This is a genomic window from Streptococcus sp. WB01_FAA12 (assembly GCF_012843315.1).
In the GTDB taxonomy this organism is placed as follows: domain Bacteria; phylum Bacillota; class Bacilli; order Lactobacillales; family Streptococcaceae; genus Streptococcus.
Window position 1 is genome coordinate 1 of record NZ_JABAEX010000001.1, and the last position, 461,373, is coordinate 461,373.

442 protein-coding genes, 4 tRNA genes, 10 pseudogenes, 1 CRISPR repeat array, 1 riboswitch and 3 other annotated features (1 of these 461 only partly in view) are annotated in these 461,373 nt (G+C 40.1%); of the genes and pseudogenes, 218 read left to right on the top strand and 238 right to left on the bottom strand.

All coding sequences use genetic code 11. The features are described 5' to 3' along the window. From HF881_RS00005 to HF881_RS00040, 8 genes are all read left to right on the top strand, one after another. Window positions 1-870 (top strand): LPXTG cell wall anchor domain-containing protein (locus tag HF881_RS00005; protein ID WP_240956770.1); only part of this gene is annotated, 870 nt, incomplete at its 5' end. Between the two features lie 252 nt (window positions 871-1,122). Next, a complete protein-coding gene (gene trmFO, locus HF881_RS00010) occupies window positions 1,123-2,457 on the top strand; it encodes a methylenetetrahydrofolate--tRNA-(uracil(54)-C(5))-methyltransferase (FADH(2)-oxidizing) TrmFO (RefSeq protein ID WP_169445945.1) in 1,335 nt (444 codons plus the stop codon). Between the two features lie 82 nt (window positions 2,458-2,539). Next, window positions 2,540-3,277: a UMP kinase gene (pyrH, locus tag HF881_RS00015; protein WP_000002991.1), complete on the top strand. Its 738-nt coding sequence runs from the start codon at window positions 2,540-2,542 to the stop codon at window positions 3,275-3,277. Between the two features lie 7 nt (window positions 3,278-3,284). Continuing rightward, complete coding sequence (gene frr, locus HF881_RS00020) at window positions 3,285-3,842, top strand: ribosome recycling factor (RefSeq protein ID WP_001262234.1); 558 nt, start codon at window positions 3,285-3,287, stop codon at window positions 3,840-3,842. Between the two features lie 59 nt (window positions 3,843-3,901). After that, window positions 3,902-4,756, top strand: coding sequence for an RNA-binding virulence regulatory protein CvfB (gene cvfB / locus HF881_RS00025; RefSeq protein WP_049488665.1), 855 nt, complete (start codon window positions 3,902-3,904; stop codon window positions 4,754-4,756). An 11-nt stretch (window positions 4,757-4,767) separates the two neighbouring features. After that, the gene (locus HF881_RS00030) at window positions 4,768-5,373 is read left to right on the top strand and encodes a GrpB family protein (RefSeq protein ID WP_169445946.1); all 606 of its coding nucleotides are present in this window, start codon (window positions 4,768-4,770) and stop codon (window positions 5,371-5,373) included. Then, window positions 5,370-5,585 carry a YozE family protein gene (locus tag HF881_RS00035; RefSeq protein ID WP_001232088.1) on the top strand — a complete coding sequence of 72 codons (216 nt, stop codon included), beginning with the start codon at window positions 5,370-5,372 and terminating at the stop codon, window positions 5,583-5,585. Before HF881_RS00030 ends, HF881_RS00035 begins: the two co-directional genes overlap by 4 nt. An 80-nt stretch (window positions 5,586-5,665) precedes the next feature. Then, a complete protein-coding gene (locus tag HF881_RS00040) occupies window positions 5,666-6,652 on the top strand; it encodes a PhoH family protein (protein ID WP_169445947.1) in 987 nt (328 codons plus the stop codon). Window positions 6,653-6,709: 57 nt separating this feature from the next. Here HF881_RS00040 and ald read toward each other — a convergent pair whose 3' ends face one another. Next, window positions 6,710-7,822: an alanine dehydrogenase gene (ald, locus tag HF881_RS00045; protein ID WP_125399160.1), complete on the bottom strand. Its 1,113-nt coding sequence runs from the start codon at window positions 7,820-7,822 to the stop codon at window positions 6,710-6,712. Window positions 7,823-8,004: 182 nt separating this feature from the next. Between ald and HF881_RS00050 the strand changes: the two genes are divergently transcribed. From HF881_RS00050 to HF881_RS00155, 22 genes are all read left to right on the top strand, one after another. Then, window positions 8,005-8,625: a hypothetical protein gene (locus HF881_RS00050; RefSeq protein ID WP_169445948.1), complete on the top strand. Its 621-nt coding sequence runs from the start codon at window positions 8,005-8,007 to the stop codon at window positions 8,623-8,625. A 106-nt stretch (window positions 8,626-8,731) separates the two neighbouring features. Further along, on the top strand, window positions 8,732-9,301 hold the full coding sequence (locus HF881_RS00055; RefSeq protein ID WP_169445949.1) for a GNAT family N-acetyltransferase: 570 nt from the start codon (window positions 8,732-8,734) through the stop codon (window positions 9,299-9,301). Window positions 9,302-9,369: 68 nt separating this feature from the next. Further along, window positions 9,370-10,020, top strand: a complete 651-nt coding sequence (locus HF881_RS00060; protein WP_169445950.1) for a helix-hairpin-helix domain-containing protein — start codon at window positions 9,370-9,372, stop codon at window positions 10,018-10,020. Continuing rightward, complete coding sequence (locus tag HF881_RS00065; protein WP_169445951.1) at window positions 10,004-12,244, top strand: DNA internalization-related competence protein ComEC/Rec2; 2,241 nt, start codon at window positions 10,004-10,006, stop codon at window positions 12,242-12,244. Before HF881_RS00060 ends, HF881_RS00065 begins: the two co-directional genes overlap by 17 nt. Window positions 12,245-12,649: 405 nt before the next feature. Then, complete coding sequence (locus tag HF881_RS00070) at window positions 12,650-13,243, top strand: ABC transporter ATP-binding protein (protein ID WP_169445952.1); 594 nt, start codon at window positions 12,650-12,652, stop codon at window positions 13,241-13,243. Beyond that, window positions 13,240-14,424, top strand: coding sequence for a hypothetical protein (locus HF881_RS00075; RefSeq protein ID WP_169445953.1), 1,185 nt, complete (start codon window positions 13,240-13,242; stop codon window positions 14,422-14,424). Before HF881_RS00070 ends, HF881_RS00075 begins: the two co-directional genes overlap by 4 nt. A 157-nt stretch (window positions 14,425-14,581) precedes the next feature. Further along, window positions 14,582-14,713: a sequence feature (ribosomal protein L20 leader region), on the top strand. Between the two features lie 15 nt (window positions 14,714-14,728). Further along, a complete protein-coding gene (infC, locus tag HF881_RS00080; RefSeq protein ID WP_007521573.1) occupies window positions 14,729-15,259 on the top strand; it encodes a translation initiation factor IF-3 in 531 nt (176 codons plus the stop codon). Between the two features lie 32 nt (window positions 15,260-15,291). Continuing rightward, window positions 15,292-15,492: a 50S ribosomal protein L35 gene (rpmI, locus tag HF881_RS00085; RefSeq protein WP_001125942.1), complete on the top strand. Its 201-nt coding sequence runs from the start codon at window positions 15,292-15,294 to the stop codon at window positions 15,490-15,492. A 51-nt stretch (window positions 15,493-15,543) separates the two neighbouring features. Continuing rightward, window positions 15,544-15,903, top strand: coding sequence for a 50S ribosomal protein L20 (gene rplT, locus HF881_RS00090; RefSeq protein ID WP_169445954.1), 360 nt, complete (start codon window positions 15,544-15,546; stop codon window positions 15,901-15,903). 58 nt (window positions 15,904-15,961) lie between these two features. Beyond that, window positions 15,962-16,342 carry a VOC family protein gene (locus tag HF881_RS00095; protein WP_169445955.1) on the top strand — a complete coding sequence of 127 codons (381 nt, stop codon included), beginning with the start codon at window positions 15,962-15,964 and terminating at the stop codon, window positions 16,340-16,342. Between the two features lie 246 nt (window positions 16,343-16,588). Continuing rightward, window positions 16,589-17,389 (top strand): dihydroorotate dehydrogenase electron transfer subunit, encoded by an 801-nt coding sequence (locus HF881_RS00100; RefSeq protein WP_169445956.1) that lies wholly within the window; start codon window positions 16,589-16,591, stop codon window positions 17,387-17,389. 10 nt (window positions 17,390-17,399) lie between these two features. Next, a complete protein-coding gene (locus tag HF881_RS00105) occupies window positions 17,400-18,338 on the top strand; it encodes a dihydroorotate dehydrogenase (protein ID WP_206283148.1) in 939 nt (312 codons plus the stop codon). 131 nt (window positions 18,339-18,469) lie between these two features. Further along, complete coding sequence (locus HF881_RS00110) at window positions 18,470-20,479, top strand: glucosaminidase domain-containing protein (RefSeq protein ID WP_169445958.1); 2,010 nt, start codon at window positions 18,470-18,472, stop codon at window positions 20,477-20,479. A gap of 84 nt (window positions 20,480-20,563) precedes the next feature. Further along, window positions 20,564-20,800 (top strand): DUF2829 domain-containing protein, encoded by a 237-nt coding sequence (locus HF881_RS00115; protein ID WP_049530836.1) that lies wholly within the window; start codon window positions 20,564-20,566, stop codon window positions 20,798-20,800. Beyond that, window positions 20,793-21,491 (top strand): 3-oxoacyl-ACP reductase, encoded by a 699-nt coding sequence (locus HF881_RS00120; protein ID WP_169445959.1) that lies wholly within the window; start codon window positions 20,793-20,795, stop codon window positions 21,489-21,491. Before HF881_RS00115 ends, HF881_RS00120 begins: the two co-directional genes overlap by 8 nt. A gap of 10 nt (window positions 21,492-21,501) precedes the next feature. Beyond that, window positions 21,502-22,002, top strand: a complete 501-nt coding sequence (locus HF881_RS00125; protein WP_169445960.1) for an NUDIX hydrolase — start codon at window positions 21,502-21,504, stop codon at window positions 22,000-22,002. Continuing rightward, window positions 21,989-22,717 carry a GNAT family N-acetyltransferase gene (locus HF881_RS00130; RefSeq protein ID WP_169445961.1) on the top strand — a complete coding sequence of 243 codons (729 nt, stop codon included), beginning with the start codon at window positions 21,989-21,991 and terminating at the stop codon, window positions 22,715-22,717. Before HF881_RS00125 ends, HF881_RS00130 begins: the two co-directional genes overlap by 14 nt. A 41-nt stretch (window positions 22,718-22,758) precedes the next feature. Next, entirely contained in the window at window positions 22,759-23,607 is an 849-nt protein-coding gene (locus tag HF881_RS00135) for a putative PEP-binding protein (RefSeq protein ID WP_169445962.1), read from the top strand. Next, on the top strand, window positions 23,604-24,044 hold the full coding sequence (locus HF881_RS00140) for an ASCH domain-containing protein (RefSeq protein ID WP_169445963.1): 441 nt from the start codon (window positions 23,604-23,606) through the stop codon (window positions 24,042-24,044). The genes HF881_RS00135 and HF881_RS00140 overlap by 4 nt, the downstream gene beginning before the upstream one ends. A 122-nt stretch (window positions 24,045-24,166) precedes the next feature. Further along, window positions 24,167-26,713 (top strand): M1 family metallopeptidase, encoded by a 2,547-nt coding sequence (locus HF881_RS00145; RefSeq protein ID WP_169445964.1) that lies wholly within the window; start codon window positions 24,167-24,169, stop codon window positions 26,711-26,713. Window positions 26,714-26,822: 109 nt separating this feature from the next. Then, window positions 26,823-27,497, top strand: a complete 675-nt coding sequence (ciaR, locus tag HF881_RS00150; RefSeq protein WP_000590630.1) for a two-component system response regulator CiaR — start codon at window positions 26,823-26,825, stop codon at window positions 27,495-27,497. Continuing rightward, entirely contained in the window at window positions 27,487-28,824 is a 1,338-nt protein-coding gene (locus tag HF881_RS00155; protein WP_169445965.1) for a HAMP domain-containing sensor histidine kinase, read from the top strand. Before ciaR ends, HF881_RS00155 begins: the two co-directional genes overlap by 11 nt. A gap of 64 nt (window positions 28,825-28,888) precedes the next feature. Here the strand turns inward: HF881_RS00155 and HF881_RS00160 are convergent, their stop codons facing one another. Continuing rightward, window positions 28,889-29,173 carry a DUF3270 domain-containing protein gene (locus HF881_RS00160; protein ID WP_169445966.1) on the bottom strand — a complete coding sequence of 95 codons (285 nt, stop codon included), beginning with the start codon at window positions 29,171-29,173 and terminating at the stop codon, window positions 28,889-28,891. Window positions 29,174-29,557: 384 nt separating this feature from the next. On the opposite strand from HF881_RS00160, the gene HF881_RS00165 reads away from it, so the two are divergent. From HF881_RS00165 to deoD, 9 genes are all read left to right on the top strand, one after another. Beyond that, the gene (locus tag HF881_RS00165) at window positions 29,558-30,613 is read left to right on the top strand and encodes an ABC transporter permease (RefSeq protein ID WP_169445967.1); all 1,056 of its coding nucleotides are present in this window, start codon (window positions 29,558-29,560) and stop codon (window positions 30,611-30,613) included. A 13-nt stretch (window positions 30,614-30,626) separates the two neighbouring features. Further along, window positions 30,627-31,307 (top strand): ABC transporter ATP-binding protein, encoded by a 681-nt coding sequence (locus tag HF881_RS00170; protein ID WP_169445968.1) that lies wholly within the window; start codon window positions 30,627-30,629, stop codon window positions 31,305-31,307. A gap of 125 nt (window positions 31,308-31,432) precedes the next feature. Continuing rightward, window positions 31,433-32,362, top strand: coding sequence for a peptidase U32 family protein (locus HF881_RS00175; RefSeq protein ID WP_169445969.1), 930 nt, complete (start codon window positions 31,433-31,435; stop codon window positions 32,360-32,362). A gap of 105 nt (window positions 32,363-32,467) precedes the next feature. Further along, on the top strand, window positions 32,468-33,151 hold the full coding sequence (rpiA, locus tag HF881_RS00180) for a ribose-5-phosphate isomerase RpiA (RefSeq protein ID WP_169445970.1): 684 nt from the start codon (window positions 32,468-32,470) through the stop codon (window positions 33,149-33,151). 23 nt (window positions 33,152-33,174) lie between these two features. Next, complete coding sequence (locus HF881_RS00185; protein ID WP_169445971.1) at window positions 33,175-34,386, top strand: phosphopentomutase; 1,212 nt, start codon at window positions 33,175-33,177, stop codon at window positions 34,384-34,386. Between the two features lies 1 nt (window position 34,387). Further along, a complete protein-coding gene (locus HF881_RS00190; RefSeq protein WP_169445972.1) occupies window positions 34,388-34,948 on the top strand; it encodes a DUF1697 domain-containing protein in 561 nt (186 codons plus the stop codon). Beyond that, window positions 34,945-35,754 carry a purine-nucleoside phosphorylase gene (locus HF881_RS00195; RefSeq protein ID WP_169445973.1) on the top strand — a complete coding sequence of 270 codons (810 nt, stop codon included), beginning with the start codon at window positions 34,945-34,947 and terminating at the stop codon, window positions 35,752-35,754. Before HF881_RS00190 ends, HF881_RS00195 begins: the two co-directional genes overlap by 4 nt. 2 nt (window positions 35,755-35,756) lie before the next feature. Continuing rightward, a complete protein-coding gene (locus tag HF881_RS00200) occupies window positions 35,757-37,040 on the top strand; it encodes a chloride channel protein (protein ID WP_169445974.1) in 1,284 nt (427 codons plus the stop codon). Window positions 37,041-37,389: 349 nt separating this feature from the next. Next, window positions 37,390-38,100, top strand: a complete 711-nt coding sequence (gene deoD, locus HF881_RS00205; protein WP_000022091.1) for a purine-nucleoside phosphorylase — start codon at window positions 37,390-37,392, stop codon at window positions 38,098-38,100. Between the two features lie 32 nt (window positions 38,101-38,132). Here the strand turns inward: deoD and pavA are convergent, their stop codons facing one another. Then, window positions 38,133-39,788 carry an Rqc2 family fibronectin-binding protein PavA gene (gene pavA, locus HF881_RS00210; protein WP_169445975.1) on the bottom strand — a complete coding sequence of 552 codons (1,656 nt, stop codon included), beginning with the start codon at window positions 39,786-39,788 and terminating at the stop codon, window positions 38,133-38,135. A 104-nt stretch (window positions 39,789-39,892) separates the two neighbouring features. Between pavA and ybeY the strand changes: the two genes are divergently transcribed. From ybeY to HF881_RS00365, 31 genes are all read left to right on the top strand, one after another. After that, window positions 39,893-40,390, top strand: coding sequence for an rRNA maturation RNase YbeY (ybeY, locus tag HF881_RS00215; RefSeq protein WP_000275171.1), 498 nt, complete (start codon window positions 39,893-39,895; stop codon window positions 40,388-40,390). Further along, window positions 40,371-40,766: a diacylglycerol kinase gene (locus HF881_RS00220; protein WP_169445976.1), complete on the top strand. Its 396-nt coding sequence runs from the start codon at window positions 40,371-40,373 to the stop codon at window positions 40,764-40,766. Before ybeY ends, HF881_RS00220 begins: the two co-directional genes overlap by 20 nt. A 16-nt stretch (window positions 40,767-40,782) precedes the next feature. Then, a complete protein-coding gene (gene era, locus HF881_RS00225; protein WP_169445977.1) occupies window positions 40,783-41,682 on the top strand; it encodes a GTPase Era in 900 nt (299 codons plus the stop codon). Window positions 41,683-41,730: 48 nt separating this feature from the next. After that, complete coding sequence (gene mutM / locus HF881_RS00230; RefSeq protein ID WP_169445978.1) at window positions 41,731-42,555, top strand: DNA-formamidopyrimidine glycosylase; 825 nt, start codon at window positions 41,731-41,733, stop codon at window positions 42,553-42,555. Beyond that, window positions 42,555-43,160, top strand: coding sequence for a dephospho-CoA kinase (gene coaE, locus HF881_RS00235; RefSeq protein ID WP_169445979.1), 606 nt, complete (start codon window positions 42,555-42,557; stop codon window positions 43,158-43,160). The genes mutM and coaE overlap by 1 nt, the downstream gene beginning before the upstream one ends. Further along, entirely contained in the window at window positions 43,147-44,346 is a 1,200-nt protein-coding gene (locus HF881_RS00240) for a multidrug efflux MFS transporter (protein WP_169445980.1), read from the top strand. Before coaE ends, HF881_RS00240 begins: the two co-directional genes overlap by 14 nt. Further along, window positions 44,346-44,495, top strand: coding sequence for a 50S ribosomal protein L33 (rpmG, locus tag HF881_RS00245; protein WP_001809104.1), 150 nt, complete (start codon window positions 44,346-44,348; stop codon window positions 44,493-44,495). Before HF881_RS00240 ends, rpmG begins: the two co-directional genes overlap by 1 nt. 39 nt (window positions 44,496-44,534) lie before the next feature. After that, on the top strand, window positions 44,535-44,768 hold the full coding sequence (gene secG, locus HF881_RS00250; protein WP_007519515.1) for a preprotein translocase subunit SecG: 234 nt from the start codon (window positions 44,535-44,537) through the stop codon (window positions 44,766-44,768). Between the two features lie 95 nt (window positions 44,769-44,863). After that, the gene (gene rnr, locus HF881_RS00255) at window positions 44,864-47,218 is read left to right on the top strand and encodes a ribonuclease R (protein ID WP_169445981.1); all 2,355 of its coding nucleotides are present in this window, start codon (window positions 44,864-44,866) and stop codon (window positions 47,216-47,218) included. Next, window positions 47,181-47,648 (top strand): SsrA-binding protein SmpB, encoded by a 468-nt coding sequence (gene smpB, locus HF881_RS00260; protein WP_169445982.1) that lies wholly within the window; start codon window positions 47,181-47,183, stop codon window positions 47,646-47,648. Before rnr ends, smpB begins: the two co-directional genes overlap by 38 nt. A gap of 14 nt (window positions 47,649-47,662) precedes the next feature. Continuing rightward, the gene (gene tehB / locus HF881_RS00265) at window positions 47,663-48,523 is read left to right on the top strand and encodes an SAM-dependent methyltransferase TehB (RefSeq protein ID WP_169445983.1); all 861 of its coding nucleotides are present in this window, start codon (window positions 47,663-47,665) and stop codon (window positions 48,521-48,523) included. Between the two features lie 179 nt (window positions 48,524-48,702). Next, complete coding sequence (locus HF881_RS00270; RefSeq protein WP_169446598.1) at window positions 48,703-49,851, top strand: DUF1887 family protein; 1,149 nt, start codon at window positions 48,703-48,705, stop codon at window positions 49,849-49,851. Between the two features lie 76 nt (window positions 49,852-49,927). Beyond that, entirely contained in the window at window positions 49,928-50,884 is a 957-nt protein-coding gene (locus tag HF881_RS00275; RefSeq protein WP_169445984.1) for a competence protein CoiA family protein, read from the top strand. Window positions 50,885-50,902: 18 nt separating this feature from the next. After that, window positions 50,903-52,705: an oligoendopeptidase F gene (gene pepF / locus HF881_RS00280; RefSeq protein WP_169445985.1), complete on the top strand. Its 1,803-nt coding sequence runs from the start codon at window positions 50,903-50,905 to the stop codon at window positions 52,703-52,705. Window position 52,706: 1 nt separating this feature from the next. Then, on the top strand, window positions 52,707-53,420 hold the full coding sequence (locus HF881_RS00285; RefSeq protein ID WP_169445986.1) for an O-methyltransferase: 714 nt from the start codon (window positions 52,707-52,709) through the stop codon (window positions 53,418-53,420). Between the two features lie 65 nt (window positions 53,421-53,485). Next, window positions 53,486-54,427: a peptidylprolyl isomerase PrsA gene (gene prsA / locus HF881_RS00290; protein ID WP_169445987.1), complete on the top strand. Its 942-nt coding sequence runs from the start codon at window positions 53,486-53,488 to the stop codon at window positions 54,425-54,427. Window positions 54,428-54,615: 188 nt separating this feature from the next. Further along, complete coding sequence (locus tag HF881_RS00295; RefSeq protein WP_169445988.1) at window positions 54,616-55,839, top strand: FtsW/RodA/SpoVE family cell cycle protein; 1,224 nt, start codon at window positions 54,616-54,618, stop codon at window positions 55,837-55,839. A 23-nt stretch (window positions 55,840-55,862) separates the two neighbouring features. Beyond that, window positions 55,863-58,559, top strand: coding sequence for a phosphoenolpyruvate carboxylase (ppc, locus tag HF881_RS00300; RefSeq protein ID WP_169445989.1), 2,697 nt, complete (start codon window positions 55,863-55,865; stop codon window positions 58,557-58,559). Window positions 58,560-58,654: 95 nt separating this feature from the next. Next, window positions 58,655-58,871: a binding site (T-box leader), on the top strand. A gap of 115 nt (window positions 58,872-58,986) precedes the next feature. Further along, window positions 58,987-59,982: a tryptophan ABC transporter substrate-binding protein gene (gene trpX / locus HF881_RS00305; protein WP_169445990.1), complete on the top strand. Its 996-nt coding sequence runs from the start codon at window positions 58,987-58,989 to the stop codon at window positions 59,980-59,982. A 65-nt stretch (window positions 59,983-60,047) separates the two neighbouring features. Then, complete coding sequence (locus HF881_RS00310; RefSeq protein ID WP_169445991.1) at window positions 60,048-60,914, top strand: ABC transporter permease; 867 nt, start codon at window positions 60,048-60,050, stop codon at window positions 60,912-60,914. Next, window positions 60,911-61,669, top strand: a complete 759-nt coding sequence (locus HF881_RS00315) for an ABC transporter ATP-binding protein (protein ID WP_169445992.1) — start codon at window positions 60,911-60,913, stop codon at window positions 61,667-61,669. The genes HF881_RS00310 and HF881_RS00315 overlap by 4 nt, the downstream gene beginning before the upstream one ends. Window positions 61,670-61,835: 166 nt before the next feature. Beyond that, window positions 61,836-62,267, top strand: a complete 432-nt coding sequence (locus HF881_RS00320) for a hypothetical protein (RefSeq protein ID WP_169445993.1) — start codon at window positions 61,836-61,838, stop codon at window positions 62,265-62,267. Window positions 62,268-62,447: 180 nt separating this feature from the next. Beyond that, entirely contained in the window at window positions 62,448-64,208 is a 1,761-nt protein-coding gene (gene dnaG / locus HF881_RS00325; RefSeq protein ID WP_240956771.1) for a DNA primase, read from the top strand. A 2-nt stretch (window positions 64,209-64,210) separates the two neighbouring features. Next, the gene (gene rpoD / locus HF881_RS00330; RefSeq protein ID WP_000201893.1) at window positions 64,211-65,320 is read left to right on the top strand and encodes an RNA polymerase sigma factor RpoD; all 1,110 of its coding nucleotides are present in this window, start codon (window positions 64,211-64,213) and stop codon (window positions 65,318-65,320) included. Between the two features lie 13 nt (window positions 65,321-65,333). Beyond that, window positions 65,334-65,663, top strand: a complete 330-nt coding sequence (locus HF881_RS00335) for a metal-sulfur cluster assembly factor (protein WP_000331930.1) — start codon at window positions 65,334-65,336, stop codon at window positions 65,661-65,663. A gap of 111 nt (window positions 65,664-65,774) precedes the next feature. Next, a complete protein-coding gene (locus HF881_RS00340) occupies window positions 65,775-66,818 on the top strand; it encodes a glycosyltransferase family 4 protein (protein WP_206283150.1) in 1,044 nt (347 codons plus the stop codon). An 8-nt stretch (window positions 66,819-66,826) separates the two neighbouring features. Continuing rightward, window positions 66,827-68,143 carry a glycosyltransferase family 4 protein gene (locus HF881_RS00345; RefSeq protein WP_169445996.1) on the top strand — a complete coding sequence of 439 codons (1,317 nt, stop codon included), beginning with the start codon at window positions 66,827-66,829 and terminating at the stop codon, window positions 68,141-68,143. A gap of 22 nt (window positions 68,144-68,165) precedes the next feature. Continuing rightward, entirely contained in the window at window positions 68,166-68,357 is a 192-nt protein-coding gene (locus tag HF881_RS00350) for a PspC domain-containing protein (protein ID WP_001074503.1), read from the top strand. 43 nt (window positions 68,358-68,400) lie between these two features. Then, window positions 68,401-68,535, top strand: coding sequence for a DUF4044 domain-containing protein (locus HF881_RS00355; RefSeq protein ID WP_000863854.1), 135 nt, complete (start codon window positions 68,401-68,403; stop codon window positions 68,533-68,535). Between the two features lie 70 nt (window positions 68,536-68,605). Continuing rightward, a complete protein-coding gene (gene obgE, locus HF881_RS00360) occupies window positions 68,606-69,916 on the top strand; it encodes a GTPase ObgE (protein WP_000061652.1) in 1,311 nt (436 codons plus the stop codon). 9 nt (window positions 69,917-69,925) lie between these two features. Next, window positions 69,926-70,099, top strand: a complete 174-nt coding sequence (locus tag HF881_RS00365) for a hypothetical protein (RefSeq protein ID WP_000502573.1) — start codon at window positions 69,926-69,928, stop codon at window positions 70,097-70,099. Between the two features lie 55 nt (window positions 70,100-70,154). On the opposite strand, the gene HF881_RS00370 is transcribed toward HF881_RS00365, so the two are convergent. Both HF881_RS00370 and HF881_RS00375 read right to left on the bottom strand, forming a co-directional pair. After that, window positions 70,155-70,625 (bottom strand): arginine repressor, encoded by a 471-nt coding sequence (locus HF881_RS00370; RefSeq protein ID WP_001043006.1) that lies wholly within the window; start codon window positions 70,623-70,625, stop codon window positions 70,155-70,157. A gap of 16 nt (window positions 70,626-70,641) precedes the next feature. Then, entirely contained in the window at window positions 70,642-72,915 is a 2,274-nt protein-coding gene (locus HF881_RS00375; protein WP_169445997.1) for a Xaa-Pro dipeptidyl-peptidase, read from the bottom strand. Window positions 72,916-73,080: 165 nt separating this feature from the next. Between HF881_RS00375 and HF881_RS00380 the strand changes: the two genes are divergently transcribed. The 9 genes from HF881_RS00380 (at window position 73,081) to sdbB (ending at window position 84,382) form a co-directional block, all read left to right on the top strand. Then, window positions 73,081-76,182, top strand: a complete 3,102-nt coding sequence (locus tag HF881_RS00380; protein ID WP_169445998.1) for a DNA polymerase III subunit alpha — start codon at window positions 73,081-73,083, stop codon at window positions 76,180-76,182. An 80-nt stretch (window positions 76,183-76,262) separates the two neighbouring features. Further along, the gene (gene pfkA / locus HF881_RS00385; RefSeq protein ID WP_169445999.1) at window positions 76,263-77,270 is read left to right on the top strand and encodes a 6-phosphofructokinase; all 1,008 of its coding nucleotides are present in this window, start codon (window positions 76,263-76,265) and stop codon (window positions 77,268-77,270) included. Between the two features lie 64 nt (window positions 77,271-77,334). Next, window positions 77,335-78,840: a pyruvate kinase gene (gene pyk / locus HF881_RS00390; protein WP_169446000.1), complete on the top strand. Its 1,506-nt coding sequence runs from the start codon at window positions 77,335-77,337 to the stop codon at window positions 78,838-78,840. 176 nt (window positions 78,841-79,016) lie between these two features. After that, window positions 79,017-80,276 (top strand): UDP-N-acetylglucosamine 1-carboxyvinyltransferase, encoded by a 1,260-nt coding sequence (locus HF881_RS00395; protein ID WP_093585086.1) that lies wholly within the window; start codon window positions 79,017-79,019, stop codon window positions 80,274-80,276. 15 nt (window positions 80,277-80,291) lie between these two features. After that, a complete protein-coding gene (locus HF881_RS00400) occupies window positions 80,292-80,843 on the top strand; it encodes a GNAT family protein (RefSeq protein ID WP_169446001.1) in 552 nt (183 codons plus the stop codon). Continuing rightward, on the top strand, window positions 80,836-82,113 hold the full coding sequence (spxR, locus tag HF881_RS00405; RefSeq protein WP_169446002.1) for a CBS-HotDog domain-containing transcription factor SpxR: 1,278 nt from the start codon (window positions 80,836-80,838) through the stop codon (window positions 82,111-82,113). Before HF881_RS00400 ends, spxR begins: the two co-directional genes overlap by 8 nt. Before the next feature lie 15 nt (window positions 82,114-82,128). Beyond that, entirely contained in the window at window positions 82,129-82,989 is an 861-nt protein-coding gene (locus HF881_RS00410) for a methionyl aminopeptidase (protein ID WP_000631557.1), read from the top strand. Between the two features lie 127 nt (window positions 82,990-83,116). After that, the gene (gene ccdA2 / locus HF881_RS00415; RefSeq protein ID WP_169446003.1) at window positions 83,117-83,824 is read left to right on the top strand and encodes a thiol-disulfide oxidoreductase-associated membrane protein CcdA2; all 708 of its coding nucleotides are present in this window, start codon (window positions 83,117-83,119) and stop codon (window positions 83,822-83,824) included. A gap of 12 nt (window positions 83,825-83,836) precedes the next feature. Then, entirely contained in the window at window positions 83,837-84,382 is a 546-nt protein-coding gene (gene sdbB, locus HF881_RS00420) for a thiol-disulfide oxidoreductase-associated lipoprotein SdbB (RefSeq protein ID WP_169446004.1), read from the top strand. Between the two features lie 26 nt (window positions 84,383-84,408). On the opposite strand, the gene pbp3 is transcribed toward sdbB, so the two are convergent. After that, the gene (gene pbp3, locus HF881_RS00425) at window positions 84,409-85,653 is read right to left on the bottom strand and encodes a D-alanyl-D-alanine carboxypeptidase PBP3 (RefSeq protein ID WP_169446005.1); all 1,245 of its coding nucleotides are present in this window, start codon (window positions 85,651-85,653) and stop codon (window positions 84,409-84,411) included. 104 nt (window positions 85,654-85,757) lie between these two features. On the opposite strand from pbp3, the gene HF881_RS00430 reads away from it, so the two are divergent. The 5 genes from HF881_RS00430 to ffh all read left to right on the top strand — a co-directional run bounded on the left by HF881_RS00430 (window position 85,758) and on the right by ffh (window position 90,585). Then, the gene (locus HF881_RS00430) at window positions 85,758-86,873 is read left to right on the top strand and encodes an AI-2E family transporter (RefSeq protein WP_038806157.1); all 1,116 of its coding nucleotides are present in this window, start codon (window positions 85,758-85,760) and stop codon (window positions 86,871-86,873) included. A 234-nt stretch (window positions 86,874-87,107) separates the two neighbouring features. Then, window positions 87,108-88,304 carry an elongation factor Tu gene (tuf, locus tag HF881_RS00435; RefSeq protein WP_001040719.1) on the top strand — a complete coding sequence of 399 codons (1,197 nt, stop codon included), beginning with the start codon at window positions 87,108-87,110 and terminating at the stop codon, window positions 88,302-88,304. A gap of 141 nt (window positions 88,305-88,445) precedes the next feature. Further along, window positions 88,446-88,778 (top strand): putative DNA-binding protein, encoded by a 333-nt coding sequence (locus HF881_RS00440; protein ID WP_000402061.1) that lies wholly within the window; start codon window positions 88,446-88,448, stop codon window positions 88,776-88,778. A 2-nt stretch (window positions 88,779-88,780) separates the two neighbouring features. Continuing rightward, window positions 88,781-88,996, top strand: a complete 216-nt coding sequence (locus tag HF881_RS10440; protein ID WP_000535217.1) for a hypothetical protein — start codon at window positions 88,781-88,783, stop codon at window positions 88,994-88,996. A 17-nt stretch (window positions 88,997-89,013) separates the two neighbouring features. After that, window positions 89,014-90,585, top strand: coding sequence for a signal recognition particle protein (gene ffh / locus HF881_RS00450; protein WP_169446006.1), 1,572 nt, complete (start codon window positions 89,014-89,016; stop codon window positions 90,583-90,585). Between the two features lie 83 nt (window positions 90,586-90,668). Here the strand turns inward: ffh and HF881_RS00455 are convergent, their stop codons facing one another. From HF881_RS00455 to guaA, 6 genes are all read right to left on the bottom strand, one after another. Next, window positions 90,669-91,667, bottom strand: coding sequence for a sensor histidine kinase (locus HF881_RS00455; protein ID WP_169446007.1), 999 nt, complete (start codon window positions 91,665-91,667; stop codon window positions 90,669-90,671). Further along, on the bottom strand, window positions 91,657-92,340 hold the full coding sequence (locus HF881_RS00460) for a response regulator transcription factor (RefSeq protein ID WP_061452492.1): 684 nt from the start codon (window positions 92,338-92,340) through the stop codon (window positions 91,657-91,659). Before HF881_RS00460 ends, HF881_RS00455 begins: the two co-directional genes overlap by 11 nt. A 32-nt stretch (window positions 92,341-92,372) precedes the next feature. Beyond that, window positions 92,373-94,427 (bottom strand): FtsX-like permease family protein, encoded by a 2,055-nt coding sequence (locus HF881_RS00465; protein ID WP_169446008.1) that lies wholly within the window; start codon window positions 94,425-94,427, stop codon window positions 92,373-92,375. Beyond that, a complete protein-coding gene (locus tag HF881_RS00470; RefSeq protein WP_169446009.1) occupies window positions 94,417-95,190 on the bottom strand; it encodes an ABC transporter ATP-binding protein in 774 nt (257 codons plus the stop codon). Before HF881_RS00470 ends, HF881_RS00465 begins: the two co-directional genes overlap by 11 nt. Window positions 95,191-95,624: 434 nt before the next feature. Beyond that, the gene (locus tag HF881_RS00475; RefSeq protein WP_169446010.1) at window positions 95,625-97,451 is read right to left on the bottom strand and encodes a DUF262 domain-containing protein; all 1,827 of its coding nucleotides are present in this window, start codon (window positions 97,449-97,451) and stop codon (window positions 95,625-95,627) included. Window positions 97,452-97,739: 288 nt separating this feature from the next. Continuing rightward, window positions 97,740-99,302 carry a glutamine-hydrolyzing GMP synthase gene (gene guaA, locus HF881_RS00480; protein WP_169446011.1) on the bottom strand — a complete coding sequence of 521 codons (1,563 nt, stop codon included), beginning with the start codon at window positions 99,300-99,302 and terminating at the stop codon, window positions 97,740-97,742. Between the two features lie 140 nt (window positions 99,303-99,442). Between guaA and HF881_RS00485 the strand changes: the two genes are divergently transcribed. The 11 genes from HF881_RS00485 to HF881_RS00535 all read left to right on the top strand — a co-directional run bounded on the left by HF881_RS00485 (window position 99,443) and on the right by HF881_RS00535 (window position 108,453). Next, on the top strand, window positions 99,443-100,141 hold the full coding sequence (locus HF881_RS00485; RefSeq protein WP_084972290.1) for a GntR family transcriptional regulator: 699 nt from the start codon (window positions 99,443-99,445) through the stop codon (window positions 100,139-100,141). Between the two features lie 136 nt (window positions 100,142-100,277). Further along, a complete protein-coding gene (locus HF881_RS00490; protein ID WP_000169099.1) occupies window positions 100,278-101,564 on the top strand; it encodes a U32 family peptidase in 1,287 nt (428 codons plus the stop codon). Window positions 101,565-101,578: 14 nt separating this feature from the next. Then, window positions 101,579-101,890: a CHY zinc finger protein gene (locus tag HF881_RS00495; RefSeq protein WP_125399419.1), complete on the top strand. Its 312-nt coding sequence runs from the start codon at window positions 101,579-101,581 to the stop codon at window positions 101,888-101,890. 234 nt (window positions 101,891-102,124) lie between these two features. Then, a complete protein-coding gene (locus HF881_RS00500) occupies window positions 102,125-102,325 on the top strand; it encodes a F0F1 ATP synthase subunit C (RefSeq protein ID WP_001054552.1) in 201 nt (66 codons plus the stop codon). 34 nt (window positions 102,326-102,359) lie between these two features. Beyond that, complete coding sequence (gene atpB, locus HF881_RS00505) at window positions 102,360-103,073, top strand: F0F1 ATP synthase subunit A (RefSeq protein ID WP_169446012.1); 714 nt, start codon at window positions 102,360-102,362, stop codon at window positions 103,071-103,073. Window positions 103,074-103,086: 13 nt separating this feature from the next. Further along, complete coding sequence (gene atpF, locus HF881_RS00510) at window positions 103,087-103,581, top strand: F0F1 ATP synthase subunit B (RefSeq protein WP_125389374.1); 495 nt, start codon at window positions 103,087-103,089, stop codon at window positions 103,579-103,581. Then, window positions 103,581-104,117 (top strand): F0F1 ATP synthase subunit delta, encoded by a 537-nt coding sequence (locus HF881_RS00515; protein WP_169446013.1) that lies wholly within the window; start codon window positions 103,581-103,583, stop codon window positions 104,115-104,117. The genes atpF and HF881_RS00515 overlap by 1 nt, the downstream gene beginning before the upstream one ends. 14 nt (window positions 104,118-104,131) lie before the next feature. Further along, complete coding sequence (gene atpA / locus HF881_RS00520; protein ID WP_169446014.1) at window positions 104,132-105,637, top strand: F0F1 ATP synthase subunit alpha; 1,506 nt, start codon at window positions 104,132-104,134, stop codon at window positions 105,635-105,637. Between the two features lie 15 nt (window positions 105,638-105,652). Next, complete coding sequence (locus HF881_RS00525; RefSeq protein ID WP_169446015.1) at window positions 105,653-106,531, top strand: F0F1 ATP synthase subunit gamma; 879 nt, start codon at window positions 105,653-105,655, stop codon at window positions 106,529-106,531. Window positions 106,532-106,616: 85 nt separating this feature from the next. Continuing rightward, the gene (gene atpD, locus HF881_RS00530; protein ID WP_169446016.1) at window positions 106,617-108,023 is read left to right on the top strand and encodes a F0F1 ATP synthase subunit beta; all 1,407 of its coding nucleotides are present in this window, start codon (window positions 106,617-106,619) and stop codon (window positions 108,021-108,023) included. Between the two features lie 10 nt (window positions 108,024-108,033). Beyond that, complete coding sequence (locus HF881_RS00535; protein ID WP_000068036.1) at window positions 108,034-108,453, top strand: F0F1 ATP synthase subunit epsilon; 420 nt, start codon at window positions 108,034-108,036, stop codon at window positions 108,451-108,453. Window positions 108,454-108,495: 42 nt separating this feature from the next. On the opposite strand, the gene HF881_RS00540 is transcribed toward HF881_RS00535, so the two are convergent. Then, window positions 108,496-109,509 carry a lactonase family protein gene (locus tag HF881_RS00540; RefSeq protein WP_169446017.1) on the bottom strand — a complete coding sequence of 338 codons (1,014 nt, stop codon included), beginning with the start codon at window positions 109,507-109,509 and terminating at the stop codon, window positions 108,496-108,498. Between the two features lie 143 nt (window positions 109,510-109,652). Between HF881_RS00540 and HF881_RS00545 the strand changes: the two genes are divergently transcribed. The 5 genes from HF881_RS00545 (at window position 109,653) to HF881_RS00565 (ending at window position 114,324) form a co-directional block, all read left to right on the top strand. Then, complete coding sequence (locus HF881_RS00545; protein ID WP_169446018.1) at window positions 109,653-110,819, top strand: AI-2E family transporter; 1,167 nt, start codon at window positions 109,653-109,655, stop codon at window positions 110,817-110,819. Beyond that, the gene (locus HF881_RS00550; RefSeq protein ID WP_169446019.1) at window positions 110,809-112,038 is read left to right on the top strand and encodes a tetratricopeptide repeat protein; all 1,230 of its coding nucleotides are present in this window, start codon (window positions 110,809-110,811) and stop codon (window positions 112,036-112,038) included. Before HF881_RS00545 ends, HF881_RS00550 begins: the two co-directional genes overlap by 11 nt. Window positions 112,039-112,185: 147 nt before the next feature. Next, complete coding sequence (locus HF881_RS00555; RefSeq protein WP_169446020.1) at window positions 112,186-112,827, top strand: amino acid ABC transporter permease; 642 nt, start codon at window positions 112,186-112,188, stop codon at window positions 112,825-112,827. A gap of 10 nt (window positions 112,828-112,837) precedes the next feature. After that, window positions 112,838-113,467, top strand: coding sequence for an amino acid ABC transporter ATP-binding protein (locus HF881_RS00560; RefSeq protein ID WP_000891749.1), 630 nt, complete (start codon window positions 112,838-112,840; stop codon window positions 113,465-113,467). 11 nt (window positions 113,468-113,478) lie between these two features. Further along, a complete protein-coding gene (locus HF881_RS00565) occupies window positions 113,479-114,324 on the top strand; it encodes an amino acid ABC transporter substrate-binding protein (protein WP_169446599.1) in 846 nt (281 codons plus the stop codon). Between the two features lie 73 nt (window positions 114,325-114,397). On the opposite strand, the gene lysS is transcribed toward HF881_RS00565, so the two are convergent. From lysS to HF881_RS00590, 5 genes are all read right to left on the bottom strand, one after another. Continuing rightward, window positions 114,398-115,888 (bottom strand): lysine--tRNA ligase, encoded by a 1,491-nt coding sequence (gene lysS / locus HF881_RS00570; protein WP_138100388.1) that lies wholly within the window; start codon window positions 115,886-115,888, stop codon window positions 114,398-114,400. A 138-nt stretch (window positions 115,889-116,026) separates the two neighbouring features. Further along, window positions 116,027-116,650 (bottom strand): histidine phosphatase family protein, encoded by a 624-nt coding sequence (locus HF881_RS00575; protein WP_169446021.1) that lies wholly within the window; start codon window positions 116,648-116,650, stop codon window positions 116,027-116,029. After that, window positions 116,650-117,132, bottom strand: a complete 483-nt coding sequence (locus HF881_RS00580) for an aminoacyl-tRNA deacylase (protein ID WP_169446022.1) — start codon at window positions 117,130-117,132, stop codon at window positions 116,650-116,652. The genes HF881_RS00575 and HF881_RS00580 overlap by 1 nt, the downstream gene beginning before the upstream one ends. Continuing rightward, window positions 117,132-117,974, bottom strand: coding sequence for a DUF368 domain-containing protein (locus HF881_RS00585; protein ID WP_169446023.1), 843 nt, complete (start codon window positions 117,972-117,974; stop codon window positions 117,132-117,134). Before HF881_RS00585 ends, HF881_RS00580 begins: the two co-directional genes overlap by 1 nt. A 106-nt stretch (window positions 117,975-118,080) precedes the next feature. Next, complete coding sequence (locus HF881_RS00590; protein ID WP_001227568.1) at window positions 118,081-118,881, bottom strand: glycoside hydrolase family 25 protein; 801 nt, start codon at window positions 118,879-118,881, stop codon at window positions 118,081-118,083. 158 nt (window positions 118,882-119,039) lie between these two features. Between HF881_RS00590 and glmU the strand changes: the two genes are divergently transcribed. The 7 genes from glmU (at window position 119,040) to HF881_RS00625 (ending at window position 125,020) form a co-directional block, all read left to right on the top strand. After that, the gene (glmU, locus tag HF881_RS00595) at window positions 119,040-120,419 is read left to right on the top strand and encodes a bifunctional UDP-N-acetylglucosamine diphosphorylase/glucosamine-1-phosphate N-acetyltransferase GlmU (protein ID WP_169446024.1); all 1,380 of its coding nucleotides are present in this window, start codon (window positions 119,040-119,042) and stop codon (window positions 120,417-120,419) included. A 9-nt stretch (window positions 120,420-120,428) separates the two neighbouring features. Continuing rightward, a complete protein-coding gene (locus HF881_RS00600; protein WP_169446025.1) occupies window positions 120,429-120,974 on the top strand; it encodes an NUDIX hydrolase in 546 nt (181 codons plus the stop codon). Window positions 120,975-120,985: 11 nt separating this feature from the next. Next, entirely contained in the window at window positions 120,986-121,297 is a 312-nt protein-coding gene (macP, locus tag HF881_RS00605) for a cell wall synthase accessory phosphoprotein MacP (RefSeq protein WP_169446026.1), read from the top strand. 15 nt (window positions 121,298-121,312) lie between these two features. Next, on the top strand, window positions 121,313-122,005 hold the full coding sequence (locus tag HF881_RS00610) for a 5'-methylthioadenosine/adenosylhomocysteine nucleosidase (protein WP_169446027.1): 693 nt from the start codon (window positions 121,313-121,315) through the stop codon (window positions 122,003-122,005). A 76-nt stretch (window positions 122,006-122,081) separates the two neighbouring features. Further along, window positions 122,082-122,576: a chromosome segregation protein RocS gene (gene rocS / locus HF881_RS00615; RefSeq protein ID WP_000021247.1), complete on the top strand. Its 495-nt coding sequence runs from the start codon at window positions 122,082-122,084 to the stop codon at window positions 122,574-122,576. Between the two features lie 81 nt (window positions 122,577-122,657). Then, entirely contained in the window at window positions 122,658-123,248 is a 591-nt protein-coding gene (locus tag HF881_RS00620) for a 3'-5' exonuclease (protein ID WP_169446028.1), read from the top strand. Between the two features lie 8 nt (window positions 123,249-123,256). After that, the gene (locus tag HF881_RS00625; RefSeq protein WP_125847372.1) at window positions 123,257-125,020 is read left to right on the top strand and encodes a glycerophosphodiester phosphodiesterase; all 1,764 of its coding nucleotides are present in this window, start codon (window positions 123,257-123,259) and stop codon (window positions 125,018-125,020) included. A gap of 46 nt (window positions 125,021-125,066) precedes the next feature. On the opposite strand, the gene HF881_RS00630 is transcribed toward HF881_RS00625, so the two are convergent. Together HF881_RS00630 and HF881_RS00635 are read right to left on the bottom strand one after the other, a co-directional pair. Beyond that, the gene (locus HF881_RS00630; protein WP_000981527.1) at window positions 125,067-125,366 is read right to left on the bottom strand and encodes a YbaB/EbfC family nucleoid-associated protein; all 300 of its coding nucleotides are present in this window, start codon (window positions 125,364-125,366) and stop codon (window positions 125,067-125,069) included. A 71-nt stretch (window positions 125,367-125,437) separates the two neighbouring features. Continuing rightward, a pseudogene (locus HF881_RS00635) lies at window positions 125,438-125,914 on the bottom strand (site-specific integrase); the annotation flags it as partial. Window positions 125,915-126,808: 894 nt separating this feature from the next. On the opposite strand from HF881_RS00635, the gene cas6 reads away from it, so the two are divergent. The 12 genes from cas6 (at window position 126,809) to ftsY (ending at window position 140,311) form a co-directional block, all read left to right on the top strand. Beyond that, window positions 126,809-127,537, top strand: a complete 729-nt coding sequence (gene cas6, locus HF881_RS00640) for a CRISPR-associated endoribonuclease Cas6 (protein ID WP_125415191.1) — start codon at window positions 126,809-126,811, stop codon at window positions 127,535-127,537. A gap of 9 nt (window positions 127,538-127,546) precedes the next feature. After that, on the top strand, window positions 127,547-128,818 hold the full coding sequence (locus HF881_RS00645; protein ID WP_169446029.1) for a hypothetical protein: 1,272 nt from the start codon (window positions 127,547-127,549) through the stop codon (window positions 128,816-128,818). A gap of 16 nt (window positions 128,819-128,834) precedes the next feature. Next, on the top strand, window positions 128,835-130,472 hold the full coding sequence (gene cas10 / locus HF881_RS00650) for a type III-B CRISPR-associated protein Cas10/Cmr2 (protein WP_169446030.1): 1,638 nt from the start codon (window positions 128,835-128,837) through the stop codon (window positions 130,470-130,472). Continuing rightward, complete coding sequence (locus tag HF881_RS00655) at window positions 130,472-131,746, top strand: hypothetical protein (protein WP_169446031.1); 1,275 nt, start codon at window positions 130,472-130,474, stop codon at window positions 131,744-131,746. The genes cas10 and HF881_RS00655 overlap by 1 nt, the downstream gene beginning before the upstream one ends. Window positions 131,747-131,749: 3 nt before the next feature. Then, window positions 131,750-132,451: an RAMP superfamily CRISPR-associated protein gene (locus tag HF881_RS00660; RefSeq protein ID WP_169446032.1), complete on the top strand. Its 702-nt coding sequence runs from the start codon at window positions 131,750-131,752 to the stop codon at window positions 132,449-132,451. Then, window positions 132,444-132,857 (top strand): hypothetical protein, encoded by a 414-nt coding sequence (locus tag HF881_RS00665; RefSeq protein WP_240956772.1) that lies wholly within the window; start codon window positions 132,444-132,446, stop codon window positions 132,855-132,857. Before HF881_RS00660 ends, HF881_RS00665 begins: the two co-directional genes overlap by 8 nt. A 2-nt stretch (window positions 132,858-132,859) precedes the next feature. After that, window positions 132,860-133,666 (top strand): type III-B CRISPR module RAMP protein Cmr6, encoded by an 807-nt coding sequence (gene cmr6 / locus HF881_RS00670; protein WP_169446034.1) that lies wholly within the window; start codon window positions 132,860-132,862, stop codon window positions 133,664-133,666. A gap of 283 nt (window positions 133,667-133,949) precedes the next feature. Next, a CRISPR array of direct repeats spans window positions 133,950-134,704; the repeat unit is 29 nt; unit sequence GTAATACCTTACCTATAAGGAATTGAGAC. An 86-nt stretch (window positions 134,705-134,790) separates the two neighbouring features. Continuing rightward, complete coding sequence (locus HF881_RS00675) at window positions 134,791-136,266, top strand: hypothetical protein (protein WP_169446035.1); 1,476 nt, start codon at window positions 134,791-134,793, stop codon at window positions 136,264-136,266. Further along, window positions 136,267-136,527, top strand: coding sequence for a CRISPR-associated endonuclease Cas2 (gene cas2, locus HF881_RS00680; protein WP_169446036.1), 261 nt, complete (start codon window positions 136,267-136,269; stop codon window positions 136,525-136,527). It abuts the gene before it with no gap. Between the two features lie 863 nt (window positions 136,528-137,390). Further along, window positions 137,391-138,182, top strand: a complete 792-nt coding sequence (locus HF881_RS00685) for an HAD family hydrolase (RefSeq protein WP_169446037.1) — start codon at window positions 137,391-137,393, stop codon at window positions 138,180-138,182. Then, window positions 138,182-139,000: a Cof-type HAD-IIB family hydrolase gene (locus HF881_RS00690; protein WP_169446038.1), complete on the top strand. Its 819-nt coding sequence runs from the start codon at window positions 138,182-138,184 to the stop codon at window positions 138,998-139,000. The genes HF881_RS00685 and HF881_RS00690 overlap by 1 nt, the downstream gene beginning before the upstream one ends. Window positions 139,001-139,003: 3 nt before the next feature. Further along, window positions 139,004-140,311 carry a signal recognition particle-docking protein FtsY gene (gene ftsY, locus HF881_RS00695; protein WP_125847398.1) on the top strand — a complete coding sequence of 436 codons (1,308 nt, stop codon included), beginning with the start codon at window positions 139,004-139,006 and terminating at the stop codon, window positions 140,309-140,311. A 44-nt stretch (window positions 140,312-140,355) separates the two neighbouring features. Here the strand turns inward: ftsY and zwf are convergent, their stop codons facing one another. The 3 genes from zwf to HF881_RS00710 form a co-directional block, all read right to left on the bottom strand. Next, window positions 140,356-141,843: a glucose-6-phosphate dehydrogenase gene (zwf, locus tag HF881_RS00700; protein WP_125847400.1), complete on the bottom strand. Its 1,488-nt coding sequence runs from the start codon at window positions 141,841-141,843 to the stop codon at window positions 140,356-140,358. A 149-nt stretch (window positions 141,844-141,992) separates the two neighbouring features. Next, window positions 141,993-142,733, bottom strand: a complete 741-nt coding sequence (locus HF881_RS00705) for an amino acid ABC transporter ATP-binding protein (RefSeq protein WP_001096337.1) — start codon at window positions 142,731-142,733, stop codon at window positions 141,993-141,995. Then, window positions 142,733-144,181 carry an amino acid ABC transporter substrate-binding protein/permease gene (locus HF881_RS00710; RefSeq protein ID WP_169446039.1) on the bottom strand — a complete coding sequence of 483 codons (1,449 nt, stop codon included), beginning with the start codon at window positions 144,179-144,181 and terminating at the stop codon, window positions 142,733-142,735. Before HF881_RS00710 ends, HF881_RS00705 begins: the two co-directional genes overlap by 1 nt. 173 nt (window positions 144,182-144,354) lie before the next feature. Here HF881_RS00710 and HF881_RS00715 point away from each other — a divergent pair, with 173 nt between their 5' ends. The 8 genes and pseudogenes from HF881_RS00715 (at window position 144,355) to HF881_RS00750 (ending at window position 152,691) form a co-directional block, all read left to right on the top strand. Continuing rightward, window positions 144,355-145,308, top strand: coding sequence for a CPBP family intramembrane glutamic endopeptidase (locus HF881_RS00715; protein WP_125847404.1), 954 nt, complete (start codon window positions 144,355-144,357; stop codon window positions 145,306-145,308). Window positions 145,309-145,384: 76 nt separating this feature from the next. Then, the gene (gene uvrB, locus HF881_RS00720) at window positions 145,385-147,373 is read left to right on the top strand and encodes an excinuclease ABC subunit UvrB (RefSeq protein WP_169446040.1); all 1,989 of its coding nucleotides are present in this window, start codon (window positions 145,385-145,387) and stop codon (window positions 147,371-147,373) included. A 41-nt stretch (window positions 147,374-147,414) separates the two neighbouring features. Further along, window positions 147,415-148,452: an acyltransferase gene (locus tag HF881_RS00725; RefSeq protein ID WP_169446041.1), complete on the top strand. Its 1,038-nt coding sequence runs from the start codon at window positions 147,415-147,417 to the stop codon at window positions 148,450-148,452. An 87-nt stretch (window positions 148,453-148,539) separates the two neighbouring features. Beyond that, window positions 148,540-148,722, top strand: a pseudogene (locus HF881_RS00730) (UvrB/UvrC motif-containing protein); the annotation flags it as partial. Window positions 148,723-148,741: 19 nt separating this feature from the next. Continuing rightward, window positions 148,742-150,625: a DUF2971 domain-containing protein gene (locus HF881_RS00735; RefSeq protein WP_169446042.1), complete on the top strand. Its 1,884-nt coding sequence runs from the start codon at window positions 148,742-148,744 to the stop codon at window positions 150,623-150,625. A gap of 63 nt (window positions 150,626-150,688) precedes the next feature. Then, the gene (locus HF881_RS00740) at window positions 150,689-151,552 is read left to right on the top strand and encodes a hypothetical protein (protein ID WP_125847412.1); all 864 of its coding nucleotides are present in this window, start codon (window positions 150,689-150,691) and stop codon (window positions 151,550-151,552) included. 105 nt (window positions 151,553-151,657) lie between these two features. Then, window positions 151,658-152,200 (top strand): hypothetical protein, encoded by a 543-nt coding sequence (locus HF881_RS00745; RefSeq protein WP_125847414.1) that lies wholly within the window; start codon window positions 151,658-151,660, stop codon window positions 152,198-152,200. A 23-nt stretch (window positions 152,201-152,223) separates the two neighbouring features. Beyond that, window positions 152,224-152,691 (top strand): 8-oxo-dGTP diphosphatase, encoded by a 468-nt coding sequence (locus HF881_RS00750; protein WP_169446043.1) that lies wholly within the window; start codon window positions 152,224-152,226, stop codon window positions 152,689-152,691. Here HF881_RS00750 and HF881_RS00755 read toward each other — a convergent pair. From HF881_RS00755 to coaB, 5 genes are all read right to left on the bottom strand, one after another. Beyond that, the gene (locus tag HF881_RS00755) at window positions 152,688-153,203 is read right to left on the bottom strand and encodes a transcription repressor NadR (RefSeq protein WP_125399343.1); all 516 of its coding nucleotides are present in this window, start codon (window positions 153,201-153,203) and stop codon (window positions 152,688-152,690) included. The two genes, HF881_RS00750 and HF881_RS00755, sit on opposite strands and share 4 nt — an antisense overlap. An 11-nt stretch (window positions 153,204-153,214) precedes the next feature. After that, a complete protein-coding gene (locus HF881_RS00760) occupies window positions 153,215-153,742 on the bottom strand; it encodes an ECF transporter S component (RefSeq protein WP_125847418.1) in 528 nt (175 codons plus the stop codon). A gap of 241 nt (window positions 153,743-153,983) precedes the next feature. Beyond that, window positions 153,984-154,547, bottom strand: coding sequence for an ECF transporter S component (locus HF881_RS00765; RefSeq protein ID WP_125847420.1), 564 nt, complete (start codon window positions 154,545-154,547; stop codon window positions 153,984-153,986). Beyond that, on the bottom strand, window positions 154,531-155,082 hold the full coding sequence (coaC, locus tag HF881_RS00770) for a phosphopantothenoylcysteine decarboxylase (protein ID WP_001274053.1): 552 nt from the start codon (window positions 155,080-155,082) through the stop codon (window positions 154,531-154,533). Before coaC ends, HF881_RS00765 begins: the two co-directional genes overlap by 17 nt. An 11-nt stretch (window positions 155,083-155,093) precedes the next feature. Further along, window positions 155,094-155,783, bottom strand: a complete 690-nt coding sequence (coaB, locus tag HF881_RS00775) for a phosphopantothenate--cysteine ligase (RefSeq protein WP_125847422.1) — start codon at window positions 155,781-155,783, stop codon at window positions 155,094-155,096. A 228-nt stretch (window positions 155,784-156,011) separates the two neighbouring features. On the opposite strand from coaB, the gene HF881_RS00780 reads away from it, so the two are divergent. From HF881_RS00780 to radC, 3 genes are all read left to right on the top strand, one after another. Next, window positions 156,012-157,682, top strand: coding sequence for a formate--tetrahydrofolate ligase (locus tag HF881_RS00780; protein ID WP_169446044.1), 1,671 nt, complete (start codon window positions 156,012-156,014; stop codon window positions 157,680-157,682). Between the two features lie 182 nt (window positions 157,683-157,864). After that, window positions 157,865-160,156 carry a DNA helicase PcrA gene (pcrA, locus tag HF881_RS00785; protein ID WP_169446045.1) on the top strand — a complete coding sequence of 764 codons (2,292 nt, stop codon included), beginning with the start codon at window positions 157,865-157,867 and terminating at the stop codon, window positions 160,154-160,156. 42 nt (window positions 160,157-160,198) lie between these two features. Next, the gene (gene radC, locus HF881_RS00790) at window positions 160,199-160,879 is read left to right on the top strand and encodes a DNA repair protein RadC (protein ID WP_132973319.1); all 681 of its coding nucleotides are present in this window, start codon (window positions 160,199-160,201) and stop codon (window positions 160,877-160,879) included. Here radC and HF881_RS00795 read toward each other — a convergent pair. From HF881_RS00795 to HF881_RS00825, 7 genes are all read right to left on the bottom strand, one after another. Continuing rightward, window positions 160,876-161,565 carry a gamma-glutamyl-gamma-aminobutyrate hydrolase family protein gene (locus HF881_RS00795; protein ID WP_169446046.1) on the bottom strand — a complete coding sequence of 230 codons (690 nt, stop codon included), beginning with the start codon at window positions 161,563-161,565 and terminating at the stop codon, window positions 160,876-160,878. The genes radC and HF881_RS00795 overlap by 4 nt on opposite strands. Window positions 161,566-161,580: 15 nt before the next feature. Next, window positions 161,581-162,222 (bottom strand): redox-sensing transcriptional repressor Rex, encoded by a 642-nt coding sequence (locus tag HF881_RS00800; protein WP_169446047.1) that lies wholly within the window; start codon window positions 162,220-162,222, stop codon window positions 161,581-161,583. 88 nt (window positions 162,223-162,310) lie between these two features. Continuing rightward, window positions 162,311-162,520 (bottom strand): DUF4649 family protein, encoded by a 210-nt coding sequence (locus HF881_RS00805; protein WP_169446048.1) that lies wholly within the window; start codon window positions 162,518-162,520, stop codon window positions 162,311-162,313. A gap of 6 nt (window positions 162,521-162,526) precedes the next feature. Further along, the gene (locus HF881_RS00810; protein ID WP_169446049.1) at window positions 162,527-162,874 is read right to left on the bottom strand and encodes a DUF1831 domain-containing protein; all 348 of its coding nucleotides are present in this window, start codon (window positions 162,872-162,874) and stop codon (window positions 162,527-162,529) included. Window positions 162,875-162,878: 4 nt separating this feature from the next. Then, on the bottom strand, window positions 162,879-163,994 hold the full coding sequence (locus HF881_RS00815; protein WP_169446050.1) for a cysteine desulfurase family protein: 1,116 nt from the start codon (window positions 163,992-163,994) through the stop codon (window positions 162,879-162,881). A 9-nt stretch (window positions 163,995-164,003) separates the two neighbouring features. Further along, the gene (locus HF881_RS00820) at window positions 164,004-164,963 is read right to left on the bottom strand and encodes a ribose-phosphate diphosphokinase (protein WP_001283842.1); all 960 of its coding nucleotides are present in this window, start codon (window positions 164,961-164,963) and stop codon (window positions 164,004-164,006) included. Between the two features lie 67 nt (window positions 164,964-165,030). Further along, window positions 165,031-165,600: a CYTH domain-containing protein gene (locus HF881_RS00825; RefSeq protein WP_125425438.1), complete on the bottom strand. Its 570-nt coding sequence runs from the start codon at window positions 165,598-165,600 to the stop codon at window positions 165,031-165,033. Between the two features lie 128 nt (window positions 165,601-165,728). Here HF881_RS00825 and HF881_RS00830 point away from each other — a divergent pair, with 128 nt between their 5' ends. The 11 genes from HF881_RS00830 (at window position 165,729) to HF881_RS00880 (ending at window position 179,640) form a co-directional block, all read left to right on the top strand. Continuing rightward, window positions 165,729-166,400 (top strand): GTP pyrophosphokinase family protein, encoded by a 672-nt coding sequence (locus HF881_RS00830; RefSeq protein WP_000151563.1) that lies wholly within the window; start codon window positions 165,729-165,731, stop codon window positions 166,398-166,400. Continuing rightward, window positions 166,384-167,202 (top strand): NAD kinase, encoded by an 819-nt coding sequence (locus HF881_RS00835; RefSeq protein ID WP_084976276.1) that lies wholly within the window; start codon window positions 166,384-166,386, stop codon window positions 167,200-167,202. Before HF881_RS00830 ends, HF881_RS00835 begins: the two co-directional genes overlap by 17 nt. Next, a complete protein-coding gene (locus HF881_RS00840; protein WP_169446051.1) occupies window positions 167,199-168,095 on the top strand; it encodes an RluA family pseudouridine synthase in 897 nt (298 codons plus the stop codon). Before HF881_RS00835 ends, HF881_RS00840 begins: the two co-directional genes overlap by 4 nt. Before the next feature lie 42 nt (window positions 168,096-168,137). Next, complete coding sequence (gene pta / locus HF881_RS00845) at window positions 168,138-169,112, top strand: phosphate acetyltransferase (RefSeq protein WP_169446052.1); 975 nt, start codon at window positions 168,138-168,140, stop codon at window positions 169,110-169,112. An 86-nt stretch (window positions 169,113-169,198) separates the two neighbouring features. Next, a complete protein-coding gene (gene mutY / locus HF881_RS00850) occupies window positions 169,199-170,377 on the top strand; it encodes an A/G-specific adenine glycosylase (RefSeq protein ID WP_169446053.1) in 1,179 nt (392 codons plus the stop codon). Between the two features lie 56 nt (window positions 170,378-170,433). Continuing rightward, a complete protein-coding gene (yycF, locus tag HF881_RS00855) occupies window positions 170,434-171,141 on the top strand; it encodes a response regulator YycF (RefSeq protein WP_000723164.1) in 708 nt (235 codons plus the stop codon). After that, entirely contained in the window at window positions 171,134-172,483 is a 1,350-nt protein-coding gene (gene vicK / locus HF881_RS00860) for a cell wall metabolism sensor histidine kinase VicK (protein WP_169446054.1), read from the top strand. The genes yycF and vicK overlap by 8 nt, the downstream gene beginning before the upstream one ends. A 1-nt stretch (window position 172,484) precedes the next feature. Continuing rightward, entirely contained in the window at window positions 172,485-173,294 is an 810-nt protein-coding gene (locus HF881_RS00865; RefSeq protein ID WP_169446055.1) for an MBL fold metallo-hydrolase, read from the top strand. Window positions 173,295-173,401: 107 nt separating this feature from the next. Continuing rightward, complete coding sequence (locus HF881_RS00870) at window positions 173,402-175,303, top strand: Eco57I restriction-modification methylase domain-containing protein (RefSeq protein WP_169446056.1); 1,902 nt, start codon at window positions 173,402-173,404, stop codon at window positions 175,301-175,303. A gap of 110 nt (window positions 175,304-175,413) precedes the next feature. Then, window positions 175,414-176,364 (top strand): Abi family protein, encoded by a 951-nt coding sequence (locus HF881_RS00875; RefSeq protein WP_169446057.1) that lies wholly within the window; start codon window positions 175,414-175,416, stop codon window positions 176,362-176,364. Window positions 176,365-176,385: 21 nt separating this feature from the next. Then, on the top strand, window positions 176,386-179,640 hold the full coding sequence (locus HF881_RS00880) for a DEAD/DEAH box helicase family protein (protein WP_169446058.1): 3,255 nt from the start codon (window positions 176,386-176,388) through the stop codon (window positions 179,638-179,640). Window positions 179,641-179,672: 32 nt separating this feature from the next. Here HF881_RS00880 and HF881_RS00885 read toward each other — a convergent pair whose 3' ends face one another. Next, window positions 179,673-180,020: a PedC/BrcD family bacteriocin maturation disulfide isomerase gene (locus HF881_RS00885; RefSeq protein ID WP_169446059.1), complete on the bottom strand. Its 348-nt coding sequence runs from the start codon at window positions 180,018-180,020 to the stop codon at window positions 179,673-179,675. 110 nt (window positions 180,021-180,130) lie between these two features. Beyond that, a complete protein-coding gene (locus tag HF881_RS00890) occupies window positions 180,131-181,849 on the bottom strand; it encodes a phospho-sugar mutase (protein ID WP_169446060.1) in 1,719 nt (572 codons plus the stop codon). Window positions 181,850-182,003: 154 nt separating this feature from the next. Between HF881_RS00890 and HF881_RS00895 the strand changes: the two genes are divergently transcribed. The 12 genes from HF881_RS00895 to HF881_RS00950 all read left to right on the top strand — a co-directional run bounded on the left by HF881_RS00895 (window position 182,004) and on the right by HF881_RS00950 (window position 199,861). Further along, window positions 182,004-183,905, top strand: coding sequence for an ABC-F family ATP-binding cassette domain-containing protein (locus HF881_RS00895; RefSeq protein ID WP_169446061.1), 1,902 nt, complete (start codon window positions 182,004-182,006; stop codon window positions 183,903-183,905). 3 nt (window positions 183,906-183,908) lie between these two features. Then, complete coding sequence (locus HF881_RS00900; protein ID WP_169446062.1) at window positions 183,909-184,772, top strand: MutR family transcriptional regulator; 864 nt, start codon at window positions 183,909-183,911, stop codon at window positions 184,770-184,772. An 80-nt stretch (window positions 184,773-184,852) separates the two neighbouring features. Then, window positions 184,853-186,031: an MFS transporter gene (locus HF881_RS00905; RefSeq protein WP_169446063.1), complete on the top strand. Its 1,179-nt coding sequence runs from the start codon at window positions 184,853-184,855 to the stop codon at window positions 186,029-186,031. Window positions 186,032-186,121: 90 nt separating this feature from the next. Beyond that, window positions 186,122-188,080 (top strand): NAD-dependent DNA ligase LigA, encoded by a 1,959-nt coding sequence (gene ligA, locus HF881_RS00910; RefSeq protein ID WP_169446064.1) that lies wholly within the window; start codon window positions 186,122-186,124, stop codon window positions 188,078-188,080. Between the two features lie 154 nt (window positions 188,081-188,234). Continuing rightward, on the top strand, window positions 188,235-190,520 hold the full coding sequence (pulA, locus tag HF881_RS00915; RefSeq protein ID WP_169446065.1) for a type I pullulanase: 2,286 nt from the start codon (window positions 188,235-188,237) through the stop codon (window positions 190,518-190,520). Window positions 190,521-190,716: 196 nt separating this feature from the next. Further along, entirely contained in the window at window positions 190,717-192,141 is a 1,425-nt protein-coding gene (locus HF881_RS00920) for an NADP-dependent glyceraldehyde-3-phosphate dehydrogenase (RefSeq protein WP_169446066.1), read from the top strand. 269 nt (window positions 192,142-192,410) lie between these two features. Next, complete coding sequence (gene glgB, locus HF881_RS00925; protein WP_169446067.1) at window positions 192,411-194,339, top strand: 1,4-alpha-glucan branching protein GlgB; 1,929 nt, start codon at window positions 192,411-192,413, stop codon at window positions 194,337-194,339. Next, the gene (locus tag HF881_RS00930; protein WP_169446068.1) at window positions 194,329-195,471 is read left to right on the top strand and encodes a glucose-1-phosphate adenylyltransferase; all 1,143 of its coding nucleotides are present in this window, start codon (window positions 194,329-194,331) and stop codon (window positions 195,469-195,471) included. The genes glgB and HF881_RS00930 overlap by 11 nt, the downstream gene beginning before the upstream one ends. After that, window positions 195,461-196,600 (top strand): glucose-1-phosphate adenylyltransferase subunit GlgD, encoded by a 1,140-nt coding sequence (gene glgD, locus HF881_RS00935; RefSeq protein ID WP_169446069.1) that lies wholly within the window; start codon window positions 195,461-195,463, stop codon window positions 196,598-196,600. Before HF881_RS00930 ends, glgD begins: the two co-directional genes overlap by 11 nt. Next, the gene (gene glgA / locus HF881_RS00940; RefSeq protein ID WP_169446070.1) at window positions 196,597-198,030 is read left to right on the top strand and encodes a glycogen synthase GlgA; all 1,434 of its coding nucleotides are present in this window, start codon (window positions 196,597-196,599) and stop codon (window positions 198,028-198,030) included. The genes glgD and glgA overlap by 4 nt, the downstream gene beginning before the upstream one ends. A gap of 61 nt (window positions 198,031-198,091) precedes the next feature. Then, window positions 198,092-198,736, top strand: a complete 645-nt coding sequence (gene serB, locus HF881_RS00945) for a phosphoserine phosphatase SerB (RefSeq protein WP_169446071.1) — start codon at window positions 198,092-198,094, stop codon at window positions 198,734-198,736. A 9-nt stretch (window positions 198,737-198,745) separates the two neighbouring features. After that, the gene (locus HF881_RS00950; RefSeq protein WP_169446072.1) at window positions 198,746-199,861 is read left to right on the top strand and encodes a glycerate kinase; all 1,116 of its coding nucleotides are present in this window, start codon (window positions 198,746-198,748) and stop codon (window positions 199,859-199,861) included. Here the strand turns inward: HF881_RS00950 and HF881_RS00955 are convergent. Continuing rightward, window positions 199,858-200,304, bottom strand: coding sequence for a DUF1694 domain-containing protein (locus HF881_RS00955; RefSeq protein ID WP_169446073.1), 447 nt, complete (start codon window positions 200,302-200,304; stop codon window positions 199,858-199,860). The genes HF881_RS00950 and HF881_RS00955 overlap by 4 nt on opposite strands. Window positions 200,305-200,465: 161 nt before the next feature. Between HF881_RS00955 and eno the strand changes: the two genes are divergently transcribed. The 23 genes and pseudogenes from eno (at window position 200,466) to HF881_RS01065 (ending at window position 224,612) form a co-directional block, all read left to right on the top strand. Continuing rightward, complete coding sequence (gene eno, locus HF881_RS00960; RefSeq protein WP_000022821.1) at window positions 200,466-201,770, top strand: surface-displayed alpha-enolase; 1,305 nt, start codon at window positions 200,466-200,468, stop codon at window positions 201,768-201,770. A 176-nt stretch (window positions 201,771-201,946) separates the two neighbouring features. Next, the gene (locus HF881_RS00965; protein ID WP_169446074.1) at window positions 201,947-202,441 is read left to right on the top strand and encodes a YkgJ family cysteine cluster protein; all 495 of its coding nucleotides are present in this window, start codon (window positions 201,947-201,949) and stop codon (window positions 202,439-202,441) included. Between the two features lie 201 nt (window positions 202,442-202,642). After that, on the top strand, window positions 202,643-203,479 hold the full coding sequence (locus HF881_RS00970; protein WP_169446075.1) for an AraC family transcriptional regulator: 837 nt from the start codon (window positions 202,643-202,645) through the stop codon (window positions 203,477-203,479). 185 nt (window positions 203,480-203,664) lie between these two features. Further along, window positions 203,665-204,579 carry a peptidase gene (locus HF881_RS00975; RefSeq protein WP_169446076.1) on the top strand — a complete coding sequence of 305 codons (915 nt, stop codon included), beginning with the start codon at window positions 203,665-203,667 and terminating at the stop codon, window positions 204,577-204,579. Window positions 204,580-204,704: 125 nt separating this feature from the next. Further along, on the top strand, window positions 204,705-205,247 hold the full coding sequence (locus HF881_RS00980; RefSeq protein WP_169446077.1) for a ClbS/DfsB family four-helix bundle protein: 543 nt from the start codon (window positions 204,705-204,707) through the stop codon (window positions 205,245-205,247). 284 nt (window positions 205,248-205,531) lie between these two features. Beyond that, window positions 205,532-206,035 (top strand): hypothetical protein, encoded by a 504-nt coding sequence (locus HF881_RS00985; protein ID WP_169446078.1) that lies wholly within the window; start codon window positions 205,532-205,534, stop codon window positions 206,033-206,035. 217 nt (window positions 206,036-206,252) lie between these two features. After that, window positions 206,253-206,444 (top strand): hypothetical protein, encoded by a 192-nt coding sequence (locus HF881_RS00990; protein ID WP_169446079.1) that lies wholly within the window; start codon window positions 206,253-206,255, stop codon window positions 206,442-206,444. Beyond that, on the top strand, window positions 206,445-207,335 hold the full coding sequence (locus HF881_RS00995) for a hypothetical protein (protein ID WP_169446080.1): 891 nt from the start codon (window positions 206,445-206,447) through the stop codon (window positions 207,333-207,335). A gap of 1 nt (window position 207,336) precedes the next feature. Next, entirely contained in the window at window positions 207,337-209,472 is a 2,136-nt protein-coding gene (locus HF881_RS01000) for an AAA family ATPase (protein WP_169446081.1), read from the top strand. A 23-nt stretch (window positions 209,473-209,495) separates the two neighbouring features. Further along, a complete protein-coding gene (locus HF881_RS01005) occupies window positions 209,496-210,188 on the top strand; it encodes a YjjG family noncanonical pyrimidine nucleotidase (protein ID WP_169446082.1) in 693 nt (230 codons plus the stop codon). 36 nt (window positions 210,189-210,224) lie between these two features. Beyond that, on the top strand, window positions 210,225-211,136 hold the full coding sequence (locus HF881_RS01010) for a hypothetical protein (RefSeq protein WP_169446083.1): 912 nt from the start codon (window positions 210,225-210,227) through the stop codon (window positions 211,134-211,136). 119 nt (window positions 211,137-211,255) lie between these two features. Next, window positions 211,256-211,909, top strand: coding sequence for a uracil-DNA glycosylase (locus HF881_RS01015; RefSeq protein ID WP_169446084.1), 654 nt, complete (start codon window positions 211,256-211,258; stop codon window positions 211,907-211,909). A gap of 9 nt (window positions 211,910-211,918) precedes the next feature. Continuing rightward, window positions 211,919-212,383, top strand: coding sequence for an 8-oxo-dGTP diphosphatase (locus tag HF881_RS01020; RefSeq protein WP_001135768.1), 465 nt, complete (start codon window positions 211,919-211,921; stop codon window positions 212,381-212,383). Between the two features lie 12 nt (window positions 212,384-212,395). Next, on the top strand, window positions 212,396-213,664 hold the full coding sequence (locus tag HF881_RS01025; protein ID WP_169446085.1) for a dihydroorotase: 1,269 nt from the start codon (window positions 212,396-212,398) through the stop codon (window positions 213,662-213,664). A 41-nt stretch (window positions 213,665-213,705) separates the two neighbouring features. Continuing rightward, window positions 213,706-215,061 (top strand): MATE family efflux transporter, encoded by a 1,356-nt coding sequence (locus HF881_RS01030; protein WP_169446086.1) that lies wholly within the window; start codon window positions 213,706-213,708, stop codon window positions 215,059-215,061. A gap of 154 nt (window positions 215,062-215,215) precedes the next feature. Then, window positions 215,216-216,184 carry a thiamine pyrophosphate-dependent dehydrogenase E1 component subunit alpha gene (locus HF881_RS01035; RefSeq protein ID WP_169446087.1) on the top strand — a complete coding sequence of 323 codons (969 nt, stop codon included), beginning with the start codon at window positions 215,216-215,218 and terminating at the stop codon, window positions 216,182-216,184. A 15-nt stretch (window positions 216,185-216,199) separates the two neighbouring features. Next, window positions 216,200-217,192, top strand: coding sequence for an alpha-ketoacid dehydrogenase subunit beta (locus tag HF881_RS01040; protein ID WP_033686949.1), 993 nt, complete (start codon window positions 216,200-216,202; stop codon window positions 217,190-217,192). A 450-nt stretch (window positions 217,193-217,642) separates the two neighbouring features. Continuing rightward, window positions 217,643-218,686, top strand: a complete 1,044-nt coding sequence (locus HF881_RS01045; protein ID WP_125387845.1) for a dihydrolipoamide acetyltransferase — start codon at window positions 217,643-217,645, stop codon at window positions 218,684-218,686. Window positions 218,687-218,732: 46 nt separating this feature from the next. Next, window positions 218,733-220,436 (top strand): dihydrolipoyl dehydrogenase, encoded by a 1,704-nt coding sequence (gene lpdA / locus HF881_RS01050; RefSeq protein WP_169446088.1) that lies wholly within the window; start codon window positions 218,733-218,735, stop codon window positions 220,434-220,436. 58 nt (window positions 220,437-220,494) lie between these two features. Continuing rightward, window positions 220,495-221,484, top strand: coding sequence for a lipoate--protein ligase (locus HF881_RS01055; protein ID WP_169446089.1), 990 nt, complete (start codon window positions 220,495-220,497; stop codon window positions 221,482-221,484). Window positions 221,485-221,675: 191 nt separating this feature from the next. Beyond that, window positions 221,676-221,918 (top strand): lactococcin 972 family bacteriocin, encoded by a 243-nt coding sequence (locus HF881_RS10380; RefSeq protein WP_125847493.1) that lies wholly within the window; start codon window positions 221,676-221,678, stop codon window positions 221,916-221,918. Between the two features lie 61 nt (window positions 221,919-221,979). After that, window positions 221,980-223,978, top strand: a pseudogene (locus HF881_RS10630) (DUF1430 domain-containing protein). A 1-nt stretch (window position 223,979) separates the two neighbouring features. Further along, window positions 223,980-224,612, top strand: coding sequence for an ABC transporter ATP-binding protein (locus HF881_RS01065; RefSeq protein WP_125847497.1), 633 nt, complete (start codon window positions 223,980-223,982; stop codon window positions 224,610-224,612). A gap of 80 nt (window positions 224,613-224,692) precedes the next feature. Here the strand turns inward: HF881_RS01065 and xerS are convergent, their stop codons facing one another. The 6 genes from xerS to ylqF all read right to left on the bottom strand — a co-directional run bounded on the left by xerS (window position 224,693) and on the right by ylqF (window position 230,416). After that, window positions 224,693-225,763, bottom strand: a complete 1,071-nt coding sequence (gene xerS, locus HF881_RS01070; RefSeq protein WP_125847499.1) for a tyrosine recombinase XerS — start codon at window positions 225,761-225,763, stop codon at window positions 224,693-224,695. Between the two features lie 179 nt (window positions 225,764-225,942). Then, window positions 225,943-226,380 (bottom strand): MepB family protein, encoded by a 438-nt coding sequence (locus tag HF881_RS01075; protein WP_000697143.1) that lies wholly within the window; start codon window positions 226,378-226,380, stop codon window positions 225,943-225,945. Window positions 226,381-226,397: 17 nt separating this feature from the next. Further along, complete coding sequence (locus tag HF881_RS01080) at window positions 226,398-227,186, bottom strand: CPBP family intramembrane glutamic endopeptidase (protein ID WP_169446090.1); 789 nt, start codon at window positions 227,184-227,186, stop codon at window positions 226,398-226,400. Between the two features lie 49 nt (window positions 227,187-227,235). After that, window positions 227,236-228,786, bottom strand: a complete 1,551-nt coding sequence (locus HF881_RS01085; protein WP_169446091.1) for a ClC family H(+)/Cl(-) exchange transporter — start codon at window positions 228,784-228,786, stop codon at window positions 227,236-227,238. Between the two features lie 12 nt (window positions 228,787-228,798). Next, entirely contained in the window at window positions 228,799-229,578 is a 780-nt protein-coding gene (locus tag HF881_RS01090) for a ribonuclease HII (RefSeq protein ID WP_169446092.1), read from the bottom strand. Beyond that, window positions 229,565-230,416 (bottom strand): ribosome biogenesis GTPase YlqF, encoded by an 852-nt coding sequence (gene ylqF / locus HF881_RS01095; protein ID WP_169446093.1) that lies wholly within the window; start codon window positions 230,414-230,416, stop codon window positions 229,565-229,567. Before ylqF ends, HF881_RS01090 begins: the two co-directional genes overlap by 14 nt. Window positions 230,417-230,625: 209 nt before the next feature. Between ylqF and HF881_RS01100 the strand changes: the two genes are divergently transcribed. Next, a complete protein-coding gene (locus HF881_RS01100) occupies window positions 230,626-230,841 on the top strand; it encodes an AbrB family transcriptional regulator (protein WP_001098939.1) in 216 nt (71 codons plus the stop codon). Beyond that, on the top strand, window positions 230,825-231,181 hold the full coding sequence (locus HF881_RS01105; RefSeq protein WP_169446094.1) for a type II toxin-antitoxin system PemK/MazF family toxin: 357 nt from the start codon (window positions 230,825-230,827) through the stop codon (window positions 231,179-231,181). The genes HF881_RS01100 and HF881_RS01105 overlap by 17 nt, the downstream gene beginning before the upstream one ends. A gap of 33 nt (window positions 231,182-231,214) precedes the next feature. Here the strand turns inward: HF881_RS01105 and HF881_RS01110 are convergent, their stop codons facing one another. From HF881_RS01110 to HF881_RS01130, 5 genes are all read right to left on the bottom strand, one after another. Beyond that, window positions 231,215-232,393, bottom strand: coding sequence for a hypothetical protein (locus HF881_RS01110; RefSeq protein ID WP_169446095.1), 1,179 nt, complete (start codon window positions 232,391-232,393; stop codon window positions 231,215-231,217). Between the two features lie 17 nt (window positions 232,394-232,410). Continuing rightward, the gene (gene addA / locus HF881_RS01115; protein ID WP_169446096.1) at window positions 232,411-236,064 is read right to left on the bottom strand and encodes a helicase-exonuclease AddAB subunit AddA; all 3,654 of its coding nucleotides are present in this window, start codon (window positions 236,062-236,064) and stop codon (window positions 232,411-232,413) included. Then, complete coding sequence (gene rexB, locus HF881_RS01120; RefSeq protein WP_169446097.1) at window positions 236,061-239,336, bottom strand: ATP-dependent nuclease subunit B; 3,276 nt, start codon at window positions 239,334-239,336, stop codon at window positions 236,061-236,063. The genes addA and rexB overlap by 4 nt, the downstream gene beginning before the upstream one ends. Window positions 239,337-239,442: 106 nt before the next feature. After that, window positions 239,443-239,862: an EVE domain-containing protein gene (locus HF881_RS01125; protein ID WP_169446098.1), complete on the bottom strand. Its 420-nt coding sequence runs from the start codon at window positions 239,860-239,862 to the stop codon at window positions 239,443-239,445. Next, window positions 239,855-240,316: a MarR family transcriptional regulator gene (locus HF881_RS01130; protein ID WP_169446099.1), complete on the bottom strand. Its 462-nt coding sequence runs from the start codon at window positions 240,314-240,316 to the stop codon at window positions 239,855-239,857. The genes HF881_RS01125 and HF881_RS01130 overlap by 8 nt, the downstream gene beginning before the upstream one ends. Before the next feature lie 146 nt (window positions 240,317-240,462). Between HF881_RS01130 and HF881_RS01135 the strand changes: the two genes are divergently transcribed. The 3 genes from HF881_RS01135 (at window position 240,463) to HF881_RS01145 (ending at window position 243,088) form a co-directional block, all read left to right on the top strand. After that, window positions 240,463-241,272 carry a Cof-type HAD-IIB family hydrolase gene (locus tag HF881_RS01135; protein ID WP_169446100.1) on the top strand — a complete coding sequence of 270 codons (810 nt, stop codon included), beginning with the start codon at window positions 240,463-240,465 and terminating at the stop codon, window positions 241,270-241,272. A 144-nt stretch (window positions 241,273-241,416) separates the two neighbouring features. Next, on the top strand, window positions 241,417-242,325 hold the full coding sequence (locus HF881_RS01140) for an ATP-binding cassette domain-containing protein (protein WP_169446101.1): 909 nt from the start codon (window positions 241,417-241,419) through the stop codon (window positions 242,323-242,325). A 10-nt stretch (window positions 242,326-242,335) separates the two neighbouring features. Further along, window positions 242,336-243,088, top strand: coding sequence for an ABC transporter permease (locus tag HF881_RS01145; protein ID WP_169446102.1), 753 nt, complete (start codon window positions 242,336-242,338; stop codon window positions 243,086-243,088). A gap of 38 nt (window positions 243,089-243,126) precedes the next feature. On the opposite strand, the gene HF881_RS01150 is transcribed toward HF881_RS01145, so the two are convergent. The 11 genes from HF881_RS01150 to HF881_RS01200 all read right to left on the bottom strand — a co-directional run bounded on the left by HF881_RS01150 (window position 243,127) and on the right by HF881_RS01200 (window position 254,346). Further along, window positions 243,127-244,005 carry a HAMP domain-containing sensor histidine kinase gene (locus tag HF881_RS01150; RefSeq protein WP_169446103.1) on the bottom strand — a complete coding sequence of 293 codons (879 nt, stop codon included), beginning with the start codon at window positions 244,003-244,005 and terminating at the stop codon, window positions 243,127-243,129. Continuing rightward, on the bottom strand, window positions 244,005-244,703 hold the full coding sequence (locus HF881_RS01155; RefSeq protein WP_169446104.1) for a response regulator transcription factor: 699 nt from the start codon (window positions 244,701-244,703) through the stop codon (window positions 244,005-244,007). Before HF881_RS01155 ends, HF881_RS01150 begins: the two co-directional genes overlap by 1 nt. A 104-nt stretch (window positions 244,704-244,807) precedes the next feature. Further along, window positions 244,808-245,545: a TraX family protein gene (locus HF881_RS01160; protein ID WP_169446105.1), complete on the bottom strand. Its 738-nt coding sequence runs from the start codon at window positions 245,543-245,545 to the stop codon at window positions 244,808-244,810. A 144-nt stretch (window positions 245,546-245,689) separates the two neighbouring features. Next, on the bottom strand, window positions 245,690-246,565 hold the full coding sequence (gene aguB, locus HF881_RS01165) for an N-carbamoylputrescine amidase (RefSeq protein WP_169446106.1): 876 nt from the start codon (window positions 246,563-246,565) through the stop codon (window positions 245,690-245,692). 9 nt (window positions 246,566-246,574) lie between these two features. Continuing rightward, window positions 246,575-247,660 (bottom strand): agmatine deiminase, encoded by a 1,086-nt coding sequence (aguA, locus tag HF881_RS01170; RefSeq protein ID WP_169446107.1) that lies wholly within the window; start codon window positions 247,658-247,660, stop codon window positions 246,575-246,577. Next, entirely contained in the window at window positions 247,657-248,784 is a 1,128-nt protein-coding gene (gene nspC / locus HF881_RS01175) for a carboxynorspermidine decarboxylase (RefSeq protein ID WP_169446108.1), read from the bottom strand. Before nspC ends, aguA begins: the two co-directional genes overlap by 4 nt. Beyond that, entirely contained in the window at window positions 248,784-250,043 is a 1,260-nt protein-coding gene (locus HF881_RS01180; RefSeq protein WP_169446109.1) for a saccharopine dehydrogenase family protein, read from the bottom strand. The genes nspC and HF881_RS01180 overlap by 1 nt, the downstream gene beginning before the upstream one ends. Further along, entirely contained in the window at window positions 250,040-250,900 is an 861-nt protein-coding gene (gene speE / locus HF881_RS01185) for a polyamine aminopropyltransferase (RefSeq protein WP_169446110.1), read from the bottom strand. The genes HF881_RS01180 and speE overlap by 4 nt, the downstream gene beginning before the upstream one ends. Next, window positions 250,901-252,361 carry an aminotransferase class I/II-fold pyridoxal phosphate-dependent enzyme gene (locus HF881_RS01190; protein WP_169446111.1) on the bottom strand — a complete coding sequence of 487 codons (1,461 nt, stop codon included), beginning with the start codon at window positions 252,359-252,361 and terminating at the stop codon, window positions 250,901-250,903. A gap of 548 nt (window positions 252,362-252,909) precedes the next feature. Continuing rightward, entirely contained in the window at window positions 252,910-253,221 is a 312-nt protein-coding gene (locus HF881_RS01195) for a hypothetical protein (protein ID WP_169446112.1), read from the bottom strand. Window positions 253,222-253,326: 105 nt separating this feature from the next. Then, window positions 253,327-254,346, bottom strand: a complete 1,020-nt coding sequence (locus HF881_RS01200) for a hypothetical protein (RefSeq protein WP_169446113.1) — start codon at window positions 254,344-254,346, stop codon at window positions 253,327-253,329. Between the two features lie 328 nt (window positions 254,347-254,674). Here HF881_RS01200 and HF881_RS01205 point away from each other — a divergent pair, with 328 nt between their 5' ends. Both HF881_RS01205 and HF881_RS01210 read left to right on the top strand, forming a co-directional pair. Further along, window positions 254,675-256,069, top strand: coding sequence for a hypothetical protein (locus HF881_RS01205; protein WP_169446114.1), 1,395 nt, complete (start codon window positions 254,675-254,677; stop codon window positions 256,067-256,069). Next, entirely contained in the window at window positions 256,062-257,624 is a 1,563-nt protein-coding gene (locus HF881_RS01210) for a hypothetical protein (protein ID WP_169446115.1), read from the top strand. The genes HF881_RS01205 and HF881_RS01210 overlap by 8 nt, the downstream gene beginning before the upstream one ends. A gap of 106 nt (window positions 257,625-257,730) precedes the next feature. Here HF881_RS01210 and HF881_RS01215 read toward each other — a convergent pair whose 3' ends face one another. The 16 genes from HF881_RS01215 to HF881_RS01285 all read right to left on the bottom strand — a co-directional run bounded on the left by HF881_RS01215 (window position 257,731) and on the right by HF881_RS01285 (window position 272,034). Next, window positions 257,731-259,488, bottom strand: coding sequence for a glycoside hydrolase family 13 protein (locus HF881_RS01215; RefSeq protein WP_169446116.1), 1,758 nt, complete (start codon window positions 259,486-259,488; stop codon window positions 257,731-257,733). Between the two features lie 175 nt (window positions 259,489-259,663). Next, a complete protein-coding gene (locus HF881_RS01220; RefSeq protein WP_169446117.1) occupies window positions 259,664-260,155 on the bottom strand; it encodes a phosphoribosylanthranilate isomerase in 492 nt (163 codons plus the stop codon). A gap of 63 nt (window positions 260,156-260,218) precedes the next feature. Continuing rightward, window positions 260,219-261,100 (bottom strand): diacylglycerol kinase family protein, encoded by an 882-nt coding sequence (locus HF881_RS01225; RefSeq protein ID WP_169446118.1) that lies wholly within the window; start codon window positions 261,098-261,100, stop codon window positions 260,219-260,221. A 163-nt stretch (window positions 261,101-261,263) separates the two neighbouring features. Continuing rightward, a complete protein-coding gene (locus HF881_RS01230; protein ID WP_169446119.1) occupies window positions 261,264-261,890 on the bottom strand; it encodes an SAP domain-containing protein in 627 nt (208 codons plus the stop codon). 108 nt (window positions 261,891-261,998) lie between these two features. Further along, window positions 261,999-262,127, bottom strand: a complete 129-nt coding sequence (locus HF881_RS10455; RefSeq protein WP_093585426.1) for an ADP-ribosylglycohydrolase — start codon at window positions 262,125-262,127, stop codon at window positions 261,999-262,001. A gap of 11 nt (window positions 262,128-262,138) precedes the next feature. Beyond that, window positions 262,139-262,945 carry an alpha/beta hydrolase gene (locus HF881_RS01235; RefSeq protein ID WP_169446120.1) on the bottom strand — a complete coding sequence of 269 codons (807 nt, stop codon included), beginning with the start codon at window positions 262,943-262,945 and terminating at the stop codon, window positions 262,139-262,141. A 172-nt stretch (window positions 262,946-263,117) separates the two neighbouring features. Then, window positions 263,118-264,476 carry a 23S rRNA (uracil(1939)-C(5))-methyltransferase RlmD gene (gene rlmD / locus HF881_RS01240; RefSeq protein ID WP_169446121.1) on the bottom strand — a complete coding sequence of 453 codons (1,359 nt, stop codon included), beginning with the start codon at window positions 264,474-264,476 and terminating at the stop codon, window positions 263,118-263,120. 74 nt (window positions 264,477-264,550) lie between these two features. Beyond that, entirely contained in the window at window positions 264,551-265,525 is a 975-nt protein-coding gene (locus HF881_RS01245; RefSeq protein WP_169446122.1) for a DUF1002 domain-containing protein, read from the bottom strand. Between the two features lie 86 nt (window positions 265,526-265,611). Continuing rightward, a complete protein-coding gene (locus tag HF881_RS01250) occupies window positions 265,612-266,214 on the bottom strand; it encodes a lysozyme family protein (protein WP_169446123.1) in 603 nt (200 codons plus the stop codon). Then, entirely contained in the window at window positions 266,214-267,188 is a 975-nt protein-coding gene (locus HF881_RS01255; RefSeq protein ID WP_169446124.1) for a nucleoid-associated protein, read from the bottom strand. The genes HF881_RS01250 and HF881_RS01255 overlap by 1 nt, the downstream gene beginning before the upstream one ends. A gap of 7 nt (window positions 267,189-267,195) precedes the next feature. Next, on the bottom strand, window positions 267,196-268,452 hold the full coding sequence (gene glyA / locus HF881_RS01260; protein WP_169446125.1) for a serine hydroxymethyltransferase: 1,257 nt from the start codon (window positions 268,450-268,452) through the stop codon (window positions 267,196-267,198). 60 nt (window positions 268,453-268,512) lie between these two features. Beyond that, the gene (locus HF881_RS01265) at window positions 268,513-268,944 is read right to left on the bottom strand and encodes a GNAT family N-acetyltransferase (RefSeq protein WP_169446126.1); all 432 of its coding nucleotides are present in this window, start codon (window positions 268,942-268,944) and stop codon (window positions 268,513-268,515) included. A gap of 1 nt (window position 268,945) precedes the next feature. Beyond that, entirely contained in the window at window positions 268,946-269,548 is a 603-nt protein-coding gene (locus HF881_RS01270; protein WP_169446127.1) for an L-threonylcarbamoyladenylate synthase, read from the bottom strand. Next, a complete protein-coding gene (gene prmC / locus HF881_RS01275) occupies window positions 269,532-270,368 on the bottom strand; it encodes a peptide chain release factor N(5)-glutamine methyltransferase (protein WP_169446128.1) in 837 nt (278 codons plus the stop codon). Before prmC ends, HF881_RS01270 begins: the two co-directional genes overlap by 17 nt. Continuing rightward, window positions 270,368-271,447, bottom strand: coding sequence for a peptide chain release factor 1 (prfA, locus tag HF881_RS01280; protein ID WP_169446129.1), 1,080 nt, complete (start codon window positions 271,445-271,447; stop codon window positions 270,368-270,370). The genes prmC and prfA overlap by 1 nt, the downstream gene beginning before the upstream one ends. Next, window positions 271,444-272,034 carry a thymidine kinase gene (locus tag HF881_RS01285; RefSeq protein WP_169446130.1) on the bottom strand — a complete coding sequence of 197 codons (591 nt, stop codon included), beginning with the start codon at window positions 272,032-272,034 and terminating at the stop codon, window positions 271,444-271,446. The genes prfA and HF881_RS01285 overlap by 4 nt, the downstream gene beginning before the upstream one ends. A 122-nt stretch (window positions 272,035-272,156) precedes the next feature. Between HF881_RS01285 and HF881_RS01290 the strand changes: the two genes are divergently transcribed. Then, window positions 272,157-272,339 carry a 4-oxalocrotonate tautomerase gene (locus tag HF881_RS01290; RefSeq protein ID WP_045611721.1) on the top strand — a complete coding sequence of 61 codons (183 nt, stop codon included), beginning with the start codon at window positions 272,157-272,159 and terminating at the stop codon, window positions 272,337-272,339. Between the two features lie 136 nt (window positions 272,340-272,475). Then, window positions 272,476-273,849: a tRNA uridine-5-carboxymethylaminomethyl(34) synthesis GTPase MnmE gene (gene mnmE, locus HF881_RS01295; RefSeq protein ID WP_169446131.1), complete on the top strand. Its 1,374-nt coding sequence runs from the start codon at window positions 272,476-272,478 to the stop codon at window positions 273,847-273,849. 44 nt (window positions 273,850-273,893) lie between these two features. Here the strand turns inward: mnmE and dapA are convergent, their stop codons facing one another. From dapA to HF881_RS01315, 4 genes are all read right to left on the bottom strand, one after another. Further along, the gene (gene dapA, locus HF881_RS01300; RefSeq protein WP_169446132.1) at window positions 273,894-274,829 is read right to left on the bottom strand and encodes a 4-hydroxy-tetrahydrodipicolinate synthase; all 936 of its coding nucleotides are present in this window, start codon (window positions 274,827-274,829) and stop codon (window positions 273,894-273,896) included. Between the two features lie 51 nt (window positions 274,830-274,880). After that, the gene (locus HF881_RS01305) at window positions 274,881-275,957 is read right to left on the bottom strand and encodes an aspartate-semialdehyde dehydrogenase (protein ID WP_096753583.1); all 1,077 of its coding nucleotides are present in this window, start codon (window positions 275,955-275,957) and stop codon (window positions 274,881-274,883) included. A gap of 357 nt (window positions 275,958-276,314) precedes the next feature. Beyond that, window positions 276,315-276,387, bottom strand: a tRNA-Thr gene (locus HF881_RS01310). A gap of 105 nt (window positions 276,388-276,492) precedes the next feature. Then, the gene (locus HF881_RS01315) at window positions 276,493-277,002 is read right to left on the bottom strand and encodes a QueT transporter family protein (RefSeq protein ID WP_169446133.1); all 510 of its coding nucleotides are present in this window, start codon (window positions 277,000-277,002) and stop codon (window positions 276,493-276,495) included. After that, window positions 277,000-277,096: riboswitch (PreQ1 riboswitch) on the bottom strand. (Overlaps the previous gene by 3 nt.) Before the next feature lie 28 nt (window positions 277,097-277,124). Between HF881_RS01315 and HF881_RS01320 the strand changes: the two genes are divergently transcribed. Beyond that, window positions 277,125-277,556, top strand: a complete 432-nt coding sequence (locus HF881_RS01320; RefSeq protein ID WP_169446134.1) for a GtrA family protein — start codon at window positions 277,125-277,127, stop codon at window positions 277,554-277,556. An 84-nt stretch (window positions 277,557-277,640) separates the two neighbouring features. Next, window positions 277,641-278,021: a large conductance mechanosensitive channel protein MscL gene (mscL, locus tag HF881_RS01325; RefSeq protein ID WP_009013975.1), complete on the top strand. Its 381-nt coding sequence runs from the start codon at window positions 277,641-277,643 to the stop codon at window positions 278,019-278,021. A gap of 43 nt (window positions 278,022-278,064) precedes the next feature. On the opposite strand, the gene hemH is transcribed toward mscL, so the two are convergent. Further along, window positions 278,065-279,159, bottom strand: a complete 1,095-nt coding sequence (hemH, locus tag HF881_RS01330) for a ferrochelatase (RefSeq protein ID WP_169446135.1) — start codon at window positions 279,157-279,159, stop codon at window positions 278,065-278,067. A 154-nt stretch (window positions 279,160-279,313) separates the two neighbouring features. Between hemH and pepT the strand changes: the two genes are divergently transcribed. Next, a complete protein-coding gene (gene pepT / locus HF881_RS01335; RefSeq protein WP_169446136.1) occupies window positions 279,314-280,537 on the top strand; it encodes a peptidase T in 1,224 nt (407 codons plus the stop codon). Between the two features lie 36 nt (window positions 280,538-280,573). Here pepT and HF881_RS01340 read toward each other — a convergent pair whose 3' ends face one another. The 6 genes and pseudogenes from HF881_RS01340 to HF881_RS01365 form a co-directional block, all read right to left on the bottom strand. After that, window positions 280,574-283,618 (bottom strand): pneumococcal-type histidine triad protein, encoded by a 3,045-nt coding sequence (locus HF881_RS01340; protein WP_206283153.1) that lies wholly within the window; start codon window positions 283,616-283,618, stop codon window positions 280,574-280,576. A gap of 13 nt (window positions 283,619-283,631) precedes the next feature. Next, the gene (locus HF881_RS01345; RefSeq protein WP_169446137.1) at window positions 283,632-284,549 is read right to left on the bottom strand and encodes a zinc ABC transporter substrate-binding protein; all 918 of its coding nucleotides are present in this window, start codon (window positions 284,547-284,549) and stop codon (window positions 283,632-283,634) included. 195 nt (window positions 284,550-284,744) lie between these two features. Then, window positions 284,745-287,267, bottom strand: a pseudogene (locus tag HF881_RS01350) (pneumococcal-type histidine triad protein). Between the two features lie 258 nt (window positions 287,268-287,525). After that, a complete protein-coding gene (ptsP, locus tag HF881_RS01355; protein ID WP_169446138.1) occupies window positions 287,526-289,259 on the bottom strand; it encodes a phosphoenolpyruvate--protein phosphotransferase in 1,734 nt (577 codons plus the stop codon). Window positions 289,260-289,264: 5 nt separating this feature from the next. After that, window positions 289,265-289,528 (bottom strand): phosphocarrier protein HPr, encoded by a 264-nt coding sequence (locus HF881_RS01360; RefSeq protein ID WP_000146948.1) that lies wholly within the window; start codon window positions 289,526-289,528, stop codon window positions 289,265-289,267. Window positions 289,529-289,795: 267 nt separating this feature from the next. Further along, window positions 289,796-291,016: an alpha/beta hydrolase gene (locus tag HF881_RS01365; protein WP_169446139.1), complete on the bottom strand. Its 1,221-nt coding sequence runs from the start codon at window positions 291,014-291,016 to the stop codon at window positions 289,796-289,798. A gap of 650 nt (window positions 291,017-291,666) precedes the next feature. On the opposite strand from HF881_RS01365, the gene nrdH reads away from it, so the two are divergent. The 4 genes from nrdH to HF881_RS01385 all read left to right on the top strand — a co-directional run bounded on the left by nrdH (window position 291,667) and on the right by HF881_RS01385 (window position 296,192). Beyond that, window positions 291,667-291,885, top strand: a complete 219-nt coding sequence (gene nrdH, locus HF881_RS01370; protein WP_000259240.1) for a glutaredoxin-like protein NrdH — start codon at window positions 291,667-291,669, stop codon at window positions 291,883-291,885. Between the two features lie 81 nt (window positions 291,886-291,966). Next, window positions 291,967-294,126 carry a class 1b ribonucleoside-diphosphate reductase subunit alpha gene (nrdE, locus tag HF881_RS01375; protein ID WP_169446140.1) on the top strand — a complete coding sequence of 720 codons (2,160 nt, stop codon included), beginning with the start codon at window positions 291,967-291,969 and terminating at the stop codon, window positions 294,124-294,126. 196 nt (window positions 294,127-294,322) lie between these two features. Further along, window positions 294,323-295,285: a class 1b ribonucleoside-diphosphate reductase subunit beta gene (nrdF, locus tag HF881_RS01380; RefSeq protein ID WP_061453577.1), complete on the top strand. Its 963-nt coding sequence runs from the start codon at window positions 294,323-294,325 to the stop codon at window positions 295,283-295,285. A gap of 139 nt (window positions 295,286-295,424) precedes the next feature. Next, window positions 295,425-296,192 (top strand): DeoR/GlpR family DNA-binding transcription regulator, encoded by a 768-nt coding sequence (locus tag HF881_RS01385; protein ID WP_169446141.1) that lies wholly within the window; start codon window positions 295,425-295,427, stop codon window positions 296,190-296,192. 42 nt (window positions 296,193-296,234) lie between these two features. Here HF881_RS01385 and lacG read toward each other — a convergent pair whose 3' ends face one another. The 22 genes and pseudogenes from lacG to efeO all read right to left on the bottom strand — a co-directional run bounded on the left by lacG (window position 296,235) and on the right by efeO (window position 316,727). After that, window positions 296,235-297,641: a 6-phospho-beta-galactosidase gene (gene lacG / locus HF881_RS01390; protein ID WP_169446142.1), complete on the bottom strand. Its 1,407-nt coding sequence runs from the start codon at window positions 297,639-297,641 to the stop codon at window positions 296,235-296,237. 84 nt (window positions 297,642-297,725) lie between these two features. Then, entirely contained in the window at window positions 297,726-299,420 is a 1,695-nt protein-coding gene (locus tag HF881_RS01395; RefSeq protein ID WP_169446143.1) for a lactose-specific PTS transporter subunit EIIC, read from the bottom strand. Beyond that, window positions 299,420-299,737 (bottom strand): PTS lactose/cellobiose transporter subunit IIA, encoded by a 318-nt coding sequence (locus tag HF881_RS01400; protein ID WP_001078319.1) that lies wholly within the window; start codon window positions 299,735-299,737, stop codon window positions 299,420-299,422. Before HF881_RS01400 ends, HF881_RS01395 begins: the two co-directional genes overlap by 1 nt. A 35-nt stretch (window positions 299,738-299,772) precedes the next feature. Beyond that, the gene (locus HF881_RS01405) at window positions 299,773-300,609 is read right to left on the bottom strand and encodes a transcription antiterminator (RefSeq protein WP_000285740.1); all 837 of its coding nucleotides are present in this window, start codon (window positions 300,607-300,609) and stop codon (window positions 299,773-299,775) included. A gap of 236 nt (window positions 300,610-300,845) precedes the next feature. Further along, complete coding sequence (gene lacD / locus HF881_RS01410) at window positions 300,846-301,826, bottom strand: tagatose-bisphosphate aldolase (RefSeq protein ID WP_169446144.1); 981 nt, start codon at window positions 301,824-301,826, stop codon at window positions 300,846-300,848. Window position 301,827: 1 nt separating this feature from the next. After that, window positions 301,828-302,757: a tagatose-6-phosphate kinase gene (locus HF881_RS01415; protein WP_169446145.1), complete on the bottom strand. Its 930-nt coding sequence runs from the start codon at window positions 302,755-302,757 to the stop codon at window positions 301,828-301,830. A 10-nt stretch (window positions 302,758-302,767) separates the two neighbouring features. Then, complete coding sequence (gene lacB, locus HF881_RS01420) at window positions 302,768-303,283, bottom strand: galactose-6-phosphate isomerase subunit LacB (protein ID WP_138100200.1); 516 nt, start codon at window positions 303,281-303,283, stop codon at window positions 302,768-302,770. Between the two features lie 30 nt (window positions 303,284-303,313). After that, the gene (gene lacA / locus HF881_RS01425; protein WP_000029277.1) at window positions 303,314-303,739 is read right to left on the bottom strand and encodes a galactose-6-phosphate isomerase subunit LacA; all 426 of its coding nucleotides are present in this window, start codon (window positions 303,737-303,739) and stop codon (window positions 303,314-303,316) included. A 291-nt stretch (window positions 303,740-304,030) separates the two neighbouring features. Beyond that, on the bottom strand, window positions 304,031-304,927 hold the full coding sequence (locus tag HF881_RS01430) for an aldose 1-epimerase family protein (protein WP_169446146.1): 897 nt from the start codon (window positions 304,925-304,927) through the stop codon (window positions 304,031-304,033). A 107-nt stretch (window positions 304,928-305,034) separates the two neighbouring features. Then, window positions 305,035-306,510, bottom strand: coding sequence for a PTS galactitol transporter subunit IIC (locus tag HF881_RS01435; RefSeq protein WP_000382509.1), 1,476 nt, complete (start codon window positions 306,508-306,510; stop codon window positions 305,035-305,037). Between the two features lie 44 nt (window positions 306,511-306,554). Next, complete coding sequence (locus HF881_RS01440; RefSeq protein ID WP_038805326.1) at window positions 306,555-306,860, bottom strand: PTS sugar transporter subunit IIB; 306 nt, start codon at window positions 306,858-306,860, stop codon at window positions 306,555-306,557. Window positions 306,861-306,898: 38 nt separating this feature from the next. Continuing rightward, window positions 306,899-307,375 carry a PTS sugar transporter subunit IIA gene (locus HF881_RS01445; RefSeq protein ID WP_164978976.1) on the bottom strand — a complete coding sequence of 159 codons (477 nt, stop codon included), beginning with the start codon at window positions 307,373-307,375 and terminating at the stop codon, window positions 306,899-306,901. Between the two features lie 219 nt (window positions 307,376-307,594). Then, window positions 307,595-308,284: a sugar phosphate nucleotidyltransferase gene (locus tag HF881_RS01450; protein ID WP_129325615.1), complete on the bottom strand. Its 690-nt coding sequence runs from the start codon at window positions 308,282-308,284 to the stop codon at window positions 307,595-307,597. Window positions 308,285-308,295: 11 nt separating this feature from the next. Then, window positions 308,296-309,174, bottom strand: coding sequence for a DMT family transporter (locus HF881_RS01455; protein WP_129325616.1), 879 nt, complete (start codon window positions 309,172-309,174; stop codon window positions 308,296-308,298). 1 nt (window position 309,175) lies between these two features. Next, on the bottom strand, window positions 309,176-310,033 hold the full coding sequence (locus tag HF881_RS01460; RefSeq protein ID WP_169446147.1) for a phosphotransferase family protein: 858 nt from the start codon (window positions 310,031-310,033) through the stop codon (window positions 309,176-309,178). A 16-nt stretch (window positions 310,034-310,049) separates the two neighbouring features. After that, the gene (locus HF881_RS01465) at window positions 310,050-311,072 is read right to left on the bottom strand and encodes a ribitol-5-phosphate dehydrogenase (protein ID WP_169446148.1); all 1,023 of its coding nucleotides are present in this window, start codon (window positions 311,070-311,072) and stop codon (window positions 310,050-310,052) included. A gap of 4 nt (window positions 311,073-311,076) precedes the next feature. Next, window positions 311,077-311,784, bottom strand: a complete 708-nt coding sequence (locus HF881_RS01470) for a 2-C-methyl-D-erythritol 4-phosphate cytidylyltransferase (RefSeq protein WP_169446149.1) — start codon at window positions 311,782-311,784, stop codon at window positions 311,077-311,079. A gap of 301 nt (window positions 311,785-312,085) precedes the next feature. Beyond that, window positions 312,086-312,256: a twin-arginine translocase TatA/TatE family subunit gene (locus HF881_RS01475; RefSeq protein WP_000512108.1), complete on the bottom strand. Its 171-nt coding sequence runs from the start codon at window positions 312,254-312,256 to the stop codon at window positions 312,086-312,088. After that, window positions 312,240-312,971 carry a twin-arginine translocase subunit TatC gene (tatC, locus tag HF881_RS01480; protein WP_169446150.1) on the bottom strand — a complete coding sequence of 244 codons (732 nt, stop codon included), beginning with the start codon at window positions 312,969-312,971 and terminating at the stop codon, window positions 312,240-312,242. The genes HF881_RS01475 and tatC overlap by 17 nt, the downstream gene beginning before the upstream one ends. Continuing rightward, a pseudogene (locus tag HF881_RS01485) lies at window positions 312,972-314,660 on the bottom strand (FTR1 family protein). Further along, window positions 314,635-315,849 (bottom strand): iron uptake transporter deferrochelatase/peroxidase subunit, encoded by a 1,215-nt coding sequence (gene efeB, locus HF881_RS01490; protein WP_169446151.1) that lies wholly within the window; start codon window positions 315,847-315,849, stop codon window positions 314,635-314,637. Before efeB ends, HF881_RS01485 begins: the two are co-directional and overlap by 26 nt. Before the next feature lie 5 nt (window positions 315,850-315,854). Beyond that, on the bottom strand, window positions 315,855-316,727 hold the full coding sequence (gene efeO, locus HF881_RS01495) for an iron uptake system protein EfeO (RefSeq protein ID WP_169446152.1): 873 nt from the start codon (window positions 316,725-316,727) through the stop codon (window positions 315,855-315,857). Window positions 316,728-316,961: 234 nt separating this feature from the next. Here efeO and HF881_RS01500 point away from each other — a divergent pair, with 234 nt between their 5' ends. After that, window positions 316,962-317,657, top strand: a complete 696-nt coding sequence (locus HF881_RS01500; protein WP_169446153.1) for a VIT family protein — start codon at window positions 316,962-316,964, stop codon at window positions 317,655-317,657. 286 nt (window positions 317,658-317,943) lie between these two features. On the opposite strand, the gene HF881_RS01505 is transcribed toward HF881_RS01500, so the two are convergent. The 8 genes from HF881_RS01505 to HF881_RS01540 form a co-directional block, all read right to left on the bottom strand. Further along, the gene (locus HF881_RS01505; protein ID WP_169446154.1) at window positions 317,944-318,234 is read right to left on the bottom strand and encodes a DUF4176 domain-containing protein; all 291 of its coding nucleotides are present in this window, start codon (window positions 318,232-318,234) and stop codon (window positions 317,944-317,946) included. Window positions 318,235-318,351: 117 nt separating this feature from the next. Further along, complete coding sequence (locus HF881_RS01510) at window positions 318,352-319,020, bottom strand: DUF443 family protein (RefSeq protein ID WP_169446155.1); 669 nt, start codon at window positions 319,018-319,020, stop codon at window positions 318,352-318,354. 72 nt (window positions 319,021-319,092) lie between these two features. Further along, complete coding sequence (locus tag HF881_RS01515; protein WP_169446156.1) at window positions 319,093-319,755, bottom strand: DUF443 family protein; 663 nt, start codon at window positions 319,753-319,755, stop codon at window positions 319,093-319,095. Window positions 319,756-319,764: 9 nt separating this feature from the next. Next, the gene (locus tag HF881_RS01520; protein ID WP_169446157.1) at window positions 319,765-321,222 is read right to left on the bottom strand and encodes a hypothetical protein; all 1,458 of its coding nucleotides are present in this window, start codon (window positions 321,220-321,222) and stop codon (window positions 319,765-319,767) included. Beyond that, on the bottom strand, window positions 321,212-321,553 hold the full coding sequence (locus tag HF881_RS01525) for a hypothetical protein (protein WP_169446158.1): 342 nt from the start codon (window positions 321,551-321,553) through the stop codon (window positions 321,212-321,214). Before HF881_RS01525 ends, HF881_RS01520 begins: the two co-directional genes overlap by 11 nt. Further along, window positions 321,546-321,854: a TIGR04197 family type VII secretion effector gene (locus tag HF881_RS01530; protein ID WP_169446159.1), complete on the bottom strand. Its 309-nt coding sequence runs from the start codon at window positions 321,852-321,854 to the stop codon at window positions 321,546-321,548. The genes HF881_RS01525 and HF881_RS01530 overlap by 8 nt, the downstream gene beginning before the upstream one ends. Before the next feature lie 307 nt (window positions 321,855-322,161). Further along, window positions 322,162-324,150: an ABC transporter permease gene (locus HF881_RS01535; protein WP_169446160.1), complete on the bottom strand. Its 1,989-nt coding sequence runs from the start codon at window positions 324,148-324,150 to the stop codon at window positions 322,162-322,164. Window position 324,151: 1 nt separating this feature from the next. Beyond that, entirely contained in the window at window positions 324,152-324,910 is a 759-nt protein-coding gene (locus HF881_RS01540; RefSeq protein ID WP_000173369.1) for an ABC transporter ATP-binding protein, read from the bottom strand. Window positions 324,911-325,355: 445 nt separating this feature from the next. On the opposite strand from HF881_RS01540, the gene HF881_RS01545 reads away from it, so the two are divergent. Both HF881_RS01545 and HF881_RS01550 read left to right on the top strand, forming a co-directional pair. Next, window positions 325,356-327,350, top strand: a complete 1,995-nt coding sequence (locus HF881_RS01545) for a DUF1430 domain-containing protein (protein WP_169446161.1) — start codon at window positions 325,356-325,358, stop codon at window positions 327,348-327,350. Window position 327,351: 1 nt separating this feature from the next. Continuing rightward, window positions 327,352-328,002 carry an ABC transporter ATP-binding protein gene (locus HF881_RS01550; protein ID WP_000571616.1) on the top strand — a complete coding sequence of 217 codons (651 nt, stop codon included), beginning with the start codon at window positions 327,352-327,354 and terminating at the stop codon, window positions 328,000-328,002. A 104-nt stretch (window positions 328,003-328,106) separates the two neighbouring features. On the opposite strand, the gene HF881_RS01555 is transcribed toward HF881_RS01550, so the two are convergent. From HF881_RS01555 to HF881_RS01565, 3 genes are read right to left on the bottom strand one after another with little or no spacing between them, the layout of a single operon-like run. Further along, window positions 328,107-328,379 (bottom strand): PspC domain-containing protein, encoded by a 273-nt coding sequence (locus tag HF881_RS01555; RefSeq protein WP_001092789.1) that lies wholly within the window; start codon window positions 328,377-328,379, stop codon window positions 328,107-328,109. A 59-nt stretch (window positions 328,380-328,438) separates the two neighbouring features. Beyond that, complete coding sequence (locus tag HF881_RS01560; RefSeq protein WP_169446162.1) at window positions 328,439-328,882, bottom strand: SprT family protein; 444 nt, start codon at window positions 328,880-328,882, stop codon at window positions 328,439-328,441. Further along, complete coding sequence (locus tag HF881_RS01565; RefSeq protein ID WP_169446163.1) at window positions 328,869-330,998, bottom strand: Tex family protein; 2,130 nt, start codon at window positions 330,996-330,998, stop codon at window positions 328,869-328,871. Before HF881_RS01565 ends, HF881_RS01560 begins: the two co-directional genes overlap by 14 nt. A gap of 130 nt (window positions 330,999-331,128) precedes the next feature. On the opposite strand from HF881_RS01565, the gene HF881_RS10590 reads away from it, so the two are divergent. From HF881_RS10590 to HF881_RS01575, 3 genes are read left to right on the top strand one after another with little or no spacing between them, the layout of a single operon-like run. Continuing rightward, window positions 331,129-331,260, top strand: a complete 132-nt coding sequence (locus HF881_RS10590) for an SPJ_0845 family protein (RefSeq protein WP_000268696.1) — start codon at window positions 331,129-331,131, stop codon at window positions 331,258-331,260. Further along, window positions 331,261-332,166 (top strand): permease, encoded by a 906-nt coding sequence (locus HF881_RS01570; RefSeq protein WP_169446164.1) that lies wholly within the window; start codon window positions 331,261-331,263, stop codon window positions 332,164-332,166. Next, window positions 332,163-332,981 (top strand): TIGR03943 family protein, encoded by an 819-nt coding sequence (locus HF881_RS01575; protein ID WP_169446165.1) that lies wholly within the window; start codon window positions 332,163-332,165, stop codon window positions 332,979-332,981. The genes HF881_RS01570 and HF881_RS01575 overlap by 4 nt, the downstream gene beginning before the upstream one ends. A 682-nt stretch (window positions 332,982-333,663) precedes the next feature. On the opposite strand, the gene HF881_RS01580 is transcribed toward HF881_RS01575, so the two are convergent. The 45 genes and pseudogenes from HF881_RS01580 to gyrA form a co-directional block, all read right to left on the bottom strand. Continuing rightward, a complete protein-coding gene (locus HF881_RS01580; RefSeq protein ID WP_169446166.1) occupies window positions 333,664-334,275 on the bottom strand; it encodes a tetratricopeptide repeat protein in 612 nt (203 codons plus the stop codon). 17 nt (window positions 334,276-334,292) lie between these two features. Further along, window positions 334,293-335,345, bottom strand: coding sequence for a hypothetical protein (locus HF881_RS01585; protein WP_169446167.1), 1,053 nt, complete (start codon window positions 335,343-335,345; stop codon window positions 334,293-334,295). 8 nt (window positions 335,346-335,353) lie between these two features. Beyond that, window positions 335,354-336,127, bottom strand: a complete 774-nt coding sequence (locus tag HF881_RS01590) for a nucleotidyltransferase domain-containing protein (RefSeq protein ID WP_169446168.1) — start codon at window positions 336,125-336,127, stop codon at window positions 335,354-335,356. A 136-nt stretch (window positions 336,128-336,263) separates the two neighbouring features. Beyond that, the gene (locus HF881_RS01595) at window positions 336,264-337,214 is read right to left on the bottom strand and encodes a bifunctional riboflavin kinase/FAD synthetase (RefSeq protein WP_169446169.1); all 951 of its coding nucleotides are present in this window, start codon (window positions 337,212-337,214) and stop codon (window positions 336,264-336,266) included. Between the two features lie 143 nt (window positions 337,215-337,357). Further along, entirely contained in the window at window positions 337,358-340,897 is a 3,540-nt protein-coding gene (smc, locus tag HF881_RS01600) for a chromosome segregation protein SMC (protein ID WP_169446170.1), read from the bottom strand. Further along, a complete protein-coding gene (rnc, locus tag HF881_RS01605; protein ID WP_169446171.1) occupies window positions 340,888-341,586 on the bottom strand; it encodes a ribonuclease III in 699 nt (232 codons plus the stop codon). The genes smc and rnc overlap by 10 nt, the downstream gene beginning before the upstream one ends. Before the next feature lie 184 nt (window positions 341,587-341,770). After that, window positions 341,771-341,842 (bottom strand) — tRNA-Arg (locus tag HF881_RS01610). A 67-nt stretch (window positions 341,843-341,909) separates the two neighbouring features. Continuing rightward, window positions 341,910-342,896, bottom strand: a complete 987-nt coding sequence (locus HF881_RS01615) for a GMP reductase (protein ID WP_084972379.1) — start codon at window positions 342,894-342,896, stop codon at window positions 341,910-341,912. A gap of 169 nt (window positions 342,897-343,065) precedes the next feature. Next, on the bottom strand, window positions 343,066-344,370 hold the full coding sequence (locus tag HF881_RS01620; RefSeq protein ID WP_169446601.1) for a 3-isopropylmalate dehydrogenase: 1,305 nt from the start codon (window positions 344,368-344,370) through the stop codon (window positions 343,066-343,068). Further along, window positions 344,357-346,090 (bottom strand): AAA family ATPase, encoded by a 1,734-nt coding sequence (locus HF881_RS01625; protein ID WP_169446172.1) that lies wholly within the window; start codon window positions 346,088-346,090, stop codon window positions 344,357-344,359. The genes HF881_RS01620 and HF881_RS01625 overlap by 14 nt, the downstream gene beginning before the upstream one ends. A 136-nt stretch (window positions 346,091-346,226) precedes the next feature. Beyond that, window positions 346,227-347,006, bottom strand: a complete 780-nt coding sequence (locus tag HF881_RS01630) for a Sua5/YciO/YrdC/YwlC family protein (protein ID WP_169446173.1) — start codon at window positions 347,004-347,006, stop codon at window positions 346,227-346,229. A 16-nt stretch (window positions 347,007-347,022) separates the two neighbouring features. Continuing rightward, complete coding sequence (leuD, locus tag HF881_RS01635) at window positions 347,023-347,616, bottom strand: 3-isopropylmalate dehydratase small subunit (protein ID WP_169446174.1); 594 nt, start codon at window positions 347,614-347,616, stop codon at window positions 347,023-347,025. Window positions 347,617-347,625: 9 nt separating this feature from the next. Further along, window positions 347,626-349,008 carry a 3-isopropylmalate dehydratase large subunit gene (gene leuC, locus HF881_RS01640; protein ID WP_169446175.1) on the bottom strand — a complete coding sequence of 461 codons (1,383 nt, stop codon included), beginning with the start codon at window positions 349,006-349,008 and terminating at the stop codon, window positions 347,626-347,628. A 3-nt stretch (window positions 349,009-349,011) separates the two neighbouring features. After that, the gene (locus HF881_RS01645) at window positions 349,012-349,281 is read right to left on the bottom strand and encodes a DUF1294 domain-containing protein (protein WP_169446176.1); all 270 of its coding nucleotides are present in this window, start codon (window positions 349,279-349,281) and stop codon (window positions 349,012-349,014) included. Then, complete coding sequence (gene leuB / locus HF881_RS01650) at window positions 349,278-350,315, bottom strand: 3-isopropylmalate dehydrogenase (RefSeq protein ID WP_169446177.1); 1,038 nt, start codon at window positions 350,313-350,315, stop codon at window positions 349,278-349,280. Before leuB ends, HF881_RS01645 begins: the two co-directional genes overlap by 4 nt. A gap of 11 nt (window positions 350,316-350,326) precedes the next feature. Continuing rightward, the gene (locus HF881_RS01655; protein ID WP_169446178.1) at window positions 350,327-351,889 is read right to left on the bottom strand and encodes a 2-isopropylmalate synthase; all 1,563 of its coding nucleotides are present in this window, start codon (window positions 351,887-351,889) and stop codon (window positions 350,327-350,329) included. 314 nt (window positions 351,890-352,203) lie between these two features. Continuing rightward, a complete protein-coding gene (locus HF881_RS01660; RefSeq protein ID WP_169446179.1) occupies window positions 352,204-352,860 on the bottom strand; it encodes an MmcQ/YjbR family DNA-binding protein in 657 nt (218 codons plus the stop codon). 43 nt (window positions 352,861-352,903) lie between these two features. After that, window positions 352,904-353,536, bottom strand: a complete 633-nt coding sequence (locus tag HF881_RS01665; protein ID WP_169446180.1) for a copper homeostasis protein CutC — start codon at window positions 353,534-353,536, stop codon at window positions 352,904-352,906. Between the two features lie 92 nt (window positions 353,537-353,628). Beyond that, on the bottom strand, window positions 353,629-353,988 hold the full coding sequence (locus HF881_RS01670; RefSeq protein WP_131200204.1) for a YbaN family protein: 360 nt from the start codon (window positions 353,986-353,988) through the stop codon (window positions 353,629-353,631). Between the two features lie 105 nt (window positions 353,989-354,093). Beyond that, on the bottom strand, window positions 354,094-356,181 hold the full coding sequence (gene topA, locus HF881_RS01675; protein ID WP_000179624.1) for a type I DNA topoisomerase: 2,088 nt from the start codon (window positions 356,179-356,181) through the stop codon (window positions 354,094-354,096). A gap of 117 nt (window positions 356,182-356,298) precedes the next feature. Then, window positions 356,299-357,147, bottom strand: a complete 849-nt coding sequence (dprA, locus tag HF881_RS01680) for a DNA-processing protein DprA (protein ID WP_169446181.1) — start codon at window positions 357,145-357,147, stop codon at window positions 356,299-356,301. 81 nt (window positions 357,148-357,228) lie between these two features. Continuing rightward, a complete protein-coding gene (locus HF881_RS01685; protein WP_169446182.1) occupies window positions 357,229-357,852 on the bottom strand; it encodes a hypothetical protein in 624 nt (207 codons plus the stop codon). Window positions 357,853-357,996: 144 nt separating this feature from the next. Next, the gene (gene lepA, locus HF881_RS01690; protein ID WP_169446183.1) at window positions 357,997-359,820 is read right to left on the bottom strand and encodes a translation elongation factor 4; all 1,824 of its coding nucleotides are present in this window, start codon (window positions 359,818-359,820) and stop codon (window positions 357,997-357,999) included. A 78-nt stretch (window positions 359,821-359,898) separates the two neighbouring features. Then, complete coding sequence (locus HF881_RS01695; protein WP_169446184.1) at window positions 359,899-360,627, bottom strand: metallophosphoesterase family protein; 729 nt, start codon at window positions 360,625-360,627, stop codon at window positions 359,899-359,901. Beyond that, window positions 360,628-362,295: a DNA repair protein RecN gene (recN, locus tag HF881_RS01700; protein ID WP_169446185.1), complete on the bottom strand. Its 1,668-nt coding sequence runs from the start codon at window positions 362,293-362,295 to the stop codon at window positions 360,628-360,630. It lies immediately after the preceding gene. A gap of 6 nt (window positions 362,296-362,301) precedes the next feature. Beyond that, entirely contained in the window at window positions 362,302-362,733 is a 432-nt protein-coding gene (locus tag HF881_RS01705) for an arginine repressor (RefSeq protein WP_001034389.1), read from the bottom strand. Next, a complete protein-coding gene (locus HF881_RS01710) occupies window positions 362,726-363,541 on the bottom strand; it encodes a TlyA family RNA methyltransferase (protein WP_169446186.1) in 816 nt (271 codons plus the stop codon). Before HF881_RS01710 ends, HF881_RS01705 begins: the two co-directional genes overlap by 8 nt. Beyond that, window positions 363,534-364,409 carry a polyprenyl synthetase family protein gene (locus HF881_RS01715; RefSeq protein ID WP_169446187.1) on the bottom strand — a complete coding sequence of 292 codons (876 nt, stop codon included), beginning with the start codon at window positions 364,407-364,409 and terminating at the stop codon, window positions 363,534-363,536. The genes HF881_RS01710 and HF881_RS01715 overlap by 8 nt, the downstream gene beginning before the upstream one ends. Beyond that, window positions 364,406-364,618: an exodeoxyribonuclease VII small subunit gene (locus tag HF881_RS01720; RefSeq protein ID WP_000043224.1), complete on the bottom strand. Its 213-nt coding sequence runs from the start codon at window positions 364,616-364,618 to the stop codon at window positions 364,406-364,408. The genes HF881_RS01715 and HF881_RS01720 overlap by 4 nt, the downstream gene beginning before the upstream one ends. Further along, a complete protein-coding gene (gene xseA, locus HF881_RS01725; RefSeq protein ID WP_169446188.1) occupies window positions 364,596-365,936 on the bottom strand; it encodes an exodeoxyribonuclease VII large subunit in 1,341 nt (446 codons plus the stop codon). The genes HF881_RS01720 and xseA overlap by 23 nt, the downstream gene beginning before the upstream one ends. A gap of 128 nt (window positions 365,937-366,064) precedes the next feature. Continuing rightward, window positions 366,065-366,703, bottom strand: a complete 639-nt coding sequence (gene udk / locus HF881_RS01730; protein ID WP_001181376.1) for a uridine kinase — start codon at window positions 366,701-366,703, stop codon at window positions 366,065-366,067. Window positions 366,704-366,815: 112 nt separating this feature from the next. Next, the gene (truB, locus tag HF881_RS01735; protein WP_169446189.1) at window positions 366,816-367,694 is read right to left on the bottom strand and encodes a tRNA pseudouridine(55) synthase TruB; all 879 of its coding nucleotides are present in this window, start codon (window positions 367,692-367,694) and stop codon (window positions 366,816-366,818) included. Between the two features lie 162 nt (window positions 367,695-367,856). After that, a complete protein-coding gene (locus HF881_RS01740) occupies window positions 367,857-368,618 on the bottom strand; it encodes a hypothetical protein (RefSeq protein ID WP_169446190.1) in 762 nt (253 codons plus the stop codon). Between the two features lie 44 nt (window positions 368,619-368,662). Beyond that, window positions 368,663-368,776 (bottom strand): DUF4176 domain-containing protein, encoded by a 114-nt coding sequence (locus HF881_RS01745; RefSeq protein WP_240956776.1) that lies wholly within the window; start codon window positions 368,774-368,776, stop codon window positions 368,663-368,665. Further along, window positions 368,776-369,579, bottom strand: a complete 804-nt coding sequence (locus HF881_RS01750; RefSeq protein ID WP_169446191.1) for a hypothetical protein — start codon at window positions 369,577-369,579, stop codon at window positions 368,776-368,778. The genes HF881_RS01745 and HF881_RS01750 overlap by 1 nt, the downstream gene beginning before the upstream one ends. After that, the gene (locus HF881_RS01755; RefSeq protein WP_169446192.1) at window positions 369,563-369,832 is read right to left on the bottom strand and encodes a hypothetical protein; all 270 of its coding nucleotides are present in this window, start codon (window positions 369,830-369,832) and stop codon (window positions 369,563-369,565) included. The genes HF881_RS01750 and HF881_RS01755 overlap by 17 nt, the downstream gene beginning before the upstream one ends. 127 nt (window positions 369,833-369,959) lie before the next feature. Next, window positions 369,960-371,234 (bottom strand): DUF2130 domain-containing protein, encoded by a 1,275-nt coding sequence (locus HF881_RS01760; protein ID WP_169446193.1) that lies wholly within the window; start codon window positions 371,232-371,234, stop codon window positions 369,960-369,962. Between the two features lie 92 nt (window positions 371,235-371,326). Then, the gene (locus tag HF881_RS01765; RefSeq protein WP_169446602.1) at window positions 371,327-372,607 is read right to left on the bottom strand and encodes an O-acetylhomoserine aminocarboxypropyltransferase/cysteine synthase family protein; all 1,281 of its coding nucleotides are present in this window, start codon (window positions 372,605-372,607) and stop codon (window positions 371,327-371,329) included. A 150-nt stretch (window positions 372,608-372,757) separates the two neighbouring features. After that, window positions 372,758-373,555 (bottom strand): formate/nitrite transporter family protein, encoded by a 798-nt coding sequence (locus tag HF881_RS01770; RefSeq protein ID WP_169446194.1) that lies wholly within the window; start codon window positions 373,553-373,555, stop codon window positions 372,758-372,760. Between the two features lie 124 nt (window positions 373,556-373,679). Next, window positions 373,680-374,027 carry a hypothetical protein gene (locus HF881_RS01775; protein WP_169446195.1) on the bottom strand — a complete coding sequence of 116 codons (348 nt, stop codon included), beginning with the start codon at window positions 374,025-374,027 and terminating at the stop codon, window positions 373,680-373,682. A 122-nt stretch (window positions 374,028-374,149) separates the two neighbouring features. After that, window positions 374,150-374,491 (bottom strand): annotated as a pseudogene (locus HF881_RS01780) (hypothetical protein). Window positions 374,492-374,610: 119 nt separating this feature from the next. After that, on the bottom strand, window positions 374,611-374,733 hold the full coding sequence (locus HF881_RS10595; protein ID WP_002876329.1) for a hypothetical protein: 123 nt from the start codon (window positions 374,731-374,733) through the stop codon (window positions 374,611-374,613). A 56-nt stretch (window positions 374,734-374,789) separates the two neighbouring features. Next, on the bottom strand, window positions 374,790-375,206 hold the full coding sequence (locus HF881_RS01785; RefSeq protein ID WP_169446196.1) for a hypothetical protein: 417 nt from the start codon (window positions 375,204-375,206) through the stop codon (window positions 374,790-374,792). 73 nt (window positions 375,207-375,279) lie between these two features. Beyond that, window positions 375,280-376,026, bottom strand: a complete 747-nt coding sequence (locus HF881_RS01790) for a class A sortase (RefSeq protein ID WP_169446197.1) — start codon at window positions 376,024-376,026, stop codon at window positions 375,280-375,282. Continuing rightward, window positions 376,026-378,494: a DNA gyrase subunit A gene (gene gyrA, locus HF881_RS01795; RefSeq protein ID WP_169446198.1), complete on the bottom strand. Its 2,469-nt coding sequence runs from the start codon at window positions 378,492-378,494 to the stop codon at window positions 376,026-376,028. Before gyrA ends, HF881_RS01790 begins: the two co-directional genes overlap by 1 nt. A 193-nt stretch (window positions 378,495-378,687) precedes the next feature. On the opposite strand from gyrA, the gene HF881_RS01800 reads away from it, so the two are divergent. Then, window positions 378,688-379,674, top strand: coding sequence for an L-lactate dehydrogenase (locus HF881_RS01800; RefSeq protein ID WP_038806036.1), 987 nt, complete (start codon window positions 378,688-378,690; stop codon window positions 379,672-379,674). Between the two features lie 130 nt (window positions 379,675-379,804). Here HF881_RS01800 and HF881_RS01805 read toward each other — a convergent pair whose 3' ends face one another. Then, entirely contained in the window at window positions 379,805-380,080 is a 276-nt protein-coding gene (locus HF881_RS01805; protein ID WP_001284636.1) for an HU family DNA-binding protein, read from the bottom strand. Window positions 380,081-380,187: 107 nt separating this feature from the next. Beyond that, window positions 380,188-381,024 (bottom strand): DegV family protein, encoded by an 837-nt coding sequence (locus tag HF881_RS01810; RefSeq protein ID WP_169446199.1) that lies wholly within the window; start codon window positions 381,022-381,024, stop codon window positions 380,188-380,190. A gap of 143 nt (window positions 381,025-381,167) precedes the next feature. On the opposite strand from HF881_RS01810, the gene HF881_RS01815 reads away from it, so the two are divergent. After that, window positions 381,168-382,016 carry a YitT family protein gene (locus HF881_RS01815; RefSeq protein WP_169446200.1) on the top strand — a complete coding sequence of 283 codons (849 nt, stop codon included), beginning with the start codon at window positions 381,168-381,170 and terminating at the stop codon, window positions 382,014-382,016. A 22-nt stretch (window positions 382,017-382,038) separates the two neighbouring features. Here the strand turns inward: HF881_RS01815 and HF881_RS01820 are convergent, their stop codons facing one another. The 20 genes from HF881_RS01820 to parE all read right to left on the bottom strand — a co-directional run bounded on the left by HF881_RS01820 (window position 382,039) and on the right by parE (window position 402,545). After that, window positions 382,039-383,436, bottom strand: coding sequence for an amino acid permease (locus HF881_RS01820; RefSeq protein ID WP_169446201.1), 1,398 nt, complete (start codon window positions 383,434-383,436; stop codon window positions 382,039-382,041). Window positions 383,437-383,561: 125 nt separating this feature from the next. Continuing rightward, on the bottom strand, window positions 383,562-384,974 hold the full coding sequence (gene sufB / locus HF881_RS01825) for a Fe-S cluster assembly protein SufB (RefSeq protein WP_000797062.1): 1,413 nt from the start codon (window positions 384,972-384,974) through the stop codon (window positions 383,562-383,564). A gap of 57 nt (window positions 384,975-385,031) precedes the next feature. Continuing rightward, window positions 385,032-385,472, bottom strand: coding sequence for a Fe-S cluster assembly sulfur transfer protein SufU (gene sufU / locus HF881_RS01830; protein ID WP_169446202.1), 441 nt, complete (start codon window positions 385,470-385,472; stop codon window positions 385,032-385,034). Next, the gene (locus tag HF881_RS01835; RefSeq protein ID WP_169446203.1) at window positions 385,459-386,685 is read right to left on the bottom strand and encodes a cysteine desulfurase; all 1,227 of its coding nucleotides are present in this window, start codon (window positions 386,683-386,685) and stop codon (window positions 385,459-385,461) included. The genes sufU and HF881_RS01835 overlap by 14 nt, the downstream gene beginning before the upstream one ends. Window positions 386,686-386,695: 10 nt before the next feature. Further along, window positions 386,696-387,958 carry a Fe-S cluster assembly protein SufD gene (gene sufD, locus HF881_RS01840; protein WP_169446204.1) on the bottom strand — a complete coding sequence of 421 codons (1,263 nt, stop codon included), beginning with the start codon at window positions 387,956-387,958 and terminating at the stop codon, window positions 386,696-386,698. A 27-nt stretch (window positions 387,959-387,985) separates the two neighbouring features. Beyond that, the gene (sufC, locus tag HF881_RS01845) at window positions 387,986-388,756 is read right to left on the bottom strand and encodes a Fe-S cluster assembly ATPase SufC (RefSeq protein WP_000114489.1); all 771 of its coding nucleotides are present in this window, start codon (window positions 388,754-388,756) and stop codon (window positions 387,986-387,988) included. A 150-nt stretch (window positions 388,757-388,906) separates the two neighbouring features. Continuing rightward, entirely contained in the window at window positions 388,907-389,101 is a 195-nt protein-coding gene (locus HF881_RS01850; protein ID WP_169446205.1) for a DUF3272 domain-containing protein, read from the bottom strand. A 27-nt stretch (window positions 389,102-389,128) separates the two neighbouring features. After that, a complete protein-coding gene (gene dnaX, locus HF881_RS01855; protein ID WP_169446206.1) occupies window positions 389,129-390,787 on the bottom strand; it encodes a DNA polymerase III subunit gamma/tau in 1,659 nt (552 codons plus the stop codon). Then, a complete protein-coding gene (locus HF881_RS01860) occupies window positions 390,787-391,284 on the bottom strand; it encodes a GAF domain-containing protein (RefSeq protein WP_169446207.1) in 498 nt (165 codons plus the stop codon). Before HF881_RS01860 ends, dnaX begins: the two co-directional genes overlap by 1 nt. Before the next feature lie 82 nt (window positions 391,285-391,366). Beyond that, the gene (rpsA, locus tag HF881_RS01865; protein WP_169446208.1) at window positions 391,367-392,569 is read right to left on the bottom strand and encodes a 30S ribosomal protein S1; all 1,203 of its coding nucleotides are present in this window, start codon (window positions 392,567-392,569) and stop codon (window positions 391,367-391,369) included. Between the two features lie 161 nt (window positions 392,570-392,730). Beyond that, window positions 392,731-392,802, bottom strand: a tRNA-Gln gene (locus HF881_RS01870). 9 nt (window positions 392,803-392,811) lie between these two features. Continuing rightward, window positions 392,812-392,892 (bottom strand) — tRNA-Tyr (locus HF881_RS01875). Window positions 392,893-392,941: 49 nt separating this feature from the next. Next, entirely contained in the window at window positions 392,942-393,172 is a 231-nt protein-coding gene (locus HF881_RS01880) for a DUF2969 domain-containing protein (RefSeq protein WP_169446209.1), read from the bottom strand. Window positions 393,173-393,284: 112 nt separating this feature from the next. Beyond that, a complete protein-coding gene (locus HF881_RS01885; RefSeq protein ID WP_345890217.1) occupies window positions 393,285-394,322 on the bottom strand; it encodes a branched-chain amino acid aminotransferase in 1,038 nt (345 codons plus the stop codon). A 115-nt stretch (window positions 394,323-394,437) separates the two neighbouring features. Continuing rightward, complete coding sequence (gene parC / locus HF881_RS01890) at window positions 394,438-396,918, bottom strand: DNA topoisomerase IV subunit A (protein ID WP_169446211.1); 2,481 nt, start codon at window positions 396,916-396,918, stop codon at window positions 394,438-394,440. Window positions 396,919-396,971: 53 nt separating this feature from the next. Then, the gene (locus tag HF881_RS01895; protein ID WP_169446212.1) at window positions 396,972-397,706 is read right to left on the bottom strand and encodes a type II CAAX endopeptidase family protein; all 735 of its coding nucleotides are present in this window, start codon (window positions 397,704-397,706) and stop codon (window positions 396,972-396,974) included. Next, on the bottom strand, window positions 397,687-398,556 hold the full coding sequence (locus HF881_RS01900) for an aminoglycoside 6-adenylyltransferase (protein ID WP_169446213.1): 870 nt from the start codon (window positions 398,554-398,556) through the stop codon (window positions 397,687-397,689). Before HF881_RS01900 ends, HF881_RS01895 begins: the two co-directional genes overlap by 20 nt. Then, window positions 398,546-399,058: a hypothetical protein gene (locus HF881_RS01905; RefSeq protein WP_169446603.1), complete on the bottom strand. Its 513-nt coding sequence runs from the start codon at window positions 399,056-399,058 to the stop codon at window positions 398,546-398,548. Before HF881_RS01905 ends, HF881_RS01900 begins: the two co-directional genes overlap by 11 nt. Before the next feature lie 237 nt (window positions 399,059-399,295). Continuing rightward, window positions 399,296-400,543: an SEC-C domain-containing protein gene (locus tag HF881_RS01910; protein WP_169446214.1), complete on the bottom strand. Its 1,248-nt coding sequence runs from the start codon at window positions 400,541-400,543 to the stop codon at window positions 399,296-399,298. A gap of 52 nt (window positions 400,544-400,595) precedes the next feature. After that, window positions 400,596-402,545, bottom strand: a complete 1,950-nt coding sequence (gene parE / locus HF881_RS01915) for a DNA topoisomerase IV subunit B (protein ID WP_169446215.1) — start codon at window positions 402,543-402,545, stop codon at window positions 400,596-400,598. A 135-nt stretch (window positions 402,546-402,680) separates the two neighbouring features. Between parE and plsY the strand changes: the two genes are divergently transcribed. Then, window positions 402,681-403,322: a glycerol-3-phosphate 1-O-acyltransferase PlsY gene (plsY, locus tag HF881_RS01920; protein ID WP_169446216.1), complete on the top strand. Its 642-nt coding sequence runs from the start codon at window positions 402,681-402,683 to the stop codon at window positions 403,320-403,322. A gap of 46 nt (window positions 403,323-403,368) precedes the next feature. On the opposite strand, the gene HF881_RS01925 is transcribed toward plsY, so the two are convergent. The 9 genes from HF881_RS01925 to HF881_RS01965 form a co-directional block, all read right to left on the bottom strand. Continuing rightward, on the bottom strand, window positions 403,369-404,325 hold the full coding sequence (locus tag HF881_RS01925; RefSeq protein WP_093585609.1) for an ABC transporter permease: 957 nt from the start codon (window positions 404,323-404,325) through the stop codon (window positions 403,369-403,371). A 2-nt stretch (window positions 404,326-404,327) separates the two neighbouring features. Then, window positions 404,328-405,386 (bottom strand): ABC transporter permease, encoded by a 1,059-nt coding sequence (locus HF881_RS01930; RefSeq protein WP_169446217.1) that lies wholly within the window; start codon window positions 405,384-405,386, stop codon window positions 404,328-404,330. Continuing rightward, window positions 405,379-406,914 (bottom strand): ABC transporter ATP-binding protein, encoded by a 1,536-nt coding sequence (locus tag HF881_RS01935; RefSeq protein ID WP_169446218.1) that lies wholly within the window; start codon window positions 406,912-406,914, stop codon window positions 405,379-405,381. Before HF881_RS01935 ends, HF881_RS01930 begins: the two co-directional genes overlap by 8 nt. A 136-nt stretch (window positions 406,915-407,050) precedes the next feature. Further along, window positions 407,051-408,106 (bottom strand): BMP family protein, encoded by a 1,056-nt coding sequence (locus tag HF881_RS01940; RefSeq protein ID WP_169446219.1) that lies wholly within the window; start codon window positions 408,104-408,106, stop codon window positions 407,051-407,053. A gap of 90 nt (window positions 408,107-408,196) precedes the next feature. Continuing rightward, on the bottom strand, window positions 408,197-408,586 hold the full coding sequence (locus HF881_RS01945; RefSeq protein WP_000246096.1) for a cytidine deaminase: 390 nt from the start codon (window positions 408,584-408,586) through the stop codon (window positions 408,197-408,199). Further along, window positions 408,573-409,235 (bottom strand): deoxyribose-phosphate aldolase, encoded by a 663-nt coding sequence (deoC, locus tag HF881_RS01950; protein ID WP_169446220.1) that lies wholly within the window; start codon window positions 409,233-409,235, stop codon window positions 408,573-408,575. The genes HF881_RS01945 and deoC overlap by 14 nt, the downstream gene beginning before the upstream one ends. Window positions 409,236-409,254: 19 nt before the next feature. Then, a complete protein-coding gene (locus HF881_RS01955; protein WP_169446221.1) occupies window positions 409,255-410,532 on the bottom strand; it encodes a pyrimidine-nucleoside phosphorylase in 1,278 nt (425 codons plus the stop codon). Next, entirely contained in the window at window positions 410,529-411,119 is a 591-nt protein-coding gene (locus HF881_RS01960) for a class I SAM-dependent methyltransferase (RefSeq protein WP_346775279.1), read from the bottom strand. Before HF881_RS01960 ends, HF881_RS01955 begins: the two co-directional genes overlap by 4 nt. Window positions 411,120-411,321: 202 nt before the next feature. After that, window positions 411,322-411,726, bottom strand: coding sequence for a hypothetical protein (locus tag HF881_RS01965; RefSeq protein ID WP_169446222.1), 405 nt, complete (start codon window positions 411,724-411,726; stop codon window positions 411,322-411,324). Window positions 411,727-411,927: 201 nt separating this feature from the next. Between HF881_RS01965 and coaA the strand changes: the two genes are divergently transcribed. The 3 genes from coaA to HF881_RS01980 all read left to right on the top strand — a co-directional run bounded on the left by coaA (window position 411,928) and on the right by HF881_RS01980 (window position 413,738). Further along, window positions 411,928-412,848: a type I pantothenate kinase gene (gene coaA, locus HF881_RS01970; RefSeq protein ID WP_125394323.1), complete on the top strand. Its 921-nt coding sequence runs from the start codon at window positions 411,928-411,930 to the stop codon at window positions 412,846-412,848. A gap of 67 nt (window positions 412,849-412,915) precedes the next feature. Continuing rightward, on the top strand, window positions 412,916-413,152 hold the full coding sequence (gene rpsT / locus HF881_RS01975) for a 30S ribosomal protein S20 (protein WP_001274000.1): 237 nt from the start codon (window positions 412,916-412,918) through the stop codon (window positions 413,150-413,152). A gap of 52 nt (window positions 413,153-413,204) precedes the next feature. Next, complete coding sequence (locus HF881_RS01980; protein WP_169446223.1) at window positions 413,205-413,738, top strand: DNA topology modulation protein; 534 nt, start codon at window positions 413,205-413,207, stop codon at window positions 413,736-413,738. Between the two features lie 16 nt (window positions 413,739-413,754). Here the strand turns inward: HF881_RS01980 and metG are convergent, their stop codons facing one another. The 4 genes from metG to HF881_RS02000 all read right to left on the bottom strand — a co-directional run bounded on the left by metG (window position 413,755) and on the right by HF881_RS02000 (window position 418,976). Further along, window positions 413,755-415,752, bottom strand: coding sequence for a methionine--tRNA ligase (gene metG, locus HF881_RS01985; RefSeq protein ID WP_169446224.1), 1,998 nt, complete (start codon window positions 415,750-415,752; stop codon window positions 413,755-413,757). Window positions 415,753-415,875: 123 nt separating this feature from the next. Then, window positions 415,876-417,135 carry an ABC transporter permease gene (locus HF881_RS01990; protein WP_169446225.1) on the bottom strand — a complete coding sequence of 420 codons (1,260 nt, stop codon included), beginning with the start codon at window positions 417,133-417,135 and terminating at the stop codon, window positions 415,876-415,878. A 1-nt stretch (window position 417,136) separates the two neighbouring features. Next, the gene (locus HF881_RS01995; protein ID WP_093585634.1) at window positions 417,137-417,838 is read right to left on the bottom strand and encodes an ABC transporter ATP-binding protein; all 702 of its coding nucleotides are present in this window, start codon (window positions 417,836-417,838) and stop codon (window positions 417,137-417,139) included. Then, window positions 417,822-418,976 (bottom strand): efflux RND transporter periplasmic adaptor subunit, encoded by a 1,155-nt coding sequence (locus HF881_RS02000; RefSeq protein WP_169446226.1) that lies wholly within the window; start codon window positions 418,974-418,976, stop codon window positions 417,822-417,824. Before HF881_RS02000 ends, HF881_RS01995 begins: the two co-directional genes overlap by 17 nt. Before the next feature lie 267 nt (window positions 418,977-419,243). Here HF881_RS02000 and gor point away from each other — a divergent pair, with 267 nt between their 5' ends. Then, window positions 419,244-420,590 carry a glutathione-disulfide reductase gene (gene gor, locus HF881_RS02005; protein WP_169446227.1) on the top strand — a complete coding sequence of 449 codons (1,347 nt, stop codon included), beginning with the start codon at window positions 419,244-419,246 and terminating at the stop codon, window positions 420,588-420,590. 143 nt (window positions 420,591-420,733) lie between these two features. Continuing rightward, window positions 420,734-421,270 carry a biotin transporter BioY gene (locus HF881_RS02010; RefSeq protein ID WP_000709014.1) on the top strand — a complete coding sequence of 179 codons (537 nt, stop codon included), beginning with the start codon at window positions 420,734-420,736 and terminating at the stop codon, window positions 421,268-421,270. A 37-nt stretch (window positions 421,271-421,307) separates the two neighbouring features. On the opposite strand, the gene HF881_RS02015 is transcribed toward HF881_RS02010, so the two are convergent. Continuing rightward, on the bottom strand, window positions 421,308-421,526 hold the full coding sequence (locus HF881_RS02015) for a YdbC family protein (RefSeq protein ID WP_169446228.1): 219 nt from the start codon (window positions 421,524-421,526) through the stop codon (window positions 421,308-421,310). A 104-nt stretch (window positions 421,527-421,630) separates the two neighbouring features. On the opposite strand from HF881_RS02015, the gene HF881_RS02020 reads away from it, so the two are divergent. Beyond that, window positions 421,631-421,951 carry a hypothetical protein gene (locus HF881_RS02020; RefSeq protein ID WP_169446229.1) on the top strand — a complete coding sequence of 107 codons (321 nt, stop codon included), beginning with the start codon at window positions 421,631-421,633 and terminating at the stop codon, window positions 421,949-421,951. A 25-nt stretch (window positions 421,952-421,976) separates the two neighbouring features. Here the strand turns inward: HF881_RS02020 and HF881_RS02025 are convergent, their stop codons facing one another. The 10 genes from HF881_RS02025 to rpsP form a co-directional block, all read right to left on the bottom strand. Next, entirely contained in the window at window positions 421,977-422,315 is a 339-nt protein-coding gene (locus tag HF881_RS02025) for an ATP cone domain-containing protein (RefSeq protein WP_001196053.1), read from the bottom strand. Window positions 422,316-422,326: 11 nt separating this feature from the next. Further along, window positions 422,327-423,046, bottom strand: coding sequence for a tRNA (guanosine(37)-N1)-methyltransferase TrmD (gene trmD / locus HF881_RS02030; protein WP_000686930.1), 720 nt, complete (start codon window positions 423,044-423,046; stop codon window positions 422,327-422,329). After that, window positions 423,036-423,554, bottom strand: a complete 519-nt coding sequence (gene rimM, locus HF881_RS02035; RefSeq protein WP_169446230.1) for a ribosome maturation factor RimM — start codon at window positions 423,552-423,554, stop codon at window positions 423,036-423,038. The genes trmD and rimM overlap by 11 nt, the downstream gene beginning before the upstream one ends. Before the next feature lie 30 nt (window positions 423,555-423,584). After that, window positions 423,585-424,373, bottom strand: coding sequence for an alpha/beta hydrolase (locus HF881_RS02040; protein ID WP_169446231.1), 789 nt, complete (start codon window positions 424,371-424,373; stop codon window positions 423,585-423,587). Between the two features lie 98 nt (window positions 424,374-424,471). Beyond that, a complete protein-coding gene (locus HF881_RS02045; protein WP_169446232.1) occupies window positions 424,472-425,329 on the bottom strand; it encodes an alpha/beta hydrolase in 858 nt (285 codons plus the stop codon). Between the two features lie 149 nt (window positions 425,330-425,478). After that, a complete protein-coding gene (locus tag HF881_RS02050) occupies window positions 425,479-426,381 on the bottom strand; it encodes a DMT family transporter (RefSeq protein ID WP_169446233.1) in 903 nt (300 codons plus the stop codon). Between the two features lie 90 nt (window positions 426,382-426,471). After that, complete coding sequence (locus tag HF881_RS02055) at window positions 426,472-427,062, bottom strand: putative immunity protein (protein WP_169446234.1); 591 nt, start codon at window positions 427,060-427,062, stop codon at window positions 426,472-426,474. A gap of 73 nt (window positions 427,063-427,135) precedes the next feature. After that, window positions 427,136-427,471, bottom strand: a complete 336-nt coding sequence (locus HF881_RS02060; RefSeq protein WP_169446235.1) for a MazG nucleotide pyrophosphohydrolase domain-containing protein — start codon at window positions 427,469-427,471, stop codon at window positions 427,136-427,138. A 43-nt stretch (window positions 427,472-427,514) separates the two neighbouring features. Beyond that, on the bottom strand, window positions 427,515-427,754 hold the full coding sequence (kphA, locus tag HF881_RS02065; protein WP_000379617.1) for an RNA-binding protein KphA: 240 nt from the start codon (window positions 427,752-427,754) through the stop codon (window positions 427,515-427,517). 19 nt (window positions 427,755-427,773) lie between these two features. After that, a complete protein-coding gene (rpsP, locus tag HF881_RS02070; RefSeq protein ID WP_000268760.1) occupies window positions 427,774-428,046 on the bottom strand; it encodes a 30S ribosomal protein S16 in 273 nt (90 codons plus the stop codon). Window positions 428,047-428,223: 177 nt separating this feature from the next. On the opposite strand from rpsP, the pseudogene HF881_RS02075 reads away from it, so the two are divergent. Next, window positions 428,224-428,412, top strand: a pseudogene (locus tag HF881_RS02075) (hypothetical protein). Window positions 428,413-428,819: 407 nt separating this feature from the next. Here HF881_RS02075 and HF881_RS02085 read toward each other — a convergent pair. From HF881_RS02085 to HF881_RS02095, 4 genes and pseudogenes are all read right to left on the bottom strand, one after another. Further along, a complete protein-coding gene (locus HF881_RS02085) occupies window positions 428,820-429,401 on the bottom strand; it encodes a TMEM175 family protein (RefSeq protein ID WP_000711074.1) in 582 nt (193 codons plus the stop codon). Between the two features lie 228 nt (window positions 429,402-429,629). Continuing rightward, window positions 429,630-429,755: pseudogene (locus tag HF881_RS10460) on the bottom strand (XRE family transcriptional regulator); the annotation flags it as partial. A 50-nt stretch (window positions 429,756-429,805) separates the two neighbouring features. Then, a complete protein-coding gene (gene cadX, locus HF881_RS02090; RefSeq protein ID WP_000711078.1) occupies window positions 429,806-430,144 on the bottom strand; it encodes a Cd(II)/Zn(II)-sensing metalloregulatory transcriptional regulator CadX in 339 nt (112 codons plus the stop codon). A 17-nt stretch (window positions 430,145-430,161) separates the two neighbouring features. After that, window positions 430,162-430,770 carry a CadD family cadmium resistance transporter gene (locus HF881_RS02095; RefSeq protein WP_169446236.1) on the bottom strand — a complete coding sequence of 203 codons (609 nt, stop codon included), beginning with the start codon at window positions 430,768-430,770 and terminating at the stop codon, window positions 430,162-430,164. 498 nt (window positions 430,771-431,268) lie between these two features. Between HF881_RS02095 and HF881_RS02100 the strand changes: the two genes are divergently transcribed. The 5 genes from HF881_RS02100 to HF881_RS02120 all read left to right on the top strand — a co-directional run bounded on the left by HF881_RS02100 (window position 431,269) and on the right by HF881_RS02120 (window position 433,622). Next, window positions 431,269-431,865 (top strand): DUF3796 domain-containing protein, encoded by a 597-nt coding sequence (locus HF881_RS02100; protein WP_169446237.1) that lies wholly within the window; start codon window positions 431,269-431,271, stop codon window positions 431,863-431,865. A gap of 2 nt (window positions 431,866-431,867) precedes the next feature. Next, the gene (locus HF881_RS02105; protein WP_169446238.1) at window positions 431,868-432,092 is read left to right on the top strand and encodes a helix-turn-helix transcriptional regulator; all 225 of its coding nucleotides are present in this window, start codon (window positions 431,868-431,870) and stop codon (window positions 432,090-432,092) included. A 76-nt stretch (window positions 432,093-432,168) separates the two neighbouring features. Next, window positions 432,169-432,441, top strand: a complete 273-nt coding sequence (locus HF881_RS02110; protein WP_009013947.1) for a hypothetical protein — start codon at window positions 432,169-432,171, stop codon at window positions 432,439-432,441. Window positions 432,442-432,548: 107 nt separating this feature from the next. Beyond that, on the top strand, window positions 432,549-433,355 hold the full coding sequence (locus HF881_RS02115; protein ID WP_169446239.1) for a peptidylprolyl isomerase: 807 nt from the start codon (window positions 432,549-432,551) through the stop codon (window positions 433,353-433,355). Window positions 433,356-433,382: 27 nt separating this feature from the next. Next, window positions 433,383-433,622, top strand: coding sequence for a zinc-ribbon domain-containing protein (locus HF881_RS02120; RefSeq protein WP_000600214.1), 240 nt, complete (start codon window positions 433,383-433,385; stop codon window positions 433,620-433,622). A gap of 43 nt (window positions 433,623-433,665) precedes the next feature. On the opposite strand, the gene HF881_RS02125 is transcribed toward HF881_RS02120, so the two are convergent. From HF881_RS02125 to HF881_RS02155, 7 genes are all read right to left on the bottom strand, one after another. Then, on the bottom strand, window positions 433,666-435,207 hold the full coding sequence (locus HF881_RS02125; RefSeq protein WP_169446240.1) for an ABC-F family ATP-binding cassette domain-containing protein: 1,542 nt from the start codon (window positions 435,205-435,207) through the stop codon (window positions 433,666-433,668). 1 nt (window position 435,208) lies between these two features. Continuing rightward, window positions 435,209-435,688: a VanZ family protein gene (locus HF881_RS02130; protein WP_169446241.1), complete on the bottom strand. Its 480-nt coding sequence runs from the start codon at window positions 435,686-435,688 to the stop codon at window positions 435,209-435,211. Between the two features lies 1 nt (window position 435,689). Then, on the bottom strand, window positions 435,690-436,775 hold the full coding sequence (rlmN, locus tag HF881_RS02135) for a 23S rRNA (adenine(2503)-C(2))-methyltransferase RlmN (protein ID WP_169446242.1): 1,086 nt from the start codon (window positions 436,773-436,775) through the stop codon (window positions 435,690-435,692). Between the two features lie 20 nt (window positions 436,776-436,795). Then, a complete protein-coding gene (locus tag HF881_RS02140) occupies window positions 436,796-437,326 on the bottom strand; it encodes a YutD family protein (protein WP_001224366.1) in 531 nt (176 codons plus the stop codon). A gap of 154 nt (window positions 437,327-437,480) precedes the next feature. Beyond that, window positions 437,481-438,086: a superoxide dismutase SodA gene (sodA, locus tag HF881_RS02145; RefSeq protein ID WP_169446243.1), complete on the bottom strand. Its 606-nt coding sequence runs from the start codon at window positions 438,084-438,086 to the stop codon at window positions 437,481-437,483. Between the two features lie 69 nt (window positions 438,087-438,155). Further along, window positions 438,156-439,193 (bottom strand): DNA polymerase III subunit delta, encoded by a 1,038-nt coding sequence (holA, locus tag HF881_RS02150; RefSeq protein ID WP_169446244.1) that lies wholly within the window; start codon window positions 439,191-439,193, stop codon window positions 438,156-438,158. Window positions 439,194-439,225: 32 nt separating this feature from the next. Next, on the bottom strand, window positions 439,226-440,161 hold the full coding sequence (locus tag HF881_RS02155) for a dihydroorotate oxidase (RefSeq protein ID WP_000255166.1): 936 nt from the start codon (window positions 440,159-440,161) through the stop codon (window positions 439,226-439,228). Window positions 440,162-440,366: 205 nt separating this feature from the next. On the opposite strand from HF881_RS02155, the gene gdhA reads away from it, so the two are divergent. The 3 genes from gdhA to HF881_RS10385 are packed head-to-tail and all read left to right on the top strand — an operon-like array spanning window position 440,367 to window position 442,413. Next, window positions 440,367-441,713, top strand: coding sequence for an NADP-specific glutamate dehydrogenase (gdhA, locus tag HF881_RS02160; protein ID WP_125441106.1), 1,347 nt, complete (start codon window positions 440,367-440,369; stop codon window positions 441,711-441,713). Between the two features lie 31 nt (window positions 441,714-441,744). Further along, window positions 441,745-442,230, top strand: coding sequence for a GNAT family N-acetyltransferase (locus HF881_RS02165; RefSeq protein WP_169446605.1), 486 nt, complete (start codon window positions 441,745-441,747; stop codon window positions 442,228-442,230). After that, the gene (locus HF881_RS10385) at window positions 442,231-442,413 is read left to right on the top strand and encodes a hypothetical protein (protein ID WP_206283157.1); all 183 of its coding nucleotides are present in this window, start codon (window positions 442,231-442,233) and stop codon (window positions 442,411-442,413) included. It begins immediately after the preceding gene. Window positions 442,414-442,435: 22 nt separating this feature from the next. On the opposite strand, the gene HF881_RS02175 is transcribed toward HF881_RS10385, so the two are convergent. The 4 genes and pseudogenes from HF881_RS02175 to HF881_RS02190 all read right to left on the bottom strand — a co-directional run. After that, complete coding sequence (locus HF881_RS02175; RefSeq protein ID WP_169446245.1) at window positions 442,436-443,080, bottom strand: TetR/AcrR family transcriptional regulator; 645 nt, start codon at window positions 443,078-443,080, stop codon at window positions 442,436-442,438. A 16-nt stretch (window positions 443,081-443,096) separates the two neighbouring features. Then, window positions 443,097-444,101, bottom strand: coding sequence for an NADP-dependent oxidoreductase (locus tag HF881_RS02180; RefSeq protein ID WP_169446246.1), 1,005 nt, complete (start codon window positions 444,099-444,101; stop codon window positions 443,097-443,099). 213 nt (window positions 444,102-444,314) lie between these two features. Then, complete coding sequence (locus HF881_RS02185) at window positions 444,315-444,665, bottom strand: EXLDI protein (RefSeq protein WP_169446247.1); 351 nt, start codon at window positions 444,663-444,665, stop codon at window positions 444,315-444,317. Between the two features lie 62 nt (window positions 444,666-444,727). Beyond that, window positions 444,728-445,531: pseudogene (locus HF881_RS02190) on the bottom strand (DUF2268 domain-containing protein); the annotation flags it as partial. Here HF881_RS02190 and HF881_RS02195 point away from each other — a divergent pair. After that, window positions 445,512-445,832 (top strand): annotated as a pseudogene (locus HF881_RS02195) (NADP-specific glutamate dehydrogenase); the annotation flags it as partial. The pseudogenes HF881_RS02190 and HF881_RS02195 overlap by 20 nt on opposite strands. Before the next feature lie 21 nt (window positions 445,833-445,853). Here HF881_RS02195 and HF881_RS02200 read toward each other — a convergent pair. The 10 genes from HF881_RS02200 to mecA form a co-directional block, all read right to left on the bottom strand. Beyond that, window positions 445,854-446,420 carry a hypothetical protein gene (locus HF881_RS02200; RefSeq protein WP_169446249.1) on the bottom strand — a complete coding sequence of 189 codons (567 nt, stop codon included), beginning with the start codon at window positions 446,418-446,420 and terminating at the stop codon, window positions 445,854-445,856. A gap of 371 nt (window positions 446,421-446,791) precedes the next feature. Next, window positions 446,792-447,157 carry a 50S ribosomal protein L7/L12 gene (rplL, locus tag HF881_RS02205; protein ID WP_001196969.1) on the bottom strand — a complete coding sequence of 122 codons (366 nt, stop codon included), beginning with the start codon at window positions 447,155-447,157 and terminating at the stop codon, window positions 446,792-446,794. Between the two features lie 73 nt (window positions 447,158-447,230). Beyond that, window positions 447,231-447,731, bottom strand: coding sequence for a 50S ribosomal protein L10 (gene rplJ / locus HF881_RS02210; RefSeq protein WP_001287274.1), 501 nt, complete (start codon window positions 447,729-447,731; stop codon window positions 447,231-447,233). 38 nt (window positions 447,732-447,769) lie between these two features. Next, window positions 447,770-447,905 (bottom strand) — a sequence feature (ribosomal protein L10 leader region). A gap of 62 nt (window positions 447,906-447,967) precedes the next feature. Beyond that, window positions 447,968-449,083 (bottom strand): amidohydrolase family protein, encoded by a 1,116-nt coding sequence (locus tag HF881_RS02215; protein WP_169446250.1) that lies wholly within the window; start codon window positions 449,081-449,083, stop codon window positions 447,968-447,970. A 114-nt stretch (window positions 449,084-449,197) separates the two neighbouring features. Further along, window positions 449,198-450,946, bottom strand: coding sequence for an ABC transporter ATP-binding protein (locus HF881_RS02220; protein WP_169446251.1), 1,749 nt, complete (start codon window positions 450,944-450,946; stop codon window positions 449,198-449,200). Further along, window positions 450,903-452,672 (bottom strand): ABC transporter ATP-binding protein, encoded by a 1,770-nt coding sequence (locus HF881_RS02225; RefSeq protein WP_169446252.1) that lies wholly within the window; start codon window positions 452,670-452,672, stop codon window positions 450,903-450,905. Before HF881_RS02225 ends, HF881_RS02220 begins: the two co-directional genes overlap by 44 nt. A 60-nt stretch (window positions 452,673-452,732) precedes the next feature. Next, entirely contained in the window at window positions 452,733-453,671 is a 939-nt protein-coding gene (gene msrB, locus HF881_RS02230) for a peptide-methionine (R)-S-oxide reductase MsrB (RefSeq protein WP_169446253.1), read from the bottom strand. A 101-nt stretch (window positions 453,672-453,772) separates the two neighbouring features. Next, window positions 453,773-454,642 carry a homoserine kinase gene (gene thrB / locus HF881_RS02235; RefSeq protein ID WP_169446254.1) on the bottom strand — a complete coding sequence of 290 codons (870 nt, stop codon included), beginning with the start codon at window positions 454,640-454,642 and terminating at the stop codon, window positions 453,773-453,775. 1 nt (window position 454,643) lies between these two features. Continuing rightward, window positions 454,644-455,930, bottom strand: a complete 1,287-nt coding sequence (locus HF881_RS02240) for a homoserine dehydrogenase (RefSeq protein ID WP_169446255.1) — start codon at window positions 455,928-455,930, stop codon at window positions 454,644-454,646. Window positions 455,931-456,078: 148 nt separating this feature from the next. Next, complete coding sequence (gene mecA, locus HF881_RS02245) at window positions 456,079-456,819, bottom strand: adaptor protein MecA (protein ID WP_169446606.1); 741 nt, start codon at window positions 456,817-456,819, stop codon at window positions 456,079-456,081. Between the two features lie 122 nt (window positions 456,820-456,941). Here mecA and HF881_RS02250 point away from each other — a divergent pair, with 122 nt between their 5' ends. Then, complete coding sequence (locus HF881_RS02250) at window positions 456,942-458,420, top strand: oligosaccharide flippase family protein (RefSeq protein WP_169446256.1); 1,479 nt, start codon at window positions 456,942-456,944, stop codon at window positions 458,418-458,420. A gap of 49 nt (window positions 458,421-458,469) precedes the next feature. On the opposite strand, the gene HF881_RS02255 is transcribed toward HF881_RS02250, so the two are convergent. Both HF881_RS02255 and HF881_RS02260 read right to left on the bottom strand, forming a co-directional pair. Next, the gene (locus HF881_RS02255) at window positions 458,470-460,995 is read right to left on the bottom strand and encodes an MBL fold metallo-hydrolase (RefSeq protein WP_169446257.1); all 2,526 of its coding nucleotides are present in this window, start codon (window positions 460,993-460,995) and stop codon (window positions 458,470-458,472) included. Window positions 460,996-461,031: 36 nt separating this feature from the next. Further along, window positions 461,032-461,373, bottom strand: the 3' portion of a protein-coding gene (locus HF881_RS02260) for a LicD family protein (protein WP_169446258.1). The gene runs 471 nt beyond the window's last position; only the last 342 of its 813 coding nucleotides appear in the window; the start codon falls outside the window, past its right edge — the gene reads right to left on this strand; the stop codon is at window positions 461,032-461,034.

Here is a 461,373-nt window from a genome sequence, read left to right on the forward strand (position 1 = left end):
AACAGCGTATCTGCATCAATCAGTGCATCTGAATCAGCAAGCAACAACTCAAGTAGTACTTCAGTTTCAACAAGTACTTCAGTAAGCTTGAGTAACAGCGTAAGTACATCTACATCACTTAGCAATAGCGTTTCAAGCAGTTTGAGTACAAGTGCGTCACAACAATCTAACTCATTCAGCTATAGTAAGGGTGAGCCAACAAGCGAATCTAAGCCAGAGTTTAACCTTCCTAGCTACCTTGAATCTGTAAGTGCAAGTGAATCAGTTTCACTCAGCAAATCAGTAAGTGTGTCATTGAGCGATAGTACTTCAGCATCAATCAGCGCAAGTGAGTCAGTCTCAACAAGCACAAGCTTGAGTGACTGCGTTTCTGCCTCAATCAGTGCAAGCAACAACTCAGGTAGCGGTTCAGGTTCAACAAGCACAAGCAATGGCTCAGCTAGTCAATCAGCTAGCGCATCAGTATCTGTAAGTCAAAGCACTTCAGCATCTGTATCAGCAAGCCAATCAGCTTCAGCTTCAATCAGTGCAAGCAACAACTCAGGTAGTGGTTCAGGTTCAACAAGTACAAGCAATGGTTCAGGCGATGCCTCAACTTCAGCAAGTACTTCAGCAAGCATGAGCAACAGCGCAAGTACCTCAGCTAGCTTGTCTGACAGTGCTTCAATCTCAAGTGCATTGAACCACTCACAAGCTCCTGCACAACAACCTGCTGGACCAGGACGTTCAAACGGTAGAAAACTTCCAAATACAGGAACTGCAAGTAACCAATTTGCTGGTCTTGGATTAGGAGTAGCTGCCTTGGCAACTGCCTCTCTTCTTGCCAAGAAGAAGAAATCAGCAGCTTCTGAAATGGACCTAGAGGATTAAGTTTCAGGAACTGTCTAAAATGGAATGCTTGTTCCCATTCTAGCGATTGAAACAAGAACCCCAGATAGCCTTAGGCTATCTGGGGTTTATTTGTGGACTTATTTTTAATCTATAGGCCTTTTTAGTTCTTTCTGTCTACCTTTTTTGTTATACTAGTAGGAGTGATTATTTATAGAAAGTTTATGGGAGGCTGTTACTAAAAGCCTGAAAAAGGAAGAACGGATTTTTCTCCCATAATGGTAAAAAAGTCTTATGTCTCAATCTTATATCAATGTTATCGGAGCGGGATTGGCTGGTTCTGAAGCAGCCTACCAAATCGCAGAGCATGGTATTCCAGTTAAACTCTATGAAATGCGAGGCATCAAGTTAACGCCCCAGCACAAAACAGACAATTTTGCTGAGTTGGTTTGTTCCAATTCCTTGCGTGGAGATGCTCTGACAAATGCTGTTGGGCTTCTCAAGGAAGAAATGCGTCGTTTGGGTTCTGTTATCTTGGAATCTGCTGAGGCAACACGAGTTCCTGCTGGTGGAGCCCTTGCAGTGGACCGTGACGGTTTCTCCCAAATGGTGACCGAAAAAGTAGCCAACCATCCCTTGATTGAAGTGGTTCGTGATGAAATTACAGAATTGCCGTCAGATGTTATTACGGTTGTCGCTACTGGTCCTTTGACTAGTGACTCTCTAGCTGAGAAGATTCATGCTCTTAATGGCGGAGACGGTTTTTATTTCTATGATGCTGCAGCGCCTATCATCGATGTCAACACCATTGATATGAGCAAGGTCTATCTCAAGTCTCGATACGATAAGGGAGAAGCAGCCTATCTCAACGCTCCCATGACCAAGCAAGAATTTATGGATTTCCATGAAGCCTTGGTCAATGCGGAAGAAGCACCGCTCAATTCTTTTGAAAAAGAAAAGTACTTTGAAGGTTGTATGCCAATCGAAGTCATGGCTAAGCGTGGCATTAAAACCATGCTTTATGGTCCTATGAAGCCAGTCGGTCTTGAGTATCCAGACGACTATACAGGACCTCGTGATGGAGAATTCAAAACACCTTATGCAGTTGTCCAGCTCCGTCAGGACAATGCGGCTGGTAGTCTCTACAATATCGTTGGATTCCAGACCCATCTTAAATGGGGAGAACAAAAGCGTGTCTTCCAAATGATCCCAGGTCTTGAAAATGCGGAGTTCGTCCGTTATGGTGTCATGCACAGAAATTCTTACATGGATTCCCCAAATCTTCTTGAGCAGACCTATCGTTCTAAGAAACAGCCAAATCTCTTCTTTGCTGGTCAGATGACGGGTGTGGAAGGCTATGTCGAATCAGCAGCTTCAGGCTTGGTTGCGGGTATTAACGCGGCTCGACTCTTCAAGGGAGAAAGTGAGGCTATTTTCCCAGAGACTACAGCGATTGGAAGTCTGGCTCATTACATCACTCATGCTGACAGCAAACACTTTCAACCCATGAATGTCAATTTCGGGATTATCAAGGAATTGGAAGGCGAGCGTATCCGTGATAAAAAAGCTCGTTATGAAAAAATTGCAGAGCGTGCCCTTACCGACTTAGAGGAATTTTTAACGGTCTAATTTTTTGAAAGAATTGCTCACGATACTATAAAAATCTTAGAAATTGTGATAAAATAGGTAGGATAAAAAAAGGAGAGTAAAAATGGCTAACCCCAAGTATAAACGTATTTTAATCAAGTTATCAGGTGAGGCTCTTGCAGGTGAACGTGGCGTAGGGATTGATATCCAAACAGTTCAGAAAATCGCAAGAGAGATTCAAGAAGTTCATAGCTTAGGTATCGAAATTGCCCTTGTTATTGGTGGAGGAAATCTCTGGCGTGGAGAACCTGCTGCAGAAGCAGGAATGGACCGCGTTCAGGCAGATTACACAGGAATGCTTGGGACTGTTATGAATGCTCTTGTAATGGCAGATTCATTGCAACAAGTTGGTGTCGATACGCGTGTTCAAACAGCTATTTCTATGCAACAAGTGGCAGAGCCTTACGTACGTGGACGTGCCCTTCGTCATCTTGAAAAAGGCCGTATCGTTATCTTTGGTGCCGGAATTGGTTCACCTTACTTCTCAACAGATACAACAGCGGCCCTTCGTGCAGCTGAAATTGAAGCGGATGCCATCCTTATGGCTAAAAATGGCGTAGATGGTGTTTACAATGCCGATCCTAAGAAAGACAAGACAGCCGTTAAGTTTGAAGAATTGACTCACCGTGATGTTATCAACAAAGGTCTTCGTATCATGGACTCAACAGCTTCAACCCTCTCTATGGACAACGACATTGACTTGGTCGTCTTCAACATGAACCAACCAGGCAACATCAAACGTGTCGTATTTGGTGAAAATATCGGAACAACAGTTTCAAACAATATCGAAGAAAAGGAATAAGAAAATTATGGCTAACGCAATTGTAGAAAAAGCTAAAGAGAGAATGACCCAGTCTCACCAATCACTTGCTCGTGAATTTGGTGGTATCCGTGCAGGTCGTGCCAACGCAAGCTTGCTAGACCGTATCCACGTAGAATACTATGGAGTCGAAACTCCTCTTAACCAAATCGCTTCAATTACCATCCCAGAAGCACGTGTCTTGTTGGTAACACCATTTGACAAGTCTTCATTGAAAGACATCGAACGTGCCTTGAACGCTTCTGACCTTGGTATCACACCAGCTAATGACGGTTCTGTGATCCGCTTGGTTATCCCTGCTCTTACTGAAGAGACTCGTCGTGACCTTGCTAAAGAAGTGAAGAAGGTCGGTGAAAATGCTAAAGTAGCTATTCGTAACATCCGTCGTGATGCTATGGACGAAGCTAAGAAACAAGAAAAAGCAAAAGAAATCACTGAAGACGAATTGAAGACTCTTGAAAAAGATATTCAAAAAGTAACAGACGATGCTGTCAAACACATTGACGATATGACTGCCAATAAAGAAAAAGAACTTTTGGAAGTCTAAAAATAAACAGAAAAACTCAGTTGGCATTGCTGGCTGAGTTTTATTCGAAAGAAGGAAATATGAATACAAATCTTGCAAGTTTTATCGTTGGACTCATCATCGATGAAAATGACCGTTTTTACTTTGTGCAAAAGGATGGTCAAACCTATGCACTTGCCAAGGAAGAAGGGCAACATACAGTAGGGGATACGGTCAAAGGTTTTGCCTACACGGATATGAAGCAAAAACTCCGTCTGACAACCTTAGAAGTGACTGCAACTCAGGACCAATTTGGTTGGGGAACTGTAACAGAAGTTCGTAAGGACTTGGGTGTCTTTGTGGATACAGGCTTGCCTGACAAGGAAATCGTCGTGTCACTCGATATCCTTCCTGAGCTCAAAGAACTCTGGCCTAAGAAGGGGGATCAACTCTACATCCGTCTTGAAGTGGACAAGAAAGACCGTATCTGGGGACTCTTGGCCTATCAAGAAGATTTCCAACGTCTGGCTCGTCCTGCCTATAACAACATGCAGAACCAAAACTGGCCAGCTATTGTTTATCGTCTCAAACTGTCAGGGACCTTTGTCTATCTGCCAGAGAATAACATGCTTGGTTTTATTCACCCAAGTGAGCGCTACGCAGAGCCACGTTTGGGACAAGTTCTAGATGCGCGTGTCATTGGTTTCCGTGAAGTAGACCGTACGTTGAATCTTTCCCTCAAACCGCGTTCTTTTGAGATGTTGGAAAATGATGCCCAGATGATTTTGACCTACTTGGAAAGCAATGGCGGTTTTATGACCTTGAATGATAAGTCATCCCCTGAGGACATCAAGGCAACCTTTGGCATTTCTAAAGGTCAGTTCAAGAAAGCACTCGGAGGCTTGATGAAAGCTGGCAAAATCAAGCAAGACCAGTTTGGTACAGAGTTGATTTAGGCTTTCTAAGTATGATAAAGAAACTTGAAGAAATGAGTTTAGAGGAACTCTGGCAACTTTTTCCTATTTTTCTGGTAGAGCATAAATCAGAGTGGAAAGACTGGTATGAATCGGAAAAAGCAAATCTGAAAAAAATACTGGGTGAAAATGTCATTAAAAGAATAGAACATATCGGTAGCACTGCTATCCCTAATATTTGGGCCAAGAACATCGTTGATATTCTATTAGAAGTAGGCAAAATAGAGGATTTAGCAAAGGTCAGGGATCTATTGGTGAAGGATGATTGGCTAGTGATGTCGGAGAGTCCTAGCAGGATTTCGCTAAATAAAGGCTACACAGAGCAGGGCTTTGCCGAAAAAGTTTTTCATCTACATTTGCGACTGATGGGAGATCATGACGAGATTTTTTTTAGAGATTATCTCTGCCAGCATCCAGATATCGCCCAAGCGTATCAGGAATTAAAACTGGATTTGTGGAAAAAATTTGAACACAATCGAGATGCCTATACAGATGCGAAAACAGATTTTATAAAACACTACGTATCAGAGGCTAAGTCCAAGAATTTTCAAGAATCAGAAAAGTGTCATCAAAAAACTCTTGATAGGAGAAAGAATTGAGAAAATCATTTTACACTTGGCTCATGACTGAGCGCAATCCTAAAAGTAATAGCCCTAAAGCCATCCTAGCAGACCTCGCTTTTGAAGAGTCGGCTTTTCCAAAACACACAGATAATTTTGATGAGGTGAGTCGCTTCTTGGAGGAGCATGCCAGTTTCTCTTTCAACCTAGGAGACTTTGACGCCATCTGGCAAGAATACTTAGAACACTAGAGACAATGAGATGAGGCTAGTATTTTATTGTTCTCTTTGCTATAATAAAAAGAAATAAACGGATTAGAGAGGTTCTTTATTTGAAGGAACATTCAATAGACATTCAACTGAGTCATCCGGATGACTTGTTTCATCTTTTTGGATCCAATGAGCGCCATCTTCGTTTGATGGAAGAAGAGCTCGATGTGGTGATTCATGCCCGTACGGAGATTGTCCAGGTTTTGGGAGAAGAGACTGCCTGTGAGGAAGCCCGTCAGGTTATCCAGGCTTTGATGGTCTTGGTGAATCGGGGGATGACCGTTGGCACGCCAGATGTGGTGACTGCGATTAGCATGGTCAAAAACGATGAAATCGACAAGTTTGTCGCCCTTTACGAAGAAGAAATCATCAAGGATAATACTGGGAAACCTATCCGTGTCAAAACCTTGGGTCAAAAGCTTTATGTGGACAGTGTTAAACAGCATGATGTGACCTTTGGAATTGGGCCTGCAGGGACAGGGAAGACCTTTCTTGCAGTGACTTTGGCAGTGACTGCCCTTAAACGTGGACAAGTCAAGCGGATTATCCTGACTCGTCCAGCAGTGGAAGCGGGTGAGAGTCTAGGATTTCTTCCAGGTGATCTCAAAGAGAAGGTCGATCCTTACCTTCGACCGGTTTATGATGCCTTGTATCAGATTTTGGGGAAAGACCAGACGACTCGTCTCATGGAGCGTGAAATTATCGAAATAGCTCCCCTTGCCTACATGCGTGGTCGGACCTTGGATGATGCCTTTGTCATTCTCGATGAGGCGCAAAATACGACCATCATGCAGATGAAGATGTTTCTGACGCGTTTAGGCTTTAATTCTAAAATGATTGTCAATGGAGATATTAGTCAGATTGACCTACCACGTAACGTCAAGTCAGGTTTGATTGATGCTCAGGAAAAGCTCAAGAACATTCATCAAATTGACTTTGTTCATTTTTCAGCTAAGGATGTGGTTCGCCATCCAGTTGTCGCTCAAATTATCCGAGCCTATGAACCAGCTCCAGTTAAAAATGAAGAGAAGAACCAAGAAACAGAATAGCAAAAAAAGCAGTTCAGATGTGAACTACTCTTTTTGCTTTTTTATGAGTGTCTAGCTTTAAACAAGTTCGTCGATAGATGTGTGATCTTTATCGAGGCCTTGGGCAACTGGGAGGCTAGTCAAGTAACCTTGATAAGTTGTAACTCCTTCACGTAAGCCTTGATCTTCAGTGATTGCCTTCTTAAAACCTTTTCCTGCTAAGGCTTCGATGTAAGGAAGGGTGACATTGGTCAGGGCGATGGTAGAAGTACGAGCTACGGCACCAGGGATGTTGGCGACAGCATAGTGGAGCACCCCATGTTTTTCATAGACGGGTTCATCATGCGTTGTCACACGATCTGCTGTTGCGATAACACCACCTTGGTCAACGGCAACGTCAACGATGACAGATCCTGGACGCATTTGTTTGACCATCTCATCTGTCACCAGTTTTGGTGCCTTGGCACCAGGGATGAGAACTGCACCAATCACCACATCAGCATCTTTCACACTTGCTTCGATATTGAATGAATTGGACATAAGAGTTTGGATTTGGTTTCCGAAGACTTCCTCTAAGACTGAGAGTCGTTTAGCACTGATATCTAAAATAGTTACTTGAGCACCAAGTCCAAGGGCGATGCGGGCAGCATGTGTCCCGACGACACCGCCACCGATGATGGTTACTTTTCCTTTTGGAACACCCGGTACACCACCAAGTAGAACACCAGAACCGCCAGCTTGTTTGGTAAGGAAGTGAGCTCCGATTTGAACTGCCATACGACCAGCAACCTCACTCATAGGAACGAGGAGTGGCAGATGTCCTTGGCTGTCACGGACAGTTTCATAGGCAATTCCTGTTGTTTTTGCTGCTAACATAGCATCTGCTAATTCTGGAGCAGCGGCCATGTGCAAGTAGGTGAAGAGGAGAAGGTCGTCGCGCAAGTACCCATATTCAGAAGCTAGTGGTTCTTTTACTTTCACGACCAACTCAGCTGCCCAGGCTTCGTCAGCAGTAGCGACAATCTCAGCACCTTGCTTTTGATAATCGGCATCAGTAAATCCTGAACCGAGTCCAGCGTTTGTCTCGATGAGGACGCGATGACCACGGGTGATCAAACTATGGACACCAGCAGGTGTGAGGGCGACACGGTTTTCATTATTCTTAATTTCTTTTGGAATTCCGATTAACATATAGGTTTACTCCATTTTCTAAATTCGGGCCTTTAAAATCAAACATCACAGAGAAACCCGATTATCGTGATGTTTTTATTTTATATAAAACTGTTTCGAAAATCAAGAAAAACTTTTGCTTTGATGAGCTTTTTTTGATAAGCTAGTAGGAAAATACATAAGTTAGGGTAGGAGAAAGTTTTATGATAATCCATACAGAAGTCAATGCTGATACTTCTTCCCTCAACTTTATGTCAGTACAAAAGATTCATGTAAGACGTTGGGAGATAATTGGTGATTATAGAAGAAGGGGAGAGTATTTAGAGTATTTGATTTCGCAATTATATGATTATTCAACTAAAAATAATTTTAATCTATACCTAGTATTAGGGGATGATTGCTTTAATGATAATACTAGAATAGTCCAATATTATAAACTATGGAAATTGCTAAAAAAGCAACAGCTAGAGGTTAGGAATGCAATTTATTCCGAAGAGATTATGCTCACGAAGAATGATAAAGTGAAATTTTTTGGTGGAATTCAAATATTAGATAGAGAGTCTGTTTCAGACATTGTTTCAATCTTGCTAGCAAAACTAACAGCTCATTTATTATTGTTGCCAGAGGGACTTAAAGTTACAACTTTTTTACAGTCAGGTTTTTCAAAGATAATAGCTGAAAATAGTGAGTATATTGAGAATGTGGTTAGTAGTGGTGGAATTGTTTTATTCCGTGAAGGTTACTTTGACGATAGGAATACAGGTTTTATAGGTTTTGGGGGATTGTCCTTAATTACTAAAGATTTATTTGGAAAAACGAAATAAATCTAGATAAGCTAAAATCCTTAGATGTTGTAAATATAGCAGAGCCTCTTGTATTTGAAAACTTAGAGATTAAGAGGGATTCGCTTTTGAAACGAAAGGAGATAATATGGAATCAATCTTTTTAAAACTAGCACAGTATCCCATAGTCGAGACTGAGCATTTATTGTTTAGACCTGTAACCTTGGACGATGCAGAAGCCATGTTTGAGTATGCTTCAGACAGAGAAAATACACGCTACACTTTTCCAACAAATCAAAGCTTAGAAGAAACTAAGAATAACATTGCTCAGTTTTACTTGGCTAATCCCTTGGGCCGTTGGGGAATAGAACTAAAAAGCAATGGCAAGTTTATCGGAACTATTGACTTGCATAAGATTGACCCCATTCTCAAAAAAGCAGCTATTGGTTATATTATCAACCAAAAGTATTGGAATCAAGGATTGACGACAGAAGCCAATCGCGCCGTGATTGAGCTGGCTTTTGAGAAGGTTGGAATGAACAAGTTGACCGCTCTTCACGATAAGGATAATCCCGCATCAGGAAAGGTCATGGAGAAATCAGGTATGCGCTTTTCCCACGAAGAACCCTATGCCAGAATGGATAACAAAGAACCAGGTCGAATTATCACAAGAGTTCATTATGTCTTGACCAAGGAAGACTATTTTGCAAATAAATAAGCAGTTGAAAAGAAATTTTTCGACTGTTTTTTTCTTCCTCTTACGAATAATCTAAGAGAGGAGAAAATATGGAAGCAATTATCGAGAAAATCAAAGAATATAAAATCATTGTCATCTGTGCTGGCTTGGGTTTAGCCTTAGGCGGATTTTTCCTGCTAAAGCCAACTTCACAAACACCTGTGAAAGAAACAAATTTGCAGGCTGAAGTTGCGGCCGTTTCAAAGGATTCATCGTCTGAAAAGGAAGTCAAGAAGGAAGAAAAGGAAGAGTCTCCTGAACAAGATCTAATCACAGTAGATGTCAAAGGTGCTGTCAAATCGCCAGGGATTTATGACTTGCCTCTTGGCAGTCGAGTTCACGATGCCGTTCAGAAGGCGGGTGGCTTGACAGATGAGGCAGATAGCAAGTCGCTCAATCTCGCTCAGAAAATCAGTGACGAGGCTCTTGTCTATGTTCCAACTAAGGGAGAAGAAGCAGCTAGTCAGCAGGCTGCCTCTGGAACGACTCCTTCGACAAGTAAAGAAAAGAAGGTCAACCTCAATAAAGCTAGTCTGGAAGAACTCAAGCAGGTCAAAGGCTTGGGAGGAAAACGAGCACAGGATATTATCGACCATCGTGAGGCGAATGGCAAATTCAAGTCGGTAGATGAATTAAAGAAAGTCTCTGGTATTGGCGCTAAGACCATAGAAAAGTTAAAAGACTATGTTACAGTGGATTAAGAACTTCCCTATCCCCCTAATCTATTTGATTTTTCTGTTACTTTGGCTTTACTACGCCATTTTCTCTGCATCTTATCTTGCTTTACTAGGCTTTGTTTTTCTACTCATCTGTCTCTTTCTTCAATTTCCTTGGAAATCGGCCGGTAGAGTTCTAGCGATTTGTGGAGTTTTTGGTTTTTGGTTTTTGTTTCAAAATTGGCAACAGACACAAGCTAGTCAAAAGTTAGTGGATTCTGTTGAGAAGGTACGGATTTTACCAGATACTATCAAAGTCAATGGAGATAGTCTGTCCTTTCGGGGCAAGGCTGACGGCCGTACCTTCCAAGTTTACTATAAACTCCAGTCCGAGGAGGAGAAAGAGCTCTTTCAGGCCTTAACAGACCTTCACGAGATAGAGCTAGAAGGAAAACCTTCAGAGCCTGAAGGGCAGAGAAATTTTGGTGGATTTGACTACCAAGCCTATCTGAAGACTCAGGGAATTTACCAGACACTGACTATCAAGAGCATCCAGTCACTTAAACAGGTTAGCAGTTGGGATATAGGAGAAAATCTGTCTAGTTTACGTCGAAAGGCAGTAGTTTGGATCAAGATGCACTTTCCAGATCCTATGCGCAACTATATGACAGGTCTTCTTTTAGGACATTTGGATACGGACTTCGAGGAGATGAATGAACTTTATTCCAGTCTAGGAATTATCCACCTCTTTGCCTTGTCAGGTATGCAGGTGGGATTCTTTATGGATGCCTTTAAGAAACTCCTCTTGCGATTGGGCTTGACTCAAGAAAAGTTGAAGTGGCTGACCTATCCCTTTTCCCTTATCTATGCAGGTCTGACAGGATTTTCAGCCTCAGTCATTCGCAGTCTCTTGCAAAAGTTACTGGCTCAACATGGTGTTAAGGGCTTGGACAATTTTGCCTTAACAGTCCTTGTCCTCTTTATCATCATGCCCAACTTTTTCCTAACTGCAGGAGGGGTCTTGTCCTGCGCTTATGCTTTTATCTTGACCATGACCAGCAAAGAAGGGGAGGGACTCAAGGCTGTTGCCAGAGAAAGTCTAGTCATTTCCTTGGGAATATTGCCCACTCTATCCTTCTATTTTGCAGAATTTCAGCCTTGGTCTATCCTTTTGACCTTTGTCTTTTCTTTTCTGTTTGACTTGGTATTCTTACCGCTTTTGTCCATCTTATTCATTCTGTCTTTTGTTTACCCAGTCACTCAGTTTAACTTTGTCTTTGAGTGGTTGGAGAATATCATTCGCTTGGTATCGCAGCTGGCAAGCAGGCCTCTGGTCTTTGGACAACCCAATGCATGGCTTTTGATTTTACTTTTAATTTTATTAGCCTTACTGTATGATTTTAGGAAAAACATCAAGAGGGTAGCAGGATTAAGTCTCTTTATCGTGGGGCTCTTTTTCCTGATCAAGCATCCACTGGAAAATGAAATTACCATGCTGGATGTCGGGCAAGGAGAAAGTATTTTCCTACGGGATGTAACTGGTAAAACCATTCTCATAGATGTAGGTGGTAAGGCAGAGTATACTAAGAAAATCGAGGCTTGGCAGGAAAAGGCGACGACCAGCAATGCCCAGCGAACCGTGATTCCCTATCTAAAAAGTCGTGGGGTAGCCAAGATTGACCAGCTTATTTTGACCAACACAGACAAGGAACATGTTGGTGATTTGCTGGAGGTGACCAAGGCTTTCCATGTTGGGGAGATTTTAGTATCAAGAGGAAGTCTGACACAGAAAGAATTTGTAGCAGAACTAGAAGCAAGCCAAACCAAGGTACGTAGTGTGACAGCTGGGGAGAATTTCCCGATTTTTGGCAGTTACTTAGAAGTCCTATCTCCAAGGCAGATTGGAGATGGAAGTCATAGTGATTCCCTCCTTCTTTATGGGAAACTCTTGGATAAGCACTTTCTCTTCAGTGGAAACTTGAAAGAGAAGGGAGAGAAGGATCTTTTAAAGCAATATCCTGACTTAGAGGTGGATGTCTTGAAAGCTGGCCAACATGGTGCTAAAACCTCATCCAATCCAGCTTTCCTAGAAAAACTCAAACCAGAAATTACTCTCATTTCAGTTGGAAAAAACAATAGAACGAAACTCCCCCATCAGGAAACCTTGACTCGACTAGAGACCATCAAGAGTAAGATTTACCGAACTGACCAGCAAGGAGCTATTCGCTTTAAAGGATGGAATAGTTGGCGAATTGAAAGCGTTCGTTAGGAAGAAAAATGTCATATATTAGTGAAATAAACTGAAAATCTGTTGCATAATACCGAGAAAAACGATATAATGAAAGTGTTTCCAATAGTAAAGATATAAATGCAATGAAAACATGAGAAATCAGCAAAAGTTGCTTTATTAGCTAGTTTGTTATTTGTTGGTCTTTTTCAGTCCAGTGTATCTGCTGTGAGTGTTCTTAAAACTTATTGGTATGATTGGAATACCGCTTGGAAGTTTAGTATGAATTACCACGGACGTAAATATGTAAACATTCCAAGATGGTCTGCTTATTACTCTATAATGACTAAAAAGTTGGTCCGATTGATATTATGTTCGCTATGAGGTCATAAACTACTACAGCGGAGGTTATTAATCCTTAAAGAGTGAGAAAAAGGAGGGCTGGCTATGTTAACTCTTACTCATGTTACCTTAAAAACGCGACAAGTCATCTTGCAAGATGCGGATTTCACCTTTAAAAAGGGTAGGATTTATGGCCTTCTTGCTATCAATGGCTCGGGAAAGACGACACTGTTCCGAGCTATTAGCAAGCTGCTTCCCCTTAGTAGTGGACATATCGCAGCCCCTCCTTCTTTGTTTTATTATGAGAGCGCTGAATGGCTGGATGGAAACTTAAGTGGGATGGACTACCTTCGTCTCATAAAAAATATCTGGAAGTCAGACCTAAACTTGGGGGACGAAATCGCCTATTGGGAAATGTCTGACTATATCAACCTTCCCATCCGCAAGTATTCCTTAGGCATGAAGCAACGCTTGGTGATTGCTATGTATTTCCTCAGTCAGGCGAAATGCTGGCTCATGGATGAGATAACAAATGGCTTAGATGAGTATTATCGACAGAAGTTTTTTGATAGGCTGGCACAAATCGATAGAAAAGAACAGCTGGTTCTTTTGAGTTCCCACTACAAAGAGGAGTTAATGGAGATTTGCGATAGCATGGTAACCATTCATCAGGGGCAGATAGAAGAGGTTCCGTTATGAAAGATATTAGCCTATTTTTGTTAAAAAAAGTTTTCAAAAGTCGTTTAAACTGGATTATCTTACTTTTATTTGCATCTGTACTCGGTGTTACCTTTTATTTACATAGTCAGACTGCAAACTCACACAGCTTGGAGAGCAGGTTGGAAAGTCGTATTGCAGCTAACGAGAGAGCTATCAATGAAAATGAAGAGAAACTCTCCCAAATGTCTGACACCAGCTCGGAGGAATATCAGTTTGCTAAAGAAAATTTAGACTTGCAAAAGAATCTTTTGATGAGAAAGAAAGAAATTCTGACTTTATTAAAAGAAGGGCGCTGGAAAGAAGCCTACTATTTGCAGTGGCAAGATGAGGAAAAGAGTTATGAAATTGTATCGAAGGAATCGACTTCTAGCTCTGACTTAAAAATGGCGGTTGACCGCCAACGAAAGATTTATCAAGCCCTGTATCCCTTGAACATAAAAGCCCACAATTTAGACTATCCGACCCACGGGATTGATCAGATTCTCTGGATTTTAGAGGCTATCATCCCAAGCTTGTTTGTGATTGGTATTATTTTTATGCTAACACAACTGTTTGCAGAAAGATATCAAAATCATCTAGACACAGCTCAGTTATATCCTTTTTCAAAAGTGACATTTGCCCTGTCCTCTCTTGGAGTTGGGGTGAGTTATGTAACCGTGCTGTTTATCGGAATCTGTGGATTTTCTTTTCTAGTGGGAAGTCTGATAAGTGGTTTTGGACAGTTGGATTATCCCTACCCATTCTATAGCTTAACCAATCAAGAGGTAACTATTGGGAAGATACAAGATGTGTTATTTCCTAGCTTGCTCTTAGCTTTCTTAGCCTTTATCGTCATTGTGGAAGTCGTCTACTTGATTGCTTACTTTTTCAAGCAGAAAATGCCGGTCCTCTTTCTTTCACTCATTGGGATTGTTGGCTTGTTGTTTGGTATCCAAACGATCCAGCCTCTTCAGAGTATTGCACATCTACTTCCCTTTACTTACTTGCGTTCAGTAGAGATTTTATCTGGAAGATTACCTAAGCAGATTGATAATGTAGATCTAAATTGGAGCATGGGGCTGGTCTTACTTCCTTGCCTGATTATCCTTTTGTTAGTGGGGATTCTATTTATCGAAAGATGGGGCAGTTCACGTAAAAAGGAAGTTTTTAATAGGTCTTAGCATTCCTATACGGAAGGTGAGGGAAGAACTAACACAGAGAGGGAACCAACTAGGTTCTCTCTTTTTGATGCCGACATCAAGAAGAAAACAGAAAGTTTTTCGAAAAAATGACTTTTTATCTTGACAAGGGCTAGAAAACTTGGTATCATATAAAAGTTGAGAAAAGCAGAAGTGAGAGCTTCTCGCCTTGTGACATCAAGTTGCCTGGCCCTACGGATGAAAAGTTTCTAAGAAACGCTATCATAACGTGCGGGCTTGTATCATTACGAGCCCGCTCTTGTTTTTCTCTAATAATAAAAAAGAGGTGAAAACCATAGCAAAGCAAGACTTATTCATCAATGATGAAATTCGTGTACGTGAAGTTCGCTTGATCGGTCTTGAGGGAGAACAGCTAGGCATTAAGCCACTCAGCGAAGCGCAAGCATTGGCTGATAGTGCAAATGTTGACTTGGTATTGATTCAACCCCAAGCAAAACCACCTGTTGCTAAAATTATGGACTACGGTAAGTTCAAATTTGAGTACCAGAAGAAACAAAAAGAGCAACGCAAAAAACAAAGCGTTGTGACCGTGAAAGAAGTTCGTTTGAGCCCAGTTATCGATAAGGGTGATTTCGAAACGAAACTTCGCAATGCTCGCAAGTTCCTTGAAAAAGGGAACAAAGTTAAGGTATCCATTCGCTTTAAAGGGCGTATGATCACCCATAAAGAGATTGGTGCAAAAGTTTTAGCCGAGTTTGCTGAAGCAACACAAGATATTGCAATCATCGAACAACGTGCTAAGATGGATGGACGCCAAATGTTCATGCAGTTGGCGCCAGCAACTGACAAAAAATAATTGTCAGAAAGTTAAATAAAGGAGAAAAAATCATGCCAAAACAAAAAACACACCGCGCATCAGCTAAACGTTTCAAACGTACAGGTTCTGGTGGACTTAAACGTTTCCGTGCTTACACTTCTCACCGTTTCCACGGAAAAACTAAGAAACAACGTCGTCATCTTCGTAAAGCATCTATGGTGCATTCAGGAGATTTCAAACGTATCAAAGCAATGCTTACTCGCTTGAAATAATAGCCTAATAGTAAGTAAACAATTCTAGGAAATATTTGGAGGAAATAAAACATGGCACGTGTTAAAGGTGGCGTTGTATCACGCAAACGTCGTAAACGTATTCTTAAACTAGCAAATGGTTACTATGGAGCTAAACACATCTTGTTCCGTACTGCAAAAGAACAAGTAATGAACTCTTACTACTATGCATACCGTGACCGTCGTCAGAAAAAACGTGACTTCCGTAAATTGTGGATCACTCGTATCAATGCGGCAGCTCGTTTGAACGGACTTTCATACTCACAATTGATGCATGGTTTGAAATTGGCTGAAATCGAAGTTAACCGTAAAATGCTTGCTGACTTAGCTGTTAACGATGCAGCAGCTTTCACAGCTCTTGCAGATGCAGCTAAAGCAAAACTTGGTAAATAATTACTTTTAAGACTGGAACAGGATTGTCCCAGTCTTTTTAGAAATAAAGGAGAAAGCTATGGCTTCAAAAATGCTACACACTTGCTTGCGAGTAGAAAACCTTGAAAAATCAATCGCATTCTATCAAGATGCTTTTGGTTTTAAAGAATTGCGTCGCAAGGATTTTCCAGATTATGCCTTCACTATTGTCTATCTAGGACTTGATGGTGACGACTACGAGTTGGAATTGACCTATAACTATGACCATGGTCCTTATGTGGTAGGTGATGGCTTTGCCCATATCGCCCTCAGTACACCTGACCTTGAGGCACTTCATCAAGAACATAGCAACAAAGGCTATGAGGTTACAGAGCCAAAAGGTCTACCAGGAACCAAACCAAACTATTACTTTGTCAAGGATCCTGATGGCTACAAGGTCGAAGTCATTCGTGAAAAATAATCCAGTGAGGTCAAGTAGAATGTTCGTTTTCTACTTGACTTTTTTACTTTGAAAGAGTATACTAATACAAATTTAACCTTTAAGGGGAGTCCAGAGAGACTCACAAGGTGTCAGATAGAAGGGATAGGGGACTCTCTGTGGGGACTTTTTAAGTGTGCGCATGAGTTCTAGCCTAACCTGACTGAGGCCTTGCATTAGCAAGGTCTTTTCTTTATCTGGTCCCCTTAAATTTAAGGAGGAAAAGTCATGAATCCCACATGTAAAAAGCGTATGGGTGCGATTCGTTTGGAAACCATGAAGGTGATCGCACAAGAGGAAATTGCGCCAGCAATCTTTGAATTAGTCCTAGAAGGAGAAATGGTTGAAGCCATGCGAGCAGGGCAATTTCTTCATTTGCGTGTGCCTGATGATGCCCATCTCTTGCGCCGTCCTATTTCAATTTCGTCTATTGACAAGGCAAACAAGCAGTGTCATCTTATTTATCGGATTGAGGGTGCTGGGACCGCCATTTTTTCAACATTAAGTCAGGGTGATACTCTTGATGTGATGGGACCTCAGGGAAATGGTTTTGACTTGTCTGATTTAGACAATCAGAGTCAAGTTCTCCTCGTTGGAGGAGGAATTGGTGTTCCACCCTTACTTGAGGTAGCCAAGGAATTGCATGCGCGTGGGGTGAAAGTAGTAATAGTCCTCGGTTTTGCTAACAAGGATGCTGTTATTCTCGAAACAGAATTGACCCAATATGGTCAGGTTTTTGTTACGACAGATGATGGTTCGTATGGTATTAAGGGAAATGTATCAGTCGTCATCAATGACTTAGACAGTCAATTTGATGCTGTTTACTCATGTGGGGCTCCTGGAATGATGAAATATATCAATCAAAGGTTTTATGACCACCCAAGAGCCTACCTATCTCTGGAATCTCGTATGGCTTGTGGGATGGGGGCTTGCTATGCCTGCGTTCTAAAAGTGCCAGATAGTGAGACGGTCAGTCAACGCGTCTGTGAAGATGGTCCTGTTTTCCGTACGGGAACAGTTGTATTGTAAGGAGAAAGTCATGACTACAAATCGTTTACAAGTTTCTCTACCTGGTTTGGACTTGAAAAATCCCATCATACCAGCATCAGGCTGCTTTGGTTTTGGCCAGGAGTATGCCAAGTACTATGATTTAGACCTTTTAGGCTCTATTATGATCAAGGCGACGACACTTGAACCCCGTTTTGGCAATCCAACTCCAAGGGTAGCTGAGACACCTGCTGGTATGCTCAATGCAATCGGCTTGCAAAATCCGGGTTTAGAAGCTGTTTTAGCAGAAAAGTTACCTTGGCTGGAAAGACAGTATCCTACGCTTCCTATCATCGCAAATGTTGCAGGCTTTTCAAAACAAGAGTACGCTGCCGTTTCTCGAGGAATTTCCAAGGCTGCAAATGTAAAGGCTATCGAGCTCAATATCTCTTGTCCTAATGTGGATCACGGCAATCATGGACTTTTGATTGGGCAAGACCCTGACTTGGCCTACGAAGTGGTAAAAGCAGCTGTGGAAGCCTCTGATGTGCCAGTCTATGTCAAGTTAACTCCTAGTGTGACGGATGTTGTCACCATCGCCAAAGCCGCAGAAGATGCAGGAGCAAGTGGCTTAACCATGATCAATACCCTTGTCGGTATGCGATTTGACCTCAAAACTAGAAAACCAATCCTAGCCAATGGAACGGGTGGGATGTCTGGTCCTGCAGTTTTTCCAGTCGCCCTCAAACTCATCCGCCAAGTCGCTCAAACAACAGACCTTCCCATTATTGGAATGGGGGGAGTGGATTCGGCTGAAGCTGCTTTAGAAATGTATCTGGCTGGTGCCTCTGCCATCGGAGTTGGGACAGCTAACTTTACCAATCCTTATGCCTGTCCTGATATCATCGAAAATCTGCCAAAAGTCATGGACAAATATGGCATTAGTAGTTTGGAAGATCTCCGTCGAGAAGTTAAAGCCAGTCTGAGATAAACTAGGTCTTCCTTATCGTCAACAAGACATAGAATCTTCATCAATTTGTAATATTTCCGTCTGTTAACTATGTTACAATAGGGTTTATAAAATAGTAATAGTGTAGATCGTTTTCTACTGAGGAGAATAAAATGAAGAAGATACTACTTGCAAGTACTGTTGTTCTTTCTATGGCAGGATTTGCAAAGACATCTGTACATGCTGAAGAATCTCAGGTTACGAAAAAAACTCAGACCACAGATGTAGTCGAGAAAAAAGAGGAAGCTGCTCCCAAGAAAGAAGTTCCTAAAGTCGAGGCGAAGAAAGAGCCAGCTGTAAAAGAGGAAAATCCTTCCAAAAAGGAAAAAAAAGAGGAAGTTATCAAGGAAGGTTGGCAGAAAGAACAAGGAAACTGGCGTTTTTATGAAAATAACCAGTATGTCGTAAACTGGAAAAAAATTAGTGGCACTTGGTATTACTTTGATAAAAATGGCATTATGCTCAGTAATACTATAATTGATGATTACCTTGTCAAAGGTGACGGTGCTATGGCAGAAAATGCTTGGGTGAAAATATCTGACAAGTGGTACTATGCAACAGCTTCAGGCAAGATTTCTCGCAACAAATGGGAAAATATTGAAGGTAGCTGGTACTATTTTGATAAAAACGGAATCATGCTTAGTCGCACCATCTATAATGACTATCTCTTCCAAGGTAGTGGTGCCATGGCAGAAAATGATTGGGTAAAAATATCTGACAAGTGGTACTATGCAACAGCTTCGGGCAAGATTTCTCGCGACAAATGGGAAAAGATTGAAGGCGTCTGGTATTACTTTGATAAAGATGGTGTCATGCTTAGTCGCACCATCTATAATGACTATCTCTTCCAAGGTAGTGGTGCCATGGCAGAAAATGATTGGGTGAAAATATCTGACAAGTGGTACTATGCAACAGCTTCAGGCAAGATTTCTCGCAACAAATGGGAGAAAATCAAAGGGACATGGTACTATTTCAATAGCGATGGTGTGATGGCAAGTAGCCAGTGGAAAAGTGACTACTATCTGAAAGATAGTGGCGCTATGGCGGAAAAAGAGTGGATTTTTGATAAATCCTACAATAGCTGGTTTTACTTGAAGTCAGGTGGGGCCTACGCTTCCCGTGAATGGATTGGCTCATACTACCTTAAATCTGGTGGCTATATGGCCAAAAATGAATGGATTTTTGACAAAGATTACGATGCTTGGTACTATCTAAAAGATGATGGTCGATATGTAACAGGTACTTTTAAGATCAAAGGTAAAGAGTATTCCTTCCAGAATAATGGGAAGTGGATCTCAGAGGCAAAATATTACAAAGTGAAGCCAATTACTGCTTATGTTTATAGTGCTTCTGGTGAAAGATTGAGTTATGTATCACAGGGAACCATCGTCTCGCTTGGAGATGCCCAATCTAAAAAAGATAGTCAAATACCAGTCAATATTTCTGGTTTATCCGGCTTCATGAATAAAAGTGATTTAGTAGCTATTGATAAAGATAGTGAATTTGTCCCTCATTATACAAGTGATGGCAAGTATTTTTACCATGAGTTATCACCTTATGTGAGTCTCCGTGTTGCGCCACATAGCTCAGCTATGACCATTGGTAAGAAATATTATTCAACTGATGGGATTCATTTTGATGGCTTTACCATTAAAAATCCTTTCCTCTTTAGAAATTTGACCAAGCCAAGTAATTACAGCGCAGCTGAATTGGATAAAATTTATTCTTTGATGAATATTAGGGATAGTCGCCTGGCTGGTAAGGGAGCTGTTTTTAAGGAAGCTGAGGAACGCTATGGTGTAAATGCTCTTTACTTAATGGCTCATAGTGCACTTGAGAGTGCTTGGGGACGGAGCCAGATAGCTAAGGATAAGAATAATTTCTTTGGAATTGCGGCTTATGATTCGAGCCCATATGCCTCAGCCAAAAAATTTGATGATGTGGACAAGGGGATTCTCGGAGCGGCCAAGTGGATTCGTGAAAATTACATTGACTATGGCAGAGACCACCTTGGAAACAAGGCAACCGGAATGAATGTTCGCTATGCTTCCGATCCTTACTGGGGAGAGAAAATTGCTAGTATCATGATGACCATCAATAGCAAACTTGGTGGGAAAGACTAGGGAAGAACAAAATCGGGAACCATGATAGATTGGTTGTCGATTTTTTGTTATAATAAAAATAGGTAGACAACAAAGGAGAAAAACATGACATTTGAAGAAATCCTGCCTGGCTTAAAGGCTAAGAAAAAATATGTACGTACTAGCTGGGGAGGGGCTGAAAACTATGTGCAGCTTTTTGACACTATCGAGCAAAACGGGGTTGCACTTGAAGTGACGCCCTATTTCCTAATCAATGTGTCTGGAGAAGGGGAAGGTTTTTCTATGTGGAGTCCGACACCTTGTGATGTTTTGGCGACGGATTGGGTAGAAGTGCATGACTAGACGCGTATTGATTACGGGAGTGAGTTCAGGGATCGGTCTAGCTCAAGCTCGCCTCTTTTTAGAGAAGGGCTATCAAGTTTATGGAGTTGACCAAGGCGAAAATCTACTTTTACAGGGTGATTTCCACTTTTTACAGAGAGATTTAACTCTTGACTTGGAGCCAATTTTTGACTGGTGTCCTCGAGTCGATGTTCTTTGTAACACAGCTGGAGTGTTGGATGATTACAAACCCCTTTTGGAACAATCAGCTCAGGAAATTCAAGAGATTTTTGAAATCAACTATGTGACTCCAGTGGAGCTGACTCGTTATTATTTGACACAAATGCTGGAAAATAAAAAAGGAATTATTATCAATATGTGTTCGATTGCCTCAAGTCTAGCTGGCGGAGGTGGCCACGCCTATACTTCCTCTAAGCATGCCTTGGCTGGCTTTACCAAGCAGTTGGCTCTAGACTATGCAGAAGCTGGGATTCAGGTCTTTGGTATCGCTCCAGGTGCTGTCAAGACAGCTATGACCGCTGCAGACTTTGAACCAGGTGGATTGGCTGACTGGGTGGCTAATGAAACGCCAATCAAGCGCTGGATTGAGCCAAGTGAAATTGCTCAAGTTAGCCTATTCTTGGCTAGCGGTCAGGCATCTGCCATGCAAGGACAAATCCTGACTGTGGATGGTGGCTGGTCTTTGAAGTAGGAGGAGTTGGATGGAAATCAAAAAACACTTTGGAGTCTATGGTATTTGCTTTGAAAATGGGAAGTTACTCTGCATTGAAAAAACGAGAGGCCCTTATCAACACCGTTTTGATCTACCTGGTGGTAGCCAGGAAGTAGGTGAAGGGCTGACAGAAACCCTCAAGAGAGAAGTTCTGGAAGAGACAGGATATAAGCTTAATGGTTACACTAATCCTAGGATTTATGATGTGCTGGTTCAAGAAGATGGGCAAGACTTTGCAGTACATCATATCATGGTCTTTTATGATATAGTACTTGATTTCGAACGCTATCAAAAATCACTTCCTCATGAAGTTCTTGATGGAAGTAATGATTCAGCAAATGTACTTTGGTTGAATTTGGAAGAAATTACTACAGAAAATGCTTCTCCTTTAGTGTTGCAGGTTAAGGCAGAGTTACTAGGATTTCCAGAATTAGATATGACAAGCTATAGAAATTGGAAGGTGAAGATGGGGGATAATGGAACTATTTAAAACATGGAAGAAAAATATGGTTCTCTATGATCTTAAATCTCAAATCGGCACTGTCTACCGAAACAGTGATAGGACAACAAGCTTTTATGATGTTGGGAATTTTCTATACCTAGCAGGGGAGTTGAATTCCAGATTTTGGGAAGATTTTGTTAGAAAATATGGTTTAGATTATAAGATTATTATTTCAGAAAATACCAATTGGCAAGATTTTCTGCATCGGAAAGTGGGGCTAGTTTCTTTTACTCGCTATTCTTTTAAAGATAGGGCAAATTTTCAAGTTGAATTTCTAAATGATCTAGTTACTCATTTAGAAGAAGGTTACAATATTGTGCCTATTGATAATCATATTTATAACTGCTTTTCTGAGGAAGAATGGTCACAAGATTTAAAGGGGGATTTTGAGTCCTATCAGGATTTTGTTTTAAAAGGTGGATTTGGCTTTGTGGTTCTTAAAAATAATGAACTGATTGCTGGGATTTCCTCAGGGTTAGTTTACCGTGGAGCAGTTGAAGTGGAAGTTGCAACTAGACCAAACGAACAAGGAAATGGATTTGCTAAAAAGCTTGGTGCTGCAATGATTCTAGAGAGTTTAAATAGAGATATGTTTCCACTTTGGGATGCTCATAACGAGGCTTCCAAAAAAGTAGCAGAATTTTTAGGATATGAGTTAGTTGAACCTTATGAAGCTTTTGAACTAGATGAAAGCGGCATATAATGATAGCTGATATTATATCTCTTAAGACGAGGTGAATGGACATGCAAAACCAACTTGCCCTTAGTGGCGAAAAACTTGTTGAAAAAGTTTATCCTCAACAATTACACCATATCGGTATGATTCGTGGAGAATACTTACTGAGAGAGCTCAATCAAAACATCCTGTTACCAAGTTGTCAGCAATTTATAAAAGATTATCTAGATACTATCTGCTCCTTGTACTCAGATGAAGAGGTTTGGTATCGTTTTTCAGAGTTAACAAATACAGAAGCTAATTGTTTAGAGGGGACTAAAAAGTATTTTGATGAAGGTCATCCCCTGTTTGGATATAGAGGAACTAGGCGTTTGCTGGCGTGTCCAGATGAATTTCAGGCTGAGGCACATGTCGTTACAGATGTTTATCAAACCAATCCCAATCTGTCTGTTATTTCTCCTTTTGTGAATGATGCTGAGCAGTTAAAGCAAGCTATTACAGTATTGCGTGAGCATGGTTTTACTGGGAAAATCGGCACAATGGTTGAATTACCGTCAGCTTATTTTGACTTGGACAGGATAATGGAAACTGGTATTTCAAAGATTATAGTTGGAATGAATGATTTGACTTCTTTTGTTTTTGCAACTGTGAGAAACAGTCAATGGCATGATATAGAAAGTCCCATTATGTTAGATATGCTAAGACAGATGCAGGATAAAGCAAGGATAAAAAAGATTGACTTTGCTGTAGCAGGCTATCTGAATGCTTCTTTCATAGAAAAAATGAATCAGATGGATATCAAGTGCATTATCCACTACAGTTCTATTCCAGAGATTTTTGATTTAGAGATTGATCATCCAGACCATCTCAAACGTATAAAAGAAGTAAGTAAAAAATTACAAAGGAGTAACCTATGACACCGCAAGAAATGTGGAATGCATACAAGAAAATCAATCCCTCGATCGGAGATGAAATCGATGCTTGGGCTTTTGGAGTGGAAGCCGATCTCTTGGCAGATTTGGTTTTAAAAGGTGAAAAGACAGCAACCGCCTCAGCCTACGATCTCTACGCATTAGAAGGCGAATCTCTACCGCAAGAAGGGACATTTGATGTCATTTTAGATAGTCAAAATCAGGCTGTCTGCATTGTCGAAATTACCAAGGTTTCCGTTCAGCCTTTTCATCAAGTGTCAGTCAACCATGCCTATAAGGAAGGGGAAGGAAACAAATCTCTGTCCTATTGGCGTCAGGTTCATGAGGAATTTTTCACTGAGTGGTTGAGGGAGGCTGGACTGACTTTTACACCTGACAGCAAGGTTGTTTTAGAAGAATTTCGCAAGGTCTACCCACTGTAGACTTTTAGAAGGAAGAAAGTTTTGGAAATCACCGTCCAATCCTTTTTTCTCAAGCAAAACATGATATAATAAGTTTGTTTGAAGAAGAGCAGCAGCTCTTAAACTTAGAATAGGAGAAAACTATGCAAGCAGTTGAACATTTTATTAAGCAATTTGTTCCTGAACATTATGATTTATTTCTAGACTTGAGTCGTGAGACCAAGACCTTTTCTGGGAAGGTGACCATCACTGGTCAAGCACAGAGTGACCGTATTTCCCTTCACCAAAAAGACTTGGAAATCGCTTCTGTAGAAGTTGCGGGCCAAGCTCGTCCATTTACAGTTGATCATGAAAATGAAGCCCTGCATATCGAATTAGCTGAGGCTGGTCAAGTTGAATTAGTCATTGCTTTTTCAGGAAAAATCACAGACAACATGACAGGGATTTATCCTTCTTACTACACTGTTGATGGTGTCAAGAAGGAAGTCTTGTCTACTCAGTTTGAGAGCCATTTTGCGCGCGAAGCCTTCCCATGTGTGGACGAGCCAGAAGCCAAAGCAACCTTTGATCTCGCTCTTCGTTTTGACCAAGCAGAAGGTGAAGTGGCCTTGTCAAATATGCCAGAGACTGATGTGGAAAACCGCAAGGAAACAGGCATCTGGAAGTTTGAGACAACACCTCGCATGTCTTCTTACTTGTTGGCCTTTGTAGCTGGTGATTTGCAAGGGGTGACCGCTAAAACTAAAAACGGTACTCTTGTAGGTGTCTACTCAACCAAAGCTCACCCATTATCTAACCTTGATTTCTCACTGGACATTGCCGTTCGCTCAATTGAATTTTACGAAGATTACTACGGAGTTAAGTACCCAATTCCTCAATCTCTCCATATCGCACTCCCTGACTTCTCAGCTGGTGCTATGGAAAACTGGGGTCTTGTGACCTACCGTGAAGTTTACTTGATTGTCGATGAGAACTCAACCTTTGCTAGTCGACAACAAGTTGCCCTTGTTATCGCCCACGAGCTTGCCCATCAATGGTTTGGTAACCTCGTGACTATGAAATGGTGGGATGACCTCTGGCTCAATGAAAGCTTCGCAAACATGATGGAATATGTCTGTGTGGATGCCATCGAACCAAGTTGGAATATCTTTGAAGACTTCCAAACAGGTGGTGTGCCGGGAGCACTTAAACGTGATGCGACTGATGGCGTTCAGTCTGTCCACGTCGAAGTTAAACACCCAGATGAAATCAATACCCTCTTTGACGGAGCTATCGTCTATGCCAAAGGAAGCCGTCTCATGCATATGCTTCGTCGTTGGTTAGGTGATGCTGATTTTGCTAAAGGTTTGCATGCTTACTTTGAAAAGCACCAATATGGAAATACCATTGGTCGTGATCTATGGAATGCCCTTGGTCAAGCATCAGGTCGTGATGTTGCAGCCTTCATGGATTCTTGGTTGGAGCAACCTGGTTATCCAGTTCTCACTGTCAAAGTTGAAAATGATGTCTTGAAGATTTCGCAAAAACAATTCTTTATCGGTGAGCACGAAGACAAGAACCGTCTCTGGGTAGTGCCACTGAACAGCAACTGGAAAGGCTTACCAGACACACTCGAAACTGAAAGTATCGAAATCCCTGGCTACGCCACTCTTCTTGCTGAAAATAAAGGAGCTCTTCGTCTCAACACTGAAAATACGGCCCACTATATTACCGACTATCAAGGAGACTTGTTAGAAGCTGTTCTTGCTGAGCTAGAGACACTAGATAACACAAGCAAACTGCAAATCGTTCAAGAACGTCGTTTGTTGGCTGAAGCAGGACACATTTCTTATGCAGACTTGCTTCCAGTCCTTGATAAACTTGCTAAGGAAGAGTCTTATCTGGTGGTTTCAGCTGTTTCTCAAGTGATTTCTGCCCTTGAGCGCTTTATTGATGAAGGAACAGAAACTGAGAAGGCCTTTAATACACTCGTTGCTAAATTGGCTCGTCACAACTATGACCGTCTTGGTTTCAAAGCCAAAGAAGGGGAATCAGATGAGGATGAATTGGTTCGTCAGTTGACCATTTCCATGATGATTCGCTCCAATGATGCAGAAGCTAGTCAAGTCGCTAGCCAAATCTTTGCAGCTCATAAGGAAAATCTTGCAGGACTTCCAGCAGCTATCCGTGCTCAAGTTCTTATCAATGAAATGAAACACCATGAGACCAAGGACTTGGTCGCAACTTATCTGGACCTCTACACTCATGCGACAGATGCTGTCTTCAAACGCCAGTTGGCAGCTGCTCTAGCCTACAGTACAGATGCTGATAATATCCAAACCTTGATTCGTTCATGGAAGGATAAGTTTGTTGTGAAACCACAAGACTTGTCTGCTTGGTATTACCAGTTCCTAGATCATCAAACAACTCAAGAAACTGTTTGGGTATGGGCGCGTGAAAACTGGGATTGGATCAAGGCAGCTCTTGGTGGTGACATGAGCTTTGATAGCTTTGTTATCCTACCTGCCCATGTATTTAAGACTGAGCAACGCTTGGCAGAGTACAAGGAATTCTTTGAACCACAACTCTCTGACCTAGCGCTTAGCCGTAACATCCGCATGGGAATCAAGGATATTGCAGCGCGTGTTGACTTGATTAAGCGTGAGAAAGCGGCAGTAGAAGCTGTTGTAGCCCAATATGCTAAAGCTTAATTCGTTCGAAATGTAAATAAAAACTCAACTTTCTATCTGAAAACAAGAGAGAGTTGAGTTTTTTTTAAGGCAATTTTGGTATAATAATCATAACAAGGAGGAGTTTCTGATGATAAAAATCTTATTAGTAGAAGATGACCTAGGTCTGTCAAACTCAGTATTTGACTTTTTAGATGATTTTGCAGATGTCATGCAGGTCTTTGATGGAGAAGAAGGTCTCTACGAAGCTGAAAGTGGCGTCTATGACTTGATTTTGCTTGACCTGATGTTGCCTGAAAAAAATGGCTTCCAAGTTCTGAAAGAATTGCGCGAAAAAGGAATTACGACACCAGTCCTTATCATGACTGCCAAAGAAAGTTTGGATGACAAGGGACATGGTTTTGAGTTGGGAGCGGATGACTACCTCACCAAGCCTTTCTACCTAGAAGAACTCAAAATGCGGATCCAAGCCCTTCTCAAACGTTCAGGCAAGTTTAACGAAAATACCTTGACCTATGGGGATATTGTCGTCAACCTTTCAACGAATGAAGTGAAAGTGGAAGATACTCCTGTAGAACTACTCGGAAAAGAGTTTGAGTTATTGGTTTACTTCCTTCAAAATCAAAATGTCATTCTTCCCAAGACACAAATTTTTGACCGTCTATGGGGATTTGATAGCGATACGACTATTTCCGTTGTAGAAGTCTATGTCTCAAAAGTTCGTAAGAAATTGAAGGGAACAGCCTTTGCTGAAAATCTTCAAACCTTGCGTAGTGTCGGGTATATTTTAAAAGATGTTCAATAAATTAAAAAAAACATGGCATGCAGATGATTTTAGCTATTTCATTCGAAACTTCGGAGTTTTCACCCTGATCTTCTCTGCTATGACCTTGATTATCCTTCAGGTCATGCACTCGAGTCTCTATACTTCTGTAGATGAAAAACTCCAAGCCCTTAGCACTAGCCCTCAGGTGGTTATCCAATTAGCCCTTAATCGGGCAACTGAAGAAGTCAAAGATATTCAACCAGCAACAGCGAATGCCAGCAAGGCTGAAATCAAGCCCAATGTCAGCTCCAATACGGAAGTCTTGCTCTTTGACAAGGATTTTAACCAACTCTTACTGGGGAACCGCTTTTTAGGCTTGGACAAGATCAAACTGGACAAGAAAGAGTTGAATCATATTCGGCAAATCCAAGTTGTCAATAGCTACGGTCAGGAAGAAACCTACCGGATGATCTTGATGGAAACAAATTCGTCCACTGTTTCAAGCAACGTCAAATATGCGGCGGTTTTAATCAATACCAGTCAGCTTGAGCAAATCAGCCAAAACCATGAGCATTTAATCGTAGTGGTCATGGCCAGTTTCTGGCTTCTGTCTTTAATTGCTAGTGTTTACCTTGCCCGTGTCAGTGTCAAACCCTTGCTGGAAAGTATGCAAAAGCAGAAGTCCTTTGTTGAAAATGCGAGTCACGAACTGAGAACACCTTTGGCTGTTTTACAAAATCGTTTAGAGAATCTCTTTCGAAAACCAGAAGCGACGATCATGGAATCCAGCGAAAGTATTGCTTCTAGCCTCGAAGAAGTTCGGAATATGCGTTTCCTTACAACCAACCTTCTCAATTTAGCACGTCGAGATGATGGACTTAAGCCAGAAATAGCAGAAGTTTCTCCACAATTCTTTAAAACCACCTTTACCAACTATGAGTTAATTGCTTCTGAAAATGATCGAGTTTTTGACTATGAAAATCGGATTTATCGTCCCTTTATGACTGATCAGTTGCTCTTAAAACAACTCATGACCATCTTGTTTGATAATGCCATCAAGTATACCGAAGAAGATGGAAAAATTGAGTTTGTGGTTTATGCTACAGATCGCCACCTCTATCTAACAGTAGCGGATAATGGGATTGGAATCTCAGCTGCTGACAAGAAGAAAATCTTTGACCGTTTTTACCGTGTAGACAAGGCGAGAACCCGTCAGAAAGGTGGCTTTGGCTTGGGACTTTCTTTGGCCAAGCAGATTGTTGATGCCTTACGAGGAACGATTAGCGTAAAAGATAACAAACCTAGAGGAACAATTTTTGAAGTTAAGATTGCCATCCAATCTCCTTCAAAACGTAAGAATAAATAAAAAAGACAGTTATATAACTGTCTTTTTTGATAACTAGAAAAGAGGTTGGTAGTAGTACCAACCTTTATTTTGAAAATTTTCGTTTCATCATCTTTCGTTGAAGTTGTAAAAGTGCGAAGCTTGTCCCCATAGCAATAATAAATGATAAAGCTGTATTTAATTTTAAGGCTAAAAAGATAAAGCTAAAAAGCACCATAAAAATACAAAAACAAGCAATATTTACAAAAAATAAAATCTCTTTTAGGTTAGGGCCGACTGGGGCTTCAGGTGTGTAATCTTGGTAAAGCGGAGTTTGTTTCGATTCGGGAGCTTGTTCAAACTCATAAGCTTCTAATTTTCTTGCGGGCATGATTCTCTCCTTAACAGTACCTAACTATTTTATCATTTTTTATGCAGAGAATTGTTACAGAATGGTTACAAAACTACTAAAGTCTCTTATCATCTTCTAAGTCGCTCTTCTTGACACCCACTGGGGAAAGTGATAGCATGGATATTACACTTAAAACAGATGACCTAACCTTCTCTATTATAAATATACTGAGAAAGGAAAGGATAACTTATATAAATTGATAGCAAGCAAGGGCTTTTCCTAAGATGATTTGTTGAGTTGCTACCGTGATTCATTTTAAAAGAATAGGTAGGAGTTGTTTTGAATGGATGGAAGGACAGAAATTCTGTCTATTGGATTGGGTGGCCTTCTTGCTACCTCTGGGAAACGCTAAAGGAGATAGGCATGTATCTTGCTATCAAAGAAATAGTACGAAATAAACTTCGATATAGTTTGATTCTAACTACCATTTTTCTTATCGCTTTCATGGTCTTTTTTATGACCAGTTTAGCTCTTGGTCTTGTGCGAAACAACCGAGCCGCTATTGATAACTGGCAAGCGACGGGTGTGGTTTTATCTGACTACGCAAATGATAATTTGACGGCATCTTTTATTCCTGAAAAGGACTATAAGGATAAGAGTTCTGAAGAGGCTGCTCCATTGGGCTATATGTTTGCTGTAACCAATCTAGTCGATGGTAGTGAAAAGGTCAATGTTTCCATTTTTGCTCAAGACTGGGACGCTTTTATCTCACCTAGTTTGACGGAGGGGCGTTATCCTGAAGGAGATGATGAGGTTGTCGTGGATCAGTCTTTTGAGAACTATGGGATTAAGCTAGGCGATGCCATTCAGCTCAATGGAAGCGAGGTAAGTTACAAGATTGTAGGCCTGACTCAAGGAAATAAATTTTTCACTGAGCCTGTTGTCTTTACGAGTCTGACGACTTATTGGACCTTACAAGGAACCTTGAAAGCCAACCGTTCCATCTCTGCCTTGGTATTGAAAAATGATATAGAAGTGACTGGTGATGGACTGAAACAGATTTCCATCCCAAAAATGATTTCGAAAATTCCTGGTTACACACCTCAGGTTAATGTATTTTCAGGGATGATTCTTGCTATGATTGTTATCACAGGCTTGATTGTGGGGATTTTTGTTTATATCATTACCATCCAAAAACTTGGACTTTATGGAATAATGCGAGCTCAAGGAATACAGATCAAAACCATTGTATGGTCTCTTTTCTGTCAAATCTTTCTCCTAGCTGGTATGGGGATTGCTCTAGCCTTGCTGGCAATCGGAGGAGTGATTTTGGTTTTACCAGCTACCTTCTTTTTCTACCCAAGCTGGATAGCCTACTCTGTCCTAAGCTTGGTAATTTGCTTGATGGCCCTTCTAGGTGGTGTCATTTCACTTCCACGCTTGCTAAAGGTGGACCCGATTACTGCAATTGCAGAATGATAAGGAGAATAGTATGACAGCATTGATTGAAATGAATCAAGTGACAAAAACCTACGGGGAAGGAAAGATGAAAGTCGTTGCCCTGCATGAGACGAATTTTCAGCTAAATGCGGGAGAGTTCGTAGCTATCGTTGGGCCTTCTGGCTCTGGCAAGACAACCTTTCTAACAACTCTAGGACAACTACAGGAAGCATCGAGTGGAAAGATTTTGGTAAAGGGGAAGGAAACAGGCAGTTTGACGGAGAAGGAAAAAACAGATCTCCGTTTTAGAGAGTTTGGTTTCATTCTCCAGGCTTCAAACCTAATTCCTTTTCTAACAGTCAAGGAACAGCTGGATTTGATTGACAGATTGGATAAGGGAAAAAATAGTAAAAGTGACCGAAAAGAGCTGTTTGACTTGTTGGATTTGGCAAAAGTACAAGATCATTATCCCAAGGATTTATCAGGTGGCGAACGTCAACGTGCGGCCATTGCTAGAGCGCTCTATAACAATCCAAGTATCGTTCTTGCAGATGAGCCGACAGCCAGTCTAGACACTGAGCGTGCCTACCAAGTAACGGAGATGCTGGCTGCCATTGCCCATGAACAAGGTAGAGGAGTTGTTATGATTACGCATGATACTCGTCTTCTTGATAAGGTCGACCGTATCTATGTTATGAACGATGGCCACCTAGTTGAAGAAACACATGCATAAAATAGAGTGAATGGTACAAGTTACTGTTCACTTTTTTGATTGGAAACTTTAAAAAAGAGTTTGACTTTTTATAAAACTCCTAGTATTCATAGCTGATTTTTGAGAAATGTGGTATAATTTTTCTTATGGAAAAGATTATCATTACAGCAACTGCTGAAAGTATTGAACAAGTTGAACAACTACTCGAAGCTGGCGTAGACCGTATCTATGTCGGTGAGAAAGATTTTGGCCTTCGTCTGCCAACGACCTTTAGTTATGAAGAGTTGCGCACCATCGCTAAGCTGGTTCATGATGCGGGTAAGGAATTGATCGTTGCAGTCAACGCCCTCATGCACCAAGATATGATGGACCGTATCAAGCCCTTCCTAGACTTCTTGGAAGAAATCAAGACAGACTATATTACAGTAGGAGATGCGGGTGTTTTTTATGTGGTCAACCGTGATGGCTATTCCTTCAAGACTATCTACGATGCTTCAACTATGGTGACAAGCAGTCGTCAGATTAACTTCTGGGGCCAAAAGGCTGGCGCATCTGAGGCGGTTTTGGCGCGTGAAATTCCATCTGCTGAACTCTTCAAGATGTCCGAGATTTTGGAAATTCCGGCTGAAGTGTTGGTTTACGGAGCTAGCGTCATTCACCATTCTAAGCGTCCGCTCTTGCAAAACTACTATAACTTTACACATATTGATGATGAAAAGACGCGTAAACGGGACCTTTTCTTGGCAGAACCAAGTGACCCAGAGAGCCATTATTCCATCTTTGAAGATAATCATGGTACCCATATCTTTGCCAACAATGACCTTGATTTGATGACCAAATTGACTGAGTTGGTGGAGCATGGTTTCACCCATTGGAAACTAGAAGGGCTCTACACTCCTGGTCAGAACTTTATTGAGATTGCTAAACTCTTTATTCAAGCTCGCGGTTTGATTCAAGAGGGCAAATTCAGCCATGATCAAGCCTTCTTGCTAGACGAAGAAGTGCGCAAGCTCCATCCCAAAAATCGTTTCCTTGATACAGGATTTTATGACTACGATCCTGATATGGTTAAATAGGACACGAAAACCCGAAATAAAAATGTTCGGGTTTTTCAAGTGTATTCATGAAATAAAAACGGATACATGTTATAATAAAAGTAGCTCTTTAATGGAGGTATTTAAGTGGAGAATCTGAAAAAGATGGCAGGTATCAAGGCTGCTGAGTTTGTCAAGGATGGCATGGTTGTCGGACTCGGTACTGGATCAACTGCCTACTATTTCGTAGAAGAAATCGGTCGTCGGATTAAGGAAGAAGGTTTGCAGATTACTGCTGTAACGACTTCCGGTGTGACCAGTAAACAGGCTGAAGATCTTAACATCCCGCTCAAGTCGATTGATCAAGTGGACTTTGTCGATGTGACAGTCGATGGAGCGGATGAAGTAGATAGCCAGTTTAATGGGATCAAAGGTGGTGGTGGTGCCCTTCTCATGGAGAAGGTTGTAGCGACACCATCAAAAGAATACATTTGGGTGGTGGATGAAAGCAAACTGGTAGAAAAACTAGGTGCTTTTAAATTGCCTGTGGAAGTCGTTCAGTATGGTGCAGAACAGGTCTTTCGTCGGTTTGAGCGAGCTGGCTACAAGCCAAGTTTCCGTGAAAAAGACGACCAACGTTTTGTGACCGATATGCAGAACTTTATCATTGACCTAGCCTTGGATGTCATTGAAGATCCGATTGCCTTCGGGCAAGAATTGGACCATATCGTTGGTGTCGTAGAGCATGGCTTGTTCAACCAAATGGTGGATAAGGTCATCGTTGCTGGACGAGACGGGGTTCAGATTTTAACTTCAACAAAAGCAAGATAACTAAGATAGTAAGGAGACAGACTATGTCAAAATTTAATCGTATTCACTTGGTGGTACTGGATTCTGTGGGAATCGGTGCTGCACCAGATGCCAATAACTTTGTCAATGCAGGAGTTCCAGATGGAGCTTCTGACACACTGGGACACATTTCAAAAACAGTTGGTTTGAATGTGCCAAACATGGCTAAAATCGGTCTAGGAAATATTCCTCGCGAAACGCCTCTGAAGACTGTACCAGCTGAAAGCAATCCAACAGGATATGTGACAAAATTGGAAGAAGTATCTCTTGGTAAGGATACCATGACGGGACACTGGGAAATTATGGGCCTTAACATTACAGAACCTTTCGATACTTTCTGGAATGGATTCCCAGAAGAAATCTTGACAAAAATCGAAGAATTTTCAGGACGCAAGGTTATTCGTGAAGCCAACAAACCTTACTCAGGAACAGCTGTTATCGACGATTTTGGACCACGTCAGATGGAAACTGGGGAGTTGATTATCTATACTTCAGCTGACCCTGTTTTGCAGATTGCTGCCCACGAAGATATCATTCCTTTGGATGAATTGTACCGTATCTGTGAATACGCGCGTTCGATTACCCTTGAGCGTCCTGCTCTTCTAGGTCGTATCATTGCCCGTCCTTATGTGGGTGAGCCAGGTAACTTCACTCGTACGGCAAATCGTCGTGACTTGGCCGTTTCTCCATTTGCACCAACTGTTTTGGATAAATTGAACGAAGCTGGTATCGATACTTACGCTGTTGGTAAAATCAACGATATCTTTAACGGTGCAGGAATCAATCATGACATGGGTCATAACAAGTCAAACAGCCACGGAATTGATACATTATTGAAGACTATGGGTCTTGCTGAGTTTGAAAAAGGATTCTCCTTCACAAACTTGGTTGACTTTGATGCCCTTTACGGCCACCGCCGCAATGCTCATGGTTACCGTGATTGCTTGCATGAGTTTGATGAACGCTTGCCTGAAATTATCGCCGCCATGAGAGAAAATGACCTTCTTTTGATTACTGCGGACCATGGAAATGACCCAACCTATGCAGGAACAGACCACACTCGTGAATACATTCCACTTTTGGCTTACAGTCCTGCCTTTAAAGGAAATGGTGTCATTCCAGTTGGACATTTTGCAGATATCTCAGCAACAGTTGCGGATAACTTTGGTGTTGAAACAGCCATGATTGGGGAAAGTTTCTTAGATAAATTGGTATAAGATGACGAGATATGCTTTACTTGTTCGGGGCATTAATGTCGGTGGGAAAAATAAGGTTGTCATGGCGCAACTTCGTCAAGAACTGACAGAGTTGGGACTGGAAAAAGTTGAAACCTACATCAACAGTGGCAACATTTTCTTTACTTCGACCGCTCCCAAAGCCCGATTGGTTGAAAAGTTGAAAGCTTTCTTTGAAGTCCATTATCCATTTATTCAGAGTTTTTCTTTACTGAGTCTAGAGGACTTTGAGGCGGAACTTGACAATCTACCAGGTTGGTGGAATGAATACTTGGCACGAAAAGACGTCCTCTTTTATACTGAGGGCTTGGATGTGGATCAAGTCATTGAGAAAGTGGATAGTTTGGAACTGGAAGATGAAGTCATTCATTTTGGGAAAATTGGGATTTTCTGGGGGAAATTTTCTGAAGAATCTTACTATGCAACTGCCTATCACAAGTACTTACTAAAGATGCCTTTTTATCGCAACATCACCATTCGCAATGCTAAAACTTTTGACAAAATCGGTCAAATGCTAAAAAATAATAAAGGAGACACACAATGACATTTTTAGATAAAATCAATGAAACAGCTGCTTTCTTGAAAGAAAAGGGTATCCAAGTACCTGAGTTCGGTCTAATCCTTGGATCAGGTCTGGGAGAACTTGCAGAAGAAATCGAAAATCCAGTTGTAGTAGACTATGCAGACATTCCAGACTGGGGTCGTTCGACAGTAGTCGGTCACGCTGGGAAATTGGTATATGGTGACCTTGCAGGGCGCAAGGTCTTGGCTCTTCAAGGTCGTTTCCATTTCTACGAAGGAAATCCTCTCGAAATCGTGACTTTCCCAGTACGTGTGATGAAAGTTCTCGGATGTGAAGGTGTCATTGTAACCAATGCAGCTGGAGGTATTGGATTTGGTCCTGGTACCTTGATGGCTATCTCAGACCATATCAACATGACGGGGCAAAACCCATTGATGGGTGAAAACTTGGATGACTTTGGTCCACGTTTCCCAGATATGTCTAAAGCCTACACACCAGAATACCGTGCAACTGCCCATGAAGTGGCTAAAAAACTTGGTATCAAGCTTGATGAAGGTGTCTATATTGGTGTAACAGGTCCGACTTATGAAACCCCAGCAGAGATTCGTGCTTATAAGACATTGGGAGCAGATGCAGTTGGTATGTCTACAGTTCCTGAAGTTATTGTTGCGGCTCACTCAGGTTTGAAAGTTCTCGGTATTTCATGTATTACTAACCATGCTGCTGGTTTCCAAGAAGAACTCAACCACGAAGAAGTTGTGGAAGTAACAGAACGTGTTAAAGGCGACTTCAAAGGCTTGCTTAAAGCGATTCTTGCTGAATTGTAATCATGTTAATAGAATTGAGGAGTATTTTTCGAAAAATCCCTTATAATTTTAGATTATTCGTAGCAGTGATTCTGCAAGGAATAGTTTCGGGTTTATCTGGTATATTTCTCCATTATCTTTTAGAGATGGTGGAGGGGCTAGCTTTTGGTCAGTCAGAGCATCATAGTGGATTTTTGACAGATGGAGTTTCCTCCTCACGGATAGGACTAAGTTTAATAATCGTGGGTCTTAGCTCGTCCTTAGTCTGGTACTTCTTGCAAAAAGGGTCGAAGATTTATTCCATCAAAGCTCAGATGAAGGATGAGACTTCACAATACAAGCTTCATTTTTTAAGACAGCTATTTCATTCAATTTGGCAGATTCTTGCAGTTGGAGGGGGAGCACCTATTGGCAAAGAAGCTGCGCCACGAGAGATTGGAACTCTATTTGCAGGGCCAATTGGAAAAATATGTATACTGTCTATGAAGGATCGCATCTTTCTCCTTGCTTGTGGTGCTGGTGCTGGTTTAGCGGCTGTCTATCAGGTTCCATTAACAAGTGTTTTCTTCGTTTTTGAGACTTTAGGAATTACTCTATCTATCAAGCGATTTGTCTTAGTCGGTTTGACTACCTATGTGTCAACCTATACAGCAGGATTGGTTATTTCAGATCATGCTCTCTACCAGATTCCAGCTATTGCATGGTCATTAAAGGAAGTGTGGTTTGCCCCTTTATTACTTCTCTTCTTAACCCCCCTAGCTTGGCTTTTTGGTCGTTTAAGTAAAGAAGTGTCTTTAAACAGGATAAAAGATAAACGAATACTTCTCACATTGCCCTCAGCTTTTCTTTTTCTTGTTGGTCTGGCAATTTACTTTCCGCATCTACTTGGCAATGGACGCATGATGGCTCAGGAAATTTTAAATGGTAGCAGTGGTCAAACAGTGCTTCTCATGTTTTTCCTAAAAGCAGTGGTCGTTCTTATTATACTTTGGGCAGGGGCCTATGGTGGTACTCTTACGCCATCTTTTGCCTTGGGGATGGCTGGAGCTGCTCTCTTGAGCATGATTCTAGGTTTGGACAGTCAGCCAACCGTTTTACTTTTGGGATCTGTTTGCTTTTTATCTGTGACCTTGAGGGCGCCCATTTCTGCAACCGGATTAGTTATAGGTTTCACTGGGCTAGGTATAGATTCTCTTCCGTATCTCTTAGTAACTGCTTTCCTGGCTTATGGTTTTGCAAAAGTGTTAGATCGTTTTCCTTGGGCTAGCATACTGTGTAAGATGTCAAAGAATAAAGTAATTAGGTAGGAAATGCCCGTTTCTTCTAATCAAGGATTTATCTTAAAAGATTAAAAACTATTGTCAGTTTATCAATAACTGTTTTAAATAAAAATGTAGTAGGCTTATCGAAGTCATGATTGAATACGATTTTTCCTAGCTATGAAATATAAAAATAAAAAAAGAAAGGTAGAGCGAGGTGTTCTAATTTGAACACGAGCGGAAAACTTTTCATAACAATAAAAGAAAGGATGGGTAAACCGTATTTGCTGAACTGAATACGGGCGGAGAACTGTGTAAGATAAACTGTCTAGCATCTGCGATGCTTCGTCAGTTTCCTATTTTTACTTTGTTCTCTGTCACCCTTTATATCTTAATTATGTCTATCCATATTGCTGCTCAGCAGGGTGAAATTGCTGATAAAATTCTTCTTCCTGGGGATCCGCTTCGTGCTAAGTTTATTGCGGAGAATTTCCTTGAAGATGCTGTTTGTTTTAATGAAGTGCGTAACATGTTTGGCTACACTGGCACTTACAAGGGGCACCGTGTATCTGTCATGGGAACTGGGATGGGAATGCCATCCATTTCGATTTATGCACGTGAGTTGATCGTAGACTACGGTGTGAAAAAATTGATCCGTGTGGGAACTGCTGGTTCTTTGAATGAAGATGTCCACGTCCGTGAATTGGTTTTAGCGCAAGCAGCTGCAACCAACTCAAACATCATCCGCAACGACTGGCCACAGTATGATTTTCCACAAATCGCTAGCTTTGATTTGCTTGACAAGGCCTACCATATCGCCAAAGAACTTGGTATGACCACCCACGTTGGAAACGTTTTGTCATCAGATGTCTTTTATTCAAACTACTTTGAAAAGAACATCGAGCTTGGTAAATGGGGAGTTAAGGCTGTGGAAATGGAAGCAGCAGCCCTTTACTATCTTGCTGCCCAACACCACGTCGATGCACTTGCTATCATGACCATTTCTGATAGCTTGGTCAATCCAGATGAAGACACCACTGCAGAAGAACGCCAAAACACCTTCACCGATATGATGAAGGTTGGTTTGGAAACCTTGATTGCGGAGTAAAATGTAAAAGAAAATCCTGATTTCAAGTGAAATCAGGATTTTTTCATAGATGCGATTTTTTCTGGGTCTGGTGTGACACGGAGGGTCTTTTGTCCTGTGTAGGTTACAAAGCCAGGTTTTCCACCAGTTGGTTTGTTGAGTTTTTTAACTTCAATCATATCTACTTGCACGAGATTTGACAGACGCCCTTTGGAGAAGTAGGCAGCTAGTTCGGCCGCATCTGTCTTGACTTCGTCAGATGGGTCAAGATTTCCTGAGATGACGACATGGCTTCCAGGGATGTCCTTGGCATGGAACCAAAGTTCTTCCTTGCGGGCCATTTTAAAGGTCAATTCCTCGTTTTGCAGGTTGTTTCGTCCGACATAGATGATGGTCTTGCCATCGCTTGCCAGATACTGTTCTGGTTTTTTGCGTTTCTGGATTTTTTCGCGTTGGCGTCTTCTAATAAAGCCTGTTTGGATCAATTCTTCACGGATTTCAGCGATTTCTTCCAGTCCAGCTTGGTTGAGCACAGTCTCGACACTTTCTAGATAAAGAATGGTGGCCTTGGTTTCTTCGATCAGTTCAGTCAGGTATTTGACAGCTTCTTTGAGTTTCTGGTAACGTTTAAAATAGCGTTGAGCATTCTGGCTGGGAGTCAAGGCCTTATCAAGCGCAATGGTGATAGGCTGATTGGTGTAGTAGTTGTCCAAGGTAACCTGATCTTGGTCATTAGGCACTTGGTGGAGGAAGGTTGTCAGCAATTCACCCTTTTGGCGAAATTCCTCAGCATTGTCTGTCGCCAGTAATTCTTTTTCTTGTTTTTTGAGTTTGTGGCGATTTTTCTGAAGCTCATTTTCAACGCGGCGAATGAGTTCACTGGCTTGCTGCTTAACGCGGTCCCGTTCAGCCTTATCCTTATAGTAGGTGTCCAGCAAGTCAGAAAGGCTGGCAAAAGGCTCTCCTACATGATTGTCAAAAGGAACTGGGCTGAAAGAAGTCTCTGTTAAGCAAGGCTTGGTTTCTTGACTGAAAAAGTTACGGAAAGTGGATAGTTTGTCACTAACCAATAAACTTTCCAGTTCGTTTGCCGTATCTCGTCCTAGACCTTGAAAGAGGCTTTGAAGATTTTTGGCTGTTAGCTCTTGGGTCTGCAGGATTTCAAAGAGCTTTTCATCCTTGATAGTAAAAGGATTGAGAGACTCGGTACTTGGCGGAGCGATATAGGTCGATCCTGGAAGCAAGGTGCGGTAGCTATTTTGTGAAAAGCCGACGTGTTTGATGACTTCGAGGATTTTATGGCTACTTTTATCCACGAGGAGAATATTGCTGTGTTTGCCCATAATCTCGATAATCAAAGTAGCCTGAATATGGTCCCCAATCTCGTTTTTATTGGAAACGGTAATTTCCACAATACGGTCGTTTTCCACTTGCTCAATCGACTCAATCACAGCGCCTTGTAAATACTTTCTCAAAACCATGATAAAAGTAGAAGGTTGGGCTGGATTTTCAAAAGTCGTTTGGGTTAGCTGAATCCGCCCAAAAACGGGATGAGCAGAGAGGAGCAGGCGATGGCTTTGGCGATTGCTGCGGATTTGCAAGACCAACTCTTGTTCAAAAGGCTGATTGATTTTCTGAATGCGACCATTGACCAACTCGCTTCGCAATTCCTCAACCATGTGGTGTAAAAAAAATCCGTCAAATGACATCGTTCTCTCCTTGTGATTGTATTCCATAGTATTATATCAAAAAGGTAGGATAAAATCATGGAAATGTGGTATAATAAAGCCAAGTAAAGAGAATCGAGAAGTACATGTATATTGAAATGGTAGATGAAACTGGTCAAGTTTCACAAGAAATCTTGCAACAAACCCAAGAGATTTTGGAATTTGCAGCCCAAAAGATAGGAAAAGAAGACAAGGAGATGGCAGTCACTTTTGTGACCAACGAGCGTAGCCACGAACTCAACCTCGAGTACCGTGATACGGATCGTCCGACAGATGTCATCAGCCTTGAGTATAAGCCAGAGTTGGACATTGCCTTTGACGAAGAGGATTTGCTTGAAAATCCTGAATTGGCAGAGATGATGTCTGAGTTTGATGCCTATATTGGGGAACTGTTCATCTCTATCGATAAAGCGTATGAGCAGGCCGAGGAATACGGTCACAGCTTTGAGCGTGAGATGGGCTTCTTGGCAGTACACGGCTTTTTACATATTAACGGCTATGATCACTACACTCCGGAAGAAGAAGCGGAGATGTTCGGTTTACAAGAAGAAATTTTAACAGCCTATGGACTCACAAGACAATAAACGAAAATGGAAAAATCGTGATCTGGTATCCAGTTTAGAATTTGCCCTTACAGGAATTCTGACTGCGATCAAGGAAGAACGCAATATGCGAAAACATGCAGTGACAGCCCTTGTGGTTATCCTTGCAGGTTTTGTTTTTCAGGTGTCACGAATCGAATGGCTCTTTCTCCTAATGAGCATTTTCTTGGTAGTAGCGTTTGAGATTATGAACTCCGCTATCGAAAATGTGGTGGATCTAGCCAGTCATTACCACTTTTCTATGTTGGCAAAGAAAGCCAAGGACATGGCAGCAGGAGCCGTGTTGGTGGTCTCTCTTTTTGCTGCGGTAACAGGTGCACTTATCTTTCTCCCACGCATTTGGGATTTATTATTTTAAACACTAAGAGGAAATTATGACATTTAAATCAGGCTTTGTGGCCATTTTAGGACGTCCCAATGTTGGGAAGTCAACCTTTTTGAATCACGTCATGGGGCAAAAGATTGCCATTATGAGTGACAAGGCGCAAACAACACGTAATAAAATCATGGGGATTTACACAACGGATAAGGAGCAAATCGTCTTTATCGACACGCCAGGAATTCACAAGCCTAAGACGGCTCTTGGAGATTTTATGGTAGAATCTGCCTACAGTACCCTTCGTGAAGTGGATACCGTTCTTTTTATGGTGCCAGCTGACGAAGCGCGTGGCAAGGGGGACGATATGATTATCGAGCGTCTGAAGGCTGCCAAGGTTCCAGTTATTTTGGTGGTCAATAAGATTGACAAGGTCCACCCAGATCAGCTTTTGGCTCAGATTGATGACTTCCGTAACCAGATGGACTTTAAGGAAATTGTCCCTATCTCAGCCCTTCAAGGAAATAACGTTTCTCGTCTAATTGACATCCTCAGTGAAAATCTTGAGGAAGGTTTCCAGTATTTCCCAGCTAATCAAATCACAGACCATCCAGAGCGCTTCCTAGTTTCAGAAATGATTCGTGAGAAGGTCTTGCACCTAACTCGTGAAGAGATTCCTCACTCAGTTGCCGTAGTGGTTGACTCTATGAAGCGTGACGAAGAGACAGACAAGGTTCATATCCGTGCAACCATCATGGTCGAGCGCGATAGTCAGAAAGGCATTATCATCGGAAAAGGTGGCGCCATGCTCAAGAAAATTGGGACTATGGCTCGTCGTGATATCGAACTCATGTTAGGGGACAAGGTTTTCCTAGAAACTTGGGTCAAGGTCAAGAAAAACTGGCGTGATAAAAAGCTAGATTTGGCTGATTTTGGCTATAATGAGAAAGAATACTAAGTAGAGGTGGGCTCATGCCTGCTTCTTGTTTTTACAGAAGGAGGAACTATGCCCGAATTACCTGAGGTTGAAACGGTTCGTCGTGGCTTAGAAAAATTGATTTTGGGAAAGAAAATTTTGAGTGTAGAGGTTCGTTATCCCAAGATGATCAAGACAGATTTGGACGAGTTTCAAAAGGGAGTGCCTGGTCAGATTGTTGAGTCCATGGGGCGTCGTGGAAAATATCTACTTTTTTACCTGACTGACAAGGTCTTGATTTCCCATCTGCGGATGGAGGGCAAGTATTTTTACTATCCAGACCAGGTTCCTGAACGCAAGCATGCCCATGTTTTCTTCCAGTTTGAGGACGGGGGAACGCTTGTATATGAGGACGTACGCAAGTTTGGTACTATGGAACTATTGGCGCCTGACCTTTTGGAAGCCTACTTTGTTTCTAAAAAACTAGGGCCTGAGCCAAGAGAGCAGGACTTTGATTTGCAGGTCTTTCAAGTTGCTCTATCCAAGTCTAAAAAGCCTATCAAATCCCATCTCCTAGACCAAACCTTGGTAGCTGGCCTTGGCAATATCTATGTGGATGAGGTCCTCTGGCGAGCTCAGGTTCATCCATCTAGACTTTCCCAGACTTTGACGGCAGAAGAAGCGTCAGCTATTCATGACCAGACCATTGCTGTTTTGGGACAGGCAGTTGAAAAGGGCGGCTCTACCATTCGAACCTATACCAATGCCTTTGGGGAAGACGGAACTATGCAGGATTTTCATCAGGTCTATGATAGGACTGGTCAAGCATGTTCACGCTGTGGTACCATCATTGAGAAAATCCAGCTTGGTGGACGTGGAACTCATTTTTGTCCTCAGTGTCAAAGGAGGGACTGATGGGAAAAATCATTGGAATCACAGGAGGAATTGCCTCTGGGAAGTCAACTGTGACAAATTTTCTAAGACAAAAAGGCTTTCAAGTTGTGGATGCTGATCAACTTGTTCACCAGTTACAAAAACCTGGAGAGCGCCTATATCAGGTCTTAGTTCAGCACTTTGGACAGGAAATTATCTTAGAAAATGGAGAACTCAATCGCCCTCTCCTAGCTAGTCTCATCTTTTCAAACCCTGAAGAGCGGGAATGGTCTAAGCGAACCCAAGGAGAGATTATTCGTGAGGAACTGGCTGCACTAAGAGAACAGTTGGCTCAGACAGAAGCGATTTTTTTCATGGATATTCCCCTGCTTTTTGAACAGGACTATGCCACCTGGTTTGATGAAACGTGGCTGGTCTATGTGGACCATGATATCCAATTAGAACGTTTCATGAAACGGGATCAGCTTTCTAAGGAAGTCGCCCAGTCGCGTCTGGCAACCCAGTGGTCTTTAGAAGAAAAGAAAAGCTTGGCTAGTCATGCTCTTGATAATAATGGAAATCAGAATCAACTTCTAGATCAGGTAGCTTTTCTACTTGAAGGAGGCGATAGCTGTGCAAGAGATTAGTTGGAAAGAGAATCTTCGTGTCGCCTGGTTCGGTAGTTTTCTAACGGGAGCCAGTATTTCCTTGGTCGTCCCTTTTATGCCTATCTTTGTAGAGCAGTTGGGAATCGAGAGTGACCAAGTTGCTTTCTATGCTGGATTAGCCATCTCAGTTTCGGCAGTTTCAGCAGCTTTGATTTCTCCTATCTGGGGTATTCTTGCTGACAAGTACGGTCGTAAACCCATGATGATTCGAGCTGGGCTTGCTATGACCATCACCATGGGAGGCTTGGCCTTTGTTCCAAATATCTATTGGTTAATCTTTCTTAGATTACTAAATGGCGTATTTACAGGTTTCGTACCGAATGCGACAGCTTTAATAGCCAGTCAAGTCCCCAAGGATAAGTCTGGCTATGCTTTGGGGACTCTATCAACAGGTGTTGTTGCAGGAACACTGACGGGTCCTTTTGTTGGAGGTTTAATTGCTGAAATTTTTGGCATTCGTAATGTCTTTTTATTGGTAGGTGCTTTCTTATTTTCAGCTGCAATTCTAACCATTTTCTTTATCAAGGAAGATTTTCAGCCAGTAGCTAAGGAGAAGGCTATCCCAACGAAAGAAGTATTTTCTTCTTTCAAGTATCCTAGGCTTTTAGTGAATCTATTTTTGACTAGCTTCGTCATTCAATTTTCAGCTCAATCAATTGGTCCCATTCTAGCTCTCTATGTGCGGGACTTAGGGCAGACTGAGAATCTCCTCTTCGTATCAGGATTGATCGTATCCAGCATGGGATTTTCTAGCATGATGAGTGCTGGAATTCTAGGAAAACTTGGCGATAAGGTAGGGAATCATAGATTGTTGGTCGTGGCGCAGATTTATTCCGTCATCATTTACCTACTTTGTGCCCATGCAACCAGCCCCCTTCAACTTGGCTTGTATCGTTTTCTATTTGGTTTGGGAACGGGTGCTCTGATACCAGGTGTTAATGCATTGCTTAGTAAGATGACTCCCAAAGCAGGCATTTCAAGGATTTTTGCCTTTAACCAAGTCTTTTTCTACCTTGGGGGTGTTGTTGGTCCCATGACTGGTTCAGCAGTAGCAGGGCAATTTGGCTACCACTCTGTTTTTTATGCGACAGCAGCCTGTGTGGCTTTCAGCTGTTTATGTAACTTAGTTCAATTTAGATCATTATTAAAAGTAAAGGAAATCTAGTGCGAGTAAAAATTAATCTCAAATGCTCCTCTTGTGGCAGTATTAATTACCTAACCAGTAAGAACTCCAAAACCCATCCAGACAAGATTGAGGTTTTAAAGTATTGTCCTAAGGAAAGAAAAGTAACCCTACATCTTGAATCTAAGTAGAATTTATGGTAAAATAATAGGGATTTTAAGGAGTTTGATATGTACAACCTATTATTAACCATTTTACTAGTATTATCTGTTGTGATTGTGATTGCGATTTTCATGCAACCAACTAAGAACCAATCCAGCAATGTATTTGATGCCAGCTCAGGTGATTTGTTTGAACGTAGTAAAGCGCGTGGTTTTGAAGCCGTGATGCAACGTTTGACAGGTGTTTTAGTCTTTTTCTGGCTAGCCATTGCCTTAGCATTGACGGTATTATCAAGTAGATAAGAAATGGGCAGGACTAGGTCTTTGCCTATTTTTATTTTTAATGACACTTCTAAAGTTATCAATCAAAAGAAATTATAAAAATCTAGAAAGAAAACATGAAAGATAAAATTAAAGAATATTTAGAAGAGAAGGGGCGAGTGACGGTAAATGACCTGGCTCAGGCTCTCGGAAAGGAAGGATCTAAGGATTTCCGTGAGTTGATTAAAACTCTGTCTCTGATGGAAAGGAAGCACCAGATTCGATTTGGAGAAGATGGTAGCCTCACCTTGGACCAGAAGAAGAAACATGAAATTACCCTCAAAGGGGTTTTTCATGCCCATAAAAATGGCTTCGGCTTTGTCAGTCTGGAAGGTGAAGAGGACGATCTTTTTGTAGGAAAAAACGATGTCAACTATGCCATTGATGGCGATACCGTTGAGGTGGTCATCAAGAAAGTTGCTGACCGTAACAAGGGAACAGCAGCAGAAGCCAAAATTATTGATATCCTAGAACATAGCCTGACGACAGCTGTCGGCCAAATCGTTCTGGATCAGGAAAAGCCCAAGTATGCCGGCTATATCCGTTCCAAAAATCAGAAAATCAGCCAACCAATCTATGTGAAGAAACCAGCCCTCAAACTTGAAGGAACAGAAGTTCTAAAGGTCTTTATCGACAAGTACCCAAGTAAGAAACACGATTTCTTTGTCGCTAGTGTGCTGGACGTGGTGGGACACTCGACTGATGCTGGGATTGACGTTCTTGAAGTCTTGGAATCCATGGATATTGTCTCAGAATTTCCAGAAGCTGTTCTTAAAGAAGCTGAAAGTGTGCCTGATGCTCCATCAGAGAAGGATATGGAAGGGCGTCTTGATTTGAGAGGTGAGCTTACCTTTACCATTGACGGTGCGGACGCCAAGGACTTGGACGACGCAGTACACATCAGGTCTTTGAAAAATGGCAATATCGAACTTGGAGTTCACATCGCAGATGTTTCCTACTATGTGACCGAGGGCTCTGCCCTCGACAAGGAAGCACTTAACCGCGCGACTTCTGTCTATGTGACAGACCGAGTGGTTCCAATGCTTCCAGAGCGTTTGTCAAATGGCATCTGCTCTCTCAATCCGCAAGTTGACCGCCTGACCCAGTCTGCCATTATGGAGATTGATAAACATGGTCGTGTAGTCAACTACACCATCACACAAACAGTTATAAAGACTAGTTTCCGTATGACCTATAGCGCTGTCAATGACATCCTGGCTGGCGATGAGGAAAAGAGACAAGAGTTTAAGAAAATTGTTCCTAGTATCGAGCTCATGGCCAAGCTCCATGAAACGCTAGAAAGCATGCGTGAGAAACGTGGTGCCCTTAATTTTGATACCAGCGAAGCTAAGATTTTGGTGGATAAAAAAGGCAAGCCTGTGGATATTGTTCTTCGTCAACGCGGCGTTGCAGAGCGGATGATCGAGTCCTTCATGTTGATTGCTAACGAAACAGTTGCCGAGCACTTTAGCAAGTTGGACCTACCTTTTATCTATCGGATTCATGAGGAGCCTAAGGCTGAAAAAGTTCAGAAGTTTATTGATTATGCTTCGAGCTTTGGATTGCGAATTTATGGAACTGCTAGCGAGATTAGCCAGGAGGCCCTCCAAGATATCATGCGTGCTGTTGAGGGAGAACCTTATGCGGATGTATTGTCCATGATGCTTCTCCGTTCCATGCAACAGGCTCGTTATTCTGAGCATAATCACGGTCACTATGGACTAGCTGCAGACTATTACACCCACTTTACTAGCCCGATTCGACGTTATCCAGACCTTCTAGTCCATCGGATGATTCGGGACTATGGGCGTTCCAAGGAAATAGCAGAGCATTTTGAGCAAGTGATTCCAGAGATTGCGACCCAGTCTTCAAACCGTGAGCGTCGTGCCATCGAAGCAGAGCGTGAAGTCGAAGCTATGAAAAAGGCTGAGTACATGGAAGAATACGTGGGAGAAGAGTACGATGCGGTTGTATCAAGTATCGTTAAATTCGGTCTTTTTGTCGAATTGCCGAACACAGTTGAAGGCTTGATTCACATTACTAATTTGCCTGAATTTTATCATTTCAACGAGCGTGACTTGACACTCCGCGGGGAGAAATCGGGTACAACCTTCCGTGTAGGACAGCAGATTCGTATTCGCGTAGAAAGAGCGGATAAGATGACAGGAGAGATTGATTTCTCCTTTATCCCAAGTGAGTTTGATGTGATTGAGAAGGGCTTGAAACAGTCTAGTCGTAGTGACAGGGGTCGTGGTTCAAGTCGTCGTTCGGATAAGAAGGAAGACAAGAGAAAATCAGGACGCTCAAATGATAAGCGCAAGCATTCACAAAAAGACAAGAAGAAAAAGGGAAAGAAACCTTTTTACAAGGAAGTAGCTAAGAAAGGAGCCAAGCATGGCAAAGGGCGAGGGAAAGGTCGTCGCACAAAATAAAAAGGCGCACCACGACTATACAATCGTAGATACGCTAGAGGCAGGAATGGTGCTGACAGGAACGGAAATTAAGAGTGTGCGAGCGGCTCGAATCAATCTCAAGGACGGCTTTGCCCAAATAAAAAATGGGGAGGTCTGGCTGAGCAATGTCCATATCGCCCCTTACGAAGAGGGCAATATCTGGAACCAAGAACCTGAACGCCGCCGCAAACTCTTACTCCATAAGAAACAAATCCAAAAGTTGGAACAAGAGACCAAAGGGACAGGAATGACCCTTGTTCCCCTTAAAGTCTATATCAAAGATGGCTACGCCAAACTCCTTTTAGGACTTGCCAAAGGGAAACATGACTATGATAAACGGGAGTCAATCAAGCGTCGTGAGCAAAACCGCGACATCGCGCGTGTTATGAAAGCTGTTAATCAGCGATAAAAAGAGGAATGAAGATGGAAAAACTAGTTGCCTATAAACGTATGCCTTTGTGGACTAAAGAAACCATGCCAGAGGCTGTTCAGCAGAAACACAATACCAAGGTTGGGACTTGGGGCAAGATTACTGTTTTAAAAGGAACTCTCAAGTTTATTGAATTGACAGAAGATGGTGAGGTTCTAGCAGAGCACCTCTTTGAGGCAGGAGGTGAAAATCCCATGGCGCAACCACAAGCCTGGCACCGAGTAGAGGCCGCAACAGACGATGTAGAATGGTACTTGGAATTTTATTGTAAACCTGAGGATTATTTCCCTAAGAAATACAATACCAATCCAGTCCATTCGGAAGTCTTAGAAGCTATGCAAACGGTGAAACCAGGAAGAGCCTTGGATTTAGGTTGTGGTCAAGGCCGTAACTCTCTCTTTCTTGCACAGAATGGTTTTGATGTGACAGCTGTGGATCAAAATGAACTATCTCTAGAAATCTTGCAAAGCATCGTAGAGCAAGAGGATCTAGACATGCCTGTTGGACTTTATGATATCAATTCAGCCAGTGTTAGCCAAGACTATGATTTCATCGTTTCAACAGTTGTTCTGATGTTCCTACAAGCGGACCGCATTCCAGCTATTATCCAAAATATGCAGGAGCACACTACGGTCGGTGGCTATAACCTTATCGTCTGTGCCATGGATACAGAGGATTATCCTTGCTCAGTCAGCTTCCCATTCACCTTTAAAGAAGGGGAGTTAGCAGACTACTACAAGGATTGGGAATTGATTAAGTACAATGAAAATCCAGGCCATCTTCACCGTCGCGATGAAAATGGCAATCGCATTCAACTACGTTTTGCGACTATGTTAGCCAAAAAAGTCAAATAAATCAAACCTATACCATCGAATAGAGACCACTTTGCAAGATTTCTATTCGCTTTTTTGTTTGCGTTGGTTGATTGGGGCGAACAGAATTTTATGCTATACTAGAAGTAGGAAATCTGAGCAGTAGAGCTGTATTGCTGTCACTCTCAGCGCAAGAAGTTGTAGATGATGGAGGTGGTCGAATGGTGAGTCTTTTGGTGGAACTGTATGATCGGCATGTATTGGAAAAGAATGTCTACCAAGCCTTTGTCAGTGATTGTGACGAGATTCTCTTTCTATCTTTGACGAAAATAAGTAATAACGATAAACTTTCACTGCGCCATTTTATCTTGGATGAGGTTCCCCATATCCAACGAGTGACCTTTCGTCAACTATCCTTAGAACAGATGTCTGATCAGTTAGATTATTGCCTAGCAGGTTATGACCAAGTCCTTCTCGATGTTTTTGGAGGAGATTCGCTACTGGCCTTATCCCTCTATCAATACGGCTTGGATCGCCACCTTCCCATCGTTGCCATGGATGCCGAGCGGGGAAAACAATACAAGTGGGTAGCTGGTCAGTTGGAAAAAGAAGATTTGGACATTCCTACCCTAAGCATCCAACAGTTGATATCCTTGCGTGGTGGAAAAATGCTCAAATCCAAACGCCCTATCCACTCAGCTCAGCAAATTGCTGCCATCAAAAAATTAGCCAGCTCAGCTATTGTCAATCCCGCACGCTGGTACCAAGTGACCCAATTTTTCTCTTTAGCTAAGACCAATGACCTTCATGCTGAGACAGAAAAGATTCTGGAAAACAACGGCAAGTATTACCACTATCCAGAATACGTCATCCCCTTACTAGTGGAAGCGGGGATGCTTCGTATTGAAAGCGAGGACAAGGAGCGAGTAAGCTACAGCTTTCCAAGTCAAGAAGCCCAAGTCTTTTGTCGCAACAAAGGGCACATTTTAGAGCTGTATCTCTACCTCTTGGCGCTCGAATCTCAGCTGTTTGATGAGTGCATGATAGGCGGTGAAATTGATTGGAATGGTATCTTTCCAGAGGCGGACAATGTTCAAAATGAGATTGATGTCATTCTGAGAAAGGGGCGCTCGATTACCTTTATCTCCTGCAAGATGACAGATTTATCAGTTGAAGCCATCAATGAGCTTGAAGTCTATGCCAATCATTTTGCTGGGGAGAGTTGTCTCAAGTTGATTGTTTGTACGGGAAAAATCAATCCCGTTTATGCCAATCGTTGCCAAGAATACGGCGTGCTGGTCATTAGAAGTGAGCAGATTCCCAATCTCATTCCCATGCTAAAAAAATATTCTAAGAGACAAAAAAGATAAGAAATAATATTATGAAAGGCTGGAATTCCAGTTTTTTTTAGTTCTTTTTCGAATAAATGAGAAAAGGAGGTAGACCATGTTTGTAGCCAGAGATGCCAAGGGAAATTTGGTGAATGCCCTCGAAAAAGATGTGACCAAGCAAGCTTATACTTGTCCAGCCTGTGGGGGCGGACTACGATTACGCCAAGGACAGAGCATTCGGACGCATTTTGCCCATGAATCTTTAAGAGATTGTATTGCCATTTTTGAGAATGAAAGTTCAGAACACTTGGCAAACAAAGAGGCCCTTTATCACTGGGCCAAGAAGGACAATCAGGTCGCCGTAGAGTACGTTCTTCCTGAGATTCAGCAGATAGCAGATGTTCTCGTCAATGGGAAACTAGCTCTGGAAGTTCAATGCAGTTCCCTGCCGCAGAAGTACTTAGGCGATAGAAGTCAAGGCTACCGTAGTCAGGGATACCAAGTTATCTGGCTACTGGGAGAAAAACTCTGGTTAAAAGAGAGACTTACACAACTGCAAAGGGGATTCCTCTATTTTAGTCAAAATATGGGTTTCTATGTTTGGGAACTAGATTTCAAAAAGCAAGTTTTGAGACTCAAATATCTTCTGCATCAGGACCTACGTGGCAAGCTTCATTTTCAGGTCAAAGAATTTCCCTATGGTCAAGGAAATCTCTTGGAAATTCTACGATTTCCTTATCAAAAACAAAAGCTAGCTAGTTTTACAGTTTCTCAAGATTCAACTATCTGTCACTACATTCGCCAACAGTTGTACTACCAAACGCCTTACTGGATGAAGAAGCAGGAGGAAGCTTATCATCAAGGAGACAATCTATTAAACCGTCAACTAGACGACTGGTATCCCCAGGTCAGACCGATAGAGTCAGGTGATTTTTTGCAGATTGAAACGGATTTGACTAGCTATTATAGAAATTTTCAGGCCTACTATCAAAAAAATCCGAAAAATAATCGCCAAAAGCTCTATCCACCAGCTTTTTATCACTTATATTTCTCAAAAAATGTGGTAAAATAGAAAGGATGGAGGAATCTTATGGTATTACAACGACATGAAATAAATGAAACAGATACATGGGATCTTTCAACAATCTACCCAACAGACCAGGCTTGGGAAGAAGCCTTGAAAGATTTAACTGAAAAAGTACAAACAGCATCTCAGTATGAGGGGCATCTCTTGGATAGCGCAGACAGTTTGCTTGAGATTACAGAATTCTCACTTGACTTGGAACGCCAAGTTGAAAAGCTTTATGTCTATGCACATATGAAAAATGACCAGGACACGCGTGAAGCCAAGTATCAAGAGTACTATGCCAAGGCTATGGCCCTATACAGTCAGTTAGAACAATCCTTTTCATTCTATGAACCTGAGTTTATGGAGATTAGCGAAGAGCAGTATGCGGCTTTCCTAGAAGCTCAACCAAAACTCCAAGTTTACAAACACTTTTTTGATAAGCTCTTGCAGAAGAAAGACCATGTTCTTTCGCAACGTGAAGAAGAATTGCTTGCTGGAGCAGGAGAAATCTTTGGTTCTGCTAGTGAAACTTTCGCTATTTTGGACAATGCGGATATTAGCTTCCCATATGTTCTTGATGATGAAGGCAATGAAGTGCAACTCTCACACGGTACTTACATCCGTTTGATGGAGTCTAAAAATCGTGAAGTGCGTCGTGGTGCCTATGAAGCCCTTTATGCAACTTATGAGCAATTCCAACACACTTACGCTAAGACTTTGCAGACAAATGTTAAGGTGCAAAACTATCGAGCAAAGGTTCGTAACTATAAGAGTGCTCGCCATGCAGCCCTCGCAGCAAACTTTGTTCCAGAAAGTGTCTATGACAATCTAGTAGCAGCAGTTCGCAAACATTTGCCGCTCTTGCATCGTTACCTTGAACTTCGTTCTAAAATCTTGGGGATTTCTGATCTCAAGATGTACGATGTCTACACACCACTTTCGTCAGTAGATTATAGTTTTACTTATGAGGAAGCCTTGAAAAAGGCAGAAGAGGCCTTGGCAGTCTTGGGTGACGACTACTTGAGCCGTGTCAAACGTGCCTTTAGCGAGCGTTGGATTGATGTCTATGAAAACCAAGGCAAGCGTTCTGGTGCTTATTCTGGTGGTTCTTACGATACTAATGCCTTTATGCTTCTAAACTGGCAGGATAATTTAGATAATCTCTTTACCCTTGTCCATGAAACAGGTCACAGTATGCATTCAAGCTATACTCGTGAAACTCAGCCTTATGTTTACGGGGATTACTCAATCTTCTTGGCAGAGATTGCCTCAACGACCAATGAAAATATCTTGACAGAGAAATTGTTGGAAGAAGTAGAAGATGATGCAACTCGCTTTGCTATTCTCAATAACTTCCTAGACGGTTTCCGTGGAACAGTCTTCCGTCAAACTCAATTCGCTGAGTTTGAACATGCCATTCACCAAGCAGACCAAAATGGAGAAGTCTTGACAAGTGATTTCCTCAATAAACTCTACGCTGACTTGAACCAAGAGTACTATGGACTCAGCAAGGAAGACAATCCTCAGATCCAATACGAGTGGGCACGCATCCCACACTTCTACTATAACTACTATGTTTATCAATATTCAACTGGTTTTGCAGCTGCTTCAGCCTTGGCTGAGAAGATTGTCCATGGAAGTCAAGAAGACCGTGACCGCTATATCGACTACCTCAAGGCAGGTAAGTCTGACTATCCGCTCAATGTTATGAGAAAAGCGGGAGTGGATATGGAGAAAGAAGACTATCTCAACGATGCCTTTGCAGTCTTTGAACGCCGCTTGAACGAGTTTGAAGCCCTTGTTGAAAAATTGGGACTGGCTTAAGATGGTAGAGTCTTATAGTAAAAATGCCAATCACAATATGCGACGTCCCGTCGTCAAGGAAGAAATCGTAGAACTCATGCGCCAGCGTCAAAAGCAGGTGACAGGTTCCTTGAAAGAATTGGAAGTCTTCGCACGCAAGGAAAACATTCCTATCATTCCCCATGAAACGGTCGCTTACTTTCGATTTCTCATGGAGACCATACAGCCCAAGAACATTTTGGAAATTGGGACGGCAATTGGCTTTTCGGCCCTTCTGATGGCGGAACATGCACCAAATGCTAAGATTACAACCATTGACCGTAATCCTGAGATGATTGGCTTCGCCAAGGAAAACTTTGCCCAGTTTGACAGTCGCAAGCAAATCACTCTTTTGGAAGGAGATGCTGTAGATGTCTTGTCAACCTTGACTGAAACTTATGACTTTGTCTTTATGGATTCGGCCAAGTCCAAGTACATCGTCTTTCTACCAGAAATCCTCAAACACTTGGAAGTTGGTGGAGTAGTAGTTTTGGATGATATTTTCCAAGGAGGCGATGTTGCCAAGGATATCATGGAAGTCCGTCGGGGTCAACGCACAATCTATAAGGGATTACAAAGACTTTTCAAAGCAACTTTGGACAATCCAGATTTAACGGCGACTCTAGTTCCGCTCGGGGATGGAATTCTCATGCTGAGAAAAAATGTAGCAGATGTCCAACTTCCTGATAGTGAATGATTTTTAGAAAAATTTAAGACAATTTAGTAAAATAGAGAAGGTAACTTACCATAAAAGGAGTAAACATGAAGAAAAAACTATTGGCAGGAGCCATTACCTTATTATCTGTAGCGACTTTGGCTGCTTGTTCAAAAAGTTCTGAAGGAGCTGACCTCATCAGCATGAAGGGTGATGTCGTCACTGAACATCAATTTTATGAACAAGTCAAAAATAACCCAACTGCGCAACAAGTTTTGCTTAATATGGCCATTGAAAAAGTTTTTGAAAAACAATATGGTTCAGAAGTAACTGATAAAGAAGTGGATGATGCTGTTGCTGAAGAGCAGAAGAAATACGGTGATAGTTATCAAAAGGTTCTTTCACGTGCGGGTATGACTCCTGAGACTCGTAAAGCTCAAATTCGCACAAGTAAGTTGGTCGAATTGGCAGTTAAAAAAGCAGCAGAGAGTGAATTGACAGACGAGGCTTACCAAAAAGCTTTTGAGTCTTATACACCAGATGTAACAGCTCAGATCATCCGTATGGATAATGAAGACAAGGCCAAAGAAGTGCTTGAAAAAGCAAAAGCAGAAGGAGCTGACTTTGCCCAGTTGGCAAAAGACAACTCAAATGATGACAAGACAAAAGAAAATGGTGGCGAAATCACTTTTGACTCTGCTTCAACAGAACTTCCAGAACAAGTCAAGAAGGCGGCCTTTGCCTTGGATGTGAATGGTGTCTCTGATGTTATCACAGCGACTGGAACACAAGCCTACAGTACCCAATACTACATTATTAAGCTAACCAAGAAAACAGAAAAATCATCAAACCTAGATGACTACAAAGAAAAATTGAAAACGGTCATCCTGGCTCAGAAACAAAACGATTCATCTTTCGTTCAGAGCGTTATCGGAAAAGAATTCCAAGCTGCCAATATTAAAGTGAAAGATCCTGTTTTCCAAAATATCTTTGCCCAATACGTTGGTGGTGCCGACTCAAACTCAAGCAGCAGCTCATCAGCAGAATAAAAAAAAAATACAAACTTTATCTTGAAGTTTGTATTTTTTAGTAATCAGCTTTGACCAAATAGCAAAATTCGAAGGATTGGAGGATAAGAGTTTTTTTCTTTCTGAAAAAATGGTATAATAGCAATCAAAACTAGAAAATAAAACGGAATTAGGAACAGTTTTCTCTGTTTCTATTAGAGTGGTGACATATGAAAATTAGTAAAAGGCACCTATTGAACTATTCCATTTTAATTCCTTACCTCCTTTTATCGATTTTGGGTCTAATTGTCGTTTACTCAACAACGAGTGCTACCCTGATCCAAGAAGGAAAAAGTGCTCTTCAGTTAGCTCGGAACCAAGGAATGTTTTGGGTAGTTAGTTTGGTTTTGATTGCCTTAATTTATAAACTGAAACTTGGGTTTTTAAGAAATGAACGCTTGATTTTTATCGTCATGTTTGTAGAGATGATTCTCCTGGCTTTGGCGCGGCTAATTGGAACACCAGTCAATGGTGCCTACGGTTGGATTTCTGTAGGACCTGTAACGATTCAGCCTGCGGAGTACCTTAAGATTATTATCATCTGGTATTTGGCGCATCGTTTTTCAAAACAGCAGGATGAGATAGCTGTTTACGATTTCCAAGTCTTGACTCAGAATCAGTGGTTACCTCGAGCTTTTAACGACTGGCGTTTCGTTTTACTGGTTTTGATTGGTAGTTTGGGAATTTTCCCTGACTTGGGAAATGCGACCATTCTGGTTTTGGTGTCGCTGCTTATGTACACAGTTAGTGGAATTGCCTATCGTTGGTTCTCGACTATTCTAGCTCTCTTAGCAGGAAGTTCCATTTTAGCCTTGTCTGTCATTCGTCTTGTTGGGATTGAGAAGTTTTCTCAAATTCCGGTATTTGGTTACGTTGCTAAACGTTTCAGCGCCTTCTTTAATCCTTTCAATGACTTGGCAGGCGCAGGGCACCAGCTTGCAAATTCTTACTATGCCATGGTGAATGGTGGCTGGTTTGGACTTGGACTAGGAAATTCTATCGAAAAGCGTGGTTATTTGCCAGAAGCCCATACGGACTTCGTCTTTTCGATTGTCATCGAGGAATTTGGATTTGTAGGAGCAAGTATGATTTTGGCACTCCTCTTCTTCTTGATTTTGAGAATCATCCTAGTCGGTATTCGAGCTAAGGATCCCTTTAACTCCATGGTTGCTATCGGTGTCGGAGGGATGATCCTTGTTCAGGTCTTTGTCAATATCGGTGGGATTTCCGGTTTGATTCCTTCTACAGGGGTAACCTTCCCCTTCCTTTCACAAGGGGGAAATAGCCTTCTGGTCTTATCCGTAGCCATTGCCTTTGTACTAAATATCGATGCTAGTGAAAAACGTGCCAAACTTATCAGAGAATATGAAGATCAAACTTCTGTTACTCTATAAGGATTGAATGGAAAGGAAAGTTTATGTCACTTCAAAAATTAGAAAACTATAGCAATAAAGCCGTCGTCCAAGAAGAAGTCTTGATTTTGACAGAGCTATTAGAAGACATCACAAAAAATATGCTTGCGCCTGAGACTTTTGATAAAATCATGCAGTTGAAGAACTTGTCTACAAGCGAAGACTATCAAGGACTCAATAAATTGGTGACCAGCCTTTCAAACGAAGAAATGATTTATATTTCTCGTTATTTCTCAATTCTTCCACTCTTGATCAATATCTCTGAAGATGTGGATTTGGCTTATGAGATCAATCACCAAAATAATGTGGACCAAGACTATCTAGGAAAACTGTCAACAACCATTAAGATGGTGGCTGAAAAAGAAAACGCGGCTACAATTTTGGAGCAGCTGAATGTAGTTCCAGTTTTGACTGCCCACCCTACTCAAGTACAACGTAAGAGTATGTTGGATTTGACCAATCACATCCATACTCTTTTGCGTAAGTACCGTGATGTCAAACTAGGCTTGATCAACAAAGAAAAATGGCACACCGATCTCCGTCGTTATATTGAGATTATCATGCAAACGGACATGATTCGCGAGAAGAAATTGAAAGTAACCAACGAAATCACCAACGTGATGGAGTACTATCAAAGTTCTTTTTTGAATGCTGTTCCACGTTTGACGGCTGAGTATAAGAAACTAGCTAAAGAACAAGGTATCGAGCTCCAACATCCAAAACCGATTACCATGGGGATGTGGATCGGAGGAGACCGTGATGGGAATCCTTTCGTAACAGCGGAAACCCTCAACAAATCAGCCTTGACCCAGTGTGAAGTCATCATGAATTATTACGATGAGAAGATTTATAACCTCTATCGTGAATTTTCACTGTCAACCAGCATCGTGAATGTCAGTGACAAGGTTCGTGAGATGGCTCTTAAGTCACAGGATAACTCCATTTATCGTGAAAAAGAACTCTATCGTCGTGCCCTCTTTGACATCCAAGCTAAGATGCGGGCAACCAAGACCTATCTTATCGAAGATAAGGATGTTCATCCAAGATATGCTACCGCGGATGAATTTTACCAAGACTTGTTAGCTATCCGGGATTCTCTCCTTGAGAACAAGGGGGAATACCTGATCTCAGGAGAATTTGTCGAGCTGATGCAAGCAGTTGAAATCTTTGGCTTCTACCTTGCCTCTATCGACATGCGCCAGGATTCTAGCGTTCACGAAGCCTGTGTGGCTGAATTGTTAGCATCAGCTGGTATCAACGATCACTATAGCGATCTGTCTGAAGACGAAAAATGTAGCCTTCTCTTAAAAGAGTTGGAAGAAGACCCTCGTATCCTCTCAGCCACTCATGCTGAAAAGTCAGAACTGCTTGAGAAGGAACTGTCTATCTTTAAAGCTGCCCGCAAGTTGAAGGATAAACTGGGTGAAAATGTCATTCGTCAAACCATCATCTCTCACGCAACAAGTGTATCCGATATGCTCGAACTAGCCATTATGCTTAAGGAAGTCGGCTTGGTGGATGCTCAAAAAGCCCGCGTTCAGATTGTTCCCCTCTTTGAAACGATCGAGGACTTGGATCACTCAGAAGAGACTATGAGAAGATATTTCTCTCTACCTTTGGCTAAAAAATGGATTGCTTCAAAGGATAACTACCAAGAAATCATGCTTGGCTACTCTGATAGTAACAAGGACGGTGGTTACCTGTCATCATGTTGGACCCTCTACAAGGCGCAACAACAACTAACTGCTATTGGAGACGAATTTGGCGTTAAAGTTACCTTCTTCCATGGTCGTGGTGGTACTGTGGGTCGTGGTGGTGGCCCAACTTATGAAGCTATTACATCCCAACCACTCAAATCTATCAAAGACCGCATCCGTCTGACTGAGCAGGGAGAAGTGATTGGAAACAAATACGGAAACAAAGATGCTGCCTATTATAACCTTGAGATGTTGGTTTCTGCAGCCATTAACCGTATGATTACCAAAAAGAAGAGTGATACCAACACATCAAATCGTTACGAAGCTATCATGGATCAAGTAGTGGACCGTAGCTACGATATCTACCGTGATTTGGTCTTTGGAAATGAACATTTCTATGACTATTTCTTCGAGTCAAGCCCAATCAAAGCTATTTCAAGCTTTAACATCGGTTCGCGTCCAGCAGCTCGTAAGACCATCACTGAAATCGGCGGTTTACGTGCTATCCCTTGGGTCTTCTCATGGTCACAAAGTCGTGTCATGTTTCCTGGATGGTATGGCGTGGGTTCAAGCTTCAAAGAATTTATTGATCAAGATCCTGATAATATTGAGATCCTCCGTGATATGTACCAAAACTGGCCTTTCTTCCAATCCCTACTCTCTAATGTGGACATGGTCTTGTCTAAGTCTAACATGAACATTGCCTTCGAATATGCCAAGCTCTGTGAAGATGAAGAAGTGCAAGCCATCTATTACACCATTTTAGATGAATGGCAGTTGACCAAGGACGTTATTTTAGCTATTGAAGGCTATGACGAACTCTTGGCTGAAAACTCTTACCTAAAAGACAGTCTAAACTATCGTATGCCTTACTTTAATATCCTTAACTACATCCAGTTGGAGTTGATTAAACGTCAACGTCGTGGTGAGTTGTCAACAGACGAAGAAAGATTGATCCACACAACTATCAACGGAATTGCAACAGGTTTGCGTAATTCAGGTTGATATTTTCTAAACTTCCTCTTTTTCTAGGGGAAGTTTTTGAATAGTTTGAAAAATTCTAAAAATAGTCTTGACAAGTAATTGAAAAATGATATAATTTAAACATTCAGAAAGTAATCATTGAAGTTTTTTAGAGAGTCTGTGGTTGGTGGAAACAGATAAATGAAAGTGATGAAAATTGGGCTGAATGTTCTTAAGAATTTGAAATCATAAAAATTCGGTGAGCACACCTTACAGTGCAACTCGTGAATGCGAGAAAGAGCGATAGGGATATTCCCTATAATTGAGGTGGCACCGCGCATCGACGTCCTCACACAAGTTTTTTGTGTGAGGACTTTTTTGTTGGAGGAGACTTATGGAATTTAAACGATGGCGTCGCTTGTTTTGAGTGAAAAGAGTATAGTACAAGTGATTTAAAAGGAGAAAAAATATGAAAAATAAACGTTTAATTGGAATTATCGCTGGATTAGCAGTATTGGTAGTGGCTAGTTTGATCTATTCATCTATGAACAAGCCAGCAGCTAAGGTGGAGCAAAAAGTTGCTAAGGTTGGTGTCCTTCAATTTGTTAGTCACCCATCCTTGGACTTGATTTACCAAGGGATTCAAGATGGACTAGCTGAAGAAGGCTATAAGGACGATCAAGTAAGAATCGACTTTATGAACTCTGAAGGTGATCAGAGCAAGGTTGCAACCATGAGTAAACAATTGGTGGCAAATGGAAATGACGTTGTTGTTGGGATTGCAACACCAGCTGCTCAAGGACTTGCTAGTGCTACAAAAGACCTACCTGTTATCATGGCTGCTATTACAGACCCAATCGGTGCTAACTTGGTCAAAGATTTGAAAAAACCAGGTGGCAACATCACAGGGGTGTCAGATCATAACCCAGCTGAACAGCAAGTGGAATTGATTAAAACTTTGACACCAAATGTCAAAACAATCGGCGCTCTTTACTCAAGTAGCGAAGATAACTCAAAAACACAGGTAGAAGAATTCAAGGCTTATGCTGAAAAAGCGGGTTTGACAGTCGAAACCTTTGCTGTTCCTTCAACTAACGAAATTGCTTCAACTGTTAATGTTATGACAAGCAAGGTCGACGCAATCTGGGTTCCAATTGACAACACCATCGCATCAGCCTTCCCAACAGTTGTTTCAAGTAACCAAACAGCTAAAAAGCCAATCTATCCAAGTGCCACTGCCATGGTAGAAGCAGGAGGACTGGCATCTGTAGTAGTTGATCAACATGACCTTGGGGTGGCTACTGGTAAGATGATTGCTAAAGTTTTGAAAGGTGAAAAACCAGCTGATACTCCAGTTAATGTCTTCTCAACTGGTAAATCAGTTATCAACAAAAAACTAGCGCAAGAACTTGGTATCACCATTCCGGAGTCTGTTCTAAAAGAAGCAGGACAAGTGATTGAATAAAGATAAAGGAGGAGTTGGGGACATCTCCTCCCATTTTTACTAAAGAAAGAAATGAGTGAAAAATTATGATAGTATCCATTATTTCTCAGGGGATGGTCTGGGCGATTCTAGGTTTGGGAATCTTTATGACTTTTCGAATTTTGAATTTTCCAGATATGACTACTGAGGGCTCTTTTCCTCTAGGAGGAGCAGTGGCTGTAACCTTGATAACACAGGGAGTCAATCCATTTTTAGCGACCTTGGCTGCAGTAGGAGCAGGTTGCCTAGCTGGTATGGCGACAGGTCTCTTATATACCAAAGGAAAAATTCCAACTCTCTTATCAGGGATTTTGGTCATGACTTCTTGCCATTCTATCATGCTGATGATTATGGGACGTGCCAATCTGGGGCTTCTTGGGACCAAGCAAATTCAGGATGTCTTACCTTTTGATTCGGACCTCAATCAACTCCTGACTGGATTTGTCTTTGTTGCTCTTGTAATTGCTCTCATGCTCTTTTTCCTTGATACTAAACTAGGTCAGGCTTACATCGCTACAGGAGACAATCCCGATATGGCTCGTAGCTTTGGTATCAATACAGGACGAATGGAACTCATGGGTTTGGTTCTTTCAAATGGGATTATCGCGCTTGCAGGAGCCTTAATTGCTCAACAAGAAGGATATGCGGATGTTTCTCGAGGAATCGGCGTGATTGTCGTAGGGCTTGCTAGCTTGATTATTGGTGAGGTTTTGTTCAAGAGTTTGACCTTGGCAGAGCGACTCATGACCATCGTTGTAGGGTCTATTGCTTATCAGTTCCTCGTCTGGGGAGTGATTGCTCTTGGGTTTAATACAAGTTATCTTCGTTTGTACAGCGCCTTGATTTTGGCAGTTTGCCTTATGATTCCAACCTTCAAAAGCAAATACCTGAAAGGAGTCAAGTTTAACAAATGACAGCAATTGTAGAATTAAAAAATGCTACCAAAGTCATCACGAATGGCTTTGATGAGGAAAAAATCATTCTGAATGATGTTTCTCTTGAAATTTTCGAACATGATTTCATTACCATCCTAGGTGGAAATGGCGCTGGGAAGTCAACGCTTTTTAACACTATTGCAGGTACCCTAACTTTAACAAGTGGAAGTATCCGTATCATGGGGGAGGATGTGACGCATTTTTCACCTGAAAAGCGGGCTAAGTACCTGTCTCGTGTCTTTCAGGATCCTAAAATGGGTACGGCTCCTCGTATGACGGTGGCGGAAAATCTCTTGATTGCCAAGTATCGTGGTGAGAAGAGAGGGCTCCTTCCTAGAAGGCTATCAAGTCACCGCGAGGAGTTTCAGGAAACCATTGAAAAAGTGGGAAATGGTCTTGAAAAACATCTCGACACTCCGATTGAGTTTCTATCAGGTGGACAACGTCAGGCCTTGAGTCTCTTGATGGCAACCTTAAAGCGACCAGAGTTGCTCTTGTTGGATGAACACACAGCAGCTTTAGATCCAAAGACCAGTGTTGCCTTGATGGAGTTAACAGATGAATTTGTCAGCAAAGACCATCTGACTGCCCTCATGATTACCCACCATATGGAGGATGCTCTCAAGTATGGAAACCGTCTCATCGTTATGAAAGAAGGCCGTATCATCCAAGACCTCAATAAAGAAGAAAAAGCTAAGATGAAAATTTCAGACTACTATCAACTGTTTGAGTAGATAATTTTTAAATCAAGTATCCTTAAAAACTTAGAAGTAAGATTTCTACTTCTAGGTTTTTTAGTGGCATTTAAACTTTATTTATATTTCTCTTTTCGTCTATTTTACTTTATAATATAATCGATTTAAGAATTTCAAACTTTGATAAGTGTAAGGAGATAAAAACATGGCATATACACAAGAAGATTTTCAGGAATGGATTTTTCAGATTGGATTTAAGATGGATTATTTTACCAAGGAGTTTGCGGAGAAAGAAGGGCTAAATTTAGACTATAGCATTCAGTCCTTGGATGATTTGGAAGCTTGGATCTTGGCGCATTATGAAGATCATCATGCTTTGATAGCGGACCGTAAGATGTTGGACTACCTGACAGTTTATATTGGCGAAACCTTTCGCAAGCATCTGGGTGGTAAGTGGTTTATTGACCTTAAAAATAAAAAGAACGCCTATTATTCTATGCCTGTATTGACCGATCCATCCTATAGAGGAGTGGTGTACAAAGCACCATTGACTTATGCAACGGCTTGCATCAGTAGAAAAGATGGTCAGTATATTAGCAGAATATTGAAAAATAACCTCGAAAATCAAGTAAAATAGGATTGAATTTATTCTAATCTTTCACAACTATTAGAATGATTGGCTCAGAAGATTCACTTTTACATGATAGCTGGAAATTTATGAAATAGTCTCATGTAAAGTGTATGAAATGGTTTACTTTTTTTCAGAAATAAGCTATACTAGTTAACGTAAAACTATGATAAGATGGAGGTATTGTGTATGGTTGACAAGCAAGTTATTGAAGAAATCAAAAACAATACCAACATTGTGGAAGTCATAGGCGACGTGATTTCTTTACAAAAGGCTGGACGGAACTATTTAGGGCTCTGTCCTTTTCATGGTGAGAAGACCCCTTCTTTCAACGTTGTGGAAGACAAGCAGTTTTATCACTGTTTCGGATGTGGTCGTTCAGGAGATGTTTTTAAGTTCATCGAAGAGTACCAAGGTGTGTCCTTTATGGAAGCTGTTCAGCTCTTAGGGGAGCGCGTCGGTATTCAATTGTCCATGCCTGTCCAGTCTCGTCCTCAACAGGCCTCCCCTCATCAAGCTTTATATGATATGCATGAAGAAGCTGCCCGTTTTTACCATGCAATTCTCATGACGACCAAGATGGGAGAAGAAGCAAGGGCTTATCTCTACAAACGTGGATTGACGGATGATGTTCTGAAGCACTTCCAGATTGGACTGGCTCCAGCAGAGAGAACCTATCTCTATCAACGTTTGGCTGACAAGTTCGAGGAAAAGGATTTATTGGATTCGGGCTTGTTTTATTTGTCAGATGACAATCAGTTCTTGGATACCTTTTTCGGACGTATTGTCTTTCCTTTGACCAATGACAAGGGGCAGGTTATTGCATTTTCAGGTCGTATCTGGCAAGAAACGGATAGTCAGACTGCTAAGTATAAAAATAGTCGTTCAACTGCAATTTTTAATAAGAGTTACGAATTGTATCATTTGGATAAGGCAAAAAAGGGAACAGGTAAGATCACAGAACTCTATCTGATGGAAGGCTTCATGGATGTTATCGCGGCCTACCGTGCTGGTATAGAAAATGCTGTGGCTTCCATGGGAACAGCTCTGAGCAAGGAACATGTTGACCACCTCAAACGCTTTACCAAAAAAATTGTTCTCAGCTATGATGGCGACAAGGCAGGGCAGGCAGCAACAGCCAAGGCTTTAGAGGAGTTAAAAGATCTCTCAGTGGAAGTTGTCCGAGTACCTGATGCCATGGACCCAGATGAGTATTTGCAAAAGAATTCTGCTGAAGACCTGGCTTACCTTCTAACCAAGACACGAATCAGTCCCATAGAGTTCTATATTCACCAGCTCAAGCCTGAAAATAGTGATAACTTACAGGCGCAAATTGAGTTCATTGAAAAGATTGCGCCCTTAATCGCCAAAGAAAAGTCGATCACTGCGCAGAATTCTTACATTCACATTCTGGCGGATAACCTACCTTCCTTTGATTACCAGCAGGTAGAACAGATTGTAAATGAAAGTCGGATTGTTCAGAGACAGGAGAGAGTCAAAGAGGAGAAAACTCCAGCAGCGATTAGTTTACCTGTAACGCGACAACTGACAGCAGTCATGAGAGCAGAGGCTCATCTCCTTTATAGGATGGCTGAAAATCCAGTTGTTCTAAATGACTACCGATTGAGAGAAGATTTTTTCTTCGATACCCCAGAATTTCAGATTCTTTACGAATTATTAAGTGTAGAGGGACAAATCGGATCAGAGGAGCTTTCTCATCAGACTCCTGAGGTTGAAAATGCCTGGTACCACGTGCTTAGTCTGGATTTGCCAGCTGAGATGTCGCCTCAAGAGTTAGTGGAAGTCGAAGAGACTCGAAACCGTGCCCTCCTCGGCAAGGATAACTTAAGAATTAAAAAGAAAGTGCAGGAAGCTAGTCATGTAGGAGATACAGACACAGCCTTGGAAGAATTGCAACGATTGATTTCCCAAAAGAGAAGAATGGAGTAATAATGGCAACAAAACAAAAAGAAGTAACGACATTTGATGTGCAAGTAGCAGACTTTATCCGTAACCACAAAAAAACAGGAACAGCAACAGATGATGAAATCAATTCAAGTCTGGTTATTCCTTTTACCCTAGATGCAGACGGCATTGAAGACCTTTTGCAACGGATTCAGGATGCTGGCATTTCTATTACGGATAACGAAGGGAATCCAAGTGCACGTGTCCTTAGTACAGAAGAAGAGCCGGAACTCAGTGATGAGGATTTGATTGGCTCAACCTCTGCCAAGGTTAATGACCCAGTCCGTATGTATTTGAAGGAAATCGGGGTAGTTCCTCTCTTGACCAATGAAGAGGAAAAAGAATTGGCCCTAGCAGTTGAAGCTGGTGATATCGAAGCCAAACAACGTCTTGCGGAAGCCAACCTTCGTTTGGTAGTTTCGATTGCTAAGCGCTACGTAGGGCGTGGTATGCAGTTTCTTGACTTGATCCAAGAAGGAAACATGGGCTTGATGAAGGCCGTGGACAAGTTTGACTATTCAAAAGGATTCAAGTTTTCTACTTACGCAACTTGGTGGATTCGTCAGGCGATCACTCGTGCCATCGCTGATCAGGCTCGTACCATTCGTATTCCTGTTCACATGGTTGAAACCATTAACAAGCTTGTCCGTGAACAGCGAAATCTCCTTCAAGAATTGGGTCAAGATCCAACTCCTGAACAAATCGCTGAGCGTATGGATATGACACCTGATAAGGTGCGTGAAATCCTAAAAATCGCCCAAGAGCCAGTATCACTTGAAACACCGATTGGTGAAGAGGATGATAGCCATCTTGGGGACTTTATCGAAGACGAAGTGATTGAAAATCCAGTAGACTACACAACTCGTATCGTCTTGCGTGAGCAGTTGGATGAAGTCTTGGATACTCTCACAGACCGTGAAGAAAACGTCTTGCGCTTGCGCTTCGGGCTAGATGATGGGAAAATGCGCACTCTTGAAGATGTTGGTAAAGTCTTTAACGTGACTCGTGAACGTATCCGTCAGATTGAGGCCAAGGCTTTGAGAAAATTGCGTCAACCAAGTCGCAGTAAACCCCTTCGTGATTTTATTGAAGATTAGAGTGAGGATGAACATGGCTTATACAGAAGAGCAAATTGAAACGATCAAAACCCGCATTTTAAATGCCTTGGAAGAGGTCATCGACCCTGAGTTGGGAATTGATATTGTCAACTTAGGTTTGATTTATGAAATTCGTTTTGATGGTGAAACTGGTCACACTGAAATTGATATGACCTTGACAACTATGGGCTGCCCACTGGCTGACCTTTTGACAGACCAGATACATGATGCGATGACAGATGTGCCTGAAGTAACCAATACCGAAGTTAAATTGGTCTGGTATCCAGCTTGGACGGTTGAAAAAATGAGCCGATACGCACGTATCGCCCTAGGAATTAAATAAACAGTAGAAAAATATGAGAGACGATTGGAAAATAGGGTAAATTCCTCTTTTTCCTCTGGTCTCTTCTTTCTTTTGCTGATTTTCTGGAAATAAAATGGTATAATGAATGGTATGGAAAATGAAAAATTGCGTATTAATATGCTAAGTTCAAGTGAAAAAGTGGCTGGTCAGGGAGTATCAGGAGCCTACCGTGAGTTGGTACGTCTCCTACATCGTGATGCCCAAGATCAGTTAATTGTTACGGAGAATCTTCCTGTTGAGGCAGATGTAACTCACTTTCATACCATTGATTTCCCTTATTATTTATCTACATTCCAAAAGAAGCGATCTGGGAGAAAGATTGGCTATGTGCATTTTTTGCCTGATACGCTTGAGGGGAGTTTGAAAATTCCATTTTTCTTAAAGGGAATTATCAAACGCTATGTTTTTTCATTTTACAACCGAATGGAACACTTGGTGGTGGTCAATCCCATGTTTATCGAGGATTTGGTGGCAGCTGGTATTCCACGTGAAAAAGTAACCTATATTCCAAACTTTGTAAATAAGGAAAAATGGCATCCACTGCCAGCTGACCAAGTAGCAAAACTTCGTCAGGAAATGGATTTAGCTGAAGATCAGTTCATCGTAGTCGGTGCAGGTCAGGTTCAGAAACGTAAAGGAATTGATGACTTTATCCGCCTTGCGGAGGAATTGCCAGAAATTACCTTTATCTGGGCAGGTGGTTTTTCATTTGGTGGGATGACAGATGGTTATGAACGCTATAAAAAAATCATGGACAATCCACCTAAAAATCTAATTTTTCCAGGTATTGTTCCTCCAGAGCGAATGCGAGAGCTCTATGCTTTAGCGGATCTCTTCTTGCTACCAAGTTACAATGAATTATTCCCTATGACCATCTTAGAGGCAGCAAGTTGTGAAGCGCCGATTATGCTAAGGGATTTAGATCTATACAAGGTCATTCTCGAAGGAAATTATCGTGCTACAAGTGATGTTTCAGAGATGAGAGAAGCCATTCTCGAATACAAAGATCATCCTGAAAAGTTGAAAGACTTGAAAGAAAAAGCTCGCGAGATCTCCAAAGAGTACTCTGAGGAGCATTTGTTGGAAATCTGGTTAAAATTTTATCGAGAACAGGCTGCTTTGGGCAAAAAGTGAGGTAATTTATGCGAATTGGTTTATTTACTGACACCTATTTCCCTCAGGTTTCTGGGGTTGCGACTAGTATTCGAACCTTAAAGACAGAGCTTGAAAAGCAGGGACATGCAGTTTTTATTTTTACAACCACCGATAAAGACGTGAACCGATACGAGGATTGGCAAATTATCCGAATTCCGAGTGTTCCCTTCTTTGCATTTAAGGATCGACGTTTTGCTTATCGTGGCTTTACAAAAGCGCTTGAAATTGCTAAACAGTATCAGCTAGATATCATTCATACGCAAACAGAGTTTTCACTAGGTTTGTTAGGGATTTGGATTGCAAGAGAATTGAAAATTCCTGTTATCCATACCTATCATACCCAGTACGAAGATTACGTGCATTATATTGCTAAGGGTATGCTAATTCGGCCAAGTATGGTAAAATATCTGGTACGGGGCTTCCTTCACGATGTTGATGGAGTGATTTGTCCTAGTGAGATTGTGCAAGACCTTCTATCTAAGTACAAAGTCAAGGTTGAAAAGCGTGTTATCCCGACTGGTATTGAGTTAGCTAAATTTGAACGCCCTGAGATCAAAGAGGAAAACTTACAAGAACTTCGTTTGAAGTTAGGCATTCAGGAAGGCGAGAAAATATTACTGAGTCTTTCTCGTATCTCCTATGAGAAGAATATCCAAGCAGTCATAGCCGCCTTTGCACAGGTTTTGAAAGAAGAAGACAAGGTGAAGCTGGTTGTTGCTGGTGACGGTCCTTATCTGGACAGTCTGAAAGAGCAAGCAGTGAAATTAAACCTGCAAAAACATGTGATTTTTACTGGTATGATCGCCCCAAGTGAGACAGCCTTATACTATAAGGCTGCAGATTTCTTCATCTCTGCCTCTACTAGTGAAACCCAAGGATTAACTTATCTAGAGAGTTTAGCCAGTGGAACGCCTGTCATTGCTCATGGCAATCCTTATCTGGATAATCTGATCAGTGACAAAATGTTTGGAACTCTCTACTATGGAGAGCATGATCTTGCTGGTGCAATCTTGGAGGCCTTGATCGCCACTCCAGATATGGATGAACAGAAGTTGGCTGACAAGTTGTATGAGATTTCGGCTGAGAATTTTGGGAAACGAGTTCATGAGTTTTATCTCGATGCGATGATTTCAAATAAATTTGAGCAGGAACTACGTGGCGACGAACCCATGACACAGCGATTCTTAAAAACTATTTTGTACCTACCTCAGCAGGCTGTTTCAGCTCCAGTTAAAGAGTCCAAACGAATATTAAAGGCTTCTAAAAAGCAATTGTCTAGCATCCGGGATTACTGGAGAGATTAGTAAAAATATAGGAGAATAAAATATGGCAAAAAAATTTATGAGAAGTGGTAGAGATCAAAAAATTGGAGGCGTTTGCGCAGGTGTAGCCCACTATTTTGATATTGACCCTACCATTGTCCGTGTGATTTGGGGCGTTCTTGCCTTTTGTTATGGGGCAGGGGTACTTGCTTACTTGATTTTATGGGTAATTGCACCTGTTTCTAGCGAATATTAAAAGAGAATCAGAATAGAACAAAGAGAAATAAAAAGGAGTCCAGATGGCTTTTGGAGATAATGGAAAACGTAAAAAAACAATGTTTGAAAAAGTAACGCTTTTTGTCGTGCTAATTATGTTGTTTGTAACCCTTGCTGGTATCTTTGCGACAGCGCTTGGAGCTTTTAGCAGATTCTAAGCAAGTTGCTAAGATAGGAACAATAACTAATGACTGGATTTTCCAGTCCTTTTTAAAGTGAGAAGAAAATATGAGTATGTTTTTAGATACAGCTAAGATCAAAGTCAAGGCTGGTAATGGTGGCGATGGCATGGTCGCCTTTCGCCGTGAAAAGTATGTCCCGAATGGCGGTCCTTGGGGTGGTGATGGTGGACGTGGAGGTAACGTCGTTTTCGTTGTGGACGAAGGCTTGCGTACCTTGATGGATTTCCGCTATAACCGTCATTTCAAGGCCGAATCTGGTGAAAAAGGGATGACCAAAGGAATGCATGGACGTGGTGCAGAAGATCTTCGTGTTCGCGTACCACAAGGAACGACTGTACGTGATGCAGAAACAGGTAAAGTCATTACAGACTTGATTGAACATGGTCAAGAATTTATCGTGGCTCATGGTGGTCGAGGTGGTCGAGGAAACATCCGTTTTGCGACACCAAAAAATCCTGCACCTGAGATTTCTGAGAATGGGGAGCCAGGTCAAGAACGTGAGTTGCAACTAGAATTAAAAATCTTGGCGGATGTCGGCTTGGTCGGTTTCCCATCTGTTGGAAAGTCAACTTTGCTTAGTGTCATCACTTCAGCCAAACCTAAAATCGGTGCTTATCATTTTACAACGATTGTGCCAAATCTAGGTATGGTTCGTACGCAGTCAGGTGAATCTTTTGCAGTAGCGGATCTTCCCGGTTTGATTGAGGGAGCTAGCCAGGGTGTCGGCTTGGGGACTCAGTTCCTTCGTCATATTGAACGCACTCGAGTCATTCTTCATATCGTCGATATGTCGGCGAGCGAAGGTCGTGATCCTTACGAAGATTACCTTGCTATCAATAAAGAGTTGGAATCATACAACCTTCGTCTCATGGAGCGTCCTCAGATCATCGTAGCCAACAAGATGGACATGCCTGAGAGTCAGGAAAATCTTAAAACTTTCAAGGAAAAATTAGCTGCAAACTACGACGAGTTCGAGGAACTTCCAGCTATCTTCCCTATTTCTGGATTGACTAAGCAAGGTTTGGCTACTCTTTTGGATGCGACAGCTGAATTGTTGGATAAGACTCCAGAGTTCTTGCTCTATGACGAATCTGATATGGAAGAAGAAGCTTACTATGGCTTTGATGAGGAAGAAAAAGCCTTTGAAATTAGCCGCGATGATGATGCTACATGGGTACTTTCTGGTGAAAAACTCATGAAACTCTTTAACATGACCAACTTTGATCGTGATGAGTCTGTCATGAAGTTTGCTCGTCAGTTACGTGGTATGGGTGTTGACGAAGCCCTTCGTGCGCGTGGAGCCAAGGATGGAGACTTGGTACGAATCGGTAAATTTGAGTTTGAATTTGTAGACTAGGAGATTGATATGGGAGATAAACCGATATCATTCCGAGATGCAGATGGAAATTTTGTTTCTGCAGCAGATGTATGGAATGAAAAGAAACTAGAAGAATTGTTTAATCGTCTCAATCCCAAACGTGCTCTTAGATTAGCACGAGAAAAAAAAGGCAATGAGAAGGCTGATAAAGAAGAAAAATAGCCTATCGACATTGATAAAACAGAACCCCGTGATTGTATTCATCACGGGGAATTTTTTAGTCATTGAAGAAAAATGGTGGCGCAAATTTTTTAAGAATTTCAAAGCAAGTCTGTGCTTCTTCAGCATTTTCACAGATAAGAAGGCAGACATCATCACCACATACGGTGGCAATGATTTGTTTAAAATTGAGAGCATCAAGAACAGCTCCAAACGATTGGGCAAGGCCTGGCAAGGTTTTGAGGACAACCTGATGCTGGACAGGACGTAGCATGACTAAGCCATCTTCCATATAGTTTTCCAAGCGTTTTTCCCATTTGGAGATGGAACCAGTATTTAAAACATAGTAAGAATGATCTGCTTCGCGAACCTTTGAAAGGTTCATAGTCTTGATATCGCGTGAGAGAGTAGCCTGTGTGACTTGGATGTCGTTTTCAGCTAGTAAAGCTTGCAACTCTGCCTGTGTATGAATCTTATTTTTAGCTACAAGTGCACGGATGAGTTGGTGTCTATGTTCAGATTTATTCATATGAGGCTGACTCCTTTTATGAGGGGATGGTGATGGAGGATTGTGTGAGATCGACTGTTAAGTGATAGTCTGTATTATCACGGACAGTGATTTCAAAGTCGGTAGTATAGAGAACAAGGCGAAGTGTGTCACCTTTTTTCAGCTTGTAAATAGTTGGTTGCAGCTCTAGCTTGAAGTCCATCCATTCATTTGGTTGGATATTTTCAATCTTTAAGAGGTCACTTCGGTTTTGTAAATTAAGGTAGCCTTTGGAGATGACACGTTGGGCGCTTGGAGTAAATGGCAGTTCGCAGAGATTTTCTAACATGTGGTAGCGACCGTTGTCAATGGTTCTAGCACTTAAAACAGCTGGATAAGGCTGTAGATATTTCTTTTGTCCAAGTTCTAGCAGTTGGGCTGATAATAAGGCCTTGTTTGTACTTGATTTGACACGAAGTTTCAGCTCCACTCGCCCATTTAAGTGAATGTCTTGACTTACTGGAAGGTCAATGGTGATCTGATTAGCTTTTCCTTGGTAAAGTTCTGTGTTGAAAGTCTGGTAAGTCTTACCATAACGATCAAAATCCTTTTGATCATACTGGTTTTGAATCACTTTTTCTTCAGTTCCAAGTGAGAAAGTATGCAGTTCATCTTGCTCGCCAAAGTCATCAAGACACTGCCATGTTTGAGGTACAGTATTGTCTTGCCAGATAACAGTAGGAAGTTGATAGTCTGTTGTAAGTTCTAACAATTTCTTGCTTAAGAGGGCATTCATGGACTCGCGGAAGTCAATTGACTGCCAGTTATTCATATAAACATGAGCCCCATGATGGAAAAATAGGTGCTTATTGATATGAGCTGGAAGAGCATGAAACATCTGGTAAACATGAAGAGGTTTGACATTCCAATCCTGGGAACCATGCGTAAAGACGACCTCAGCTTGAACCTTGTGAGCATTGAGCAGATAGTTGCGGTCATGCCAAAACTGATTGTAGTCACCAGTCTTGCGATCTAATTGTTCTTTTACCTTTTCTAAGTCTGCCTGATGAGCTTCATTACCACGGATATAGTCACCAGCTAGGAGATTGCGGGAGTAAGTCAATTCAGCAAGTGAGTCAAAATCCTCACCTGGATAACCACCTGGGCTAGTCACTAGGCCATTTTCCCGATAGTAGTTGTACCAAGAGGAAATACCTGCTTCTGCGATGATCACTTCTAAGCCATCAACACCAGTGGTGGCAAGACCATTGGACATGGTGCCTAGATAGGAAATTCCTGTTGTTGCTACTTTGCCGTTTGACCAGTCAGCCTTGACTTGGCGCTTGCGCGTGTGGTCCGTGAAAGCTCTACAACGGCCATTGAGCCAGTCAATGACATTTTTATAGGCCTCAATTTGCTGGTAGTCCCCATTGGTCATGAGACCTTGAGAGTCTTTGGTTCCAACGCCCGATACATAGAGATTGGCAAATCCACGTGGGAGGAAGTAGTCATTTAGGGTATATGAGCTATTGATATGAGATAGCTTTTCTTCAGCTTCTGTGACGACTTCTGCTTGACCATGAGGTTCGACGACATTCAGCTTAGGTTCCTCAAGTTCAATGGTGTGGGGCGGTTTGACCTCAAGCTCCCCTTCCATTTTGTAGAGAGCCTTGTCACTGGCTTTGTCGTTGGTTCCTTGGTGATAAGGGCTGGCAGTCATAAGAGCAGGTACTTGAGCATCGTAACTTGGGCGAATAATACTAACCTTGACTAAGTCAGGGAGACCGTCTTTATCAGTATCCACACAGCTCTCGACATAGACGACCTCACGAATGACATCGTGAGTAGAGAAGGTTGCCAAGCTCTTACCGTTAAAGTAGTGGTAGTGATTATCTTCTGCAATAAGCCCATCACTAACAAGCTGGTCGATGAGGGTATTTCCCTTTTTAGTTCGCGTATTTAGCAATTGATAAAGATTTTCAATGAGATCCCCATAAGCAATAGGAAACCCAGTTTCTTTACGGAATTGTTCGGCGTCCTCAAAGTCAACAAGATAGCTAAATCCTAAAAGTTGAAAAACTACAGTATAGAAAATATCAGCAGTCAACTCTTTATCAGACTGAAAGAAGCTCAAAAGGTCCGTTTCTTTATCCACAGCTAAAGTGGATAGAGCATAATCGGTGTTCGCATAAGTGAAAAAACTCCAGCGGACAAATTGTTCAAGTTGTTTTTTTGATGCTTGCCCTGGTACCAGCTTCAAACCAAGCTGAGATAACTCGCGTAAAACTTGCGAATGAGAAACAGGCAAGTAGCTGAATTGATTAAAACGCATGGCGCTCTCCTTTGAAAATATTCTAAATTTAGTATATCAAAAATAAGGTAAAAAAGATATTGTTGACCTGTGATGAAGTCACTTTAAAAGGAATGGTCTCTAGCTTTTCATTCTAGTTTTTAAAATGGTATAATAGTACTATATCTAAAGCAAGGAGGAGATGAAATGATTGCACAGCTCGACACCAAGACTGTTTACAGTTTTATGGAAAGTGTGGTTTCGATTGAAAAATATGTACAAACAGCTAAAGAGTATGGCTATTCTCACCTTGCTATCATGGATGTGGATAATCTCTATGGAGCCTATCACTTTTTAGAAGTGACTCGTAAGCAGGGCATCCAACCTTTAATTGGTCTTGAAATGACCTTGATTATAGACGAGAAGGCGCTTTCTTTCCGTTTTCTAGCTCTGTCTACTAAAGGTTACCAAGAGTTGATGAAGTTATCCACTTTAAAAATGACTGGACGAAAAAATTGGTCTGACTTCACCACCCACCTCGAAGATGTTGCCATTATTGTTCCTTATTTTGATGGAATCGATCAGCTGGATTTGGGGGATGATTATTTTATCGGTGTCAGTCCAGATACTCCTCAAGAGGTCTTTACCAGACCCATTCTTCCACTCTACCAGGTCAACTCTTTTGAAAAAGAAGACCTACAGGTTTTACAAATCTTGTCAGCAGTCAAGGACAATGTCAGCCTGAGAGAAGTGGATGTGCATTCACAACAAGGGATTTTTTTACCTGCCACAGACTTGGAAGCACGTTTTATGAATCGCTTCCCTCAGGCACTTTCTAATCTCCAAGGCTTGATAGAGAATGTAAGCTACCAACTTGATCCAAGTTTAAAACTTCCTCGCTTTAACCCTGAAAGGCCTGCGGTAGAAGAACTTAGAGAGAGAGCTGAGCAAGGCTTGAGTGACAGGGGGCTAACCTCAGCTATTTATCATGAGCGGCTGAATGAGGAATTAGCTGTGATTCATGATATGGGATTTGACGACTATTTTCTTGTAGTTTGGGATTTGCTCCGTTTTGGACGTTCCCAAGGCTACTATATGGGAATGGGGCGTGGTTCTGCTGTTGGTAGTCTGGTGGCTTACTCACTTGATATCACAGGGATTGATCCGGTTGAAAAGAACCTGATTTTTGAGCGCTTTTTAAATCGTGAGCGTTACACCATGCCTGATATTGATATTGACATTCCTGACCTCTATAGACCAGAGTTCATTCGCTATGTTCGTGATCGCTATGGCAGCCAACATGTGGCGCAGATTGTCACTTATTCGACCTTTGGAGCAAAACAGGCAATTCGTGATGTTTTCAAACGATATGGTGTTCCAGAGTATGAATTAACCAATATTACGAAAAAGATCAGTTTTCGAGATACCTTAACCACGGCCTATGAAAAGAATTTACAGTTTAGGCAGGTCATCAATAGCAAGATTGAATACCAAAAAGCTTTTGAGATTGCTCGAAAGATTGAAGGGTATCCTCGTCAGACCTCTACCCATGCAGCTGGGGTCGTTATGAGTGACCAAGATTTGACGGACTATATTCCTCTAAAATATGGTGAGGATATGCTCATCACCCAGTATGATGCTCATGGTGTTGAAGCCAATGGACTTCTAAAAATGGATTTCCTGGGCTTACGTAACTTGACTTTTGTCCAAAAAATGCAGGAATTGCTTGCTGAATCAGAAGGTATTCATCTGAAAATTGAAGAGATTGATCTGGAAGACGAGGACACTCTGGTTCTCTTTGCAGCTGGAAATACTAAAGGTATTTTCCAATTTGAACAGCCAGGAGCCATTCGACTCTTGAAACGAGTTCAGCCGCAAGTCTTTGAAGAAGTGGTGGCAACGACATCCCTCAACAGACCAGGTGCTAGTGATTATATTGATAACTTTGTCGCTCGAAAGCATGGCAAAGAAAAGGTGACGGTGCTGGATCCTGCCTTGGAAGACATCCTTTCTTCAACCTACGGTATTATGCTCTATCAAGAGCAAGTCATGCAGGTAGCTCAGCGCTTTGGAGGATTCAGTCTTGGCAAAGCCGATATCCTCAGACGAGCCATGGGTAAGAAAAATGCTAAAGAGATGCATTTGATGAAGGAAGATTTTATTACAGGAGCTATGAAACTTGGGCATTCAGAAGAAAAAGCCAACCAAGTTTTTGCAGTGATGGAAAAGTTTGCAGGCTATGGATTTAATAGATCCCACGCTTATGCTTACTCAGCACTAGCATTCCAACTGGCTTATTTTAAAACCCATTATCCTGCTATATTCTTTCAAGTCATGTTGAATTATTCTAGCAGTGATTATATTGTAGATGCTCTGCAGATGGGCTTTGAAGTAGCGCCTTTAGCAATAAACAGCATTCCCTATCATGATAAAATTGCTCAGAAGAAAATCTATCTTGGTCTAAAAGCCATTAAGGGCATGCCAAGAGATTTGTCTTACTGGATTATTGAAAATCGTCCCTTCTCAAGCATTGAAGATTTTGTCACACGTCTTCCTAAGAATTACAAGAAACTATCGCTTTTAACTCCATTGGTTGAACTGGGGCTCTTTGATGAATTTGACAAGAATCGTCAGAAAATCTTAGTGAACCTACCAAACTTATTTGTTTTTGTTGAGGAGTTAGGAGGACTCTTTGCGGATGCAAACTATAGTTGGACTGAGGCTGATGATTTTACAGAGGCAGAAAAATTTTATAAGGAGCAGGAACTGATTGGAGTTGGAATCAGTGCCCATCCTCTACAAACTCTTGCCAAACAAGCTTTATATCCAACAACGTCCATCGTTAATCTCACTGAGGGGAGTCAAGCAACTCTTCTAGTTGAAGTGCAAAAACTAAAAGTCATTCGAACTAAGAAAGGCGAGAGTATGGCCTTTCTACAGGTTCATGACAGTAAGTCTAGACTGGATGTAACTGTATTTTCTGACCAATATCGAAAATTCGCTTCCATTTTATCCGAAGGGAAATTCTACTATATCAATGGCAAGGTTCAATCCCGAGATGGTCGTCTGCAAATGATTGCACAAGATTTGAAAGAAGCAGTCGCTGAACGATTCTGGATTCAAGTTAAAAATCACGACAACGATAAAGAGATTTCAAATATCTTGGAACAATATAAAGGCCCCATTCCTGTTATTATCAGGTATGTAGAGGAAGAAAAAACAATTGTTTCCTCCCGTCATTTTGTAAAAAAAGACCCTGCTTTACAGGAAAAATTAGAGGGAATTGCTATGAAAACGATTTATCGCTAAAAATACGAAAAATAGAAGAATTTTCAAATGAAATGTGGTATAATCAATAAGAATGTTAAAAGAAAAAGGAGCAAAACCAAATGAAACGTATTGCTGTTTTGACTAGCGGTGGAGACGCCCCTGGTATGAACGCTGCCATCCGTGCAGTAGTTCGTCAAGCAATCTCAGAAGGAATGGAAGTCTTTGGTATCTATGATGGATACGCAGGGATGGTTGCCGGTGAAATCTATCCACTTGATGCTGCTTCAGTTGGAGACATCATTTCACGTGGTGGTACTTTCCTTCACTCTGCTCGTTACCCTGAGTTTGCACAACTCGAAGGTCAACTTAAAGGGATTGAGCAGTTGAAAAAGCACGGGATCGAAGGTGTCGTAGTTATCGGTGGAGACGGTTCTTATCACGGAGCTATGCGCTTGACTGAGCATGGATTCCCAGCTATCGGTCTGCCTGGCACAATTGATAATGACATCGTAGGTACTGATTTCACAATTGGATTTGATACTGCAGTTACTACTGCAATGGATGCGATTGATAAGATTCGTGATACATCATCAAGTCACCGTCGTACTTTCGTTGTAGAAGTAATGGGACGTAACGCTGGTGATATCGCACTTTGGGCAGGTATTGCTACTGGTGCCGATGAAATCATTATTCCTGAAGAAGGCTTCAACATGGAAGAAATCGTAGCTAGCATCAAAGCTGGTTATGAACACGGTAAGAAACACAACATCATCGTTTTGGCGGAAGGTGTTATGTCAGCAGCTGAATTTGGTCAAAAACTAAAAGAAGCTGGAGACACTAGTGACCTTCGTGTAACTGAACTTGGTCACATCCAACGTGGTGGTTCACCAACTGCGCGTGACCGCGTCTTGGCGTCACGCTTGGGAGCACATGCTGTTAAACTCCTCAAACAAGGAATCGGTGGTGTCGCTGTTGGTATTCGTAATGAGAAAATGGTTGAAAATCCAATTCTTGGAACAGCAGAAGAAGGAGCCTTGTTCAGCCTAACAGCTGATGGCAAAATCGTTGTTAACAACCCTCACAAAGCTGACCTTGGACTTGCTAGCTTGAACAAGAGCTTGTCATAATCAACTTTAACTAATCTGGTAAAATGACCATAAAAGGTCAAATTATATAAAGGAGTCACAAATCATGAATAAACGTGTAAAAATCGTTGCAACTTTGGGTCCTGCGGTAGAAATCCGTGGTGGTAAAAAATTCGGTGATGACGGATACTGGGGTGAAAAACTTGACGTTGAAGCTTCAGCAAAAAACATTGCTAAATTGATTGAAGCAGGAGCTAACACTTTCCGCTTCAACTTCTCACACGGTGACCATCAAGAACAAGGTGAGCGTATGGCAACTGTTAAACTTGCTGAAAAACTTGCAGGTAAAAAAGTTGGTTTCCTTCTTGATACAAAAGGACCAGAAATCCGTACTGAATTGTTCGAAGGTGAAGCTAAAGAGTACTCATACAAAACCGGTGAAAAAATCCGTGTTGCAACTAAACAAGGAATCAAATCAACTCGTGAAGTGATTGCTTTGAACGTTGCGGGTGCTCTTGATATCTACGACGATGTTGAAGTTGGTCGTCAAGTATTGGTTGACGATGGTAAACTTGGTCTTCGCGTTGTTGCTAAAGACGATGCAACTCGTGAATTTGAAGTTGAAGTTGAAAACGACGGAATTATCGCTAAACAAAAAGGTGTAAACATCCCTAACACTAAAATTCCTTTCCCAGCACTTGCTGAACGTGATAACGATGATATCCGTTTCGGTCTTGAGCAAGGTATTAACTTCATCGCGATCTCATTCGTACGTACTGCAAAAGACGTGAATGAAGTTCGTGCAATCTGTGAAGAAACTGGAAACGGGCATGTTCAATTGTTCGCTAAAATCGAAAACCAACAAGGTATCGACAACTTGGATGAAATCATCGAAGCTGCTGACGGTATCATGATTGCTCGTGGTGACATGGGTATCGAAGTACCATTCGAAATGGTTCCAGTTTACCAAAAAATGATTATCACTAAAGTTAACGCAGCTGGTAAAGTTGTTATCACAGCAACAAACATGCTTGAAACTATGACTGAAAAACCACGTGCCACTCGTTCAGAAGTATCAGACGTATTTAACGCTGTTATCGACGGTACTGACGCGACTATGCTTTCAGGTGAGTCTGCAAACGGTAAATACCCACTTGAATCTGTTCGTACAATGGCAACAATTGACAAGAATGCTCAAACCCTTTTGAAAGAATACGGTCGTTTGTCATCAGTTAACTTGGCACGTAATTCTAAGACTGAAGTTATGGCATCAGCTGTTAAGGATGCAACTAACTCAATGAACATCAAGTTGATTGTTACCCTTACTAAGACTGGTCACACTGCACGCTTGATTTCTAAATACCGCCCAGATGCAGATATTTTGGCAATCACTTTCGATGAATTGACTCAACGTGGATTGATGTTGAACTGGGGTGTTATCCCAGTAACAACTGAACGTCCATCAAACACTGATGATATGTTCGAACTTGCTGAAAAGATTGCAGTGGAACAAGGTTTGGTAGAATCTGGTGATGATATGATTATCGTTGCAGGTGTGCCACTTGGAGAAGCTGTTCGTACAAACACAATGCGTATCCGTACAGTACGTTAATCTAAACTTTTAAAAGAGCCTATCATACCAAGCTTTTGTGCTTGTATGATGGGTCTTTTTTCTATTTTAGAAGATAAAAAGAGAGAGATTTTTATTAAACAGAAATGGGAAAAATAAGAGAACTATGGTATAATAGAATGTAAAGACCTTTTTAGTAAATTTTGAAAGAGTATAACATGAGAAAAATTGTCATCAATGGTGGACATCCATTGCAAGGTGAGATCACCATTAGCGGTGCTAAGAATAGTGTTGTAGCATTAATCCCTGCTATTATACTGGCAGATGATGTTGTCACTTTGGATTGTGTCCCGGATATTTCAGACGTTGCTAGTCTTGTAGAGATTATGGAAATCATGGGAGCGAAAGTAAAACGCTACGATGATGTTTTGGAGATTGATCCTAGAGGTGTTCAGAATATTCCAATGCCTTACGGCAAGATCAATAGCCTTCGTGCATCTTATTATTTCTATGGAAGTCTGTTAGGTCGCTTTGGTGAAGCTACAGTTGGACTTCCTGGTGGATGTGATTTGGGACCTCGTCCGATTGACCTTCACTTAAAAGCTTTTGAAGCCATGGGAGCTAAGGTCAGCTATGAGGGAGACAATATGAATTTGTCTGCTCAGGGTAAGGGACTTCACGGCGCAAGTATCTACATGGATACTGTCAGCGTTGGTGCAACGATTAACACCATGATTGCTGCAGTAAAAGCTAAGGGACGTACTGTCATTGAAAATGCGGCCCGTGAACCAGAAATCATTGATGTGGCTACCCTTTTGAATAACATGGGGGCTCACATTCGTGGTGCAGGGACTGATATTATCATCATTGATGGTGTCGAGCAACTTCATGGGACGCGTCATCAAGTCATTCCAGACCGCATTGAAGCAGGAACCTATATTTCACTGGCTGCAGCAGTTGGTAAAGGAATTCGTATTAACAACGTTCTCTATGAACACTTAGAAGGTTTTATCGCCAAACTAGAGGAAATGGGCGTTCGCATGACGGTCTCTGAGGATAGTATCTTCGTTGAAGAACAGTCTGATTTGAAGGCCATCAATATCAAAACAGCTCCCTATCCAGGGTTTGCAACCGATTTGCAACAGCCTATCACGCCACTTTTACTAACTGCTCAAGGTCGTGGAACTATTATTGATACCATTTACGAAAAACGTGTCAACCATGTCTTTGAGTTAGCAAAAATGGATGCGGATATTACGACTACAAATGACCATATTTTCTACACTGGTGGGCGTGTTCTACATGGTGCCAAGGTGAAAGCTACAGACTTGCGAGCTGGTGCTGCACTTGTCATCGCTGGTTTGATGGCTCAAGGCCAGACTGAAATTACAAATATTGAGTTTATCCTTCGTGGTTACTCAGATATTATTGAAAAATTACGTAGTCTTGGAGCAGATATTACACTCGTCGAAGACTAAGCCGTTGAGGTGATTATGAATATTTGGACCAAATTAGCAATGTTTTCTTTCTTTGAAACGGAACGCTTGTATTTGCGTCCTTTCTTTTTTAGTGACAGTCAAGCGTTTTACGATATTGCTTCAAATCCGGAAAATCTGCAGTTTATTTTTTCCAGTCAAGCAAGTTTGGAAGAAAGTCAGTACGCACTTGCTAACTATTTTATGAAGGCTCCTCTAGGTGTTTGGGCAATTTGTCTCCAAGGAGATCAGGAAATGATTGGCTCCATTAAATTTGAAAAGATTGATGAAATCAAAAAAGAAGCAGAAATTGGTTACTTCTTAAAAAAGGATTCTTGGTCACAAGGCTATATGACAGAAGTAGTTACCAAGCTTTGTCAGCTTTCCTTTGAAGAATTTGGTTTAAAACAATTATCCATCATCACTCATCTGGAGAATCAAGCTAGTCAGAAAGTTGCCTTGAAAGCAGGTTTTAGTCTCTTTCGCCAATTCAAGGGGAGTGACCGCTATACTCGTAAAATGAGAGACTACCTTGAATTTCGATACGTTAAAGGAGAATTCAGTGAGTAAACACCAAGAAATCTTAAGTTATCTGGAAGAGTTACCAATAGGAAAACGTGTCAGTGTTCGTAGCATTTCCAATCACTTGGGTGTTAGTGATGGAACGGCTTATCGTGCTATCAAAGAAGCTGAAAATCGTGGAATTGTAGAAACCCGTCCTCGTAGTGGAACCATTCGTGTCAAATCTCAGAAAGTAGCTATTGAGAGGCTAACCTATGCAGAGATTGCAGAAGTCACTTCATCTGAAGTCTTGGCTGGTCAAGAAGGTTTGGACAGGGAATTCAGTAAATTCTCCATTGGGGCCATGACCGAGCAGAATATTTTGTCCTATCTGAATGATGGTGGTTTGTTAATCGTCGGAGACCGTACTCGTATTCAACTTCTGGCTTTGGAAAATGAAAATGCGGTTCTCGTGACTGGAGGTTTCCATGTCCAAGATGATGTATTGACTCTAGCCAATAAAAAAGGTATCCCAGTTCTGAGAAGTAAGCATGATACTTTTACAGTAGCGACCATGATCAATAGAGCTCTCTCAAATGTGCAAATCAAAACCGATATTCTGACAGTTGAAAAGCTCTATCGTCCTAGCCATGAGTATGGTTTTTTGAGAGAAACAGACACAGTAAAAGATTATCTAGACTTGGTCCGTAAGAACAGAAGTAGTCGTTTCCCGGTCATTAACCAACACCAAGTGGTTGTCGGGGTTGTTACCATGCGTGACGCAGGAGATAAATCCCCCAGCACGACGATTGACAAGGTGATGACGCGCAGCATTTTCGTGACAGGATTAGCGACCAATATTGCCAACGTCAGTCAACGGATGATAGCAGAAGACTTTGAGATGGTCCCAGTCGTGAGAAGCAATCAAACTTTGCTCGGAGTTGTAACGAGACGAGATGTCATGGATAAGATGAGTCGCTCTCAAGTTTCGGCTTTGCCGACTTTTTCAGAGCAAATTGGACAAAAGTTGTCTTATCATCACGACGAAGTTGTGATTACAGTTGAACCCTTTATGCTTGAGAAAAACGGGGTTTTAGCAAATGGTGTTCTTGCTGAAATTTTAACTCATATGACACAGGATTTGGTGGCAAATAGTAGACGCAATCTCATCATCGAGCAGATGCTAATTTACTTCTTGCAGGCTGTGCAGATAGATGATACTCTGCGAATTCAGGCTCGTATTATACATCACACAAGACGTTCGGCTATTATTGATTATGATATTTATCATGGTCATCAGATTGTATCAAAAGCAAATGTTACAGTTAAAATCAATTAGAATCTAGGAGAAAAAATGATAACTTTAAAATCAGCACGTGAAATCGAAGCCATGGACAAGGCCGGTGATTTCCTAGCGAGTATCCATATCGGCTTACGTGATTTGATTAAGCCAGGCGTGGATATGTGGGAAGTTGAAGAGTACGTTCGTCGACGTTGTAAGGAGGAAAATTTCCTTCCACTTCAGATTGGCGTGGATGGTGCAGTCATGGATTACCCCTATGCCACTTGTTGCTCTCTCAACGACGAAGTAGCTCACGCTTTTCCACGTCACTACATCTTGAAAGATGGCGACTTGCTCAAGGTTGACATGGTTCTAGGTGGTCCGATTGCCAAATCCGACCTCAATGTATCAAAACTCAACTTTAATAATGTTGAGCAAATGAAAAAATACACCCAAAGTTATACTGGTGGTTTAGCAGACTCGTGCTGGGCTTATGCGGTCGGTACACCGTCTGAAGAAGTGAAAAACTTGATGGATGTGACCAAGGAAGCTATGTATATAGGGATTGAGCAAGCAGTCGTTGGAAACCGTATCGGAGATATCGGTGCAGCAATTCAAGAATATGCTGAAAGTCGCGGTTATGGCGTCGTGCGTGATTTGGTTGGTCACGGAGTTGGTCCAACTATGCACGAGGAGCCAATGGTCCCTAACTACGGTATTGCAGGCCGTGGTCTTCGTCTACGTGAAGGAATGGTGCTGACCATTGAACCCATGATCAATACTGGAGATTGGGAAATTGATACAGATATGAAGACTGGCTGGGCTCATAAAACCATCGATGGGGGCCTATCTTGTCAATATGAACACCAGTTCGTGATTACCAAAGACGGTCCTGTTATCTTGACCAGTCAAGGCGAAGAAGGAACGTATTAAAACGAAAGGAGCTTAGCTCCTTTTTTTATATTCAGTTTAGATAAAATAGACAAGCGTAGCAAAGTTGTCACAAATTTTTTCTTTTGTAGTAAAATAAGATTAGAATTTTGTGAAAGTAGGTAATTCGTTGGAATCTATTATATTTTTAGTATCCGTTTTTTTAGCCGGCATTCTGTCTTTCTTTTCACCCTGCATCTTTCCTTTGCTACCAGTCTATGCTGGTATTTTACTGGATGATCAGGGAAATTCGAAAAGCTTTCGATTTTTCGGAAGAGACGTTGCATGGTCAGGTTTAATTCGGACCTTGTGCTTTATTGCTGGCATCTCCCTCATTTTCTTTATTTTGGGATTTGGAGCTGGATTCCTAGGGCACATGCTCTATGCTGACTGGTTTCGTTATGCTATGGGGACAGTCATTATTCTTTTGGGGCTTCACCAGATGGAAATCTTGCATTTTAATAAACTGGAAGTTCAAAAGACAGTCACTTTCAAACAATCAAAGTCAAATCATTATCTATCAGCTTTTTTACTTGGGATAACCTTTAGTTTTGGTTGGACGCCTTGTATCGGACCCGTTTTAAGTTCGGTCTTGGCTCTGGCGGCTTCAGGTGGCAATGGTGCTTGGCAAGGAGCTGTGTTAACATTAGTATACACATTGGGAATGGCCCTTCCTTTCATTGTTTTGGCCTTAGCTTCGGGCTGGATCATGCCCTACTTTAGTAAATTAAAACCCCATATGATCCTACTAAAGAAAATCGGGGGAGCTTTGATTGTTTTGATGGGATTGTTATTAATGCTAGGGCAGTTAAATGCCTTGTCAGGAATTCTTGGATAAAAGGAGAAAAAGATGAAAAAAGTTATTTTTACGGGATTGAGCCTCATGTCTTTATTTTTATTGATTGCCTGTGGCGAAAAAGAAACCAAACAAACGGAAAGTCCCAAACAGCCTACTGTGCAACAAATTGCAGTAGGAAAGGATGCGCCAGACTTCACCTTGCAGTCTATGGATGGCAAAGAAGTCAAGTTATCAGACTATAAAGGTAAAAAGGTCTATTTGAAATTCTGGGCCTCTTGGTGTGGACCTTGTCGAAAGAGTATGCCCGAGTTGATGGAATTAGCTGCAAAACAAGATCGAGATTTTGAAATACTAAGTATCGTCGCACCTGGTCTCCAAGGTGAAAAAACAGTTGAAGAGTTTCCGAAATGGTACCAAGAACAAGGCTACAAGGATATACCAGTTCTATATGATACCAAGGCAACTACCTTCCAAGCCTATCAAATTCGTAGTATTCCAACAGAATACTTGATTGACAGTCAAGGAAAAATCGGAAAAATCCAATTTGGTGCTATTAGCAATGCAGATGCTGAAGCAGCTTTTAAAGAGATGAAATAAAAAAATCGCGAAGAATCGCGATTTTTTTATAGTTTTTCATTGATAAAGCGGATAAATTGATTCCACCAAACTTTTAAGAAGAAGGCTTTTTCAATTTTCTTTTCAGAAACCATTTCAAAAGATGGTTTTTCAGAAGTGAGGTAGCCTTGACCCACCAAATCTTGGTCATCATAGGTTAGATGGCCAACAACAGTTTCAGCTTCTAGTGGCGCTGTCTCGGCCTTGTTTTTTGGAGTGAACTGCAGGCTTGATGATGCTTGACTTCCCAATCGTTGTATGACAGTGATATCAGATTTAGCAACAGCAGTTACGGTATCTTCCTTCCCATCAAGTACAGAAACTTTGCTATCTTTGTAGGCCTCTCCCTTCTGGACAATCGTTTTGAGAGCATAATTAGATGTTATATAGTCCAAAAGGGAAGAAGTAGCAGTAAAGCGAGCGTAAGGATTACTGTTTTGTTGGTCAGCGTTTAAGACAACAGTGATGATTCGCATCCCTTTTTCGGTAGTTGTTCCAACGAAAGAAGCTCCCGCCTTGTCTGTTGTACCAGTTTTGAGCCCATCTACTCCACCTCGATATGCTGGCATTCCTTCCAACATATAGTTAGTAGAGTGAATTTCCATACCAGCAAATGTTGATGAAGCTTTCTTGGTAATTTCTAAAACTTGAGGGTAATCTCGGATGAGGTTTCGAGCGATGATTGCAACATCGTAAGCGCTTAGCTTATTCTCCTCATCCTTTTTAGAACCAGGATAGATATTATTTCCAAGTGTTTCGTTATTAAGTCCAGTAGTATTGACAATAGTAGCATCTTTGATACCCCATTCAAGAAGTTTCGCCCTCATCTTGTCAACGAAGTCTTTCTCTGAACCAGCAATTTTTTCAGCAAGAGCAATGGCTGCACTATTGGCACTTGATACTAGAGTTGCTTCCAATAATTGTTCCACTGTATACTTGCGCGCTTCCATAGGGACATTACTCGCCTCAGAATTGGTTGTGAGTTGGTATGGATAGTCAGAGATATCAACTGGGGTAGATAGGCTAATTGTCCCTTGTTCCAAGGCTTCATAGACTAGGTAGACAGTGAGAATCTTGGTGATAGAGGCAATTTCAACAGCTTGAGTAGCATCTTTTTCGTAGAGAATTTTCCCAGTGTTTGCTTCAACAGCAATGGCATGCTTGGCAGCAACATCAAAATCTTGCGCAGATACAGTAGGAATGGCTGTGCCAAAAATGATAAGAGTTAGTAAGGATAAAATTATTTTCTTCATAGTAGTTTTATTCTATCACAAAGCGAAAAAATATTCTCGTTTTTATAGTAAAGCCATCTTATCTTTTTGAAGAATTATGGTAAAATAGAAAGAAGGAGGCGCCTATGTTCCGTAGAAACAAGTTATTTTTTTGGACAGCTGAAATTTTACTATTAACTCTTATTTTCTATCTTTGGAGAGAGATGGGAGCGATTGTTACACCTTTTGTGATGGTAGCTAATACCATTATGATTCCATTTTTGCTCGGAGGATTTTTCTATTACCTGACAAATCCCATCGTAACATTTTTAGAAAAGAAATGTAAAGTCAATCGTTTGATAGGTGTGCTCATCACTCTTTGTGCTTTGATTGGTACAATAGTAGTAGGGGTAGTCTACCTGCTACCGATTTTGATCAATCAGTTGACAAGTTTGATTATTTCTAGCCAGAATATCTATAGCCGCTTGCAAGATTTGATATATGATTTATCAATGAATCCAATCTTTCAAAATATTGATATTCAAAAAACCATTCAACAGTTGAATTTATCTTACGTTGATATTTTACAAAATATTCTCAACAGTGTGAGCAATAGTTTAGGCAGCGTTCTTTCAGCCTTGTTTAGTACTGTTTTGATTCTCATTATGACACCAGTCTTTTTGATTTATTTCTTGCTTGATGGTCATAAATTCCTTCCGATGTTGGAACGAACAGTCTTAAAACATGATAAATTAAACTTCTCCAGTCTCTTGAAGAATCTGAACGCCACTGTCGCACGTTATATCAGTGGGATTGCGATTGATGCTGTTATTATCGGATGTTTGGCCTATATTGGATACAGTACGATAGGGTTGAAATATGCTCTAGTCTTTGCTATTTTTTCTGGTTTGGCAAATCTGATTCCTTATGTTGGACCAAGTATCGGTCTGATTCCCATGATTATTGCCAATGTCTTTACTGATCCGCACAGAGTTCTCATTGCAGTAATTTATATGCTGATTATCCAACAGGTGGATGGGAATATCCTCTACCCTCGTATCGTCGGAGGGGTTATGAAGGTTCATCCAATCACCATTCTGGTCCTTCTCTTACTTTCTAGCAATATTTATGGTGTTATCGGAATGATTGTAGCAGTGCCAACATATTCTATCTTAAAAGAAATTACGAAGTTCTTGGCGAAATTATATGAAAATCATAAAGAAGCCAAAGAAAAAGAACTGGAAAAATCAGAATCAATCTAAAAATCAGGGAGACCTGATTTTTTATGAAAACAGCACGTCAAAATGGAAACAAACTTGAAATGATGTTACTGTAAAGAAATAGAAGAGCGGTATTTCATAAGATTCAGATTAATTCATAAAATGTGTGTAAAACACTTGCAATTTAGCTGAAATTTGATAAAATAGTAAGGAAAGTTAGACTGTATTGCCTACTGTCTATCTATAAAATATATTTTATTGGAGGCTTTTACTCAAATGGCAAAAGAAAAATACGATCGTAGTAAACCACACGTTAACATTGGTACTATCGGACACGTTGACCACGGTAAAACTACTTTGACTGCAGCTATCACAACTGTATTGGCACGTCGCTTGCCTTCAGCAGTTAACCAACCTAAAGACTATGCGTCTATCGATGCTGCTCCAGAAGAACGCGAACGCGGTATCACTATCAACACTGCGCACGTTGAGTACGAAACTGAAAAACGTCACTACGCTCACATCGACGCTCCAGGACACGCGGACTACGTTAAAAACATGATCACTGGTGCCGCTCAAATGGACGGAGCTATCCTTGTAGTAGCTTCAACTGACGGACCAATGCCACAAACTCGTGAGCACATCCTTCTTTCACGTCAGGTTGGTGTTAAACACCTTATCGTCTTCATGAACAAAATTGACTTGGTAGACGACGAAGAATTGCTTGAATTGGTTGAAATGGAAATCCGTGACCTCTTGTCAGAATACGATTTCCCAGGTGACGATCTTCCAGTTATCCAAGGTTCAGCTCTTAAAGCTCTTGAAGGTGACTCTAAGTACGAAGACATCATCATGGAATTGATGAATACTGTTGATGAGTACATCCCAGAACCAGAACGTGACACAGACAAACCATTGCTTCTTCCAGTCGAAGACGTATTCTCAATCACTGGACGTGGTACAGTTGCTTCAGGACGTATCGACCGTGGTACTGTTCGTGTTAACGACGAAATCGAAATCGTTGGTATCAAAGAAGAAACTCAAAAAGCAGTTGTTACTGGTGTTGAAATGTTCCGTAAACAACTTGACGAAGGTCTTGCTGGAGATAACGTAGGTGTCCTTCTTCGTGGTGTTCAACGTGACGAAATCGAACGTGGACAAGTTATCGCTAAACCAGGTTCAATCAACCCACACACTAAATTTAAAGGTGAAGTCTACATCCTTACTAAAGAAGAAGGTGGACGTCACACTCCATTCTTCAACAACTACCGTCCACAATTCTACTTCCGTACTACTGACGTTACAGGTTCAATCGAACTTCCAGCAGGTACTGAAATGGTAATGCCTGGTGATAATGTGACTATCGACGTTGAGTTGATCCACCCAATCGCCGTAGAACAAGGTACTACATTCTCTATCCGTGAGGGTGGACGTACTGTTGGTTCAGGTATGGTTACAGAAATCGAAGCTTAATTCGATTTAGTTCCCAGAAGAACAATTATTTAAGTCAGACACTAAAAGAATCTTGCCTTGCAAGGTTCTTTTTTCATTCTATTTTTTTAAGAAGGCCTTCTAGTATAGCGATATGATAGATTTTTTGGTATAATAAAGGTTATGGAAATCGAAAAAACCAATCGCATGAATGCGCTTTTTGAATTTTATGCTGCGCTTTTGACAGATAAGCAGATGAATTATATTGAACTCTACTATGCAGATGATTACAGTCTTGCTGAGATTGCTGAAGAGTTCGGTGTTAGTCGTCAAGCTGTTTACGACAATATCAAGCGGACAGAAAAGATTTTGGAAGACTATGAGATGAAATTACACATGTACTCAGACTACATTGTCCGCAGTCAGATTTTTGACCAGATCTTGGAGCAGTATCCCAAGGATGATTTTCTGCAGGAGCAGATAGAAATTTTAACAAGTATTGACAATCGGGAGTAATCATGGGCAGTCTAGTTATTTATCAAGGATTACCTTGCAAACTATTAGCCGCAGAGGAACCATTTCCTACTCGACTACAGATTATCTCGCCCAATGATATCTCCAAAGCTATGAAAATAGGTTTTAGCTGTTGGGGATATCCAAATGAAATCATGAAAGAAATCACACCCGAGGAACTTGAGTGTTTGCAACATTTCGGACGATTTCCACTGAATTGAGTAAATAGGAGAAAAAAATGGCATTTGAAAGTTTAACAGAACGTTTACAGAACGTCTTTAAAAATCTACGTAAAAAAGGAAAAATCTCTGAGGCGGATGTCCAAGAAGCGACTAAAGAGATTCGTCTGGCCTTGCTTGAAGCCGACGTTGCTTTGCCTGTTGTAAAGGACTTTATCAAGAAGGTTCGTGAACGTGCAGTCGGACACGAGGTCATTGATACCCTCAATCCTGCCCAACAGATTATTAAAATCGTTGATGAGGAACTGACAGCTGTTTTAGGTTCTGATACGGCAGAGATTATCAAGTCACCTAAGATTCCTACGATTATCATGATGGTCGGTTTGCAGGGGGCTGGTAAAACAACCTTTGCTGGTAAGCTAGCCAACAAACTCAAGAAGGAAGAAAATGCTCGTCCTTTGATGATTGCGGCGGATATCTATCGTCCAGCAGCCATCGATCAGTTGAAAACACTTGGACAGCAGATAGATGTGCCTGTTTTCGCTCTTGGTACTGATGTTCCAGCGGTTGAGATTGTTCGTCAAGGTTTGGAGCAAGCACAAGCTAATCACAACGACTATGTCTTGATTGATACGGCAGGTCGTTTGCAAATTGATGAGCTCCTCATGAATGAGCTTCGTGACGTAAAAGCCTTGGCTCAACCAAACGAAATTCTGCTCGTCGTTGATGCTATGATTGGTCAAGAAGCGGCCAATGTTGCCCGTGAGTTTAATGCTCAGTTAGAAGTGACTGGGGTTATCCTTACCAAGATTGATGGGGATACACGTGGAGGTGCGGCCCTATCGGTTCGTCACATCACTGGTAAACCAATCAAGTTCACTGGTACGGGTGAAAAGATTACAGATATTGAAACCTTCCACCCAGACCGTATGTCAAGCCGTATCCTTGGTATGGGGGATATGCTCACTCTTATTGAGAAAGCTTCTCAAGAGTACGATGAGCAAAAGGCCCTTGAAATGGCTGAAAAGATGCGTGAAAACACCTTTGATTTTAATGATTTCATCGATCAGTTGGATCAGGTGCAAAACATGGGGCCAATGGAAGATTTGCTCAAGATGATTCCAGGTATGGCCAACAATCCAGCCCTTCAAAATATGAAGGTGGATGAGCGCCAGATTGCGCGCAAACGTGCCATTGTGTCGTCAATGACACCTGAAGAACGTGAAAATCCTGATTTGTTAAATCCAAGTCGTCGTCGTCGTATCGCTGCTGGATCTGGAAATACTTTTATCGAAGTGAATAAATTCATCAAAGACTTTAACCAGGCCAAACAGCTCATGCAAGGTGTCATGTCTGGAGATATGAACAAGATGATGAAGCAGATGGGAATCAATCCCAATAACCTTCCTAAAAATATGCCAAATATGGGAGGCATGGATATGTCTGCCCTTGAAGGCATGATGGGACAGGGTGGCATGCCTGACTTGTCAGCTCTTGGAGGAGCAGGAATGCCAGATATGAGCCAGATGTTCGGTGGCGGACTTAAAGGTAAAATTGGTGAATTTGCCATGAAACAGTCCATGAAACGCATGGCCAACAAAATGAAAAAAGCTAAGAAGAAACGCAAATAAAAAAGGAAAGCAGAAGTGCTTTCCTTTTTTATATAAAATATGTACTTTCTATGATTAGGCAATTTTCTTAATCGAAAAATTGATTAAATAGAAAGAGAGATTTCAAATCCTTGCAGCCATTCGGATTTTACTGTAATTTCGATTTTTAAAGCATCTGCTAATTGTTTGACCAGATAGAGACCCATGCCTGTCGATTTTTTCCTTGTCTCACCTGAATCACCTGTAAATCCTTTTTCAAAGATATGAGGGAGGTCGCAAGCTTTAACTCCGCAGCCATTATCCCTAATAATCAGACTTGTGCGCCCCTTATCCTTTGACATAGAAATACTGAGTTCGGGCTTGTCAGAGCTATATTTAAGGGTGTTGGCGAGTATTTGAGAGAGGATAAATTCAAAACTGCGTTGATCGGTATAGCAGGTTCCTTGTATATTTTCTAGCTGAATCGTAAAGTCTTTTTCTTTGAGTAAGGGATCAAAATTTTCCAATAGATCTTGGATACATTCTTCTAGATAAAGGTCTTCAAATAGAAAATCATTTTTCTCACTTTTTACCCTGTAATAAAATAGGATCTGTGATACATTTCCTTGAATTTGATTTTTCACATAGTCCAACTTAAAAGCTGTATCCTTAGGCAACTGGTCACTTTGGTTGTCCAAAAGGAGGGAAAGAAGCGATAGAGGGAGTTTAATCTCATGCGCCCATTTTTCAACATAGTCCTCGTACTCGGCTAGTAATGAGTTGAGCTTTCCTATTTCAGCCTGCTTTTGATAAAGTGTATCTGCCATTTGTTCAATGCTTTCTTTCTCTGAGGCACTTGATAAATGAAATAATTCAAGCTCAGTATCCATCTTGGGATCGGCTATGAAGGCTTTATAGGCAGCGGATTTTTTTCTTTCTTTTCTTATCAGTAGGAATGATAGGATGAAAAAGAGCAGGACGGTGGCTAAAATATAGAGAAGGAAGAGGGCTTGAAACATTCTCACATCTGAGAGCCAAAGCAGGACAGCTGTAAATAGATCAAATGCTAAGAGAACAAGTAACCAAGGCAGATAAGTAGCCAGATATTTTAGATTATGTTTCATCTGGACTTACCTCTTCTAGCTTGTAACCAATACCTCTGACGGACTTGACCTGAAGTGCAATGCCAGCCTGTTTCATCACCTTTTTGAGCCTTGCAATATTTACTTGAAGAGCATTTTCATCGATGAACTCAGTTGTATTCCACAGTTTCATGCTCAATTCTTCTTTTGTGACGACAGAATCAGTTGCCACTAATAAGGTTTCTAGCAATTTCCCTTGATTTTGGGGGAGTAAAATCGAATGTCCGTTGATATAAAGGGTATAGGTATTTCTATCCAGCAGAAAATTATCTTTTTCAAGTAGATTTTGTCTGCCTTCATAGCGTTTCAAGATATTTTCTATACGAGCCAAGAATCTTTCTTTCTTGAAAGGTTTTGTTAAGTACTCGTCTGCCCCTAATTTTAGGGCGTAGATCTCATCTTTTAGTTGTTCACGGGAGGTGAGAACCAATATGGGCACAGAGCGTTTTGACTTGAGATTTTTACAAATTTGAAAACCTGTTTCTCCCGGCAAATTCAAATCCAGTATGATTAGATCCGTATCGTATTGCAGCACTTGCTGGCTTGTATCTTTGAAGTCAGTCAACTTATCAACTTGATAACCCGCTTTCTCTAACAAGATGACAATTTCATCTCGAATCAAGGCTTCATCTTCAATTACCAGAATATGCTTCATATCGGTTCCTCCTTTTCCTAATTTATTCTACCTTATTCATCTCTTTTGGGTTCCATTAAGGACAACAAGTACTTATTGCTATTTTTCTTTACAATTCTGATATAGATGACTTCAAAGCCTGCTAAGAGCAGTACTATCAGCATGGCTGTGATAAATTTCTGCCCCATGACCATTCTTGCACTGGCTGGTACTATTCCTGTGAGGAGGGAGCCCACTCCGAAGCTACTACTGATAAGTGCAAGGGCTATTGGCAGACCGAAATACCAATTGATTTGCTTTTCTGAAGATTTACAAAGAGTTTCGTAGTTGGCTCCGAGATGGATCAAGGTTTGGTATCGTCTGTAGGATTGTCTTTGTCCCATCAAAAACTGAACGCCAATGATTGTATTTGCCACAACAAGGAAGATGATAGCCAGATAGATAGTGATATAGCTGGCAGAGATAATGTAAAATAACTGTCTTCCCATATTTTGTATATAGCTTTCATAGCCAAGAGAGGTTTGATTTAGCTTTTCATTGGTATCTGAGATAGCTCTCATCAAGCCTTTTTCTTTGACCAGCTCAGGAGCCAAGATACCGCTGACATAGTTCGAATAGTGACCGTCTGTATAGCTCATAAAGGTCTCATCTGGGACTATGAGGGCAACAGAGAGGGTGATCTCACGATCCGTTACGATTGGTAAAGACTGTACCTCTCCAATCAATTTTACATCATTTTCCATGACTTTGATTTGAGGCTTCGTCTTCAGGACAGAGTTGACAAGACTCTCATCTGGGAGAAAATCTTTCCCCATATACAAGTAGGCTTCCTTGCTAGTTAGTTCTAGAGGAGGGAGATTGGCAGCTTTTCTAAGTTCATTGTATTCGGAAACTGGCATGAGGTGGGAATTAGTAGACTGTTTAAATTTACGGAGCAAAATTTCCTTGTTCTTGCTGTCTTTTTGCTTTTTCAACTCCTTGATGACCTCTTCGAAGGACACGGACTCGTGTTCTTTCGCTTTGCCAACTTTGATTTGCAGAATCTTTGAAAACGGTGATGCTAGTCCAGCAGCTTCAAGCTCTTTTTTTACTGTATTTACATCAAGATTTTCATCTGTTTCCTGCTTGCTATCTCTAAATGTATAATCCAATACGTGGGTTTGATTGCCTGAATTGCCACTTGCAATAGCCACACCTGCTCCAAAGAGGCATAAGGCAGAGAAGATTAAGAGGGAGCAGATAGCTAGTATAGTTGAGCGCTGGATAACTAATTCCTGAATCTGTCTAAAATTATAGGCATGAAGTTTTCGATTGCCTCCAAGATTGACCAAGATGTCTATAAATAAACGCATGCCAAAGAAGAGTAGGATGGTTCCCAGAGTCCCCAAGAGAACAGTGATGCCCATGGTTATGACACTCCCCCAAGCTCGTCCGCTCATACCCAAGTAATAAGCTGTTCCTAGAAGCAAAATTCCGAGGGCGGAAGCAAGAAGGTAGATACCTTTGGGAAGTAGTTTTTTCATCCCAGAAGGTGAATAGGCAAGCAGGTTTCCGATTTCCTTATTGGCCGTCTTTGCACTTAAAAGAACAAAAACAGCTAATTTTACGGCCAGAAAGCCGATGACTGTATAGAATAGAGCTGTAGTAGATAGAGAAAATTGATGCTCAATAATCCCTAGTCCCACAATTTTAGAGGTTATTAGGCTAATCAGTTCTGAAATCAAGATGGAAATAGGAAGACCTATTCCAAGAGCAAGGATACTGTTTCTCAAATCCTCGAGCAGGAGCAGCAAGAACAGTTTGCTTCTTCGCATGCCTAATGTGAGATAGACACCAAATTCATGTTTTCTTCTTTCCATCTGCATACTGCTTGCGAAGTAGACTAGAAAAAAGAGAATAAAGAGCGTTGCTACGTAAAGAATAGGAATCATGCTAAAGAGTTTATTTACAGCATGACTCTCTATTTGTTTTAGAAAGATCATCACATCTTGATGAGATAAAGAAAGGATGATGTAAAAGGAGATAATAGAAAGAACCATGGAACTGAAGTACAAGCCATTATTTTTTCGATCTCTCTTGCTATTTCTTGAAACTAATTTAGAAAACATTGCCATCACCTCCAGCTAGCGCTGCCATGACCTTTAGTATTCTGTGGTAAAAATCTTCTTGACTTTCTCTTGGATAATCGCGTCGGATTTCATGGAATAGTTTTCCGTCTTGGATAAACAAGATGCGGTTGCAAAAGCTGGCAGCGACAGAATCGTGGGTCACCATGAGAATGGTGGTCTCTTCCAATTGATTCATTTCAGCTAATTTTTGCATCAAAATAGTTGCATTTTTTGAATCCAAAGCCCCTGTGGGCTCATCCGCAAATACAATCTTAGGGTCTAAAATCAAGGCACGCGCAGCAGCTACCCTTTGTCGTTGACCACCTGATAATTGAGATGGGAACTTATCTAGAAGTTCAGAAATATCCAGATATTGGGAAAGCAATTCTAACCGAACCTTGCTTTCGTTGGCATCGACCTTGTGCAAAGACAGTGGGAGTAAAATATTTTCTTTGGCTGTCAGATTGTCCAAAAGCTCAAAATTCTGAAAGAGGTAGCCGATTTCCTTACCACGATAATCAGCTAACTGACTACCCTTTAACTGACCTAAATCCTTTTCTTGCATTTTAATGGAGCCGTCAGTTGGCTTGATGATAGTGGCGAGACAGTTAAGAAGGGTTGTTTTCCCAGATCCACTACTCCCCATAATCCCTAAGAACTCACCTTTGACAACTTGAAAAGATATGCCGTTCAAGGCCTTGGTGATATTCGGCTCTTTTCCATAATGCTTTGTTAATGATTCTACTCGTAAAATTGTTTCCATGTGAAACACCTCCATCTTTTGTTACTTTCATTATAATATGAATCAGAGTAGAATAACACTTACGGATGATGTAAGAAATTTTTATCGCTGACATTTATAGTCAGATTATTGGAGCTATACTTACTATATTATAGCATGGTTTCAGGGATTTAAAAAGAGGAGTAGGGTGTGTAGGAATTCCTCCAACCTTGAAACCATCGAATTTCAAAATTGGAAAAAGGCCCTAGAAATCAACATTTCTAGGGCTTTTTAACTTATTAACTCTATTCCTGATTTTCTTATTCTATTGTTATTTCATCCAAAAGAGTTTAATTCATAGAGTTCAAGTTCTTTAGGCATTGGAAAATAACTGATTATGTTTCGTTTTTAGATTTTTAATCAATCTCAGTTCTAAACTTAGAAAAGAGATTTACCTAGTTGATTTCTATCTATGTTTACCAATTTTTAGTAATAAGACCATAAAGCTCTGTTCCAATATCTTTTGATCTTTCTTCAATAGAAATTTCTTTACTGTTAGAATATTTATTCATAAAATCTTTTACAAAATGATAATTGGATTTTTTATAAACAGATATCTTTTCCTTAAAATCATAGTTTTCACATTCTTCATTCAATTTTTTTTCTAAAATTATTAGATTTCCAATATTTAAAATAGATTTTCTATCCTCTTCACTTGACTCTGGAATAATATGTTCAATTGTTGCTGATACAGTATCGAAACTTGTATTGTTTTGTTCTGATAATTTTTCCTCTATTTTGTAGATAGCATACTTAGTTATAGAATTTTTTCTCTTTTGAATGTTATCCATACCATTTGTTTTTGACGAATAATTTATTTGAACAAAATTAGATATAAATTTTTGATTATCTTCAGGTAGTAATTCTATAAAGCCTTGCTTTAATTTGTTAAATTCGTTTATTATTTGATTTTGATTTTCCGACTTATAAATTTCTCTTGCAACATTTCCATATTTATTCACTAATGCATTTGTTCTTTCTTTCATAATTCCATTGTAAATAAAATGGAACTCCTCTAGAAATCTAACCATTGATTTCATATTTTTGAAACTAAGTAGGCCAGAATTGTATCTATCAACAAGCGTAATAAGCAATACTTGTACTTGTTCGATATTTAACGTATTTTGTAGAAAATCTAAGGAGTTTATAAAATATTGCAGATCTTCTTTACCTACATTATTACCTTTTGAACTAGTACGAAAATAATCATGTTTTGGTTTTATTATACGTGCATAATTTTTTGAAGCTGTTTCTAACTCCCTCAAAAATGTCATATATTCCTTTTTATTAATATTCTTTTTAAACTTTTTATATAAGTCTCTATCCGTACTATATGTATATCTTGATAGCCAAAAATACCTATAGAATTTTTGTACAGATATATACTCGCCGTCATTTCGGAGATTCATCTTTATATTTGACCAAATGAGTTTTGCTTCATCAAGAGGAACAGTCTCATTCTGAACAGAAAAAATTTCATTCTTAATCAAATCCAAAGCTGACAGATGAAGCCCTTTTGAATTTATATTCTCAAATATGACATTTACATCATTTACATTTTCAGAAATAATGTAAACGAATGAGCTTCCTAAAAGCTGATCTCGCACTAGTTTCAATTTGTCTATTTTACTAAGATTAGAATTTTTGAAAATGGGTGCTGATAGATTTTCATCCTCTAGCTTTATTCTGAAAAAATCATGAGCTTCTTTAATCAGTCTTGCCTCTGTTGAGAGTTCTTTTTCTAAATCTTCTATATCTCTATAGTCAATTCTTGGATAACCATCTTTTTTCTGATCATCTTCGGGTTTAATACCTCTCATTTGAATTTTCTTTTGAAAGTATGGAGATGCAGTGTCATTTTCCAAAACATTATAGAAATTTCCGTCATTATCCTGTGCAATTATATATTTCCATAATAATGTAGATAAGTTATTATCATAATTGTAAAGTATATCCGATAAAACAGATAAAAATATTGTGATTGTAGTAATTCTTTGTTGTCCATCAATAATTTCAATAGGCTTATTTGTTTTATCCATCTTTCCCACTAAAATTACAGTACCAAAAAAATACTCCTGTATTTCATAAATTCCTTTGTCTTCTTTTATGTTAGACACAATGTCTGAATAGAAATCTTCTAACTGTTCTTTACCCCATGAATATTCTCTTTGATATCTGGGAATAATATACTTCTTATCAGTAAAAAAAGTTTGTAGCGGTATTGATTTTGCTTCAAAATTCATAAGTAGTTGTCCTTTATTTAGTTGAAATCTGATTATACATTACCATTGATTATCTCTCACCGTATTCAAGTGTTATATCTTATTCAAATGGAAATAATTTTATTCAGGTAAACAGTTACATGATTTTTTTTCGGTTTTATTTTTACAATATAAGAGTATCATAAACACTCATAAAATTTCTAGCAAAATAGACTTGAACGAACTAATTACGAAAAGAAATCTTATGAGCTATTATTTTTTACCATAGACGATTGTGAAAAGAGTCTTAGCTTAAGGTACTCTTATACTCTATTCCCATTCAACGGTTGCTGGTGGTTTACTTGTAATGTCGTAGACGATACGGTTGACGTGGTCTACTTCGTTTACGATACGTACAGAGATTTTTTGAAGGACTTCCCAAGGAATTTTAGCAAAGTCAGCTGTCATACCATCGATAGAAGTGATGGCACGAATGGCAATGGTGTAGTCATAAGTACGACCATCACCCATAACACCAACTGAACGAACACCTGTGTTGACAGTGAAGTATTGCCAGATATCGCGGTCAAGACCAGCGTTAGCGATTTCTTCACGTAGAATAGCATCAGACTCACGAACAGTTTCAAGTTTTTCTTCAGTGATTTCGCCCATGACACGTATAGCAAGTCCTGGTCCTGGGAATGGTTGGCGCCATACGATGTGGTCTGGCATACCCAGCTCGGTACCGAGGGCACGAACTTCGTCCTTGTATAAGGTATTCAATGGTTCAATCAATTCAAACTGCATGTCTTCTGGTAGACCACCAACGTTGTGGTGTGACTTGATGGTTTGGGCTGTATCTGTACCAGACTCAATCACGTCAGTGTAAAGCGTTCCTTGAGCAAGGAATTTCACATCTTTTAGCTTACTTGCTTCGTCATCAAAGACATAAACAAACTCGTTACCGATGATTTTACGTTTTTGTTCAGGGTCAGAAACGCCAGCAAGTTTGTCAAGGAAGCGTTTTGCAGCGTCTGCTTTGACGATATTCAAACCAAACTTACCACCAAGCATCTCCATAACTTGGTCAGCCTCTCCCTTACGAAGAAGACCGTGGTCAACAAAGATACAGATCAATTGATCGCCGATTGCTTTTTGAAGAAGAACTCCAACGACAGAAGAGTCAACACCACCTGATAGACCGAGAAGAACACGCTTGTCACCCACAGTTTCACGGATTTTCTTGATCTGCATATCGATAAAGTTGTCCATTGACCAATCGCCTTTAGCCTTACAGATGTTGAGGGCAAAGTTGCGAAGGATATCATTTCCATAGACAGAATGGCGAACCTCTGGGTGGAATTGGATACCGTAGATGTGTTTGTCTGGGTTTTCAATGGCTGCATAAGGGCAGTCAGCAGAAGTTCCAGTACGAACAAAATCAGCTGGAATCTCTGTAACAGCATCGCCATGGCTCATCAAAACAATCTGTTCTTCAGGAGTCCCTTCAAAGAGGGCAGAAGTGGTATGAGTAAGTGGTGATTGGCCATACTCACGGTTACCAGCATCAGCTGCAGGGACAACTTTTCCTCCAAGTTTGTGAGTAAGAAGTTGCATACCATAGCAGATTCCCAAAATTGGAATACCAAGTTCAAAAATTTCTGGGTCAATATCAAATGAACCATCTTCGTATACAGAGTTTGGACCACCAGAGAGGATAATCCCTGCAGGGTTAATCGCACGAACCTCTGCAGCTGAAATTTTATGGCTTTTTAGCTCTGAAAAAACACCAATTTCACGAATACGGCGGGAAATCAGTTGGTTGTATTGGCTACCATAGTCCAGCACGATGATTTTTTCGACATCTTGCAAATCAGTTGAAATGTTGCTCATCTTTTTCCTTTCTCAAAAGAAATATCTTTTTCAATATTCTATCACAAATAGGAGTGAATTACCAACTAAACAAGGCAAAGTTTGACTTTTTCTTAGCAAATACGGTACAATGGAGAAAATAAAGAAAAGAAGTGAGAATCATGTTACCAGCTTATATGAAAATCCACGATCAGATCAAGAAGGATATAGATGAGCATCATTGGAAAATCGGAGAGAGACTTCCAAGTGAGCGAGATTTAGCTGAACAGTTTCAAGTTAGCCGGATGACATTACGCCAGGCTATCTCTCTCTTAGTTGAGGAAGGAGTTTTGGAGCGTCGTGTAGGAAGTGGGACTTTTGTCTCTAGCACTCGTGTCCAAGAAAAAATGAGAGGGACAACCAGTTTTACGGAGATTGTTAAATCTCAAGGGAAGGTCCCTTCTAGCCAGCTCATTTCTTACAGAAGAACCATTCCAAATGAGCAAGAGGTCGCAAAGCTAGGGATTACTCCGACAGAGAATATTATCCGCATGGAACGGGTACGTTACGCTGACCAAGTTCCGCTAGTCTATGAAGTCGCATCCATTCCTGAGAAATTTATTAAGGATTTCAAAAAAGAAGAAATCACTAGTCATTTCTTCCAAACCTTGCAGCAACATGGCTACCGGATTGGCAAATCCCAACAGACCATTTATGCGAGATTGGCTAAGGAAAAGATTGCCCATTACTTAGAAGTCGAAAAAGGGCATGCGATTCTGGCATTGACTCAGGTTTCCTATCTCGATGATGGGACGGCTTTTGAATATGTTAAGAGTCAGTATGTGGGTGAACGTTTTGAATTTTATCTTGAAAATAACTAGTCTCAGCAGACTAGTTTTTCGTTTCTAAGAATATTAGAATTGTCAAAACAATCTGTCTAGACTTGATTTTATCCATTATTTACTATAAAATGGGAAGGAAAAACGTCAAACTTTTATATTGCAAATAGGAGAAAAAATGACAAAAACATTAAAACGTCCTGAGGTTTTATCACCTGCAGGGACTTTAGAGAAGCTAAAAGTAGCTGTTCAATATGGTGCGGACGCAGTCTTCATCGGTGGACAGGCCTATGGTCTTCGTAGCCGTGCTGGAAACTTTACCTTTGAACAGATGGAAGAAGGTGTCCAGTTTGCTGCCAAGTACGGTGCCAAGGTCTATGTGGCTGCTAACATGGTTATGCACGAAGGAAACGAAGCTGGTGCTGGAGAATGGTTCCGTAAGTTGCGTGACATCGGGATTGCGGCAGTAATCGTGTCAGATCCGGCCTTGATCATGATTGCGGCAACAGAAGCACCAGGTCTTGAAATCCACCTCTCTACCCAAGCCAGTGCCACTAACTATGAAACTCTTGAGTTCTGGAAAGAACTTGGTCTAACTCGCGTGGTTCTGGCTCGTGAAGTTTCAATGGAAGAATTGGCAGAGATTCGTAAACGTACAGACGTTGAGATTGAGGCCTTTGTCCATGGAGCCATGTGTATTTCCTATTCAGGACGCTGTACGCTCTCAAACCACATGAGTATGCGTGATGCTAATCGTGGTGGTTGTTCTCAGTCTTGCCGTTGGAAATATGACCTCTACGATATGCCCTTTGGTCAAGAACGTAAGAGTCTTAAGGGTGAGATTCCAGAAGAATTTTCGATGTCTGCCGTTGATATGTCTATGATTGACCATATTCCAGATATGATTGAAAATGGTGTAGACAGTCTGAAGATTGAAGGTCGTATGAAGTCCATTCACTATGTTTCAACAGTAACAAACTGTTACAAGGCAGCTGTGGATGCTTATCTTGAAAGCCCTGAAAAGTTTGAGGCCATTAAGCAAGACTTGGTGGATGAGATGTGGAAGGTTGCCCAGCGTGAATTGGCAACAGGATTCTACTATGGTACGCCGTCTGAGAATGAGCAGTTATTTGGCGCTCGTCGTAAGATTCCTGAGTACAAGTTTGTCGCTGAAGTCGTTTCTTATGATGATGCGACCCAAACAGCAACCATTCGTCAACGGAACGTAATCAATGAAGGTGACCAAGTTGAGTTTTACGGACCAGGTTTCCGTCATTTTGAAACCTATATCGAAGATCTTCATGATTCTAAAGGCAATAAAATCGACCGCGCTCCAAATCCAATGGAACTCTTGACAATCAAGGTTCCACAACCTGTTCAGGCAGGCGACATGGTCCGTGCTCTCAAGGAAGGTCTTATCAATCTCTATAAGGAAGACGGGACAAGCGTTACAGTTCGTGCTTAGATAAGGAAAAGTGAATGATTCAAGCTCATGGTTTATTGGTAGATGACGAAAGCAGGTGTGTTCACTACCATAGTGTAAAGGATATCGTTTCCCTCCAGTGTTATGAATGCAGGAAATACTACGCTTGCTATCAGTGTCACAATGCTATGGAAACGCATTTGTTTTCTCCTTATCCCTTGAGGCTTTCCAAAGATCAACCGATTTTGTGTGGAGCTTGTAAGAGGACAATGACTTTTCAAGAATACCAAAAACAGGTAGCTTGTCCTTATTGCAGCGCTCCATTTAATCCAGGTTGTAAACAACATCATTCATTTTATTTTAAATAGACAAAAATAGATCCAAGTTTTTAAGCTTGGGTCTTTTATTTTGCTTCAGAAACCTTAGTAAAAATACGGAGTTTCTTATGGAAACCGGTTAAAAATTTCTATACAATCGTACTAAAAATAGTAAAATTAGAAATAAATTATCTGAAACGCTTTCAATGTTAGTAAAAAGTTGACAAAAACAAATTTTAGGACTAAACTAAGTAAGTAAATTTAAATAAAAAAGGAGAATTTATAATGAATTTAACATTTTTTGGTCTTTGTCTTGCCTGTATGGGTGTATCCCTTGCAGAAGGATTTTTGATGAACGGTTTGTTCAAATCAGCAGCTCGCCAACCAGACATCATTCCACAATTGCGTAGCTTGATGATCATGGGGATTGCCTTTATTGAAGGAACTTTCTTTGTAACTCTTGTCTTTTCATTTATCATCAAATAAAGAGAAGTATAAATTGGAAAAGGGAGGATTCTAGATGGAAGAAAGTATCAATCCAACCATCAATATTGGTCCTGTTACCTTTGATTTAACCTTGACAACCTTGACCTTGCTGTCAGTGGTCGTTATTTTTGGCTTTATCTATTGGGCAAGTCGTAATATGACTGTGAAACCCAAAGGAAAGCAAAATGTACTAGAGTATCTCTATGACTTCGTAGTCGGATTTACAGAACCTAATGTAGGCTCACGGTACATGAAAGATTACTCACTCTTTTACTTGTGTTTATTTCTTTTTATGGTAATCGCAAACAATCTTGGTTTGATGGCAAAACTTCAAACTACAGATGGGACAAACCTTTGGACATCGCCAACAGCCAATCTTCAATTTGACTTGGCCATGTCATTTGGAATTATCCTGATGACCCATATAGAAGGAATTCGTCGCCGAGGTGTTAAAAAGTATCTGAAAGGTTTTGTTACCCCAGGTTTTATGACACCGATGAATCTCCTTGAAGAAGTCACGAATTTCCTATCACTTGCTTTGCGGGTATTCGGAAATATCTTTGCCGGAGAAGTGATGGCTAGTTTGCTGATCACACTTTCTCATCAGGCTCTTTATTGGTATCCAGTCGCATTTGTTACCAATCTAGTCTGGACGGCGTTTTCTGTGTTTATTTCCTGTGTTCAGGCTTATGTATTCACAGTCTTGTCTTCTATGTATCTAGGAAATAAAATTAATGATGAAGAGTAGAAAGGAGTAACAGATGCACGTAACAGTAGGTGAATTAATTGGTAACTTTATTTTAATCGCTGGCTCTTTTATCCTTTTGATTGTCTTAGTTAAGAAATATGCGTGGTCAAACTTGACAAGTGTCTTCGAAGAAAGGGCAAATAAAATTGCTGCTGATATTGATGGAGCTGAACAAGCTCGTCAAAAAGCAGAAACTCTTGCCCAAAAACGTGAAGATGAATTGGCTGGTAGTCGCAACGAAGCCAAAACAATCATTGAAAATGCTAAAGAGACTGCCGAGAAGAGTAAAGCAGGTATTCTGGCAGATGCTAAAGTAGAAGCAGGTCGCTTAAAAGAGAAGGCGAATCAAGAAATCGCTCAGAATAAAGCTGAAGCTTTGCAAAGTGTTAAGGGAGAGGTGGCAGATTTGACAATTAGTCTAGCTGGTAAAATCATCTCAAAAAACCTTGACAGTCATGCTCATAAGGAACTCATTGATCAGTATATCGATCAGCTAGGAGAAGCCTAATGGACAAGAAAACAGCAAAGGTAATTGAAAAATACAGCATGCCTTTTGTCCAATTAGTGATTGAAAAAGGAGAAGAGAACCGGATTTTTTCAGACTTGGATCAAATCAAGCAAGTCGCAGAAGAAACGGGCTTACCTTCTTTTTTAGCTCAGGTGGCGGTTGATGAGTCTGATAAGGAAAAAACAGTTGGTTTTTTTCAAGACTCTGTCACACCTTTAATGCAAAACTTTATTCAGGTTCTGATTTACAATCACAGAGCAAATCTTTTTTATGATATCATTGTTGATTGTTTGAATCGTCTTGAGAAAGAAACCAATCATTTTGTAGTCACGATTTCTTCAGCCCATCCTTTAACAGACGAACAGAAGGAACGTTTGCTTCCCTTGATAGAGAAAAAAATGTCTCTGAAAGTACGGAGTATCAAAGAACAAATTGATGAAGGACTCATTGGTGGTTTTGTCATTTTTGCTAATCACAAGACAATTGATGTGAGTATTAAACAACAACTTCGAGTTGTTAAAGAAAATTTGAAATAGAAAGTGGTGTTCTTTTGGCAATTAACGCACAAGAAATCAGCGCTTTAATTAAGCAACAAATTGAAAATTTCAAACCCAATTTTGATGTGTCTGAAACAGGTGTTGTAACCTATATCGGGGACGGTATTGCTCGTGCTCACGGTCTTGAAAATGCCATGAGTGGAGAGTTGTTGATTTTTGAAAACGGCTCTTATGGTATGGCGCAAAACTTGGAGTCAACAGATGTTGGTATTATCATCCTAGGTGACTTTACAGATATCCGTGAAGGCGATACAATCCGCCGTACAGGTAAAATCATGGAAGTCCCTGTAGGTGAGAGTCTGATTGGTCGTGTTGTGGACCCACTTGGTCGTCCAGTTGACGGTCTTGGAGAAATCCACACTGATAAAACTCGTCCAGTAGAAGCGCCAGCTCCAGGTGTTATGGAGCGTAAGTCTGTTTCAGAACCATTGCAAACAGGTTTGAAAGCTATTGATGCCCTTGTTCCGATTGGTCGTGGTCAACGTGAGTTGATTATCGGTGACCGTCAGACAGGGAAAACAACCATCGCTATTGATGCTATTTTGAACCAAAAAGGTCAAGATATGATCTGTATCTATGTAGCGATTGGACAAAAAGAGTCAACTGTTCGTACGCAAGTTGAAACACTTCGTCAGTACGGTGCCTTGGACTACACAATCGTTGTGACAGCTTCTGCTTCACAACCTTCTCCATTGCTCTTCCTAGCTCCTTATGCTGGGGTTGCTATGGCAGAAGAGTTTATGTACCAAGGGAAGCATGTTTTGATCGTTTATGATGATCTTTCAAAACAAGCGGTCGCTTATCGTGAACTTTCCCTCTTGCTTCGTCGTCCACCAGGTCGTGAAGCCTTCCCTGGGGATGTTTTCTACCTTCATAGCCGTTTGCTTGAGCGTTCAGCTAAGGTTTCTGATGAACTTGGTGGTGGTTCAATCACAGCTCTACCATTTATCGAGACACAAGCAGGAGATATCTCTGCTTATATCGCAACTAACGTGATTTCAATCACAGATGGTCAAATCTTCCTTGGCGATGGTCTCTTCAATGCGGGTATTCGTCCAGCTATCGATGCGGGTTCATCTGTATCTCGTGTAGGTGGTTCTGCACAAATCAAAGCTATGAAGAAGGTTGCTGGTACACTTCGTATCGACCTTGCTTCATATCGTGAGTTGGAAGCCTTCACTAAGTTTGGTTCTGATTTGGATGCGGCTACTCAAGCTAAGTTAAATCGTGGACGTCGTACCGTTGAAGTTCTGAAACAACCAGTTCATAAACCATTACCTGTTGAGAAACAAGTAACCATTCTTTATGCTTTGACACATGGTTTCTTGGATACGATTCCTGTAGATGACATTGTTCGTTTTGAGGAAGAGTTTCATGATTTCTTTGATGCACAACATCCAGAGATTTTGGAAACTATTCGTGAAACAAAAGACTTGCCAGAAGAAGCAGTCTTGGATGCTGCGATTACAGAGTTTCTCAATCAATCCAGCTTCCAATAAGAATAGAGGTGTCAAATGGCAGTATCTCTAAATGATATTAAAACAAAAATCGCCTCAACAAAAAATACTAGTCAAATCACCAATGCCATGCAAATGGTATCGGCTGCCAAGTTAGGTCGCTCTGAAGAAGCAGCACGCAACTTTCAAGTTTATGCTCAGAAGGTTCGTAAGCTTTTGACGGATATTCTGCATGGTAACGGATCTGGTGGTTCTACCAATCCGATGCTCATTAGTCGCCCAGTTAAGAAAACAGGCTATATCGTTATTACTTCAGACCGTGGCTTGGTTGGAGGTTATAATGCTTCCATCCTTAAAGCTGTGATGGAGTTGAAAGAAGAATACCATCCAGATGGTACAGGTTTTGAGATAATCTGTATTGGTGGTATGGGAGCTGACTTTTTCAAGGCTCGTGGCATTCAGCCAATCTATGAATTGCGTGGCTTGGCCGACCAACCAAGTTTTGATGAAGTTCGTAAAATTATTTCAAAAACGATTGAAATGTACCAAAATGAACTTTTTGATGAATTATACGTCTGCTACAACCATCATGTCAATACTCTCACAAGTCAAATGCGTGTGGAACAAATGCTTCCGATTGTTGACTTGGATCCAAATGAAGCGGATGAAGAGTATAGCTTGACCTTTGAGTTGGAAACAAGCCGAGAAGAAATTTTGGAGCAATTGTTGCCACAGTATGCTGAAAGTATGATTTACGGGGCTATTATCGATGCCAAGACAGCTGAAAATGCTGCAGGTATGACAGCTATGCAAACAGCGACTGATAATGCTAAGAAGGTCATCAATGATTTGACAATCCAGTATAACCGTGCCAGACAGGCGGCGATTACACAAGAAATTACAGAAATCGTAGCGGGGGCTAGTGCCTTAGAATAAGGCTTTGCCTCCCTCGTATCAAAATGAACTTAGGCCCTAGATGAACTAGGAACCGACAGTATCTTATATAGAATAGGAGAAGGAGATGAGTTCAGGTAAAATTGCTCAGGTTATCGGACCCGTTGTAGACGTTTTGTTTGCAGCTGGGGAACCACTTCCTGAGATTAACAATGCACTTGTCGTCTACAAAAATGACGAAAGAAAAACAAAAATCGTCCTTGAAGTAGCCTTGGAGTTGGGTGATGGTATGATCCGTACGATCGCCATGGAATCAACAGATGGTTTGACTCGTGGTATGGAAGTTTTGGACACAGGCCGTCCAATCTCTGTGCCAGTAGGTAAAGAAACTTTGGGACGTGTCTTCAACGTTTTGGGAGATACCATTGACTTGGATGCTCCTTTCGCTGAAGACGCTGAGCGTCAGCCAATTCATAAAAAAGCTCCAACTTTTGATGAATTGTCTACCTCATCTGAAATTTTGGAAACAGGGATTAAGGTTATCGACCTTCTTGCCCCTTACCTAAAAGGTGGTAAAGTTGGACTTTTCGGTGGTGCCGGAGTTGGTAAGACTGTCTTGATCCAAGAATTGATTCACAATATTGCCCAAGAACACGGTGGTATTTCAGTATTTACCGGTGTTGGGGAACGTACTCGTGAAGGGAACGACCTTTACTGGGAAATGAAAGAATCAGGCGTTATCGAGAAAACCGCCATGGTATTTGGTCAGATGAATGAGCCACCTGGAGCACGTATGCGTGTTGCCCTAACTGGTTTGACAATCGCTGAATACTTTCGTGATGTAGAAGGTCAAGACGTTCTTCTCTTCATTGACAACATTTTCCGTTTCACACAAGCTGGTTCAGAAGTATCTGCCCTTTTGGGTCGTATGCCATCAGCCGTTGGTTACCAACCAACACTTGCTACGGAAATGGGTCAATTGCAAGAACGTATCACTTCAACTAAGAAAGGTTCTGTAACCTCTATTCAGGCTATCTATGTGCCTGCGGATGACTATACTGACCCAGCGCCAGCAACAGCCTTCGCTCACTTGGATTCAACTACAAACTTGGAACGTAAGTTGGTACAATTGGGTATCTACCCAGCCGTTGATCCGTTGGCTTCAAGCTCTCGTGCCTTGGCACCTGAGATTGTCGGAGAAGAGCACTATGCAGTTGCTGCTGAAGTCAAACGTGTCCTTCAACGTTACCATGAATTGCAAGATATCATTGCTATCCTTGGTATGGATGAGTTGTCAGATGAAGAAAAGACCTTAGTTGCACGTGCTCGTCGTATCCAGTTCTTCTTGTCACAAAACTTCAACGTTGCGGAGCAATTTACTGGTCAACCTGGTTCTTATGTACCAGTAGCAGAAACAGTTCGTGGTTTCAAGGAAATCCTTGATGGTAAACATGACCACTTGCCAGAAGATGCCTTCCGTGGAGTTGGTTCAATCGAAGACGTCATTGCTAAGGCAGAGAAAATGGGATTTTAAGAGGTGATCTATGGCTCAGTTAACTGTCCAGATCGTGACACCAGATGGCCTCGTCTATGATCACCATGCCAGCTTTGTATCGGTACGAACTCTGGATGGTGAGATGGGGATCTTGCCACGACATGAAAATATGATTGCGGTTTTAGCGGTTGATGAAGTAAAGGTAAAACGAATCGATGATGATACACATGTGAACTGGATTGCAGTGAACGGAGGGATTATCGAGATTGCCAATGACATCATTACCATTGTAGCCGACTCAGCAGAGCGTGCTCGTGATATCGATATCAGCCGTGCTGAACGTGCTAAACTTCGCGCCGAACGTGAAATTGAAGAAGCTCAAGACAAGCACTTAATTGACCAAGAACGACGCGCTAAGATTGCTCTTCAACGTGCCATTAACCGTATTAATGTCGGAAATAAACTATAATCAAAAAATGAACTTGAATCTCAAGTTCATTTTTTGATTATCTTAGTTCGCAAAGTGGATGCAGACTGCTTCTGGGACATGGAAATCGTTAGAAAGTTCTGCAAGACGACCACTTTCAGGATTACGCTTAAAGACGGTTGCGTTATCAGAATCTTGGTGAACAGCAATGAGAAACTCTTGATCAGGAGTTAGGTCGAAATCACGTGGATTTTGTCCATGTGTTGGTACTATCTCTAATAATTCCAGACTGCCATCAGCGAGAATTGTATAGACGGCAATGGAATCATGGCCTCGATTGGATGCATAAAGGTATTTCCCATCTTTTGAAAGACGAATGGCTGCAGTAGCATTGAATCCCCCATAGCCGTCTGGTAAGGTTGAAATGACTTGCATGCGTTCAAATTCACCAACCCCATCGTAAATCAAGACTTCAATGGTACTATTTAGTTCGCAGATGAGATAGGCAATCTTATAGTGGTGGTGGAAAACGATGTGGCGAGCACCTGCTCCAGGCTGGCTGTGATAAGTGTGGAGCTTACTTATTTTTCCTTCTGGGCTAACATCATAGGTCGTCACCTCGTCAGTACCTAGGTCACATGTGATGAGATACTGGTCAGGTGTTAGATTCGTAAAGTGAACATGTGGGGAAGTTTGGTTTTCATGAGGACCATGTCCACTATGTTGATCCAGATCCGTTTGGATGAGACTACCATCTGCTTGGCGCTGATAAACCAGAACTTGGCCTTTGTGGTAGTTGGCTCCGTAAACGAGACTGCGCTTTTCATCCACTGCCACATAACAATGGGGAGCGCCTTCTTCAACTACATGATTTAGCAAAGTGCCATCTGTCTTGTATGCAGCGATTCCACCCAGGTCATCCTGACTCCCTACGGTGTATATGTGTTGCTGTTGGTCAAAGGCAAGGTAGGTCGGACTTGGTTCAGCAGCAAAGAGTTCAAGATTTGCAAGCTGGCCTGTTTCTGTATCAAAATCTGCCTTGTAAATCCCTTTAGATGAGCGACGAGTATAAGTTCCAAAATAAACAGTTTCTTTCATGTCCATACCTCTTAATAATGATAAGTTCATTATACCACAAAATGACAGTCAGGAAGTGTTCGTTTAATCTATGTAAGCACTTTAATAAGAGTTATTTTAGATTAAAAATGGTATAATGAGAGAATGACAGAAAGGATGTATTTATGGAACATAAAGAGAAACATTTTAGCCTATCTTGGTTTTTTAAGTGGTTTTTAGATAATAAAGCCATCACTGTATTTTTAGTAACCTTGTTACTGGGGCTAAACATTTTCATTCTAAGTAAGATTAGTTTTATATTTTTACCCGTTTTAGACTTTCTTGGGGTTGTGATGTTGCCAGTTATTTTATCTGGTTTACTCTATTACCTCCTCAGTCCGATTGTGGACTGGATGGAGAAACACAAGATCAATCGTGTCCTTGCCATTAGTATTGTTTTTGTCATTATTGGACTCTTTATCATTTGGGGTCTGGCAGTCGCAATTCCTAATCTGCAACGCCAAGTCTTAAATTTTGCGAAGAATGTGCCGACTTATCTTAAGGATGCTGATATGGTTATCAATGACCTTGTAACCAAACGCTTGCCAGATGATTTTAGACCGCAGTTGGAGCAGGTTCTTGCAAATGTTTCTACAGAAGCAACGATATGGGCCAGCAAAATTTCTTCTCAAGCCGTTAACTGGGTCAGCGCCTTTATCAGTAGCGTTTCTCAGGTGATTGTAGCGGTCATTATCGTACCCTTTATGCTCTTTTATCTTTTGAGAGATGGGAAAGGCTTGCGTGATTACCTGACTAAATTTATCCCAAACAAGTTAAAAGAACCTGTCGGACAAGTTTTGTCAGATGTTAATAAACAGTTGTCAAACTACGTTAGAGGGCAGGTTACAGTTGCTATTATCGTGGCGATTATGTTTATTATCTTCTTTAAGATTATTGGTCTCAGGTATGCTGTAACACTTGGTATCACGGCTGGTATTCTCAATCTAGTACCTTACCTGGGTAGTTTTCTAGCGATGTTGCCTGCTCTTGTTTTAGGTTTAATAGCAGGACCTGTCATGCTATTGAAAGTTGTGATAGTCTTTATCGTAGAACAAACGATTGAAGGGCGTTTTGTTTCACCGCTTATTTTAGGTAGTCAACTCAATATTCATCCGATCAATGTCCTCTTTGTTCTCCTAACTTCAGGTTCTATGTTTGGTATTTGGGGAGTCTTGCTGGGAATCCCTGTCTATGCGTCAGCTAAGGTGGTTATTTCTGCTATCTTTAACTGGTACAAAAAAGTCAGCGGTTTGTATGAAGGAGAAGGGGAGGAAATCAAGAGTGAACAATAGTCAACGCATGCTCCAGGCTTTGGATGAACAGGATTTAAGCAAAGCGGATCAGTATTTTCACAAAGCCCTCGAAACAGATTCAAGTGAGATTCTCTATGCACTAGCAAGCTATCTTGAGGGAATTGGCTTTTATCCTCAAGCAAAAGAAATTTACCAACATATCGTTACAGAATTTCCAGAAGTGAATCTGAACTTAGCAAGCATTGCTAGCGAGGATGGCAATGTTGAGGAAGCCTTTGCTTACCTTGAGGAAATCACACCTGAAAGTGACTGGTATGTATCGGCTTTGGCCTTGAAGGCAGACCTCTATCAGTTGGAGGGATTGACAGATGTAGCGCGTGAAAAGTTACTGGAAGCCTTAAGTTACTCAGATGATCCCTTATTAGTTTTTGGTTTGGCTGAGTTGGATAGCGAGTTAGGGAATTATCAGGAAGCCATTCAGGGCTATGCTCAATTAGACAATCGCTCCATCTATGAACAAACGGGTGTCTCAACCTATCAGCGAATCGGCTATGCTTATGCTCAGTTAGGCAAGTTTGAAGCAGCAACTGAATTCTTAGAAAAAGCCTTAGAATTAGAATACGATGACCAAACTGCTTTTGAACTGGCTAGTCTTTACTTTGACCAAGAAGAGTATCAAAAATCAGCTCTCTACTTTAAGCAGATTGATACCATTTCACCAGATTTTGAAGGATATGAGTATGGTTATAGTCAAGCTTTGCACAAGGAACATCAGATAGAAGAAGCTCTCCGTATCGCTAAACAAGGTTTGGAGAAAAATCCATTTGAGACTCGTCTCTTGCTAGCAGCCTCACAGTTTTCGTATGAATTGCATGATGCTAAGGCAGCGGAGGACTTTCTCCTTACTGCCAAAGAAGATGCAGAGGATACAGAAGAAATTTTCCTTCGCCTTGCGACCATTTATATGGAACAAGATCGGTTTGAGGACATTATCGCTCTCCAAAGTCAAGAACCTGAAAACCTTCTGACCAAGTGGATGATTGCACGCTCTTACCAGAAAATCGAGAATTTAGATAAGGCCTATGAGCTCTATCAACAACTATCATCTGACCTCAAGGACAATCCAGAGTTTCTGGAGCAATATAGCTATCTCTTACGTGAATTGGGATATTTTGAAGAAGCCAAAGTACAAGCCGAAGCTTATTTGAAACTAGTCCCAGATGATGTTCAGATGCAAGAACTGCTAGAAATACTTTAAAAATATCCTATAAAGCAAAACTGTATCTAGTCATTTTGATGGATACGGTTTTTTATTTTCAAAAAGAAAAAGAATTTTTTTACAATAACCCTTGCTAAATTGTTTATTTATGCTATAATAGGAACAATTATTTTTAGGAGGTGCAGTATGTCTTATTCGTTTGAGATATTACCGAGTTTATTGAGCGGTGCAAGCATGACTTTACAGGTTTTTGTACTGGTCTTGACTTTTTCTATTCCCTTGGGCGTTTTGATTGCCTTTGCCTTGCAAGTCCATTGGAAACTCCTCCATTATCTGATCAACATTTATATCTGGATCATGCGGGGAACACCCTTGCTCTTGCAATTGATCTTTATCTATTATGTGCTCCCAAATATTGGGATTCGTTTGGATCGCCTTCCTGCGGCTATTATTGCCTTTGTTTTGAATTATGCAGCTTACTTTGCTGAAATCTTCCGTGGGGGGATTGATGCCATTCCTAAGGGTCAATATGAGGCTGCTAAGGTCTTGAAGTTTAGCCCTTTTGCCACAGTACGCTATATTATCTTACCACAGGTGACCAAAATTGTTCTTCCTAGTGTATTTAATGAAGTCATGAGTTTGGTCAAGGATACTTCTTTGGTCTATGCCTTAGGTATTTCAGATTTGATTTTGGCTAGTCGTACAGCAGCCAACCGTGATGCTAGTCTGATTCCTATGTTCTTGGCAGGAGCAATTTACTTGATTTTGATTGGTATTGTGACTATCCTTGCCAAAAAAGTTGAGAAGAAGTACAGTTACTATAGATAGGAGGATTGCTATGTTAGAATTACGAAACATCAACAAGGCCTTTGGTGGCAAACAAATCTTAACCAATTTCAGCCTATCAATTCCTGAAAAGCAAATCCTGGCAATCGTAGGTCCATCAGGAGGCGGAAAAACAACCTTGTTGCGTATGTTAGCTGGACTGGAAACTATCGATTCTGGAGAAATCTACTATAACGGTGAATCTCTAGCTTTAGACGAACTAGAAAAGCGCAACCTACTAGGATTTGTATTCCAAGATTTTCAACTTTTCCCTCATTTATCAGTTCTGGATAATTTGACCCTATCGCCTGTGAAAACTATGGGAATGAAGCAGGAAGAGGCTGAGAAGAAGGCGCGTGGACTCTTGGAACAGTTAGGACTAGCAGGGCACGCAGATGCTTATCCCTTCTCACTATCAGGTGGGCAAAAGCAGCGGGTGGCTTTGGCGCGTGCTATGATGATTGACCCAGAAATCATTGGTTACGATGAACCAACTTCTGCCTTGGATCCAGAATTACGCTTGGAAGTGGAAAAACTGATTTTGCAAAATAGAGAACTTGGGATGACGCAAATTGTGGTTACCCACGATTTACAATTCGCTGAAAATATTGCAGATGTATTATTAAAAGTAGAGCCTAAATAGGGGGAAAAATGATGAAAAAATTGATGCTTGTATTAGTCAGTCTAATGACTGCTTTGTTCTTAGTAGCTTGTGGGAAAAATTCTAGTGAAACTAGTGAAACTAGTGGAGATAATTGGTCTAAGTACGAGTCTAACAAGTCTATTACTATTGGGTTTGATAGTACTTTTGTTCCAATGGGATTTGCTCAGAAAGATGGTTCCTATGCAGGATTTGATATTGATTTAGCTACAGCTGTTTTTGAAAAATACGGAATTACGGTAAATTGGCAACCGATTGATTGGGATTTGAAAGAAGCTGAATTGACAAAAGGAACGATTGATCTGATTTGGAATGGCTATTCCGCTACAGACGAACGTCGTGAAAAGGTAGCATTCAGTAACTCATATATGAAGAATGAGCAGGTATTGATTACTAAGAAATCGTCAGGTATTACGACTGCAAAAGATATGACTGGAAAGACTTTGGGAGCTCAAGCTGGTTCATCTGGTTATGCGGACTTTGAAGGAAAGCCAGCGATTTTGAAGGATATTGTCGCTAATAATGAAGCGAATCAATACCAAACTTTTAATGAAGCCTTGATTGATTTGAAAAACGATCGAATTGACGGCCTATTGATTGATCGTGTCTATGCAAACTATTATTTAGAAGCAGAAGGCATTTTAAATGATTATAATGTTTTTACAGTTGGACTAGAAACAGAAGCTTTTGCAGTTGGAGCACGTAAGGAAGATACAACTCTGGTTAATAAGATAAATGAAGGATTTTCTAGTCTTTACAAGGATGGTAAGTTCCAAGAAATTAGTCAAAAATGGTTTGGAGAAGATGTAGCCACCAGTCAAGTTAAAAATCAAGAATAAGAAAAAGAGATTGAGTTAACCTCAGTCTCTTTTAGTCTTAAAAATCCTCTGGAAAGTACCAGAGGATAAGAGTTTATTTCATTGTTGGGAAGAGCAATACGTCACGGATAGTGGTTGTATCAGTGAGGAGCATGCAGAGACGGTCGATACCGATACCCAAACCACCTGTTGGTGGCATACCGTATTCAAGAGCCTCGATGTAGTCGTAGTCGATACCTGTTGCTTCATCGTCCCCAAGCTCTTTAGCTTTTGCTTGGGCTTCGAAACGGCTAAGCTGGTCGATCGGGTCGTTCAACTCAGTAAAGGCATTACCGTACTCCTTAGTCATGATGAAGAGCTCGAAACGGTCAGTAAAGCGTTCGTCTTCAGGATTTTTCTTCGCGAGTGGAGAGACAGCTACTGGATGACCGTAGACAAAAGTTGGTTGGATTAAGGTTTCTTCAACAAATTCTTCAAAGAAGGCATTGATGATGTGACCAACTTCAGTGTAGTGTTTCTCAACTGGAACTTTCTTCTCAGCAGCGATAGCTTTAGCTTCCTCGAAAGTCATGTCTTGCCAGAAATCAACACCAGTAATTTCCTTGATAGCATCCACCATGTGAACACGTTTAAATGGTTCGTTGATTTTGATTTCAGTTCCTTGATAGTTTACTGGACCATCACCTTTAACTGATTTAGCAGCGTGTTGGATAATACCTTCCGTCAAGTCCATGATATCTTGGAAGTCTGCATAAGCTTGGTAAACTTCGATAGAAGTGAATTCAGGGTTATGAGTAGCATCCATTCCTTCGTTACGGAAGATACGGCCAATCTCATAAACACGTTCCATACCACCAACGATAAGACGTTTCAAGTGAAGCTCAGTCGCGATACGAAGCACCATGTCAATATTTTGGGCATTGTGGTGGGTGATAAATGGACGGGCAGCAGCACCACCAGCTTCATTGTGAAGAACAGGTGTTTCCACTTCAAGGAAACCTTTTTGGTCTAGATAACGACGGATTTCAGAGATGATTTTTGAACGAGTGACAAAACGCTCAAAGCTTTCACGGTTAGAGATTAAGTCTAGGTAACGTTTACGATAGATGGTTTCAACATCAGTCAAACCGTGGAATTTCTCGGGAAGAGGACGAAGCGCTTTAGACAAGTGCGTGATGTGTGTGGCCTTGATAGAGAGTTCTCCCATATCTGTACGCATGACTTCACCTTCGACACCGAGGAAGTCTCCTAGGTCAGCTTTTTTGAAGATTTCATAGTTTTCTTCACCAACTTCGTCTTTACGAACGTAGATTTGGATTTGACCTTCACGATCTTGGAGATGGGCAAAGCCGACTTTTCCTTTACCACGTTTAGTTACCAAGCGTCCTGCAATTGTAGCAGTTTCGTTTAATTCGTGTAGTTGTTCTTTATCAAGTTCTGCAAATTTCTCTTTAAGTTCTTGTGAGTTAGCAGTACGTTCAAAACGTTTTCCGAAGGGATCGATTCCTTGTTCACGGAGCGCAGCCATTTTTTCACGGCGAACGATCTGCTGGTCATTTAGTTCTTCCATATGTTCTGTAGACATGGGTTCCTCCTAATTTTACTCAAAATTTGATACGATGAGTCATTTTTTACGATACTCCCATTTTATCATAAATAGCAGAGAAATTCACGGATATTCTTTGAAAACTAAAAAGAACTTGACCATTGGGATCAAGTTCCATTATTTTTCTTGATAGGAAGTGTCATTCCATCTTTCCAGAATGAAGTTTTCAAAATCCTCGGTTTCTAAAATTGTAAGACTGGCATTGGCCAAGCCTCCATCTTTGCGAAGGTGAGCCTCTTTATAACCTAAAAGTGTTCGAAGGCTAGCAGTGAGATTTGCACCATGACCGACGATTAGAATGTTTTCAGCCGGACTTCCTTTCAGAGATTTGATAAATTGAATGGTGCGTTTGGTAGTACTGTAAAGGGACTCTGCTTCAAACATCCTTGTGTCAAACTGAGCCAGATTTGAACGAAAAGCCTTGATTTGTTGTGGATAGATGGCATTGAGCGTTGCGATTTTTAAACCTTCAAGTTTTCCAAGTTGCCATTCGCGTAGGTCTGGAATACTTTCTAAAGGACAGGGTGTCTGGAGTTGACTTTGGATAATTTCAGCAGACTTAACCGCTCTGGGTAAATCACTTGAATATATCTTATCAAAAGGTATATCCTTGAGATACTGGCCCAGTTGTTTTAGGGTGTCAATGGATTCTGGAAGAAGGGGTGAGTCGCCACTAGCACCTTGAAAGCGACCTTCAAGATTCCATAGGGTGCGGCCATGACGGACAAAATAGAGTTTCATCAGTTGTTTTCCTCCAAGATATCTGCAAAATCCGCTTTTACAAAGCTGGCCAAGTCTTGAGGTCGGATGATGATACTGTGCCCGACTTCTCCAGCAGAGACAATCATTTGATCCAAGTCCAAAGCAGTCTTATCGAGAAAAATGGGATAATTGTGTTTTTGGCGAATGCCGACGGGGTTATTAGCCCCATGAATATAGCCTGTTGTTTTTTCTAAGTCTTTTTGAGGAATCATGCTCACTTTTTTATTACCAGAAACCTTTGCTAGTTTTTTCTCGGCGAGGTGTTCCGTTATGGGAACAATTCCGATGATCGGTCCTGTCTTGTCACCCAGCAGAGCCAAGGTTTTAAAAATCTGTTTTCGGTCGTATTCAGGAGGAAGTTCTCCTTCAAGCGCATTGATTTGAATACCAGTATGGTCAATACCTGCCTTGGTCAAGATCTGCTCGACCAAGGTTTTTTTAATCTTGATTTTCTTTGCCATTATTTATATTTATCCTCCAACTGACTCATCCAGATACCAAGCCAAATACCAAGTGCGAAGAAGAAGGCGATGAGAACATAACTCACAATAGAAAGTCCGGTGTATTGGATACTTTCAGCATTTCCGGCATTTGGGATCAAAATTAAGAGGGTGCTTGAAAGCACAATCCCAATGATAAAGTGATAAACACGGGAGTGGTAGTTGTTCAAGGCGTGATCCATTAATTTTGAAAAGATAATGAGGGTTGCTCCTGCACCAATCCCGATAGGAAGGAAGGTACCAAACAAATCAAAGGTCTTAAAACCAGTGAGCATTGGAGCGTACAGTCCCAAAATCAAAAGTAGATTTGACGGACTTAAACCAGGTACCAAGACACCAAGAGCTAAAAGAACACCTGCTAAGATGAAGTTTGCAAAACTAGCACTGAGTGACCCTACGACAAAATTTAGCGCGTAAAGACCCAATCCTGAAAGGATAAAGGTAGTCCAGAACCAGACTAGGTCAATTTTATCACGATCAGATTCTCGAGTAGATTCTTTAAGGAGGCTAGGAACTGTACCGATGATAGCTCCAGCAAAGCTCCATAAAACATAGACTTGATAGTTTTCTAGCAAATACTCAATCGGATAGGAAAACAAACCAATGCCTAGCAACATCCCGATAGCTACTGGGATAAAGTAAAGGACATTCTCTTTAAAATCTTTAAAGGGGTGAGCCAGAAAGCCAATCATTCTCTCGTAAATACCCAAAATAGCTGCTAAAACACCGCCAGAAATTCCCGGTAGGATAAATCCTAATGCGATGACGATTCCTTTAATAACTCGTGCAATCCATGAAAACATAATAAAATCCTCAATTTCATAAAATTCTTTCTCTATGCTATCAATTATAACACAGACAGGGAGAAAATGAAAAAACAAGTGAAAAAGTTTGTTATTTTCACTTGTCTTATGGTCTTAAAAATAGTTTTCTGAAGGTTTCTTCCTTCTCTTTAGCAGTAGAAATCAAATTGATGTCCAAATGATGTTCAAATCCTGCAATTCTTCCTTTAGATGTGTACTGGTGGAGATCGTAGTCCAGATCAGTATTTGGCTTCGTTTCAAAATAACCAGAGTCCGTTCCATAGGAAGGGATCCAAATAGCAGTGAACTTTTCTGTATTGATACTATGCTCTTGCATGAAGTAAACCCCAACGTAGATGCCGATGTTTTTAGCGCCGAGAGCTGCCAGTTTGGCGCGAAAGGCCTCAACACCTTCATTCATATCAGACATTGTTTTTTCTTCAACATCTAACCAGTAGTAGCTAGGATTGTAGGGAGAAGCAGCATTATAGAAAACTTCAGCAGCCTTCTCCATATCTTCTTTACTTTTTCCAGCTACATAGGCATAAACCCCCACAGGGACATTCCGTTTTTGGAATTCTGATATGTGATTTTTATAAGCTTTATCGACACCATTGATAAAGGCAGCATCATTTGCTTCAGTATGTTGAGCCCCATTGTGAACGCGAACAATAACACCAGAAATGTTTTGAGATAAGGTGTCGTAGTTAATCTCCTCAGGTCTTTGCCAACCAGAGACGTCGATAATGGGTTTGTCAAGATTATGTAAGGCTTGTGTTTCAACTTGAAGAGCATTTGGTTTTGTTTTGATAGGATGATCCTCAAAACTTGGTTTGTTGAGGAGTAAAATCGCTATGAAAATTCCAAATAAACTAAAAATAATAGCTGGATGAATTTTTTTTCTCATACTTATTTAGTTTATCGTAAAATCTAAAAAAAATCAAAGGAAACAGTTTAGAAATGTAGACAAGTAGGGGAGATTTTCAGGAAAGCACCTGTTTGTTTGTTCTTTAAAAGTAAAATTATGGTATAATATAAGGGAATTTTTACAGAAAAGAGAATAGTATGTCAAATTATGCCATTATTTTAGCAGCGGGTAAGGGTACTCGCATGAAATCAGATCTTCCCAAAGTACTTCATAAAGTAGCAGGAATTTCGATGTTGGAACATGTTTTTCGCAGTGTTGGAGCTATTCAACCTGAAAAGACAGTTACCGTAGTGGGACACAAGGCTGAGTTAGTTGAGCAAGTCTTGGCTGGGCAGACAGACTTTGTTACCCAATCAGAACAACTAGGAACAGGGCATGCTGTCATGATGGCAGAGCCCATTCTCCAAAATCGTTCTGGACATACCTTAGTCATCGCTGGGGATACTCCTCTGATTACAGGTGAAAGCTTGAAAAATCTCTTGGATTTCCATATCAATCACAAAAATGTTGCGACGATTTTAACAGCTGAAGCAGCTGATCCTTTTGGATATGGTCGTATCGTCCGCAACGATAACGCTGAAGTTCTTCGGATTGTGGAGCAGAAAGATGCCACAGACTTTGAAAAGCAGATTAAGGAAATCAATACGGGAACTTATGTATTTGACAATGAACGTCTTTTTGAGGCTCTTAAAAACATCAACACCAACAATGCCCAAGGTGAGTACTATATTACTGACGTGATTGGTATTTTCCGTAATGCGGGTGAGAAGGTTGGCGCTTATACTCTCAAGGATTTTGATGAAAGCCTTGGAGTAAATGACCGTGTAGCTCTTGCGACTGCTGAAGCAGTGATGCGTCGCCGTATCAATCAAAAGCACATGGTTAATGGTGTTAGCTTTGTCAATCCAGAAGCGACTTACATCGATATTGATGTTGAGATTGCTCCTGAAGTCCAAATCGGAGCCAACGTTACCTTGAAAGGTCAAACGAAAATTGGGGCGGAAACTGTTTTAACAAATGGAACTTATATCGTAGATAGCACCGTTGGAGCTGGAGCCGTGATTACCAACTCTATGATTGAGGAGAGTAGTGTTGCGGACGGTGTGACAGTCGGTCCTTATGCCCATATCCGTCCAGGTTCAAGCCTAGCTGCCCAAGTTCACATTGGAAACTTTGTTGAAGTAAAAGGGTCGTCCATCGGTGAAAATACCAAGGCTGGTCATTTGACCTATATCGGAAATTGTGAAGTAGGTAGCCATGTTAATTTCGGTGCAGGAACCATTACAGTTAACTATGACGGTAAAAACAAGTACAAGACAGTCATCGGAAACAATGTCTTTGTTGGCTCAAACTCAACCATCATCGCCCCTGTAGAACTTGGAGATAATTCTCTCGTTGGAGCTGGTTCAACTATTACCAAGAATGTTCCTGCTGATGCTATTGCTATTGGACGTGGACGACAAGTTAATAAAGATGAGTACGCAACACGCTTACCTCATCATCCTAAGAACCAGTAGGAGTTTGTCATGGAATTTGAAGAAAAAACGCTTAGTCGTAAAGAAATCTACCAAGGTCCTATCTTTAAACTAGTGCAAGATCAGGTGGAACTGCCAGAAGGAAAAGGAACTGCCCAACGTGACTTGATTTTTCACAATGGAGCTGTTTGTGTACTAGCCGTGACAGCCGAGGACAAAATTGTCCTCGTTAAGCAATACCGAAAGGCTATTGAGGCGGTCTCTTATGAGATTCCTGCAGGTAAACTGGAAATTGGTGAAAATGCAGATCCAATGGCAGCGGCACTTCGTGAATTGGAAGAAGAAGTTGCCTACACGGCTAAGTTAGAACTGTTGTACGATTTCTATTCTGCGATTGGATTTTGTAACGAAAAATTAAAACTCTACCTTGCTAGTGATTTGGTCAAGGTGGAAAACCCTCGTCCACAAGATGATGATGAAACCTTGGAAGTCTTAGAAGTAAGTCTAGAGGAAGCCAAGAACCTGATCCAGTCAGGTCATATCTGTGATGCCAAGACCATTATGGCGATTCAGTACTGGGAACTACAAAAGAAATAGAGGAGCAACCCATGGGAAAACCTTTATTAACAGACGAAATGATTGAACGTGCCAACCGCGGTGAGGAAATATCAGGGCCACCTCTTCAAGATGATGAGGAAACAAAGATCCTACCAACGTCTTCACAACATTTTAGTTATTCATGTTCTAGAGACCACGGTTTTAGTCAAGATACACTTACAATCGAAGTAGAGCCAACGATTCATAAGAGCCGTCGCATTGAGAACACTAAGAGAAATGTCTTCAACTCAAAACTCAACCGAGTCTTGTTTGTGGTGATTTTACTTTTGATTTTGCTAGTTTTGGCAATGAAACTCTTGTAATTGAAAGGACTTGAAATGAAAATTGGAATCATTGCTGCCATGCCAGAAGAGCTGATACATTTGACTCAGAATTTGGACAAACCACAAGAAGTCCAAGTCATGGGAAATACCTACTACACTGGCACTATTGGCAAGACAGAAGTTGTCCTAGTTCAGAGTGGGATTGGAAAGGTCATGTCGGCTATGAGTGTAGCGGTGTTAGCTGACCATTTTCAAGTAGAAGCCATCATCAATACAGGATCTGCAGGTGCTCTTGCAGAAGGGATTGCTGTCGGTGATGTAGTGATTGCGGATAAACTAGTCTATCATGATGTGGACGTGACTGCATTTGGCTATGCTTATGGTCAGATGGCTGGTCAACCCCTCTACTTTGAATCTGATAAGAACTTTATCGCTAGGATTCAAGAAAGTTTATCTCAATTAGAGCAGACTTGGCACATAGGCTTGATTGCTACAGGGGATAGTTTTATAGCTGGAGATGATAAGATTGCTAGTATCAAGTCCCACTTTCCAGGTGTTTTAGCAGTTGAAATGGAAGGGGCAGCCATTGCTCAGGCCGCTCAGGCTCTTGACCTACCTTTCCTAGTCATTCGTGCTATGAGTGACAATGCCAATCACGAAGCCTCTATCTCTTTTGATGAGTTTATCATTGAAGCTGGACGTCGTTCTGCCCAAGTTTTACTAGCCTTTTTAAAGGCCTTGAATTAAGCCAAAATTTGACAGTTTTTCTTGCTTATGATAAGATTTAAATAAAGAAAAGCTAGAAAACGTTTCAGAGGATATTATGAGTATTGAAATGACCGTCAGCGAGATTGCAGAGGTCTTAGGACTATCTCGTCAGGCAATCAACAATCGTGTCAAAGAACTTCCCGAAGAAGACACGAAAAAAAATGACAAAGGTGTAACAGTAGTTACTCGAAGTGGCTTAATCAAGCTAGAAGAAATCTACAAAAAAACGATTTTTGAAGATGAACCAGTCAGTGATGATGTCAAACAACGCGAACTGATGGAAATCTTGGTCGATGAGAAAAATGCTGAAATTCTTCGATTGTACGAGCAACTCAAGGCCAAAGACCAGCAGTTAGCAGAAAAAGATGAGCAGATGCGCATCAAAGATCGCCAGATTGCTGAAAAGGACAAACAATTGGACCAACAGCAACAATTAACTCTTCAAGCTATGAAGGATCAAGAAAGCTTGAAACTCGAGTTGGACCAAGCAAAAGAAGAAGTCCAAGCAACCAAAAAAGGCTTTTTTGCTCGCCTATTTGGAGGAAAATAAAGAAGCTGTTTGGGTTATTCACTAACCTAATAGCTTCTTTTCTTATTTATAGTTTAAATTGAGTCGGAATTGAGGTAAAAGATGGAAAAATTAAGAGACTATATCGCCTTTGACTTAGAATTCAATCAACACGAAGGGGTTACCCATTTAATTCAGGTATCAGCAGTTCGTTTTCAAGATGGTCATGAAATAGATGCCTTTGATTCTTATGTCCATACCAGCGTGCCTTTAAAGAGTTTTATCAATGGTTTGACAGGAATTACAGCTGAAACCTTGAAAGATGCACCAAAAGTAGAACAAGTTTTACAGGACTTTCAGGCTTTTGTTGGCAACTTACCCATTGTTGGCTACAATGCAGCCAAGAGTGATTTGCCTATTCTCATGGAGCATGGCTTGGACTATCGTGACCAGTACAAGGTCGACCTATATGATGAGGCTTTTGAACGTCGTAGTTCCGATCTACACGGCATAGCTAATCTCAAATTGCAAACTGTAGCTAATTTCTTAGGCTTTCATGGTAAGTCACATAATAGTTTAGAAGATGCCCGCATGACAGCGCGTGTTTATGAAGCCTTTCTGGAGTCTGACGAAGGAAAACTATTGTTAGAAGAACAGAGTAATCTATCCATGAATCCCTTTGGTGGGCTAGACTTATCTCAATTTCTAGACTAGGAGTGCTTATGAAACCTGAAAAACCTAAAAAACTAGGTTTTAGGAAAATTTACCTCAACCTAGATAAAGTTCTCTTCCTCTTTTTCTTAATTTTCATGATGGTGGAATATCTGTGGTTACCTCTCAATTCTTTTCTTGCTGGTCTTTTACTCAGCCAGACAGGCTATTTGTTTATTTCTTACAATAATATTTTTGCCATTATCACGAGTTCTCCTTTAATCAGTCTTGCCTTTCTCGTCTTGATTGTAATCAATCTTTTGGTGGCCTATTTCCAGATTTGCCTCCTCTTTATTGGGGCGCGCCACCTTCTCTACCACGAAAAGAGAACCTTGATTGAGTACAGTCGCAAAGTTTTCCAGCAAAGTATTCTGTTCATGAAACGCTTGAGTTTCTGTAAGATGGCCTTTGTATTCTTCTACGTAGCCATGCTCTTTCCTTTCATCAGGAAAATTTTAAAAATTTATTACTTAAATAAAATCGTTATTCCAGACTTTATTGTGACTTATCTGGAAGACAAATACTGGCTAGTGGGCTTGATGATTTTTGCCTCTGCTTGGATTTTGCTCTATGTGTCTGTCCGACTTATGTTTGCCCTTCCGAAGATTCTCTTTGAAAAGAGGACTGTGAGAGAAGGAGTAAAATATAGCCTACAAAAGACAAAAAAACAAGTTCTCTTTTATGCTTGGAACTTGCTACTCATTATTATTAAAACCTATCTCTTTTTCTTCCTTCTCTTGACTCCTTTGCTAATAGGGCAGATTGTAATTGACAATTTAACACAGAAAGAATCACTGATTCTTGGAGTTATCAACTTTGTCTTGATAAAAAACATCCACTATATGGCGTTGACCTATTTCCTTGTTAAGTTTGTCTCCTTTTTGACCGGTGAGGAACTGGAGATTATGCCAAGAAGAAAAAAAGACCATTTGATGAGATGGGGAGTTATGGGCTGCGCTAGTATCTTTTTTGCGCTGGAAGGTTATATCTATCTGGAAGCTCCTGTGACAAATACCCCTTTAGTCATTTCACATAGGGGCGTTTCAAATAAAAATGGTGTACAAAATACTGTCCAGTCTTTGGAAAAAACAGCGCAACTGAAACCAGATTTGATTGAAATGGATGTACAGGAGACCAAAGATGGTCAGTTTGTGATGATGCATGACGCCAATCTTAAGAACTTAGCAGGTATCAATGCCAGACCTCAAGACTTGACTTTGGAGGAGTTGACAGGGTTAGATATTTCTGAAAATGGCTATCGAACCAAGATATCTAGTTTTGATGACTATCTCAATCGCGCGAATGAACTTCATCAAAGATTGTTGATTGAAATCAAAACCAGTAAAAAAGACAGTCCACAAATGATGGAACGTTTTCTAGAGAAGTATGGAACGATTATCAAGCAGTATGGTCATCAGATGCAATCACTAGACTATCATGTGATTGACCAAGTTTTGAAATATGATTCGACTATTCCAGCTTATTTCATCTTGCCTTATAATAGTATTTTCCCAAAAACCAAGGCAACGGGCTATACCATGGAGTATTCAACATTGGATGAATATTTTGTTACTAAACTTTGGTATACAGAACAAAAGCTTTACGTATGGACCATCAATAGCTCTGACGCACTTGATAAATCGTTGCAGTTGTCAGTGGATGGGATGATTACAGATGACATGGAGATGCTACAAGAGACTTTAGCAGCAGCTCAGGAAGATCCAGAATACACCGATCTCCTTTTGAAAAAAGCTACGGAGTTCTTTAATTTCTAACATAGAAAAAAGGAGAAGTGAACCTTCCTCCTTTTTCTGTAGGTGATTAGAATGGTAATTTTCCAGCGAAAGCACCTAGTTTTTTCTTAGTCGTTTCATCGATTTGTTCTAGAGCAGCGTTGATGGCTTGAACGGTCATATCAGACAAGGTTTCTAGGTCTTCTGGATCTACAACTGCTGGACTGAAGTCAATACTAACAACTTTTTTATCTCCAGTTAAGGTCGCTTGGACAAGGTCTTGAGCAGATTTTCCAACAAATTGCATAGCAGCGAGTTCTGCTTGACTTTGTTCCATTTGTTTTTGAAGTTTTTGTGCTTGGCGCATCATGTTTTGCATGTTCATCATAAGATTTTTAAGATTCCTTTCGTATCAAGGCTTTGTGCCTTGTTTTATAAATTTTTTTGCCATTTTTTGCCCTAGAAGTTGTCAAAAGCATTGGCGACTTCTTTTTGTTGAGTTGGGAATAAATGCGAGTAGATGTTGATAGTTGTATTAATGCTACTGTGTCCAAGTCATTTCATAAGTGTAAAAAATATAGAATCTTTTCCCTCACCGTTTCTGAGTCCTTTTGAAACTAGAAACGCTGCATGTGAATGCCGGAAATCATGATTACGAATCATTTTTAATGACGCAGGCATTCTTTTTTTCAATTTAATCTTTTGATTAGAAACCATTGGAGTAGTCAGTTGTAAAGGACTATCTTGAAAGATTTGTAAGTCTTCTGTATTGTCCGTAAATTCTACTAATAGGTGAGCTTGTTTTTCTTTCCATTCCGTTAGTTCTTGAACGAATGCCTTATGAATGTAAATTCGACGTATAAAAAGTACCACGCTTATCCTCTTTTAAAATATTTTCTTACGTAGAAATCTTATAAAGATAATCAACAGATAGTTTAAATATTACTTGATTAAGCTATGAAGTCTATACTTAGATTCGTATTACTTGAACTCTACTCTTGTGGAGGTTCCCTCGCTTTCTATGACATATTCTCTCACCTGTCAGTTTACTGAAATCGTGGCTAATATTAACTCACTAGCTTTGGTTGAGATAGTATCATTGAAGTACATTATTGATTATATCATTTTTGAACTCTATTGAAAAGCCAAATTTTCGCCAATAGAACTTACTGAAATACGTCCAATTCTTTTATTATTATAAATTATATAAAGCTTTACAAACTAGTTCGTTCATTCTTCCATTTGTAACAAGAACAAAACATGCATTTTGTCAATATTCCAAACACATTTTTGGAAAACTAGTCACCTTTTAATGAAGAAGTTTAGGTAACTAAACAATTTATTATTCAAAATAACTCTGATGAGGATAATCCGATTTACTAAGTCTATTCGTGAATTATAGAAAATATCTATGTATTGGGGAATGTATGCGTATCAGTTTTGAAGCCTTTATGCTCAATACTGATTGTTGTATAAAATGATTCAAAACTGCTATTACCGTGTGGAAAGTCTTTATCACCATTTGAATGTTGGATACGATGACTCACTAGCAAATTGTCCAAAATAGACTTTTTCTTCAATCTGAAATAACTGCTAAGTTATTCTCGTCTATTTTAATTTTGTATTAGCTAAATCTACTGCAAGATTTTTGAATCCTGAATTATTGGTGTCAACAAGTTGTAGCACTATTTATTTGATTTGAAGAGCAAGCAGTGATTTCACAGTTGATTTAAGATGATAAAATGTAACAATATAATTTGACAGCGGTTACAAAATTTTGTAATATCTATAATATAAGAAGATGTGTATTAATTCAGGGAGGAATCTAGGATGCAATTATTAATTGAACTGCAAAAAATTGATCAGTTTATATTACCAGTAAACTATAATTATCTTCTTCAATCGATGATTTATAATTTATTGAAAAATAAGGAAGACTTGTCTGCGCAACTTCATGAGATAGGTCATCAGTTTGAGGACAAACATTTTAAGCTTTTTACATTTTCACTGTTGCAAGGTCAATATAAAATGCAAGGAAAACGGATAGAGTTTCTTGATAAGGTGAGGTTCGAAATTAGAACGATTGATCAATCCGTTTTATTGACTATTGCAGAGTCCTTGTCAGAACTAGATAAATTAAAAATTGGTCGAAACCTTGTGAAAATTTTAAATGTAAAAATTGAGCAAAAAAAATTAACGGAGACTTCTTATAAGATTCGGATGATTTCTCCCTTGGTGGCTCGTTCTACAGATGCTGAGACTAAAAAAACATTGTATTATAATCCATTTGATACGGAATTCAATAGCAGAATCATAGAGAATTTTGCGAGGAAATATCAGGCTTATTGTCATAAAGTACCGACAGGTAGATTTGATATAGAGCCGATAAATTTTTCTTTAAAAAATAAATTGGTTACCAAATACAAAGATTATCTCATAACGGGTTGGAAAGGAGAATTTGAGATAAGAGGAGATGCGGAGGTGTTGGATTTCCTCTATCAAGTTGGGCTTGGTGAGAAGAATTCGATGGGATTCGGAATGTTTGTAATTGAAGAATAGGAGGATAAAATGGATATGGAATTTAGGAATTGTAAGTTAGAGCTTGACTTAAAATGTCATGCGCCAATCATTCATTTCCAGACGGAAGAAGAAGGAGCTACTTTGCGTGCTAGTGAAGTCAAGCCAAAATTTGATCGGTACTTGATGAAGAAAGTTCCAAGTCTGAAAAACCGTTTCAAAAATCAGTATTTACCATATAAAATGAAGTTTATTGATAATAGTCCTAATGTCATTTACAAGTATAGTAAAAATGAAGGCAAGTATGATAAGCAGACAAATAATAACGAAGGCAACTTCCAATTATATTTTGCCAGAGATGAGAAACGCAGAGTAGAAACAAATCCTACAATGACAATTACTTGTTTTGATCCGCTCCTTCAGAAATTGATAGTTGAACATATCAAAAACTTTTTTATAGTGACAAATTTTGGGGCTGCTCAAGGAAAAGGGTATGGTAGTTTTACTGTAATTGATGAAGAACAGAGTAAAATTGAAAGCATTCTAAGGGAAGAGTTTGGATTAAAGACTCTTTATAAAATGGATTTTAGGAAAGCAGCTAAAAATTTGAAGTTCTCAAAGAAGATAAAAGTGATTTTTGAAAATATTGAAAAATTCTATAAAATAACCAAGAGTGGCTATAACTATCAGGGAGAATATGCTCGAAGTGCCTTGTTTTATTATATGCATGATAAAATGATTGGAAATGAAAAAGCTGCTTTAAAGGATAAAGTAATAGAAAAACCTTTTGGAACTATCCCCTACCACCTTAATCAGCAGACACATAACGAAAAATATGTTCGAGCACTGCTGGGGCTATCTTCTTATTTATCATTTACAGATATAAGAAAAAACACAAAAAAAGAAGAGAAAGATATTTCTGTTAATATTAACATTATGCATGAAGCAAATAAAATTGAAGCAAATATTGAACGATTTTCTTCACCAATAACTTTTAAAGTAATCAACGATATTGTTTACATTATTCCTAAACAGAGATGGTGTAAGTATATTTTAAACAAGAAATTTAAATTTAAATATAAGGTATCGAAAAATGTTCCTAGAAGCTGGATGAGTGCCATAAAAGATAATAAAATGAGAAAAATAGAATATGAGAGATTTATAAGAAAACTGGATGAAAAATTAAAAAGGGAAGAGATATACCTACAAACTCCAGAGGAGTTTGATTTACTAAAATTTTTAGACTTTGCTGTGCAATATTATAATAAAATGGAACCCAAAGGTTATGCACATACCATCCAAATTTCATATGATATTAGATAACAGGGGAGATGAATAAATGAAATATGTAGGTATAACAATCGGTCCAATTTTTAAAACCATTGGAGAGGCGATCTCTCCGGCAGGTTTGTGGTTTGGCAGTTATTTTTTCTCAACGGTGACAAAGAAACTCTGTGAAAAACTTGTTGGGATTCCAAATGTCAATATTTTTTCACCGTTTTATGACTCTAATAGTAATCAAAATCCACAAGAAGATGGTATTGGTCGTTACCATGATCGGATTTTATTTTTAGATAATGATAGTACATTAACTTCGGAAGGACTTGAAACAATAATTTCAAAAGTGAAAGAGGAAATGACTGAGAAATTCGGAAAGTTTAATACAAAGGAGATTAGGGACTTTGTTGACAACTATCTGAGAATTGATTTTGTTATTCTTGATGAAAAAACCATGAATGGAATTATAGAAAAAAGAGAAAAAGAAGGTGAGGATGGAAACAATATAGCTATTATACTGAATGATGCTTTGGATGCGCTGGAGCTAATGGCAGCAGGTAAGGGAAGAACAGATATGAACTTATTTGCTCCATTCTTTGCAGGCAAGAAAGACAATCGGAATTGCTATATTAAAGGAAGTGAGCTATTTACAGATACCAAGCTAAATAGCCAGTTGCTTACAAGCTACTCAGACCACGCTTCTGAATTGAAATCAATAGAAGATATAGCTCTATCTCGAAAGAAAGAGGAAAACTCTTCTGACAGGTCCCCTAGTAGTGAGATAGCACCAATCAGAAGCGAATATTATGCAGTCGTTAATTCGGATGGGGATAAGGTCGGAACTCTTTTGAAAGCTTTATGTAAAGATGTAGAAATCCCTGAACAATCTGATAGGATAAACAGTTTTTCGAGGGCCTGTTTAGACTATGCTGGTGAAGCGGCTAAGCTTGTCGGAGATTATGGCGGGATGACTATTTATGCTGGGGGGGATGATTTACTGTTTATCGCCCCTGTTCATTCTATTTTTGCCCTATGTCAGAAACTAAATATATTATTTATAGATACTTTGTCAAAAAGTATTAAGGAGTTAAAGGAGGAAGTCAAGATTAGCTTGTCTTTTGGTGCTGCTATTCAGTATGTAAAATATCCTCTATATGAAGCGCTGGAAAGAGCTAGAGTTCAACTTTATAAGGCTAAAGAAAGTTACGGTAAACGTCCGAATGGTAGTGAAATCAGCGGAGGCAATCGTCTGGGGATAGAGTTGGTAAAACACAGCGGAAAAACCGTTCAATTGATGGTGGAAAATGAGAAGTTGGAGGCCATAGATAATCTGATAAAATATCGAGCAACTACGAACGATCAAGCACTGGAATCTGTCCTTTATAATCTGCAGGATACAGAAATTATTTTTAAGTTGTTGTTTGAGAAAACCGCACAGAATATATTTGATTTTCAAGAATATAAAATGAGGTTTTTGAATAACTTTAACAATCCAAACCAGTTGTCTTATCATAGTTATCTTGACGAAATAGCTAAATTTTTCTATGACAACTATTTGAAAGAGTATCAATATAAGCCAGATACGAAAGTAAAGGTTGATGGGGTTTGTACAAAACGAAACATAAGTATAGGGGAATTCTATACTAAAGAGTTACAGGCTATTTTATTTTTGGTGAAGTTTTGGCAGGGAGGTAAGTGATGACAGAATATCTTGTGACTTTTAAACCGCTGGGAGACTACTCTTTTGGCTCAGATAGGCGCTTTAGCTTTGCCGGTAGAAATAACTATTCAGCTGATGAGTATGCGCCTTATTTTATCCGTACTAATCGCGTTCCTGAACAGTCCACAGTCTTTGGGATGATACGCTATCTTATCTTAGTCAGTAATGGGATTGAGCTGAACCAGGATTTTCAGTATGATGGGAATACGCGAAATAAAATCGAAGCTCTAATCGGAGAGAAGAGCTTTTCTCTAAATGGAAGTGTACAACATTTCGGAAAATTAGAAAAAATCTCTCCCATCTTTCTGCTAAAAAATAGTGAGGAAATTGTCATACCAAATCCGTTTAACAACAAGCAGGGGAAAGAGGGGATTGAACAGTTTGCACCAATGATACTAGAAGAAATTAAAGTATCGACTAGTTTTGGTGAGATCTCTCTTCCTAAATCTAAGGAATATAATCCTAAAGAAGGGTATGGAAATGGCTATTATAATATTAATATAGGCTGTCTAGAAGCAATTGAAGATATTTTTAGGACTAAAGTAGCGACTGGTGTAAGGCGTGTTACGCAGAATGATCTGCAGAACCTGAAGATAAATATTCGAGATTTATGTGAGTCATTTGTGAATGACGCTATGAAACAGGGGGGGTCTAATTTAGATAGTAATAGCAATCTTAGTTTAACTGAGTTTATCAATGATTTTATGGATTTACTAGACGAGCACAACAAAAGGGAAAAAAATAACTTTCAAGAAGAATTAGAAAAACTATCTAAAAATTTTGATGCTGACCGTCTATTTAAGCGAGAGGTACATCAGCTACAGAAAGACTATGAATTTGCTGTCTATGTAAAGGTTAAGGATGGTATCATATTAAAAGATGGTATCGTTCCTATGGGACAGAAAGGTACCCTCTTCAAGGTTTCTGTAAAAGAATCGAAAGATAATTTAGAAAGTAAAATCACAGAGCATTTCCAGAAGCAGACTCCACAAGGTCAGACTTGGCAATACTGCCTATCAGATGTGTGCCTGGTAGATGATGTTCAAAACTTTGCGATTTTAGAGGAAAAGTTAGTTCGTCAGCTTCATACAGACCTTAGTAAAAATCGTCTAAAAGGACTTGATTTACAAGGATCTAGTCTTCTTTATAAGGCAGGGAGTGTCTTTTATGGTGATGATGCTATTTCGGTAAAAACCGGTTTAGAGCCAGCAGGCTATAATACTATTTATAAGATTACAGGAAGTAAGGAGTAAAAAATGAAAGCAAAAATTTTTGTCATTGAATGTTTAACAAATTTGCATGTGGGCGATGGGGATGTTAATTTTAACATCATTGATAACGAAGTGGAGCGAGATGTTGTGACGGGCTTCCCGACGATTAACTCCTCAGGTGTTAAAGGTGCTCTGAGATCCTTCTTTGAAGAAAACGACTTATCGAACATTGATGAAATATTCGGTTCGGAAAATAGTAAGGTTACTACTTCAGGAGCATTAAAATTTCTTAGCGCGAATCTACTAGCCCTGCCAATTCGTTCGATAAGTGGTGAGGACAAGCCATATTCAATACATGCTCCGAAAACAGCTTGTAAAGATTTCAAGCAAATGCTTAAAAATTTTCAATTAGAAAATGTTTCAATAGCAGATATAAAGGGTGGAGATGAGAAGATAACTTTGGATCAAGATAATTCTTGCTTTGAAAAATATGGTTTACCAGTAATTGCTCGGAATAGTGTCGGAGAACAAACTAATTTGTGGTATGAGGAAGTTGTGCCCCACAAGTCGATTTTCTATTTTGCAGTGGTGGCTTCAACCAGTGAATCAGAAAACCTTTTAGAGATTTTTACAGATTCGGTGAGAGAGGAAATTATCCAGTTTGGCGCAAATGCTTCCGTAGGTTATGGACTTTGCAAGGTTATTAAAGTGATTTCAGGAAATGAAGAAGGAGCAAACAATGGATAAGAACAGAATAAATCAGTTGCTTCCTATTGCTGTTGAGGTGATTGAAAAGGAGCTTACGGAGCCAATTCCAAATGAGTTTAGAGGATATATCGCTTCTTTCGGAGCGGCAGTTACTATGGGAAGTCTCCCTGCAGCAGTTGCCTACTATTCGGCTGCATCAAAAAATGCCAAAGAAGATCGCACCAAGCTCCCTGTTATGATTTTGGAAGTATTGAAGAAAGAAAACACAGGCATTACAGAAACCACCTTGTTTGAGTATGTGACATCGTTCAAAAATGATAATGAGAGTTTCGCTATTAAAGAGGGTGTACTGCATGCAGCCATTGCGATCAAACTAGGGTTAAACTTGTTTGAAATTGAGTCAAAAGATCAAAAAGTCAAGGAAGACGAGAAAAATGGAGGGTAAGGATGATGTTTAGTTCAAAAAACATGTCTTATATCTACTATCATGAATATTTTGAAGGATTAGAGGAGCGAAAAGAAAAATCAGGTCTAGTTTATGAACTGGGTGGATCACCATCTAGTGAGGAGCAATTTCGTGAGAGAAATAAGGCTTTGCAGGATTTTAAATTTGACCTGTCTTTATCACCTTTGGAGCATTTGAAACATGCTTCAAAAGGTGTAGCAAGTGTCAAAACCTTTTCTTTGGAAACTATTTATCCTGGTCTCATGATAGGAACTGGCAATCACCATGATTTGAAATCAAAGGGTTCTATTTATTCTGGCTTTTCATTTGATTATGTAACGGGACTGCCCTATATACCTGGCTCCTCTGTCAAAGGGGTACTGAGAAGCGTCTTTCCTACGAAAGAAGATACCAAAGATGATATTAATCAACAAAAGATGAAGTATATTCAGTCACTTCTCGAACCAGAACTCTCGGATGAAGAAGTTTATGACTTGAAAGATAATATTTTCGAAGATAATGATGTCTTTTTAGATGCTTATCCAACTTCTAAAAATAAAACGAAGCAACAGTGTTTAGCGTTGGAATTCATTACGCCTCATAGTGACATCATCAAGAATCCTATTCCAATCAACTGTCTGAAGGTTAAGCCTGGAATCTCTTTTGAATTTGGCTTTTATCTGAAAGATTGTCAGCTTTCGGATGGAGTTCAAATTACGGTTAAAGAAAAAATAGAGTTATTTAAAACTATCTTGACTGATGTAGGCATTGGCGCTAAAACGAATGTTGGTTTCGGACAGTTAGAGTAGTAGTGGTCCATCGACAAGGGTATTTACAAATCGTATCTGAGGGAGTCACGCAACTCACATAGCTCAAAAAGGTATAGAGGAGCTTGTTCATATTAAGGAGCCTGAATATAAGAACGCATTTACAAAGAGCTTAGAAACGAGTGAAGTCAGCTATTGTACAGGAGTTCAATCTTAGTTGGCAAGGGCGCTAGGACAAAAAAGATCGATCGACTTTTTTCATTGAAATCTTGAAAAAAGCCCTGTTTTTTGATACAATCAATCTAGAAACAGCGAAAATGCTGTTGTAATACCTTACCTATAAGGAATTGAGACTTATCTTCGACAATTCCAGTTCTGTTGCAGACTTCACGTAATACCTTACCTATAAGGAATTGAGACGTAAGAGGATTCACTCCCTTGATAATCTGAGCCACATCAGACGTCAGTAATACCTTACCTATAAGGAATTGAGACATATTAGTGTTCAACCATTGACCATCTTTGGTTTGAGTGGTCAACTGTACTACCTTACCTAAAAGGAATTGAGACTTAACCACCAAGTCCTTCGTATCACCAAAAATGAAATCGTACTACCTTACCTATAAGGAATTGAGACACACTTGCTTTCGCAGTTTCCACTTTCTTCTCTGCATTTTGGATGGCTTCAGGTAATACCTTGCCTATAAGGAATTGAGACTTTATAACCCCAGTTTTAGGGGGTGCTATTTCTCGGCCCGCTTCAAGTTATACCTTACCTATAAGGAATTGAGACCTTCTTCGGCTTAGGGATTTCGATGTTTTCTTTCGGAACCCGTAATACCTTACCTAAAAGGAATTGAGACTCAACGTTTTGAACTTTCAATGGTTTGTTGAAGAAATCGTAGTCGAGTAATACCTTACCTATAAGGAATTGAGGCCGTCAATTCTGATTTGACTGCAATTCGTTCTTCCATTGGAACGTAATACCTTACCTATAAGGAATTGAGACTTTATTTAGAATACCTTGAAGATATTCTAGCTCCTCTTGATCGTTATACCTTACCTATAAGGAATTGGTTGCTTCAACTGAAAAAACTTGCGAGAGCAATTTTTTTGTGGTATATTGGAAGTGCTTTCATGTTGAATGTCTTTATCGGAGGTTGTTTATGTCTGAGAGTCAATCTGTATATAGTCACCATATCTTTGTTTTGCCCTTTGCGGCCAAGGGGCTGGAGTCTTTTCCGAAGTCTTCCAATTGGAAGAAACTCAGCCAAGATGCCAATGAACTCCCCTATCTGAACGTAGAAGATGGTGAAAAAAGCGAGCGATTAAAGTACGCTTATCGCCGATATTTTAATAAAGAAGCAGAGGAGCTGATTTTCCGCAATCCTGAGCTAGTCACAAACTATGCTTATACTGGCTTAGAAAAAGGTGATGTGTATCGGATTTCTTATTATAATCAAATCGACAAACTTGAGTGTTATGACCTGACGCTTGACTATATCATGCTTCGTTATTTACCAAATTTAGAAGCAGGTTTCCTGATTTTCTCAATGGAAAATCGTCTCTATGATAAATTGGAAGATATTAAAAACATCAACCAGTATGGTCGTCATCTCTATGCTCCTTTTTTGACTCCATTGCTGTGTGATTTAGTCTCACCTAATAATATTGAGCTGATTAAGAGCGAAAAAATTGATGAGGCTCCACAGCCATCTGGCTTAATTTCTTCATATGGGATCATGTCGGCTCCGAAAGAAATCTTACAGGATTTCTTTGGCTTGCCTGAGGAAGCGATATTCCCAGAGGATATCTCGCAGTTTGAGTCTAAGCCTCATCTGGAGATCATCATTGATGACCGCATGTATGTGGTGAGCTACATGATGGTTCCTGATGTAAAGGACTTGATTTATAAAACGGCGAATTGGGCGAATTTTGATGATTCGGATCAAAGTTTAGAAAAGATGAAGCTCCTTTTTAGTATTTTATACGTTGATAAGGGAGATTCAACATGTCTGAGTCGGGATATGCTGAAGGCAGAGCTAGAGAAGCTTCTCTATACGAGGTGGTCAGCTGAGGGAAGCCTTTATATGGCCAGCCAGCATTCCATGATTTTTATGAGTGGCTCTGATTTTCCAGAGTTTTTCCTCAAAGGCTACTTTTTGTCGGAATATCTGGACTTAGCTTTGATCACGCTCAGTCAGAGGATTGGTATTCTGAAGTATTCCAAGGATGCGGGGGATAGGGTCAATGCTAAAGTTTCTGATAAACTAAAGCTGCAGAAGGCTTACACGACCTTTAAAAATCAATACCTACTTCCAGAATTATGCCCGCAGGAGCAGGCGATTGAAATCTACGAATTGCTGCAAACCTCTCTCTATATCGAGAAGCATATCAATCTTCTGGACAGTCAAATCAGAGAACTGCATGATATCAGTCAGACGGAAGCAAGTAATAAATTGAATGACAGAGTATTAGTACTAACCGTTTTAAGTCTAGCTTTAGCAATTGTTCCGAATATCAAAGAACTGCAGGATAATTGTTTGACAATATGTAATCTGAGTCTGGCGTATTCATCTTGGCTTACTTTGCTCATTCTTCTTTCGACAATTTGTTTCTTCTATTTCAAAAAGCGAAAATAAATGTATATTATCTGGACATACGATGTTCATCGCAAGCGCGTGGCTAAGGTTTTGAAAACTTGCCGAAAATACTTGGTTCATGTGCAAAAGTCGGTCTTTGAAGGGCATATTACTCCAGCCAAGCTGAGCGCTTTACAAAAAGAATTAGCCAATATTATAGAACCTCAGACAGATTCTGTACAGATTTATCAGTTGGAATCCCCAAAATACACCAAGAAGATCCAAATCGGTATGGTAGAATCCAATGACTTTATTCTTTAGGGATTAAAGTGATGTCATAGTCAGTCAATCAATCGCATGAAGTGTCCTCTCCATGCGATTTTTCTGATTTTATCTTTCAAAAAGTCGGTTGATCTTTTCGATATTTAGTCTCTTTTTCAAAAGCTGTCAACCAAGCTGTTTATAAGCGTTAGGACAAAAAAGATCGACCGACTTTTTTCATTGAAATCTTGAAAAAAGCCCTATTTTTTGATACAATCGATCTAGAATCAGCGAAAATGCTGTTGTTATACCTTACCTATAAGGAATTGAGACTATATTCTTCCGGATAGGCTTTATTAGATAATACCATAAACGCTCCCGTTCTACCTTACCTATAAGGAATTGAGACGATACTAGTGCCATTTTCTGGCACCTCCTTTTTGAATTTTTTTGTAATACCTTACCTATAAGGAATTGAGACACTGTCTTCCATTTTAAATTATGTGGGTTTGGATGGTTTTTAAGTTCTAGATTACCTATAAAATATTGTCCGTGTGTCTTTGTCTGTCTCCAAGGCACCAAAAAAGCGAGCAAATTCACGTCTGCTAGGAAGCATGAGAATTTGTTCGCCTTTTGTTTCGTAAGAATTATCAAGAAAAGCTCTCTTAGTAGGAGAGCTTTTTCCGTGTTTCAACCATGATAGTATAGAGCCTAAGTTAGATAACTGGTCAGTTTTTTGTTACTTCATGATAGTGTTACGAATATTTATTGGTCTATTGGGTTAAATTAAAAACATTATTTTCTATTTTATTTACCGAAAAAGCACTGTAATACAAGTAACCAATCCTTCTGTACTAGTCCTTTTTTAGTTTATCTATGGTATAATAGAAGATAGATTTATCAATTGGAGAATGAAGGATTTTATGATTAAACTTGTAGCAACTGATATGGACGGAACCTTTCTAGATGGAGAGGGGCGGTTTGATATGGAACGCCTCAAAAACTTACTTGTTTCCTACAAGGAAAAGGGGATTTATTTTGCTGTGGCTTCAGGTCGCGGTATCTTGTCGCTGAAAAAGCTATTTGCGGATGTGCGAGATGAAGTGATTTTTATAGCTGAAAATGGGAGCTATGTTGAGTTTCATGGTGAGGATATGTACGAGGCTACTATGTCTCGGGATTTTTACTTGAGCACTTTTGAAGCTTTGAAGAAATCGCCTTATTTTGATGAAAGAAAAATGCTCTTGACTGGGAAAAAAGCTTGTTATGTATTGGATACTGTAGATGAGACCTATCTGATGTTTAGCCGTCACTACAATGAAAATATTCAAAAAGTAGCACGTTTGGAAGATATCACGGATGAGATTTTTAAATTCACCACGAACTTTACAGAAGAAACGATAGAAGCTGGTGAGGCCTGGGTTAACGAAAACGTTTCTGGTGTCAATGCCATGACGACTGGTTTTGAATCCATCGATATTGTCTTGGACTACGTTGATAAGGGTGTGGCTATTGTTGAGTTGGCTAAAAAGCTGGGTCTAACCATAGATCAGGTCATGGCGTTTGGCGATAATCTCAATGACCTTCACATGATGCAGGTTGTTGGACACCCTATCGCTCCAGAAAATGCGCGATCAGAGATATTAGAATTAGCAGAGACAGTGATTGGTCACCACAAGGACCAGTCAGTGATGGCTTATATGGAGGGGTTGTAATGGCAGATATTAAATTGATTGCACTTGATTTGGATGGTACCTTACTGACAACGGATAAAAAGCTGACAGATCGAACTAAGGCAGTGTTAAAAGCTGCGCGTGACCGCGGCATCAAGGTCGTACTGACAACGGGTCGTCCTTTAAAGGCTATGGATTTCTTTCTCCATGAGCTAGGGACTGACGGTCAAGAGGACGAGTACACCATCACTTTTAATGGTGGTCTGGTGCAGAAAAACACGGGAGAGGTTCTCGATAAAACAGTTTTTTCAATCGATGATGTGGCGCGATTGTACGAGGAAACTGAAAAACTCGGACTTCCGTTAGATGCCATTTCAGAAGGTACAGTCTATCAAATCCAGTCGGACCAAGAAAGTCTCTATGCTAAGTTCAACCCAGCCCTGACTTTCGTACCTGTCGCTTTTGAAGATCTATCTAGTCAGATGACGTATAATAAATGTGTGACTGCCTTTGCCCAAGAACCCTTGGATGCAGCGATTCAACAGATTTCTCCAGACTTATTTGACCAATATGAAATCTTCAAATCGCGTGAAATGCTATTGGAATGGTCACCGAAAAACGTCCACAAGGCAACAGGTTTAGCGGAATTAATTAAACACTTGGGAATCGACCAAAGCCAAGTCATGGCTTGCGGAGACGAGGCCAATGACCTTTCTATGATTGAGTGGGCAGGTCTGGGAGTTGCCATGCAAAATGCAGTTCCTGCGGTTAAGGCAGTTGCAAATGTGATTACCCCGATGACCAACGACGAGGAAGCCGTTGCCTGGGCTATCGAAGAATACGTGCTAAAGGAGAATTAGAATATGGGATTATTTGACCGTCTATTCGGGAAAAAAGAAGAGCCGAAAATCGAAGATGTTGTAAAAGAAGCTCTGGAAAATCTTGATTTATCAGAAGAGGTTGAAGAAAACCAAACGGCAGTCGAAGAAACTTCTCAGGAAGAGACAGCAAGGGACAAAGTGGAAGAAACACTTGCTCAAGAAGAAATTCCACAGGTCACGACAGATGGGGCCATTGAACCAGAAGCAGTCGAGGAAATGGCTCAAGAAGAGCCTGAGCTAGAAGCTGATGAATTGGAGCAATTCCAAAAGGCAGAAGAAGTTCTAGAAGAAGAGAGCCAAGAAACTATAGAGAGCGAAGAAGAGTTCGCGTCTGAAGTAGAAGAAGAAAGTCCTCAGGTTGAAGAAACTGTTCAGGAAAAATATGACCGCAGTCTCAAGAAAACCCGTACGGGATTCGGAGCTCGTTTGAATGCCTTCTTTGCCAACTTCCGCTCTGTCGATGAGGACTTCTTCGAAGAATTGGAAGAGCTGCTCATCATGAGTGATGTCGGTGTGCAGGTTGCTTCGAACTTAACAGAAGAGCTTCGCTATGAAGCTAAATTAGAAAACGCTAAGAAGACTGACGCACTTCGTCGTGTCATTATCGAGAAATTGGTTGAACTCTATGAGAAGGATGGCAACTACGATGAAAGTATCCACTTCCAAGATGGTTTGACAGTCATGCTCTTTGTTGGTGTTAATGGTGTTGGGAAAACAACTTCTATCGGGAAATTGGCTCACCGCTACAAACAAGCTGGCAAGAAAGTCATGTTGGTTGCTGCAGATACCTTCCGTGCTGGAGCCGTTGCCCAGCTAGCAGAATGGGGCCGTCGTGTTGATGTTCCTGTTGTGACGGGGCCTGAAAAAGCTGATCCTGCTAGTGTTGTCTTTGATGGGATGGAACGTGCTGTAGCAGAAGGAATTGATATTCTCATGATTGATACAGCAGGTCGTCTGCAAAACAAAGACAACCTTATGGCCGAGTTGGAAAAGATTGGTCGTATTATCAAACGTGTCGTTCCAGAGGCGCCACATGAAACCTTCCTAGCACTCGATGCGTCAACTGGACAGAATGCCTTGGTACAAGCCAAAGAATTTTCGAAAATTACCCCTGTTACTGGTATTGTATTGACAAAAATTGACGGAACTGCCCGAGGTGGTGTTGTTCTGGCTATCCGCGAAGAACTCAATATCCCAGTGAAATTAATTGGTTTCGGTGAAAAAATCGATGATATCGGGGAATTTAACTCAGAAAACTTTATGAAAGGTCTTTTAGAGGGCTTGATTTAATACAAAATAAATATCCTGCAAGTCAATCTTGCAGGATATTTTTGCTATTCTAAACGGCCATCTTCACGATAGGCGATATCTGGTTGCCAGGTCCATTTGGCTCCATATTTTTCAAGTAAGTCAAAGCTAGCTTGTGGTCCCATGCTTCCAGCTTTATAATCGTAGAGTGGAGCTCCATTTTCAGCCCAGAGCTCTTCGATACGGTCAATCAATTTCCAAGAAGCACTTACTTCATCCCAGTGGCTAAAATTGGTTGGGTTGTTGTTCAAGACATCGTAGATCAGTTTCTCGTAAGGATCTGGTGAAGCTCCAGTAGCGGTAGCATCTGTACGATAATCCAGAGAGCTTGGTGCTAGGTTAAATTCTTCACCTACTTGTTTACCATTGAGGCTGAGAGAGAAGCCCTCTGTTGGCTGGATATAGATGGTTAAGATATTTGGTGCCAATGGTTCTCCGAAGATAGAGTCCATTTGCTTAAAGACGATATTGACATGAGTGCCTTTTTCTGTCAGGCGTTTACCAGTACGGAAGAAGAAAGGAACGCCACGGAAGCGATCGCTGTCTACAAAGAAGGCACCGGATGCAAAGGTTTCTGTTGTAGACTCAGGGTTAACGTTTGGCTCGCTACGGTAGGAAATGTATTTCTTACCATCAATCTTTCCAGAACGGTATTGACCACGGATAAAGTGTTCTTTTAGTTCTTCCTCACTTGGTTGGTGGAGATTTTTAAATACTTTAATCTTCTCAGCACGAATCTCATCTTTTGTAAAGCTGGCAGGCTTGTCCATGGCTAAAAGTGATAAAAGCTGGAGAGTGTGGTTTTGAACCATGTCACGGAGGGCACCAGATTCATCATAGTAGCCACCACGTTCCTCAACTCCCAAGCGCTCAGCAAAGGTAATCTGCACATTATCAATGTGCTCACGGTTCCAAACATTTTCAAAGATCATATTGGCAAAACGAACCGCAAAGATACTTTGAATCATTTCTTTCCCCAAGTAATGGTCGATACGGTAGATCTGTTCTTCATCAAATGTTGCTAAAAGATCTTCATTCAGCTTACTTGCAGTTTCATAGTCTGTACCAAAAGGTTTTTCAACAATCAAGCGCTCAAAGCCTTTGCCGTCAACGATGTTTTCAGACTTGAGGTGTTTGGCAATGGTACCAAAGAATTGAGGAGCCATCGATAGGAAGAAGAGTTTGTTGTGGTCCGTTTGGTATTTCTCATCAAGCTCAGCCTGTAATTCACGTAAAGCAATGTAATTATCAGTATCATTAACATCATGACTTTGATAGTAGAAATGACTAGCAAACTCTTGGGCTTGCTCGGTACTATCTGCCAAATCAAGGATGGACTCGACAACTACAGATTCAAAATATTCCTTACTCCAAGGTCTACGAGCTGTTCCGATAACTGCAAAATGTTCAGAGAGATTGCCTGATTTATAGAGTCTGAAAAGGGAAGGGTAGAGTTTGCGTTTAGCTAAATCTCCACTCGCACCGAAAATTGTAACAATAACCTTTGATGACATCTAGCTACCTAATTTCTATATTTTTTCCTAGTTGGACTAGGGATGAGATTTCCTCATTATCATAGTTTTTATTTTATCATAATTTTCAAAAAAATCAAAAAATCCAATACGTAATTAAAAAACTGTAAGGATTTCCTTACAGTTTCGTTTTATACGTTTAGGACCTTGTCCAAGAACTCTTTCAGACGAGGGTGTTGTGGGTTATCAAAGATTTGGTCTGGTGTTCCATCTTCCAGGAATTCACCATCAGCCGTAAAGATAACACGATTGGCTACCTGACGAGCAAATCCCATCTCGTGGGTTACGATGATCATGGTCATACCTTGCTCCGCCAATTCCTTCATAACGTTTAGTACATCTCCAACCATCTCGGGGTCGAGGGCAGAAGTTGGCTCATCAAAGAGCATGATGTCAGGATTCATGGCTAGACCACGTGCGATAGCCACACGTTGTTTTTGACCACCTGAAAGGCTATCTGGGTTGGCATTCGCTTTATCTGCTAGTCCAACCTTTTCAAGCAATTCCATCCCCAATTTTTCAGCTTCTTCTTTGGTCATCCGTTTGTGTTCAATAGGTGCAAAAGTGATATTCTCTAGGACGGACATATGAGGGAAGAGGTTGAAGTGTTGGAAAACCATTCCTACGTTCTCACGAACATGGTCGACATTGGTCGATTTTTCAGTCAAATCATAACCATTTACTGTGATATGGCCACTCGTTACCTCCTCGAGAAGGTTAAGGCTACGGAGGAAAGTGGATTTACCAGAACCGGAAGGACCGATGATACAAACAACATCTCCTTCATAGAATTTGGTTGTAATACCTTTCAAAACTTCATTTTTTCCATAATACTTATGCAAATCATTTACATCAATTTTTAGTTTTGCCATTAACGAATCCTCTTTTCTAAGCGTTTCGCTAGTCTAGTCAAAAGCGTGATAATTACAAGATAGAAGATAGCAAGGATTGCATACATCTTGAAACTTTGGTAGTTACGGGCGATGATAATCTTACCAGTTTGGAAGAGTTCAACCAGACCGATAGCTGACACGATAGTTGTATCTTTAAGAGCAATAACGAACTGGTTGACGAAGTTTGGAAGCATTAGTTTAGTTGCTTGCGGCAAGATAATCTTACGCATGGTTTTTCCATAAGAGATACCAAGACTGCGACTGGCCTCCATTTGACCAACTGGAACGGCTTGGATACCACCACGAACAATTTCAGCAATATAAGCAGCCGAATTTAGCGAAAGGGCAATGGTACCAGCAACAAAGTCGTTAATTGGACTTTGTTGGCCTGTGATGGACTCGATGAAGTTTGGAATTCCCCAGAAAATGAAGGCAGCAAGAATCATCAAAGGAATACCACGAATGACATCCACAAAAATCTCTGAAATGACTCTGAGTGATTTGTATGGACTAACGCTGAACATACCAAAGATAATCCCAATCACGATCGCAATCGCAAACGAGATAAGGGCTAAAGCAAGAGTGATTCCAAGTCCGCTAAGGAGTTGTTTGTAGTTATTTTGGAGCAAGCCCCAGATGGTGGTTTCGTCAACTGTACTTGTAGAAGCAGTTGTTGCTCCACTAGCTAGATACTTGTCGAGAATTTTTTGGAATTCTCCATTAGCTTTGAGGTTGGCAAGTCCCTTATTGAACATCTGGATCAACTCTGGATTGCTACCTTTCTTGACTGCAAAGGCTGTTTCGCCGATTGGAGTTCCAGCGATCGGCGTTTTCAACTTTTGACCTTGGCTGATAGAATATTTGAGGACAGGCTCGTCATCCATCACGGCATCGATAGCCCCAGTATTGAGACTATCGTACATTGATGAACCATCTGCGAAAGTTTTAATCTTATAGCCGTATTTGCTTTGATTTTCAGTAAGGAACGTTTGAGAAGCAGTCCCGTTTTTAACACCGACAGTTTTATCATTGAGGTCTTCATAAGAAGTAATTGTGCTTGATTCTTTTACACCGAGAATGGTATTAGCAGTGTAGTAGGAATCTGAGAAGTCAAACGTTGCTTTACGAGCATCCGTCACAGACATACCAGCGATGATACCATCAGCTTGTCCAGCCTGAACGGCGCTGATAGCTGCATCAAATCCAGGATTGGTAATTTCAATCTCAATTCCTTGATCCTTGGCAATAGCCTTGATCAAGTCCATATCAATACCAGTGTACTCGTTGTTTGAATTTTGAAATACGAAGGGAGCAAAAGATGAATCACTGGCAATAACATACTTGGATTTAACTGTGTCAGCTTTTACTACTCCTAGTGAGAAAATGGGAAATAAAATTAGCAAAAATGCTAGGATTTTTTTCTTCATTTTAAGTCTCCTTTCCGAATATTTTCCCATTATAACAGAAAATATTTCAGAAGGCAAATTTTACAGACTTATATGTTAGAAAATATAACATAAAAGCCCTTTGTTTCTTTCTTGAATTGCCACTACAAAGTGCTATAATAATAGCATATAATAGAAGAAATGAGGGTAGGAACATGAAGAATAAAAAAATATTTAAAGACTTCCAATCTTCCCAAACGGGTTTAAATATTTACACAAGTCCTTTGTTAGCCTTTGTTTTTGTCTTTATAGGAGAGTTTGTTGCATATACTTTGTATGGTATTAGTTTGTTAGCTCTCATCGGACTTGCTAGAAATTTTGGAGAGGCTGGTCAAAATCTTGCAACTTACTTGCAAACCTTGCAGCAGAGCTTGACGGATAAAACAAGTGACTTTCGTTTAATTTTAGCATTGCTGTCCTTTGGTTTTATTCTCAATACTGTGTTCAGATGGACTAAAAAAGTTGAGAAAAGATCTATTAGAACCTTGGGATTTTATAGAGAAAATTTCCTTAGCAGTCTTCTGAAAGGATTTGGCCTAGGTTTGGCACTTTTTCTTCTGACCTTGTTAGGTTTGGTGGTCTTGGGGCAATATCGTTTGGAATCCATTCGCTTGAATCCTTATTCGCTTACTTTTGTCGTCTTTACTATCCCATTTTGGATTTTACAGGGGACAGCAGAAGAAGTGGTGTCCCGTGCTTGGCTTCTTCCACAATTGGCCTCAAGAACCAATCTAAAACTTGCTGTTGTCATATCTAGCATATTCTTTACCCTGCTTCATGTGGGAAATTCTGGTCTAACACCTCTATCTCTAGTGAATCTCTTCTTATTCGGAGTTGCCATGGCTCTTTACCTTCTCAAAACTGATACAGTTTGGGGTGTTGCAGGTATTCATGGAGCTTGGAATTTTGCTCAGGGCAATATTTTTGGCATTTTAGTTAGCGGTCAACCGTCAGGAACGTCTCTGATGATCTTTTTACCACAAGGCGATCAAGGCTGGCTATCAGGAGGCTCTTTTGGGATTGAAGGTTCTATCATGACAAGTTTAGTCTTGTTACTTCTGATTGTCTATCTCGCTAATCAATTAAAGAAAGAAAATGAAAGGATGTGACTTAGGTCCGTCCTTTTCTTCGTGAAAATGCTATAAGTATGCTAAAATAGGAATAGCACATGGAGAGAGGATTCTTATGATCAATCGGATTACAGATAATAAATTTAAACTAGTGTCAAAATACCAACCTTCAGGAGATCAACCACAAGCAATTGAGCAGTTGGTTGATAATATCGAGGGTGGAGAGAAAGCTCAAATCCTCATGGGGGCGACAGGTACAGGGAAGACCTATACCATGAGTCAGGTTATTGCCAAAGTCAATAAACCAACTTTGGTCATTGCTCACAACAAGACACTGGCTGGTCAGCTCTATGGAGAATTCAAGGAATTTTTCCCTGATAATGCTGTTGAGTACTTCGTGTCTTACTATGACTATTACCAGCCCGAGGCCTATGTTCCTTCTAGCGATACCTATATTGAAAAGGACAGCTCTGTCAACGATGAGATTGACAAGCTCCGCCACTCAGCGACTTCAGCACTTCTGGAGCGCAATGATGTTATCGTGGTGGCTTCTGTTTCTTGTATCTATGGTCTGGGTTCGCCAAAGGAATACGCTGATAGTGTCGTTAGTCTTCGTCCAGGTCTTGAAATTTCTCGTGATAAACTCTTGAATGATTTGGTCGATATCCAGTTTGAGCGCAATGATATTGATTTTCAACGGGGAAGATTTCGCGTACGTGGGGATGTGGTGGAGATTTTCCCAGCTTCCCGTGATGAACACGCTTTTCGAGTGGAGTTCTTTGGAGATGAGATTGACCGTATTCGTGAAGTAGAGGCTCTGACAGGTCAAGTCCTTAGTGAAGTGGATCATTTGGCGATTTTCCCAGCCACTCACTTTGTGACCAATGACGACCACATGGAAGTTGCGATTGCGAAAATTCAAGCAGAATTAGAAGAGCAGTTAGCCGTCTTTGAGAAGGAAGGTAAACTGCTAGAAGCCCAGCGTTTGAAACAGCGTACAGAGTATGATATTGAGATGTTGCGTGAGATGGGTTATACCAATGGGGTTGAGAACTACTCTCGTCACATGGATGGACGGAGCGAAGGAGAGCCTCCTTATACGCTTCTCGACTTCTTCCCAGATGATTTCTTAATCATGATTGATGAAAGTCACATGACCATGGGGCAGATCAAGGGTATGTATAATGGAGACCGTTCGCGTAAAGAAATGCTGGTCAATTATGGTTTCCGTTTGCCGTCTGCCTTGGACAATCGTCCTCTCCGTCGTGAGGAGTTTGAAAGTCATGTTCATCAGATTGTTTACGTTTCAGCAACACCTGGCGACTATGAAAATGAACAGACCGAGACAGTGATTGAGCAAATCATTCGCCCAACAGGGCTTCTAGACCCAGAGGTGGAAGTCCGTCCAACTATGGGACAGATTGATGACCTCTTAGGTGAAATCAATGCCCGTGTTGAAAAGAACGAACGAACCTTTATTACCACTTTGACCAAGAAAATGGCAGAGGACTTAACTGACTACTTCAAAGAAATGGGGATCAAGGTCAAGTATATGCACTCGGATATCAAGACCTTGGAACGGACAGAGATTATCCGTGACCTGCGCTTGGGTGTCTTTGATGTCTTGGTCGGAATCAACCTACTTCGTGAAGGGATTGACGTTCCTGAAGTAAGCTTGGTTGCTATTCTCGATGCTGACAAGGAAGGCTTCCTACGTAACGAACGCGGACTCATCCAGACCATTGGTCGTGCTGCTCGTAACAGCGAAGGGCATGTCATCATGTATGCGGATACGATAACACAGTCTATGCAACGTGCCATTGATGAAACAGCCCGCCGTCGGAAAATTCAGATGGCTTATAATGAAGAGCATGGTATCGTACCACAAACCATCAAGAAGGAAATCCGTGACCTGATTGCCGTAACCAAGGCAGTTGCCAAGGAAGAGGACAAGGAAGTCGATATCAATAGCCTCAACAAACAAGAACGCAAAGAACTCGTCAAGAAACTAGAGAAACAAATGCAAGAAGCTGTCGAAGTGCTTGACTTTGAACTGGCAGCTCAGATTCGTGATATGATGCTGGAAGTCAAGGCGCTAAACTGATAAAAAGTATAAAGAAATAGAAATATATAGAAAGACATAATATGACAGCAAAAAAAACTAAACACATAGGCATTGAATGTTGTAGAATTTTAGCTATGTTGATGATTTGCAATTTACATGTTTTGGGTATGGGTGGAATTTTAGAAAAAGTTGATAGTCAAAAAGATTTTTACTATATTTTTGCCAATTTTTTAGAAGCTTTCTCATATTCAGCAGTAAATATTTATATTTTAATCAGTGGGTATGTCGGTCTTTATTCACAATTTAGTTATAAAAAAATGTTTAGTTTTTGGGTACAGATTATTTTCTATACTATTTCAATTACTTTTGTATTTGCTATTTTTTCAAAATCATCTGTCAACTTAAGTGATTGGTTTTCAGCTTTTACTCCAATAAGTCATGGACAGTATTGGTATATGAGTTGTTATTTTGGTTTAGTCTTAATAGCACCATTTTTGAATCAAGCAGTGCTGACATTGAAAAAAGAACTATTGCTTCCAATTATTAGTGGAGCATTTATATACTTTTCCGTCATACCCACAGTATTTAAACAAGATACTCTGGGTCTGTGGGGTGGATATAGTGTATTATGGATGATTCTCTTGTACACTTTAGGAGCAATTATTAGAAAATTCAATTACGAAAGTCATTTTCAAATACGTAATGTTAGTGGTTTAATTTTATTTCTAACTAGTTTAACTTTTATATTGTGCTGGTTTGGTTATGAACAGTGGAGAAGTTATATTTCTCCAACGGTCACACTTCAAGGCATAGCAATCTTTTTACTATTCTTGAAAATTAAAAATCTTCCTTTAACTTTTAAGAGACTAGTTCTTTTAGTATCTCCACTAACTTTGGGGATTTATCTGTTTCATGTACATCCTCTTATTTTTAGAAGAATTATACCAAACATTTATACTTTAGTTGAAGAACAAGAATTACTCATGTTTGTCATTATTATTCTAGTTATGACACTTGTCCTATTTTTTTCAGGCGCTATCATTGAGTATTTTAGAAATAAATTAATGGCGTATATTCTCGCTTTAATTAAGAATTTAAAAAATCTTAAACAAACTTAAAACTTTATTGTTTTATTAAAAATAGGAGCAAGAGCACTAAATTATACACTGAGACAGTGACCTTAAACTTTTACTGAGATTATCTCTAACCTGATTGCCATAACCAAGGCGGTTGATAAGGAAGTCGATATCAATAGCCTCAACAAACAAGAGCGCAAAGAACTCGTCAAGAAACTAGAGAAACAAATGCAAGAAGCTGTCGAAGTGCTTGACTTTGAACTGGCAGCGCAGATTCGAGATATGATGCTGGAAGTCAAGGCGTTGGATTAGAATTTTAGAAGGAGATAAAATGGAAGTGTTAAATTATTTTACAGGTAAATTTAGTGAATCTGAATTAAAGAATCATTTTGACTCGTTGGACGAAAATAAACTGAAATCCGAACTTGAAATCTTTATTAATCAATATTTAGAGTTATCTGAAGAAGAACAATTAAAATATGCAGACAAGGTTCTGTATGTTTGTATGAATTTAATAGAAAAAATAGGTAAGATCGCAGCAAAAAATATATTAGTTACACTAAATAAAATATTATTAAATAATGTCCAGTCATTTAATTGGTTTGAAAATTTTGAATATTTATATATTTTGTATAGATATTTATTTTTAACAAAGGAATATGAAGAATATTCTATATTGTTTGAAGATGGAAGTTATTTTTTAAGAATTCTTGAATTAGTATTAGATGATGGTTTTGAGGAAGCTAAATCACTCGCTCCTAGCATACTTACAGTTTTTTATCAATTATTTGAACAAAATAGTTTACCAGAAGAAAGAAGAATCTATTTTAAGAGAAAATATGAATCATTGATCAGATTTATATTTGAATATAATGGTTTTGAAGATGCTATATATGCGTATTTCCGATTAGATGAGCTTGTTTCACTTTTTCAATTTGAGCACTTAAAGATAATAAATAACTATTATATCAATAACCCTCAATCTGATTATGTTGAGGAATACTTGGATTTTGTGTTAAGACACTTTGATGATGTAATTAAAAATTCGATTGATGTTGTTCGAAAGATAGCAGAAGAAAATGATTCGGATATAATTCGCAACCAAGCTATTAAGTTAATTGAGAAGTATAATCATGATATTTTGAATGAGAAAAGTGATTCAGAATTTATCCTGTCATTTGATGCTAATCAACTTTTAGAACAAGCGGATAAGATTATATACTATATACGTTCTAAATTAACTGTTGATGCTACAGAGTTAAAAGAAATTGGTTCCTTTGGACATTATACTAAGATTGACACATTAACAAATCATCTTATAAAAGCTGACTGGAAAAATGACAATAAAAATGAAAATGATTCTAAAGAAAAATCTCCCTTTTTACGACTGACTAATCTAAAACAGTTAAATGATCCGATGGAAGGAAGAGTAATATATGATTATTTGGGTATAGATAATACGTTTTTCAAACAATATCAAACTTCCAATGTTTTTATATCTTCTCTAACCACGGTATCTGATAGTTTACCTATGTGGAAGGAATATGCAGATTCATCTCAAGGTGCCTTCCTTGAATATGATCTGTCTTATCTTGAAGATATTGTTGCTCATAAATCAATAGAGTTTGTTAAAGTTCATTATTTAGATTTAATGTCAGAAAATAAAGACGAAACAGAGGTTGGTAAATTTCTTCATAATTTAAAACAAATTTTTGAAAAATTACAGGAGCTGGAAGCTGAAAAAGAATTAATAGATTTTGCTGAGAAATTAAAGAAGATTTCTTACCTTTTCAAAGTTAAAGACTATGAGTATGAAATGGAGTATCGTATTTTAATTAATTTAGATGATACAGCGATACAAAATATTATTAATAGAGATGCTAATGATTCATCAAATGAGAAATACTTGAAGAAAGAAGAAATTGGGTTAGAAGTTTTTGATAAAGTTAACCATAATGATTTTAGCTTGAAGAAGGAAGAAATTGGATTAGAGATTTTTGATAAGGTTAACTATAAAGATTTTAGGAAGTATATCGTATTAAGTCCAAAAGATAAAGGTAGATATGATTTATTTGTATACATCAATTTACTTCCCTTGAAATACTCAAAAGTTATTCTAGGTCCAAAGGTTACGGATGCAGACTATATTGCTCCTTATCTCAAACTTGCCAATCCTGATATAGAGATAGAAAGTTCGAAAATTCCTTATCGTTGAGTTGAGAAAAAATTAAAGCTTCAAAGAAATTATAATCTTTTTATTAATAAGGAGAATCTAGTAATGAAAAAATGGTTACTTTTAATTTTCTGTATTATAAATATTGTCCCTTTATTCTTTATTCTACGTTTTGCCTTCCTTATCTTTACAACAACTTATGATATTTTTCCTGAAGCAAATCAAGCGGAAGTAGAGACAGCAGTAAGAAGAACCCTTGATTTGTATGGTTTTAAAGGAGATATGAAGGTTACGAAGTTTTCTAGAGATAAATGGACTTCTGAAAAATACAAAATTGAATACGATTATAGTGAAGAGGTTGATGGAAGTAGAGTCACTGTGAGTCATGCCTTGTTTTATCGTCCAAAGTCCTCAAAATACAATCCCCAAAAGACTGATGAAGAACTAGCCTATGATGGGACTACGAAAACCATGTTACAAGAATTTTCAGACATGGCTCATAAACTACTCAACCAGCATCCTGTCAGTGTTTCTAACAAAGAAAAGGTAGAGAGTTTTTTTAAGCAATATGAAAATCCAAATCTAGAATATGTGAACAGTTACTGGAGTGTCGATACTGAATCTGAAAATATCCAAGACTATTATGCCCTCATTGAAAAGAACCGTAAGGAAGGAAAAGCTTTTCAAGGTTTGTATGATATTCCTATTGATGAATTCTTGGAAAAAGAAATGATTAAAGGATACATCATCTATCGCGATACTGTTTTAGAAGAGGGTGAGAAAGATTATTTTGATAGTGAAGGCGGACTGACAGGATTTATTTCAAATGGGATAGATAATGCCGAGTTGCCAGATGCCTTTTATGAGGTTTCTTACTACTATGGTGCTAAAGGATATCGTTCAGGTAGTAGTGTTTCTTTAAAAGTTCAAAACCATAAGATGCTCTATTATGGAAGTAATTTTAACTAAAAATTTTATATGTAATAATTTGTGTTAAAATAATAGACGAGATAATTTAAAAGTGATGGATATTAGTCATTAGTTAGTAGTTTGAATTTAAAGGAGAAATAAATAGTGAAAAAATCGAGTACTTTTAACAAGCTTATTTATACTGTCCTATATTCCTTACTGATAGCATTTGTTATCGCTCATTTCATATTATGGTCATTTGGTTTATCATTTACTCCGATTATTTGGAATATTTGGATCTTTCTTCTAATTTTTACTCTATTTATTCGCTTTTTGAAGTCCTTTGCAATTCTTGATCTTCTATTTGGGATATTTGGACTGAAATTTATTCCCATAGCGTGGAATACAAGGCTTTTTGTTCCAATTATCCTCTCTATTTCGCATATTTTTATTTACTTTTTAAAGGGGAAATATCGCTTCCTTGAAGGAGTGCGCAGTGCGATTTGTAGTTTTTATATTTGGTTATTTGTAATTGTCGTCTTCGCTTTTATTCCAAATCCTCCTGTTCCAATCACTATTGATTATGAAGTTAGGGAACAAGAAATTGTCATAACAAAAGGATATTTGCTTCATGATGTATACTATTATCATGAGCTGATTAATCCCTTTATCATGAAATCTGACATCAAGTCTGAAAAAATTCTATAATAAATTAGAAAGTGAGTAAATTTATGTCCCGTGCCCAAGCAACTATTTTAACCAACATCTGTCTAATCGAAGATCTAGAAAATAAGCGAGTAGTCATGCAATATCGCTCTCCTGAAGAGAATCGCTGGTCTGGTTATGCCTTTCCTGGAGGTCATGTTGAGAATGGCGAGGCTTTTGCCGAGTCAGTTATCCGTGAAATCTACGAAGAAACAGGTCTGACCATTCAGAATCCCCAACTGGTTGGTATTAAAAATTGGCCTCTAGATACAGGTGAACGCTACATCGTCTTTTGTTACAAAGCGACAGAGTTTACTGGAAATCTCCAATCTTCAGAAGAAGGAGAAGTATCTTGGGTGAAAAAAGACCAGATTCCAAACTTGGATCTGGCCTATGATATGTTACCTTTGATGGAGATGATGGAAGCTCCGGACAAGTCTGAATTTTTCTACCCTCGCCGTACAGAGGACGGCTGGGAGAAAGAAATTTTCTAGTCTTTTACTAAATAACCTAATTGATCCAAGGCCTCCTCGATATAGTGGAGGTCTTGTTGTGTCTCAGCTTCAACAAGGTGATAATGAATGCCATCTGTCAATTCAGAAAGTGGTCTAAAGTCAGAATTTTCAACTTGTTCCAGAAAGTGCTGGACATCTCGACGACAGGTGAGTTTGAGCAGAGTTTCAATTTCACCATAAACGGGATGATCGATTAAGATATTTTGAACGCGTCCGCCATTATCTACAATAGCTAGAAGTTCCTGCCCAATTTCTTCCAGTTCATGTTTCACTTTAAAGAGTTTGTGAACGTAAGGACTGGCATTGTTTTCTTTATAGATATAGCCACGATTGGTGGATAGGATAGGAGCACCATCGGCTCTCAAGATGGCAATATCTTGGACGATAATTTGGCGCGTGACATGAAAGTGTTCAGCCAAGGTCTGACCATTGAGAGCTTTTGGTGACTCTTTTAAAAGTTTGAGAAGAGCTTGTTTGCGATCTTTTGTCATAGCTTTTCCTTTTAGCGACGTTTTCGAAGCACTTTATAGACAGCTAGTGCTAATGTATAGTCTACCATACTATGAACGATTGTACCAAAACCAACTAGGACAAAGAGAACATAAAACATATTTTCAACATTTGTACCTGAAGTAGCATAGAAGATGATACAAGCTACCACCTCAGCAATAGCATGAACAACACCCAAAACAAAGTTAAAAATCCAAGATGCCTTTGGTTTATCCAAGGTTTCAGGGAATTTTTTTAAGTAAAATGCTCCCAAAATACCAAAAACGATGTGAGAAAAGGCGCGCAGGACGATAACCATGGGATAGCCTGCCATCAGGAAGCCAAGACTAGAAGCGATGATCACAAAACCAGCCATCAAGGGTGATAGGAACATGGCGATAAAGATGGCGATATGACTTCCCAAGGTATAAGAAGCGGGTGGGATGACGATTTTAAAAGGCATAATGATTGGAATCAAAATCGCGATTGCTGTGAGTAGGGCAGTCATCGTCATAAACTGCGTTTTTTTCCGTATATCCATAAGAACCTCCATTTAACTGTATATACACAAGTATAGTACAATAAATAGATAGACATGTCAAGAATTTATTTTGATTTTATTGAAAATTTTCAAAAGTATAGGTGGTAGATTCAAAGGATTTTCATATATTTTCAAAATTTTGAACTAATGACTCTTTGATAAATAACCATTTATGAGTAGAAGATGAGCCTTTACTGGTGAAAACTAAAACTCCACCTTCAGGACGAAAGTGGAATTATGTTTATTTCTTCAAGGTTTCGAGACGTGGGACAATTGCTACTGTGAGAACTGCAGAGATGAGGAGTTCAGCAATTGAGTTTGTAGAGATAACCGTTGCCAGGAGTTTTTGGATATTTCCATTGAAGACATTTCCAAAAAGTAAGAAGATTCCCCCAAGTACAAAGACGGTGTTGGTAAGTGAACCGAGAGCTCCGGCAATGATGAGACCCGTTCTGTTTTTCAATAATTTATAAACTAAATAAGGTGTCAGACCAATCAAAATGCGAGGTAGAATGGCGATCATTGCGGAATAGATGTTTCCGTTTGGTACAAAAGGTGAGAATAGATAGCTGGTTGGAAGGATGGTAATCGTGTTAACCGTCAAGCTAAGTAGCCCCATCAAGAAACCAAGTGTAACACCAACTCGTGGGCCGTAAATAATACTTGCAATAATAACAGGAATATGCACGATAGTTGGTTTGATTGGAAATGGGAAAAGATTAAATAGGAGAGAGCTCAAAAAGTGGATAACGAGCATAACTGCAAAAAAGATAGCAATTGGAGCAATGTTAGAGCGTTTGTTCATCGAGGGTTTCCTTTATTCTTTCTAAAATAGTATTCAGGTCAGCTAGGGCGCCTTTGCCGTGATCGCCACAGGCTAGTAGAGATTCCTTTGGAGAGATAATCTGATAACCATAGGTCTCTAATGTTTTTAGATTAGCCTGAGTTGCCGGATGGTCATACATTTTTGTGTTCATGGCTGGTGCGACTAACTTTTTGACATGGTCTGGCAGGGCAAGAGCTATACTCGTAACCATGTTATCCGCAAAACCATGTGCTAGTTTGGCAATGGTATTAGCGGTAGCAGGGACGACGATAAAAAGGTCGGTTTCTTTGCCTCTTTCAATATGATTGACTTGATCAGGATAGGGTTCCTGCATGACATCAAGGTGAACAGGATTTTGTGAGAGTACCTGTAGTGTCAAAGGCTGGATAAACTCTCTCGCCGCCTCGGTCATTAAGACAGTGACATTATGGCCTTGTTTTTTTAAAGAACTGACGAGATCAGCTGCTTTATAGGAGGCGATGGAACCTGTCACTGCGATTAGAATGTTTGCCATGGCTTTCCTTTCTAAGAATCGTATGCTTGAATTTTTTCAAGAAGGAGGCTTGCAATTTCCTCTTTGGTTTGAACAGTTTGAAGATGCTCTTTCTCAACAAAGATTGCCCGATGCTGATTTGCTGAAATTTGAGTAAGGTCATTTGCAATGATCAAGTCTGCTCGGTTCTTGATAAGACTCTGTCTAGCAATTTCTATGAGATAATCCTCAGAGACATCAACTAGCAGTTTGAAACCAATCAGATGAATAGCTGGATTCCATTCCTTGACTAGAGAGATGATTTTAGGTGTTTTTTTCAGGAATAAAACCTGAACCTCATCAGTTGAAGAAATCTTAGTCTGATGATTCTGCTTGTTTAAAAATTCTTCTAGATTAGAGCTAGCCTGTACTTCCTCAAGCCCCGTCATATAAACAGGTGTGTAGTCTGATACAGCCATTGAGTGGACTAAGACCTGATATTCCTTAACACGTTCTTGCATAACAACTAGAAGGTCGTTGGTATTGTCAATTTCTCGAATGCTTAGGTTGGGATGAGTTTCTGGCTTCACAGCTCGTTTTGTCGTTATCAAACAAACTTCGTGTCCCGCAGCAAGCAAGGTTTCTGTGATGGTTTTCCCCAAGCGACCTGTGGAATGGTTCGTAATAGAGCGGACGCTATCGATAGCTTCACTCGTACCGCCCGACGTAACTAAAATTTTCATAGGACTATTGTACACAAAAATAAACAGTAAGTAAAATGAAAGCGATAAATTTTTTCTAAAACGAAGGAATACTATAGTCTAAAACTATAAAAGCATATAAAATTTTAAAAAGCGCTATTGTAACCCCTGAAATATTGATATTTACGAACGTTTTAAGAGTTTAAGGGTGTTAAAAATCTTGTTTTGTGTTATAATGAATTATCACATTAGAGATTAGAGGAGTTTGTTATGAAAACAGATATTGAAATCGCGCAGAGTATTGAGTTAAAGCCAATCGTGGATGTTGTGGAAAAGCTTGGTATTTCTTACGACGATTTGGAGTTGTATGGAAAGTACAAGGCTAAGCTAAGCTTCGATAAAATTCGTGCAGTTGAGAGCAATCCAGTTGGTAAATTAATCTTGGTAACTGCCATCAACCCAACGCCTGCAGGTGAAGGGAAATCAACCATTACCATTGGTCTTGCAGACGCCTTGAACAAGATTGGTAAGAAAACCATGATTGCCATTCGCGAACCGTCACTTGGTCCAGTCATGGGGATCAAGGGGGGGGCAGCCGGTGGTGGTTATGCCCAAGTGTTGCCAATGGAGGACATCAACCTTCACTTTACTGGGGATATGCATGCCATTACAACTGCCAACAATGCTCTTTCTGCCTTGATTGACAATCACCTGCACCAAGGAAATGAGTTGGGAATTGACCAACGTCGTATCCTTTGGAAACGTGTTGTGGACTTGAATGACCGCGCTCTTCGTCATGTGACCGTTGGACTTGGTGGTCCTCTAAACGGTATTCCACGTGAGGACGGTTTTGATATTACAGTTGCTTCTGAAATCATGGCCATTCTTTGCTTGGCGACTGATATTGAAGATTTGAAACGTCGTTTAGCTAATATCGTTATCGGTTATCGCTATGACCGTACACCAGTTTCTGTAGGTGATTTGCAGGTTGAGGGTGCTTTGGCTTTGATCTTGAAGGATGCTATTAAGCCGAACTTGGTTCAGACAATTTACGGTACACCTGCCTTTGTACACGGTGGTCCATTTGCCAACATTGCTCATGGATGTAACTCTGTTTTGGCAACAAGTACAGCCCTTCGCTTGGCTGACTATACTGTTACTGAAGCTGGTTTTGGTGCAGACCTTGGCGCTGAGAAATTCCTTGATATCAAGACACCAAACTTGCCAACTTCTCCAGATGCGGTAGTCATCGTTGCAACCCTTCGTGCCCTTAAGATGAATGGTGGTGTAGCTAAAGACGCTTTGACAGAGGAAAATGTGGAGGCAGTTCGTGCAGGTTTTGCTAACTTGAAACGCCACGTTGAGAACATCCGTAAGTTCGGTATTCCAGCAGTCGTAGCTATCAATGAATTTGTAACTGATACAGAAGCTGAAATTGCAGCCTTGAAAGAACTCTGTGCCTCAATTGATGTACCAGTTGAGTTGGCTAGTGTCTGGGCTGATGGTGCAGAAGGTGGAGTAGCACTTGCCGAAACGCTTGTCAAGACTATCGCAGAAAATCCATCAAACTACAAACGTCTTTATGACAATGACCTTTCTGTCCAAGAAAAGATTGAAAAGATTGTTACTGAAATCTACCGTGGTAGCAAAGTAAACTTTGAGAAGAAAGCTCAAACGCAAATCGCTCAAATCGTTCAGAATGGTTGGGACAAATTGCCAATCTGTATGGCTAAAACTCAGTATAGTTTCTCAGACAACCCAAATGCACTTGGAGCACCTGAAAACTTTGAAATTACCATTCGTGAGTTGGTACCAAAATTGGGTGCAGGTTTTATCGTTGCCCTAACAGGTGATGTTATGACCATGCCAGGTCTTCCAAAACGACCAGCGGCTCTCAATATGGATGTTGAAAGTGATGGAACTGTTCTAGGATTGTTCTAATAGTTTAATTGAAGTCAAATGAGTTTGGAAAAGCTATCCAAGCTCATTTTCTTGTCTAGATATGAGGCGTTGTCTTCAGCTGAGGAGAGAATCGCTTTCTAGACGTAACTAGTCTAGGAAAAGATATTTTCTCTGATTTCTGATATAATAGAAACATTGACTTCAAGAGTAAGGAAGAGAAAATGAACGCATTATTGAATGGAATGAATGACCGTCAGGCTGAAGCTGTACAAACAACAGAAGGACCCTTGTTAATCATGGCTGGGGCTGGTTCTGGAAAGACCCGAGTTTTGACCCATCGTATCGCCTACTTGATTGATGAAAAGATGGTCAATCCTTGGAATATCTTGGCCATTACCTTTACCAACAAGGCAGCGCGTGAGATGAAGGAGCGTGCTTATGGGCTCAATCCAGCAACTCAGGACTGTCTGATTGCGACCTTTCACTCCATGTGTGTTCGTATTCTGCGTCGCGATGCGGATCATATTGGCTACAATCGTAATTTTACTATTGTAGATCCTGGTGAACAACGTACCCTTATGAAACGCATTCTCAAGCAGTTGAATTTGGATCCGAAAAAATGGAATGAACGAACCATTTTGGGAACTATTTCCAATGCCAAGAATGATTTGATCGATGATGTGGCTTATGCTGCCCAAGCGGGCGATATGTACACGCAAATCGTGGCACAGTGTTATACAGCCTATCAAAAAGAACTTCGTCAGTCTGAGTCTGTTGACTTTGATGATTTAATCATGTTGACCCTGCGTCTCTTTGATCAAAATCCTGATGTCTTGACCTACTACCAGCAGAAATTCCAATACATCCACGTCGATGAGTACCAAGATACCAACCATGCCCAGTACCAATTGGTCAAACTCTTGGCTTCTCGCTTTAAAAACATCTGTGTAGTTGGAGATGCAGATCAGTCCATCTACGGTTGGCGTGGTGCTGATATGCAGAATATCTTGGATTTTGAGAAAGATTATCCTCAAGCCAAGGTTGTTTTGTTGGAAGAAAATTACCGTTCAACCAAAACCATTCTCCAAGCGGCCAATGATGTTATTAAAAATAATAAAAATCGTCGTCCTAAGAATCTCTGGACCCAGAATGCTGATGGGGAACAGATTATTTACTATCGTGCAAATGACGAGCAAGACGAGGCTGTTTTTGTAGCAAAAACCATCGATGAACTTGGTCGCACTCAAAACTTCCTCCACAAGGATTTTGCAGTTCTTTATCGGACTAATGCGCAATCCCGTACCATTGAGGAAGCCCTGCTCAAGTCAAACATACCTTATACTATGGTTGGTGGTACCAAGTTCTACAGCCGTAAGGAAATTCGCGATATTATTGCTTATCTTAACCTCATTGCAAATTTGAGTGACAATATCAGTTTTGAACGTATTATCAACGAGCCTAAACGTGGAATTGGGCCAGGTACTGTTGAGAAAATTCGCGACTTTGCTAATATGCAAGACATGTCCATGCTAGACGCTTCAGCAAATATTATGTTGTCTGACATCAAAGGAAAGGCAGCCCAGTCTATCTGGGATTTTGCCAATATGATACTTGATTTGCGGGAGCAACTGGACCAATTAACCATTACAGAGTTGGTTGAGGCGGTTCTAGAAAAAACAGGCTATATCGATATTCTTAATGCCCAAGCGACCTTGGAAAGCAAGGCTCGGGTTGAAAATATCGAGGAATTCCTTTCTGTTACCAAGAACTTTGATGACAATCCTGATGGTCAAGAAGAAGAAACTGGTTTGGACAAACTCAGTCGTTTCTTGAATGACTTGGCTTTGATTGCAGATACAGATTCAGGTAGCCAGGAAACATCTGAGGTGACCTTAATGACTCTGCATGCTGCCAAAGGTCTTGAGTTCCCAGTTGTCTTTATCATTGGAATGGAGGAAAATGTCTTTCCGCTTAGTCGTGCAGCTGAAGATCCAGATGAGCTAGAAGAAGAACGCCGTTTGGCCTATGTAGGTATTACGCGCGCAGAAAAAATCCTCTATCTGACCAATGCCAACTCGCGCTTGCTTTTTGGTCGTACCAATTATAATCGTCCAACACGTTTCATCAATGAAATCAGTTCGGACCTGCTTGAGTATCAGGGCTTGGCTCGACCAGCGAATACTAGCTTTAAGGCTTCTTATAGCAGTGGTGGGATTGCTTTCGGTCAAGGAATGAGTTTGGCTCAGGCGCTTCAAGAACGGAAACGCAATGCCGCACCAAGCTCTATCCAGTCAAGTGGTCTCCCATTTGGACAGTATGCAGCAGGAAATAAAAAAGAGTCAAGCGATACCAACTGGTCTATTGGAGATATTGCACTTCACAAGAAATGGGGAGAGGGAACGGTCCTTGAAGTCTCTGGTAGCGGTGCTACTCAGGAACTAAAAATCAATTTCCCAGAAGTGGGTCTGAAAAAACTTCTAGCCAGTGTAGCCCCAATTGAGAAAAAAATCTAATTTTCCATCCTTCTCACGAATAATAAAGTGAGGAGGATTTTTATGTACAGTATTTCATTCCAAGAAGATTCACTCTTGCCGAGAGAAAGATTGGTTAGAGAAGGAGTAGAAGCCCTGAGCAATCAAGAATTGTTAGCGATTCTGCTCAGAACCGGAACGCGTCAAGCTAATGTTTTTGAAATCGCTCAGAAAGTCTTGAATAGTCTTAACGGTCTAACTGATTTGAAAAAAATGACCCTGCAGGAATTGCAGAGTCTGTCAGGCATTGGACGGATTAAAGCCATTGAATTACAAGCGGTGATTGAACTGGGACATCGTATTCACAAACATGAAACTCTTGAGATGGAAAGTATTCTCAGTAGTCAAAAGCTAGCCAAGAAAATGCAACAGGAACTTGGCGACAAGAAACAAGAGCACCTAGTGGCGCTCTATCTCAATACTCAAAATCAAATCATTCATCAGCAGACCATCTTTATCGGATCTGCGACACGCAGTATTGCTGAACCGAGAGAAATCCTTCACTATGCTTTGAAGCATATGGCAACCTCGGTGATTCTCGTTCACAATCATCCATCTGGTGCTGTATCTCCTAGTCGAAATGACGACCATGTCACTAAGCTAGTCAAGGAAGCCTGTGAACTGATGGGAATAGTTTTCTTGGACCACCTGATTGTCTCTCATTCTGATTACTTTAGTTACCGTGAAAAGACGGATCTGATTTAAAGTTCGTTTACAACATAGTCAAATAGCGTTTTATCCTTGGGGCGATTTTCAAAGAGAAATTCTGGATGCCATTGGACACCGAGATAAGGGGAGCCGTCCGTAGTTGTCACAGCCTCAATGATTCCATCTTTAGGATCATAAGCCACAACCTTAAGATTAGGAGCTAGATCTTTAATACTCTGGTGGTGGAAGGAGTTGATATGAGAGATTTCTCCATAGATCTCTCGGAGAATTGTATCAGGCTCAGTCACGAGGCGTTGGGTTGTGTATTCGGCTGAACAGTCCTGCCAATGATCCTCAATATCTTGGTGAAGTGTGCCTCCCATAGCGACGTTGAAGAGCTGGGTACCCCGACAAACAGAGAAAATTGGTTTCTTCTGTTTGATGGCTTCTCTGATAAGAGCTAATTCAAACTGGTCTCTTTGAAGATGGTAGTCATCGCTGTCAATGGTTTTAGGTTCACCATAGAATTTTGGATCAACATTTTGCCCACCCGTAAGGATGAGTTTGTCAATCATAGCGACGTAATGGCTTGCCATTTCTTGATCACCAATCGGTAGGATGATGGGAATTCCGCCAGCGTCCTTGACTCCTTCAACAAAACCTTTTGCCGCATAGCTCATCATGACATCATCATCTGGATGAGCTTTTTCATTTCCTGTAATCCCAATAACTGGTTTTTTCATAAATGCTTTCGCTTTCTAATCCTCTTTACGCATAAAATAGAGGAGAGTTTGGAGTTCGCTTGTCAAATCAACATACTGAACGACCACATCTTTTGGAAGGTGAAGGTGGACGGGCGAAAAACTGAGAATACCTTTTATACCTGCATCGACCAAAAGATTGGCAACTTCTTGTGATTTAATACTTGGAACAGTTAGGATAGCAGTTTTGATATCTGCTTCTTTGATCTTTTCTTTAATCTGAGAGATGCCATAGATTGGAATCCCGTCAGGTGTCTGGGTGCCAACTTCTGGATGGTCATCTAGGTCAAAGGCCATGATAATCTTCATCTTGTTGCGCTCATGGAATCGGTAGTGGAGAAGGGCATGCCCCATATTTCCAATCCCAACCAACATAACATTAGTAATCGAGTTATCATTTAGGAGATCAGCAAAAAAATTCATCAATTTTTTAACATCATAACCAAATCCACGACGACCTAGTTCACCAAAATAGGAAAAATCTCGCCGAACGGTCGCAGAATCGATACCGATAGCTTCTGCAATTTGTTTGGAGTTAGCACGTTCAATTTTTTCTGCATGAAATCTCTTGAAAATTCGATAGTAAAGAGAGAGTCTTTTTGCTGTTGCTTTTGGAATAGCAGACTGTTTATCTTTCACAAAATCACAACCTTTCTATTCTTCTATTTTATAGAAACATTGTGAAAAAATCAACAAAAACAAGAAAAAACTAAGAGAATTCTTAGTTTTAATCTGAAAAATTAGTTTGTGATAAAAAACGGTAGAGATTGCCAACTAATCCTTGATAAATCACTTTATCATTCAGTGTTAAGGAGCTGATTAGGAGAGTGTCCGGTAGGGTCACACAGCCCGATAGAGATAACATGAGTTCTTCGTAATCGGCAAATTCAAGTGTACGTTCTACTTGGTAGCTATCTTTATAAGTCAAATGAAACATAGCCAATCATCTCTCTTCTTTTGTGAAGATTCCGCGTTCTACAAGACTGTCCATGAGGAAGTAGAATTTCTCTTGGTGGATATGGTGTTCTTCAGATTTAAAGATATTGACCAAACGAAGACCAGATTTGTCAGTGATGTTAAGCTTGGCTCCAGTAAGTTCCTTGTTAATGATAATTTTTAGTTGGAAACCTTCACCGCTGTTGGGAACTTTTTCAAGTAGACGAGTCAGTTCGTAGTTTCCGACTTTTGTTTCAAAGAAAGTATTGTCTTTTAGTGTAAACTTTTTTACAGATGGACTAAGTGTATAGTCGTAGCGGCAGTTTTGTAGTTTAATGGTTTTTTCGAATGCCATTAGGTTAATCTCCAATAATATTTTTTAAGGTTTGTGCCAGTTGTTTCAGTTCGTTCTCGGTATTAAGAGGAGAAAGACTGATACGGATAGACTCTTTTAAACGATGGGAATCAGACCCATAAAAAGCTTCTAGGACATGGCTCGTTTGCACAATACCAGCAGTACAAGCAGAACCGGTAGAAATTGAAATTCCTTCAAGGTCTAACCGGAGCAAGAGCAAATCATTTTTTTGACCAGGGAATCCAATGTTGAAAACATAAGGAAGTTGGTGTTTGCTTTCATTGAGATAGTAGTTGAGACCTGCAATTTCTTCTAGAAAAGCAGATTTGAGTGCACTTAGTTTTTGGTAATGGTCAGCCTGATAATCCAAGTCTTCTTTGAGGGCAGCAACCATACCGACGATGGCAGCAAGATTTTCTGTTCCAGCCCGTTTCTTTTGTTCTTGGTCCCCACCGTGAAGATAGGAATCAAAGTCCACAGACGAAGCGTAAAGAAAGCCGATTCCTTTTGGTCCATGGAATTTATGAGCAGAAGCGCTAAGGAAATCAATTCCTAATTCTTCTGGATGGATAGGGATTTTCCCGATAGCTTGAACAGCATCAACATGATAAGCAGCAGGATGCTCTTTTAAAACACGTCCAATCTCAGCGATAGGTAAGAGACTGCCCGTTTCATTATTAGCATACATGGTGGAAACGAGTATGGTATCGTCACGTAAGGCTTCTTGAATTTGCCCTGCTGTAATCTCTTGATTTACTGGTTGGACGATTGTTGCTTCAAAGCCAAAATGTTGAACTAGATAATCAATGGTTTCAAGGACAGAATGGTGTTCAATAGCTGTCGTGATGATATGTTTTCCACGCTCTTGATGACGGAGACAATAACCAATGATGGCTGTATTGTTACTTTCTGTTCCCCCAGATGTGAAAAAGATTCGTTGTGGCTTGGTTCCAAGTAAGTGAGCCAACTCCTGACGGGCTTCACGGAGCAGTTTGCCAGCATGGCGACCATGACTGTGAATACTTGAAGGATTGCCATGGGTTTCCTGCATGACCTTGGTCATTTCTGCGATAGCTACTGCTGACATTGGAGTAGTGGCAGCATTGTCCAAATAAATCAAAGAATCACCTTATTCCTTTTTATTATATGCAAAGAGTGGGCTAACTGGTTTTCTTTCGTGGATACGGACGATGGCATCACCAATCAATTCGCTAGCAGTAATGTAGCACACATTTTTCGGAGTTCTTTCTTTTGTGGCTACTGAGTCTGTCACAAGGATTTCTTTTATGTTAGTAGCATCAAGAAGGTCAGCAGCACCTTCTACAAAGAGACCATGACTGGATACCGCATAGATTTCAGTTGCACCTTCACGTTCAACGATTTTGGCTGCTTCTGAGAAAGTACGCCCAGTATTTAGGATATCATCAATCAAGATGGCCTTCTTGCCTTCGACATCACCGATGATGTAACCTTGGCTACGCTCTGAATCGTCTTGAGCATAGTCGATGATTGCGATTGGTGCATCTAAATATTCAGCTAAACTGCGGGCACGTTTGACGCCAGAATTCTTTGGACTAACAACAACGACATCTGATCCCAGCAACCCTTTATCGCTGTAGTGTTTAGCAAAGAGAGGAATTGTATAGAGGTTATCTACTGGAATGTCAAAGAAACCTTGAACCTGAACAGCGTGCAAATCAAGAGTTAGAACACGACTTACACCAGCCTTGACAAGCATATTGGCAACCAGTTTTGCAGTGAGGGGTTCGCGAGAAGAAGCGATACGATCCTGACGAGCATAACCAAAGTAAGGAAGGACAACGTTGATACTATGAGCACTTGCACGTACACAAGCATCAACCATGATTAACAACTCCATCAAGTGGTTGCTAACGGGGTAGCTGGTTGATTGGATGATGTAGACATCGTAACCACGGACACTCTCTTCAATGTTGACCTGGATTTCACCATCAGAAAATTGGCGAGAAGATAATTTTCCGAGAGGTACCCCAACCGTTTCTGCGATTTTTTGTGCAATTTCATGATTGGAATTAAGTGCAAAAAGTTTCATGTTGTTTCTATCTGACATTATAGACCGTCCTCTGTAAACTCTAAATATTTTATCTCCATTATTTTACCAGAAAATGGAGATTATTTCAGTAATTTTTCATGCTTTTAATAAAACGAATTAATTTTGAAGGAGCTTTTTGATAAGTGATACTATTTTCTGAAAGAAATTGCTGAAAATCTCGTTTTCCTTTCTCGTGATCAGTGACCTCTAGCTCCAGTTCGTAGTCTGTATGATCAAAGTAGTGACTTTCATCTAGTGCCATTAGACCAATCGACGTTTCCATTTCGTAACGAATAGTTGCAAGACAACCCAGAACAAACCAGTCTTGGCTTTCAATACCAATCTTAGCAAGTTCCTCTAGAACGAGTCCTTGAGGAAGTATTTGTTTTTCTAGGTAAGATTCAGCCTCTGGAAGATTCAGTTTCTGATTGTATTCCATATTTCCTACAATTTGTGGCACCTTCAAGGTCAACTCCGCCCAATCTGAAAAGGTGCGAATGCGCATGGCAACCTTTTTTTCACGCAATTGAAAATCAGGTGTATCAATGTAGTAGTTTTTCTGAAGGACGGGTTGGATATGGGAAAACTGTTCTTTTAAATGATCGTAATCCTCTTTTTTCAGTAGTGTTTTCAGTTCAATTTCTAAATGTTTCATTTTTCTAACCTTTTTTTTATCTTTGAAAGCGATTTATGGTATAATGGACAATGTATTTATTGTATATGATTGTAGTGAAAAAATCAAAAATTTTCAACAACACAATCACATACCAAAAGGGAGAAAATATGACCATAGAATGGGAAGAATTTTTAGATCCTTACATTCAAGCTGTTGGTGAATTGAAGATTAAACTTCGTGGGATTCGCAAACAATATCGTAAACAAAACAAGCATTCTCCGATTGAGTTTGTAACGGGCCGTGTAAAACCGATTGAAAGTATTAAGGAAAAAATGAATCGCAGAGGGATTGGCTACGATACTTTGGAACATGACTTGCAGGATATTGCGGGCTTACGTGTCATGGTGCAGTTCGTCGATGATGTTCAGGAAGTTGTTGCGATTTTACGCAAACGCCATGATATGAGAGTAGTACAGGAACGTGACTACATCACGCATCGGAAGGCTTCGGGTTATCGCTCCTATCATGTGGTGGTAGAGTATACAGTTGACACCATCAGTGGTGTTAAGACGATTCTGGCTGAAATTCAAATCCGGACTTTAGCCATGAATTTTTGGGCTACGATTGAGCATTCGCTCAATTATAAGTATCAGGGGGATTTCCCAGAGGAGATCAAGAAACGCTTGGAGATTACAGCTAGAATTTCCCATCAATTGGATGAAGAAATGGGGAAGATTCGAGATGACATTCAGGAAGCGCAGGCGCTCTTTGATCCTTTGAGTAGAAAACTAAACGACGGTGTAGGAAATAGTGACGATACAGATGAAGAATACAGGTAAGCGAATTGATCTGATTGCAAATAGAAAACCGCAGAGTCAAAAGGTTTTGTATGAGCTGAAAAATCAGTTGAAAAAACATCATTTTATACTCAACGATACCAATCCTGACATCGTCATATCAATTGGTGGGGATGGGATGCTTTTGTCTGCCTTTCACAAGTACGAGAATCAGTTAGATAAAGTTCGATTTATCGGCGTACATACAGGACACTTGGGATTTTACACAGATTACCGCGACTTTGAGCTGGACCAGTTGGTTACCAATCTCCAACTGGATACTGGTGCCAAGGTTTCCTATCCTGTTTTGAATGTCAAGGTAACACTTGAAAACGGAGAAGTTAAGACCTTCCGTGCATTAAACGAAGCCAGCATCCGTCGATCGGATCGCACCATGGTTGCGGATATCATCATTAACCATGTTCCGTTTGAGCGATTTCGAGGAGATGGAGTAACTGTTTCAACGCCGACTGGAAGCACTGCCTATAACAAGTCCTTGGGGGGAGCTGTCTTGCATCCTACTATTGAGGCCTTGCAACTGACTGAAATTGCGAGTCTTAACAACCGAGTCTATCGCACTTTGGGATCATCGATCATTATTCCAAAAAAAGATAAGATTGAACTCTTGCCGACACGCAATGATTACCACACGATATCAGTCGATAACAGCGTTTATTCTTTCCGAAATATAGAACGGATTGAGTACCAAATCGACCATCACAAGATACACTTCGTAGCGACGCCAAGTCACACTAGTTTCTGGAATCGCGTCAAAGATGCCTTCATCGGCGAGGTGGACGAATGAGGTTCGAATTTATCGCAGATGAACATGTCAAGGTTAAAACCTTTCTGAAGAAACACGAGGTTTCTAAAGGACTGTTGGCTAAGATAAAGTTTCGAGGTGGGGCTATCCTAGTCAATGATCAACCTCAGAATGCGACTTATCTCTTAGATGTTGGAGACAGGGTTACCATTGACATTCCGGCAGAGGAAGGCTTTGAAACCCTTGAAGCAATCAACCGTCCTCTAGACATCTTGTATGAGGATGACCACTTTCTGGTTTTGAATAAATCTTATGGAATAGCATCCATTCCCAGTGTCAATCATTCCAATACCATTGCGAATTTTATCAAAGGCTATTATGTCAAGCGGGAATATGAAAATCAGCAGGTTCACATCGTGACTAGGCTTGATAGAGATACATCTGGTTTGATGCTCTTTGCCAAGCACGGCTATGCTCATGCACGTTTAGACAAGCAACTGCAACGAAAGTCTATCGAAAAAAGGTATTTTGCTTTGGTTAAAGGAGCTGGTATTTTGGATCCTGAAGGGGAAATTATTGCCCCGATTGCGCGTGATGAAGACTCCATTATCACGAGACGAGTCGCCAAAGGTGGGAAATACGCTCATACATCTTATAAAGTTGTAGCGTCTTATGGAAAAATTCACCTAGTCGATATTCGCCTGCATACTGGTCGAACTCATCAGATCCGAGTGCATTTTTCCCATATTGGCTTCCCCTTGCTGGGAGATGATCTCTATGGTGGTAGCCTAGAAGACGGTATTCAACGCCAGGCCCTGCATTGCCATTCCTTATCATTTTATCATCCCTTCTTAGGGCGTCAGCTGGAGCTGGAAAGCCCTTTGCCAGATGATTTTAACAATCTTATTATTCAGTTATCAACTAATACTCTTTAAAATCTATTTTGAGTATAATTAATTATCTTAAAGGAGAAACTCATGGAAGTTTTTGAAAGTCTGAAAGCCAGTTTAGTTGGCAAAAATGCTCGTATTGTTCTACCTGAAGGGGAAGAGCCTCGTATCCTTCAAGCGACAAAACGCTTGGTAAAAGAAACAGAAGTTGTTCCTGTTTTACTTGGAAATCCTGCAAAAATTAAAATTTATCTTGAAATCGAAGGGATCACGGATGGTTATGAAGTGATTGATCCCCAACACTATCCTCAATTTGAAGATATGGTGGTTGCACTTGTAGAACGTCGTAAAGGAAAAATGTCAGAAGAAGAAGCGCGCCAGGTCTTGCTAAAAGATGTTAACTACTTTGGTGTTATGCTTGTCTATATGGGCTTGGTAGATGGAATGGTATCAGGTGCTACTCATTCAACCGCTGCAACTGTTCGTCCAGCACTTCAAATCATTAAAACACGACCAAATGTTACACGGACATCGGGTGCCTTTCTTATGGTACGTGGTACAGAACGTTACTTGTTTGGTGACTGTGCCCTCAACATCAATCCAGATGCGGAAGCTTTGGCTGAAATTGCTATCAACTCAGCGATTACTGCAAAAATGTTTGGAATTGAACCCAAAATCGCTATGTTGAGTTATTCTACAAAAGGCTCTGGTTTTGGTGATAGTGTTGACAAGGTGGTTGAAGCAACTAAACTGGCACATGACTTACGTCCTGACCTTGAGATTGATGGAGAATTGCAATTTGACGCAGCCTTTGTCCCAGAAACAGCAGCCCTAAAAGCTCCAGGAAGCAATGTGGCAGGTCAAGCAAATGTCTTCATTTTCCCAGGTATCGAAGCAGGTAATATTGGTTATAAGATAGCTGAACGTCTAGGAGGTTTTGCGGCTGTCGGTCCCGTCTTACAAGGATTGAATAAACCAGTCAACGATCTATCACGTGGATGTAACCCAGATGATGTTTACAAATTGACTCTCATCACAGCAGCTCAGGCGATCAATCAATAAAGAAATGGAGTCTCTTCCTCTCGTAGAAGAGGCTTTTTTAGCGCTAAGAAAAGGACAGTTAGGAGCTTCTATGTTATACTAGATATATGTTAGATTTGAAAGAATACGGTGTTGATATGTGGCCAGAGGAGAAGATTTCCTCTTTCCGCGAGAAACTCCTCAACTGGTACGATGAAAACAAACGGGATTTGCCATGGCGTAGAAGTAAAAATCCTTATCATATCTGGGTTTCTGAAATTATGCTCCAACAGACTAGAGTGGATACAGTCATTCCCTACTATGAACGATTCTTGGACTGGTTTCCAACTGTTAAAAGTTTGGCTCATGCGCCTGAAGAGCGTTTGTTGAAAGCATGGGAGGGGTTGGGTTATTATTCTCGAGTGCGTAATATGCAGGCTGCGGCCCAGCAGATTATGGCTGACTTTGGTGGTCAATTTCCAAACACCTATGAAGGAATTTCCAGTCTGAAAGGGATTGGTCCTTATACTGCGGGAGCAATTTCCAGTATTGCTTTTAATTTACCCGAGCCCGCAGTTGATGGCAATGTCATGCGAGTTTTGTCTCGCTTGTTTGAGGTCAATCATGATATCGGAGTTCCTAGCAATCGTAAAATTTTTCAGGCAATGATGGAAATCTTGATTGATCCAGAACGGCCGGGTGACTTTAACCAAGCTTTGATGGATTTGGGTTCTGACATAGAGGCGCCAGTTAATCCTAGACCAGAAGAAAGCCCTGTTAAGGAATTTAGTGCAGCCTATCAGAATGGAACCATGGATTCTTATCCGATTAAAGAACCCAAGAAAAAACCTCTTCCAATCTATCTCAAGGCCTTGGTTGTGCGCAATGCTCAAGGTCAATATCTACTTGAGAAAAACGAAAGTGAGAAACTGCTAGCTGGTTTTTGGCATTTCCCCTTGATAGAAGTAGAGGAGTTTTCACAGGAAGAGGAACAGCTGAATCTGTTTGCTCAGGTCGCTGAAAAAAGCGTTACTTTCGGTCCAACACCCCAAGAAAGTTTTGAGCAAGATTATGATTTAGAAGTTGATTGGTCCCATCAAGTATTTGATCAAGTTAAGCATGTATTTAGTCATCGGAAATGGCATATTCAAATCCTAGCGGGCCAGGCGATAGACTCAAAACAGTTTTCTGACAGAGAAATTCGCTGGGTTTCTCCTCAGGAATTTTCTGATTATCCATTTGCTAAACCTCAACAAAAGATTTGGCAGGCTTATAAAACACTTCTTGAAGATGAAGGCTGGAATTAGCCATTTGTGCCTTCTTTACATTTTTTTGTTATAATAGATAAAGAAAAGGTGAACATATGAAAAAAATATTAGTTGTAGATGATGAGAAACCAATCTCAGATATTATTAAGTTCAATATGACCAAAGAAGGCTATGAGGTTGTAACGGCCTTTAACGGTAGAGAAGCTATTGAGCTATTTGAGGCAGAGCAACCAGATATTATTATTCTAGACTTGATGCTACCTGAAATTGATGGTTTAGAAGTAGCCAAAGCCATTCGTAAGACGAGTAGTGTGCCTATCATTATGCTCTCAGCCAAGGATAGTGAGTTTGACAAGGTTATCGGTTTAGAACTTGGGGCAGATGATTATGTCACAAAGCCTTTCTCAAACCGTGAATTGCAGGCGCGTGTCAAGGCTTTACTCCGTCGTACAGATCTCGCTTCAGTGGATAGTCAAGAAACTGATGAAAAGAAATCCCAACCCCTACAGATTGGCGATTTGGAAATTCTGCCGGACGCTTACGTAGCCAAAAAATATGGTGAGGAACTGGAATTGACCCACCGCGAGTTTGAGCTCTTGTACCACTTGGCTTCCCATATTGGACAAGTCATTACTCGTGAACACTTGCTTGAGACTGTCTGGGGCTATGATTATTTTGGTGATGTTCGTACAGTGGATGTGACTATCCGACGTTTACGTGAAAAAATTGAAGACACTCCAAGCCGTCCAGAATACATCCTAACACGTCGTGGTGTGGGTTACTATATGAGAAATAATGATTGAAGATATTAGACAAACGATTCTGACCAGTGATTTTATCTTTATTTTGATTTTGCTGGGCTTTATCTTGGTGGTCACCTTGCTATTGCTAGAAAATCGCCGTGATAATATTCGTCTAAAGCAGATTAATCAAAAGGTCAAGGATTTGATTGCAGGGGATTATTCTCGAGTTTTGGATATGCAGGGAAGTTCTGAAATTACCAACATCACCAATAATCTCAATGATTTGTCTGAGGTCATTCGTTTAACGCAGGAGAATTTGGAGCAAGAAACAAAAAGGCTTAACAGTATTCTTTCTTATATGACAGATGGAGTTCTTGCGACCAATCGCCGTGGTCAGATTACTATGATTAACGATATGGCTAAGAAACAGCTGGGTATCATAAAAGAAGAAGCATTGAACAAAAGCATTCTAGAATTGCTTAAGATAGAGGAAGAGTATGAACTGCGTGACCTCATTACACAGATTCCCGAATTGATGATTGATTCCCAAAATGCTAATGGAGAATATCTTAGCCTTCGTGTGCGTTTTGCACTCATTCGTCGTGAGTCTGGATTCATCTCTGGTTTGGTTGCCGTTTTGCACGATACGACTGAACAGGAGAAGGAAGAGCGTGAACGGAGACTCTTCGTGTCCAATGTTAGCCATGAGTTGAGGACTCCTTTGACCAGTGTTAAATCTTATCTTGAAGCCTTGGACGAGGGAGCCTTGTATGATCCTGTTGCTCCTGATTTTATCAAGGTTTCGCTTGATGAAACCAACCGTATGATGCGGATGGTGACAGATCTCTTGCATCTCTCTCGTATTGATAATGCGACTACTCGGTTGGATGTGGAATTGATTAATTTTACAGCCTTCATCACCTTTATCCTCAACCGCTTTGATAAGATGAGGAGCCAGGATGAAGAGAAAAAATATGAGCTGGTTAGAGATTATCCTATCAATTCTGTTTGGATCGAGATTGATACCGATAAGATGACCCAGGTGATTGATAATATTCTCAACAATGCTATCAAGTACTCACCAGATGGTGGGAAAATTACTGTCAGCATGAAAACGACTGAAGACCAGATGATTTTATCTATCAAAGACCAAGGTCTAGGTATTCCAAAGCAAGATTTGCCGAAGATTTTTGACCGCTTTTATCGTGTGGATCGTGCAAGAAGTCGTGCACAAGGTGGAACTGGTCTAGGTCTGGCTATTGCCAAGGAAATTATCAAACAACATAATGGCTTTATTTGGGCCAAAAGTGAATACGGTAAGGGGTCAACCTTTACCATCGTGCTCCCTTATGATAAGGATGCCGTAAAAGAAGAAGTCTGGGAGGATGAAGTAGAAGACTAGAATGAGTGAAATAGGCTTTAAATACAGTATTTTAGCATCAGGTTCCAGTGGAAATTCCTTTTATCTGGAAACCCCAAAAAAGAAAATATTAGTGGATGCAGGCTTGTCTGGTAAGAAAATTACCAGCTTGCTAGCTGAAATCAATCGCAAACCTGAAGATCTGGATGCGATTTTAATTACGCATGAGCACTCAGACCATATCCACGGAGTCGGTGTCTTGGCTCGCAAATTTGGCATGGACCTTTACGCTAATGAAAAAACCTGGCAAGCTATGGAAAATAGCAAGTACCTCGGAAAGGTGGATTCTTCGCAGAAGCATATCTTTGAGATGGGCAAAACAAAAACCTTTGGCGATATCGATATTGAGAGTTTTGGTGTTAGCCATGATGCAGTCGCACCGCAGTTCTATCGCTTTATGAAGGATGATAAGAGTTTTGTCATGCTGACCGATACAGGTTATGTTAGTGACCGTATGGCTGGAATTGTCGAGAATGCTGACGGTTACCTCATTGAGTCCAACCATGATGTGGAGATCTTGCGAGCAGGTTCTTATGCTTGGCGACTCAAACAGCGAATCTTATCTGATCTTGGTCACCTCTCTAACGAAGACGGTGCTGAGGCCATGATTCGTGCAATGGGAAATCGGACCAAGAAAATCTACCTTGGACATTTGTCTAAGGAGAACAATATCAAAGAACTGGCTCATATGACCATGGTCAATCAGTTAGCACAAGCTGATTTGGGTGTAGGAGTAGACTTTAAGGTTTACGATACCTCTCCCGATACTGCAACACCATTGACAGATATATAAAAAAGAAGGCGAGCGCCTTCTTTTGTTTTGTTTAGTTATTATTTTGTACTCCAAACACCATTTAAAATATGATATAATAAGGTTTATAGTACGAGAAAGGTTGCCTTATGACGATAGATATTAGTGAAGAACAGTTGGCTATGGAGTCTGCTGACTTATTAAAAATTCTGTTAAAAGATCGAACGACCAAGAAAAATATTGTTTGGGCGACTCATTCTTATGAATTATTAGGAAAGGGATTTGCTCCAAGCGATCGCATCACTCCAAGTAGGGTGACGGGAACCTATGCAAACTTGATTCAACCCCGATCAGAAAAGTCTAAGTATGAGCAGAAAGACCGAACCAAGATTAGAGCCGAAGTCTTTACGCCAACTTGGTTAGTTGAAAAGCAAAATGGCTACGTGGAAGCTGAACTTGAAGCCCTGAATCTTGAAGCTTATATCCAAGTGCGCTGGCTAGAAATCACCTGTGGTGAAGCACCTTATATGGTAACGCGTTATGATACAGTGACTGGTGAGGAAATTCCATTATCTGAGCGAGTTGGTTTTGTTGATAGAAAATTGCAGCGCATTAGTCGTGAGGTTTCGGACGAAGCTACCTTTTATGAACTTGTAAAAAAAGCTTTTCGAGCTTCTTATGGCTATGAGTATCAAGGAGATTCTCTGCTTTTGGCGCGTGAAAATCTTTTAGCAACATTTGAGGACTACTATCTTGCAAAGACTGGAAATCAACCGACCTTAGAGCAAAAGAAAGAAATTGCGACTATTATCTCCTACAATGTCTTTCAAATGGATGGATTGAATAAAATCAGTCCTTACTCAGCTACACAAGAGCAATCTCAACAGCTAAGCTTGTTTTCAGATGAGCTAGAAGTTCAAGAAGTAGAAGAATCTAAAACCCAAATCAAAGACTGGAAAAAGAATAAAATGATAGGTTTTGAGCGCCTATCTAGTGAGGAAAGTGAAATGAAATTTGATGTCGTGATAGGAAATCCGCCGTATCAGATAGATAGTGGAACATCTGCTCGTGATGATGCTATTTATAATTTATTTTATGACTCAGCTGAAGAGATTTCAAAAAAATATCTACTTATTACCCCTGCTCGTTTTCTATTTAATGCAGGATCTACTCCAAAAAAATGGAATAAGAAAATGCTTGAAGACGAAAAATTAAAGGTTGTTTTCTATGAGCAAGACTCATCAAAAGTATTTCCGGGTGTTGGTATTTCTGGAGGTGTTGTAATTCTATATAGGAATGAAGATAAAATTTCTGGGCCTATAGGCTCCTTTACCAGCCATCCGGAGCTAAATAGTATTTCAAAGAAAGTAGAAAGTAACACTTCATCAACTTTGAATAATATTATTTCAGGTAGAGGTATCTATAGATTAACAGAAAAAGCACATTTGGATTTTCCGCAGATTGAAAGTATACAATCAAAGGGACATAAAAATGATATTGGTACAGGTGCATTTGATAAGTTTACCGACATAATTTTCTTTGATTCAATTAATGAAAAGAAAGAAAATTATACTAAGGTATATGGTAGATATCAAAACAATCGAGTGTATAGATATATACAAAGTGATTATATAAACAAACCTTTAGGTCATGAGAGTTGGAGAGTTATACTACCAAAAGCGTATGGAACTGGCATTGCGAATAATAACACTTCTGTAATTTTGATAGGAGAACCATTTGTTATAGAACCTCTTTCAGCTTTTACTGAAACATACATTTCGATTGGTCAGTTTAGTAGTCAAGAGGAAGCATTAAACTGTTTAAAATATATAAAGAGTAAATTCGCTAGAGTATTACTCGCGGTTTTAAAAGTTACTCAGGATAATACACGTGATAAGTGGGCTAAAGTCCCTCTCCAAGACTTTACGGTCAATTCGGACATTGATTGGAGACAATCGGTGGCTGATATTGACCGTCAGCTCTATCAAAAATATGAGCTTTCTCCAGAGGAAATTGCCTTTATTGAGACTCATGTAAGGGAAATGGATTAGAAAAGTATTTTTATTTGACAAATTATGCTCAGTGATCTATAATAGACACATAGGATTAGGTCAGGAAGCATACGATGCCCTGACCCTTTTTTGTTTTATAGGAGATAAGTTTGAAGGAACATAAAACATTTAATCAACAGTTAACAATCTTAAGAAATAGGGGTGTTGTAGTCCCAACAAATGGGAAGCCAAAGAGATTTTTAGAACAAGAAAACTATTACAACGTTATAAACGGTTATAAAGATTTATTTTTAGTAAAGGGCAGCAATAATCAACCTGTTGAACCTGAAATTTATCAAGAAGGAACTCACTTTAACGAACTAAAGGCCTTGTTTTTATTTGATAGAGAACTGAGGATATTATTATTGAAATATTTATTGATATTCGAAAATTCTATAAAGACTACAGTTGCATATGAATTCTCTAAAAAATACCCTCGTAAGAATGCTTATTTAGATATTGCAAATTTTGTAGACAATGATCCTAAAAAAGTTCTTCAACAAATCTCTATCTTAACCAAGACGATTCATGATAAGGTAGATAGAAGTGGCGCTATCAAACATTATATTGAAGAACACGGAGAAGTACCACTTTGGGTTTTAGTTAATTTTCTTACAATGGGGAACATTGCTAATTTTTACAACATTTTAACGGATAGCACAAAAAATATTATCGCAAAATTTTATACAGATAAATATAGAACACAGAATAAAGACAATACATTTAGACTATCTAGTGCAGATTTAAGTGCATGTTTGAAAGTGGCTAACTTGGTTAGAAATATCTGTGCACATGATGAACGACTGTACAATGTTAATTTAAGAAATGTTCGAATATCTCAAATAGCAAATCATTTTGGGATAAGAAGATATGATAATAAACGTTTCATAGTGCTCATTTTATTTTTAAAAATTGTACTTGATAAGAAAGATTTTCAAAGATTGTATAAAGCTTTAAGAAATCTGTTCAATCAGTATGCTGATGAATTTAAAACTGTAGTGTTTGATGATATTTTAAACACGATGGGAATAGATTTAACAGAAATGGAAAAATTAGCTTAATTTTTTAAAAAAGGAATACTTATGCCAGTAGAAATTAAAACCTCAAAAGAAATTCATCCTAAAATCTATGCCTACACCACTCCGACAGTAACAAGTAATGAGGGATGGATTAAGATTGGTTATACAGAGCGTGATGTCACGCAACGGATTAAAGAACAAACGCATACTGCTCATATAGATACAGATGTCTTATGGACTGGGGATGCAGCCTATACGGAAGAACCTGATAAGGGAAAAACTTTTAAGGACCATGATTTCCACCATTTCCTTTCTTTCCATGATGTGGAACGTCGTCCTAAGACGGAATGGTTTTACTTTAATGGGACACCTGAGAAATCTAAAAATCTTTTTGATAAGTTTGTTCAGCATGATTTGTCAGGTTATCAGCCTGGTCAAGGACAGGACTATACTCTGCGACAAGAGCAAGAAGAAGCAGTTTCTAAAACCTTAGCTTATTTCAAGAATCATCTAGGAGGTAAGTTCCTCTGGAATGCCAAGCCACGTTTTGGTAAAACCTTATCTACCTATGACTTAGCTTGTCGAATGGATGCTGTCAATGTCCTAATCGTAACCAACAGACCTGCAATAGCTAACTCATGGTATGATGATTTTGAAAAATTCATAGCAGGTCAAACGACTTACAAGTTTGTTTCAGAATCAGACAGTCTTAAAAATCGGCCAACCTTGTCACGAAAAGAATTTGTTGATATTTTAGATGACGATGTAAGACAACTTGCTTTTATCAGTCTCCAAGACTTGAAAGGCTCTGCTTATCTTGGTGGAGAGCACAATAAACTTAAATGGGTAACTGATCTACATTGGGATTTGCTAGTTATCGATGAAGCTCACGAAGGAGTAGATACCTTCAAGACAGATCAGGCCTTTAATAAAATCCGTCGAAACTTTACCTTGCATCTATCAGGAACTCCATTTAAGGCATTAGCTAAGGGAGAGTTTACTGAGGAGCAGATCTACAACTGGTCTTATGCGGATGAGCAGGCAGCTAAAACTACTTGGTCGCCTGAGCAAGAAGAGGAGAATCCATATGAGAGCTTGCCTCAGTTAAATCTCTTTACCTATCAAATGTCTCAGATGATTGGAGAAGAGCTAGAAAAAGGTGCTCAACTCGATGGAGAGAATATCGACTATGCTTTTGACTTGAGTGAGTTCTTCGCTACAGATGATAAAGGGAAATTTATCCATGAGCAAGATGTCAGAAACTGGTTAGATACTCTATCAAGCAATGAAAAGTATCCATTTTCAACCAAAGAACTTCGGAACGAACTCAAGCATACTTTTTGGCTCTTAGAACGTGTGGCTTCAGCTAAGGCTTTAAAGGCACTGCTAGAGGAACATCCCATCTATGAAAACTATGATATTGTTTTAGCTGCTGGTGACGGGCGCATGTCCGAGGAAGATGATAAGGTCAAACTCAAATCTTTAGACTTGGTTAGAAAAGCGATAGCAGAGAATGACAAAACCATTACCCTATCCGTCGGTCAATTGACGACAGGTGTGACGATCCCTGAATGGACAGGCGTATTGATGTTATCAAACTTAAAATCACCCGCCATTTATATGCAAGCTGCCTTCCGTGCTCAAAATCCATACTCATGGAGCGATAACAAAGGAAATCACTTCCGAAAAGAAAGAGCCTATGTATTTGACTTTGCACCAGAAAGAACCCTGATTCTCTTTGATGAGTTTGCGAACAACTTATCACTTGCAACTGCAGGAGGTGGTGGAACTTCCGCAACTCGCGAAGAAAACATCAGAGAACTCTTAAATTTCTTCCCTGTGATAGCAGAAGACCGTGCTGGTAAGATGGTTGAAATTGATGCTAAGGCAGTTCTGACTATACCGCGTCAGATAAAAGCTAGGGAAGTCCTCAAACGAGGTTTTATGTCCAATCTCTTATTTGATAATATCAGCGGCATTTTCCAAGCTAGTCAAACAGTTCTAGACATCTTAAATGAACTACCAGTTGAAAAGGAAGGCAAGTTACAAACACCTTCTGATTTACTAGACTTTTCAGGTGTTAAAGTGGATGATGAGGGGAATGCAGTAGTTGATCATGAAATTGTGGTCAATCAACAAGCACGACTTTTTGGTGAAAAAGTTTATGGGCTTGGTGAGTCTGTTGCTGAGTTAGTCACAAAAGATGAGGAAAGAACTCAAAAACAGCTGGTCAATGACTTGAGTAAGACCGTTTCTTCAGTAATTGTAGAGGAATTGAAGGCTGGATATGATCTGAAAACTCGGGAAACAGACCAGATCAAGAAACAAATCGTGGCAACATTTGAGAACGAAGTTCGAAAAAATGAGATAGAACGTAAAATTTCTGAAGCTCATATCAAGGAAGAATTCCAACAACAGCTCAAGGAAGAAAATGATAAAGAGCAAAAAGATAAGATTCAAGAAGTTCTTGAAAAACGTTTAGAAGAAAATAATCTCATTCATAAAGAAAAACTAGAACAAACACTCAAAAAAGAAGTGGAAAGAATGCCCGAGAAGTTTATAGAACAGGTTGAGATAAAACGTGTGGAACAGTTGAAACAATCAGCCCAAGATGAGATTCGGGACCATCTTCGAGGATTTGCACGAACAATTCCAAGTTTCATCATGGCCTACGGTGATCAATCTCTAACACTTGATAATTTTGACACCTTTGTTCCTGAGCATGTCTTCTTTGAAGTGACTGGTATAACGATTGACCAATTTCGTTATTTGAGAGATGGTGGGCAGGATTTTGCAGGACATCTCTTTGATAGAGCAACATTTGATGAAGCCATCCAAGAATTTCTTCGCAAGAAAGAGGAGTTGGCAGATTATTTTAAAGATCAAAAAGAAGATATTTTCGACTATATTCCACCACAAAAAACCAACCAGATTTTCACTCCTAAACGGGTAGTGAAGAGAATGGTAGATGATCTTGAGAAAGAAAACCCAGGAATCTTCGATGACCCATCTAAGACATTTATTGATTTGTACATGAAGTCAGGTCTCTATATTGCAGAACTTGTTAAGCGACTATATAACAGCAATGGCTTGAAAGAAGCCTTTCCAAATCCTGAAGACCGCTTAAAACATATCCTAGAAAATCAAGTTTATGGATTCGCGCCTTCAGAGATTATCTATAACATTTCGACGAATTTTATCTTTGGAAATCTCTCTCAAGATATTAGTAGAAGGAACTTTGTTTTAGAAGATACCATCCCTGCTGCCAAAGAAGGTAGAATTCAGGAATTGGTTGATAGATATTTTGAATACAATTAAAAAAGAAGGCGAGTGCCTTCTTTTGTTGTCTTTTACAATCCAGCGAATTCTCTGATTTCTTGTGCGGACATTGAAGAGTCGCAACGGACATTAATTTGACCATCTGCAATGTGGACAAAACCTGGTACAGTTGGAATTCCATAACGTGAACGGAAATCTTGCAAGGCTTCCAATTGGCTTGGTTCTTCACTGTTGATGAAGTAGATGTGTGCTTTGGTTTCAGCTACGACACCTGCCAATGTGCCAGCAAATTTACGGCAGTAAGGGCAAGTTTTACGACCGATGAAGAAGGTTGCAGTTTCTTTCTTATCGAGTGCTTCTTGGGCGCGCGCAACTGTAGTCACTTCAAGGTCTTTAATATCTTCTAAAAACTGATTCATAAGAATACCTCTCTTTTTTTGATAAAACTAGTATGCCACAAAGTTTCTAAAATTGCTCGAATTTGATACGAAAAAAAGATGAGATTGGTTTATCTCATCCTTTAGCTTGCTTATTTTACAAAGGCATTGATTTCTGCTTCGATGTTGGCAATCTTAGCCTGTGAATCTTCGTTGCTTTCACCCACAACGGCAATATAGAACTTAATTTTGGGTTCAGTACCAGAAGGGCGAACTGCAATCCAAGAACCGTCAGCAAGTGTGTATTTCAAAACATCACTTGGAGGAGTTGTTAAGTTTGTAACAGTACCGTCAGCAGCAGTAGAAGTTTGCGCTTTGAAGTCTTCTACAACTGTAATTGTTGTAGCGTTAAATTCTTTGGGACCATTGTCACGGAATTTAGCCATGATGGCTTTGATTTGTTCAGCACCGTCTACACCTGAAAGAGTTACGGAGATAGTCTTTTCAGCATAGTAACCGTACTCTTTGTAGATTTCTTCGATACCATCAGCAAGTGTCAAACCACGTGAACGATAGTAGGCAGCAAGCTCAGCAACGACAAGAACGGCTTGGATCGCGTCTTTATCACGTACGAATGGTTTGATCAAGTAACCAAAGCTTTCTTCAAATCCCATCATGTAAGTGTGATTGTGTTTTTCTTCAAATTCTTGGATTTTCTCTGCGATGAATTTGAAACCAGTCAAAACGTTGAACATGGTTGCGCCGTAGCTTTCAGCAATCTTCGTTACCAAGTCAGTTGATACGATAGACTTGCAGAGAGCAGCATTTTCAGGAAGAGTACCAGCATTTTTGTGGGCTTCCAAGATGTATTTTGCCATGATGGCACCGATTTGGTTACCTGAAAGGTTGAGGTAGCTACCATCTTTTTGAAGAACTTCGACACCGACACGGTCAGCGTCAGGGTCAGTTGCGACAAGCACATCAGCACCAACTTGACGACCAAGTTCTTCAGCAAGTGCAAAGGCTGCTTGGTTTTCTGGGTTAGGAGACTTAACAGTTGAGAAGTCAGGGTCAGCAGTTGCTTGCGCTTCAACAACTTGAACAGAGTCAAATCCTGCTTGAGCAAGAGCGCGACGGGCCAACATTTCACCAGTACCATGAAGTGGTGTGTAGACAATCTTCATGTCTTTACCAAATTCTTCGATCAAGGCTGGGTTGATGTTAACATCTTTGACTTCTTTAAGGTATTCTACATCGACAGCTTCACCAATGACTTCAATCAAGCCAGAAGTTTTTTCAGCTTCCACATCAGCAACTTCAACTGCGAATGGATTTTCGATTGCACGGATGTAAGTCGTCAAAGCATCTGCATCGTGAGGAGGCATTTGTCCACCGTCTTCACCGTAAACCTTGTAACCGTTAAATGGAGCAGGGTTGTGACTGGCAGTAATCATGATACCTGCGAAACAGTTGAGGTGACGAACAGCGAATGAAAGTTCTGGAGTTGGACGGAGGCTTTCAAATACGTAAGATTTGATACCATGTTTTGCAAGAACTGCCGCAGATTCAAAGGCAAACTCAGGTGAGAAGTGACGACTATCGTAGGCAATTGCCACACCACGATCTTTTTCATTGCCACCTTTTGACTCAATCAATCGAGCCAAACCTTCAGTTGCTTGACGAACAACATAGATATTGATACGGTTAGTACCCGCACCGATTAAACCACGCATACCAGCAGTACCAAATTCAAGATTGGTATAGAAGGCATCTTCCTTTGTTTTTTCATCCATATTTTCCAAATCTTGACGAAGGTAGTCTGGAAGGTCAGCAAAATCGACCCATTTTTGATAATTTTCTTGGTAAGTCATAAAGTGTCTCCTTTTTTGTAAATTCTTTTAATCGCTTTCATTATATCACGATTTATCATTTTAGTAAAACGTTAGCATAACTTTCTGAAAAAGCTTGAAATGAAATGGATTCTATAGTCTTGAACCCCTTAGGGAAACATGCTATACTACCTATATGATTATTTTACAAGCCAATAAAATTGAACGTTCTTTTGCAGGCGAGCTTTTGTTTGATAATATAAACCTGCAAGTAGATGAACGAGACCGAATTGCTCTTGTTGGGAAAAATGGTGCAGGAAAGTCGACTCTGTTGAAGATTTTAGTTGGAGAAGAGGAGCCAACTAGTGGAGAAATCAATAAGAAAAAAGATGTTTCTCTGTCTTACCTAGCCCAAGATAGCCGTTTTGAGTCTGAAAATACCATCTACGATGAAATGCTCCATGTTTTTGATGATTTACGTCGAACGGAGAGACAACTACGTCAGATGGAATTGGAAATGGGTGAAAAGTCTGGTGAGGATTTGGATAAACTGATGGTGGATTATGATCGTTTGTCAGAAAATTTCCGTCAGGCTGGTGGTTTTACCTACGAAGCTGATATTCGAGCGATTTTAAATGGTTTCAAGTTTGATGAGACTATGTGGCAGATGAAAATTGCTGAGCTTTCAGGTGGTCAAAATACCCGTCTGGCACTAGCCAAAATGCTCCTTGAAAAGCCAAATCTCTTAGTCTTGGACGAACCAACCAACCACTTGGATATTGAAACCATTGCCTGGCTGGAGAATTACTTGGTGAACTATAGCGGTGCACTTATCATTGTCAGTCACGACCGTTATTTCTTGGACAAGGTTGCAACAATTACGCTCGATTTGACCAAGCATTCTTTGGATAGATATGTCGGAAATTACTCTCGTTTTGTTGAACAAAAAGAGCAAAAGTTAGCAACTGAGGCAAAAAATTATGAAAAGCAGCAGAAGGAAATCGCTGCTCTGGAAGACTTTGTCAATCGCAATCTAGTACGAGCTTCAACGACCAAACGTGCCCAATCTCGGCGTAAGCAACTGGAAAAAATGGAGCGTTTGGACAAGCCAGAAGCTGGTAAGAAATCAGCCAATATGACCTTTCAGTCTGAGAAAACGTCGGGTAATCTTGTCCTGACCGTTGAAAATGCAGCCATTGGTTATGATGGTGAAATATTGTCAGAGCCAATCAATCTCGACCTCCGTAAGATGAATGCTGTTGCCATCGTAGGACCAAATGGTATTGGGAAGTCAACCTTTATCAAGTCAATAGTAGACCAGATTCCTTTTATCAAAGGAGAGAAGCGTTTTGGAGCAAATGTTGAGGTTGGTTACTATGACCAGACTCAAAGCAAGTTAACACCTAGTAATACTGTATTAGATGAACTCTGGAATGATTTTAAACTGACGCCAGAAGTTGAAATCCGTAACCGCCTTGGCGCTTTCCTCTTCTCAGGGGATGATGTTAAAAAGTCAGTCGGGATGCTGTCTGGTGGCGAACGAGCTCGTTTGCTTCTTGCTAAACTTTCAATGGAAAATAATAACTTCCTGATTTTGGACGAGCCGACCAACCACTTGGATATTGATAGCAAGGAAGTGCTAGAAAATGCCTTGATAGACTTTGATGGAACCCTTCTGTTTGTCAGTCACGACCGTTACTTTATTAACCGTGTAGCCACTCATGTCTTGGAATTGTCTGAGAATGGCTCAACCCTCTACCTGGGAGACTATGACTACTATGTTGAAAAGAAGGCAGAAGTAGAAGTGAGTCAAGCTGAGGAACTCTCTACTAGCAATCAAGCAAAAGAAGCAAGTCCTGTTAATGATTATCAAGCTCAGAAAGAAAGTCAGAAAGAAGCCCGCAAGCTCATGCGTCAAATCGAGAACTTGGAGGCTGAAATCGAAACGTTAGAAAACCAAAGTCAAGCTATCTCTGAACAGATGCTGGAAACCAACGACGCTGAAAAGCTCATGAAATTGCAGTCTGAGCTGGACAAAATCAGCCATCGTCAGGAAGAGGCTATGCTTGAGTGGGAAGAATTATCGGAGCAGGTGTAAGAAATGGAACATCTTGGAAAGGTATTTCGTGAATTTCGAACAAGTGGGAAGTACTCCTTGAAAGAGGCGGCAGGTGAATCATGTTCAACATCTCAATTATCTCGCTTCGAGCTTGGGGAGTCTGACCTAGCGGTCTCACGTTTCTTTGAGATTTTGGATAACATTCATGTCACAATCGAAAATTTCATGGATAAGGCAAGAAAATTTCACTATCATGAACATGTTGCCATGATGGGACAAATTGTACCCCTTTACTACTCAAATGATATTGCAGGTTTTCAACAGCTTCAAAATGAACAGCTCAAGAAAGCGAAGAGTTCGATCAATCCCCTCTATTTTGAGCTGAATTGGATTCTGCTACAAGGTCTGATTTGTCAAAGAGATGCTAGTTACACGATGAAGCAGAGTGATTTGGAAAAGGTAGCAGATTATCTTTTTCAAACAGAAGAATGGACCATGTATGAGTTGATTCTTTTCGGGAATCTCTATACTTTCTACAATGTGGACTATGTGGCTCGGATTGGCAGAGAAGTCATGGAGCGAGAAGACTACTATAAAGAAATTGGTCGGCATCGTAAACTCGTTTTGATTTTAGCTCTTAACTGTTACCAGCATTGTTTGGAGAACCGTTCCTTTACGGATGCGGACTATTTTGAGGGCTATGTGGAGAAGTTGATTGGAAATGGTATCAAGCTTTATGAGCGTAATATTTTCCATTATCTAAAAGGCTTTTCCTTGTACCAAAAAGGACAGTGTAAAGAAGGCTGTAAGCAGATGAAAGAGGCCATGCGTATTTTTGACCTACTAGGTCTTCCAGAGCAAGTGGCTTACTATCAGGAACATTATGAAAAATTTGTAAATCCTTAAATTTCCCAAATAAGGGAAAATCGAAGAGACTCCTTTCAGTTTTGATACAATAGTTTCAAAATTTGAGAGGAGCTTTTTATATGAATCGACATGCAATCCAGTTGATTAGTCGTGCGGCTATTAATAAGATAGGAAATATGCTCTATGATTATGGAAACAGTGTTTGGTTGGCATCAATGGGAACGATAGGACAGACTGTTCTTGGGATTTATCAAATTTCCGAGTTAGTTACATCCATTCTAGTCAATCCCTTTGGCGGAGTGATTTCAGACCGCTTTTCGCGTCGCAAAATTTTGATGACGACAGACTTGATTTGCGGTATTCTCTGTTTAGCCATTTCTTTCATCAGAAATGATAGCTTGATGGTCACTGCCTTGATTTTTGCCAATATTGTGCAGGCGGTTGCCTTTGCATTTTCTCGTACCGCTAATAAAGCCATTATAACGGAGGTTGTAGAGAAAGACGAGATTGTAACCTATAATGCTCGCTTAGAGCTCGTTTTGCAGGTTGTAGGCGTTAGCTCCCCTGTACTTTCTTTCATCGTTTTACAATTTGCCAGTCTCCATATGACGCTCGTTTTAGATGCCATTAGTTTTTTCATCGCATTTACATTAGTAGCTTTTCTCCCCAAAAAAGAGACTCAGGAACAAGAGAAAAAGACTTTCAGTTGGAAAAATATTTTTGCTGATATGAAGGCTGGACTACACTATATTTGGCACCAGAAGGAGATTTTTTTCCTTTTGTTAGTAGCTTCCAGTGTTAATTTCTTTTTTGCAGCTTTTGAATTTCTTTTCCCTTTTTCAAATCGACTTTACGGGGTAGAAGGAGCTTATGCAAGTATTTTGACTATGGGTGCTATTGGTTCGATTATCGGAGCTCTTCTAGCTAGTAAAGTAAAGGCAAGTGTTTATAATCTTTTGATTCTATTGGCCTTGACTGGAGTTGGAGTTTTTATGATGGGGTTACCACTGCCAACTTTTCTTTCCTTTTCTGGAAATTTAGTTTGTGAACTGTTTATGACGATCTTTAATATTCATTTTTTTACTCAGGTTCAAATCAAGGTTGATGGGGAATACTTGGGGAGAGTACTAAGCACCATTTTTACATTAGCCATCCTATTTATGCCGATTGCCAAAGGCTTTATGACAGTGCTACCAAGTGTTCATCTCTCTTCTTTCCTGATCATTGGAAGCGGGGTTATTGCCCTGTCTTGTTTATCCCTCTTTTATGTGCGAAGTCATTTTAAAAAAGACTCATAACTTCACTATCTTTAGAAAATATTTCAATACTAACCATTTTTCAGTCCTTCTCTATTGTGAGGAGGGCTTGATTTGTGGTAAAATGGTTTTATGAATGAAAGAATGAATGAGTTAGTTGCCTTACTCAACCGCTATGCAACCGAGTACTATACAAGTGACAATCCCTCGGTTTCAGATAGTGAGTATGATCGCCTCTACCGAGAGTTGGTCGAGTTGGAAGCTGCCTATCCAGATCAAGTTTTAGCAGATAGCCCGACCCATCGCGTTGGTGGTAAGGTTTTAGATGGTTTTGAAAAATACAGTCATCAGTATCCTCTTTATAGTTTGCAGGATGCTTTTTCACGTGAAGAGTTAGAAGCTTTTGATGCGCGTGTTCGTAAAGAGTTAGTCCATCCCACTTATATCTGTGAGCTAAAAATCGATGGTTTGTCTATCTCGCTAACTTATGAAAAGGGGATTTTGGTTGTCGGTGCGACACGTGGGGATGGTTCTGTTGGTGAAAATATCACAGAAAATCTCAAGCGTGTCAAGGACATTCCTTTAACCCTGCCAGAAGAACTAGATATTACCGTTCGTGGAGAATGTTACATGCCACGCGCTTCCTTTGATCTGGTCAACCAAGCTCGCCAAGAAAATGGAGAGCCTGAGTTTGCTAATCCTCGTAACGCAGCAGCAGGCACCTTGCGTCAGTTGGATACGGCAGTAGTTGCCAAACGCAATCTTGCGACTTTTCTCTATCAAGAAGCTAGTCCGTCAACTCGTGACAGCCAAGAAAAGGTTTTGAAGCACCTAGAACAACTTGGATTTGTGGTCAATCCTAAACGAATATTGGCTGAAAGTATGGATGAAATATGGAATTTTATCCAAGAAGTAGGACAGGAACGGGACAATCTGCCTTATGATATCGACGGGGTGGTAATCAAGGTCAATGACCTTGCAGGTCAAGAAGAACTCGGTTTTACCGTTAAAGCACCTAAGTGGGCAGTAGCTTACAAGTTCCCTGCTGAGGAAAAAGAAGCTCAACTCTTATCAGTTGATTGGACAGTTGGTCGTACGGGTGTCGTGACTCCAACTGCAAATCTAACACCAGTACAACTAGCTGGAACAACTGTTAGCCGTGCGACACTGCACAATGTAGATTATATCGCCGAAAAGGATATCCGCAAAGACGATACGGTTATCGTCTATAAGGCTGGAGATATCATCCCTGCTGTTTTACGCGTGGTAGAGTCCAAGCGTATTTCTGAAGAACAACTAGATATTCCGACTAATTGTCCAAGTTGTGACAGTCACTTGCTTCACTTTGAAGATGAAGTGGCTCTTCGTTGTATCAATCCAAGATGCCCTGCCCAAATCATGGAAGGTTTGATTCACTTTGCTTCTCGAGATGCCATGAATATTACAGGACTTGGTCCATCTATCGTTGAAAAGCTTTTTGCTGCCAATTTAGTAAAGGATGTGGCGGATATTTACCGTTTGAAAGAAGATGATTTCCTCCTTTTGGAGGGCATCAAGGAAAAGTCTGCTTCTAAACTGTATCAGGCTATTCAAGCATCTAAGGAAAACTCTGCTGAAAAGCTCTTGTTTGGTCTGGGAATTCGCCATGTCGGAAGTAAAGCAAGTCAGCTCTTGCTCCACCATTTCCACTCTATTGAAAATCTAGCCCAAGCAGATTCAGATGAAGTGGCAAGTATCGAAAGCTTGGGTGGTGTGATTGCCCAAAGCCTTCAGACCTATTTTGCTACCGAAGGATCTAAAATTCTCTTAGATGAGCTGAGAGAAGCTGGAGTCAATCTGGATTACAAAGGACAGACAGTAGTGGCAGATGCGGCCTTGTCAGGTTTGACAGTAGTTCTGACAGGAAAATTGGAACGTCTCAAACGCTCAGAAGCAAAAAGCAAACTCGAAAGTCTTGGTGCCAAAGTCACAGGCAGTGTATCCAAGAAAACAGATCTTGTCGTAGCAGGAGCCGATGCGGGCAGTAAACTTCAAAAAGCACAAGAACTAGGTATCGAAGTTCGCGATGAAGCTTGGCTAGAAAGTTTGTAAAGAATAGTTGAGAACTAGGTGTTAGATAGTCTCAAACTGTCTCTCCTGATGTGTTTTGACATGGTTAAAATCTGTTGTCCATCGTGATGAAATGCCAACTGAATCCATCAGAATCAAATAAAATTAAAATAGAAATTAGAAATTAGGAAAAAACATGTACAATTATCCCGTTCTTCTCCATTTTCATAGAAAAAATGGAGATTATGCAGCTTGCTCATTTAGCACAGACCGAGATGAAAACAAAAACTCTTTAACTTCAGAGACCACTTATTTTGGTCTTCAGTTTTCTTTTACCGTGACCAGTCAGGAAAAGGTGGATAGTTTCACCTTCAAAGCTGAGATAGATGGTGTATTAAAAGAATATCTTGTACGTTTTAACTACTATCCCTTGCTAACAGAAGCATGGATTTTAGAGGGCGACGAGACGGTTTATTATTCTGAAAATCCAGCCATTGCTAGTCCTTACTACAAAGATCAAAATCCATTTGCCTTTGATAAAGCCATCCATAGCGCAAGCTTTGATCACCACTGGGGCTACCAAGGAGAACTAGGTTACAGCCTTTCAGATTATCAGACAAGCTTTAAACTTTGGGCTCCAACAGCTACAGCTGTTCAGGTGGTTGTCTATGAAAACACTAGTAACGATGCACCGATTTGGAAAACCTTTAATCTAGAGCGTGGTAATAGCTATTCATATAGTCATAAGTACAATACCATTGGTGTGTGGAGTCTAGACTTAGATGAAAATCTTGCTGGTAAGGCTTATCAGTATCAAATTGAATTTCCTCACCACCAGACTTTGACGAGAGATCCTTACACAACTGCAACAAGTCCTGACGGGAAACGTTCTGTAATTCTTTCTCATCAGGACAGACAAGTAGAAAGATTTAAAGTCAAACATGGGACAGAAGCGCCATGGCGTTTGGAGAATCCATGTAAAGCAGTTATCTGTGAAATGCATATTCGAGATTTTACCAAATCGCCTACATCTGGTGTTCCTGAAGAACTCCGCGGAACCTTCTTGGGTGCTGCTCAGACTGGAACAGTTAACCAGTACGGTCAAGCAACCGCCTTTGACTATATTAAAGAACTTGGTTGCAACTATGTTCAACTTCAACCCATCTTTGATCGTCATAAGGAATATGATCAGGATGGAAATGTAACCTATAACTGGGGTTATGATCCTCAAAACTACAACGCACCCGAAACGAGCTTCTCTAGCAATCCAGATGATCCTGGACAAGTTATTCGAGACCTCAAGACCATGATTCAGGCTTATCATGATGCAGGAATCGGTGTCATTATGGATGTCGTTTACAACCATACCTTTTCAACGGTTGATGCGCCTTTCCAGACAACTGTTCCAGATTATTACTACCGCATGAACCGAGATGGAACTTTTCAAAACGGTACGGGAGTAGGAAATGAAACTGCAAGTGAACACGAGATGTTCCGCAAGTATATGATTGATTCCATCCTTTATTGGGTGAAAGAATACAATATTGACGGTTTCCGTTTCGACTTGATGGGCATTCATGATGTCAAAACTATGCAGGCAATTCGTTGGGCACTGGATGAGGTCGATCCGCGTATTCTCACTTATGGAGAAGGCTGGGATATGGGAACAGGTCTTGCTCCTTATGACAAGGCTAAGAAGGATAACGCCTATCAGATGCCAAATATAGGTTTCTTCAACGATAATCAGCGTGATGCGATCAAAGGAGGAGAAGTTTATGGAGCAATCAAATCAGGATTTGTGAGTGGTGCTGCTACAGAACCAATCGTCGCCAAGGCTATTCTTGGTAGCCGAGAGTTGGGATCTTATCTCAGTCCAAACCAAGTTCTCAACTATGTTGAAGCTCATGACAATTACAATCTTCATGACTTGCTAGCAACCCTTCATCCTGATAAGAGTTCCGACCAGATTATGCGCAAGGTTGAGACAGCGACAGCTATGAATCTTCTCATGCAAGGAATGGCCTTTATAGAACTAGGTCAAGAGTTTGGTCGAACTAAGTTGGTTCCAACTGGTGAACATGGAGAACTAACTCCTGCAGACCGAGAACGTGCTATGAATAGCTATAATGCTCCGGACAGTGTTAACCAAGTCAACTGGGATCTGATCAATGAACGCCAAGACAGCATTGAGTTTATTCGTCAGATTATCCGCCTAAAAACGCAAATCAGTGCCTTCTCTTATCCAACATATGAAGAAATTTACCGTCATGTCTTTGTCCATACAGCTGCTGAGAATAGCGGGTGGATTGTTTATGAGATTCACGGTGGAGCAGAGCACTTATTGGTGGTATTCAATGCTAAGGGAACCTCCTTCTACTTTGAAAATGCAGGTAAGCTTGAAATGTTCCTTACCAACAGTCGTTCAAAACAAGAAAATGTTATTGATGATATTAGTGTCGCAGTTTTAAAAGTGCTCTCATAAATTAATGTAGTAAAAAGGGTTAGATTATCTAATCCTTTTTGTCATTTATGAGGTTTTTAATGAAGAGTAGAATTAAGATTCAAATAATTTGAAGGATCAAGATTGTGAAAAAAATCTCAATTTTTTTCACAAAAAGGGTTGTAATTTTCTGAAAATTTGATAAAATAAGTCTTAATAATTTTCAGGAGGAAGAAAATTGGCAAGATATCAGAATTTAGTAAATGGAAATTGGAAATCATCTGAAAAGGAAATTACAATCTATTCACCCATTAATCAGGAAAAGCTGGGGACAGTACCAGCTATGAGTCAGGCTGAAGTAGATGAGGCTATGAAAGCTGCGCGTGCAGCTCTCCCAGCATGGCGTGATTTAGCACCAGTTGAACGTGCAACCTATTTACATAAGACAGCAGATATTTTGGAACGCGATAAAGAAAAAATTGGTACAATTCTTGCCAAAGAGGTTGCTAAAGGGATAAAAGCAGCCATTGGAGAAGTAGTACGTACAGCAGATTTGATTCGTTTTGCTGCAGAAGAAGGTCTCCGTATCACTGGACAAGCAATGGAAGGTGGCGGTTTTGAAGCTGCAAGTAAAAACAAACTAGCCGTTGTCCGTCGTGAGCCAGTTGGTGTCGTTTTAGCTATCGCGCCATTTAACTATCCAGTTAACCTTTCTGGATCTAAGATTGCCCCGGCTTTGATTGCAGGGAATGCCGTCATGTTTAAACCGCCAACACAAGGATCTATCTCAGGTCTGTTATTAGCCAAGGCTTTTGATGAGGCAGGTATTCCAGCAGGAGTATTTAATACGATAACTGGACGAGGTTCTGAAATCGGTGACTATATCATTGAACACAAAGAAGTTAACTTTATCAACTTTACTGGCTCGACTCCAATTGGTGAGCGAATCGGTCGTTTAGCTGGAATGCGTCCTATCATGCTTGAACTTGGTGGGAAAGATGCAGCTATTGTTCTCGAAGATGCAGACTTGGAACACGCAGCTAAACAAATCGTCGGTGGAGCCTTTAGCTATTCAGGACAACGTTGTACTGCCATCAAGCGTGTCTTGGTTGTGGAAAGTGTAGCGGATAAATTGGCTGAATTACTTCAAGCAGAAGTTGCTAAGCTAACCGTTGGTGACCCATTTGACAATGCTGATATCACACCTGTTATTGATAATGCTTCAGCTGACTTCATCTGGGGATTGATTCAAGATGCGCAAGGTAAAGGTGCCAAAGCGCTCAGTCCAATCAAACGTGAGGGCAATCTCATTTGGCCAGGACTTTTTGATTATGTCACAAGAGATATGAAATTAGCTTGGGAAGAACCGTTTGGTCCTGTTCTGCCAATTATCCGTGTTTCCGATGCAAATGAAGCGGTAGCAATTGCCAATGAATCTGAGTTCGGTCTTCAATCATCCGTATTCACAAATGATTTTAAAAAAGCGTTTGAAATCGCTGAAAAACTTGAAGTCGGTACTGTTCATATTAATAATAAAACGCAACGTGGGCCAGATAATTTCCCATTCCTTGGGGTCAAAGGATCTGGTGCTGGTGTGCAAGGGATTAAATACAGCATTGAAGCAATGACAAATGTCAAATCCATTGTTTTTGATGTGAAATAATCTATAAAATCAGGAAAAGGGCTTCCTGGTTTTATTTTTTTCAAAAAATTACAGTTTAAAATTGATAAAAAACGAATATTCTGGTATTATAATAAAAAAATATATGGAAATTATTCTTTTCTCTCTGAAATGAGTGAAAGCTAAGTTAAGATAATTTTTCCAAAATTTTCAAGATATTTTTTAAGAAATTCCGTAAACTGCTTGAAAGTTCTTTTAAAAGATAGTATAATAGAAATATAGAAAACGCTTACAAAAAGAAAGGGGATTGAATGAATAATCAAGAAGCATTGAGAACCTTCACTACTGGAGAAAATTTTCATCTTCAGCACTATCTAGGAGCACATAAAGAGGAAAAAGACGGAGAAATTGGTTTTACTTTCCGTGTTTGGGCACCTAACGCTCGGGCTGTGCACTTAGTTGGTGATTTTACAAACTGGACAGAACACCAAATTCCTATGGTACGGAATGAATCGGGTGTTTGGGAAGTCTTCACAAGTCTGGCTCATGAAGGGCAGATTTATAAGTATCATATCACGCGTGCAAATGGGCACCAGATTATGAAAATTGATCCATTGGCGGTTCGTTTTGAGGCTCGCCCAGAGACTGGAGCCATCCTGACTGATATTCCAGAGAAAAAATGGAAAGATGGTCTTTGGCTAGCTAGGAGAAAACGCTGGGGATTTTTTGAGAGACCAGTCAATATTTATGAAGCCCACGCTGGATCTTGGAAGAGAAATCCAGATGGTAGTCCATACAGCTTTGCACAACTTAAGGAAGAACTCATTCCATACCTTGTTGAGATGAACTACACTCACATCGAGTTTATGCCTTTAATGGCTCACCCACTTGGATTGAGTTGGGGCTACCAGCTTATGGGTTACTTTGCTATGGAGCACTCTTATGGGCGACCAGAGGAATTCCAAGATTTTGTTGAGGAATGTCATTTAAACAATATCGGTGTAATTGTGGATTGGGTTCCAGGTCATTTTACCATCAACGATGACGCTCTAGCTTATTATGATGGAACACCGACTTTTGAATACCAAGACCACAATAAGGCCCATAACTATGGTTGGGGAGCTCTTAACTTTGACCTTGGGAAGAATGAAGTCCAGTCCTTCTTGATTTCTAGCATTAAATTCTGGATTGACTTTTATCATTTAGACGGTATTCGAGTGGATGCAGTTAGCAATATGCTCTACCTAGACTATGATAATGCTCCTTGGACTCCAAACAAAGACGGTGGCAATCTCAACTACGAAGGCTACTATTTCCTTCAACGTTTGAACACAGTTATCAAGTTGGCTCATCCAGATGTGATGATGATTGCAGAAGAAAGTTCATCAGCAACAAAGATTACTGGTATGAAAGAAATGGGCGGTCTTGGCTTTGACTACAAGTGGAATATGGGCTGGATGAATGATATTCTCCGTTTCTACGAGGAGGACCCTATCTATCGTAAGTATGATTTTAACTTGGTAACCTTCAGCTTCATGTACGTTTTCAATGAAAACTACCTCTTACCTTTCTCACATGATGAAGTCGTGCATGGTAAGAAAAGCATGATGCACAAGATGTGGGGTGATCGCTACAATCAATTTGCAGGTTTGCGAAATCTCTACACTTATCAAATTTGTCATCCAGGTAAGAAACTCTTGTTCATGGGAAGCGAGTATGGTCAGTTCTTAGAGTGGAAGTCAGAGGAACAGCTAGAATGGTCTAACTTGGAAGATCCAATGAATGCTAAGATGAAGTACTTCACTTCTCAACTCAATCAGTTCTATAAAGAACACCGTTGCCTTTGGGAAATTGACACCAGTTACGATGGCATCGAAATTATCGATGCGGATAATAGAGATCAGAGTGTCCTTTCCTTTATTCGTAAGAGTAAAAAGGGTGAAATGCTAGTCTGTGTCTTTAATATGGCGCCTGTTGAACGAAAAGACTTTACAATCGGACTTCCTGTCGCAGGAGTTTATGAAGAAGTTTGGAATACAGAATTGGAACAATGGGGTGGTGTCTGGAAAGAATACAACCAAACGGTTCAAACTCAAGAAGGATTATGGAAGGATTATGAGCAGACCTTGACCTTTACCTTGCCAGCTATGGGAGCAAGTATTTGGAAGATTAAACGTCGCTTGAAACCAACTAAAACTGTCACAAATAAAACCCAAAAAGGAGTAGAAAATGAAGAATGAAATGCTAGCTTTGATCCTTGCCGGTGGGCAAGGAACACGTCTCGGAAAACTCACTCAAAGCATTGCCAAACCAGCAGTGCAATTCGGTGGGCGCTACCGTATCATTGACTTTGCGCTTTCAAACTGTGCTAACTCTGGGATTCACAACGTCGGTGTTATTACGCAATACCAACCTCTTGCCTTAAACAACCATATCGGAAATGGTTCGAGCTGGGGACTAGATGGTATTAACACAGGTGTTTCTATTCTTCAACCCTACTCTGCAAGCGAAGGAAATCGTTGGTTTGAAGGGACTAGTCACGCTATCTACCAAAACATTGACTACATCGACAGTGTTAATCCTGAATATGTTCTGATCCTTTCTGGTGACCACATCTATAAGATGGACTACGATGATATGCTTCAGTCCCATAAGGATAACAATGCCAGCTTGACAGTAGCTGTTCTAGATGTGCCCTTAAAAGAAGCTAGCCGTTTTGGTATCATGAATACAGATGCCAATAACCGTATCGTTGAATTCGAAGAAAAACCTGCGCAACCTAAGTCTACAAAGGCTTCTATGGGAATTTATATTTTTGACTGGAAACGACTTCGCAATATGCTTGTTACTGCTGAAAAGAGCAATGTGGATATGTCAGACTTTGGTAAAAACGTTATCCCTAACTATCTCGAGTCTGGTGAAAGTGTCTATGCTTATGAATTTAATGGCTACTGGAAAGACGTTGGTACCATCGAATCACTCTGGGAAGCTAATATGGAGTACATTTCCCCAGAAAATGCCTTGGATAGTCGTAATCGTCAATGGAAAATTTACTCAAGAAACTTGATCTCACCACCCAACTACTTTGGTGCGCATGCACACGTTGAGGATTCATTGGTCGTGGATGGCTGTTTTGTAGATGGAACGGTTAAACGTTCGATTCTTTCAACAGAAGCACAAGTACGTGAAGGTGCGGAAGTCGTTGATTCTGTCATCATGAGTGGGGCTATTATTGGCCATGGAGCAAAGATTACTCGTGCTATTATTGGTGAAGGTGCTATTATTGCAGACGGCGTAGAGATTGACGGAACGGATGAAGTACAAGTAGTAGGATATGATGAAGTAGTGGGGGTAGCAACAGATGAAGATTGATAAATATTCAGCCATTTTAGGAAACACAGTTGGTTTTCATGATATGTCAACTTTGACAGATCATCGTCCAGTAGCCAGCTTGCCTTTCGGCGGGAAATACCGTTTGATTGACTTCCCCCTTTCTAGCCTTGCAAATGCTGGTGTTCGTAGTGTCTTTGGAATTTTCCAACAAGATAATATCAGTTCAGTCTTTGACCACATTCGTTCAGGACGTGAGTGGGGCTTATCTACCCTTCTCAGTCACTACTATCTAGGAATTTACAATACTCGTGTTGAAAGTAGCACAGTTGGGAAAGAATATTACCAACAGCTTCTCACTTATTTGAAACGTTCAGGGTCAAATCAGACGGTTGCACTTAACTGTGATATCGTGGTGAATATTGACCTCAATCAAGTATTCCATTTACATACTACTGCTGGTCGTCCAATTACAGTTGTTTATAAGAAATTACCTAAAAAGGATATTTCAGATGTTAATGCCATCTTGGAAGTGGATGAAACAGACCGTGTTCTTTCTCATAAACTTTTTGATGCCAAATCAACAGATGAACTTTTCAACATGTCTACAGATATATTCGTCGTTGATACTCCGTGGTTGATTAAGCGTTTGGAAGAAGAAGTTCAAAAAGAATACCCAGAAAAATTACGCTATGTTTTACGTGAGTTGGCAGCTAAAGAAGGTGCTTTTGCTTATGAATACACTGGCTACCTAGCCAATATTCACTCTGTTCAATCCTATTATCAATCCAATATTGATATGCTGGAGTCTCAAAAATTCTACTCTCTCTTCTCACCTAACCAAAAGATTTATACCAAGGTTAAGAATGAAGAACCAACCTACTATGCGAATACTTCAAAAGTAAGTACTTCTCAGTTTGCTTCTGGTAGTATCATTGAGGGTGAAGTAGTTCAGTCAGTCCTATCTCGTAACATTTATGTTCACAAAGATAGTGTGGTGAAAGACAGCATTTTATTCCCTCGTGTTGTGATTGGCCAAGGTGCCCAAGTTGAGTATGCAATCTTGGACAAAGGGGTTGAAGTTGCTGACGGTGTCGTTATTCGCGGTACTGCAGAACACCCAGTTGTAGTCAAAAAAGGCGAAAAAGTTACAGAGGATATTCATTCATGAAAATTTTATTCGTAGCAGCAGAGGGTGCGCCCTTTTCAAAAACAGGTGGTTTGGGAGATGTCATTGGCGCTCTTCCCAAATCACTGGTAAAGGCAGGGCACGAAGTTGCGGTTGTCTTACCTTACTATGACATGGTAGAGGCTAAGTTCGGCGACCAGATTGAGGATCTTCTCCACTTTGAAGTGAGTGTAGGATGGCGTAGACAGTACTGTGGTATTAAGAAGACCGTCTTGAATGGTGTTACCTTCTACTTCGTAGACAATCAAACGTATTTCTTCCGAGGTCATGTTTACGGAGATTTCGATGATGGTGAACGTTTTGCCTTCTTCCAACTGGCTGCTCTTGAAGCCATGGAGCGAATTGATTTCATTCCAGATATTCTCCATGCCCATGATTATCACACCGCTATGATTCCTTTTCTCTTGAAGGAAAAATACAGATGGATTCAGGCATATCAAGGAATCAGAACTGTTTTAACTATTCATAATTTGGAATTCCAAGGTCAATTTTCTGAAGGAATGTTGTGGGATTTGTTTGGAGTCGGTTTTGAACGTTACGCTGATGGGACCCTTCGTTGGAATGATTGTCTAAACTGGATGAAGGCTGGTATCCTATACGCGGATCGTGTCTCAACCGTATCGCCTAGCTATGCACATGAGATTATGACTAGCCAGTTCGGTTGTGGTTTGGATCAGATTCTTCGCATGGAGTCAGGTAAGGTTTCAGGTATTGTCAATGGTATTGACGCAGATCTTTATAATCCTCAAACAGACCCACTTTTAGATTGTCATTTTGATAAGGAAGATTTGTCTGGAAAAGCACAAAACAAAGCAAAATTGCAAGAGAGAGTTGGTCTACCTGTGCGAGCAGATGTTCCTCTAGTTGGGATTGTCTCTCGGTTGACCCGCCAAAAAGGCTTTGATGTTGTCGTAGAGTGTTTGCATCGTTTCTTGCAAGAGGACGTTCAAATCGTTCTTTTAGGGACAGGTGACCCGGCTTTTGAACATTCCTTCTCCTGGTTTGCGCAAGTCTATCCTGACAAACTATCAGCAAATATCACTTTTGACGTCAAACTGGCTCAAGAAATCTACGCAGCTTGTGACCTCTTCCTCATGCCAAGCCGTTTTGAACCATGTGGCTTGTCACAAATGATGGCTATGCGCTACGGAACTCTACCTTTGGTTCATGAGGTTGGCGGATTGCGTGATACAGTACAATCCTTCAATCCGATCGAAGGAACTGGTACTGGATTTAGCTTTGACAATTTAACACCATACTGGCTTAACTGGAGTTTTCAAACAGCCTTGGATGTTTATAAGTACCAGCCAGACGTTTGGAAAAATCTACAAAAACAAGCTATGGAATGCGATTTCTCATGGGATACAGCCTGCAAGTCTTATCTTGATTTGTACCATAGTCTAGTCAACTAATAGATAAAATCGTATGATTCTTTCATACGATTTTTGGGCTATTTAGAGAAGAGGAGAAGTAATGACCCAAGTAAAAGGCCTATGTGTCATGGATGTGGACGGCACCCTGATAGCAGAAGAAGTGATTGATCTTTTAGGAAGAAAAGCAGGTTACGAAGAAGAAATATCGCAGATTACAAGTCAGGCAATGCGAGGTGAACTGGACTTTGAAAGGAGTTTGCGAGAGAGAGTCGCTTTGTTAAAAGGTCTTCCGATTTCGGTTTTGGATACAGTTTTCAAATCCATCCATCTGTCCCAAAATGCTCAAAAATTTATCTCTATTCTCCAAAAAAATGGCATCCTAGTCGGTCTAGTGTCTGGTGGATTTCTTCCGATTGTTGAGAGACTAGCAAAGTACCTAGGTATTTCTTATTTCTTCGCCAACCAGTTGGAAATCAAAGACGGATTTTTAACAGGTAAATTAGTTGGTGAAATTGTTACAGCCCAAGAAAAACAAGCTACTCTTGAGAAATGGAGAAAGGAATTAGAACTGCCCAAAGAAAGAACGATTGCTATCGGTGATGGTGCCAACGACCTCTTGATGTTAAAGACAGCAGGCCACGGTATAGCCTTTTGTGCCAAAGAGGTCGTAAAAGCAGAGATAGCTTGTCATGTAGATACGAGGGATTTTTTGGAAGTTCTTCCTTTGATTGATTTCTTAGAATGAGAGGGAACTATGAAAATTGTAATTGCACCCGATTCTTTTAAAGAAAGTTTGACGGCAGAAGAGGTCGCTCAAGCTATAAAAAGAGGATTCCAACAATCGATAGCAGATGTAGAATGTCTGCTTTGCCCTGTAGGTGATGGTGGGGAAGGAACTGTAGACGCTATTCGACATTCTCTTGAACTCGAAGAAAAATGGCAAGAGGTTACGGGGCCTTTTGGGCTAAAAGAATCCATGCGCTACTTTCAAAAAGATCAAATAGCGCTCTTTGAAGTTGCTGACTTGGTTGGTTTAGGAAAGATTCCGCAGGAGAAACGAAATCCCCTCCACATCCAAACTCGTGGTATCGGAGAGTTGATTCGTCACCTCATAGAACTTGGAATGAAAGAACTCTATATCGGTGTTGGCGGTACCGCAAGTAATGATGGTGGAATTGGTATTGCTGCTGGTATGGGTTATCGCTTTTATGATAAGAATGGAAACGAACTACCAGCTTGCGGTCAGACTTTACTTGAGTTTGAATCAGTTTCCAAAGATGACCTATACAGGATTCCAGAAGATGCGAAGATTCGCATTCTAGCAGATGTTGAGAGCCCTTTATGTGGTCATCAAGGAGCAACCTATACATTTGGTGGACAAAAAGGCTTAGATCCCAGTTTGTTTGAAACTGTAGATTTTGCCATACAGGAGTTTTATGAAAAATTCTCACCTTCAACCCTGCCTCTGAAGGGAGCGGGAGCAGGAGGTGGCATTGCAGCTGGACTCTGCGCCTTTGCTGAAGCTAGTATTGTATCTGGGATTAACACTTGTTTGGACTTGATAGACTTTGACAAGAAAGTTGAAGATGCTGACTTAGTTATCGTTGGAGAAGGTAGACTGGACAGTCAAAGCTTTGCTGGGAAAGCTCCCATCGGTGTAGCAAAAAGAACTCCTAATGGAGTTCCAGTTATCGCTATTTGCGGTAGTCTTTCTGAGGATTTACCTCCCCTACCCTTTGAAAATATACAAGCAGCATTCTCTATCCTAGAGAAAAGTGAGCCTTTAGAAGACAGTCTGAAAAAAGCAAGTCTCTATTTGGAACATACAGCAGCAAATATTGGTTGTTTATTACAGTTGAGGAAGGATTAGTCGAACCATTTTTTCCAGATGGATTTTTTAACTGGTTTATCTTGTTTAACCTTCCATAGGTTTGGAAAGGCCAGTCGAAGATCCTTTTCATCCACTTGAACAGGTACGTTCGAATGGATAACTAAGCCTAAAGGAGAAGAAGTGTGATCCTCTGATACGATTGTTGCTTGACTATTGGTTTTCTTAGCTTCTTTTAAGTAGAATACTTGTTTATCAAACTCAATATTTGGCGAAATCTTCACAAAAAGTACCTCTGTCTTTTCTTGAAAATTTTCCAAAATCGTCAAAAATCCCTTTTGTAACTGAAGGCTATTGGCTGTCTCAATATCCGCATAGCCCAGAACCCTCTCCTCGAAAGTACCAAGAAAGCGACGCTGCTCATCAGGGTTTAATTTCGGCCCACCATGAGCTTTTTCTAGTAGTTGTTTTGATAAATCTGTCATAAAATTAGTATATCACAAAACTATGCAAAAACAGACGAAAGAAAGCGATTACTTTATAAAGTTAAGGAAAATTTGCACAAAGATAACGTTTTTCCTTGAAAAACGCTTATTTTTAAGGTATCATAGAGGTGTAAAAAATTTAACTCAAAGGAGAGTAAAAAATGTCAATTATTACTGATGTTTACGCTCGCGAAGTCCTAGACTCACGCGGTAACCCAACACTTGAAGTAGAAGTTTATACTGAATCAGGTGCTTTCGGACGTGGTATGGTTCCATCAGGAGCTTCTACTGGTGAACACGAAGCAGTTGAACTTCGCGACGGTGACAAATCTCGTTACGGTGGTCTTGGTACACAAAAAGCTGTTGACAACGTAAACAACATCATCGCTGAAGCAATCATCGGCTACGATGTACGTGATCAACAAGCTATCGACCGTGCTATGATCGCTCTTGACGGTACTCCTAACAAAGGTAAATTGGGTGCAAACGCAATTCTTGGTGTGTCTATCGCTGTAGCTCGTGCTGCTGCTGACTACCTTGAAATCCCACTTTACAGCTACCTTGGTGGATTCAACACTAAAGTTCTTCCAACTCCAATGATGAACATCATCAACGGTGGTTCTCACTCTGATGCTCCAATCGCTTTCCAAGAATTCATGATCGTACCTGCTGGTGCACCATCATTCAAAGAAGCTCTTCGTTGGGGTGCTGAAATCTTCCACGCTCTTAAGAAAATCCTTAAATCACGTGGTTTGGAAACTGCCGTAGGTGACGAAGGTGGATTCGCTCCTCGTTTCGAAGGAACTGAAGACGGTGTTGAAACTATCCTTGCTGCGATCGAAGCTGCTGGATATGTTCCTGGTAAAGACGTATTTATCGGATTTGACTGTGCTTCATCAGAATTCTACGATAAAGAACGTAAAGTTTACGACTACACTAAATTCGAAGGTGAAGGAGCAGCTGTACGTACTGCTGCAGAACAAATTGACTACCTTGAAGAATTGGTAAATAAATACCCAATCATCACTATCGAAGATGGTATGGACGAAAACGACTGGGACGGTTGGAAAGCTCTTACTGAACGTCTTGGTGGTAAAGTTCAATTGGTTGGTGACGACTTCTTCGTAACAAACACTTCTTACCTTGAAAAAGGTATTGCAGAAGGTGCTGCTAACTCAATCCTTATCAAAGTTAACCAAATCGGTACTCTTACTGAAACATTCGATGCTATCGAAATGGCGAAAGAAGCTGGTTACACTGCCGTTGTATCACACCGTTCAGGTGAAACTGAAGATTCAACAATCGCTGACATCGCAGTTGCAACAAACGCAGGACAAATCAAGACTGGTTCACTTTCACGTACAGACCGTATCGCTAAATACAACCAATTGCTTCGTATCGAAGACCAACTTGGTGAAGTAGCTGAATACCGTGGATTGAAATCATTCTACAACCTTAAAAAATAAAATAGCTCAGTGAACTATTTTATCCCGAACCTTGAAATTCAACAGTTCGGCCGTTGATTTAACAACGTTTTGAGCCCCTCGGATTTTATCCGAAGGGCTTTTTTTCTGTTCAGGGGGCAAAAAGGGGGCAGAGTTTATGGTATAATAGACAAAAACACTTGTATTAGAAAGCAATTATGTCTAAAGAAATTGATATTGAGTATTACCACCAGCTAGCTTTGCAAAAGCAGAAAGAGCATCGTAAAGTGTTAGCAAATCTAAAGAAAAAGCCACCAAAGAATCTAGATACGATTGCGCAGCAGATCCACCAAGAAGTTTTTTCTGAGATTGATTGCACCGCCTGCGCTAACTGTTGTAAGACTTTGGGACCAGACTTTAAAGAGGCAGACATCACCCGTATCGCTAAGTATTTTAAGATGAAATTACCGGCTTTTGAAGCGGAGTTTCTGCAGGTGGATGAAGATGGGGACAAGGTTTTCAAATCCATGCCCTGCCCCTTTCTAGGAGGAGACAATCTCTGCTCAATCTACGACGTTCGACCAAAGGCTTGCCGCGAGTTCCCTCATACAGATCGCAAGAAGATTTATCAAATTAATCATCTGACAATTAAAAATACTTTGACCTGCCCAGCAGCCTATCTCTTTGTTGAGAAATTAAAAGATAAGTTATAAGGATTTGAACCTTTAAATCTTGTACAAATATTCTAGGACGGAAGTATCTTGTATTTGCTAGAATATAGATAGATTGAACACGGCCTAAAAGCTATGCGAAAAAGACAGAATTTCCTAGGATCAGAAGCTCCAGCGTCAATTTTCCTATTTTCACTTTGATTTTAACGTCCTTTGTATCTTATGGAGGTAAGAAAAAAGAATATGATGCATCAATTCAACCAAACCATAGATTATTTGGAGCAGCAGCTGACTGGAGAAGTGGATATGAAAAGATTTCAGCAGCTATCGGGCTATTCTTACCCTCTTTTTAGCAGGCTCTTTTCTATCCTAGCAGATATGACCTTGGCAGAATATTTGCGTAATCGCAGGCTGTCCGAAGCTGTGATGGACTTGCGAGACAGCTCTGAGAGGGTCATTGACATAGCGATGAAATACGGCTACGATTCTGCGGATGCTTTTAGCTCAGCCTTCAAGAAATTCCATGGTGCAACTCCCTCAGAAGTTCGAAATGGAAAACCTTATCGGATCTTTCCTAGACTTCAATTATCCTTAAAAATCACAGGAGGAAAGAACATGGATATCAAGATTCAAAAGAAGCCTGCATTTACCGTTGCAGGCGTCCTATTGGAAGCTATTGATAATAGCAAATGCCCGTCTGCTTGGGAGAATCTCTATAACAATCACAGCTTGGAAAGCCTAGAGAGTCTAGGCAGTGGCCAATCCTTCGGCATCTGTTCGGATGTCAAAGAAGGTGAAATCATCAACTACATGGCTGCTTATGATGTGACGGATAAAGCTAAAGCAGAAGAACTAGGTCTGTCCATCAAAGATGTCCCAGCCGCTGAATATGCTATCGTACCAGTCAAAGGCCCTATACCAGCTAGCATTCACAATGCTTGGAAATATGTCTTGGAGGTCTTTTTCCCAGAAACTGGCTATCGCCACTCAGGAGCGCTAGACTTTGAAGTCTATACTGAAGGAGACATGTCGTCACCAGACTATCAAATGGAACTATGGATACCAGTGATTAAGAACTAGATAATTTTCTGACATTTTATAAAGATGTAAATCGAACTCTGTAGAAGATATCTTTTACAGAGTTTTTTATTCTTGACATTCATGACTATAAATCTCAAATACCCATATTTTTTGTTTGGATTTTATGGGGCATGAGAATAGTTTTCTCGGTATAATAGACTCATAGAAGATAAGGAGGCATGAATATGCAGATGTATTTTGGAGATGTGTCACTTTGCTATAGCTATTCATTGGCAATGGCACTCGACGCCTATGGTTATGACTTTAAAGCAGAGTTTTTAGAGGCAATTATGGTGATGGGAAATGGCGCTAGTATCGTGAAGGAAGATGAGCAGCACCCTCTAGTATTCTTTGATAACGGAATGCCAGATCTTTCTATTTCTCATTCTTTAAAAATACTTGGATTTGACTATGAGGACTTCTATCTAAAGGATGGAGCAGAAGTTGATTTGGAAGAGATAAAAAGAAAGTTGGAAACCTTTCTGTCTAATGGACCTGTCGTACTGGGACCTCTTGATATGGGGCATCTGACCTACAATCCCAATCACACAATCCTTTATGGTGTGGATCACTTCGTAACCGTGTATGACATTGATGATCAGTACCTCTATTTGCATGATCCGGCTGGTTTTGCCTGTATGAAGGTTGCTTTTAATGACATTTTAGAAGCTTGGAAGGCGAAAGCTATTGACTATAAGCGTGGAGCATACTCCATGTGGGGAAATTTTAGGAAGGACAAGAGTCCTAGTCAAACTGAAATCTATCAGGAAACGGCAAGGATTATGAGGGACAGATATCTGGATGGACAAAGTAATGTCTTGGAATGCTATGCAAAAGCAGTTGCTGAAAATGGCTTAAATACAGAGCAAAAACAATTGCATCAGTATTTTAGCTTTAAACTTGCTGCTGTTCGAAATCTCTATCTCAGTAAGTTCTTAAAAGATCATGATACAGAAGGGGCAAGATTAAAAGAAGAATTGGCTACTCTATTTGGTCAAGCCCACCTTTCATGTTTAAAAGAAGATTACCAAGAACTATCCCACTTGCTCTATCAGATAGCAGAAGTGGATGGTCACTTTAAAGATTTATATGTAAAGTAGTGACTATAAGCATAAAAAATAGTTAGTAAAAGCAGTTGTTCGTAAAATGAAGAACTGCTTTTTGATTATGGTATAATGAAGTAAGAAAATAGCTTATTCTAATTGAAAATGAAGGGAGAACGCCTATGCCTAGACCAAAAACAAAAGAGGAGCTAGTGTTAGCCTCTAAGGAAAATTATGAAAAGCTCAATCACTTTATCTCTAAATTAAGTGAAGAAGAGCTACAGACTCCTTTTGATTTTTCAAAAGACCAAAAGAAAAAAGAAGCCCACTGGAATAGAGATAAAAATCTGCGGGATGTCCTGATCCATCTCTATGAATGGCAGCAGCTGCTTTTGACCTGGGTACATTCCAATCAAAAGGGTCTTGAAAGACCTTTTCTCCCTGAGCCTTATAATTGGAAAACTTATGGGGAAATGAATCTCGCTATTTGGAAGAAGCACCAGAAAACGTCTTTAGAAGAAGCGACCAAACTCCTCAATCAATCACATAAAGAGGTTTTAGAGTTGATGGAAGACTTTAGCAATGACCAACTCTTTACCAAAGGTGTCTATAAGTGGACGGGTGGGACAAGTCTTGGCTCCTACTTTGTTAGTGCCACTTCCAGTCACTATGACTGGGCTCTAAAAAAACTCAAAGCTCATCAGAAAAATTGTAAGAATAGCTAGTTGAAGTGCTATTGAAATTCACCAAAAGTTCTTCTAAGCTTCGAATCACTACATTCTCGTGATTTTTGAGCTATTCTAGCTTTAGAATCCTTCAAAAATTAAAATTTAAGGCTATCATAGACTTAGAATAGCCCTAAAACATTTATTTTAATGTAATTCTAAACTTAGAATTACATTGATATTAAAGGGATTGAACTATTCTATACATAGAATGCCTTTATTCTGTGAAATTTTGACTATAAACTGGTTCGAATGGCTTTTTTCTGATATAGGATGATAGATAGATGGGGGAAATGATGAACATACAAAAAGAGAAAGTTAGAAAAGAGTTGCTGTCCCTTTGTTTGGGAGAGCTTACAGCCGTCTTATCCTTTTGGTTTTGTTTTTTTCTTTTGAAAAATCGGCTTGGTGACGTGAATAGTCTAGTAACCATTCTCTATCCTCTGTCTTTACTGACATTTATTTTGCTTCAAGGTTCAATCTATTGGGCAATTTTGATTAGAAGGCTGTCGAAACCTCATTTCGGAAGTGGAAGTGTGCCCAAACTATATGGTTGTTTCAGAATACTAGACCTTGTTTTACTTATTTCAGGCTTTCCTTTTATTGTCTGGAATACACAGAGTTTCCAAGTGGCTATTATAGCCATACTAATACAGCTTTTTGCCCTTATCGAATGGATCAATTATTACCTCATACGCCTATCTTATAGTTTGAACCCACTTGTTTTATGGAAACGAATTACCAAGGGAAATCTTGAAAAGAGTAGAATAGCCAAGGAGTTGGGGTAGGGGAGTGTAGTATTGGAGAGTTTAAGTTATTCAAACAATGTTAACTTCATATTTTCATTTATGCTATAATATTCTTGATGAAACTCAGAAAGGAAACTCAATGTTCAATAAATTTCTACTCTTCGAAATTTGTCAAAGTTAAATGATGCATTGTATTTTATTTATTCATAACTGAAATTGCTAGCAATTAAGTTATAGTAAAATTGGAGGAAGTTAAATGATACAGATTGAAAAGTTTGATCCGGATTACGTGAGAGATTGGTGTGAATCTATATATGGACAAATGAATTTCCCTAAGAAATATAGAGGTGAAGAAACTTTTAAAAAGGACATTTCAAAGTGGATTCGGGAGTATTTAGTCATTGAAGGGATTAATTGGAGCACAGGTGATGATGTGCTTTTAGAATAGATGCAACTTGAATACGAAGATTTAAATAAAATATTTAAATGGTTTCTGAATGCTAAAAAAATAGATAGAAAAGATTGGATTTTTCATCCCGAATATAATGGACTTTATTACTTCCAAAAATTTGAATCATTTTTAGTATTATCTTATAATTTTATAACAAAAGAGATTAGATATTCTAGAGTAAAGAATTCCAGTTTCATTGTTTGTCCCTATTGTAATAGGAATTTTATCAATTCTACAATGAAAGTTTACAAGTGCAAAACATGTCAAGATAATTCTGCTGATATGTTTGAGTATTTTTCTGATGAAATATATTTAAAAAGAGAATGCCCAGAAGGCCATGAAATAAATGAGAAACATATTGAATTGCTAAATTCATGTCAATTAGATCATTTTTGGTCAAAAATCGATTATCCACTGTTAGCAGTCTGTTTTTATAATTTGGTACCTTGTTGTGCTTCTTGCAATCTCAAGAAACTGACTAGTGAGTTTAGTATTTCTCCTTATGATTCAAGTATCGAAGTAGATGATCTTTTTAGATTTAATTATGATTTGAAATCTATTCATCAACCTAGAATCTTGATTGAGAAACAAAAATCAGAGAAGTTTGATTTACTTAAGAAAGACTTCGATAAGATTGGCTTGATAGAGTTATATCAAGTTCATTCTGATGTAATTGAAGAATTGTTATGGAAAAAGAAAATTTATTCGAAATCCTATAAGGAAGGGATTAATTCATTATTTCAAAAGAGTGAGATGAAGCAACTTACAGAAAGTGAAATCAATCGATTTATAACTGGCGCGTATACTGATTCTAAAGAGTATGGGAAGCGTCCTCTATCTAAATTCGTAACAGATATTAGTAGAAATATCGGATTAATAGGTGAATAATATGGAGTTAATAGGATTAATAATTAAAAAATACAACAATATTTCATGGAATGAACCAATTATTTTCAATTCTAACTATACAATAGAGTGGAGAAATCAACATTTAAAAGTTAACAAGGTTGAGGATTCAGTTCCAAATTTTTATGGAGACAGTATAAGTAATATAACCGCAATAGTTGGAAATAATGGTGTTGGTAAGACAACTATTTTGGATTTGATTGGGTGTACCAAAGAGGAGAGAAAATATCATACTTTTGATTCTTCTTACTGTTTAATATATTGGGATAGCAATGTTTTATTGGAGATGTTTAATTTTGATATAGAAAGTATTGAAATCAATAGCCATATAGAGCAAATAAACAAACTTGAATACACAGGTATTTATAAATCAAGTACAGTAGAGGATGGTCAGATAGATAATATGTATTATTTTCAGTCTTCAAAAGTATTAAGAGGTTACGAAGATTATAATGGTTTAATTAGACGACGATATGGTAATAGTAAACAGTTCTCACTGAAAGATGCAAAATCCAAGTTTGATGCTTATAAACTACTTGTTGATAAAAGATTCATTTCAAACAATTCCAATTATAAATGGGAAATCAGAATAAATACTTTCGAAAAGACTTTAGATGATTTAACTGATTACTGTTTTAGAAAAGTACTGCCATTGGATTGGATGCCTGAATATAATTTTAAAGAGTTTATTTCGGAACGTGTATTTAAAGACGATGGTTCTCATATAATTGATAGAGAGTATAATTTTTATATTGATAGAGAGTATAATTTTTATTTTGAGAATTTCTTGTCTTTAGATGAGATTACGAAAGAATTGCCTGAACTATGTAACTACGCTAAACAGAAAAAATATAACAACATAAATGTAGCACTAGAAGATGAAGAATTTCAAAAAAGATTCGAGAGACTCATCTTAGAATTTAAACGTTTTGTAGTATTTAACAGATTTGGATTTATATTTCAGGAATTTTTTGGTAGAGTTTCTTTTGAAGAATTTTTAGAAAAAGGGTTAGCTTTATCTTTCAATGAGTTGCAGATTCTAAATGTTCTCGTTGATACATATATGTATATTCGAGATTTATATTTTCCAAATTATAATAAGGTACCTAATGCATATGATGATATAGTAGCTAATTGGGAAATTCTTTTTAAAGATATAACTATTTTTTTTACTCAACTTTTAGAGAAAGATTTTGTGAGGGAAGATGACGGAGAATTTGTTGGGGAAGGCTTATCTTATGATAACTGTAGAGATTTTGGTGTAGAACCTAGCAATGATATTGTTGAATATATTAACTTCACTGCACGATTTTTAAGAGAGTTTTATCAGGTTAATGATAATCTCAAATCAATTGATGCTCAAAGCTGTATTGTAAAAATAGATTTTGAAGATCAATCAGTTAAGGACTTTATAGATGAATTAAGAACTACTATTGACTTTACAGAGAAAAGAAAAATAAATTTAATAAATGAACGTGGGGAAGCAATTTGGTTTCAAGTTAGGGAGGTTACTTCAAAAGGTGAGAAGAACTTACTTGATTTGGTTGCTTTGATAAAAACTAGATCATTTGAAGGTAATTATATAATTCTTGTAGATGAAATTGAAGAAGGTCTTCATTTAGAATGGTCTAGACGTTTAATAAATTTTTTAATCAATGAATTTAATAAAGTTTCAAATTCAAAAATTCAATTTATTTTTACTACACATTCTCCTTTTATGTTATCTGATATCAAGAATGGAAATGTTATTTGTTTAGTAAAAGATGAAGAGGATGTGAAAGTAGAATTAATGAGGAATACATTTGCTAAGAATATACAGGAAATAATGCATGATGATATGTTTATTAAGGATATCTATGGTGAATTTGCGATTTCTAAAATAAACAACATTATCAAAGAACTTGCTCCTCTTCAAGACATAAACAACCATGTAAGCTATTTAACTAAGGAAAACCTATTATCAGAGATTGATATGATTTCAGAGCCGTTACTAAGAAATAAATTATACGAAATGTATGAAAAGAAGTTTCAAGAAAGTACGATTGAAAACAGAATTAAACAACTAAAATCGGAGTTAGAGAAATTAGAAGCAGAGAAAAGTAACAATTTATTAAATTAAAAATTATTCAGAAAGGAAACTCAATGTCCTACAAATTTTTACTCTTCGACCTTGACCACACCTTGCTTGATTTTGATACTGCTGAGGATGTGGCTCTGACGCAACTTCTAAAAGAAGAAGGAGTTGCGGACATTCAAGCCTATAAAGACTATTACGTTCCCATGAACAATGCTCTCTGGAAGGACTTGGAGCAAAAGAAAATTAGTAAACAAGAACTGGTTAACACGCGCTTTTCTCGTTTATTTGCCTATTTCGGACTGGAAAAAGACGGTATGTTACTTGCCCAGCGTTACCAATTTTACTTAGCCCAACAGGGACAAACTTTTTCAGGTGCTCATGAACTCTTGGACAGCCTTATCGAGCGTGATTATGATTTGTATGCTGCGACAAATGGCATTACTGCCATTCAGACAGGACGTTTGGCTCAATCTGGTCTGGCTCCCTATTTCAATCAAGTCTTTATTTCTGAGCAGTTGCAAACACAAAAGCCTGACGCACTATTCTATGAAAAAATCGGTCAGCAGATTGAAAGTTTCAGCAAGGAAAAGGCGCTGATTATTGGAGATTCTCTAACCGCTGACATTCAAGGTGGGAATAATGCTGGAATCAACACTATCTGGTTCAATCCCCATCATCTGGAAAATAAGACGCAAGCCCAGCCGACTTATGAAGTCCATTCTTACCAAGACTTGCTGGATTGTTTGGAACTACTTTAATAATGGAATAATAAACTATAGAGGAGTCTATAAATTATGGGAACATGGAATGCAACCATTTTTGGAAATGATACCTCCTTAGATATTAAGGAAGAATTTTTCGAGAGATATAACGGAGGAGAAGAACCAGCTACTATCAAAAATGACTTGACAATGGATTTAGACGATGACGATAGATATAATGTCTTGTTCGCTCTGGCACATTGTATGTGGGAAGTTGGGCAATTAGATGATGGATTCTTACTTGAAATCAAAGAGATTATTGATAAAAAGGAAGATTTGGCTCTTGCCCAAGAATTAGGTGCAGATAGTAAATTTTTAAAACAGAGGAGTGCAAATCTAGAAAAGTTTTTAGAAAAAATTAGTGTCAAAAAAGAAAAGCCTAAAAAAAGAATTGCTCCGCCTGTTCCTGTCGAAAGTAAATATAGGAATGGTGCTGTGACGGTGTTTCAATATGAAGACGGTGTATATGGTTCATTGATAGCCGCAGATGGAGCCTTTTTTGACAAGGAAACCTATTATGCTTATCTACTGACTGATATTAAAATTCCTAGAAAACCCACCATGAAAGACGTGCGAGAAGCACGAATTATCGATCCAAGTTTTCATAGCCAAGAATACAATTCATTTCGAGACTCGAGGTATTACTATACATTTGTAAATTGTATTTCAGGGTATTTAAAAAGTTCTGCAACGAAAAGATTTGAAAGATATAATGATAGTTTTTTTGAAATTATCGGCTATCTTTCTGATTGGGGGAGTTGCTGTAGCGCGGCTTCTGTAGGATTTGATTATTATAGACAAAAATCGAGTGATGAGTTTAAAACGAGTGTCACAAGGGAATTGAATAAAAGATTTAATGAAAATCTAAATATCCGAACTGAGATGACTATCGATGAGATTGACCAGGAATTTATCCTTTCTAATGCTTCACAAGATAGTAAGTAGTCACTTTCAAATGGAGATTCTTTTCAAAAATTCTCGAAATATTTGTAGAAACTAAAAAAGTGGTTTCAATAGCCACTTTTTGCTATAATAGAGGCAGTAAAACTGAAGGAGTAAGCTTTATGCAACACTCATCTTGGCATGCTTTGATTAAGGAGCAATTACCTGAGGGTTATTTTGGGAAAATCAATCAATTTATGAACCAGGTCTATGCTCAGGGAACTGTTTATCCACCTAAGGAAAAGGTTTTTCAGGCTCTCTTGACTACTCCTCTGGAAGAGGTTAAGGTGGTGATTCTAGGGCAGGATCCCTATCATGGGCCAGGTCAGGCGCAGGGCTTGAGTTTTTCTGTACCGGATACCATTCCAGCTCCGCCATCCTTGCAAAATATCTTGAAAGAATTAGCAGATGACGTCGGAGTTAAGAAATCTCATGATTTGACAACTTGGGCTGAGCAAGGGGTCTTACTTCTCAATGCTTGCTTGACCGTTCCTGCTGGTCAGGCCAATGGTCATGCTGGGCAGATATGGGAGCCTTTTACAGATGCTGTGATTCAGGTTGTCAATCATCTAGACAGACCAGTAGTCTTTGTACTCTGGGGATCCTATGCACGTAAGAAGAAGGCCTTGGTTACCAATCCTCATCACTTGATTATCGAATCAGCCCATCCAAGTCCTTTATCGGTTTACAGAGGATTTTGGGGTTCCAAGCCTTTTTCCAAGACGAATGCATTCTTAACAGAGACCGAACAAGAGCCAATCGATTGGCTTAGATAAGGAGAAAATATGCCTCAGTTAGCGACGATTTGCTACATTGATAACGGGAAAGAACTACTCATGCTCCATCGCAATAAGAAGCCCAACGATGTCCATGAAGGTAAATGGATTGGTGTGGGTGGTAAGCTAGAGCGAGGGGAGACACCTCAGGAATGCGCGGCGCGTGAAATCCTTGAAGAGACAGGACTGAAAGCCAAGCCTGTTCTAAAAGGCGTTATCACTTTTCCTGAGTTTACACCAGATTTAGACTGGTACACCTATGTTTTTAAGGTGACAGAGTTTGAGGGTGACTTGATTGACTGCAATGAGGGGACCTTAGAATGGGTTCCCTATGATGAGGTCTTGAGTAAGCCGACTTGGGAAGGTGACCACACCTTTGTTGAGTGGCTTTTAGAGGACAAACCCTTCTTCTCAGCCAAGTTTGTTTATGATGGGGATAAATTGTTGGATACCCAAGTTGATTTTTATGAATAAAGGAGAAAGCAGATGCTACTAATCAAAAATGGTCGTGTAATGGATCCTAAGTCTGGTTTGGATCAAGTGTGTGATGTTTTAGTCCAAGATGAGAAAATTGTCAAAATTGCACCTGAAATCAAGAAAGAAGGAGCAGAACTGATTGATGCTACTGGGCTTGTAGTTGCGCCTGGACTCGTGGATATTCATGTTCATTTTCGTGAACCTGGTCAGACCCACAAGGAGGATATCCATACTGGTGCCCTAGCAGCTGCTGCAGGTGGTTTTACAACGGTCGTCATGATGGCTAATACCAATCCAACCATCTCAGACGTAGAGACTTTGCAAGAAGTTCTCCAGTCAGCTGCTAAAGAAAAGATCAATGTCAAGACAGTTGCGACCATTACTAAGAATTTTAATGGCCAAGACTTGACCGACTTTAAGGCGCTTTTAGAAGCAGGTGCCGTTGGTTTTTCAGATGACGGTATTCCACTTGAAAGTAGTAAAGTATTAAAAGAAGCTTTGGAAACCGCTAAAAAACTTGGTACCTTCGTTTGCCTTCATGAGGAAGATCCTGGCTTGAATGGAATTCTTGGTTTCAACGAAAACATCGCTAAAGACCACTTCAAGATCTGTGGTGCGACAGGGGTAGCAGAATACGCTATGATTGCGCGTGATGTTATGATTGCCTATGCAACCAAGGCTCATGTTCATATCCAGCATTTGTCTAAGGAAGAAAGTGTCAAGGTAGTGGAATTCGCTCAAGGTTTGGGAGCGCAAGTCACAGCAGAAGTAGCTCCCCAGCATTTCTCTAAGACGGAAGCACTCCTTTTGACTCAAGGTAGTAATGCTAAAATGAATCCTCCGCTTCGTTTGGAGTCAGATCGTCGTGCCGTGATTGAAGGTCTCAAGTCAGGCGTCATCACTGTGATTGCGACAGACCACGCACCTCACCATGCAGATGAGAAAAATGTAGAGGATATCACTAAAGCGCCATCTGGTATGACTGGCTTGGAAACCTCTCTATCTCTCGGTTTGACTTATTTGGTCGAGGCTGGGGAGTTAAGCTTGATGGAATTGCTAGAAAAAATGACTGTTAATCCAGCTAAATTGTATGACTTTGAAGCAGGCTACTTAGCTGAAAATAGTCCAGCGGATATCACCATCTTTGATGACAAGGCTGATCGTACTGTTGGTCCAGACTTTGCTTCAAAATCAGCCAATTCACCATTTATCGGCGAAACCTTAAAAGGGCAGGTCAAATATACTATCTGTAAGGGACAAATCATCTACCAAAACTAGATGGGACTCTGCTCTATAAACTATAAGAATAGAGAGCGTATATGTATCCAACCCATCAATTTAAAGATAAGTTTGTCTTATTTCTTAAGATATTTTTCCCTATCCTGATTTATCAGTTTGCCAATTATTCTGCCTCTTTTGTCGATACAACCATGACGGGGCAGTACAATACCATGGACTTGGCTGGCGTTTCAACTGCAACGAGTCTCTGGAATCCTTTCTTTACCTTTTTAACAGGGATTGTTTCGGCCATGGTTCCTATCATAGGCCATCATCTAGGACGAGGTAAAAAAGAAGAAGTGGCATCTGACTTCTACCAATTCATCTATTTAGCATTTGGATTGTCTTTGATTTTGCTCGGGATTGTGATTTTTTTCGCACCAGCAGTTTTAAATCATATCGGCTTAGAAAATGAAGTGGCAGCTGTTTCGGTTCGATATCTTTGGTATTTGTCTATCGGAATTATTCCCTTGTTGCTTTTCAGTGTTATCCGATCGCTACTTGATTCACTCGGTCTGACCAAACTATCTATGTACCTCATGCTCTTATTACTACCTTTAAATTGTGGATTTAACTATTTGTTAATTTACGGTGCCTTTGGGTTTCCAGAGTTAGGTGGAGCAGGAGCAGGGCTAGGAACTTCCCTAGCTTACTGGTGCCTACTGGGAATTTCTGCCATCATCCTTTTAAAGCAAGAAAAGTTAAAAGAGTTTCATTTGGAAAAACTGCTTCCGCTTGACCTAGTAAAGATCAAAGAAGGGATTCGCTTGGGCTTACCAATCGGTGGTACTGTTTTTGCTGAGGTTATTATTTTTTCAGTCGTTGGTTTGATTATGGCTAAATTTTTGTCTATGATTATTGCTAGCCATCAGTCAGCCATGAACTTCTCAACTCTCATGTATGCCTTTCCTGTGAGTATCTCCTCTGCCATGGCCATCGTTGTTTCTTATGAGGTTGGGGCTAAGCGTTTTGATGATGCCAAGACCTATATCAAAATTGGTCGTTGGATAGCATTGATATTTGCAGGCTTTACATTGAGCTTTCTCTATATTTTGAGAGATGTCGTAGCCAGTTTATATGGAAATAATCCTGACTTCATTGAACTAACATCTACCTTCCTAACTTATAGTCTATTTTTCCAGTTAGCTGACACCGTTGCAGCTCCTTTACAAGGAATACTGAGAGGCTATAAGGATACGGTTGTTCCCTTCTATCTAGGAGTAATTGCTTACTGGGCTGTGTCCATTCCATTAGGCTTATTCCTAGATCATGTGACAACTTTGGGAGCCTATTCTTACTGGATTGGTCTAATAGCGAGTTTGGTCGTTAGTGCTATCCTCTATCAAGGGCGTTTGCAAACAATTATGAAAAGATTTGAAGTTTCCAATGTCAAATAAACTTTGTGAAAAAATGTTTTAATTTATAGAAAATCCCGATAAACTGGGGTTTTCTATTTGTATTTTGTGAAAGAATCTAAGCATATATTTTGACAGTGCTTTCATAATGCGATAGAATGAGAATATAAAACTTTAAACCTAGAAAGGCGAGATTATGTCAACTTTAGATAGAAATCTCTTGCTAGAGATGTTCCGTAAGATGGAAGAAATCCGTCGAATGGACTTAAAAATTGCACAATTAGTAAAAAAAGGGAAAGTTCCTGGTATGACTCACTTTTCTGTTGGTGAGGAAGCAGCAAACGTTGGTGCTATGCTAGCTTTGAATGAAGATGACTTGATCACTTCCAACCACCGTGGACACGGACAAGCTATCGCCAAAGGAATTGACCTCAACGGAATGATGGCTGAAATCCTTGGGAAATACACTGGAACCTGTAAAGGAAAAGGTGGTTCCATGCACATTGCAGACCTTGATGCAGGTAACCTTGGTGCCAATGGTATCGTAGGTGGTGGTATGGGAATCGCTGTCGGTGCAGCCCTCAGCCAGCAAATGAAAAAGACAGGCAAGATTGTTGTCTGCTTCTTTGGTGACGGTGCTACCAACGAAGGTGTTTTCCACGAAGCTGTTAACATGGCTTCCATCTGGAACCTTCCAGTCATTTTCTACTGCATTAACAACGGTTATGGGATCTCTGCGGATATCAAGAAAATGACCAATGTAGAGCATATTCATCAACGTAGCGCTGCTTATGGAATTCCTGGAATGTTTATTGAAGACGGAAACAATGTCATTGATGTTTATGAAGGATTTAAGAAAGCTGTAGACCATGTTCGTGGTGGCAATGGCCCAGTCTTGATTGAAAGTGTAACCTATCGTTGGCTTGGTCACTCATCATCTGACCCTGGTAAATATCGTACCCGTGAAGAAGTGGAATTGTGGAAACAAAAAGACCCAATCGAAAATCTTCGCAAATACCTCATTGAAAACAATATTGCAAGTGCAGAAGAATTGGAAGAAATTCAAGCGCAAGTCAAGGAAGCAGTAGAAGCTTCTGTTAAATTTGCGGAAGAAAGTCCATTCCCACCGCTAGAATCCGCATTTGAAGATATTTACGCAGACTAAGGAGAAAGAGATAAAATGGAAACAAAAACAATGTCGTTCCGTGACACCATTATCCTTGCTATGTCTGAGGAAATGCGTCGCGATGAAAATGTGTTCTTGATGGGAGAAGACGTCGGTGTCTTCGGAGGAGACTTCGGAACTTCTGTTGGAATGCTTGAAGAATTTGGTCCAGAACGTGTCCGTGACTGTCCTATTTCTGAAGCTGCTATCTCTGGAGCAGCAGCGGGAGCAGCCATGACGGGACTTCGTCCAATCGTCGATATGACCTTTATGGACTTCTCAGTCATTGCCATGGACAATATCGTTAACCAAGCCGCTAAAACACGTTATATGTTTGGTGGTAAAGGTCAGGTTCCAATGACAGTTCGATGTGCAGCTGGTAACGGAGTTGGTTCTGCCGCCCAGCACTCGCAATCCCTAGAGTCTTGGTTCACTCACATTCCTGGACTTAAGGTTGTAGCACCAGGTACACCTGCGGACATGAAAGGACTGCTCAAGTCTTCTATCCGTGATAATAACCCTGTTATCATTCTTGAGTATAAGTCAGAATTTAACCAAAAAGGGGAAGTGCCAGTTGATCCAGATTACACAATCCCACTTGGGGTTGGGGAAATCAAACGCGAAGGAACGGATGTAACAGTTGTTACTTACGGTAAAATGCTTCGCCGTGTGGTTCAAGCTGCTGAAGAATTAGCTGAAGAAGGAATTTCGGTTGAAATTGTCGACCCACGTACCCTTGTACCGCTTGATAAGAATATCATCATTAACTCAGTGAAGAAGACAGGTAAGGTCGTACTGGTCAACGATGCCCATAAAACAAGTGGCTATATCGGAGAGATTTCAGCTATCATTTCAGAATCAGAAGCATTTGACTATCTAGATGCACCAATCCGCCGTTGTGCAGGAGAAGATGTGCCAATGCCTTATGCGCAAAACCTAGAAAATGCAATGATTCCAACCGTTGAAAGCATCAAAGATGCCATCCGTAAGACTTATAATAAAGAATAAAGGTGCATAAGTTAAATTATGTAAACCATTTGAAGTTTTAACTTCAGTAACTTGAGATATGTTTTGTATCCAAGTTGTTTGTAAAGTTGCGACAGGAACGAATCGAATTGTTATTATTCGATGAGTGACTTAGTAAGTCTACTAGGTTGACCGCCTAATAGCGGCAACCGTAGTAACTTGAGACATGTTTCGTGTCCAAGATACTTGTAGAGTTGAACAGGGGCTAAAGTCTGTATGAAAAAGATAAACTTTCCAAGAAACTAAAGTTTCTTCGTCAAGTTTCCTATTTTAACTTTGACTTTTGACGCCCTTTGTATCATGTAATTGAATTCGGACGGAGGTCTGCGAAAAAAAGATAGATTTCCTTGTGTTCATCGAACACATCGTCAATCTCCTATTTTTTCCTTGCCCTCTTCGTCCTTAATATCTTAGTATAGAATTGGAGAGGTCATGGCTGATGACAAGCTAAGAGCGACTCCTGCGGCTAGAAAGTTAGCGGATGATCTAGGGATCAACCTCTACGACGTTTCTGGCTCAGGTGCAAACGGTCGTGTCCACAAAGAAGACGTGGAAACTTATAAAGACACAAATGTGGTTCGCATTTCGCCACTTGCAAAACGAATTGCCCTCGAACATAACATTGCTTGGCAGGAAATCCAAGGAACAGGTCATCGTGGTAAAATCATGAAGAAGGACGTTTTAGCCTTGCTTCCTGAAAATATCGAAAACGACACTATCAAGTCTCCTGCTCAAATCGAAAAAGTAGAAGAAGTTCCAGATAATATCACTCCTTATGGTGAGATTGAGCGTATCCCAATGACGCCAATGCGTAAGGTTATCGCCCAACGTATGGTTGAATCCTACTTAACTGCGCCAACCTTCACGCTCAACTATGATGTCGATATGTCAGAAATGTTGGCTCTTCGTAAGAAGGTTCTTGAGCCAATCATGGAAGCAACTGGCAAGAAAATTACGGTTACAGACCTTCTTTCTCTCGCTGTTGTGAAGACCTTAATGAAACACCCTTACATCAACGCTTCATTGACTGAAGATGGTAAGACCATTATCACTCATAACTATGTCAACCTTGCTATGGCAGTTGGTATGGATAATGGATTGATGACACCTGTTGTTTATAATGCTGAAAAGATGAGCTTATCAGAGTTGGTTGTAGCCTTCAAGGATGTCATTGGTCGTACCTTGGATGGTAAATTGGCTCCAAGCGAACTCCAAAATTCAACCTTCACAATTAGTAACTTGGGAATGTTTGGCGTTCAGTCCTTTGGCCCGATTATTAACCAACCAAACTCAGCTATTCTCGGGGTTAGCTCAACAGTTGAGAAACCTGTAGTTGTCAATGGTGAGATTGTCATTCGCCCTATCATGAGCCTTGGATTAACCATTGACCACCGTGTTGTAGATGGTATGGCTGGTGCTAAGTTTATGAAAGACTTGAAAGCCTTAATTGAGAACCCAATCTCAATGTTGGTTTAAATAATACAGCATTTATTTTTAGAGATATAGATAAAGGAAGTAAGACATGGCCTTAGAAGTAATTATGCCAAAAGCCGGCGTGGATATGACAGAAGGACAAATCGTCCAATGGAATAAGAAAGTCGGAGAATTTGTAAAAGAAGGAGAAATCCTTTTGGAAATCATGACTGACAAAGTCAGCATGGAATTGGAAGCCGAAGAAGATGGATACTTGATTGCCATCCTCAAAGGAGATGGTGAAACTGTCCCAGTAACTGAAGTTATCGGTTACCTTGGCGAAGAAGGGGAAAACATTCCAACAGCTGGAGCGGCTGCGCCAGAATCAAAACCTGCACCTGCAGCTAGTGCCTCAAACGACGATGGTAAGAGCGATGATGCCTTTGATATCGTTGTAATTGGTGGAGGTCCTGCTGGTTATGTTGCAGCGATTAAAGCAGCCCAACTTGGTGGTAAGGTTGCCCTTGTTGAAAAATCTGAACTCGGTGGAACGTGCTTGAACCGTGGCTGTATCCCAACTAAGACCTACCTTCACAATGCTGAAATCATCGAAAACATCGGTCATGCAGCAAACCGTGGTATCGTCATCGAAAATCCAAACTTCACTGTAGATATGGACAAACTCCTTGAAACCAAGTCTAAGGTTGTCAATACCTTGGTTGGTGGAGTTGCAGGTCTTCTTCGTAGCTACGGAGTTACTGTTCATAAGGGAATTGGTACCATCACTAAAGACAAGAATGTCTTGGTTAATGGTTCAGAATTGCTTGAAACCAAGAAAATCATCCTTGCTGGTGGTTCAAAAGTCAGCAAGATCAACGTTCCTGGTATGGAATCTTCACTCGTGATGACAAGTGACGACATTCTTGAAATGAACGAAGTTCCAGAAAGCCTTGTTATCATCGGTGGTGGAGTTGTCGGTATCGAACTGGGTCAAGCCTTCATGACATTTGGTTCAAAAGTAACTGTTATCGAAATGATGGACCGTATTGTTCCAGCTATGGATGCGGAAGTTTCTAAGAACCTTCGCTTAATCCTTGAACGTAAAGGAATGACCATCTTAACAGGTACAAAACTGCAAGAAATCATCGAGGAAAATAATCAACTTCGTATTAAAGTTGAAGGAAAAGATGATATCATTGCAAATAAAGCTCTTCTTTCAATCGGTCGTGTTCCAGATCTTGAAGGTATTGGCGATGTTGAGTTCGAGTTAGACCGTGGTCGTATCAAGGTCAACGAATACATGGAAACTTCTGTTCCAGGTATCTATGCACCAGGTGATATCAATGGTACCAAGATGTTGGCTCACGCAGCCTTCCGTATGGGTGAAGTTGCCGCTGAAAATGCGCTTAAAGGAAATCACGTTGTAGCGAAACTTAACTTGACTCCTGCAGCCATTTACACTCTTCCTGAAGTAGCAGCAGTAGGTTTAACAGAAGAGCAAGCTCGTGAGAAATACGATGTTGCTATCGGTAAATTCAACTTTGCAGCAAACGGTCGTGCAATTGCTTCTGATGCAGCTCAAGGTTTCGTAAAAGTTATCGCTGATAAGAAATACGGAGAAATCCTTGGTGTTCACATCATTGGTCCTGCAGCTGCGGAATTAATCAACGAAGCATCAAGCATCATCGAAATGGAAATCACTGTTGAAGAAATGCTTAAGACCATCCACGGACACCCAACATACTCTGAAGTGATGTACGAAGCATTTGCGGATGTACTAGGAATGGCCATCCATTCACCGAAGAAAAAATAATTGAAGATAGATTAGACTGGAAAGGTATTTTCCAGTCTCTATCGTATAAAGGGATATCATGAAATACATTATCAATCATTCAAACGACACTGCCTTTAATATTGCCTTGGAAGAATATGCTTTTAAACATCTTTTGGATGAGGATCAAATTTTCCTACTTTGGATTAACAAACCATCTATCATTGTTGGACGTCACCAGAACACTATCGAAGAAATCAATCGTGATTATGTTCGAGAACATGGCATTGAGGTAGTCCGCCGTATCAGCGGTGGTGGAGCTGTTTACCACGATCTAAACAACCTCAACTACACAATCATCTCAAAAGAAGATGAAAACAAGGCTTTTGACTTTAAGAGCTTCTCAACTCCAGTTATCAATACCTTGGCTCAACTTGGTGTTAAAGCTGAATTTACAGGCCGTAATGACTTAGAAATTGACGGTAAGAAATTCTGTGGAAATGCCCAAGCCTATATCAATGGACGTATCATGCACCATGGTTGCTTGCTCTTTGACGTTGATCTGTCAGTCCTTGCTAACGCCCTTAAGGTTTCAAAGGATAAGTTTGAGTCAAAAGGTGTGAAATCCGTCCGTGCCCGTGTAACCAATATTATCGATGAATTGCCAGAAAAAATCACGGTTGAAGAATTCCGCGATTTGCTATTGGAATACATGAAAAAAGAGTACCCAGAGATGACTGAATACGTCTTCTCAGAAGAAGAATTGGCTGAAATCAATCGCATCAAGGATACCAAGTTTGGTACTTGGGACTGGAACTACGGTAAATCACCTGAATTTAACGTCCGTCGTGGTACAAAATTCACCAGTGGTAAGGTTGAAGTTTTTGCCAACGTCATTGAATCAAAAATCCAAGATATCAAGATTTATGGTGACTTCTTCGGTATCGAAGACGTTGCAGCTGTAGAAGATGTCCTTCGTGGCGTAAAATACGAACGCGAGGATGTTCTTAAGGCACTAGAAACTATTGATATCACACGCTACTTTGCTGGTATTAGCCGTGAAGAAATCGCTGAAGCGGTAGTGGGATAAAAGGAAAAGAAGCTGGTTGTATGACCAGCTTCTTTTTCAGTTATCTTATATATAATAATTTGTATTTTTTTAAAAAAGTGATATAATACAGATGTGAAGAGTTGCTCTGGAAAGGAGAAAAAACGGAAACTATATTTTGAGCAATTCATAATTTTATTGTTAAATAAAGCTTTTAATTTTAATTATGGAAGTTGAGTTGTAGCTTAGCGTGTCCTGTCTTTGCTGATTGGGTATCTGGTGGTAATTGGAGTTACGGAGGATATCATGATCCAAGCAATTGGGGAGCTTTCTCAAATTATTTCCACGCCTATCGTTGGAATTGGTCAAGTGTGACTCGGGCAAGTGACAGCAAATCTAATGTAGGTTATGCTTCTGCTCATTACATCATAAATAGAAATTTTGGTGAAGTTGTATACTTTAATTATGGATTTTAATTGCTAAAGTTTATCTTAGAGAGGAAAAATCTCTCTAGGATAAACTAGAAAGAGTAGAATTATGAAACGTTTATTTATACTTTTCTCGAACATTTTTATTCTAATCTTTCTGCTTTGGATTGCCTTTATTTCCCCAAATACGCTCATCTACCGAAGCCTCCCTGTGGTAGGAGTTCTTAAACAAGAAAGAGCTGTCACCTATGAGGAGCTTTCAGCCAACTTAGATCAGTTAGCAAGGGAAAGCAATAGTGTAATTGCTCGCCAGATTCAACAAACGGATTCGCAAGGTCAGGTCAAGTTCTCCTATGATATCTACGGAGAAGGAGAGCTTCCAAAGGGCATCAAAAAAGCAGATAAAGAAGTCGCTTCTAAGAAAAGCTTACTTACCAATTACTATATACTCTCAGGGAAGTTACCACTCGAAAAGTTGGATCAAAAACTACACGAACTTGGTTTCTCAAAGACTTTCATGAATAAGCCTAATCTCTTGCAGAATTTTATGGCATTTTTTGGTTCCGGTTCCCAATCCTTAGCCTTGGTTATTTTTATTCTTAGCTTTAGTGCATTGGCCATTATTCAAAAAACACTTGAATTGAGGAGTGCAGGGATTCGTTATATTGCAGGGATGAGACGGTACCAACTCTTTGGACGTTCTCTCATGGAAGACAGCAGAGAGCTGCTTTTAGGATGTATTGGAGCCAGTGCCTTAGGATCCATTTTGATTTATTGCTTACAATTAACCCCCTTTGCCTATTCCTTCATTATTTCAAGTAGTATCATTTATAATACGCTCTTACTCATCGTATCAGCTCTCCTGTCCTTTATCTTTGCTTTCAGCATCCAGACGGTGCACTTAGTTAGCCTTTTAAAAGGGAAAATTCCAGTAAAAAGGATTTTAGTTTTTCTCTTTACCTGTCAATTTCTCGCTGTTGCTCTCATTGGCCTTGCTATCCATCGGGTCAGTATCTATGGTTCTGTCTGGCAAACTTACCAAGAGGGGAAAGTGGCTTGGTCTAAAGAGACGAATTGGGTTCAAATTAGTGTAAATCGGGAGGATTTTTCACAGAATACCGCAAATTGAGAACAGAGCAAAATGGTCTAAGCTCATCGAGTCTGGCATCGAAAAAGGTGGTCTCTTGGTCTATCATCAGCTCGCATCTTTTAATTCAAAAGGCTTCATGAATGATCCTAGAACAGGGAGAAATCTTTCGATTACAGATTACGATCCTCTTACCAATACTCTATATGCGACTCCAAACTACCTCGATATCCAAAAAGTAGCTGTTTCCCCCGAGGAAAAAGAGCGTTTGAATCACTTGCAAGCTGGAGAATTTGGACTTTTGCTCCCTGAAAAGTTGAAAGGGCAAGAAGAGGAGTTGAAAAAACGCTATGAAGATTATCTGACTCCTAATGATGAACAAGGAAAGAGTCAGTTGCCTATGAAAGCACGGGTGACCTATCTTCCTAACAACCAAAAACGCTTTATCTATAATAATACACCGATGAACTATCAGCAATTCTTGACCGATCCGATTTTGGTTGTTGTTCAACCTAAAAGCTTTGGTGGCTACGAAAATCCTTATTTCTCTCATCTTAATTCTTATCTCTACTTTGATGGTCTGGAAAAAAGCAAGAAGCTAATAGCTGAGCATGGGCTTGAAAAAAACGTGAGTCAATACGACTATGCAGCGGCTGTCTATCAGCAGATGACCCAATCCATTCAATTAGAGAACCTCATGGCCATTGCTGGCGGTATCTTCGGAATGGCGACCTCCATTCTACTCTTTAGCACCATGAATTTCCTCTATTTTGAAGAGTTTAGAAAACCGATATTCCTGAAGAAGATTGCGGGTATGGACTTTTTGAAAATTCACCAAAGCATGCTCGTATCGGAGATTGCCATGCTGTTATTAGGTAGTGTCCTGATTTTCTTTCTCACACAGGAATGGTGGATCGCTATCGTCACGCTTTTATTATTTACGATTAATGCTTGACTGATTCTCCTTTACCGCTCGCACAAAGAAGAGCATTTCTTGCCCATTATTCTGAAAGGAGCCTAATATGATTAAAATAGAACATCTGGAAAAATCATTTGGAGAACGGACCGTCTTTCAGGATATCAATCTGCAATTTGCAGCAGGAAAGGTCTATGCGCTAATCGGAAATAGTGGTTGTGGCAAGACGACTTTGCTTAATATGATTGCAAAACTAGAATCTTATGATGAAGGAAAAATACTGTATAAAGAGAAGGATATAAAAACGATAAAATCTACAATATTTTTTAGAAATGAGCTAGGCTACCTTTTCCAAAATTTTGGATTGCTAGACAATGAAACTGTGTCTTCTAATTTAGATTTAGGCCTTATTAATCGACAGTGTAATCGTAAAGAAAAAGAGAATTACAAAAAAGAAGTATTAGCAAGAGTAGGATTATCTCACATTCATTTAGAACAAAAAGTGTATGAATTATCTGGTGGTGAAGCACAACGTGTCGCCCTGGCCAAGATTATTCTGAAAGATCCTCCGTTAATACTCGCAGATGAGTTGACCGCTGCACTTGATCCAATAACTTCACAAGAAATCATGAAGATATTATTAACAATGAAGAATCAAAATCGTCTAATCATCATTGCAACTCATAATCCTGATATTTGGAATCAAGCAGATGAGGTTATTAATCTAAATAGACTATAAATAATAAAACAGAAGCTCGGTGGAGGAGGAGTTTCTGTTTTACTTTATATTACAAAGTTGCATAATTTATTTTATGTATTTCACAAACTATCCAAAGCATTCTTTTGTTCATCATTGACGATATGGGTATAGAGGTCAGTGACTTGTGTACTAGCATGCCCTAGCTGGTGGCTGACCAAAACTTGCGATTTAGTCGCATCATAGAGCCTAGTTGCTAAGGTATGGCGTAGTTTGTGGGGGGTTACACGCACTTTGAAGTCCTCAGAGTACTTAGCAACCATTTTTTCAACACTGGAAGCATCGATACGATTGGGAACACCACGATATAAGGTCAGAAAGAGTGCTGTATCCGTCTTTTCCGTCTTATAGCGTTGATTTCGAATGGCTAGATAATTCTCTAGATAAGGCTTTGCAAAGGCAGCGACATTGACCGAGTCACGTTTGCCCCCTTTACGTGTGACATCAATGACCATCATTTTGAGATTGAGATCTCTTAGATCGAGATTAACTGCTTCAGACAAGCGAACACCAGACGCCAAGAGAAGAGCAATAATGGCTAAATCACGTTCCTTATTTTTATTAAATGACGAAAGAGCCCGATTCGAAAGCTGTTGTGGGTATTCTTGGTCGATATAAGTCAGAAAACCTTCTGTTTCATCGCCTAGAAAGAGTTTTTGCTTGATGTTTTCAGCTCTGGCAGCAAGTGTTTCTTTCTTTTTCTTAGTTGAAACTTTCTTCATTACATTACGATAGAAATAAGGCTCCCCTTGGTCGTTTTCAACTTCCTCAGTTAGATACTTATAAAGACTAGAAAGTGCCGATAAGGTTCGATTGATTGTTGTCTGAGAGACACCTTGTTTGGTTGTATTGGCATTCAGCAATGGGCGTTCACGTAGATATAGGATAAAGGATTCCATGTCTTTTTTTGTCATATGTTCTAAGACAGATAAGGGGATATCGGCCATTGTATCAACGTTTGAAATACCAGACTCCAAAACCCAGCTGAAAAATCGATCGTATTCCTTGAGATATTCGTACAAGGTTGTAAAACTGTAGGGCACAGCAAGCTTAGATTGGTAGTATTCCAGAACATACCAGGGCATGATTTGTTTTAGTTTGTCGATTCGTTGCAGTAAAATCTCACGTTTCATCTATTTTCTCCATAAATAAGTCTACTAGCAGTATAGCATAGACTTATTCATTTTTCAAGAAAATTATAGTTTTTCGGAAAGATGTTATGAGTGTTTGATAAATTCTAGAAAAAAACAAAGACTTGGTTCCACAATCATAAGAAACAGGTCTTTTGTGTGTATGTAATCCGGCAATATGTTTATATTTTAATTTCTCTAAAATATTGCAATTGCCATTTTTGTGTTGCTCGAGCTGTTGTATTTAAATTTGAGCACCAAGGAGGATAAAATCGCATAGACATTTTTCCATTGCTATCTTTTGTCGACAGAATGTTTTTACGAATAGCCACCTCGTTTGGAATAATGAATAGTCCCCTCTTATCATTATCAATGATAACGATTATAAGTTCATTTCCTAAGTCCTCATTGGTATAAGGAATGTTCTTGTTGTTTTGGTCTTTTTTCCAAAAAACTGTAAAATATCCTTCTTTTTTTGGTGTTCTTTTTGCCAAGCGGCATCTTTTATACCCTTGCTCTTCCTTTATATTGATAAGAATACCTTCGTATTTTTCATTGTATTTTTCTTCAATGAAATCAAAATCACCATAAAAATTATATAAAACATCGAGTATTTTCATTATGATGTATGTCCTCCTTAGCAAATAACTTTTCCAAAGAACAATACTGTTTCCAACAAAATCAGCCACCGACTATGCACATCTTTTTTATGTATTACCATATAGCAGGATACCAAGATGATGAAGATTTTAAGCAGGTAGGTTTCGGATCGATCAGTGTCTATGGTTAGCTGAGACAAGACATTAATGATCGAATGTGTCATAACGCAAATCCAGAGATTCTTTGTTTTGTTATAAAGAGCTGAGAGTATGAAAGAATTCGTCAGCAATCCAAATAAAAACGGTAGAATTTGCAGAGTTGCTAGGGAACCATCAATGTAAAAGAACAACAGATGCCAAATCGCCCAGCTGAAAAAGGTTAGGATTGTTGAGTGAAAATATGGCAACTTTTCTTGTAAAATTGGTTGAAAAACATATCGCCATCCAATCTCTTCTATACCGCCAAAGACAATAAATTTGAAGAACATCAAAAATGGGAGATACCAGCTAAATTCTACTATTTGCCCACCAAACATTAGAAAAGAAAAATCAAGGACAATAAGGAAAAAAGATAATAAATAATGTTTGTAACTGGTATGAATGTTAAAAAAATCGTTAACGATCTTCTTAAAAGGAATATGAAAATAGTGATTTGCAACAATGATTCCCCAAAGTGCTGAAGAAATGCCACCTAAAATGATTCCTAAAATAGTTAATAGATTGGACTGAACAGAAAAATGATTCAAGAGAAAGAAAAGGAGACAAACTGATACTATTTGGCTAAATGTGCCTAGCAAATATACTGCAATTGCCTTATTTCTTTTCATTGAGAATCCTTTCAATAATTTTTTACATAATATGAATTATGTAAAAAACCTACAGCAACAAATCTTTGACTTTTCCAATTTCACTTTTTGGAATCACTAGGTGAATCATATCACCCAGATACATTCTAGTTGAGCCGTTAACTGTTTGGCTCTTGCCATTATGGACTTGGGTGGTGATGAGTACGTTATGTGGCAAGTTGAGCTCGTGAACCTGTTTTCCAGCGATTTTGTCAGATACAGGGATTTCAATGAGGGTGACTTCTCCTTCGTCTGTTGCTTCTTCTGGTAGCATTTTTTCTAGCATGGCCTCATAGACTGGAGCACCTTTGAGTAGATCCATGACGATGTAGGCGACTAAGGTCACTAAGCCAAGTGGCATGAGGTTTCGAATGTCCCCTACCATCTCAGTAACAAGTATCATAGCAGTTAAGGGAGCCTTGGAAATTGCCCCAAAGTAGCCACTCATTCCCAGAATGACAAATATAGGGAATTGTTCCTGACTGACAAGCCCAAGGTTGACACAAATGACACCAACTAGGGCACCAAGTAAGGAACCTAGCGCCAGAATGGGAAGGAAGATTCCTCCTGGGAGGCCACTTCCATAGCTAATCATGCTCCAAACAAAGCGAATCAAAAAGTAAGCTAATAGAACTTGAAAACTAAAATTTTGCTCAGTTAGGGAAAGAACAAGCTGATTTCCACCACCAAGGATTTGTGACAAGAAAATCCCGACTGGTATGATAAGGATAAAGGCTAGGATTGGATAATAAGCTTTATCCAAATGAATTTTTTGACCAATCCAGTCATAAACTCGACCAACATTGAGTACAGCTTTCTCATAGAGAAAACCAGAAAGCCCGAGAAAAACTCCCATAAGGAGGTAAATCCAATACTGGTCTAGGGTCATGAGAGGAATGTTGTCTGGCATATCTAGTACGGGTGTTAGGCCGAATATGAGTAGTGAGACAAAGTTTGCTACGAGACTGGCTGCTAGAGTTGAGACCCAGAAAAAACGTGAAAAATGGTGATAGACTTCCTCTACAACAAAGAGGAGACCTGCGATTGGTGCATTAAAGGCAGCGGCTAAACCTGCAGCAGCTCCACTGGCAATCAGGGAACGTTCTTCAACTGGGCTAGATTTTAGCCACTTGGCAATACCTTTACCACCAACAGCTCCAAGTTGAATGCTTGGCCCTTCTCGTCCTAACATAAGTCCACTGGCAATAGCAAGAATACCCAGAATATATTTCTTCCAGAGAACACTCCACCAGTTAAGAGCCATGAGTCCCTTTAGTTCAGCTTCGACTTGAGGAATTCCTGAACCCTTGATATCTTTTTCCGATCGAGTTAATTTCGCACTGAGCCAGCTAACAATTAAATAAAATAGAACAACGATAAAGAGATTGCGCACTAGGTGCGCTTGATCTTGATAGAGTCCTTGTATCAGGTGGAAGCCCTTTTCGATTAAGAAACGAAAAGATCCGACGATTAGCCCGACGACGAGGCCAACAATGATTCCTCGGCCAACTTGGGATAATATGGTGCTTGAGGCAAAGGCAAATTCTTTCTTGGAACTGAGTGTTTCTGACTGTTCCTCCATAATCATTTCCTCTTACTTGTCTTTCTTAGTTGAAACCAGTGTTTTGACTGGTTCAAAACTGTTTCTGTGAATTGGGGTGACACCTAGTTTTTCTAGTCCTTCTAGGTGTTTAGCTGTTCCATAGCCTGCATTAGCTGTAAAATCATAGCCAGGATATTGCTGATCGTATTCCTTCATCAATTCATCCCGTGTCACCTTGGCTACTATAGATGCAGCTGCAATGGAGAGGGAGTTAGCATCTCCTTTGATAATGGAGGTTTGTGAAATTGGTAACTCCAGTTTCATGGCATCTATCAAGAGGTGCTCAGGTTGCGGACTGAGCTGTGAGATTGCTTCCTTCATGGCCAGTTTGGTTGCCTCGTAGATATTGACTTGGTCAATGACCTGATTATCCATGATACCAATCCCGATTGATAAAGCTTGGTCTTGAACGGCTTGATAAATTTCCAGATGTTTCTTTTTAGGGATTTTCTTACTATCGTTCAGACCTCTGATTTTACAATCTTTCGGCAAGATTACCGCTGCAGCGACTACAGGTCCAGCCAGTGGACCACGACCAACCTCGTCAACACCTGCTATTAAGGTCAATTCTTGCTTATAAAGTTCTTTTTCATAGGAAAGCATAGTTTCCAGGCGAAGGTCTTCATCCAGTTCAGTCTGAATGGCTTTTTTACGCTTGTTGATTTCCTTTTGAACTCCAGAACGAGGATCCTTTTCCAGTTCAAGAAAAAGTGAATCGTCTAAGTCTTTGACAGTGGCAAGAAGTTCTCTGATTTCTTTAATCGTCGTCATCGATATCGTCCAATGTATCTAAAGTGTAGTTACCGAGTTTGCCATCGCGGACTTCCTTCACGAAGAGACTGTAAAAGCGGTCGTAGTCATCTCGGAAACCGAGGGCACGGGTCATATCCATGATGATAACAGGTGCTTCTTCTTCAATTTTCATTTGTTTGAAGCGTTCAGCTAGCTTTTCTGGATAATGTTTTTTGAAATAATTGAGACCAAAAATGGTCACCTCATCCATAGGAAGCAACTGGTCTTTGATAGCTCCAGTCAAGGCTAGTTTTAGAGCGACGGTTTCATCTTCGAACTTAGGCCAAAGAATCCCTGGTGTGTCTAGGATTTCAAGGTCTTTATTGGTTTTAAGCCATTGTTGACCCTTGGTAACACCTGGTTTATTGCCAACCACTGCAATCTTTTTCCCAGCCAAACGGTTCATCAGGGTTGATTTGCCGGCATTTGGAATTCCGATAATCATGGTACGCAAAGTTTCAATTTTTATACCACGTTCTTTCTGGCGTGCGATCTTATCAGCCATAAGCTTTTTAGCTGCATCTGTCACAACTTTCACAGTAACTTGCTCTTTAGAATTTATAGCCAGAGTTTGAATTCCCTGTGATTCAAAGTACTGACGCCATTCTTTTGTCATTGCTGGATCAGCCAGATCTGCCTTGTTCAAAATCAAGAGTTTTGGTTTATCACCAACAATTTTATTTAACATAGGATTTTGACTAGATAAAGGTAGACGCGCATCCACCAAAATCGTCACAAAATCAATAAATTTTAAATTCTCCTGAACTTGCCTCCGAGCCTTAGACATGTGGCCTGGAAACCATTGAATAGTAGCCATAATATTTTCCCCTTCCGACTAAAAAAACGTAATAAAACGTTTTCTTTCTCACCATCTATTCTATCATAAATTAGGTGTTTTTGCACAGGCTTTGACTAAAATAAAATCATAATAAAATACATAACTTAATTTATGTAATATAGCGTTCACTTGACTTAATGTGTTGTTTGGTATATACTTTGTATATACGGTTTCGTGGAGGTAGAGCGATGAATACAGTAAAGACTCGGAAGGTGGGAAATTCTCTCACAGTGACCATTCCTAAAAATTTGGGTATGACGGAAGGTCAAGAAATGGTTGTCTATAAAGGAATTGATGGGGTTATTGTCTTGGCTCCAAAACTAAAAGATCCTTTTGACGGGATTGCTGATTTAAGAATGACAAATGATTTTGAAGGGGTGAGGTCACTTGATAGCGAAATCTGAGTATATTCCTGAAAAGCAAGATATCATTTGGCTTGACTTTGATCCATCAGTTGGTCGGGAAATTCAAAAACGGCGCCCTGCCTTGGTTGTTTCTAGGAGAGAATATGCCTTGCAAACTGGTTTTGTGGCTGTCTGTCCCATTACCCATGGTCAAAAGCATTTAGCAGAAAAAGGCCTGCTCGTTCCTGTTTCGTCGGATAAGGTAGATGGAGCTGTCAATCCATTTCAACTGTATACCTTTGATTTTCGGATGCGCAATGCTCAAAAAATAACAAGTATGGATACGCAACGTTTTCAGAAAGTGGTTCAACTGTATCAATATATCTTTGAAGATACTTAAATCCTACCATGCATAGACAAGGTAGGATTTTTTCTATATGAGCAATCTGTCTAAAAATGGGTGAAGGCAATTGAGGAGAACTCCTCTAATCCAAGTTGATTGAGCTGAAGATAGGTGGTCCGTTTCTAGGCATTCTTTTAGAAAATTCCTCACCTGATCTGGAGCAATCTCAAACTCAAAGGCCTTCATCTTGTAGAAAAAGTTGATTAAATGCTCAGACATGTAATCCTCTGAAAAGGGAACTTCTCCAGTTTTTCGATACTCTAGTAAGAGTCGAGAAAATCTAGCTTTTTCATCAGGCAAATCACGAAAATAGGAATTAAGAAGCCAAGTCTGCTTCTGCTTTCGTTCAATAGGATCTTGATTTGCAATACGCTGATCCTTTTCCAGCTCCTTTTGGTTTTGTTTAGCCTTGATAGCCCGTTCGTCTCTATTTTTACCAAAGATGATTTTCTCCCATTTTCGTTCTTCTTGGGTCAAGGTTTCTGTAAAGCCAAAGTAATCTTGATAAGCTCGTTCTGCAGGCCCCATGGCAAGAATGAGGTTATCAGCGTATTGCTTGGCGACTTTATCTCTTTTCTTGCGTTCTTTCTCTGCTTGAATCCGTAAATGTTGCTCGTAGTCGATTTTCTCCTTGCCTAGTTTGACAAGGTAGAGTTGATCATCGGTCTTACCAAGTAAAAAAGGTTTGATACACTTTTCCAGCACTTCTTCCATACGAGCCTTCTTCTTTGGATCTGCCTTGGTCCAACTTCCTCCTTGAAAGACTTCTAGAAAGAGCTGATAGTCTCTCTCAGGTGCGAATTGATTGCCACGATTGGCTTTGAAAACACCTTTCTCCCAAAACCATTTTAAAAGTCGTTCGTCAAAGTCGTTTTTATTAACCTTGATTTTTTCCTTTTTCTGAGCCTTTCTAGTTAGGTTTTCAACTTTTCTGAGTAGTTTTTCTTCCTCTTCTAGTTGCTGATCGAGGCTAATACGATGAAAATGGCGAACACAGTCACTGCCGATAGGAAATAGACGTTGGCCTGTAACACCGTTAAAGAGTTCGTAGGCGTATTTAATGGCATTCCCACAGACGCAATTACTACGGCCAATACCATTAAAAATCAAGGAAACTTCATTCCATTCCTTGGTTGCTTGATCCCAAGTATCGGCTTTTGAAGCTTGTAAAACCGCATCGTGTAGGGATTTTCTAACTGGAAGTGGCATGAGGTCTCCTTTCTAGGTTATACTTTTACAACTTGAACCTCGTCTTTGCCAAGTAAGATCAAGTATTTTTCAATATTTTTAATAGAATAGGCTCGTGATAAAGCTTCTCCGTATAAGGCTAACTGACTACGATAGCGGTCAATAAGTTGACTTGGTTTATCGTAACGGTCTGTTTTGTAGTCGAAAAGAACGATACGATCCTCATAAAGCAGATAGCCGTCCAAAATCCCACGGACAACGAAATCTTCCTGACTCTTTTGATCTTTTTTTAGCATGGAAAAAGGTTGCTCGCGATAGAGATGGTCTGTATTGGCGAGAATCTCCTGACCAAGTGGTGTGTCAAAGAAAGCTAGGATTTTAGAAAGATTGATCTTTTCCCTAACAGCTGGACTAGTCTGAACTTGTTTGAGTGTTTCTGTCAGGCTAGCAAGTGTTGGTTGCTGACTGAGGTCAATTCTCTGCATGAGTTCGTGAGTGGAACTACCAATCTCAGCTCCAGTTACCTTTTCTTTGGTTGAAAAATCTGGTAAATCAAAGCTGATTTGCTTCTCAGTTGATTGAGTTTGGTTAGTAATTTCTACCCCTTCCATATCCATAACCGGTTCGTAGAATTTCTTGATTTGGCTTGGGGTTTGAACACTTGGTAGTTCAATGGCTGCGCGGTGAAGAGTATTATAAACTTCCACCTCTTTCAGCATTTCCAGAGCTTCTTTGATGGTTTCTGACTGGCGGTTGTCTGCTTGAGAGATATCTTGTAGAGGGCTCTTGTTTTCCAATTGACCGATAGCTTCTCTGGTCAACTGGTCTTCACCAACAAAACGATAGCTAAAGTTGAGAGTTTCCTTGGCAAATACTTTGGTTATAGCCCAGATCCAATCTTGGAAATTTCTTGCTTGCAGTCTGGTATTGCAATCTAATTTTCCATTGTTTGCTGCTGGGTATTCCTTGGCTTCTAGCTTTTCACGAGAACCCTTACCGACAAGATAAAGCTTTCTCTCAGCTCTCGTCATGGCAACATACAGCAGACGCATCTGCTCTGAATAGCTAGCCAATTGCAGTTCTTTCTCATTCTGCGTATAAGTTAGGCTAGGAATGGAGAGTTTGATGGTTTTAGGATAGTGTGCTTCCACTGCTCCTGTTTCCACCTTGGCAATATATTTGACACCAAGCCCATTTTGACGGCTGAGAATGACGTCTGACATCGAATCTTGCTTGTTGAAGTCCTGATCCATATTGAGGATAAAGACGTAAGGAAACTCCAGCCCTTTGCTCTTGTGAATAGTCATGAGTTCTACAGCATCCTTTGGCGGTGCAACGGCTACGCTTGCGAGGTCATGCTGAGCTTCTAGGACTTGGTCAATCATACGTATAAAACGCGACAAGCCCTTGAAATTACTCTTTTCAAACTGGTCAGCGCGCAGAGCTAGGGCGTAGAGATTGGCCTGTCTAGCAGGACCATTTGGCAAAGCCCCAACATAGTCATAATAAAAACGGTCGTTGTAAATCTTCCAAATCAAGTCATAGAGAGAGTGGGTTTTGGCATACAGGCGCCAAGAATCCAAAATATCCATGAATTGATTTAGTTTTTCAGCTAGAGCTGTATGAATTAACTCTTTCTGGCTTGTTGCCTGTTTTTGAGCATTGACCAGTTTCTCATAGAGATTTTCTTGGACCTTATCTTCTACTTTCTGAAGGGATAAGCGTGCCAACTCGTCCTCATCAAAACCAAACATAGGAGACTTCATCAGAGCAACTAAGGCATAGTCTTGGAGAGGATTGTGAATGACACGAAGGGTGTCCAGCATGACTTGTACTTCTAGGGATTGGAGGTAATTATTTTGTTCTCCGTCAGTTTTGACCGGAATTCCGTACTCTGACAGAGCGAGGAGGATCTGGTCATTACGACTGCGACTGGAAGTCAAAAGGGCAATTTCCTTAAAGGCTACACCATTCTCTTGATGGAGCTTCAGGATTTCCTTGACCACTAGGCGCATTTCCCCAGTGAGTTTCGTTTCTGCTTGGCTCTCTTCTTCCTCTTGTTCGCCTTCATCCTTGTCATAAAGGAGAAATTCTGCCTTGTTGCCTGGATTAGGAGTCAGTTTGGTATTGGCAAAAACAAGCTGGTGCATGCTATCATAGTTAATTTCGCCGACCTCTTGGTCCATGAGACGTTCAAAAACATCATTGGTTGCTGACAGCACTTCTGAACTACTACGGAAATTTTCTTTAAGAAGAATCAACTTGCCTTCTTGAGGATTTTTCGTATAGCGTTGGAATTTTTCATTGAAAATCTGTGGATCTGCCTGACGGAAACGGTAGATAGACTGCTTGATATCTCCAACCATAAAGCGATTGTGACCATTCGACAGCAATTCCAGCATTCGTTCTTGAATGTGGTTGGTATCCTGATACTCATCGACCATGACTTCGTGGAATCGTTCCTGATAAGCCTCGCGGACTTGTGGGAAATTCTCTAAAATCTCAATAGTGAAATGACTGATATCAGCGAATTCAAAGGCATTTTCCTGACGTTTACGTTCACGATAAGCCTCCACAAAATCACTCAGAAAGGTTTGGAAAGTTTTAGCTAGCTCCCATGTGTCTTCATGATAACGTTCTTGGTAGTCGAGAACTGTTATCTGATCCGCCAGTTGTCCTAGTTTAGCAAACTGGGCCTTTCTCTCATCGTTATAGGCATCAGCCAGTGGCTTCAATTCAGCCTTACGACTGGAGTTAGCTAGAGCCCGACCATTTTTCTCCTTCGAGATGGCAACAACACGCGCAAGCACTGTTTGATAAGCCTGACTATCGGACTCCTGATTTAAGGAGCCAATTTGATCCAGAACCTGTTGAACAGCTTCTAAATAGGCAGCTTTTGGAAACTCCTTGGCATCATTATCCAGATGATAACGGAAGAAACTTTCCAAGTCCCACAGTGCCTGCTTGATTTGCTCAGTTAGCTTGCCTTTTTCATTTGCAAAGTCAGCTTCTTCAAACCCTTTGAGGAAAGACTCGTTCAGCCACTTTTGGGGACTGCTGGTGGATTGAAGGAAATCATAGATTTTGTAGACTTGCTGGCGCAGACCTCGTTCATCCTTGCCTCGCCCAGCAAAGTTCTTCACCAAGCTAGCAAATTTCTCTTTATTCTCACCTTGGTAATGATCTTCAAAAACCTGATGAAAAACTTCGTTCTTTAAGAGTAACTGTTCACTTTCATTTTGCAAAATACGGAAGTTCGGTGCGATATCAATCAGATAGCCATGCTTGCCAAGGAATTTTTGTGTGAAGGAGTCCATGGTTCCGATAGCAGCGTTTGGCAGATCTGCCAACTGACGTCCCAAGTGTTGTTTGAGATCAACATCATCGGTTTCTTGGATTTGTTGGCTGATTTTTTTCTCCAAGCGTTCTTTTAGTTCAGTAGCAGCCTTGACGGTAAAGGTCGAGATAAAGAGTTGAGAAATTTCCACACCACGTGCTAATTGGTCAAGAATGCGTTCTGCCATGACAAAGGTTTTCCCTGAACCGGCAGACGCTGAGACTAGAATATTTTGCCCTGCGGTATAAATGGCTTCGATTTGCTCGGCCGTTTTCTTCTGTTCCTTGCTCGAATTCGCTTCTGCTTCTTGCAATTTTTGAATTTCTTCCTCAATTAAAAAGGAAATGGGCTTCATCGATTCAACTCCTCTCTCATTTTTTCAAACCAAGCTTGCTTGAGCTTCTCTCCGACCAGACGCTTGCCATCCGCTAAATCTAACTTCTCTAGAAAGCGTGCTTGACCTAGATGGTAATTGGCTTCAAAGCCAGTGATAGCCTGATGTTGTTGAACGTATGGGGCAATACTTCTGCCATTCTCTGTGTATGGATTGATGGCGAACTGGCCTTGTAAAATCTTCTCAGCTGCTTTCTTATAAAGATGGGCATTATAGTCTAGTAAGAGCTGGAATTCCTCGTCTGTCAGCTGATTGGCCTTGTTTTTGTTATAAAATTCGCCCAAGTGACTGCTTTCTTTTTCTAAAAAGAGTCCCTGGTATTTCATTGACTTGCTAGCTTCTACTACTGCTCCTGCCAAATTCTTAACGGTCATGAGAGATTGAACAGGCTCAGCCATTTCCAAGTACATGGCGCCGAAAAAGTTCTGCTCCCCTTCTCTTTTTAGAGCAGCAAGATAGGTTGGCAGTTGGGAATTAAGTCCGTTGAAGAAATGAGGAAACTGGAACTGGGTCAAACTAGACTTGTAGTCTACCACCCCTAGTGCCCCATCAGCTTTCAGGCGGTCAATACGATCCACCTTGCCTCGCACATGGACACTGCGACCATTATCCAACTGGATAAATGCTTGGTCTTTGCTACCAAATGTTGCTTCTTCTTGGATGGTTTCGATGGCTGGATTATAACGTAGGATGTGTCCAGTGGTCCGCGCGACATCAAGAAGAACTTCCTTGGTAAACTGGGCTTCCAAACTTTCTCGATAAATGGCTTCAAATTCCCGTTCATGGCTGGTTTCCTTAATAGCTTGCTCCAGACGTTGGTCAAACGGATTCTCAGAAGGCAGTTTCAAGGCACGTTCAAAAATACGGTGTAAGAAATTCCCATGACTGCGAGCATCTGGGCGCAGGCGCAATTCCTCCTGCAAACCTAAGACATAACGGAGGTAATAACTATATTCATTGCGGTAAAACTCCGTCAAACCAGAGGTAGACAGGTAAAACTCCTTGTCAGCTGGATAGAGAGCCTGTAAGGTATCTTTTGCCAATGGCTTGCTGCTTGGACTGGTTGGAAGGGCGGGATTTGCAAGGCCTTTTTGGTCAAGTTTTTTCCCCATGACACGCGCCAAGACCGTGACAAAGGTCACATCTTGTTCATTTTTACTAGAAGCAGCTTGCTGATGATAGGCAACGAGACTAGACAAGAGACTGTGATAAGAACCCATATCTTCTTTGCTAAGATTTTTATGATTCATCCTCTTTTCTCTTCGGCAAAATCCAAAACTCACCAGTTCATAAAGATAGGCAGATTCCTTGCTCTCGTTTTCATTGAGAAGACTTGGTGCTGACAAAATCAACTGTTTACGAGCAGCATTGACTAAAGAAAGCATGGTATAGCGATTTTTCTTGAGGTTTTCACTGCTTGCAATCAGCAGTTGAGCCCCCTCTTCTGTCGCTTGGTTTAAGGTCTCTCTCTCTTCGTCTGTCAAAAGACTAGTATTTTGCGCGATTTTCGGTAAATGATCCTGAGTGAGTCCAATGCCATAGACAAAGTCAGCAGTCAGTGGTGCAATCAAATCGTAACTCTGCACCAAAACAGTGTCCACTGTCGCTGGAATGGTTCGATACTGAGATAAAGTCATCCCTGAGTGGAGCAAGGCTAGGAAGTCCTCCAGACTAACTTGAGAACCATCAAAAACGGTCGCAAATTGTTCTAAAACATGACAGAAAGCTTTCCAAACTTCGGCTTGTCTTTCCTGTTCATGAGCTTCCATAGTAGCTGTCAAACCTTGCATCTGCTTGCTTAAAGCAGCATTTTTTAGAAAAGCACTCCACTTTTGCAAGAGATTTTCAGCCTTCTGTTTCCGACTGGTAAACAAGCTTTCAAGAGGAGCCAAAACACGTAAACGAATGGCATTCAAACGCTCCAAATCAAACTTTCCATGGTGGGATTTGGTGAAGGCCTGCTGAAAAGCTGGCAAGCCATTGATGCCAAGATAGAGGAGATATTGCTCAAATGAGTCAATATCAGCCTGACTAAGATCGGTATACAAGCCTGTTTTGAGAAGATTAATCAAATCCTCTTGACGGAAACGGTAGCGTTTTAAACGCAAAATAGATTCGATATACTGGGTTAAGGGATGGTGCGCCATGGATTCGCTTCTACCAAGATAGAATGGAATCTGGTACTGGTCAAAAATAGTTTTCAGTGATAGCTGGTAAGAAGCCACATCCCCCAAGAGAATACGAAAGTGCTTGTAACTCAGTTCTGGATAGTCATGTAATTTCTGACGAATAGCGCGAGCCACCAACTCCAACTCTTCTTTTTGTGTCAAGCAAGACCAGATTTGCAGATTTTCACGGTCCTTCTCATCGACATTCAAGGTGAATTCTGAAAAGTCATAAGAAGACTCCAGCAAACGAGAGGCCTTGTCGAAACTATCCATGTACTCATGAGTCTGAGAGCGGTCTTGAGCAGGCGTCTGGTATTTGGAACCTAAATGATGGAGAAACTCTACACTAGCTTGGTAGAGATTGCCTTCGGCGAAGGGACTAGTATAAGCTTTCTTACTTGCATAAGCACCAATAACAATCTCAACACCTTTTCGATGAAGCAGATCCACCACGTGCTCCTCCTCGGCGGAAAATCGGGTAAAACCGTCGATAACCAAGGCAAGCTGACTAAAATCACTACTTACCTTGTCATTCTCAATAGCCTCAATCAAATGGGACAACTGACTTCCCTGAGACAACTGGCTTTTATTGAGATAGGCCGTTACTTTCTCAAAAATCAAAAGTAAATCTGCTCGCTTGTCCTCATCGGTCAAACTTTCCAAGTCCAAAAAACTCATCTGAGCAGTCGTCATCTCGTGATAAAGTTCAATCAACTGCTGGATAAATTGAGGATCTTGTTTAATAGCACCATAAACTCGTAACTCTTTGGGATCAAGTTCAGCCAGGCATTTATAAAAGACCATCCCAAGACCGATGTCATCAAGACTGGTCTTTGTAGGCAAATCATTTAAAACCAGGTAACGAGCCATTTGAGCAAAGCGCGTGACGGTAATCGCAAAAGAAGCCTGCTGGGACAAGCATTCCAGCACGGCACGTTCCTTTTCAAATGAAAGAGAGTTGGGGGCGATGTAGAAAACCCGCTTGCCCGTAGCAACCAGCTCTTCTGCCTCTCTGGTTAGGATTTTTGTCAAAGAAGTCCGAATATCAGTATAAAGTAATTTCATCTCAGCCTCGTTTGGTTTCTCAAAGTTGCTTCCTCTATTATAGCAAAGTTCGCTTCACAGTCCAAATCCAAAATTCTTGTTGACAATCATTTAACTAGCAAATCAATCATACTTCATCATCCACTTTCATATGATGAAAGATATAGAGGAAAAAGTCTTTGGAAACTTCAAAATGTCCATAACGAAGTCGAGAAGTATAGTCTTTCCATTCAGGATGTTGTCTGACTATTTCTATGGAACAATCTTTGACTGGTAGATAATACTCGACATTTCGTCTAAAGGGAAAGAATCCTTCAAACTGTTCTACTTGATAGGCTTTGTCATCTATAATTTTACCTACGGCCACAAAAGCCTGTAACTTATCTTGACCGTTCATATCGTATTTGGGGCTATAGTATAAAAGATAATCGCCTTTTTTCATACGGTTTAAGGGGCCGCCCTTTCCATGACAGACCTGACAAAAATTCCCCTCAACTCCTCTTAAAACATGATTCTTTGAAACAACTCCGATCCAATATCTAGGCATTTTTATCCTCCAACACTGCTAACATGCGATTGAAACTTTCTCTATCGTTAGAAAGTTTTTCAAAAAATTCTTCATCAACCCCTTCTACTAAGGGTAAAGCTTGATTGACTTTCTCCACACCAGACTTCGTCACTAAGACCAGTTTTGCCCGACTATCCTTTGGATGTTGATCGCGTCTAATGTAGTCTTTCTTCTCTAGTAACCGGACGATCTGAGAAACCGTCATGACATCCATACCTGTGAAATGAGCAATATCAACTTGTGTTACATATTCCTCTCTATTAGTCAGAAACAAGAGTGAAGTCAAAACAATAAATTGGGGCAAAGTAAGACCAACTGATTTTAAAACTCTTTTCAAGTTGCTTTCCCATTTGTTATAGACTTTGATGAAAAGAAGGCCTGTAGACTCTGTTTCATCATTTTTGTAAATCGAATTAAACTGATAGATTGACATTTTTTCTCCTTGAATATTAAGTGTACATATTATAAAATAATTTATTTTATTTTTCAAGAAAAGGAAGCTTGAATGTTACAATTCTGTCAGACATTTTATGTTCTATATGCTATAATAAAAGCAAAACACCTAGAAAAGGAAGTCTTATGATTAAACTACTAGCCTTGGATATGGACGGAACTCTCCTCAATGAAGCCAAGGAAATCCCACAAGCCCACATTACTGCTATTCACCAAGCTATCGAAAGAGGGGTCAAACTGGTTCTCTGTACGGGTCGCCCGCTTTTCGGTGTCCTTCCTTATTACAAAAAACTGGGACTGGACCTCCAGAATGAGTATGTCATTGTCAATAACGGATGCTCAACCCACCAGACCAGTGACTGGAGTCTAGTCGACTGGCAAGAACTCAGCCCAGCTGATATCGAATACCTCTATGACCTAGCTGAAAAAAGCGACGTCCAGTTGACCCTTTTTGATGAGGAACATTATTTTGTACTCGGTGGTAAGCCTAATCAAATCGTTCAAAATGATGCCAAACTTGTTTTTTCAGACCTGACTGAAATTTCCCTTGAGGAAGCCACCAGTGGTAAATATCGTATGTTCCAAGGAATGTTTTTAGGAACAAAAGAGCAAACAGATGATTTTGAGCAGCGGTTTGCTAAGGAGCTCTGCCAACGATTCAGTGGAGTTCGTTCGCAGCCTGTCATTTATGAAGCCATGCCGCTTGGAACGACAAAGGCTACTGCTCTTTCACGTCTAGCTCAGATTTTGAAGATTGATTCCTCAGAAATCATGGCCATGGGTGATGCCAATAACGATATCGAAATGCTCCAGTTTGCAGGCCTTGGTATTGCTATGGGAAATGCCAGCGACCATGTCAAATCCTTAGCCAATGACGTCACAGCCAGTAACGAAGAAGACGGCGTTGCACGTGCCATTGAGAAGTATATTTTATAGAGAAAATTCCCAGTTAAATCCTTAACTGGGTTTTTGACATTTTAAAAATCAGAAAACTTTAGAAACTCTTTAGAAATACTTGAACTTTCTTTGATTTCTATGCTTTATACTAAAGTTAGAAAAATAAATCAAAAGGAGAAAATCATGAAAACAGTACTCGAAATTCATGGACTGACCAAACAATTCGGCCAACAAGCTATTCTTAAAGATCTTAGTCTAACCATAAAAGAGGGAGATATTTATGGTCTAATTGGAAAAAACGGAGCAGGTAAAACTACTCTTATCAAAATCATTACACAACTACTGTTTGCGGATAAAGGAACTATTTCCCTCTTTTCTAGTCAATCGGAAAATGAGTGGACCAAGGCTTTATCTCGAGTGGGTTCTGTTATCGAATCACCTGTAGCCCATAATCACTTAACAGCCTATCAGAATCTGAAATATTATTGTATGATTCGTCATATTCCAAATGCTGATAAAGTGATTCATGAGACCTTGGACTATGTTGGGTTGTCAGATACAGGGAAAAAAGTCTTTCGTGATTTCTCACTAGGAATGAAACAAAGGCTTGGCATCGCTATTGCCCTCCTATCCAAACCTGATTTCCTTATCTTAGATGAACCCATTAATGGCCTCGACCCAATTGGAATCAAAGAATTTCGTCTGATGATTCAACGGCTTAATCAAGAAAAAGGGATAACCATTCTCATATCTAGCCATATCTTGTCGGAACTCTTTCTCCTAGCTAATCGCTTTGGTATCTTAGATCAAGGTAAGATTATCCGTGAAATCAGTAAAGCTGAATTTGAAACACTGAGTGAGGATTATATTGTGCTTAAAACAAGCGACAAAGAAAGAGCTTGTCAGGTATTGAAAGAACAAATCCAGCTCCAGTTTAAGGTTGTAAACCCTGAAAATGAAATCCATATCTTTGGTAATGAACAAGATGTCAAACAGATTCTTAAACAACTAACTTTGGCCGATGTTGCTATTGATGAGATTTACTTTGCCCGTCAAAACCTAGAAGAATACTTCACCCAATTGGTAGAATAGGAGAAAAATCATGATACATACCATTCAAGCAGATTTTTACCGTCTTTTCCGCTCCAAAGGATTCTGGATTACAGAATTCATTCTCTTTGTCCTATTGCTAATGGGTGCCACTATCGGGGCTACAGGACATTTAATGTCAGTAAATACAACACCACCAGAGACTCCAACCCATGGTTGGAATGGGATAGAAGCTCTAATCAACGCGTCTAATAACGGCTCAAACCTCGTTTTTCTCTGCATTGTTCTAGCATGTCTCGTTCTAGGAGTTGATCTAATCGGCAAACTCTATAAAAATAGTTTGACTGTTGGCGTTTCTCGTACAGAGTTTTTCCTTGCTAAATCCTTTGTACTAGCAAGTATCGCTCTCTTACAACTCATCGCCAGCCTTGTGATTGCTTTTGTTCCCTCAACTCTACTAAACGGACTTGGTACGATACCTAATGGTTTTATTGCTAATCTCCTCTTAATGATTTTCCTTCAATTTCTCTGCCTCCTCGCTTGGCTTTCGATTATTTCCTTTATTCTCTATGTGACTCACTCCTATCTTGCCGTATTTATCGGCTATCTAGTTACCTCTATCATCCTTTCTATGCCAATGCTTATCTTTCCAAATATCGAAATTTTACGATATCTGAGCTTAAATTTTGCCTATGCCATGACTGCTGATAGTCAATCAGTTCTCTATACCATAACGGTTTGCATCGCTATCATACTTTTCTTCTCTCTCAGTGGACTGACTGTTTTCAAGAAGAAAAGCTTATAAAAAGGACCTCCTCTAGGATATAGAGGAGGTTTCTTCTGTTAAAGATAAATAAAGACTGAAAACCATTCTCCATCAGTGGCTAGCTTCATTTCCGCTCCAAGAAGATGAACTAATTCCTCGGTAATATAGAGACCTAAACCAGAGGATTCTTCAGTATCCGACATATTTTCAGAATAAAAACGATTGCTGAGATTGTCTATATTTTTGATAGGTTTTTTGACAAGATTATCAATTTCCAAAACAAGCCTATTTTTTTCCTTTTTCAAAGAAAGTCGAGCTTTCTCCTTGCCGTGCTTGAGAACATTTCCAAGGAGGTTTTGTATAATTCGATCAAGCAAGTCCTCATCAGTCGTCGTTTTCAATCCCGGTTCAACATTAAAATCAAGAACAATATGAGAAGATTGAAAAACGTCGTAATAGGCTAAAGTCTTCTTTGTTATAAAAGTTGATAAATCAAGTTCCTCCAGTTTCGGTTTAACTGCTCCTTCCATCAAATGACGGTATTCAAGGAGAGCCTCCAAACGTTTGGAAACCAAATCCTGATGATGGGCTATTTTGCTTAAAGTTTCCTGACTATTATCGGGGTGTTTTATCAGTTGCTGAGTATATCCAGAAGCGATTGTCAAAGGTGTCCGAATATCATGAGCGATGTTACTGATTGCCATATCTAGGGTGTGTTTTTCACGCTTCATGATTAGCTGATTTTGCTCCACTTCTTGAAATAGATTCTCAATTTGGTTATGTAGACGCAAAATGGTCTTTGAAAAGAAATTTACCCCGATCCTCTTCATGCTACCAGAGCGAATCTTTTCTTCGATTTGTCTGCTTAAATCTCTAATTGCTATATGATAGCGAATCAAAGAAACTGATAAAATGATATTAATGAGGAGCAATATTGATAGCAAAATGTAAATCATTACTTATCTCCTTTTAATCGTACACCAACTCCCCAAATGGTTTCAATGTACTCATGATTTGGATCCAGTTGATGCAGTTTTTTACGGAGATTGCTTAGATGAGTGTTGAGCGTATTATCTCCAGGCAGGTAACTTTCTTCCCAAATCAATTCATAGAGTTCTTCCTTTGTGAAGATCTTTTTAGGATGATGGAGCAACATTTGGAGAATTTGACACTCTTTCTTTGCAAGGCGAATGGTTTCAGTTGCGTTACTTATTTCAAAACTATCCGCATCGAACTGGATATTTTTAAAGTTTTTTACGAGGTTATCAATATCTCTTCGATCTTCTGACTGTTGTTCACCACTTTGGCGTAATTGCACAGTGACTCTAGCAAAGACTTCGTCCAAATCAAAAGGTTTTACTACATAATCATTGGCGCCGTCTAGTAGGTATTGGCTGATGAGCTTTTTATCACCTAAAGCAGTGAGCATGATGACCGGAGTCTGACTAGTTTGTCGAATAGCTTGCAAGACTTGGTCGCCATTTTTCCCAGGAAGCATGATATCTAGCAAAACGAGATCAATGCCACCTTTATCAAATTGCATTATACCTTCTGTGCCAGAAAAGGCTTGAATCACCTCGTGTTCCTCTGCAAGAAGGGTTCTTAAAATTTCCTGGATTTCATTATTATCTTCAATTACAAGTATGCTCGCCATAAACCTCGTCCTTTCTAAAACTATTATAACATGTTTTGTTAGGAATTCCAGATACAGAAAAGCTCCTCTCACATTTTAAGCAAGAAGGAGCTAATAAATTGAATCTATTTAACCAAATAAGCAATCAGGGTAATAACCCATAAATGGGCTGGGTAGAAAATATAAAAGAAATATTTACTCCAGCTAGTTTCCTTTCCTCGTTGTCCATTATACAAGGCCATAAAAGGAAATACGGTGATAAAGAGCCAATCAGAATTGTAAAGCATCATTTCCAAGGTTTGGTACCAAGTATCATAGGTATGGATAGAAGTCACTAACAGGAAGGCCCAAAGTAGAGTATAGAGGAGATTTCGCAATCCCTTGCGATTTCGACAAGAGTAACTAATCAAGAGAAATGGTAGCATGGTGATACCACCCTCAGTAAAAAGACAACCGAAAATCAAAAGCCCAGCAACTCCAATCCAACGCCACAACTTCTCTTTTTGATCCAACTCTTTTCGAGGAAAACCAATCCAAAGCATGGTGACACCGATAGCCAAAGTCAGGAAAATGTTGTTATTGACCATTATTCCTTTAGATGCAAATAGGGTATTGAGGAGGCTATTGCCTGCGAACATGATAAGCGCCCAACTCCAGAGGCGGATGAGATAGTCTTTCAGATTTCGAGTATGGATAAAACCTTCCATAGCCATATACGCAAACCAAACTCCTACACAACGAGTCATAGCGTGAAAGATACCTTCCCACAGAGGAGAGACGATCCCTGTGATATGAGGGATATGATCTAGAACCATTACTGCAGCCATCAGATACTTCAACTGTGTTGCATTCCATTTTTTCATAATAAGCCTCTTTCTTTTTGATCTATATAGAGTATAGCATACATTTTCACGTATAATCGTACACCTATCTTACATTTAAAAAGCCTATCTTACATTTTTGTAAGACAGGCGTGAATATCAAAAATTTATTATGAAAGTTACCTTCTAGTTCGTAATTCGTTGGTACATTTCTGGTCTTCTATCTCGAAACAGCCCCCAGTTTAGGCGTTCGCTTGCTCCCTTGTCAAGGTCATAAGTTGCTAACAGAACAGCTTCCCCTTGTCTTTCGGCTCGCTCTAGAATAGCTCCTGTTTCATCCGTCATAAAGGAGGAACCGTAGAAGTCAAGACTGGAACTCTGTCCACCATTTTCCTCACTTGGAGTGACTTCCTCCAAACCATAGCGATTGGCTGCAATAACTGGAACAATATTTGCTGCTGCGTGTCCTTGCATCGTACGTTGCCAGTGCCCACAACTGTCTGTATCCAGAATTGGCTCTGAACCGATGGCTGTTGGATAAAAGAGCAATTCAGCACCATTCAATGCAAGACAGCGCGCTGTTTCGGGGAACCATTGATCCCAACAGATGCCAATCCCAATCTTAGCGTAGCGAGTATCCCAGACCTTGAAACCAGTGTTACCAGGCGTGAAATAGAACTTTTCTTGATAATAATGGTCATCTGGTATGTGGGTCTTCCGATAAACGCCCAGTACCTCTCCATCTGCATCAATAACAGCAATAGAGTTATATAAGACATTGCCATCTTTTTCATAGAAACTAATCGGTAAAACAACTTCTAGTTCCTTAGCAAGCTCCTTAAAATGCTGAATAGCAGTATTTTCTGTCACCGACTGGGCATACTGGTAGTAGTCATATTGACGCTCCTGACAGAAATAAGGACATTCAAACAACTCTGGCAAGAGAATAATTTGGGCTCCTTGCTTTGCAGCTTGACGAACCAAACGTTCAGCTGTTTGAATATTTGTTGCCACATCCTTAGCACATTGCATCTGGATCGCTGCAACTCTTACATTTCTCATCTTTTTCTCCTATTCTGGGATTTGTTGGGTAATACAGTGGATATTTCCACCACCTAAGAGAATATCTCTGGCTGGTATTCCGACAACTTTACGGTCTGGGAAACACTTACTGAGGATATCTAAGGCAACTTGGTCATTGACATCTTGAAACTGGGGAACAAGGACAGCCTTGTTGGCAATATAAAAGTTTACATAAGAGGCCGCCAGACGTTCGCCCTCATAACGCTCCTCTTCTCCTTCTTCATAGATATAGCCTGGTAAATCCTCTTCAGTTACAACTTGATGAAGCGCTGGAATTGGTAGTTTATGAATGGTAAACTTCCGTCCTTTTGCATCTGTCTCTAGTTCTAAGAGTTCGAAATCTGCTTTTGACATAGCATACTGGGGATCGTTTTGATTGTCTGTCCATGCCAAGACAAGCTCTGCAGGACCAACAAAGGCAGCAACGTTGTCAACGTGTTCATTGGTTTCGTCCTGATAAATACCGTAAGGCAGCCAGATAACTTTTTCAGCGCCCAGGCTCTCTAATAAGGTGTTTTCAATTTGCTCTTTAGACAGGTGGGGATTGCGTCCAGGACTGAGTAAGCAGCTTTCAGTCACAAGAATGGTTCCTTGACCATCGCTATGGATTGCGCCTCCTTCCAGTACAAAAGGTTTGGCATCGTAAATAGGCATTTCCAAGGCCTCAGCAAAACGACTGGCTACTTGGTCATCATCTTCATAATCTTGATAAAGACCATCCACATCACCACCCCAGGCATTGAAAGACCAATCAACTGCCAACTTTTCTCTTTTATCATTGACGAGAATGGTCGGACCTGTATCACGCGCCCAAGCATCATTGGTGGGAATGTCTAAATAAACAACCTTGTCTCCAAGATAAGATTTGGCTTCAGATAGATAATCCTGCTCCACCAAAAGGTAAACCCTTTCCCCTTCTGCTATGGTCTTGATAATCTGGCTAAATGCTTTTTTGGCAGCTTTTCCTTGAAAGGGCCATGAACCTGGTCGAGTCGGCCATATCATGAAGGTACCATGATGGGGTTCGTACTCTGCTGGCATACGATAACCTAATTTCTTTGGACTGTCCATCATGATAATCTCCCTTTAAAGTCTTGATAGCCGAAGGCTTTGACTAAGCTACAGTTACCTTGCTCGTCCATAAGATAGAGACTTGGCAAGCCAATACCGTTAAAGGTATTATTTTTGACAAATGAGTAAATAGCCATATCTTCGAAATAGAGTCTGTCACCGATTTGGACAGGATTTTCAAAACTATAATCGCCAATCACATCGCCCGTCAGACAGGTATTGGAAGAAAGTCTATAGGTATGGGCTTTTTCCTGAGCTTCAAAGCCATTTCTCAAAGGTGGACGATAGGGCATCTCAAGTACATCAGGCATATGGCAGGTCGCAGAGGTGTCTAAAATCAAGATCTCCATACCGTTTTCTACAATATCCAATACTTCAGTTGCTAGATAACCCGCATTGAGCGCAATGGCTTCACCCGGCTCGATATAGACCTCAAGATTGTAAGTTTCTCGGATACGCTTGATTTCAGAAATCAGCAAATCCACATCGTAGTCTTCTCTTGTGATGTGGTGTCCTCCACCCATATTGAGCCATTTAACTTGATGTAAATAGGGACCAAACTGCACTTCTACAGCTTTCAAAGTTGTCTCTAAATCATCTGCCCCTTGCTCACAGAGGGTATGAAAATGAAGGCCATCCACTAAATCCAACAAATCACTAGGAATTTTATCTAGTGTCACTCCAAAACGAGAACCTGATGCACAAGGGTCATAGAGCGCGTGATCTCCTTGGGTTGAACATTGAGGATTGATACGGAGACCTACACTGATACCAGCCTCTCGACAACGAGGACCATGTTTACGCAATTGTCTCTCTGAGTTAAAAACGATATGGTCTGTTATCTTAAGCAATTCCTCTAAGTCTGCATCCTTAAATGCTGGCGCGAATACATGGACTTCCCCTTGGAACTCTTCTCTAGCTAACTTAGCTTCATAGAGTCCACTAGCCGTCGTACCAGATAGATACTGGCTAATCAAGGGATAGGTTTTGTAAAGAGAATATGCCTTCTGGGCAAGCAAGACCTTACAACCAGACTTTTTCTGAACCTCTTGTAAAATGCGGCAGTTGGCTTCTAACTTTGCCAAGTCAATGACGTAAGCTGGTGTTGGTATTTGTTCCAGCTTCATTAGTCCACCATTTGTGGATTTTCAACCACAACCCAAGGTAAACCATACTCATTCAAAGCTTCCATGAATGGATCTGGATCCAATTCTTCAAGGTTGTAAACTCCAGGTTGTTTCCAAGTACCGTTCATAACCAATTTTGTCCCAATCATGGCTGGAACTCCTGTCGTATAAGAAATAGCTTGTGAACCAACTTCTGCGTAACATTCTTGATGGTCGCAAACATTGTAGATGTAAATAGTCTTCTCAACACCATCTTTGACACCAGTAAAGATACAGCCGATATTGGTTTTACCAACTGTACGTGGGCCAAGGCTGGCTGGATCTGGAAGCAAGGCTTTTAAGAATTGAATCGGAACGATTTCTTGTCCGTTAAAATTAATAGCATCTGTACGAAGGAGACCAACGTTTTCCAAGCATTTCATGTGAGTTAGATAAGATTGACCAAAAGTCATAAAGAAACGTATCCGTTTGACACCAGGAATGTTTTTGGCCAATGATTCAATTTCTTCATGGTGAAGGAGATACATGTCTTTTTGTCCAACTTGAGGGAAATCATACTCACGCTTGATAGACATAGCTTCAACTTCGACCCATTTTCCATCTTCCCAGTAAGAACCTGGCGCAGAAACCTCGCGGAGATTGATTTCTGGGTTAAAGTTTGTCGCAAATGGATAACCGTGATCTCCACCATTACAGTCTAAAATGTCGATATAGTGGATTTCATCAAAGTAATGTTTGAGAGCGTATGCTGAAAAGACACTAGTCACACCTGGATCAAAACCAGAACCAAGAAGAGCAGTTAAGCCAGCTTCTTTGAATTTCTCTTGATAAGCCCACTGCCATGAGTAGTCAAAGTAGGCTGTAAAACCAAGTTCCTTGCAACGTTTCTCATAAATAGCACGCCATTCAGGGTCTTCTGTATCCTCAGCCTCATAGTTGGCAGTATCAATATAATGCACACCTGTTTCCAAACAAGCATCCATAATGGTCAAGTCTTGGTATGGTAAAGCTACATTCAAAACAGCTTCTGGCTTGTAGCTTTCAATCAAAGCAATCACTTCTTCTACCTTATCAGCATCAAGAGCAGCTGTTTCAATCTTTGTACTTGTTTTGCCTTCTAATTTAGCCTTCAAATCATCACATTTTGACTTGGTACGGCTAGCAATCATAATCTCTGTAAAGGTTTCGCTATCTTGGCAAATCTTTGAAATAGCAACTTGGGCAACGCCCCCACATCCGATAACTAGTAAACGACTCATTTTTTCCCTTCCTCTTCTTCTAAAATGTCCTCAACATACTTGGGCAACATGAAGGATCCTACGTGTAAGTTTGCAGTATAGTATTCTGTGAAAAGCTGGCGTTTTTTCCAGCCTTCCTTATCAAAATCTTTGACAGGGTGGTATTTTTTCGATGCAAATCCAAACAACCAATAACCAGCAGGACTGGTCGGAATATGTGCCTGATAGACTCGGCTGATTGGAAATGCTTGATTGACCTTACGGTGCATGCTACGACAAGCTGACTCATCCTCGTCAAAGAAGGGACTCCCATGCTGATAAATCATGATGCCGTCTTCTTTCAAGGCTCTATAACTATTTCCGTAAAATTCCTTGGTAAAGAGCCCTTCCGTATGTCCAAATGGATCTGTCGCATCGTTGATGATAATATCGTAGTCATCTTCGCAGTTTCGCAAAAAGCGTAGCCCATTTTGATAATAAATGGTAACACGAGGATCATCTAGCCCTGCCGCAAAGTCTGGGAAATACTCACGACAGACCTCAACCAACATCTCATCTGGTTCCACAATATCGATTTGCTCCAGTTCAGGATAGAGGGTTAATACTTGGGCAACACCACCGTCACCACCCCCAATAACCAAGACTTTCTTTGGATTGGGATGCACAGCCATGGGAACGTGAACGGTCATTTCGTTGTAAACAAAATCATCCGCGTCTGAGAACAAGACGTGCCCATTTAAAATCAGTATTTTTCCAAATGATGGCGTATCCAAGACTTCGATATCTTGCCATTCACTTTTTCCAGCATAGAGTTGCTTAGCTGTTCTCAAAGATAATTTCACATCTGGAGTATGAACTTCAGAAAACCATAAATCCATCTAGTTCTCCTTTCTCTTAATGACGTTGATGTGATTGACCTCTGGATCTTCCGTCCCTTGGAGGGAGCAACCACGTTCCTTGGCAAATTGGATATAGTCTACAATTTCTCGTGTAATGCGTTCACCTGGAGCCAAGATAGGAATTCCTGGAGGATAGCACATGACAAATTCTCCACAGACCTGTCCAACAGACTCATCTAAGGTCAAACTTCTTCTCTCTGAATAGAAGGCTTCTTGTGGAGACAGCACTAACTCGGGCTGAATATATTCTCCAGCTATCAAGTCTTTTCCATCTCTTGAGTAAAGTCTCTTGATATCAGCTAAAGCACCAACCAAACGCTCGATGTCTTGGATGCGGTCACCAATGGAAATGTAGGCCAATATATTGCCAATATCCCCGAATTCAATCTGAATATCGTATTCATCTCGCAAGAGATCATAAACCTCTATACCTGTTAGCCCAATACCCTGAGTGTAAACTGACAGCTTGGTTACATCAAAATCACAGACCGACACACCGTCTATTAACTCTTTTGAGTAGGCATAGTAACCACCGATAGCATTGATTTCACGACGAGCATACTCGGATAGCTCAATGACTTTCTCAAACGACTCTTTTCCACGAAGAGCTAAGTTGCGACGTGAAATATCCAAACTAGACATTAACAAGTAGGAGGCTGATGTTGACTGAGTCAAGTTGATGATCTGACGAACGTACTCGGGATTCATCTGATTCCCAATAAGTAAAATGGAGCTTTGGGTCAAACTCCCACCAGACTTATGCATAGAGACCGCTGCCATATCAGCGCCAACGTCCATAGCAGATAGCGGCAATTTATCTGTAAAATGCAGATGAGCTCCATGGGCTTCGTCCACTAAAACAAGCATGCCAGCTTCATGAGCCATTTCCGTCAAACCTTTAAGGTCTGAACAAATCCCATAGTAGGTAGGATTGTTGATTAGGATAGCTTTAGCATCCGGATGTTCCTTGATGGCCTGTGCAACACGGTCATTTTCAAGACCTAAAGCGATGCCGATTTTAGGATCTACACTCATCTCGATATAGATGGGAATGGCACCACATAGAACCAGCGCATTGATAGCAGATTTGTGGACATTACGTGGCAGAATAATCTTATCTCCTGCCTTGCAGGTGGAAAGAATCATGGTTTGAACAGATGATGTTGTTCCACCAATCATGAGAAAGGCATGCGCTGCTCCAAAAGCATCCGCAGCCAGCTCCTCTGCGTCTCGAATAATCGAAATGGGATGACCTAAATTATCCAATGGTTTCATTGAATTGACATCAATGCCGACACATTTTTCTCCCAACAATTCAACAAGTTCTGGATTTCCCCGTCCGCGTTTGTGACCTGGTACATCAAAGGGAACAATCCGTTTCTTTCTTAGCTTTATCAGACCTTCATAAATAGGGGCCTGATTTTGATCTAACTTTTTCAAGACATACTCCTTTACCGTATTTTTAGCTCCTCAAAATGATGAAGGAGACCAAAGGTTGACTTATGAAAAAAGAGCAGGTTTTCACCTGCTCTGCAATCTTCTGACGTGTTTATTTTGGTTTCTGTTGAGTATGTCTGTTCCTGATGTTTCCTAACTCTCTAGTAGCAAATATTACGTACTTTATTGATCGTTTCACAAGATGACGTGTGCTTTCACCACACTAAAATTTATGAATTAGGACAGGCGTCCTAACATCAACTTATAAAAGTAGGCTTTTAACCCTATCAATAATGTGGCTTTTCAACCACGCTTCGGCATTCAACCCTGCCTGTCCGTAGGCATTTTTTACTCGGGTTTATATTTGCTAGAAAACATCATCTCATTTTCTAAGCCTTATAACTATATCATGTTTACAAGAGCTTGTAAAGTACTTTTTTTGAATTTACTTAAATTTTGTTCGTGAATAGTTGAATTACTACCAAAAAGTTCATGTTCAACGAACTGAAAACGATTATAAAAGGAACTAATTTTTTTAGTTCCTTTCGAGATTATTTAATCTTATGCTTATCCATTTTTTCCTGGAAAATGTCTGTAATGATTTTGCGCAATTCTTCTCGTTCCTTCTCAGGAATCTCACCACTTCTCTTGGCAACTGCATAGAGCTCTGGATGTTCGATGGAAATTCGCTTTATTGTCCGAGTTGTTGCGTGTTTTCTCACAAAAAATGGGATGCGTTTAATCCATTCCTGAGGTACTAAGGCAAGGATTTTCGCAGCGGTTTCCTTATCGCTAATTTCAGATGTTATCAGTCCCTGCTTTATCATTTCCTGTTCTTTTTCAGTAAAATCTTTTAATTCCATGATTCTTCTCCTAGTTAGTAAATGACTCTATGGTAGATTATATACTAATCCTGACCAAAGTACAAATAGAATAACATCAAAAAAACTTAGTAGGTCTTCATTTCACTAATCATCACGCGCTACTTCTCCAACTAGCTCAAAATCTATCATATGGTAGTTTTCATCCAAGCGAATTAAGGAAAAATACTCATTCCAAAACAGGTGGTCACTGGGACTTTTCCACTGGATACCATACCATAGTTGGGTCGAGTCTACAGGATGTGCAGGCGGAACTGACCATAATTTATCACCAAAGGTCGTTCGCATGGCTCCTTCTTCAATACTAGCCAGTAAATCTACACCATCCAGTTTATAGGAGATAGCTTTTGATTTTGCTGCTTTGATACGATCTTCATCTAGCTTAAACTGGATAATTTTACAGTCCTCTAAAGCAATTTCTTTTGTTTCATCTCCGTATAAGGCAATACTTCCAAGGATTAAACCATCTTTGCCAAGAAGATAGGGAGCATACGACACAGCATTGCTATCTTGATGAAAACCTTTTTCGATAAAAATACTCTTATCAGCCTGATATTTTTTGATTTTCCCCGAAGAAAGAGCCTCATCATAATCGTTACTAAAGCTGTCATTCTCCCTGATGTAGATGTCAAAACCTTCTTTTAGAAGGTCACTCACACTTGTTTGCGTTAGTGTGATCGGTTTGTCATCTATCATCAATTCTGGAGCTTTGGGTGGCAACCCTATCTGACCATAAGCTATCATAAGAAATAAAGCCACCATAAAAGAAACCACAAGTGCGATCATCGCTTTTCCCGTGCGTTTTCTAGCATTAAAAAGTGCCATAATCGGTGGTAGGATGACAATTTTTGCCAGGATAGCATTACCAATTCCTCCCCTACTCATGATTTGTACTACACAAACACCAGCAATCGCAATCATCGACAAGTAAACCAGAAGTTCGCCAAGCCCCATCTTGTCTGTACGAGTTTGTTCATTTACTGGCTCATCTAAGACAGATTTCCCATTCACTACCAGCCTTTTGAGGAAGAAATACATTCCGAGTCCAATCCCCAAAAATGCTAGTCCAAGAAAAACTAGGGATCCGATTGCAATCATTCTGCCCATCTTTATTTTCTCCTTAGTTGATACATTCAGCCTTTATTTTCTTTTTTAAAGTTCTATTCGCAATCAGTAGCACAAGCAAAAGAAAGGGGGCCCCATTAAGAACAAATATAGGGAAGGCCTTGATAGAAATCCATAAAATCGTCCCTTTTTTCTCAATCCAACTACTCCCCCAATACTTAATTATATACTAAGTAATAGATAATTCTAAATGTTTACCTATTGCTTATCTTTAATTTAAAATAATTATTATAAATTTTAATTTAGGTATCTTTAGCAACTTACAATATGATATAATTAACTATAAGAACATTGGTTAAGGACAACATAAATGAAAAATCATTTGCTTAAAAAATTAACTTCTCTATTTCACAAAAATGAGCCTTCTAACAAGAATAATTTCCCCAACCCTAGTGTAAAACTTGAAAATTTAGCTCCAATAGATTATACTCAAATCGATTCTGATGAATTTGAAACAAATTACTACAAAATTTATAAAGATGTATTGAATAGTGTAATTCAAGATAAGCTTATAAAAAATGTTGGGATAACTGGAGGATATGGAACTGGAAAAAGCTCAATAATTCATAGTTATTTTAATGAATTAAAGAGTAAAACAAGTATTTATATCTCATTAGCACATTTTGATAGTTTAGCAGGAAATACTATTCATACTCCCCGAGATGATAAGACAATAAATAGTCAGATAGACAACATTTTAGAGATGAAAATTGTCAACCAATTAGTAAATCAGATCGAACCAGATAAAATACCAAAAGCAAACTTTTTAGCCAAAAAAAATATCAAAAAATATAAAATCATCTCTTATTCACTATCAATTATTTGTTTAATCCTTTATTTTAAATTTTTATTACCAGTTATAACTGAAAAAATTACATATAGCATCAAAAATTTCCCACCTAATCTTGAATGTATTGATTATATTCTCATCATTATATCTATCATAGCTATGATTAGCTTATATTACCTTTTATCAAATACAATTAAGAATATAATATATAAAGGAAATTGGTCAAAACTGACAATAAATACTATGGGAATTAACGTAAACATGGAAAAGAGAGACTTTTCTACAGTCTCATATTTTGATAATTTTCTATCTGATGTTATTTATCTTTTTGATGAATCTGATGCAGATTTTGTAATTTTTGAAGACTTAGATAGATTTAACGACCATTCAATATTCGAAAAATTAAGAGAAATTAACTTAATGGTTAATCAAAGGAGGAATCCTCCAAAGCGAAAGAAAATAATGTTTTTCTATGTGATTAGTGACGAAGTGTTTTCTGAAAAAAATGTTGACTCTACAAATAACAGTGAGAATATTGCTGCAACAGAGAAAACAAAATTTTTTGATGTAATTATTCCAATTATCCCTATTGTCAATAATACAAATTCATTTGATTATCTAAAATCAAAGTTGCTAGATGAACTAGAAATTACTGATAAAAATGATTCCGAGACTTTCTTATATCAAATTTCCATATTTATTGATGATCTTAGAGTTCTTAAAAATATAGTAAATGAATTTAAGATTTACAAAGAAATTCATGATGATGATGATAATACTGATATAGATTACAAACAACTGCTTGCACTAATAATCTACAAAACTCTAAACTCCAGTGATTTTAACGACTTAGTGAAATCTAAAGGAGACTTATACACCCTAATAAAAAATTCGTTGGAGGATAATGATGAGTGAGATAGCAAAATTTTTAATAAAAAATAATCTTATTAATGAAACATATACAAATTACTTAGTTAGACAATCCCCAAATGGTCTTCGTGAAGAGGAAAAAAAATTTTTAGTGTCTGTATTATTAAAGGATAGCGAGGAATTAAAAAAAATAAAAGTTCTTAAACAAGATAAAATTTATGAAATATTCTTAAAATTATCTAATCATCACTTTTCTGTTGATAATTTTTTTAATGAAGCAATTTATGATTATTTTAATAAAGCATTTAGCGATAACAATAATTTCAATAAGATTAATATTCAGCGTATAGAAGACTACTTTAAAAAGATTATCTTCTTTCAAGATACAAACGATCCCCAAAAAATTACACTAAATTTAAATAGCATATCTAGAATACTTTATAATAAATTAGTAAATCCACAAGAAGATCATCTCTTCACCAAAATGAAGAGCTATGTTTTAGAGAGTCAAATAAGCGATAATATAAATGATGATGTAAAATTACTACTATTAATTCTAGATAAAAAAATGAATTTAGATTTTGAATTCAATTTAGACTTTACTATTGAAGCTCTTCTTGAAAGAATTTATCATATTTCCGATAAAACAAATAAACAGCTCTTAGAACAGAAACTATTAGATTTAATTAGTAAAAAAATTAATAATAAAATACCAGTAATAATATTTGAACCCTCTGATTTCCAAAAAGTTAGATCGGAGCGAAAGAAATTTTATAAGACTTTGTGGGAGAAGGAAAAAATTTCATTAAATTCTTTAACTTTATTAGCTATTTTATCCATTTTTGAAGATAAACAAATCGATAGCTATGAAAATATTTATGATAAACTAAACACTCATGATGCCAAAAATACTATAATAAAATTATTAAATTATATAGATTCTAATATTTTCAGCAATTTCGAAAATTACTCACATGAATCAGATAACTTGTACATTACCTCTAATATTAATTCTTTCAGATCTATAATCCGGACCTACATGAATCACGAGGATAAAAAAATCCCGTTTAATCTTTTCAACCCTATCATTTTATGGGAAGAGCTAACTAATGTTCAAAGTGAGATTTCTAGAAAACATTATAAAGAAATATTTAATACTTTAGATAAAGATTTTATCACCGAACAACTGAATAAATCTTCCATTTCTTTATTATCCTTTAAAAAACTACTCGAAAACTACAAGGATTCATTTTCAAATAAAATTAATATCGAAATTCTAGAAAGTGATGCGATGAAATCTCTGGTTCAAATTCCCAAAAAAAGAACAAAGAGAAAGCCTGATAGTAGAATCAATAAAAAGAATAAACTAATAAAATACATTAATCAACATTCTAAAATTGATGAAATTGATAAGAATTTTATCAACCGATATTCAGTAGACGACTTCCTGAGTACAAAAGGCTCAATAAACAACAAAGAATTATATCTAGATATTCTAAATATGAAAAAAAGTACTGTTAGACGCACTAGTAATATTAATAAAATAGAAAAAGTAGTAACTGAATTGAAGTCTGAATTATCAGATACATCTTGGGCATGAGATATTTTTAAAATTAGTAAATCACTTAAAACTGTAGCTATTTCACTTCAAATCAGTTATCCTTAACTACTTTTGACATAAGAATCCCTCTTATTCAGACACAAAACTAATTCTGAGACTTTTCACAATAGATTACAAATCCTTTAGGTAAGATTAGCAGTTGCTGTTCTATTTCTTGACAATGACTGGCTAGCGCTACAGAATCACTAACTACAAGATAATTTTCTGCTGATTGGTTAAAAATTGCTCGGACCTTTTGGCCATCATAATCCCATGCCAGAGATAGCACATCCGGTTTGATTTCTTTCAGGCTATAGCTTCCATGTTGGATAATGTCTGAGACACTCTTGCGAAGCTGAATCAATTTCTTCATAAAATGAAGCATGTCATTGCTGTCGGAAACGCGTTCCCAAGGCATCACACGACGACAATCTGGGTCTGGTCCCCCATCTAATTCTAACTCGGTTCCATAGTAGAAACACGGTGTTCCCCTTTGTAAAAAGAGGCAGGCTAGGGCAGACTTGACCAGTTGGACGTTTCCTTTAGCTGTAGCCAAAATGCGCTCCGTATCGTGCGAGTCCAGCAGATTGAACATCACTTCTGAAATCTGCTGTCTATAGTACATAGACTGGCTATTGATCTCATCGATAAATTGACTGGTCTTCTTTACCCCACGCAAGAAATAATCCTTGATACTGTCAGAGAGAGGATAGTTCATGACCGCGTGGAACTCATCACCATTTAGCCAAGGCTGAGACGTGTGCCAGACTTCTCCAAGAATATAAAGGTCAGGCTTTTTAGCCAAGACAGCCTTGCGGAAATCTCTCCAAAATTGGTGGTCCACCTCATTTGCCACATCCAAGCGCCAAGCATCGATATCAAATTCTTCAATCCAGTAGGTCGCAACGCTCAACAAATAGTCCCTCACTTGAGGATTGGCTGTATTTAGCTTGGGCATATAACTTGCAAAGGCAAAGGTATGGTAAGGGAGCTTTCTTGGATTTGCAAGCTTATCCTTTGTCACTGGGAAGTCTTGAACATGGAACCAGTCTTTATAAACGGAATCTTCACCATGTTTGAGAACATCCTGCCACTGTGGAGACTGGTCTCCTATATGGTTGAAAACAGCGTCCAGCATGATTTTCATACCACGTTGATGGGCCTCCTCCACCAGTTTACGGAAAGTTTCCTTATCTCCAAAATGACGGTCAATTTCGAAATAATCCGTCGTATTATACTTGTGATTGCTTGGGGATTCAAAAATCGGACAGAGATAAAGTCCTGTAACCCCTAAGTCTTTCAAGTAATCCAGATGGTCAATAATACCTTGTAAATCACCACCAAAGAAATCCTTACTTTTAGGTTTGATAGACGACTCCCAAGCTAGCGCCCCTTTGGGAGAAATCTCAGGATTGCCATTGGCAAAACGTTCTGGGAAAATCTGGTACCATACCGTCTCTGCTACCCAGTCAGGAACATGGCAAGCATCAATCGCATGGATATACGGAATTTTAAATCCATTTCCTTCATAATGAAGATTTTTTAGCGTATTTTCAACACATCCCTTGTCGCCATATAAAATCTTCTGACCTTTCTTATCCTTGAGTTCAAAGAGATACTGGAGTCGTGCATAGCCGACCGTAACCTCCACTTGCCAGTAATCAAACAAAGCATCAAAAGTTACTTTGTGCATCTCCTTGATTGCTTCATAACGATCCTCTATAAAGATAAAAGGATCTCCATAATGTAAGTTGATACTTTCAATATCATCTTTCTTGGTTCGGATACGAATGTGCATTGTCTTGTCTTTATAAAGATAAGCATACTCCGACTCTGGTCTATGGTAAATGGCTGTTAATTCCATTGTTTTGTCTCCTAGTTTACTTTCATTCACTTATACCGCAAACGTTTTCATAATTGTGATTCTAGTATACTACTTTCGTATTTTATTTGCAAGGCTTGTCCGTAGTTTCAAGTGGTTTGTTTCTATAAATAAAAAAGCAGCCAGTCATACAACTTACTACTTTTCAAATGACGATTTACAAATGTCTTTCCAGCCACTCAATTTTTTTAAAATCCTTATTGTTATTGTGGTCATTTCGATAGGAGTCTTGGGAAGAAGCCTTGTAAATACTTAAATACTGTTCTAGATTTGGAACACGAAAAGTGATATCATCGAGATGAATCAGCTCAATATCAGATTCCAAAACTCCTGCAAAATCAGGTAAAGAATCGATACTTCCGAATTCAACGTTCACACCATCCTTTTGGAATTCATGCTCATGAATATCTATTAAGGCATAGCCTAAGTGTTTCATCACTTTCATTATCTTGTCCCACTCATAAATTCTGAGATGATCAGGCGCTTCCCAACCTCTAGGGTCACCAGGCACATGAATGTCAATGTCAGACGGCCCCCATTCTTCATTTGAACGGTATTCAAATCCCAAAGACCCCATGAGCGTCGGAGTGATTCCGACTCGGTTTAAATGTGAACAAATTGTTCGAAATTCATCAAATAGAGAATTCATTCCTCCTCCAATCGTTGATATAGAACTTGATTTCGTTGTGAAAAATAAACTAATTTTTACCTTCTACTCTTTCGGTTTTGAAAATACTTCTACTCGCTGAGCTAGAACTTTGATTTCAACAGGTAGGTTATCCGATTTATCGCCGTCAACATCTGACTCCAATTCACTATCTGAAGAGATCTTAATATTACGCGCTCTGATATACTCAATATTAGCATTGCCGACAACATCCCCTTTTAGTAAATCAGGAATGACGGATAATTTTGAGAATATAGAAGCATCTTTTAGAATCAAAATGTTGGCATAGCCATCTTTGTCTTCTTCAAAGATTTTCTTATCAGCGAAGTAATTTGTCAAGAGAACCAAAACATGACTTGCTTCGCCATCATAATTTCCGTTTTCTGTCTCAACCTTAATGTTAAAGACCTGATCCGTCATCACGGACTTCATGGTATTTACAGCATAGGCTAAAATACCGAATTTTGTCTTGTCCTCGATTTCAACATTGTGAATCGCCTCGGGCAGAGAACCGATACTAAAGATATAACCAAAATAGTTATCATTTGCTTTACCGATATCAATCTTGTTGGTTAAATTAAAATCGAGTTCATCTATCGCGCCATCGATGTCTTGATTGATTTCCAATAGTTTCGTAATGAGGTTACCCGTCCCACCAGGGATAATCCCTAACTTAGGAATGTAGTCTCTCTCAGCAATACCCGAAATGACTTCATTGACAGTCCCGTCTCCACCAAACACAACCACTGCATCGTACTTCTCACGTGAAGCCTCCTCAGCAAAATGTGTAGCATCTAAGGCTTTTTCAGTGATTTTGGTTTCCACATGCTCAAAATAATCCTTGGCCTTATTCTCCAGTTTGACCTTATAATCCAAAGCCTTTTCCCCACCAGAGGTAGGGTTGATAATTAACATTGCTTTTTTCATTGATTTTCTCCTTGATTTCTAAATAGAAATATTAGCGTAGCTACATTTATCATTACATATAATGCTATTATATAATGAAAACTCAGAAAAAAGAACTTTGACGTACTGGGCATTAATGTATAATAGCTAGTTTAAAATTCAGATTATCAAAAGCAAGTCACTTCTATTTAACTACCTCGCCATACTCTTTTATTTTATCAGCATATTCGGTCAAAAGATTCTTTGAATAAATTTTTTCATTACTTGAATTTCTAACTTCTTTCCAAAGAATAGAAGCTACTTTTAGTTTATTCGAGTAATTTCGACTATTTTCGTCTGCACAGAAATTCTTTAGAAATTGGTTCCATTGACAAACCGAATGATCATACTTGGCATAATCTGAATTTCCATAATAAACTTTTAGCATATCTTGGATTGTAAAACTCAAATCATGTTCTCTTTTTACTTTTCTCCAAGCTGTCGCCATATCAGCAGTAAATTTAAATGGCGAAACATCTGTTAAAGTTGAGAAATATTCTCTAAAGTGTGCATTAAAGGAGAATCCACATTCAAGCAAGGGTGTGTCCAAGGTAACGACTTCTACTTGTTTCTTTTTCCTTTTTATTGATGATTTTTTAATCAAATTGCCCTTAAAGTACTGCTCAATAATATCATTTAGTTCTTGTTTTGTACCTCTATTTTCAAGACCTAATGACTTGCATATCTGTGAAAGTTCATCACGATACCAATAGTATTTATTAAACTCATCAAAGGATATGATTTTATCAAACTCAGGTCTGCTTTCTATCAATATAACACCTCCTTCCTCAAAGACAATTTATGTTGTCATCTCAAAATAAAGGAATTTTAGTTTCTTTATTTTGAGAATTAACTACGTTTCTCTAACAAGCTCATACACTCAGCGGTTCGGACTTACCGTATCATCCGTGAAAAAACAATCCTCACAAAATAAAGAAAAAACCTTCGTTTTGATATTGTTCCATTCGTAAACTGAACCTACAATGTCTCCAACTATTGCTCCTAGCATATGTTTCCTCCTTATGGCATATCAGATTCGTTACACATTTCTAATGAATCACTCTTTAAAAATGGCACCACCAAATCAATCCACTCATAAGGCAGGTAAGCTGATAAATAACCGTGGTTATACCCCTTTGCTTCATACAAAATTGTATTTGAATGTAGCTGATGAAATAATTTCGCTGATTCTTTCACACAGTTCAATTCTTTTTCACCATAAATATACAGAACCTGAGCCTTGCTAGCAGAAATCATATCTTTCAGCTTGTAACATCCCATATAGTTTTTGTAAATGGTCACCAATGTTTTGACAGGGGTCCTTGGCAAATCCTCCAAATAATAAGCTTTTATTTCCTCTGGATAAGCCCGTTTTGGATAGAGTTTGTTCATCATGCTTAACTGAAGTTTGCAAGAGAATTTATTGAACATTAGTTTACCAAATAGAGACACTAGAAAAATGCTGATTTTAGCTAAACTTGGTTGAGGAATACAGAGGCTTCCATCTATGATGGCCTTCTCAGCTATATCTCTGTCTATTGACAAAAGCTCCATAGCAATTTGACCACCAAGTGAAACACCACCGATTGCAAACAATTTCCCACCACAGTTTGCTTTTATATAGTCTAGAATCTCAAAAGCAGAATCTTCAGTAGAAACATAATCAAGTTGATATTCCTCGCCGTGGCCATTCAAAGTGGGTAGGATAATACGGTATTCTTTTGACAAGATTCGTGCTTGACGAAGATAATTCCACCAAGAACTGCCACCACCATGTATCAGTAAAATAGGAGGCAAATTCTTATCACCAAATTCATGGAATTTCATGTTTAAACTCCTCACTGTAGGACTTTCACTAGCTACACCCATGTTTAATCAGCTCGTACAAGCAGTGATACCGCCTCTACGTGATGCGTCTGTGGAACTCAAAAGGTTTGGGGAATTCAAAGCTCCAGTGGAGCTTTGAAGCCTCTCGCCCTAAAATGAAAAAGCGAGAGGATTAACAACGTTTCTCTAACAAACTCACACACTCAACATGGTGCGTCTGCGGAAATAGATCCACCGGCTGTACTCTCTTCAATTCATAGCCCAGCTCTTGGTAGAGTTTGATATCACGCGCCATGGTTGCGACATTGCAGGAAATATAGGCGATGCGGTCTGCTCCCGTTTGAGCGCTTGCTTTGATAAAGCTCTCGGTCAAGCCCTTGCGTGGTGGGTCGACCAAGATGACAGTTGGTTGAATACCTTTCTCAAGCCAGTTCTTCATGGCATTTTCAGCTGTGTCACAGACATAGTGGGCATTTGTAATATTGTTTAATGCAGCATTCTTCTGGCTATTCTCTACTGCTTCTGGAATCACTTCAACACCGTAGACTTCTTTGACATGCTTTGCAACGGATAATCCAATCGTTCCAATCCCTGAATAAGCATCAATAACAACATCATCTTCTCTTAACTCCGCAAAGTCAATGGCTGTTTGATAGAGTTTTTCAGCCATTTCTGTATTGACCTGATAGAAGGCTGGTCCAGATATTTGGAAGTCATTTCCCAACATTTGGTCAGTAATGTAATCTTGACCATAGAGAGTCCGCCACTCCTTGCCGAAAATAGCATTGGTATTCTGGTCGTTGATATTTTGCATGACAGACACAATCTCTGGGAACTGCTTGATTAGTTGCTCGATCAACTGTTCAATACGAAAAACTTTCGGTCGAGTGGTTACCAAAATAACCATGATTTGTCCTGAATAGTGTCCACGTCGCACAACGAGGTTCCGAATCAAGCCAGATTGTTCCTTTTCATCATAAGGTTTCAAATCATAACGACGGAGTAAGTCACGTAGGGCTACTACTACTTCATCAATCACAGAATCTTGGATAAAAAAGTCTTCGAGAGGCATGAGGTCATGCGAATTCTTACGGAAAAAGCCAGTTTCCAAGACACCATTGACACGACGAACTGGCACCTGTGCCTTATTTCGATACTTGACTGGATTCTCCATACCAAGCGTTTCAACAACCTCTATATCCCTAATGCCAGCAATCTTATAGAGACTATCCTTTACTTGCTTGGTTTTAAACTTAAGCTGTTCTGGATAGGCAAGATGCCCCAAGTCAGCAATTCCTGAACGCAGGTAAGCCAAATCTAGATCTTGATTACGATAAGGTGACTGAACAAGGTATTCTTCAACCTTCCCAAAGCCAATCTTTTTATTGACTTTAAGGACACGCATAAGAATTTTCTCAGTTGGTAGAGCATTTTCTACAAAGAAAACCAAACCATCTACCTTAGCGACCCCAGCACCTTCATGGGTCAAATCAACAATTTCAACTTCTACAATATCATTTTTCTTTAACATATTTTTCACTTTCTATCGGCCGACAAAAAAAGACGGCAACATTTCTGTTACCATCTATTATATCATGAAATGACCTAAGCACCAAAACTCTTGAAAAAGTTGACAATGGCTTGCCAAAGGGAGCTAAAAAAGTTGCCCCCCTCTTCTAGCGCTTTATTGGCATCAAAGTTGAGATTGATATTTTTAAAACTATCTCCAGCTTGGGATACAATACTTTCCTTGAGGTCATTTAGGGTTTTAGTGAAATCAGCATTGTTCAAAATGTCACTCTTTGAGAGGTTGAGCGCAAAATTGATGATGATATTGACCTGGTTTCCTGTTATAACCTGATCGAGTTTGTAGTTTTTTAGCGTGTCTTCTACAATTTTGCGAACATCCTCTTCTGTCAGATTTCCTTTGGCTTCTTTTGCCTTTGCGATTCCTGCCTTGATATCTGCCAAAGCTACATTGAGTTTATTGGCATCATAACCTGACTTGTCCTTGTTTTCAGCATTGATATCGGACAAGGCTTTTAGTTCTTCTTGGGCCAAGTCTTTATTAGCTTGCGGTACTTTAGCACCATTGGCCTCTAACGAGTAGTAAATCCCAGCTAGGGCACTCTCACCTGTAACTGGAATAGGAGCTGCAACTGTGATTTTGGCATGCTCAACTCCCAGGGTCACTGCTGCGTTACGATACATATCCTGCGTCACCTTGGTGATATTTTCAGGCGTTTCAATCTTAACTTCTAGAGGCGACTTATCACCTAGCTTTTGAATCTTAGCCGACGAATAGAGCTGTAAACTAGCATCATTAGCTACATTCATAATTTTCGAATAGATATCAGGAGTCATGGTTTTGATATCTTTGGTGTCTTTTGATGCGTCATAGCCAAGTTTGCTAAGGGTTTGGTTTTTCTGGTCTTCGGATAGAGAAGAACCTAGGACATATTCAGGTTGTACATAGGTTTCATCGATTACTTTTTGAACATCGGTTGCTGCGTAGACGCTCGTCATAGCTGTTGTGGCCCACAAAACTGCAGCGCTTGTTAGAAAGAATTTCTTTCTCATGGGATATTCCCTCCTTTACCTTTCTAGGGTAATAAAACAGTCTTAAAGAAAGCTTATAGTGAAAAACACCTGGCAAAACCAGATGTTTAAAAGAAATTAAAGAATTTCATGATATAGAGGTTAAAGCGCACCTGTCTCGAGTAGTAATAATTTCCACCATTTTCATAGAGTTCTGCTCCGTGAAAGATAGAAATAGGATTGATATAGGTGTAGGTTTTCCCAGTGGTATTTCCAAGAATTGGAGCGACGGTTTCACGAGAATATTGTTTGGCCAAGGCAAGAGTGTTTTCCTTACCATTTTGAGCGATAAAATTGATATAAGCGGGGCCAAAATTATAGGCTTGCACGGCTGTCCAGACATCAACACCCTTTTCCTGAGCTAGATAGAGATTATCAGTCAAGGTTTGAATCCCTTGACGAATGCTCGTCACATTGTCATTGATAGTATTTGTGGTACCGCTAGCAGACTCGCTAGACTGCATGACATCGCCTTCTTTTCCCTTCGTTTCGGTATAAATCATAGCGAGCACTAACTCTTCATTGGCTGGAGTATCTCTTTCACTGAGGACTTCTCGAACCATGGGTTGGTAGGTCATGACTTGCTTCACATCTTGGTGTATATGATAGACTTTATAGACAGCGAAAAGGAAGACTGCTAGCATTAGCACTCTTCGTAGTAATTTAAACATTATTTACTTTGAATATCCTCGATATTTTTGATTAAAATAGAATAGGTTCCATTGTCATTTTGGATAAACTCGACCGATTCTGCGTCTTGGTAAACATTATTGGGAACGATAAGTTCGATTCCGTTTGACAAGGAAAGTTTTTGGTTTTCAAATTTCTTGAGCTGACGACTGGCATCAATTTCATCAAACTGGACTGGTTCTGGTACAGCTTCCTTAACCTGATCTATAAAGCTCAAACGAGCTGTTAGATTGTTATCAAAAAGGTCGTTAGCCAATTTCTCAGGAGACAGTTCATTGCTTTCTTCAAGATTGTTGAAAATCACTGATTTAACCTTGGATTGAAATTGAAAATCATCTATGTTAAAGGGCTCTGCGATTCTATGGGCTGTTTTTTCCAGTTCCTTGATGGATTTTTTGGGCGAAATCTTAGGGGCGACGGTTAGGAGATTTTCTGAAAAATAATTCAAGAAAGTCCCATTGTACTTGATTCGTTTTTCAATCAGATGGTACTTGCGACTTTGAAGATTGACCACCAAGGCCTCATCCGCCCCCGTACCAAATCCAGGTAGGTTATTCTGAGTTAGCTTGATTGGATTATCAACTTCTCCCCCAAGGTGGGTCAAGGTTTCCCGCAAGGCAATTCGTAAGAAAGCGAAATGCTCTACACCTTCTTTAGAAAACTGAACAAAAACCAAGTCATTGGTCTTGAGATTTTCAGAAATACTAAACTCCTCTTTCCAGAGATTAGCCAGTGTTACCGATGTCTCCAACAAATCGTCTGTGATGTGATTGAAGAAGGGATTTTCTTCCTCGAAAATCCCAGTCTTGGCTTCATCTGAATACACACGTTCAATTTTTTTACGTAGGTATTCTTCGATTTTTGGAGTGATATTGAGAAACTTATCCGCTAGGAACAACTCAGTATCATCTGGGCTGAACTGATGGATAATGGCTTTCTTAATATAAATGTCCATAAAAGTTTTAGTCCTCGTATAATGGGAAGGCATCTGTCAATTCTTTGACTGCGCTTCTCACTTCTTCTAAGACATCCTCATTTTCTGCATTCTTAAGGGTTTTGATGATGAGTTCAGCTACTTTTCGACTTTCGTCTTCACCAAATCCACGTGCAGTGATGGCTGCAGATCCGATACGAATACCGCTTGTCTTGAATGGTGACAAGGTTTCGTATGGGATTGAGTTTTTATTTAGGGTAATATTAACCTCATCCAACAAGTTTTGAGCAACTTTTCCGTTCTCTACAACCTTAGTGACATCAACAAGGAAGAGATGATTTTCAGTCCCGCCAGAGATGATACGGAAATCAGGATCTTGCAAGAAGACTTCTACCATAGCCTTGCTGTTTTTGATAACATTGGTAGCATATTCCTTGAAGGCTGGATCCAAAACTTCTTTGAAGGAAACGGCCTTAGCAGCGACAACATGCTCTAAAGGACCACCCTGAATACCAGGGAAAATAGCTGAGTTGATCTTCTTTGCTAGGTCTTCATCATTGGTCAAAATCAAACCACCACGTGGTCCACGAAGGGTTTTGTGGGTCGTTGTTGTTGTGATATGAGCGTATGGCACTGGGCTTGGATGTAGACCAGCTGCAACCAAACCAGCGATATGAGCCATATCGACCATGAGCTTAGCACCAACAGCATCAGCAATTTCACGGAATTTTGAAAAGTCGATAATTTGAGAATAGGCTGAAGCACCTGCTACGATTAGTTTTGGTTTTACTTCTTGGGCTTGTTTCAAGATAGCGTCAAAGTCCAAGAGCTCCGTTTCAGGATCTACACTATAAGAAACAAAGTTGTAGGTTTGACCAGAGAAGCTGACAGGAGCTCCGTGGGTCAAGTGTCCACCTGCTGCCAAATCCATCCCCATAACCGTATCACCTGGCTCAATCAATGCCATGTAAGCCGCACAGTTGGCTTGGCTTCCTGAGTGAGGTTGGACATTGGCAAATTTTGCACCGAAAATTTCTTTCGCACGTTCAATAGCGAGAGTCTCTACCACATCTACCACATCTGTTCCACCATAGTAACGACGTCCTGGGTAGCCCTCGGCATATTTGTTGGTCAAGATAGACCCTTGAGCCGCCATAACAGCCTTGGAAACCACGTTTTCCGAAGCAATCAACTCAATGTTGTTTTGTTGGCGTTCTTCTTCTTTGGCAATAGCATTCCAGAGATCAGCATCATATGCTTTAAAATCATCTTTGTCAAAAATCATAGGTCTTCTCCTTTATAGTGTGACTGGTCCTTTAGTTTGGTTCTCCAATAAGAAAATAAACTAAAAGATGCGAATAAACCGTTTTTGCACTTTATCACAAGTATAACCAACTTTTTCATAAAATGCATGAGCACCCAGACGATGAACGGCAGAGTTTAAGCGGATAAACCCATAACCTCGTCTTTTTGCTTCTTGATCCAATCCTTGCAGTAAGCTTTTACCGATACCTTGCCCTTGTGCTTGAGGTAAAACTGCTAAGGCTAAGATATTAAATCCTGCTTTAGAATAGAGGGATTCGTAAACTTCAGCGTGGACATATCCAAGTAAGACATGACTGGTTGCATCCTCATAGCCAAGTAGGAAATGATGTGAATCCTGAGACAGTCTAGCTAGTTGGCTAGCCGTGTCCTTTGGACTAAAAGTATAACCCAAAGTCTCTTGGTTGATGTCACAAATGGCTTTCACATCTGTTTCTTGCAAATCTCTTAGCATCTCATTCCTCCTCAAAAGAAATCTCTGGCAACTGAGCGAGAATATCTTCTCGCTTGATAGCTCCTTGTCGTAAGATTTTCACCTTGGCTCCAGACAAATCCAAAATAGTTGAATCCTGTCCAGTTAGAAAAGCATCATCTTCCAGACCCAGAACCTCTTGGTCAAAATCTTTCAGAATTTCCTGAAAGGTTACTCCACTTGCCTGACCTGAGATATTGGCAGACGGCCCAATCAAGGGACCTGTCTCTCGAATTAAGTCAAGCGTAATGGGGTGACTTGGCATCCGAAATCCAACAGTTGCAAGACCAGAATTGACCCAATAGGGCACTCTATCATTGGCTTCAAGGATAAGGGTCAAGGGACCTGGTAAAAAAGTCTCCACAAGCTTTTTTAGATAGGTTGGCTGATTCTTTGAAAAGTGCAAGATGTCCTCTAGAGAGGCAACATTGAGGTTAAGAGCCTTGTCTCTAGGACGACGCTTGAGCTGGTAAACATGGTCGACAGCTTTTTCATCTAAGGCCTTAGCAAAAAGACCGTAAACTGTCTCTGTAGGTAGAACGACAGCTCCGCCCTTTTCCAACTCTTGTCTAATCCTGTCCATCATCAGCTACAACCATCCTATCTTGACTAAATTGGTCCTTGAGTGTTCGTACTCGTTTTTCAGGAAGATGTTTCCTAAAAAGCGCAGGAACACTTTGACCTTGCTTGTATCCAATTTCAAGGTAAATCTTACCACCATCTGTGAGATAGTCTTTTGCCTCTTCCACAATTCTGCGGTAAATAGCTAGACCATCCTCATCTGCAAAGAGAGCTAGATGAGGTTCTGAATGCAAAACATTCAAACCGACCTCTGACTCATCTTCACGAGAGATATAGGGTGGATTGGATACAATTATATCATATTTTTCAGAAATTTCTGCAAAACAATCAGATTTTTTAAAAAATATCTGGAAATTCTGAACTTTAGCGTTTTCAGTTGCCAAATCTAGTGCATCCTGTGAAATATCAACTGCTGTCACCAACCAATTTGGTCTATTTTTTGCTAGTGCGAGGGCAATGGCACCACTACCTGTTCCAATATCAAGTACAGAAAGATTCGTCTCAGGATTTTCTGCCAAGATAAGTTCCACTAACTCCTCTGTCTCTGGACGAGGAATCAAAACCCGCTCATCAACTGTTAACTGCATACCAAAGAAATCTGCATAGCCGATGATATACTGGGCAGGTTTATGAGCTGCTAACTGCTGGTAAATTTCTTCTACAAATTGCTTTTCTTCCGCTGTTACCTCTTGCTGGAGGGAAAAGACGAAGTCTGTAAAAGAGAGATTTTTCAGGCTACGATAGACAAAAGAGAGGCTTTCTGCTTCCTCTCCTTGTCTAATCAACTCTTCTTCAAAATCTGAAAATAATTGAGCTAATTTCATTATTTATTTAATTCTTCTAATTTCTGTGTTTGGTCATAAAGAACCAAGGCATCCACAACTTCATCTAGTTTACCAGACAAAATCGTATCTAGTTTTTGAAGAGTCAAGCCAATACGGTGGTCTGTGACACGGTTTTGTGGGAAGTTATAAGTACGAATTCGCTCTGAACGGTCACCAGTACCGATTGTTGACTTACGCTCAGCGTCTTGTTCATCTTGTGCAATTTGTGCAAAGTGGTCAGCAACACGTGCACGGATGATTTTCATGGCCTTCTCACGGTTCTTCTGCTGGGTACGTTCTTCCTGCATTTCAACCTTGATATTGGTTGGCAAGTGAACGATACGAACGGCTGTCGCAACCTTATTGACGTTCTGTCCACCAGCACCAGATGCGTGGTAAATGTCAACGCGAAGGTCTTTTGGATCAATATCGTATTCCACTTCTTCTACTTCAGGCATGACAAGGACAGTTGCAGTCGATGTATGAACACGACCTTGACTTTCTGTCACAGGAACACGTTGCACACGGTGGGCACCTGATTCATACTTGAGTTTAGAGTAAACGGATTGACCAGAAACCATGGCAACCACTTCTTTGAAACCACCGACACCATTCATAGAGGCTTCCATGACTTCAAAGCGCCAGCCTTGGGCTTCAGCATATTTTTGGTACATGGTTAGCAAATCTCCAGCGAAAAGTGCTGCCTCGTCACCACCCGCTGCTCCACGGATTTCAAGGATAATATTTTTGTCATCGTTTGGATCTTTTGGAAGGAGCAAGATTTTTAGTTTTTCTTCGTATTCTTCTTTTTCAGCCTTGGCATCTTTGAGCTCTTGCTTAGCCATTTCTTCCAAATCCGCATCTGCGCCAGACTCCTTAATCATCTCTTCGGCATCAATGATGTTTTGGAGGACTTGTTTGTACTCACGGTAGGCTGTTACCGTATCACGAGTTGAAGCCTCTTCTTTTGAGAGCTCCATGAAACGCTTGGTGTCAGAAACCACATCAGGGTCACTGAGCAATTCTCCTAGTTCTTCATAACGGTCTTCTACAGCTTGTAGTTGATCATAGATGTTCATTTTTCTTCATTCTCCTTATTGATTTCAGGCGCAAAATAATGTTTACGGCAAACCGAGATATAGGTTTCATTACCACCAATCTGGATCTGTTCTCCATCGTAAACGGGCAGTCCATCCTGTGTTCGCAAAACCATAGTCGCCTTTTTCTTACAATACTGACAAATGGTCTTGATTTCGTCAATCTTGTCTGCTAAAAGCAAGAGATATTTGGAACCTTCGAACAATTCATTCCGAAAGTCATTTTTCAAACCAAAAGCCATGACAGGTATGTCTAACTCATCAACAACACGAGCTAGGTCGTAAACATGGTAACGCTTGAGAAATTGAGCCTCATCGACTAGCACACAGTATGGTTTCTCAGGTAAATCTCGGATAAATCCAAAGATATCCGTTGACTCCTCGATCGCAATGGCAGGGCGTTTCATGCCAATTCGGCTGGATACATAGCCAACACCGTCACGTGTATCCAGAGCCGAAGTCATAATCACAACTCCCTTTCCTTGCTCCTCGTAGTTATAGGCCACCTTGAGAATCTCAATCGTCTTACCAGAGTTCATGGTCCCATAACGATAATACAACTGTGCCATGCTTCTATTTCACGTCCATTTCTAAATTTTTGCTACATTCTAGTATATCATAATTTTCTAAAGCTTTAAACGGCAAAATGTGGTAAAATAGAAGAAATACAAAACTAGTGGAGGAAGCTATTATGCCATTTGTACGCATCGATTTATTTGAAGGACGCACGCTCGAGCAAAAGAAAGCTCTTGCTAAGGAAGTAATGGAAGCTGTTGTTCGTAATACTGGAGCACCTCAATCAGCCGTTCATGTCATTATCAACGACATGCCAGAAGGAACTTATTTCCCTCAAGGGGAAATGCGCACCAAATAAGCTAGCTTAAGCAGAATTGCTTAGGCTTTTTCAATCTCCAAGTAGCCTCCATTGAAGAAATAGTTTAAATTTGTTACAATTTGAAAAGAGACTTGGAAATATTGCCAAGAAATGAGCTATTAAATAAGGAAAAATTATGATTACACGTGAATTTGATACCATCGCTGCTATCTCTACTCCACTAGGTGAGGGGGCCATTGGTATTGTCCGCTTGAGCGGAACTGATAGTTTTGCTATAGCGCAAAAGATTTTTAAAGGCAAAGACTTAAGCAAGGTTGCTAGCCACACTCTCAACTACGGACACATCGTTGACCCTCTAACTGGTAAGGTCATGGACGAAGTCATGGTTGGGGCCATGAAATCTCCAAAGACCTTCACTCGTGAGGATATTATCGAGATTAACACCCACGGTGGGATTGCGGTGACTAACGAAATTCTCCAGTTAGCTATCCGTGAAGGAGCTCGGTTGGCAGAACCCGGTGAATTTACAAAACGTGCCTTTTTAAACGGTCGTGTGGACTTGACTCAGGCTGAGGCGGTGATGGACATCATCCGTGCCAAGACAGACAAAGCTATGAATATTGCAGTCAAACAACTCGATGGTTCCCTTTCTGATCTTATCAATAATACTCGCCAAGAAATCCTCAATACACTTGCCCAAGTAGAGGTCAATATCGACTATCCTGAGTATGACGATGTTGAAGAAGCCACTACTGCAGTCGTCCGTGAGAAAACTAAGGAATTTGAACAACTCTTGACCAACCTCCTTAGAACAGCTCGTCGCGGTAAGATCCTTCGTGAGGGAATTTCAACTGCCATCATCGGACGCCCCAACGTTGGGAAATCGAGCCTCCTAAACAATCTCCTACGTGAAGACAAGGCTATCGTGACTGATATCGCTGGTACTACACGAGATGTCATCGAAGAATACGTCAATATCAATGGTGTTCCTCTTAAATTGATTGATACAGCTGGAATCCGTGAAACAGATGACATAGTCGAACAAATCGGTGTTGAGCGTTCGAAAAAAGCCCTCAAGGAAGCTGACTTGGTTCTACTGGTTCTAAATGCCAGCGAGTCACTAACCGCCCAAGACCGCCAACTCCTAGAAATCAGTCAGGACACTAATCGCATTATTCTACTTAATAAAACTGACCTGCCTGAAGCGATTGAAACTTCCGAACTTCCAGAAGATGTCATCCGTATTTCAGTCCTTAAAAACCAAAACATCGATAAGATTGAAGAGCGCATTAACAACCTCTTCTTTGAAAATGCTGGTTTAGTCGAGCAAGATGCTACTTACCTGTCCAACACCCGTCATATTTCCTTGATTGAGAAGGCTGTTGAAAGCTTGCAAGCAGTTAATGAAGGACTAGAACTTGGGATGCCAGTCGACCTTCTCCAAGTTGACTTGACCCGTACTTGGGAAATTCTTGGAGAAATAACAGGTGATGCAGCACCGGATGAACTCATCACCCAACTTTTTAGTCAATTCTGTTTAGGAAAATAAGAAATCCATGATCGTTCATTCGGTCATGGATTTTATTGTCTTTATTAGTAATCTGGTCTTAAGACACCTGTTACAGTTGCCTTTGTTGCCTCGTAGTCGCCATCTACGACAACCTTGATAATGCGTTTGGCATCTTCCTCTGGCGCTGGAACTAGAGGTAGACGAGTTGGTCCAGCTGCAAATCCCATATAGTTCAGAACTGCCTTAACTGGTGCAGGGCTTGGATAAGAGAAGAGGGCATTGACCTTAGGAATGAATTTACGCTGAATAGCTGCAGCTTTTTTCATATCGCTTTCTGCAATGGCAGTAAACATTTCGTGCATTTCGTCCCCATTTGTATGAGAGGCAACAGAAATAACCCCATCTGCACCAAGGTTCATGGCATGAAAGGCATCTCCATCCTCACCAGTATAGATCAAGAATTCTTCTGGCTTATGCTCAATCAAATAAGCCATATTGGCCAAGCTGGTACATTCTTTAACACCGATGATATTAGGATGGTCAGCCAAGCGAAGCATGGTCTCCGGAGTCAACTCGACAACCACACGGCCTGGAATGTTATAAATGATAATAGGCAAATCTGAGGCATCAGCAATAGCCTTAAAGTGCTGGTACATCCCTTCTTGTGATGGTTTGTTATAGTAAGGTACGATTGCAAGTCCAGCTGCAAAACCACCAAATTCTGCCACCTCTTTGACAAACTCTATCGAGTCACGTGTGTCATTGGTACCTACACCCGCAATCAAAGGAACACGTCCCTTGACAACCTTTTGTACAGCTGCAAAGAGTTCCAACTCTTCATCGTGGGTTAAGGTTGGACTTTCAGCTGTAGTTCCAGCCAACAAAATACCATCTGTATGGTGGGCCAACAAATGCTCTATAAGGGCTGGAATGGCATCAAAGTTGATGGAACCATCTTCATGGAAAGGGGTAATGAAGGCTGTGATGATTTTACACTCTTTTAGATCTTGGTAAGACATGTGAAACACCTCTCTATTTCAAAGAAGGAGTTCATTCGAACTCCTAAACCATTATTTCAACTCAAATTTCAGCTCAGCTGTTGGACGAACCAATCCACGTTCGTGAAGAGTTTCTGCGATTTGAACTGAGTTCCAAGCAGCACCTTTGAGGAGGTTATCTGAAACAACCCACATGTGGATTCCTTTTTCAGCATCCAAATCTTTACGGATACGACCAACAAAGGTATCACGCGAACCGACAGCATTGATGGCTTGCGGATAGATTTGATGCGCTACGTCATCTTCCAGAACAGCACCTGGGAAGGCTGAAATAGCTGCTTTCACTTCTTCGATTGGAGCCACTTCTTTTGTTTCGATATAAACTGACTCAGAGTGAGCTGACAAGACGGGAATACGTACACATGTTGCAGATACTGCAATGCTGTCATCTTCCATGATTTTCTTAGTTTCCTTAGTCATCTTCATCTCTTCGTATGTGTAATCATTGTCAGTGAAGACATCGATTTGTGGAAGAGCGTTAAAGGCGATAGGATAGTGTTTCTTGTCACCGCCTGAAGGCAAGATTTCCGCATGCAAATCACGTGGGTTCACACCATCATTCAAGACTTCACGAAGTTCACGTTGTGTTTCAAGAATCGCTCCCATACCAGCCCCAGAAACGGCTTGGTAAGTTGAAACGATGATACGGTCCAAACCCCATTTTTGACGAACAGGTTCAAGCGCCACCATCATTTGGATTGTTGAACAGTTCGGGCAGGCAATGATTCCGTTATGAGCATCAAGTGCATGAGCATTGACCTCTGGGACAACCAAAGGTACGTCTGGATTTTGGCGGAAGTAAGATGTATTATCCACTACTACCGCTCCAGCTTTCACTGCGTATGGTGCATACTTAGCTGATGTCGAACCACCTGCTGAGAAGAGTGCAATATCAACACCCTCAAAAGCTGTCTCAGTTGTTTCCTCAATCGTAATATCTTGGTCTTTAAATTTTAAAGTCTTGCCTGCTGAACGTGCAGAAGCAAGGTAACGAATTTTATCGATTGGAAGTGTAGATTCTTCCAACATTTTTATCATCTGAGCTCCGACAGCACCTGTCGCGCCGACTACAGCAACTGTATATCCCATAAATAACCTCTTTCGGAATTTTCTAAAAATTTCTATAATAGATGTATTATACTACTTTTTCCAGAAATTGAAAAGCATTTTTGGGTTCTATTTTCTGAAAATTAAAAATCCCTAGTCATTGACCAGGGACTAAGAGGCATCTTCATGTGATGAGCAGGTTCACACAACTCATCAAGGTCCGCTCCTGCGTTATGACCTCCTTATGCTCAATAGTAGTCCGAAGACTACCTATCGACTCATCGCACCTACTATTCTACTAGATAGAGTCACTTTTGTCAATAGCCAAAACTCTTTAGCTTCATTTCCACAGAAGTATAAGAAAAACCTTGGTCTCCCAAGGTCATTTTGTTTCTATCATGCTAATTGCCGGGATTGAACCGGCGACCTCATCCTTACCATGGATGCGCTCTGCCAACTGAGCTAAATCAGCTTACCTAAGAAGTATACTATAGTTCTATGTTCTTGTCAAGCGCTCTCTTTTAATTTTATGGAATGAAAAAAGCTAGATTTGGCAAGTATCTAGCTTATAGACTTCTTATTTTGTTAGATCGATTCGCTGTCCCAGTTTATTGATCAAAATCGCACCTACGATAAGTGATGCAAACTCACCAATTCCAGTAGAGAACCATGTAAAGAAGAATGGAGCCTCTGCAACGATATGAAGTTCAGCTGCAATGGTAATCATTGAAATGGAGAACAGGATTGAAAAGAAGAAATGATCTTTTCGAATCAAACCATTGAACAGATAGTCTTTCTTGTACTTGCTAAATAGCCATACACCTAGACTAAGGAAAACTAGGGTAGAGCCCCCGCCGACAAAGACATCTATTAGACCAAAGCTAAAGAAATTAGCAATCATACATCCAATCGTCACACCGATGATATATTTAGGGTTATAAAATGCCAAGAAATTCATCATCTCTGAAATACGGAACTGGTAGGCACCGTAGCTAATGGCATTAAGGGGCGGGGTGATGGTCAAAACCACATAGATAGCAGCAACAATAGCGATGTCTGTCATGTCGCGAACAGTTAATTTTTTCATGTTTTCTCCTTTAGCGGTTTCCCGCGTGAAATATGCTTGGTGAAAGAAGCTAAGCACCAAGGGTTGATTGAATCAACCTTACCAGTATAGCACAATAGCCAGCTTTATGCTATACTAAAATCATGAAAAATCAAATAAAAGCTTTCTTTGATAATGAAATCCTATCCTACCTATTTTTCGGTGGTGCTACTACTCTAGTATCTATCCTATCACGTTTGTTTATCTACCATATCAGTCACCAGGAAATCCTAGCAACCGCACTCGCAAACCTTATCGGGATTCTTTTTGCCTTTCTCACAAATGATACAATCGTCTTTAAACAAGAGAGAAGGAATTGGCAGACTCGTCTTGCTAAGTTTTTCCTATCTCGCCTCTTTACTTTGGGTCTTGATGTCCTTTTAACTTATATCTTTGTTACATCTTATCCCGATATTATCGGGCAATTTGTCAACGATCAACTAGATCAGGTTAATGCCATCGAAACGCTAATTGCGCAGGTTTTGATTATCATTCTTAACTATATTTTTAGTAAAGTATACGTTTTTTATAAATGAAATAGGTATCAGTAAGCATTAAGGTTGCAATATTTAGGTATTTCAGGTACAATTGAGATTAGTTTTTGAAAGGATTTTATGAAAATGTTAAAAGATCTTAAAGAATTTTTGCTTCGTGGTAATGTCGTTGACCTCGCTGTCGGTGTGATCATTGCCTCTGCTTTTGGTGCTATCGTTACTTCACTTGTAAATGATATCATCACTCCACTTATCTTGAATCCAGCCTTGAAAGCAGCAAATGTTGAGCGTATCGCTGAACTTTCATGGAATGGTGTTGGATATGGTAGCTTCTTGAGCGCTGTCATCAACTTTTTAGTGATTGGTACTGTTCTTTTCTTCGTTATTAAAGCTGTTGAAAAAGCTCAAAACCTTACTAAGAAAGAAGAGCCAGTTGAAGATACACCTGCTGCTCCAACTGAACTAGAAGTTCTTCAAGAAATCAAAGCTCTTCTTGAGAAAAAATAAGACAAATAAAAAGGATCTAGCTTCATGCTAAATCCTTTTTTCTTTAGTCTTTCGGCAACTTACCTGCCTTTTCTAGCATTTTTTTAATTAAGTAAGGCATCTTTACATTTTCACGGCCTTTTTTCTCAATCAGTTTTTTCACAAATTCTGGCATCTGAAGGTCATCTGTCTCCTCCATAATATCCTTGGTGGTTGCTGAAGGTGCTAATTCGTCAAAGGTTTCTTCTTCTGGGAGAAATTCCTTAAATTCTTTTTGTTCATTGGCTCTTACAGTATCAACTAAAGCATCAATTAAACGGGAATCTGTGTTTGGCATAGGTGGTCGATGATAGGTTACACCTAATTCTTGACATAATTCATAACATTCTACATCGTTATCAAAAAGAACTTCAATATGCTCACTGATAAAGCTAATTGGGACAAAGATATAATGCTCTGGATGTTGTTTCTGTTCTCTCAAATACTCGAGTACATCTGGCTTGATCCAAGGGATTCCAATATCACTCTCGCTCTGCCAAGTATTGGTATACTGATCTGCGGTTAGACTGAGTTGCTCTGCTATCAACTTGCTATTATCAAAAATCTGATCGATATAAGGATCTCCAAAATCCAAAGCAAAAATTGGAACACTATGGGCTGAAAAGATCACCTTAAAGGACTCCCCTCCCACTTCGTCTCTCAAGATTTTACCAATCTCATCTGTCCAGAAGTCTAGCAAAGACTGTTGCTGATACCACTCCTTAATGACTAAAAAGCGTATTTGCTTGCTCTCCAGAAACTTCTCATATCCCATCACCGAGTAGAAGGAATAATGAGGTTCCAAAATCAAGCAGATACATTCTTCAACGCCATCAGCTTCCATCTGCTTGATCACATCAGGGATAAAGGGACGAGAAAATTTGTTAGCAAAGTAGATGCCATACTCTTCTCCCAATCGCTCTCTTACTAAAGCAACTTCCTCACGGGTAATCTTCTGAAGCGGTGTTCCACCTATACGGACATAGTTGTCATAGAGGGTCTGAATCTCGTGATCCTGGGGTCTAACCCCACGACGAATATTGGTAAAAAAATCCGCTACACTCTCAAAGGTAATCTCTTCTGGTGAACCGAATGTCATCATTAAAATTGCTTTTTTCATTGATATATCCTTGTGATGTTTTTTTCAATTACCATTGTACCATGAAAGATATAATAAATAAACGTTTTCATTAATTTTGTTTTTTTATTTACTCCTCTTTGTCTTTCTCTCCATTCTATGATACAATGAAAAAAATGATAATAAAGGAGTTTTTATGAATTACCCGAATCTTTTAGAACGGTTTTTAACCTACGTTAAGGTCAATACGCGTTCTGATGAACACTCTACTACTACTCCAAGTACGCAAAGTCAGGTAGATTTTGCGACCAATGTTCTTATTCCTGAAATGAAACGTGTCGGTCTGCAAAATGTTTACTACCTCCAAAATGGTTTTGCCATTGGTACCTTACCAGCTAATGATCCAAAACTCACTCGCAAAATTGGCTTCATCTCCCACATGGATACTGCTGATTTTAATGCTGAAGGAGTTAATCCGCAAGTCATCGAAAATTACGATGGTGGAGCTATCGACTTGGGTGATTCTGGATTTAAACTCGATCCTGCTGATTTCAAGAGCCTTGAGAAATATCCAGGCCAAACGCTTATCACAACTGACGGCACGACCTTACTGGGTGCTGATGACAAATCAGGTATCGCTGAGATTATGACCGCTATCGAATACTTGACTGCTCATCCCGAAATCAAGCATTGTGAAATTCGAGTTGGTTTTGGTCCAGATGAAGAAATTGGCGTTGGTGCTAACAAATTCGATGCTAAAGATTTTGATGTTGATTTCGCCTACACGGTTGATGGCGGGCCACTGGGGGAACTTCAGTACGAGACTTTCTCAGCAGCAGCTGCTGACCTCCATTTCCAAGGGCGTAATGTCCACCCTGGAACAGCCAAAGGTCAGATGGTCAATGCCCTTCAGCTGGCTATTGATTTTCATAATCAACTTCCTGAAAATGACCGACCAGAGCTGACAGATGGTTACCAAGGTTTCTATCATCTTATGGATGTGTCAGGTAGTGTCGAGGAGGCGCGTGCAAGCTATATCATTCGTGATTTTGAAAAGGATGCCTTTGAAGCGCGTAAAGCAACTATGCAGTCTATCGCTGACAAGATGAATCAAGAACTTGGGAATGACCGCGTTACACTCACTCTCACTGACCAGTACTACAATATGAAAGAAGTCATCGAGAAAGACATGACACCCGTTACCATTGCTAAAGCTGTTATGGAAGATCTTGGAATCACGCCAATCATTGAACCAATTCGTGGTGGGACAGATGGATCTAAGATTTCCTTTATGGGAATTCCAACTCCAAATATCTTTGCAGGTGGTGAAAACATGCATGGACGTTTTGAATACGTCTGCCTTCAGACTATGGAGCGTGCGGTGGATACCATCATTGGCATTGTATCTTATAAAGACTAAAAAAGACGAGGTAGCTCAGCTACTTCGCCTTTCTTTTTATTCCTTTGGTTGAGCACTTGGCTCAGACTCACTTTGTACTTCTTTTTCATTTGATTGAGAAGCAGTTGCTTCACTGCCTTTCTCAGACTTAGATTGGCTATCAGTTTCACTTGATTTTGAACGGAGTTCTTGGTTCAAGCTAATGATCTCTTTAGCTAGAGTGAGGAGACCTTCTTTATCACTGCTTTTGGCTGCAAGTTGATCAAATAGGGCATCAACACGTTCAAAGTCAGCATCGGATCCTTTGTTATCCTCTAAGTACTTGTGAAGAGAGAGCAAGACATTATAGAGTTTTTGGTAGATGATCACCGTTTGCGGATCCTGTTCAGCTTGTTTTTCCTCTCGTTGGATAGTTGCTGCAATACGATTCAAAAGTTCCTCTAGCTGTGTTTTGGCTTCGTCAAGGTCTGCATTTTCCTTTTCTGCGGCTGCTTTGATATTAGATGCTTCTTCAGCTAGGGATTGTTTGATACCGTCTTCTTTGACACGCGCTAAGAGGTTCGTTACTTTGGCTAGAAGTGCTTCAACTTCTTCCTTCTTCACATGAGTGACACGTTCTTCTGGCATAAAATCACCGTAGAGTTCTTTTAGGAATTCATAGATGGCTGTCTTAGCAGTTTGACTATCTACTTTTTCCGTATCTAGAATAGTCTTACCAGCTTTTGTAGAAACGGGTTCTTCTTTGAGAGCCTCTTCTACTTCTAGCTTAGTTTGGTAAATAGTTGGGAATAACTTGTTCAAGTCGGTCGCTTTGAGGAAAGATTGCGACTGGTAAAGTTCCCAAGTCAACTTGGCAACACGGTTACGTAGTTCTTCTCTGAGTCGGCCATCAGATACATGTTCGTAGAAGTACTTGATGTACTCTACTGTTGTGACTCCTGTCCGATCGCGGAAATCTTGCAAGGCTTGAAGTTTCGCTTCAATCGCATCCAACTCTGTATTATCTTGTGCTAACTTCGCATCCTGCAAATGTAGCAAGAGATCCTTCTTAGGCAAACCATAAGTATCTGTATCCAGTGTATTGATCTTATCTACAAGGGTTTGGTATTTCTTGTCCAAAGGTGATGTTTCAACTGGAGACACACTTTGATCCACATGGATATATTGCTTATCAAAGAGATCCAAGGCCGCTAGGTAACCAGCGGTTGAGTTGGTCGCCAGTTTTTTCATGTTTTCGGTAAATTGACCCAAAGCAAGTTCTACCCGTCTTTGCATGATAGGTTGGTCTTTGTAGAGACTTCTGCTATCCGCTAACAGTTGATCAACTTTAGAAAGAACAGTTTGTTCATCAAATGCACCAGGCTGGTAGCTTGATTGTAAAGTAGGAATCTTGTTCTTTAAAGCGACCTCATAACCCTTGGTCTGAACCTTAATGTAGTGATTGTGATCACCATGAGGAATGACAAAACTACCGTTTTCAACCTGTAAACTATAAGGAGACACCCCATCACGTAGGGCCGTCGTATACAGTTCATTTAGGAAGTCCAGTTCTGGATTCCCAGTTTGGAGAGGAATACGAACATGTTCTTTTCGTACTGCATAGGGATGAATATGAGTAGGATCATAGGCTTGATCCGGATTTCCAAAGACAAAGAATCCATTTGAAATACGAATCGCTTCAAGCGGTACTCCGTAGGTCTGTGAGATATACTTGATTTTTTCTTCATCGCTAGCATCTCTTGAGAAACTTTCCATAGTCTTTGCAAGTGGTTGAACGTGCTGAGACTGATGATTTTCTTTCAAGTGATCTTGGGCAGCTTTGATTTGATCTGCAGTCAAGTTCTTCTTAAAGAAATAATGAGCGTGATCTCCGTGAGATACTACGAAACCTTGCTCATCCTCACTGATGACACGGTCAGCTGCAAAACCATGATCATGGTCCTCGCCGTGATGGTGGTCATGCTCCTCTCCATCATGGTCATGGTCTTCATGGTTGGTATCCTGACTTCCATGGTCACCGTCTTGGTCATGATGATCTTGTTGAGCTGGATGCTCTGCTGGTTTGCTTGGATTTTCTAAAGGTGTTGGTTTCCCACTGTCGCTAGATAAAGGAATCATTCGCGCAATCTTTTCTTCCAAGGCAGAAAGCTTTGTATATGGGATGAAATGATAGTGATTTCCATGAGGAATCGCTACGCCACTTGGCGTTCTACTTGAAATCTTAGCAGGGTCAAAAATCAAGCCATCTGATTCAGCATAACGTTGAGCACTTGGAAGTGCATAGAGTTGCTGCAATAGACTCTGTAAGCTCTCTTCTGGATTGATTGATCTTTCAGCTTCTTGACTCAGATTGCTAGTTTGACTAGTTGCGTTTGGACTCGGACGATAGTCAGTCACACTTGGCTGTTTTCTAGTTCCAGAAAGGTAGGCTTGCGCAGCAGCCAATTCGCTAGCAGACAAAGAACTCTTTGGAATGTAGTGGTAATGTCCACCATGAGGGACAATATAAGCATCACCAGTATCCTCTATGATATCAGATGGATTAAAGATGTAACCATCATCGGTAGTATAGCGTCCTTGAGATTGAGCAAGTGCCACTGCACTGTTTGAAGTTGGTGCATCATGAGTATGACCTTGTTTTTGGCGCTCAATTTCGTCCTTCGTACGAATATTATCAGCATGAGCCGCATCTTTAAGGTAGACATAATACTTGCCATCAACCTTGATAATGTAGCCACCTTTGATTTCGTTGACAATATCAGCGTCTTTCAGTTGATAATTGGCATCTTTCATCAAAAGCTCTTCGCTGAAAATCGCGTCAAAAGGAACTTTACCATTGTAATAATGGAAATGATCACCGTGCGAAGTCACATAACCTTGATCAGTGATTTTCACGACAATTTGTTCAGCCTGAATGTCTTCTTTTTTGCTAACTTGGTCTGGTGTCTGGGTCTCTGTTTTTTGAGAGTCTTGCTTCCCATCAACGTAAGACACACGGTTATTATCTTTGTTTTCTTCTACCTGGTGTTGGTTCAATGCATAGATGCAAAGGCTTAGGGAAAGGACAAGAGCCGATCCTGCTGCAAGGTATTTCTTCTTCATTTTTATCATCTCCTCATTTTAATTCTTCTGCAAGAACATTCATGTTTTCTTCTAGATTTTCTAAGTAAGTTTTGTCATTTTCAGGATCTGCTTCTAAAGGATTGAGTGTCTTTAGGCTAACTCCTGTTGATTTGACCAAGGTCTCAGCGACTTTAGAAGAAGCATTGCTCTCAGTAAAGATGGTTTTAACCTTATAGGTCTTAACGAATTCTTGAATTTCTGTTAGTTGTCTCGGACTTGGCTCTTGTTCAGGGGAAATCCCTGCTATACCAAGTTGTTTCAATCCAAACCGTTTAGCGAGATAAGAAAAGGCTGTGTGCTGTGTAACAAAAGTCTTTTGGCTCGCTTTTTCAAAAATAGGCTGGTACTTCTTAGTCAATTCTTGGGCTTTAGCGATAAAGTTTTTAACATTCTTTTGATACGTTTCCTTATTGGCACTATCAAGCTCCGAAAGTTTATCCGCAATAATCTGCGCTTCTTCGCCTGCTTTTTCAGGATCTAACCAAGTGTGTGGGTCGTAGAGTGTTTTTTCATCAATACCGTCACCGGCTTCAACATCTTCTAAACCTGGAACACGCTCCAACGTCATTCCTTCAGAAGCTTCTAAAACCTTAACTTTTGAGTTTTTCAAGTTAGGATCTAGACTTCCAGCCCAAGATTCGAGCGTATGAGAATGGTAGACAAAGACATCTGCGTCATAGATAGCAGCAATGTCATTTGCTGACGGTTCAAAGGAGTGAATCCCACTACTTGACTGAATCATCCGTACGTCATTCAAGTCACCTGATACCTCTTTGACCATGGCATAGATTGGGTAAAAACTTGTTACAATCTTCATTCCTTTTGCTTCTTGTTTTTCTTTTTGACTACATGCTCCTAAGACAAGAACCAAGAGACCTACCACTAATAATAGAAATGTTCTTTTTTTCATTTTTACTCCTTAACTAGTATTTAACCGTTTAATTAACTAGTAAATAGTTTATCTTTATTTACACTATATGTCAAGATATTTTACATATTTTCATGAAAAAAATGAGAACTAGAACTTACATTCTGCTCTCATTTTCGATTTTATCTTTTCTAGCTCTCCTATCCTGTTTTTAGGAGTTAGAAAATGTTGCTACAACTACTTATTCTCCTTTAACAATGCCAACAACTTTTCAGCTTCTGCCATAATAGTGTTGTTGTCCTGAGCGCCAAATAGCAAGTTATTCTTTAATCCTGTTAGAGTTTCCTTGGCATTGGACTTGATAATGGAGTCTTGGATTTTTGCAAGTAGCTCTTCAGCCTCTCTTAACTTCGCTTCAACCTTTTCAGTCTCGACCTGAGGTTCTTCTGTCTCCTCTGGTGATTCTTCTTCCGGTTCCTCTGTTGGTTTTGGAGATTCTGGTTTCTCACTCTGAGGTTTCTCTTCGCGAGGTTTTTCTGTACGAGGTTTATCAACTGATGGTTTTTCCGTATGATTATTATCAGCTTGACCATTTTGGTTTCTTTGAACATGGTCACTTGCATTGCCCCAACCACTATCTGAATGCGGACGTTCGCTTGGATGTTCAACATAATATTTTACAGTCGCAAAGAGATCTTCTAGAGTATAACCCTTAGGTGCCTCATAGAGTCCTTCGTCAAACCACTCAAATTTGATGTTATGGTAATGGTCATAATGAGGAATGATTAAACTACCGTTTTTAACTTCCACGGTATGTTGGAGATTGTAAGGCATACGATCAAGCGGCACCTTCTTAGCTGCTTTCACGCGGTTGTAGATAGCTTCTGCTCCTTTAGCCTCCGTATTTCCTGGATTCTGATGGTCTGTTGAAGGAGGAGTCAAACCTTTCTCTTTAGCATAAGCCTGGGCTGCCGCTCTTTCGGCTTCAGACAAACTATCTTTCTTAATCCAATGACTATGGGTCATATGTGGAGTTACATAGGCATCCCCCTCATCACTGGTGATATCACGAGGATCAAAGATATAACCGTCTTCTGTTGTGTACTTGCCTGCCAACTTGGCTACTTGAATCTCATCATCAGTGTAAGCAATTTGCGCATTTGGTTTTCCTAAACGTTCTGGATGACGAATCGGTGCTAGGAAGGTAAGAATATCATCTACTAACTTGACTTTATCGCTTGAGACATCATTGAGACGTTCCAAGAGCTTATCCAAAGCGTCAAAATCAGCTTGGCGCCCTTTATTATCAAGTAAGTCTTGATGAACTCTTGCTAGTAAATCATAAGCCTTGTCGTAAAATCCTCGATTAGCAGATGGGAGGTTGGTTTTCTTATCTCCTAGCTTATGAGCTAAACTTTCTTGCTTGGCTAGTTTGCTATCAATGGCTGCTGCTGTTTCTGCCGAAAGTTCCTTGGCTGGAATATAACGTGAGGTTCCATTCTCCTCAAAGACATAGCCATCAGCTACTTTTCGAACCGCTTGTCTAACCAATTTTTCGTCAATTGGATTTCTTGGAGCTGGTTGAGGATTTGGTGCAGGTTGCAGGCTTGGACTAGGTTCCGGAGTCGGTTGTGGACTTGGTTGTTCTGGTCTTGAATCCGGCACCCAATGGTTCGAACGATAGCGAAGCGGGATGATGCGAGCGATTCGTTCTTCCAATTCAGACATCTGTGAATAAGGGATAAAATGGTAATGGTCCCCATGAGGTACTGCAACACCTCTAGCTGTTCGACTTGTGATTTGTGCTGGATCAAAGACAAGGCCATCAGATTCTACGTGTCATTGGCTGAGTGGCAAGCCATAAAGTTGTTTCAGAAGGCCATCAATATCCTCATCGCTTTGACTCGCTTGACTATCGTCGTTACTGTTGTTAGCCGTGTTTGTGTTCGTATAGCCACTACCTTGATTATTATAGGATGGGGTCCATCTATCTATATCACTGCTAGCACTGTTGTTATTGGTACGGCGATATGTAGGCGTATTTGATTGACCACTTCTACCAGATAGGAAGGCTTCTGCGGCAGCCAATTCGCTGGCTGATAACTCACTCTTAGGAATATAATGGTAATGGTCGCCGTGAGGAACGATATAAGCATCACCAGTATCTTCAATGATATCAGAAGCATTAAAGATGTAGCCATCATCTGTGGTATAGCGTCCTTGTGAACGTGCCAAGGCTACCGCACCATCGTTTGCTGAAGTCCCTCCTTCACGATGCTGACTATGCTCTTGTTTTTGTCGATTAATTTCTTCTTTCGTACGGACATTATCTGCATGGGCTGCATCCTTAAGGTAGACATAGTATTTTCCATCTACCTTGATAACATAACCACCCTTGATTTCACTGATAATATCCTCGTCCTTGAGCTGGTAGTTTGGATCCTTCATGAGCAGCTCTTCACTGATGATAGCGTCATAAGGAACCTTGCCATTGTAATAATGATAGTGGTCGCCATGTGAAGTGACATAGCCTTGGTCTGTTATCTTGATGACGATTTGTTCGGCATTGATGCCTTCTTTTTTACTAACCTCATCAGGAGTTAGATTCTCCGTTTTTTGCGTCGCTTGTTTACCATCAACGTAAGACACACGATTATTTTCCTTGACTGTTCTAGCTTGATACAATCCCAACTCATAAGAACAAACACTTAAAATCAAGGCTGCCGCAGAACCAGCTAGATATTTCTTATTAATTTTCATCGAAACTCTCTTTCTTTTTGATATTTCTGGTTGCAATTCATTTCTAAATTGCAGAAACTCCTCTCTAAAAGTTAACTGGTTAATAGTTTACTCCTAAATTTTCAACTTGTCAAGAATTTTATGAACCAGTTAACAATTTTTTTGTTTTCTACACTACCTTCTATCTGAACAGTCTGATTTAAGAATCCTATATTGAAAATCAATCACCAAATTTTTAAAGCAAAAAATCCCTGCAACTAAGTTGCAAGGACCTTTCAATTAATCAAAGTCAACGTATTCTTTTTGAAGTTCAAGAACTTCTTCCATTGTTGAGCATTCTGCAAGGGCACGGTTTGCGTACTCTTCCATCTTAGCTGTGTCTAGTTTTTTCATCAGGCTACGTGTACGAAGGACAGATGTTGCTGACATAGAAAACTCATCCAAGCCCATTCCGACAAGAAGTGGAACAGCTTTTTGGTCACCAGCCATCTCACCACACATACCTGCCCATTTACCTTCAGCGTGAGCTGCTTTGATAACGTTGTTAATCAAACGTAGGATTGATGGGTTGTATGGTTGGTAAAGGTATGAAACTTGTTCGTTCATACGGTCTGCTGCCATTGTGTATTGAATCAAGTCGTTTGTACCAATTGAGAAGAAGTCAACTTCTTTTGCAAATTGGTCTGCAAGCATAGCCGCTGCAGGAATCTCGATCATAATACCAACTTGGATATTATCCGCAACTACAACACCTTCAGCAAGAAGATTTGCTTTTTCTTCGTCAAAGACTGCTTTGGCTGCACGGAATTCTTTCAAGAGCGCAACCATTGGAAACATGATACGCAATTGACCGTGAACAGACGCACGAAGAAGGGCACGGATTTGTGTGCGGAACATAGCATCTCCAGTCTCAGAGATAGAGATACGAAGGGCACGGAATCCAAGGAATGGGTTCATTTCGTGAGGCATATCGAAGTAAGGAAGTTCCTTATCTCCACCGATATCCATTGTACGAACGACAACAGGTTTACCGTTCATTCCTTCAAGTACAGCTTTGTATGCTTCGTACTGCTCGTCTTCTGTTGGGAAGTCTTGAGAATCCATGTACAAGAACTCTGTACGGTAAAGACCAACAGCTTCGGCACCGTTGGCATTGACACCTTCAACGTCTTTTGGAGTACCGATATTAGCAGCCAATTCAAAGTGTTTACCATCAGCAGTCACTGTTTGAGCATCTTTCAAAAGTGCCCATTCAGCTTTTTGCTTCGCATAAGCTTCACCAGCAGCCTTGAATTCTGCCGCTTGCTCATCAGTTGGGTTGATAATCACTTCACCAGTGATACCGTTAACAGCAAGGATATCACCATCTTTAACAATTTCAGTGATGTTGTTTGTACCTAATACTGCCGCGATTTCAAGTGTACGCGCCATGATAGCTGAGTGGCTTGTACGTCCACCAATGTTGGTTACAAAAGCTTTTACAAAGTTTTTGTCCAATTGAGCTGTATCTGAAGGAGTCAAGTCATGCGCAATCACGATCACTTCTTCATTGATAGAAGCTGGGTTTGGCAATTTTTTACCAAGGAGATTTGCCAATACACGTTTTGTCACGTCGCGGATATCCGCTGCACGTTCTTGCATGTATGGGTTGTCTTCCATGCCTTCAAAGATAGTGATAAACATGTCTGTCACTTCTTTCAGACCTGCTTCTGCATTCACTTTCTTCGCACGGATTGTTTCCTTGATTTGGCTGATCATTTCTGGGTCAGCAAGAACCATTAAGTGAGCGTCAAAAACTTGAGCCGCTTCTTCCCCTAGCGTACCTACTGCTTTCTCACGAATAACAGAAAGCTCGTCTTGTGATGCTTGTAGAGCGACATCAAGGCGAGCTTCTTCTGCGTTTGTATCTTCGACTGTAACAGTCTCAAATGACAAATCCGGTTGAACGAGTAGATATGCTTTTGCAACTGCAACACCGTCAGATGCTGCGATTCCTTTAAGCATTTCTGTCATTTTCCTTATGCCAATCCTTCTTTTTCCATAGTTTCAGTGATAGCAGCGATTGCGTCGTCAGCATCTGCACCTTCAGCTGAAATTGTAACGTCAGCACCTTGGCCAACACCAAGACTCATAACACCCATGATAGATTTAAGGTTTACTGATTTACCTTTGTACTCAAGAGTGATATCTGAAGCAAATTTGCTAGCTGTTTGTACCAACAATGTTGCTGGACGTGCGTGGATACCTGTTTCTGCCACTACGTGGAAATCTTTAGAAGCCATAGTTTGACTCTCCTTTAAGTGTTTTCTATTTGAGTTATAAGTGATAACCCTTACAAGACTGTATTATATCACCTTCTAGATAATTTTTCAAGTATTTTATGGACTTTTACTGAAAATGAACTTGCTTCTTTTTCTATCATACAGGTACTATGGGAAATTTGGGCACTAATTATTAATAGTATAGAATTATCTAGTTAGCCACTTAACGTAAAATAATCTTTTGATGTCTCACATTAAAATAGATATACTTAAGTAGTGTAAGCGTGGCTAAAAATTCAATCTATTCCATTCAAATAAAGTGTCCAACCAATCAAAAACGATATTATGGGCGAGTCTTAAATTATTGACTTGACAATGAGCATCTGCACCGCTTTCGGACTCAAAAACCTGAAGTTTAGTTTGCGGATTTTTAGATTTAAGCGCTTCATAAATTACCTTAGTTTGTCGTTGCAGCTCAGTACCTTCTCCCTTTCCCATTATAAACAGGCAAGGACATTGAATTTTTTGATAATCTACAATCTTTGCGTGGTTAAATACATCATTAATAGCACTCTTAAAATCAGAAGTACCAAACTGCCATGCATACTTTTTAAAATTCAAATTTGCTGATTCATTCAAATTTCCAGCTAATTTTAAAATGGCATTTATTAACCAACTAGGTGCTTTCAAACTTGATCCAAATTCTTTTCTGAAAAGTTCTGCAACGTCGTAAATTGGGGTACTAGCAATCCAAGCATGAATTCTTGGATCCTTTTCAACAGCTTGTGCGGTAAAATATCCCCCTCCGCTGACACCATAAATGGCTAAATAATTTAGTTTAGGATTTCTATTTTCCAACCAGTCTATGCATAATGAAATTGGAATAGAGGCATCCACATCAAAGACCAGCCCTCTACTAGGATTGCTCCCTTGACCGGGAAGGTCAACCATTAAAACATTATAATTTCGTATCCATCCAGGATATCCTGCAAAGTAAAATAAATCTTCGCGATAAGTATCACCTCCACCAATCATGATTAGCGTTGGGCAATTATCGCCGCTATGAAGATAATAACCAGGCAAGTAAGAACCCTGATAGGTAATAGTTAATTTTTCAATCGGTGCACCTAGTGAATGAATTGCACTAGAAAACACCTTCTCCATTTGACGAACGGTCGGTAAATACTCTTCAGAAAATGGATCGGTAAATTGGATTGCCGAGCGAAGTGAGTAGGTCTGTGCAAGATAATACTGCGCCTTTGTTTGTTCACTCAACCCTGAATTACTTGCTTCTTGTTCAAGGTAGTTTACATGCGATAAAAATACATTTTTCCAGTCATCAGGCTTTGGTGAGTTCCCCAATCTTTGAGCAAGATAATAAAGCTCTCCATGAGAGAAACCAAAAATTTCACCGATTCCTAACAACCAATTGAAGAAAAAATCCGTATCACCATTCTTAAAAAATATTTGAGTCGATTGCCGTTTTAAAATAACATCATTTTCTTTCACCACGCGCCTCCTAATTCTGTATTCTTTCATTCATTTAATCTAATTATAATCTGATAACATTCTCTATCAAACAAAAGTATCCAGATATCCATTTTTTAATCTTATAATCACAGATAGTGTATCACATAAAATGAACTTTTTCAAACATTGTATTTATATACTCCTTATGAAAGGATACGAAACTCATAAGTATCCTATATAAAATTAACCAATGATCCATTTTTATGAATACATCATAATCTGTCATTTCCACTTTGGTTATATTTTAGATATTCTAATACAAATATTGGGACATCTTGTGTAGAAAATTTCTTTTTTCGTAAATATTACAGTTTCTATTTTGTTAAAGTATTATCTCGGCTATACTTATTACTGTTCTTACGATTTTTGCTATTTTCTTCGTTTTCCTTTCTGATAACTTGCTGAAAATCTTCTATATAAATTACCAACATACAGGATATAGTTTTTTTGTTTTAATAAACTTTGATAGTTCAATGAAAGTCAAAGCTTATGTTTTAAAAACCACTATATATTGTATTTTGTTTTTAAAACTGTAACTTTTAGGCACAAGATTTAGTTTAAAAAGTTTGACAAAGTTTTTTTTTCTGATATACTAAGAAGGTAATCAAATTTTATGAGGAGTTACGAAAATGGTAACGGTTTATTCTAAAAATAATTGTGTACAATGTAAAATGACCAAACGTTTCTTGGATAGCAACAATGTCGCTTATCGTGAGATCAATCTCGACGAGCAACCTGAGTACATCGATCAAGTTAAAGAGCTCGGTTTCAGCGCGGCTCCTGTTATCCAAACACCAACTGAAGTCTTTTCAGGCTTCCAACCAGGAAAACTGAAACAATTAGCATAATCTTAGTACATCATCCAGAAGAAACTCGCTTCTAGGGCTAACTTAGAGGCCTTTCTTTTGTAATTAGATAAAGGAAATTTTATGGGATTAAAACATCTTGAGGACGTGACCTACTTCCGTCTCAATAACGAAATTAACCGTCCTGTTAATGGACAAATCATGCTTCATAAAGATAAAGAAGCCTTGGATGCTTTCTTTAAAGAAAATGTAGTTCCAAACACTATGGTTTTTGATTCAATCACTGATAAAATCAACTACCTCATTGAACACAACTACATTGAAACAGCATTTATCAAGAAATACCGTCCAGAATTCCTGGAAGAATTGCATCAATTCATCAAAGGCCAAAACTTTCAATTCAAGTCTTTCATGGCTGCCTATAAATTTTACAACCAGTACGCCTTGAAGACTAACGACGGGGAATATTACCTTGAAAACATGGAAGACCGTGTCTTCTTTAATGCACTTTATTTTGCTGACGGGGATGAAGCGATTGCGACTGATATTGCCAATGAAATCATCCACCAACGCTACCAACCTGCTACTCCTTCCTTCTTGAACGCTGGTCGTGCCCGTCGTGGGGAATTGGTATCTTGTTTCTTGATTCAAGTAACTGATGACATGAACTCTATCGGACGTTCTATCAACTCTGCTCTTCAACTTTCACGTATCGGTGGTGGTGTAGGAATTTCCCTCAGCAACCTTCGTGAAGCTGGTGCACCTATCAAAGGTTATGAAGGAGCAGCTTCTGGTGTCGTACCAGTTATGAAACTCTTCGAAGACAGCTTTTCTTACTCAAACCAACTTGGTCAACGTCAAGGGGCTGGTGTAGTCTACCTCAACGTCTTTCACCCAGATATCATCGCTTTCCTTTCAACTAAGAAAGAAAATGCTGATGAAAAAGTTCGTGTGAAGACCCTCTCTCTTGGAGTTGTGGTCCCAGATAAATTCTACGAATTGGCTCGCAAAAATGAAGAAATGTACCTCTTCAGCCCTTACTCTGTAGAGCTTGAATACGGTGTGCCGTTCAACTACATTGACATCACAGAGAAATACGATGAGCTGGTCGCAAATCCAAACATCCGCAAGACAAAAATCAAGGCGCGTGATTTGGAAACTGAAATCTCTAAATTACAGCAAGAGTCTGGCTATCCTTATGTAGTCAACATTGATACAGCTAACCGTGCAAATCCTGTGGATGGAAAAATCATCATGAGTAACTTGTGTTCTGAGATTCTTCAAGTCCAAGAACCAAGCTTGATTAACGACGCTCAAGAATTCCTTCAAATGGGAACAGATGTTTCATGTAACCTTGGTTCAACCAATGTGGTTAACATGATGACTTCACCTGACTTTGGTCGTTCAATCCGCGCCATGGTTCGTGCTTTGACTTTCGTTACGGATAGTTCGCACATCGTGGCTGTTCCTACTATCGACCACGGAAATAGTTTGGCTCACACCTTTGGTCTTGGTGCCATGGGGCTGCACAGCTACCTTGCTCAACAACTGATCGAATACGGATCACCTGAGTCAATTGAATTTACAAGCATCTACTTTATGCTTATGAACTACTGGACCTTGGTAGAATCAAACAATATCGCTCGCGAGCGTGGTATCACCTTCCATAACTTTGAAAAATCAGACTATGCTAACGGAAGCTACTTTGATAAGTATGTGACAGGCGAATTTGTTCCAAAATCAGACCGTGTTAAAGAACTCTTCAAAGACGTCTTTATCCCAAGTGCTGCTGACTGGGCTGAACTTCGTGACAAGGTTCAAGCAGATGGACTTTATCATCAAAACCGTCTAGCTGTTGCTCCAAATGGTTCTATCAGCTACATCAACGATGTTTCTGCATCTATCCACCCAATTACGCAACGTATCGAAGAACGTCAAGAAAAGAAAATTGGTAAAATCTACTATCCTGCCGCAGGCTTGTCAACAGATACTATCCCTTACTACACTTCTGCTTACGACATGGATATGCGTAAGGTGATTGATGTTTACGCTGCTGCAACTGAACACGTGGACCAAGGGCTTTCACTCACTCTCTTCATGCGTAGCGACATTCCAAAAGGTCTTTACGAATGGAAGAAAGAAAACAAACAAACGACACGTGACTTGTCAATCCTTCGTAACTATGCCTTTAACAAGGGTATCAAGTCTATCTACTACGTCCGTACCTTTACTGATGATGGTGGAGAAGTCGGTGCTAACCAATGTGAAAGCTGTGTGATTTAGTTTTAATCTGAACAAACTAAATTCCCTCAGATTACTAATTAAATGACTACACTAGACTAAACTTGGACAAGCATCTAAAATACTATGAAAAATTAAAAAGTCGGTCTTCCGACTTTTTGTGCGATACTCTTCTCAGACTATGATAAAATAGAGATGATTCAATAATCGCATTATTACATACAGAAAGAGATTTCAAATGGAAACTTACTACAAAGCCATTAACTGGAATGCCATCGAAGATGTCATCGACAAATCAACTTGGGAAAAGCTGACGGAGCAATTCTGGCTCGATACTCGTATCCCCTTGTCAAATGACCTTGACGACTGGAGAAAACTATCAAACAAGGAAAAAGACCTGGTAGGAAAAGTCTTTGGTGGTTTAACGCTTCTTGATACCATGCAATCTGAAACAGGGGTTCAGGCTCTTCGCGCAGACATCCGTACACCGCATGAGGAAGCTGTTTTCAACAACATCCAATTTATGGAATCTGTCCACGCAAAATCTTATTCATCTATCTTTTCTACCTTGAACACAAAGGCTGAAATCGAAGAAATTTTCGAATGGACAAACACCAACCCTTACCTACAAAGAAAAGCGGAAATTATCAATGAGATCTACCTCAATGGTAGCCCCCTTGAAAAGAAGGTTGCCAGCGTCTTCCTTGAAACCTTCCTCTTCTACTCTGGTTTCTTTACACCACTCTACTATCTCGGTAACAACAAACTGGCCAACGTTGCGGAAATCATCAAACTGATCATCCGTGATGAGTCTGTTCATGGAACTTACATTGGTTACAAATTCCAACTTGGTTTTAACGAATTGCCTGAAGAAGAGCAAGAAAAACTCAAAGAATGGATGTACGACCTGCTCTATACCCTCTACGAGAACGAAGAGGGCTATACAGAAAGCCTTTATGACGGTGTTGGCTGGACTGAGGAAGTTAAAACCTTCCTTCGCTACAATGCCAATAAAGCCCTTATGAACCTAGGACAAGATCCACTCTTCCCAGATTCAGCTGATGATGTCAATCCTATCGTCATGAACGGTATTTCAACAGGAACTTCTAACCACGACTTCTTCTCTCAAGTCGGAAATGGTTACCTCCTTGGTGAAGTTGAAGCCATGCAAGACGAGGATTACAACTACGGTTTAAACTAATTTGACCAATCATTCAAAATATCATGGTTTGTTTAAAACAACCATGGTATTTTTGTTTTTGTTTTATTTTGTTTTTTTCTATTTGATTGTTTGAGCGTTTTATGGTAAGATAATAATAGTAGAAATCGAGGTGATAAGGATGCTAAAGCAAGAAAAACTAGATAGTATTCTAGAAGCAGTAAACACAAAAGGCACTATTACTGTAAAAGAGATTATGGAGAGTCTTGATGTATCAGATATGACGGCTCGCCGCTATTTGCAAGAACTAGCAGATAAGGATTTGCTGGTACGCGTGCATGGTGGCGCTGAAAAACTTCGTACAGGTTCTCTCTTAAACAACGAACGCTCAAACGTCGAAAAACAAGGCTTGCAGATTGCTGAAAAACAAGAAATTAGCCGTTTTGCAGGGCATTTGATTGACGAAGGTGAAACTATTTTTATCGGACCGGGAACAACCTTAGAATGTTTTGCTCGTGAGCTTCCTATCGATAATATTCGTGTTGTAACAAACAGTCTTCCTGTTTTTCTCATCCTAAACGAACGAAAACTAACAGATTTGATCTTGATTGGTGGAAACTATCGCTCTATCACCGGTGCTTTTGTGGGGACACTTACCTTGCAGGATTTGGCAAATCTTCAGTTTTCTAAGTCTTTTGTTAGCTGTAATGGCATTAAGGATAAGGCTATTGCCACCTTTAGTGAGCAAGAGGGCGAAGCCCAACGAATCGCTCTGAATAATGCTAATAAAAAATACTTACTGGCAGACCACAGTAAGTTTAATAAGTTTGATTTTTACACCTTCTACAATATCTCAGAGATTGATACCATCGTTTCAGATGCCAAACTGAGTCAGGAAACATTTGAAGATCTGTCGAAACAAACAACCATTCTTTTATCAAAACCATAAAAATTCCCCTGCCTTTTGGCGGGGAATTTTTTTGTTTTAGTTTTACTCGATAATCTGTGTCTCAGCTAGTTTTTTGTACCAGTGAGCTGATTTCTTGGGATAACGCTCTTGGGTCTCAAAATCAACATAGAAGAGTCCATAACGCTTTTCGTAACCATTTGACCAAGAAAAGACATCCATCAGAGACCAGATAAAGTAGCCTTTGACATTGGCTCCATCAGAGATTGCATCTGCAATCACTTCCATATGTTTCTTAACATAATCAATCCGTCCATCATCGTAGACTGTCCCATCCACAAACTCATCTTTGTATCCAAGACCATTCTCAGTGATATAGATTTTCTTGTAGTTAGGATAATCCTGCTTCACTCGCATTATTTGATCATACAAACCTTGAGGATAGATAATCCAGTCCCAATCCGTACGCGGTACATAATCAGGAGCTACACGACGGCCGACTCCCTTAATCTGATATTTAGAGCTTCCTTTTTCACCCTTACCGTTGTGAATGATTTCTGTTTCGCCATCAAAGGCTTGCATCCAATCACTCATATAGTAGTTAATACCGAGGAAGTCATTCAGGTCTTTTGCAGCTTCTAGGACTGCGAAGTCTTCTTCACGCAGATCTAAGCTTCCACCATTAACTGCTAAGATATGGTTGACACCTTCCATGGTTTCTTCGGAATATCGTCCTAGATAAGTCGCGTCTAGGATAAACTTGTTATGGATAATATCTTCTAACTCGGCTGCACGAACATCTGCTGGATTATCTGGATTCAGAGGATACTTAGTAGGCAGGGCATGAACCACACCAATTTCCCCCTTATATCCCTTATCCTTGAAAAGTTTTACTGCACGCGCATGCGACACCATCATATTGTGATGAGATTGGAAGACTTTGGCAAGGTCGTACTGAATACCTGGAGGGAATTTCCCAACCAAATACTGACCATCTCCTATCGGCCCAATTTCATTAAAGGTTGTCCAAAAGTTAACTTCAGGAAATTCTTCAAAACAGAAGGCCGCATAATCCACAAAGTGATCAATGTTTTCTCTATTCAGGAAATCTCCGTTTGAATGAAGTGCTTCTGGCGTGTCAAAGTGATGAAGAGTCACGAAGGGCTCAACATGCCGTTTGTGACATTCTGCAAACAACTTGTGATAGAACTCAACTCCCTTGGCATTGACTTTCCCGTAACCAGTTGGAAAGATACGTGACCAAGCGATTGAAATACGGATACCATTGACACCATATTCTTCTGCAAGTTTGAGGTCAACTGGATATTTGTGATAGAAATCACTGGCTGGTTCAGCAGTGTACCAGTAGTTATCTTTGAGGTATTTGTCCCAGGCGACTGGCCCTTTACCATCAGTATGTGTAGCACCTTCTGCTTGGTAGGCTGCTGTTGCTCCGCCAAAAATAAAGTCTTTTGGAAGTGTTTTTGTCATTTGATTCACCTTTCAAGAAATAGAAATGAGATGGGGGTATAGTTGGGAGGAGTTCCTCCATCTCACTTCTTCGCTATTTACATTTTATTCTTCGAACTGCGCTTGAACAAAGGCAAGAGCGCCTTTTCCATCGCGAGTCAATTTAATGTATTGGCCACCTTCTGTCTTAGCAAGTTTGATACCAAGTTTGTCAGTTTCGGCCTTCATGTCTTCAAAGTTTGAAGCAACTTGAGGAGCAAGGATAACCAGATCAAACTCAGGCAACATTTCACGGTGAGCACCATAGCCACCAGCTGCTGCTTTAACAGGAACTTTGTACTCTGCAGCTGCCTTGTTTAGAGCATTTGCAAGGAGACCACTTGTACCTCCTCCTGCACAGAGAACGAGAACATTTGTTTTTTCTGTGATTGTGTTTTGCGCTGCTTCTACACCTGCTTTTTCAAGAATAGCATCTGCTTTGGCAGTATTGAAGTTTGCTGCTACTTTTTCTTTCAATTCATCATTGGCTTTACCTGAACGCTCTTCTTCAAGAATTTGTTCATCATAAACCTTGAGGAATGGATAGTAGATGGCTACGTCAACAAGGATTAACAAAGCAGCAAGTACAAATGACAAGAATTGGAAGTTTGTACCGAGAACAATACCGAGCGGACCTGGTGTTGTCCAAGGAAGGTTGGCAGTAAATGAGTTCATGCCAAGCGTTTCAATGAAGAATTTAAAGATCCATACGTTGGCAATTGGCGCAAAGATAAATGGAATAAAGAAAATTGGGTTCAAGACAAGTGGTGCACCAAACAGGATTGGTTCGTTTACTCCAAAGAATGTTGGAACAACAGACGCACGTCCGATTGCACGGTTACGTTTTGATTTTGTTAACCACATGAACATGAAAGGAACAACTAGTGTTGCACCAGTACCACCCATGGTAACGATAAACATTTGTGTACCAGAAGTAAGGATCTTATCCGCATGCATCCCTTGTTGGAGAAGGTTCAAGTTGACTTCAGCATTTGCATAGGTAATAGCTGCGATAGCAGGTTCGACGATTGAAGGACCGTGGATACCAACAAACCAGAAGAAGGCAAAGGCTCCAAAGATAATGGTAATACCTAGATAACCATCAGCAGCAGAGAATAATGGTGCAAAGAATTTACCGATTGATTCTGCAACGCTGGCTCCAACAAACTGGCGAGCAAGTAAATCAAGGACATAAAGAGAAACAACAGATAGAGTGAATGGAATCACATCTTTAAAAACTTGTGAGATATTGGGTGGAACTTCGTCAGGCATACGAATAGTGACGTTGTTCTTAACACAAACCTTATAGATGGCTACAGTAACAAAGGCAGCAAGGAAGGCTGAAAGCAAACCTTTTGTTCCAAGGAATCCTGTTGCAAAGCCACCTTCAATCGGATCAGCTGCCAACATCAACAAACCAACAATCGCAGCCAACAGTGTTGACATATAGTTGATTTGGTTGGTTTTTTCCATGCTACGGTTTACTGAGTCCGTCAATGACTTAGCTGTTGTACCAGCTACCAAGAGAGCCAGAATCCCCATTGAATAGCTATAAGGTTTCATGAGGAGATTGACAACTTCATCAGACCATTTAAAGCCCCATGAGTTTGGTACAAAAGCAATCAAGATAAAGATACTTGAGAAGAGAATGACAGGCATACCAGCAATGAAACCATCACGAATGGCACGAAGATAGATATTACGAGATAGTTTCTCAAAGAAAGGTTTTCCTTTCTCAATAAATTCAATTAATTTATTCATTACTTAACTCCTCTCTTGTAGAGTTCGATTAAATGGTGCATCAAATCTTTTAACAAGATAGTTGTCATCAAGTGATCCTGGCCATGCATCATGGTTACACTATAGGCCAAATCTTCACCAGCTGCTTCCTTAGTCAATAGACTTGTTTGCGCGTGATGAGCCTCGGCGATACAGCCACCAGCTTCCTCGACTAAGCTATCTGCTTTCGCAAAATCGCCAGCTTCAGCAGCCTTCAAGGCTTCCAATAGTTTTGAACGAGCATCGCCAGCATAGGCTACGATTTCAAAACCTAACAATGTTACTTCTTCTCTATTCATGATAGAATGCTCCTTATGTATTTTTAATTAAATTTTTATGACAATAAACGTTGGATATGTAGAACTAGATAAACTCGTTCACTTTTATACAAATCAAGACCCGTATGTTGCGTAATCACATCATAGATCTTGGAACCAATCTCGAACGCTTTTGGATAGGATTGTTTAATATGATCTTCCATATCCAGAAGAGATTGATTATCATCTCTGGAACGGTCTAAATAATCCAAAAAATAGTTGAGATGAATCATAAAGCGATCATAGAAATGGTTATTCTCTTTAGTTCGTTGAATAGAGTAACTCTTCAGCACTTCTTCAACATTCCTGAGAATTTCTTTCCTCTTATCAATCGACTCAACCACTTGAACTTCGTTCTCCCCTTCGGCATTGATGAAATGATAAGCGATCCGAATAATTTCATCCTCAGGGAAATGATCTGTCAACTTCTGACGATAAATTTCAAAGGCTTCCTTTGCTATTTGAAAAGCGACAGGATACTTGGCAGAAATATCTGGCAGATTGCTATCCTTGTACCTTCCTTGTGTTAGAGCTTGATAAGAACAGTAAATATGATCTGTCAAGGTCACATAGAGATATTCTTGAATCGGATAGTGATATTTCTTAGAAAGATTATCAATGATCTCGTAGGTCACTGTGATAAAATCAAGCGGAACATCTTTGAGAAGAGCCATAAAGTTTTCTCTGGACTCTTCTGTCTTCATCCGAAAGATTTTCTCAACCTGATTTTCAGCAATCAAATCCCCCTTCTTCTTTCCAAATGTAATCCCTTTACCAATTACAATCACCTCTTCTCCTTTATCATTTCTGACAAGTGAAACATTGTGATTCATTGGATTTAGAATTCGATACATGTCAACCTCCTTTTATATCTTAAAGGTATATGAGTACAAAAAATGACCACAAATGAACTAGAAAATCCTTTGATTTCTAATCCACCTGTGATCATGCCTAATATTACTTAGTAACACTCACCTTGTATTAACTTGTGATTTAAGTATAGCACAAGTAAGTTTTTTTGTAAACCTTTACATTCAACTTTTTTAAAAATTTTTATTTAGATCAATGTTCCTAAGATTAGGCGGAAAACTTATACACGTTCAGTCCATGAAGTCGCTGTTGTTTGAAGAACCTTGTTGAGTTCGTCAATGTTCTCAAATCCAGTTGTACGTAGCCATTCACGAGCTGCTGCTTCACCGTCTTTGATGTAAGCTTCAACTGATCCAGCCCATGTTGCACGTCCACAAAGAACGCCGTTGAAGTTTGCGCCTGATTCGTGGGCAAAGACAAGTGTTTCTTGGAAGAGTTTAGCTGATACACCCGCACTCAAGTAGATGTATGGAAGATTTGTTGCTTCGTCTTGAGCTTTGAAGAAGGCTGCTGCTTCTTCGCGAGTATGCACAATTTCACCATCACCAAAGCCTTCAACGTATTTAACATTGACTGGAACTTCCACTTTCAAGACATCGATATTGAAGCGTGGGTCTGAGAAGACTTTCATGGCACCGATAACCTTGTGTGGTTTTACTTTCGCATATTCTGCAGAACCTGCGTCAGCGATTTTTTCATCGTAAGCGAGGATTTCAAGGAAGAATGGAATATCTTCTGCCACACACTCAGAACCGATGCGTTCGATGTAGGCTTGTTTTTGTTGGTTGAGTTCGTCAGCGCTGTCTACGTCATAGTAAAGCAAGAACTTAACAGCGTCTGCACCTTGTTCCTTGATACGTTTTGCAGACCAAACATCCAGGCAGTCTGGCAAGCGTTTGGTGCTTGTTGTGTCGTAACCAGTTTTCTCATAAGCAAGGAGAAGACCAGCATTTGGAGCAAGCGCTTTTGTAGCTGGGAGACCATACTCTGGGTCTAGAAGCATAGATGAAGCGTATTTGGTCAATTCATCTGCAACCAAGACTTTAAGTTCTTCCATTTGAGCCACTGTTGGCTCTTCCGTTTGATATTGAGCCATAAGGCGTTTTAAAGCGCCACGTTGGTCAAAGGCAAGAGCTGAGATAATGCCATTCTCGTCAGAGAGTTTTTGCAAGCAAGCGCGTTTATTTTCTGTTAAAACCATTTTATACCTCTTTTACGATTAGTTGGTCGTATAGACCTTGATAGTTAGCCATATTGACATGACCTGTCATCTTTTCTTGAGCGTTAAGCATACCAAGGACATTGGCCTTGATGAGGAGTTCTGCATCCGATTCCTTATGAAGAAGTCCTGATGAAATACCTGCAACAGTAGAATCTCCAGATCCGACAGGATTGACTACTTGAATTCTCGGAATATCTACCTTGTAGAAAGTATCACCATATTTTGCAAAAGCACCATTTGCACCAAGCGAAACGATTATCCACTCAATCCCTACAAATAGAGGCTCTTGAAGAACTTCTTTTAATTCATCCAAATCTTCTGAAACTTCTTTTCCAAGAAGCTGAGACAATTCTTCGTTATTTGGTTTAATAACTGTTGGTTTGTGTGGTGATTCAAGGACAGCCTGAAGAGCCGCACCTGAGCAGTCTAGAACAACTGGTTTCTCTGCTTTATTAGCAAGTTCTACTAAGCTCGCATAGTAGTCAACTGGAAGGCCAGCTGGAAGACTACCTGAAATGGCTACTACTTCTACAGTGTCAAGAAGATTCTCGAAATGAGCTAAGAAATCTTGCCCTTCTTGTTCTAGAACTTCGGGTCCTTTTTCAAGGATTTCTGTTTGGTTATCTCCGTGCAGAATTGCGATACAGTTACGAGTCTCTCCTTGAATGGAGAAGAAACGTTTCGTTACTTTATCGTCGATATGCTCCACTAAAAACTCACCAAGTTTACCACCGACCAAACCAGTAGCAGCAACAGAATCACCAAATTCTGAAAGAACTCGTGTAACATTGAGACCTTTACCACCAGCTGTCTTGGTCACGTCCACCACACGGTTGACAGTGTCAATTTTTAATTCATCCAAAGGATAGGAAATATCAATGGATGGATTCATTGTGACTGTTAAAATCATGCGTCACCTCTTAGTCGTGGTATTCACCGCGATCCCATTTTTCAAGGAATTCTGTAAAGAAGTTTGCATCTGCTTGATGAGCATTGTGAGTTTCAACGTGCTCAATTTTAGCAATCAATTTTTTGTTTTCTTCTGATGGTTTGTATTCAGCATTGATGAAAGCTTCAATGATATCGCACATAAGCAATTCACCAGTGATTTTACCACCAAAACCAATAACGTTGGCGTTCAATTGTTCTTTTGCATAAAGGGCTGTTGTCATATCACGAACTAAGGCAGAACGGACACCAGGAACTTTATTTACAGCGTTGTTGATACCAACACCAGTACCACAGATACATACTCCAAGATCAGCTTGACCGCTTGTAACAGCTTCACCAACTTTTTTACCAAAAATTGGGTAGTGTGTACGAGCATGATCGTAAGTACCAAAGTCAATGACTTCATGTCCTTTTGATTTCAAGAATTCTGAAACCGCCATTTTTTCATTTGTTACGATGTGGTCACATCCGATTGCAATTCTCATTTTTATCTTACCTTTCTTACTGTAATCTAATTAGCACATTTTGTTCAACATATCAACACGGATCTGGTGACGACCACCGTCGTATTTACCGTTAACAAAACCTTTAGCAATATTTTTAGCCAATTCATCACCAACAAGTTGTGCACCCATAGTGATCATACGTGAGTTGTTGTGTCCACGAGTCATATAGGCTGAACGTTCATCTGAAACTTCTGCAGCAACCATTCCTTTGATTTTAGTTGCGACCATGAAAGGACCAGCACCATAAGCGTCAATCACGATACCAAGATTTTGTTCTTCTTTGTTTACTTCTGCAGCAACAGCAAGAGTCACATCGACAAAGTCTTGGCCTTCTGCTGTAACATCCACTACGTGGAAGTTTTCTTTTTCTAGGAAGTCTTTCACAACTTCTTTCAATCTTAAACCTGCAGCATCTGCACCGATAACAATAGACATATTGTATACTCCTTTTTATTTTTCTAGGCCAGTAAAGACTTTTGTAGCTAGTATTATAAGTACAAAAGGCTTTCTAGCAGTTTATTGACAAATTTGATTGAATGAGATGAATAACACCTTATCCAAATACAGGAAATCAATTTCCTAGAAACAATCTTTCTCCGCGAAAGAGAATATAACAAGTGATTGTTTGTTTGTTACAAACATCATTTGTTGCTTACAAACATAATATACTCCTATTTTTGGAAAAAGTCAACAGTTAATGTTTGTTTTTGTGTTTTATTTTTTAATCTAAAAGACTTCAATATCAAAGCCAATCTGATCCACTTGACCAGGTTCTAAGAGACGAACGTTTTTCTTATCTTCTAAATGATCTCCTTCTTCAAGAGATGTTGACAAGCCAGACCATGGTTCAAATGCAACGAAAGGGCCTTTATTTAGGGTAGACCAAACGATGAGATTTGGGAACTCTTGGAAGTTTACTTTCAATCCCTTCTCATGCTTGCGCGAACGAAGCGCAATTGTTTTAGATTGCAACTCATCCAAAGTCACTGCATCTATACTAAACAAATCATAGCTAAGGTCTAATACTTTTTGCCCCTCTAGCCATGGACTCCTATCTTTGAAGTCTAACATGCCTGTTTCTGGGAAAGGACGAGGAACAGAGCAAGTCTCTTCTTTCTCAAACTCTAAATAGTAATCTTCATAGACGTCATCATCAAGTAGAGGACAATTAAATCCTGGATGTCCTCCGATAAAGAATGGCATTACTTTATTCGCTTCTTTATTAAAGACTTTGTATTGAGTACGAACAGTCTTGCCGGTCACTAGATAAGTGATTTCAAGGCGGAAATGATAAGGATAGTTTTGATAAGTATTCTCATCATCTTCGATAGCAAAAGTTACGCTATTTTCTGTTTGATCAACTAATTCAAATTCTTTTTTGCGAACCAAACCATGTCGAGGAATAGTTCCTTTCGTCTCCGTTCCATCTCCGTGACTGTAAAAGGCTGTATCCTCTCTTAAAGAGCCACAGATTGGAAAAAGTACTGGAGCTTGCCCACTCCAATAGGTGGCATCTCCTTGCCACAAGTACTCAACGCCATCCCGATCCTTAATAGACGACAAGGCACCACCAAAAGTTTTAAATTGGACCGTCAATTGCTCTGATTTTACTTCAATTACCATAAAGTTCTCCAACCATTTTTAGATTTTTACATAAAAAACTAGGTTGCCACTCCCAATGTCGGAAATTGACAACCTAGTTTTCACAATTTACATTTTATAGGAGCGAATTATTTAGCATTTGCTGCGTATTCTTCGTTACGTTTGATCATTTGTTTTCTATACCAAGCAAAGATACCTACATAGAATACAAGGAAGGCTGCTGCACCAAGGATTGCTTTGATATCACCTGTTGTAGCATTACCAATTGCCCAACCAAATAGTTTTTCGATTGGTCCTTCAAGAGTTGAGTGAGTGATCAATTGAGTTTGGCTCACACCTTCTGGGAAGGCACCTACACCTTTAGCAAGTTCAGTTGCAAATGGAGCGATAAGAGTACCTGAAAGAAGGAAGAGTGGCAACAAGAGTGTTCCGAAGATGATCATACGGAGCAATTTACCACGAGTAACAACCAAGAGAGCTGGAGTTACACCCATAGCGATGATACCTGCAAGTGGCAAGATACCGTTTCCGACGTTTGAAAGAAGCACAGCTTCTACTAGCATGATTGGAGCAAGTACGTTGGCACAAGCCCAGATTTCAGCACGACCAGCGATGAAAGGCCAGTCAAGACCGATGTTGAATTTACGTCCTTGAAGACGTTTAGTAGCAACGTTTGTGATACCTTGTGAAAGTGGTTCTACGGCTGCGATGAACCAAGATCCGATAAGTGAGAAGAGCTCCAAGCAGACACCGGCAGTCAAACCAAGGCTCAACCAACCTTTAATAACAAGTTCCCATTTATCGGCTCCTTCTACACCAGCAACTGGGTGTGGAGTTCCCATCAAACCAATAACGATACCAAGAATGAAACCGATGAAGAATTTAGATCCCCAGAAACCGATTTTCTTGTTCAATTTTGCAGCGTCAAAGTCATATTTATCAAGACCTGGCAATACTTTATCAAAGATCTTATCCAAGACCATGATAACTGGGTTCATCATGTAGTTCATGTGAGTTGAAGTCATTGGTGATGAACTTGGTGCGTTAAGAAGGTCATCGAATGTTGGTTTCATCAAGTCAGAGTTGATGATTTTCAAAACACCTACAAGGACAACTGCAGCAGTTGCGATGAAGAGTGAAACCCCTTGGCTTACACCGTTGTTGTCTGCGTACCATTTAATCAAAAGACCAGTGATTGACAAATGCCAGATGTCAAAGATGTCGACGTCAAGTGTGTCCGTTTTCTTCATTGCAAGCATCACAACGTTGACAATCAACATCACAAGCAAGAAGTAAAGTGTCCAAGCAGATCCCCAAGTGATGGTTGCAAGTGGTGCCCAACCAACGTCAGTGATGTTCAATTGAATACCAGTATTTTCAACGAATTTCGCAAGAGATGCTGAGAAAGCTCCGTTGAGCATACCGATGATAGCACCGATACCAGTAAGAGCGATGGCAAGTTTGATACCACCTTCAAGCGCTTTGGAGAATTTCACTCCAAAAAGTAGAGCCAATACTGTCAAGATGATCAGCATGATGATAGGACCACCCATTTCCAAGACTGGCTTGAAAATCTTATTGGCTAGTTCGATAATGACATCCATAATAGTTCCTCCCTTTATTTTTATGGAATCTTACAAAATAATAATTAACTTAGTCCGTGTTCTTTGATAGCTGCCTCAATATTGTCAAATACAGGAGCGCTCATTGCTGGAATACGGAACAAGATTGGTCCAGCTTCGATAACTGGAATACCTGGTTCAAAGCCAAGATCTGTTGCAGCGATTGGTGTAAAGATATCGTAGCCTTTCATAAGGTCTTCATTCACATCTTTTACCATAACTGCATCACAGTGAACATCGTAACCGCGATTTGCGAGTTCTTCTTCAAGAGCACTTTTAATTTGGTGACTTGAGTTTACACCTGCACCGCAGGCAGCGAGAATTTTAATCATTAGGATTTCCTCCGATTTTATTTTTTTAATAGACAAGATTAAGCTGTCGCTTCAGCTATATAAGCATAAAGTTTTTCTGGTTCAGAAATTTTTGATAAATCTTCCAGATGGCTATTCCCTGTGAAAAAGTCCATCAACTGAGCAAGAATGTTGGTTTGACTCGAACTTGAATTGTTAATGATAAAGAAGAGTAGAGATACTTCCACTTCCTTATCAGGAGCAATCATATTGTGAAAAGTTACTGGTTTTTCTAATCGAACAACCACCACTTTCTCAGCTAGATTGTGAACAATATCTGTATGAGGAATCGCTACATTTGGCAAGTCCTTTCCCAGAAATTCCATATCTAAGCCAGTTGGAAATGACTTTTCACGCGTGATCAAGGCTTCACGATAAGTTGGAGTCACTATTTCTCGTTTTTCCAACAGGGTTGCTACCTGATCAAAGAGTTGTTCTTGATTATCCGCTTCTAAGCAAAACACCAGGTTTTTGTCAAAGAAATGATCTAATCCCATAAGAGTTTCCCTTCTTTCAATTAACTTTTACGTTATAAGTATAACACTATATGAAATCGTTGTCAATACTTTTTGTTTTATTTTGTTTCTTTTTTGTTGATTGTGTTTTGTTAATTAATTATAATCATTATCAAACAATCTTTTTAAATTCTGTTTTCGTGCATTTCAAACAAAAAAAAGACCAAAATGGGTCTTTCTGTTACTAATTTCTAATGTTATTTAGTTAATGGAAGATAAAATTTCTTCTAGCTTTTGATAGTCCTTAACACTATCGATTTCATAGATGCTGTTGGCTTCTAATTCTTCAACATACACATCTAATTCTTTGATATTATCCTTAACCATGTTATCCCAATAGAGATCAACAAATTCACCACTTTCGTAAGCTTTGTCAATAAAGCCAACAATCTTTTCTGCAGTTGGAGCATCCCAGAATGATACGCCGCTCAGAATACGACCAGCCTTGCTATCAACGATGATGTCTTGAACTTTATAGTCATCACCATAAACCAAGAACCATTCATTCTCACAGTCTTCACGATAAACACTGAAATAGGTTGAACGTTTAAGATCGTCTCTAAACATATTTTTGAAAAGATAGTTATCCGCATCAATAACATAGCTGTTAGCTAAGTCTTCTTTAACGAGATAAAGTGAGTAAAAATTGTTGTAATCGGCATACTTATCGTTAAAGACTAAACGAACACCATATTTTTCTTTTAGATAATCAAATTGTTCTTTAAGGTAGCCGACAACAATGATAATCTCATCAATTCCTCGTTCTTTCAAAAATTCAATTTGGTATTCTACCAAAGGTTTTTGGTTGACCTTAACCAAGGCTTTAGGGGTATTTTCAGTCATAGGGCGCAGACGAGTTCCCAACCCCGCTGCCAAGATAATTGCTTTCACGCTATTCTCCTTTATTCTTTAATAATAATATAAACACCAGCCATAACAACAAGCGATGTAATAATGGTCACCATATCGAGTGGTGTACCTAAAAGCATTGCTGAGAACAATACTGTCCAAACGACATAGCTTACGTTCAAACCAGTTGCTTTTGCTGGTTGTAGCCGATTGATTGCAATGTAATAAGCCAAATAAGAAATCATATTACATGCTGCAAAGACTAACATCAAACCGAGTAATTGTCCATCTGCCACTTCTGCAAATGAATGGTGTGAAAAGAGCACAATCACAAGATAGGACAAGAATGAGGTTACTTGACGGATTAATAGTGCTTCAATTTCACTTAATTCACTTTCCATGGCGTAGGAACTAAGAACACTCTCACTTCCCCAAGCGATGGCACAAACTAATGCACAAAGAATTCCGATATAAAAAGAATTAACCTGCTCAACTTTGTATGTCTGGGCAATAATACCAGCGATAATCAACAGAATACCAAAGACAGTATTCTTAGATACCTTGTGTTTCAAAATGAAAAATGCGAGTAAAACAGAGACTGCTGGGTAGATGGCTGATACTGAAGATGCAAGAGAACTACCGATATACTTAACCGCATAAAGATTGGCCTGCATTCCTATTGGTCCAGCTAGCAAGGCTCCGATAATAACACTGACATTTCGGATATTTAGGAAAATTGAAAAGCGAACTTTCCCTTCTCTAATCAAGAGAAAAGCTAATAAAATAAAGATACTCAAGAAGTCATGCGCTGCTGCTACCACAAAGGGGGAAAGATTTGTAAAAATTGAAAAGATATAAGCACTGATTGTCAGTCCTAGCCCCCAGAAGATCCCTGAGAGCAGACCGAAAGAAACACCATTTTTATTCTTCATCCTAACCTCCATAATAGGCCAAACCGTCAACAGCTCTTTGGTAACGACTCACACCATACTCTCCAAAGTCAGCACCCTGAGCTTCTTTGTACACTGTCCACAAACTCCAGATGGTATCTTGCAAAATTTTATAGATTCGAATCTTTTCACGAGATACTGGAGTTTTGTCACTCTCATAGTAGGTTAGGAAATCTTCTTCTTCCTGATTTGTAAATTCAGACTCCAAAAAGAGAGCTGCCAAATCCCACATCGGGTCATTCATGGAAGAGTATTCCCAGTCGATCAAATACATGCGTCCTTGGGGTGACTCGATAAAGTTTTCTGGTACCAAATCAATATGACAAGACTTTCTGTCAACACCTAAGTCAGCCAATTTTTTCTCTAGTGAAAATACATCTTTTCTTACAGCTTCATAATTGGCGTAAGGGATATTCCCATCAATCAGGGCTTCGTATTTTTTGATTTCTTCAAAAGGTGCAAATTCCCCTCTTAGTTCTTTGCCTGATGCATGAATGGTCTGTAGAATCGGAGCAATCTTTTCAAATTTGGTCTTAATCGAAGTGGAATCAAGAGTTGTTGCAGAATCAATGTACTCATTTACCTTGATCCCTGACTCAATATCAAAAAGATAATTCTTGACATCAAGATTTAAATCTTTCAACAATTCAAGATTGTATTTTTCATCTTGACGATTGATGAGTTTTTCAGTCCCTTTACCAAAAAATTTCACAATATACTGTTTGTCGGTTGTTTTAACCAAATAGTTTTGGTTGGTCATGCCTCCCAGCTGTTCAACACTGAGTACTTCCTCTTCATCAGATAGTAAAGAAGAAATTTTTTCTTTGATGATTTTCTCCACAAATAACCTCCATCTTCTACACTTCCCACTTAAATACTGTTTTAAAAGCAGTATTTAGGTCTGTAGCAAAGACACGGTGAATGTCCTTGATTTCTCTCACTGGTTCCTCGATATAAAGGATATTTTTCAGACGATTCGCAAACTTTTTGACTTCCATCATTTGAATGGCCTTCTCAAAATCAATCCGTCCTGATCGTGACGAACCAACCAATAATAAACCTTTTTCTAAAGCATCTCGTGTATTGATATTGACCTTGTACTCGCTCACTCCCATCATGAGAATAGTTCCCTGAGGTCGAATGTAACGAATCAAATCATTGATAGCTGGTCCTGTTCCATCGCCACCGCAGCATTCAAATCCATGATCAAAGGTCAGATCCTCGGGAATATTATCCGTGATGTAGCACTCTTTTGCAAAAGAGAAGAGCTCCAGTTTTTCCCAATGGCGACCAATCACGATAATCTCTGCTTCTGGTAGAGTGTAATTGATAATATTGGCAACCACAAAGGCTAAACTACCATCTCCGATAACAGCTATGCGCTCTCGCTTACTATGAGCGAGATTCAAGAAACGGTCCATGGCATGCATACCCACACTCACAAACTCAGTAATGGCAGCAACTGTGTCCTCAATGTCATTATAAGACACAACACGATCTTTTGGAAGAGAGACAAATTCTCGCATAAAGCCATCATAACCACTAGATAGGAAGTAGGTTCCTGTCATGTAGTTCTCGTAGAACTCCTTGTCACTCTGCATAGGCGGTTGATTGGGAATCATAACTACCTTTTGACCGACTTCATAAGTACCAGTTGGATCTGAAATAACAGTTCCACAAGACTCGTGAATCATAGCCATAGGAAGCTTTTTAGCCAATATCTTTGGATCGCGTTTCCCTTGATAGTAACGTTGATCCGCATGACAAACTGCCATATAATTTGGACGAATCAGGATATGATTCTCCTGATCAATGTCCTCTTCTTGGTATTTTACATTGATAAACTTGGGTTTGGTCAGTTGATAAATTTGATTAATCATAGCCTTAGTCTTTCTCAATCATGCTTTTCGCGATTTTCAAGTCTGTTACAGTTGTGATTTTAAGGTTTGAATATTCACCTTTAGCTAGGGCAACGTCTTTCCCTTTGATAACAAAAATCTTACATGCATCCGTCAGGATTTCCTTTTCTTGATCAGATAGGGAACCATACAAATCCATAAAATCCTTGCATCGGAAGGTTTGAGGTGTTTGACCCTGATAGAGGTGAGCACGATTTGGAATATCCGTGATAAACTGACCATTGGTACTTTCAACAATTGTATCAACCGCTTCTACTACTGTGTCAACTGCATCATGATCTTGAGCGAGTTTGATATTGTCCTGAATCATGCGAAGTGTGATAAACGGACGAACAGAGTCATGCGTAATAACGATATCTTCAGGAGTAATTGGACGGTAGGCTTCAATGGCTTCTATAATCTTCTCGATACTGCTATTACGATCAGCACCACCTTTTGTAATGATGATACGGTCCTTGTGGAGAGAAAGATACTTGTCAACCAAGTCCTCAGCATGAGAGACCCAATCTCCATGAACTCCAATTACAATTTTTTCAATACTTGGTTCCAAAACAAATTTTTCAATTGTGTGGATCAAAATAGGACGATCACCCAACTCCAAGAATTGTTTTGGTAAATTACTGATTCCCATGCGTGTGCCAGTTCCTCCGGCTAGGATTCCTGCATAGATCATATATATTCTCCTTTAGTTTATTCTAAAAAACTTATCACCATCTATTATATCACAATCTGCCTTTATCATGAAGAAAAGACAGAGAACTATCTATCTAAATTTCAGAAATAAAATTAGATTTCCCTCTATATTTTTTACTTAACATTCGGTTAATATAGAGTTCTTTAGAGTATAATACAAACCTTAAAGAAAACTTAAAATCACTTTTAAGAATACAATAAAAAGCTAGGAAACTGCTCACCTAGGCCTAGACAGCTACAGTTCCTAACTTTCTTGTTTTTATGCATGATGATGGAATAAATTACTTTTCCTGATCTTGGTCACCAGCTCCTTTAACTGCCTTTTTAAACTCAGACAGCATTTTACCGATTGATTCACCAAGTTCTGGTAACCGTTTTGGTCCAAAGATTAAGAGTGCACCTAGGACGATGATAATCAATCCTGGAGCACCGATATCACGTAAGATTCCCATTCTTTTCTCCTTTCATTTTTTTCTTTACTATCCTCTTGCTAATTACAATACTAAGCTCATAGAGCGAGATTAAAGGAATTGTCATGGCTAGATCGCTAATAAAATCAGCTGGTGTCAAAAAAACAGCGAGTACCAATAAAATAAAGTAGGCATAACGTCTATAGGTAACTAAGAGCCCTGGTCCAATCAAGCCAATCGACGTCAAAAAAGCGATGATGACAGGCAATTCAAAGATGAAACCCAAGGGTAGGGTTGTTTGAAAAACAAAGGCTAAGTAGTTCTGCGCTGTTAATTGAGTTTCAAATAATCCTTCCCCAAGTCCTAAAAGCACTTGAAGTAAGGCAGGCGTTACAAAGTAGAATCCAAAGGCTAGTCCAAGTAGAAAGCAAATAAAACTAGCTGGAATATAGACAAATATTGCTCTTGCTTCTTCTGTTTTCAATCCTGGTTTGATAAAACTCCAAATCTGATAGACTGTAAAAGGTAGCGTAATGGTAAAGGACATCAGACTCGCCAAGCGCAAATAAATCCACAGAATGTCATTTGGACCTAATACAATCAACTTTTGATTAAAGGACTGAGTCAGATAGTAATAAAGCTGATCAGCAAACAATAAAGCTCCGCAGAAAACTATAGAAAAGCAGGCTATAACAGCAATGAATCTCTTTCTAAATTCTACCAGATGTTCAACGATTGTCAATTCTTTTGTATCCATCTACTTCTCACCCTGTCTCAATGTGACAACCAAAACAATTATCAAAAAGACTAGCTGACTTCCTAAACCTTCCCAACTTGGATAGATGCCCAAGAGGTCGATAGTTGGAAAACTTGATAGCAGGTGATTGGGTGTCATATTTGTCAGCTGCAGAGCATGCACACTAACTCCAAGCATCTTGAAGGCAAGAGCATAAATCATCCACGTCAGTAGGAAGAAGACCTTATGAGGTAGGAAGAATTGACTCGCCTTGTTCATCAGAAATGCAATAATCAGCAAGACTAACAAAGCTAGAAAAATACCTAGGATAAACTCAAAACGAGATATTCTCGGTAAAATCCCTACGTAAAATAGAATGGTCTCTGCCCCTTCACGGAAAACAGCTAGAAAACTAAGAGCAAACATGGAAATGAATGAACCTGCCTTGGTCACAGTTTTCATTTGATTATCCATAAAATCATTCCATTTTTTGACCGAGGATTTACTGTGAAGCCAGATACCAATCAAAATCATCATAACGACTGCGAAAATACCAACAGCTCCTTCGATGATTTCTCGATTGGCCCCTGATGTTACTGCAGGAAAGGCAATTTGTAGTATAAATGCAATCACTAGACTCGCAACGATACCTGTTAGGGCTCCACCATATACCCACTTGAGTCCTTTGCGCATCTTGGCTGCTTTTAGTGTTGTGACCAAGGCCATGACGATTAAGAGGGCCTCTACTCCTTCTCGTAGGAGAATGAGCATGGCATCAAAAGCATTGTAGCTTGCGCTAGTGTCAATTTGAGATAAATCAGCAATCAGTTTTTCTAATTTTTCTTGATATTCCTTCTCACTTCCCTTGACCATGATTACAGGACTTTCACTTTCAACTCGTGTATAGAGGGAAGGATTGGTCGTGCTAACAGAACCTTCAACAGTTGGCCATATAGTAATAAACTCTTTCATGGCAGCTGTCCCTGCCGTCGGGTTTCCAGCTTTAAATTCTTCCAAGGCTTTTTTGAGAAGTGAAATGCCATCTTTGAGACTTAGATTGGAGGAAGTTTTCGTCACTTCTTTGCCAGCTACGAAATTATCAATGGCAGTTTTTAAGTCATTAAAAGAAGACTGGATAGCATCATAATCTGTCGGCTCCATTTCAATACTACTGCGTAAGAAAGAGATAGCAGTCTCTACTTGACCGTAATGAGTTGTACTGTTATCGCGGACGACACTTTCATTGATGGTCCAAGTGGAATTCATCTTTTTATAGGCTTCTCGAATTTGCTCTATGTCTTTGGAAGAAATTGCCTTATCCAAAGTCTCAAAACGTGGTCTTAAGCGACTGACAAGCTTTTCCTTCTCCGCATTCAGATCTATTGGATTTTGTTCTTTTTCAAAAGCTAGAAGAGCAGAAGAGATTTATGTCAGATTTTCTTCACTAATCTCCCCTGACAGAGCAAGTTTCTCCTTGACAACCTTTCCAGCATCTGAATCAGCATGTTCTACTTTTTCAAAATCCGTCGCCATTTCTCTAACTAGGGCCTTGGCTTCTTCCTGATTTCCATTTTTTACAGCCTGAGAGGCATCGGTAATCTTTACAAAATAGGAACTCAGACTTTCCTTCGCACCGACAGGAGACATAGCTAACAAGAGAAAAGACAAAGTAACAAAACAAATACTAGTCTTCCAATAATTTCTGACCAATATAGTCTCCTTTCTTTACTCCACCAAAGCAGGCAAAAAGACCGCTACCGATGTGGGTTACATACTCATTCATCTTGTCTGTAGCTCCGAGGTTGGTTTGAACCTTGACAAAATGATCAGGATCCTTTTGGAAAGAGATAAAGAGTAAGCCTGTGTCAAATTGTCCAGTCTTATCATCAATTCCATCCGAGTATGAATAAGATCGTCGTAAGAGTGGCTTCTCTACCTCTTTGGCTAATCGAACATGCGAATCATCTGGTAAAAGACTCAAATCTACTTCATCAAACTCATTCTTCTTCCCAAAGGGAGCGCCACTTTCCTTATAACGACCAAAGGTATTTTCTTGCTCTTCAAGATTGGTTCGATCCCAAGTATCGAGAAACATCTGGATGCGGCGAACAGCCATATAGGATCCATTTTCCATCCAGTCCTTACTGTCAGCCCAGACAACACGATCAAAATCCTTTTCTTTGGTCACATTGGCAGTTCCATCCTTGAAACCAAAAAGGTTGCGTGGTGTCTCCATACGATCTCCAATAGCAGCAAAGCCAGATTGGCTCCAACGGAGGGTCACTGCATTTCTCCCTTTACGGATAAGGTTGCGAATAGCATGAAAAGCAACTTGCTCGTCATCTGCACAAGCTTGGATAACAATATCTCCCCCAGTATATTTTTTACGCAGTTGCTCCTTTGGAAAGGGGGGGAAATCCTTAAAAACCTGAGGACGTTTTTGCTCTAATTTCATCTTTTTCAGGAAACTAGCAGACACACCAAAAGTCAGCGTTAAACGATGAGGATTTAGCCCCACGGTTTCTCCAGTATCACTAGGAGGTAAGAGGGCATTCTGACCATCTTTTTTGACCAATTCTCCTTCTACCAACTTGCTACTATAACCTGTCCAATCCTTAAAAAGCTGAATAATCTTATCTTTATCTGTCGTATGCAAATCTAGGACAACAAAATAGATATTCTTTTGCATAGGGGTCGTGATACCCGCTTGGTGTTTCCCATAAAAGTCAATTTTTTCATTACCGTACGAGATTTTTTCCTGTTTGTCTAGCTTAGGCACTAAAAAAGCGGAGGCACCAGAGAGACCAAGTGCTAGACCAGCACCTCCAATACCCGCTTTTTTTAGAAATTCTCGACGGTCCATTTTTTTCTCAAAAAACTTTTCGTCTTTCTTAGTCATACCGCTTATTCTCCATCAAGAAATTTGCCCATTTGTGATAGAGGTTCACCAAGTTTTGTCACAGCTTCAGCCAATTCCTTGGTGTCTTCTTTTGTCAAATCAGTATAGAGTTTGTAGTGTTCCTTGTCTGTCATGTGTTTATCCAGCAAACTATTAACAGATTTGAAATCAGCTTCTAATTCTTTAACTAAATCAGCATCTGATTGTTCTAGTAAAGGTTTAAAGAGTTGGAATATCTTTTCAGCTCCCTCGATATTAGCACGGAAGTCGTACAAATCTGTATGAGAGTAGATTTCCTCTTCACCCGTAATCTTGCTTGTCGCCACTTCGTTAAGCAAGTCGACTGCCCCTGTCAACATAATCTTGTGATCGACTTCAACAGTCGCTACCTTAGCCTTCAACTCTTTGATATCGTTGACAAGCTGATCTCCATAACTTTCGGTTCCCTTAGTTGTGTTTTCTTCCCAAAGGATACGCTCGATACGGTGGAAACCTGACCAACCTTCCTCAGTCTTGTTTTCATCAACATAGTCTGCTAGACGAAAGTCAATCTTAACATCAGATTCACCAAAACTCTCAGCGATTGGTTCGGAGCGTTCGTAAGCCATACGAACAAGTGGATAAGCTTTCTTGGCTTCCTCCAATTTTCCGTCTTTTAAAAGCTGGACAAATCCTTCTGTATCCGTTAAAAGCTTATCAATTTGTCCTTGAACAAAAGTCTTATAATCTGCGGTTGCCTTATCAAGTAATTTTTGTTTATCATCTGATAAAGCTGTTACCTTAGAGGAATCATTTGTATCGGTTGATTTTTCAAAACGGACTGCACATGCTGTCAATAGCAAAGCAGAAGATAAAAGGACAACACCTAGTTTTTTCATTATTTACTCCTATTGGTTCAGGAAACCTGAATTTATTTTATGTTCCATTATAACATCCTTTCCTTAATTTTTTAATAAATTGTCAGAAAATTTAATATTTGAGAATTTGAAGTAGCATTTTCCGGTAAAATTAGAGGGAGCTTAAAAATTAGAATCGTAGAACTTTTTTCAGATAGTTTAAAAAGATTGTTTTCCCCTACTCTTTTCTCTATAATGGAGAGAAAGGAGATGACTATGATAGAATTGAAACATGAAATTGATGCAAACTTTGCAGGGCGACTCAATATCCTGCGTGCAGGTGTTCTCGTTGCCAATGATGGGATTATTTCCATCGCTGGAGTCGTTATCGGTGTTGCTAGTGCGACGAGCAATATCTGGATTATCTTTTTATCTGGATTGGCGGCTATCCTCGCTGGTGCTTTTTCTATGGCAGGTGGCGAATATGTCTCTGTATCCACTCAGAAAGACACGGAAGAAGCCGCTGTTGCTAGAGAGCAATTACTCTTGGATAAAGACATTGAATCTGCAAAACAATCCCTCTATGCTGCTTATCTTCAAAACGGTGAGTGTGAAACGTCCGCCCAACTCTTGACAAACAAAGCCTTTTTGAAAAATCCACTCAAAGCCTTGGTCGAAGAAAAGTATGGAATCGAGTACGAAGAGTTTACCAATCCTTGGCATGCTGCTATCTCTAGCTTTATTGCCTTTGTACTGGGAAGTCTTCCTCCTATGCTTTCCATTATCGTCTTTCCAAGTGACTATCGTATTCCAGCCACTGTTCTTATCGTAGCCCTTTCCCTTCTCATTACGGGCTATACCAGTGCTAAACTAGGCAAGGCTCCTACGAAAACTGCTATGATCCGTAACCTCTGTATAGGACTTCTGACCATGGGAGTAACTTACCTATTTGGACAACTCTTTAGTATCTAAGATAAAAGAAATACCTCGACAACGAACTGCACCCCAAAAGTTAGACAGAAAAAATCTAACTTTTAGGGTGCAGTTCATAATGTGTTTTTTTCTAATAACGTTTTGACGTCTTCTAAGATTTTGTAACATTACCAGAAAAGATCAGCCGCCTGAATAGTTGAAAGTTATTTACTTTATTTGCAATTATTTTAATCAATAACATCAATCATTAAAAGTGAGAGTATTTTCAATAATATCAAAGCGATTACTATTATAAGAGATAAACGCTTAAGCGGAAGCTACTCTATTAACCAACCTTGCCCCTTAGAAAATTATTCTCATTTTCTAAGAGCCACTGACTATAAAGTTCTTGATATCGTTTCTCTTCGTTATCACTGTAACCTTTAAAAAGAACTTTATCAATATTTTCTTTATTAAAATATAAAATTTGTTCAGCGTCAAGCCCCACTGGGTATATGCATCCTGAATAATCAAAAATTACTTTTTCTCCATCATTGTCAATGAAAGCTCCCCGATTAAGAATCATAATTTTACGGGTTCCATCTTTTAAATAAACAATACTTCCAATAGGTAACATAATCTTTTCTTCCTTTCGGTATTTAATTAATAACTTTATTTTTTTAACAAATTCTCTATTGTATGACAAATATATCTACGGATTTTTGCTAAAATGACATTTTAATTCTGCTATGGGTTATGATATAACTTCAACTATCTCATATTCCCGTTCATCTCCAGGTGCAAAAGCAACATTTATAGTTGCTAGAAAAATGAACATTGTTAAAATCATTATCAAAAGCATGGCAACATTTTTTATATAAATAAAAGCTAAGGCAAATATAAGAGCTAAAGCAAAAAAACATAGTCGCAATAGAAGCATTTTTACGTAAAAACGCAATGAATTTACTGGTTTTATTTTATAAAAAATAGATTGCTCCAATGATCTATTGAGTAATTTTTCTAAACTTTTTTTCTTTTTAGAATATAAAAGCTGAAGCAAACTAAAAGACAATAATAAACCAATAACTACTAAAAGCAAACTAGTTACTATCGAAAAATTCACATAAAAGTTGGCAAATAAATCAATATGATTCATACGAGCCCAGGCATTCACAAAAACTGCCAATCCTGCAGCTAATGATGTTGGAAGGATAAATTTGCTCGCCTTAGAGTTTTTTTCTTCGATTTTAAAAAGTTCTTCATCTGAGATAGCATAAACTTTCTGATAAAAATACCAGTTTAAAGGCAAACAGAAAGATCCGAGAAAATGTTTAGGAGATCTATCTAATAGATACTGTTTCCCCTGATAATGAAATAATAGGTATCGAAAATTCCCTTTATAATATAATTTTATTTTTTGCATTTTAATCCTTACTAATCTAAGAAAACATGAGTTTTCCCAAGCTATGAGGAGTATCTTGATATCGGCTACATCTTATTTTAGTATTTTATCATTTATTTTATATAAGTGATGGCTTTCAGTTCCAAATGCAACATTAGAAGCCGACAAATATAGAAAGATGATTGCATTGGCCATTAAGCCAAAAAGTAAGTTACCTGAGTAGAAATAATACATTGACATAAAAAATGCTAGCCCACCAATAACCACTATAAATCCTAGCAATTGTTTAAAGTCAATTTTTATTGGCGTGATTTTATAGTATTGTAAATGCCTAAGTTCGCGTCCTAGTACGGAAGTCATCCTTCTTTTCCGAGAATAGTAACATAATTCAACCAGAACATATGTTAAAAGAAAAGTCATTAAAAAAAGTGCCACTTTCGTAAAACTTGAAAGATTCGTTTCAAAATACTTAGTGATATCAATCTTGTTAACCCGTAACCAATTATATAAAAAGATACTCAGCCCAGCACCGAGAGAAGCTGAAACAGTGAGTTTTGTAGCACGTCCATTTTTTTCTTTTATTTTACAGTACTCATCCGATGTAATGGGATACACATGTTGAAAGAAAAGCCAATTTATAGGTGGAAAAAGATATCCTATCAAATGACATGGTCTTCTATCAAGTAGATAGTATTGATGATTGAATTCAAATACTAAATACCGAAAATTTCCATAAGCAAAACGAATTTTTTCCATTATTTCTCCTTAATCAAAGGGGTTAAGAGCACTTAGACTACCTGAAATGGCATTGCCTACATCACTTACCACCTCACTGGCCCAATTTTTTGCACTTTCAACACTATTTGATATTGCCTGACCTACGTTTTTCCCTACATCATCCAAAAATGCCCCTGTAGCATCTAAACCATCTTTAAGTCCTAAAAAGTTATTTTCATACGCAGCGTTAAATCCTAAGCTAATAGCTGTACCAACAAGAAAAGTTGTTGCTCCAGCAGCTAATGCAGCCCAACCAATAGGATTACTTCCAAAAAATACTGCAGCCGCGAGAGTTCCTCCCCCAACACTCAATCCTGTTGTTAAACCGCTATGCACAACAGCCTGACCAATACTTTTATCTTTGTTAACAATATCATCATACATTCCAAGACCAAAACCAATTCCTATTAAGGCACGGCCACCCCATTTACCCCAGTTTGCTATAGTTGAGCCATTTTGAACTAAAGCTTGACCTATACCATTTTGATTAACTAAAACAAATGAAGTTGAAGCTCCGTTTAAAGCAAAAGTACTAGGACCTTTAATTCCTTCTAAAATAGTAGCTAAACCACCAAAACGTTGAATTCCTAATCCAAGTTGCTCAATTGCAGTTGCAAGTAAGTCAAACTGCGTACTATTTTTATCATAATTCTCTCGAACTAACTCTAATGCACTTTTTAATTGCTGAATTAACTCAGGTGAAACTAACTCTTCTGGATGGTACTGAGCATAGGAAAGTAAAGCTTCAATGTCCTCTATTGTTAATCCCTCTCCTGATTTCAACTTTTCTTTATCAAATCGTCTTCCCCAAGACTCGTGAACCTGTTTAACCCACATCAATTCCTCTTGAGGTGGAATTACAAATGTTTTTGTTTCTTCATTCCAAGAGCTTTTTGCTTGAGATAACCCTTGCCTTACTACTTGATAAAGACCATCTATATTTGAAAAAAGACCTGATGATGAATTATGAAACGTCAAAAGTTTTTGAAGCTTCTCCTCCAATTTTTGTTTGACTTTCTGTTGGATCTCAATATGTTCTGTTAAACTATTAATAAAAAAATAGTCTGGTTGTTCCACACGATATTCCATATTTCGTAGTTTCTGATAGTAAACAATATTTTTATGTGCTTGCGCAATTTTTTGACGCAACTCATCTTCTTTTAAGCTTACACTATCCACCTCACTAATGAATTTATTCGGAAGACTCAATGTTGCTTTTTCTATTTCCTCATTTAACAAAATACAGGCTTTCGTTAATGGAATCAATATTTGGCTACAATAAACTTTTGCAGAATCATAGGCTAAGCCAGATAAATCTCCACTATTTGATGAAAAATCATTAAGAGCCTTATGTAAAGATTGATAAGCTTGATTTTGATTCTGTAGTGCTCTTGATGTACTACTAGCTTGATTCTTGGATTTCCATAAATACATATCAACACCCATTTTTTTCTCTCACCTCTCTTTCTAATTGTTTCAATTGTTCTTTATCAACTTCTAATAGTTTTTGTGACTGTTTAAGGGACTCTTCCTGTTCTTGAAAATAGGTTTGAAGTTTTTGCGATGCCTGACGATGTTGTGATTCTAAATCTTTAAAATAATAACTATCGTCAGATTGACTCATCAACTCTGCAACCTCACTAAAAAAGAATTTACTTTTTTTAGTAAGGTTCTCATATTCATCTCGTACGATATATAGGTGATGTTTCTTTGCTTTTAGAGATTCTTCTCTTTGTTTGAGTGATAACTCTAAATTAATGATATCACGATTAACCATTTAACGTAAACCTCGTGCTAGCATCTTCAATGCGTGACAATTGGTTTGCTACTCTCTGATCCATAGCATGAAAAGCTGTAGATAGATTATGAATATTCGTTGACATTGCTGATATTACATTAGCCATTTGACTCGCAGTAGTTTGCGCTAAATCAATTGCAGAGGAAGCTTTTGCATTCCCCGCTATAGTTGTCTGATTATCTTTTTCAATCGCTATACGATTAGCGAGACTTTCTGTAGATTTTGCAATCGCCGTTGCTCTTTGAACAGCTAAAGATGTTACACTTTTTATTTCACTCATTATCAGGTTCCTCTAAAACATTTAACTATCATGATTATATCATAAAAATTTTAAAAATATTGTAATATTCTCCAAATATGATTGAATACGACCTCAATATTTTGAAATTGGCAATGTATTGTGATTTCAGCTAGAGCTTGCAGTTCTTAAAAAAATTAAGAAAGCAATGATTAACTATATTTTTCTATAACAAATAAATTAAATTCAAACTAAAAAGACTTAGTCCTGTGCAATACAGAACTAAATCCTTTCAATAATTATTTGTCTAACTTTTTGGGGTCAGTACACAAGCATCGAGGTATCTTTTTTACATTTGCACAATCTTGCGATAGCTTCTTGAGGTAATCATAAAAATCAAAACGTAGACGATGAGGAAGATGGCACAAATCGACAAAGTTACAGTCAACATCATGGTTGCATCCAGCACGCCAATGACTTTTAGGATGAGGCTAAGCATATGATAGGCAAAAGCAAGGTGTAGGAAGGCAAAGAGCAATGGAAGGAAGAAAACAGTTAGAACCTGTTTGTTAATGGTTTGCTTGATTTGCTTTTGATCAAGTCCGACCTTTTGCAAAATGATGAAGCGTTCACGGTCTTCATAGCCTTCAGAGATTTGTTTGTAGTAGATGACAAGAACAGTTCCCACCATAAAGATGATAGAGAGGAAAATACCGATAAAGAAAACTCCACCAAAGAGAGCACTCACCTGCGCACTGCTATCAGCCAGATTGCTCCCGTAAACATAGCTTCCTTCTTTGTTTAATTCTCTATTAAAGTTGTTGACGAATTTTGAATAGTCATCTGCAATTTTAAGTTGCTCTTCCTCGCTAGCCGTTACGTTCATACCACCGTAGTATTGATTAAAGATGGAAGAATTAGGATGCTGGTCAAGAAAGGCTTGTAGGTCAGGAACAACCAGATAGTTATAATCCGAAGTTAGAATATTGTACTGATTTGGGACATGTTCAAGAATAAAATCTTTTTTGATTTCTTCCTTGATTGTGTAGGTCTGGTCATTTAGAGTCAGTTCTTTCTGTCCTTGAAGTTCTTTGTTTTTAGTAAACAATCCGACTTCCTTTCCTGAAAGTGCAAGTTTTTGCCCCGTCATATTCTCGTAGTCTTTTTGATCAAAGACCATAAAAATAGTTTTCGGTTGAACACGATTTTGACCTTTCTCAAAGATTGTCAATTTCGTACCTTCTTGGTTTGCCACACCAAAGTTACTATATGTAAGGACTTCTTTCTTTGTGACAGTCAATCCCTTATCACTAGCATACTGGTCTAGGAGTTTATTTATGTCTTCTTTTTCAACATTTTGCCCTGTAATCCCAAAATCATGCGGATTCATGACTTTCTTGAAAGTCTCTGAAGCCTTGAAGACGCTCGTTGTAGCAGACATAGTCACCAAGACCATGGTTGAGAGAATAGCAATCGTCGCCAGACCAACCGCATTTTTCTTCATACGAAAAATGAGATTGGATACGGAAATCATGTTGTTGGGTTGGTAATAATAAGTCTTGTTTTTTTTCAAGATTTGTAGGAAAACTGTGATTCCTGCATTGAAGAGAAGATAAGTTCCCAAAATTACCAACAAAACTGCTACGAAGAAAATCAAAACAGCAGAAAGTGGATTTTCAACTGTTACTGCTAGGTAATAACCCGCTCCCAAACTAATCAGACCTAGAATGGTTTGAAGGCCTAAGAAACGTCCTTTTTTCTCACCACTGGCTTTTTCACGAGAGAGCTGAAGGGCATTCATGCGTGCGATGCGAAAGGCATTGATAAAAATCAGACCTAGGAAGATAGCTCCAAAAATAAGGACAACTAGGATAAAGACACTTGGTTGGAAGGTCGCTACGAGCTCCACCTTCATATTCATTAGCTTCAGAAGCAGAGCAAAGATTAGCTTATCAAAGAGAGCTCCTAGGCCAAGTCCAGCTGTCAAGGTTAGAGAGCCAAAAATAAGAAGCTCCTTAAAGACCATGCTGATCAAATGGCGTTTTTCTAATCCTAACATGCCATAAATCCCTAGTTCTTTGGAACGATTTTTCATGACGAAACTATTGGCATAGAAGACGATGATGGCAGAGGCTATAGTGACAATCACCATACCGAGACCAAGCGTCATGGAGATGGTTTCTCCCCCTCGAATCTTGCCAATATTGGGGTTAAGTGTCAATGAGTAAAAGAGATAAGTGATGGTCACAGCTAAGAGAACAGCTAAAGCAAAGGGATAGTAGAGTTTGCGATTTTTGATTAAGTTCGAAACCGCTAACTTATTGGTCAATCGAAACATACTAATTCACCTCGCTTGCCATAACAGTCAAAGTATCAGAGATTTCTTGGAACATCTGACGTTCTGTCTTGTCTCCACGGTAGATTTGGTTATAGAGAATGCCGTCCTTGATAAAGAGAACGCGCTTGGCCCTGCTGGCTGCCGCGGTTGAGTGGGTCACCATGAGAATGGTTTGGCCGCGCTCATTGATTTCATCAAATACATCGAGTAATGCTGCAGATGACTTGGAGTCAAGGGCTCCTGTTGGCTCATCTGCAAGGAGAATTTCAGGTTCAGTGATGATAGCGCGGGCTACTGCTACCCGCTGTTTTTGACCACCTGAAATCTCGTAAGGGTACTTCTCTTGCAATTGGTTGATACCCAAATTTTCAGCAGTTACTACCAATTTTTTCATCATCTCCGTGATAGGTTTTCGAGATAGAACTAACGGAAGCAAGATATTGTCCTTAACAGACAGGGTATCAAGTAAGTTAAAGTCTTGGAAAACAAATCCCAACTTCTCACGACGGAAGCTAGAAGCCTGTGAATTTTTAATAGTAGCTGTGTCTGTTCCGTTTAGGTAAACCTGCCCACGAGTTGGTTTATCCAGCATAGCTAGGATGTTGAGCAGGGTTGACTTTCCTGAACCAGACTCACCCATGATAGCAACGTAGTCACCCTTTTCCACGGTAAAGTGAATGTCTTTGAGGGCCTCTACTTGGTTGCCTTGGAAACGTGTTTTGTAGATTTTTTGAACGTGTTTTACATCTAAAAGTGTCATGATTTTCTCCTTCTTAATATCCCATCAATTGAAACTGTGCTTGCATCATAGCGCATCCTAGTTGAACACGCTCGATGTCTTTTTGACTTGGTTTTCTTGTTTTCTTTTGTAAGATTCTTTTCATGGTTTTACTCCTTTGTTCTTTATGAGTCTAGTTTATCGCAAAAAAAGACGGCTTGCCATAACCTAACCTTACAAAAGAGACTTTAATCTTACATTTTTGTAAGATTGAGGAATTTTTTTGAAAATGGCTACTATAAGAAGTCCTGTCATTGCTTGTTTTATTCTTAAAAAAATAGTAAAATTAAGTTATGAAAAGGCTTTCCTTAACATCTTGTAAAAGAATTGGCTTTCTGCTAATTATTTTTAAAGGTGCTAAACTATCATTCGTATCACTGCTATAAGGAGGGAGGTTCAGCTCCCTCTTTTTTAGAAAGAGGTTCCTATGAAACGTGTTTTTCTCTTCATCAGCAATCTTCTTTTAACTTTCTTCCTCATTGCGACTCTGTCCTTTTGGAAAGAAGCTCTTCCTCAACGCCTATTTCCAGGTGTGGCTGTACACAGTGGACAAGCCGATTATACTACCCTCAAACAAGAATTAGACAGCCTTGCTAGAAAACATAATAGTCTTATCGCAAGAACCATTTGGGAAGTAGATAGTGATGGAAAATCACAAACTTACTACGAAGCTTTTGGAGATGGGCAACTCCCAGACTGGATGCCTCCAGCAAGTCAAGAAAGCATTCACAAGAGCGATCTTCTCAACAACTACAATATTATCAGCGGATCCCTAACTAGTCAAGAATTGGCTACTCATCTGAAAGAACTTGGACTAGAAAAAGCGAATGCATTTGAAAATGACAGAGTATCCTTCGTACTGGCCATCTTTACCCAACCTGATCAGCTCATCAGTATGTTAATCTTTTTGCTGACTTTCTTAGCTTTAATTGTTATCGGTCAGATTCAATCTCTTTCTCAGTCAGGGATTAGATTGATTTCTGGAGAGCGGCTGAGCTATCTCTTCTTTCGTTCTCTCGCAAGAGACGGACTTGATATCCTTCTTTTTGGTCTACCTGCTTTGCTGATAGCATGTATCTTGCTCATTTCCTTGGGATATCCTTATGAAGTTCAGACTTTTCTAGGAATACTTTTTATTCTTTACAATAGCCTACTTCTCTTACTTAGTCTTCTAATTGCCTTTCTTTTTACCATTTCTTTAAAAAAAGTCCATCTCCTCTCTATCATCAAAGGAAAATTACCAATCAAGTCAATTCTACGCATTCTCTACTTTGGTCAGGTACTTGCCATTCTACTGGTTATTGTAGGATTTGGACGTATGTCTACTTACTATCATATACTTGAGAAAAATGAAGCTGGACAAGCTACTTGGGAACAACGCTCCAATGTTGTTACTCTTCAAACAGGGCGTTCCAGTCAGATGAAAAATTTAGATGAACTGCAGACAAATGCTGATAAATGGTTTGACTTTATTCAGCATGCTATAGATAATGAGAATGCCTTCCTTATTAAACATAATCTAGTTGAGCAAGCTCTTAAGCAAGCTACCTCAAATCATAATGAAACTGAAAATAACCCTTATGGTGTGGAAGGAAAAAATATTCTCTACGTCACGCCCAGCTACTTCCAAAAGGAAGATATGGACTTATCATCAGAAACCTTTCAAAAAATCAACACCCTCAAAGATGGACAGATCCTTGCCATACTCCCAGAAGAACTACAAAAAAATGAAAAAGATATAAAATCAACCTTGCAACAAGAGTTAACCAACCGATTATACAGTAACAAGTCTAATCAAACTGTCGAAGTTAGTATAGCTTATACCAATCAAAATAATGATGTATTTCTCTATAATACCACCCATATTGCTTATGATCAATGGTTATCAAATCCCATCTTTCTTGTGCTTTCTCCTAAAGCACTTGGTAAGGCTTCCTCCATCTTCTGGTTTACAAATCTAGAATATCTCTATTTTACAGACCTCCACCAGACACAGGAACTTTTGAAACACTATCAAATTGATCAAATGGTCTCAAGGCTATCGTCTGCTAGGGAAACCTATCTCCAGTTAAATCAAAAAATTAAAATCGAAATTTTTAGTAACTTAGCGAGTGCTATGTTTGCTATTTTGACTTCAATTTTGCTGTTTACAAGTTTAAATCTGCTCTATTTTGAAGCCTTTCGCAAAACCATATTCTTGAAAAAAATAGCAGGCTATTATTTCTTTGAATTACACAATAGATATATCACTTCTCAAATAGCAGCTCTCTTTCTCGGAAGTGGTCTAGCTTTCATTATTTCTAAGAATATCTGGATTACCCTGATCCTATTTTTCAGCTTTTCAAGTTTAGCCGTTCTTCTATTGAAGATCTTTGATAAGAAGGAAAGCAAAACCTATGTTAGCATTATCAAAGGAGGATAGCATGATTGAATTGCAACATATTTGGAAACAATTTGGTTCTCGTATTATTTTTTCAGACTTGAATCTGAATTTTCAAAGTGGTATGGTGTATGCTTTGATAGGAGACAGTGGTTGTGGAAAAACCACTTTGCTCAATATGCTTGCAAAACTAGAGACTTTCGACAAAGGAGAAATCGTTTACAAAGGAAAGTCTTTGACTTCTCTAAAAAATGAGGAATTCTATCGTAACGAGCTAGGTTATCTCTTCCAGAACTTCGGACTATTAGAAAGTCAGACCATTCGAGAAAACCTTGAACTGGGACTGATTGGCAAAAAACAGAACAAGAAACAAGAAAAAGAGAGACTTCTTCTTCAAGCACTACAGGCTGTCAGACTAGATTATCTAAGTCTCAACCAAAAAATCTATGAATTATCTGGTGGTGAAGCTCAACGCGTAGCGCTTGCTAAGATTATCCTGAAAGATCCTCCTTTGATTTTAGCCGATGAGCCTACCGCCTCGCTAGATCCAAAAAATTCCAAGGAAATTATGGAAATTCTCCTTGAACTTCGTAATGCTAATAGAACAATTATCATCGCAACTCACAATCCTAGTATTTGGAAAATGGCTGATCAGGTAATTCATCTCTCTCAAGATGGAAAAGAATATACTTAAATACCAAAATCCCTTGTGGTTATTTAGCCACAAGGGATTTTCAGTCATTTATGCTGCTTCTTTTAAGTAACATAGTGCAAATAATAAATACTTCCTGTTAAATCTCACCAAAACCAGCCATCATTGTCATCAATAGCCTCGGCTTCCTTGCGTTTGCGTGGTCCTGTTCCGTACATTTCTGCTTCGATTTCTTCCTTAGTTGGCAGGATAGAGGCGAGGATGATGTAAATAATCACACCAATCCCAAAATTTGATATAGTAAAAATGGCGAAGAGAAAGCGGACTAGGGTTACATCAAGTTTCCACTTGTCTGATAGGCCAGCCAAAACTCCTGACACCATGCGATTTCGTCTCATTTTATAAAATTTTGTATTCATGATTGTTTCCTCTTTCGGTATTCTTACAAGTAGTATAGCATGAATCAGAACTATCAACATCAGTCCGTAGGCCGATTTAAGATGACGAGTTTACCTCGGCAGATGCCACATCGATAGCGCTTGGTATCAATCCTTTTCTTACGTTGATAACTTTGCCGGCAGGATTGGCACTGATAGACTAGGTAGGTACTTTTGTCCTTCAAAGGGGGAACAAAGCGCAGTCCATCCACTTCTTTCAACAGTTCCTTAAAATCTCGGTCCTTATGTCGATATCCTTTTTTCTGAAAATAAAGGTGATAGTGACAGAGTTCATGGCGCACGATTTTGCGAAAGACTTCCAAACCTAGTTCACTATAAACCTTGGGATTAAAATCCAAATGCCCATCCTTGGGAAAAAATCGTCCACCTGTCGTTCGTAGACGAGAATTCCACTGGGCTTGGTGTGTAAAAGGTCTACCAAAGTCTTCGAGTGAAACAGACTGAACGTACTCAGTCAGTTTCATCTGGAGCTAAGAGCGACAGATTGACTTTTTCACGTTCAGTATCGATTTTCTTGACCCAAACCGTTACCAAATCTCCGACTGACACCACTTGGCTGGGATGTTTGATAAATTTACGACTCATATGGGAAATATGAATCAAGCCATCCTCGTGAATCCCGATATCAACGAAGGCACCGAAGTCAACGACATTACGCACCACACCTTCCAGCTTCTGGCCGACTTTTAAGTCTTTGATATCCAAGACATCTTGACGAAGAACAGGTGCATCAAAAGAGTCACGAAAATCACGACCTGGTTTGAGAAGGTCAGCAATAATATCTTTAAGGGTTTCTGGGCCAAGTTCTAGCTCTTGCGCCATTTCCTTGACAGAAAGGGACTTAAGCTTATTTTGGGCTTCTTCATTTAAGTCCTTGATATCCAAGCATTTGAAGAGTTCCTTAACTGCAGCATAGTTTTCTGGGTGAACTCCAGTATTATCGAGGATATTGCTACTTTCCGGAATACGGAGGAAACCAGCTGCCTGCTCAAAGGCTTTGGCACCGAGACGAGGAACTTTCTTGATTTGAGCACGTGAAGTGATTTTTCCTTCTTCCTCACGGTATTTGACGATATTTTCAGAGATGGTTTTATTGAGTCCAGCTACGTGGGAAAGAAGAGCTGGGCTAGCTGTATTGACATTGACACCAACTTGGTTGACCACGGTATCGACGACAAAGTCCAGACTTTCAGACAGTTTCTTCTGACTGACATCGTGCTGGTATTGCCCTACACCGATTGACTTGGGATCGATTTTAACCAATTCAGCAAGGGGATCTTGCAAACGACGGGCGATAGAGATAGCCGATCGTTTTTCAACGGTTAAGTCTGGAAACTCCTGACGAGCAAGGTCGCTAACAGAGTAGACAGAAGCACCACTTTCATTGACAATAACATAGCTGACTTCAGGAAAATCTTTCAGAACTTCCGCCACAAAGGCTTCACTCTCGCGGCTTGCAGTACCATTTCCGATAGCAATAATTTCCACACCAAATTGACCGATCAGGTCGGCTAAGTCTCTCTTGGCTTCTTCAATCTGACGAGCAGAAGCTGGTTTAACAGGATAAATGACTTGGGTCGTCAGCATTTTCCCCGTCGCATCAACAACGGCTAGCTTGGCACCTGTACGAAAGGCAGGGTCAAAGCCTAAAACCACGCGCCCTTTTAGCGGAGCAACCAAGAGGAGATTACGCAGATTATCCGAAAAGAGTTGGATCGCCCCTTCTTCTGCCTTTTCGGTTAATTCTGTCCGAATACGGCGCTCGATAGCAGGCAAGACCTTTTTCTTAACAGATTGCTGAACCACTTCATCAACATAGGCATTCTTCACCTTGAAACGCGCTGCAAAGAAAGATAGGATACGATCCGTCGCATGTTCAAAGCCGACTTTTAAGACACCTAGTTTCTCCCCGCGGTTGAGCGCCAAGGTACGATAGCCTTGCATATTGCTAACTGTCTCTGAAAAATCATAATAAATCTGAAAAACTTGTTTTTCATCAAGACTTTCATCCTTGACCTGCGAAGTGATTTTAGAGTGTCTCAGCACTTCCTGATAGGTCATAGCACGTAGATTGACATCTTCGGATAAGGCTTCTACCAAGATATCAACTGCTCCAGCTAAGGTTTCTTTACCAGTCGCAAATCCTTCACAGACAAACTTCTCAGCTTCTTTCTCTAAGCCAGTTACATTTTGCAAAATCAAGCGAGCAAGAGGAAAGAGTCCAGCTTCACGGGCAATGGTTGCCTTGGTCCGACGCTTTTCCTTATAAGGAAGATAGAGTTCTTCAACGTCTGCTAATTTCTCAGCTGCCAAAATAGCTGCCTCCAATTCCTTGGTTAGCTTGCCTTGTTCTTGAATCTTAGCCAAGACAGCTTCTTTACGGTCGTTGAGATTTGTCAGACTTTTATCCAGGTCAATAATCGCCTTAATCGCCACTTCATCCAGACTATCAGTCATGTCCTTCCGGTAACGCGCGATGAAGGGAATTGTCGCCCCATCAGCCGTCAAACTTAGAACGGTATCGATTTGCTTTAAGGTTACACCCAAATCTTGGGAGATTTTTTCATATTTTTTATCCATATACCTATTATACCATAAGGGACAAGGCTTGTTTCGTTCTACCCTTTTTTACATCTTTGATTATCAAAATAATCCCATTTCTACAAAATAATAGTATAATAGAGGTAGAATGTAGAAAAGAGGTAGGCCCATGGCTGTTAAATTTACAAAAACGGATGACTTGGACAAGATGTTTGAAGAATTCGCCAAACTTCCTGACTTAACACAAGTCACTTTCCCAGATGACAAAGACAAAAAAGAAAAAGTTGAGAAGAAAAAATAGATGACGCTTTTTCAATCTCTTCCTCCTAGTGTATTACAAGCAGGGGCTATTTTTCTCTCTATCATGATTGAAGCCCTTCCTTTTGTCCTGATTGGGAGTCTCATTTCGGGGTGGATTGAGGTCTATATCACACCTGATAAAGTCACTGAGTTTCTCCCTCGCAATCGTTGGGGGAGGATTTTTTTTGGTACCTTCATTGGCTTTCTATTCCCATCCTGCGAGTGTGGAATCGTTCCAATCATCAATCGTTTTTTGGAAAAGAAAGTCCCCAGCTACACGGCAGTTCCTTTTCTGGTGACTGCTCCCATCATCAATCCTATCGTTCTTTTCGCCACTTATTCTGCCTTTGGCAATTCTTTAAAAATTACCTTCCTACGAGCTCTGGGAGCCATTGTGATTGCTTTGGTTCTGGGGATTTTCCTAGGATTTTTCTGGAAGGAACCCATTAAAAAAGAGAATCCTATCGCTTGTCATGAACATGACTTTTCACACTTGACTCCTGCTAGAAAAGTCTTTCAGGTCTTTATACAGGCCATTGATGAGTTTTTCGATATGGGGCGTTACTTGGTCTTTGGTTGTCTCTTTGCAGCTATCGTTCAGGTCTATGTCCCGACTCGGATCCTGACCTCTATCAGCGCTAGTCCAATACTTGCGATTCTCTTGCTCATGTTTCTAGCCTTTCTTCTCTCTCTTTGTAGCGAGGCAGACGCCTTTATCGGAGCTTCTCTCCTCTCGAGCTTTGGACTCGCTCCTGTCCTTGCCTTTCTGGTCATCGGCCCCATGCTTGATATCAAAAATCTCCTCATGATGAAACACTATCTCAAAGCTCGCTTCATATTGCAATTCATAGGCATCGTGACAGTGCTTGTCTTGCTTTATTCTTACATGATAGGAGTGATGCTATGATCCGATTTTTCATTCTACTGGGCTATTTTGCTCTTACCTTTTATCTGCAGCTATCTGGCAAGCTCAGTCACTACATCAACCTCCACTATTCCTATCTAGTCTACATCTCTATGATCCTTTCTCTTCTGTTGGCTCTGGTTCAATTCTACATTTGGATCAAGAAAATCAATTCTCACAGCCATTTGGAAAGTCGTCGAGCTAGACGAATCAGCATCCTTTTACTGTCACTACCTCTATTGATTGGAGTTGCCTTTCCGACAGTAAGTTTGGACTCGAGAACCGTATCTGCCAAAGGCTATCATTTCCCACTCGCTGAGGGAACCGACACAGCTATTCAGGCAATCGAAGGTACATCCAGTCAATACCTCAAACCCGATACCAGCACCTATTTTTCCAAATCTGCTTATGAAAAGGAAATGAGGACAATAGCTGATAAATATCTTGCCAAAACAACCATTCAGGTTACAGACGAAAACTATATGGAGGTCATGGAAGTTCTCTATGACTATCCTCAAGAGTTTGAAGGGAAGAAAATCGAGTTTACAGGCTTTGTCTATAACGATCCTAGTCATCCAGATAGCCAGTTCCTCTTTCGCTTTGGGATAATCCACTGTATCGCTGACTCTGGTGTATATGGACTCTTGACCAAGGGAAACTCACGCCAGTATCCTGACAATACCTGGATTACCGCTAGAGGAACTCTGACCCTCCACTACCATAAAGAACTCAAACAAAATCTCCCAATACTGGAAGTTGAGAGTTTCACAAAAGTAGACAAACCAGAAAATCCCTACGTTTATCGTGTGTTTCAATAAAAAGTGACCCAACAACAGACAAATTACTTTTTAAAGTAGCTTGTCTTTTTTGTTCTCCTAGTTCAACAAAATCAACACACAATCTTTCAAACAATAGAAAAAGTCCCAAGAAATAAGATTTCTCGAGACCATAAAAATGTTAACAAGATAGGGTTGACAATCATCACATATCATAGCTTAACTGCAATAGAGTTGTGATAGAAAACGTTGATTTACTAGAAAAAATAAAACTCATATTAAACTGAATATTTCAGTTTCTTACTGGCATAAAGCTATTTGAGTTTAATTTAACAACCACTAACCTCTATTAACGCCACCAAATGCTGAACCATAAACGGAAGTAGAATCCTAAGAACATAATGTACACCTCCTTTTAAAAACGTTTTTCCATCTCAACTATATTATATATTTTCTTGTGGAGAATTGCAAATTTTTTCAGTCAAATTACTAGCTTTTTTCAAAAAAATATGATAAAAGACAAAATTTTATATTAAAAATAGTTATTTACTTTCGGTTTCTGTAAAATGAAGACATAATATAAATGCACTAAGTCCCATAACTGGATTTTTTCTGTCAAACTTTTGAGGCTAGTTCATAACTTCCAGTTGTTGAAATTAGGAACTAGCCTCTTTTCTGCGCCATGAATCTCCGCTTTTTACTGCTTTTCTTCAACTCAGTTGGACTACTTCTCATTTTGTAATAAAGCTCTTACCTCGTCTGCTCCAATTTTATCCTCAGCTTTTTCAAAGAGTTGAATAGATTGATAAAAATAATCTCGTGATTTATTTGAATTTTGCTTCAGATAAATCTCTCCCATCCCTCTATAGGAACATGCTTGGGCAATGAAGTCCTCAGTTGTCAAAGCAAAATCTAGGGATTCTTGCATATATCTTTCTGCCTCTTCTAGATTTCCCAACTTTAAACGAAGGTGGCCTTGTTCATAGTTGTTAACAGAAAATTTCAAAGCATCATTGGGAAAATATTTTTTTATAATTTGTATTTCCTGATCGATATAGAGTAGAGCTTTTTGAAAATGACCCATTTCCCTGTAAATCATCGCTAACTGATGATAACCAATATGTTCATTTTCTTGGTCACTTTTAGTTCGGGCTAAGTCAATATAACGCTGGTAAATACTTAAGCACTCGCTATAATTTTGCTCTTCAAGATAGATATAGCCCATCAAATTTAATAAACTAAAATTAGTGCAAGTTTCCAAAGAAAAATCAGCTTCAACTAATTTTTTAGCCTCTTCAATTTTGCCTTCAAACAATAATTCCCATGCTTGATTCATGCTTATTCTCCTGCATCTTACGTTGTATAGAAATCTATTGATAAATCGCTATCAGACTCGTATTTTTCCCAAGCTAAGCCGAATCCATAATAATCTTCAAATTCAGGGTGCCAGTCATAATAAAGTGGGATACGACTATATTTTCTTGCAACAACTTCGTCTTCAAATTTTGGAGATTCTCCTGCAGTAATACCAAATTGAAGACCATTTAGTTCCCAGCTATTGCCCCAAACATTTTCATCCGAGAGAACATCGACCCATCTCGAGGCATCAATATCAAAATCTGCACATAATTCCAGCTCATAGAATCTTCTACAGTTAATCTCTAAAGGCTTTATATAAAGGGCGCCATCCACTTGGTACTTTTTATCTTTGACTTGAATCTGTGTGATTTTCATTGGAATTGGAACTCCATTTAATTCTAACCAGAAATAACCTAAGGGAGTTTTGATACCATAATATGTTTGCTGAGAGTTAGGTTTAGCATTTTTAGAGCAAGCATCAAGAATTCTTCCCAGCTTAATTAAACTTCTACAAACGATTTTCGAAGTGAATGGGTCGAAATGTGAATACCTACGGATGACTCGTTTTAACTTTTCAACAGGAAAGGTGACATCCTTTGGTAGGGCATGATACTTCTGTACAACTAAAGCCGTTTTTTCAGTATTTTCCTTTCCTACTGGGACAATAACAGCGTGCCCAATATGGATATTTGGGTCATCGCAGATATAAGTATAGCCATTCCCTCCCTCCTGAAACTCAACCACAACAAGATTTAGCTCTTGATCTGGATCAAAGAGAGGCTCGACCTTTTCAACTTCTTGGCGCTCATAAAAAGTAAAGCGATCTTCATCATCGTCTTCGCCAAAAACCATGAAACTTCCACACTCAGGGCACTTCCACATATAAAAAGAAGCTTCTGAAATATCATCATAAGAAATTTTATTATGGTTGTCAGCTTTATTCATGATTTCTTCAAACAACGTATCCGAATAAACTGAAAAAGCATTTGGATCGGGTGATCTATGGTTGTCCATTGCTTGCCCGCATCTACATGTCCATTTACCCATAAACAACCTCAGTCGTGACTTAATTCTTCAAGGAAAAATTGATTTAGAGCTTTCCAGTCTTTCTTCATCTCAGTAACGCTTTGAACGTATACATCAAGCTCTTGGATATTATCTAAAATATAATCTTGAATTGGCTTAATCGGATCAATTTCCATACCTTCAGGACCGTTTATCTTAATGTCAAGCAATCTTGAAACATGCTCCTTCATTTGAGACGGAAGCAATTCTTTCACCAAATCATCAAATAAAATTGGCGGAACAGAATGGTATTTTTCAATCCAACGACAAGCCAAAATAGGACGTAGCGCATAGAAATACTTTTTAGGTTTAACCTTATCTCCAGAAAGATACTTATTCATTTGAGTTCTAGCAGTGTTCAAGTAATGGTGGAGCATTTTTTTCTCTGAAAAATACTGGTTGGCAAATGGACGTATGCGTTCAATAAAATCCGTTTGTTGATAGACAATTGGTGACTGTAACCATTCAAATAGTGTTGGATTTGACTTATAAAGGAGTTTTAAAGTTTTGTCTAAATCCCAGCCACTCACATCCCAAGTATCGTCAATCGGTAGCTCGATAACGTCACGCTGTTCATTCAAACGGAGATAAAAATCTTGCTTGTGTTTGTAGATAAACCGTACATCAAAATCACTATCAGGAGACTCAAAGCCCCATGCACGACTACCAGACTCGATAGCCCACAAAACTGTAACATCATAATCACGCTCAATTTCTGCCAATTTTTCAGGTACCAGAACATTCATTTCTTCTTGCGTTTGCATAATAAAGCCTCGTCTATAATTTGAACATAAATAGTTGCTAACATAGGAAACTAGGGGAGCTGAAAGTGCATTATATCACACTTTCAAAACTACTACCAAAAGAACTAATCCTTCTAGTAGCTTTTTCACACGTTTTCTATACCTGAGACCCTTGAATGACAGAATCTTCATCCTTCCAGTTTCGAGCAATCTCTTCGTCTATCTTGAGTTGGTCTACAAGCTCGTCGATGGAGTCAAATTTGATCATATCGCGGACACGGTCTAGCCAGTAGACCATGACTGTCTCACCGTAAATATCATCTGAAAAATCAAAAATATTGACTTCAAAACGTGGCTCTTCTCCATCGAAAGTAACATTTTTCCCAACACTTGCCATGCCACGATATCTCTGACGTTGTACTTCTACATCGACTACGTAAACACCGTCTGCTGGCATATAAGTTCGATCTCTCAGGACTAGATTGGCTGTTGGATAACCGATAGTACGCCCACGAGCATTTCCGTGAACGACCATCCCACGGGTTGGGAGCGGTGTGCCAAGCAAGTGACCTGCCTCCCTCACATCACCATCAAGGATAGCTTGGCGGATTCGCGTGGAACTAATCTTGCCCTTTTCGTCCTCAACTGGAGGAACAATGATAATCTCTCCATCAAAATAATCCTTCAGGTCATCCGCAGTTTTCTTATCTGAACCAAACGTATAATCAAATCCTGCTACGATAATCGCTGGTTTTAAAGCTCTAACATAAGTATCAAAAAATTCTTGACCCGTTAAACTAGCAAATTTGCTACTAAAGTCAAGTAAGAAAAGAGCCTCTACACCGTGCCATTTCATCTTGTGTTCCCGTTCCTCGTGATTGACGATGTGGAGCATGAGCTCAGGTTGATAAGGTTGTAAGGCAAGTTTTGGCGACTCTGTAAAGGTCATCACGACAACTGGCAGATAGTCCTTCATCGAAGCCTTGCTGGCCACTTCAAAAAGTTTCTGATGCCCCTTGTGGATGCCATCAAAATAACCTAGTACAAGGACTGTTTTCCCCGGTACTGCAATATCTTTTTCGTTCTTAATAGGTACTGTTGTAATCATGAAACTATTATATCATAGAGCAAGCCTTTTCGCTAAGAGGAAATCCCAAATGTCGTTTTTTGCGCCTGAACTGATCTTGATAGACAATTCAAGGTATTCGTTTAAAAAAATAGCACCTCCTAAGAGATGCTATCGTTTGGTAACTAGTCTACTGTTTCTTCTAAATCTTTTAACTTAACCGAAACAATCTTTGACACACCTGATTCTTGCATGGTAACTCCATAGATAGAATCCGCTGCCGCCATGGTCCCCTTACGGTGGGTCACAACGATAAACTGACTATCCTTGTCAAAGCGGTTGAGATAATCCCCAAAACGTTTAACATTGGCTTCGTCCAGCGCCGCCTCTACCTCGTCCAAGATAACAAAAGGAATAGTCTTGACTCGAATGATAGAGAACAACAAGGCCAGAGCCGATAGGGCTTTTTCACCACCACTCATGAGGTTAAGCGACTGGATTTTCTTACCTGGTGGTTGAACAGAAATCTCCACACCAGCTGTTAAAAGATCGCCCTCAGTTAATATCAAGTCTGCCTGACCTCCACCAAACATCTGTCTAAAGGTCACTTTAAAGGACTCACGAATAGCCTCAAAGGTTGATTTGAAGCGTTCCTTAACCTCATCATTCATCTCTGTGATGATTTCAAGAAGCAGGTTTTTCGCAGATAAAATATCATCTCGTTGGCTATTTAGGAAATCCAAACGGTTGTGGACTTCTTCGTACTGTTCAATAGCATCCAAATTGACTGGTCCGAGTGAGCGAATGTCCTTTTCAAGATCTTTAACTTCTTGCTCTGCCAGATTGAGATTTTCCAACTCATGCGCTTTTTCTAGAGCCTCAGTGTAGCTGATCTGGTACTGATCAGTTAATTGAGCTTGTAGATAGCGCAAGCGTTCGCTGACCTTTTCTTTCTTTGCTTCAGCACGTGTTTGTTTGCGAATCCACTCCTCATTCTGCTGACGAGCCTGATCCAAATGACTGGCAATATCATCTAGCTGACCTTCAATATCATCCAACTCAAACTGCTTGCGAATCAAACCTTGTTGGAGGTTTGTTTTCTGAGTTTTGGCTTCTTCCGTCTGCTGACTTAGCAAATCCGTATCAACCTTCTCAAGATTATCAACCTTTTCTTGAAGGAGACGCTGGATTTCCTCTTGTTCAAGATTGAGGTTATCCAATTCCTTACCTAGACGTTCAATATCAGTCACTTCGTACCGCTTTTGTCCTTGCAGTTCTGACTTAAGCAAGCGTGCTTGAGAAACCTGTTCCTGCAAGTTTTGATAACGTTCTTGAATAGCGTTTTTGTTAGACTTAATTTCTTCAATCTCAGTTTCCAGATTTTGCTTTTCACTGGCAATGGTAGCAAGGCGCTCTTGGCACTTTTCCTGATCTGCTTGCCAATCTCCTTCAGTAAGACGATTTAATTCCTCTTCTTGAAGTTTCCAAAGCGTTTCTAACTCTTCTACTTGCTGACTAGTTTGCTGATAAGCGAGGGACAAGCCTTGCTCATGGATACGAGCCTGTTCTCCCTGAGATTTGATGGCTTCTAATCTTTCTGTCAATACCGTCATCCCATCTTGCAAGGTCTTCAAACTTTCTTCTTCCGAACGCAGACTAGCTTCTTCTTCAGCAATTTCTTTTTGTAATTGCTCCAGCTCTGGCTTGATGAAGATACTGTTATTTTGGCGATTGGCACCACCTGCGTAGGAACCACCTGTACGCAATTCGGTACCATCAAGTGTCACCATACGAACTTGATAGCGAACTTGACGAGCAGCGGCACGCGCATGTTCTACGGTATCAAAGATAGCAGTCGTAGCTAGCAAGTTCTTGAAAATGGCTTCTAGTCTCTTGTCAAACGACACCAACTCATCTGCCATTCCCAGAAATCCTGGACTTGCTGCGATAGCATCTTGATTCTGACTAGAGATCGTACGAGCCTTGATAGTCGTCAACGGAAGGAAGGTTGCACGACCGGATCTGTTACGTTTTAGGAAATCAATAGCCTTGGTTGCCGCGTTTTCATCTTCTACGATGATATGCTGACTGCTAGCTCCAAGTGCAATCTCCAAGGCAGTTTGATAATGCACATCAAAGGTCAAATGTTCACTGACTGCACCAATGATCCCACCCAGGCGATCTTTCTCTTGGAGAACACTCTTAACACCCGCGTAAAAATTACTATGATTTCTTAGAATGTTTTCTAAGCTTTGGGCTCTAGCCTGCTTGTTTTTGAGACTATCCAGACGATCAAAGAGTTGGCTCTGCTGAGCTTGGTAAGAAACTTTCTGCTCCTCTTGCTCCTTGGCACTAGTTTGGTAATCTGACAATAATTTCTGAACCTGCTCCTTGGCAGTTTCAAGCTCAGCCTGCTGTTGACTGGCCTTCTCTTTAGCTGTAGCCAGTTGTTCTTTCAGTTTCTCAACTTGATCTGCTTGTTTTTGAGATAGCTGACGGCTGTTCTCTAGTTCATTCTCTATTCGAGTCAACTGGTTTGAGACATCCGCTTCTTCTTGTAAAAGAGCGACAAAGCGTTCGCGCAAGAGTTCGATCATCTGGTCAGGATCATCTGAAAAAGCTAGCAATTCTGCCTCTAAACGATTGAGTTCCTTGTTATTTTCAGCTAGATTTTCCTCTAACTGTGCCAAGTTCGCTTCTTTTTCAGCCTTCTCTGTACTTAGAGTCTTTCTCTTATCTTCTAAAGCAGTCAAACGAGTTTGTGCTTCTTGTTGATTGAGGGCTACCTGCTCGGACTCCAGTTTTGATAGGGCTAATTTTCGCTCTAAGTCACTGATCAAACTAGTCAAATCCATCAAGCTCCCTTGGTCTTTGGACATTTGAGCTTGGAGATCTTGGCGTTTCTTTTTAAGAGTTTGATTTTCTTCTTCTAACTCTTCACGCTTTTGGTAATAGCCAGTCAAAAGTTCCTGAACTTGCGTTAGCTCTTCTTCTGTTAGCTCTAGTTCAGCCTTATTTTCCTTGATTTGGGCAACCAGTACATCCAAATAAATCGCCTTGCGTTGACCATCCAAGTCGAGAAACTTACGAGCATTCTCGGCTTGTTTTGCAAGGGGCTTGATTTGATTGTCCAACTCATAGATAATGTCCTCTAAGCGGTCTAGATTGTCCTGAGTTTGTTGCAGTTTGCTTTCTGTTTCTTTTCTACGAGTCTTGTATTTTAAAACTCCAGCTGCTTCTTCAAAAATAGCTCGACGCTCTTCAGGCTTGGAGTTAAAAATCTCCTCAACCTTCCCTTGGGAAATAATAGAGAAGGAATCACGTCCCAAACCAGTATCCAAGAAAAGGTCATGTACATCGCGCAGACGGACTTTTTTGCCATCAATTCGATACTCGCTATCACCACTACGGTAGATATGGCGTTCTACCTTAATGACTTGCCCCGCATCCTTGATAAAGCCATCTTCATTGTCCAAGGTCACGATAACAGAGGCATAATTGAGTGGTTTGCGGCTTTCAGTTCCAGCAAAGATAACGTCTGGCATCTTTCCACCACGAAGGCTCTTAACACTGGACTCTCCCAATGCCCATCGCAGACTTTCTGTGATATTTGACTTCCCAGAACCATTGGGCCCAACGACAGCTGTCACACCTTGATCAAAAACGACCTTGGTCTTGTCAGCAAAGGACTTGAATCCCTGGATCTCAATTTCCTTTAAATACATGAATCCAGCCCTTTCTCCACTGCATTTCTCGCGGCTTCTTGCTCTGCTAATTTTTTAGAACGGCCTTGGCCTTTTCCGATGCTCTTGCCCTCAACCAGAACTTCTACATCAAAAACCTTATCATGAGCAGGCCCTGTCTCAGAGATAACCTGGTAGCGAATATCCACATCCCCATTGACCTGGAGCAACTCTTGCAAGTGTGTCTTGTAATCCTTAATCATTTCAAAATCACCTGCTTCAACCTTGGGAATCATGACCTGATAGATAAACTCTTTTACCTTAGCAACATCCTTGTCTAAAAGCAAAGCTCCCAGAAAGGCTTCAAAAGCATCGCCAAGAATGGTGTCACGATTGCGCCCACCAGACTTTTCTTCTCCTTTACCTAGCTTGATAAACTGATCAAACTGGCAATCACGCGCAAAACCAGCCAAACTCTCCTCGCGAACAATCATGGCACGAAGTTTGGACAAATCTCCCTCTGGTTTCTTAGGATATTTTTTATACAGATATTCTGAAATCAATAATTGCAGAACAGCGTCTCCTAAAAATTCCAAGCGCTCATTGTGTGAAATTTTTAAGAGGCGGTGCTCATTGGCATAACTCGTATGAGTAAAGGCCGTTTCCAGTAAGTTTTTGTCTGCAAATTCGATTGCAAAACGCTTCTTCAGTACAGTTTGTAATTCTTTCATACTGACCTCTTTCTAATAATTACGATCCTTTCTATTATAACAAAAAAAGCCCTCTGAGTCACTTTAAAACGGGACTAGAGGGAATTTGAGCATTTTTTAGAAAAAGTTCTTCAATTCTAGGGGGCAGATTTGGGATAGTATAAAGAAAAAAGCCTTATTTAAAGGCTTTTTTAGGCTGTTTACATCCACCCTGAGGGAATCGAACCCCCATCTTAAGAACCGGAATCTTACGTGATATCCATTACACTAAGGGTGGAAACTTGTCTTATTATAACAGAAATTTGCTCTAATAACAAGTTTTTTATGGATGGACTAAGCGTCTATTAGTGGGATGCATCACCATTCCAGATAGAGTTTTTCACGATAACATAATCAACGTGCTTGAGGTCAGCAACCTTGCGTCCTCCTGCGTAGGAAATGGCACTTTGCAAATCTTGCTCCATCTCAGTAAGGGTGTCTTGCAAATGCCCCTTGGCAGGAAGTAAGATACGTTTGCCTTCCACGTTTTTGTAAGCTCCTTTTTGGTATTGAGAAGCTGAACCATAGTATTCTTTGAACTGTTCCCCATCGACTTCGATTGTCTTGCCTGGACTTTCGATATGTCCTGCAAATAGAGAACCAATCATGACCATGCTAGCACCGAAACGGATAGACTTGGCAATGTCACCGTGTGTACGAATCCCTCCATCAGCAATAATCGGCTTACGCGCAGCCTTTGCACACCAGCGAAGAGCAGCCAACTGCCAACCACCTGTCCCAAAACCAGTCTTGACCTTGGTGATGCAAACCTTACCAGGACCGATTCCAACCTTGGTAGCATCCGCACCAGCATTTTCCAACTCACGCACAGCTTCTGGTGTCCCAACGTTACCAGCAATGACAAAAGTATCTGGCAATTCCTTCTTGATGTGCTGAATCATAGAAATCACGCTATCCGCATGACCATGAGCAATGTCAATCGTGATATACTCAGGAGCATCAGTCTTGAGTTGGCTAACAAAGTCATACTCGTAATCCTTAACACCGACAGAAATTGAAGCAATGAGCCCTTGATCATGCATGCGTTTGATAAAAGGAATGCGCCCCGCCTCGTCAAAACGATGCATAATGTAAAAGTAACCGCCTTTAGCAAGTTGCTCTGCAACATTCTCATCCAAAATCGTCTGCATATTTGCTGGTACAACAGGTAGTTTGAAAGTGTGATTTCCAAGTGTGACACTTGTATCCGCTTCTGCACGGCTTTTAATCACACATTTATTAGGGATCAACTGAATATCTTCGTAATCAAAAATTGGAAATTCATTTAACATATTGCTGTCTCGTTTCTTTTGTAATGACCTACCTATGCTTGCGCATCCCTACGCCTTTTGCGACGTTTCCTTAATTTATTATAAACCAAAGTACAGTTTTTGTCAAATAATTTCAATTATAAAACAATAACGTTCGGTTTTTATAGTTTAAATATAAAAAGTGAGGAGATTAGTTTCTCCCCACTTCCTTATCAATATTTCTTTTAAAAATTGCTTCGGAGCTTTCCATCATTTCACAAAATTCATTATAAGATGAAGCATTCTGAGGGATTTGGATAGACAATTTCTTCAACAAAGCTCCATAACCTGCTAGCTTTCCTATCTCATTATCAACAACCTTGTGCTTGCTCGGAAAAACAAGACCAGCTTTCTCAGCTTTTAAAATATAAGAATAGGAAATCAGTTGGAATAAGTCCTCACGGTTGATTCCTTTTTCAGTATCTTCAAGTTTTTTATATTTTGCATCTAGAACAATCTTTCGTTCTCTGTCATAAAAATCTGGATATACTTTTCGTTTCCCACCAGAAAATATTAGGATGCCGCCTTTCTTTTCTTTATTTCGAGGATGGATGAAACCTTTTGGCAACAAGGTATAAACATACTCTTCCCAAAGCCAGGCAACATCAAAGAGAATACCATGTACCTTTTGGGCTTGAGGTCCAAGACCATGTTTTTCTCTACTCAGAATCATCAAGCAGAGTTCCTGTAATTTTCTATACTCTCTAAAATAGGCGTGTCGGATGGGTTTGATTTTATTCATTCTAATAATCTTGGCACGATCAGCTAGTTTATAAGCTGGAGTTACGCGAATAATTTCTGTTATATTTTCACGATTCCTATCGAGCAGAACTCCAAAACCTTTCTGATTCTTTATGTACTCAATCGTATGTCGAATCAACTGCATGAGTGGATTATCATAGGTAAACTCCCTAGTAGTATAGGCAATATTTCCCGTAAAAGGAAGATTTTTTTTCAGATGATTTCCAACATCAACGACTCCCTTTATATGACTATCGTTATGGAAAAATCTCTGGTATTCCTTATAAAGACCTTTTCGGAGAGCAGCTTGCAGATACTTGGGAAAGAGGTAAACCAAAAGCTGATAGAGCTTATCTTCAGGAGATAGACCGACATCCAAACTAGTCAGGTTAATATTGAGAACCTTTTGTAAAAGATAATGCAAAAAATGGTCGTTACTTTCATCAGAAAAACGAGAGGAAATCGTTAATCTTTCCTGACCATATCCAAGAAAACCAATCACGTTCCCTGTCTTGATTTCCTGATTAACTGTTTCCAAAATCTTTTGGTCCTTGTCTAAATCAGGAGAATTCATCAAATCATTCGGGAAAATAAAGATACGGTCCTCTCGAGATAGGTTATCTAGTGTTCTATCAAGGAGCGCTTGACTTAGGTTGGGATATTCTGCGACAAAGTCTTCTCTAGCAATTTTATGCTGATTATCAGTTATCCGCATCATTATCACCAGTATCTTGCCGATCTGTTTCCCCGTTATTTGTCAGATTAAATGCTTTTTTCAATGTATCTAGAGTTTCAGCCTCTTCATAAGAACCTCGTAAGTAATCTTCCAAAAGCGGTTTAAGGTAATCAGACCAGAGTAATTCATAGTCAAAATCTACATCCTTCAACTTAAGGAAATAACTTGGTCCGATATGATAATGACTATTTAACTCCTGAACGTTTTCGATAGCAGCATTCAAATTTCTTAGACGAAGTTTTGCTTCTTCTGCATGGATATCTAGTTCTTTATCCAACATAGCAACTTGGCTTTCAGCAGTAACTTCAATAAAACGGAAACGACGACGCATAGCAAAATCAAAGGTATCTACTGAACGGTCAATATCATTCATTGTTCCGATGATGTAGACATTTTCAGGAATATAAAATTTGTCATCCGTTTCATGTAAATTAGCATACTGAGTAGAAATACTCCCCCTTTCACCACGATAACCAGGATCAATAGAGAAAAAGAGTTCCCCAAAAATCTTAGAAATCTCCCCACGGTTGATTTCATCGATGATGAAGACGAAGTTTTTCAATTCATTGTCTATTTCTATTACTTCCTCCTGAATACTCTCATTTTTTATCATTTTGTAAAGTGTCAAATAATATGAATACTCTTGGGTAGCATTATTTTTGTTAAAAAACCGAGTTATATCTTTAACTTGTTTAAATTGAGATTCCGAAGTCAACATTGCTTCAATATCTTGAATTTTTAATTTTACTTTTTTTGATACCTCATTTTCAGGAATAGATATATAAATGTAGTCTTCATCAATTTCTGTAATAAAAAAAGACGAGTTACGTGTTGTATATAATTTGTCAGATGGAAACTCCATACTAGAAAAATATTTTGAAATCTTTGCTGTTGATTTTTTTTCCTTTTCTAATTCAAACTTATCTTTCTGTGAATAAACCCAATTTTTCTCTGCTTTCTTACAAAACTTCTTAAAGATACCATCTTGTAATTCAAAACTTATCTGGCTATTGTTAGAAACAGGCCTCAACCCCTCCACAAAATCCGTATAATCATAAGATGGGTGAAACTGTACAAATCCGATTTGGTCTTCGTTGCCATCCGTTAATTCTTTGGCAATTTCTTTAGCAAGATAAGTTTTTCCTGTACCAGGAGCACCACGAAGGATGAGGTTTTTGGATGAAAGTAAAATATTCTTATACTCGTTGATATTTTCTGAGGCATTTTCCTCGTTTTGAATATCTGAAATCTTATCTTTTTCAATATTAAAATCCACATATAACTCATCAAGACTTGAATATGGTAATGCGGATACTGTTGTATTGTCCCATTTCTTAGTTTCAAGAGAATTTAACTGGAAATCACCAAATTTACTAATCGGAATGATTTTAAATCGTCTTGGAAACCCTTCGAACTCACTATTTTCAACATATTGATAAGGACCAATTATTTTAGCCAAAAAAGAAGCCCGTAGATTCCTCCTAGGAACTACTACTAAATCTCCTATACTGACTCCATGTTGAAGGAGTGCTACTTGATTCTCTTGTTTTCTAGGTCTTTCTTCCCCATTATAAGGATAATTTTTTTCTTCTATATTATCAAATCCGATATATAGAACATTATCCTTAAAAGATTTCTCATGCAATTTTGTGTTATTGGTTCCGCCAACTGAAATTTTCCAGACTCTTATATTCGACATAAATTCCTCCATTTTCACATTAACATATAATACCTTTTTATATAATAACACTATTAAAGAAACAAAACAAGGAATTAAACAAAAAGCCCAGTGTAGAGAGCTTTATTCCCTCATAACACTAGACTTCTTTTTTATCTTAATAATACTCACCCTGACGGTAGTCCCATGAGTTAAAGGTATCTGACAGGTGCATCATGATTTTATCAATGTCGAGTCCTTTTCGGATCACAACAGGAGCTGGTGAGATTGAACGGGCTCCTCCTTGTTCTGGGATTAGTTTGCCGTCTTTATCAACCATAGACACCATTACACCTTGTTCGTAGCGCGTTTCAATCGTTTTGTCCGGTTGGATGGATGCAACATAGTCGTCTGCTTCGATGACAAGGTCCACTGCTCCTTCGATACGTTCTCCGATTCCTTCTACCTTACCACGGTTTCCTTTTCCAGATGGGTTAGCTGATGAGGCGTAGACCATTTTACCTTCTTCCCAAAGTTTAGCAGCCAACTGTTCACCAGCTTTACCAAACTTGATGACAAAACAGCTAGTACCACGCACGTCGGTCATGAGCTCTTCACGACCATCACCATAAGCTTTGAGTTTTTCAAAAGCTTCTGGTTTCCATGGAAGGATACAACCTAGAAGAATATCTTCGTCCCAATGTTTTTGGTAGAAAGCTTCAATTTCTGGGTTGAGTTGTGCTAAAGCGCGAAGCTCATCCATGCTACCGCAGAGAACCACGCCTGGCTTGTTACGGTTACGTTCTTTAGCTTCAAATTTGCGTTCAAGTCCTGCCTTGTCGCTGGTCATGATGATATAGCCGACTTTGGTAGGGCAAACAATACAACCGCCCTCACCTTTTAAAATGTCATAGCCTTCTTGTGAAAGTGTTCCCTTCCATTGGATGTGTTTTGTCATAGTTCTAGTTCCTTTTCTATTCCTGCCAGTAGGCTGGTCGTTGTTTTTCATAGACAGCAATCAAATCTTCATACTGCAAAGTAATACCGATATCATCTAAACCATTTAAGAGCTTGTGTTTCCATTCACTATCGATTTCGAAAGTGAATTCTCCGACTGGTGAGATGATTTTCTGTTGTTCCAAGTCCACAGTTACCTGATCAGTTGGTTGCAAGTTGGCTAGTTTCTCTCTAACCTCCCTAGGCTGAACAATAGGCAACATGCCATTATTGAGTTCATTATTGTAATGAATGTCTCCAAAAGACCCTGCAATCACGACCTTAAAACCATAGTCGGCTAGAGCCCAAGCTGCGTGTTCTCTCGAAGAACCTGCCCCAAAGTTATCCCCTGAGATGAGGATACTGGCTTTTCGGTATTCAGGTCGATTAAAGACAAAGTCTGGATCCTCTGTGTAGTTATCGTCTAGATAACGCCAAGCATACATGAGGTACTTACCAAAGCCTTTTTTATCAATCAACTTGAGAAACTGCTTGGGGAGGATTTGGTCGGTATCAATGTTATCATTCATAAGAGGAACGGTCGTTCCCGTATAAACTGTAAATTTCTCCATATCCTCTCCTTACTGGGCTTCTGGCATCTGCCGAACATCTACGAAACGCCCTGCAATAGCTGCTGCCGCTGCCATGGCTGGACTACAGAGATGGGTCTTAGCGCCAAATCCCTGTCTATCTTCAAAGTTTCGATTACTGGTTGAAGCACAGTGCACGCCATCAGGTACCTTGTCTGGATTCATCCCTAGACACATGGAGCAACCTGGGTCTCTCCACTCAAAGCCAGCATCCAGAAAGACCTTGTCCAAGCCCAACTTCTCAGCCGCTCGTTTCACAGGACGAGAACCTGGCACTACTATTGCTGTTAAGTTGGGAGCAATCTTCTTCCCTTTAACAAATCGAGCAGCCAGTTGCAAATCACTGAGACGAGCATTGGTACAAGATCCAATAAAGATATAACCTAGTTCAATATCTGCTGGCTTTTGACCAGGCTCCAAATCCATATAATTATAGGCGCGCTCATCATTTATATCCTTTATTTCAGGAAATCTACTGTCAAAGTCAACTCCCATAGCTGGATTGGTTCCCCAAGTCACCATAGGAGCCAAGTCAGAGACATCCATCTGGATAACCTTATCATAAACAGCATCATCATCGCTGACTAGGGTTTTCCAATCGGCAACCGCCTCCTCGAAAGCTTCGGGAACACATTCCCGTCCCTTGAGATAGTCATAGGTAGTCTGATCTGGATTCATGATTCCCATCTTGGAGCCAAATTCGATGGACATATTGCAGATGGTCATTCTCTCTTCCATGGTCAAAGCATCAATCGCTTGCCCACGATATTCCACCACATATCCTACACCACAAGCAACGCCATACTTGGCAATCAAGGCGAGAATGTAATCCTTGGAATAGACTCCTTTTTGAGGAACACCAGTGAATTCCACCAACATTTTCTTGGGTTTTACCTGCCAGAGTGTCTGTGTAGCAAAGACATGCTCGACCTCACTGGTCCCAATTCCAAAGGCGATAGCTCCAAAAGCTCCGTGAGTTGCCGTATGACTGTCTCCACAGACGATGAATTTCCCTGGTTGCGTCCGTCCTGTTTCTGGACCTACCATGTGAACAATCCCCTGCTTTTCAGAACCGTGGGCCGCATGTTCAATCCCAAACTCCTCAACATTTTCAGCAAGCTTATCAATTTGAGCCTTAGAAATCACATCTCGAATATCGTAGATATTGACGGTCGGAACATTATGATCAAAGGTTCCAAATGTCAAGTCTGGCCGTCTCAATCTGCGACCTGCATCTCGTAATCCTTGAAAAGCCTGGGGACTAGTCACTTCATGAATATAGTGCTGATCCACATACATGAGTTGGGGCTGCCCCTCTTCTCCTGTGATGACATGGCGGTCCCATAATTTATCAAAAATTGATTTTCCTGCCATCCATTACCTCCAAATAAAATATAAGGCTACTAGTGTGGTTACCATCCCGAGAAACCAAACTGTTTTAAAATACCATTTTCTAGTCTTGTGGTGAAAGGTGATTCCTGCCAACCAGGCACCAAAACCACCACAGACAAGAGCTATAGTCAAGAGAATTTTCTCTGGGATGCGCCAAGCACCTCTCCTTGCCTTGGATTTGTCAATGCCATAAATCAAGAAAACCATGACATTCCAAAGCAAAAGGACTAGAGTAATTTTTTCATCTAACTTCATAACCTTGCAATAATAGCTTCCGTCATTTCCTTGGTCGAAGCCTGACCTCCTATATCTCTTGTTAAAATTCCTGCTGCCAAACTAGCTTCTACCGCATGTTCGATACGCTCCGCATCTTCAAAACGTCCAAAACTATCTCTCAGCATCATGGCCACTGATAAAATCATGGAAATAGGATTGGCAATTCCTTGACCTGCAATATCAGGCGCTGAACCGTGAATGGGCTCATAGAGACTTGGTCCATTTTCAGAGTGACTGGCTGACGGCATGACCCCAAGTGTGCCAGATAGAACGCTTGATTCATCTGATAGAATATCTCCGAAAAGATTCTCCGTCACGATGACATCAAACTTAGCAGGATTGGTAATCATGAGTATAGCAGCTGAGTCTACTAGCTGATGCTCTAAGATTACATCTGGGAAGTCCTGTGCGACTTCCTCAGCTACTCTGCGCCAGAGTTTTGATGTCGCTAGAACATTCTGCTTATCTATACTGGTAACGATTTTTCTACGATTTCTTGCAATTTCAAATGCCTTGCGAATAATCCGCTCTACTTCCTCATAGCTGTAGTCGTTGATATCACGGGCTTTGCGCTCTTCAAGGATATGATCCCCAAAGTAAATACCACCTGTCAACTCACGCACAACGACAAAGTCAACACCAGCAATTCGTTCCGGTTTGAGTGGTGACAAATGCTTGAGACTATCAAAGATTTTTACGGGGCGAATATTAGCATAAAGATTGAGTTCCTTACGAAGAGCCAGCAAGCCTTGTTCAGGACGAATCACTGCCCCATCATATTGAGGACTACCGATAGCTGCTAGGAGAATAGCATCTGCATCTCTACATGCCTTGAGGGTTTCATCAGGTAAGGGATGCCCCTCAGCATCAATACCTGCACCCCCAAAGGGGCATCTGTCAATCTCATAGTCAAAACCTGTTTTTGAAGCTAGAGCTTCCAGAACCACTAAACCAGCTTCCATAATTTCTGGGCCAATTCCATCCCCTGCTAGAGCTACTATTTTCTTTGTCATAGCCTTCTCCTTTACACACTAGGCATGTCTCGGTAGGAAACACTACGCCCCATCTCACCTGCATTCTCTTTTTGAACAAAGGTATTGGCATTTATATAGGCAATAGCCGAAGCCTTCAATACATCGAAGTCAAGACCTGCTGCGTTAAAGATGGTTTCTGTATCTCTGTTTTCAACAGTGACCAAGACTCGAGCCTGGGCATCGATCCCATCTGTTACCGCATCGATAGTGTAGGATACCAAACGGACGGATTGGTTAAAGAACTTATCGATAGCGTTAAAGATTGCTTCAACGGAACCTTGCCCTGTCGCATTAAATTCGACTTTCTCACCATCCATATTTGCTAGGCTAACGAGTGCTTCAATGTCATTGTCTGCATGAGTTTGAAGTTGTAAATCATCAAAGTGAAAGCCTTCTGGATTTTCAACCATGGTTCCAGCGACCAGCGCACGAATATCTGCATCTGTGATTTCTTGCTTTTTGTCCGCTAGTGCCTTGAACTTAGCAAAGAGTGGTTTGATGTCTTCTTCAGTAAAGTCTAGAGCCAAATCTCTTAGTTTTTCAACAAAGGCATGGCGACCAGACAATTTTCCAAGCGGAAGACTATTACTCTTAACACCAACCAATTCAGGTGTGATGATTTCATAAGTGAGAGGATTTTTAAGGACTCCATCTTGGTGAATACCAGACTCATGAGAGAAGGCATTTCCACCGACCACCGCCTTGTTTTTAGGAACAGGAATACCTGAGAAGCGAGAAACCATTTCTGAAGTATTGATGGTTTCGTTTAGGACAATGCTTGTCTCTGCTTGGTAGTAATCTTGGCGAATATTGAGCGCCACTGCAATTTCTTCCAAAGCAGCATTGCCAGCACGTTCCCCGATACCATTGATGGTTCCTTCGACTCGTCCTGCACCGTTCTTGACAGCAGCAAGGCTGTTAGCCACTGCCATTCCGAGGTCATCATGACAGTGAGGCGAATAGATGATCTGACGATTGGTCTTGACATTCTCAATCAAGTGTTTGAAGATGGCACCATATTCCTCTGGCGTCGTAAATCCAACCGTGTCAGGGATATTGATATAAGTTGCCCCAGCATCCACTGCTGTCTGTACAACTTGCAAGAGGAAATCCAACTCGGTTCTGGTCGCATCCTCTGGAGAAAATTCTACGATTTTAAACTTAGAACGGGCATAGGAAACATGCTCACTAATTGCTTCCAAAATCTCTTCCTTGCTCTTATTGAGCTTATACTTGCGGTGAATCGGACTGGTCGCGATAAAGACGTGAACCTGTGGATACTTGGCATCCTTGAGCGCCTCATAACAAGCATCTATATCAGACTTGACCGAACGTGCCAAACCCGTCACTGCCGTTTTCTTCAAGACCTTAGCAATTTCCTGAACCGCCAAAAATGAATCTGGACTCGCCGCCGGAAAACCAGCTTCGATTGCTGAAATGCCCCATTTCTCCAGCTGTCTTGCAATGGCGACCTTTTCCTTGATTGAAAAATTAACACCTGGTGTCTGCTCACCATCACGAAGACTGGTATCTAGAAACTCAACTCTACGCATGAGAATTCCCCCTTCAAAATTTCAGTATAGAAAAAACATCTCGCTCGGAAACCCAAGCGAGATGTTGATTTACTCCCGCTTGGTAAGCCAAACAGGACTAATGCTTCTGCACTAGCCCGAGTACCTCAACAACAAAGCAAATTGATTAAACTTAGCTGTTTTCATGTTTGACTTTCTCCTTCGTTTGATGTCTTGTTAAGTATTTTAGCATAGGAAAAATCTCTTGTCAAGAAAAAATCCAATATTTTCTGAAAATTTCTTCAGTAAAGAATATTTTGCTAATTAAAAGTATTTGAAAACACAAGGGAATTTCCTTACTTTTTCAAAGTCAAATTCCAACTGATTTCTAGCAAATCTAGAACGTCATCATCAGATAAACTATCATCAAGAGTAAGACTAATCCAGTAACGTTTGTTCATATGAAAGGCTGGATAAATGCCCTTTTTTGAAAGTAAATGAGCCACTTGGTCGTGTTTGATATTGACTGCTTCGACTAGCCCTTCTCTGCCCTTTTCCAACTTATCCCAAGGAATTCTCATTAAAACTGCATACCACTTTTGATTGCCTTCATGGCGCAATACAGCTGTATCAGGCGACTTTTCCCACAGATACTCCAACTGATTACCATACTTTTCCTGAACTTTAGCCATGATACGCTTAGTCTGAGGGCAGATAAAATCCTGCACGTCAAAACAAGCCTTCCGAATCTGGTAGAGAATCTCCAGACAAGCCTGACGGACACTTCCAACAAAAGTCCCTCTCATACTTTCCATATGGACTTGAGGATAGAGATCACCCGTTTCCTGGTCAAAAACCTGAAAACTCACATTATCAGGAGTGATGGAGACTGTCATGATAAAGTCACCCTGTAAAATCTGGCAACTATAGGTCCAGACTTCTCCATTTTCTACAAAACCATAGGCATGAGCTTTTTCTTTATTAAACTGATAAGATTTAAAAATTTCAAACATAAGTGAAAACTGCTACCAAAAGCTAGCAGTTCCTTTCTTTTTTTTAAAAGACAACCTTAGTTCCATGCAATTGTGTCACGCCCAGCTGGTCGATAAAGGTTTGACGGTTATCTAAGTCAATTCCCCCACCTGGTAAGATTTCAATTTTACCAGCAGCATGTTCCAAAATTCTGTGATAGTGGGCAAAACGTTTTTCTAACGAGTCGCCAGACACACCAGCACGAGTTAAGATACGGGTGACACCAGCTTGGCTGAGCCAGTCAATGGCTTCCAACTGGTCTTCATCACTTAATTCATCAAAGGCCATGTGGAAGACAATTTCCATTCCTTTTGATGCAGCAATCAGCTTCTCAAGATTAACCTTGTCCAACTTCTTATCAGCAGTTAAAGCACCAAAGACGACTCCTTGGCTACCTGCTTGAGCAGTTAAACGAATGTCTTCCAGCATAATTGCTATTTCAAGATCATGATAGACAAAGTCGCCACCACGTGGACGAATCATAGTCATGATGGTGGTGTCGTAGTTAGCTGCCAGTTCAACCGCTGCCTTGGTCACTCCATAGCTAGGTGTTGTTCCTCCCACTGCTAGATTGTCACAAAGTTCGATTCGACGAGCTCCAGCCTGCATAGCTTTTTCAAGCAAGGTCACATTTTCAGCACAAAATTCGTAAATCATTTGATTCTCCTTGATGTTTTCTTTAAATTTATTATATCATATTATTTAAATATGCTTTCATTTTTATCAAAGGAATGATCAAATTTCTAAAACTAATCCTTATCAGGAATTACTTTAAAGAGATAGTAGGTGATAAAGACAGTCAAGGCTCCCAGACCAATTTTGACTGGCAAAAGAGGGGCAAAATAAATAGAAATCCCCATCAAGATATAGATGGATACGATGATTTTTTTCTTGCGTTCTCGCGCGATAGACTTAGTTTCCCGAAAATCAGCTACATAAGTCTGATAGAGCTTGGTATGGTAAAGCCAGTCTTCAAAACGCTTAGAGGATTTTGAAAAGCAAGCGATTGATAATAAAAGAAAGGGCGTTGTTGGCAAGAGCGGCAGGACAACACCTACAAGAGCTAGAGCCAAAGAAATAAAACCAATACAGAAATAAATAATGCGCATGTCTTCTCCTAATAAAATAATCTTCTACTAGTTTCCCACAAAATGAGGAAATTTGTCAAGTTTAAACTAAAAAGAGCCTGAAATTCATTTTCAGGACTCTTCATTTTATTTAATCTTTTCCTCTTCGTAGTCACCATTACTACATACAACCTGCTTACCACCACCACGGACCTTTTTCTCCACAAGGAAGTGTCCGCATTTTGGACAATCACGTCCAATTGGTTTGTCCCATGAAGTAAATTCACATTCTGGATAGCGATTGCAACCATAGAAGATACGATTGCGCTTGGTTTTGCGTTCAATGATTTGTCCTTGATGGCAGCTTGGACACTCGACTCCAATCTCTTTGACAATTGCTTGAGTGTGACGGCAGTCTGGGAAGTTGCTACAAGCATAGAATTTACCAAAACGACCGAGCTTAATCACCATCGGACTACCACAGACCTCACAGTCAAATCCAGCTGGCTCATCCTTAATCTGGATTTTTTCCATTTCAGCTTCAGCCTTTGCTACTTCTTTGGAGAATGGTTTGTAAAATTCGTCAATAACACGTTGCCACTGCTCTTTTCCAACTTCGACATCATCCAGTTTTCCTTCCATTTCAGCTGTGAAGGTCACATTGACGATGTCTGGGAAGTATTCAACGATGAGTTTATTAACAATTTCTCCCAACTCTGTTGGTTCAAAACGTTTAGCTGCCAGACGAACGTAGTATCGTTTTTGGATAGTTTCAATGGTCGGAGCGTAGGTTGACGGACGTCCAACTCCATTTTCTTCCAAGGTCTTGATAAGAGTCGCTTCCGAATAGCGAGCTGGCGGTTGAGTGAAATGTTGTTCTGGCTTGCTATTGACCTGCTTGACCACATCTCCAACTGCCATATCTGGCAACATTTTGTTCTTGTCAGAGTCATTGTAGATAGCAAGGTAACCATCAAACTTAACTTGGCTTCCATTCGCTGCAAACTGAACCCCATTTTGAGAGAGCTTAACAGCCATGGTATCAAAGATAGCTCCCGTCATCTGGCTAGCCACAAAACGGTTCCAGATAAGGGTATAAAGTTTGAGCTGGTCTTTGTCCAAGTACTTAGCGATGCTTTCAGGTGTGTTAAAGACACTAGATGGACGAATGGCTTCGTGGGCATCCTGAGCACCTGACGCATTTTTGACCTTGCTACCATGCTTGGAATACTTGCTACCAAAACGGTCGTTAATGTAGCTTGCCGCTTCATTCTGAGCCACAGGACTGATACGAGTCGAATCTGTACGCATATAGGTAATCAAACCTTGCACGCCTGATCCGATATTGATCCCTTCATAGAGCTGTTGGGCCACCATCATAGTCTTTCGAGTACGGAAATTGATTTTGTTGGCAGCATCCATCTGCATGGTTGAAGTCGTATAAGGTAGGGGCGCATTGCGTTTGCGTTCTTTCTTGTCTACCTGATCTACTGTAAAATCTTTGCTAGTCAAATGGGACAAGACTTCTTTGACTTCTTCGTTGGTGGTCAATTTCATCTTTTTGCCATTCATACCATAGAATGAAGCCTGAAATTGCTTGGTTCCCTTCTTAAAGACACCATCAATTGTCCAGTATTCTTCTGGTTGGAAGGCATTGATTTCATTTTCACGGTCAATGATGAGCTTAAGGGCAACCGACTGCACACGCCCTGCTGATAAGCCCTTCTTGACCTTTTTCCACAAAATTGGCGAAATCGAATACCCTACCAAGCGGTCCAAGACACGACGAGCCTGTTGGGCGTCGACCAAGTCCATGTCAATCTTGCGAGGTTCTTTAAAGGCATTTTTAACCGCATCCTTGGTGATTTCATTAAAAACCACACGGTTAGCATCGTTCTCATCTAAATCGAGAATATGAGCCAAATGCCAAGAAATTGCTTCTCCTTCACGGTCCGGGTCACTCGCCAGAAAGACTTTATTGGCCTTTTTAGCTTCTTTTTTCAAGTCATTAATGAGAGGGCCTTTTCCACGGATATTGATATACTGCGGTTCATAGTTATTTTCAATGTCAACTGACATGCTGGATTTCTTCAAATCACGGATATGTCCGACACTGGCTAAAACCTTGTAATTTCTGCCTAGATATTTTTCAATCGTTTTCGCCTTAGCAGGCGACTCCACGATGACTAGATTTTTCTTAACTGTTGATTTTTTCTTCTTTGTTGCCGTAGCCACACTATCACACCTTTTCAAAGTAATAAACTTTATAAAGTGTAAACCATTTTTAAAGACCTGTCAAGACTTAACTCCTATAGTATAGAAGAAAAGTTTATCTGAGTGAACCATTTCTCCTTAAAATTCAAACTCTGCTAGTACATCTTGCCCACTTGTGACCAGTTTTGCTCCCTCTTGGATCAGGTGGTGACAGCCATCTGAATGGCCATCAAGAATGTTCCCAGGAATGGCAAAAACATCGCGCCCTTCTTCCATGGCACGCTCACATGTAATGAGACTCCCCGAGCGCATCCTTGCCTCTGCTACAATAACTCCACGACACAGTCCTGCTATAATACGATTACGAGCTGGAAAGTGAAATTTCAAGGGTTCTTCACCTGGACCGTACTCGCTGAGAATCAAGTGATGATTGCCTATGTACTCCTGCAAGCGTTTATTAGCACGTGGATAGAAAACATCCAATCCTGTTCCAATAACAGCAATCGTTCTTCCTCCATTCTGGAGTGCAGCCATATGGGCGGCGGTATCGATTCCTTTGGCCAAGCCACTAACTACGATTAACTCGTTTTCCAATCCTTGGATAATTTTCTGAACCGACTTAGCACCTTGGCTCGAACAAGAACGACTCCCTACAAGAGCAAGCTTTGGAAATTTCAACAGGTTCAGATTCCCTTTGTAAAACAAAAGAGCTGGAGGGTCATAAATCTCACTCAAATCCCAAGGATAACAGTCGTCTAGAATCGAGAAGGATGGGAATTTTTGAAACTCCTTCTCCAACTGTGCATCATCTATCTGGAAATAGCGTTCCATAAAGATAGCTGGATTACGGCACCCAGATATTTCAGCAATATCACCTAGCAAGAGCTCCTGATCTACAGTCTCGTCATATTCAAGAACAGTTAAAATTTGTTGATTGGTCAGCCCAGCTTTTCTCAATTTGTAAATCTCATAGTTTGTGATCTTCATATACAACTCCATTTCTTTTTCTACTCATCTATCTATTCGTAAAAATAATAAAAAGAAGACCAGTTGATCTTCTTTTTTCATTTATTCAGCTTTAGTAGTTGACCAGCTAATTTCAACCATCGGTAAGATTGTTTTTAAAGTTTCCCCATCCCCTTCAAGTGAAACATAGCGGATTTTTCCATCATTTGATCGGAAAACCCAGGTAACGAGGTATTTTCCTGACTTAGCAATTGCATTGACAACATAGGCTTCATAACCTCCAATGGTCGATTTAGAGCCCCAAACCTTACTGAAATCAGAGCTTTGTTCTTTGGAAGTTAAAATACTAGATGAGACAGCCACAACATCCAGTTTAGCATATTCTTCTTCGCTGATATTAAACTGCTCAGCCTTGAAGGTATTCAGCGTAACAATGTTGATATCTGTTCCATCGCAATACTGTATATCATTTCCGCCTGCTACTTCATGGAATCGAACCCATGATTTGGGTACCTTGACAAAACCATATTCATTCGAACCGATAATTTGCGTCTCTTCCTTTTTCGCTTCAGAAACGGCAGAGCTAGAGCTACTCGTTTCCTGACTGCTAGAAGAACTAACAACTGCAGACGAACTTTCTTCGGTTGCTGTTTGTGATTTATTGGAGCATGAAGCTAAAAAAACACTAGCAGTAACAACAGTACCTAAAATCAATAATTTTTTCATCCTACCACCTCTCCATCTGCATTATAAGAAAAATAAGAACTTCTGTCAAATTCTGACCTAATCTATTCTGTTAGTTTCCGATTTTATTGCTCACATTTAAAGCAAAAACTCTTGAGAAATCTTCAAGAGTTTTGTTTCAACTTTCTATTCTTCATCCATACTCAAGACGCTGAGGAAGGCTTCTTGTGGTACTTCTACTGATCCGATAGCTTTCATGCGTTTCTTACCAGCTTTTTGTTTTTCAAGGAGTTTACGTTTACGAGAAACGTCACCACCATAACATTTGGCAAGTACGTTCTTACGAAGGGCCTTGATATCAGTACGAGCCACGATTTTGTGTCCAATAGCTGCTTGGATTGGTACTTCAAATTGTTGACGAGGGATGATTTTCTTGAGTTTATCAACGATGAGTTTTCCACGTTCGTAGGCAAAATCCTTGTGAACGATAAAGCTGAGGGCATCCACCTTGTCTCCATTGAGAAGGATATCCATTTTGACCAGCTTAGATGGGCGATACTCTGACAATTCGTAGTCAAAGCTTGCATAACCACGCGTCGAAGACTTGAGCTTATCAAAAAAGTCAAAGACGATTTCAGCGAGTGGAATTTGATAGATGACATTGACACGATTATCATCAATATAATCCATGGTTACAAAGTCACCACGCTTACGTTGAGCCAATTCCATCACTGCTCCGACAAACTCCTGCGGTACCATGATTTGCGCCTTGACATACGGCTCTTCAATAGTCGCGATTTTAGTCGGATCAGGAAACTCAGAGGGGTTAGACACATCCATAGACTCACCGTCAGTTTGGTTAACCTTATAGATAACAGATGGAGCTGTCATGATGAGGTCGATGTTAAACTCACGCTCTAAACGCTCTTGAATAACATCCATATGGAGAAGTCCAAGGAATCCACAACGGAAACCGAATCCCAGCGCCTGAGATGTTTCTGGCTCAAACTGCAAGCTAGCATCATTCAGTTGCAATTTTTCTAGGGCTTCACGAAGGTCATTGTATTTATTTGACTCGATTGGGTAAAGTCCTGCAAAGACCATAGGGTTCATTTGCTTGTACCCATCTAGCGCTTCTGCGGCAGGATTGGTTGCCAAGGTAACTGTATCACCCACACGAGTATCTTGAACCGTCTTGATAGAAGCCGCAATATAACCAACGTCACCTGTCGCTAGGAAATCGCGCCCGACTGCTTTCGGTGTAAAAATTCCGACCTCAGTCACATCAAAGGTCTTGCCATTGCTCATGAGCTGAATCTTATCGCCAGGTTTGACAACTCCATCCATGACACGCACTTGGAGGATAACCCCACGATAGGCATCATAAACTGAGTCGAAAATCAAGGCCTTGAGTGGCGCCGTCACATCACCAGTTGGGGCTGGCACTTTTTCCACGATTTGTTCGAGAATTTCTTCAATACCAATACCAGCTTTGGCAGAAGCTAAGACAGCTTCACTGGCATCCAGTCCAATGACATCCTCAATCTCTGTACGAACGCGCTCAGGATCGGCTGCTGGTAGGTCAATCTTGTTAATAACTGGAAGAATTTCCAAATCATTGTCCAAGGCTAGATAAACATTGGCAAGAGTTTGCGCTTCAATCCCTTGGGCCGCATCAACCACCAAAATCGCTCCTTCACAGGCAGCTAGCGAACGTGAAACTTCGTAGGTAAAGTCCACGTGCCCAGGTGTGTCAATCAAGTGGAAAATATAAGTTTCTCCGTCTTTAGCAGTGTAATTCAGCTCAATAGCATTGAGTTTAATGGTAATCCCACGTTCCCGCTCTAGATCCATACTATCCAGAAGCTGGGCTTGCATTTCACGACTAGAAACCGTCTCAGTCGCCTCCAAAATGCGGTCTGCAAGCGTTGACTTTCCGTGGTCAATATGTGCGATAATAGAGAAATTTCGAATCTTCTCCTGTCGTTTCTTTAATTCTTCTAAATTCATGACGCTCTTCCTTTCAGGGTATCTATTTATTATAAATTGTTTTTAACATTTTGACAAGACCATACCCTGCTAGGAGTACTAATCTTCGGCAATAAAGCCATCATTTTCGATAAAGTGGTGTTCTGTCATTCCTTGGTCTGTAAAGACGATCCCATGAAGGACACCACCATAGACAGCTCCTCCATCCATGCCAATCTTGCCATCTTCTGTAACCCAAAGCTCAGCAGTACCTCGGTCCTGCTTGAGCAAACCATAAACCGGTGTATGCCCAAAGACAATGGTTTTTCCTGTATGATTGACCGCTTCGTGGAATGGTTTTCTGAGCCAGACTTTCTTGTAATCAGTCGTTTCATGCCAGTCATCCAAGGTCAAATCAATACCCGCATGAACAAAGATATACTTGTCTGTCTCTACTACAAATGGCATTTGACGAATAAATTCCACCAAATCTGCTGCTTCTGTCGCAACCCGTTTAGCATCTTCTACGCCATCAACTGGTGCATCCAAGGGACGACCTAAAATAGAGTTAATGGTTGTATCACCACCATTGCGACGATAATGGTCATAGCTTTCTTCTGGATCATCGAGCCAAGTCAGAAACATATACTCGTGGTTTCCTGATAGACAGATAGCTTCATGATTTTCCACTAAGTCCTTAACCATTTCTAGAACACGGCGACTGTCTTCACCTCGGTCAATCAAATCCCCTAGAAAGAGCAACTGAGTGTGACCATCCCATGTTTTGAGAAGGTCTTCTAGCATACCTGCTTTTCCATGGACATCTCCAATTACATAATAGTCTGTCATTTATTTCTCCCTCGTTTGCAATAATTCTCTAGCTTGGGTAAGAGCCGCTTCGGTTACATTTTCCCCAGCCAACATTTTAGCTACTTCCTCTACTCGCTCTTCTAAAGTCAAGAGTCGAACCGTCGACACCGTTGAGTGCTCATCGCTAATCTTCTCAATAAAGAATTGATAGTCCGCGATGGCAATCACTTGTGGTAGGTGAGAGATTGCTAAAACCTGACCATGCTGACCAATCTTATGAATCTTCTGAGCAATGGCTTGGGCCACACGACCTGAGACTCCCGTATCCACCTCATCAAAGACAATACTGGTCTTACCTTCCTTACGAGAAAAGGCAGACTTGATAGCCAACATGAGACGGGATAATTCCCCACCAGACGCAACCTTAACCAAAGGCTTAAAGTCTTCACCAGGGTTGGTCGAAATGTAAAACTCGACCATTTCATTACCTTCTCGACTGAATTTGCCCTTACTAAAGCGAACCTGGAACTGTGCCTTCTCCATATAGAGGTCTTGCAATTCTTGCTTAATCTCAGCTTCAAGCTGCTGAGCCAAATCATGACGAGCAGATGCAAGCTGGCCTGCCAAATCAACAAGATTAACTTCCAATTTCTTGAGCTCTGCTTCCATATCTTCGGAAGAAAGGTTATTACCCGTCAAGAGATTGTACTCATCCGTAATCTTAGCAAAATAAAGCAGGACATCGTCTACAGTCCCACCGTACTTGCGGGTAATAGTATTCAGAAGGTCTAAGCGATTCTCAACCTGCATGAGGCGATTGCCATCAAAATCTAGATCTTCAATAATATCTTCCAAACGCTTGGTAATATCTTCTAGAACATAGTAGGTCTCTGATAGAGAACTTGAAATTTCACGGTATTCAGGGTCATATTCTTCGACACTTTCCATGTCATTCATGGCCGAACGCACATTGGCAAGACTGGAGAATTCCTCATTGTCCAACATAGAGTAAGCATTTGTCAAGGTATCTGCTATATTCTTGTGGTTTAGGAGTTTATCTCGTTCTTTGTTGAGAGCCAAGTCTTCACCAGCCTGCAAGTTTGCTGCTTCAATCTCTGCCATTTGAAATTCCAACATCTCAATGCGAGACTTGTGTTCCTGCTGGTTTTTCTTGACTTCAAGAACTTGTTTACGCATTTTGCGATAGGCATCAAAACTCGTCTGATAGGTCTCTTTCAACTCCAAGAAAGCTGCATCACCAAACCCATCCAACATCTGGATGTGCAGTTGAGGACGCATTAACTCCTCTTGGTCATGCTGACCATGGATATCTACAAGATGTTGCCCAATGGCGCGCAAGACAGAAAGATTGACCATCTGGCCATTCACGCGACTAACACTACGTCCGTTTTGGAGAATTTCACGGCGGATGATAATTTCATCACCCATTTCCAAACCTTGCTCTTCAAAGAGTTCTTGTATAGAACGGCTATTCTCAATCGAAAACAGTCCCTCAATCTCTGCCTTTGTGGCACCATGGCGAATAACATCCGTGGCAGCTCTTGCTCCCAGCATCATGTTCATGGCATCGATGATGATCGATTTCCCAGCACCCGTTTCACCAGTTAAGACTGTCATGCCTTTTTCAAAGTTGAGGGAAATGGCTTCAATAATGGCAAAGTTTTTAATCGAAATTTCAAGTAACATATAAACCTACCAATTTTTTACTTGTTCAAACATTTCCTTGGCGTCTTCTTCATTTCTCAAGATAATCAAAATTGAGTTGTCGTCTGCCAGACAGTTGAAAATTCTCTCTGAGAAAGTATTCATCAGCTGACTCTTGACAAAGGCAGTATTCCCAGGAATGACATCCAGATTGATCATATTTCCCATGCGCTCAGAACCTACTATGTTATTCTCAGCCAACTGCAAACTTCTTACAATTGTTTTTGGCAATTCATAGATGTATTTATTGTTCTTCAAAGGAATTTTTACGATGCCCAGTTCCTTAATATCTCGTGACACCGTCGCTTGAGTGGCAGAGATACCTGCTTCTTTTAAATGCTCAACGATTTCTTCCTGTGTTCCGATTTGATAATCTGTTACAAATCTTCTAATTTTTTCAAGTCTCTCTTTTTTATTCATCTTTAAATTCTCTATGTGCTCTCTCTACAACTCTTTCTATTTCAGGGGCAACTTGGTTACTTGCTCCCTCTTCCTTTTTCAAATATGCCAAAAATTCGATGTTTCCATGTCCACCTTGGATGGGAGAAAAGTCCAAACCAAGCACTGAAAAACCTTGTTCAACTGCCATAGCAGTGACAGCTTCAAGGACAGTTTGATGAACCTTGGCATCTCGAATGATTCCATTCTTTCCAATCTGCTCACGACCTGCTTCAAACTGGGGCTTAACCAGAGCCACAATTTGACCTTGATCAGCCAAGACACGGTGCAATGCAGGCAAAATCAGACTGAGGGAAATGAAACTCACATCAATACTGGCAAAGCTCGGTTCCTGCTCAAAGTCAGTCTTGTCAGCATAGCGGAAATTAAACTGCTCCATACTGACAACCCGTGGATCTTGACGCAATTTCCAAGCCAACTGATTGGTACCAACATCGACTGCATAGACAAGCACGGCACCATTCTGCAACATGACGTCGGTAAAGCCCCCAGTAGAAGCCCCAATATCAATCGTTGTCGCTCCTTCCACTGATAGATCAAAAACCTGCAAAGCCTTTTCCAGTTTTAAACCACCACGGCTGACATACTTGAGTTTTTCACCTTTGAGTTTTAGCTCGGTGTCGTCCGAGATTTTCTCTCCTGGTTTGTCAAAACGCTCCCCATTAAGGACTGCTACGACTAGACCTGCCATGACACCGCGCTTGGCTTGTTCTCGTGTTTCAAACAAACCCTGTTTATAAGCTAGTACATCCACTCTTTCCTTAGCCATTGATTCTCAAACTTTCTACTATTTTCACAATCGGCTCTGTTTCAAAACTGACTTGCTGAGCAATTTCTTCTAATTTAGCCTCGGCTTGATCCAGAGTTTGGTTACAAAAGGCAGTGGCCTCTTCCAAGCCCAACAAGGCTGGATAGGTTGATTTTTCAGCCTGCAAATCCTTTTGTGGAGTCTTGCCGATTTCCTCAAAACTAGCGGTCACATCCAGCACATCATCTCGAACTTGAAAGGCCAGCCCAATCAATTCACCAACCGATTTCAGTTTTGCCTGCATTTCAGGAGCTAATTCTGCTATGATAGCAGCTGCTTGGAAAGGATAGGCAAGTAACTTACCTGTTTTATTGGCATGAATAGTTTGTAATTCTTCCAAAGACAAGCGCTGGTGTTCACCCTCCATGTCCAAAACCTGCCCTGCAACCATGCCCAGACTCCCTGATGCGAGGGATAAGTTGGCAATCAAGTCCACCTTGATCTGACTTGGCAAATCTGCCAGAGCTATCAAGGCGTAAGGATCTAGGAACAAGGCATCTCCTGCCAAAATAGCCATTGCTTCACCAAATTTCTTGTGATTTGTCAAGCGCCCCCGACGGTAATCATCATCATCCATGGCAGGAAGATCATCGTGAATCAAACTTCCTGTATGAATCATTTCCAAGGCCGCAGCCACCTGCGCGTGAGCTGGTTGGATTGCGACCTGCAAGGCTTCCAGAACTTCTAGCAAGAGAAAAGGACGAATACGCTTGCCACCAGCATGAATGGAATAGAGAATGGACTCTCGTAAACTAGAAGCAATCTGCTGATCTCCATAAAAATCTTCCAAAGCCGACTCAACAAGAGCTAATTTTTCTTGCTTCTTCATTCAAAATCACTTTCTGTTCCGTCTTCTTGCATGACCTTGACCAAGGTCTTTTCAGCCTTATCCAGCGTCGCTTGGAGCTCTTTTGACAAGACCATGCCTTTTTGAAAGGCAGCAATCGCATCTTCCAAAGCAATTTCACCATTTTCCAAACTTTGGACAATGGACTCAAGTTCTGCTAGATTTTCTTCAAATTTCTTTTGTTTTGACATCCTTAACCTCTAATTCTACCTGACCATCTCGCATCAAAAGCGTTACTTGGTCTTTTTTCTTCAACATCTCAACCGAATCGACTACGGACTCTTCTTTTTTGACAATGGCATAGCCACGCGCTACGATTCGACTAGTATCCAACATCAACAAGGCTTCTGAAAGTCGCTTCACTTCAGCAACCTTGGCATCATAAACCAGCGCCATTTGGCTACGTAGGAGCTTGTCCAACTGACCAAGCCAATCCTGATAGCGTTGGATTTTGGTTATAGGTGATAATTGGACTAGTTGATGAGTCCTTGCTTGAACTACTTGTTTGTTATCAGAAATTCGTGTTCGCAAACTTTGTTTTAAGCGCAGTTGTAGTTGATCTAATCGTTGCAAATAACCATCATACAAGCGCTCTGGTTGCCTAAAGATAACAGACTGACTGCATTTTTTCAGAGCTTCTTTTTTTCTTGACAGGACATTTTGTACAGCTGTCGCCATCCGTTTTTCCTGATTTTGCAAATGGGTCAAGAGATCCAGCTTAGTTACAGGCGTTGCCAATTCTGCTGCAGCTGTTGGTGTCGCCGCTCTGCGATCTGCCACAAAGTCTGCCAAAGTCACATCAGTCTCATGCCCCACACTAGAAATGATTGGCAAACGAGATTCAAAAATAGCTCGTACCACAATCTCTTCGTTAAAGGCCCAGAGATCCTCGATGGAACCTCCACCACGACCAATAATGAGCAAGTCCAAATCATCCCGTTGATTAGCACGAGCAATATTCCAAGCTATTTCCTCAGCAGCTCCATCTCCTTGCACCTTGGTCGGATAGAGAAGGATATCGACACCAGGAAAACGTCTGCTCACAGTTGTGATAATATCTCGAATAACGGCTCCACTGCGGCTGGTTACTACACCAATTCTCTTAGCAAACTGGGGAAGAGGTTGCTTGAAGCGTTCTTGAAAAAGGCCTTCTTCCGTTAGTTTTTTCTTGAGTTGTTCAAACTGAATCGCAAGCGCACCAACTCCATCAGGTTCAGCCTTCTCAATGATGATAGAGTAGCTCCCGCTTGGCTCATAAACCTGAACTCGTCCAATCACATTGATCTTCATTCCTTCTTCGAGGTCGAAGCCTAATTTCTGATATATCCCTGACCAGATGGTCGCTTGAATAACCGCATGGTCATCTTTTAGAGAGAAATATTGGTGAGTAGGTCGTTTACGAAAGTTGGAAACTTGACCAGTTAAATAGACCCGTTCCAAGTATGGGTCTTTATCGAATTTCATTTTCAGATACTTGGTCAAAGTTGTTACCGATAAATACTTTTCCATCTCCACCTACTATTCATTTTCTTGCTTTTCCATGGGTATTATTATACCAAAAATATGATTAAAAATCTCCTTTTGCATACCGAAACTACAGGAAAAATAGAAAAAGGAGGCCAAGCCTCCTCATCTGATTATTTGCTGTTTCGAGCTTCTTCCAAAATCTTTGCAATCTTGGTGGTCAACAGGTCGATAGCCACTGTATTGCTGACCCCTTCAGGAATGACGATATCCGCATACCGCTTGGTCGGCTCGATAAACTGATGATACATAGGTTTAACCACACCCAGATATTGGTCAATCACGCTATCCAAACTACGGCCACGCTCTTCCATATCGCGCTTGATACGACGAATAATGCGCACATCATCATCTGTATCCACAAAAATCTTGATATCCATCAAATCACGCAGACGCTTGTCCTCCAAGACCAAAATCCCCTCAACAATAAAGACATCTTGAGGCTCCTGACGATAGGTCTTACTGCTTCGTGTATGCTCTGTGTAGTCATAAGTCGGAATGTCCACCGGACGCCCTGCCAACAACTCCTTAATCTGCTCGATCATCAGATCTGTATCAAAGGCAAAAGGATGGTCATAGTTGGTTTTGACACGCTCTTCAAAGGTCAAATGAGACTGATCCTTGTAGTACGAATCATGCTCAATCATGGAAATCTTCTCATCAGGAAAATGCGATAAAATGGCTCTTGAAACACTGGTTTTTCCTCCACCAGAACCACCTGTAACCCCGATAATGATTGGTCTATTTTGCATGCTATCCTCCGTTTTTTTATCCGTCGTCTATTCTATCACATTTTTTGAAAAATTTATAGTCTAGTTTTGGATTGATTATGGGTAACAATTCTAATACTTGCACCTAGCTAGACTATCCAAAAACCTTCCTTGGCTTATAAAGATTACCCCGTTTTTCTAGAATGGCAAGTAATTTTTCTTCTTCAAAGGCAGCCAATTCCTTATCCGACTGATCTAGCTCGATAAAACGACCAAAGCGAACTTCCGTAGCCTGTTCTGGAGTTAGGAAAACTTTGACAAGGTCCCCTGTTCCAATCTCTAGAGGATGGAGAAAATCCAATTGGCCAGACTCTACTCTTTCAGCAATTTCTTCCAAGGTAAGAGCATCTTCTAGCTGTAAACCGGCTGCACTAGTCCGTGTCAAATGGGACATATGAGCCGCATAACCCAGCTTCTCTCCCAAGTCAACTGACAAAGTACGAATATAAGTTCCCTTACTGCATTTTACACGAAAGGTGAAACGTGCAAGTTCGCCCTCATAAGAAATCGGACTTGTCCGTTCAAAGCTATAAATAGTCACCTGACGTTCTGGACGCTCCACTTCCTGACCTGCACGCGCATACTCATAGAGCTTGCGACCATTAACCTTGACAGCCGAATACATGGGAGGAATCTGAGTAATAGGCCCAGTCAGGCTAGTAATTGCTTCATCGACGAGCTTTTCATCTAAGGGAGATAAAACAGGTGTCTCTGCAACCACTTCCCCACTAGCATCCTCGGTCGTCGTGGAATATCCCAGAGTGATTTCTCCCTCATAGACCTTGCCCTCATCCTGCATAAACTCGACCATGCGTGTCGCCTTGCCAACTGCAATGGGCAAAACACCCACTACATCCGGATCCAAGGTCCCACCATGGCCAATCTTCTTAGTCCCTAAAATCTTGCGCAATTTAAAAACCGCATCATGCGAGGTCATCCCCGCTTCTTTTTTTAAGTTGATAATACCGTTCATGTTTGCTTTCTGATTTCCTTTCTCATCATGTGGTTAATAAATTTTTTTTAATTCGTTCCAGTATCATTTAAACCATCCTCTCATGTCTTTAATCAGGCAATTAGAACCTTTTTTAGATTTTTTTATGTAGCATCAATAACAAATCTATAGGTAAATACCCTACTATTCACCTCTGTCTCTCCAATTTTTTAAGATAGTATAAATATAATGTATTAGTAATCCTACTAAAAATGCGAACAAAGGGCGTAATGATACCAAGCTTACACCCACAACAAGGAAGGCTGATAAAAAATAAATGATAAACGCCTCTAACTTAGAAGGTCTTCTCTCCTCTGGAAGCATATCTAAATGTTCCTTCGTTATAGCTGAGCGATCATCGAATTGATAAAAGAAACGATATCTTGCAGATAAAGAATCAATATTTAAAAAGTCATATCCCCTAATATAATTAATTACGTAAAACATCAGTAAATTGTCAATTTCGTCAATATTTTCAGTATAGAGAGAAATGTTTCTCTTTCCAGCAATTGCAATATTACTTGCAGCATAAACGGCAATCGGAATGCCATCTTTTGTGACAGGTGAAATATCTCCTTTACTACCTGAACCTACACACGTCATTTCATAGTTATTTAAATTAAATTGAAAAACTCCATGCCAGTATGCTTGTTCCCATAAATGATCAAATCTTTTTTCTTCATAATAAATCAAATCCTTATTTAACCCTCTTGCGACTATTCTTTTCTTCTTAGAAATGAATTCTGATACTTTCAAGACAAGAATTTCTACATCTTTTGCATATAGACGATAACCTTCCTCTTCTTGAACGATTTCAATTCTTTCAGTCCAATGTTCATCATCAGGTAATTTTGACTGAAGGATAAATCCTTCTGAGTTTCCACGTAATTTTAATTGTATTTCCATGTTTTACCACCCTATTAATAATCCTAATCCAAATGGTCCTAGTTTCATTTTTGCCTCTGCTTTTTAGTAACTGGATAATGATTAACAATCATGACAGGCTCCACACCTTCTCTCACCCGAACAACACTCCCAATCGGTAAAGTAGTACGTTCTGACATCAGTTTTCTCCTTCTAAATATTTCTTCGCTTCCTGAACATAAAAGAGTTCTGGATTTTCATGGGCAATGCTTTCAAACAAACTACGGGCACGTTCTTCATCTCCTTTTAATTGAGCATTGAGAGCTCCGTAATAAGAAAACATGATTCGGGCTAATTTATTTTCTGGTTCAGCGGTGTCGAAGTAGTCATTCGCTTCTTGATTAAACACTATATCTTTTATGGCTTGGGCTTGAGCAACGAGTTTAGCCTTACCATCTTTCGAATCTGGCGCCTTGGACAACTGTTCCTCAAAGAAAGTGATAGCTGATTCATCTTGAAGGTAAGTAGAAGATAGAAATTCATAATATAATTTCTTCAATTCAAATTTTTCTCTATTTTTTTTAGAAATACTAGAAAAATTGATATTTGAAAATTGACTAAGCGCTAATAAAAAATCTCCTCTCAGGTAAGCTAATTCTCCTTTGATTAGTTCTAAACCAACCTCGTAAACTTTCTTATTAGACTTATAAGAATGATGAACACTATATTCAAAGAAAGATTGATATTTTTCAAAATCCATCAAACCTTCTTTCCAATGAAGTATAACTTTACCAATTAATATGCCCAATAAGTATCCTAAAAACAAAAATAGTAAAGATAAAAATAGTAAAAAACGAACTGCAAAAATATTTTGTTTAAACAATAAAAACAAACCCAAAATTGCCAAAAAAACAGAAATAGTAACTGAAAATCTAGATACTTTACTGATATAAAAAGTGATTTTTGCATTTTTACTGGCCAACTTATTAATTAAATCTTTCATCTTTTTTCTCCGAACTTTTATCTTCATTAGATAGCAAAGCTATACCAGTTAGAACCGCTATCACACTACCTATAGCAGCTTCAACAGGAGCAAAAGCTATCACTACAGTAACTACAGTAATAAATGCAACTCCATAAAATACAAACTCAGCATTCTCAAATGTTCTTTGGAGATGATCCTCCGTTCTCACCCCTGTTTCAGTGGTCGTCTTAACTGTTGCGTAGTCTTGTTTGACCTGATTATGTTCCTTCACATAGGTGACGTACGGTAAGAACTTATATCAGTTTTATCTTTCTAAATAGCTCTTCGTTTCCTGTACATAAAGTTGTAAATATTTAATGTAGACATACGACTATTTTAAAGTTATTTCATATTTAAGGCTACTCCCCCTTCAGCGCTTCAAATTTCGCTTTCATGGTTGGATTTTTTCGGGTCAATTTTTTGACGGAAACATCTTCCAATTTATTGTTTGCAAGGCGGAGCTGGTTTTCGGATGTTGTCAGGAACTTCTTGACTTCCTCCATACGCTTTATAGCCTTGTCGATTTCATCGATGGCTTTACCAAAGTTGGTCGAAGCAGAGTTGTAGTTCTTGGCAAAAGCTACTTTGAAGGCATCCAAGTCTTCCTCAAAATGTGTAATATCGATATTCTGCTCACGAACTAAAGCCAACTCTTGCTTGTATTTTAGGGAATTAAGCGCCGCATTTCGCAAGAGACCAATCAACTGGATAAAAAACTGAGGTCGGACGACATACATCTTTTCATACTCATGACTGACATCCACGATACCCGTGTTGAAATAATCGTTATCCGCCTCAAGCATGGTCACCAAAACGGCATATTCACAGTTTTTCTCCCGGCGGTCCTTGTCCAACTCCTTGTAAAAATCTGCATTCTTATGCTTCTTCTCTGTTCCGTCCGCTTCATTTTTCATCTCAAACATGATAGAAATGATTTCTAGCCCATTTTCATCACATTCACGGAAGATAAAGTCGCCTTTAGAACCGCGCGCAGAAACCTTGTTATCCTTCTCAAAGTAGGCATTTGGAAAGGCAAAACTGCGTACCTTGTTAAACTCACTCTCAGCATACTGTTCCAGACTTTCTCCGACAGCTTTTGTAGATTGTTGAGCTTTGAAATTCTTGTAAAATTCGACTTGTTCACTAGCCGCCTTGAGCTGGGCTTCATAATTTTGCTTGAGGGAAGCTAGAGATAACTCATTTTCCTTTTCTTGCAAGAGGAGCTGATTTTTGACCTGATCGCGCTCTTTTTCTAGGTCAGAGAGGGTCTTTTGCAGTTGATTTTCATGCTCTAAACGCAAGGTAGCCAGTTGGTTTTCCAAGGTCTGTACTTCCTTATCCTTAGCCAGTAAAGCCTCATGACTTGTCTGTTCAACCTCTTTTTTAGCTAGCTCTTTCTCTGTATCAAAGTTTTGGATTTGACTCTGCAATTGCGCAATTTCTTGGTCTTTTTGAGCCAGTTTAGACTGTTGCTCATTCAAGGCCTTTTGCTCAGCTAGAGCAAGCTCCTGCTTCATGCGATCGTGTAATTCCTTATCAAACTCAGCTGTTCTCACTTGAGATAAAAGTTCAGCATACTGGCTTTCATTTACTGTAAAGACTTCTCCACAGTTGGGACATTTGATTTCGTTCATATATTCCTCTTTCTAGACTTCTGTAACCATTATATCATGCTTAAAGGAAAATCAAAAACAGTGAGTCGAAACTCACTGTTAATCTGTTTACTTTATACTTTTTCCAAGGCCAAGCGCAAATCTTCAATCAGATCATCTACATTTTCAAGACCGATAGACAAGCGGATTTGGTTTGGTGTGATACCTGCAGATTCTAGGTCCTTTTCAGATAACTGTCCATGAGTGGTTGTCGCTGGATGGACCACGAGGGACTTGGCATCTGCAACGTTTGCTAGGTCAGAAAAGATTTCCAAATTATCAATCACCTTGCGGGCTTCTGTCTCTCCACCTTTGACATGGAAGGTAAAGATTGAACCTACACCTTTTGGCAAGTATTTCTCAGCCAAAGCACGGTAAGGACTGTCAGCTAGTTTTGGATAGTTGACTTTTTCTACCTTAGGATGGTTAACAAGGAAATCAACGATTTTCTCTGCATTTTGCACATGGCGTTCGACACGAAGCGAAAGCGTTTCGAGTCCTTGAAGTAAGAGGAAAGCATTAAATGGTGACAAGGCTGCACCAGTATCACGAAGCAATTGAACTCGAACAGCGATAATAAAGGCTGCTGCCCCAACATCACGAGTATAGCTCAAGTTGTGGTAGCTAGGATCTTCCTCTACAAATTGAGGAAATTTTCCTGAGGCTTCCCAGTCAAAACGACCGCTATCCACGATAACACCACCAATAGTCGTACCATGACCACCGATAAACTTAGTTGCCGAGTGAACAGCAATATCTACACCGTGAGAGAAGACGTTAATCAAATACGGTGTGGCAAAAGTATTGTCCGAAACGAGAGGAATCTGGTGTTTATGCGCAATCTCAGCCAATTTTTCCAAGTCAGGAATGTTAATCAAGGGATTCCCCAAGGTTTCAATCAAGACAAGCTTGGTATTGTCACTGATAGCTGCTTCTACTTCCTCCAAATTATCCACATCCACAAAGGTTGTTGTGATTCCATAACGAGGAAGGGTTTCTTTCAAGAGATTGAAGGTTCCACCGTAAATGGTTGACGCAGCCACCACATGGTCGCCTGCGTGAGCAAGCGCCAAAATAGTGTAGGTTACAGCGGCCATACCTGATGCTGTTGCTAGTGCTCCAACACCACCTTCAAGAGCAGCGATTCTTTCCTCAAAGGCTGCTGTTGTAGGATTTGTGATACGAGTATAGATATTGCCTGGTTTTCTCAAGGCAAACAAATCAGCACCTTCCTGCGTGTCATCAAAAACGAAGGATGTTGTTTGATAAATCGGTACTGCACGAGATTTGGTCGCTGGATCAACTACTTGCCCAGCATGTAATTGTAGAGTTTCAAATTTAAAATCACGAGTCATAAGACGACCTCCAAATAGCTTCATTAAGGATATTGTATCATCTTAGGTTAGCCTTTTCCAATACCGTTCTTCTATATTTTGATATAAGGAACAACTATGACTAGTCTTACACCTCAAACAAAAAAGCACGATTGACTCGCGCTCTTTTCTTTAATCGACATAAGCATCTTCGTTTTTATTGAGGAAGGCGTATGGTAATCCCATCAAGAGGCCTCCTCCAATGAAGTTCCCAATAAAGGTCACACCCCAGTGACGAAGGATATTAGGAATGTCAAAGTTTGCGATGGAATCAGCTGCAACACTGAACTTAACAATCGCAAAAGAAGCAAAGTTCGCAGCAATGTGTTCGTTTGTTAAGAATACAAACATGTAAATAGCTGACAAAACAAGCCAAAGTTTGGCCCCACCGTCTTTCACCAAAACAAAGGAGAGAATGGCAATGTTTACAAAGATATTGGCTAAAATACCTTCAAGCAAGACTAGCTCATTGGAACGGCCTAACTTCATCTCTACAACCCCTGAGATGAAACTATCATGAGTCAGATTTGCATAGGCTGCTGAGTGGGCAAAGCCCCAACCTGCTATCAAAGCCCCGATAAGGTTGAACAAGGTACAGTAAAGTAAAATCTCAGCTGTTTTTCTCCAAGAGATTTTTTTCAAGAAACTACCAGCAGTCAAAAACATCATGTTTGAAGTTACCAACTCAGCATTCAAGAAAACAATGTAGGCCAATCCCCAAGCAAAAATAAATGGGAAAAGGAAACGTCCGCTACCTGGCGCTATTTTATTAATCAAGTCAGCTCCAACTGCACCCGCAGCCGTACTAAATGTTAGAAAGGCACCTGCAAACATAGAACGAATCGCATACTTAAATTTGCTTTGACTATAAAGACTTTCTTTCTTCTTGCAAGCAAATTCAATCTTTGAGATAAATTCTGAAGAGACCATAAAAAACTCCTAAAACTTTTATTTGTGAATATTATAACATAAAGAACGCATTTTGAAAAGCCTTTCTTGTATACGTTTTCTACAAAGAAAATCAATGCATTGGGGAATTCCATAAATCTCTCCTTTACCCATTAACAGAAAAACATTCCAATGTTTCAAATTGATCATCCAAAAATTCAAACTCAAATAGGTGCCAGTCATCGAAGGTTTGCTCACAATAACTAACTGTTCCTTGATTGTAGTCAATGATAGGTTTCCCCAGCTTGTTCTTCACATCTTCCTCGCTGACTTCTCCATACATTTCCTTAAGATCAGCTAGCATGAAGTTGATAATTCTATTGAGATTTTTCTGATAATTTTTTGATAACAGTTCAACTTTATCTATAAAGTCACAATCAGGCTCTTCGTCCCAAACAAAGGTCACTCCCTCATGCTCATAAGTGTATTGCTGTAAACTCTCATCAAAATTCATTGTTCACTCTCCAAATCATTATCATTTACTAAAAATTTATTAACATTAATCAAAATGTTCAAATGATTTCATAAAAATGTCTTCCACACACGCGTACGATAAAATAACAACACTTGCAATGATTAGAAGATATCATCATAATGTTCACTCGCTTGTTTCACAAACTCGAAAATATTCAAAGATATGGGTTTCATTTCCAGTGAACCTAATGCCCCCAAATCATTCATATAAATAGTGTCGTCAGAATCTTTCTTTATAAAAAAAGCAACATCCCCATCTTGCCCAATCAGGAAAAAATCAGGTTCCCACTCTTCTATTTGGTAGGTGGAGTTTCTCTCTAGCAAATCTAGCCTCGAGTATAAGGTGATACCTGTATTCTCTATTACGAAGCCTCCTTACTTTTCAACTTTGGACAAAAATACTTTGTATAAGTTGGGAAATACTAAATCAATCTGATGATGCATTGACAGCTCCTATTCTATTTTTCCGGCTGTAAAAGTCCTATACCTCATCTTCACCTAGTTCTCTAAAATGTGAAATATGATATCCAAAATAACACTTCCCCCGATTTTCCTATGAAGATTCAGTGTCCAGCCATATTGGCAATTCCTCCCAAGAATATCATAGGAAGATCCTTGTCAAATGGAAAACTACTTGTTATGTCTTCTTTGAGCCTAACTAAATACTTTTCTCTTAACTGACTCATTATCTATCCTCTCTTATACTAGGCATCCTTCGGTTTCTTACTATAAATCTTTCAACTTATCCATCACTTACAATTCCAATATGGTAGTTTTTAGTTTCATTCTTTAGATTCTTGACAAGCATATCATTCTGTTTTGATTTGCCAAAGAAAAATGATAGAGTCTTTCTGTCTTTCTGTTCAATATACAAAAGATATCTTCCCCCATTCAATTTGACACTTCGAATATATTTGACTTCAATCCTTTTGATGTTATTCAGCGGAATGATTCGCTTCACAAATACGAAAGCATTGTGAATATAAAGTCTCCCATTGGCAATGTGAAACGGGGCAAAAAAATTACCACCACTACGACGGACAATTATAAAACGTCGCCAAAAGATTAGTAAAAGAATAGAGGTTAATAAGTAAAAGGCAAAACTAAAGACAGAACCTTCCCACATCGTTTTCATTCCAATCCAAAAATATTCAAACATGATTATTCTCCTTTGACCGACGATTCTATTTGACAAAAAACCAGCGAAAAATACAATTCACTGGTTTTTGAGGTTAATAACGTTGTTTATATGGCTGATTAAAGGCGTTTAGGATATCATCAGATGTTTCAGAATATGCTTTAACTTCTTTAAAATCACCTTTAACAATAATCCGCTCTGTCGCATTATAGTCGACACAGGTTACCAATGTGATTTCTTTGATACCATCACGGTCTTCAATTTCGTCTACGCGATCAGGCGTCACGTGCTTCACCTCACGAATCTCATAGGTGTATACTTTATCTTTATCAGTCAGATAAATCTTCATCCCCGCTTTGGCATTGACCAAAGGTGAAAAGAGCATCTGACTTGCATTTTCAGCAGTAAAGATATGGTGACTAGCTAGAGAATAGTTACCCTCTCCCATTTTCTGATTTGCTTTCATGGTTCCTGCTCCGTAGAACAAGTTTACATTATCCAAACCTTTAAAAATAGGCAGGTTGATCTCTACTTCAGGAATGGCAATCCCTCCTATGACTGGAAGTTGTTGAGCATCCCACTGGGCAGCTAACACCGCTTCTGATGAGATGGATTTGACAGATTCAAAATCAAAATTTCCCTCTGTCTCTTTATTCTCTTCAATCTTTTCCTTAGTCACCTGACTGACTTGGTATTTATTGGTATTCCAAACCATAAAGATGTCACGAATTTGAGCATTAAAAATCAAGACCAAGGACAAGAGGATGAGAAAGACTGCTAGGATATTGGTCAGCAGATTCCTGCGTTTCTTTTTTTTCTTTTTACTATCTTTTTCAGACATTATACTTCACTCTCTGTTTCAATTTCAGTCCTAACTTCTTCTTTTTCTGCTGCGGCAACCGTTGTGAAGGTCACAATCTTAGCATCCTGGTCTAGACGCATCACCTTCACTCCCATAGTTGAGCGTCCTGTTTGTGAAATATTGGTAACGTTTGTTCGGATCATGACACCTGTATCTGTGATAATCATCAGGTCTTCATCCCCCTTAACAGTGAGGAGACCTGCCAGAGGACCATTCTTCTCAGCAACATTGGCTGTCTTCATCCCTTTACCACCACGGCCTTTAGTTGGATACTCAGTTGCAACTGTGCGTTTCCCATATCCTTTTTCAGTGATGATAAGGACCTCATCCTGGTCAGTGATGACACTAGCACCAACTACAGTATCTCCTTCACGAAGGCTAACTCCTCGAACACCTGTCGCGATACGGCTCATGCCACGAACAGCTGACTGATTAAAGCGAACAGCATAACCAAACTTGGTACCAATGATGATATCGGTATCTTCTTCTGTCAGTAAGACATTGATCAACTCATCCTCATCCTTGAGATTCAAGGCCTTAAGTCCATTTTGACGAATATTAGCGAACTCTTTGACACTGGTTCTCTTCACGATTCCGTGACGAGTTGTAAAGAAGAGATAGGCGTCATCACTACGTTCAGACTCAACGTTGATGATGGTCTGAATACTCTCACCTTCGTCCAACTTCAATAGATTGACAACTGGCAATCCCTTAGCTGTACGCCCGTATTCTGGGATTTCATAACCTTTTAGTCGGTATACTCGTCCTTTATTGGTAAAGAAGAGCAAATGATCATGGGTGCTGGTTGAAACCAACTCACGCACAAAGTCATCATCCTTAACTCCAGTACCTTGAACGCCACGTCCACCTCGTTTTTGAGCTGTGAACTCACCTTGGTCCAGACGTTTGATGTAGCCTTTGTTCGAAAGGGTAATCAAAACATCTGTCTCCTCAATCAAGTCTTCGTCCTCAAGTGTCAAGACTTCTCCGACCATCAATTCTGTACGACGTTTGTCACCAAACTTGCGTTTGACTTCGTCTAGCTCCTCTTTGATGATTTGCGCCACACGCTCTGGTTTGGCAAGAATATCTGCCAAATCTGCAATCAAGGCAATCAATTCATCATACTCTGACTGAATCTTATCTCGTTCCAATCCTGTCAAACGACGGAGACGCATATCAAGGATAGCCTGACTTTGACGTTCAGAAAGCTTGAACTTGCTCATCAACTCAGCTTGCGCTTCCGCATCCGTTTCACTAGCACGGATAATACGAATCACTTCATCAATATGGTCAAGTGCGATTAAAAGACCTTCTAAGATGTGCGCACGCGCTTCTGCTTTTTCCTTGTCAAAACGAGTACGACGAACAACCACTTCTTTTTGGTGCTCGATATAAGCATCCAAAATTTGACGAAGGGATAAGATCTTCGGTACACCATTTTGAATCGCCAGCATATTGAAACCAAAGTTGGTTTGCATCTGGGTCATCTTGAAGAGGTTGTTAAGGATAACATTCGCAGACGCATCGCGTTTGACCTCTATCACAAAGCGAACCCCTTCACGGTTGGACTCATCACGTACAGCTGTAATGCCCTCAAGGCGTTTTTCCTGAACCAAGCGAACAATATGCTCATGGACCTTGGTTTTATTGACCATGTAAGGGAATTCTGTTACAACGATGCGCTCACGACCCGTCTTAGTGGTTTCAATCTCTGTGCGAGAACGAAGTACAATCGATCCTTTACCAGTCTCATAGGCCTTATGAATCCCTGATTTCCCCATAACAAGGGCACCAGTTGGAAAATCGGGACCAGGTAAAACTTCCATCAAGTCCTTAGTTGTCACATTCGGATTGTCCATGACGAGCTTTACAGCATCAATGGTTTCACCCAGGTTGTGAGGTGGAATATTGGTTGCCATCCCAACAGCAATCCCAGTTGCCCCATTTACCAAAAGGTTTGGAAAACGGGCTGGCAAGACCAAGGGTTCACGTTCATTAGCATCGTAGTTATCTACGAAATCAACTGTGTTTTTATTGATATCACGAAGCATTTCAAGAGCAATCTTGCTCATACGTGCCTCAGTATACCGCTGCGCGGCAGCACCGTCTCCATCCATGGAACCAAAGTTCCCATGCCCATCGACAAGCATGTAACGGTAGCTCCACCACTGGGCCATACGGACCATGGCTTCGTAAATAGAGGAATCCCCGTGTGGGTGGTATTTACCCATAACATCCCCTGTGATACGGGCTGATTTTTTATGAGGTTTGTCTGGAGTAACACCTAGTTCATTCATTCCGTAAAGAATACGGCGGTGGACAGGCTTCAAGCCATCTCGAACATCAGGAAGAGCACGCGCTACGATAACACTCATGGCGTAATCGATAAAGCTGGTCTTCATCTCCTTTGTCAGATTGACATTCACTAAATTTTTATCCTGCATTAATAAATGCCTCATTTCACTATTAGTAATTAGATATATTATACCATAAAATGTCCTTTATTTCAGGCTTCTGAAACTACTAAAACGTTTACATCTATAACCGAATAGAATATTCGTGACAAAGCTTTTTAAAAGTGATAGAATGAAAGTGTCTGGGGATTCCCCTAAAAAAAATGAAGGAGATGTTTAGATAATGACTTCAACTAAACAACACAAAAAAGTGATCCTTGTTGGTGACGGTGCCGTAGGTTCATCTTACGCTTTCGCACTTGTTAACCAAGGAATTGCACAAGAGCTTGGAATTATCGAAATTCCACAATTACACGAAAAAGCTGTTGGTGATGCGCTTGACCTTAGTCACGCCCTTGCCTTCACTTCACCTAAAAAAATCTACGCTGCTCAATACTCTGACTGTGCAGATGCTGACCTTGTTGTTATCACTGCAGGTGCTCCTCAAAAACCAGGTGAAACTCGCCTTGACCTTGTAGGTAAAAACTTGGCTATCAACAAATCAATCGTAACACAAGTTGTTGAATCAGGTTTTGATGGTATCTTCCTTGTTGCAGCTAACCCAGTTGACGTTTTGACTTACTCAACTTGGAAATTCTCTGGATTCCCTAAAGAACGTGTTATCGGTTCAGGTACTTCACTTGACTCAGCTCGTTTCCGTCAAGCACTTGCCGAAAAATTGGACGTTGATGCTCGTTCGGTTCACGCCTACATCATGGGTGAACACGGAGACTCTGAATTCGCTGTTTGGTCACATGCCAACATCGCTGGTGTAAACCTTGAAGAATTCCTTAAAGACACTCAAAACGTTCAAGAAGCTGAATTGATTGAATTGTTCGAAGGTGTTCGTGATGCTGCTTACACAATCATCAACAAAAAAGGAGCTACATACTATGGTATCGCCGTAGCACTTGCTCGTATCACAAAAGCAATCCTTGATGACGAAAATGCAGTACTTCCACTTTCTGTATTCCAAGAAGGTCAATACGGTGTGAAAGATGTCTTTATCGGTCAACCAGCTGTTGTTGGTGCACACGGTATCGTTCGTCCAGTAAACATCCCATTGAACGATGCGGAAACTCAAAAAATGCAAGCATCTGCTAAAGAATTGCAAGCAATCATTGATGAAGCATGGAAAAACCCTGATTTCCAAGCAGCTTCTAAAAACTAATTAAAAGAAGGTTCTCATTTCATGGGAGCCTTTTTCTTTTTGCACAGAACGATAAAATCATATTTCCCAAAACAAAAAAGCCTGTCTCACAAGCTCAAATGCTTGATATGACAGGCTTTTTGAAAATTCATTATTTAACAGCGTCTTTAAGAGCTTTACCAGCTTTGAATGCTGGAACTTTAGAAGCTGCGATTTTGATTTCTTTACCAGTTTGTGGGTTGCGACCTTTACGTGCAGCACGCTCACGAACTTCAAAGTTACCAAAACCGATCAATTGAACTTTTTCACCAGCTGCAAGGTATTCAGTTACTGCTGCGAATACAGCGTCAACTGCTGCTGCTGAATCTTTCTTAGTCAATTCTGTAGCTTCTGCTACTTTAGCGATCAAATCTTGTTTGTTTGCCATGTTAATAATTCCTCCAAATAATTTCTAATTAACAAATATAATCATATCCTAAAATTGCCCACAGGTCAAGTCAAAAACGCTATTTCTAACGATTTTTCTCTATTTTTTTAGGAATGATATCGAACCAAGACAGCCCACGCATTTTCACCTGTATGGGTTTGAATGATGGAGCCTGTTTCCAGTACTGAGATTGGTTTTTCGACATAAGTTTGTAAAACACTTTTCATCTCATGGGCCCATTCATTGGTACCAGCGTAGGAAATTCCAATTTCCGCAACGGATTTATGAGAAAGGGTCTCGGCCAACTCGTCAAGCCATTTTTTAAATGTCTTAGCACCGCGCCCCTTTACAATAGGTTGGAGTTCATGGTTCTTCATTTGCATGACGACACGAATATTTAACAGAGAACTGATCAAGCCTGTCACACGCCCAATACGACCACCCTTGACTAGGTTTTCTAATGTTGAAACACCGATATAGAGTTCAGTATGATTTTTCACATCTTCCACACGTGCTAAGATAGTTTCTAAATCTTTTCCTTCTTGAGCAAGTTTAGCCGCTTCAACAACTTGAAACTTCATCGCCTGGTCTGTAAAAGAACTATCAATAACGGTCACATCAGCGCTAGAGAGGCTTGCTCCTTGGCGAGCAGCTTCAACAGTACCAGATAGTGCATGGGACATGTGAATAGCGAGAATCTGGCTACCATCTTTACCTAGCTCTTCAAAAACTTCAGCAAATACTCCCACTGGAGGCTGACTGGTTTTGGGTAGGTTTTTACTTTGTTGCATGAGATGAAGGAATTCCCCCTCTTTCAAATCTGCATCAGAATAAAGGATACCATCAATCATCACAGATAAAGGAACAACGGTGATATTTAATTCTTTAACCACTTCTGGTTCAATAGTAACAGAGGAATCCGTTACAATTTTTACTTGTGTCATATCTTCAATCTTTCTATTCTTCTCAATAAGATAGGGATTTATCACTTTTATTATATCAAAAAATTGTTAAAAAATCATGATGAATCCAATGAAAAAGCTTGGAATTTTGGTATAATCTATCTATAGAAAAGCGAGGAAGAGTCATGATCCGAAAAGTCCAGCCTATTATCACTATCATACTTGGGGCAGCTATTTATGCCTTTGGTCTTACCTACTTTGTAGTTCCTCATCATTTGTTTGAAGGCGGAGCAACTGGTATCACATTGATTACCTTCTATCTCTTTAAAATTCCTGTCTCAGTGATGAATCTCTTGATTAACATCCCTCTCTTTATCCTCGCTTGGAAGATATTTGGTCCGAAAACTCTCTACTCCAGCCTTTTGGGAACCATTTCCCTCTCGATCTGGCTTGCTGTCTTTGAACGAATTCCTTTACAATTTGACTTGCAAGGTGATCTCATTATTGTCTCTTTAGTTTCTGGTGTTTTACTAGGAGTTGGTTTAGGTATTATCTTTAATGCTGGTGGTACAACAGGTGGATCAGATATTGTTGCTCGCATCCTCAACAAATACACCAATATTTCAATTGGAAAATTGCTTTTCTCGCTTGATTTCATTATTCTAATGTTGATTTTGATTATCTTCCAAGATTTGCGCCTAGTGACTTATACCCTCTTATTTGACTTTATCATCGCTCGTGTTATTGACCTGATCGGTGAAGGAGGTTATGCTGGTAAAGGATTTATGATTATAACTCAATTTCCAGATCGGTTAGCCGAAAAAATTAACGATGAACTCGGACGCGGCGTAACCTTTATATCTGGTCAAGGTTACTACAGCAAAAAGGATTTAAAAATTATCTACTGTATCGTCGGTCGAAATGAAATCGTTAAAATGAAGGATGTGATTCACCAAGTCGATCCTCAAGCCTTTATCACCATCACAGAGGCTCATGAAATTCTGGGGGAAGGATTTACTTATGTAAAAGATTAAAAAAGCTGGGAATTCCCAGCTTTTATTCTTCTTCAGAAAGTGTAGAGTGACGATAGCCATAAGTAAAGTAAATCACTAGTCCAACCAACAAAGCAAGTCCAAAGGCAATCCATGTTTCCTTGCTATACTGAAGCATAAAGGAAAGACAGATAAGAATAGAAAGGATTGGCAAAAGCGGCACTAAAGGAGTTTTGAATTCTCCTTCTTTTGGCATGCCCTTATCCTTTCTGAGCTTGATAATACCGTAGGCAAGCAAAATGAGATAAGCTAGCGTACAGATATTTAAAAAGGCAGCGATACTGGCTAGCGGAAAGACTCCTGCTGCAATGGCTGAAGCAACTCCTGTTAAGATGGTCGCATTCTTTGGAACTCGGCTGCTTTTACTTAGTTGTTTAAAACTTCGAGGTAATAGCCCATCACGTGCTAGGCTGTAAATCATTCGAGACAGAGCGTAGGTCATGGAAATACATACGGTTATCAGGGTTAGAATGGCTACCAGTGAAACATAGTTGGCTGCCCAGCCTATTCCGATACTACGTAATGAAAATGCTACTGCATCGTCCACATTGAGTTGGCTATAGTGAACAATCCCAGTCAATACTATTGTTACCAAGGCATAGAGAATGGTGACAATTGTCAGAGAAAGCACAATTCCGCGAGGAATATTTTTTTGCGGACTTTGAATTTCATCAACCGCCATGGAAATAGACTCAAAACCGAGAAAACCGAAGAACATCAAAGATGCACCCGCCATAATCCCAGTACTTCCACCATATAGTTGACCAAAACCAAATGGAGCAAAATTCGACCAATTTTCAGGTTTGATATACCAAATGCCAACTAGGATAAATAAGGCAAGAGCTGAGAATTTCAAGACCACTAAAAGCGAATTAAAGCGTAAGGCTGCCTTGGAATTTAATAAAACCAATCCTGTTACCAAAGCAAGCACCAAAATAGGTAAAAGGTCGATATAGGTGCCTTGTTCGGGGTTAAAAGTACCATTTAAGGCTTGGGGCATGGAAATACCATAATTACTGAGTAAGCCCTTAAAATAAGCTGCCCAACCAGACGCCACACCTGAAACAGCTGTCATAAATTCCATGATGGTCAACCAGCCAGCAATCCATGCTGGTAATTCTCCTAAAATCGCATAGAGATAACTATACGCACCCCCAGTTGCAGGCACACGCGAGGCAAATTCTGCGAAAAAGAGAGCTGATAAAGAAACACATAGGGCAGAAATCACGATGGAAACCACTAGTGATGGACCAGCTAGTGTAGCTGCTGCTGTTCCTGTAATGGTGAAAATCCCTGTCCCCACCATGGCACCAATCCCTAGAAGAATCAAATCCCACAATTTCAAATGGCGATGCATCTCTGTCTGTCTCAGACTAACATCCTTGGTTCTAAAAATATTCATACTTCATCTCCACTAAATGTAATTGTTTTATTTTACCATATCAAAGCACTTTTGTGAATATTTATTAGGTTCTTTTTTGAAAAAAATCTGAACAGAAAGGATTCCTGTTCAGATTTTGCATATTCTTATCCGACTGAACCTTCCATTTCATAGCTAATCAAGCGGTTCAGCTCAACTGCGTATTCCATTGGAAGTTCTTTGGTGAAGGGCTCGACAAATCCCATGACAATCATCTCTGTTGCCTCAGATTCTGACAATCCACGACTCATGAGGTAATAGAGTTGTTCTTCCGAAATCTTAGATACCTTGGCTTCGTGTTCCAAAGCAACTTGCGAGTTGTGGATTTCATTAAATGGAATGGTGTCTGACGCTGATAAGTCATCCATGATAATGGTATCACACTCGATGTGAGAAACAGATTTCTTAGAGTTCTTGTTGAAAGTTACTTGTCCACGGTAGTCCACCTTTCCTCCGCCTTTAGCGATGGATTTAGACACGATAGAGGAGCTTGTGTGTGGAGCGTTGTGGATCATCTTGGCACCCGTATCTTGGTGTTGCCCTGCATTGGCAAAGGCGATCGAGAGCATGGTACCACGGGCCCCTTCTCCATCCAGATAAACAGATGGGTATTTCATGGTTGTTTTAGCACCCAAGTTACCATCAATCCACTCAACAGTCGCATCTTTCAAAGCTTTGGCACGTTTCGTTACCAAGTTATAAACGTTGTCAGACCAGTTTTGGATGGTTGTATAACGCATATAAGCTCCGTCCAAGGCAAAGATTTCTACAATGGCAGCGTGCAAGCTGTTACTTGAATATGTTGGTGCTGTACATCCTTCTACGTAGTGGACACTTGCTCCCTCATCAACGATAATTAAGGTACGTTCAAACTGACCAGTATTTTCATTGTTGATACGGAAGTATGTTTGAAGCGGAATGTCTACCTTGACTCCTTTTGGTACATAGATAAAGGTTCCACCAGACCATACTGCTGAGTTAAGGGCTGCCAACTTGTTATCAGTCGGCGGTACCAACTTCGCAAAGTATTGTTTAAACAAGTCTGGGTATTCCTTGAGGGCAGAATCCGTATCTGTAAAGATAATTCCTAACTTCTCAAATTCTTCTTTCATGTTATGATAAACCACTTCCGACTCGTACTGGGCAGAGGCTCCTGCTAGATAAGCACGCTCAGCTTCAGGAATCCCTATACGTTCAAAGGTTTCTTTGATTTTTTCAGGAACGTCATCCCAAGAACGGGCTGGTTTGTCAGATGGTTTTTGGTAGTAGATCAAATCATCAAAGTCAATCTCTGACAAGTCCGCTCCCCAAGTTTGCATAGGCATTTTCTTGAAGGTTTCATAAGATTTCAAACGGAATTCCAACATCCACTCTGGCTCACCCTTGGCAGCAGATAATTCACGAATAACACCTTCGTTGAGTCCTTTTCCTGTCGATAGGACAGGCTCTACATCATCATGGAAACCAAATTTATATTCACCAAGGTCAATTGGTTTTGGTTCTACTCTTTCTTCAGCCATAATATCCTTTCTTTCATTCTTCATTTTTAATGATTTATAAGACAAAAGAAACTTGTCTTACTGTTTTTCTTGATCTTCAATTGTTTTCTTAAGGGCATTCCAAGCTAGGGTTGCACACTTAATTCGTTGCGGGAATTTGGCAACACCTGATAAGAAGGCTGTATCACCTAGTTGGTCTTGACGCTCATCCTTTTGACCTTGAACCATTTCAGAAAAGATGGTTGCAAGTTCTAGAATTTCTTGCTTGGTCTTCCCTAAAACAGCATCTGTCATCATACTAGCAGAGGCAGTTGAAATCGTGCATCCTGAATTTAGAAAAGCAATATCTTCTAAACGGTCCTCTGCATCAAACTTGACAGAGAGGTTGATGACATCCCCACAGGTCGGATTGTTGAGACTGATTTGCTCAGCATCATCCAACTTCCCTTGGTGATGTGGATTTTTCGAATGGTCTGCCACCACTGCCATATAAAGGCTATCTAATTTAGAAAGTGCCATTGAAAAACTCCTTTGTCTTTTGTAGGGCATCGACTAACTTGTCACAATCTGCCTTAGTATTGTAGATATAAAAACTTGCACGAGCTGTTGCTGGAACTTCCAAATACTGGAGCAAGGGTTGCGCACAGTGGTGACCTGCACGAACAGCCACTCCTTCATAATCCAGAGCCGTCGCAAGATCGTGAGGATGAAGATCTCCTAAGTTAAAGGCAATGACACCTGACCGTTGAGCCAAGTCTTGCGAACCGTAAATGGTCAATCCCTCAACTGCCTGCAATTTTGGATAGACGTATGCAATCAATTCTTGTTCATGGGCTTCGATTGCATCCATGCCAATATTTTCTAGGTAATCCACTGCTGTTGCAAGTCCAATAGCACCTGCCATATTGGGTGTCCCAGCCTCAAATTTCCAAGGCAATTCCTTCCAACTAGCAGATTGCTCATAGACGAAATCAATCATCTCGCCGCCAAATTCAAGAGGTGACATTTGTTCCAGGTACTTCTCTTTGCCGTAAAGGACACCGATACCAGTCGGACCAGCCATCTTGTGACCTGAAAAGGCAAAGAAGTCTACATCCAAGTCCTGGACATCAATCTTCATATGGGGTGTAGATTGAGCACCATCCACCACCATGATGGCTCCAACTTGGTGGGCCATTTGAGTGATTTCTTTGATTGGATTGACCACTCCAAGAACATTGGAGGCCTGAGCTAGGGAGACAAATTTGACTCTATCAGTCAATTTAGCTCGCAAGTCATCCATATCCAGAGCTCCATCCTTGAGATAGACATAGACAAGCTCAGCTCCAGTCTTACGGCAGGCTTCCTGCCATGGAATGATATTGGAATGGTGTTCCATGACAGAAATCAAGACCTGGTCTCCCTCAGTCAGGATTTCCTCAGCGAAGCGTGCCACCCAGTTAAGACTGGTTGTCGTTCCTCTGGTAAAGAGAACTTCCTTTGTAGAGCCTGCATTGATAAACTTACGAATGGTTTCACGAGCAGCTTCATAAGAAGCTGTTGCTCGCTCAGCCAAGGTATGGACACCACGGTGAACATTGGCATTGTCCTGCTCATAGTAGTGATTAATTGCTTCCAGAACAGCTAATGGTTTTTGTGTTGTCGCAGCATTGTCCAGATAGACCAGAGGTTCATCGTTAACAATCTGGTCTAAAATCGGAAAATCCTTGCGAATCGCTTCTACATCTAACATAGGCTTCCCCTTAGCGTTTTGACAATTTTTCTTCGATGGTTGCAATCATTTCATCACGAACTTCCTTGACTGGAATCTCCACGATAACAGAGCCAAGGAAACCACGAACAACCAAACGCTCTGCAGTTGCCTTGTCCAAGCCACGGCTCATGAGGTAGTACATGTCTTCTGGATCTACCTGACCGATAGAAGCCGCGTGGCCTGCAGTAACGTCATTTTCATCAATCAAAAGAATTGGGTTGGCATCTGAACGAGCTTGGTCTGAAAGCATGAGAACACGACTTTCTTGTTGGGCATCTGCTCCCTTAGCTCCCTTGATGATGTGACCGATACCGTTGAAGGTCAAGGTTGCTTTTTCAAGAATAACCCCATGTTGGAGAATATTTCCGATTGAGTTGCAACCGTAGTTTGTTACGCGAGTATCAATCCCTTGCACCTGACGGCCACTTGAAAGAGCTACGACTTTAAGGTCAGCATGGCTACCATTCCCAATCAAGTCGCTATCAAAGTCCGCAACGACATTCCCTTCGTTCATGACACCGATTGCCCAGTCAATACTTGCATCATTGCCCAACTTACCACGACGGCTGATGTAGGCAGTGACATTTTCTCCTAGACGGTCGATAGCTGAAAATTTCACTTGTGCGCCAGAGCGAGCGATGACTTCTACAGTGATATTGGCAGTTGCCTTAGTACTACCTCCGCCACGTGATTCTAAACGCTCCAGATAACTAATCTTAGAATTTTTACCAGCAATAATCATAATATGCTTGTTAAACGGCACATCGCTGTCGCTATCTTGGTAGAAAATCCCTTCGATTGGTTCAGCAATTTCAACATTATCAGGAATGTAGAGAACAGCGCCACTATTAAAGTAAGCTGTGTGATAAGCTGCCAACTTGTCATCGTCGTATTTAACTGATGACATGAAGAACTCCTCAATAAGCTCTGGAATTTCTTCTAAAGCTGAGTGGAAGTCTGTGAAAACAACACCCTGTTCAGCTAACTCAACTGGAATTTGTTCAAAAACAGTTTGGGTGCCTACTTGAACCAATTTCAAGTGATTGTCTAGAGCTGTGAAATCTGGAACATTTGCTGATGGTTCGCTTTCTGTAATGGTTCCATCTCCCAGATTCCAACGGTGAAATTTCACACGCTCGATAACTGGTAATTCCAAACTCTCAATCTTATCAAAAGCTTTTTGACGAAGGTCAGCTAACCAGCTTGGTTCAGCGTGCATTTCTGAAAAAAGTTTAATAGTTTCTTTAGTCATTTACTTCTCCTAAAAGATACGAGGGAATTACAATTCTTCCTTGTAGTCATAGCCAAGTTCTTCAGCTAGTTTAGCGTATCCTTCACGTTCCAAACGGGCAGCCAATTCTGGACCACCAGAAAGGACAACACGACCTTCCATCATCACGTGTACCACGTCTGGTGTGATGTAGTTCAAGAGACGTTGGTAGTGAGTAATGATCATGGCACCAAAGCCTTCACCACGCATGGCATTGACACCTTTTGATACGACTTTAAGAGCGTCAATATCAAGACCTGAGTCAATCTCATCAAGAAGAGCGAAAGTTGGTTCCAACATCAAGAGTTGAAGAATTTCATTGCGTTTTTTCTCACCACCAGAGAAGCCTTCGTTAAGGTAACGCTCTGCCATTTCTTCTTTCATGTTGAGCAATTCCATTTTTTCGTCTAGTTTAGTGATGAACTCACGAACTGAAATCTTTTCATCGTCTTCTTTACCAGCATTCATAGCTGCACGAAGAAATTCTGCATTGGTAATTCCAGGAATTTCAGACGGATATTGCATAGCAAGGAAAAGTCCCATGCGCGCACGCTCGTCCACTTCCAACTCAAGAATGTTTACGCCATCAAACAAGACCTCACCTTTTGTGACTTCGTAGTTAGGATTCCCCATGATAGCAGCAGAAAGAGTCGATTTACCAGTACCATTTGGTCCCATGATAGCTGCGATTTCTCCTGTTTTCAGAGTCAGATTGACCCCTTTTAAAATTTCTTTTCCTTCAATCTCAACGTGAAGATCTTTGATCTCTAATACTGACATGATAATTCCTTTCTTTTTCAAACATTTTGCTCAATACTTTAGGAAATTGCTTACAATCCCTAAAAAATAGGACAAAAGGTCAATAAATATACTCTACTAGTATAACAAAAAAAAGCCTAAAAGGCTTTGATTTTGTCCAGAAGCTAAGGGCTAGTCCTTGCGGTTTAAATGTTGATCAATGGCGTCTATGATTTTCCCCATCACGTAACTTAACCTAAAATTTCGAAAGAGTAGAATGGCCCAAAAAGCTGCCATAATGTAGCGACCAGTCATCCAAGCTTCATTGAAAAAATAAGTCTCAGCAGCCGTGAATAACGCTATAATGATAAATTGTTGTCTATTCATAAGATTATTGTATCATGAAATCCACTTTTAGTCTTCTTCAACCATAACTTTATCAGCCAGAAATTCAAATCCTTCTGGAATCAGACTCTCTTCTTCCACCTCTTGATCAGCTTGAGAAGACTTGTTTTTAGCTGAAAATGCTGCTCGAACCTCTTTCCATTCCTCTAGGGAAATAGCCAGAATCTCAGGTGAAAATCCAGCTGCCTGGCTGAGAATATTGCCAAACATGGTATTGAGGTTATCACGTTTCATGGTTTGACCAGCATTGAAATTAGACTCAAAGGCTAAAATAGCATGGTGTTCATTGGCCGCAACTGGTTGAGAACCTACGAGAAGAGCCTTATCAGGTCCAGCTAAACTTTCAATCACTTCTCCCCACGCATTTTGGAGGCGAATCAAGTTTTGTCGTGCCAAATCAGGATTTTCGACAGCTTCTTGCAGGATAGACTGAACTTTGTTGCGATCCACTCGATAGACTGTCTTGGAAGGGGCTGGACGACTAGGAACTGCCACAACTGGTTTAGGAGCTGTGCCCGCATTGGCAAGTTCTTGTTTGAGACGGGCGACTTCCTGTCTCAGTGCAGAAATTTCACTTTCAACAGCTCCTGAAAGCAAAGATTCAGGCTTGATTTCCGCTAAACGAATGGTCATCATCTCAGCGTAAATCTTAGGTTGCAAGCTGGCCTTCATATCTGCTAGACTCACTGTCGCTAGACGAATCATTTCAAAGAGACTTTTCTGAGAAAGAGCGAGATTGTCCATAAAAACTGGACTATGATGAGTATTTTCACCACCTGTCTGAACAACCAGTAAATCACGCAAATACTGCAAGAGATCCGTCACAAACCGAGTCATGCTTTTGCCATTTTCAAACAAAAGATTCAAAGAATCTAGCGCTTTTGGGACATCCTGTTGGGACAAAGCAGCCACATAGTCATCTAGAGCTGATAGACTAATAGTGCCTGTAATCTCCTCAGAAATAGCTGTAGTTAAAGCATTCCCTTGTGTCAAACTCAAGGCTTGGTCCAAAATTGACAAGGCATCCCGCATACCACCTTCAGCTCGTCTGGCAATGATTTCCACTGCCTCTGGTTCAGAACTGATATTCTCTTTTGACAAAATGGTTTGGATATGGTTCTTAATATCTTGCGTTCTAATCGATTTAAACTCAAAACGTTGGACGCGCGATAAAATAGTTGCTGGAATCTTGTGCAATTCGGTGGTCGCTAAAATAAAGACAACATTTTGAGTTGGTTCTTCTAGAGTCTTCAAAAGCGCATTAAAAGCTCCTGTAGACAACATATGAACCTCGTCTATGATATAGACCTTATAACGTGCCAAACTAGGAGCATAGGTGGATTTATCACGAATTTCTCGGATTTCATCAACTCCGTTATTCGAAGCCGCATCCATTTCGATAACATCTTCTAAGCTACCTTCTGTCACAGCCTGACAGATATAGCAGTTATTACATGGTTCTCCGTCTACCTGGTTTGGACAGTTCATTGCCTTGGCAAAAATCTTGGCTACACTGGTTTTCCCAGTTCCACGAGGGCCTGAGAAAAGATAAGCATGACTAATCTTTTCCTGCTCGACTGCCTGTTTTAGGGTTTTAGCCACAACCTCTTGTCCGACCAATTGTGAAAAAGTTTGGCTTCTATATTTTCGATAAAGTGCTTGATACATTAGGCTTTCTCCTCAAACATTGTAAAGTTCCATTCTGTCTTCTCAAGCAAAATAGCGACAAATTGTTCCAAGTAATCACGGTCAATGGCATTGTAATCATCAATAAGTGAAGAATCCAGGTCTAAGACACCCAGAAATCGACCATTCTTGAGCATGGGAACTACGATTTCACTCTTGGCCATACTATCACAAGAAATGTAGTTTGGATAGGTGCTCACATCGCCAACTAAAACAGTCTCTTGAAACTCAGCAGCTTCTCCACACACGCCTTTTCCAAGCGGAATGCGAATACAAGAAACACCACCCTGAAAAGGCCCTAAAACTAACTCGCTACCATCAAACAGATAAAATCCTGCAAATACAGTATTGGGAAAGCGAGATTTTAGGAGGGCACTAGCATTCGAAAGATTAGCAAGAACATTGCTCTCACCGTCAAGCAAATAAGAGAGTTCCTCATTTAACAATTGATATTGTGATTGTTTTTCTGAATCTAACATAGAACTATTATATCAAAAATGGGAAAGAGACAAAAGAAAAATCCCTTGTTTTAAACAAAGGATTTTGTGATTAACAATCTGATTAAAGTTCGATATCACCGAACAAGTCAGCCATTGAGAATCCTGTTTGTGTTTCTGGAAGTTCGAAATCACGTTTTTCTTGACGTTTTGGACGACGTGGACGAGCAGCACGTTTTTCTTCTTTTTGTCCTTCTTCTTGAGCTGGACGTTCTTCAAGAGCTTTGATAGAAAGTGATACGCGTTCTGCGTCAGCGTTAACATCAAGGACTTTAACAGTAACTTCTTGACCAACAGTAAGAGCTTCTTTTGGATTTTCGATACGTTTGTGTGAAATTTGTGATACGTGAACAAGTCCATCAATACCTGGCAACACTTCAACAAATGCACCAAAGTCAGTCAAACGTTTAACTGTTCCTTCTACTACATCACCTTTAGCCAATTTTTGCTCAACACCGTCCCATGGTCCAGGTGTTGTTGCTTTAAGTGAAAGTGATACGCGTCCTTCTTCTTCGTTAAGATCAAGGATCTTCACTTCAATTTCTTCACCAACAGTTACAACTGATTTAGGTGATACGTTACGTTCATGTGACAATTCAGTCAAGTGAACCAATCCGTCAACACCACCAAGGTCGATGAAAGCACCAAAGCTTGTGATACGAGCAACTTTACCAGTTACTACATCACCAACAACCAATTTACCGAACACTTCAGCACGAGCTGCTGCAGTAGCTGCTTCAACAACTTCACGACGTGAAAGGATGAAGCGGTTTTCTTTAGGATCAACTTCTTTGATTTTAGCATCAAATTCTTGACCTACGAAACGCTCAGTGTTACGTACGAAACGAGTGTCCAACATTGAAGCTGGGATGAATCCACGAACACCCTCAAATTCTACTGAAAGTCCACCTTTAACGGCACGAGTTCCTTTAACAGTAACAACTTCTTCTTCGCGTCCTACAAGTTTGTCCCATGCTTTGCGAGCTTCAAGGCGTTTTTTAGATACAAGGTATGTAACTGTATCAGTATCTTTACCAACTACTTGACGAAGTACAAGAACATCCAATACTTCTCCTACTTTCACAAAGTCATTGATATCTGCATCGCGATCGTTTGTCAATTCGCGAAGAGTCAAGACACCTTCAACACCAGTCCCAGAGATTGCAACGTTAGCTTGAGTCGCATCAACTGTCAATACTTCAGCACTAACAACATCACCAGGCTCAACTTGGCTAACGCTATTTAGCAAATCTTCAAATTCGTTCATCTAAAAAATCCTCCAACAATCAAGTTTTTCCAAACTTGACATACTTATAATTTTTTTCCTAAGCACCCGCAAGAACATGTCCGTATTGTTCACGTCTTTCAATATAAAAATAAAATACCCTAAGATATTTTTCTTTTTATCTTGAATTTATTACCTAAGAACTGGGGTAGCTGGATTCGAACCAACGCATGAGGGAGTCAAAGTCCCTTGCCTTACCGCTTGGCTATACCCCAATGATGAGATGGAGAGAGAGGGATTCGAACCCCCGAACCCGAAGGAGCGGATTTACAGTCCGCCGCGTTTAGCCTCTTCGCTATCTCTCCAATGCTTAACAAAAACTATTATATCATGAAATTTTCAAAAAAACAAGCATTATTTTGTTAAATTATAGTTTTCAATCAAAATTTCCACAGCTTTTTCAAGTTTTTTATAAAAATTATCGACATTTCCATTCTTTATGATGACAAATTGGTTATCTAATTCGGCAATTTCGCCAATGACCTTTTTCCCGATTGTCAAAACGTAGCCTTCATAACTGTCTTTTCCAACAGTCACTTTAGCATCTGTCAATTGAATTTCAATTTTCTTATCTTTTTTACTCATACTGTACCTCTTTTCACTTTTTCTATTGTACAAGAAAAAGCTCAAACTAGCAAGAAAAAACTCCATTTCAGCCATTACAACTGCTATGGAGTTCTTCTTTACTTCGTGTCTTTTAGTCCACTTTGACAATCCATCCCTCTGGTGCTTCCACATCACCAAATTGGATACCGGTCAATTCATCGTAGAGTTTACGTGTTACAGGCCCTACTTCTGTTTCACTATAGAAAACATGGAAATCGTCACCGTGTTGGATTCCCCCAATTGGAGAAATAACCGCTGCTGTTCCACAAGCACCTGCCTCTACAAAACGATCCAGATTGTCGATTGGGACATCGCCTTCGATAGGTGTCAAGCCCAAGCGGTGTTCTGCCAAGTAAAGCAAGGAGTACTTGGTAATAGACGGCAAGATTGACGGGCTTAATGGCGTAACAAATTCATTGTCTGCCGTGATTCCAAAGAAGTTGGCTGATCCGACTTCTTCAATCTTTGTATGTGTAGATGGGTCTAGGTAGATAACGTCAGAAAAGTTGCGAGACTTGGCCATTTTACCTGGTAGAAGACTGGCAGCATAGTTCCCACCTACCTTAGCAGCACCTGTACCATTTGGAGCTGCACGGTCGTATTCATCCTGAATCAAGAAGTTGGTAGGAACCAATCCACCCTTAAAGTAATTTCCAACTGGCATAGCAAAGATGGTGAAAATATACTCTTCTGCTGGTTTAACCCCGATAATATCCCCAACACCAATCAAAAGTGGACGAAGATAAAGGGTTCCACCTGTTCCATATGGTGGGACGTATTCTTCATTTGCACGCACAACTGCTTTACAAGCTTCTACAAACATTTCTGTCGGAACTTGTGGCATCAAGAGGCGGTCGCAGGTACGTTGCAGACGCTTGGCATTTTCATCTGGACGGAAAAGTTGAACACTGCCATCTTTGGTACGGTAGGCTTTTAATCCCTCAAATGCTTGCTGTCCATAGTGAAGACTTGGAGAAGACTCTGAAATATGCAAGGTTGCATCCTCTGTCAATTCTCCCTGATCCCATTGACCATTCTTGTAATGAGCGATATAGCGATAAGGTAATTTCATATAAGAAAATCCAAGATTTTCCCAATCAATTGCAACTGTCATGTGTTTCTCCTTTATACTATTCAAACTATGTGTTCTATTCTACACTTTTCTAGTAAAATTTCAAGTATTATTTGTAATTTTCTGAAAATTTTTTCAACATAAAGAAATCAGCCCTCTGGACTGATTCTTTTTATGAATTTGTTTTGTCCTCTTTAAAGAATTCTTTGAGGTAAGCATCGAAAACTTCCTCATCTGAAATGGTGTCTGAAATAAAGCTTCCATTGCTAGTACGTTCTGACAAGTTCAAATCTTGCAATCGACTCTCATAGATTGTTCCCTTGTTAGATTGGACAAACAAAATTTGGTCGTTTTCTTCTACTTCTGTACTAAAGAGATCACCAACGAAACCTTGCTCTGCAACTGCTCCTGCTAAAAAGACACGGTGCGGTTTGTTCTTCAACTCACGCAAGACTTGTAGACCTCGTTTGGCACGGCTGGTTGCTGGAATTTCCTCAATAGAAACACGTTTCAAACTTCCACGTTGGGTCAAGAGGTAGAAGGATGAGGTATTACAGATAAAGGCTGCCTGAAGCCTATCATCTGCTTTCAGGTTCATAGCCTTGACACCTGCTGCCTTGGCACCAACAACTGGTACTTCTTCGATATTGAAACGAAGGGCATAACCGTTTTGACTAATCAAGAGAACATCATCTAGTTTAATCGGTGCCACTGCTACAATCTGGTCTGTCTCGTCTTTGAGTTTAGCGTACTTAACAGACTTCGACTTGTAGGTCCGCCATGGAGAGAATTCTTTGCGTTCTACACGCTTGATTTGACCAAGGCGAGTTGCTGCAAAGTAGGTTGTCGCATCATCAAACTGATCCACTACTTCTGCATAGAGAATTTCTTCGTTAGTTTCAAAGTTTGTGACAGTTTGGCTCAGATGCTCTCCGATATCCTTCCAACGAATATCTGCCAATTCATGGATTGGTCGATAGATGACATTCCCAAGAGTCGTGAACATCAAGAGGTGCTGGGTTGTCTTGGCAGATTGAACAAAGATTAAACGATCGTCATCACGTTTGCCAATTTCTTCCAGAGTGGAAGCCGCAAAGGAACGAGGACTGGTACGCTTGATGTAACCTGCCTTGGTCACGCTGACATAGGTATCTTCCTCGGCGATCAAACTAGCTGTATCAATCTCGATGACTTTTGCTGTATCTTCTAAAGAACTCAAACGAGGAGTCGCAAATTTTTTCTTGACCTCACGAAGTTCTTTCTTCATGAGATTGTACATAGTCCGCTCGTCACCAATAATCGCCGCCAGCATAGCAATCTTCTCACGCAATTCTGCTTCTTCTTCTTGCAAGACAACCACGTCTGTATTGGTCAAACGGTAAAGTTGCAAGGTAACGATAGCTTCAGCCTGTTCCTCAGTAAACTCATAGCTGACCTTGAGGTTTTCCTTGGCGTCAGCCTTGTTCTCAGAAGCACGGATAAGGGCAATGACTTCGTCCAAAATCGAAATCACGCGAATCAAACCTTCAACGATATGAAGACGTTTCTCAGCCTTTTCCTTATCAAAGCGGGAACGTGCCAAAATCACTTCACGACGGTGGGCAATGTAGCTAGACAGGATTGGAACAATTCCAACCTGACGAGGTGTGAAATTATCAATTGCTACCATGTTGAAGTTGTAGTTAATTTGTAGGTCGGTGTATTTGAAGAGATAGTTGAGGACAAGCTCCGTATTGGCGTCTTTCTTGAGCTCAATAGCGATACGAAGACCGTCACGGTCAGACTCATCACGCACCTCAGCAATCCCTGCAACCTTGTTATTGACACGAACATCATCGATTTTCTTGACCAGATTGGCCTTATTGATTTCATAAGGAATCTCAGTTATAACGATTTGTTCCTTACCACCTTTTAACTTTTCAATCTCAGTTTTAGAGCGAACAACCACGCGCCCTTTTCCAGTTTCATAGGCCTTCTTGATTTCATCACGGCCTTGGATGATCCCTCCAGTCGGGAAATCTGGTCCAGGTAAGAATTCCATGAGTTTATCCACCTTGGCTGTTGGGTGGTCAATCATGTAGACTGTCGCATCGATAACCTCAGACAAATTATGCGGAGGAATATCGGTGGCATAACCAGCCGAAATCCCAGTCGAACCATTGACTAAGAGGTTTGGAAAGGCTGCTGGCAAAACCGTCGGTTCTTTCTCGGTATCGTCAAAGTTCCAAGCAAAGGGAACTGTCTTTTTCTCTATGTCCTGAAGAAGATAACCAGCAATCTCAGACAAACGTGCCTCGGTATAACGCATTGCCGCAGGCGGATCCCCGTCCATAGAACCGTTATTACCGTGCATTTCAACTAGAATCTCACGATTTTTCCAGTCCTGTGACATACGAACCATGGCATCATAGATAGAACTGTCACCGTGTGGGTGGAAATTCCCCATGATGTTCCCGACAGACTTGGCCGACTTACGGTAGTTCTTGTCAAAAGTATTGCCATCCTTATTCATCGAATAAAGAATGCGACGCTGAACCGGCTTCAATCCATCCCGAATGTCTGGCAAAGCCCGATCTTGAATGATGTACTTGGAGTAGCGACCAAATCGCTCTCCCATGATGTCCTCAAGGGACATATTTTGAATGTTAGACATAATAATTCTCTTTTTAGTGTTTTTATTGTAAAGTAAATCTATATTTTATAAATTTAACTGTTTCTTTGTAGGTAGTGAGAAAAGAAGAGCAATCCCACTAATCCTAGAATGAATAAAAGATTAATTTTAATAACAAATAAGCTAAGTAGGGTATTAATTAGGCCGTGAAAAATGGCGCAATAAAGGATCGACTTAGTCTTTTTGAAAACAGCTGCTAGAAGAATACTGAGATAAATTGCAAATAGACTGAATAATATAAAAGGCATCCTACTTTGAGAACTTCCAATCACAAACCATAAAGGTACATGCCATATTGCCCAAATACAACCTGTTATCAAACCGGAAATCCAAAAGGAGAATCTAGTTTCCAAAGTTGGTTGCAAGATGCCTCGCCATCCCAATTCTTCTTCGCCACCATAAACACAGACTGCACTCAAAAAAACAACAAACAAATTTCCTAGTGGAAAAGCCGGATTAAGCTCCTTAGATGAGAAAACAATGACACCTGTCTGCACGAAAATTAGTAAAAGAAATAACAAAATATATTTCTTTGAGTCTCCTAAGATAAAAGAGACTATGCTTTTAATGGATTTTTGAGGCAAACAAGAAATGGCTGCAATGGTTGGACCGAAACCTCCTAGTAAATGGAGAAAAACTCCTAGTGGACTTGTTAGACTTAAGAGGCTCATTTGCGTCAGAAAAGCGAGCAATCCCCAACCAAATCCCCAAGAAATGAGAAAACTAATCAGTAAAAATTTTGTTATCTTATTATTTTGTAAATGTTTCATTTGTTTCGAGTCTCTCCTCAGCATACTGAATCATCTTCTCAGCTGCTTCCCTATCATAGTTAAAGCCCATTTTTTTAGCAAGGCTTTGAGCCTCTTGGTGGAAAAGTTCCATGGTAGCAAATAAAGACTGAGTGACTTTGTCACTACATGAGAAATCAAGCAGATTCGAGAATTCCTTCTCTTTCTCAGCAGACAAATAGTTAAAGAGATACTTGTAGTTCTTGCCGATGTCGACAGTCCCCCTATCACTTGCTACCTGCCAGGCTAAGACCTTCAAGAGTTCTTGTTGACATATACCGTAGAGATGATCAGTGGCATAGAGAACTTGCTTACGACAAATTCCTTTAACCACGTAGGCTGACACCCACCAAAATTCATTGCAGGCTTTTTCAAAATCAATCGGGCTAGCTGGATCCGTCCAGTAACGTTGAGGACTTGTAGTATAGGACTCAAACAAGCCTTTCTCATCTTTCAAAACTGTATAATCGGCCTCACTATCCACCCACTCTTGGATGTGGTCTTTGGGGCAAAGGGTCAAATCAATCCGATTGCCATCTTCAAAAAGCATGAGATAGAGACGACGGTTGCCTAGGATATTATGCTGCTCAATGATACGTGTTCCAAACTGGTCCAACCAAGAAAAGTCACTCGTCAGATTGTCTAAGTCGTCCACAACATAGACTACATCATAGTCTTGAAACTCATCTTTTGGCGCTCTTGTATCAGTTCGTGAACCAGACATGGCGACAGCCTCAATTTGTAAAGTTTCAGCAGTCTGTAAAATCAATCTCAGCATTTGCGCTTCACTTCTATGTTGTCTGCACATATCTTTTATAGAGTTATTTTTCATTGCCGTCTTGCTCCTCTTGTTTTTGGATGCCTCGTATTCTTTTCTTCTCAAGTTCGCCTATTATCAATTGGATAGTTGAACAAATCCCCAAAACGATTAAAACAAAATAAAACAAATTAATATCGTTTCTATGATATATTTGAAAGCTTCTCCATAATACAAAAGTATTTACTAATGAAAGAAGGAAAAGTAAAATAGCATTGAATAGGAGTGTTATAGCGAACTTACTCTTAAAATACCTATAATGTTTTCCAATCCGATAGAGAGTATATAGTGAAAAAACAATCATCAAAGGTGTGAAGGCAAGTGCATAAAATAAGATAAACCCTATTCCTGAGTATGGTTTACTTTCCATTGGTAGATCTAATAGACAGATACAAATAGTGAGGATGTTCAATATAAACAAAGATACTGTGCGAGCACACTCTTTTCTACCTTTATTGGTCATTAAGTCATATATAATTCCAAAAATGGCTAGGAGAACAAGGAAAAAAGGTATCATTAATAACGTAATCAATACTGCACCTCCAATAGTTTTAGCGATTATGTACAGCTTTAAAACTGCTCATCAGAAAAACAATCGTTCATCTTTTGTTCAAAAACTCTCGCTCGTTTTTCTGCCAAATAGAATTTACTCCAAAACGCTCCGTCAGAAATTCTGGTGACCTCACTTTAGCCCTAGTGAGCTTGTCAGAAATTCTGGTGATTTGAAATTTGATGAGTCCAATCTATCCGTTTTTTAAAACAAATCGATTGTTTCCAGTATATTATACACAGTATTGCGTACTTCCTCGTTCTGTTCTCCTTTGACTTGACATAATAGAATATTTGCTTTTAGAAGCCATTCATATTGGCTGTTTTTTAAAAGTTTACCTTTTTCATTAAAAAAACAAATTTCTTTATCTCTCAATTCATCAATAATATCAGGAGAAATTATAATATTTTCTGAACTATCAAAAATGTAATATTTTATAATATTTTCAAAAGAAGCAGTATCTTTTTCGTTCTTATAACCATCATACTTATCATTAAGTAACTTCAGCAATTTATCTTTCAAATAATCATTTTCTTCGTTTGGTACAACACAATAAAAATATGCTGGAAAATCTCTATTTTGTGGGATTAAACCAAAACTGCAGCCTAAATGATTCATAACTCCAGTATCGTTATAAGAAAACTCTGTACAGCCGGCACCACACCACTGAATATCGTTTTTCAATTTATAACCGTATACTTTAAAATGTTCATCAATTTTAGCATCACTTGGTAGAGTATGATTCATTACTTGATCAAATTTAATCTTTAATACATCTAAATTTGTTATATTTGTTTTAGTATTTGCAATTTTTGTTGCATTAGCATAAATGGAATTTCTTTTATTTCTTGTATCTGAAGAAAGTGATTTGCCTACTCCTTTTTCTGAGGCAATCACATCATGGTAATCTATCAAGGCATATTTTTCTTTAGAAAAATGGTATAAAAAGAAACGATAAGCATATAAAAATATATATTGTTTTTCGGTAGGAATGGGTTTAAAAGTTTCTATTGGCGAAAAAATCTGATTGTCATGTTCTTCACAAAAAAGTGGCATAGTTCCAGCATCATTTATATTGACTTCATAAAATAATTCACTATATGATCTAGGATTTTGTAGATTACTAACAATATTTTTTATATCGGTCGAAAAAACCGAATATCCATTATCAGTTTTTCTTGCAATCTGCTTTTCTAATATATTTCTAGGAAAAGTGTGTGATTTAATCGGTTTTCTATCACAGTTGGAATACAGGCACTCTTTTCCTTTAGAATCGAAAAGTTGCTTGACTCTATTCCTATCGTGGGATTGAAGTTGTTTTCTCTCACTTTCTGAAATATCACGAAGATTATTTCGTTTCATTTGTTTTCGTAACTTCTCTATTTTTAAATGGCAATGTTTGTATTTTTTGCCTGAATTGCATGGACATTTATCGTTTCTACCGATAGACACCTCTCCACCTCCTTTCTATAATGTATATTTATTTTTTTATTGCAGCACACTCCTAAAACACCATCTCCCCACTCTCCTCAAGAGTAAACTTAACATTATCCTCAATCCACTTACGGCGTGGTTCGACCTTGTCTCCCATGAGGACATTGACGCGGCGTTCTGCGCGGGCCAGGTCTTCAATCGTGACACGGATGAGGGTACGCGTTTCTGGATTCATAGTTGTTTCCCAGAGCTGGTCCGCATTCATCTCACCAAGCCCCTTATAGCGTTGGAGGGTAGCGCCTTTGCCGAATTGCTTGCGGAGTTCTTCTAGCTCTCCGTCCGTCCAAGCGTAGGCCACTTCTTCTTTCTTGCCTTTTCCTTTGGACATCTTGTAAAGAGGCGGAAGGGCGATATAGACATGTCCTGCTTCAACTAGCGGACGCATATAGCGATAAAAGAAGGTTAAAAGGAGAGTTTGAATGTGGGCACCGTCTGTATCCGCATCGGTCATGATAATGATCTTGTCATAGTTGGCATCCTCAATAGAGAAGTCTGCTCCGACACCCGCGCCGATGGTATAAATCATGGTGTTGATTTCCTCATTTTTGAGGATATCTGCCATCTTGGCCTTGGCTGTATTGATGACCTTACCACGAAGAGGCAATATAGCCTGGAATTTACGGTCACGACCTTGTTTGGCAGATCCACCGGCAGAGTCTCCCTCGACCAGGTAGAGTTCATTTTTTGTAGGGTTTTTAGACTGGGCTGGCGTTAATTTCCCCGACAACAAGCCCTTATCTTTTTTATTTTTCTTGCCATTTCTGCTCTCATCTCGCGCTTTTCGGGCTGCTTCACGCGCATCACGCGCCTTGATGGCCTTGCGAATGAGATTTGAAGCCAGCTCCCCATTTTCCATGAGGAAGAAAGTTAATTTTTCAGCAACAATACTATCCACAATCGGGCGAGCCAGTGGACTGCCTAGTTTGTCCTTGGTCTGACCTTCAAACTGGAGGTGTTCTTCAGGAACTAGGATAGAAAGAACGGCCGCTAGTCCCTCACGATAGTCTGAACCTTCAAGGTTTTTATCTTTTTCCTTGAGAAGTCCTGTCTTACGGGCGTAGTCATTCATGACCTTAGTGATAGCAGACTTGAGTCCCGTCTCATGGGTTCCACCGTCTTTGGTACGGACATTATTGACAAAGGATAGAATGTTATCTGAGAATCCATCATTGTACTGGAGGGCTACTTCCACTTGGAAGCCATTGTCTTCGCCTTCGAAGTAAAGAACTGGTGTCAAGGTTTCCTTGTCTTCATTCAGATAGGAAACAAAGTCCTGAACTCCATTTTCATAGTGAAACTCGATTGCTTCGTCTGTTCGTTTGTCTGTCAAGGACAAGGTCACATTTTTTAAGAGAAATGCTGACTCATTGAGGCGTTCTGAAATGGTGTTATACTTGAAGTCTGTCGTAGAAAAGATAGTCGCATCAGGCATGAAGGTAACCTTAGTACCTGTCTTAGACTTGGGTGCTGTACCAATTTTCTTCAAGGTTGTGACGGGTTTCCCACCGTTTTCAAAACGCTGTCTATAGACTGCACCATCACGGGTAATTTCAACTTCCAACCAGCTTGATAGGGCATTAACGACCGAAGAGCCCACTCCGTGAAGACCACCAGATGTTTTGTAGCCACCTTGACCGAATTTCCCTCCGGCGTGGAGAATGGTAAAGATAACCTCAACGGTTGGAATTCCCATGGCGTGCATCCCAGTCGGCATCCCTCGACCATGATCCTCTACTGTTAAACTGCCGTCTTTATTGATGGTCACATCAATGCGATCACCAAAGCCAGACAAGGCTTCATCGACTGCATTGTCCACGATTTCCCAGACTAGGTGATGGAGACCCGCACCGTCAGTTGATCCGATGTACATCCCCGGACGTTTACGAACCGCATCCAACCCTTCTAGTACCTGAATGGCATCATCATTGTAGTTATTAATATTGATTTCCTTTTTTGACACAAGGAACCTCCTATTTGTTCATCTTTACTATTTTACAGGTTTTCTAGGTATTTTGCAAAATTTTTCCCATTCAGCTGTCACAATTTCACAAGATATTCTCAGCCTTTCTACACCATTTCATGGTATAATAGACACATGATGACATTTGTATTATTAATACTAGCTTATTTGCTAGGTTCGATTCCGTCTGGTCTATGGATTGGACAAGTTTTCTTTCAGACAAATCTGCGCGAACACGGTTCTGGAAATACTGGAACGACCAATACTTTCCGAATTTTAGGTAAGAAAGCAGGTATGGCAACCTTTGTGATTGACTTCTTTAAAGGAACATTGGCAACTCTCCTTCCTATTCTTTTCCACCTACAAGGTGTATCACCTCTCGTCTTTGGTCTTTTGGCCGTAATTGGACATACCTTTCCTATCTTTGCAGGATTTAAAGGGGGCAAGGCTGTCGCAACCAGTGCTGGGGTTGTTTTCGGATTTGCGCCTGTTTTCTGCCTCTACCTAGCAGTCGTTTTCTTTGGAACTCTCTATCTAGGTAGTATGATTTCCCTATCTAGCGTTGTTGCTTCTATTGCTGCTGTAATTGGAGTTCTCCTATTTCCACTATTTGGTTTTATCCTGAGCAGCTATGACCCTCTTTTTATCGCTATTATCTTAGCACTTGCTAGCTTGATTATCATTCGTCACAAGGATAATATCACACGCATCAAAAATAAAACTGAAAATCTCGTCCCTTGGGGATTAAACCTAACTCATCAAAATCCTAAAAAATAAAACGCCAGTTTGAACTGACGTTTTTTGTATGCTATTAATAAGCCTGTTATTTTGACTTGATATAGTTGATACCATCTGCCTTAGGTGCAACAGCTTTTCCAAAGAAGGCTGCCAAGACAATAACTGTCAAAACATAAGGCGCAATTTGAAGGTATACCGCAGGTACTCCTTGCAAGAAAGGAAGCTGGGAACCAATAACGGCCAAACTTTGAGAGAGTCCGAAGAAGAGACTTGAAAGCATAGCTCCGATTGGATTCCATTTACCAAAAATCATAGCGGCAAGAGCGATGAATCCAGGTCCTACAATGGTTGTCACTGAGAAGTTGACTGAGATTGATTGGGCGTAGATAGCTCCACCAATTCCGCCAAGGAAACCAGAAATGATAACTCCAAAATATCTCATCTTGTAAACATTGATCCCCAAGGTATCCGCTGCTTGAGGGTGTTCACCGACAGAGCGAAGACGAAGACCAAAGCGGGTCTTGAAGAGGATAAACCAAGCAAGGAATGAGAAGGCAATGGCTAAGTAACCAAGCAGACTAGTTGACTTGAAAAAGATATCGCCGATTACTGGGATATTTGCCAAAACTGGGAAATCAAAGCGTCCAAAAGTTTGGCTCAAATTGTCGGTTTGTCCTTTGTTATAAAGAACTTTGACCAAAAAGACTGCTAAAGCTGGTGCCATCAAGTTCAACACTGTTCCACTGACAACATGGTCCGCACGGAAGTGAACGGTCGCAGCTGCGTGGATAATTGAGAAAATTGCTCCCACAATTCCTCCGACCAATAAGGCAAGCCAAGGAGTTGCTGATCCAAGTTGTTCTGCAAATTCAAGGTTGAAGACTACCCCAGAAAAGGCACCCATAACCATAATTCCCTCAAGACCGACATTGACTACCCCTCCACGTTCAGAGAAGACCCCACCAATACTCGTAAAGACAAGAGGTGCTGAGTAGATCAACATAGAGGATACCAAGAGGGTTAGCATTGTTGTAATAGACATCTTTACTTACCTCCTTTTGCTTGTTTCTTCGGTTTGACAAAACGCTCGATAATATAGTGAACGCTGACAAAGAAGATAATAGACGCCGTTACGATGCTAACAAGCTCTGATGGTACTTGCGCAGCATTCATACCAGGTGCTCCGACTTGGAGAACTCCAAATAGGAAGGCTGCAAATAGAATACCGATTGGAGAGTTTGCTGCAAGGAGACTAACTGCCATCCCGTTAAATCCGATAGCCAATGACGAACCTTGAACATAAACGTTTTGGAAAGTACCCAGACCTTCAACTGCTCCACCCAAACCTGCCAAGGCTCCTGAAATAATCATAGATAGGATAATTGTGCGTTTGGCAGAGATACCTGCGTACTCAGAAGCATGTGGGTTGAGACCAACTGCACGGATTTCAAAACCAAGAGTTGTTTTCTTGAGCAAGAACCAGATGACAACTACCGCAATAACCGCAAAGAAAATTCCGATATTCATACGAGAATTTCCAGTCAACTCAGACAACCATGGTGTCTGGTAGGCGGCGTTGGCACCGACACGGATTGTCGAGTCTGTACTTTGCATCAATTCTTTAGGGAAAGAGCGGATAAAGGCATTTCCCACATACAATACAATGTAGTTCATCATGATGGTCACGATAACTTCCGATGTTCCGAGATAAGCTCTGAGGATACCTGGGATAGCTCCGACAATCCCACCAGCAATAAGGGCAATAACAACTGTCGCAAGAATCATCAAAGGACGTGGCATATCAGGATTTGAAAGGGCAAACCACCCACTCATAACCCAACCTGCAAGAGCCTGTCCAGGAAGACCAACGTTAAAGAAGCCTGCACGACTTGCTACTGCAAAACCAAGACCAATCAAGACAAGAGGTCCCATGGCACGGAAAATCTCACCTATACCACGGAGACTACCGAAGGCTGTGTAGAACAACTCCTCATAACCCCAGATAGCATCGTAGCCGAAGATCCACATGACAATGGCTCCGAGTAAGATTCCTAAGAATACGGAAATCATGGGAACCGAAATTTGTTGTAATTTTTTAGACATCACTCTTCTCCTTTCCCAAGTTTCCACCAGCCATCAAGACACCAAGTTCTTGTTTGTTAGTCGTTTCTGGCGACACAATACCTTGAATCTTCCCATCGTGGATAACAGCAATTCGGTCTGAGACATTTAAAATCTCATCCAGTTCAAAGCTGACAACGAGAACAGCCTTGCCATTATCACGTTCCTCAATCAAGCGTTTGTGAATGTACTCAATGGCACCAACGTCCAAACCACGTGTCGGTTGGCTAACGATTAGGAGATCAGGATCTCGGTCAATCTCACGAGCGATAATTGCTTTTTGCTGATTTCCCCCTGAAAGAGCTGCTGCTGGAACAAACTCGCTAGCAGCACGGACGTCAAATTCTTCCATCAGTTTCTTGGCATGAGAAGTGATATTGGCATAGTTCAAGATGCCATTTTTACTGAGTGGTTCTTTGTAGTAGGTTTGAAGAGCGATATTTTCCGAAATCATCATATCCAAAATCAAACCATCGCGATGACGGTCTTCTGGAACATGACCTACACTCATCTCGGTAATTTTTCGAGGGTGCAGACCCGCGATTGATTTGCCTTTTAATTCAATACTACCTGACTCAACCTTGCGAAGACCCGTGATGGCTTGAATGAGTTCTGACTGGCCATTTCCATCGATACCCGCAATACCGACAATTTCACCAGCACGAACATCCAAAGAAAGGTTCTTCACAGCTGGTACACCACGGTTTTCATTGACAACTAGGTCTTTGATAGACAAGACCACATCTTTTGGCTGGGCTGCTTGTTTGGCTGTCTTAAAGGATACCGAACGTCCCACCATCATTTCTGCCAAATCTGCATTGGTGGCCCCTGCAATCTCAACGGTCTCGATCGATTTACCACGACGGATAACCGTAACACGATCGGAGACTGCACGGATTTCATCCAGCTTGTGGGTAATCAAGATGATGGATTTGCCTTCCTTGACAAGGTTTTTCATAATGGCCATCAACTCATCAATCTCCGAAGGAGTCAATACGGCTGTAGGTTCGTCAAAGATAAGGATATCAGCACCACGATAGAGTGTTTTCAAGATTTCTACACGTTGTTGGGCACCAACGGAAATATCCGCCACCTTAGCAGCAGGGTCAATCGCCAAGCCATAACGTTCTGAAAGTGCCTTAATTTCTTTGGTAGCCCCTGCAATATCTAGCACACCATTTTTGGTGACTTCACTCCCCAAAATGATATTTTCAGCCACTGTGAAAGCTTCGACCAACATAAAGTGTTGGTGAACCATCCCGATTCCCAAACTAGCTGCTTTAGAAGGCGAGTCTAGTTTTACAACTTGACCATTCACCGCAATCTCACCACTAGTTGGTTCAAGAAGCCCCGCTAGCATGTTCATCAGAGTGGATTTCCCTGCTCCATTTTCTCCTAAAAGTGCATGAATTTCACCTTTCCGTAGGTGCAAGTTGATTTTATCGTTGGCGACAAATTCACCAAACACCTTGGTAATCTCACGCATCTCAATGACATTTTCGTGTGCCATATGCTCTTCCTTTCAGAGGTTTATTTTATTTCAATAAAACCTGTTAATCACATTAACAAGCTCTATTGAGACAAAAATTGCCTCAATTCTTAAAGAAGCGACCGATGGCCGCTTCCTAAGAAATGACTTTTATCCATTATTTTTCAGGAACTTTTACGCTTCCGTCAAGGATTTTAGCTTTTGCGTCTTCAACAGCTTTTTTACCTTCTTCTGAAAGGTTTGTTACTGCCAAGTCAACCCCTTTATCTTTCAATGAGAAGACGATAACTTGTCCACCAGGGAATTCACCTTTTTCCGCTTTATTAGCGATATCTTTTACAGCTGTACCAACTTGTTTCAAAGTTGAAGCAAGAACAAAGTTTGATTCTTTACCATCTTTAGAAGTGTATTTACCTTCTTCTGCTTGGTCACGGTCTACACCGATAACCCAAACTTTTTCATTTTCAGGACGGCTTTCGTTAAGTGATTTAGCTTCAGAAAAGACACCTGCTCCTGTACCACCTGCTACTTGGTACACGACATCAGCACCTGCAGCATACTGAGCTGCAGCGATTGTTTTACCTTTAGCTGCGTCACCAAACGAACCAGCGTAGTCTACTTGAACCTTGATAGATGAGTCTACTGAAGCAACACCTGCTTTGAAACCAGCTTCAAAACGTGAGATAACTTCGGATTCCATACCACCTACAAAACCAACTTGTTTTGTTTTAGTTGTTTTTGCGGCAGCAACACCTGCAAGATAACCCGCTTCGTTATCTGCAAAAGTAGCACTTGCAACGTTCTTTTGATCTTTGATGACGTCATCGATCAAGACATAGTTCAAATCTGTATGTTCTTTTGCTGCCTCTTCAACTGCATTTTTAAGGGCAAAACCAACACCAAAGATCAAGTTATAGCTTCCTGCCGCTTGTTGTAAGTGGTTCGCATAGTCTGCTTCACTTGTTGATTGGAAGTAAGTGTAACCGTTATCTTTAGAAAGGTTGTGTTCTTTCCCCCAAGCTTGCAAACCTTCCCAAGCTGATTGGTTGAATGATTTATCATCAACACCACCAGTATCAGTGACGATTGCTGCTTTTGTCTTCACATCTGATGAAGATGAAGCTGCGTTACGAGAAGAGCGGTTACCACATGCAGCAAGACCAATTGCTGCTACTGCAACTAGACCAAGGCCTAGCCATTGTTTCTTGTTCATTACTGAACCTCCTAAATAAGATGTGCAACGATGTTGCAAGTATGGATTGTTTGGTCACACAGACCACAGCCACTACAAGAGCGACCCAGACTAGTTTAAGTCTGTAAATGAGTATGGAAGTAACTCCCCGACCGTCATCTCGACCGTCGATTTATCTTTGGCGACAAGTGTCACCTTTAGATCTTGTTCAAAAAATTCAACCATGACCTGGCGACAAGCACCACATGGCGAGATGGGTTTTTCAGTTTGACCATAGACAATCAATTCTGAAAATTCGCGTTGACCTTCAGAGACTGCTTTGAAAATAGCTGTCCGCTCTCCACAGTTGGTCAAAGGATAACTAGCATTCTCGATATTCACACCCGTATAAATACTACCATCCTTGGCTACTAAAACAGCTCCGATAGGAAAGTGAGAATAGGGTACATAGGCTTTCTTGCTGGTTTCAATTGCTAGTTCGATTAACTCAGTAGTCGCCATCAGCCAATTCTCCTTTTAAAATGGCTACACCAGCAGAAGTTCCGATACGAGTAGCACCTGCCTCGACAAAGGCAAGAGCGTCCGCGTAAGAACGCGCTCCACCTGCAGCCTTAACACCCATATCAGTTCCCACTGTCTGACGCATCAATTTAACATCTGGCAGAGTTGCTCCTCCAGTTGAGAAGCCAGTCGATGTTTTAACAAAATCAGCCCCTGCTTTTTGAGCAAGTTGACAGGCCACAACCTTTTCATCGTCGGTCAACAAGCAAGCTTCAATAATAACTTTTACTAACTTGTCACCACTTGCTTCTACAACCGCACGGATGTCTGACTCAACTAAATCAAGATTGCCCGATTTGAGAGCTCCAACATTGATAACCATATCAATCTCATCTGCTCCATTTTGGATGGCTTCCTTGGTCTCAAAAGCTTTTACAGCTGAAGTTGTTGCTCCCAACGGGAAACCAACTACTGTACAAACCTTCACATCTGAACCTTCAAGCCCCGCCTTTGAATGAGCAACCCAAGTCGGATTAACACAGACACTGGCGAAATCATACTCTCTCGCCTCAGATAGCAAACGATTGATTTGTTCTTGACTTGCATCTTGCTTTAAAAGCGTATGATCGATATATTTATTTAACTTCATATTCGGATTCTCCCTGGTTTTATGAGATAATTTCTATAATTTCTCGTAAACTTTGCACTCCATCATTCATTTTAACATATTTTTGAAATTCTGTAACTAGTTCAGAAGAAATTTTTCCATTTGTATAAACTTTTGCAACAATTTCTCCTTTTTGGACGGAGTCTCCAACTTTCTTTTCAAAAACAATCCCTGTTTCATAGTCCAAATCATCAGACTTGACTGCTCGACCAGCTCCCAATCTCATGGCATAGAGCCCAAATTCCATCGCTGGAAGGGCTGAAATGACGCCTGAATCTTGAGCTGGAATATCTACCACATGGGCAACGTTAACTGGGCGATAGAGATCTTCTAAATCACCACCTTGTGCTGCTACCATTTCTTCAAACTTAGCCAGTGCTTGACCATTCTCGAGATGTTTACGGATTTCTTCAACGGTTTTCTCAATATCAGCTAAACCAAGCATAATTTGAGCTAGTTCACAGATAAAGTGGGTAATATCCTGACGGCCTTGACCTTGTAAAATTTCCAATGCTTCAAGGATTTCCAGACGATTTCCAATCGCTCGTCCCAAGGGTTGGCTCATATCGGTAATGACTGCTACCGTCTTTCGACCAACGGCCTTACCGAGATCCACCATGGTTTGAGCCAATTCGCGCGCCTCATCGACAGTTTTCATGAAGGCACCCTCACCAACTGTCACATCTAGCAAAATGGCATCTGCCCCAGCAGCGATTTTCTTGCTCATGACAGAACTAGCAATCAAAGGAATAGTATCGACAGTCGCCGTCACATCACGAAGAGCATAGAGAAGTTTGTCTGCTTTAACCAACTGATCAGACTGGCCAATGACAGATACACCAATATCTTGAACCTGTTTGATGAAATCCTCTTGACTGCGCTCAACTTGATAGCCCTTGATCGCTTCTAACTTATCTAAGGTTCCGCCAGTGTGCCCTAGTCCACGACCACTCATTTTTGCAACCGGCACACCAAAGCTGGCTACTAAAGGAGCTAGAATCAAGGTCACCTTATCACCAACACCACCTGTAGAGTGTTTATCTACTTTGATACCCTCTATGGCTGACAAATCAAACTCTTGACCGGTCTTAACCATATTCATCGTCAAGTCAGAAATCTCACGTGTGGTCATTCCTTTAAAATAAACAGCCATAGCAAAGGCAGACATTTGGTAATCTGGAACAGTTCCTGCTACATAGCCTTCTACCAACCACTTAATCTCACTTGAAGACAGTTCTTGACCATCTCGTTTCTTTTGGATTAAATCAACTGCTCTCATTCTTTCACACTTCTAAGGATATAATAACCCTTGTCCTTCTTTATGATTTCACAATTTCCAAAAGTGTCTTCCATCTTGCTTTTGGCACTAGGAGCCCCTTGCTTTTTCTGAATGACGATGGTTAAATCTCCTCCGTCTTTCAAGAATCCTCTGCTCTTTTCGATAATCTCATGAACAACCTGCTTGCCCGCTCGAATAGGTGGATTGGAAATAACATGGTCAAATTTCCCTTCAACTTGTTCATAGATGTTGGACTGGAAAATAGTTGCTTCTACTTTATTTCGTTCAGCATTTTGTCGCGCTAGGTCCAAGGCGCGATTATTGATATCGACCATGGTTGCCTGAACTCCATAAGCCTTGACCAAAGAAAGTCCTAGGGGACCATACCCACAGCCGACATCAAGGACCGTTTCTCCTTTGTTAACCTCTAGACACTTCAATAAAAGCTGACTCCCAAAGTCAACCATTTTCTTGCTAAAAACACCCGCATCCGTCAAAAAGGTCATTTTTTCTCCCAACAACTCCACTCTCAACTCATGTATGTCGTGAGCAGCGTCAGGATTTTCTGCATAATACATTTTACTCATAAAACTATTTTACCATAATTTGGCTTGAATTGTAAATCGTTTACAAAGTGATGATAGAATGAAAAAGACTGAAGAATCCTAGTCAAAAAACCTTTTCTTCAATCTCTTTCAATTATTAGAAATACATTACAATCTATCGGGAACTACAAATTATCATAGTCAGGAAAAAACAGATCGTTTGTAATTAGACGCATTTTTATCACTATTTCTTAATCTTAAAATACTTTATTATCAACAGGATTCCCAATATGATGTTTAGATAAAAGCCCAACTGATAAGTTTGTGTCAAGATTTCCAAACTTGTCCAAAGTCGTATCAAATCTTCTAGTGACATACGGAATAAATAACCCTCTGTAGCAATCCATAGGACTAAAAAGAAATAACTACCCGCAGCAAGCCATTTCGTCCACTGCTTTTTTACTAACCAAGCAATCAAGAGTGAACAGATAAAGATAACTGTTACAAGGAGATGATCCATTAAGAAGGTAAAACCGTAATAGATTTCCACAAAGCGTCTACCATTATCTGCATTGACTCCTTTTATAAAAGGTAAGGCAAAACTTAAAATAAAACAGAGTTCCAATATATAACTTTTTAAGATTTTCATGACACACCTCCTATAAGTTGTGAACCAAAAGGCCCACTTCCAATAACTGATAAGTCTTCAGAAACTATTCCCTATCTCATCATTAAATTATTCAACCTCCATCTACCTCTATTATACGATATTGACTTACTACCATCAAGAAACCGCTTTATTTTTTTAACTTTTTATGGTATGATAAACAAAATATCTAGGGGAAAACAAATGACCAACGAATTTTTACATTTTGAGAAAATCAGTCGCCAGACTTGGCAATCATTGCATCGCAAAACAACTCCTCCCTTGACGGAAGAAGAACTGGACTCCATCAAGAGTTTCAATGACCAGATTAGTCTGCAGGACGTAACGGACGTCTATCTTCCCCTTGTCCATCTTATCCATATTTACAAGCGCACTAAGGATGATTTGGCATTTTCAAAAGGAATTTTCCTCCAACGTGAAAGCAAATCCCAACCTTTTATCATTGGGGTTTCTGGAAGTGTTGCTGTGGGGAAATCGACCACTAGTCGCTTACTTCAGATTCTTCTATCACGTACTCTCCCGGATGCTACTGTAGAATTGGTGACAACTGACGGTTTTCTCTATCCCAATCAAACCTTGATTGACCAAGATATCTTAAATCGCAAAGGTTTTCCTGAAAGTTATGATATGGAAGCCTTGTTGAATTTTCTTGACTGCCTAAAGAATGGGCAAGATGTCGATATTCCTGTCTATTCTCATGAAGTGTATGACATCGTTCCTAGGGAAAAGCAACGTGTCAAAGCTGCTGACTTTGTCATTGTCGAGGGAATTAATGTCTTTCAAAACCCTCAAAATGAGCGCCTTTACATCACTGATTTCTTTGATTTCTCCATCTACGTTGATGCAGCAGTCGAAGACATTGAAAGTTGGTATCTGGATCGTTTCTTGAAACTGCTCAGCTTTGCCCAAAATGATCCCAACAGCTACTACCACCGCTTTACGCAAATGCCGATTGGAGAGGTCGAAGCCTTCGCTCATCAGATCTGGACCAGCATTAATCTAATAAATTTACAAAACTATATCGAACCGACAAGGAATCGTGCCGAGGTTATTCTCCACAAGACTAAAAACCACGAAATCGATGAAATTTACCTAAAAAAATAATTTTCCCTTGTCAAAACCTAAGTTTTCATATATAATGGTATAGTTAGTAAATATGGAGGTAAGAACATTGGCAAACATTAAATCAGCTATCAAACGCGCTGAATTGAACGTTAAACAAAACGAAAAAAACTCAGCTCAAAAATCAGCTATGCGTACTGCTATCAAAGCTTTTGAAGCAAACCCTTCTGAAGAACTTTTCCGTGCTGCTAGCTCAGCTATCGACAAAGCAGAAACTAAAGGTTTGATTCATAAAAACAAAGCAAGCCGCGATAAAGCTCGTCTTTCAGCTAAACTTGCTAAATAAGAAACAGTCCATAGAGGCTGTTTTTTTGTCCTTGAATACAAAAAGGTAGAAAATGAAAATCGCAATCATCGGATATTCTGGAGCTGGTAAGTCAACTCTATCTGAGAAGTTATCAAACTACTACTCCATTTCTAAACTACATATGGATACGCTCCAATTTCAATCTGGTTGGCAAGATAGTGACCGCGAATGGATGTTGACCGAGATGAAAAACTTTCTCACAAAGCATGAATCTTGGGTAGTCGATGGCAACTACTCTTGGTGCTATTACGAAGAAAGAATGCAGGAAGCTGACCAAATCATCTTTCTCAATTTTTCCCCATGGACTTGTCTTTTTCGAGCCTTTAAACGGTATCTCACATACAGAGGTCAAGTTCGAGAAAGCATGGCGGCTGGCTGTCCTGAACGCTTTGACTGGGAGTTTATTCGATGGATTCTCTGGGATGGGCGAAGCAAATCCACTAAGGAACGCTACAAGTGGGTTCAAGAAACCTATCCAAAGAAAGTAATTGTCCTCCGGTCGCAAAAGGAGATAGACCACTTCTTAGAAAATCTCGTACATAACAAGAAAAACCAACGTGCCTAACGTTGGTTTTTTGCTTTTAGCCAATCACACTTCCGTTTGGTACAGCTGGATCCACTGTGAGAAGGGTTAATTTGCCATCATGTTCAGCTGAGAGAATCATGCCTTGGCTGACATATTTTTTCATCATCTTGCGTGATTTGAGGTTGGCAACGATTTGTACCTTCTTGCCGACCAATTCTTGTTCGTTTGGATAGTATTTGGCAATTCCTGAGAGGATTTGACGGTCTTCGCCATCACCAGCATCCAGGCGGAATTGGAGCAACTTATCAGAACCTTCCACTTTAGAAACTTCTTTGACTTCTGCGACACGGATTTCAACCTTATCAAAGTCTTCAAACTTGATTTCATCCTTGTTTAGTTTGAGTTCGACTTCATCTGGATTCCATTCTTTTTCGACTGCTGGTTTGTTGCCTTCCATTTGTTCTTTGATATAGACGATTTCTTCTTCCATATCGAGACGTGGGAAGATAGGTGTTCCTTTGGCAACTACAGTCACACCTGCCGGGAAGTCTGCCAAGCTCAAGTTTTCAAGACTAGAAACCTCTGCTAGACCAAGTTGAGTCAAGATCGCGCGACTGGTTTCCGTCATAAATGGCTCAATCAAGTGAGCTACGACACGAAGGCTGGCTGCCAAGTGGCTCATAACACTTGCTAATTGGTCACGAAGAGCTTCATCCTTGGCCAAGACCCATGGAGCTGTCTCGTCAATGTATTTATTGGTACGAGAGATAAGAGTCCAGACTGCTTCAAGAGCACGTGGATAGTCAACTGCTTCCATGTGTGTATGGTAGTCAGCGATTGATTGTTTCGCAACGTCAGCAAGAGCATTATCAAACTCTGTTACACCCTCCACATAGGCAGGGATTTGACCATCGAAATACTTGTTGATCATGGAAACCGTACGGTTGAGGAGGTTTCCTAGGTCATTTGCCAATTCATAATTGATACGGCCTACATAGTCTTCAGGAGTGAAGGTTCCGTCTGAACCAACCGGAAGGCTACGCATGAGGTAGTAACGAAGTGGATCCAGTCCATAACGCTCTACCAACATTTCAGGGTAAACAACGTTTCCTTTAGACTTAGACATCTTGCCGTCTTTCATGACAAACCAACCGTGAGCAATCAAGCGGTCTGGCAATTTGATATCCAACATCATAAGAAGGATTGGCCAGTAGATAGAATGGAAACGAAGAATGTCTTTTCCAACCATGTGGAAAACTGTTCCATTCCAGAACTTATCAAAGTTTCCATGCTCATCTTGACCGTAACCAAGAGCTGTCGCATAGTTAAGGAGAGCGTCAATCCAAACATAGACAACGTGTTTTGGATTTGATGGGACTGGTACTCCCCATGTAAAGGTTGTACGAGAAACTGCCAAATCTTCCAAACCTGGCTCGATGAAGTTACGTAGCATTTCATTAAGACGGCCATCTGGAGTGATGAAGTCAGGGTGAGATTTGAAAAATTCAACCAAACGGTCTTGGTATTTGCTGAGGCGAAGGAAATATGACTCTTCAGAAACCCATTCGACCTCGTGACCTGATGGAGCGATACCGCCCGTTACATTTCCAGCTTCGTCACGGAAAACTTCTGCAAGCTGGCTTTCTGTAAAGAATTCTTCATCTGAGACTGAATACCAGCCAGAGTATTCGCCCAAGTAGATATCATCCTGAGCAAGTAAGCGTTCAAAGACTTGAGCCACTACTTTTTCATGGTAATCATCAGTCGTACGGATGAATTTATCGTATGAGATATCTAGTAATTGCCAGAGTTCTTTGACTCCAACTGCCATCCCATCAACATAAGCTTGTGGTGTAATGCCAGCTTCTTCCGCTTTTTGCTGGATTTTTTGACCATGCTCGTCAAGACCTGTCAGATAAAAGACATCGTAGCCCATGAGGCGTTTGTAACGTGCTAGGACATCACAGGCGATAGTTGTGTAAGCAGAACCGATATGAAGTTTACCAGATGGATAGTAAATCGGTGTTGTAATATAAAAATTCTTTTCAGACATAATATTTCCTTTCCAGGCAAATGAAACCTGTTTTTCTAACACTTCATTATATCATATTTTTAGTGATTTTCGATAGGGAAATCCTTACAAAAACAAGATAGACAAATGTCCATCTTGTCTATCTTATTCATAGCGAAGGGCTTCAATTGGATCAAGCTTAGACGCTTTATTGGCTGGTAAGACCCCAAAGATCATACCAACGCTGGCCGAAACAGCCAAGCTAAAGAGAGCAATCGGTAGCGAAACACCAATTTCTATTCCTTCCATCATATTTTTTAACAAAGCGCCTGCTAGCGTGGTCAAGCCCGCTGCACTTACTAGGCCGATGACTCCACCTAGCAAGGTCAAGATCATGGACTCAATCAAAAACTGTACCAAGATATTAGCCCGTGTAGCTCCCAATGCTTTACGAAGACCAATCTCACGAGTACGCTCCGTTACAGAAACCAGCATGATATTCATAACTCCAGTCCCTCCCACAAAGAGAGAGATTCCTGCGATAGCACTAATAATAGCGGTCATAAAACCAAAGATTTGCTGAACCTCTGCAAAAGCGGCAGTTTCGTCTACAACCTGATATTCTCCCTGCTGTACTCCTGCAATTTCTGTCATCTTGCGTGCGAGTTCTGGCCCCAAAGTCGGAGTTAGACTCGTATCATTCACACGAAAGACAATATTAGAAATTTCCTCTACATTAAAATTAGCTGCTACAGAAGCATTGGTTGTAATCGGTAAGCCACCTACACCAAACATCTTAGCACTTTTAACAGCAGGACTAGAGTAAACACCAATCACGCGATAGCTATATCCATTGGCTGAAATAATTTGATTGAGTGCTGCCTGAGGTGAGTCAAAAAGACTTTTAGCAAGTTCTTCATCTAGCAAAATCACACTTGCAAAATCTCGGTAATCTTGTTCTCTCAGATCCCTACCTGCAATAATTTTATTTTCTACAGCAGACATATAAGTCATATTTCCACCTGTCAGACTTGCTCTCTCTACCTTTTTATCCTTATAGGTCAAAGTAACATTTGTACTATTAGTCACATAATAGCCATCTACACCTTTTAGTTTGGCAGTTTCCTTAACCCACGATTCCTGTGTTTTAGGTGGTTCTACGTGAACATCTTCTTCTTTACCAGATAGTGTCAGTGCAGATTGCTTTTGTGTAAAGGAACCGTCCTTACTTTTAATTGGTGAGAAAAATACCTGAATATTTTTCTGAGATTTTGTCATATTTTTATTGACCTGACGAGACATAGAGTCCCCTAAAGCCATGATGACAACTACTGAAGAGACTCCGATGATAATACCAATCATGGTCAAAAAGGAGCGCATCTTGTGTGCCATAATAGATGAAAAGGCAAATTTCAGATTTTGCATCTTAGTTCTCCTTTCCTTCCAAACGAGCGCTATCAGACGAAATAACTCCATCACGGATTACAATCTGGCGTTTTGCATAGGCTGCAATTTCGGGCTCGTGCGTTACCATAATAATAGTCTTGCCTTCTTCATTTAACTCAACCAAGAGTTCCATGATTTGACTTCCTGTTTTCGTATCCAAGGCACCTGTTGGTTCATCAGCTAGGATGATTGAGGGATCGTTAACAAGAGCACGCGCAATGGCCACCCGTTGTTTTTGACCGCCAGACAACTCCGAAGGAAGGTGATGAATACGATCAGTCAACTCTACTTTACTCAGATATTCCTCTGCCATCTTGCGACGTTGGGCAGCTGGAACTCCTGCATAAATCAAGGGCAACTCAACATTTTGAACAGCATCCATCTTTGACAAAAGAAAGAACTGTTGAAAGACAAAACCAATTTGTTGGTTACGTACCTGTGCCAACTGCTTTTCACCTAGACGGGCCACTTCTTGGCCTTCTAGATAATATTCGCCGCTAGTTGGGGTGTCCAGCATTCCGATGGTATTCATCAGAGTAGATTTACCCGAACCAGATGGTCCCATAATGGCAACAAATTCCCCTTCGCCAATCTCTAAATTAATATTTTTCAAGACCTGCAGTTCCTGTTCACCATTTCGATAGCTCCGGCAGATGTTTTTTAGACTAATTAGTTGTTTCATCAGCCTTCACCTCTTTTCCTTCTTCCAAGGAAGTCGTTGGATTACTGATGACTTTGGTTCCGTCTGTCAAACCAGATGTGATCTCTTGGTTTTCTGCGTCAGCATTTCCTAAGCTAACTTCAACCTTCTTAGCCTTATTCTCTTCGTCAACAACCCAAACGTAGTTTTTCCCGTCTTCAGTAATGACACTGGTTAAGGGTACGAGGATTGATTTCTTGTCACTTTTAACCTCAACACTAACGGTAAAACCTGGTTTTAAATCACCAATCTCACTCGTCACTTCAATCGTATAGGGATATTTAGAACCAGTATTCCCCCCAGTTATAGTATTCGTTCCTTCTCCACTATTTTTAGGGTAAGCTGAAATATAGCTAATCTTCCCTGTCCAAGTTTTATCTTGGTAAACTTTGGAAGAGAAGGTCACTTCTTGGTCAACAGAAAGATTGGCAAGATTGTACTCAGAAAGTTCTCCCTTGACTTGTAGATTGTCGTTACTTACTACATGAACCATCACTTGATTTGCAGTAGTTGTAGACTTCGATACATTGTGATTAACTTCTACAACTGTACCTTCTAGCGTACTCAGAACCTTTGTTGCATCCAATTGAGCCTGCGCCTTTTTAAGTTGTGCCTCTGCATCAGCACGACTATCACGAGCATCACTAATCTGAGAATCTATGGAGGAGACTGAAGAACCCTGCGCTCCATCATCATATCCTTCCGAATCAGCTAGAGTGTTGTTTCGTGACTCCTTCAAGTCATTGATACGACGATCAGCCTTGGCTATGGCACGGTTAGCTGCATCATAAGCAGATTGCGCTTCTGTGCTGTTGTATTTTACGAGCGCTTGTCCTTTGTCAACCTTATCTCCAACAGAAACCAAGATTTCATCTACCTCACCCTTACTTGCATCCAAATAAACATATTGTTCATTTTTTGCGGTGACAGTACCCGATAAAAGAACAGAGGAGGCAACTGTTCCTTCCTTTGCGACTACGAGATGCGATGTGTCATCCTTACCGGCAGCCTGAGAGGGCTGTCTAAATAGCAAAATACCCGCTGCACTGATTATAATAATACTTGCAGCACCAATAGCTGTGTATAGTTGCCATTTTTTATTTTTCTTATTCCCCTTCATCACAAAACTCCTATTTTATTTTCAATACAAAGACTATTATAGCAAATTTACCTACTCTAAACAATGATTGTTCAGAGAGAAAAGAGAACAATTCAGGAAACATGCCTTGTTTCCATTTGATTTATGCGAAATTGTACTAGTAACATCATACACCTTATTTCTATATTTAGCAAGTGATTTCTGCTATTTCTTTAGGGCGTAGCAGATTTTTGCATTCAAAAAATAAAAACGATAGAATATGACTATCAAATCTATAAGGAGTTTTCTATGAGAGAATATGATATCATCACCATCGGTGGAGGGAGCGGTGGCATTGCCACTATGAACCGCGCTGGCGAACACGGTGCTAAAGCAGCTGTTATCGAGGAGAAAAAATTAGGTGGAACTTGTGTCAACGTTGGCTGTGTTCCTAAGAAAATCATGTGGTATGGAGCGCAAATCGCTGAAAGCTTCCACCACTACGGTCCTGACTATGGGTTTACGAGTTCAGATGTTCAATTTGATTTCGCAAAACTTCGTCAAAACCGTGAAGCCTACATCGACCGTGCTCGCTCATCTTATGATGGAAGTTTCAAGCGTAACGGCGTTGATTTGATTGAAGGCCGTGCTCATTTCGTTGATTCCCACACAGTCAGCGTTAATGGTGAATTGATTCGTGCCAAACATATCGTGATTGCGACTGGCGCTCGTCCAAGCATCCCAACTATTCCTGGAGCTGAACTCGGTGGTAGTTCAGACGATGTCTTTGCTTGGGAACAACTTCCTGAATCTGTTGCGATTCTTGGCGCTGGCTATATCGCCGTTGAATTAGCAGGTGTTCTCCACGCACTAGGAGTAAAAACTGATTTGTTTGTCCGTCGTGATCGTCCCTTGCGCACTTTTGACAGCTACATCGTTGAAGGACTTGTCAATGAAATGGAAAAAACAGGTCTACCTTTGCACACGCATAAGGTGCCAGTCAAGCTCGAAAAAACAGAGCATGGCATTACTATTCATTTTGAAGACAGTTCTAGTCACACTGCGAACCAAGTTATCTGGGCTATCGGCCGCCGTCCAAATGTAGACGGGTTGGAGTTAGAAAAGGCTGGAGTTACACTCAACGAACGTGGGTTTATCCAAGTGGATGAGTATCAAAATACTGTTGTAGATGGTATCTATGCCCTTGGAGACGTTACGGGTGAGAAGGAACTAACCCCAGTAGCCATCAAGGCAGGACGCACCTTATCTGAACGCCTTTTCAACGGAAAAACAAATGCCAAGATGGACTACACGACTATCCCTACTGTTGTCTTCTCACACCCAGCAATCGGAACAGTCGGTTTAACTGAAGATCAAGCTATCAAAGAATACGGCCAAGATCACATTAAAGTCTACAAGTCAAGCTTTGCATCTATGTACTCAGCCGTTACAAACCATCGTCAAGAATCTCGCTTCAAACTCATCACAGCCGGTGCTGACGAAAAAGTTGTTGGACTTCACGGACTTGGTTACGGAGTGGATGAGATGATTCAAGGATTTGCTGTTGCCATCAAGATGGGAGCAACAAAGGCAGACTTTGATGCTACAGTAGCTATCCACCCAACCGCTTCAGAAGAATTTGTAACCATGCGCTAATTGTTGAAAGAGACTTTAAAGAGTCTCTTTTTACTTGCAAAATCGGCTGTTACAAAATTGTTACCTTTATTTCAAAAACGGGTTGACTTTTGTTTCTGAATTAGTATAATAGTTACTATAATTTTGAAAAGAGGTTAACAGTTTTGAAAAAAGCTCATATCTATGCTATCCCTGCTATCGGTGCTGCACTCATCGCCGTATTAGCACAAATCAGCCTGCCGATCGGTCCTGTCCCCTTCACTCTACAAAACTTTGCGATCGGTCTGATTGCAACTGTTTTTAGACCAAGGGAAGCCGTCCTATCTGTTGCTCTCTATCTCCTGCTGGGTGCCATTGGTCTACCTGTCTTTGCAGGGGGAGGAGCTGGATTTCACGTTTTAGTTGGTCCAAGCGCAGGCTATCTCTGGTTCGACCTTGTCTATGCAGGACTTACATCTTATCTCATCCATCAAAATAGTGGCCATATCCGCATTTTCCTAGCCAACCTCTTGGGTGATTCCCTCGTCTTTGTCGGGGGTATTCTCAGCCTCCACTTCCTTGCTGGTATGCCATTCGATAAGGCACTAGCAGTTGGTGTCCTTCCTTTTATCCTCCCTGATCTTGGTAAGATCATTGCGATTAGTTTCATTGGTCGCCTACTATTACAACGACTTAGGGGACAAGCATACTTCTCAATTTAACCCAAAAAGGATACTGAGTCAAAAACTCAATATCCTTTTATTGGTTTCCTTTAAAGGCATCTACCATTACCTGAAATTCTTCATTGGAAAGAGTAATTCCTTTTCCCATTTTGGTATGGTCAGGGCTCCAAGAACGAATATCAAACTTTGCTGGCGCACCATTAAAGCTAACTCGGTTTAGTTCTTTTGTCCATCCTTTTTCATTTTCAGACAAGGTCAGTAAGTGTTCTTCGATTTCAAATGTAAATTCTGCCATTTTTAACTCCTTTTTGTGATATGCTTTCTCTAGTCTATTCGTAAAAATCTTGTAGTTTTTAGGAAAATTTTATATAATGTGGATAGATAAGAAGGGAGATGCCTATGACGTACACATTCAAGCAAGTCTTAGATAAGATACAAGACTTTCTCAGTGGACATAATGAACAAGATTATTCTGAAAACGACTCCCTTATTAGCACAATTGAACAGGCCATCCAGAAAAAAACGGCTGTTCATGTCATATTTGCTGAGACAAGTTTTACAGGTGATATTGTCAAATATGATACCAGCCGTCAGCAAATTGTTGTCAAAAATTTTACAAAAAATGTAACTCGTATCATCCGAATCGCTGACATCAAAAGACTTCGTTTCGTCCCTTCAACTGTACAAACAGCTCAGAAAAATAGATTTAAGAAAGAGTGAGATGCTTTTCATCCCACTCTTTTTCTTAACGGATTTGTTCAAAATGAAGGTGAACTGCGATATGGTCACCATAACCACTTCTCTCCAAATCACGTTGCAAGCGGTAAGAGATGTAATGTTCTGCGATGGTGATGTAACCCGCTCCCAACAAACGATTTTCAACCATTGATTGGATCATACTGATAGTTGCACGTTCTACTTTTGCTTCTTCCAAGTCCAAGACTACTTTTTTAGTGACTTGAGCTAGGTTTTGACGTAGATCATCTGTCAAAACATAAACTGTCTGAGCTGCTTTTAGGACAGCTTGGTAAATTTTATCTGGATCAAAGTCAGCAACTTCTCCGTTACGTTTGATTACTTGCATAAGGTTCTCCTTTATTCTTTGTTTTCTTTGATTTCAGCCAGCATCTTTTCTTCTTCGGCTGTTAGTTGATAGTTTTCTAGCAAGTCTGGTCTGCGCTCGTAGGTTTTCTTTAAACTCTCATAAAGTCGCCACTGACGAATCTTCTCATGGTGCCCACTCATAAGCACATCTGGAACCACCATGCCTCGATAGTCATAAGGACGTGTGTATTGGGGATATTCGAGGAGTCCTGAAGAAAAACTATCGTCTTGATGACTAGACTCCTTGCCAATCACTTCAGGAATCAGGCGAACCGTAGCATCAATCATGGTCATGGCAGCCAACTCACCACCAGTCAAGACATAGTCTCCTAGAGAAATCTCGTCTGTTACCAAGGTCTTGATGCGCTCGTCATATCCTTCGTAGTGACCGCAGATAAAGATTAGCTCATCTTCCTGGGCCAAATCTTCAGCATAAGCCTGATCAAACTGTTTCCCAGCAGGATCGAGAAGAATGACGCGGGGATTTTTCTTTTCAATGGCGTCAAAAGCATCGAAAATAGGTTGGGCGCGGAGCAACATTCCCTGACCGCCTCCGTAGGGCTCATCGTCAACATGACGGGCCTTTTCAGCATATTCTCGAAAATTATGATACTGGATATCCAAGAGCCCTTTTTCTCGAGCCTTTCCAACAATCGAGTGCTCCAGCGGAGAAAACATCTCAGGAAAAAGGGTTAAAATATCAATCTTCATCATCTAGTCCTTCTAAGATTTCCACTTGGACCCGCTTGTTTGGAATATCAACATTGAGAACTACTGGCGGAATGTAAGGCAAGAGTAGGTCGCGTTTTCCTTTTCTCTTGACCACCCAGACATCATTAGCACCTGGTTGTAGAATCTCCTTGATAGTTCCAATCAAGTTGTCACCCTCGTAAACTTCCAAACCAATAATCTCGTGATAGTAGAATTCTCCATCGTCTAAGTCATTCAGGTCTTCCTCAGAGACCTTGAGACTGTAACCCTTGTATTTTTCAATCGCATTGATATGATACATGTCTTTGAATTTGATAATGTCAAAATTCTTATGCTTACGGTGGTTAGCGATGGTCACTGTTTGAACAAACTGGTCTTTTTCATCGAATAAGGCCAGCTCTGCCCCTTTTTTAAAGCGTTCCTCAGCAAAATCCGTCACAGACAAGACTCGCATCTCACCCTGTAGACCCTGCGTATTGACGATTTTTCCAACATTAAAGTAGTTCATCTTGTCTCCTGTACTCTCCTTCTTTCCATCTTATTCTGACAATTCTCGAATAATAGTCGCAATTTTTTCTGATTCTGACCATTGTAAATAGTGGTGATTCCCTCCCAAAATGAGTTTAGTATTGGAAGTCCAATATTCTGAGTCTCTGTACTCTTTTTCTCTATAAGCCTGACAAAAAATAAATACAGGGACATGAGCTTCTATAGATACATTCTCAAAATCTTCCTCAGTAATCTCTCCAGATATTCGAAATTTTGTATCTTGATTTTCCAACTCTGAGCCTTTTTCTTGCATTATTTTCCAGATTTCTTTATTAGTTTCAGGACTAAATGTTGCTTGAGTTAAGTTCTTAAAATAAAGTTCAGGACCACACTCGTCAATCAACCTCATCTGCTCTTCCATTTCTGGATAGGGATTTTCTGAAAAATCAGAAAACATTACTTTTTTAGTTGTTGGTTCAATTGCTAGTAAAGCCTTACACTTAATTGATTTGTTGAGCAATTTGCAAGCTAAAATTCCACTCAAACTATGTACACAAAGTATATATTCAGAAATCGCCAATTCTTCAAGTACTTCATAAACCGCGTCTATAAGATTGTCCAGATTTTTTCCAGATTGGTCATGAATCGGACTCCTACCTGTGTTTGGAAAATCAATTGTCAAATAACCAATTGTGGAAGGAAGTTTTTCAAGTATAAGTGAAAAATTTTCATAACTTGGTAGCAAACCTGCGCCATTTAAACAAACAAGCACTTTCTTTTGCTTTTTATAAGTAACAGAGAGACTGCCAATTTTTGTAGTTACTTCAAACCGTTTCATAAAGAAATCCACTCATTCTATAACAATGATTTATTAAAAACCCTTATCCTTTATTTTATCACGTTCCAGGGATTTTCACAAGTTGGATAGGTCCTATCTTACAAGGCTACTACCTCTTCAAAAAAATCACCAACTATCTGATTAAACTCTTGAGGATGGTCATTCACCGGTTGGTGTTTGCTGTCTGAAATCGTTACTTGACGCGCATTGGGATTTAGAGCAATAATACCATCATAGATTATTTTTAGGTGTTTGGGAAAATCATTTTCTCCTCTTACTAATAGCATGGGAGGATTTCCTTTATATCCTTCTATCTCATGGACTGCCAAGAAACCTGTGATTCCAAGATTCAAGAAAACATCTCGCCCAGTTTCTATAATGGCCGTCTTGACCAATTCTCTTGTGATAGGGTTATCAGTACACATTTTTGAGTTTTTATCAGCAATCATCTTCCAAGGAATCGTTTTATACATAAGAGAACTATATTTGATTCGACCTCTTTCTTTATCTGATAGGTAACGATGCTGTCCCCAACTATCTACCATGACCAAGGCTAGAACTCGTTCTGGATGACGATAGGTGTACTCTTGAAGTGGATTTCCTCCCCAAGAATGACCAACCAATATCACCTTATCTAGCTGGAAATAGGACAAAATAGCATCTACATCTTGAACAGCACCTTCTAAGTCAGGTAGGCCAACTTTCATAGGTGATTCCCCCTGCCCTCTAACATTCACAAAGTAGAGGTCAAATCCTTCAAAGGCATCATACTGATGAGCCCACATCTGACTACGACCACAAGCTCCATGATAAAAAATAATATGTCCTTTACTTGCGTTTCCAGGACGATGATAAACAACCAAATCACAATCTACGACTGCTATAACGTGACGTTTCAACATCTCGGGCTCTCTGTTATAAAAAGCAATAGCTTCAGCAATATCATTTGGCTTCATTTCTACACTCTCTCCTCTTTATCCTGATATCATTCTTTGTATCTATTTTATCATGCTATATTAAAATCATCGCTTTCTAAACTTGATTTCATTAAAAATTTTGAATTTTCTGCATCATTTGGATAAAGAAAAAGACTGCTAAGCAATCTTTACTTTTTTCTCATCAGATTCATGCCTAAAATTCCAGCAATAATCAAAGTTGCTCCGATGACATGGTAGCTATAAATTGGTTCGTGGAGGATAAGGGCTCCGGCTAGAATGGTCAAAACTGTTCCAAGATTACCAAAGACACTGACGGTTGATGCCTCGAGGCGAACGATAGCATAGATAGAGAGACTACCAGTCACAATAGAGGCTAGTATTCCCAAATAGAGGATGGAAAGCAGATAGGGTAGCTTTCCAAGCGGCTCTAAGTAGGCTAATATGTTTCCCTCTAGATAGTGCGAGGTCAGACTCAGCGTATTAAAGGTGACGAAGCCAACAAATATCACAACAGCTGTCATATCCATGGCCCGATAGCGACCTCCTTTGGACTTGCTGAGGATATTGTTTATTGCATTGGCGAGAACAGATCCCAACATCAAGACAAAGCCCAAGCTAGCAGTATCAGCACCAAAGTTCGCTCCTTTGCTAAGGAAGATGAAAACTACTCCTGCTACGGATAGAAATAAAAAGAACTTTTGAAGCAAGCTTGTCTTTTCCTTGAGAAAGACCGATGCTAGAAAGAGAGTAAAAATAGGGACAAGCGCTTGTAAAATTCCCGCTTCAGAAGACGATATATACTGTAAAGCAAAGGATTGGAAAATAAAGAAGAGGAGTGGATAGAAAAGACTCATAGGCAGAATTGAAAGGATATCTTTTCTACTTAAACTCACATTGATAAGTTTTGTTTGATGAAGGATGACCAATACCAAAGCAGCGATTGTATAGCGATGTGCTAAGTTGGTGAGAGGACTAGCATAGCCCAAAGCAATCTTAGTAAATAAAAAAGAAAAACCAATGATTGCTGAAAAGGATAAGGCTGCTAGGTATGCTTTTGTTTTCTCGTTCATAGATTGTTACTCCCTTTAAAAATAGCTATTCTCAAGATTAATTGACTAGAATTCTTTGAGACTGTCTATCCATTTTAGCATAGTAAAATCCTAGATGCTATTTCTAGGATTCCTATTTTGTACCTTCTTTCTCCCTTTATCTACAACATAGCTTAAAAAGGACTCTGCGAGTCTAATCTGCTTTTCTCGTTCTTGTCTCACAAGTTCTAACTTGTCTGCCTCTTGGAGATTCCTTACTTTGATAGCATAATCCGCGGAAACAATGGCATGTCCTCTCATATGAGCAGTTGAGATGGCTTGTACAAAAACTCTGGCAGCGTACTTAGCGATTTGATTTTGGGCATTTTTAGAGAGGAGATTTGCTGCGAAACCTGCTTTTCTCAACTCATGAGGTGAGAACTCATTTCTCAATCGTGCATCAAAAGCCTCATAAGCTTGCCGAATTATTTTATTTTTCTCACCTTCATCACCGATATCAATTAAAGATAAGAAATTTCGCGAGTTCTCTAATGCCCATCGAGCTAGTTCTTTCTGAGGAAGTCTATCCAGTATTTGTTCTAGTTCCAATCTTTTCTCAGAGTCGTCCCAAATGGCAACTTTGTAAGGACTGGGTAGGTGATTCATTTTAGTCTTATAGGCAGTTCGTTCAAACTCATTCCATGCATAGTCCTCTGGTCTCATTGCTTTCTCATTCTTTCTTACTAGCTACCGTAAGCTAGGAGAAACCTTTCATATTAGTGAAAAGAGATTACTCCTAGTTCTCTTGGAGGTTTTCCAAAAATTCTTCCAAATCTCGTTCATGCTGATACTTAATGGCAGCCTTCTTATCTTTCTCAAAGATGGTTTTGGTTAGGTCAATATCGTTGATAGCTGCAATTGCGACGGTGTAATGAATGATATCAGCCAGTTCTTTGGCTAGTTCCTCGTTTGAGTCCTGAACGCCCTTTTTTCGACCGGAGCGCCCATTCAAGACCTCGGCTACTTCTCCGACTTCCTCCACTAGCTTGATAAAGAGGCCTTCCTCAGTCCGAGACTGTTGGTAATGTTCGAGTAAATAGGCTTGTAATTGTCTAAACGTTAAATCCTTCATCTTCTCCTCCTAACAAAAAAGCGAGACATCTGTCCCGCTTTCTTTATTTTTCATCGATAACGATTCTTACTTTTTTGTCTTCAGTTGGGACAGAGTAGACAATCGTTCTTATCGCAGAAATAGTACGACCCTTACGACCGATAACACGACCGACATCGCTTTGGTCAAGATCCAAGTGATACTCCAAAAACTCTGGTGTGTCTTCGATCTTGATAGTTAAGGCATCTGGTTGTGAAATCAAGGGTTTCACAATCGCAATAATGAGATTTTCAATCGTATCCATCTGTCAACCTACTTTAAACTTATTTTGAGAATTTAGAATCGTGGAATTTCTTCAATACGCCTTCTTTTGAAAGGATGTTGCGAACTGTATCAGAAGGTTGAGCTCCATCAGCCAACCATGCAAGAACGCGGTCTTCTTTCAAAGTTACTTGGTTTTCAGCAACAAGTGGGTTGTAAGTTCCAACTGTTTCGATGAAACGTCCGTCACGTGGTGAACGTGAGTCTGCTACGTTGATACGGTAGAAAGGTTTTTTCTTAGAACCCATACGAGTCAAACGGATTTTAACTGCCATTTTTTAATGTCTCTTTTCTTATTTTTTATTTCGGTGAAATAGCTAAGCTATTTAGCACATGTTCTATTATAACAGATTTTCGAGAGGTGTCAAGAAAAAAACTTGACAGAGTTAAAAATTTTTAAATTTTTTAGAAATTTATTAGACTAATAGAGATAAATTAGAAAGAAAAAATTTATGAATACTACTTTTGATAACTACCCTGTCAAGCCCTATATCTCTCTTAATCGTGATGTCGAAGCTTGGCTACTAAATCTCAAGCCCGTTCCCAAATGACACATGGACCTATTAGCAGATGATTTACTAGCAGGAGATATCATTCTCCTATGGAGAATCAACTTTGGCACTTTTACAACCGAAACATGATTTTAAAAACTCCCATTCGAATATGATTCAAAATTCGCTTAAAATCAATGTTTTCCCACTTTTTCAGAAAACAAATTTTTATCTAATTTAAATAACTTTCAATTAAATGGTGTGAATTTTGCTTAAAATCATCAAAAACACCCCATGGTGTGAACCATGAAGTGTTGTAAATGCTGTATTGTAGCTAGTTTTTAACGTTTAGAAAACTACCTAGCTTTACGAGCTTTCTTAAAATCTGGTTTGGAAAGTATGCGTTTCAGTTGGACTAAAAACAGCGTAATATCAAGGATTTTCAGAACGATATCTACTTTTTAATTTCATAAAATATGAATCAATAAATTATAAATAGGGGAATAGTTTAGGTCTGTAATCATTAAAATAATACACCTAACTTTGGTCACCGTTTTTTAGTTATTCACTCTTTTTTCAGATAGTGTTTTTAAAGTTATGATGTAAAATGCCGCAATTAAAACACTATACATCATAATCGGAGGATAGAGAATTAAGGATAGAATCAATCCCACTCCTTTAATTATTAGGTCAGGTATCAATAACTTTCTATATTGTGCGGTAGCTTCAAGTAATTCTTTCTGATCTATATTGGGTTTATCAATTACTTTATGTAAAAACCAGTTTGCTACCGTTGAAACAATAACGATCAGTCCATAAAAGAGCTGTGCCGTATGGTTCATGAAATGACTACTAACGATTCCAGTAGCATAGGGCATAAATGAAACAAAAAATAAAAGAAACAAATTCCACCAAACAATTTGTGGGGAAATTTTCTCAACCTTTTCCCATAGTGTGTTTAGTGCCATCCATAACGATCCTAACCAGAAAAAGGAAAGAAAATAAGCAAAGAAATTTTGCCGTAAATCCCAAAAAGCTTGAAGACTTGGTGTCGTTGGTTTTTCTAATTCTAAGATTAGGATAGTCATTATAATTGCTAGAACCGCATCTGTCAATGCAATTAATCTATCTTTCTTCATCAGATTACATCACCTTTCATTTTGTAGCATTCTATCTCATCGTATAATATTTATTAATCTTAAATATTAGATATTCATTTCATACTTTGAGTACAAACAAGATACACTAAAAAACATGTATCTGTCATATTTTATTTAACTTTAGAAATATTCATCCATCTAATTAATAAATATATCATATTTCACAATAAATGACTACTATCAAAGATACATTTTCTTTCAAATTCCTCCCTTTTCAACTTGGCTAACTTGAGCTGCATTGCCTAGTTCGCTTTGTGTAATATTGTATTTTTTTCTTAAATTTTTGATACGAGTAGGTATTTCTTGTGAATAATTTTCTTCAAAAAATTTCATATATAATCCCCCTATAATCATGGAAAAGTAGAAAGTAGTAAAAATAGTTGTTATCCTAGTTGATTAAAAAAATCTCTGATTTCCTCATCTTTTATAAAATAATATATAATTTTCCCCTCTCTTCTAGTGTCCAAGATGTTTTGATTGGCTAGTTTACGAAGATGGTGGGAGGCAGATGCCATACTGAGATTTAATAAACAGGCTATATCGCAGACACAGAGTTCTTCGACGGCAAGGAGATAAAAGATGATATTTATCTGTTTATTATCGGTAAATTTTGATAAAATGCGAAGTGATTTTTGGACTTTTTCCTTTTCAAGGTAGTTCGTTGCGGTTGTAACATTTTGTTGATTTATAACATCCACTTGACAGATACTATCTTTTTTCATAATTTATTCTCCTAGCCTTACACAGCCCATAGCATGTCAAAGCTGTTGTTTTCAATCAGGATATACATCCCCAATCCTAAATAGACAACGGCAATAAACCATCTGCTATATTTTTCCAAAGTTTCTCCAACAGAAGGGACTTGTGCTAATTTTTGGGCAGAAAAAACCAAGAGATAAATCAGGACTAGAAAAGTAAGTAAAGTCACTATCAAATTCGCTAAATTTAAGGTGGTAAAATATGGGACAAAGACACCAATATTGTCAGCGCCACAACTTGCAAAAGTGATCATAGCGACTAGAAAAATCAGGTTTTTATTGTCTTTTCGCAAACCATCTTTTGCAATAGCTTCTCCATCAGAATCTCCTAAAAGCAAAACTTTGAGCCCTAGGAAAATTGGAATCAAACCGAGCAAACCTAAAATCTCTTTACTAGGAATATAATTTAAGACAAATGCAAAAAGTAAACTTAGCAATATTAGACTAACAGAGCCTAGAAATTGTCCTAAATAGATGTTAATGATGTCTTTTCTGCTTTTTCTTTTGGCAAAAAATAACATTAGGATAATAAGTAAGTCTACGGCTGTCCCAGAATACAGGATTATTGAAGTAACAACATTTTGAATCATAAAACACCTCATTCAAATATATTTTTGAATGAATTTTAACATTAAACTTTGTAGATGTCAACTTCAGCTCCATCAAAGTATAGATAAGAAGGTAGAGATTAGACTGAAATATAGTGATATGTATTAAAATTGAAAAAAGAAAAAACGCTTGAAATCAGAGTTTTTCTTATGTATTGATTCGTATTGAATGCTTACTTCACTTCTGTAAAAATTAACTTCTACACCTACAAAGCCTATTCTGACAGACTTTATAAAAGCCTAAGAAAAAAAGTAGAGATTCATACAGTGTCTAGATTTTCCAAAAATTCTTTATCATCAAATATTATTAACGAAACTATCAAACCAAATACGATGCATTGCTTCAAAGAATTCTTTAGTTGTTTGACTAGCGAGGTCTTTAATTAAAAAATTTTTTCAAATAATTGCCACATTGACACATAAATTCTTGCTTTATAAATTTAAGTGTGATATATTTATAACACAAAAAAGGAGTCTATCATGAAAAAAAGTCAAAAAATGCGTGGCCTCATTGCAATGATTGCCGTAGCTCTCTTTATTGATTTTATTGTTTTATTTGGTTCTAATCTTAGTTGGGGACCCAAGTTAGTTATTGCTGGTATTTCAGTATCAGGTCAAATTGTAGCTATTTGGAGCTGGCTACATATGAAACCATGGCCTCATAAGAGTCAGAAAGGTAAGGGAAAGATTATTTTTGACTTGTCTGCTAAGCTTTACACGATACTTTTGTTTGCAGCAAGCATTTTTTATACAGTAGGGATTTGGGTTGCGACCCCAAGCGAAAGTTCTGGTATTAAAGAATGGATTTTGGGAATTGGCCTCGTTATTGAAGTGATTGTATTTGGTTTTTTCTCTTTAAAAAATGTCAAGGAAACTCCGGACGAACGCTTTTATGCTAATTTAGCAAAGGCAGCTAGCTTAATGTTTGTTTTTATACTAGGCGCACTGATGATCCTAGCAGTTATCATTGGGTATATGGGGTCTCTCACTCTTTACATGGGACAGATATTTATTAGCATAGCTGCCTTGATTTGCATCTTTTCGGTTGTCTATCTTATCTTGGAACGTAGAGGATAAGCATGGCCAAAGAAAGCAAAATTATTACTAATCTCAAATCTGTTCGTGAGTCCACAGGCATGACCCAGCAGGAGTTAGCCGACCTCATCGGCATGCGACGCGAGACAATTCTGCACTTGGAAAATAACCGTTACAACCCTTCGCTGGAAATGGCTCTTAAAATTGCTCAAGTTTTTAATCTTAAAGTAGAAGGCCTCTTTGAACTCAGACAGAAAGAGGAAGCATAATTCTTTTCGAGACCTGGTTTCCTAAATACTTTGAGTACACTTATGATATTGATACCCCAAAGCATCTAAAAACTCTGTGGAAAAAGGTTATGCTGTCATTAAGACAGCTTTTGATTCACTTGACCATCTAAATGCCACCATAAAAAAGAATATTCTGAAAAGCAAGGGAATGACAGGACTGTCTAAGATGAGGGCTCCATATTTGGACCAATCCCTTCGTGACAACTTTTCAGAAGAAGAATTAGCAAGTTACTTTTCAATTCGTGGTTACAAATTGACTCCAAAGGGGGAGCAGATACTGGAACAGTACCAGGACATTATCGACCGTCATCCAAAGAAAAATCTCTAAGCAAGCGACTTTCTGTCGGCTTCCTCTTAAACTACCTTGTCACAAATATTTGAAATCACCTCCCTTTTAGGGTACAATGATAGAAATGAATTTTTGAGAGGAAAACAATGAAAAAACTAGCAACCCTTCTTTTACTATCATCTATTGCCCTTGCAGGATGTACTAGTATCCAACGTGGTCTCCGTGGTGATGACTATGTCGACTCTAGTCTTGCAGCAGAAGAAAGCTCAAAAGCAGCTGCTCAGGCTGCCAAAGATTTGAATGACGCTTTGACCAATGAAAATGCCAACTTCCCTCAACTTTCTAAGGAAGTTGCTGAAGATGAAGCCGAAGTCATTCTCCACACAAGTCAGGGTGATATTCGCATCAAACTCTTCCCCAAACTAGCTCCTCTAGCAGTTGAAAACTTCCTCACTCACGCTAAAGAAGGCTACTATAACGGAATCACCTTCCACCGTGTCATCGATGGCTTTATGGTCCAAACTGGAGATCCTAAGGGAGATGGTACAGGGGGCCAATCCATCTGGCATGATAAGGACAAAACGAAGGACAAGGGAACTGGTTTCAAAAATGAAATCTCTCCTTACCTATACAATATCCGCGGTGCCCTTGCTATGGCTAACACTGGTCAACCAAATACCAACGGTAGCCAATTCTTCATCAACCAAAACTCGACAGATATTTCAACTAAACTTCCTACCAGCAAGTATCCTAAGAAAATCATCGAAGCCTATAAAGAAGGCGGAAATCCTAGTCTAGATGGCAAACACCCTGTCTTTGGTCAAGTCATCGATGGCATGGACGTTGTTGACAAGATTGCCAAAGCTGAAAAAGATGAGAAAGACAAACCAACGTCTGCTATCACTATCGATAGTATCGAAGTGGTGAAAGACTACGACTTCAGCAAGAAATAAACCATCAACAGATAAGGAGACGATGATATGATTCTATTTTGGGGTTCTAAAGGTTATCAGAAAGATTTGGGACATACGCAAACTGCGATCGAATGTGGTCACTGTAACAATGTCGACACGTGGGAAATTGTTGAAACAGGGCGCAAATTTACCCTCTACTGGATTCCACTTTTTCCTTATGGTAAAAGTTACTTCGTTTCTTGTCCGATTTGCCACTACGGTAAAGAAATTGAGAAATCTGAAGTTGAAAACTATTTAAATTACTAGTCAAAAAAGGCCAAGTCATTTCGACTTGGCTTTTTTAGTGCTTTTAAGTTAACTTGTTAAAGTCCCAGATTTGGTCCATCCAGCCTTCATAGAAGTCTGGCTCGTGGCAAACCATGAGGATTGAACCCTTATACTCTTTCAGAGCACGTTTGAGTTCATCCTTGGCATCCACATCTAGGTGGTTGGTTGGCTCGTCCAGCACTAAAACGTTGTTTTCACGGTTCATCAAGAGACAGAAACGCACCTTGGCCTGTTCCCCACCTGACAAGACCTGAATCTGACTTTCGATATGTTTGGTTGTCAAGCCACAACGAGCAAGGGCTGCACGGACTTCTGCTTGATTGAGTGCTGGAAAGGCATTCCAGACCGCTTCTAGAGGCGTCTGACGATTGCCCCCTTCTACTTCCTGCTCAAAGTAGCCAAGTTCTAGATAGTCGCCACGTTCGACTTCTCCAGCAATTGGTGGAATAATGCCCAAGAGAGACTTCAAGAGGGTTGTTTTCCCGATACCATTGGCTCCAATAATGGCAACCTTTTGATTGCGTTCAAAGGTGAGGTTTAATGGTTTGGTAAGTGGACGGTCATAACCAATCTGTAAGTCCTTGGCTTGGAAGATAAATCGCCCTGGCGTACGAGCCGGTTTGAAATCAAAGGATGGCTTTGGTTTCTCGCTTTGGAGTTCGATAATATCCATCTTATCCAATTTCTTCTGACGGGACATGGCCATATTACGTGTTGCAACACGAGCTTTGTTTCGAGCGACAAAGTCCTTTAGTTCCGCTATCTCTTTCTGCTGACGTTCGTAAGCTGCCTCCAGCTGAGATTTCTTCATGGCATAAACTTCTTGGAACTGGTAGTAATCACCAGAGTAACGCGTCAGCTGTTGATTTTCCACATGATAGACGATATTAATCACATCATTGAGGAAAGGAATATCGTGCGAAATCAAGACAAAGGCATTCTCATAGTTTTGGAGATAACGCTTAAGCCAGTCAATGTGTTCAGCATCCAAGTAGTTGGTTGGCTCGTCAAGCAACAAAATATCTGGTTTTTCAAGGAGAAGTTTAGCCAAAAGGACCTTGGTTCTTTGTCCACCTGATAATGCTGTTACATCCGTATCCATGCCAAAGTCCATGACACCAAGGGCACGCGCCACTTCATCAATCTTAGCATCCAAGGTATAGAAATCACGACTCTCCAAACGGTCTTGGAGTTCGCCAACTTCTTCCATGAGTGCATCGATATCCGCTCCGTCTTCGGCCATTTCCATATAGAGGTCATTGATACGTGCTTCTGCTTTGAAAAGCTCATCAAAGGCTGTACGGAGCACATCACGAACAGTTTGACCTTCAGCCAGAACTGAGTGTTGATCCAGGTAACCAGCAGTCACATATTTGGACCACTCAACTTTCCCTTCATCTGGTAACATCTTACCAGTTACGATGCTCATAAAGGTTGATTTCCCTTCACCATTGGCACCGACCAGACCGATATGTTCACCCTTGAGGAGACGGAAGGACACATCTTCAAAAATTGCACGGTCACCAAAACCATGACTCAGATTTTTAACTTCTAAAATACTCATTTTAATTCCTTATCTTGTTTTTATGCAGTCCTTTATAGAGGAGCCAAGCCAAATAGCCTCCCAGGGTATTGGTCCACAAATCATCAATCTCAAAGACGCGATTAAAGTCGAAGAAAAAATCTAAAACTAGTTGCGTACACTCAATTCCTAGACTTAGTAAAAAACTGAACAAAATCACTTTCTTAGTATTTCTTAGACCAGGCATAAGATAGAGAAGTTGGAAAATCAGTGGGAAGAGCAAGAGTATATTTAAGGCATTTTGCAAAAATATCCAGAATAGCTGCAGAAAGCTAGTCACTTCACCCAGATTCCAAAGGGAGTTTAAGGGAGTTAAAAGAAAAACCAGGCGTCCAAAAGTTTGAATACCTGGAGTTTCCACTCCTGTAGGAAGTTGAGGCTGGGGAGTGAAGCAAAAACAGACAATGCAAAGACTGTAAATAGCCACTCCCAATCTTAAGATTAATTCTCTTTTTTTAGTCATTTTATGGATTTACCGCTGCGACTGCCTTCTGGCGGTCACGTTTCATTGTATTGGAGCGTAATTGTCCACAAGCTGCATCAATATCTGTACCATGCTCTTGACGGACAACACAGTTGACCCCTTTTTTCTTGAGGGTATCGTAGAAGGCCATCACGCGCTCTTTAGGACTACGGCTATATTGGTCATGCTCACTAACAGGGTTATAAGGAATCAAGTTTACATAAGACAATTTCTTGATGTTCTTGAGCAACTCCGCCAACTCCAAGGCTTGTTCTACACTATCATTGACTTCATTGAGCATGATATATTCAAAGGTCATACGGCGATTGGTTGTTTCGATATAGTACTCAATAGCTGCAAAGAGCTTTTCAATCGGAAAGGCACGGTTGATCTTCATGATGCTTGAGCGCAATTCATTATTGGGTGCGTGAAGAGACACAGCCAGATTGACCTGTACGCCTTCATTAGCAAAGTCACGAATTTTATGGGCCAAACCTGAGGTTGAAACCGTGATGTGACGAGCACCGATAGCCATCCCCTTGTCATCATTGACGGTACGGACAAAATTCAAAACATTGTTGTAGTTATCAAATGGTTCACCAATTCCCATGACAACGATATGGCTGACACGTTCGTCCTGACCACGCTCATCAAAGTATTTCTGAACCAGCATAATCTGCGCTACGATTTCCCCGTTATTAAGATCGCGTTGCTTCTTAATCAAGCCTGATGCACAGAAGGTACAACCAATATTACAGCCAACCTGAGTGGTCACACAGACTGACAAACCGTAGTGTTGACGCATGAGTACTGTCTCAATCAACATCCCATCTGGCAACTCGAAAAGATACTTAACAGTACCGTCAGCCGACTCTTGTACGATGCGTTGTTTCAATGGATTTACCACAAACTGGTCATTGAGCTTGGCAATCAAATCCTTGGAAAGGTTGGTCATTTCTTCAAATGACTGGACACGTTTACGGTAGAGCCATTCCCAGATTTGATCTGCTCGGAATTTCTTTTCTCCTTGTTCTAATACCCATTCTTGCATGGTTTGACGTGTTAAACTATAAATAGACGGTTTCATCTCTTCTCCTTATTCTCTATCTATTTCTGACGAATGACAAAATGGCGCTGTCCCTTGTCCTCTTTCTGAGACTTTTGATCCTTATGACGACGTCTATTTCTCTTATCCGCATTTGGTTTTCTCTTGTTTTGCGAAGGTTTCTTGCCTCTTCTAGGAAGGTTTTCCTCCTCCTTTTTACGCATTTTCTTGTCAAATGAAGCCCGCTTAGGTGCTTGGTTTTCTAGAACAAAATAGGCACAACCATAACTACAGTACTCCAAAAGATAGTCCTGTAAGCGACTGATTTTTTCAATTTTTTCCTCTGTTCGATCGTCTTTGTAAAAACCACGTAGGCGGAGCTGTTCATTACTCCAGTCCCCCACGACATAATCAAACTTGGTCAACACTTCTGAGAAGCGTTGATTAAAGACTGTCACATCGAAGGCATCCTTGATATTTTCAACCAAGGTAAAAGCAATCCCTTCAGTCTCAACCTTATCCCCATTCACATGAAATTCTGGGCCAGGAAACTTGTTATAGTTGTATAATTCAGGTGCAATTTCTTTACGCATAGTCTTCCTTTTCCATGATTACTTAACACTCTATTTTACCATATTTTCTACAAGTTGGCACGAATATCCTTTAAATGAAAAAAGTCTGACGATTTTGTCAGACTTCTGCTTTATAACCTTAAAAAGAGAAGATTGACTCTTCCCTCCATATTTTTTATTTAGCTGCTGCGTAAAGCTCATCTACTTTTTTCCAGTTAATCACTGAGAAGAAAGCTTTGATATAGTCAGGACGAACATTGCGGTATTTCACATAGTAAGCATGTTCCCAAACGTCCAAGCCCAAGATTGGTTTTTTACCTTCTGAGATTGGTGTGTCTTGGTTTGCTGTTGAAATCACTTCAAGCTTCCCTTCTTTGTTAACAACCAACCAAGCCCATCCAGAACCAAAGCGAGTTGTAGCTGCTGCAGTGAAGGCTGCTTGGAATTCTTCGAAAGAACCGAAAGCTTCATTGATTGCTGCTGCAAGTTCTGCTGAAGGGGCTGTTTTTTCAGGAGTCATCAATTCCCAGAAAAGAGCGTGGTTCAAGTGTCCACCACCATTGTTGATAAGCGCTTGGCGGATATCAGCTGGGATAGATTCTACATCAGCAAGCAAAACTTCAAGGTCTTCACCGATTTCAGGGTGTTTGTCAAGAGCTGCATTTGCATTGTTGACATAAGTTTGATGGTGTTTGTCATGGTGCAAGTGCATTGTTTCTGCATCGATGTATGGTTCCAAAGCGTCGTATGCGTATGGAAGGTCTGGTAAGATAATAGCCATCTGTAATACCTCTTTTTCTTTCTATATGAAAATGATAACGCAATCATCCTCTTTTTTCAAGTTTTTTGCTCAATTTGCTTCTGCCGCGATCTGCAAAAGTGCCTTTTCAAACAGGTAGCCTTTTTCATAGACACCTGTCTTAATCTGGTAGTCTGTTTCAATCAAATAAGAAATCGATCGCTTGAGAAAATCTAAGGAAATCCCTCTCGAATCTCTCAGTGCAAACTTGATTTGATAAGGATTAGGATTGCGCCCCAAGTAAGTTCCCAAACTGCTTACAATCTGCGATTCCGTCTGACCAGATTCTGATAAAATCTTCACTTGGGTAAAGGTACGAAACTGTCCTAACATGACAGCTATGAGCTTGATTTCATCCTCCCCTTGCAAGGTCAAGTCTCTAACCAGGTCACGGGCCTGATCGATCTTTTTGCCCAAGATAAGCTGAGTCAAATCAAAAATATTGTCCTGCAGAGTCTTTGGAATAGCCTCGACAATATCCTTCTCCTCTATCATGCCATCTGACTTATAAGACTGTAAAAAGAGGAGATTTTTCTGGATTTCGCTAAACTGAAAACCAGACTTGATGAGTAGATTTTCAAAAGACTTTTCCGCAAACTGCAAACCTTGTTTTTGGCTCCATTTTTGGAAATATTGGCGGAGTTCTTGTTCCTTGGGTTCAATAGCATCAAAGACAGTCGCATCTCGTTTGAGCAATTTGACCAGCCGTCTCTTACTATCTAGCTTTCCTTCTGCAAATATCAATAACTTGGTTGTTGGCGAAGGGTTATCAAGGTATGCCTCAAACGACTTGAGCTCATCATCCGCTAAAAATCGTTTCTTGGCTGTTGTGATATCGACAAAATGGTCTAATATCACGATTTTCTCATCCGCAAAGAAGGGGAGACTGACCAGCTCCAACTCTAAGTCTTTATAAGCTACTTCTTTCATATCAAAGTAAGCAAAGTTGAGATCAGCTGGATCATAACCAATCTGTTTCAACACTTGACTCTTCATAACTTCAAACTGACCCTGGTCTGTCCCAGTAAATAGATTCAAGCTAGATAGATTTGATAACGTCAACTTCTGACTCTCTTCTATGGCTAGCATCTTCTCTCCTTTCTTCTGATTTTTTATTAAACTTAATCAATATAGCGTAATTTCCCACGGAAATCTTCTAGTCTCTCGTACCCTTTTTCCTCCATAATAGCTTTCAGTTCATTGGTAATGCGTTCAAAAGCACCTACGCCTTCTTTGTGAAGAGTAGTTCCTACTTGCACCATACTCGCACCGCAGAGGATATGTTCAAAGGCATCACGACCCGTAAGAACGCCACCCGTTCCGATGATTTGGATTTGGGGATTTAAACGTTGGTAAAAGGCGTGCACATTCGCTAGAGCAGTCGGTTTGATATACTCTCCACCAATGCCTCCAAAACCGTTTTTAGGGCGAATAACGACAGACTCATCTTCGATATAGAGACCATTCCCGATAGAGTTAACACAGTTAACAAATTTGAGTGGATACTTGTTAAAAATAGCTGCCGCTTGGTCAAAGTGGACAATATCAAAATATGGTGGCAACTTGATTCCAAGAGGTTTGGTAAAGTAGGCAAATACCTCTGACAAGATACGGTCTGTTGTTTCAAAATCATAGGCAATCTGAGGTTTTCCTGGAACGTTTGGACAAGAGAGATTAAGCTCTGTCAGTCCTTTGAATTCACTCTCTTGAACTTTTTTCAAGATGGCATGTGTTTCTTCTGGAGACATGCCAACTAAAGATAGGAAGAAAGTTCGGTTTGGCTCTTTTTCTTGCAAGTCCAAAAGATAGTCCAGATAGTAGTCTAAGCCATTATTTGGTAAGCCCATGGAGTTGATAGAACCAAGTGGAACATCCTGATAACGTGGTTCAGGATTCCCCTGACGAAAGTCCAAGGTCGCTGTCTTTGTGACAAAGGTTCCCGCCGCTGAGTTTTTGACTCCTTCAAGCTCTTCTATCGTCATACAAGCCACACCTGCTGCATTCATCAAGCAATTATCAAACTCAAAGCCAGCTATTTGTGTTTTCGTTGATACCATGATTCTGATCCTCCAGATTCCTTTTATTTCTAATATTATACCATACTTTAAGATTTTCTCTTTGAGAAACTAATTTCTATATAAAACGTTCGGTTTTGTAAATTGAAAGAATTTTTAGAAAATTTCTGTTTTTTTCTTTACACTCAAAAAAAATTCTGCTATAATGGCTCATGTAATAAAATATAACAACAAAAAGGAGAACGATATGACATCTGCTAAAGACTATATCCAAAGCGTGTTTGCAACTGTGAAAGCTCGTAACGGGCATGAGGCTGAATTTCTCCAGGCGGTTGAAGAATTCTTCAGCACTTTGGAACCTGTATTTGAAAAACATCCTGAGTATATCGAAGAAAACATCTTGGCACGTATCACTGAGCCTGAGCGCGTGATTTCTTTCCGTGTTCCTTGGGTGGACCGTGAGGGAAAAGTCCAAGTCAACCGTGGTTACCGTGTTCAATTCAACTCAGCTGTTGGACCATATAAAGGCGGACTTCGTTTCCACCCAACTGTAAACCAAGGGATCTTGAAATTCCTTGGCTTCGAACAAATCTTTAAAAACGTTTTGACTGGACTTCCAATCGGTGGAGGTAAAGGTGGATCAGACTTCGATCCTAAAGGGAAGACTGATGCTGAAGTGATGCGCTTCTGCCAAAGCTTCATGACTGAATTGCAAAAATACATCGGACCATCTCTTGATGTACCTGCTGGTGATATCGGTGTTGGAGGACGTGAAATTGGTTACCTTTACGGACAATACAAACGTCTTAACCAATTTGATGCGGGTGTCTTGACTGGTAAACCTCTTGGATTTGGTGGTAGCTTGATTCGTCCAGAAGCAACTGGTTATGGATTGGTTTACTACACTGAAGAAATGCTCAAAGCTAATGGTAACAGTTTTGCTGGTAAGAAAGTGGTAATTTCAGGTTCTGGTAACGTAGCTCAATATGCTCTTCAAAAAGCGACTGAACTTGGTGCAACTGTTATCTCTGTATCTGACTCAAATGGTTATGTCATCGACGAAAATGGTATTGACTTCGATCTTTTGGTTGATGTTAAAGAAAAACGCCGTGCTCGTTTGACTGAGTATGCAGCTGAGAAAGCAACTGCTACTTACCATGAAGGTTCTGTATGGACTTACGCTGGTAACTACGACATCGCTCTTCCATGTGCGACTCAAAACGAAATCAACGGTGAAGCAGCTAAACGTTTGGTTGCTCAAGGCGTTATCTGTGTATCTGAAGGTGCTAACATGCCTAGTGACCTTGATGCGATTAAAGTCTACAAAGAAAACGGAATCCTTTACGGACCTGCCAAAGCTGCCAACGCTGGTGGTGTAGCTGTATCAGCGCTTGAAATGAGCCAAAACAGCCTTCGCCTTTCATGGACCCGTGAAGAAGTTGATGGACGCCTCAAAGACATCATGACAAACATCTTCAATACAGCTAAAACAACTGCTGAAACATACGGACTTGGTACTGACTACCTTGCAGGAGCAAATATCGCTGCCTTCGAAAACGTAACAAACGCTATGATTGCACAAGGTATTGTTTAATTAGTCGATACATCCTATCGGAGAACAAATGATGAACTTACGGCCAATGGAAGTAAGAGACAATCCAGCTGTAGCACAACTCATTCGAGCTAGCCTAGAAGAATTCGGGCTTGACAAACCAGGAACTGTCTACTTTGATTCTCATCTAGATCATTTGGCCGACTATTATCAACATCAAGAGAGAGCAGCTTACTTTGTTCTGGAAGATGAAGGACAGCTGGTTGGCTGTGGTGGCTTTGCACCTGTGTCCGATAAGATTGCTGAATTACAAAAACTGTATGTCACTAAAAACAGTCGTGGCAAAGGTTATTCCAGCCGGTTGATAAAGCGGATATTCCAGGAAGCCCGTCTAGCTGGTTATGAACAGCTTTATCTAGAAACCTCTACTGAACTGGCTACGGCTGTGGCTATCTATCAGCACTATGGTTTTACAGCATTGCAACAACCACTTACTAACGCCGCCGGCCACCCAGCTATGAATATCTGGATGATAAAATCCCTCTTATCAGATGAATAGATGTCAATATACTCTGGTCGAGTTGAGGGCATCAGTACAAATACCCTCAACACAGCTAAAACAACTTTTAAAAATGTAGCCAAGGCTATGATAGTTAAGGTATTGTTTCAATTTATTTTTCAATCCTCAATCGCTCTGATTGGGGATTTTTATATTGGTTTTAAAAAAGCTCACTATTTTTAATAGTAAGCTTAAAAATCAAAATTCACTTTACTTCTACTAAGGCAAAAGACAGGCATTCAACTATTTCATTTACTGCTTCATCTATGTCTAGCTCCTCATTATTATTCAACATCATTGGAAGAGCATAAGAAAGACTCAAAGCTAAAATATAACGAACGATTCTTTCATTTGACCAATCTCGGATAACACCATTTTCTTTAAACTGATTCAGAACTGGACTAATTGGCTTAATGATAGAGTGAACAATAACATTCCCTAACTGATCAGAAATATTTTTATCAATAAAAGAACGGCTCAAGAGAATTTTAACTTGCATTTGATTCTCCTGAATAAAGACTAGTCTATCTCGAACAATGATTCTTAAAAATAGCGGAAAAGACTCTTGGTTTGCTGTAAATTTCTTCTCAGAAAAATCAGCAATCACATCTGGAATAACTTGCTTAAGAAAAGTCGATAAAATTGCTTCTAAGATGCCTTCCTTAGTTTTAAAGTAACTAAAAACTGTCCCTTCTGAAACTCCAGCCTCCTTAGAAATAAGGCTGGCTGTTGTATTTTCAAAGCCAATTTCTGAAAATAACTTTAGACTTGATAATAATACTTGACGTTGTTTTAAACTTAAGTTGCTATTTTCTAATGTCTGAGCATACTTTTCTTCTAAACTTTCCATTACTAGCACCTCTCTTCTACTCTCTTACTTTTACAACTTTCTTACCTCGAGTGTGTCCCGACTTCAGACTACGATATGCCTCTCTAACAGACTTTAGAGAAAAATTATAAACCTGATCAATATTCAGCCGAATCTTCCCGCCTGAGACCATTTCTGCTAGAGTGTTCAAATCATCATATGTGGAATGTCTCGGACCCGTGAACTGGGCACCTTTTATCATAACATATGGTGAAGGTACTAGCGTTCCAATAGCCGTGCCCTTCAATCCCAAACTGAAAGCCAATTTAACATAATCACTTCCATAGCAATCCAAGAATTTTGTAATTGGCTTTGCACTTGCTGATAGAAGAGCATTCTGGATGTTCTCTTCGTAGGCTACCGGTATAGCACCTAAAGACTTCAGATAATCTGAATTTTTCTTACTCGCAATTCCAATAACTATCGCACCTTTAGCAACCGCATACTGTACTGCGATACTTCCAATACCTCCTGCTGCTGCTGAAATAACTACAACATCTTTAGAGTTTAGCTCAATCTTTCTAAAAGCACCTCCCACAGTTAGAGAGGCTACACCCATAGTAGCTGCATGCTTCATATCAATCATCTCTGGCTTCAACACAATTTCTGATTCATTGACACAAATTTCTGTTGCCAAAGCTCCCCTCTTGGTGCCTAATCCAGGGTCACTGATCATTGTTCCAAAAACCTTATCCCCTACTGCAAACCGACTTACTCCTTCACCAACTTCTGTGATAACTCCAGCAAAATCCCGACCAATACCTCTTGGAAAAAGAGATGATTTTGACTCAAACCAATGACTTGGCTTCCTTAGTTTCGTCATAAAAGATAGAAAACGAAGTGGCTTTGCACCCTCAAAAGTTTTATAATCAATAGGATTTAAACCAACTGCATAAACTTCTACCCTAACTTGATTCACTTTCAAAGAATCAGATTTAATGTTCACTAAATCTAACACTTCTTCATCACCGAAACGACTATATTGTATTGTTTGAACAACCATTGTATGAACTCCTTACACATCTAAAAAAATTGAGTGAGCACTCAATCATTTTTCTTAATTATATGCTTATTCCCCATAGATGTCAACTATACTGTTTCCAAAAGTTCTAACTAAGTTAGCTGTTCATGATAAAAATAGATCTATTTTTCCTTATGAAAGATTATCAAACTATAACTCAAAGAAATCCGACTGCTTATAATAGCAGCCGGATTTTTATATATCTAATTTTTCAAAAAATTTGCCTGTTGACTGCTTTTCTTTTAGCTTATCCAGTAGCTCATTCTCCAGAAAAGGACTTAGTTCGTCAAAGTCTTGACAAAACTTAAAAACAGTCTCTCTGTCCAACTGGTCATAAGCTAGTTCGTAATAGTCCTTATGATGTTGCCAATTCTGCTCATAATTGATATCTGTTCGTTGATAGTAAACAATATTTTGCTTCTGTGTTAGAATGCTTTTCTGATCTTTGGACAATTTACTGCGACTAAAAATCTTAACACCTTGAAAAATCTTACGCTCATGGACACCTTGATTTGTGACTTTTAATTCAACTCTTTTATAGTGCATATAGTCACCTCCAAAAATTACTTTCATTATATCAGACTCTGGAAGATTTTCAAGCAAAAGTGTCATTTCCAAAAATCTTTAGTCACCTCTAAAATCTCTTCCGTTGGTGTCACAGTAGCCGCAATAATGCTCTTACCAGTCTTTTTCAGATAGGCTTGTATCAGATGATAACCATAAGCATAGCCCGCAGCATAGGGCATTCCAACTAGTATCTGACCCTGTATCTCAGCTATTTCATCACCGTAAAGATAAGGAGCCATTTCCGCCATCCCTGTTAGCTGAAGCTGACTTGAGATGATGGGCTTAATCTCCTCGGAACTAGTTGAAGTGACCCAGGATCCGATGAGCTCTTTACCATAGAGCTCAGCAGCAAAAGACTCTGCTAATCCTTCACTGACTACCCAGTCTGCTAGTGTTGTCTGTTGGTTCCATTTGATAAATTGGAAGCGAACATTGTGGTTGTACTCGTGAGCCAACGCGGCTTGCACACGTGGTAAAGTATAGTCATTCGGCAACAGACTAAGCATGAGGTATCCTGGAATTCCTCCATCTCCACTGTATCCCTTATTAAGCTGTAGCATAGGTTTTTCTGGATTGCCCAGTAAAATAGTAAAATGGTAATCCTCAACCTCTAAGTCATAGCCAGCTTGCTTAAAAAGATCTATACTCCTCTTGATAGTATCCTGACAATCTTGCCAGAGTTGATCAGAGCTCAGAGAGTCGATAGCTGGTCTATCCTTTTCCGAGAGAGTTGCGGGCAACAGATTCATAAAGCCAAGTAGAAATAGAGCATCAAAACCTCCGAGATACTTGGCTTTCAGAGGAATATGTTGAGTTTGGTATTTCGTATCAGAAGGTGCCAACATGCCAAGTGACCTAGATGCTATCAAAGTCTACAAAGAAAATGGTCTCCTTTACGGACCAGCAAAAGCAGCCAACGCTGGTGGTGTTGCTGTATCTGCTCTTGAAATGAGCCAAAACAGCCTTCGCCTCTCATGGACTCGTGAAGAAGTTGACGGCCGCCTCAAAGACATCATGACCAATATCTTTAACACAGCTAAAACAACCGCTGAAACTTACGGTCTTGGTACTGACTACCTTGCAGGAGCAAATATCGCTGCCTTTGAAAATGTAGCCAATGCTATGATTGCACAAGGTGTTGTCTAAGAAATATGCTAAAAACCTCAATCAAAACGATCGAGGTTTTTTTGAAGCTTCATCTTCTATCAAAACTTCTTCTTCCATAGCATTTTTTATTTTTTTGCCCAAAGATAATAACGTTTCTACATCAGAGGGTTTGCTTGTCCCGAGAGGATTCCAAGTAGAAGATGATAAATTTTCATATTCCTTAGACCGAACTCGAAATTTAATATTATTCCCCTTGGTGTCTATGTCTACATTTAAGGCTCTCGCCCCCAGTTTAGGCTCCTTATTTTTTATCCTACAGAAAATAACTTCTCCTGATACAATCTCCTTTCCATTACACCAAATCCCAATATTTCTTCCAGATAATTCTACGACAAAATTCTTCACTAGACTACCTTGTATTTTTTTAATTAAAAGAAAACTAATACCAAAAAACACTAATACTATCGTATAAAGAAAAAGAGGTTGTGATTTAAAAAAATCATTCAGTTTTAAATAGAATATAGCCAACTGTATTCCCAATACAGGAAGCATGAGGAACATGGGAAAAAGGATACCAATTATTATATCTGATTTTGCTGTTGTCGCTGTAAATTCATATCTTTCCATCAATATCACCTTTATAACATTTCTTTTTATAGAACATTAATCCCATACTAAGACGGATGCATCAGGGAATTCAATCTCCCTTTCCCCTAGCAAAGATAAATTTTGAACTATTCTAAGGATATTGTACCACTATTTCTGCAAAAAATACCTTAGCAAACATAATCTCCTTCCACAGATACATCATCGCTTTATCGAGCGCTGGAGTTTGATTGACATGGTTCTCTAATCAAACTCCAGAACTTTATGATGAAAATCTTATGGAACAACTGGAGACACTTTATAAATTTTCTCTTTTCAATTATAAAGAAAAACCGCTACTCCTAAGAATAGCGGTTTAATCATGTTTTTAAGCTACTAAAGTAGTCGCTCTATTATTTAAGAGTAACTGAAGCTCCAGCTTCTTCCAATTTAGCTTTGATTTCTTCTGCTTCTGCAGTTGGAACGCCTTCTTTGATGACACCTGGTGCACCATCAACAAGTTCTTTAGCTTCTTTAAGTCCAAGACCAGTGATTTCACGTACAACTTTGATAACGCCGACTTTCTTGTCGCCTGCAGCTGTCAATTCAACGTCAAATGAATCTTTAGCAGCTTCTTCAGCGCCACCAGCAGCAGCTACAGCTACAGGAGCAGCCGCAGTTACACCAAATTCTTCTTCGATAGCTTTTACAAGGTCGTTCAATTCAAGGATTGAAGCTTCTTTAATTTCAGCAATAATGTTTTCAATGTTCAATGCCATTGTTATTTCCTCCAAATATGTTTTAAATTTATAATAGTTTTTCCGTAGCTAGGCTACGCTGCGTAGCTTAAGATTAAGCTGCGTCTTCTTTGTTGTCTGCAACCGCTTTGACTGCAAGAGCAACGTTGCGCACTGGCGCTTGAAGTACAGAAAGGAGCATAGAAAGAAGTCCTTCGCGGTTTGGAAGAGTTGCAAGAGCAACGATTTCTTCTTTAGATGCGACAGCGCCTTCGATTGCACCACCTTTGATTTCAAGTGCTTCAGCGTTTTTAGCAAAGTCGTTCAAGATTTTCGCTGGTGCGATAACATCTTCGTTAGAAAATGCTACTGCAGATGGTCCAACAAATACTGATGCAAGATCTTCAAGACCAGCTTTTTCAGCTGCACGACGCAAGATTGAGTTTTTAATGACTTTATACTCAACTTCGCTTCCACGAAGCTCACGACGAAGAACTGTATCTTGCTCAACTGTCAAACCACGAGCGTCTACAACGACGATAGATGCAGCAGCTTTCATTTTTTCAGCTACTACGTCAACTAGTTCCGCTTTTTTAGCAATAATTGCTTCACTCATTAGTGTGTTCACCTCCGTAATTATTTTGCTTGGGGAATTTTTCCAAAAGAAAAACGCGCCCAAACCTAGACACGAAAGTACAATACGCTTCTTTTTACATGATACGTTTTGTCCTCGGTAGGATTTTTATGAGTCGAGCTCCCCTACTGTCTTAGGCAGTTTTTTCAAACCGTATATAAGTATAGCATAGACAAAAAAAGAATGCAAGATTTTTGCAAACTTTTTTTGAAATTTTTTTAAATCTCTACTGTCAAAACTTTGCCTTGCTTAACCACCTGTTCTCCAGCGATATAAACATCATCAACATCACTGGATTTGACTGCATAAACGAGGTGGGACAGCATATTTTCCTGAGGTTGGAGATGGATTTTCCCTTGTGGTTGGATGACCAGAAAATCTGCTTGCTTACCGACTTCTAGGCTTCCTATCTGCTTTTCCATTCCTAGAACCTTAGCACCTTCTATCGTCAGAGCTTTGAGGGCTGTTTCAATAGGAAATTGGCTGGCATCTCCACTCTTCATCTTCTGTAGGAGAGCGGCTGTCCGTCCTTCCTCAAACATAGCAAGATTGTTATTGGAAGCAACCGAATCAGTCGCAATACCAACTAGAACTCCAGCCTTTTGGAGTTGGATGATTGGAGCAATCCCTGAGGCTAGTTTGAGGTTACTAATAGGATTATGGGCGATAGCCACATGAGAAGTTGCCAAACGTTCAATTTCCCGCTCGTTTAACTCTACCCCATGAGCAAAGACAGACGGATGATTTAAGTAACCTAGTTCTTCTAGAAAGGCGAGGGGGCGTTTGCCATAGCGTTTCAGGATAATTCCTGATTCCTCCTTGGTCTCCGCTACATGGATATGGATGGGAATGTCCAGCTCTTTTGCCATATCCAAGCTCGCTTCCAGCAAGTCTCTACTACAGCTATACGGAGAATGTGGGGCTACCATAACCTTGAAATTTGGGTTTTCATATCCTAAAATTTCCTCTATGATGGTTCGTGTTCTAGCAATTGTCTCAGCAGTTGTTTCTGCCTCTTTGACTGCCTTGGTAGTCATGTCGGGAGTAAACTCAGCTTCTGCTGGCCAGATGTAGTCATTGAGCCATTCATGGAGATTACTATCATCCCGAATCCCTCGCAAACCTGTCATAGCAGAATGAGTATGGCAATTGACCAAACCAGGCATGATCCAGGCTCCCTGATAGTCTATAATCTGCTCAGCTTGCTCTAAAACCTCTGGCTTCTCTTGACCGACATAGACGATTTGAGAATCCTTAACGGCTAAGACACCATCCAAATAAATATGGAAATCTTGGTCACAAGTCACGATATTTACATGCCGATAGACTTTCATTATAGGCTCCTTTTCTATAAGACAATTTACATTGAATAATTTTTCTAGCTATTGTAACAAAAAAGTCACCCGAAGGCAACTTTTTTCGTCCATAAACTTTCAAAAGAGAATGGCTTATTCAAAGCTAAAAGCGGCAGCTTGCTGCATTTGATAATACTTACCCTTTCGAGCCATGAGTTCCTGATGGCTCCCATACTCAACAATGTCGCCATCCACCAAGACAAGAATCAAATCCGCATCCTGAATGGTTGACAAGCGGTGGGCAATGATAAAGCTTGTACGCCCCTTCATGAGTTTAGCAAAGGCATCCTGAACCAGCACTTCTGTCCGTGTATCAATGGAAGAGGTTGCCTCGTCTAAGATAAGAATCTTTGGAATAGCTAGAAAGACTCGGGCTATGGTCAAGAGCTGAGCCTGACCGACAGAAAGAGATTCTCCAGCATTTTCCAACTTGGTATCATAACCTTGAGATAACTGTTGGATGAAAAAGTCTGCATTGGCTGCTTTGGCAGCAGCAATCACCTGCTCTCGACTGGCATCCGGATTTCCAAAGGCAATATTGTCATGAATGGTTCCTTGCTTGAGCCAGGTTTCCTGTAGCACCATCCCAAACTGTTGTCTCAATGATGCTCGGGTATAATCATAAATGGATTGCCCATCCAGCAAGATATCTCCCGAGTTAATGGGATAAAAACGCATGAGGAGATTGATGAGGGTTGATTTTCCAGCACCCGTAGGACCAACAATAGCAACCTTGCTACCAGCTGGGATATCGGTGGATAAGTCCTTAATCAAGATCCTTTCAGGATTGTATCCAAAAGAAACATGTTTAAAGGAAATAGCCCCCTTCACTTGGTCACTGGTCAAGACTTCCTTACCTGTTTCAGCAACCTCAGGACTTTCTAAGACAGCATAGACGCGCTCTGCGCAAGCGAGAGCACTTTGCAACTCGGCTAAAACAGAAGAAATATCGTTAAAGGGCTTGGTGTACTGCTGGACATAGTTCAAAAAAGTCACTAAACGACCGATAGTCAGGGTGGACCCCATCATGACACGATAGGCTCCCACTCCAGCAAGAAGAGCGTAAATGAGAGCGTTGATAAAGCGGGTCGAAGGATTGACCGTTGATGAATAAAAGATAGCTGACTGAGAATAGCTTGCGTAGTTGTCATTGGCCTCACGCAGTCTTTGGATAAACTCTGCCTGAGCATTAAAGGACTGGATAATGGTCTGCTGGCTAAGCGATTCTTCAATCAACTGAGTCTGAATTCCCCTCGTCTCTGTTTGCTTTTGGAAGAGATGATAAGATCTCTTGGCAATAAAACGTGAAATCACCATGGACAGGGGTGTCAACAGCAAGACCAAGAGGGTCATGAGGAGATGAATTTGGAGCATGGCTAGAATACTGACCAAGATCATCAAGACACCAATGAAAAATTGATTGAAAATCATGGTCAAGCCAGCTGCCAACTGTTCGATGTCTGTGGTCACACGACTGACCATCTCTCCACTTCCTTGCCGATCCACAAAAGCAATCGGTAAACGATGGAGCTTATGAATGATTCGCTCTCGCAAGTCTTTGGTATAAGAGAAGATTAGGCGATTATAGAGGAGAGGATTGGCCCATTGAACGAGGGTATTTCCTATGACTACCACTATCATCTGAATAAAAATCTGCCAAAAAACTGGTGAAGAGCCAGCCACCAGGACTTGGTCAATGACCTGCCCAATCAGAATAGGTAGGTAGATCGATAAGCCAACTTGGGCAATAGTTCCTAGAAAGGCTAGGAAAAGGAGGAAAGGATGACTTGCAAGGTCTTTAGCCAAACGTTTGAGCGTCTGGTTTGCAGTTTGTCGTCTCATGCTCGTCCTCCTTTCCATGTTGGGATGCATTGATTTCCCGATAGACTTGGCTATTTTTCATCAAGTCCTCGTGCTTGCCGATAGCTAGGAGCTCACCTTTTTCCAAGAGGAGAATCTGGTCAGCCATCTGTAAAGTCGAGGTTCGTTGAGAAATCAAGATTAAGCTCGTGTCTGGCAGATTTTCTCGGATAGCTCTCAAGAGCTTGGACTCGGTAATGGTGTCGAGGGCCGAGGTTGCATCATCTAGGATGAGAAAAGGTGCTCGGCGCAAGACTGCTCGGGCAATAGACAGCCTTTGTTTTTGTCCACCTGAGAAATTTCGCCCTCCTGCCTCAACTATGGCATCTAAGAGTTCTTCCTTATCACTGACAAAATCCTTAGCTTGCGCAATCTCCAAGGCCTGCCAGAGTTCTTGGTCAGTTAGTTCTTGATTGAAACCTAGAGTCAAGTTGGTACGAATGGTTCCCTTAAAGAGTTCGACTTTTTGAGGCACATAGGCAATCCAAGATCGCCACTGCTCAAGATTACAAGGACTACGCCCATCTCGATAAAGGGCAATACTCCCCTTGTCGACTGGATAAAGTCCAAGCAAAACTTGTACCAAGCTTGATTTACCAGAACCCGTTCCCCCGATGATGCCAAGTATTTGACCTTGAGTCATATCAAAAGAAATGTCTTTCAGAGAAGGCTGGGCCGCATCAGGATAGGTAAAGGTCAGTTCTTGGACATGTAAAACCTGATTACTGGTAGCTTGCTTTTGCTCTAATTCTGAATGAATATCTTCTGGAGCCTCAGCAAAGACTTCCTCGATTCGCTTAGCTGAGATGTAGGACTGGTTGAGAGAATTTATCAGCATGGCTAGCTTGACCAATTCCACTAAAATCTGTAAGAGATAGTTGATAAGGGCAATCAGAGCACCTTGACTGAGTAAACCTCCTTGAATTGAAATATAACCCTGCCAGATGATAACAAGGAGAGTCCCATTCACAATCAGATAGGTTAGAGGTGTTAATAAACTAGACCAGAAACCCGTCTTTTCTTGTAAACTGGCATAGACTTGGTTAAGGGTTTGAAAAATCTGTAACTCTCGTTTTTCCTGACCAAAAGCACGAATAACTCGCATCCCTTGCAATTGCTGGCGCGTTTCCTGAACCAGTTGGTCCGTTTTCTTTCTGAGACTGCTGTAGAGAGGATTGACCAGTCGAGAGAGCCCCACAATGACAATCGTCAAAATGACAACCATGACCAAAAACCAGAAAGTCAGCTCAGCTGAGATGCGATAGGCCATAAAAATGGCTCCAAAAACGATAATAGGCGCTCGCAAAAAGAGACGCAGGAATTGATTGATACCAGTCTGAATCTGGTAAGTGTCCGAAGTCAAGCGAGTCACCAAGCTAGAAGTTGTCAGACGATCTCTGCTATCCTTGGGTAGGCAAAGAATATGACGATAAAGGTCGTCTGTCAGTTCTTTGGCAAACCCAACCGCCGCCTTGGCTGAGTAAAACTGGGCTATCAAGGCCACTAAAACGCCAATCACTGCAAAGATAAGGAGCAGGCCAATCTGCATCCAAAGATGACCTTGATCCCTCTGGGGCAATGATTGGTCAACAATCCCAGCAATCACCATGGGAACCAAAAGCTCAAAAATAGCTTCTAGCAGCTTGAACAGGGGGGCAAGAATCGATTCCTTGATGTAGGGTTTGAAGTAAGATAGTAAGTGTTTCATAGATCTCTTCTATTCTTATTCTGGAAATGAAGAAAGTGGGAAGTGCCCACCGTCTCTGTTTTATTTGTTTAAGTAAGGTAATAGATAGCCATATCCTGCTTTTTCCATCTCATCCTTGGCAACAAAGCGTAAGGAAGCAGAATTAATACAGTAACGCAGGCCACCTAACTCCTGAGGTCCATCTGTGAAAACATGACCCAAGTGAGCATTTCCTGAGCGAGAACGAACTTCGATTCGCTCCATCCCATGACTCAGGTCTTTGTAATAATGAATCAATTCCTTAGAAATCGGACGACTAAAACTCGGCCAACCACAACCTGAAGCAAACTTATCCTTAGCGAAAAAGAGTGGCTCACCCGTCGTGATGTCTACATAAATTCCTTCTTCAAAGGTCTGGTCATAGGCATTGGTAAATGGCGTCTCTGTAGCAGCTTCTTGGGTGATACGGTAGGATTCTTCAGATAAACTTTCCTTCAACACTTCTTGACTAGGTTTTTCATAGTGAGAGGCATCAACTAATGGCTTCTCCGCATCGGTCACATCGATATGACAGTAACCTGAAGGATTCTTCTTAAGATAGTCTTGGTGGTAGTCTTCCGCCAGAATGTAGTGGCGGAGTTTTTCAACCTCCACTGCAATTTTACGACCGATGAGGAGTTCTTGTTCTCGAACCACTGTATTAATCGTCGGTATATCTGCTTCATCTTGGTAATAAATACCAGTACGATATTGGCGACCACGATCATTCCCCTGCTGGTTAATAGACAAGGGATCAATGACACGGAAATAATAGAGCAAAATCTCTCGAAGTGATACTGTTTTCTCATCGTAAATCACTTGAACCGTTTCTGCATGATCTGTTTCCTTGAGCAGCTGGTAATTGGTCGTTTCGACTTGCCCATTAGCGTAGCCAACACTGGTTGCTAGCACTCCAGAAATTCGGGAAAAATACTCCTCTAAACCCCAAAAACAACCACCTGCTAGATAAATTTCTGCCATCTTCGTTTCTCCTTTATCAAGTTTTTAACTAGACTTCTTTTCAAAAAAAGGACAGGAAGCAGCCCCCTAGTCGAGACTTTCCCCATCCTATCTGCTATTCTTTACTTTGTTTCGACACGGACACCTTGGGTATCAACCTTCAAATCATGAAGTTTGCCTTTGAAAGACTGCTTTTGCAATTCAGCTTTAATCTTGGGCATCTTGTCATGAGAAGCCAGAACCATAACTGTCGGACCAGCCCCAGAGAGATAGGTTGCATAGGCATCATTTTCTTTAGCCACTTGCTTAATCGTCGCAAATTCCCTCACCAGATCCTGACGATAGCGCTCGTGGAAGAGGTCTCCCTCAATCGCTTGGCCAGCAGTCACCATATCTCCTGCCAACAGAGCCGCAACGGCTACATTGGCAATCGAACTTGCCGCAACAGCTTCCTTGTAAGACAATTTCTTAGGCAAGACACCACGGCTATCTCGAGTGCGTAGTTCATAGTTAGGAATGTAAGCTAGAAAATCACACTCTGGGAAGTCAGCCACGATAGCAGAGACTTGACCTTCAACGGAACTTGCAATAACGAGATTACCGTAAATTGCTGGAGCCACATTGTCAGGATGTCCTTCAATCTTGGTAGCAAGCTGCAATTTTTCGTGGTCAGATAAGTTGAGCTTACCTAATTGATTAGCCAGTTCAATCCCAGCAACAATAACAGAGCTGGAAGAACCCAAACCACGCGCTAGGGGAACATCACTGGTCATTTTCAAGCGTCTCGGTTGTAAGTCTGGCGCAATTTGCAAGGCAATTTTAAGCAAAAGATTACGCTCGTCATGTGGAATCCATTTGCCAATCTGGTGTTCAATCAACCACTCATCTCGTTCTTCACAGACCTCAATTTGAAGATACTTGGTTACAGCTACACCGACCGAATCAAAACCTGGCCCGATATTGGCACTTGTTGCAGGTACGATAATCTTCATCCTATTCTCCTAACACCTTGAAAGTATTCAAGAGGTCAAATTCTGAAGCTTTGGCCAACTCTGATGAAACATTCTCAAGTTGTGCTTTATTAATCTTATGAGTAATAATCACTACACGCGCCTTGTCATCCTCTTTTCCATCTTGGAGGATTTGCTTGAAGGAAATATCTTGAGCATTAAAGATTTCAGCAAGTTTCAAGACCTGACCTTTTGAGTCTGGTGCCAAGATTGAGAAATAGTAATTTGCTTTAACATCTTCTGGATTAGCCAAGACCAAGTCACGATTATACTCGTTAAAGTCTTTACCAATGGTACCATCATTCAAGCGACGAACGATACGGACAATATCCGCTACAACACTTGTTGCAGTTGGTTTTTGACCCGCACCTGGTCCGTAGTACATAGACTCACCAATACCTATAGATTCTACAAAAACAGCGTTCATTACCCCATTCACACTGGCAAGTGGATGTGCTTTAGGAAGGAAAGTTGGAGTCACTTCTGCAGCAATACCTGAAGGAGTTTCCTCGATAGAACCAACCAATTTCACTACATAGCCAAGGTCTTGGGCTACAGCTACGTCTTCTGGTGTGATGTTGCGGATTCCCTTGTGGGCTACATCGTCAAAGGCAACCTTCATACCAAAGGCAAATTGGCTCAAAATCACCATCTTGTAAGCTGCGTCAATCCCATCCACGTCATTTGTAGGGTCGCTTTCTGCAAATCCTAGGCGTTGCGCTTCAGCCAGAGCATCGTCGTAAGACCAGCCTTCTTCGACCATTTTAGTCATCATGAAATTAGAAGTTCCGTTCACCACGCCAAGGACACGAGTGATTTTATCAGAAGCCAGCGAATTTGCCAAAGTACGAAGAATTGGAATTCCACCAGCAACTGCCGCTTCGTAGTAAAGTGCAACATTGTGCTCTTTAGCGATTTCTAACAATTCAGCACCATGGACAGCCAAAAGGTCCTTGTTAGCAGTAACAACGTGTTTTCCAGCTTCTAAGGCACGAGTGATAAAGGTTTTAGCTGGTTCGATACGCCCCATCAATTCCACTACGATAGTAATGTCCTTGTCTGATAAAATATCGTCTACATTGGTTACAAAGTTAAAGTCATTCCCTGCTGCAAGTAAGCGGTTCTTCTCATCTTCATCCTTAACCAATACCTTGGCTACTTCAATCTCTGAATGAGCTGACTGGATGATTTTTTCTCCGTTTTCCTTTAGGAGGAATGGTACACCACTTGCAACGGTACCAAATCCAAGTAAAGCAATTTTAACTGTCATGTTTGTCTCCTAGAAATTTTCTGATATAGCCATTATAACAGAATTTTGTGAAAATTCCTATTATAGTAAATCACTATTTCAGCCTAGTAAAGAAAAAACGAATCATGGGATTCGTCTTTTCTGATAAGTAAAACTTGATTTCTAAAAACTATGAATTAATTTTTTGCAGACCAAGAACTGCATCGTGATTGATCAAGATGCGACCATACTCTTGCAAGACTGAACGACTAATATCACTGTCGTCAGCAAATTCACGCATACGAGCCAAGAGCCAGGCTGGGTATGGACTTGGATGATTTTCAATATCGACTAAAATTGTCAAATAATAGTGCCCATTCATCTTATAGAGTTCAGATGTTTCCATCTGGTAGTTAACCGTCTTTGCAAAAGCAACTAAGTCAGCAAGATTTGCGAAACGCAAGATATAGTAGATATAAGGTTCCTTCTTGTTCTCCGTTTCCTTTTCTGTTTGCTCTTGCTCCTCTTCCTTAGCCTCGACCTGTTCTAGGGACTGGATGGCCTCAATATCATCCTTGGTCTTTTCTGCGATACTCTTTTCCAAGGTTTTGAGAAATTCGTCCGGCGACATTTGGGCCAATTCTTCCATGTCAGGCAGGTCCGCCAAATCTTCAAAATCTAGGTTTTGGTCAATCTTAGACTTGGTCACAAAGACATCGACCTTATCTGGTTTTGGCGTCACACGAAAACTGAGCATGCCACTATCCAAGAAATTGTCGGGCATCTCTAACTCATCTAAAATAGCATAGAAAAACTCTTCGGTTTTTTCCTGAGGAACGAGAAAGTCTGCAATCTCCATTCCCCGATCCATCAAATCATCTAAAGTCATCGTGATTTTCAGTGTTGTATCACTAATTTGTTTCATCTTCATATCTAGTAACCTCATACTTTCAGTCTATCTATTATACTAGATTTTTAGGATTTTATCAAAAGAATGAAGCTGGAATGTGATATAATACTAGAGATAATGTTACATTTAAGAAAGAAAGTTCAATGAAAAATATAAAAGTTAATGCATTGGCTAGCTTGCTGGTCAATATCCTCAATATCGTTTTTCCGCTGATAACCAACCCTTATCTGACGCGGATTCTCAGCAAATCCAACTACGGTTACTTCAATACCGCTAATACCTGGGCCAGCTTTGTCATTCCACTAGCTGCCTTTGGTATTTACAACTACGGGATTCGTGCTATCAGTAAGGTTAAGGACGACAAGAATAAAATCAACTATGTCTTTTCTAAGCTGTTTTATATTTCTGTTTTCACATCTCTTCTGACGACTGGTATCTACTTCCTCTTTATCTTCTTTGACACCAGCATTGAGAACCTTAAAGTCCTTTACTACATCCTAGGAGCTCAGGCACTCTTCCAATTCCTCAATATCGAATGGATGAATGAGGCCTATGAAAACTATGCCTTTATCCTTTACAAGACATTGATTATTCGGATTACCATGCTGGTCGCCATCTTTGCCTTTGTCAAAACTGCTAATGATATTGTTCCCTACGCTATCGTCATGACAGCGACCACTATCCTCAACTACCTCCTTAGTTTTCTTTGGATCAAGAGAGAAGTTTCCTTTGTCAAAATTGGTTTCATCGAGTTAGCTAAGGCTTCTAAACCACTCTTTACTATGCTTCTCTTGGCAAATGCCAATATGCTTTATACCTTGCTAGATAGAATGTTTATCACCAAGGGACCAGATGAAAACTATATTTCTTATTATACAATTGCCTATAGCATCGTTATGCTGATTGCAGGTGTCTTAAGTGGAGCTATCAGTGTCAGCATTCCACGTCTCGGCTACTACCTCGGGAAAAAGGATTACAATTCTTATAATTATCTTGTAAATCAAGCGGCATCATTATTCTATTTTCTCATGATTCCAACTAGTTTTGGGATTATGATTTTGGGAAAGTACGCAACGGTTATCTACTCTTCTGAAAAGTATCTTGAGGCAGGTATCGTGACCAGCGTTTTCGCCTTTCGAACCATTATCTGGGCTATTGAATTGATTCTTGGTAAGCAAATTATCTTTATCAATGACCACGAGAACCGCTTGACTGCTTTCTACTTTGCTGGTGGTGGAGCAAATCTCCTCTTCAACTGTATCTTGTATATCAATAATATTTTTGCCCCTGAGTATTATATTGCTACTACCATTATTGCGGAAGCCATCGTTGTTCTCTTAGAAATTCATTTTATTAGGAAACACCAACTAATCAATTTAAAAGAAATTTTTGTAACCTTAACACGTTATGGTCTCATATCCCTTGGATTTATCCCGATCTTCTATATTTTCAAGATGATTTTCCAAATCAGTTCCTATACGGTGAACCTCAACATGATCCTCATGGTTCTCTCTACCATAGCTACTTGTGGAATCTACTATCTCTTAACACTCTTTCTCACTAAGGATAAAACACTTCACTATGCACTGAACCTAGTACTAGCTAAGATCAAAAGAAACTAAAAGAACACCCTACTGATAAACGAGCGTTTATCAGTAGGGTGTTTCTTATTTATTCTTTTTCTTTCTTGTCAGAAGTATTGGCTTCTAGATTTGAATCTTGTTTTGGCTCTTCAGCAATAGAGGAATTAGCTTCTTGCTTCTTTTCTGACTGATCTGCTTCGCCATTTACAGCAGCAACAGCCTGTCTCCAAATGCCTTCCTCGTTTACCTTATAACCATCAGGCGTAGTTGCATTTTTCAACAAGGAACCATCTGTTTGGAAATAGTACCAATTACCATCAAGTCGTTTCCAACCGGTCTGCATAGCTCCTGAGTCATCAAAGTAATAATGATCACCATTTACTTTATGAAGGCCAACCAACATGATGCCATCTTCAGGATTGAGATAATACCAGATTCCTTTATCCTTTATCCAACCTGTTTTCATTGCTCCACTTGCTTCAAAGTAACGATAATGATTATCAAACCATTTCCAGCCTGTTTGCATAGCTCCTGATGCACTAAAGTAATACTGCTTACCATCTACTTGTTGGAAGCCGACCAACATGATACCTTCCTGATCTTCAAGATAATACCATGTTCCTTGTTCTTTCAACCAACCGGTTTTCATAGCCCCTGAGTCAGCGTAGTAATGCCAGTGTTTATCAAGCCACTGCCAGCCTGTTTGCATGGCACCACTAGGACTCAAATAGTAACGCGTACCGCCAATCGTCTGGATTCCAGTTAACATAATACCATCTTGATTTAGGTAATACCATTTCTCATTATCCTTAATCCAGCCTGTTTTCATAGCGCCTGAGTTCGCATAGTAATACCAATTATTCTCTAGCCATTTCCAGCCCGTTTGCATTGCACCGCTAGCGTTCAAATAGTAACGAACACCATTTATATCTTGTTTTCCAGTGAGCATGATACCATCTTTATCCAGATAATACCAAGTATCCTGATCCTTGATCCAGCCAGTTTTCATAGCTCCAGAACTTGCAAAATAGTTCCAGTGACCATCAACAAAGGCCCAACCGGTTTGCATCACACCTTCTTGATTAAAGTAATACGTGCTTCCATTGATATTCTTTTTGCCAACAGTCCGTAGCCCATCCTCATCATAGAAATACCAATCTGAATCAATCTTTTGCCAAGTTAAAGGTTTACCTGCTGTTTGGAGTGCACCACTTTCGCTAAAGAACATCTTCTTGCCATTAAAGAATTGATTTCCTGTTAGCATCTTTCCATCTGCTGCAAAGAGATATTTCTTCCCTCCAATTTCAGAAAGCTCACTAAATCGTCTAGCACCATTTGATTGGATATAATACCAATGACCATCCAGCTTGAACCAACCACCAGTTTGCATTTTACCATTTTGGTTCAAATAGTAGTCATTTCCCTTGGCATTTTCTCCCCAATCATCATTAAGGTGAAGCCAGCGTCCTGCTTGCATTTGCCCTTTTCCATTAAAGAAGTAAGTGGCTCCGCCAATCTCTTTCCAACCGATAGCCATTTCCCCGTCACTTAAACGATATTTCCAGTAGCCACCTTCTTGATACCATTTTTCGTCAACTACAGGGATGTTCGGGAAGAGATTAGAAACATTGGCAAATCCGCTATCACTAATATCAAAAACGGTAGCATCTTGAGTTTGACTAGAAGCTCTGAGAACTTGAATATTTTTCTTTTGGAGATATTCTCTGGTTGAAGCAACATTAATATCACCACCAGTTGTCTGAATAATCATCTTTGGAGATAGGTTTTCAAGAAAATTAATCGTATTTGAAATTGTCGCATCATAATGATGATTCCATTTCATCATATCAACCTTGCCGATAACTGGGCCTAACTTATCTTCTGCCCCTTCGGCATTATCCAAATCTCCACCAAGGTAGATTCTCTTTCCTGCCACAGTCACCACTGAAACGATAGAGTTGGAGTTATCATCTAGAACTTTTTTCAGATTCCCCTCAGCATCATATTCATTCTTATAATTATAGAGTTGGATATCCATATCACCTAATTTAAAGTGACTATCCTCGTCTGTAATATTCTGAATAAGAGTAACTCCTCGTTTTTGAGCTGCTCTCAAAGCATTATCATAATTGAAAAGATTATCCCATAGTCCCCAGTTCGCTGTGATCCGATCATCTGAATATTTTTTCAAATAAAACTTATCAACTTGGTAACGATTAAGTATCTCATCTGCTCCGCCGATATGGTCACTATGTACATGGGTTCCCAAAATAAAATCTAATTTTTTAACACCAATCTGATCAAGATGGCGAATCAAACGGTCTTCCAAGACTTGATAATTTCTCATGGAAATTCCCCAGCGGCTTGGATAGCGTGGGTCACTTCCATCAGGAAAGTCATAATCTTCCCCCATATCAATCAAGGCATAATGACCATTGCTTTCCAGAAGGATAGCATCACTCCCGGATTTTGCTTTAGTATTTATGAAATGGATACGATTACCTGAACCAGCAGTAATGGTGTTCGCATCAACTTGTTGCGATAAACCAACCAACAAAAAAAGGAAAGCAAATAAACTATAACTGACTGATTTAACTAATCCTTTATTCTTCATTTTGAACACTCCTTTCTCGATGAAAACAATCTCTTACTAATCAATCCAATAATTCTTATCAGTTCCTGGAACCTGCTGTTCAACAGGTGGTGGAGTCATATAGTCTGATCCAAATTCGTAGACAAGAATTTCATGGTATTTTCTCGGAGCCTTCACTACGATGTTTTCGTATGGCATATCAATCAGATCATAGAGCCATTCTTTTTTGATTCCCTCTGGAAAGCTTGGATCAAATATCGTACAGGTAAGATCTGTAGCTTGATTTACACTATATTTCAAAGCAAGGTTCTCTAATTTTTGATTCCAAGTTTGTGGAGAGCTTAGACGGAAAATAGCTGATCCAATATAACGAGGCAGATTTTTTAGCCCCCCATTTTC

Excerpts from the sequence above, each read along its gene's own strand:
- trmFO (WP_169445945.1), top strand. The coding sequence starts at position 1,123 with ATGTCTCAATCTTATATCAATGTTATCGGAGCGGGATTGGCTGGTTCT.
- pyrH (WP_000002991.1), top strand. The coding sequence starts at position 2,540 with ATGGCTAACCCCAAGTATAAACGTATTTTAATCAAGTTATCAGGTGAG.
- frr (WP_001262234.1), top strand. The coding sequence starts at position 3,285 with ATGGCTAACGCAATTGTAGAAAAAGCTAAAGAGAGAATGACCCAGTCT.
- cvfB (WP_049488665.1), top strand. The coding sequence starts at position 3,902 with ATGAATACAAATCTTGCAAGTTTTATCGTTGGACTCATCATCGATGAA.
- HF881_RS00030 (WP_169445946.1), top strand. The coding sequence starts at position 4,768 with ATGATAAAGAAACTTGAAGAAATGAGTTTAGAGGAACTCTGGCAACTT.
- ald (WP_125399160.1), bottom strand. The coding sequence starts at position 7,822 with ATGTTAATCGGAATTCCAAAAGAAATTAAGAATAATGAAAACCGTGTC.
- HF881_RS00050 (WP_169445948.1), top strand. The coding sequence starts at position 8,005 with ATGATAATCCATACAGAAGTCAATGCTGATACTTCTTCCCTCAACTTT.
- HF881_RS00055 (WP_169445949.1), top strand. The coding sequence starts at position 8,732 with ATGGAATCAATCTTTTTAAAACTAGCACAGTATCCCATAGTCGAGACT.
- HF881_RS00060 (WP_169445950.1), top strand. The coding sequence starts at position 9,370 with ATGGAAGCAATTATCGAGAAAATCAAAGAATATAAAATCATTGTCATC.
- HF881_RS00065 (WP_169445951.1), top strand. The coding sequence starts at position 10,004 with ATGTTACAGTGGATTAAGAACTTCCCTATCCCCCTAATCTATTTGATT.
- HF881_RS00070 (WP_169445952.1), top strand. The coding sequence starts at position 12,650 with ATGTTAACTCTTACTCATGTTACCTTAAAAACGCGACAAGTCATCTTG.
- HF881_RS00075 (WP_169445953.1), top strand. The coding sequence starts at position 13,240 with ATGAAAGATATTAGCCTATTTTTGTTAAAAAAAGTTTTCAAAAGTCGT.
- rpmI (WP_001125942.1), top strand. The coding sequence starts at position 15,292 with ATGCCAAAACAAAAAACACACCGCGCATCAGCTAAACGTTTCAAACGT.
- rplT (WP_169445954.1), top strand. The coding sequence starts at position 15,544 with ATGGCACGTGTTAAAGGTGGCGTTGTATCACGCAAACGTCGTAAACGT.
- HF881_RS00095 (WP_169445955.1), top strand. The coding sequence starts at position 15,962 with ATGGCTTCAAAAATGCTACACACTTGCTTGCGAGTAGAAAACCTTGAA.
- HF881_RS00100 (WP_169445956.1), top strand. The coding sequence starts at position 16,589 with ATGAATCCCACATGTAAAAAGCGTATGGGTGCGATTCGTTTGGAAACC.
- HF881_RS00105 (WP_206283148.1), top strand. The coding sequence starts at position 17,400 with ATGACTACAAATCGTTTACAAGTTTCTCTACCTGGTTTGGACTTGAAA.
- HF881_RS00110 (WP_169445958.1), top strand. The coding sequence starts at position 18,470 with ATGAAGAAGATACTACTTGCAAGTACTGTTGTTCTTTCTATGGCAGGA.
- HF881_RS00115 (WP_049530836.1), top strand. The coding sequence starts at position 20,564 with ATGACATTTGAAGAAATCCTGCCTGGCTTAAAGGCTAAGAAAAAATAT.
- HF881_RS00120 (WP_169445959.1), top strand. The coding sequence starts at position 20,793 with ATGACTAGACGCGTATTGATTACGGGAGTGAGTTCAGGGATCGGTCTA.
- HF881_RS00125 (WP_169445960.1), top strand. The coding sequence starts at position 21,502 with ATGGAAATCAAAAAACACTTTGGAGTCTATGGTATTTGCTTTGAAAAT.
- HF881_RS00130 (WP_169445961.1), top strand. The coding sequence starts at position 21,989 with ATGGAACTATTTAAAACATGGAAGAAAAATATGGTTCTCTATGATCTT.
- HF881_RS00135 (WP_169445962.1), top strand. The coding sequence starts at position 22,759 with ATGCAAAACCAACTTGCCCTTAGTGGCGAAAAACTTGTTGAAAAAGTT.
- HF881_RS00140 (WP_169445963.1), top strand. The coding sequence starts at position 23,604 with ATGACACCGCAAGAAATGTGGAATGCATACAAGAAAATCAATCCCTCG.
- HF881_RS00145 (WP_169445964.1), top strand. The coding sequence starts at position 24,167 with ATGCAAGCAGTTGAACATTTTATTAAGCAATTTGTTCCTGAACATTAT.
- ciaR (WP_000590630.1), top strand. The coding sequence starts at position 26,823 with ATGATAAAAATCTTATTAGTAGAAGATGACCTAGGTCTGTCAAACTCA.
- HF881_RS00155 (WP_169445965.1), top strand. The coding sequence starts at position 27,487 with ATGTTCAATAAATTAAAAAAAACATGGCATGCAGATGATTTTAGCTAT.
- HF881_RS00160 (WP_169445966.1), bottom strand. The coding sequence starts at position 29,173 with ATGCCCGCAAGAAAATTAGAAGCTTATGAGTTTGAACAAGCTCCCGAA.
- HF881_RS00165 (WP_169445967.1), top strand. The coding sequence starts at position 29,558 with ATGTATCTTGCTATCAAAGAAATAGTACGAAATAAACTTCGATATAGT.
- HF881_RS00170 (WP_169445968.1), top strand. The coding sequence starts at position 30,627 with ATGACAGCATTGATTGAAATGAATCAAGTGACAAAAACCTACGGGGAA.
- HF881_RS00175 (WP_169445969.1), top strand. The coding sequence starts at position 31,433 with ATGGAAAAGATTATCATTACAGCAACTGCTGAAAGTATTGAACAAGTT.
- HF881_RS00185 (WP_169445971.1), top strand. The coding sequence starts at position 33,175 with ATGTCAAAATTTAATCGTATTCACTTGGTGGTACTGGATTCTGTGGGA.
- HF881_RS00190 (WP_169445972.1), top strand. The coding sequence starts at position 34,388 with ATGACGAGATATGCTTTACTTGTTCGGGGCATTAATGTCGGTGGGAAA.
- HF881_RS00195 (WP_169445973.1), top strand. The coding sequence starts at position 34,945 with ATGACATTTTTAGATAAAATCAATGAAACAGCTGCTTTCTTGAAAGAA.
- HF881_RS00200 (WP_169445974.1), top strand. The coding sequence starts at position 35,757 with ATGTTAATAGAATTGAGGAGTATTTTTCGAAAAATCCCTTATAATTTT.
- deoD (WP_000022091.1), top strand. The coding sequence starts at position 37,390 with ATGTCTATCCATATTGCTGCTCAGCAGGGTGAAATTGCTGATAAAATT.
- pavA (WP_169445975.1), bottom strand. The coding sequence starts at position 39,788 with ATGTCATTTGACGGATTTTTTTTACACCACATGGTTGAGGAATTGCGA.
- ybeY (WP_000275171.1), top strand. The coding sequence starts at position 39,893 with ATGTATATTGAAATGGTAGATGAAACTGGTCAAGTTTCACAAGAAATC.
- HF881_RS00220 (WP_169445976.1), top strand. The coding sequence starts at position 40,371 with ATGGACTCACAAGACAATAAACGAAAATGGAAAAATCGTGATCTGGTA.
- era (WP_169445977.1), top strand. The coding sequence starts at position 40,783 with ATGACATTTAAATCAGGCTTTGTGGCCATTTTAGGACGTCCCAATGTT.
- mutM (WP_169445978.1), top strand. The coding sequence starts at position 41,731 with ATGCCCGAATTACCTGAGGTTGAAACGGTTCGTCGTGGCTTAGAAAAA.
- coaE (WP_169445979.1), top strand. The coding sequence starts at position 42,555 with ATGGGAAAAATCATTGGAATCACAGGAGGAATTGCCTCTGGGAAGTCA.
- secG (WP_007519515.1), top strand. The coding sequence starts at position 44,535 with ATGTACAACCTATTATTAACCATTTTACTAGTATTATCTGTTGTGATT.
- rnr (WP_169445981.1), top strand. The coding sequence starts at position 44,864 with ATGAAAGATAAAATTAAAGAATATTTAGAAGAGAAGGGGCGAGTGACG.
- smpB (WP_169445982.1), top strand. The coding sequence starts at position 47,181 with ATGGCAAAGGGCGAGGGAAAGGTCGTCGCACAAAATAAAAAGGCGCAC.
- tehB (WP_169445983.1), top strand. The coding sequence starts at position 47,663 with ATGGAAAAACTAGTTGCCTATAAACGTATGCCTTTGTGGACTAAAGAA.
- HF881_RS00270 (WP_169446598.1), top strand. The coding sequence starts at position 48,703 with ATGGTGAGTCTTTTGGTGGAACTGTATGATCGGCATGTATTGGAAAAG.
- HF881_RS00275 (WP_169445984.1), top strand. The coding sequence starts at position 49,928 with ATGTTTGTAGCCAGAGATGCCAAGGGAAATTTGGTGAATGCCCTCGAA.
- pepF (WP_169445985.1), top strand. The coding sequence starts at position 50,903 with ATGGTATTACAACGACATGAAATAAATGAAACAGATACATGGGATCTT.
- HF881_RS00285 (WP_169445986.1), top strand. The coding sequence starts at position 52,707 with ATGGTAGAGTCTTATAGTAAAAATGCCAATCACAATATGCGACGTCCC.
- prsA (WP_169445987.1), top strand. The coding sequence starts at position 53,486 with ATGAAGAAAAAACTATTGGCAGGAGCCATTACCTTATTATCTGTAGCG.
- HF881_RS00295 (WP_169445988.1), top strand. The coding sequence starts at position 54,616 with ATGAAAATTAGTAAAAGGCACCTATTGAACTATTCCATTTTAATTCCT.
- ppc (WP_169445989.1), top strand. The coding sequence starts at position 55,863 with ATGTCACTTCAAAAATTAGAAAACTATAGCAATAAAGCCGTCGTCCAA.
- trpX (WP_169445990.1), top strand. The coding sequence starts at position 58,987 with ATGAAAAATAAACGTTTAATTGGAATTATCGCTGGATTAGCAGTATTG.
- HF881_RS00310 (WP_169445991.1), top strand. The coding sequence starts at position 60,048 with ATGATAGTATCCATTATTTCTCAGGGGATGGTCTGGGCGATTCTAGGT.
- HF881_RS00315 (WP_169445992.1), top strand. The coding sequence starts at position 60,911 with ATGACAGCAATTGTAGAATTAAAAAATGCTACCAAAGTCATCACGAAT.
- HF881_RS00320 (WP_169445993.1), top strand. The coding sequence starts at position 61,836 with ATGGCATATACACAAGAAGATTTTCAGGAATGGATTTTTCAGATTGGA.
- dnaG (WP_240956771.1), top strand. The coding sequence starts at position 62,448 with ATGGTTGACAAGCAAGTTATTGAAGAAATCAAAAACAATACCAACATT.
- rpoD (WP_000201893.1), top strand. The coding sequence starts at position 64,211 with ATGGCAACAAAACAAAAAGAAGTAACGACATTTGATGTGCAAGTAGCA.
- HF881_RS00335 (WP_000331930.1), top strand. The coding sequence starts at position 65,334 with ATGGCTTATACAGAAGAGCAAATTGAAACGATCAAAACCCGCATTTTA.
- HF881_RS00340 (WP_206283150.1), top strand. The coding sequence starts at position 65,775 with ATGGAAAATGAAAAATTGCGTATTAATATGCTAAGTTCAAGTGAAAAA.
- HF881_RS00345 (WP_169445996.1), top strand. The coding sequence starts at position 66,827 with ATGCGAATTGGTTTATTTACTGACACCTATTTCCCTCAGGTTTCTGGG.
- HF881_RS00350 (WP_001074503.1), top strand. The coding sequence starts at position 68,166 with ATGGCAAAAAAATTTATGAGAAGTGGTAGAGATCAAAAAATTGGAGGC.
- HF881_RS00355 (WP_000863854.1), top strand. The coding sequence starts at position 68,401 with ATGGCTTTTGGAGATAATGGAAAACGTAAAAAAACAATGTTTGAAAAA.
- obgE (WP_000061652.1), top strand. The coding sequence starts at position 68,606 with ATGAGTATGTTTTTAGATACAGCTAAGATCAAAGTCAAGGCTGGTAAT.
- HF881_RS00365 (WP_000502573.1), top strand. The coding sequence starts at position 69,926 with ATGGGAGATAAACCGATATCATTCCGAGATGCAGATGGAAATTTTGTT.
- HF881_RS00370 (WP_001043006.1), bottom strand. The coding sequence starts at position 70,625 with ATGAATAAATCTGAACATAGACACCAACTCATCCGTGCACTTGTAGCT.
- HF881_RS00375 (WP_169445997.1), bottom strand. The coding sequence starts at position 72,915 with ATGCGTTTTAATCAATTCAGCTACTTGCCTGTTTCTCATTCGCAAGTT.
- HF881_RS00380 (WP_169445998.1), top strand. The coding sequence starts at position 73,081 with ATGATTGCACAGCTCGACACCAAGACTGTTTACAGTTTTATGGAAAGT.
- pfkA (WP_169445999.1), top strand. The coding sequence starts at position 76,263 with ATGAAACGTATTGCTGTTTTGACTAGCGGTGGAGACGCCCCTGGTATG.
- pyk (WP_169446000.1), top strand. The coding sequence starts at position 77,335 with ATGAATAAACGTGTAAAAATCGTTGCAACTTTGGGTCCTGCGGTAGAA.
- HF881_RS00395 (WP_093585086.1), top strand. The coding sequence starts at position 79,017 with ATGAGAAAAATTGTCATCAATGGTGGACATCCATTGCAAGGTGAGATC.
- HF881_RS00400 (WP_169446001.1), top strand. The coding sequence starts at position 80,292 with ATGAATATTTGGACCAAATTAGCAATGTTTTCTTTCTTTGAAACGGAA.
- HF881_RS00410 (WP_000631557.1), top strand. The coding sequence starts at position 82,129 with ATGATAACTTTAAAATCAGCACGTGAAATCGAAGCCATGGACAAGGCC.
- sdbB (WP_169446004.1), top strand. The coding sequence starts at position 83,837 with ATGAAAAAAGTTATTTTTACGGGATTGAGCCTCATGTCTTTATTTTTA.
- pbp3 (WP_169446005.1), bottom strand. The coding sequence starts at position 85,653 with ATGAAGAAAATAATTTTATCCTTACTAACTCTTATCATTTTTGGCACA.
- HF881_RS00430 (WP_038806157.1), top strand. The coding sequence starts at position 85,758 with ATGTTCCGTAGAAACAAGTTATTTTTTTGGACAGCTGAAATTTTACTA.
- tuf (WP_001040719.1), top strand. The coding sequence starts at position 87,108 with ATGGCAAAAGAAAAATACGATCGTAGTAAACCACACGTTAACATTGGT.
- HF881_RS00440 (WP_000402061.1), top strand. The coding sequence starts at position 88,446 with ATGGAAATCGAAAAAACCAATCGCATGAATGCGCTTTTTGAATTTTAT.
- HF881_RS10440 (WP_000535217.1), top strand. The coding sequence starts at position 88,781 with ATGGGCAGTCTAGTTATTTATCAAGGATTACCTTGCAAACTATTAGCC.
- ffh (WP_169446006.1), top strand. The coding sequence starts at position 89,014 with ATGGCATTTGAAAGTTTAACAGAACGTTTACAGAACGTCTTTAAAAAT.
- HF881_RS00455 (WP_169446007.1), bottom strand. The coding sequence starts at position 91,667 with ATGAAACATAATCTAAAATATCTGGCTACTTATCTGCCTTGGTTACTT.
- HF881_RS00460 (WP_061452492.1), bottom strand. The coding sequence starts at position 92,340 with ATGAAGCATATTCTGGTAATTGAAGATGAAGCCTTGATTCGAGATGAA.
- HF881_RS00465 (WP_169446008.1), bottom strand. The coding sequence starts at position 94,427 with ATGTTTTCTAAATTAGTTTCAAGAAATAGCAAGAGAGATCGAAAAAAT.
- HF881_RS00470 (WP_169446009.1), bottom strand. The coding sequence starts at position 95,190 with ATGGAAACAATTTTACGAGTAGAATCATTAACAAAGCATTATGGAAAA.
- HF881_RS00475 (WP_169446010.1), bottom strand. The coding sequence starts at position 97,451 with ATGAATTTTGAAGCAAAATCAATACCGCTACAAACTTTTTTTACTGAT.
- guaA (WP_169446011.1), bottom strand. The coding sequence starts at position 99,302 with ATGAGCAACATTTCAACTGATTTGCAAGATGTCGAAAAAATCATCGTG.
- HF881_RS00485 (WP_084972290.1), top strand. The coding sequence starts at position 99,443 with ATGTTACCAGCTTATATGAAAATCCACGATCAGATCAAGAAGGATATA.
- HF881_RS00490 (WP_000169099.1), top strand. The coding sequence starts at position 100,278 with ATGACAAAAACATTAAAACGTCCTGAGGTTTTATCACCTGCAGGGACT.
- HF881_RS00495 (WP_125399419.1), top strand. The coding sequence starts at position 101,579 with ATGATTCAAGCTCATGGTTTATTGGTAGATGACGAAAGCAGGTGTGTT.
- HF881_RS00500 (WP_001054552.1), top strand. The coding sequence starts at position 102,125 with ATGAATTTAACATTTTTTGGTCTTTGTCTTGCCTGTATGGGTGTATCC.
- atpB (WP_169446012.1), top strand. The coding sequence starts at position 102,360 with ATGGAAGAAAGTATCAATCCAACCATCAATATTGGTCCTGTTACCTTT.
- atpF (WP_125389374.1), top strand. The coding sequence starts at position 103,087 with ATGCACGTAACAGTAGGTGAATTAATTGGTAACTTTATTTTAATCGCT.
- HF881_RS00515 (WP_169446013.1), top strand. The coding sequence starts at position 103,581 with ATGGACAAGAAAACAGCAAAGGTAATTGAAAAATACAGCATGCCTTTT.
- HF881_RS00525 (WP_169446015.1), top strand. The coding sequence starts at position 105,653 with ATGGCAGTATCTCTAAATGATATTAAAACAAAAATCGCCTCAACAAAA.
- atpD (WP_169446016.1), top strand. The coding sequence starts at position 106,617 with ATGAGTTCAGGTAAAATTGCTCAGGTTATCGGACCCGTTGTAGACGTT.
- HF881_RS00535 (WP_000068036.1), top strand. The coding sequence starts at position 108,034 with ATGGCTCAGTTAACTGTCCAGATCGTGACACCAGATGGCCTCGTCTAT.
- HF881_RS00540 (WP_169446017.1), bottom strand. The coding sequence starts at position 109,509 with ATGAAAGAAACTGTTTATTTTGGAACTTATACTCGTCGCTCATCTAAA.
- HF881_RS00545 (WP_169446018.1), top strand. The coding sequence starts at position 109,653 with ATGGAACATAAAGAGAAACATTTTAGCCTATCTTGGTTTTTTAAGTGG.
- HF881_RS00555 (WP_169446020.1), top strand. The coding sequence starts at position 112,186 with ATGTCTTATTCGTTTGAGATATTACCGAGTTTATTGAGCGGTGCAAGC.
- HF881_RS00560 (WP_000891749.1), top strand. The coding sequence starts at position 112,838 with ATGTTAGAATTACGAAACATCAACAAGGCCTTTGGTGGCAAACAAATC.
- HF881_RS00565 (WP_169446599.1), top strand. The coding sequence starts at position 113,479 with ATGAAAAAATTGATGCTTGTATTAGTCAGTCTAATGACTGCTTTGTTC.
- lysS (WP_138100388.1), bottom strand. The coding sequence starts at position 115,888 with ATGTCTACAGAACATATGGAAGAACTAAATGACCAGCAGATCGTTCGC.
- HF881_RS00575 (WP_169446021.1), bottom strand. The coding sequence starts at position 116,650 with ATGAAACTCTATTTTGTCCGTCATGGCCGCACCCTATGGAATCTTGAA.
- HF881_RS00580 (WP_169446022.1), bottom strand. The coding sequence starts at position 117,132 with ATGGCAAAGAAAATCAAGATTAAAAAAACCTTGGTCGAGCAGATCTTG.
- HF881_RS00585 (WP_169446023.1), bottom strand. The coding sequence starts at position 117,974 with ATGTTTTCATGGATTGCACGAGTTATTAAAGGAATCGTCATCGCATTA.
- HF881_RS00590 (WP_001227568.1), bottom strand. The coding sequence starts at position 118,881 with ATGAGAAAAAAAATTCATCCAGCTATTATTTTTAGTTTATTTGGAATT.
- glmU (WP_169446024.1), top strand. The coding sequence starts at position 119,040 with ATGTCAAATTATGCCATTATTTTAGCAGCGGGTAAGGGTACTCGCATG.
- HF881_RS00600 (WP_169446025.1), top strand. The coding sequence starts at position 120,429 with ATGGAATTTGAAGAAAAAACGCTTAGTCGTAAAGAAATCTACCAAGGT.
- macP (WP_169446026.1), top strand. The coding sequence starts at position 120,986 with ATGGGAAAACCTTTATTAACAGACGAAATGATTGAACGTGCCAACCGC.
- HF881_RS00610 (WP_169446027.1), top strand. The coding sequence starts at position 121,313 with ATGAAAATTGGAATCATTGCTGCCATGCCAGAAGAGCTGATACATTTG.
- rocS (WP_000021247.1), top strand. The coding sequence starts at position 122,082 with ATGAGTATTGAAATGACCGTCAGCGAGATTGCAGAGGTCTTAGGACTA.
- HF881_RS00620 (WP_169446028.1), top strand. The coding sequence starts at position 122,658 with ATGGAAAAATTAAGAGACTATATCGCCTTTGACTTAGAATTCAATCAA.
- HF881_RS00625 (WP_125847372.1), top strand. The coding sequence starts at position 123,257 with ATGAAACCTGAAAAACCTAAAAAACTAGGTTTTAGGAAAATTTACCTC.
- HF881_RS00630 (WP_000981527.1), bottom strand. The coding sequence starts at position 125,366 with ATGATGAACATGCAAAACATGATGCGCCAAGCACAAAAACTTCAAAAA.
- cas6 (WP_125415191.1), top strand. The coding sequence starts at position 126,809 with ATGCAATTATTAATTGAACTGCAAAAAATTGATCAGTTTATATTACCA.
- HF881_RS00645 (WP_169446029.1), top strand. The coding sequence starts at position 127,547 with ATGGATATGGAATTTAGGAATTGTAAGTTAGAGCTTGACTTAAAATGT.
- cas10 (WP_169446030.1), top strand. The coding sequence starts at position 128,835 with ATGAAATATGTAGGTATAACAATCGGTCCAATTTTTAAAACCATTGGA.
- HF881_RS00655 (WP_169446031.1), top strand. The coding sequence starts at position 130,472 with ATGACAGAATATCTTGTGACTTTTAAACCGCTGGGAGACTACTCTTTT.
- HF881_RS00660 (WP_169446032.1), top strand. The coding sequence starts at position 131,750 with ATGAAAGCAAAAATTTTTGTCATTGAATGTTTAACAAATTTGCATGTG.
- HF881_RS00665 (WP_240956772.1), top strand. The coding sequence starts at position 132,444 with ATGGATAAGAACAGAATAAATCAGTTGCTTCCTATTGCTGTTGAGGTG.
- cmr6 (WP_169446034.1), top strand. The coding sequence starts at position 132,860 with ATGATGTTTAGTTCAAAAAACATGTCTTATATCTACTATCATGAATAT.
- HF881_RS00675 (WP_169446035.1), top strand. The coding sequence starts at position 134,791 with ATGTCTGAGAGTCAATCTGTATATAGTCACCATATCTTTGTTTTGCCC.
- cas2 (WP_169446036.1), top strand. The coding sequence starts at position 136,267 with ATGTATATTATCTGGACATACGATGTTCATCGCAAGCGCGTGGCTAAG.
- HF881_RS00685 (WP_169446037.1), top strand. The coding sequence starts at position 137,391 with ATGATTAAACTTGTAGCAACTGATATGGACGGAACCTTTCTAGATGGA.
- HF881_RS00690 (WP_169446038.1), top strand. The coding sequence starts at position 138,182 with ATGGCAGATATTAAATTGATTGCACTTGATTTGGATGGTACCTTACTG.
- ftsY (WP_125847398.1), top strand. The coding sequence starts at position 139,004 with ATGGGATTATTTGACCGTCTATTCGGGAAAAAAGAAGAGCCGAAAATC.
- zwf (WP_125847400.1), bottom strand. The coding sequence starts at position 141,843 with ATGTCATCAAAGGTTATTGTTACAATTTTCGGTGCGAGTGGAGATTTA.
- HF881_RS00705 (WP_001096337.1), bottom strand. The coding sequence starts at position 142,733 with ATGGCAAAACTAAAAATTGATGTAAATGATTTGCATAAGTATTATGGA.
- HF881_RS00710 (WP_169446039.1), bottom strand. The coding sequence starts at position 144,181 with ATGAAGAAAAAAATCCTAGCATTTTTGCTAATTTTATTTCCCATTTTC.
- HF881_RS00715 (WP_125847404.1), top strand. The coding sequence starts at position 144,355 with ATGAAGAATAAAAAAATATTTAAAGACTTCCAATCTTCCCAAACGGGT.
- uvrB (WP_169446040.1), top strand. The coding sequence starts at position 145,385 with ATGATCAATCGGATTACAGATAATAAATTTAAACTAGTGTCAAAATAC.
- HF881_RS00725 (WP_169446041.1), top strand. The coding sequence starts at position 147,415 with ATGACAGCAAAAAAAACTAAACACATAGGCATTGAATGTTGTAGAATT.
- HF881_RS00735 (WP_169446042.1), top strand. The coding sequence starts at position 148,742 with ATGGAAGTGTTAAATTATTTTACAGGTAAATTTAGTGAATCTGAATTA.
- HF881_RS00740 (WP_125847412.1), top strand. The coding sequence starts at position 150,689 with ATGAAAAAATGGTTACTTTTAATTTTCTGTATTATAAATATTGTCCCT.
- HF881_RS00750 (WP_169446043.1), top strand. The coding sequence starts at position 152,224 with ATGTCCCGTGCCCAAGCAACTATTTTAACCAACATCTGTCTAATCGAA.
- HF881_RS00755 (WP_125399343.1), bottom strand. The coding sequence starts at position 153,203 with ATGACAAAAGATCGCAAACAAGCTCTTCTCAAACTTTTAAAAGAGTCA.
- HF881_RS00760 (WP_125847418.1), bottom strand. The coding sequence starts at position 153,742 with ATGGATATACGGAAAAAAACGCAGTTTATGACGATGACTGCCCTACTC.
- HF881_RS00765 (WP_125847420.1), bottom strand. The coding sequence starts at position 154,547 with ATGAACAAACGCTCTAACATTGCTCCAATTGCTATCTTTTTTGCAGTT.
- coaC (WP_001274053.1), bottom strand. The coding sequence starts at position 155,082 with ATGGCAAACATTCTAATCGCAGTGACAGGTTCCATCGCCTCCTATAAA.
- coaB (WP_125847422.1), bottom strand. The coding sequence starts at position 155,783 with ATGAAAATTTTAGTTACGTCGGGCGGTACGAGTGAAGCTATCGATAGC.
- HF881_RS00780 (WP_169446044.1), top strand. The coding sequence starts at position 156,012 with ATGAAAACAGATATTGAAATCGCGCAGAGTATTGAGTTAAAGCCAATC.
- pcrA (WP_169446045.1), top strand. The coding sequence starts at position 157,865 with ATGAACGCATTATTGAATGGAATGAATGACCGTCAGGCTGAAGCTGTA.
- radC (WP_132973319.1), top strand. The coding sequence starts at position 160,199 with ATGTACAGTATTTCATTCCAAGAAGATTCACTCTTGCCGAGAGAAAGA.
- HF881_RS00795 (WP_169446046.1), bottom strand. The coding sequence starts at position 161,565 with ATGAAAAAACCAGTTATTGGGATTACAGGAAATGAAAAAGCTCATCCA.
- HF881_RS00805 (WP_169446048.1), bottom strand. The coding sequence starts at position 162,520 with ATGTTTCATTTGACTTATAAAGATAGCTACCAAGTAGAACGTACACTT.
- HF881_RS00810 (WP_169446049.1), bottom strand. The coding sequence starts at position 162,874 with ATGGCATTCGAAAAAACCATTAAACTACAAAACTGCCGCTACGACTAT.
- HF881_RS00820 (WP_001283842.1), bottom strand. The coding sequence starts at position 164,963 with ATGTCAGATAGAAACAACATGAAACTTTTTGCACTTAATTCCAATCAT.
- HF881_RS00825 (WP_125425438.1), bottom strand. The coding sequence starts at position 165,600 with ATGAAACATTTAGAAATTGAACTGAAAACACTACTGAAAAAAGAGGAT.
- HF881_RS00830 (WP_000151563.1), top strand. The coding sequence starts at position 165,729 with ATGACCATAGAATGGGAAGAATTTTTAGATCCTTACATTCAAGCTGTT.
- HF881_RS00835 (WP_084976276.1), top strand. The coding sequence starts at position 166,384 with ATGAAGAATACAGGTAAGCGAATTGATCTGATTGCAAATAGAAAACCG.
- HF881_RS00840 (WP_169446051.1), top strand. The coding sequence starts at position 167,199 with ATGAGGTTCGAATTTATCGCAGATGAACATGTCAAGGTTAAAACCTTT.
- pta (WP_169446052.1), top strand. The coding sequence starts at position 168,138 with ATGGAAGTTTTTGAAAGTCTGAAAGCCAGTTTAGTTGGCAAAAATGCT.
- mutY (WP_169446053.1), top strand. The coding sequence starts at position 169,199 with ATGTTAGATTTGAAAGAATACGGTGTTGATATGTGGCCAGAGGAGAAG.
- yycF (WP_000723164.1), top strand. The coding sequence starts at position 170,434 with ATGAAAAAAATATTAGTTGTAGATGATGAGAAACCAATCTCAGATATT.
- vicK (WP_169446054.1), top strand. The coding sequence starts at position 171,134 with ATGATTGAAGATATTAGACAAACGATTCTGACCAGTGATTTTATCTTT.
- HF881_RS00865 (WP_169446055.1), top strand. The coding sequence starts at position 172,485 with ATGAGTGAAATAGGCTTTAAATACAGTATTTTAGCATCAGGTTCCAGT.
- HF881_RS00870 (WP_169446056.1), top strand. The coding sequence starts at position 173,402 with ATGACGATAGATATTAGTGAAGAACAGTTGGCTATGGAGTCTGCTGAC.
- HF881_RS00880 (WP_169446058.1), top strand. The coding sequence starts at position 176,386 with ATGCCAGTAGAAATTAAAACCTCAAAAGAAATTCATCCTAAAATCTAT.
- HF881_RS00885 (WP_169446059.1), bottom strand. The coding sequence starts at position 180,020 with ATGAATCAGTTTTTAGAAGATATTAAAGACCTTGAAGTGACTACAGTT.
- HF881_RS00890 (WP_169446060.1), bottom strand. The coding sequence starts at position 181,849 with ATGACTTACCAAGAAAATTATCAAAAATGGGTCGATTTTGCTGACCTT.
- HF881_RS00895 (WP_169446061.1), top strand. The coding sequence starts at position 182,004 with ATGATTATTTTACAAGCCAATAAAATTGAACGTTCTTTTGCAGGCGAG.
- HF881_RS00900 (WP_169446062.1), top strand. The coding sequence starts at position 183,909 with ATGGAACATCTTGGAAAGGTATTTCGTGAATTTCGAACAAGTGGGAAG.
- HF881_RS00905 (WP_169446063.1), top strand. The coding sequence starts at position 184,853 with ATGAATCGACATGCAATCCAGTTGATTAGTCGTGCGGCTATTAATAAG.
- ligA (WP_169446064.1), top strand. The coding sequence starts at position 186,122 with ATGAATGAAAGAATGAATGAGTTAGTTGCCTTACTCAACCGCTATGCA.
- pulA (WP_169446065.1), top strand. The coding sequence starts at position 188,235 with ATGTACAATTATCCCGTTCTTCTCCATTTTCATAGAAAAAATGGAGAT.
- glgB (WP_169446067.1), top strand. The coding sequence starts at position 192,411 with ATGAATAATCAAGAAGCATTGAGAACCTTCACTACTGGAGAAAATTTT.
- HF881_RS00930 (WP_169446068.1), top strand. The coding sequence starts at position 194,329 with ATGAAGAATGAAATGCTAGCTTTGATCCTTGCCGGTGGGCAAGGAACA.
- glgD (WP_169446069.1), top strand. The coding sequence starts at position 195,461 with ATGAAGATTGATAAATATTCAGCCATTTTAGGAAACACAGTTGGTTTT.
- glgA (WP_169446070.1), top strand. The coding sequence starts at position 196,597 with ATGAAAATTTTATTCGTAGCAGCAGAGGGTGCGCCCTTTTCAAAAACA.
- serB (WP_169446071.1), top strand. The coding sequence starts at position 198,092 with ATGACCCAAGTAAAAGGCCTATGTGTCATGGATGTGGACGGCACCCTG.
- HF881_RS00950 (WP_169446072.1), top strand. The coding sequence starts at position 198,746 with ATGAAAATTGTAATTGCACCCGATTCTTTTAAAGAAAGTTTGACGGCA.
- HF881_RS00955 (WP_169446073.1), bottom strand. The coding sequence starts at position 200,304 with ATGACAGATTTATCAAAACAACTACTAGAAAAAGCTCATGGTGGGCCG.
- eno (WP_000022821.1), top strand. The coding sequence starts at position 200,466 with ATGTCAATTATTACTGATGTTTACGCTCGCGAAGTCCTAGACTCACGC.
- HF881_RS00965 (WP_169446074.1), top strand. The coding sequence starts at position 201,947 with ATGTCTAAAGAAATTGATATTGAGTATTACCACCAGCTAGCTTTGCAA.
- HF881_RS00970 (WP_169446075.1), top strand. The coding sequence starts at position 202,643 with ATGATGCATCAATTCAACCAAACCATAGATTATTTGGAGCAGCAGCTG.
- HF881_RS00975 (WP_169446076.1), top strand. The coding sequence starts at position 203,665 with ATGCAGATGTATTTTGGAGATGTGTCACTTTGCTATAGCTATTCATTG.
- HF881_RS00980 (WP_169446077.1), top strand. The coding sequence starts at position 204,705 with ATGCCTAGACCAAAAACAAAAGAGGAGCTAGTGTTAGCCTCTAAGGAA.
- HF881_RS00985 (WP_169446078.1), top strand. The coding sequence starts at position 205,532 with ATGGGGGAAATGATGAACATACAAAAAGAGAAAGTTAGAAAAGAGTTG.
- HF881_RS00990 (WP_169446079.1), top strand. The coding sequence starts at position 206,253 with ATGATACAGATTGAAAAGTTTGATCCGGATTACGTGAGAGATTGGTGT.
- HF881_RS00995 (WP_169446080.1), top strand. The coding sequence starts at position 206,445 with ATGCAACTTGAATACGAAGATTTAAATAAAATATTTAAATGGTTTCTG.
- HF881_RS01000 (WP_169446081.1), top strand. The coding sequence starts at position 207,337 with ATGGAGTTAATAGGATTAATAATTAAAAAATACAACAATATTTCATGG.
- HF881_RS01005 (WP_169446082.1), top strand. The coding sequence starts at position 209,496 with ATGTCCTACAAATTTTTACTCTTCGACCTTGACCACACCTTGCTTGAT.
- HF881_RS01010 (WP_169446083.1), top strand. The coding sequence starts at position 210,225 with ATGGGAACATGGAATGCAACCATTTTTGGAAATGATACCTCCTTAGAT.
- HF881_RS01015 (WP_169446084.1), top strand. The coding sequence starts at position 211,256 with ATGCAACACTCATCTTGGCATGCTTTGATTAAGGAGCAATTACCTGAG.
- HF881_RS01020 (WP_001135768.1), top strand. The coding sequence starts at position 211,919 with ATGCCTCAGTTAGCGACGATTTGCTACATTGATAACGGGAAAGAACTA.
- HF881_RS01025 (WP_169446085.1), top strand. The coding sequence starts at position 212,396 with ATGCTACTAATCAAAAATGGTCGTGTAATGGATCCTAAGTCTGGTTTG.
- HF881_RS01030 (WP_169446086.1), top strand. The coding sequence starts at position 213,706 with ATGTATCCAACCCATCAATTTAAAGATAAGTTTGTCTTATTTCTTAAG.
- HF881_RS01035 (WP_169446087.1), top strand. The coding sequence starts at position 215,216 with ATGTCAACTTTAGATAGAAATCTCTTGCTAGAGATGTTCCGTAAGATG.
- HF881_RS01040 (WP_033686949.1), top strand. The coding sequence starts at position 216,200 with ATGGAAACAAAAACAATGTCGTTCCGTGACACCATTATCCTTGCTATG.
- HF881_RS01045 (WP_125387845.1), top strand. The coding sequence starts at position 217,643 with ATGGCTGATGACAAGCTAAGAGCGACTCCTGCGGCTAGAAAGTTAGCG.
- lpdA (WP_169446088.1), top strand. The coding sequence starts at position 218,733 with ATGGCCTTAGAAGTAATTATGCCAAAAGCCGGCGTGGATATGACAGAA.
- HF881_RS01055 (WP_169446089.1), top strand. The coding sequence starts at position 220,495 with ATGAAATACATTATCAATCATTCAAACGACACTGCCTTTAATATTGCC.
- HF881_RS01065 (WP_125847497.1), top strand. The coding sequence starts at position 223,980 with ATGATTAAAATAGAACATCTGGAAAAATCATTTGGAGAACGGACCGTC.
- xerS (WP_125847499.1), bottom strand. The coding sequence starts at position 225,763 with ATGAAACGTGAGATTTTACTGCAACGAATCGACAAACTAAAACAAATC.
- HF881_RS01075 (WP_000697143.1), bottom strand. The coding sequence starts at position 226,380 with ATGAAAATACTCGATGTTTTATATAATTTTTATGGTGATTTTGATTTC.
- HF881_RS01080 (WP_169446090.1), bottom strand. The coding sequence starts at position 227,186 with ATGAAAAGAAATAAGGCAATTGCAGTATATTTGCTAGGCACATTTAGC.
- HF881_RS01085 (WP_169446091.1), bottom strand. The coding sequence starts at position 228,786 with ATGGAGGAACAGTCAGAAACACTCAGTTCCAAGAAAGAATTTGCCTTT.
- HF881_RS01090 (WP_169446092.1), bottom strand. The coding sequence starts at position 229,578 with ATGACGACGATTAAAGAAATCAGAGAACTTCTTGCCACTGTCAAAGAC.
- ylqF (WP_169446093.1), bottom strand. The coding sequence starts at position 230,416 with ATGGCTACTATTCAATGGTTTCCAGGCCACATGTCTAAGGCTCGGAGG.
- HF881_RS01100 (WP_001098939.1), top strand. The coding sequence starts at position 230,626 with ATGAATACAGTAAAGACTCGGAAGGTGGGAAATTCTCTCACAGTGACC.
- HF881_RS01110 (WP_169446095.1), bottom strand. The coding sequence starts at position 232,393 with ATGCCACTTCCAGTTAGAAAATCCCTACACGATGCGGTTTTACAAGCT.
- addA (WP_169446096.1), bottom strand. The coding sequence starts at position 236,064 with ATGAAGCCCATTTCCTTTTTAATTGAGGAAGAAATTCAAAAATTGCAA.
- rexB (WP_169446097.1), bottom strand. The coding sequence starts at position 239,336 with ATGAAATTACTTTATACTGATATTCGGACTTCTTTGACAAAAATCCTA.
- HF881_RS01125 (WP_169446098.1), bottom strand. The coding sequence starts at position 239,862 with ATGCCTAGATATTGGATCGGAGTTGTTTCAAAGAATCATGTTTTAAGA.
- HF881_RS01130 (WP_169446099.1), bottom strand. The coding sequence starts at position 240,316 with ATGTCAATCTATCAGTTTAATTCGATTTACAAAAATGATGAAACAGAG.
- HF881_RS01135 (WP_169446100.1), top strand. The coding sequence starts at position 240,463 with ATGATTAAACTACTAGCCTTGGATATGGACGGAACTCTCCTCAATGAA.
- HF881_RS01140 (WP_169446101.1), top strand. The coding sequence starts at position 241,417 with ATGAAAACAGTACTCGAAATTCATGGACTGACCAAACAATTCGGCCAA.
- HF881_RS01145 (WP_169446102.1), top strand. The coding sequence starts at position 242,336 with ATGATACATACCATTCAAGCAGATTTTTACCGTCTTTTCCGCTCCAAA.
- HF881_RS01150 (WP_169446103.1), bottom strand. The coding sequence starts at position 244,005 with ATGATTTACATTTTGCTATCAATATTGCTCCTCATTAATATCATTTTA.
- HF881_RS01155 (WP_169446104.1), bottom strand. The coding sequence starts at position 244,703 with ATGGCGAGCATACTTGTAATTGAAGATAATAATGAAATCCAGGAAATT.
- HF881_RS01160 (WP_169446105.1), bottom strand. The coding sequence starts at position 245,545 with ATGAAAAAATGGAATGCAACACAGTTGAAGTATCTGATGGCTGCAGTA.
- aguB (WP_169446106.1), bottom strand. The coding sequence starts at position 246,565 with ATGAGAAATGTAAGAGTTGCAGCGATCCAGATGCAATGTGCTAAGGAT.
- aguA (WP_169446107.1), bottom strand. The coding sequence starts at position 247,660 with ATGATGGACAGTCCAAAGAAATTAGGTTATCGTATGCCAGCAGAGTAC.
- nspC (WP_169446108.1), bottom strand. The coding sequence starts at position 248,784 with ATGAAGCTGGAACAAATACCAACACCAGCTTACGTCATTGACTTGGCA.
- HF881_RS01180 (WP_169446109.1), bottom strand. The coding sequence starts at position 250,043 with ATGAGTCGTTTACTAGTTATCGGATGTGGGGGCGTTGCCCAAGTTGCT.
- speE (WP_169446110.1), bottom strand. The coding sequence starts at position 250,900 with ATGGATTTATGGTTTTCTGAAGTTCATACTCCAGATGTGAAATTATCT.
- HF881_RS01195 (WP_169446112.1), bottom strand. The coding sequence starts at position 253,221 with ATGGAATTAAAAGATTTTACTGAAAAAGAACAGGAAATGATAAAGCAG.
- HF881_RS01200 (WP_169446113.1), bottom strand. The coding sequence starts at position 254,346 with ATGGGCAGAATGATTGCAATCGGATCCCTAGTTTTTCTTGGACTAGCA.
- HF881_RS01205 (WP_169446114.1), top strand. The coding sequence starts at position 254,675 with ATGAAAAATCATTTGCTTAAAAAATTAACTTCTCTATTTCACAAAAAT.
- HF881_RS01210 (WP_169446115.1), top strand. The coding sequence starts at position 256,062 with ATGAGTGAGATAGCAAAATTTTTAATAAAAAATAATCTTATTAATGAA.
- HF881_RS01215 (WP_169446116.1), bottom strand. The coding sequence starts at position 259,488 with ATGGAATTAACAGCCATTTACCATAGACCAGAGTCGGAGTATGCTTAT.
- HF881_RS01220 (WP_169446117.1), bottom strand. The coding sequence starts at position 260,155 with ATGAATTCTCTATTTGATGAATTTCGAACAATTTGTTCACATTTAAAC.
- HF881_RS01225 (WP_169446118.1), bottom strand. The coding sequence starts at position 261,100 with ATGAAAAAAGCAATGTTAATTATCAACCCTACCTCTGGTGGGGAAAAG.
- HF881_RS10455 (WP_093585426.1), bottom strand. The coding sequence starts at position 262,127 with ATGCTAGGAGCAATAGTTGGAGACATTGTAGGTTCAGTTTACGAATGG.
- HF881_RS01235 (WP_169446120.1), bottom strand. The coding sequence starts at position 262,945 with ATGAAATTCCATGAATTTGGTGATAAGAATTTGCCTCCTATTTTACTG.
- rlmD (WP_169446121.1), bottom strand. The coding sequence starts at position 264,476 with ATGTTAAAGAAAAATGATATTGTAGAAGTTGAAATTGTTGATTTGACC.
- HF881_RS01245 (WP_169446122.1), bottom strand. The coding sequence starts at position 265,525 with ATGAGAAAGAAATTCTTTCTAACAAGCGCTGCAGTTTTGTGGGCCACA.
- HF881_RS01250 (WP_169446123.1), bottom strand. The coding sequence starts at position 266,214 with ATGTTTAAATTACTACGAAGAGTGCTAATGCTAGCAGTCTTCCTTTTC.
- HF881_RS01255 (WP_169446124.1), bottom strand. The coding sequence starts at position 267,188 with ATGGACATTTATATTAAGAAAGCCATTATCCATCAGTTCAGCCCAGAT.
- glyA (WP_169446125.1), bottom strand. The coding sequence starts at position 268,452 with ATGATTTTTGACAAAGATGATTTTAAAGCATATGATGCTGATCTCTGG.
- HF881_RS01265 (WP_169446126.1), bottom strand. The coding sequence starts at position 268,944 with ATGCTAAGAGATTTGCAAGAAACAGATGTGAAAGCCATTTGTGACATC.
- HF881_RS01270 (WP_169446127.1), bottom strand. The coding sequence starts at position 269,548 with ATGATGGACAGGATTAGACAAGAGTTGGAAAAGGGCGGAGCTGTCGTT.
- prmC (WP_169446128.1), bottom strand. The coding sequence starts at position 270,368 with ATGAAATTAGCTCAATTATTTTCAGATTTTGAAGAAGAGTTGATTAGA.
- prfA (WP_169446129.1), bottom strand. The coding sequence starts at position 271,447 with ATGAACATCTATGATCAACTACAAGCTGTAGAAGACCGTTATGAAGAA.
- HF881_RS01285 (WP_169446130.1), bottom strand. The coding sequence starts at position 272,034 with ATGGCACAGTTGTATTATCGTTATGGGACCATGAACTCTGGTAAGACG.
- HF881_RS01290 (WP_045611721.1), top strand. The coding sequence starts at position 272,157 with ATGCCATTTGTACGCATCGATTTATTTGAAGGACGCACGCTCGAGCAA.
- mnmE (WP_169446131.1), top strand. The coding sequence starts at position 272,476 with ATGATTACACGTGAATTTGATACCATCGCTGCTATCTCTACTCCACTA.
- dapA (WP_169446132.1), bottom strand. The coding sequence starts at position 274,829 with ATGTCTTACCAAGATCTAAAAGAGTGTAAAATCATCACAGCCTTCATT.
- HF881_RS01305 (WP_096753583.1), bottom strand. The coding sequence starts at position 275,957 with ATGGGATATACAGTTGCTGTAGTCGGCGCGACAGGTGCTGTCGGAGCT.
- HF881_RS01315 (WP_169446133.1), bottom strand. The coding sequence starts at position 277,002 with ATGAAAAAATTAACTGTTCGCGACATGACAGACATCGCTATTGTTGCT.
- HF881_RS01320 (WP_169446134.1), top strand. The coding sequence starts at position 277,125 with ATGAAAAATCAAATAAAAGCTTTCTTTGATAATGAAATCCTATCCTAC.
- mscL (WP_009013975.1), top strand. The coding sequence starts at position 277,641 with ATGTTAAAAGATCTTAAAGAATTTTTGCTTCGTGGTAATGTCGTTGAC.
- hemH (WP_169446135.1), bottom strand. The coding sequence starts at position 279,159 with ATGAAAAAAGCAATTTTAATGATGACATTCGGTTCACCAGAAGAGATT.
- pepT (WP_169446136.1), top strand. The coding sequence starts at position 279,314 with ATGAATTACCCGAATCTTTTAGAACGGTTTTTAACCTACGTTAAGGTC.
- HF881_RS01340 (WP_206283153.1), bottom strand. The coding sequence starts at position 283,618 with ATGAAGAAGAAATACCTTGCAGCAGGATCGGCTCTTGTCCTTTCCCTA.
- HF881_RS01345 (WP_169446137.1), bottom strand. The coding sequence starts at position 284,549 with ATGAAAAAAAGAACATTTCTATTATTAGTGGTAGGTCTCTTGGTTCTT.
- ptsP (WP_169446138.1), bottom strand. The coding sequence starts at position 289,259 with ATGACAGAAATGCTTAAAGGAATCGCAGCATCTGACGGTGTTGCAGTT.
- HF881_RS01360 (WP_000146948.1), bottom strand. The coding sequence starts at position 289,528 with ATGGCTTCTAAAGATTTCCACGTAGTGGCAGAAACAGGTATCCACGCA.
- nrdH (WP_000259240.1), top strand. The coding sequence starts at position 291,667 with ATGGTAACGGTTTATTCTAAAAATAATTGTGTACAATGTAAAATGACC.
- nrdE (WP_169446140.1), top strand. The coding sequence starts at position 291,967 with ATGGGATTAAAACATCTTGAGGACGTGACCTACTTCCGTCTCAATAAC.
- nrdF (WP_061453577.1), top strand. The coding sequence starts at position 294,323 with ATGGAAACTTACTACAAAGCCATTAACTGGAATGCCATCGAAGATGTC.
- HF881_RS01385 (WP_169446141.1), top strand. The coding sequence starts at position 295,425 with ATGCTAAAGCAAGAAAAACTAGATAGTATTCTAGAAGCAGTAAACACA.
- lacG (WP_169446142.1), bottom strand. The coding sequence starts at position 297,641 with ATGACAAAAACACTTCCAAAAGACTTTATTTTTGGCGGAGCAACAGCA.
- HF881_RS01395 (WP_169446143.1), bottom strand. The coding sequence starts at position 299,420 with ATGAATAAATTAATTGAATTTATTGAGAAAGGAAAACCTTTCTTTGAG.
- HF881_RS01400 (WP_001078319.1), bottom strand. The coding sequence starts at position 299,737 with ATGAATAGAGAAGAAGTAACATTGTTAGGTTTTGAAATCGTAGCCTAT.
- HF881_RS01405 (WP_000285740.1), bottom strand. The coding sequence starts at position 300,609 with ATGTATCGAATTCTAAATCCAATGAATCACAATGTTTCACTTGTCAGA.
- lacD (WP_169446144.1), bottom strand. The coding sequence starts at position 301,826 with ATGGTTTTAACAGAAAATAAACGCGCTTGCTTGCAAAAACTCTCTGAC.
- HF881_RS01415 (WP_169446145.1), bottom strand. The coding sequence starts at position 302,757 with ATGATTTTAACAGTCACAATGAATCCATCCATTGATATTTCCTATCCT.
- lacB (WP_138100200.1), bottom strand. The coding sequence starts at position 303,283 with ATGAGAATTGCAATCGGATGTGACCACATCGTAACAAATGAAAAAATG.
- lacA (WP_000029277.1), bottom strand. The coding sequence starts at position 303,739 with ATGTCTATTGTTATCGGTGCAGATGCTGCAGGTTTAAGATTGAAAGAA.
- HF881_RS01430 (WP_169446146.1), bottom strand. The coding sequence starts at position 304,927 with ATGGTAATTGAAGTAAAATCAGAGCAATTGACGGTCCAATTTAAAACT.
- HF881_RS01435 (WP_000382509.1), bottom strand. The coding sequence starts at position 306,510 with ATGGATGTCATTATCGAACTAGCCAATAAGATTTTCAAGCCAGTCTTG.
- HF881_RS01440 (WP_038805326.1), bottom strand. The coding sequence starts at position 306,860 with ATGATTAAAATTCTCGCTGCCTGCGGTGCAGGTGTAAACTCAAGTCAC.
- HF881_RS01445 (WP_164978976.1), bottom strand. The coding sequence starts at position 307,375 with ATGGGATTAGATCATTTCTTTGACAAAAACCTGGTGTTTTGCTTAGAA.
- HF881_RS01455 (WP_129325616.1), bottom strand. The coding sequence starts at position 309,174 with ATGAAGAATAAAAATGGTGTTTCTTTCGGTCTGCTCTCAGGGATCTTC.
- HF881_RS01465 (WP_169446148.1), bottom strand. The coding sequence starts at position 311,072 with ATGATTAATCAAATTTATCAACTGACCAAACCCAAGTTTATCAATGTA.
- HF881_RS01470 (WP_169446149.1), bottom strand. The coding sequence starts at position 311,784 with ATGATCTATGCAGGAATCCTAGCCGGAGGAACTGGCACACGCATGGGA.
- HF881_RS01475 (WP_000512108.1), bottom strand. The coding sequence starts at position 312,256 with ATGGGAATCTTACGTGATATCGGTGCTCCAGGATTGATTATCATCGTC.
- tatC (WP_169446150.1), bottom strand. The coding sequence starts at position 312,971 with ATGGATACAAAAGAATTGACAATCGTTGAACATCTGGTAGAATTTAGA.
- efeB (WP_169446151.1), bottom strand. The coding sequence starts at position 315,849 with ATGACTAAGAAAGACGAAAAGTTTTTTGAGAAAAAAATGGACCGTCGA.
- efeO (WP_169446152.1), bottom strand. The coding sequence starts at position 316,727 with ATGAAAAAACTAGGTGTTGTCCTTTTATCTTCTGCTTTGCTATTGACA.
- HF881_RS01500 (WP_169446153.1), top strand. The coding sequence starts at position 316,962 with ATGATAGAATTGAAACATGAAATTGATGCAAACTTTGCAGGGCGACTC.
- HF881_RS01505 (WP_169446154.1), bottom strand. The coding sequence starts at position 318,234 with ATGTTACCTATTGGAAGTATTGTTTATTTAAAAGATGGAACCCGTAAA.
- HF881_RS01510 (WP_169446155.1), bottom strand. The coding sequence starts at position 319,020 with ATGCAAAAAATAAAATTATATTATAAAGGGAATTTTCGATACCTATTA.
- HF881_RS01515 (WP_169446156.1), bottom strand. The coding sequence starts at position 319,755 with ATGGAAAAAATTCGTTTTGCTTATGGAAATTTTCGGTATTTAGTATTT.
- HF881_RS01520 (WP_169446157.1), bottom strand. The coding sequence starts at position 321,222 with ATGGGTGTTGATATGTATTTATGGAAATCCAAGAATCAAGCTAGTAGT.
- HF881_RS01525 (WP_169446158.1), bottom strand. The coding sequence starts at position 321,553 with ATGGTTAATCGTGATATCATTAATTTAGAGTTATCACTCAAACAAAGA.
- HF881_RS01530 (WP_169446159.1), bottom strand. The coding sequence starts at position 321,854 with ATGAGTGAAATAAAAAGTGTAACATCTTTAGCTGTTCAAAGAGCAACG.
- HF881_RS01535 (WP_169446160.1), bottom strand. The coding sequence starts at position 324,150 with ATGTTTCGATTGACCAATAAGTTAGCGGTTTCGAACTTAATCAAAAAT.
- HF881_RS01540 (WP_000173369.1), bottom strand. The coding sequence starts at position 324,910 with ATGACACTTTTAGATGTAAAACACGTTCAAAAAATCTACAAAACACGT.
- HF881_RS01545 (WP_169446161.1), top strand. The coding sequence starts at position 325,356 with ATGAAACGTGTTTTTCTCTTCATCAGCAATCTTCTTTTAACTTTCTTC.
- HF881_RS01550 (WP_000571616.1), top strand. The coding sequence starts at position 327,352 with ATGATTGAATTGCAACATATTTGGAAACAATTTGGTTCTCGTATTATT.
- HF881_RS01555 (WP_001092789.1), bottom strand. The coding sequence starts at position 328,379 with ATGAATACAAAATTTTATAAAATGAGACGAAATCGCATGGTGTCAGGA.
- HF881_RS01560 (WP_169446162.1), bottom strand. The coding sequence starts at position 328,882 with ATGAAACTGACTGAGTACGTTCAGTCTGTTTCACTCGAAGACTTTGGT.
- HF881_RS01565 (WP_169446163.1), bottom strand. The coding sequence starts at position 330,998 with ATGGATAAAAAATATGAAAAAATCTCCCAAGATTTGGGTGTAACCTTA.
- HF881_RS10590 (WP_000268696.1), top strand. The coding sequence starts at position 331,129 with ATGGCTGTTAAATTTACAAAAACGGATGACTTGGACAAGATGTTTGAA.
- HF881_RS01570 (WP_169446164.1), top strand. The coding sequence starts at position 331,261 with ATGACGCTTTTTCAATCTCTTCCTCCTAGTGTATTACAAGCAGGGGCT.
- HF881_RS01575 (WP_169446165.1), top strand. The coding sequence starts at position 332,163 with ATGATCCGATTTTTCATTCTACTGGGCTATTTTGCTCTTACCTTTTAT.
- HF881_RS01580 (WP_169446166.1), bottom strand. The coding sequence starts at position 334,275 with ATGAATCAAGCATGGGAATTATTGTTTGAAGGCAAAATTGAAGAGGCT.
- HF881_RS01585 (WP_169446167.1), bottom strand. The coding sequence starts at position 335,345 with ATGGGTAAATGGACATGTAGATGCGGGCAAGCAATGGACAACCATAGA.
- HF881_RS01590 (WP_169446168.1), bottom strand. The coding sequence starts at position 336,127 with ATGCAAACGCAAGAAGAAATGAATGTTCTGGTACCTGAAAAATTGGCA.
- HF881_RS01595 (WP_169446169.1), bottom strand. The coding sequence starts at position 337,214 with ATGATTACAACAGTACCTATTAAGAACGAAAAAGATATTGCAGTACCG.
- smc (WP_169446170.1), bottom strand. The coding sequence starts at position 340,897 with ATGTATTTAAAGGAAATTGAGATCCAGGGATTCAAGTCCTTTGCTGAC.
- rnc (WP_169446171.1), bottom strand. The coding sequence starts at position 341,586 with ATGAAAGAATTACAAACTGTACTGAAGAAGCGTTTTGCAATCGAATTT.
- HF881_RS01615 (WP_084972379.1), bottom strand. The coding sequence starts at position 342,896 with ATGTTAAATGAATTTCCAATTTTTGATTACGAAGATATTCAGTTGATC.
- HF881_RS01620 (WP_169446601.1), bottom strand. The coding sequence starts at position 344,370 with ATGCGGATAACTGATAATCAGCATAAAATTGCTAGAGAAGACTTTGTC.
- HF881_RS01625 (WP_169446172.1), bottom strand. The coding sequence starts at position 346,090 with ATGTCGAATATAAGAGTCTGGAAAATTTCAGTTGGCGGAACCAATAAC.
- HF881_RS01630 (WP_169446173.1), bottom strand. The coding sequence starts at position 347,006 with ATGACAAAACACATCCAATGGAAGGGAACACTTTCACAAGAAGGCTAT.
- leuD (WP_169446174.1), bottom strand. The coding sequence starts at position 347,616 with ATGGAGAAATTTACAGTTTATACGGGAACGACCGTTCCTCTTATGAAT.
- leuC (WP_169446175.1), bottom strand. The coding sequence starts at position 349,008 with ATGGCAGGAAAATCAATTTTTGATAAATTATGGGACCGCCATGTCATC.
- HF881_RS01645 (WP_169446176.1), bottom strand. The coding sequence starts at position 349,281 with ATGAAGTTAGATGAAAAAATTACTCTAGTCCTTTTGCTTTGGAATGTC.
- leuB (WP_169446177.1), bottom strand. The coding sequence starts at position 350,315 with ATGACAAAGAAAATAGTAGCTCTAGCAGGGGATGGAATTGGCCCAGAA.
- HF881_RS01655 (WP_169446178.1), bottom strand. The coding sequence starts at position 351,889 with ATGCGTAGAGTTGAGTTTCTAGATACCAGTCTTCGTGATGGTGAGCAG.
- HF881_RS01660 (WP_169446179.1), bottom strand. The coding sequence starts at position 352,860 with ATGTTTGAAATTTTTAAATCTTATCAGTTTAATAAAGAAAAAGCTCAT.
- HF881_RS01665 (WP_169446180.1), bottom strand. The coding sequence starts at position 353,536 with ATGATTTACGAATTTTGTGCTGAAAATGTGACCTTGCTTGAAAAAGCT.
- HF881_RS01670 (WP_131200204.1), bottom strand. The coding sequence starts at position 353,988 with ATGCGCATTATTTATTTCTGTATTGGTTTTATTTCTTTGGCTCTAGCT.
- dprA (WP_169446181.1), bottom strand. The coding sequence starts at position 357,147 with ATGAAGATCACAAACTATGAGATTTACAAATTGAGAAAAGCTGGGCTG.
- HF881_RS01685 (WP_169446182.1), bottom strand. The coding sequence starts at position 357,852 with ATGAAAAAATTATTGATTTTAGGTACTGTTGTTACTGCTAGTGTTTTT.
- lepA (WP_169446183.1), bottom strand. The coding sequence starts at position 359,820 with ATGAATTTAGAAGAATTAAAGAAACGACAGGAGAAGATTCGAAATTTC.
- HF881_RS01695 (WP_169446184.1), bottom strand. The coding sequence starts at position 360,627 with ATGACAGACTATTATGTAATTGGAGATGTCCATGGAAAAGCAGGTATG.
- recN (WP_169446185.1), bottom strand. The coding sequence starts at position 362,295 with ATGTTACTTGAAATTTCGATTAAAAACTTTGCCATTATTGAAGCCATT.
- HF881_RS01705 (WP_001034389.1), bottom strand. The coding sequence starts at position 362,733 with ATGAATAAAAAAGAGAGACTTGAAAAAATTAGAAGATTTGTAACAGAT.
- HF881_RS01710 (WP_169446186.1), bottom strand. The coding sequence starts at position 363,541 with ATGGCTAAGGAAAGAGTGGATGTACTAGCTTATAAACAGGGTTTGTTT.
- HF881_RS01715 (WP_169446187.1), bottom strand. The coding sequence starts at position 364,409 with ATGAAGAAGCAAGAAAAATTAGCTCTTGTTGAGTCGGCTTTGGAAGAT.
- HF881_RS01720 (WP_000043224.1), bottom strand. The coding sequence starts at position 364,618 with ATGTCAAAACAAAAGAAATTTGAAGAAAATCTAGCAGAACTTGAGTCC.
- xseA (WP_169446188.1), bottom strand. The coding sequence starts at position 365,936 with ATGGAAAAGTATTTATCGGTAACAACTTTGACCAAGTATCTGAAAATG.
- udk (WP_001181376.1), bottom strand. The coding sequence starts at position 366,703 with ATGCAAAATAGACCAATCATTATCGGGGTTACAGGTGGTTCTGGTGGA.
- truB (WP_169446189.1), bottom strand. The coding sequence starts at position 367,694 with ATGAACGGTATTATCAACTTAAAAAAAGAAGCGGGGATGACCTCGCAT.
- HF881_RS01740 (WP_169446190.1), bottom strand. The coding sequence starts at position 368,618 with ATGGAAATACAATTAAAATTACGTGGAAACTCAGAAGGATTTATCCTT.
- HF881_RS01745 (WP_240956776.1), bottom strand. The coding sequence starts at position 368,776 with ATGTCAGAACGTACTACTTTACCGATTGGGAGTGTTGTTCGGGTGAGA.
- HF881_RS01750 (WP_169446191.1), bottom strand. The coding sequence starts at position 369,579 with ATGAAAGATTTAATTAATAAGTTGGCCAGTAAAAATGCAAAAATCACT.
- HF881_RS01760 (WP_169446193.1), bottom strand. The coding sequence starts at position 371,234 with ATGAACGAAATCAAATGTCCCAACTGTGGAGAAGTCTTTACAGTAAAT.
- HF881_RS01765 (WP_169446602.1), bottom strand. The coding sequence starts at position 372,607 with ATGACTCGTGATTTTAAATTTGAAACTCTACAATTACATGCTGGGCAA.
- HF881_RS01770 (WP_169446194.1), bottom strand. The coding sequence starts at position 373,555 with ATGGTCTCTTCAGAATTTATCTCAAAGATTGAATTTGCTTGCAAGAAG.
- HF881_RS01775 (WP_169446195.1), bottom strand. The coding sequence starts at position 374,027 with ATGAATTTTGATGAGAGTTTACAGCAATACACTTATGAGCATGAGGGA.
- HF881_RS10595 (WP_002876329.1), bottom strand. The coding sequence starts at position 374,733 with ATGAGTCAGTTAAGAGAAAAGTATTTAGTTAGGCTCAAAGAAGACATA.
- HF881_RS01785 (WP_169446196.1), bottom strand. The coding sequence starts at position 375,206 with ATGTTTGAATATTTTTGGATTGGAATGAAAACGATGTGGGAAGGTTCT.
- HF881_RS01790 (WP_169446197.1), bottom strand. The coding sequence starts at position 376,026 with ATGTCTGAAAAAGATAGTAAAAAGAAAAAAAAGAAACGCAGGAATCTG.
- gyrA (WP_169446198.1), bottom strand. The coding sequence starts at position 378,494 with ATGCAGGATAAAAATTTAGTGAATGTCAATCTGACAAAGGAGATGAAG.
- HF881_RS01800 (WP_038806036.1), top strand. The coding sequence starts at position 378,688 with ATGACTTCAACTAAACAACACAAAAAAGTGATCCTTGTTGGTGACGGT.
- HF881_RS01805 (WP_001284636.1), bottom strand. The coding sequence starts at position 380,080 with ATGGCAAACAAACAAGATTTGATCGCTAAAGTAGCAGAAGCTACAGAA.
- HF881_RS01810 (WP_169446199.1), bottom strand. The coding sequence starts at position 381,024 with ATGACACAAGTAAAAATTGTAACGGATTCCTCTGTTACTATTGAACCA.
- HF881_RS01815 (WP_169446200.1), top strand. The coding sequence starts at position 381,168 with ATGATCCGAAAAGTCCAGCCTATTATCACTATCATACTTGGGGCAGCT.
- HF881_RS01820 (WP_169446201.1), bottom strand. The coding sequence starts at position 383,436 with ATGAATATTTTTAGAACCAAGGATGTTAGTCTGAGACAGACAGAGATG.
- sufB (WP_000797062.1), bottom strand. The coding sequence starts at position 384,974 with ATGGCTGAAGAAAGAGTAGAACCAAAACCAATTGACCTTGGTGAATAT.
- sufU (WP_169446202.1), bottom strand. The coding sequence starts at position 385,472 with ATGGCACTTTCTAAATTAGATAGCCTTTATATGGCAGTGGTGGCAGAC.
- HF881_RS01835 (WP_169446203.1), bottom strand. The coding sequence starts at position 386,685 with ATGTTAGATGTAGAAGCGATTCGCAAGGATTTTCCGATTTTAGACCAG.
- sufD (WP_169446204.1), bottom strand. The coding sequence starts at position 387,958 with ATGACTAAAGAAACTATTAAACTTTTTTCAGAAATGCACGCTGAACCA.
- sufC (WP_000114489.1), bottom strand. The coding sequence starts at position 388,756 with ATGTCAGTATTAGAGATCAAAGATCTTCACGTTGAGATTGAAGGAAAA.
- HF881_RS01850 (WP_169446205.1), bottom strand. The coding sequence starts at position 389,101 with ATGAATAGACAACAATTTATCATTATAGCGTTATTCACGGCTGCTGAG.
- dnaX (WP_169446206.1), bottom strand. The coding sequence starts at position 390,787 with ATGTATCAAGCACTTTATCGAAAATATAGAAGCCAAACTTTTTCACAA.
- HF881_RS01860 (WP_169446207.1), bottom strand. The coding sequence starts at position 391,284 with ATGTTAGATTCAGAAAAACAATCACAATATCAATTGTTAAATGAGGAA.
- rpsA (WP_169446208.1), bottom strand. The coding sequence starts at position 392,569 with ATGAACGAATTTGAAGATTTGCTAAATAGCGTTAGCCAAGTTGAGCCT.
- HF881_RS01880 (WP_169446209.1), bottom strand. The coding sequence starts at position 393,172 with ATGAGTAAAAAAGATAAGAAAATTGAAATTCAATTGACAGATGCTAAA.
- parC (WP_169446211.1), bottom strand. The coding sequence starts at position 396,918 with ATGTCTAACATTCAAAATATGTCCCTTGAGGACATCATGGGAGAGCGA.
- HF881_RS01895 (WP_169446212.1), bottom strand. The coding sequence starts at position 397,706 with ATGAAACATTTACAAAATAATAAGATAACAAAATTTTTACTGATTAGT.
- HF881_RS01900 (WP_169446213.1), bottom strand. The coding sequence starts at position 398,556 with ATGAAAAATAACTCTATAAAAGATATGTGCAGACAACATAGAAGTGAA.
- HF881_RS01905 (WP_169446603.1), bottom strand. The coding sequence starts at position 399,058 with ATGATACCTTTTTTCCTTGTTCTCCTAGCCATTTTTGGAATTATATAT.
- plsY (WP_169446216.1), top strand. The coding sequence starts at position 402,681 with ATGATGACATTTGTATTATTAATACTAGCTTATTTGCTAGGTTCGATT.
- HF881_RS01925 (WP_093585609.1), bottom strand. The coding sequence starts at position 404,325 with ATGTCTATTACAACAATGCTAACCCTCTTGGTATCCTCTATGTTGATC.
- HF881_RS01930 (WP_169446217.1), bottom strand. The coding sequence starts at position 405,386 with ATGTCTAAAAAATTACAACAAATTTCGGTTCCCATGATTTCCGTATTC.
- HF881_RS01935 (WP_169446218.1), bottom strand. The coding sequence starts at position 406,914 with ATGGCACACGAAAATGTCATTGAGATGCGTGAGATTACCAAGGTGTTT.
- HF881_RS01940 (WP_169446219.1), bottom strand. The coding sequence starts at position 408,106 with ATGAACAAGAAACAATGGCTAGGCCTTGGTCTAGTTGCAGTAGCAGCA.
- HF881_RS01945 (WP_000246096.1), bottom strand. The coding sequence starts at position 408,586 with ATGGCGACTACTGAGTTAATCGAACTAGCAATTGAAACCAGCAAGAAA.
- deoC (WP_169446220.1), bottom strand. The coding sequence starts at position 409,235 with ATGAAGTTAAATAAATATATCGATCATACGCTTTTAAAGCAAGATGCA.
- HF881_RS01955 (WP_169446221.1), bottom strand. The coding sequence starts at position 410,532 with ATGAGAGCAGTTGATTTAATCCAAAAGAAACGAGATGGTCAAGAACTG.
- HF881_RS01960 (WP_346775279.1), bottom strand. The coding sequence starts at position 411,119 with ATGAGTAAAATGTATTATGCAGAAAATCCTGACGCTGCTCACGACATA.
- HF881_RS01965 (WP_169446222.1), bottom strand. The coding sequence starts at position 411,726 with ATGAAAATCTTAAAAAGTTATATATTGGAACTCTGTTTTATTTTAAGT.
- coaA (WP_125394323.1), top strand. The coding sequence starts at position 411,928 with ATGACCAACGAATTTTTACATTTTGAGAAAATCAGTCGCCAGACTTGG.
- HF881_RS01980 (WP_169446223.1), top strand. The coding sequence starts at position 413,205 with ATGAAAATCGCAATCATCGGATATTCTGGAGCTGGTAAGTCAACTCTA.
- metG (WP_169446224.1), bottom strand. The coding sequence starts at position 415,752 with ATGTCTGAAAAGAATTTTTATATTACAACACCGATTTACTATCCATCT.
- HF881_RS01990 (WP_169446225.1), bottom strand. The coding sequence starts at position 417,135 with ATGCAAAATCTGAAATTTGCCTTTTCATCTATTATGGCACACAAGATG.
- HF881_RS01995 (WP_093585634.1), bottom strand. The coding sequence starts at position 417,838 with ATGAAACAACTAATTAGTCTAAAAAACATCTGCCGGAGCTATCGAAAT.
- HF881_RS02000 (WP_169446226.1), bottom strand. The coding sequence starts at position 418,976 with ATGAAGGGGAATAAGAAAAATAAAAAATGGCAACTATACACAGCTATT.
- gor (WP_169446227.1), top strand. The coding sequence starts at position 419,244 with ATGAGAGAATATGATATCATCACCATCGGTGGAGGGAGCGGTGGCATT.
- HF881_RS02015 (WP_169446228.1), bottom strand. The coding sequence starts at position 421,526 with ATGGCAGAATTTACATTTGAAATCGAAGAACACTTACTGACCTTGTCT.
- HF881_RS02020 (WP_169446229.1), top strand. The coding sequence starts at position 421,631 with ATGACGTACACATTCAAGCAAGTCTTAGATAAGATACAAGACTTTCTC.
- HF881_RS02025 (WP_001196053.1), bottom strand. The coding sequence starts at position 422,315 with ATGCAAGTAATCAAACGTAACGGAGAAGTTGCTGACTTTGATCCAGAT.
- trmD (WP_000686930.1), bottom strand. The coding sequence starts at position 423,046 with ATGAAGATTGATATTTTAACCCTTTTTCCTGAGATGTTTTCTCCGCTG.
- rimM (WP_169446230.1), bottom strand. The coding sequence starts at position 423,554 with ATGAACTACTTTAATGTTGGAAAAATCGTCAATACGCAGGGTCTACAG.
- HF881_RS02040 (WP_169446231.1), bottom strand. The coding sequence starts at position 424,373 with ATGAAACGGTTTGAAGTAACTACAAAAATTGGCAGTCTCTCTGTTACT.
- HF881_RS02045 (WP_169446232.1), bottom strand. The coding sequence starts at position 425,329 with ATGAAGCCAAATGATATTGCTGAAGCTATTGCTTTTTATAACAGAGAG.
- HF881_RS02050 (WP_169446233.1), bottom strand. The coding sequence starts at position 426,381 with ATGAACGAGAAAACAAAAGCATACCTAGCAGCCTTATCCTTTTCAGCA.
- HF881_RS02055 (WP_169446234.1), bottom strand. The coding sequence starts at position 427,062 with ATGAGACCAGAGGACTATGCATGGAATGAGTTTGAACGAACTGCCTAT.
- HF881_RS02060 (WP_169446235.1), bottom strand. The coding sequence starts at position 427,471 with ATGAAGGATTTAACGTTTAGACAATTACAAGCCTATTTACTCGAACAT.
- kphA (WP_000379617.1), bottom strand. The coding sequence starts at position 427,754 with ATGGATACGATTGAAAATCTCATTATTGCGATTGTGAAACCCTTGATT.
- rpsP (WP_000268760.1), bottom strand. The coding sequence starts at position 428,046 with ATGGCAGTTAAAATCCGTTTGACTCGTATGGGTTCTAAGAAAAAACCT.
- HF881_RS02085 (WP_000711074.1), bottom strand. The coding sequence starts at position 429,401 with ATGAAGAAAGATAGATTAATTGCATTGACAGATGCGGTTCTAGCAATT.
- cadX (WP_000711078.1), bottom strand. The coding sequence starts at position 430,144 with ATGAAAAAAGATAGTATCTGTCAAGTGGATGTTATAAATCAACAAAAT.
- HF881_RS02095 (WP_169446236.1), bottom strand. The coding sequence starts at position 430,770 with ATGATTCAAAATGTTGTTACTTCAATAATCCTGTATTCTGGGACAGCC.
- HF881_RS02100 (WP_169446237.1), top strand. The coding sequence starts at position 431,269 with ATGAAAAAAAGTCAAAAAATGCGTGGCCTCATTGCAATGATTGCCGTA.
- HF881_RS02105 (WP_169446238.1), top strand. The coding sequence starts at position 431,868 with ATGGCCAAAGAAAGCAAAATTATTACTAATCTCAAATCTGTTCGTGAG.
- HF881_RS02115 (WP_169446239.1), top strand. The coding sequence starts at position 432,549 with ATGAAAAAACTAGCAACCCTTCTTTTACTATCATCTATTGCCCTTGCA.
- HF881_RS02120 (WP_000600214.1), top strand. The coding sequence starts at position 433,383 with ATGATTCTATTTTGGGGTTCTAAAGGTTATCAGAAAGATTTGGGACAT.
- HF881_RS02125 (WP_169446240.1), bottom strand. The coding sequence starts at position 435,207 with ATGAGTATTTTAGAAGTTAAAAATCTGAGTCATGGTTTTGGTGACCGT.
- HF881_RS02130 (WP_169446241.1), bottom strand. The coding sequence starts at position 435,688 with ATGACTAAAAAAAGAGAATTAATCTTAAGATTGGGAGTGGCTATTTAC.
- rlmN (WP_169446242.1), bottom strand. The coding sequence starts at position 436,775 with ATGAAACCGTCTATTTATAGTTTAACACGTCAAACCATGCAAGAATGG.
- HF881_RS02140 (WP_001224366.1), bottom strand. The coding sequence starts at position 437,326 with ATGCGTAAAGAAATTGCACCTGAATTATACAACTATAACAAGTTTCCT.
- sodA (WP_169446243.1), bottom strand. The coding sequence starts at position 438,086 with ATGGCTATTATCTTACCAGACCTTCCATACGCATACGACGCTTTGGAA.
- holA (WP_169446244.1), bottom strand. The coding sequence starts at position 439,193 with ATGCTAGCCATAGAAGAGAGTCAGAAGTTGACGTTATCAAATCTATCT.
- HF881_RS02155 (WP_000255166.1), bottom strand. The coding sequence starts at position 440,161 with ATGGTATCAACGAAAACACAAATAGCTGGCTTTGAGTTTGATAATTGC.
- gdhA (WP_125441106.1), top strand. The coding sequence starts at position 440,367 with ATGACATCTGCTAAAGACTATATCCAAAGCGTGTTTGCAACTGTGAAA.
- HF881_RS02165 (WP_169446605.1), top strand. The coding sequence starts at position 441,745 with ATGAACTTACGGCCAATGGAAGTAAGAGACAATCCAGCTGTAGCACAA.
- HF881_RS10385 (WP_206283157.1), top strand. The coding sequence starts at position 442,231 with ATGTCAATATACTCTGGTCGAGTTGAGGGCATCAGTACAAATACCCTC.
- HF881_RS02175 (WP_169446245.1), bottom strand. The coding sequence starts at position 443,080 with ATGGAAAGTTTAGAAGAAAAGTATGCTCAGACATTAGAAAATAGCAAC.
- HF881_RS02180 (WP_169446246.1), bottom strand. The coding sequence starts at position 444,101 with ATGGTTGTTCAAACAATACAATATAGTCGTTTCGGTGATGAAGAAGTG.
- HF881_RS02185 (WP_169446247.1), bottom strand. The coding sequence starts at position 444,665 with ATGCACTATAAAAGAGTTGAATTAAAAGTCACAAATCAAGGTGTCCAT.
- HF881_RS02200 (WP_169446249.1), bottom strand. The coding sequence starts at position 446,420 with ATGGAAAGATATGAATTTACAGCGACAACAGCAAAATCAGATATAATA.
- rplL (WP_001196969.1), bottom strand. The coding sequence starts at position 447,157 with ATGGCATTGAACATTGAAAACATTATTGCTGAAATTAAAGAAGCTTCA.
- rplJ (WP_001287274.1), bottom strand. The coding sequence starts at position 447,731 with ATGAGTGAAGCAATTATTGCTAAAAAAGCGGAACTAGTTGACGTAGTA.
- HF881_RS02215 (WP_169446250.1), bottom strand. The coding sequence starts at position 449,083 with ATGAAAGTCTATCGGCATGTAAATATCGTGACTTGTGACCAAGATTTC.
- HF881_RS02220 (WP_169446251.1), bottom strand. The coding sequence starts at position 450,946 with ATGAGACGACAAACTGCAAACCAGACGCTCAAACGTTTGGCTAAAGAC.
- HF881_RS02225 (WP_169446252.1), bottom strand. The coding sequence starts at position 452,672 with ATGAAACACTTACTATCTTACTTCAAACCCTACATCAAGGAATCGATT.
- msrB (WP_169446253.1), bottom strand. The coding sequence starts at position 453,671 with ATGGCAGAAATTTATCTAGCAGGTGGTTGTTTTTGGGGTTTAGAGGAG.
- thrB (WP_169446254.1), bottom strand. The coding sequence starts at position 454,642 with ATGAAGATTATCGTACCTGCAACAAGTGCCAATATCGGGCCAGGTTTT.
- HF881_RS02240 (WP_169446255.1), bottom strand. The coding sequence starts at position 455,930 with ATGACAGTTAAAATTGCTTTACTTGGATTTGGTACCGTTGCAAGTGGT.
- mecA (WP_169446606.1), bottom strand. The coding sequence starts at position 456,819 with ATGAAGATGAAACAAATTAGTGATACAACACTGAAAATCACGATGACT.
- HF881_RS02250 (WP_169446256.1), top strand. The coding sequence starts at position 456,942 with ATGAAAAATATAAAAGTTAATGCATTGGCTAGCTTGCTGGTCAATATC.
- HF881_RS02255 (WP_169446257.1), bottom strand. The coding sequence starts at position 460,995 with ATGAAGAATAAAGGATTAGTTAAATCAGTCAGTTATAGTTTATTTGCT.